The following is a 461373-nucleotide window of genomic DNA, read 5'->3' as shown; positions in this document are numbered from 1 at the left end:
CCTGGAAGACATCCTCGAAGAGATCGTTGGCGAGTTCGAAGACGAACAGAGCCTGGACAACCCGCACATCCATCCGCAGCCCGACGGCCGTTTCGTCATCGAAGGCACCGCCTCGCTGCGCGAGCTGAACCGCAGCCTCGGCTGGCACCTGCCGTGCGACGGCGGGCCGAAGACCCTCAACGGCCTGGTCACCGAAGCGCTGGAAAGCATCCCGGAAAGCGCCGTGTGCCTGAAGATCGGCCGTTATCGCATGGAAGTCCTCGAAACCGAGGACAATTGCGCCAGCAAGGTGCTGGTGTGGGCGATCAGCCGCTAGGCTTCGCAACCAAAGCCCCTGCGCGACGAGCAGGGACTTTTCGCATGAAGCCTGGCTATACTCGCCCAACGCTTACCCAGCCCCGCCGTCCCGCCCGCTACCCGCACCCGGCGCTCCCACGGCCAGTCCGCCCCACCGACACGCCCCGCGGCCCTGCGTCACGACCCCGAACAGTGCCTGCCTGCCCCCACCCCTTGGGCTATCGTCAGTCGGGCGATCAACAATAAAGACGCTCCTGCCTGCGCGTGCCGTGCACCGCCCAGGGAGCGAACGACTGTCAGGGACCTACGCATGACGACCAGCAGCACCTACGCCGACTCGACCCCGTCCGCCCCGGCCAACTCGCCCGCGCGGGTGGCCACCGCGAGCTTCATCGGCACCGCCATCGAATTCTACGATTTCTACGTCTACGCCACCGCCGCCGCGCTGGTGATCGGCCCGGTGTTCTTCCCCTCGGGCTCCGGCACCGCGCAGATGCTCGCAGCCTTCCTCACCTTCGGCATCGCCTTCCTCGCCCGCCCGCTGGGCTCGGCGCTGTTCGGCCACTTCGGCGACCGCATCGGCCGCAAGTCGACACTGGTGGCCTCGCTGCTGTTGATGGGCGTGTCCACCACGTTGATCGGCGTGCTGCCCGGCTATGACAGCATCGGCGTGTGGGCGCCGATCCTCCTCTGCGTGCTGCGCTTCGGCCAGGGCCTGGGGCTGGGCGGAGAATGGGGCGGCGCGGCGCTGCTGGCCACCGAGAACGCCCCGGCGGGCAAGCGCGCCTGGTTCGGCATGTTCCCGCAACTGGGCCCGTCGATCGGTTTCCTTGCCGCCAACGGCCTGTTCCTGACCCTGGCCCTGGTGCTCAGCGACGAGCAGTTCCGTGCCTGGGGCTGGCGCATCCCGTTCCTGCTCAGCTCGGCGCTGGTGATCGTTGGCCTGTATGTGCGTCTGAAGCTCGAGGAAAGCCCGGTGTTCGCCCAGGCCGTGGCGCGCCACGAGCGGGTGAAGATGCCGGTGGTCGACCTGTTCGCCAAGTACTGGCTGCCGACCCTGCTGGGCGCGGGCGCCATGGTGGTGTGCTACGCGCTGTTCTACATCTCCACGGTGTTCTCGCTGAGCTACGGCGTGTCGACCCTGGGCTACAGCCGCGAAAGCTTCCTTGGCATGCTGTGCTTCGCGGTGGTCTTCATGGCCCTGGCCACGCCGCTGTCGGCCTGGCTCAGCGACCGCTACGGGCGCAAGCCGGTGCTGATCGTCGGCGGCCTGCTGGCGGTAGCCTCGGGCTTCACCATGGAGCCGCTGCTGACCTCGGGTTCGAGCACCGGCGTGGCGCTGTTCCTGGCCATCGAACTGTTCCTGATGGGCATCACCTTCGCGCCGATGGGCGCCTTGCTGCCTGAGCTGTTCCCGACCCACGTGCGCTACACCGGCGCGTCGGCGGCGTACAACCTGGGCGGCATCGTCGGCGCCTCGGCGGCACCGTTCTTCGCCCAGCAACTGGTGAGCATGGGTGGGTTGAGCTGGGTGGGGGGCTATGTGTCGGTGGCGGCGGTGCTCAGCCTGATCGCCGTGCTGTGCCTGAAAGAAACCCGCGATACCTCGCTTTAAAAAGAAGGGGCCGCATCTGCGGCCCCTTCCTTTGTAGGCGCGGGCTTGCCCCGCGATGGGCTACAAAGCAGCCCCTCTGGCGATCAGAACTCGACCTTCACCGCCTGCGAAGCCCGGGTCGCCTTGGCGCGCGCCGCTTCGATCGACTCATCGCGCGCCAGGCACACGCCCATGCGGCGGGTGCCGTTGATTTCCGGCTTGCCAAACAAGCGAATAGCGGTGTCCGGCTCGCTCAGCGCCGCGCCGAGATTGGCGAAGCTGGTCTGCTGCGACTGGCCCTCGGGCAGGATCACCGCCGAAGCCGACGGCCCGAACTGGCGTACCGCCGGGATCGGCAGGCCAAGGATGGCGCGCGCATGCAGGGCGAACTGCGACAGGTCCTGGGAGATCAGCGTCACCAGGCCCGTGTCGTGCGGGCGTGGCGAGACTTCGCTGAACCACACCTGGTCGCCTTTGACGAACAGCTCGACGCCGAACAGGCCACGGCCGCCCAGGGCATCGGTGACCGCCTGGGCCACGCGCTGCGACTCGGCCAGGGCCTTCTCGCTCATGGCCTGGGGCTGCCACGATTCCTGGTAGTCGCCCTTCTCCTGACGGTGGCCGACCGGCTGCAGGAAGGTCGTGCCGCCCACGTGGCGCACGGTCAGCAGAGTGATTTCGTAGTCGAAGTCGATGAATCCCTCGATGATCACCCGGCCCTTGCCGGCGCGGCCGCCTTCCTGGGCGTAGTCCCAGGCCTTGCGCAGGTCGTCGGCGCTGCGCAGCAGGCTCTGGCCCTTGCCCGAGGAGCTCATCACCGGCTTGACCACGCACGGGTAGCCCAGGTCGTCGACGGCCTTGGCGTAGTCTTCGAAGGTGTCGGCGAAGTGGTACGGCGAGGTTGGCAGGTCCAGCTCTTCGGCAGCCAGGCGGCGGATGCCTTCGCGGTTCATGGTCAGCTGGGTGGCGCGGGCGGTGGGCACCACGTTGAAGCCTTCGTTCTCCAGCTCGACCAGCGTGGCGGTGGCGATTGCTTCGATTTCCGGCACGATGTAGTGCGGTTTCTCGGCCTCGATCACCGCGCGCAGGGCGACGCCGTCGAGCATGTTGATCACGTGGCTGCGGTGCGCGACCTGCATGGCGGGAGCGTTGGCGTAGCGGTCCACGGCGATCACCTCGACGCCCAGGCGCTGCAGCTCGATCACCACTTCCTTGCCCAGCTCGCCGCAGCCACACAGCAGTACACGGGTCGCGGTGGGCGACAATGGGGTTCCGATACGGGTCATTCCAGGTCCTCGAAGGCGTCGTGGGCGTGCTGCCCGCTGAAAAAGGACCAGTATTCTACACCTGCGTGCGTGGCTGTTGGAGGCGCTTTGCGGACCTTTCGCGACACAAGGCCGCCCCACCGGGCGTGGGGTCAGCCGGCAACGACCCTGCGCCGCGCGCGGCAGGCCATGATCAACCACACCGCCGTCACCCCGGCGAACTTCGAGGCCAGCGCGGTGCCGACCACGGCCGGGGTCAGCGCGCCGATCATGCCGAAGAAGATGAAGGTGTCCACCGGAATGCTCAGCGCCGAGCTCAGCCACAGGCGGTCGCGCAGGGGCCGGCGGGTGATGCTGAACACCAGCCAGTCGATCAGCTCCGAGACGAAGAACGCGGTGGCGCTGGCCAGGGCGATGGCCGGCTCCGAGGTGACGTACGACAGCACCAGGGCCACCAGCATGGCCAGCAGCGCGCCGTGGCCGTAGCGGGTCTGCACCATGTCGCGCAGGATGAACACCAAGCCGCCCCAGGCGGACCAGATCACGTCCAGGTGCGGGGCACTGGAGAAGGCGTAGTTGATCAGCACCACGCTGCTGATGTAGGCGAGGAGATAGAACATGTCGGGGGACCGTTGGGCAAGCGCGACAGATTAGCGTCGGCCCTATCGCGGGGCAACCCCGCGACAGGGCCGGCACAGCCACTGCGTCAACCGATGACCAGCCCCGCCGCCACCGCCCGCTCATGGCACAGTTCGAGCACCCGCCGCCGCTCCTGGTTGTCCATTCGCGTCCAACGGGTGATTTCCTGCACGGTGCGCTGGCAGCCGATGCACACATCCTGCTCATCCAGCGCACAGATGTTCACGCACGGCGAGGCCACCGGGCGCTCTTGCTCATTCATCATCGACCACCAGTTCACGCGCGTAACGCTCGGCGTTGTGCACGTAATGCGCCGCACTGGCCTCGAGCATACGCTTCTGCGCGTCGGTCAGCTCACGCACCACCTTGCCGGGCGAGCCCATCACCAGCGAACCGTCGGGGATCTCCTTGCCTTCAGGAATCAGCGCGTTGGCGCCGATGATGCAGTGCTTGCCGATGCGCGCGCCGTTGAGGATCACCGCGTTGATGCCGACCAGGCTGTAGTCGCCGACGGTGCAGCCATGCAGCATGGCGTTGTGGCCGATGGTCACGCCCTTGCCCAGGGTCAGCGGCGAGCCCATGTCGGTGTGCATCACCGTGCCGTCCTGCACGTTGCTGCCCTCGCCGATGTCGATCAGCTCGTTGTCGCCGCGCAGCACCGCGCCAAACCACACGTTGGCGTGGGCCTGCAGGCGCACCTTGCCGATCAGCGTCGCATTGGGCGCGGCCCAGCTGGTGGGGTGGGTCTCGACCCGCAGGTCGCCCAGGCGGTATTTCATGTGTCGCTCCTCACGGTTGAACGCAGGCGGCGGGGTGGGCCCCGCTCAGGTCTGGATGAAACGTTCTGGCGGCTGGTGCAGGCTGATGCCGGCATCGAACAGCAGGTTGACCAGCTCGACGATCATGATCGCCGACAGCCCCCAGATCTTGTAGTCGCCATAGCGGTAGCTGGGCACGTACCAGCTGCGGCCCTGGTAGTCGATGCGGTGGGTGTGGTCGCGCGGGTCCTGGCGGAAGAAAGCAAGGGGCACGGTGAACACCGCGGCGATCTCGGCGTCGTTGGCGCGGTACTCGACATAGTCCGGGATCAGCCCGACGAACGGCGTTACCTTCAGGCCGTGCAAGGAAATCAGCGGGCTGAGCGGGCCGACCACCTCGACCAGCCCAGGCGGCAGGCCGATTTCCTCCTCGGCCTCGCGCAGCGCGGTGAAGATCAGGTCGGGGTCTTCCGGGTCGCGTCGGCCACCAGGAAAGGCCACTTCGCCGCCATGGGTCGACAGGCCCTTGGCGCGCAGGGTCAGCACCAGCTCGGGCTCTTCGCTGCGGGTGATGGGCAACAGCACCGCCGCTTCGGGAAAACGGTGGTCCGTCTCCAGCGACGCGGGGGTATGGTTGCTCATTCGGCGAAGAAGCTCGTCCAGCATTACGCACTCTCGATTCCAAGGCCTGCCGTGCATGATGCACCAAAGGCGCGGGGCACCCAAGCCCTGCCCGCTTGCGGCCAGGCCGCCGGGCGCGCCAAGATAGCCGCATCTAAAGGGAAGCAAAGCATGAAATTCTGCAGCGCGTGCGGCCAACCGGTCATTCAGCGGATCCCCGAGGGCGACAGCCGCCTGCGGTATGTCTGCGACTCCTGCCAGACCATCCACTACCAGAACCCCAATATCGTCGCCGGGGTGCTGCCCACCTGGGGCAGCCAGGTGCTGTTGTGCCGCCGCGCCATCGAGCCACGCCGCGGTTTCTGGACCCTGCCCGCCGGTTTCATGGAGAACGGCGAGACGATCGACCAGGCCGCCCGTCGCGAAACCGTCGAGGAAGCCTGCGCGCGGGTCGGGGCGATGAGCCTGTACCAACTGTTCGACCTGCCGCACATCAACCAGGTGCACGTGTTCTTCCGCGCCGAGCTTGCCGACCTGGGTTTCGCCGTCGGCGTCGAGAGCCTGGAGGTGCGACTGTTCGAGGAACACGAGATTCCCTGGGGCGAGCTGGCTTTCCGCACCGTCACACGCACACTAGAATGCTATTATCGCGACCGCGTCGGGCAGCAGTACCCCATCGGCCATGAGTACCTGCCGCCCATGAACGTCGCGTCGTCCACTACCTAGCTTTCAGGATACGGTTTCATGCGCTGGTTGCTCGCCCTCATCTGCCTCAGCGTCGCCTCGGTGTCCCAGGCGGCCTTCACCGAGACCATCCTCCGCAACCCGCAGCCGGCCAAGCAGCCACAGGCCTTGCAGTCGCCGGCCACGAACGCGCCGATGATCGACAAGGTGCTGGTGCTCAAGTCCGAGCGCCGCCTGCAGTTGATCAGCCGTGGCGAGCCGCTCAAGACCTACCGTATCTCCCTGGGCAAGCAGCCCAAGGGCGCCAAGGAACGCGAAGGCGACAAGAAAACTCCCGAAGGTTTCTACTGGCTCGACTGGCGCAAGGTCAGCGACCGCTACAACCTGGCCATGCACATTTCCTACCCGAACATCACCGATGCCGCCAAGGCTCGCCGCGAAGGGCTCAACCCCGGCAGCATGATCATGATCCACGGCACGCCGATCAACGAGGAATACCCCGAGTGGTACTTCCACACGCTGGACTGGACCGAGGGCTGCATCGCCATGCGCAACGACGACATGCGCGAGGTCTGGAGCATGGTCAAGGACGGCACGCTGATCGAAATTCGCCCGTAACGTCCTACGTTCTCGGAAACTGCCAGATTTTGCCCACGCCTCAGCCACTGGCTGACATACACCCGAGGCGGCGCATCGCATCCAATCGAGTGATGTGTTTTTTAGAATACACCCCACCTAAAATGCCGAAAAGATCTGACAGAGCCCGCATTAAGAACCGGGCGTTTTAAAACCTCGTTAACATTTCCGCCAATCAATCATCACACTTGCGCATTAAAGTCGCGGTTTCCTTCAACTCAATAACGAAAGGACACCCTGATGAGTCGAGAAAGCGGCGACAACCTGGACCGCAACCTTAGCGGCAACCCGCCCATGGCCAGCGTGATGGATGTCTACCTGAGCCGTCGCACCATGATGCGCGGCAGCCTTGGCGCCGCCATCGCCATGATCGCCGGCGCCGGCCTGACCGGCTGCTTCGACGGCAGCGGCGGTTCAGAACGCGACAAACCGGTCACCGAGCCGCACTCATCGAAACTCAAGCTGGGCTTCCAATCCATCGCCGGTTCGCGCACCGATGGCTGTGTCGTCGCCGCTGGCTACAGCGCCTATGTCCTGGCGCCGTGGGGCACGCCGCTCAACAGCAACGGCAACCCGTGGAAATCCGACGGCAGCAACACCGCCACCGACCAGGCCAACGCCATGGGCCAGAACCATGACGGCATGCATTTCTTCCCCATCAACGGCAGCTCCGACGATGGCTTGCTGGCGATCAACTTCGAATACATCGAGCCCGCCGCGCTGCACCCCAACGGCCCGACCACCGTGGCGGGCAAGCGCCCGGTCGAGGAAGTGCGCAAGGAAATCAACGCTCACGGCGCTGGCGTGGTGCGCCTGACCAAGGTCAACGGCCGCTGGCAGGTGATGCACAACGACCCACTCAACCGCCGCTTCACCACCGCCTCGGTGATGAACATCGCCGGCCCCCTGCGTGGCACCGACCACGTCAAGACCCCGTTCTCGCCCACCGGCACCCAGGCCCGCGGCACCAACAACAACTGCGGCAATGGCTACACCCCGTGGGGCACCTACCTGACCTGCGAGGAGAACTGGCCGGGCATCTTCGTCAACACCGGCGTGCGCCCCGCCGACCAGGTGCGCATCGGCGTCAGCGCCACCCGCGGCCAGTACCAATGGGAAACCGCAGCCGGTGACAGCAGCGAAGTGAACGGCGAGTTCGCCCGCTTCGACATCACCCCCCGCGGCGCCACCGCCACCGATGACTACCGCAACGAAGCCAGCACCTATGGCTACATCGTCGAGATCGACCCGTACAACGCCGCCACCCTGGCGGTAAAGCGCACGGCCCTTGGCCGCTTCCGCCACGAAGGCTGCTGCCCGGGCCTGCCGGTGGCCGGCAAGCCGCTGGTCTGGTACACCGGCGACGATTCCAACAACGAGTACCTGTACAAGTTCGTCTCCGACGCCGTGTGGGACCCAGCCGACGCCACCCCGGCCGACCGCCTGGCCACCGGCGCCAAGTACCTGGACAAGGGCAAGCTCTACGTGGCGCGCTTCAACGCCGACGGCACCGGCGTGTGGCTGCTGCTCGACGTCGCCACCGCGACCACTGCCGGCAGTACCTTGGGCGCGCTGTACAGCGACCTGCCGGGCATCATCCTCAATACCCGCGGTGCCGCCGACGCGGTGGGCGCAACACCGATGGACCGCCCCGAATGGACAGCGGTGAACCCGCTCAACGGCGACGTGTACCTGACCCTGACCAACAACAGCGCGCGCACCGCGGCGCAAGTCGACGCCGCCAACCCACGCGGCCCGAACCGCCATGGCCACATCATCCGCTGGCATGACAGCGACGATCACCAGCGCTTCACCTGGGACATCTTCGTGTTCGGCGCGAATGCCGCCGGCGCGCCAGACATCAACCGCTCCGGCCTGACCGAACTGAACCAGTTCGCCAGCCCCGACGGCATGAGTTTCGATAGCCGTGGGGTGCTGTGGTTCGAGACCGACAACGGCGAGGCCACGCTGACCAGCTACACCAACGACCAGTTGCTGGCGGTGATTCCCACCGACCTCAAGGATGCGACCGGCAAGCAGACCCCGGTGAACGCGCAGAACCAGGCCGACCTGCGACGGTTCTTCGTCGGGCCGAATGGTTGCGAAGTGACGGGGATTACCTTCACGCCTGACAACAAGACGCTGTTCATCAATATCCAGCACCCGGGCAACTGGCCGTACACCGAAAAGGCCACCGACGCCACCCCGGCGGGCGCCACGGTGCGGCCCCGGGCGTCTACGGTGGTGATCCAGCGCACTGATGGTGGCGAGATCGGCACGGCCTGATTGCCGGAAGATTTGCGCAGGCCTTACCGGCCCAATCGCGGGGCAAGCCCGCGATTGGGTCGGCATCACCTCCCTTTCAGTTGCCAGCCACAGCAGGTAGCAACGGATCCTCAGTGATGTTGGACATGGACGCGCTTCATGCCCCGGCAACATTCCACCATTCATTCGAGGGACTCTCGGCAACATGCTGAAGGCCCATTGAATGTGGAGCAAACCCCATGACCGAACTGCCCGACATCCCCTCCCAGAACACCGATAGCCAACTTCACAGCACCTTCGCCCTACAACAGCTGTCCAACATGGCCACCCGTTTGAGTGCCCAAATGTTCACGCACTTGCTCAGGCCCTTGTTCGGCAACGACCTCCCCCCGACCCTGTTCGTCAGGCTCAAGCAGGACTTGGACGAGAACACCCTGGAGAACCCCGTCTACCAGGTGAGCGACACCCTGGAAGGGCTCGCGGTCTTCGATGCCAGCGCGCAGGTTACCCACGTGAGTCGGGAAGCGATCGCAGTGGCGCTGGAACAACACGGTGCCAGCGCCAAGCTGCTGATGGCGATGCTCGAGGCATTCGCGCGGTACATCGAAAGCGTGATAGAGCGCTACCTGGCTGAGGCAGGTGAAGGCGACGCCCCGTTAGCGCCGAGGGACGCTGCGCAAGACCTTGGCACTGGCTTCACGCAAACGTTGCTGTTCTACGGCGAGCCTGTCGAGGTCGGCACGACGTTCGCCACCTACACCCAGTCTGGCCTCGACCACCCCTTGACGTTCGAACTGCCGCAAGACGACGGCGACGATGAACCCGCAGAGGAGCTGCGTCGGCGAAAAAAGCGCTTTGCCGCAGGTAGCGGCGATGAGTCCGGCCACGAGTCCTTTGGCCACGAATCCATAGAGGCCGCCCTGAAGACCGTCGGTTTCACCGACGACGAGTGCAAGGCCATCTACTTCGGCAATTGGCTGCGCGACTACTCGCAACTGATCGACGCCAAGATCGTTCACCCGGCCAAGGACGCCACGATCGATGCTGCGGAGCTCGCGCGGCTGTTGCTCAACAACGAAGTGCCCCGGGTATCGCGGGCCAAGCTCACCGCCATCGTCGACTTGCTGGCCCTCAAGGCGTTCCACAGCCTGCAATCGACGCCCGAGGGCCGACAGGCCTACAAAGTGACCCCGAAGATGCTCGGCGTCTATCGCCCGCATGAGCACATCGACAACCCCACCACCCTGGACCGGGACGCGATCGACCCAAAAACCATCGATTCGGAATTTTCCCCGCTGGTATTCCCAGACGACCCGCGCAACGCGGTAATGCCCAAGCGTTCGCTGAAGAAGTACATCCGCCGCCCCGTCGCGTACATGGAAAGAAAGCTGGAGGCCGCCATGAAGGAAGGCAAGACGCCCACCGGCATGCGCTACTTCGGCGAGGCGCTGCATGTACTGGAGGACTATTTCGCCCACTCCAACTTCGTAGAACTCAGCCTGCGCAAACTCGGCCATGCCGAGGTCTTGGTATGGACGACCGCCGTCGAGTCGCGAGAGGCATCCCGACACGAATGGCCGGTGGTCACCGGTATGTTCTCGGCCCTGGACATCGTCGGCAGCGTGATCGACCCGTTGGCCAAGCTTCTTTACCCGGACCAGCGCCAGGACACTGAATCTCTCAAGGCGGGGGAGCGCAGCGACTTCGATCAGATCATGCTGATCCTGCTGAGCGACGAACAGGACACCTTCCTGCTCTCGAGCTACAACCTGTACCTGGAGGCACGCGACAAGGTCGCCAGCAACCCGCTTTACAAGCTGTTCAACAAGATCAAGGCCGTCGCTGAGCTACCCAGCAAAACCGTGGATTACGCCACCAACCTGATCAAGAAACCGTTGCTCAAATGGGCTGGCGACCATGTGGCGACCTTGCAGGTCTACCTGGACAAAGACCCGAACACCGACAGCGAGACGCTGGCCACCCATTCACAACTGGCCAAAGACCACGACACCCACCCTTTCCATACCTTGGCCGTGCAACTGGCCACCCAGGCCGTGGCCAATATCGGGCAGGCCATGTTCGAGCACTGGGCAGGAAACGCCAGCGACGGCAATGACCTGTGCAAACGGGCCAAGCGCTATATCTCGCACCCCAATGACGTCGACTGGTACGTGCAGATCGTCAACGACTGGGCGCAAGGCAACCCGCAGAAGATCGAGCAGGGCAAATCGATCGACACCCTCAGACAACTGCAAACCACCGAACTGGACGAGGCACTGGCGGAGGTCGCGAAAGCGCTGGGCGAAGCCGAGCGCTACGTCGCGGAGATCGAAGAGCTGACCAACACCAGCTTCTGGAGCTTCACCAACCTGCCTGATACCGGGCCCGCCCCCTGGGTCTGAAGCGCCGCGCCTTCCGATGACAGGCCAGGCCTGTCATCGGAATGACCAATGGTATTGACCTGGTATTGAAGTGGTATTAGCTTTCACACCACAACGATAACAGGACAAGCCCGCATGCGCCCCCTGACCGCCCTGCGCCCGGACGAAACCGCGTCCACCCCGCTGTACCTGCAACTGGCCCGCAACCTCGAGCAGGCCATCCACGCCGGCCAATGGAGCGCCGACCAGGCGCTGCCGTCGGAGCGCACCTTGAGCGAAGCCCTGGAAATCTCCCGGGTCACTGCGCGCAAAGCCCTCGAAGTACTCCTCGAACAAGGCCTGATCCGCCGCATCCAGGGCTCGGGCACCTTCATCACGCCACGCCTCGAACAGCCGCTTTCGCGCCTGTCGAGCTTCAGCGAAATGCTCCGCCTGAAGGGCTTCACCCCCAGTTCCCAGTGGCTGGACCGTCGCCTCGGCGCCCCGAGCACCGACGAGCTGATCCGCCTGGGCCTGTCGCCCACCGACCAGGTGGCGCGCCTCAAGCGCCTGCGCAAGGCCGACGACATCGTCATGGCGGTGGAGTGCAGCACCCTGCCGGCACGCCTGCTCGGCGACCCACAGGCGGTGGGCGACTCGCTCTACCAGCACCTGGACCGCCTTGGCAAACCGGTGGTCCGTGCCCTGCAGCACATCCGCGCGATCAACGCCGACGCCGAGCTCGCCGCCCAGGTCGGCATCGCCCCAGGCACCGCCATGCTGCTGATGACCCGTATCGGCTACCTCGACGACAACACCCCGATCGAGATCACCGACACCTACTGCCGCAACGACTACTACGACTTCGTCGCCGAACTGCGGCGCTGAACCGGAGCCCCCATGGACATCGCCAATATCCTCACCCCCACCGGCTGGGTGCGTGGTCGCCTGAGCGTGGCCGACGGCCGCATCCAGGCCATCGACGCCGAACCCTGCGACCCCGCCGACAATGAGCTGCCCTACCTGCTGCCAGGCTTCATCGACCTGCACGTGCACGGCGGTGGCGGCAGCGACGTGATGCAGGGCCGCGAGGCCTTCGACACCATCGCCCGCACCCACCTGCGCTTCGGCACCACCTCGCTGCTGGCCACCACCATGACCGCGCCGCGCGAGGAACTGCACGGCGTGCTGGCGGCCCTCGGCGAGCACCTGCGCGCACCTCGCGGCAACGCCGCGCGGATCCTCGGGGTGCACCTCGAAGGCCCGTACATCAACCCCGGCAAACTCGGCGCGCAGCCAAACTTCGCCCATCAGGCGCTGCTCGACGAGGTCGAAGAATACCTGGCGCTGGCGCCGATCAAGGTGATCACCATCGCCCCGGAAGTGGCCGGGCACCTGCCGTTGATCCGCGCCCTGAGCGAGCGCGGCATCCGCCTGCAGGTCGGCCACACCCTGGGCAGCTACGAAGAGGGCGTCGCCGCCCTGGAGGCCGGTGCCACCAGCTTTACCCACCTTTACAACGCCATGAGCCCGCTGCACCACCGCGAGCCAGGCATCGTCGGCGCGGCCCTGGCCCATGCGCGCTTCGCCGAGTTGATCCCCGACCTGCTGCACGTGCACCCCGGGGCGATGCGCGTGGCGCTGCGCGCGATCCCCTGCCTGTACTGCGTGACCGACTCCACCGCGGCCGCCGGCATGCCCGATGGCGAGTACCAATTGGGCAGCCACACGGTGACCAAGTGCCTGGGCGGCGTGCGCCTGGCCGACGGCACCCTCGCTGGCAGCACCCTGACCATGGACCAGGCGCTGCGCAACCTGGTGAAGATCGGCCTGCCACTGGCCGAAGCCTCGCAGCGCCTGTCGCAATTCCCCGCCGACTACCTGGGCCTGGCCGAGCGTGGCCGCCTGCAGGTCGGCGCCTGGGCCGACGCGGTGCTGTTCGACCGCCAACTCAAACTGACCGCCGTGATGGTCGAAGGAGATCGTTCGTGAGTTCAAGGATGCTCGAAGAGGCGCGCGCCTGCGCCGCCGTCGTCGACCGCCAGTTGCAGCAACTGGACCCGGCCTGCGCGGCCCTGGCCGAGCGCCTGCGCGCGCTCGACCCGCAGGTAGCGGTGACCGTCGCACGCGGCAGTTCCGACCATGCCGCCAGCTACTTCGCCTACCTGGCCATGCAGCAACTGGGGCTGCCAGTCGCCTCGCTGCCGATGTCGGTGGTGACCTTGCAGCAGGCGCCGCTACGGGTGCGTGGCCAACTGGCGCTGGGCCTGTCGCAGTCGGGGCAGAGCCCGGACCTGGTGCAAAGCCTGCGCCGCCTCGGCGAGTGCGGGGCAACCACCGTGGCGCTGGTCAACGCTGAAGGCTCGCCGCTGGAGCAGGCCTGCCAGCACCACCTGCCGCTGGGCGCCGGCCCCGAACTGAGCGTGGCAGCGACCAAGAGCTTCGTCGCCACACTGACCGCCAGCGCCCGCCTGGTTGCCCACTGGGGCCAGGACGCGGCACTGCTGGCCGCGGGCCACGCGCTGCCCGCGCAACTGCGCGAAGCCGCCAGCCAGGACTGGAGCCTGGCCATCGAGGTGCTGCGCGCCAGCGAACGGCTAATGGTGATCGGCCGTGGCGCCGGCTTCGCCATCGCCCAGGAAGCGGCGCTCAAATTCAAGGAGACCTCGGTGATCCAGGCCGAGGCCTTCAGCAGCGCCGAGGTACGCCACGGGCCGATGGCGCTGATCGACGCGCAGTACCCGTTGCTGGTGTTCGCGCCCCGTGGCGTCGAGCAGGCCGGCCTGCTGCAACTGGCCGCTGACATGCGCCAACGCGGTGCCCGGGTGCTGCTGGCAGCGCCAGACGACATCGGCGAACGCGACCTGACCCTGACCCGCGCCGGGCACCCGGCGCTCGACCCGGTGCTGGCGATCCAGAGTTTCTACGTCATGGCTGCCGGGCTTGCCGAAGCCCGTGGCCTGGACCCGGACCAGCCCCGCCACCTGAGCAAAGTGACCTGCACGCACTGACTCCACGAGGAACAGCGGATGTCCCATAACAACAATGTCACGCTCCACGCCCCGCTCAGCGGGCCGCTGGTGCCGCTTGGCCTGGTACCGGACCCTGTGTTTTCCAGCGGCACGCTGGGTGAAGGCATCGCCGTCGACCCACTCGACGATTGCCTGCGCGCGCCCTGCGCCGGCGAGGTGATCCAGCTCGCCCGCAGCAGCCACGCCCTGACCCTGCGCGCCGACAATGGGGCCGAAGTCCTCCTGCACATCGGTGTCGATACCGTGCAGCTGCAGGGGCGCGGCTTCACGCCCCAGGTACGCCTTGGCGAGCGGGTGGTGGAAGGCCAGGCGCTGATCCACTTCGACCTGGACCTGGTGGCGCAACACTGCACCAGCCTGGTGACGGTGATGTTGATCAGCAACGGCGAGGACTTCACGGTGCAGCCACTGGCCGCCGCCACGGCCGCACCCGGCACTGCGCTATTGGGCGTACAGGCCAAGGCCACTGCTGCGCATCCCCTCACCCGCCAAACCGAGCAGCGCAGCGCCAGTGGCTCGGCGCGGGTGGCGCACCAGGGGGGCCTGCACGCGCGCCCCGCAGCCCTGCTGCGCCATACCGCGCAAGGTTTCCAAAGCCGCGCCGAGCTGCGCTTCCGTGGCCAGGTCGCCGCGCTGAACAGCCTGGTGGCAGTGATGGGCCTGGGCGTCGGCGAGGGTGACGAGGTGCAGCTCACCTGCACCGGCCCCGACGCCGAGCCTGCCTTGCAAGCGCTGCTGGCGGCGCTGAGCACGCCGAGCGTGAGCGAACAGCATGCCGCCGCCCCGCTGATGCCCAAGCCCGCGCCCGCCTCCAGCGAACCCGGCGTACTCACTGGCGTCTGCGCCTCGCCTGGCCTGGCCCACGGGCCGCTGGCCCGGCTCGACGATATCGCCCTGCCGGACGACCCCGGCCACAACACACCCGGCGAACAGCGCCAAGCCCTGCACGATGCCCTCGCGCAGGTGCGCAGCGCCCTCGAACAGGACCTGCGCCACCTGCCACGCCACCAGCAGGACGCCGCCGCGATCCTCGACGCGCACCTGGCCTTGCTCGACGACCCGGCGCTGCTCGATGCCGCGCACCAGCACATCGACCAGGGCACGGCCGCCGGCCATGCCTGGGCCCGCGCCATAGACGCCCAATGCCAGGTGCTGCGCAAGCTCGACAACCCGCTGCTGGCCGAGCGCGCCAATGACCTGCACGACCTGCAACAGCGCGTGCTGCGCGCCCTGTTGGGTGAAGCCCGGCAATTGCAACTGCCGCCTTCGGCCATCGTCGTCGCCCACGAGCTGACCCCGTCCGACCTGCTGCTGCTCGCCCAGCACGACATCGCCGGGCTGTGCATGGCCGCTGGCGGCGCCACCTCGCACGTGGCCATCCTCGCCCGCGCCCGTGGCCTGCCCTGCCTGGTGGCGGTCGGCGATGCGCTGCTGGCGCTGCCGCTGGGCACGCCGCTGGTGCTCGACGCCGAGCAAGGCCGCCTGGAAACCCAGGCCGACGCCGCGCGGCTGCTGGAGGTCGAGCAGCAATGCCGCGAACGTCGCGAGCAACGACAACGGCAACAGGCCGCTGCGCATGCCCCGGCTCACACCCTCGACGGTCGGCACATCGAAGTCGCAGCCAACGTCGCCGGCGCCGACGAAGCCGCCCGGGCCGTGGTCCTGGGCGCCGATGGCGTGGGCCTGCTGCGCAGCGAATTCCTCTTCGTCGACCGCCATACGGCGCCGGACGAAGGCGAGCAGCGCGCGGCCTACCAAGCAGTGGTCGATGCCATGGGCGAGCGCCCGGTGATCATCCGCACCATCGACGTGGGCGGCGACAAGCAACTCGACTACCTGCCCCTGCCCGCCGAGGCCAACCCGGTGCTGGGCCTGCGCGGTATCCGCCTCGGCCAGGTGCGCCCGGAACTGCTCGACCAGCAATTGCGCGCACTGCTGCGGGTGAACCCCCAGCGACGTTGTCGGATCATGCTGCCCATGGTCACCGAGGTCGACGAGCTGCTTGCCGTGCGCCTGCGCCTCGACCAGCTGGCTGCCGAACTGGGCGTGGCGCAGCGCGCCGAACTGGGGGTGATGATCGAGGTGCCGGCGGCAGCCTTGCTCGCCGAGCGCCTGGCCGAGCATGCCGACTTCTTCTCCATCGGCACCAACGACCTGTCGCAGTACACCCTGGCCATGGACCGCGACCATGCCGGCCTGGCCGCGCGGGTCGACGCCCTGCACCCGGCGGTGTTGCGCCTGATCGACCTGACCTGCCGGGGTGCGGCCAAGCACAAGCGTTGGGTGGGCGTGTGCGGCGCCCTGGCCAGCGACCCGCTGGCGACAGCGGTGCTGGTTGGCCTGGGGGTGACCGAGCTGTCGGTCAGCGCGCCGCAGATCGGCGAGATCAAGGCCCTGGTGCGGCAACTGGACACCACCGACTGCACGCACCTGGCCCAGCACCTGCTGACGCTGCCCAGTGCCAAGGCCGTACGCCAAGCCTGCCGTGACGTGCGCGACCGCCCCCGGCACGCACCTGCGGCCCGCCACGCCCAACAACGATAATTCGGAGCGCACCATGTACCAGCACTTCATCCAGGGCCTGCAACGGCTCGGCCGCGCCTTGATGCTGCCCATCGCCATCCTGCCCATCGCCGGCCTGTTGCTGCGCCTGGGCGACACCGACCTGCTCGACATCGCCCTGGTGCACGACGCGGGGCAGGCGATCTTCGCCAACCTGGCGCTGATCTTCGCCGTCGGCATCGCCGTGGGCTTTGCCCGCGACAACAACGGCACCGCCGGGCTGGCCGGCGCCATCGGCTACCTGGTCCTGGTCGCCACACTGAAGACGATCGACCCGAAGATCGACATGGGCATGCTCGCCGGCATCCTTTGCGGCCTGCTCGGCGGCAGCCTGTACAACCGCTTCAAGGACATCCGCCTGCCCGAATACCTGGCGTTCTTCGGCGGGCGGCGCTTCGTGCCGATCATCACCGGGCTGTCGGCGGTAAGCCTGGGGCTGCTGTTCGGCATCGTCTGGCCACCCGTGCAGCATGGCATCAACAGCCTGGGCCAAGTGATGATGGAGAGCGGCAGCATCGGCGCGTTCTTCTTTGGCGTGCTCAACCGCCTGCTGATCATCACCGGCCTGCACCACATCCTGAACAACCTGGTGTGGTTCGTCTTCGGCAGCTTCGAGGCCGTCAACGGCCAGGTGGTGACGGGCGACCTGGCCCGCTATTTCGCTGGCGACCCCAAGGCCGGCCAGTTCATGGCCGGGATCTTCCCGATGATGATCTTCGGCCTGCCCGCCGCATGCCTGGCCATGTACCGGCACGCCCTGCCGGGGCGGCGCAAGCTGATCGGCGGGGTGCTGCTGTCGATGGCGCTGACCTCGGCGCTGACCGGGGTGACGGAGCCGGTGGAGTTCGCCTTCATGTTCCTGGCACCGATGCTGTACCTGATCCACGCGCTGCTGACCGGGTTGTCGATGGCGATCTGCGACCTGTTGAACATCCGCCTGGGCTTCACCTTCTCGGGCGGCGCGATCGACATGGCGCTGGGCTGGGGGCGCTCGACCAATGGCTGGCTGGTGTTCCCGGTGGGCGTGGCCTATGCGCTGGTCTACTACTTCGTGTTCGACTTCTGCATCCGCCGCTTCGACCTGAAGACCCCGGGGCGCGAGGAACAGCCCGCCGACCGGGTGGTGGCTGGCGGCGAGGCGCCACGGGCGCGCGGCTATATCGAGGCATTGGGCGGCGCGGCCAACCTGCAAGGGGTGGACGCCTGCACCACGCGCTTGCGCCTGGTGCTGGCCGACCGTGGCCTGGCCCGTGACGACGAACTCAAGCGCCTGGGGGCGATGGCCGTGGTGCGGCCAGGCAACGGCGGCAGCCTGCAAGTGGTGGTGGGGCCATTGGCGGATGCGCTGGCGGACGAGATTCGCGCGGCATTGCCGCAAGCGCTGGTGACCGCGCCGGTTGTCGAGACCGCGCCTTCGGCGGTCGATGAAACCGTGCCGGCGGGGGAATGGCTGGAGGCCCTGGGCGGGCGGGCGAACGTGCTGGCGGTGGCGTGCGTGGCGTCAAGCCGTGTGCGGGTGACGCTGAAGGATGAAGGGAAGGTAGCGCGCGAACGGCTACTGGCGATGGGCTGCCAAGGCGTCAGCCCGCAGGCGGGTGGGGTCTGGCATTTGCTGATGGGGCCGCAGGCACCAGGGGTGAGCCAGGCGCTGCAAAGGTAAAAGGGGCCGCTACGCGGCCCAATCGCGGGGCAAGCCCGCGATTGGGCTGCACAGCAGCCCCTTGCAGCGACACCTCAGAAATCGGCCAGCGGCCAGACCTCGTAGGCCGGTGTCTGGTACGGATGGCTGGCCTTGAGCGCCGCGACGACATCGCGGACCAACGCATCGGCCACCACCAACTCGACCTTCCACTCCTCCACCACTTCGACCTGGCCGGCCTGCCCGAGAAACGGCTGGCTGCCGTCCAACGGGCGGAACTGGCCTTGGCCAAGGGTCTGCCAGGCACAGTGGTCGTAGTCGCCGATGCGTCCGCCACCTGCGGCGAACACAGCGGCCTTGACCACTTCCACATGGCTGGCCGGGACGAAGAAGGCCAGCTTGTACACCCTTAGTTCACCCAAACGCGCGCGTTACGGAACATGCGCATCCAGGCGCCGTCTTCGTGCCACTCATCCGGGCGCCAGGAGTTCTGCACGGCACGGAACACACGCTCAGGGTGCGGCATCATGATGGTCACGCGGCCATCGCGGCTGGTGAGGCCGGTGATACCCCGCGGCGAGCTGTTCGGGTTGGCCGGGTAGGCTTCGGTGACCTTGCCGTGGTTGTCGACGTAGCGCAGGGCCACGCAACCGGACAGGTCGGCTTCCAGCAGTGCCTCTTCGCTGGCGAACTCGGCATGGCCTTCGCCGTGGGCGATGGCGATCGGCATGCGCGAACCGGCCATGCCCTGCAGGAAGATCGAGTTGGACTTCTGCACCTCGACCATGGCCACGCGCGCCTCGAACTGCTCCGAGCGGTTGCGCACGAAGTGCGGCCAGTACTCGGTGCCCGGGATCAGCTCGTGCAGGTTGGACATCATCTGGCAACCGTTGCACACGCCCAGGGCGAAGCTGTCGTTGCGCGCGAAGAAGGCCTCGAAGGCGTCGCGGGCACGGGCGTTGAACAGCGCCGACTTGGCCCAGCCCTCACCGGCACCGAGCACGTCGCCGTAGGAGAAGCCACCGCACGCCACCAGGCCCTTGAAGGTTTCGAAGTCGACGCGGCCGGCGAGGATGTCGCTCATGTGCACGTCGACGGCAGCGAAGCCGGCACGGTCGAAGGCCGCGGCCATCTCGACCTGGCCGTTGACGCCCTGCTCACGCAGGATCGCCACTTGCGGGCGCACGCCCTTCTTGATGTACGGCGCGGCGATGTCGTCATTGACGTCGAAGCCCAGCTTGACCGACAGGCCCGGGTTGTCTTCCTCGAGCAGGACGTCGAATTCCTGGTCGGCGCAATCGGCGTTGTCGCGCAGGCGCTGGATCTGGTAGCTGGTCTCGGCCCACTGGCGTTGCAGCAGACGGCGGTCGTCGTCGAACAGCACTTCGCCGTTCAGGCTGATGGACACCTCGCCGTTGTTGACCGGCTTGCCGATCACTGCGACGCAGTCTTCAAGGCCGGCGGCGCTGAATTGGGCGAGCACGTCCGGGGTCGCGTCCTGGCGCACCTGGATCACCGCGCCCAACTCTTCGTTGAACAGGATGGCCGGGATTTCGCCACGCGCGTCGGTCAGCGGGTCGAGGTGCAGGTCGAGGCCGCAGTGGCCGGCGAAGGCCATTTCCAGCACGGTGACCAGCAGGCCGCCGTCGGAACGGTCGTGGTAGGCCAGCAGGTGGCCATCGGCGTTCAGGCCCTGGATCACCGCGAAGAACGCCTTGAGGTCTTCGGCGTCGTCGACGTCCGGCGCCTGGGCGCCAAGCTTGCCGAAGGTCTGCGCGAGGATCGAGGCGCCCATGCGGTTCTTGCCACGGCCCAGGTCGATCAGGATCAGGTCGGTCTCGCCCTTGTCCATGCGCAGTTGCGGGGTCAGGGTGCCGCGAATGTCGGCGACCGGGGCGAAGCCGCTGACGATCAGCGACATCGGCGCGGTGACGCTCTTGTCGACGCCGTCCTCGCTCCACTTGGTCTTCATCGACATGGAGTCCTTACCCACCGGAATGGTCAGGCCCAGTTCCGGGCACAGCTCCATGCCAACGGCCTTGACGGTGTCGTACAGGCGCGCGTCTTCACCGGGGTGGCCGGCGGCGGACATCCAGTTGGCCGACAACTTGATGTCGGAGAGCTTGTCGATGCGTGCGCCGGCCAGGTTGGTCAGCACTTCGCCGATGGCCATGCGGCCCGAAGCCGGGGCGTCGAGCAGGGCCAGCGGGGTGCGCTCGCCCATGGCCATGGCTTCGCCGGTGTAGACGTCGAAGCTGGTGGCGGTGACGGCGCAGTCGGCCACCGGCACCTGCCATGGGCCGACCATCTGGTCGCGGGCCACGAGGCCGGTGATGGTGCGGTCGCCGATGGTGATCAGGAAGCTCTTGCTGGCCACGGCAGGGTGGTGCAGGACGCGCTCGACGGCGTTGTCCAGGTCCAGGCCGCTCGGGTCGAAGTCATCGCCCAGCTCGGCTTCGCGGGTGACCGAACGGTGCATGCGCGGCGGCTTGCCGAGCAGCACGTCGAGCGGCATGTCCACCGGGGTGTTGGCGAAATGGCTGTCGGTGACGGTCAGGTGCTTCTCTTCGGTGGCCTCGCCGACCACGGCGAACGGGCAACGCTCGCGTTCGCAGATGGCCTTGAAGCGCTCGAAGTCGACGGCGCTGACGGCCAGCACGTAGCGTTCCTGCGACTCGTTGGACCAGATTTCGTGCGGGGCCATGCCCGGCTCGTCGTTGGGCACGTTGCGCAGTTCGAAGCGGCCACCGCGGCCACCGTCGTTGACCAGCTCGGGGAAGGCGTTGGAGATGCCGCCGGCGCCGACGTCGTGGATGAACGCGATAGGGTTCTGCTCGCCCAACTGCCAGCAGCGGTCGATGACCTCCTGGCAGCGGCGTTCCATTTCCGGGTTCTCGCGCTGCACCGAGGCGAAGTCCAGGTCTGCCGAGCTGGCGCCGGTGGCCACCGACGAGGCGGCGCCGCCGCCCAGGCCGATCAGCATGGCCGGGCCGCCGAGCACGATCAGCTTGGCGCCGACGGTGATCTCGCCCTTCTGCACGTGGTCTTCACGGATGTTGCCCATGCCGCCGGCGAGCATGATTGGCTTGTGGTAGCCGCGCACTTCTTCACCGCGCGGGGTGTTGATGCTCTGCTCGAAGGTACGGAAGTAGCCGGTCAGCGCCGGGCGGCCGAATTCGTTGTTGAACGCGGCGCCGCCCAGGGGGCCTTCGACCATGATGTCGAGGGCGTCGACGATGCGGCCCGGCTTGCCGTAGGCCTGCTCCCACGGCTGTTCGAAGCCCGGGATGCGCAGGTTGGAGACGGTGAAGCCGGTCAGGCCGGCCTTCGGCTTGGCACCGCGGCCGGTGGCGCCTTCGTCGCGGATCTCGCCGCCGGAGCCGGTGGAGGCGCCGGAGAACGGGGCGATGGCGGTCGGGTGGTTGTGCGTCTCGACCTTCATCAGGATGTGCACCGGCTCCTGCACCGCGCCGTACTGGCGGGTCTCAGGGTTCGGGTAGAAGCGGCCGGCGACGTGGCCGACGATCACCGAGGCGTTGTCCTTGTAGGCCGACAGCACGCCTTCGCTGTGCATCTGGTAGGTGTTCTTGATCATGCCGAACAGGCTCTTTTCCTGAGCCTGGCCGTCGATGTCCCAACTGGCGTTGAAGATCTTGTGGCGGCAGTGCTCGGAGTTGGCCTGGGCGAACATCATCAGTTCGATGTCGTTCGGGTTGCGCTGCAGGCCCTGGAAGGCCTCGACCAGGTAATCGACCTCATCTTCGGCCAGGGCCAGGCCCAGGTCGATGTTGGCCTGGGCCAGCGCGGCGCGGCCACCGCCGAGCACGTCGACGGAGGTCATCGGCTTGGGTTGGGCGTGGCTGAACAGGTCGCCGGCTTGCTCCAGTTGGGTCAGCACGCGCTGGGTCATGCGGTCGTGCAGCTCGGCGGCGATGAGGTCGGCGTCGGCGTCGCTGAGGTTGCCGGCGACGTAGTAGGCGATACCGCGCTCCAGGCGCTGGATGGCCTGCAGGCCGCAGTTATGGGCGATGTCGCTGGCCTTGGAGGCCCAGGGCGAGATGGTGCCCAGGCGCGGTACGACCAGGAACAGGCGGCCGCTCGGCTCCTGCACCGGTACGCTCGGGCCGTACTTGAGCAGGCGGCCCAGCACCTGCTGCTGGTCGGCGGTCAGTTCGCCATCGACGTCGGCGAAGTGGGCGAATTCGGCATACAAACCGGAAACAGCGGGGACTTTCTGGCTCAGTTGCTCGAGTAACTTACCGTGGCGGAAGGCAGAAAGGGCAGGAGCGCCGCGCAGGATCAACATCGTCGGGACAGCCTCAGGAAGGGGTGTGCTTAGAGGCCGTGCATTCTAGCCTAATTCGAAGGCTTTCGGCACCCGCCAGAGGGCAATGCTGCCGGGCGGCGGAACCGGACTTACGGGTCAAAAAAACAACCCCCGCCACCGCCCCTGCATGGGGCGGCCCTTTCGCGACGCAGGACCGCTCCTGGAAGGGCGGCGATAGCCGCTACCAGACAACCCGCACATTGTCGAGATATGGTCCGCACGGCCGTTTGCGTATACTGCAACCTATGTTCGCCCACACTGCTTTGCGCCAGCGCTGCGCCAAATGGCTCGTCGCAACCGGACTCTTCCTGATGCTCGGTGCCTGTGTTGAAAAACCCAGCACCCTGGAGCGCGTGAAGGAGGACGGCGTGCTGCGCGTGGTCACCCGCAACAGCCCGGCCACCTACTTCCAGGACCGCAACGGCGAGACCGGCTTCGAATACGAGCTGGTCAAGCGCTTCGCCGACGACCTGGGGGTGAAGCTGGAAATCGAGACCGCCGACAACCTCGACGAACTGTTCGAACAGTTGGGCAAACCCTCCGGCCCGGTACTGGCCGCCGCCGGCCTGGTCAGCAGCGAGCAGCGCACCGCCCAGGCGCGTTTCTCCCACCCCTACCTGGAGGTCACCCCGCAGGTCATCTACCGCAACGGCCGCTCCCGACCCACCGAACCCAAGGACCTGATCGGCAAGAAGATCATGGTACTCAAGGGCAGCAGCCATGCCGAACAGCTGGCGACGCTGAAAAAGCAGTATCCGACCCTTGATTACGAAGAGTCCGACGCCGTCGAGGTGGTCGACCTACTGCGCATGGTCGACGAGGGGCAGATCGACCTGACCCTGGTGGACTCCAACGAACTGGCGATGAACCAGGTGTACTTCTCCAACGTGCGCGTGGCCTTCGACCTGGGCGATGCCCGCGACCAGCGTTGGGCGGTGGCCGCCGGCGACGACAACAGCCTGCTCAACGAGATCAACGAATTCCTCGACAAGTCGCAGAAGAACGGCACGCTTCAGCGCCTGAAGGACCGCTACTACGGCCACGTCGACGTGCTTGGCTACGTCGGCGCCTACACCTTCGCCCAGCACCTGCAGCAGCGCCTGCCCAAGTACGAGAAGCACTTTCGCACCTCGGGCAAGACCGAGCAGGTCGACTGGCGCCTGCTGGCAGCGATCGGCTACCAGGAGTCGATGTGGCAGCCGGAGGTCACCTCCAAGACCGGCGTGCGCGGCCTGATGATGCTGACCCAGCGCACCGCCCAGGCCATGGGGGTGTCCAACCGCCTGGACCCTAAGCAGAGCATCGAGGGCGGCGCCAAGTACTTCATGGTGGTCAAGGAGCAGCTCGACGACAGCATCAAGGAACCGGACCGCACCTGGTTCGCCCTGGCGGCCTACAACGTCGGCAGCGGCCACCTGGAAGACGCGCGCACCCTGGCCAAGCGCGAGGGGCTCAACCCGAACAAGTGGCTGGACGTGAAGAAGATGCTGCCACGCCTGTCGCAGAAGCAGTGGTACAGCAAGACCAAGTACGGCTATGCCCGCGGCGGCGAGCCAGTGCATTTCGTGGCCAACATCCGTCGCTACTACGACATCCTCACCTGGGTCACCCAGCCTCAGCTCGAAGGCCCGGTGGCCGAGGGCAATCTGCACGTGCCGGCGGTCAACAAGGACAAGCCGGCGCAAGCGCCGACGCCGATGTAGGGCGCGGGATCGGGTAGGCCTCATCGCGGGGCCAGCCCTGCCACCACAGTTTCCAGCTCAGCCCTTGGCGCGCCGGGCCTTGAAGAACTCGCTCAATATCTGCCCGCACTCATTCGCCAGCACCCCGCCCTCATACAGCACACGATGGTTCAAGAACCCCTGGGCAAAGAACTGCCCCTGGCTCTGCACCACCCCTGCCTTGGGCTCCAGCGCCCCATACACCACCCGCTCGATCCGCGAATGCACGATCAACCCGGCGCACATGCTGCACGGCTCCAGGGTCACGTACAGGGTGCTGCCCGGCAACCGGTAGTTGCTCGCCGCCTTCGCCGCATCGCGGATGGCGACCATCTCGGCATGGGCGCTGGGGTCGCTGTCGAGGATCGGTCGGTTGAAGCCGCGGCCGATCACCTGCCCATGCTGCACCACCACCGCCCCCACCGGCACCTCGCCCAGGGCCGCACCTTCGGCGGCCAGCGCCAACGCCAGTTGCATGAACGCCTGGTCGCGACTGCGATCGATGATCTTCGGCCGCATCAGACCACCGCGATCGCGGCCATCAGGCCGGTTTCCATATGGTCGATCACGTGGCAGTGGAACATCCAGGTGCCGGGGTTATCCGCCACCAACGCCACTTGGGCGCGCTCGTTCTTGCCCAGCAGGTAGGTGTCGGTGAACCACGGTTCGACGATCTTGCGGCGATTGGAGGCGATCACCTTGAAACTCATGCCGTGCAGGTGGATCGGGTGCTGGTACTGGGTCATGTTCTTCAACTCGAAGATGTAGCTGTTGCCCTGCTTCAAGGTGGCGATGGGGCGGTCGGCGCACGTCTTGTCGGTGATGTCCCAGGCTTGCCCGTTGATCTGCCAGAGGGTCGGTGGCTTGCCATTCTCCGTGTTGACCGAGACCTTGCCGGCCCATTCGAAATTGAAGTTCAGCTTCTCGGCCTTCTCCAGGTCGGGCTCGGCGATGGGGTTTGCCGGCAGGGCCTTGGGCCAGTCGCCGGGGGCGTCGTTGCTGGCCACTGCGCGCAGGGTGCCCAGGCGCACGAAGCCGTCGCGCAGGGAGATCTCCTCACCCGCCTCGGGAATGCGGATGGCCAGGCAGATGCGCATGCCAGGGCCAAGCCAGTATTCGTCCTCCAGCGGGCGCGGGGTCACGGGGTTGCCGTCGAGGGCGTAGACCCGCGCCTCGCAGTTGCCCTTGAGGTTGAGACGGTAGGTCCAGGTGTTGTCCAGGTTCAGTAGGCGCACCCGCACCACCTGGCCGGCGGGCAGTTCGGTGACCGCATCGGCCTGGCCGTTGATGGTGATTAGCCGCCCGACGGTGCCATTGCGCGCCGCTTCACGGGGAACGCTGAACGGCAGCCAGCCGCCCTGCTCGTCCACGTGCCAGGTCTTCAGGCTCAGCACGCGTTCGTGCTGGAAGCCGGTGGGCTCACGCTCCTCGACGATCAGCGGGCCGACCAGGCCACGCCCCAGCTCCTCGGAGCTGCTGACGTGCGGGTGGTACCAGTAGCTGCCGGCGTCGGGCACGCGGAACTTGTAGTCGAAGAACTCGCCGGGCTTGACCGGCAGTTGCGAGACGTAGGGCACGCCATCCATTTCCAGCGGCAGGCGGATGCCGTGCCAGTGGATGGTGGTTTCCACTGGCAGGTGGTTGATGAAACGTACCCGCAGCCAGGTGCCTTGGCGCACCCGCAGCTCGGTGCCCGGCACCGTGGGCCCGAACGCCCAGGCTTCGGTGTTGTGCCCCGGCACCAGCTCGACGTCCAGGGGGGCGGCGATCAGCTCATAGTCGTGGCCGGCCTGCTCGTCTTCGACCTTGCCCAGCCAGTAGCGCGCCGCGCCCCCGGCGCCCAGGCCAACCACCACGAGGCCAGTGAGGCCCTTGAGCATTTGTCGACGGGTGAAAGACATCGGTGCGGGTACCTCGTTATCGCGCGATCAAGCTGCTGGGCGGGCCAGCGGTGAAGGGCGAATACGATACACCTGCAATTGAGAAAGATTAAGTGAAGTGTTGTTCAGGCCAAGCGCTACCGGCACAGCCCATCGAACCCGCAGAGCGGGCTTGCCCCTTGACACGTGCCGTACCATGAAAGCTCCCCGACCCCGGAGCCCCGCCATGACCTTCACCGACCCCGCCCAGGTAGCGGACTACCTCCAGCGCACCGAGCGCATCGTCCCGGGCTTGCACGACCTGCATCGCATGGCCTGCCTGCTGATGGCCGAACGCACCCCCGACAACGCCCGGGTCCTGGTCCTCGGCGCCGGCGGCGGCCTGGAACTCAAGGCCTTCGCCACCTTGCAACCAGGCTGGCAACTGCTCGGCATCGACCCCTCCGCACAGATGCTCGACCTGGCCCGCACCCTGCTCGGCCCGCTGGCCACCCGCGTGACCCTGCACGAAGGCTACATCGACAGCGGCGACGCCGGCCCCTTCGACGCCGCCACCTGCCTGCTGACCCTGCACTTCCTGCCCGAGGCCGAACGCCTGCGCACCCTGCGCGAACTGCACCGACGCCTGAAACCCGGTGCGCCGTTGGTGGTGGCGCACCACAGCTTCCCCAACCAGGGCAGCGAACAAGACCGCTGGCTGCTGCGCAACGCCACCTTCGCCAACGCCCCAGGCACTGCACCGAAGCAGTTGGCCGAGAGCATCGCGACGATGAAGGAGCGCCTGCCGGTGCTCACGCCCGAGCAGGATGTGGCCTTGCTGGAGGCGGCCGGCTTCACCGACGTGCAACTGTTCTATTGCGGCCTGACCTTCAAGGGTTGGGTGGCCTACCGCAGTTGAGCCAACGCCAGGGCATCCGCCCCTGCGGGAAAGTGCAGTTGCCCCGATACGTCATTAGCGGCGCGCCACACTTCCCTGGCCACGTCGCCCGGGTGGGTCACCGCTTTGATGGCGATCATCCCCGCCAGGGCCTGCTCGGCGAAGGCCTGGTAGGCCGGTGGCAGCAGCCCCTGCATGCGCTGCTGGCCATTGGCGGTGAAGCGGGTCGATGGGCCGTAGCCAGGTTCCACCAGCTTCACCTGCACGTCGAAGGCGCCCAGTTCATGGGCCAGCGAGGCCGTGAAGCCTTCGATGGCGGTCTTGCTCGCGGTGTAGGCGGCCACTAGCGGGAACGGTGCCAGTGTGGCACTGGAGGTGACGTTGACGATGCAACCGGCGCGGCGCGCGCGGAACTGTGGGATCACGGCCTGACACAAGGCCATGACGCCGAAGGTGTTGGTCTCGAACACGTCGCGCACGGTGGCCATCGGCGTGACCTCGAAGGCACCGAACAGGCCGATGCCAGCGTTGTTCACCAGCACGTCGATCGGCCCGGCAGCGGCCAGCGCGGCGTCGATGCTCGCCGGCTGGGTCACGTCCAGCGCCAGCAGGCGCAGGTTGGGGTGTGGTTCGAACAGGTCGTCGCGCGGGCTGCGCAGGGTGGCGATCACCTGCCAACCCTGGTCGAGGAAGTAGCGGGCGGTTTCCAGGCCGTAGCCAGAGGAACAACCGGTGATGAGGACCGTCTTCATAGGTGTCTCCGAGTGGGGAATTGACTCATGGCCTACGATAGAGGAGCCTCACAGGACGCACGATCATCAAAAATCCTGATTTCATTGGCTATCGTCCAAACATGAGCGACCCCCTCAGCGAAGTCGTCCAGCGCCTGCGCCCCAGCGCGGTGTTCGCCAACATCCTCAGCGGCAAGGGCAACTGGGCCGTGCGCTACTCCGAATACGGCCAGCCGAGCTTCTGCATCATGCTCGAAGGCAATTGCCTGCTGAGTGTGGACGGCGAGCCCACGCGCCAGCTGAACGCAGGCGACTTCGTCCTGCTGCCGACCACGCCCGCGTTCACCCTCTCCAGCCTGATACCCGCCCCAGCCGTGCACCTGGACCCGCACCAGGTGGCGGGCGGCCTGGCCGAGGTGCGCTATGGCGACGCCAAGGGCGAGGCCGAACTGCGGGCATTGGGCGGCTCGTTCCGGTTCGACGGCCTGGCGCCGGGGCTGCTGGCCTCGCTGCTGCCGACCGTGGTGCACGTGCAGGGCTCATCGCGCCTGGCGCAACTGGTGTGGATGGTCCGCGAGGAATGCACCGGGCAGCGGCCAGGCAGCGACTTCATGTTGTCGCGGCTGGTGGACCTGCTGCTGGTCGAGGCGATGCGCGCGGCGACCACGGCCGAGGCGCCGCCGGGGCTGCTCAGGGGGTTGGGGGATGAGCGGCTGGCGCCGGCGTTGCGCCAGGTGCATGCGGGCATCGAGCAACCGTGGAGCGTCGAGCGCATGGCTAAGGCGGCGGCACTGTCACGCTCGGCGTTCTTCGAGCGCTTCCGGCGCACGCTGGGGGTGGCGCCGATGGAATACCTGCTGGCCTGGCGCATGGAGCGGGCCAAGGGGCTGCTGCGCGAAGGGGGGTTGAGCGTGGCGCAGGTGGCGGAGCGGGTCGGGTATGGCTCGGCGAGCACCTTCAGCGTGGCGTTTTCGCGGTATGTGGGGGCGCCGCCGGGGCAGTACGGCCGTCGACCATAGCAGCCCTATCGCGGGGCAAGCCTGCTCCTACAGCGCACTGCTGGCGCCGTGCTTGCCCCGCGATAGGGCCGGGACTGTCAACCCAGCCCCACCAGCAGATGCACCACCCCACCTTCCAGCACCATGACCCCAGGCACCCCGGCAGCCTTCAACGCGCCCTCGTCCACTCGCGCCGGGTCCGCCACCTGCACCCGCACCCGGGTCAGCGCCACCCGTTGCTGCGCCTTGAGGTTGCCGGTACCGCCCAGCGCTTCCACCACCGCCGGCGCCAACCCGCCCGGCGCGGCGGATGCCTCGGCCACCAGGTCTGGGGTCAGGGCCTTCCAGAACGCCCGCTGCAATTTCTCGAACATGTTCAGTGCTCCACAACCAGAGAGGTTTCAACATTGGCCGCCTGGTACGCCTGCAAGGCCTCGCGCACCTGCGCGGCTTCCTCCAGCGCCAGCACCTGCCGGGCAATCTGCTGGCAACCGGGCAGGTCCAACTCACGCACCCGCGCCTTGATGGTCGGGATCAACGGCACGCTGACCGACAGCTCGTCCACCCCCAACCCCAGCAGCGCCGGCACCGCCAGCGCCTCAGAGGCCAGCGCGCCACACACCCCGACCCACTTGCCGTGGGCATGGGCGGCCTTGACCGTGCTGGCGATCAGGCGCAGCACCGCCGGGTGCAGGCTGTCGGCCTGGCTGGCCAGGCGCGGGTGGTCGCGGTCCATGGCCAGGGTGTACTGGGTCAGGTCGTTGGTGCCGATGGAGAAGAAGTCCACCTCCGGCGCGAACAGGTCCGCCATCAGCGCTGCGGACGGCACCTCGATCATGATGCCGAGCTTGGGCAGCTCGACCAGGCCAAGCGCTGCGGCCTCTTCTTCGAGGATGCGCCGCGCCTCACGCAGCTCGGAAAGCAGGCTGACCATCGGCAACATGATGTGCAGGCGAGCCGTGCCCGCGCTGGCGAGGATGGCGCGCAACTGCTCGCGCAACAGCGCCGGGCGCGCCAGGCAAAGGCGAATGCCGCGCAGGCCGAGGAAGGGGTTGACCTCGTGCTCCATCGGCACGTAGGCCAGCGGCTTGTCGCCACCGACGTCGAGGGTGCGCACCACCAGGTTGCGCTGGCGGCCCAGCACGCGACCGATGGCACTGTAGGTCTCGGCCTGCTCCTCGGGGCTGGGCGCGCGGTTGCGGTCCAGGTAGAGGAACTCCGAGCGCAGCAGGCCAACGCCCTCGCCGCCCAGGCTCAGGGCCTGTTCCACTTCCTGCAGCGAGGCGACGTTGGCGGTGACCTCCACATGGTGCCCGTCACGGGTGACCGCCGCGCGCTGCGCCTGCTCCAGGTCAAGGGCATGGCGCGCTACCTGGTGCTGGCGGCTGGCGTGCAGGCGCTCGACCAGCGCAGGGTCCGGCGCCAGGTGCAGCTCGCCCTGGTCGGCGTCGAGCAGCACCGCTTGGCCCTCGGCCAGTGCCAGCACCTGCGCAGGCACGCCGCACAAGGCTGGCAGGCCGAGTGCGCGGGCAAGAATGGCGACATGGCTGGTCGCGCCGCCGCCGACGGTGACGAAGCCCAGCACCTGGGTGGTGTCCAGGCTGGCGGTCTGCGACGGGGTCAACTGCTCGGCGATCAGGATCGCCTGCTCAGGCAGCGCCCAGGCGTGGTCCTGGACGCCAAGGATCAGCTTCAGCACACGCTGGCCAACATCGGCCAGGTCCGCCGCGCGCTCGGCCAGCAGCGCACTGCCCAGCCCCTGGAACAGCGCGCCAGTGGCCTGGGTGGCGCTCTGCCAGGCGAAGGCGGCGCTCTTGCCCTGGCCCAGCAGTTCGTGCGCCTGGTCGAGCAGGGTCGGGTCTTCGAGCAGTTCTTGATGGGCACGGAAGATCTGCGCCTGAGCGTCGCCCAGGGCCTTGACCTGCAATGCGTCCAGGGCTACATGCGCCTGCTGCAGGGCGCGCTCCAGGGTCGCGCGCTCATGGGCTGGGTCGCCGCCGAGCTCGACGATCGCCAAGTCCGGCTCACGCACCTGCACCACCTGGCCGAACGCCGAACCGGGTGAGGCACAGACACCGCGCAACAACGTCGCGTCATCCTCGACCGGCCGTACCTCGACGACCTCCACCTGGCCTTCCACCGCCTCGCCACAGCCTTCGGCCAACAGCCGCGCCAAGGCGTCGATCGCCGCCTCGGCGTCGTCGCCGATGGCGCTCACCTGCACAGCATCGCCCTGCACGGTCTGCAACGCCATGATCGCCACCAGCGACTTGGCGTTGGCGCTTTCGGTGCGCCGATGCAGGCAGATACTCGCTTTGAACCCCTTGGCCGCCTGGGCCAGCACCGCCGCCGGGCGGGCATGCAGGCCGTTGGCATTGGGCAGGTTCACCGGTTTGGAGAACAGTGCCTCGCCTTCATCGTCCTCGACGACCTCGCCCCCCTCGCGCGGTGTCACCCGCAACAACGGTTGGCCGCGCTCGACCTCTTGGCCATCCGCCGCCAGGGCGCTGAACGGCTCGCCGCTGACCACCAGCACCAGCGTCAGCAGGCTGCGGGCGTTGAGCGCCAGATAGTCGGCGTCGAAGCTGATCAGCGGCTCGCCAACCGCCACCCGCTGGCCCTCGGCGACCAGCCGGGTGAAGCCCTTGCCCGCCAGGTTCACGGTGTCCAGACCGATGTGCATCAATACCTGCACACCCTGGTCATCGGTCACGCTCACCGCGTGGCCGCTGTCCTGGATGTTGCTGACCACGCCCGCCAACGGCGCGCAGAGGATCTGCGAGGTGGGATCGATGCACAGGCCGTCGCCGATCAGGCCGCTGGAGAAGACTGGGTCGGGCACCTTGTCCAGGGTGAGCAGCACCCCGGACAAGGGTGCCAGCAGTTCCAGAGGTTGGGATGGGGTCATGGGGTCACCTGCTGTCGGGGAATTGTGGCGGCGCCATCGCGGGGCAAGCCCGCTCCCACAGGGACGATAGCGCCGTCAGGTTCATTGAAAATCATCGCGGTGGCCAGTCACTTCCACCAGTACTCGATCTGCACGCCCACGTTCGAGCCGTGCCGCGCGTCGCCATAGGCGCCGGTGTCAGACAACGCCGACCCCGCCGCCAGTTCGTTGGCCGCACGCCTGGCCGCTTCGTTCCAGGACGCATAGGTGTAGTACAGGCGGATCTCCGGCCGCGCCCAGAACTCGGGGCCCTTGGGCGACCATGTCGGGGCGACGGTGAACTTGCTGAGCTTGCGCGTGCCACCCGTGGCGTCGATCTGGTCATGGCCGACCTCGGCCACCAGCTTGAATTGCTCGGTGAAGGCATAGGCCGGGCGCACGCCGAGGGAAATCCAGTCCTGGTCCTGACGGCCAGGACGGGTGTCCTTCTGGTACACGGCCTGGAATTGGCCGCCGAAACGCGGTGTCAGTTGCCAGTCGAAGAACTCCACCACGCGGTAGCTCTTGCTGCTGTCGTCGAGGGTGGTGTCGCCGGTGTAGCCCAGGCCCGTACCCGGCCCTTCGCCATACTGCAGGGCGAACTTGTTGCGCCCGCCGAGGAACGGCTTCTGCACGTGCTGCGCGGTGAGCGCCCAGCCGCGGTGGGTATCGCGGCCACCGGCCTTGTCGATCAGGCTCAGGCCCAGCTCCAGCTCGCCATCGGGGTTGGTCTTGAAGCCGGCGACGTTGAAATCGTGGCGGGTGGCGTATTCCTTCTGGTACAGGTTGTCCTTGCGCGACAGTGCGTAGCTGTACCTCAGGTCGCCGATCTTCACGTCCTCGATACCGCCGCCAGTGGCGCTCTGGTTCCAGTAGTAGAAGTCGGAGATATGGATGTCGTTACGCTTGTAGTAGCGCCGCCCGGCCCACAGCGAACCGCCGTTGAGGCTCGGCAGGTTGGACCACTGCGCGTACATCTGCGGCATGCGCGCCGAACCGTGGTCCTCGCCCTGGAACTTCAGCTGGCGATCGTACTTGTTGTACAGCGAGGCCATGGCGTCGACGCTCAGCACCGAGCCGTCGTCGAACGTCAGCAGGTCCTGGCGCAGTTCGAGTTCGGCGTACTGCTCGCACTCGTTGCCCAGGCGGTATTTCGTCGGTGCCCCTGGCAACTGGAAACACTGCTGCGGGCCACTGCCCGTGGAGGTGCCCGCGCCACTGCGCAGGTACCCGGCGAATTCCAGGGCCTGGGCCGCGAACGGCAAACCCAGGCACGACGCGACAACGCCCACTTTTATTGTTTTTCTCATGCAGCACTCCGACATTTTTATTATGTGTTCACAGCACCCCGTCCTCCCGGACGGGGCTACAACACGCAGTCAGTCCTTCAGGTGCAACACGAAGGACTCGTAGGGCCGCAGCGCAACCGTGTCGGTGCGCGGCGGGCAATCGGGGTAGTTGCTGAGCAGCAGGCGCTGCTCGCCGCCCTCCTCCAACAGCCCCGCCGGCAAGACGACTTCGCAAGGCGTGGCGTAGAAGTTGTTGAGCACCAGCAGGCGTTCGCCCTGGCCCTCGCGCAGGTAGGCCCAGACCTGTGGGTGGTCCTCCAGTAATTGCCGGTACACGCCGCGCTGGATCAGCGGCTCGCGGCGGCGCAGGGCGATCAGCGCACGGTAGTGGTGCAGCACCGAGTCGGGGTCTTCCAGCTGGCTTTCGACGTTGATCTGCGCGGCATTGGCGGCCACGCCGATCCACGGCGCCCCCGTGCTGAAACCGGCATTGGGGCCGGCACTCCAGTGCATCGGCGTGCGCCCGTTGTCGCGCGACTTCTGCATGATCGCGGCCATGCTCTGCGCCTCGGGCTCGCCGGCGTCGCGCTTGAGGCGGAAGATGTTCAGGGTCTCGACGTCGCGGTACTGCTCGATGCTGTCGAACCCGGGGTTGGTCATCCCCAGTTCCTCGCCCTGGTAGATGAACGGCGTGCCCTGCAGCAGGTGCAGCGCGGTGGCCAGCATCTTCGCCGAGACCACCCGGTACTCGCCGTCGTCGCCGAAGCGCGAGACCACCCGCGGCTGGTCGTGGTTGCACCAGAACAACGCGTTCCAGCCGCCACCGGCCTGCATGCCTTGCTGCCAGGTGGAAAGGATGCGCTTGAGCTGGAGGAAGTCGAAGTCGGCCTTAACCCACTTCTGCAGGTTCGGATAGTCGACCTTCAGGTGGTGGAAGTTGAAGGTCATCGACAGTTCCTTCGACGCCGGGCACGAATAGCGCACGCAGTGCTCCAGGCTGGTGGAGGACATCTCGCCGACGTTGACCAGGTCGTGGCCTTCGAAGACTTCGCGGTGCATCTCCTGCAAGTAGGCGTGCACGTTCGGGCCGTCGGTGTAGAAACGTCGACCGTCGCTGTGGTCTTCAGGGAAGTCGGCGGGCTTGGAGATCAGGTTGATCACATCCAGGCGGAAACCGCCCACGCCCTTGTCGCGCCAGAAGCGCATCAGCTTGTACACCTCGGCGCGCACCTGGGGGTTGTCCCAGTTGAGGTCGGCCTGGGTGTGGTCGAACAGGTGCAGGTAGTACTGGCCGGTCTGCGCCTCGTACTCCCAGGCCGGGCCACCGAACTTGGACTCCCAGTTGTTCGGCTGGTCGCGCCAGATGTAGAAGTCGCGGTACGGGTTGTCGAGGCTGCTGCGCGCCTGCTGGAACCATTCGTGCTCGATTGAGGTGTGGTTGACCACGATGTCGAGCATCAGCTTGATGCCGCGCTTGCCGGCCTCGGCGATCAGCAACTCGCAATCGGCCATGCTGCCGTAGCTGGGGTCGATGGCGTAGTAGTCGCTGATGTCGTAGCCGTTGTCGCGCTGGGGCGAGCGCAGGAACGGCGTCAGCCACAGGTATTCGACGCCCAGCCACTTGAGGTAGTCGAGCTTGGCAACCACGCCCAGCAGGTCGCCGGTGGCATTGCCGGCGTGGCTGTGGAAGCTTTTCGGGTAGATCTGGTAGATCACCGAGTGTTGCCAGTCTTGCATGGGGATTCCTCGGGGTGTTGTGGGCCGGGCCGGCGCCCGTGGGCGCCGGCCTGGCTTGGGTTACGAGAGGCTGCGCGGGGTCAGGCGACGCGGTAGCCGGGGCGGACGATCTTCATGCTCAGCGCGCAGGTCAGAACGAACGGCACCAGCAGCGCCACGGCCATGCCGACGATGAACACCGGGATGTGCTGGGGGATGATCGAGATGAACCCGGGCAACCCGCCCACGCCGATGGCCGAGGCCTGCACCTTGTTCAGCGACAGCACGATGCTGCCCAGCGCCGAGCCCAGCAGCGCCGCGTAGAACGGGAACTTGAAGCGCAGGTTGACGCCGAACATCGCCGGTTCCGTGATACCGAAGTAGGCGGAAATCGCCGAGGTCGAGGCCATGCTGCGGTCACGCGCGTTGCGGCTGGTGTAGAACACCCCCAGCGCCGCACTGCCCTGGGCCAGGTTGGACATGACGATCATCGGCCAGATGAACGTGCCTCCATGGGTGGCGATCAGTTGCAGGTCCACGGCCAGGAACATGTGGTGCATGCCGGTGATCACCAGCGGCGCGTACAGCAGGCCGAAGATCATGCCGCCAAGCACTGGCGCGAGGTCGAACAGGGTGACCACGCCTTCGGTGATGAGGATGCCCAGGTGGCGGGTCACCGGGCCGATGATCGCCAGGGCCAGCACGCCGGTGACGACGATGGTGGTGATCGGCACGACCAGCAACTGGATGGCGTTCGGCACCCGTGCGCGCAGCCATTTCTCGATCACGCTCATGACGTAGGCCGCCAGCAGGATCGGCAGGATCTGCCCCTGGTAACCGACCTTCTCGATCTGGAACCAGCCGAGGATGTCGAAGTACGGCAGGTGCTGGCCGTCGAGGCCGGCCACCGCCTTGCCGTAGTTCCAGGCGTTGAGCAGGTCGGGGTGGACCAGCATCAGCCCGAGCACGATACCGAGGATCTCGCTGCCGCCGAAGCGCTTGGCCGCCGACCAGCCGACCAACGCCGGCAGGAACACGAACGAGGTGTTGGCCATCAGGTTGATCAGGCTCCACAAGCCGTCGAGGTCCGGGTAGGCCTCCAGCAAGGTTTTGCCCTCGATGAACATGCCCTTGGCGCCCATCAGGTTGTTCACGCCCATCAGCAGGCCGGCGATGATCAACGCCGGCAGAATCGGCATGAACACATCGGAAAACACCCGTACCAGGCGCTGGATGGGGTTGGCCTTGTCGCCGCCGGTCTTCTTCACATCGGCGATGGTCGAGGCCGCCAGGCCGGTCTCCTGGCGCAGGGCGGCGTACACCCGCTCCACCTCGCCCGGGCCGATGACGATTTGCAACAGCCCACCGTTGAAGAACGCGCCCTTGACCAGGTCGACCTGGTTCAAGGCACCGCGCTCGACCCGGTTGGGGTCTTTCAAGGACAGGCGCAGACGGGTCACGCAATGGGCAGCTTGCTCGAGGTTATCGCTGCCGCCGAGGCTTTGCAGGATCTCGCGGGCGATCTTGGGGTAGTCGTGGCTCATGCTTGTTCTTCCACTGGGGATTCTTGTTATGCATTGTCTTGGCAGCACGCCGAGGACAAAAATAACTCGTACAGACGAGTTAAAGCAACAACTCGTCTGTACGAGTTGCAAAAATTTATGCGCGCGCCCCTCGTCGATGGACAAACCCCCGCCACTGGCACTATGGTTCCGGGCTCGAATGCACAAGCGCCGCAGAGCCCCTAATGAGTAAATACAACCAGATCTACAACGATCTGCTTGCCAGCATCACCACTGAACGCCTGGAGCGCGGCACCCGCCTGCCGTCGGAAACCGAGTTGATGGAGGCCTACCAGGCCAGCCGCGGCACCGTGCGCAAGGCCATCGAGCAATTGCAGGAGCGCGGCTTCGCGCAGAAGGTCCACGGCAAAGGCACCTTCGTGCTGTCACCCAACCCCATCGAGTTCCAGCTGGGCGGCATCGTCAGCTTCCACGAAACCCACGAGGGCCTGGGCGATGACGTGCGCACCGAGATGGTCGAGCTGACCCAGTTTCCACTGGCCGGGGCGCTGCTGCAGCACATCGAGGCCGAGCCCGGCAGCCTGATCACGCGGATCAAGCGGGTGCGGCGCATTGATGGCAAGCGGGTGATCCTCGACATCAACCACTTCGTCGCCGACCTGATCCCGGGACTGGACCAGGCGATCGCCGAGCAGTCGATCTACGCCTACATCGAGCAGACCCTGCAACTGCAGATCAGCTACGCGCGGCGCACCATCGAGGCCGTGCCACGCGGCAAGGACGACAAGGCGCATTTGGACCTGGACGGGCAAAGCCATGTGATCGTGGTGAGCAACCAGACGTTCCTGCAGGATGGGCGGCAGTTCGAGTACACCGAGTCGCGACATACGCTGGACAAGTTCTACTTCTCGGACATTGCGCGGCGCTAAGCCACGCCCAGTGCCGTAGCCGGTAAGGACGCAAGCAAAAAGGGCGCCTTGCGGCGCCCTCTTGGTTCAACTCACTCCCACTCGATGGTGGCAGGCGGCTTGCTCGACACGTCGTAGGTCACCCGCGAGATGCCTTCGATCTCGTTGATGATACGGCCGCTGACGGTCTCCAGCAGCTCGTAGGGCAGGTGTGCCCAGCGCGCGGTCATGAAGTCCACGGTCTCGACGGCGCGCAGCGCGACGACCCAGGCATAGCGACGGCCATCGCCGACCACGCCGACCGATTTCACCGGCTGGAACACCACGAACGCCTGGCTGGTCTTGTGGTACCAGTCGGCCTTGCGCAGTTCTTCGATGAAGATGTGGTCGGCGCGACGCAGCAGGTCGGCGTACTCCTTCTTCACCTCGCCGAGGATACGCACGCCCAGGCCCGGGCCCGGGAACGGGTGGCGGTAGACCATGTCGTAGGGCAGGCCCAGCTCCAGGCCGATCTTGCGCACTTCGTCCTTGAACAGTTCACGCAGCGGCTCGACCAGCTTGAGGTTCATCTCCTCCGGCAGGCCACCGACGTTGTGGTGCGACTTGATCACGTGGGCCTTGCCGCTCTTGGCACCGGCCGACTCGATCACGTCCGGGTAGATGGTGCCCTGGGCGAGGAACTGGATGTTCTCCAGCTTGCTGGCTTCGGCATCGAACACGTCGATGAAGGTGCGACCGATGATCTTGCGCTTCTTCTCCGGGTCGGCTTCGCCTTCCAGGTTGCCGAGGAACTGGGCCTCGGCGTCGGCGCGGATCACCTTGACGCCCATGTTCTCCTTGAACATGGCCATCACCTGGTCGCCCTCGTGCAGGCGCAGCAGGCCGTTGTCGACGAACACGCAGGTCAGTTGGTCGCCGATGGCGCGGTGCAGCAGCGCGGCAACCACAGAAGAATCGACGCCGCCGGACAGGCCGAGCAGGACGTTGGCCGAACCCACTTGCTCACGCACCTGGGCGATGGCGTCTTCGACGATGTTGGACGGGGTCCACAGGGCTTCGCAGCCGCAGATGTCCTGGATGAAGCGCGAGAGGATGCGACCACCCTGCTTGGTGTGGGTCACTTCCGGGTGGAACTGCACGCCGTAGTAGCCGCGGGCGTCGTCGAACATGCCAGCGATCGGGCAGCTCGGGGTGCTGGCCAGCACGTGGAAGTCGCCCGGCATCTGGGTGACCTTGTCACCGTGGCTCATCCACACGTCCAGGCCCAGCACGCCGTCATCGTCGACGTGGTCTTCGATGCCGTCGAGCAGGCGGCTCTTGCCGACCACATCGACGCGGGCGTAGCCGAACTCGCGCAGCTCGGAACCTTCGACCTTGCCGCCCATCTGTTCGGCCATGGTCTGCATGCCGTAGCAGATGCCCAGCACCGGCACCTTCAGGTCGAACACCGCCTGCGGCGCGCGCGGGCTGTTGGCTTCGTGGACCGACTCGGGGCCACCGGCCAGGATGATGCCGCGCGGGTTGAAGGCGCGGATCGCTTCATCGTCCATGTCGAACGGGTGCAGTTCGCAGTACACGCCAATCTCGCGCACACGGCGGGCGATCAGCTGGGTGTACTGGGAACCGAAATCGAGGATCAGGATTCGGTGAGCGTGAATATCGAGGGCCATGACTCAATCTCGTCAGTGGAAATCGGAAACGACGCGGGGCTGTTCGTGACAGCCCCGCTCTCGGTTATTGCTGAAGCCTCAACCTACGCGGTAGTTCGGGGCTTCCTTGGTGATCTGCACGTCATGCACGTGGGACTCGGCCATGCCGGCACCGGTGATGCGCACGAACTCCGGCTTGGTGCGCATCTCGTCGATGGTCGCGCTGCCGGTGTAGCCCATGGAGGACCGCAGGCCGCCCATCAGCTGGTGGATGATCGCCGCCAGGGCGCCCTTGTACGGCACGCGGCCTTCGATGCCTTCCGGCACCAGCTTCTCGGCACCGGCGGAGGAATCCTGGAAGTAGCGGTCGGAGGAGCCTTGCGCCTGCGCCATGGCACCCAGCGAGCCCATGCCACGGTAGGCCTTGTAGGAGCGGCCCTGGAACAGCTCGACCTCGCCTGGCGCCTCTTCGGTGCCGGCGAACATCGAACCCATCATCACGCAGGAGGCGCCCGCGACGATGGCCTTGGACAGGTCGCCGGAGAAGCGGATGCCGCCGTCGGCGATCAGAGGCACGCCCGTGCCTTCCAGTGCGGCGGCGACGTTGGCGATGGCGCTGATCTGCGGCACGCCGACACCGGCGACGATGCGGGTGGTGCAGATCGAGCCTGGGCCGATGCCGACCTTGACCGCGTCGGCGCCGGCTTCAGCCAGGGCCTTGGCGGCGGCGCCGGTGGCGATGTTGCCGCCGATCACCTGCACCTGCGGGTAGTTTTCCTTGACCCAGCGCACGCGGTCGATCACGCCCTTGGAGTGGCCGTGGGCGGTGTCGACCACCACCACGTCGACGCCAGCGGCGACCAGGGCGGCAACACGCTCGCCGGTGTCCTTGCCGGTGCCGACGGCGGCGCCGACGCGCAGGCGACCCTGGTCGTCCTTGCTGGCCAGCGGGTAGGCCTTGGCCTTTTCGATGTCCTTGACGGTCATCATGCCCTTGAGGGCGAACTTGTCGTCGACGATCAGGACTTTTTCCAGGCGGTGCTTGTGCAGCAGCTCGCGGACTTCGTTCTTGTCGGCGCCTTCGCGCACGGTGACCAGGCGCTCTTTGGGCGTCATCACGTCGCGCACCTTGGCTTCCAGGCGGCTTTCGAAGCGCACGTCACGGGAAGTGACGATACCGACCAGGTCGCCGTTCTCCAGCACTGGAACACCGGAGATGTTGTTCAGGCGGGTCAGTTCGAACAGGTCGCGCACGGTGGCGTCGGCATCGATGGTGATCGGGTCCTTGACCACGCCGGCCTCGAACTTCTTGACCTTGCGCACTTCGCCGGCCTGCTGCTCGATGGTCATGTTCTTGTGGATGATGCCGATGCCGCCTTCCTGGGCCATGGCGATGGCCAGGCGCGCTTCGGTCACGGTATCCATGGCGGCGGAAACCAGCGGAATGTTCAGCTCGATGCCACGAGTCAAACGGGTCTTGAGACTGACTTCATTGGGCAGTACCTCGGAATAACCAGGTACAAGGAGGATATCGTCGAAGGTCAGGGCTTCTTGGCTGATACGCAGCATCGCGGGGGCTCCCGGGCGGGAAAAATGGAAGCGCGCCATTATACTCATCCGCGGGCCGCCGCTCAATGCGATTTAAGCCGCAAGTTACGAGCGGCAAGCCAACGCCCCCGCTCGCTGTTTTTCTACTCAAGGCTTGCCGCTGACTTTAACCTGCACCACCGCCACCGGCTGGTCCAGCCAATCGGCGAAACTGTCGAGGAAGGCCTGGGTGAAGCCTGCCTCGCCCCAGTTGTTGAAGATGAACCCGAGGTTGGAAAACGCGCAGGGCTGCAAATAGAGAAAACCGTTGATGTCGTCCTCGAAGCCGCACAGCGGGCAGGTAAAGTTGTCGCTCACACCCGGCATCCACTCCTCCAGGCTCTCGAACAAGGGCTCACCGACCTCGCGCCGACACTCCGGGCAGCCAGCTTCTTCGAGAAAACCGTCGGTAGGCGTGTAGATGCAGCGCTTGAGCATCACTTCCAGGCCATTGACCGGTTCGCCGAGCGGCAGTTTCTCGGGATGCAGCGCCACCTTGCGTGCGCCTTCGGCCAAGGCGTGGCCCATGCGGTTGCCGGTGCGCCCGCAGGTGGTCAGTTGTTCCTCGACGACTTTCTCGCGCACCAGCCAGCGCAGGATCGCGCGCGCGCGGGCTTCGTGCACCGGCACGGTGGACAACTTGGGGACGATGATGCTCTGGGTGTTCATGAACGTGACAGGCCTGAGAACTGCGGTAATCGCGCAATTCTAGCGCCTGCTCAGCCGCCCAGGTAGCGACCGATCAATGCCAGGCCGCTGGCCAGCACCAGCCAGGTGACCACCCTGACGAACGCTTCGCGCGACAGTTTCAGGGTCAGCCGCCGCCCCAGCCACAGGCCGGCGAACATCACCGGCAGCAGGCAGGCGGCAAGCAGCAGCAAGTGGGTATCGGCATAGACCCCGGCAATCAGGAACAGCGACAGGCGCACCACCGTGCTGCAACTGATCAACGCGCTCTGGGTCGCCCGCGCCTGCTCCTTGGACGCCAGCCGCGCGTTGAGGTAGATCGCATAGAGAAAGCCGCCACTGCCGAACAGCGCGCCGAACAGCCCGCCCACCGTGCCCATCGGCAACGCCCAGGCGCCGGACAAGCGTGCCGGGCGCACCTTCACCGCCAGGCTATAGAGCGCATACCCGGTGACGAACAGCCCCATCAGCAACAACAGCAGGTCGGACTTGAGCCTTAGCAGAAACACCCCCCCCAGCGTGCAGCCCAGCGCCATGCAGGGCAGTAGCCGCAGCAACTCGCCACGCACCACCTGGCGCCGCGCCGGCAACCAGTTGCCGAACGCGGCGACGAAGTCCAGCAGCACCAGCAAGGGGATGATCCGCGACAGCGGCATGAAGTGGATCAGCACCGGCCCGGCCACCAAAGCGGTACCGAAGCCGGCGATGCCGAAGACCACGTAGGCCATGCCGACACCAAGCAGGATGGGCAGCCAATCGAGGCCGGTGAAGGGCAATTGAGCAAGCATGGCGGGCTTCCTGAGGGACACACGACAAGGTTAGCCAGCCCGCAGCCATGCCGACTAATATGCAATTTCGCCATTAGCTATCTCGAAAAGGCATACGAAGCCCATGACCTCCCTTCGCCAGTTGCGCTATTTCGTGGAAATCGCCGAGAGCGGTAGCTTCAGCGCCGCCGCCGAACGCCTGTACATCGCACAGTCGGCGCTGAGCCGCCAGGTCAAGGAACTTGAGCTGCAACTGGGCACCGCGCTGTTCGAACGCACCGCCCGCCAACCGCGCCTGACCGCCGCAGGGCTGGCCTTTCTCGACCGCGCGCGGCAGCTGCTGGCCGACCTGGAAAAGGCCGAACGCCTGGCCCGCGAAGTCGGCCAGGGTTTGCGCGGCAGCCTGCGACTGAACCACTCCAGCACCGTGCCGCTGACCGGCCGACTGCTCGAATGCCTGGGCGGTTACCTGGCGGCCAACCCCAGGGTGTCGCTGGAAATCGCCCAGCAGTCCTCCGAGGCGCAGTTACAGGACATCGCCGAGGGTCGCCTGGACATCGGCCTGTTGCGCCTGCCAGTGCTGCGCCAGCATGAAGGCGTTGAATTGCACGCGCTGTTCGAGGAACCCCTGTTGCTGGCCGTGGCCGCCGACCACCCGCTGGCAGGCGCGGCCAGCGTGGGGCTGGAGCGCTTGCGTGACGAACCGTTCATCTCCATTCCCCACCGCCAGCGTGGCGGGCTGAGCTACCTGTCGGCGTCGCTGTGCATGAAGGCCGGGTTCTTTCCCCGCCCGGCGCAGGTGGTGTCGCGCAAGACCACGCAGTTGCAGTTGATCCAGGCGGGGTTCGGCGTGGCGTTGTTGCCCGAGTGCATGCGTGATATCGCGCCGGCGTCGGTGAAGTTCATTGCACTGTCCGACGCTGGCGACAGCACCGTGGCACTGGCCTGCCGACGCGATGATGGGGAGATGGTGCGGCAGTTCGTGGCGGCGATGCAGGGCTGAGCGCCCCGAATGCAATCCTGCACCACCTCCTTTATGATGCCCGCCATGATCAGAGACCCTTTCGAACGACTCGGCCTGGACCGCGAGGTCCTCACCGTCAGCCAGCTCAACGGCCGCGCCCGCGTGCTGCTCGAAGACGTGTTCCGCAGCGTCTGGGTGGAAGGCGAGATTTCCAACCTCGCCCGCCCGGCCTCCGGCCACCTCTACTTCACCCTCAAGGACAGCGGCGCCCAGGTGCGCTGCGCGCTGTTCCGCCAGAACGCCGCGCGCGTGCGCCAGGCGCTGCGCGACGGTCTGGCGGTGCGGGTACGCGGCAAGGTCTCGCTGTTCGAGGGGCGCGGCGACTACCAACTGATCGTCGATACCGTCGAACCCGCGGGCGATGGCGCCCTGCGCCTGGCCTTCGAGGCGCTGAAGGAAAAACTCGGCGCCGAAGGCCTGTTCAGTGCCGAGCGCAAGCGCCCGCTGCCGGCTCACCCGCAGCGCATCGGCATCATCACTTCGCCCACCGGCGCGGTGATCCGCGACATCATCAGCGTGTTCCGCCGCCGCGCGCCGCAGGTCGAACTCAACCTGATCCCCACCGCCGTGCAGGGCCGCGAGGCCATCGGGCAGATCGTGCGCGCCCTGCGACTGGCCGACAGCCGCGGCTTCGATGCGCTGATCCTGGCCCGTGGCGGCGGCTCGCTGGAAGACCTCTGGTGCTTCAACGAAGAAGCCGTGGCGCGTGCCGTGGCCGCCTGCGTGACGCCCATCGTCAGCGCGGTGGGCCATGAAACCGACGTGTCGATCAGCGACTTCGTCGCCGACGTGCGCGCGCCAACCCCCTCGGCCGCCGCCGAACTGCTGGCCCCCGACAACAGTGGCCTGCAGCAACGCCTCGACAGCCTGCAACGGCGCCTGTTGCTGCGCATGCAGAACCGCCTGAGCCACGACCGCCTGCGCCTGGACGGCCTGGCCCGGCGCCTGCGCCACCCCGGTGAACGCCTGCGCCAGCAAGCCCAGCGCCTGGATGACCTGGACATGCGCCTGCGCCGCGCCTTCCTGTTGAACATGCGCCAACGCCACGAGCGCCTCGGCCGCCTGGACACGCGCCTGGCCGCGCAGCATCCGGGCCGCACGCTGAAGCTGCTCGGCCAGCGCCTGGACAGCCTCGCCGAGCGCCTGCCACGGGCCATGCGCGAAGTGCTCAAGGACCGCCGCCAGCGCTTCCAGGCGCAGTTGCAGACTTTGCAGGTGGTGAGCCCGCTGGCGACCCTGGCGCGCGGCTACAGCATCCTCCTCGACGAGCGCGGCCAGGCCATCCGCAGCGCCGCCCAGACCCGCAACGGCCAGCGCCTGACCGCACGCCTGAACGAAGGCGAGTTGCAGGTGAGGGTCGAGGACAACCACCAGACCCCCGTCACCCTTTCACTCCTGGACTGACACATGCCCCGCCTGCTCGCGCCCCTGTTCGCCCTCTCCTGCCTGCTGCTGGCCAGCGCCGCCCAGGCCAGCTACATCACCCGCGCGCTGAACAAGCCGGTGCCAGGCGGCGTCGCCGTGGTCGACCTCGGCCCCGCCGCCAGCGCCCCGAGCGCCCGTTTCGACGGCAAGCCGGTGCTCGTGGTCAAGGAGCAGGACACCTGGCTGGCCATCGTCGGCCTGCCGCTGACCCAGAAACCCGGCACCGCCACGCTCACCCAGGGCGGGCGCAACCTGCCGTTCAGCGTGGGCAGCAAAAAGTACCCCGAGCAGCGCATCACCCTGAAGAACAAGCGCCAGGTCAACCCCGAACCCGCCGACCTCAAGCGCATCGACCGCGAGTTGGCCGAGCAGGTCAAGGCCTACCGCAGTTTCAGCCCGAACGTGCCGAGCAACCTGATACTCGACAAGCCGGTCAGCGGCCCGCTCTCGAGCAAGTTCGGCGTGCGCCGCTTCTTCAACGGCGAGGAACGCAACCCCCACGCCGGCCTGGACTTCGCCGTGCCCGCCGGCACGCCGATCAAGACCCCGGCCAACGGCAAGGTGATCCTGGTGGGCGACTACTTCTTCAACGGCCAGACCGTGTTCGTCGACCATGGCCAGGGCTTCATCAGCATGTTCTGCCATATGTCGAAGATCGACGTGAAACCGGGGCAGGTGCTGCGCCGCGGCGAGGTGGTCGGGCGGGTTGGCTCGACCGGCCGGGCGACCGGGCCGCACATGCACTGGAACGTCAGCCTGAACGATGCGCGGGTGGACCCGGCGATCTTCATCGGGGCGTTCCAGCCCTGATTCACAGGGGCCCCCTCGCGGGGCCAGCCCACCCGCCACCATTTGCGCCTCATCAAAATCTCGCGCAAGCAACCTCATGCTTTCCTTAAAAGCCAGCGATTAAATCTCGCATTACCTGTTTTTTTAAGCATTCCTCTCAATTTTTTCCCAGCGCTTGCCATCCCTCACCCCACTGGTTAGGGTTGAGGGCATGAAAACCTTCACCACCCTCATCCTGCTCCGTCAACACCGCAGCCTTTGCCTGGTCAGTGCACGACTACCCGGGTAAACCGCGTCGCCTCGCCTCTTCATCTCGTTATCGCCGGCAGGCCCGATCAGGCCGCACATGAAAGGATTGCTCCAATGACCATGCTCAAAGACCCGTCGAAGAAGTACCGCGCGTTCCCGACCATCGACCTGCCCGACCGCACCTGGCCGTCGAAGACCATCACCCAGGCGCCGATCTGGTGCAGCTCCGACCTGCGTGATGGCAACCAGTCGCTGATCGAACCGATGGACTCGGCGAAGAAGCTGCGCTTCTGGCAGACCCTGGTGCAGGTAGGCGTGAAGGAAATCGAAGCGGCGTTCCCGTCCGCCTCGCAGACCGACTTCGATTTCGTGCGCACCCTGATCGAAGACGGCCACATCCCCGACGACACCACCATCCAGGTGCTCACCCAGGCCCGCGAAGACCTGATCGCGCGCACCTTCGAATCCCTGCGCGGCGCCAAGAAGGCGATCGTGCACCTGTACAACGCCACCTGCCCGTCGTTCCGCCGCATCGTCTTCAACCAGGACAAGCAGGGCGTCAAGGACATCGCAGTCAATGCCGCCAAGCTGTTCGTCAAGTACGCCGCCCAGCAGCCGAACACCCAGTGGACCTTCCAGTACTCGCCCGAAACCTTCAGCGCCACTGAGTTGGAGTTCGCCAAGGAAGTCTGCGACGCGGTGATCGAGGTGTGGAACCCGACGCCTGAACACAAGATCATCCTCAACCTGCCGGCCACCGTGGAAGTCGCCACGCCGAACATCTACGCCGACCAGATCGAGTGGTTCTGCCGCAACGTCAACCGCCGCGACAGCGTGATCATCAGCCTGCACACCCACAACGACCGTGGCACCGGCATCGCCGCCACCGAACTGGGCCTGATGGCCGGCGCCGACCGTGCCGAAGGCTGCCTGTTCGGCAACGGCGAGCGCACCGGCAACGTCGACCTGGTGACCCTGGCACTGAACCTCTACACCCAGGGCATCGACCCTGAGCTGGACTTCTCCGATATCGACGGCGTGCGCAAGGTCGTCGAAGAATGCAACCAGTTGCCGGTGCACCCGCGTCACCCGTACGTCGGCGACCTGGTCCACACCGCATTCTCCGGCTCGCACCAGGATGCCATCCGCAAGGGCTTCTCCCAGCAGAAGGACGACACCCTGTGGGAAGTGCCGTACCTGCCAATCGACCCGGCCGACATCGGCCGCAGCTACGAGGCGGTCATCCGCGTCAACAGCCAGTCCGGCAAGGGCGGTATCACCTACCTGCTGGAGCAGGAATACGGCATCAGCCTGCCGCGCCGCATGCAGATCGAATTCAGCCAGGTGGTGCAGGGTGAAACCGACCGCCTGGGCCTGGAAATGACCGCCCAGCAGATCTACAGCCTGCTGCACAAGGAATACCTGCAGGCCAATGCCCCGTACGCGCTGGTCAGCCATCGCCTGCAGGAAGAAAACGGCAACAGCCGCGTGGAAGTGGAAGTCTCCGGTGAGGGCGAAACCACCCTGCACTGGCGCGGCAAGGGCAACGGCGCCCTGGAAGCGCTGGTCGATGGTCTGCCGGTAGCCGTGGAGATCATGGACTACAACGAGCACGCCATCGGCGCCGGCACCAACGCCAAGGCAGCGGCCTACATCGAGCTGCGCGTGGCCGGTGGCCGCCCGGTGCACGGCGTGGGCATCGACGAGAACATCACCACCGCCAGCTTCAAGGCGCTGTTCAGCGCACTGAACCGCTCGCTGAGCCAGCAGGCGGCCAAAGCGGCCTAAGCAACGCGCTCGCTGAAAACCCGCATCCTCGGATGCGGGTTTTTTATTGCCCGGAGAAAGCCCTGGGTCGCCACACGCAGCCATCACTTTGCCTTCAATGCTGGTTATACTGCCGGCTTCCACCGCTTCGATCACGGATGACGGCCAGTGGACCCGTCCGTCACCGTCTAGACACCGCCCTACGGACACTGGAAGCCGCACCCATGACCCCCGGTAACATCGCCGCGCTCGTCGAAGACAACGCCCGTGATTACCTGCGCCACCTCACCCGCGAGCAGCGCAACAGCTCGCAGCTGCATGGCCAGCACCTGGCCCTGCAAGCCCGTATCCTCTGCGCGCTCTACGACATCGCCGACGACGCCTTCGAAGCCGGGCAAATCCGCCAGATCCTCGAACAGCGCCAGGCCCGCGAGGCCCAGGGCTTCGCCCGCCTGGACGCGTTGAATGGCGAGTTCGACACGGCCCTCAAGGCCTACCGCGACGACCAGGCCAGGCAAGTCGCCGAGCACCGCAGCGCGCTCGACGAACAGCATGAACAGCCCGACATGCGCCAGTGCCACCAAGCCCTGCAAGAGGCCCAGGAGCGCCGCGCGGCGATCGCCGGGGAACACGAACTGCTGCTGGGCGAATGCATGAGCAAGCTTGCCGTCTACGACCAGCACCCGCTCTACGCCTACCTGCGCAAGCACCAGTACGGCGCCAGCGACTACACGCGCAACACCCTGTGGCAGCGAATGGACGCGTGGCTGGCACGCCAGTGCAACTATCTGGCGAACCAGCAGAATGAACAACTGCTGCGGGCCATGCTGGTACAGGACGCCGCGCGCCTGGCCGAGCACGACGCGCAAGTCGCGACCCTCGCGCAACGCCTGGCCGACCTGCGCAAGCGTGCCCTGCCCGCGCGCGGCCAGGCATCCGCAGGCGCGCAGGACGACGTGCTGGCCAATCGCATCGTCACCCTCTGCAGCGAGGGCAGCACGGCGCTTCGTGACATCGAACGCCTCGAGACCTGCGCCGACGACGATAGCGAGGACGCCCTGCGCTGGCTGCGCTTCGAACTCAAGACCCCGACCCTGACCCAGGCCCTCGCCCAATGGGCGGCCATCGGCGCACACCAGGCCACCCGCTACCAGCAGGAACTCGACAGCCTGCGCCAACGCCTGGACGAAGCCAGCCAGCGCGTCGAACAGGCAAGGCGCCTGCTCGAACAAGCCACCACGCTGGAAGTGGAGCTGCGCCGGACATTGCACGACCAGCAGCGCTGCGCCAGCGGCTGCAACTGCCCTTGCCACGTTCGCCCGCTCGAGGGCCTGTGCGCCTGCCAACTGCGCTACCCGCTCGATGACCGCTACGCCGACACCCTGGACTATCGCCAGCTGATCGCCGATTTCATGAATGCACGCTTGCCGCTGGCCAGCCTGGTCACCACACTCCAGGCCCAGCGCCTGGACAACGGCACCGCGCGCGCCCCCCTTTCCGACCGCCCACTCATGCAAGGACACCCATGAGCCAATATCTCGAACGCGCCCTCGACGGCCTGCGCAAGCTCGGCATCACCTTCGGTCAACCGGCCCAGCAAGCGCCCGTGATGGTGCTGCTGGACAAGGTCGCGCACTACGACAACAACCGCGTCACCGGCATCGCCGCGGTGCTGCAACAGGCCACCGTGTTCAACCAGACCGTGCGCGAGCAGATCGCCGGCATGGACATTTCCAACCGCTACCTGGACGTCACCGAAAGCTTCACCTCGATCCGTGAAGACGCCGCGGCCATGGCCTCGTGGATGGACGACGGTCGCCTGGACACCCTCGAGCGCCTCAAGCTGGCCTGGATGAACATGCGCCGTGGCTCGATCCCCAGCCGCTTCGCGGACATCCGCAAGCACTACCTGGACGTGTGCAAGGCCGCCAGCGACCAGATCACCCGCGAGAGCCTGATCCTGGAGTCGTACATGGACTTCCGCCTGGCCATGAAGACCGCCGAGGTCGATGCCCAGGAAGTACTGGCCAGCGCCAGCCTCGCCCTGCAGCAGCGCACCCAGGCGCTGGACGCGGCGAACGCCAAGGTCGCCACCCCCGAGGCCCTGGAGCCGGCGCAGCGCGCGGCCCTGGAACTGGCGCGCGACGAAGCCGTGCGCGCCCTGCAGAGCGAAGACAAGAGCTACCAGATCATCAAGGACATCGCCGACGACCTGCGCGTGGGCTACAACACCGCCGAGATGGTCTTCGCCCGCATCAGCCAGGTGCACGTGGTCAAGGAGCGCCAGTACCAGCGCATGGTGTCGTTCTTCTCCACCAACGAAGTGGTGCTGACCAGCCTGGCCGTGTCGTTCACCGCCAACCAGGGCATGGCCGAAGCCACCCACACCCTCAACGCCACCACTGACGGCATCAGCAAGGGCCTGGAAGCGCTGGGCGAGATCGGCAACCAGCAGCTCGGCGCCGCGGTCAAGGCCAGCTACGGCTCGACCATCCGCGTCGACTCGGTGCGCGCCCTGGCCCAGGCCACCCTGGACTTCCAGAACGACATGAAGGGCCTGACCGACACCTACCGCGCCGAGTCCACCAAGGCCGCCCAGGAAATCGCCAGCGCGGTCGAAGACGCCAAGCGTGCCTTCTCGGCGCTGCTGACCAAGGCCGCGCAATGACCGCAGGCCCGCTCTCCGAGCAAATGGGCGCGCTGGCCTGCGTCGACGCCCTGCGCCGCGAGCGCCGGCAGGTTCAGGAACATCTGGACCTGCCCCAGCGCCGCGCCGACGTGGCCGCGCGGATCCGCGAGTACTACCGCAGCCAGGGCATCCCCTGCGACGACACCACGGTCGAGGAAGGCGTGCAGCTGTTCTTCGCCCAGCGCCTGGCGTTCGAAGCACCGACGCTGCCCTGGCGCACGCGGCTGCTGGCGGGCCTGTCGATCCGCCGCAACGGGCTGGCCTGGGGGCTGGTGTGGATCGCGCTGCTCGGTGGCGTCATGCTCGCGGTGAACCTGCGCCAGCCGGCCACGCCCGCGCAGCCGGAACCAGCGGCCGCGGTCAGCGGCGACAAGGTCCAGCAGGGGAAACAGGCCAGAGGACGTGTCGACGACCCGGTCATCGGCAGCAAGGACGCCTACAGCCTGAACCACCACTTCGACGGGCACATGCTCGTGGGTGGCGGCTACGACAACCCGGCTGAAAACAGCCAGCAAATCACCGCCCGCTTCTGATGGACCGCCAATGACCATTTCGCTTGCCGAACAGATGGGGGCCATGGGCCTCGTCGACGAACTGCGCCATCGCGAGATGGCGTTGCAGGAACACCTCGACCTGCCTCGGCGCCGCGCCGAAGTGGCCGAGCGTATCCGCACCTATTACCAGAACCAGGGCATCGCCTACGACGACGCGCTGATCGACCAGGGCGTGCGCGCGTTCTTCGCCCAGCGCCTGGTGTTCGAAGCGCCTACCCTGGGCTTCAAGGACCGCGTGCTGAGCAAACTGGTCCTGGCCCGGCGCGCCCTGCTCACCTTGGCCGGCGCTGCGCTGATGATCTTCACCTTCAAGCAGTGCTCCGCCGGTCTGGGAGACAGTATTCAGACCTCCGACGCGGGCCTGCGCGCCGACCGGCTGGCCCAGGCCGACAGCGCCCTGCACAGCCAACTCGTCGAACAGCACCAACGCCTGGCCGGCCTGCGCGCACGCCTGCAACGCCAACCTGAGCCCGCCGTGGCGGCGCTGGTGACGCAGATCGAGCAGGTGCTGCCGGCGCAGGCCCTGCGCTTCGTCATCGACCGCCCCGAACTCATCACCCGCGACAACCGCGACCAGGTAGCGGCCCAGGTCAAGCAGGCCCAGGCTGGCCTGGACAAGGCCCAGCAGGCACTGGCCGCGAGCCAGGCGCTGTTCACCACGGCGGACGGCGTGTATCAGTTGCGCGATCGCTTCACCGCCCTGCGTCAGTCGCCTGGCTTCCTGGCGACACGAGAGCACTTTGACAGCATTGTTGAGCAGGCCTTGGAAGCCGACCGCCAACTGGCGCTGGTACGCACCGATGCCGACCTGCAAGCCGTCGGCAGCCTGCTCGATGCCCTGGAGCAGCGCATCGAGTCATCGCGCAGCAACGTCATGGTCATCGAACGCCAACAACAGTTGCTGCAACGCCTTAAGGCCATGCCGCTGGCCGCAGCGGAGCGCCAGCAACTGATGGTGTTCGCCAACCAGGCCGTCGAGGCCATCGCCCAGCAACGCTGGGAGGCCGTGGCAGTGCCGCTCGACCAACTGCAACGCTACCTGGACTTCGCCGCTCGCGCCCTGACGCTGGAGCTGGTCGACCGCCCCGGAGTCAAGTCCGGGGTCGAGCGTTGCTACGAGCCTTCCGGGTGCGCTGAAAACAGCGAACAGGGCAAGAGTTGGTACCTGGTGGTCGAAGCGCTGGACGCCAGCGGCCAAGCGGTGGCGGTGCCGGTCGCCAGCGTCGAGGACGGTGACCAGCGCTGGGCCACCGCGTTCGGCGTGCGCGTCAGCCGCGCCGAGTACCTCAAAGTGCGCCAGGACAAGCTCGACGATGGCCACATCGGCCAGCGCCGCATCGGCAGCAAACCGGCCAACGCCCTGGGCTTGCGCTTCAGCGCGCGGACCAGCGGCAACCCCGACATGATCACGGACTGGTGACCCCATGACCCCAAGCAGCCTCATCGCCAGCGTCGAACAACTCTCGCGCACCACCGAGCAGGTGCTGCGTCAGGCCGAGCGCGACCTGTGCAGCGGGACCGAGCAGGAGGTCCAGCTCGAATACCAGATCGCCAGCACCCTCAGTGCGATCGCCAGCCTGCAACTGGAACACAACCCGTCGCTGGACCAGGACACTGCGCAGCAGATGCAAGCACGCGAGCAGGCCCAGCAGCGCCTGCGCGACGACCTGGCGATGATCGAGCAGCGCATTGCCGACACGCTGCGCCAGCAGCACGACCTGCGCGCCCGGCTCGACAACCTCGACGAACAGGCGCTGGACAGCCTCGACCAGGACCCGGCGTTCTGCCAGCTCGCCGAGCAACTGCACAAAGCCCGCGAAGAGCAGCACACAGCGCTGACGGCCTACGAGGAAATCCGCGACGAGTGCGCGGCCAAGCTGCCCGCCTTCTGGGCCAACCCGCTGTACCGCTTCCTGAAGATCCGCGACTACGGGACCGAGCGCTACACCGGTCGGCACCTGCGGCGCTGGACGGACGACTACCTCGCCCGGCTGGTGGGCTTTCGTGCCAACCACGCTAACGAGCAGATCCTCCTGGCGATGCAGGCGCGCAACGAGACCCAGCAGCAAACCCGGGCTGACGCACTGGCGCAGTTGGAGGAACGGCATCGTCAGCAGGTCGACAGCGCCCGCGAGGCCGCCGGCATGCAGCCGCTGCAAGCCGAGGACCAGGCCCTTGGCCAGAAGGTGAAGGCCGACAAGGCCCAGGCCAACACGCTGCATGGCCAATTGGCCGAGTTCACCGAGCGCCGCGACCCGCAGTTCAAACGCATTGCCGAGCGCCTCGCCGAACGCCTCAAGGCCCGCCCCCTGGAAGCGCTGCTGCGCGAAGCCGAAAGCACGCCTGACACCCGTGACGATGCGCTGGTGAAGGACCTGCAACGCCTGCAAACGACCCGGCGCCAGTTGCGACAGCGCATCGAGCAGTTGCATCGCCAGCACGACGCGGCCCGCACCGAGCACGAACGCGCCAAGGCTGCCGAGCGCGCCCTGCGCGACGAAGCGTACCGGGGCAGCCGGCAGACCTATCAACTGGCCCTGCCGCTGCCGCAGGTGCTGGACAACTACATGCGTGGCGAACTGAGCCTGGAGATGCTGGCGATGCTCGTGCAGACCGCGCGGGTCGATGCGCCGCCACCGTCACCGTCGCGCCAGACCACCGGCAGTTGGACGACGACCACCACGACCAGTTGGACTGTCAGCAACAGCAGCGGGGGTGGTGGGTTCTCGACCAGCAAAAGCTCGGGCGGAGGCGGGTTCCGTACCACCGACAGTTTCTAAGCGGCATTTCTGGCTGTTAGGCCCTATCGCGGGGCAAGCAAACCCAACGCAAAACCTCCAGGCAAAAAAAAGGGGCGCCGACCAAGCGCCCCGTAAGCCGTGCAGCACACAACGAAATTCGCAATCAGTCCAGCAGCGCCATGGCCTCCGCGCTGCACGCCTCGATCCGCCCCCAGTCGCCGTTCTTGATCCAGCTGCTGTCGAGCATCCAGGTACCACCCACGCACATCACATTCGGCAAGGCCATGTAGTTGCGCACGTTGGCCGGGTTCACCCCGCCAGTGGGGCAGAAGCGGATATCACCGAACGGGCCGCCATAAGCCTTGATCGCCGCCACGCCACCGCTGATTTCCGCCGGGAACAGCTTGAAGCGGCGATACCCCAACGCGTAGCCCATCATGATCTCCGACGGCGTGCTGATCCCCGGCAGCAGGGGAATGTCGCTGCGCACGCCGGCTTCGAGGATCTCGCGGGTGATGCCCGGGGTCACCACGAACTGCGCGCCCGCGGCCTCGACCGCCGCATACATTTCAGGGTCGAGCACGGTGCCGGCGCCGATGCACAGCTCCGGACGCTGTTCGCGCAACACCTGGATGGCCTTCAAGCCGTGCGCCGAACGCAGGGTCACTTCCAGGGTGCGGATGCCACCGGCGGCCAAGGCGTCGGCCAGCGGCAGGATGTCTTCCTCACGGGCGATGGTGATCACCGGCAGGATGCGCGCCTTGTCGCAGATCGCGTCGATCCGGGCGGCTTTCTCCGCCATGGAGAGCAAAGGTTGTGGGCGTTCAAGCGTGGTCATGACAGTGGATCCTTGGCTCATGGGCACCAGTAGATGTCCAGGGGGTCGTGAAGAAAGGCGCGAATCGGCATTTCCGTCAGGTCGTCGGCCGCCAGCGCGGCGCGCAGGGTAGCGAGTTTGCCCGGGCCTTGCACCGCCAAGGCGATGAAGCCGGCACTGGCGAGCAGCGAGCGGGTCATCGACAGGCGCTGGCGCGGCACGCTCGGCGCCAGCAATGGCAGGCAACGGCGTGGGCTGCGTGGGTCCAGGCCTTGGTCGAGGTTGGGGCTGGACGGGAACAACGAGGCGGTGTGCCCGTCGTCGCCCATGCCCAATACCAGCACATCGATCGGCGGCAACTCGGCCAAGGCCCGGTCGGCCAGCTCGGCGGCCGCCTCAAGGTTCGCGGCGTTGTGGTACAGGCCGAGGAAACGGGCCTTGGCAGCGTGATGCTTGAACAGGTGACGGGCCAGCAGGCCGGCGTTGCTGTCGGCATGCTCCAGCGGCACCCAGCGCTCGTCGGCCAGGCTGACGATGACCTTCGACCAGTCCAGCGCCTGGCTGGACAACTGCTCGAGGAACGGCACCGGGCTGCGCCCGCCCGACAGCACCAGGCAGGCCTGGCCCTTGGCGGCGATGGCCGTGCGCAGGCGTTCGGCCACGTCATGCGCCAGGGTCGCTGCCAGGGCCTTGCCGTCGGCCAGCTCATGGGCCTTCACGCTGCCCGGCAGTTGCAGTTCAGATATCGCCATACCATGCCCTCCCGTCGCGGGTGATCAGTGCAATCGAGCTCATTGGGCCCCAGGACCCGGCCGCATAAGGCTTGGGCGCATCGCCGGCGTTCTTCCAGCCAGCGATCAGCTGGTCGCACCAGGCCCAGGCGTACTCGATCTCGTCTTTGCGCACGAACAGGTTCTGGTTGCCGCGCATCACTTCCAGCAGCAAGCGCTCGTAGGCATCCGGAATCCGCGCGCTGCGCCAGGTGTCGGAAAAATTCAGTTGCAGCGGGCCACTGCGCAGTTGCATGCCCTTGTCCAGGCCCTGCTCCTTGGTCATCACCCGCAGCGAGATGCCTTCGTCCGGTTGCAGGCGGATGATCAGCTTGTTGCCGATCTGCAAACGCTGTTCCGGGGCGAAGATGTAGTGCGGGGTTTCCTTGAAGTGGATGACGATCTGCGACAGTTTCTGCGGCATGCGCTTGCCGGTGCGCAGGTAGAACGGCACGCCCGACCAGCGCCAGTTGCGAATGTCGGCACGCAGGGCGACGAAGGTCTCGGTGTCGCTCTGGGCGTTGGCGTTGTCTTCCTCCAGGTAGCCCGGCACCGGGTTGCCGTCGCTGTAGCCGGCGATGTACTGGCCGCGCACCACGCGGGTGCTCAGGCCCTCGCCGGTGATCGGCGCCAGCGCCTTGAGCACTTTGACCTTCTCGTCGCGGATGCTGTCGGCGGACAGGTCGCTCGGCGGGTCCATGGCGATCAGGCACAGCAGCTGCAACAGGTGGTTCTGGATCATGTCGCGCAGCTGGCCGGCCTTGTCGAAGTAGCCCCAGCGGCCTTCGATGCCGACCTTCTCGGCGACGGTGATCTCCACGTGGGAGATGGAGTTCTGGTTCCACTGGGTTTCGAACAGGCTGTTGGCGAAACGCAGGGCGATGAGGTTCTGCACCGTCTCCTTGCCCAGGTAATGGTCGATGCGGTAAACGCGATTCTCGGGGAAGAACCGCGCCACCGCGTCGTTGACCCGGCGCGAAGACTCCAGGTCATGGCCGATGGGCTTCTCCAGCACCACGCGGGTGCGCGCAGCCAGGCCGACCTTGTCGAGGTTCTCGCAGATGCCGCCGTACACCGCCGCCGCCGTGGCGAAATAGGCGATCAGCGGCAGCCCTTCACCGGCGTGCTCGGCCAGGGCTTGGTAGCCGTCGGCGTCGAGGAAGTCCAGGTGCAGGTAGTTCAGGCGGGCGAGGAAGCGTTGCAGGGCCTGGGCGTCGATGTCCGCAGCGGGCACGAAGCGGCGCAACTGCGCTTCGATGTGCGCCAGGTGTTGCTCGGCGCTGCCAGGCTCACGGGCCAGGGCCAGCAGGCGGGTGTCGGCGTGCAGCAGGCCGGCACGGTCGAGTTCGTAGAGGGCAGGAAACAGCTTGCGCAATGCCAGGTCGCCGAGGGCGCCGAACAGGGCAAAGGTACAAGGTTCGAGACTGATCGCAGCCATGATGTTGGTTCTTTTATTAAAGTTGGCTAAGGAATACCGTTTTCGAACACACATTTCAAGGTAAATGTAGTAAAAACCACAACATCAAGCAAAACCCACACAGACAAGTGGTAGGACAACACCGCCGACAGTACGATAGACAACCCCTGCAAAAAGCCTGCTGCCCCGACAGCCGGCCGTCTTCCGACCCAAGGACATACCATGGACCGCGTGCGAAACCTCCTGGAACAGATCCAGGGACGCCTCGACGAGCTGAACAAGGCCGAACGCAAAGTCGCCGAAGTCATCCTCGTCAATCCGCAACAGGCCACCCGCTTCAGCATCGCCGCCCTGGCCCAGGCGGCCAAGGTCAGCGAGCCGACCGTCAACCGCTTCTGCCGCTCGTTCGGTGTCAGCGGCTACCCCGAGCTCAAGCTGCAATTGGCACAGAGCCTGGCCAGTGGCGCGGCCTACGTGAGCCGCGCGGTGGAGGCCGACGACGACCCGGCGGCCTATACCCAGAAGATCTTCGCCAGCGCCATCGCCTCGCTGGACAGCGCCTGCCAGCAGATCGACCCGCAGCAGGTCAGCCGCGCCGTGGACATGATGATCCAGGCCCGGCAGATCCACTTCTTCGGCCTGGGTGCCTCGGCGCCCGTGGCCATGGACGCCCAGCACAAGTTCTTCCGCTTCAACCTGGCGGTATCGGCCCACCCCGACGTGCTGATGCAGCGCATGCTGGCCTCGGTGGCGCACACCGGCGACCTGTTCGTGATCATCTCCTACACCGGGCGCACCCGCGAGCTGGTGGAAGTGGCGCGCCAGGCCCGGGAAAACGGCGCCTCGGTGCTCGGCATCACCGCCGCCGGCTCGCCGCTGGCCCAGGCCTGCAGCCTGAGCCTGCACCTGCCGCTGCCGGAAGACACCGACATCTACATGCCGATGACCTCGCGGATCATCCAGCTCACGGTGCTCGACGTGCTGGCCACCGGCATGACCCTGCGCCGCGGCGTGGACTTCCAGCCACACCTGCGCAAGATCAAGGAAAGCCTCAACGCCAGCCGCTACCCGGTCGAGGACAGCGACCTCAGCTGAGCCGCTGGGCCTGTAGGCGCAGGTGGGCGCGCTGCCCCGGCGCCAGGCTCAGGCCCTCGCCACTGCCGCTGGCGGCCTCGACGCAGACGAAACCCTGGCTCTCGCGCCCGCTCACGCCCATCAACGGGCGATTGCCCGGGTGCCAGACCACGGTGTCGTCACTGTCGCTGGTGTCGATGCGCAGCTCGCGCTGCCAGTCGGTGTCGTGCAACTGCACCGATGGGGTGCGCGGGTAGATGCGCTGACAGCCCCCCTGCACCATCAAGGCGTCCTCCTGGCGACAGGCCTGCCGGCTGAGGACGTCGTAACCTTCCACATTCTCCAATCCGGATAGCGCTATCTTCGTCACGTCACTGATACGCCAGTAGGCCAGCAGCGCATGGCTCAGTTGGCAGGTTTCGCTGTCTTGGTGTTCGGTGCACAGCTTCAGTTCCATGCTCGCGCCCAGGCGGGCATGCAGGTCGACTTGCCAGTCGCACAGTTGCAGGCGCCATTTCAGGGTCACGCCTTCGTCGTCTTCGTGGCTGTCGACCAGTTTCCAGTCGAGCAGACGCGCCCAGCCGTGAGTCGGCCAGAGGTCTTCACTGGGGTGACGGCCATACCAGGGCCAGCACACCGGCACACCGCCGCGAATCGCACCGACCTGCGGCCAGGTTTCCGCACACCACAGCCAGGGGCGTTCGCCGCTGGGCTGGAAGTGCAGCAACTGGGCGCCCTGCCGGCTGAATACGGCCTGGCAACGAGGGTGGTCGATGACCAGGACATCACGCTGCTGGTGTCGCTCCCACTCGAAGGTCGGCCGGGGCCGCTGCGTGTTGAAGAAACGGTGGAGCGGATGTTCGGGCATGGTTTGGCGCTCATTGTTGTCATTCGGACGCTATCGCGGGGCAAGCCCGCCCCTACAGGGAACACCTGGACCCTCTGTAGGAGCGGGCTTGCCCCGCGATCGACCGCAAGGCGGTCGCTAGGATGGCGTAAATTTACAACAAATCGCTTTAGAAGGAAGACTGAATCTTCAAACCGGCGACCAACGCGTTATCCACGTCGTCCACCGCGCCCGGGCTCTTGATGTACTGCAGGTTCGGCCGCACGGTCAGCCAGTTGGTGACGTGGAAGCCGTAGTAGAGTTCGGCGTTGTATTCGGTGCGTTGCAGCGGCACGAAGCCTGGGTTGTCGTAGTCGCTGATGCCGCTCTGGGCATTCAGCAGTTCGGCACGTTTCTTCACGTCGTCGTTGACATGGATACGCGCGACGCCGAAACCGATGTCATCCTTGGGCCGCGCATCGAACGCGCCTTTGTAGACCAGGCCGACCTGCTGATAGTTGTCGACCACGTTGGTGGCCTTGTCATGCACGGTGAAGTTGGCGAACAGGCTCAGGCCGCGGTTGGCATCGCCGTTGTGCGCGGTGACTTGCTGCTGCGCCACCACCCACCAGCCATGCTTGCTCGAATGCGACTTGAACGCCTCGCCAGTGAGCGCCTGCGGGTTGCCGTTGATGTCGTCGTAGACGTCGTCGGCCTTGGCGGTGCTGTAGTAGTAGCCCAGGCGGTACTCGCCCGGCAGGCCGTTGACCTTCGGCGACCAGACCATCTCCACCGGCAGGATCGCGCCCTTGGTGCCACTGCCGCTGAGCTTGAAGCCGTTACCGGTTTCCAGGTTCGACGGGTTTTGCTCGTAGGCGCCGACCTGCACGAAGACCTCAGGGGTGATGTTGTACTTCACGCGCAGCGCCCACTGGCTGACCGGCCAGTTGTACCAGATGCCCCCGACCCAGTTGCCGACCTGCGAGCCGCAGAACGCCAGGTTCTGGAAGTCGCAAGGGAAGCTGTTGAAGTCCTCGCCTTCGCCGAAGCGGCCGACCTTCACGTCCAGCGCGCCATCGAAGTACTTCTGCTTGACCCACATCTGCGTCAGGCGCCAGGTCTGGCCACGGCCCCAGACTTCCTGCACCGAGCTGAACTGCCCGGCGCGCGGGTCGCTGATGCGGTCGTTGGACAGGTTGCGCCCGCTACGCTCGGTGATCGCCAACTTGAACTCGGTGTCCTTCCAACCGAGGATCTTCTCCAGGTCCAGGTGCGCCCCGAGGGCGAACTGGTCGCTGTAGCGCGCGGTCTTGTCGTCGTTGTAGCCGCCGTGCAGGTTGCCGGCCACCTCGCCGACATAGTCGAGGGTGAAGTCGTAGCCCTTTTCCAACAGTTCGGTACGGGTACCGCCCCAGTCACCGGTCATCCATTTGGACTCGCTGGAGAAAGCCTCGGCAGCCTGCACGGCACTGCTGCCGACGAGCGCCAGCAGGGTCAGCGAACCCAGTGTCCGGATGCGTTTGCGATGGTCCATCCTTTGTTTCCTCTTTTTTTGTTATCGATGGTTTTGACGAATCAACGTCCCTTGAAGCGCGTCACGTTGTCCTTGATCACGTGCTCGGAGGCGGCCAGGTCCAGGCGTTCGCCGCTGCTGGCGTCGAACAGCAGGACCTTCGCCGGGTCGAACTGCAGGTTGAGGCTGTCGCCGACGCGGCAGGCGACGTCGGGGGCCAGGCGGCAGCAGACCTTGGTCTGGTTGAGGGTGACGAACACCAGCAGGTCCGGCCCGGTGGGCTCGGTGACCTGCACCTCGGCGCGGATCGCCGGCAGGCCGTTGCCTTCGGCGGCGCCCAGGGTGATCTGCTCGGGGCGCACGCCGAGGATCACTTCGCGCCCTTCCAGGCTGGCGTCGGCCACGCCCAGCGGCAGCTCGCAACGCGCCTGGCCACTGTCGAGCAGGGCCACCAGGCGACCGTCCTGGCGGGTGACGCGCACCGGGATGAAGTTCATCGGCGGCGAGCCGATGAAACTGGCGACGAACTGGTTGGCCGGGTCGTTGTAGATCTGCTGCGGGGTGCCGAACTGCTGGATGATGCCGTCCTTCATCACCGCCACCTTGTCGCCCAGGGTCATGGCCTCGATCTGGTCGTGGGTCACGTACACCGTGGTGGTCTTCAGGCGCTGATGCATCAGCTTCATTTCAGTGCGCATTTCCACACGCAGCTTGGCGTCGAGGTTCGACAGTGGCTCGTCGAACAGGTAGATCTTCGGCCGCCGCGCCAGCGCCCGGCCCATGGCCACGCGCTGCTGCTGGCCGCCGGAGAGCTGGCCGGGCTTGCGGCTCAGCAGGTGCTCGATCTGCAGCAGCTTGGCCACCCGCGCCACTTCCTCGTCGATGGCCGACTGCGGCATCTTGCGGATCTTCAGGCCGAACTCGATGTTCTCGCGCACGCTCATGGTCGGGTACAGCGCGTAGGACTGGAACACCATGGCGATGTCACGGTCCTTCGGGCTCATGCCGGAGACGTCCTGGTCGTCGATCAGGATCGCCCCGCCGGTGATGCTTTCCAGCCCGGCGATGCAGTTCATCAAGGTCGACTTGCCGCACCCGGACGGGCCGACCAGGATCAGGAACTCGCCGTCCTTGATCGCCAGCTGGATGTCCTTGAGGGTGTCCGGCAAGCCGCTGCCGTAGGTCTTGTTTACATTGCGAAGTTCGAGCGTTGCCATGACTTACCCCTTGACTGCGCCGGCGGTTAGCCCACGCACGAAATACTTGCCTGCGACCACATAGACCAGCAGGGTTGGCAGTGCGGCGATCATCGCTGCCGCCATGTCGACGTTGTATTCCTTGGCCCCGGTGCTGGTGTTGACCAGGTTGTTCAGGGCCACGGTGATCGGTTGCGAATCGCCGCTGGAGAACACCACGCCGAACAGGAAGTCGTTCCAGATCTGGGTGAACTGCCAGATCAGGCAGACCATGATGATCGGCGTGGACATCGGCAGGATGATCCGCCGGAAGATCGTGAAGAACCCGGCGCCATCCAGGCGCGCGGCCTTGACCAGCGCATCCGGTATGCTCACGTAGTAGTTGCGGAAGAACAGCGTGGTGAAGGCCAGGCCGTAGACCACGTGCACCAGCACCAGGCCCGTGGTGGTGCTGGCCAGGCCGAGCTTGCCGAGGGTGAACGAGGCCGGCAGCAGCACGGTCTGGAACGGCAGGAAGCAGCCGAACAGCAGCAGACCGAAGAACAACTGCGAACCGCGGAAGCGCCACATCGACAGCACGTAGCCGTTCAGCGCGCCGATGGCGGTGGAGATCAGCACCGCCGGCACGGTGATCATGATCGAGTTCCAGAAGTAGCCGCTCACCGTGGCCCAGGCCTTGACCCAGCCAATGGCGCTGAACACCTGCGGCCAGCTCAGCAGGTTGCCGGTGCTGATGTCCTCGGGGGTCTTGAAGCTGGTCAGCAGCATCACCACCAGCGGCACCAGGTACAGCAGCACGGCCACCAGCAACACCGCGTGGATGGCGATGCGACTCAGGCTCAGGGCCGGTTTGTCGACAGGGTTAGTCATGGCGCTTGGTCCTCAGCTCGGAGTACAGGTACGGCACGAGGATCGCCAGGATCGCCCCGAGCATCAGGATCGCGCTGGCCGAGCCCATGCCCATCTGGCCGCGACTGAAGGTGAACGAATACATGAACATCGCCGGCAGGTCGGAGGAGTAGCCGGGGCCGCCAGCGGTCATCGCCGCGACCAGGTCGAAGCTCTTGATGGCGATGTGCGAGAGGATCATCAGCGAGCTGAAGAACACCGGGCGCAGGCTCGGCAGCACCACGGTCCAGTAGATCTTCGGCATGCTCGCGCCATCGATCTGCGCGGCACGGATGATCGACTGGTCGACGCCACGCAGGCCGGCGAGGAACATCGCCATGATGAAGCCCGAGGCCTGCCACACGGCGGCGATCACCAGGCAGTACACCACGCGGTCGGGGTCGATCAGCCAGTCGAAGCGAAAACCGTCCCAGCCCCAGTCGCGCAGGAGCTTGTCCAGGCCCATGCCGGGGTTGAGCAGCCACTTCCAGGCGGTGCCGGTGACGATCATCGACAGCGCCATGGGGTACAGGTAAATGGTGCGGATGACACCTTCGCGGCGGATGCGCTGGTCGAGGAATACCGCCAGCAGCACGCCGATCACCAGGGTCACGCCGATGAACAGGCCACCGAACAGCAGCAGGTTCTTGCTCGCCACCCACCAGCGGTCGTTGTCGAACAAACGGGCGTACTGGGCCAACCCGGCCCACTTGTAGGTGGGCAGGAAGGTCGAGGTGGTGAACGAGAGGACGAAGGTCCACAGGATGTAGCCGTAGAAGCCCACCAGGACGATGAACATGCTCGGCGCCAGCACCAGCTTCGGTAGCCAGCGCTGCAGAGCGTCCAGGGGTGAGGCCCGCAGTTGCGCGGTTGTCGTAGTCATGATTTCAGATACCGAAACGAGGGCGGTGCCATGCACCGCAGCGCGGGACGAGCCCGCTCCCACAGGGGTCAGGCCCTCCCACGGGTTCAGCGCATGGCGCCGAAGCCGTGGGAGCGGGCTTGCCCCGCGATTGGGCCGTTACTGGGCAGCCTTGACCGCTGCCGAGAGTTTCTTCGCCGCATCGGCCGGGTCGGCCTTGGGGTCGTTGATGTAGTTGGTCACCACATCGAAGAACGCGCCCTGCACGGCGAGGGTGGTCGCCATGTTGTGCGCCATGCTCGGCTGCAGGCCGCCGGACTTGGCGTCAGCCAGGAAGTCCTTGGCCGAGGTCTGCGCGCAGCTGTCGAAACCGTACTTGTCCATGCTGGCGAGCATGTCGTTGCGCACCGGGATCGAGCCTTTGTTGGTGCTGAAGGTCTTCTGGAAGTCCTCGCCCAGCACACGCTTGGCGATGTCTTGCTGGCCGGCGGTGGTGCCGGCGTCCTTCTGCTTGAACACCGCCAGCGAGTCGATGTTGTACAGGAAGCCTTTTTCGGTGCCCGGGAACGGCACGCACTGGTAGTCCTTGCCGGCGGTCTTCTTGGCCAGGGTCCACTCGCTCTTGGCCCAGTCGCCCATGATCTGCATGCCGGCCTTGCCGTTGATCACCTTGGCCGCTTCCAGGTTCCAGTCCTGGCCCTTGCCATCGACATCCATGTAGGTGGCGACCTTCTTCAACTCGGTCAGCGCCTTGACCATCTCGGGGCCGGTGAGGGCTTTCTCGTCCAGATCGACCAGGGCCTTGGTGTAGCCCTCCACGCCCATCACCGAGAGCACCACGTTCTCGAACACGGTGCTGTCCTGCCACGGCTGGCCACCATGAGCCAGGGCGATGAAGCCGGCGGCCTTGAGCTTGTCGCCTGCGGCGTAGAACTCGTCGAGGGTGGTCGGCGCCTTGTCGATACCGGCTTTCTTGAACACCTCGGGGTTGATCCACAGCCAGTTGATGCGGTGGATGTTCACCGGCACGGCGACGTAGTCACCGTCGTACTTCACGGTGTCGGCGACCTTCTTGTCGAGCAGGGTGTCCCATTTCTCCTGCTTGGCCACATCCTTGAGCACGTCGGTGTCGAGCAGGCCGGTGGAGGCCCAGTCCTGGATGTCCGGCCCCTTGATCTGGGCGACACCTGGCGGGTTGCCGGCTACGGCGCGGCTCTTGAGCACGGTCATGGCGGTGGCACCGCCACCACCGGCGACCGCGCCGTCCTTCCAGGTGAAGCCATCTTTCTCGACCTGTGCCTTGAGCACGTCGACGGCGGCTTTCTCGCCACCGGAGGTCCACCAGTGCACCACCTCGACGCTGCCTTTGGAGTCGGCGGCGAAGGCGCTGAGGGGCATGAGCGAGGCGAGGGAAATGGCGGCGGCGAGACGCAGAGTGGAATTCATCGGGATACCTTTCTTGTTGTTATGCGGTGCAAGTCGTTCGCTTGCGTTGCATGAAGTCTAATGAGCGCGCAGGCACGGGCAGGTAACGAAGCGATGCGCGAATGTCATCACTTGGTTACATTGCCGCGGGCCAGCGCGGTGGCCAGGCTGGGTGCCAATGGCAAACCCGGCAGGAGCACGGCCTGGTAGGCATGGTAGAGATCGGGCTTGCCGCCCCAGATGGTCGCGCTGGGTTGGTTGTGCGGGCTCAGTTCGTGGTGCCAACTGCCCTGGGCGCGGTCGATGAAGTGCTCGTCGATGAAGTCCCAGAAGCGCCGGTACCAGTGCTCGTACCGCACCTCGCCCGTGCGCCGCAGCAGCGCCGCCGCGGTGGCGCAGGCCTCGGCGTGGGTCCAGTGCAGGCGCTCGCGGACCACTGGGCGATTGTCCCAGCCCAGGGTGTAGACCAGGCCAGGGGTGCCGTCGGCCTGCCAGGCATGGCGGCAGGCACTGTCGAACAAGCCGCGCGCGGCCGGCAACAGCCAATCGGGCGTGGCCAAGCCGGCCTGTTCGCGGGCGGCCTCCAGGTGCAGCGCCAGGCGCGCCCACTCGAAGGCGTGGCCCGGCGTGGTGCCGTAGGGGCGGAAGCCGTCGGCGGGGTTGTCGTGGTTGTAGTCGGGCAGTGGCTGCCAGTGGCGGTCGAAATGCTCGATCACGCCGAAACCGTTGGCGGCGGCGTGGGTGTGGATGATCCGCTCGACGATGCGCAGCGCGCGGTCCAACCAGCGCCTGTCGCCGGTGACATCGGCCAGGGCCAGGAACGCCTCGGTGCCGTGCATGTTGCTGTTGGCGCCACGGTAGGCTTCTGGCTGCTGCCAGTCGCGGGCGAAGGATTCGCGCAGGGCGCCCTCCTCTTCGCTCCAGAAATGCTGGTCGATGATGCCAATGGCGTCGTCGAGCAAGGCCTGCGCATCCGCCGCGCCAGCCACCACGGCCGAGCTTGCGGCCAGGGCGACGAAGGCATGCAGGTAAGCGGCCTTGCCCGTGTCGCCCTGGCCTTCAGGGCGGGCGAACCAACCACCGTGGGCGGCATCGCGCAGGGGCCCGCGCAGGGCCGCGACACCGTGCTCGACCAGGCCCAGGCAGCCGGGCACGCCTTGCACATGGGCCATGGCGAAACAGTGGGTCATGCGCGCGGTGTTCATGGTTTCGGCAATCGCGTCGGCAGGCAGGCAGCCCCGCGCGTCGAGGTTGCCGAAGCCCGCTGGCAGGCGCGCAGCCTTGGCGAAGTTCACCAGGCGCAGGCCCTCGGTGGTCAGCCAGGTGCAATGGACGGGGGAGTCGAGCCAACGGCCCGAGGGTGATTCGACGCTGTTCGTCACCTGTTCGATCCTTGCCAGGGACAGGCCCGGTGCCTGTCGTCAGCGAATTCTAGCCAGCCGGCCTGGCGGGCATGTCACGAAGGCCCGCATGAATGTCACCATCCCGTGACATTTCCAGCGACCTCATCGCGGGCAAGCCCCCCCCACAGAGACACCACCCGCCATGACAACAGCGCAGTACCTGTGGAAGCGGACTCGCCCCGCGCTGGGACCGGCCCGATCAATCGATATTCCGCGGCAGGAGCAAGGTCACCCGCAACCCGCCCTCACGCAGGTTCAGCAAGCTCACCTCCCCGCCATGGCTATGGGCGATATTGCGCGCGATCCCCAACCCCAAGCCATACCCCTGCTGCTGCCCGGCCAGGCGGAAATGCGGCTCGAACACCTGCTCCAGGCGTTGCTCCGGCACCCCCGGACCCTGGTCGTCGACCTGCAGCACGAAGGCGTCGGCGCTGTCGATGATGCGCAAGTGGGCACGCTCGCCATACTTGATCGCGTTATCGATCAGGTTGCCGATACAGCGGCGCAGCGCCAGCGACTTGCCGGGGTACGGCGCCAACGCGCGTCCCTCCAGGGTGATACGCCCGTCGCCGAGGTACGGCTCGGCGAGAATCTCCAGCACCTGGTTGAGGTCGATCGGCTCGATGTTCTCGTGGATGTCGGTGTCCTTCACGCACTGCAAGGCGCCCTTGACCAGCAGCTCGAGCTCGTCGAGGTCACGGCTGAACTTGGCTTGCAGGCGCTCGTCCTCCAACAGCTCGACCCGCAGGCGCAGGCGGGTGATCGGCGTGCGCAGGTCGTGGGAGATGGCGCTGAACAGTTGCGAGCGCTCGGTCAGGTAGCGGCTGATGCGCTCGCGCATGGCGTTGAACGCCCGCCCCACCTCCACCACCTCGCTGCCGCCGCCCTCGGCCACCGGCGCCACGTCCGCGCCCAGCGACAGCTCGCGCGCGGCCCGTGCCAGGCGCTTGAGTGGCCAGCTCTGCCAATGCACCAGCAAGCCGATGAACAGCAGCAGCAGGGCCGTGGTCAGCACGATGAAACCGATCTGCTGGCGCGGCAGGCGCTCGGGCTCCAGGCCCGTGTAGGGCTCGGGCATCAGCGAGGCGATGTACAGCCACTCACCTTCGTCCAGGCGGATCTGCGTCACCAGCACCGGTGGGTTGAGCGGCTCCAGGGTCAGCGCGTAGTGCGCCCAGGAGCGCGGCAGCTCATCGAGCTTCAGGCCGCTGTTGAAGATGCGCAGGTCGTCCGGGCTGACGAACTCCACGGAGATTTCCATCTGCTGGCCCAGGCGCTCGTGCAGCACTTGCTGGAACACATCGATCACCGCCTGCTTGCGCGCGGTGATCGGCAGCACCGGCATGTCCAGGGGCTTTTCGTTGAGCGAGACGAAGAAGCGCGTGCCGCCCATGCTACGCAGCTGGTCGAGCACCATCGGCCGGTAGGCCACCGGCAGCGAGCGGAAGTAGCTGACGCTGGCGCTCATCGAATGGGCCAGGCTGCTGGCGCTGGCGCGCAGGCCTTGCAACTGGCTGGCGCGCAGTTGCGCGACCCAGATCAGGCTCGACAGGCCCTGGGCCAGCAACACCACCAGCAAGGTGAGCAGCAGCATGCGCCCGAGCAGCGAGCGCGGCAGCAGGCGCCAACGCCGTTCGGCGCCACGCTCCTCAGGCCGGGCAGACATGCGCCGCCAGCATGTAGCCGCTGCCGCGCACGGTGCGGATCAGGCGCGGCGGCTTGTCGGTGTCGCGCAGGCGTTGGCGCAGGCGGCTGACCGCCATGTCGACGATGCGGTCCAGCGGCATCGGCTCGCGGCCACGGGTGGCATTGCCGATGGTGTCGCGGTCGAGGATCTGCTGGGGGTGGTCGAGGAACAGCTTGAGCAGGGCGAAGTCGGCGCCGGAGAGGATCACCTCCTCGCCGTCGCGGTGGAACAACCGGTGGCTGACCGTGTCCAGGCGCCAGTCATCGAAGGCCAGCACCGCGCTGGCCGGTGCCGCGTGGCCGAACTCGGCGCGGCGCAGCAGGGCCTTGATGCGGGCCTGCAATTCGCGTGGGCTGAAGGGCTTGCCGAGGTAGTCGTCGGCGCCCAGCTCCAGGCCGATGACCCGGTCGGCCTCGTCGGAGCTGGCGGTCAGCATGATGATCGGCACCCGCGACTGGCGCGGGTGCTGGCGCACCCAGCGGCACAGGCTGAAACCGTCTTCGTCGGGCAGCATCACGTCGAGGATCACCAGGTCGCAGGGCGCGACGTCCAGGGCCTGGCGAAAGCCCTGGCCGTCGGCCTCGGCGCGCACCTGGAAGCCGGAGCGGCTCAGGTAGGTCTGCAGCAGCTCGCGGATTTCCTGGTCGTCGTCGACCATCAGGATGGTTTTACCAGCAGTGCTCACAATGAATTCCCTTTGGTCGGTTGCAGGTCTTGCCGCCTGCTGTGGCCATTGTATCGGCGCTGACGCCATCACGGGGCAAGCCCGCGCCTACAAAAACCTGTAGGCGCGGGCTTGCCCCGCGACGAGGCCACAACCGACCCTCAGTGATCCAACGCTTGCTGCAACGCCACCCCTGCCCCCAGCAACCCGGAAAACTCCGCCGTCACCAGCCATACCGGCACACCGGCGAAGTACCCGCTCATGCAGCCCTTGTCGGCGAAGCTCGCGGCGAACCCGCTATTGACGAACAGCTCGGCGAAACGCGGCACCACGCCGCCGACGATATAAACCCCAGCCCGGGCGCCCACGGTCAGCACGTTGTTGCCCGCCACCCGGCCGAGGAAGCGGCAGAACTGCTCGATCACCGCCCGTGCCTGCGGCTCGCCGGCCAGGGCAGCGTCGGTGATCTGCGCCGGCGTCTGGTGCCGCGGGGTGTCGCCATCCAGCGCGCAGATCGCCTGGTACAGGCGCACCAGGCCGCCGCCACTGAGGATGGTCTCGGCGCTGACGTGGCCGATCTCGCCGTGGATCTGCTGGTGGATCGCCGCCTCGCGGGCATTGCCCACCGGCAGGTCGACATGGCCGCCCTCGCCCGGCAGGGCCATCCAGTGACGCTCGCCGAGGCTGAGCAGGGTGCCGACGCCCAGGCCGGTACCAGCGCCGATGACCAAGGCCGGGCGCGACGGATCGGCCTGCCCGGGGCAGACCTCGACGAATTCGCCGTCCTTGAGGCGGGTCATGCCCAGGGCCATGGCGGAAAAGTCATTGAGCAGCAGCAGCCGCTCGACCTGCAGCCGTTGGCAGAACGCAGTGCGGCTCAGGCGCCAATGATTGTTGGTGAAGCGAAATTCGTCGCCATCGACCGGGCCGGCCACCGACAGGCAGACGTCGGAAACGCCGCCACGCGCGATGCCCTGCCCGTCCAGATAGGCCTCGATGGCCTGCTCCGGGCTGGTGTAGTCCGCCGTCGCCAGGACCTGCACGGCGTGCAGGTCGTTGTCACGCCACAGGGCGAAGCGGGCGTTGGTGCCGCCGATGTCGCCGACCAGCAAGGCCTTCATTCGAAACTCTCCAGGGCCGAGGTAAAGGCGCTGGCGCCCTGCTCGGCCGAGCTGAACGCCACGCGCATGAAGCCGAACAGCTCGCGGCCGCAACCCAGGTCGTTGCCCTGGGGAGTCGGTGGCAGGTCACGGCTGGCCAGTTCTTCGGCCGACACCATCACCCGCAGCGTGCCTTCGACGCCGTCGACGCGCACGATATCACCGTCGCGCACCTTTGCCAGCGGGCCGCCGTCGAGCGCTTCGGGGCATAGGTGGATCGCCGCCGGCACTTTGCCCGAGGCGCCAGACATGCGCCCGTCGGTGACCAACGCCACCTTGTAGCCGCGATCCTGCAACACGCCGAGGAACGGGGTCAGCTTGTGCAGCTCGGGCATGCCGTTGCAACGCGGGCCCTGGAAGCGCACCACGGCGACGAAATCGCGCTCCAACTCGCCGGCCTTGAAGGCATCGGCCAGCGACTGCTGGTCGTGGAACACCCGCGCCGGCGCCTCGACCACCCGGTGTTCGGGGGCCACGGCAGAGACCTTCATCACGCCGCGGCCGAGGTTGCCCTCCATCACCCGCAGGCCGCCTTCGGCCGAGAACGGCCGCGAGGCCGGGCGCAGGATGTTTTCGTCCAGGCTCTGCAACGGGCCTTCGCGCCACACCAGGGTGCCGTCCTCGAGGAACGGCTCCTGGGTGTAGCGGCGCAGGCCGGGGCCGGCGACGGTGTTGACGTCCTCGTGCAGGAGCCCGGCGTCGAGCAGCTCGCGGATCAGGAACGACATGCCGCCAGCGGCCTGGAAGTGGTTGATGTCGGCCTTGCCGTTCGGGTAGACGTTCGACAGGGTCGGCACCACCTCGGAGAGGTCGGCCATGTCCTGCCAGGTCAGTTGGATGCCCGCGGCCTGGGCGATCGCCGGCAGGTGCAGGGTGTGGTTGGTCGAGCCGCCAGTGGCGTGCAGGGCGACGATGGAGTTGACCAGCGCCTTCTCGTCGACGATCTCGCCCAGCGGCATGAAGCTGCCGCTGGCCTTGGTCATGCGCGTGACCTGGCGCGCGGCCTCGGCGGTCAGGGCGTCGCGCAGCGGGGTGTAGGGGTTGACGAACGAGGCGCCCGGCAAGTGCAGGCCCATCACCTCCATCACCAGTTGGTTGGTGTTGGCGGTGCCGTAGAAGGTGCAGGTGCCGGGGCTGTGGTAGGACTTCATCTCCGATTCCAGCAACTGCTCGCGGGTGGCCTTGCCTTCGGCGTAGCGCTGCCGCACGTCGGCTTTTTCCTTGTTGGAGATGCCCGAGGGCATCGGCCCGCCCGGCACGAACACGGTCGGCAGGTGGCCGAAGCGCAGCGCGCCCATCATCAGGCCGGGGACGATCTTGTCGCAGATGCCAAGCATCAGCGCCGCGTCGAACATGTTGTGCGACAGGGCGATGGCAGTGGACATGGCGATCACTTCGCGGCTGGCGATGGCCAGCTCCATGCCGGGCTCGCCCTGGGTGACGCCGTCGCACATGGCCGGCACCCCCCCCGCGAACTGGCCGACCGAGCCAATGTCGCGCAGGGCCTGTTTGATCTGCTCAGGGAAGTGCTGGTACGGCTGGTGCGCCGACAGCATGTCGTTGTAGGCGGAAACGATGGCCACGTTGGCCGCGTTCATCAGGCGCAGGCTCTGTTTGTCCTGGCTGCCGCAGCCGGCCACGCCGTGGGCGAAGTTGGCGCATTGCAGGCTGGCGCGCATCGGTCCGTCACTGGCCGCGCCGCGAATGAGCTTCAGGTAGCGGTCACGGGTCGGGCGGCTGCGTTCGATCAGCCGTTGGGTGACCTCTAGGATGCGCGGATGCATGTACTGAACTCCAGGCTAGCGGTAAGGGTGGTCTGAAACGGGCATTTCCCCTCCAAACGATTGCCACCTAGGCTCATGGATAAGGCTGCCGGGTGGGTCGCTGGGGCGGTTGTTCCGACCACTCGTTGTAGGTTTAACAAAATACTGCCACTAAAAACGCTTGTTTTCTATTCAATAGTGAATAATCTTGTAATTCCAATAACAAAACCGTTTCAGTGAAGCCACCTTTTGTGCCACAGGCTTCACCCGGACTGCCAGAGGTAATGTCATGACCCTTCGCATCGCCATCAATGGATTCGGCCGCATCGGGCGCAACGTACTGCGCGCACTGTATACCCAAGGCTACCGCCAGGACCTGCAGGTCGTCGCCATCAACGACCTGGGCGACAGCGCGATGAACGCCCACCTGCTCAAGTTCGACAGCGTGCATGGCACCTTCGAAGCCAGCGTGGAGGCCGATCACGAGAGCCTCACGGTCAATGGCGACCGTATCGCCGTCAGCGCCATCCGCAACCCCGCCGAGCTGCCCTGGAAAGCACTGGGCATCGATGTGGTGTTCGAATGCACCGGCCTGTTCACCGACCGCGCCAAGGCCGCCGCGCACCTCACCGCCGGGGCCGGCAAGGTGATCGTCTCGGCGCCGGCCAAGGGCGCCGACGCCACCGTGGTGTACGGGGTCAACCACGACGTGCTGCGCGCCTCGCACCAGGTCATCTCCAACGCCTCGTGCACCACCAACTGCCTGGCGCCGATCGCCCAGGTGCTGCACCGCGAGTTCGGCATCGAGCAGGGCCTGATGACCACCATCCACGCCTACACCAACGACCAGGTGCTCACCGACGTCTACCACAGCGACCCGTATCGCGCGCGCTCGGCCACCCAGTCGATGATCCCGAGCAAGACCGGTGCGGCCGAGGCCGTGGGCCTGGTGCTGCCGGAGCTGGCCGGCAAGCTGACCGGCATGGCGGTGCGCGTGCCGGTGATCAACGTGTCGCTGGTGGACCTGACCGTCAACCTCAAGCGCGAAGCCAGCGCCGAGGAAGTGAACCAGCTGTTCCTGGAAGCCAGCCGCCATTCTCGGGTGCTGGGCTACAACGCGCTGCCGCTGGTGTCGTGCGATTTCAACCACAACCCGCTGTCGTCGATCTTCGACGCCAACCACACCCGCGCCAACGGGCGCATGCTCAAGGTGCTGGCGTGGTACGACAACGAGTGGGGCTTCTCCAACCGCATGCTGGATAACTGCCTGGCGTTGTTCAACGCCCGCTGATCATTGCAGGGTCGGTACCGGCCCTATCGCGATCCGACTTGCCTCGCGATAGGGCCCGCACGAACGACACACACCTTTACCCGTTCATGACATTTATCCCCTTGACCTGACCCATGGATGATAAGCATTATCATTCACCCCTCATCGGCCAGGTTTCCCCGTGAGTCAATCCCGGTTCAACTCAGTCTTCCTCACCCAGCGCCTCACCCTGCTGCGCACCCTGCAACGCATGGTCGGCAACCCCAGCACGGCCGAAGACCTGTTGCAGGAGACCTACCTGCGGGTCACCCGCGCCCTGGGCGAGCGGCCCATCGAACACCTCGAGCCGTTCGTCTTCCAGACCGCGCGCAACCTGGCACTCGACCACCTGCGCGCACGCCGGGTGCAGTCGCGCACGCTGGTCGACGACGTGCCCGAGCAAGTCCTGCATAACGTCGCCGCCCCCGTGGGCAGCAGCGAGGATGCCGCCCATGCCGAGCAACTGCTCAGGCGCCTGAGCGTCAGCCTCGGCCAGCTCACCTCGCGCCAACAGCGCATCTTCATCCTCAGCCGCCTGCACGGCGCCAGCTACCTGGAGATCGCCGAGCAGTTGCAAGTGTCGGCCAGCACCGTGCAGAAAGAACTGAAACTGATCATGGCGATCTGCATGGGTGTGGCCGACCGGCTCAAGTGAGCGACCGCTCGCCGCCTGAACACGGCAAGACCCTTGCCAGGCTCCGGCGCAGCCACGATCATGCGCAAAAAACGCCCTGCAAGGATCCCCCGTGACCGATCACCCCGTCCCGCCACCATCGCCCGCCGAGCCTGACGCCCGCGCCCGTGCCATGGACGAGGCGCAGGACTGGCTGATCCGCCTGCAATGCGCCAGTGCAGCGGACACCGAGGCCTTCGAGACCTGGCTGGGGGCCGATGCGCTCAACGCAGAGGCCTATGTCGAGGTCGAGGCCCTGTGGAACGGCGCCTCCCTGCGCCAGGTCGCCGGCGCGCTGCACCAACAGCGCCGCAGCTCGGTGCACGGGCGCCTGCGTCGCCACTGGAAACCGCTGGCCACCGCCGCGGTACTGCTGGTCGGGCTGTTCACCTTCGGCAACCTGCCCGTGCGCCTGCAGGCCGACCACCTCACCGTGGTCGGCGAGCGCCAGCGCCTGCAACTCGATGACGGCGCCAAGGTGCTGCTCAACACCAACTCGGCCTTCGCCAGCGACCTGCGCGAAGGCCGCCGGGTCGCCCGGCTGTTGCAGGGCGAGGCGTACTTCGAGGTGCCCGGCGGCAGCCAGCAACCGCTGGAGGTGCATGCCGGACCGCTGCGCGCCCAGGTGCGCGACACCAACTTCGCCGTGCGCTACCTCGATGGCCAGGCCCAGGTACGGGTGCAGCGCGGCGACGTCGACCTGCAGGCCGACAGCGACCAGCGCATCCGCCTGAGCGCCGGCGACAGCATCAGCGTCGGGCCGCAAGGGTTCGGCCAGCGTCAGCGCGTCGACCTGCACAAGGAACTGGCCTGGATCGAAGGCCGCCTGGTGTTCGAGAACTGCCCGCTGAGCCAGGTGCTCGACGAGCTGCGGCGCTATTACCCGGGATGGATCATCAGCCGCAACGAACGCCTGGAGCAGGTGGCGGTGACCGGCAACTATCGCCTCGACCAACCGCTGGAGACCCTGCGGGCGTTGGCGCACATCACCTCGGCGCGGTTGCAGGAGTACCCGGCGGTGGTGATTCTCAACTAAGAGGCCTGCACGGCCCTATCGCGGGGCAAGCCCCCACAAAACTTTTTTTACGCGATCCCCTGCACCCACCCGTCTCGTTATAGCCAATGCAACTGATTCTTGTTTAAAAACGAGAACGGTCATCACCTATAACAGTTCGCGCGACAGGGAGCGCTTTCGATGTCCACAGGTCCAACCCGCCCGTCCCCCACCTCACGCCGCATGGGCCAGCTGTCGTTGCTGACCCTGGCCCTGCTCGCCAGCGGTGCCTGCACGCTGCCGGCACTGGCCGCCGAGCCGGCCCAGGCCAGCAGCCCGCGCATGGGCGACTACCGCTTCGCCATCGCCCAGCAGCCGCTGGTCTCGGCGATCAATGCGTTCACCGAGGTCACCGGCTGGCAGGTGGGCTTCTCCGCCGAACTCGCCGACGGCGTGTCCTCGCCCGGCGTGCAGGGCTCGCTGGCACCCGAGGCGGCCCTGCAACGCCTGCTGCACGGCACCGGCCTGGGCTACCGCAAGATCGGCAACGGCAACGTGGTGCTCGAGCGCCAGGCAGCCGGCAACGCCATCGCCCTGCAACAGGTGACCATCAGCGCCACCCGCAGCGCCCAGGACGTCAGCCAGGTGCCCAGCACCGTGAGCGTGCAGACCCGCGAGCAGTTGGACCGGCAGAACGTCAACGACATCAAGGCACTGGTGCGCTACGAGCCCGGCGTCTCGGTCGGTGGCGTGGGCCAGCGCAGCGGCCTGAACGGCTACAACATCCGCGGCATCGACGGCGAGCGCATCCTCACCCAGGTCGATGGCGTGTCGATCCCCGACAGCTTCTTCTACGGCCCCTACGCCCAGACCCAGCGCAACTACGTCGACCCTGAAATCGTCAAGCGCGTGGAGATCCTGCGCGGCCCGGCCTCGGTGCTGTACGGCAGCAACGCCATCGGCGGCGCGGTGAGCTACTACACCCTCGACCCCGAAGACATCATCAAGCCCGGCAAGGACGTCGGCGCGCGCCTGAAGACCGGCTACAGCTCCGCCGACGAGAGCTGGCTGACGTCCGCCACTGTCGCCGGGCGCCAAGGCGACTTCGACGGCCTGCTGCACCTGAGCCAGCGCAACGGCCACGAGACCGAGTCCTACGGTGGCCATGGCGGCGACGGCCTCGCCCGCACCCAGGCCAACCCGGAAGACGTGCGCACCACCAACGTGCTGGCCAAGCTAGGCTGGAACTACGCCGACGACGCGCGCCTGGGCTTCACCTACGAACGCTACAAGGACGACCGCGACCAGAACATCCTCAGCGCGGTCGGCGGCCCCTTCACCAACGGCGCCGGCCTGGGCATGTATCGCAGCCGCACCGGCAATGACACGGTCACCCGCGAGCGCTTCGGCATCAACAACGAGTTCGCCCTCGACTCGCTGCTCGCCGACAAGGTCAAGTGGAGCCTGAACTACCAGATCGCCAAGACCGACCAGGAAACCGAGGAAGTCTACTTCCCGTTCAGCCGCACCGTCCTGCGCACCCGCGACACCACCTACAAGGACCGCCAATGGGTGTTCGACGGCCAGTTCGACAAGGCCTTCAGCCTCGGCGAAACCGAGCACCTGCTGACCTACGGCACCACCCTCAAGCACGAGAAGGTCACCGGTTCGCGCAGCGGCACCGGCACCTGCCTCGCGGTCGGCGGCAGCTGCCGGGCCATCGGCCAGAACAGCCCGGGCGATGGCCAGGTCCTGGTCAGCGACTTCCCCGACCCGACCATCGACACCTACAGCCTGTTCGCCCAGGACGAGATCCGCTGGAACAACTGGACCTTCCTGCCAGGGGCGCGCTACGACTACACGCGCATGGAGCCGAAGATGACCGCCGAGTTCCTGCGCGGTATCCAGGGCACTGGCGCGGCGCCCAGCAGTGTCGATGACTCGGACAAGAAATGGCACCGCGTCTCGCCCAAGTTCGGCGTGACCTATGCCTTCAACGACAACTACACCGGGTACGGCCAGTACGCCGAAGGCTTCCGCACCCCGACCGCGAAGGCCATGTACGGGCGCTTCGACAACCCGACCCTGGGCTACAGCGTCGAGCCGAACCCGAACCTGGAACCGGAGAAGAGCAAGAGCTACGAGACCGGCTTGCGCGGCAACTTCGAGGCCGGCAACTTCGATGTGGCGGTGTTCTACAACAAGTACCGCGACTTCATCAACGAAGACGCCGTGCAGTCGGCCAACCTGGGCTCGACCTTCCAGGCCAACAACATCAAGCACGCCACCATCAAGGGCGCCGAGTTCAAGGGCCGCCTGAACCTGGACCACTTCGGCGCGCCGCAGGGCCTGTACACCCAGGGCTCGCTGGCCTATGCCCGTGGCCGCAACGACGACAACGGCCAGCCGCTGAACAGCGTCAACCCGCTGACCGCGGTGATGGGCCTGGGCTACGAGCAGGCGAGCTATGGCGGGTTGCTGAGCTGGACGCTGGTCAAGCGCAAGGACCGGGTCGACGACACCACCTTCTTCGCCCCCGACGGCACCAGCAAGCAGTTCCGTACCCCGGGTTACGGCGTGCTGGACCTGACTGGCTTCTACAAGGTCACCGACGACGTGACGGTGAACGCCGGGCTGTACAACCTGACCGACAAGAAATACTGGCAGTGGGATGACGTGCGCGGCTACGACGGCCTGGGCGAGGCGGGCGTGACCCAACCGGCCAACCTCGATCGCCTGACCATGCCGGGGCGTAACTTCGCCATCAATGTGGTGTGGGATATCTGATACCGCAATCGCGGGGCAAGCCCGCGCCAGGCACACCGCTGATTCTGCATACCGCGGTGTGCCTGGCGGAGCGGGCTTGCCCCGCGATGAGGCCGGCAAACCTGAAATGAGATCACCTCCCAGGTGAGGTTTTTTTACGGTCCCGCGTCTTCTCCTTCGTCTTGTAACTAGACAGCCCCCTTTTCCAAGGATGTACCCATGACCAGCCACCCCTCCGAGCGCCCTGCCCTGCGCTCGCAACGCCTGAACCAAGTCACCCACGCCCCGCACACCGAGCTCGATGCCCTGGTCAAATCCCACGCGCCGTTCGACAGCCGTGAGAGCTTCGCCCGCTTCGTCGTCGCCCAGTACCTGTTCCAGTCCGAGCTGCAGGCCCTCTATAACGACCCGGCACTGATCGCCATCGTCCCCGACCTCGCCGCGCGCTGCCGCGCCGAGCAGGCGCGCCTTGACCTCGCCGACCTCGACACCGAGGTCCCCGGTCCAGTCGACGGGGCACTGCGCAACCCAGGCCTGGGTGAGGCACTGGGCTGGATCTTCGTCTCCGAAGGCTCCAAACTGGGCGCCGCGTTCCTGATCAAGCGGGCCGTGGCCCTGGAGCTGTCCGACAGTTTCGGTGCACGTCACCTGGGCGAGCCGGAAGGCGGCCGCGCCCAAGGCTGGAAGGAATTCACGCGGATCCTCGACAGCCTCGAGCTTTCGCCCGAGGAAGACGCCACCGCCGAACGTGGCGCGGTGGCCGCCTTCGAGCGCTTCACCGAGCTGCTCAAGCACGCCTATGCCGCGGATGCCGCGCTGGCCTGAGACGCACCCGCCGGCCACCACCCAGGTGGCCGGACCGTTTTGCAGTGAGACCATGACCCGACCCGCCCGCTCCCGCTTCGTCCGCCTGCTGTACGCGATCCTGGCCTATGCCAGCCTCGGGGTCGGCCTGGTCGCCATCGTCATACCCGGGCTGCCCACCACCGAATTCATCCTCCTCGCCGCCTGGGCCGCCACCCGCAGTTCGCCGCGCCTGTCGGCCTGGCTGGAAAACCACCGACTGTTCGGGCCAATCCTGTACAACTGGCGCAACGGCAAGGTCATCCAGCGCCGCGCCAAGGTCAGCGCCACCATCAGCATGCTGCTGTGCGCCGGGCTGATGCTGACGTTCCTCGAACACCACTGGCCGGTGTTCCTGGCCATCGCCGGGATGACACTGGGCAACCTGTGGATCTGGTCACGCCCCGAGCGCCCCCTCTCCGTTGGCCCCACCGAAGTGCCACGCTGACGCATTTGCATCCCAGTGCATGATGTACTGCAATTGGATCCGACACGGAGGATCCTGCATGCCACTGTTGCTCGACACCATCGCCCGCGAACTTCACCTCGCGCCCCCAGCCGTGCGCTGGCAGGGCGTGGGCGCCTTGCCCTCGGCTTTCGCCGTCACCGACCTGGCCGCCGCCAGCATCGCCGCTGCGGGCCTGGCCCTGGCCGAGCTGCTGCAACAGCGCACCGACCATTGCCCGCTGGTGCGCGTCGACCGCCGCCTGGCCTCCTTCTGGTTCACCAGCAGCTTGCGCCCCCAGGGCTGGCAAGCGCCGCCGCTGTGGGATGCGGTGGCCGGCGACTACCCGACCCGCGACGGCTGGATTCGCCTGCATACCAATGCCGCCCATCACCGCCAAACCGCCCTCGGCGTGCTCGGTGTGCCGGCCGAACGCGCGGCGGTGGCTGCCGAGGTGGCGCGCTGGGAGGCCGAGGCGCTGGAAAGCGCCGTGGTCGAAGCGGGCGGTTGCGCAGCGAAAATGCGCAGCTGGGCGCAATGGTGCGACCACCCGCAGGGCCAGGCGGTCAACCAGGAACCACTGGTTGTGCGTGAAACCCTCGCCGCATCCACGCCCCGCACCTGGCAAGGCACCGCGCAACGGCCACTGGCCGGGGTCAAGGTACTGGACCTGACCCGCATCCTCGCCGGCCCCACCGCCAGCCGCCTGCTGGCCAGCTTCGGCGCCGAAGTGCTGCGCCTCGACCCGCCGGGCTGGGAAGAGCCAACGCTGGTGGCCGAGGTCACCCTGGGCAAGCGCTGCGCCCGCCTCGACCTGCGCGAGGCCCAGGGCCGCCAAGTGTTCGAACGGCTGCTGGGCGAGGCCGATGTGTTGCTGCACGGCTACCGCGCCGATGCTCTGGAGCACCTGGGTTATGACCATGCGCAGCGGCGCCGGATCAACCCCGGGCTGGTCGACGTGAGCCTGAATGCCTATGGCTGGAGCGGGCCATGGCAGGAACGCCGCGGCTTCGACAGCCTGGTGCAGATGAGCAGCGGCATCGCCCGCGAGGGCATGCGCTGGCGCCAGGTCGAGCAGCCGGTGCCGCTGCCGGTGCAAGCGCTCGACCATGCCACCGGGTACCTGATGGCCGCCGAGGCGATCCGTGGGTTGGCCAGCGGCCAGGGAAGCCGGGCGCGGCTTTCGCTGGCGCGTACCGCGAAGCTGCTGGTGGAGCATGGGACGGTGGGGGAAGATCTGCCGCTGGCGACGGAAACGCTGGAGGATCTTGACCCGCAGATGGAGCAGACGCCCTGGGGGCTGGCGCAGCGGGTCAGCGGGCCGTTGCAGGTCGGTGAGGCGCGGATGCGCTGGGAGCGAGGGGCCTGCGAACTGGGCTCGGCCGAACCGAGGTGGTGAGCTGACCGGCCCTATCGCGGGGCAAGCCCGCTACAGGTATCCGCTGATGTTGAACCTGGAGCGGGCTTGCCCCGCGATAGGGCCGGCATGGACAACCACGATCAAAGGCTCAACACCCCCGAATACAACCCATACGCCGCCAATCCCGCCCCCACCAGTACCGCCGCGAAAATCAGCTTCTCCCAGGCGCTGAACAACGCCTGCCCCTGCTCGTGCTTGGCCCGGGCGAACAAGATCACCCCAGGCGCGTACAACAGTGCCGACAACAGCAGGTACTTCAACCCACCGGCATACAGCAGCCACACCGCGTACAGCAGGGCCACCAGCGCCACCAGCAGGTCCTTGCGGCGCACGCCCGCCTGCCCGGCATACCCCTCGCCGCGCCAGGCCAGCAGCACGGCATAGGCCGCCGACCAGAAGTACGGCACCAGGATCATCGATGACGCCAGGTAGATCAGGCTGGTGTAGGTGCCCGCCGAGAACAGCGTGATCAGCAGGAACCCCTGGATCATGCAGTTGGTCAGCCACAGCGCATTGGCGGGCACATGGTTGGCATTCTCGCGGGCCAGAAAGCGCGGCATGGTCTTGTCGCGCGCAGTGGCGAACAGGATCTCGGCGCACAACAGCGCCCACGACAGCAGCGCCCCCAGCAGCGATATCGCCAGGCCAATGCTGATCAGCAACGCGCCCCACGGCCCGACGATATGCTCCAGCACCGAGGCCAACGACGGGTTCTGCAACCCGGCCAGCTCCGGCTGGGTCATGACGCCCAGTGACAGCACGTTCACCAGCACCAGCAGCGCCAGTACGCCAAGAAAACCGATGACCGTGGCCTTGCCAACGTCCGAGCGTAACAAGGCGCGCCCCGAATACACGCTGGCCCCTTCGATGCCGATGAACACGAACACCGTCACCAGCATCATGTTGCGCACCTGCTCCAGCACGCTGCCGAACTGCGGGTTGCCCAGCCCCCAGATGTCACGGGTGAAGATGTCGGCACGGAAGGCGAAGGCGGCGATGACGATGAAGATCAGCAGCGGCACCACCTTGGCCACGGTGGTCACCTGGTTGATGAAGGCCGCCTCCTTGATGCCGCGCAGCACCAGAAAGTGCACCGCCCACAGCAGCAACGAGGCGCAGCCGATGGCCACTGGCGTGTTGCCCTCACCGAACACCGGGAAATAGAAACCCAGGGTGCTGAACAACAGCACGAAGTAACCGACGTTGCCCAGCCAGGCGCTGATCCAGTAGCCCCAGGCCGAGGAAAAGCCCATGTACTCGCCGAAACCGGCCTTGGCGTACGCATACACACCGGAGTCCAGTTCGGGTTTGCGGTTGGCCAGGGTCTGGAACACGAAGGCCAGCGCCAACATGCCCACTGCGGTGATGGCCCAGCCGATCAATACCGCGCCGACATCGGCGCGCGCGGCCATGTTCTGCGGCAGCGAAAAGATGCCACCGCCAATCATCGAACCGACCACCAATGCGATCAGCGCGCCAAGGCGCAGTTTCTGTCCGGGTTCGCTCATGCCGTCCTCTGCACGCGTGTAGTTACAGGCATTTAACACTCAACTTTATCACTGCCTTTGTTTACAAGCTGTTTATTAGACAACGCCATTAAAGCTATAGCACTCATAACTCATTTGTCTATGCCGAACCCCTGGCCAACAGGGTAACTGCGAGATAACTCACGAACGCCCAATTAATTAAGTCGTTGCTTGAGAAAAATTTGCGAAACGGCCAAAAGCAGCTAGTTTCAGAGTTCGCAGGCCAAACAGAGTGTTTGCTCTAGATTGACATGGAGGTGCCAGCATCCAAGGCCTGCAGCCATGCTGTCGGCACTTTCCAGGAGGCGCGTGAAGGATTTGTCTCACTTCACGGCGTCATGAACTGATCTAAATCAGCGAATGACCACGGCGTCAGATTTATTCTGTCGTCAACTTTCTCCTGGCATGGAGTTATTAAATGTCTGATTCTCCCGGAAAACTAAAACTGGGCGCACTTGTTGCACTTGTGGTTGGCTCGATGATTGGCGGCGGCATCTTTTCGCTACCGCAAAACATGGCCGCGAGCGCAGGGGTCGGTGCGGTGCTGATCGGCTGGGCCATCACTGCGGTGGGCATGCTCACCCTGGCCTTCGTGTTCCAGACCCTGGCCAACCGCAAGCCTGACCTGGACGGCGGCGTGTACGCCTACGCCAAGGCGGGCTTTGGCGACTACATGGGCTTCTCCTCGGCCTGGGGCTACTGGATCAGCGCCTGGCTGGGCAACGTCGGCTACTTCGTGCTGCTGTTCAGCACCTTGGGCTACTTCTTCCCGGTCTTCGGCGAAGGCAATACCCCAGCGGCGGTGATCGGCGCTTCGCTCTTGCTGTGGGCGGTGCACTTCCTGGTGCTGCGGGGCATCAAGGAAGCGGCGTTCATCAACCTGGTCACCACCGTGGCCAAGGTCGTGCCGCTGGTGCTGTTCGCGCTGATCTGCCTGTTCGCCTTCAAGCTCGACGTGTTCACCGCCGACATCTGGGGCCTGGGCTCGCCCGACCTGGGCAGCGTGATGAACCAGGTGCGCAACATGATGCTGGTCACCGTGTGGGTGTTCATCGGCATCGAAGGCGCGAGCATCTTCTCGTCGCGGGCGGAAAAACGCTCCGACGTGGGCAAGGCCACGGTCATCGGCTTCGTTACCGTGCTGCTGTTCCTGGTGCTGGTCAACGTGCTGTCGATGGGCGTGATGACCCAACCGGAGCTGGCCAAGCTGCAGAACCCGTCGATGGCCGCCGTGCTGGAACACGTGGTCGGCCACTGGGGCGCGGTGCTGATCAGCGTCGGCCTGATCATCTCGCTGCTGGGGGCGCTGCTGTCCTGGGTGCTGCTGTGCGCCGAGATCATGTTCGCCGCCGCCAAGGACCACACCATGCCAGCGTTCCTGCGCCGTGAGAATGCCAACCAGGTGCCGGCCAACGCCCTGTGGCTGACCAACGCCATGGTGCAGGTCTTCCTGGTCATCACGCTGTTCTCCAACAGCACCTACCTGTCGCTGATCTACCTCGCCACCTCGATGATCCTGGTGCCCTACCTGTGGTCGGCCGCCTACGCCGTGCTGCTGGCGGTGCGCAGCGAAACCTACGAACAGGCCCTGTCCGAACGACGCAAGGACCTGATCATCGGCGGCATCGCCCTGCTGTACGCCGTCTGGCTGCTGTACGCCGGTGGCGTGAAGTACCTGCTGTTGTCGGCCCTGCTCTATGCCCCTGGCGCAATCCTGTTCGCCAAGGCCAAGCGCGAAATGGGCCAACCCATTTTCACCCCTGTGGAGAAGCTGATCTTCGCCGCCGTGGTCGTTGGCGCCCTGGTGGCGGCCTACGGCCTGTACGACGGTTTCCTGACCCTTTGAATCTTTCGTCTTCGCAATTATTGGAGGAAGCAATCATGTCCACGGAAAAACAGAAATACGGCGTGCATTCCGAAGCCGGCAAGCTGCGTAAAGTGATGGTCTGCGCCCCAGGACTGGCGCACAAGCGGCTGACCCCCAGCAACTGCGACGAGCTGCTGTTCGACGACGTGATCTGGGTCGACCAGGCCAAGCGCGACCACTTCGACTTCGTCACCAAGATGCGCGAGCGCGGCGTCGATGTGCTGGAAATGCACAACCTGCTCACCGATATCGTGCAGAACAAGGAAGCCCTGAAGTGGATCCTCGACCGCAAGATCACCCCTGACACCGTCGGCGTCGGCCTCAACAACGAAGTGCGCAGCTGGCTCGAAGGCCTGGAGCCGCGCCACCTGGCCGAGTTCCTGATCGGCGGCGTGGCCGGCCAGGACCTGCCGCAGAGCGAAGGCGCCGACGTGGTGAAGATGTACAACGACTACCTGGGCCACTCCAGCTTCATCCTGCCGCCGCTGCCCAACACCCAGTTCACCCGCGACACCACTTGCTGGATCTACGGCGGCGTCACGCTCAACCCGATGTACTGGCCGGCGCGACGCCAGGAAACCCTGCTGGCCACCGCCATCTACACGTTCCACCCGCAGTTCACCAACGCCGACTTCCAGGTGTGGTACGGCGACCCGGACAAAGAACACGGCCAGTCCACCCTCGAAGGCGGTGACGTGATGCCGATCGGCAAAGGCATCGTGCTGATCGGCATGGGCGAGCGCACTTCGCGCCAGGCCATCGGCCAACTGGCGCAAAACCTGTTCGCCAAGGGCGTGGTGGAGAAAGTCATCGTCGCCGGGCTGCCCAAGTCGCGCGCGGCCATGCACCTGGACACCGTGTTCAGCTTCTGCGACCGCGACCTGGTCACGGTCTTCCCGGAAGTGGTGCGCGAGATCGTGCCGTTCATCATCCGCCCCGACGAAAGCAAGCCCTACGGCATGGACGTGCGCCGCGAGCACAAGTCGTTCATCGAGGTGGTCGGCGAGCAGTTGGGGGTCAAGCTGCGCGTGGTCGAGACCGGCGGCAACAGCTTCGCCGCCGAGCGCGAGCAATGGGACGACGGCAACAACGTGGTCGCCCTCGAGCCCGGCGTGGTCATCGGCTACGACCGCAACACCTACACCAACACCCTGCTGCGCAAGGCCGGGATCGAGGTCATCACCATCAGCGCCGGTGAACTGGGCCGGGGCCGCGGCGGCGGCCACTGCATGACCTGCCCGATCGTGCGCGACCCGATCGACTACTGACGCCCATCACGCCCGGCCGCGTTCACGAGGCGATGGCCGGGCTCATCAACGCATTCAAGGAGAGCCGTCATGGCGTTCAACATCCACAACCGCAACCTGCTCAGCCTGGAGCACCACTCCACCCGCGAGCTGCGCTACCTGCTGGACCTGTCCCGCGACCTCAAGCGCGCCAAGTACACCGGCACCGAGCAGCAGCACCTGAAGGGCAACAACATCGCCCTGATCTTCGAGAAGACCTCCACCCGCACCCGCTGCGCCTTCGAGGTGGCCGCCTACGACCAGGGCGCCAACGTCACCTACATCGACCCCAATTCCTCGCAGATCGGCCACAAGGAAAGCATGAAGGACACCGCCCGCGTGCTCGGGCGCATGTACGACGCCATCGAGTACCGTGGTTTCAAGCAGGAGATCGTCGAGGAACTGGCCAAGTTCGCCGGCGTGCCGGTGTTCAACGGCCTCACCGACGAGTATCACCCGACGCAGATGATCGCCGACGTGCTGACCATGCGCGAACACAGCGACAAGCCGCTGCACGACATCAGCTACGCCTACCTGGGCGATGCCCGCAACAACATGGGCAACTCGCTGTTGCTGATCGGCGCCAAGCTCGGCATGGACGTGCGCATCGCCGCGCCCAAGGCGCTGTGGCCGCATGACGACCTGGTCGAGCGCTGCAGGCAATACGCGGAGGAAAGCGGCGCGCGCATCACCCTGACCGAAGACCCGAAGGCCGCGGTCAAGGGCGTGGACTTCGTGCACACCGACGTCTGGGTATCGATGGGCGAGCCGGTGGAAGCCTGGGGCGAGCGCATCGAGCAGTTGCTGCCGTACCAGGTGAACAAGGCGCTGATGAAGGCCACCGGCAACCCGCGCAGCAAGTTCATGCACTGCCTGCCGGCGTTCCACAACTCCGAGACCAAGGTGGGCAAGCAGATTGCCGAGAAATACCCGCACCTGGCCAACGGCATCGAAGTGACCGATGACGTGTTCGAGTCGCCGGCGTGCATCGCCTTCGAGCAGGCGGAAAACCGCATGCACACGATCAAGGCGATCCTGGTATCGACGCTGGCCGACCTGTAAAGCCACGCCCGCTCCCCCCTGTGGGAGCGGGCTTGCCCCGCGATACGGCCAGCCACCACCACGCTGCTGTCTGGCCCGACACCATCGCGGGGCGAGCCCGCGCCTACAGAGGCCACCTTTCGCTCAAAAGGACATTTCACCATGCGTATCGTTGTTGCATTGGGCGGCAACGCCCTCCTGCGCCGCGGCGAGCCGATGACCGCCGACAACCAGCGCGCCAATATCCGCACCGCCACCGAGCAGATCGCCAAGATCCACCCTGGCAACGAACTGGTCATCGCCCACGGCAACGGCCCGCAGGTCGGCCTGCTGTCGCTCCAGGGCCTGGCCTACAAGCCCGAAGAGGCCTACCCGCTGGACGTGCTCGGTGCCGAGACCGAAGGCATGATCGGCTACATGATCGAACAGGAGCTGGGCAACCTGCTGGCCTTCGAGGTGCCCTTCGCCACCCTGCTCACCCAGGTCGAGGTCGACGCCAACGACCCGGCCTTCATGGACCCGACCAAGTTCATAGGCCCGGTCTACGCCAAGGAAGAAGCCGAGCGCCTGGCCAAGGAGAAAGGCTGGGTGGTCAAGGCTGACGGCGACAAGTACCGGCGCGTGGTCGCCAGCCCCAAACCCAAGCGCATCTTCGAAATCCGCCCGATCAAGTGGCTGCTGGAGAAAAGCAGCATCGTCATCTGCGCCGGCGGTGGCGGCATCCCGACCCTGTACGACGAAAACCGCAAGCTCAAGGGCGTCGAGGCGGTGATCGACAAGGACCTGTGCTCGGCGCTGCTGGCCGAGCAACTGGACGCCGACCTGCTGATCATCGCCACCGACGTCGACGCGGCCTACGTCGACTGGGGCAAGCCCACGCAGAAGGCCATCGCCCAGGCCCACCCCGACGAACTCGAACGCCTCGGCTTCGCCGCCGGCTCCATGGGACCGAAGGTCCAGGCCGCCTGCGACTTCGCCCGGCACACCGGCAAGGTGGCGGTGATCAGCTCGCTGGAGAACATCGAAGGCATCGTCAAAGGCAGCGCTGGCACCCGTGTCAGTACCGCCACGCCAGGAATCAGCTACCGTTGAATGCGGTTGGCGGGCCATGTGCCCGCCGTTTTCAAGTTTTCGGAGGATAACGCCATGGCCCAGTTCCAACCTGGTCACGTTCATATCGAGCGCACAGCGCTGAACAAGGCCGACCACAGCTACGACCTCAACATCGAGTACGAAGCCACGCAGGACAACACGCAAGGCCGCGGCATCCAGTTCCGCCTGCATGGCAGCATCGAGGGCAAGCCGGTGGACGAGCAGTTCTTCCTCGCCAAGGACGAGGTGCTGCCCAGTTTCCTGATGGTCTTGAGCCGCAAGGCCCAGGCGCATCTCGCACCGCCGAAGAAATTCGAAAACCTCGGCTCGCCGCACAAGCTGTACGACGCGATGTTCGAGGACATCCGCCAGAAGCTCGATGTGAAATCCGGGGATCCGGTGAAACCGGAGCACCTGGGCAATCCCTGACGCCGCCATCGCGGGGCAAGTCGGATCGCCGCCATCGCGATCCGACTTGCCCCGCGATTGGGCCTGACACCCTTCCCAATGGCATACTGACGCCCTTTCCCCCACGTCCGTTGCCCCCATGCGCATCCACGTCAGCTTCATCGACCGCGTCGGCATCACCCAGGAAGTCCTGGCCCTGCTCGGTGCCCGCAACCTCAACCTCGATGCCGTGGAGATGGTGCCGCCGAACGTCTACATCGACGCCCCGACCTTGAGCCCCGCCGTGCTCGAGGAATTGCACGACGCGCTGTTCGAGGTGCACGGGGTGCAGTCGGTGCAGGTGGTCGACATCCTTCCCGGCCAGCGCCGTCACCTGCAGCTCGACGCCTTGCTGGCGGCCATGAGCGACCCGGTGCTGGCGGTCGACAGCGCCGGCAAGGTGCTGCTGGCCAACCCGGCGCTGATCGAGCTGTGCGGGCGCGAGTCGGCCGGCCGCTCGGTGGGCGAGCTGTTTGGCGACCCGAGCCTGTTGCAGGCGCTGCTGGACAACAATTTCCACCTGCCGATGCGCGAAATGCAGCTCGACGGCCAGAGCCTGCTGCTGGACGCCACGCCCATCACCAACGCCGGCGGCCTGCTCACCCTGTACCCGCCCACGCGCATGGGCGAGCGCCTGTCGGCCCTGTACCACGACCACGCCGAAGGCTTCGACGCCCTGCTTGGCGACTCCCCGGCCATCCGCACCCTCAAGGCCCGCGCCCTGCGCGTGGCGGCGCTTGACGCCCCGCTGCTGGTGCACGGCGAGACCGGCACCGGCAAGGAGCTGGTGGCCCGCGCCTGCCACGCCATCAGCAGCCGCCACGGCGCGCCCTTCCTGGCGTTGAACTGCGCCGCGCTGCCGGAGAGCCTGGCCGAGAGCGAGCTGTTCGGCTACGCCCCCGGCGCCTTCACCGGCGCGCAGCGGGGTGGCAAGCCGGGGCTGATGGAGCTGGCCAACCAGGGCACGGTGTTCCTCGACGAGATCGGCGAGATGTCACCGTACCTGCAAGCCAAGCTGCTGCGTTTTCTCAGCGACGGCAGCTTCCGCCGGGTGGGCGGCGACCGCGAGGTGAAGGTGGATGTGCGGATCATCAGCGCCACCCACCGCGACCTGGAACGCATGGTCGCCGAGGGCACCTTCCGCGAAGACCTGTTCTACCGACTGAACGTGCTCAACCTCCAAGTGCCGCCACTGCGCGAGCGCGGCCAGGACATCCTGCTGCTGGCGCATTTCTTCATGCAGCAGGCGTGCACGCAGATCCAGCGACCGCCCTGCCGCCTGGCCCCGGCCACCCACGCTGCGCTGCTGGCCAACCCATGGCCGGGCAATGTGCGCCAGTTGCAGAACGTGATCTTCCGCGCCGCGGCGATCTGCGAAGGCAACGTGGTGGATATCGGCGGGCTGGATATCGCCGGCACCTCGGTGGCGCGGGGGCAGGAAGGCGAGGTGGCGAGCCTGGAGCAGGCGGTGGGGGATTTCGAGCGCGAGCTGCTACAGCGCCTGTACACCAGCCACCCCTCCACTCGCCAGCTGGCTGCGCGCCTACAAACCTCGCACAGCGCCATTGCCCAGCGGTTGCGCAAGTACGGTATTCCAAGCAAAGGTTGAGGCGGCCCCATCGCGGGGCCAGCCCGCGCCTACGGACGGCGGGGCACCTTCCCCACCGCGTATCGAATTAAATACACCGTAACGAATTAGATACAACCTCCTCTGACCCCACTTCTCCAAGGGTTTGATCCCCCGCACCTTTTCATCCCCAGCACGCCTGTATCGATTTCATTACAAGTCATGCTGCCTTCATCACTTTTAAAACCAATAACTTATTGATTTAAAAGAAATTTATTTAAATGGCCGCATTATTGCTAAGCGATTCCCCAACCAAGAGCGCGGCCCACCGCGCCCACGCCCCCTGCTTCCCGAGGAATCCCCATGAGCGAGTTGCGTTTCACCGAAGATCACGAATGGCTGCGCGTCGAGGCCGATGGCAGTGTCACCGTGGGCATCACCGCCTACGCCCAGAATGCCCTGGGTGACGTGGTCTACGTGCAACTGCCGGAGCTTCAGGCCTACGACAAAGGCGCCGAAGCCTCCACCGTCGAGTCGGTCAAGGCCGCCAGCGGCGTGTACATGCCCCTGGCCGGCGAGGTCGTGGCGGTCAACGAGCAACTCAACGACAGCCCCGAGCTGGTCAACGAAGACCCTCTGGGCGAAGGCTGGTTCTTCCGCTTCATCCCCAGCGATGCCAACGCGGTAGCCGCCCTGCTCGACCAGGACGCCTATGATCGCCTGCTCAACGCCAACGCCGACGCCTGAGGACCTGCCATGACCATCAACCTCGGTACCGCCAACGAATTCATCGCCCGCCACATCGGCCCCCGCGCAACCGATGAGCACGCCATGCTCGCCACCCTGGGCTTCGACTCGCTGGACGCCATGACCGCCGCGGTCATCCCCGACAGCATCAAGGGCACCAGCGTGCTCGGCAGCCACGACGGCCAGAGCGAGGCCGACGCCCTCGCCGCGCTGAAGGCCATCGCTGGCAAGAACCAACTGTTCAAGAGCTTCATCGGCCAGGGCTACTACAACACCCACACCCCGGCGCCGATCCTGCGCAACCTGCTGGAAAACCCGGCCTGGTACACCGCCTACACCCCCTACCAGCCGGAAATCTCCCAGGGCCGCCTGGAAGCGCTGCTGAACTTCCAGACCCTGATCAGCGACCTGACCGGCCTGCCGATCGCCAACGCCTCCTTGCTCGACGAGGCCACCGCCGCCGCCGAAGCCATGACCTTCTGCAAGCGCCTGTCGAAGAACAAGGCCAGCCATGCCTTCTTCGCCTCCGTGCACTGCCACCCGCAGACCCTCGACGTGCTGCGCACCCGTGCCGAACCCCTGGGCATCGAAGTGGTGGTTGGCGATGAGCGCGAACTGGGCGATGTGTCCGCCTTCTTCGGCGCCCTGCTGCAATACCCGGCCAGCAACGGCGAGGTGTTCGACTACCGCGAGCTGGTGCAGCGCCTGCACGGCGCCGGCGCCCTGGTGGCCGTGGCCGCCGACCTGCTGGCCCTGACCCTGCTGACCCCGCCGGGCGAGTTCGACGCCGACGTGGCCATCGGCAGCGCCCAGCGCTTCGGCGTGCCACTGGGCTTCGGCGGCCCGCACGCGGCCTACTTCGCCACCCGTGACGCGTTCAAGCGCGACATGCCGGGCCGCCTGGTCGGCGTGTCGATCGACCGCTTCGGCAAGACCGCCCTGCGCCTGGCCATGCAAACCCGCGAGCAGCACATCCGTCGCGAGAAGGCCACCAGCAACATCTGTACCGCCCAGGTGCTGCTGGCCAACATCGCCAGCATGTTCGCCGTGTACCATGGCCCGGCCGGCCTCAAGCGCATCGCCGAACGCACCCACGCGCTGACCGCGATCCTCGCCGCTGGCCTCGAGCAACTGGGCGTCCAGGTCGCAACCGGCGCCTTCTTCGACACCCTGGCCCTGGCCACCGCTGACGCCACTGCCAGCCTGCACGACAAGGCCCGCGCCCAGCGCCTGAACCTGCGCCAGATCGACGCCGCCCAGCTGGGCCTGTCGCTGGACGAGACCAGCACCCAGGCCGACGTCGAGGCCTTGTGGAGCCTGTTCGCCAACGGCCAGGCCCTGCCTGACTTCGCCGCCCTGGCCGCCGCCACCGGCTCGCGCCTTCCGGCGGCGCTGCTGCGCCAGTCGGCGATCCTCGAACACCCGGTGTTCAACCGCTACCACAGCGAAACCGAGCTGATGCGCTACCTGCGCCGCCTGGCCGACAAGGACCTGGCGCTGGACCGCAGCATGATCCCGCTGGGCTCGTGCACCATGAAGCTCAACGCCGCCAGCGAGATGATCCCGGTGACCTGGGCCGAGTTCGGCAACCTGCACCCGTTCGCCCCGGCCGAGCAGAGCCAGGGCTACCTGGAAATGACCACCGAGCTGGAGGCCATGCTCTGCGCCGCCACCGGCTACGACGCCGTGTCGCTGCAGCCCAACGCCGGCTCGCAGGGTGAATACGCCGGCCTGCTGGCGATCCGCGCCTACCACCGCAGCCGCGGCGAGGGCCACCGCGACATCTGCCTGATCCCATCCTCGGCCCACGGCACCAACCCGGCGACCGCGCACATGGCTGGCATGCGCGTGGTGGTCACCGCCTGCGACGCGCGTGGCAACGTCGATATCGACGACCTGCGCGCCAAGGCCATCGAGCACCGTGAACGCCTGGCGGCGATCATGATCACCTACCCGTCGACCCACGGCGTGTTCGAGGAAGCCATCGGCGAAATCTGCGCGATCATCCACGACAACGGCGGCCAGGTGTACATCGACGGCGCCAACATGAACGCCATGGTCGGCCTGTGCGCCCCGGGCAAGTTCGGCGGCGACGTCTCGCACCTGAACCTGCACAAGACCTTCTGCATCCCCCACGGCGGTGGCGGCCCGGGCGTCGGCCCGATCGGCGTGAAATCGCACCTGGCGCCGTTCCTGCCGGGCCACGCGACCCTGGGCAACACCGAGGGCGCGGTGTGCGCGGCGCCGTTCGGCAGCGCCAGCATCCTGCCGATCACCTGGATGTACATTCGTATGATGGGTGGCGCCGGCCTCAAGCGTGCCTCGCAGATGGCCATCCTCAATGCCAACTACATCGCCCGTCGCCTGGAAGAGCACTATCCTGTGCTGTACACCGGCGGCAATGGCCTGGTCGCCCACGAGTGCATCCTCGACCTGCGCCCGCTCAAGGACACCAGCGGCATCAGTGTCGATGACGTGGCCAAGCGCCTGATCGACTTTGGCTTCCACGCCCCGACCATGTCGTTCCCGGTGGCGGGCACGCTGATGATCGAGCCGACCGAAAGCGAGTCCAAGGAAGAGCTGGACCGCTTCTGCGACGCGATGGTCCAGATCCGCGAGGAGATCCGCGCGGTCGAGAGCGGCAGCCTGGACAAGGACGACAACCCGCTGAAGAACGCCCCGCACACTGCGGCGGAGCTGGTCGGCGAATGGGCCCACGGCTACAGCCGCGAGCAGGCGGTGTACCCGCTGCCGAGCCTGGTGGAGGGCAAGTACTGGCCACCGGTCGGCCGGGTCGACAACGTCTACGGCGACCGCAACCTGGTGTGCGCCTGCCCGTCGATCGAGAGCTACCAGGACGCCTGATAGCTCCTTGGCCCGCGCCGTTCTCCGGTGCGGGCCACGCGCCCTGTGGGAGCGTGTTTACCCGCGAATGCAATGGTGGACTCACCGCCGCATTCGCGGATGAACCCGCTCCCACAGGCTCCCCCTCAACCCGCCGAACCTGGCAGGAGGAACCCATGTCACTGAGCGTCTTCGACCTGTTCAAGATCGGCATCGGCCCCTCCAGCTCCCACACCGTCGGCCCGATGCGCGCTGCCGCGCGCTTCGCCGAAGGGCTGCGCCGCGACGGTCTGCTGGCGCGCACCGTGAGCGTCAAGGCCGAGCTGTATGGCTCGCTCGGCGCCACCGGCAAGGGCCACGGCAGCGACAAGGCGGTGCTGCTCGGCCTGGAAGGCGAGCACCCGGACACCGTCGATACCGAATCCATCCCCGAGCGTTTGCAGGCGATCCGCAGCAGCGGGCGGCTGCGCCTGCTTGGCGAGCACGAGATCGCCTTCGTCGAGAAGCAGCACCTGGCGATGATCCGCAAACCGCTGGACTACCACCCCAACGGCATGATCTTCCGCGCCTTCGACGAGGCCGGGCTGCAGATCCGCAGCCGCGAGTACTACTCGGTGGGTGGCGGCTTCGTGGTCGACGAGGACGCCGCCGGCCACGACCGCATCGTCGAGGACAGCACCGTCCTGCCCTACCCGTTCAAGACCGCCCGGGAACTGCTCGGCCACTGCGCCGCGCAGCAGTTGTCGGTCAGCCAGGTGATGCTGGCCAACGAGGCGGCCTGGCGCCCGGAGGCCGAGACCCGCACGGGGCTGCTGCACATCTGGCAGGTGATGCAGGACTGCGTCGAGGCCGGCTACCGCCATGAAGGCATCCTGCCCGGTGGCCTCAAGGTCAAGCGCCGCGCCCCGGCGCTGTACCGCCAGCTCAGTCGCCACCCCGAGGCCAGCCTGCGCGATGCGCTGTCGGTCCTCGACTGGGTCAACCTCTACGCCCTGGCGGTGAACGAGGAAAACGCCTACGGCGGGCGCGTGGTCACCGCGCCGACCAACGGCGCGGCGGGCATCGTCCCGGCGGTGCTGCACTACTACATGCGCTTCATCCCCGGCGCCAGCGAAGATGGCGTGGTGCGCTTCCTGCTCACCGCCGCCGCCATCGGCATCCTCTACAAGGAAAACGCCTCGATCTCCGGGGCCGAGGTCGGCTGCCAGGGCGAGGTCGGCGTGGCCTGCTCGATGGCCGCCGGCGCCCTGTGCGAAGTCATGGGCGGCACCCCGCAACAGGTGGAGAACGCCGCCGAGATTGGCATGGAACACAACCTGGGCCTGACCTGCGACCCCATCGGCGGGCTGGTCCAGGTGCCTTGCATCGAGCGCAATGCCATGGGCTCGGTCAAGGCCATCAACGCGGTGCGCATGGCCTTGCGCGGCGACGGGCAGCACTTCGTCTCGCTCGACAAGGTCATCCGCACCATGCGCCAGACCGGCGCCGACATGAAAAGCAAGTACAAGGAGACCGCCCGCGGCGGTCTGGCCGTCAACATCATCGAATGTTGACCCGAACAAGAACCCAAGGAGTTACCGATGTCCGAAACACTGCTCAAGACCCCACTGCACGCCCTGCACCTGGAACTGGGCGCGCGCATGGTGCCGTTCGCCGGCTACGACATGCCCGTGCAGTACCCGCTGGGCGTGCTCAAGGAGCACCTGCACACCCGCGAGCAGGCCGGTCTGTTCGACGTCTCGCACATGGGCCAGATCGTCCTGCGTGGCGCTGATGCCGCCCAGGCCCTGGAAACTCTGGTGCCGGTGGACATCATCGACCTGCCGGTGGGCATGCAGCGCTATGCCATGTTCACCAACGAGCAAGGTGGCATCCTCGACGACCTGATGGTCGCCAACCTCGGTGACGACACGCTGTTCCTGGTGGTCAACGCCGCCTGCAAGGACCAGGACCTGGCTCATCTGCGCGCACGCATCGGCACGCGTTGCGAGATCGAGCCGCTGTTCGAGCAACGTGCCCTGCTGGCCCTGCAAGGCCCCGCAGCGGTGAAGGTGCTGGAGCGCCTGGCCCCGGAAGTGGCTGGCATGACCTTCATGCAATTCCGCCCACTGAGCCTGCTGGGCGAAGACTGCTTCGTCAGCCGCTCGGGCTACACCGGCGAGGACGGCTACGAAATCTCGGTGCCGGCCGACGCCGCCGACGCCCTGGCCCGCCGCCTGCTGGCCGAGCCCGAAGTACAGGCCATCGGCCTCGGCGCGCGCGACTCGCTGCGCCTGGAAGCCGGCCTGTGCCTCTATGGCCACGACATGAACACCACCACCAGCCCAGTGGAAGCGAGCCTGTTGTGGGCCATCTCCAAGGTGCGCCGCGCCGACGGCGCGCGGGCCGGCGGCTTCCCCGGCGCGGCCACGGTATTCGCCCAGCAGCAGGCTGGCGTGGCGCGCAAGCGGGTCGGCCTGCTGCCGCAGGAGCGCACCCCGGTGCGTGAGGCCGCGGAGATCGTCGATGGCAACGGCAAGACCGTGGGCCAAGTGTGCAGCGGCGGCTTCGGCCCGACCTTGGGCGCGCCGGTGGCAATGGGATATGTCGATAGCGAACATGCCGCACTCGACACCCCATTGTTTGCCGTTGTGCGCGGCAAGCAAGTTGCCTTGAAAGTCAGCAAAATGCCTTTCGTGGCGCAACGTTACTATCGCGGCTGAACGACCTGTCCGGCAGGCTCCACATATTCGATTTCGAACCTGCCCAATAACTTTTGAACATGGCGCCAGGCCAGGCGCCATGCCGTTTCCGACAAATATGTCGGTTATCGGCAAAAGCCCGATTCGGGGCTTTGCAAAGGGCTTGTTTTTGTCGCTGGAGTTGGCGTAGAGTCACTGCACTGTGTTTGCATGGGTCGCAACAGTTCGTGACCTGGGCCAGTAGCCGCAATCTGCTACAACCCGTTCGACGTCTCTTACTTTCCTGCAACCCAGCCCAGTAGTCTTTCACTTACAAAACGATGTGAAAGAAACTGTCATCAAAATTCAAGTTTCATAGGAAATAAGACAATGGCTGAGCGTCAGAACGGTACCGTCAAGTGGTTCAATGACGAGAAAGGTTATGGCTTCATCACCCCAGAGAGCGGTCCGGATCTGTTCGTTCACTTCCGCGCCATCGAAGGCAACGGCTTCAAGAGCCTGAAAGAAGGCCAGAAAGTCACTTTCGAAGCCGTGCAAGGCCAGAAAGGCATGCAGGCTGACAAGGTTCAGGTCGCCGGCTAAGCCGAACCCGACCCGCAAAAGCCCCTGCCAAGTGCAGGGGTTTTTTTTTGCCCGTAGAATGTCGGCTTCACCACTCGGAGCCCCGTGCATGTCCAAGCCTCTGCTCAACCCCCAGGGTGATTTCCCACCGGTCGGCCTGGGCCGTCGCCTGGCCGCGATGTTCTACGACTTCCTGCTGTGCACGGCGCTGCTGATGGTCACCACGCTGGTGTACAAGATGATCCAGATGGCGATCATCGGCGAAACGCGCATGCGCGCACTGACCGAGGCGGGAGCGCTGGATGGCGACCCGTTGCTGTCGACCGTGCTGCTGTTCGCACTGTTCGGTTTCTTCGCCAAGTTCTGGACTCACGGCGGCCAGACCCTGGGCATGCAGGTGTGGGGGGTGCGCGTGCAGAACGCCGATGGCAGCGCGATCAGCCTGTGGCAAGCGCTGTTGCGCTTCGTGGTGTCGATCGCGTCGTTGCTGTGCCTGGGGTTGGGGTTCATCTGGTCGCTGTTCGACAAGCGCAAGCGCAGCTGGCACGACATCTATTCGGAAACCCAGTTGGTGCGGATCCCAAAGCAGAAGAAATGATCCGGAGCCGCCGAAAGCACCACTCCTCCTGAGCGGGCTTGCCCCGCGATAAAGCCACCTCCGAGCCACAAAAAAGCCGACCCAAAGGTCGGCTTTTGCAATTCGCGCCAGACTGTCACCCCGCCCGACGCAACAACCATACCCCAGCCAACGCGCAGATCCCGGCCGGAATCACCACCGCCAACAGCGGCGGGAAGCCAAACACCTGGCTCGATGGCCCCAGCAGGTCCTGGGCGATGCGGAACACGAAGCCCACCAGCACACCGGTGAACACGCGCTGGCCCAGGGTCACCGAGCGCAGCGGGCCGAAGATGAAGGAAATCGCCATCAGCACCAGCGCCGCGGTCACCGCCGGCTGCAGGATCTTGGTCCAGAACGCCAGCCAGTAGCGGGCGTTGTTCAACCCCTGGTCGGCCAGGTAATGGATGTAGTCCCACAGCCCAGTGATCGACAGCGACTCCGGCGGCAGTACCACGGTATTGAGCAGTTCCGGCGTCACCGACACGTCCCACGGCTCCTCGGCGTTCTTCACCACCTCGGTGTGGTCGCCACGGAAGTAGGTGGTGCTGACGTCGCTCAGCACCCAGCGGCCTTCATGGTACTGGGCGCGGCGGGCGAAGCTGGAGGTGACGATCTTGCGCTGGTCGTCGAAGCGGTAGCGGGTCACCCCCAGCAGCAAGCCGTTGGGCTGCACCGAGTTGATGTGCACGAACTCCTCGCCCTGGCGGTGCCACATGCCGCGCTTGGAGCTCTGCGCCTCGCCGCCGCCCTGGGCCAGGGAACGCTCGGCCTGGGCCTTGTTCTCGGTCACCGGAGCCACGTACTCGCCGATCAGCAGGCCCACCAGCATCAGCACCAGCATCGGCTTCATCACCGCCCAGACGATGCGCCCGATGGACACGCCGGCAGCGCGCATGATGGTCAGCTCGCTGGCGCTGGCCAGGCTGCCCAGGCCGATCAGGCAGCCGATCAGCGCGGCCATCGGCAGCATGTCGTAGAGCCGGCGCGGCGCGGTCAGCAGCACGAAGCTGCCGGCGTCCATCAGGGTGTAGGTGTCGCTCAGGTCGCCCATCTCGTCGATGAAGGCGAACAGCGAGGCCAGGCCAAGGATGATCCCCAGCACGGCGAGAATGGCCAGCAGCACGCTCTGGCCGATGTAGCGGTCGAGCTTAGCCATGCGCCACCTCCGCACGACGAGCGGCGTGCTTGAGGCGCAGCGGCTCCCAGTACATCAGCCCAAGGCCAATGAGCAGGAACAGGCCGTGGACCCACCAGATGCCCAGCGACATCGGCAATTTGCCCTTCTCCAGGGCGCCGCGAACGGAAATCAGCATCGTCAGGTAGGCCATGTACAGGAGGATCGCCGGCAGCAGCTTGAGGAAGCGGCCCTGGCGCGGGTTGACCTTGGCCAGCGGCACCGCCAGCAGGGTCACGATGAACACCAGCAGCGGCAGCGACAGGCGCCATTGCAACTCGGCACGCTCGCGCAGGCCGTCATGGCCGAACAGGTCGCGGGTCGGGATGGCTTCGCGCTCGGTCACCTCCTCGGCGACTTCAGGCTTGGGCAACAGCACCCCGTAGGTGTCGTACTTGATCGCGCGGTAGTCGGCCTGGCCGGGGTTGCCGTCGTAGCGGTAGCCGTTCTGCAGGATCAGGTAGCGGTTGCCGTCGGCCTGCACTTCCTGGTGGCCTTTCTCGGCGACCAGCACGGACGGAGCGCGGTCCTTGGTCTTGTCCTGGTTGAAGCGCTTCTCGGAGATGAACACGCCACCGAGGTTGACACGGTCGTCGGACAACTGCTCTGTGTAGGTCACCCGGGTGCCGTCGCGCAGGGTCTGGAAGCGGCCCGGCACCAGGGTGTCGAACTCGGTCAGGGCGTCCTGCTGGGCGATGATCTGCTGCACCTGGGAAACACCTTGCGGTGCCAGGCTCAGGCTCAACCAGGCCACCAGCAGGGCGACCAACGCGGCCGGCGCCATGGTCAGGCCCAGCAGGCGCTGCTGGCTCATGCCGGTAGCCGAGAGCACGGTCATCTCACTCTCCAGGTACAGCCGGCCATAAGCCAGGAGGATGCCGAGGAACAGGCCCAGGGGCAGGATCAGTTGCAGGAAGCCAGGCAGGCGAAAGCCCATGATCATGAACAGCACGCCCGGGTCGAGCGCGCCCTGGGCCGCCTGGGCCAGGTACTTGATGAAGCGCCCGCTCATGATGATCACCAGCAGCACGGCGCTGACGGCGCTCAAGGTCACCAGGACCTCGCGGGACAGATAACGAAAGACGATCAAACCAGACACTCCTGGGTTGTCAGGGGTGGACTGCCAGATAATGGCGCCAACGATGACTTGGTGCGGCCAAGCCCAATGCCGGTCCGCCAGGGGCGAACCTCCATGTAAAGTGCGCGCATTATCCTGTGATTGGACGCGCCTGTCACTTGGCGGTGCATGACACCGTGTGCGGGCTTGCCCCGCGAAGGGCGGCAACGCTGCCGCAATCCATGAAATACCCCGCGCGGGGTTGTCACCATGGTCGCGCCAAGCTCAAACTGGCAGCTTTCACATTGGCACGCGATCACCACCACAGCGGCCACAGCACACAAGATCATTCGGGGAACCTGACATGGAACTGGTTGTAAAAAGCGTTGCCGCAGCATCCGTGAAAACCGCCACCTTGGTGGTGCCGGTCGGCGAAGGCCGCACCCTCGGCGCAGTGGCCAAGGCCGTCGATGCCGCCACCGAGGGCGCCATCGCCGCCGTGCTCAAGCGTGGCGACCTGGCCGGCAAGCCGGGCCAGACCCTGCTGCTGCACAACCTGCCGGGCCTGAAGGCCGAGCGCGTGCTGCTGGTCGGCAGCGGCAAGGACGAAGCGCTGGGCGATCGCGCCTGGCGCAAGCTGGTCGCCAGCGTCGCCGGCGTACTGCGCGGCCTGGGTGGTGGCGACGCGGTGCTGGCGCTGGACGACATCGCCGTCAGCGGTCGCGACGGCCACTACGGCAAGTACCGCCTGCTGGCCGAGACCCTGCTCGACGGCACCTACGTGTTCGACCGTTTCAAGAGCCAGAAGGCCGAGCCGCGCGCCCTGAAGAAAGTCACCCTGCTGGCAGGCAAAGCGGGCCTCGCCGAGGCCGAGCGCGCGGTCAAGCACGCCAGCGCCATCACCACCGGCATGGCCTTCACCCGCGACCTGGGCAACCTGCCACCGAACCTGTGCCACCCAAGCTACCTGGCCGAGCAGGCCAAGGAACTGGGCAAGGCGCACAAGGGCCTGAAGGTCGAAGTGCTGGACGAGAAGAAGATCAAGGACCTGGGCATGGGCGCGTTCTACGCCGTGGGCCAGGGCAGCGACCAGCCGCCACGCCTGATCGTGCTCAACTACCAGGGCGGCAAGAAGGCCGACAAGCCGTTCGTCCTGGTCGGCAAGGGCATCACCTTCGACACCGGCGGCATCAGCCTCAAGCCCGGTGCCGGCATGGATGAAATGAAGTTCGACATGTGCGGCGCCGCCAGCGTGTTCGGCACCCTGCGCGCGGTGCTGGAACTGCAGTTGCCGATCAACCTGGTGTGCCTGCTGGCCTGCGCCGAGAACATGCCGAGCGGCGGCGCCACCCGCCCGGGCGACATTGTCACCACCATGAGCGGGCAGACCGTCGAGATCCTCAACACCGACGCCGAAGGCCGCCTGGTGCTGTGCGACACCCTGACCTACGCCGAGCGCTTCAAGCCGCAGGCGGTGATCGACATCGCCACCCTCACCGGCGCCTGCATCGTCGCCCTGGGCAGCCACACCTCGGGCCTGATGGGCAACAGCGACGAGCTGGTCGGTCAACTGCTCGACGCCGGCAAGCGCGCCGACGACCGTGCCTGGCAACTGCCGCTGTTCGATGAATACCAGGAGCAACTGGACAGCCCATTCGCCGACATCGCCAACATCGGTGGCCCGAAGGCCGGCACCATCACCGCCGGCTGCTTCCTGTCGCGCTTCGCCAAGAGCTACCACTGGGCGCACCTGGACATCGCCGGCACCGCGTGGATCAGCGGCGGCAAGGACAAAGGCGCCACCGGCCGCCCGGTGCCGCTGCTGACCCAGTACCTGCTGGACCGCGCGGGCGTCTGATGGCGTAAGGCCGTGGCGTCCCAATCGCGGGGCCAGCCCGCTCCCACAAATTCGGCGCAGCCGACAGAACTGCGCTGAATCTCCAGGAGCGGGCTGGCCCCGCGACAAGGCCGTCACGGGCACTCCACCTCTCAGCTCAACGTAACCGATCATGAGCAAAGTCGACTTCTACATCCTCCCCACCGACGCCCTCGCCGCCCGCCTGGATTTCGCCTGCAAGCTCTGCGAAAAAGCCTGGCGCCTCGGCCACCGGGTCTACCTGCACTGCCAGGACGAAGCCCAGCGCACCGAGCTGGACCAGCGCCTGTGGCAGTTCAAGGGCGAGGCCTTCGTGCCCCACGACCTGGCCGAGGCCCATGCCGAGGCCGCCGTGGCCCTGGGGTTGGGGGACAGTGCCGGTGAACACCGCGACCTGCTGATCAACCTGGGCGCCGGCGTGCCAGGGTTCGTCGGCCAGTTCGAACGGGTCGCCGAAATCGTCGTCGAGGAGCCGGCCATCCGCCAGTCGGCACGCGAGCGGTTCCGTTTCTACCGCGAACAGGGCTATGCTCTGCAAGACCACCGCTTACAGCGACTTTAACGACGATGGACAAGCCCTCCGCCCTACCCCAATCCGCCCATCTGCTCGACGACCTGGAGTCGATCCGCCAGTTGCTGGGCGACGCCGACCTGCAGCCACCGCTGCTGACCGAAACGGTCGAACAGATTCCATTGTTGCTCGACGAGCCGGCCACGCAAACCGAGCCCGTGGCAGCCCCCGCCCCCCAGGAAAACCCGCAGACCCGCCGCCAGGACACCCTGCTGCACCTGGACAGCGAGCTGCGCGCCGCCGCGCAATTGATCATGCAGGACGTGATCAACGACTTCATCCCGCACATCGAGACCGAGGTCAAACGCCGCCTCGAAGCGCGCATGGAGCGCCTGCTCAAGCGCCCCGAATAAGGGCGCGCCCCTTGCGGTATGCCATTCGCGGGAAAGCCCGCGAATGGCACTACACCCCTCTCATGAAGCTCCGTTATACTCTTCGGCTTTTCCGTATTTATGCCTAAGGGTCCCGCCGCGCATGGATAAGACCTACCAGCCGCACGCCATCGAAACTTCCTGGTACAACACCTGGGAGTCCGAGAACTACTTCGCCCCACAAGGTGCAGGCGAGTCCTACACCATCATGATCCCGCCGCCGAACGTGACCGGCAGCCTGCACATGGGCCATGGCTTCAACAACGCCATCATGGACGCGCTGATCCGCTTCCGTCGCATGCAGGGCCGCAACACCCTGTGGCAGCCGGGCACCGACCACGCCGGCATCGCCACCCAGATGCTGGTGGAGCGCCAGCTCGAGGCCAAGGGCCAGAACCGTCATGACCTGGGTCGCGAGCAGTTCCTGGAGAAGGTCTGGGAGTGGAAGGACCAGTCCGGTGGCAACATCAGCCGGCAGATCCGCCGCCTGGGCTCGTCGGTGGACTGGAGCCGCGAGCGCTTCACCATGGACGACGGCCTGTCCGAGGCGGTCAAGGAAGCCTTCGTGCGCCTGCATGAGGACGGCCTGATCTACCGTGGCAAGCGCCTGGTCAACTGGGACACCAAGCTGCACACCGCCATCTCCGACCTCGAAGTGGAGAACCACGACGAGAAGGGCCACCTGTGGAACCTGCGCTACCCGCTGGCCGACGGCGCCAAGACCGCCGATGGCAAGGACCACCTGGTGGTCGCCACCACCCGTCCGGAAACCCTGCTCGGTGACGTCGCCGTCGCCGTCAACCCGACCGACGAGCGCTACCAGGCCCTGATCGGCAAGTTCGTCGAGCTGCCGCTGGTCGGCCGACGCATCCCGATCGTCGCCGACGACTACTGCGACCCCGAGTTCGGCACCGGTTGCGTGAAGATCACCCCGGCCCACGACTTCAACGACTACGAAGTCGGCAAGCGCCACAACCTGCCGCTGCTGAACATCTTCGACAAGAACGCCAGCGTGCTCGCCGCAGCGCAGGCGTTCAACCTCGACGGCAGCGTCATCGACAACCTCGACACTTCGCTGCCGGCCCAGTACGCCGGCCTCGACCGTTTCGTCGCGCGCAAGCAGATGGTCGCCGACCTGGAGGCCCAGGGCCTGCTGGTGAGCATCGACGACCACGCCCTGAAAGTGCCGAAGGGCGACCGTTCCGGCACGGTCATCGAACCCTGGTTGACCGACCAGTGGTACGTCTCCACCAAGCCGCTGGCCGAACCCGCCATCGCCGCCGTGGAAGACGGCCGCATCCAGTTCGTGCCCAAGCAATACGAGAACATGTACTTCTCCTGGATGCGCGACATCCAGGACTGGTGCATCAGCCGCCAGCTGTGGTGGGGCCACCGCATCCCGGCCTGGTACGACGAGGCCGGCCAGGTCTACGTCGGTCGCAACGAGGAAGAGGTCCGCGCCAAGCACAACCTGGGCGCCGACGTGAGCCTGCGCCAGGACGACGACGTGCTCGACACCTGGTTCAGCTCGGGCCTGTGGACCTTCTCCACCCTTGGCTGGCCGGAAAAGACCGAGTTCCTCAAGACCTTCCACTCCACCGACGTGCTGGTCACCGGTTTCGACATCATCTTCTTCTGGGTTGCGCGCATGATCATGCTGACCATGCACCTGATCAAGAACGAGGATGGCACCGCGCAGGTGCCGTTCAAGACCGTCTACGTGCACGGGCTGGTGCGTGATGGCCAGGGCCAGAAGATGTCCAAGTCCAAGGGCAACGTGCTCGACCCGCTGGACATCGTCGACGGCATCACCCTCGACGCCCTGCTGGAAAAACGCACCAGCGGCATGATGCAGCCCAAGCTTGCCGAGAAGATCGCCAAGCAGACCAAGGCCGAGTTCCCCGAAGGCATCGCCAGCTACGGCACCGACGCCCTGCGCTTCACCTTCTGCTCGCTGGCCTCCACCGGCCGCGACATCAAGTTCGACATGGGCCGCGTCGAAGGCTACCGCAACTTCTGCAACAAGATCTGGAACGCCGCCCGCTACGTGCTCGACAAAGGCGAGGACTGCGGCCAGAACGGTGAGGCCTACGAACTGTCGCTGGCCGACCGCTGGATCATCTCGCAGCTGCAACGCACCGAAGCCGAAGTCACCCGCCAGCTCGAGCAGTTCCGCTTCGACCTGGCCAGCCAGGCGCTGTACGAGTTCATCTGGAACCAATACTGCGACTGGTACCTGGAGCTGTCCAAGCCGGTGCTGTGGGACGAGAACGCCCCGGTAGAGCGCGCCCGCGGCACCCGTCGCACCCTGGTGCGCGTGCTGGAAGTGGCGCTGCGCCTGGCCCACCCGTTCATGCCGTTCATCACCGAAGAGATCTGGCAGCGCATCGCGCCGCTGGCCGGCATCGACGGCAAGACCATCATGCTGCAACCCTGGCCGGTGGCGAACGAGAGCCGCATCGACGTCGGCGCCGAAGGCGACATCGAGTGGCTGCAACAGCTGATGGTCGGCCTGCGCAACATCCGCGCCGAGATGAACATCGGCCCCGGCAAGCCGCTGCCGCTGTTCCTGAAAAACGCCAACGCCGACGACCAGCGCCGCCTGCAGGAAAACGAAGCGTTGCTGAAGAAGCTGGCCAAGGTCGAGTCGTTCACCGTGCTCGGCGAACAGGACGAAGCGCCGCTGTCGGCCACCGCGTTGGTGGGTGACCTGCAAGTGCTGGTGCCGATGGCCGGCCTGATCGACAAGGACGCCGAGCTTGCGCGCCTGAGCAAAGAGATCCAGCGCCTGCAAGGCGAGGTCCAACGCGTGGGTGGCAAGCTGTCCAACGCCGCCTTCGTCGACAAGGCCCCGCCAGCGGTGATCGAGAAGGAACGCGCCAAGCTGGCCGAGTCCGAACAGGCCCTGGCCAACTTCACCGAGCAGCACGCGCGCATCGCTGCGCTTTAAACCTCAGTGAAGCGATCGCGGGGCAAGCCCGCTCCTACAGTACGTGTAGGAGCGGGCTTGCCCCGCGATGCTTTTACCCGGACACACCCATGACCCGCAAACCCACCCTGCACCCGCGCAACCGCCACCAGGGCCGCTACGACTTTCCGGCGCTGATCCAGGCGCACCCGGACCTCGCCCGTTTCACCCTGACCAACCCCCACGGCAAACCCAGCATCGACTTCGCCAACCCCGAGGCAGTGCGCGTGTTCAACCGTGCCTTGCTCAAAGCCCAGTACGGCATCCAGCACTGGGACATACCCGCCGACTACCTGTGCCCGCCGATCCCTGGGCGCGCCGACTACATCCACGTGCTGGCCGACCTGCTGGCCGAAGACAACGGCGGGCAGGTTCCCCGCGGCGCCCAGGTGCGCGCGCTGGACGTCGGCGTCGGCGCCAACTGCATCTACCCGCTGCTTGGCCATAGCGATTACCGCTGGCGCTTCCTCGGCTCGGACATCGATGCCACGGCGCTGGCCTCGGCCAAGGCGATCGTCCAGGCCAACGGCCTGACCAAGGCCATCGCCCTGCGCCAACAGGCCAACCGCAAGCACATCCTCACCGGCCTGCTGCACGACGACGAGCGCTTCGACCTGACCCTGTGCAACCCACCTTTCCACAGCTCGCGCGAAGAGGCCACCCGTGGCAGCCAGCGCAAATGGAAGAACCTGGGCAAGCAGGACCCCACCCGCAAGCTGCCGGTGCTGAACTTTGGCGGGCAGAACAACGAACTGTGGTGCGAGGGCGGCGAGATCCGCTTCGTCACCCAACTGGTGAACGAAAGCGTGCAGTACGGCGAGCGGGTGCTATGGTTCACCAGCCTGGTGTCCAAGGCCAGCAACTTGCCGGCTATCGAGGTGGCGCTGAAGCAAGCGGGCGTGAAAGCCCAGCGCGTCGTCGAGATGGGCCAGGGCCAGAAACAGAGCCGCATGGTTGCCTGGACCTTCCAGGATGACGCCATGCGTAGCGCCTGGCATGCCGCCCGGGGCAAGGCGCAGGCATGAAAAAACCGCGCCCGGGCAAGCCGGGCGCGGTTTCAACGAAGCATCGACAATTACTTGTTGACGGCGTCGGTCAGGACCTTGGCAGGTACGAACTTGACGACTTTCTTGGCAGCGATTTCGATGGCAGCGCCAGTCGAAGGGTTGCGGCCGGTACGGGCAGGACGCTCGGAGACTTTCAGCTTGCCGATGCCTGGCAGGGTGATTTCAGCGCCGTTTTCCAGTTGGTCGGCGACGATCTGGCCCAGTTGCTCCAGCGCATTCTTGGCGGTTGCTTTCGGCGCGCTGATCGACTCGGCGATATCGGCAATCAGTTGGTCTTTGGTCAATGCCATGGTGGTGTTCCTTCCCTATCAAATCAGAGGTATGCAGCTGCTTCATCGTTATCGGGCCAGCCCGGAAAAACTCCAGCGAGCCTCGCCAATCGCGTATGTAGATACGAAAAACGGCGTTTGGTTCGACACGACCCAAGCGAACTGCCAGCAATGCGCCACCCCAAGGGGCGCAAGACCGCGCAAAGCTACCACAGGAAGGGATAAATATCCGCTGCACACCGCGTTTTTATGCAGGTTTTTCGGGGGGTTGCGCGAAATCCGCGAAAAATCGGACAAAAAACGAACAACTGGCATTTGCGCCAACATCTGGCCACTGCATCACCCCCTCCCTGCGGTAAACTGAGCGCCTTTTGCTGTGCGGCCACACACCGCCCCCAACCCGCCGAGAATTCCATGCCAATCCGACATTGCATCGTTCACCTGATCGACAAGAAGCCCGATGGCAGCCCCGCCGTGCTCCATGCGCGCGACAGCGAACTGGCTGCCTCGGATGCCATCGAGAACCTTCTGGCCGACCTCAACGACAGCTACAACGCCAAGCAGGGCAAGGCCTGGGGCCTGTTCCACGGCGAATCCGGAGCCTACCCGCTCAGTGGCTGGCTCAAGCAGTACCAGGACGGCGAGCAGGACTTCACCGCCTTCAGCCGCATCGCGGTCGAACACCTGCAGAAGCTGATGGAAGAGTCCAACCTGTCGACCGGCGGCCACGTGCTGTTCGCCCATTACCAACAAGGCATGACCGAATACCTGGCCATTGCCCTGCTGCACCACAGCGAAGGCGTGGCGGTGAACGCCGAGCTCGATGTGACGCCCTCGCGCCATCTGGACCTCGGCCAACTGCACTTGGCCGCGCGCATCAACCTCTCGGAGTGGAAGAACAACCCACACTCCAAGCAGTACATCTCGTTCATCAAAGGCAAGAACGGCAAGAAGGTGTCGGATTACTTCCGCGACTTCATCGGCTGCCAGGAAGGTGTCGACGGCCCCGGCGAGACCCGCACCCTGCTCAAGGCCTTCAGCGACTATGTCGAGAGCGAGGACCTGCCCGAGGAGGCCGCCCGCGAGAAGACCCAGACCCTGGTGGACTACGCCACCACCCAGACCAAACTGGGTGAGCCGGTGACGCTCGAGGAACTGTCGAGCCTGATCGACGAGGACCGGCCCAAGGCGTTCTACGACCATATCCGCAACAAGGACTATGGCCTGTCGCCGGAGATCCCCGCCGACAAGCGCACGCTCAACCAGTTCCGCCGCTTCACCGGCCGCGCCGAGGGCCTGTCGATCAGCTTCGAGGCGCATTTGCTGGGCTCGAAGATCGAGTACGACGAAGAGGCCGGCACCCTGGTGATCAAGGGCCTGCCGACCCAACTGATCGACCAGCTCAAGCGCCGCAAGGACTGAGGCGCTTCATGCTGTTCGTGACGGCCTTATCGCGGGGCAAGCCCGCTACAGGATCATCGCCGGTTTCAACGACAGCGCTGTACCTGTGCGGGCTCACCCGCGAAGAGGCCGGCACTGACAGCGCCGAACCCCATCAGCCCGCCTCACGGGCATAAGCCGCCACCAGCGCCTCCTTGGCCGACTTGCGCAGCTTCTTTACCAACCGCTCCTGGCGCAGTGCCTCGCCCTTGTCTGGCCACTGCTCGACATACACCAACGCCTGCGCCGGGCTGGTCTTGAAATAACTCGCCCCCTGCCCTTTCTGGTGCTTGAGAAATCGTCGCTGCGGGTCATCGCTGATGCCGCAATACAGCGAGCCGTTAGCGGCACGCACCAGGTAGACGTACCAGGGTTTCGATACCTTGCCCGGCCCTTCTTCACTCACGACACATGCTCTCTGCGTAATCCGTTTGGTGAGCCCCACTCGAGTTCAGCGCCACTGCCTCAACGCTGCTGCTGGAACGCCCGCAGGCCTTTGAAGGCCTGCTGGCGCACTTTGTTGCGCACTATCGGCGACCAACCCAGCAACAGCCCCGGGGTGCCGAGGGCCTGGCGCGACCAACGCCACAGGTCGAAGCTGTCGTCGTGCTGGCAGATCAGGCCATCGCGGAACACGAAGCGCGCCTGGATATCGTTGACCACGGTGCGGCCAGTCTGGCTGAACAGGTAGGTGGCGACCCAGTGCGCGCCGCCGTTGTGGGCGTCGGCGCGCACATTGTCGAAGGTCAGGGAGAAGTCCTTGGCGCGGGTGGTCAGCATCCGCCACATGTCACCCACGTCCTTGCCGCGCAAGGTGCCGAAGGCCGGGTCGCTGAAGACGATGTCATCGCTGTAGCAGGCCACCATGGCCTCGGCGTCCAGGCGCTGGAACGCCTGGTAGAAACGGGTGATCAGGGCGCTGTTGGCGTCGCTCATGAGGCTGGTCCGTCCAGGGAATGAAGGCTGAAACGATAAGCCGCGGCGGGCGTTCGCGCCATGTCCATTTGCGTCATGAATGGCGCCAGGTGGTGGTCATGCCCGCGATAGGGCCGGAACAGGCAGCCCTCAAACCCGCTCGCTGACGACACCCACATGCAGCGCCCGCCCAGCCCCCAGGCCGAACACGATCGCTCCAACTCCCAACACCGCGAAGATCCACCCCACCGCCGCCCAGCCCCCGGTAAGGTCATGCACCAACCCCACCGCGAACGGCCCCATCGACGCCAGCATGTATCCCACCCCCTGGGCCATGCTCGACAGGTTGGCCGCCACGTGCGAATCCTTCGAACGCAGCACGATCAGCGTCAGCGCCAGGGCAAAGGTGCCGCCCTGTCCAAGCCCCAGCAACACCGCCCAGCCCCACAGCCCCGAGAGCGGCGCATACAGGCAACCGAACAACCCCGCCAGGGTCACCACCATCACCACCACGATGGCCAGGCGCTGGTCCTTGCCGCGGGTCGCCAGCCACGGCGCACTGAGCGAACTGATCAACTGCACCAGCACCGACCCGGACAGCACCAGCCCCGCCTCGGTGGGGCTCAGCCCACGGCCGATGAGGATCGACGGCAGCCAACCGAAGACGATATACGCCAGCGACGATTGCAGGCCCATGTACAGGGTCACCTGCCAGGCCAACGGGTCACGCCACAGCCCACGCACCCGATACGCCACCTGGTGCGCGCCATGCCCCTGGCGTGCCTGTGGCAGCCACACCAACATCGCCAGCAGCGCCGGCAGCAGCCAGAAGCCCAAGCCCATCGCCCAGCTGTTGCCCAAGTGCTGGCTCAGCGGCACGGTGCTGCCCGCAGCCATCGCCGCGCCCAGGCACAAGGCCATGGTGTAGACACCGGTCAGGGTGCCGGCATGCTTCGGGAAATCGCGCTTGACGATGCCCGGCAACAGCACGCCGATGATGCCGATACTGGCACCCGCCACCAGGCTGCCGATGAACACCCCAGTCGCCCCCAGGGCACTGCGCAGCAGAATGCCCAGGGCCAGGGTCAGCAGGATACCGAGGATCACCCGCTCGCTACCGAAGCGTCGCGCCAACACCGGCGCCAGGGGCGCGAACAGGCCAAGGCAGAGCACTGGCAAGGTGGTCAGCAAGCCGGCCTGGGAGGCATTGAGCCCCAACCCTTCGGACACCTGGCCCAATACCGGCGCCATGCTCGACAGCGCCGGGCGCAGGTTCAACGCCACCAGCACCAACCCCAACAGCAACAGCCAGGGCCGGCGCGGCAACACCGGTTGCTGCTGCACCTGTTCGTCGTCTGCCTCGGCATCGATCAGCAGCTCGTCGAGTTCGGTTTCAGGCTTGGGCCGTGTGGGCGTCAGTTGTTCAGGCATGGAGGCGCTCATTTCAGGATTCGATGAGGGCCCGGCTCAGGCGCTTGGCCGCGTCCGGGTCGCGTTGTTCGATGGCGTCGAGGATCTGCGCATGCAGGTCGAACACCCGCTGGCTACGGGGCCGTGCGCTCATGTTGTGCTGCACGGCGGCGGCGACGACGCTGGAGAAGTAGCGGTACAGCTCGCTCAAGGCCGGGTTGTGCGCGGCGTCCACCAGGCGCTGGTGGAACACCAGGTCGCAGGCGACGTAGGTGTCCAGGTCGCCATGAAAGTGCCCGGAACTGCGCTGCAAGGCCTCGCGCAGGCCGCGCAGGTCTTCTTCGGTGCGCCGCTGGGCCGCCAGGCCGATGGCCTCGGCTTCGAGGATGCAGCGGGTCTCACGGGCCTGCTCGACGGTGCAGCGCGACATGGCCTGCACCGCCTGTAGCGGGTCTTGGGCGGTGCGCAAGTAGCTGCCATCGCCCTGGCGCACTTCTACAAGGCCACTGAAAGCCAGCACACGCATGGCCTCGCGCACGGTGTTGCGGCTGATGCCCAGCTCCAGGGCCAGTTCCGGTTCGGTGGGCAGGCGTTGGCCCACGGCCCAGGCGCCCTGGGCGATGCGCTCGCGCAGTTGGTCCACGGCCTGCTCCACCAGGGAGCGCTTGATCAACAGGGACATGCTTACGTCCAGTCATCGGATGAATTTACAAGCGGCAACCATAGCGCTGAAAAGCATCGCGGGGCAAGCCCGCTCCCGCACGCTCACCGCTGTCTTGATGACAGTGGAGAGCCTTTGGGAGCGGGCTTGCCCCGCGATAGGAACGACGCGGACTACCCGTTCAACGCATCGATCAACGCCTGGTTCATCTCCGGCGTCCCCACGGTGATCCGCAGGAACTGCGCGATCCGCGCCTGCTTGAAGTGACGCACGATCACCCCCTGCTCACGCAACCGCGCCGCCAGCTCACCGGCATCCTGCTGCGGGTGCCGGGCAAAGATGAAGTTGGCCGCCGACGGCAGCACCTCGAACCCCAGCGCCGTCAGTTGCTCGACCAGCGCCTCGCGGCTGTCGATCACTTTGCGACAGGTCTGCTCGAAGTACTCGCGGTCCTCGAACGCCACCGCGGCACCGACGATCGCCATGCGGTCCAGCGGGTAGGAGTTGAAGCTGTTCTTGATCCGCTCCAGCGCCTCGATCAGGTCCGGGTGGCCCACCGCCAGGCCAACCCGCAGCCCGGCCAGGGAGCGCGACTTGGACAAGGTCTGGGTCACCAACAGGTTGTCGTAGCGGTCGACCAGGCTGATGGCAGTCTCGCCACCGAAGTCGATGTACGCCTCGTCCACCACCACCACCGAGTCGCGGTTGGCCTGCAGCAGTTGCTCGACCGCCTGCAGCGGCAACAGGCAGCCGGTCGGCGCGTTGGGGTTGGGGAAGATGATCCCGGCGTTGGGCTTGTCGTAGTCCTCGACGCGGATCTGGAACTGCTCGTCCAGCGCCACCGCCTCGAACGGGATACCGTACAGGCCGCAGTACACCGGGTAGAAGCTGTAGCTGATGTCCGGGAACAGCAACGGTGCGCCGTGTTGGAACAGGCCGTGGAAGATGTGCGCCAGCACCTCGTCCGAGCCGTTGCCGACGAATACCTGCTGCGGGGTGACGTTGTAGTAGTCCGCCACCGCCTGCTTGAGCCGGTCGCCGTTCGGGTCCGGGTACAAGCGCAGGTTGTCGTTCAGCTCGCCACGCATGGCCTCCAGCGCCTTGGGCGACGGGCCATAGGGGTTCTCGTTGGTGTTGAGCTTGACCAGGCGGGCCAGCTTGGGTTGCTCGCCCGGGACGTAAGGCACCAGGTCCTTGACGAAGGGGCTCCAGAATCGACTCATGCTCAGTTCCCCTTGTCTTGGGTCAGGATACGGTATTCAGCGCTGCGGGCATGAGCGGTCAGCGACTCGCCACGGGCCAGGACCGAAGCGGTCTGCCCCAGCTCGGACGCGCCCTGCTCGGAGCAGAAGATGATCGACGAACGCTTCTGGAAGTCATACACCCCCAGCGGCGAGGAAAAACGCGCGGTGCCGGAGGTCGGCAGCACGTGGTTGGGGCCGGCGCAGTAGTCGCCCAAGGCCTCGCTGGTGTGGCGGCCCATGAAGATCGCGCCAGCGTGGCGGATCTGCGGCAACCAGGCCTGCGGGTCGGCCACCGACAGCTCCAGGTGCTCCGGCGCGATGCGGTTGGCCACTTCGATGGCCTGCTGCATGTCACGCACCTGGATCAGCGCGCCACGGCCATTGATCGACTTCTCGATGATCTCGGCGCGCTCCATGGTCGGCAGCAGTTTGTCGATGCTGGCGGCGACGCGGTCGAGGAAGGCGGCATCAGGGCTGACCAGGATGGCCTGGGCATCCTCGTCGTGCTCGGCCTGGGAGAACAGGTCCATGGCGATCCAGTCCGGGTCGGTCTGGCCGTCGCACACCACCAGGATCTCCGACGGGCCGGCGATCATGTCGATACCGACCTGGCCGAACACGTGGCGCTTGGCGGTGGCCACGTAGATGTTGCCGGGGCCGACGATCTTGTCTACCTGCGGCACGCTCTCGGTGCCGTAGGCCAGGGCCGCGACGGCCTGGGCGCCACCAATGGTGAACACGCGGTCGACACCGGCGATGCAGGCGGCGGCCAGCACCAGCTCGTTGACTTCGCCACGCGGGGTCGGCACCACCATCACCACCTCGCCGACACCGGCCACCTTGGCCGGAATCGCGTTCATCAGCACCGACGACGGGTACGACGCCTTGCCGCCTGGCACGTAAAGGCCAGCACGGTCCAGCGGCGTGACCTTCTGGCCGAGCACGGTGCCGTCGGCCTCGGTGTACTGCCAGGAGTCCTGTTTCTGCCGCTCGTGGTACACGCGCACGCGGTTCGCGGCGGTTTCCAGGGCCTGGCGCTGGGCTGGGGTGATGCGGGTCAGGGCCTGCTCCAGGCGCGCGCGGCCAAGGATCAGGTCATCGATGGAGGAAGCCTCGACGCCATCGAAACGCTGGGTCAACTCGACCAGCGCCGCATCGCCGCGCTCGCGCACGGCCTTGATGATGTCGAGCACGCGCTGGTTGACCGCGTCATCGGACACGCTTTCCCAGCTCAGCAGATGATCCAGATGTCGGGCGAAATCCGGATCAGCGGCGTTGAGACGGGCAATTGCAGTGGACACGGTCATGGCGAGGGCCTCGTTTGTTAGCGAATGCTCAGGCGCCCTAGGCTACCAGTCGATCCGCGCGGGCACCCGAGAAAAAAGGCTATGACGCGGATAGACGGGCGCGACCGCGAAGGTCGCGCGCAAAGGTCAGCCGCGGTGTCGGGATTCGACCGCTTGGCGCAGCGTGTCGATCAGGCTCTGGATGCGGGCGTGCTGCATTTTCATGGAGGCCTTGTTGACCACCAGGCGCGAACTGATCGTGGCGATCAGCTCCTGCGGTTCCAGGCCGTTGGCACGCAGGGTGTTGCCGGTGTCGACCACGTCGATGATCTTGTCGGCGAGGTTGATCAGCGGCGCCAGCTCCATCGAGCCGTACAGCTTGATGATGTCGACCTGGCGGCCCTGTTCGGCGTAATAGCGCTTGGCGACGTTGACGAACTTGGTGGCCACGCGCAGGCGGCCCTTGGGCTCGGGCGCGCCGGTGACGCCGGCGGTCATCAGCTTGCAGCGGGCGATCTGCAGGTCCAGCGGCTCGTACATGCCCTGGCCGCCGTACTCCATCAGCACGTCCTTGCCGGCCACCCCGAGGTCGGCCGCGCCGTGCTCGACATAGGTCGGCACGTCGGTGGCGCGCACGATCAGCAGGCGCACGTCGTCCTGGGTCGTGGGGATGATCAGCTTGCGGCTCTTGTCCGGATTCTCGGTCGGCACGATACCGGCCTCCGCCAGCAGCGGCAGGGTATCGTCGAGGATGCGGCCCTTGGATAGCGCGATGGTCAACATTGGAACGTCGGTCCTTAAGCGTCTACTGCCGGCCGGGCACGAGGCCCGACCGCATACGATTCGGCTGGCGCGTCCCTGCGCCACTCACAGACTAGCCCGGTACGCGACGGATCTTCGCGCCCAGCATCTGCAGTTTTTCCTCGATGCACTCGTAACCACGGTCGATGTGGTAGATGCGGTCGATCAGGGTATCGCCTTCGGCGACCAGCGCCGACAACACCAGGCTGGCCGAGGCACGCAGGTCGGTGGCCATCACTGGCGCGCCTTTCAGGGCCTTGACCCCGGTGACGATGGCGGTGTTGCCCTCGACCTGGATCTGCGCGCCCATGCGGTGCATTTCGTACACGTGCATGAAGCGGTTCTCGAAGATGGTCTCGATCACCGCGCCAGTGCCCTCGGCGATGGCGTTGAGCGAGATGAACTGCGCCTGCATGTCGGTCGGGAACGCCGGGTACGGGGCGGTACGCAGGTTCACGGCTTTCGGCCGCTTGCCATGCATGTCCAGCTCGATCCAGTCGTCGCCGGTGGTGATATCGGCACCGGCTTCCTTGAGTTTCTCAAGGACGGCTTCGAGGATGGTCGGGTCGGTGTCCTTGACCTTGACGCGGCCACCGGTCACGGCAGCGGCGACCAGGTAGGTGCCGGTCTCGATACGGTCGGGCATGACGCGGTAGGTCGCCGAGTTCAGACGCTCGACGCCATCGATGGTGATGGTGTCGGTGCCGGCGCCCTGGATCTTCGCGCCCATGGCGATCAGGAAGTTGGCCAGGTCGACCACCTCAGGCTCGCGCGCGGCGTTCTGCAGCACGCTGCGGCCCTTGGCCAGGGCTGCGGCCATCATGATGTTCTCGGTGCCGGTCACACTGACGGTGTCGAAGAAGAAGTGCGCGCCGCGCAGGCCACCCTCGGGGGCCTTGGCCTTGATGTAGCCGCCTTCGACCTCGATCTTCGCACCCATGGCTTCCAGGCCGCGGATGTGCAGGTCGACTGGACGCGAACCGATGGCGCAGCCACCCGGCAGGGCCACTTCGGCCTCACCGAAGCGCGCGACCATCGGGCCGAGCACGAGGATCGAGGCGCGCATGGTCTTGACCAGCTCGTAGGGCGCCACCAGGGTCTTGATGGTACGCGGGTCGATTTCCACCGAGAGCTTTTCGTCGATCACGGGCTCGATGCCCATGCGACCGAACAGCTCGATCATGGTGGTGATGTCGTGCAGGTGTGGCAGGTTGCCCACGGTGACCGGGCCATCGGCCAACAGGGTCGCGGACAGGATCGGCAGGGCCGCGTTCTTCGCCCCGGAAATGCGGATCTCGCCGTCGAGACGCGCGCCGCCAGTGATAATCAGTTTGTCCATTTCACTCTCGCCGCCAACGTTGGCTCAGGTGCGCTCAGCCCAGGCTGCGCTGCTGAAAAATTTCATGGTTACCGCATGGATGCTGCCGTCAGCGATCCACGGATTCAGGTGAGCATAGATCGCCTGCTGGCGCTTGACCGGGCTCTGGCCGGCCAGCTCGTCGCTGATCACGTTCAACTGGAAGTTGCAGCCTTCGCCTTCAACTTCGACCCGGGTTCCCGGCAGTTTTTCTTCAAGGAAGCTCTTAACTTCTACGGCCTGCATGCTCAACCTCAATCGGCGCCCAGTGCGCGCGGGTCGGCCATCATACAAAAAAGCCCCTCGCCTGCGAAGCCCATGCAGGGGCGCGCTGACCGAGGGGCCTTCACTTCACTACGGGCCATTAGCCCGCCAGCACTTCATCGAGGTCGTAGACCCCGGCAATTTCGCGCATGTCGTCAGGCATCGCGCGCACTTCCCAGGCCTTGCCGGCCGCCTGGGCATCGCGCATGAAGGCCAGCAGCAGCGACAGGCCGACACTGCTGGACTTCACCACCGCCGAGCAGTCCAGCACCAGACGCGGCTCGCGGCAGGCAGCGATCAGCGCCTTGCCTTCCTTGCGCAGGACCGGGCCGCTGCGGTAGTCCAGCACGCCAGCCAGACGCAGGAGGCCCGGCTCGGCCATGCTCACGCCGGCCTCACTCATTTGACTTCCTTGTCGGGCGAGCTGTCGGCGGTTTCCTTGGCCTTGGCCACCTCGCCGGCCCAGCCGTCGATGGTCTTGTCCAGGTTGTTGCCGTTGCGGTTCATGGCATCGGCGAACTGGTCGCGGAACAGCTTGCCGATGTTGATGCCGTTGACGATGACGTTGCGCACCTTCCACTCGCCGGCGATCTTCTCCAGGGTGTACTGCACCGGGTAGACCGCGCCGTTGTTACCGGTGACCTTCATGCCGACGCTGGTGCGGTCACCGTCCTCGGCCTTGGCCGGGTCGACGGTGATGCCCTGGTTGTTGTACTCGAGCAGGGCGTTGCCATAGAACTGCATCAGGCTGCGCTTGAAGTTCTCCTGGAAGCGTTGCATCTGCTCCGGGGTAGCCTTGCGCGAGTACTTGACGGTCATGATGCTCTTGGAAATGCCATCGGCATCGACCACCGGGCCGAGGATGCGGTTGAGCGCATCGTAGAAGGCGTTCGGGTTGGACTTGTACTGCTCCTTGTTGGCCGTCAGGTCGGCCAACAGCGCGGTGGTGGTGCCCTGAACCACATCACGGGCGGATTGCCCAGGCGCCGCCAGGGCCATCAGGGGGAAGGCCGCCAGCAGGACCAGCAGGCCACGTCGCAGGATCGAAATCATGGAAACTCCTCAATTAGCCGGTTGGGCTTCTTTCGGTTCCTTGCCCACGGAATTGAGCAGGAACTTGCCAATCAGATCTTCCAGCACCAGGGCCGACTGCGTGTCGTGGATGGTGCTGCCATCCTTGAGCACCTTGTCCTCGCCACCCACGCTGATGCCGATGTACTTCTCACCAAGCAACCCGGCGGTCAGGATCGAGGCAGTGGAATCGGTCGGCAGGTTGTCGACCTTCTTGTCCAACTGCAGGGTCACCCGACCGGTGTAGGAGTCGCGGTCCAGATCGATGGCCGTGACCTTGCCGATGGTCACGCCGGCCATGGTCACCTTAGCTCTGACAGTCAAACCGGCGATATTGTCGAAGTACGCATAAACTTTGTACGTGTCGCTGCTCGGGCTGGCCGACAGCCCGCTGACACGCAGGGCCAGCAGCAGCAGCGCCAGGATCCCGGCCAACAGGAACAGGCCGACACCGATTTCCAGGGTGCGGTTTTGCATCAGAAATCTCCAAACATCAAGGCGGTCAGAATAAAGTCCAGACCCAGGACTGCCAACGAGGCATAGACCACGGTCTTGGTGGTGGCACGGCTGATCCCTTCTGAGGTGGGCTCGCAGTCATACCCCTGGAACACGGCGATCCAGGTCACGACGAAGGCGAACACCAGGCTCTTGACCAGCCCGTTGATCACGTCGTCGGTGAAGGACACGCTGTTCTGCATGTTGGCCCAGAACGACCCCTCGTAGACCCCCAGCCAATCCACCGCCACCCACGACCCGCCCCAGATGCCGACCACGCTGAAGATCAGCGCCAGCAGCGGCAGCGAGATGAAGCCCGCCCACAGGCGTGGGGCGACGATGTACTTGAGAGGGTCGACGCCGATCATTTCCAGGCTCGACAGTTGTTCGGTCGATTTCATGTTGCCGATCTCGGCGGTCAGCGCCGAGCCGGCACGCCCAGCGAACAGCAAGGCGGTGACCACTGGCCCCAGCTCACGCAGCAGGGTCAGCGCGACCATCTGGCCCACCGCCTGCTCCGAGCCGTACTTGGTCAGGATGCTGTAGCCCTGCAGGGCCAGCACCATGCCGATGAACACGCCGGAGACAACGATGATCGCCAGCGACAGCACGCCGACGGAATACAGTTGCTTGACCAGCAACTGGAAACCACCGCCAATTCCGCTGCGGCCGACCAGCGCGTGGAACAGGAACAGGCACGAGCGCCCGAGCACGGCGAGCACGTCGATGGCCGCGCGACCGAACAGGCGGATACGTTCGAGTACGGATTTTCTGCGCATCAACGCGCCCCCAGCAGATCGGCGCGGTAGTCAGGCGCGGGAAAATGGAATGGCACCGGGCCGTCCGGGTCGCCCTTCATGAACTGGCGGATGCGTGGGTTGTCCGAGCCCATCAGTTCGTCCGGGGTGCCCTGCCCCAGCACCTGGCCGTCGCCCACCACGTAGATGTAGTCGGCAATGCTGGCGGTTTCGGCAAGGTCGTGCGAGACCACGATGCTGGTGATGCCCAGGGCATCGTTGAGCAGGCGGATCAGGCGCACCAGCACGCCCATGGCGATTGGGTCCTGGCCGACGAACGGCTCATCGTACATGAGGATCTGCGGATCCAGGGCGATCGCCCGGGCCAACGCCACGCGCCGCTTCATGCCGCCGGAGAGCTCGTCAGGCATCAAGTCGATTGCCCCGCGCAGGCCCACGGCCTGCAGCTTCATCAGGACGATGTCGCGGATCATCTCGTCGGACAGCTGGGTGTGCACGCGCAGCGGGAAAGCGACATTCTCGAACACGTCGAGGTCGGTGAACAGCGCGCCGCTCTGGAACAGCACGCCCATCTGCTTGCGCGCGTCGAACAGGTCGCCCCGGGACAGGGTCGGCAGGTTCTGCCCCGCCACCCAGACCTCGCCGCTGGCCGGACGCAACTGCGCGCCCATCAGGCGCAGCAGGGTCGTCTTGCCGCACCCGGAAGGCCCCATGATGCCGGTCACCTTTCCTTTTGGAATGCGTATGTCGACATTGCTGAAAATGCTGCGCGAACCGCGCTTGAAGGTGACACCCTTCAACTCGACCGCGTAGGCGCTATCCACACTCATCTAGACTCCTTGCAATGCAGCCTCGGCTACATGGACGCCGGCCCTCATCATGAAGGCACACGCACCCCTGGCGGGCCGGATAGCGGCGAACTATAGCACCGCAGGCAGGCGCTCCCCAAGGCCATTACCGGAGTCATTCAGGCCAGGTACAGGTATAGATATGTAACCACCCACGACAACTGAAAAGGTGAGCCTTTCACACATTACCGCTATAATCGGCGCCTTTTCATCAGGCACTGCTTCTTCGACATGAGCCAATCCAGCGAGCTGATCCAATCCGCCCAGCGCACTTTGCGCCTGGAACTTGAGGCCGTAGAGGGCCTGCTGGCCCGCATCGACGCCAATTTCGTCAAGGCCTGCGAGCTGATCCTGGCCAGCAAGGGCCGCGTCGTGGTGGTCGGCATGGGCAAGTCCGGACACATCGGCAACAAGATCGCCGCCACCCTGGCCAGCACCGGCACGCCGGCGTTCTTCGTGCACCCGGCCGAGGCCAGCCATGGCGACATGGGCATGATCACCCGCGACGACGTCATCCTGGCCTTGTCCAACTCCGGCAGCACCGCCGAGATCGTCACCCTGCTGCCGCTGATCAAGCGCCTGGGCATCCAGATGATCAGCCTGACTGGCAACCCCGATTCCGCCCTGGCCCAAGCCGCCGAGGTCAACCTCGACGCGCGCGTGGCCCAGGAAGCCTGCCCACTGAACCTCGCACCGACCTCCTCGACCACCGCCGCCCTGGTGTTCGGCGACGCCCTGGCCATCGCCCTGCTCGAGGCCCGCGGTTTCACCGCCGAGGACTTCGCCTTCTCGCATCCCGGTGGCGCCCTGGGTCGCCGCCTGCTGCTGAAGGTCGAGAACGTGATGCACTCGGGCGACGAGTTGCCCCAAGTGCGCCGCGGCACCCTGCTCAAAGACGCGCTGCTGGAAATGTCGCGCAAGGGCCTGGGCATGACCGTGGTGCTGGAGGCCGATGGCACCCTCGCCGGGGTGTTCACCGATGGCGACCTGCGCCGCAGCCTGGACCGCAACATCGACGTGCACAAGACCCTCATCGACGAGGTGATGACCGTGCATGGCAAGACCGCCCGCGCCGAAATGCTCGCCGCCGAGGCCCTGAAGATCATGGAAGACCACAAGATCAGCGCGCTGGTGGTGGTCGATCAAGGCGACCGCCCGACCGGCGCCCTGAACATGCACGACCTGCTGCGCGCCGGAGTGATGTAAATGACCCAGGACCTGTTGCAACGCGGCAAGGCCATCAAGCTGGCGGTGTTCGACGTCGATGGCGTGCTCACCGACGGTCGCCTGTACTTCCTCGAGGATGGCAGCGAGTTCAAGACCTTCAACACCCTCGACGGCCACGGCATCAAGATGCTCATGGCCGCGGGCGTGACCACGGCGATCATCAGCGGGCGCAAGACCCCCGTGGTCGAGCGCCGGGCGAAGAACCTCGGCATCCCGCACCTGTTCCAGGGTCGTGAAGACAAGCTCGTGGTGCTCGACGGCCTGCTCGCCGAGCTGGGCCTGAGCTACGAGCAAGTCGCCTACCTGGGCGACGACTTGCCCGACTTGCCGGTGATCCGCCGCGTCGGCCTGGGCATGGCCGTGGCCAACGCCGCGCCATTCGTCCGCCAGCACGCCCACGGCGTCACCCAGGCGCGCGGCGGCGAAGGTGCCGCACGCGAGTTCTGCGAACTGATCATGCAGGCCCAGGGCACCCTGGACGCTGCCAACGCCAACTACCTGTAGGGCTTCACATGTTCAGCAAGAAAGTACGCAACTTCGTGCTGCTGGGCGCCATCGCCGCGCTGCTGGTGGCGGTCGGCTACTGGAACATCAGCCCGGAAAGCTTCCTCGACAAGCCGGTGGCGCAGGTCGACGAGAGCGCCATCGACTACTATGCGATCAATGCCCACAGCGTGCAGTTTCTGCCCGACGGCAAACTGCAGTACGAGATGACCGCCGACAAGGTCGAGCACCTGAAGGCCAGCGAAGTCACCCTGGTGACCACGCCGGACCTGCACATGTATCGCGGCACCCAGTACCCCTGGCACGTGCAGAGCGCGCGGGCCGAGGTCAACCCGGACGGTACCGAGGTGGAGCTGATCGACGATGTGCGGGTCGCCCGCACCGACGAGAAGCAGCGCGACACCATCATCACCACCACCCGTATGACCGTGTTCCCGCAGAAGCAATATGCGCAGACCGAGCAAGCCGTTAGAATCGACGGCGCCGGTGGCACGACTACGGGCAAAGGAATGAAAGCGTATTTGAAAGACGGCAGGATGGACCTGCTGTCCAACGTAAGAGGACAGTATGAGGCTCGTTAAAACCCTCCCCCTTTTGCTCAGCCTGAGCGCAGCACTGGGAAGCGCGAGCGCCTTGGCCCTGCCGAACGACCGTGACCAGCCGATCCGCATCCAGGCGGACAACGCCCACCTCGACGACAAGCAGGGCGTTGCCACCTATACCGGCGACGTGATCATCACCCAGGGCTCGATGATGATCAAAGGCAACACCGTGACCATCACCCGCGCCGCCTCCGGCGATATCGACGTGGTGACCTCGGTGGGCAACCTGGCTTACTTCGAGCAGCAGCAGAGCGCCGCCAAGCCCGAGAAAATGAAAGGCTGGGCCGTCAACATCCAGTACCAGGCGCAGAAAGACATGGTGATCCTCACCGACCGCGCCAAGGTCGAGAACGAAGGCAACACCACCGAAGGCGAGAAAATCGTCTACAACACCAAGACGCAGGTGGCGACCGCCGGTCGTGGTGGCAACGTGACCGCACCGCGTCAGCGCATCGACATGGTGATCCAGCCGAAGAAGAAGGCCGAGTAAATGGCAACCCTCAAAGCGCAGCACCTGGCCAAGAGCTACAAGGGCCGCCAGGTCGTCCGCGACGTCAGCCTGTCGATCGACAGCGGCCAGATCGTCGGCCTGCTCGGCCCTAACGGCGCCGGCAAGACCACCTGCTTCTACATGATCGTGGGCCTGGTGCAAGCCGACCAAGGCCGCGTGCTGATCGACAGCCACGACGTCAGCCACCAGCCCATGCACGGCCGCGCCAACGCCGGTATCGGCTACTTGCCGCAGGAAGCCTCGATCTTCCGCAAGCTGTCGGTGGCCGACAACATCATGGCGATCCTCGAGACCCGCAAGGATCTCGACCGTGAAGGCCGGCGCAAGGAACTGGAAAGCCTGCTGCAGGAGTTCCACATCAGCCACATCCGCGACAACCTCGGCATGAGCCTCTCCGGTGGCGAACGCCGCCGCGTGGAGATCGCCCGCGCCCTGGCCACCGCGCCGAAGTTCATCCTGCTGGACGAACCCTTTGCCGGTGTCGACCCGATTTCCGTGGGCGACATCAAGCAGATCATCCACCACCTCAAGGCCAAGGGCATCGGTGTGCTGATCACTGACCACAACGTCCGCGAGACCCTGGATATCTGCGAAACCGCCTACATCGTCAACGATGGCCAGCTGATCGCCGAAGGCGACGCCGAGACCATCCTGGCCAACCAGTTGGTCAAGGAAGTTTACCTGGGTCATGAGTTCCGGCTCTGACCCCAGGTCACCCAGGCACGCTGGACCGCTGGCAAAGCCGCTCGATAGCGGCTTAAGTGTTACAGGGCTCTAGGCAAACGCTGTAATTTCAGGCATATAACTTGCTTAAAATTCGGCGCCTCAGCGCCTTGTAGTGGATGGCGCATGCGCGCCGGCGAACAAGGTATTAAGTTCCAGCCATGAAACCATCGCTCGTCCTAAAAATGGGCCAGCAACTGACGATGACCCCGCAGTTGCAACAGGCCATCCGTCTGCTCCAGCTCTCCACCCTGGACCTCCAGCAGGAAATCCAGGAAGCGCTGGAATCCAACCCGATGCTCGAACGTCAGGAAGACGGCGACGACTTCGACAACAGCGACCCGATGGCCGAGAACGGCGACAGCAAGCCGGCCGCCGAAGCGCAGGACAGCGGCTTCCAGGAAACCACCGTCAGCACGGAGAACCTGGAAGAAGGCGAATGGAACGAGCGCATCCCCAACGAACTTCCGGTCGACACGGCCTGGGAAGACATCTACCAGACCAGTGCCAGCAGCCTGCCCAGCAACGATGACGACGAGTGGGATTTCACCACTCGCACCTCGGCTGGCGAGAGCCTGCAGACCCACCTGCTGTGGCAGTTGAACCTGGCGCCGATGTCCGACACCGACCGGCTGATCGCCGTCACCCTGATCGACAGCATCAACGACCAGGGCTACCTGGAGGACACCCTCGAGGAAATCTGCGCGGGCTTCGACCCGGAGCTGGACATCGAGCTCGACGAAGTCGAGGCGGTCTTGCACCGCATTCAGCAGTTCGAGCCAGCTGGCATCGGCGCCCGCAACCTCGGCGAGTGCCTGCTGCTGCAGCTGCGCCAATTGCCGGGCAGCACGCCGTGGATGGCCGAGGCGCAACGCCTGGTCACCGACTTCATCGACCTGCTGGGCAGCCGCGACTACAGCCAGCTGATGCGGCGCATGAAGCTCAAGGAAGACGAACTGCGCCAGGTCATCGAGCTGGTGCAAAGCCTCAACCCGCGCCCAGGCTCGCAGATCGAGTCGAGCGAGCCAGAATACGTGGTCCCCGACGTCATCGTGCGCAAGGACAGCGATCGCTGGTTGGTGGAACTGAACCAGGAAGCGGTGCCACGCCTGCGGGTCAACCCGCAATACGCCGGTTTCGTGCGCCGCGCCGACACCAGCGCCGACAACACTTTCATGCGCAACCAGTTGCAGGAGGCGCGCTGGTTCATCAAGAGCCTGCAGAGCCGCAACGAGACATTGATGAAAGTCGCCACGCAGATCGTCGAGCACCAGCGCGGCTTCCTCGATCATGGCGACGAGGCGATGAAGCCTTTGGTGCTGCACGACATCGCCGAGGCGGTGGGCATGCACGAGTCGACCATTTCCCGGGTCACCACGCAGAAATACATGCACACGCCTCGCGGCATCTACGAACTGAAATACTTTTTCTCGAGCCACGTGAGCACCGCCGAAGGCGGCGAATGCTCGTCCACGGCGATCCGCGCGATCATCAAGAAACTGGTTGCAGCGGAAAATCAGAAAAAGCCATTGAGCGACAGCAAGATCGCTGGTTTACTGGAGGCACAAGGCATCCAGGTAGCCCGTCGCACCGTCGCCAAGTACCGCGAGTCTCTCGGCATCGCACCGTCGAGCGAGCGCAAGCGATTGATGTAGCCCCTGGATGTGCCACAGCGTTTCAGTGGCAGGTGCAATACCTGCCTCTTTATGCACGGGCAACAAAGGAGAAGCTGTATGCAAGTCAACATCAGTGGACAGCATGTAGAAGTCACCCAACCACTGCGCGATTACGTGCTTGAAAAGCTCGCCCGGGTGGAGGGTCATTTCGACAAGATCACCAATGTGACGGTGATCATGAAGGTCGAGAAGTTGCAGCAGAAGATTGAAGCGACCCTGCAGATCCCCGGTGGCGAGGTGGTTGCCACCGCCGAACACCAAGACATGTATGCAGCGATCGACGCCTTGGCCGACAAGCTCGACCGCCAACTGAAAAAACACAAGGAAAAACAGCAAAGCCTGCTGCAAGGTGCAGCTGCCCGCTGATACCCCCCATCCATGATCCGACTTGAAACCATCCTGACCCCCGGCCGTTCCCTGGTGAACGTACCGGGGGTCACTAGTAAAAAACGTGCTTTGGAAAAAGTGGCCGAAGCGATCGTCCGGGAAGTCATCGAGCTCGATGAGCAGGATGTCTTCGAAAAACTGATCGCTCGCGAGAAACTGGGCTCCACCGGATTCGGCAACGGCATCGCCATCCCGCACTGTCGGTTGGAGGGTTGCACGTCGCCCGTCAGCGCCTTGCTGCACCTGGACGCCCCCATCGACTACGACGCCATCGACGGCGCCCCCGTGGACCTGCTGTTCGTCCTGCTGGTACCGGAGGCCGCCACCGATGCACACCTTGAATTGCTGCGCCAGATCGCCAGCATGCTCGATCGCAAGGAGGTCCGTGATCGCCTGCGTGCCGCCGACAGCAGCGAGGCCCTGTACCAGGTAGTACTGGACGCACAGAACGAGCACTGAACATGCGCCTGATCATCGTCAGCGGCCGATCCGGCTCCGGCAAGAGCACTGCGCTTGATGTCCTGGAAGACAACGGCTATTACTGCATCGACAACCTACCTGCGGGTTTGTTGCCGCAACTGGCGGAAAACGCGCTGCTCAACACCGAGATGCTGCAACCGAAGGTTGCCGTGTCCATCGACGCGCGCAACCTGCCCAGCCATCTGTCGCGCTTCCCCGAGCTGCTCGAAGACGCCCGTGCCCGGCATATCCAGTGCGATGTGCTGTACCTGGATGCCGACGAGGACACCCTGCTCAAACGCTTCTCTGAAACCCGCCGACGCCACCCGCTGACCAACGCCGACCGCTCTCTGGCCGAGGCCATCCGCGTGGAAAGCGAGCTGCTCGGACCGATTGCCGACCTGGCCGACCTGAAGATCGACACCACCAGCCTCAACCTCTACCAACTGCGTGACTCGATCAAGCTGCGCCTGCTCAACCAACCGGAACCAGGCACCGCCTTCCTGGTCGAATCGTTCGGTTTCAAGCGCGGCATGCCAGTGGACGCCGACTTGGTGTTCGACGTGCGTTGCCTGCCCAACCCCTACTGGAAACCGGAACTGCGCGAGCACTCAGGCCTCGAACAACCCGTGATCGACTACCTGGCTACACAACCGGATGTCGAAGAGATGTTCCAGGACATTTCCAGCTACCTGCTCAAATGGTTACCGCGCTTCGCCGCCAGTAACCGCGCCTATGTCACCATCGCCATCGGCTGCACCGGAGGCCATCATCGCTCGGTCTACATTACCGAGCGTCTGGGCCAATTGCTGCAGCAGTCACTAAAAAACGTCCAGGTCCGCCACCGCGACCTCTAGCCCACAGGATCCGCCGCACATGCCCGCCCGCGAAATCACCATCATCAACAAGTTGGGCCTGCATGCGCGAGCGGCCGCCAAGTTCGTCGGCGTGGCTGGCCGCTTTCCTTGCCAGGTCAGGGTCGGGCGGGCGCCAGACAAGCTGGTGGATGGCAAGAGCATCATGGCGGTGATGATGCTCGCCGCAGGCAAGGGCACCCAGGTGCACCTGCATACCGAAGGCGAGCAGGACGACGATGCGCTCGAAGCGCTGGTTGCGTTGATCAACAACTACTTCGACGAAGGCGAGTAACCCCTATCGGGGGCCGTGCCTGCCAGGATTACGACATCGCCGTATCCATCACCATCATCAGGCAGAACCCGACGCACAGCCCCAGGCTTGCCAAGCGGTGATGACCGTTGCTGCGCGATGCTGGAATGATCTCCTGGGTCACCACCAGCAGCATCGCCCCCGCCGCACAGGCCAGGCCTAGCGGTAGCAGCAGTTCGGCGACGCTCACCAGCCAGGCGCAGAGCAGCGCCGCCACCGGCTCGACCAGCCCTGATGCGGCACCGATCAGGAACGCCTTGAACCGCGGCATCCCCGCCCCCGCCAGCACCAGCGCGATCACCAGGCCTTCCGGCACGTCCTGCAAGGCGATGCCCATGGCCAGGCTGTCGGCATCGGCCATGCCGCCACCGGCCGAGACGCCGATAGCCATGCCTTCAGGGATGTTGTGGGCGATGATCGCAGCGACGAACAACCAGATGCGCGTCGCGATCACCGGCGGATTGTCGCCGCCGGCCAGGGCATCGGACGAAACCCGGGAAACCCTCAAGTCCACCAACAATAGGCACAGCGAGCCGAACAGCACTCCGGCACTGATCAGGCCACCCGCGCCCCAGGCGCTGAAACCAATGGCCTGCGCCGCGCCTAGCCCGGGCATGATCAGCGAGAACGCCGTGGCCGCCAGCATCACCCCGGCCCCAAAGCCCAGCAGGGTATCGGCCACGACCACCGGCATGTTGCGAATCACCAGCACCGGCACCGCGCCCAGCGCCGTGCCCAGCGCGCACAGCGCACCCCCTTCCAGCGCACGCAGCAGGCGTGGCTCCAGCTCCAGCCAGGCGATGCCCCGCGCTACCAGCAGTGCGGTACCGACCAGCAACAACAAGGTGCCGAGCGCCTGTCGGAACAGGCGCACACCGCTGACAGACATCACCTCAGCGCGCATACCGGACTGGCTCACTTCAGGGCTTCGAGGTAACGCCGTTCCACTTCCGCCCAGTCGATGACGTTATAGAAGGCACCGATGTATTCCGGACGACGGTTCTGGTACTTCAAGTAGTAGGCGTGCTCCCAGACGTCCAGGCCCAGGATAGGGGTATTGCCGTTCATCAGCGGACTGTCCTGGTTGCCGCTGCTCTCGACCACCAACGCCTTGGCCGGGGTCACGCTGAGCCAGGCCCAGCCGCTGCCGAAACGCGACAGCGCGGCCTTGGTGAAGGCCTCCTTGAAGCTGTCCAAGCCGCCCAGCTGTGCATCGATGGCCTTGGCCACCTGGCCCACCGGCTGGCCGCCGCCCTGGGGCGACATGACGGTCCAGAACAGGGTGTGGTTGGCGTGCCCGCCCCCTTGGTTGATCACCGCGCCCTGCAGCTTCTCGGGCAGTTGCTTGACCGCCGCCACCAGGCGCTCCACCGACCAGTCGGCATACTCGGTGCCCTCGACCGCAGCGTTGAGGTTGTTGATGTAGGTCTGGTGGTGCTTGGTGTGGTGAATCTCCATGGTCTGGGTATCGATGTGCGGTTCCAGCGCATCGTAGGCATAAGGCAACGCAGGCAAGGTGTAAGGCATGTCAGTGAATTCCGTAGGCAGATGGACGGTGGATGACATCCGACCGGGCGGCCAACTCGCTCGCTTCAGGTGAATGACGGTTGAGCAGGCGTTCGGTGCGTGGGTACTGGCCGTATTCGGCGATGAAATTCAGCAGCTCGGTATAGGTCCGCGAGCTGTGGCGTAGCGCCGCCTCCCGCAGCGCCTCGGGCAGGCGCTGGTTTTGGCTGGCCTCCAGCAAGCGCTGGTGCGCCGCGCACAAGTAGTCGGCACTCTCGTGAGGCTGGTTCAGCCGCAAGTGCAGGTCGGCCAGGTTGTGGTGGGCGATCACGAAGGCGGCCACCGCTTCGTCGACGTCATGCCAGCGCTCGAACAGCACCTGGGCCAGGGCCAAGGCCTGCAGATAGAGTTCCCGGGCATCGACCAGCTCGCCCTGATCGAACAGGCGATTGGCGTCTTGCGTGGTGCGTTTCCAATGCTGCATGACGTATCTCCAAGACGAGGGTGCGGTTCAGATACCGCCGGCGGTGAGCTTTTCCGGGTCGAGCAGGGTTTCGAGCTGGTCACGCGACAGGTCGGTATGCTCCAGCGCCACGTCGATGATCGGGCGGCCCTGCTTGTAGGCGGTCTTGGCGATTTCGGCTGCCTTCAGGTAACCGATGATCGGGTTGAGCGCCGTGACCAGGATCGGGTTGCGCGACAGCGCTTCCTTGAGCTTGGCCTCGTTGACCTTGAAGCTGGCAATCGCCTTGTCGGCCAGCAGGCGGCTGACATTGGCCATCAGCTCGATGCTCTCCAGCAGGTTGCGGGCGATCACTGGCAGCATCACGTTCAGCTCGAAGTTGCCCGACTGGCCGGCGACGGCAATGGTCGCGTCGTTGCCGATGACCTGGGCGGCGACCATGGCGGCGGCCTCCGGGATCACCGGGTTGACCTTGCCCGGCATGATCGAGGAGCCCGGCTGCAGCCCTTCCAGTTCGATCTCGCCCAGGCCCGCCAGAGGGCCGGAGTTCATCCAGCGCAGGTCGTTGGCGATCTTCATCAACGCCACGGCAGCGGTCTTGAGCTGGCCGGACAGGGCCACAGCGGTGTCCTGGGAGCCGATCAGCGCGAACAGGTTGTCACCCGGGGTGAACTCGACCTGGGTCAGGCTACTGAGCTGACGAGCAAAGCCCGCGGCGAACTGCGGGTGGGCGTTGATCCCGGTACCGACTGCGGTGCCGCCCTGGGCCAGGGCTTGCAGCGCGGGCAAGGTCGCCTCGATGTGCGCCTGGGCGCCCTTGACCTGCGCAGCCCACCCGCCGAGCACCTGGCTCATGCGCACGGGCATGGCGTCCATCAGGTGGGTGCGGCCGGTCTTCACATACTGATGCACTTCAGCGGCCTTGGCCTCGATCACCTGGGCCAGGTGGCGCAGGGCCGGCAACAGTTGCTCGTGCAGGGCCAGGGCGGCGCTGACGTGAATGGTGGTGGGAATGATGTCGTTGCTGCTCTGCCCGCAGTTGACATGGTCATTGGCATTGACCTTGTCGCCCAGCACGCGGCTGGCCAGCGTGGCAACCACCTCGTTGGCATTCATGTTCGAGCTGGTGCCGGAGCCCGTCTGGTAGACATCCACTGGGAAGTGCTGGAGAAAGTCCTCGGCCAGTAGCTGCTCCACCGCCTTGACTATCGCATGGCCCTGCTCTGCGCTCAGTTGGCCGAGCTCGACGTTGGCCTTGGCTGCGGCGGCCTTGGCCAGCAGCAGCGCACGGATGAACTGGGCCGGCATGCGCTGGCCGCTGACCGGGAAGTTGTCGACCGCGCGCTGGGTCTGGGCGCCATAGAGGGCCTGGGCCGGCACCTGCAGTTCGCCCATGCTGTCACGCTCGATACGGGTATCACTCATCTTCAAGTCCTTGCATCAGTTCATCGGGAGAAATCGAAGGCAGCAGCACGCAATTGGCCAGTTGCAGGGCATAGGGCTGCCAGCGCTGGTTCTGCTCGCGGCGGTCGAGGTTGCGCAGGTCCAATAGCGGGCGCCAGGCCTGGTCCAGGCACAGGCAACGCCAATGCCAGGGCAGCATGCGGTCGCAAGCGGTATCCAGAAGCAGGCGGAATGAGGTCAGGGCCACCTTCCATGGCAACGTTTCGGTGCAACACACCAGGTAGCGGCCTTCGGCCAGGTAGTGCTCGATCAGGCGAGGCTCATCGGGCTCGAGGGCGCAGCGGATGCGCCGGCTGAGCCAGCGCCAGTTTTCCAGGTAGGGCAGTTCGTGGAGGACGGGTTTCATGAACATCATCGCCGAGGTTCTGGATAATGATATTCATTATTAAGTGATAAATAGAATCGCTTCAAGTGGCGATACGCGGCACGGGTAGAAACACGGCGCATAAAAAACCCGGCGCGTGGCCGGGTTTTTGGTGGCGCGGGAGCGATCAGCTGCCTGCCACGGTCATCCGCTCGATCAGCACCGAGCCACTGTGAATGTTGCTGCGCGTCTCGATATCGCTGCCAATGGCGACGATCTGCTGGAACATATCCTTCATGTTGCCGGCAATGGTCACTTCCTGCACCGGGAACTGGATCTCGCCATTCTCGACCCAGAAGCCCGCTGCGCCGCGCGAATAGTCACCGGTCACCATGTTCAAGCCATGGCCCATCAGCTCGGTCACCAGCAGGCCACGGCCCATGCGGCGAATCAGGGCCGCCTGGTCTTCGACGCCGTGGCTGACGAACAGGTTGTGCACACCGCCCGAGTTGGCGGTGCTCGGCAAGGCCAGTTTACGACCGGAGTAAGTGCCCAACACATACGACACCAGCTCGCCCTTCTCGACGAACGGCTTGGCGTAGGTCGCCAGGCCATCGCCGTCGAATGCAGCGCTGCCCAGCGCGCGGGGCAGGTGCGGGCGTTCGTCGAGGGTCAGCCAGGTCGGGAACAGGCGCTGGCCGATGGCGCCTTCGAGGAACGATGACTTGCGGTACAGGTTGCCGCCGGAAATCGCCGACAGGAAACTGCCGAACAGGCCACCGGCCAGCTCGGCGGAGAACAGCACCGGCACCTCGCAGGTCGGTACCGGGCGTGCCCCCAGGCGGCTGGCGGCGCGCTGGGCGGCACGCTGGCCGATGCTGCGCGGGTCGGCCAGCAATTGGCCCTGGCGATTGACGTCGTACCAGTAGTCACGCTGCATCTGCCCCTCGCCCTCGGCGATCATCACGCAACTGAGGCTGTGACGGGTCGAGGCGTAGCCACCGATGAAACCATGGCTGTTGCCGTATACCCGGCAACCCTGGTGGGTATTGAGGGTGGTGCCGTCGGCATTGACGATGCGCTTGTCGGCGTCGAAGGCCGCCGCTTCGCAGGCCAGCGCCTGCTCGATGGCCTGCTCCGGGCTGATGTCCCAATCGTGATAGAGGTCCAGGTCCGGGATTTCACGGGCCATCAGCGCGGCATCGGCCAGGCCCGAACAGTCATCCTCCGAGGTGTGCTTGGCGATCGCCAACGCAGCGGCCACGGTTTCGCGGATGGCATCCGGGCCACTGGCCGAGGTGCTCGCCGAGCCCTTGCGCTGGCCCACGTAGAGGGTGATGCCGAAGCCCTGGTCGCGGTTGAACTCGACCGTCTCGACCTCGCGCTGGCGCACCGTGGTGGACAAGCCCTGCTCCAGCGACACCGCCACTTCACAGGCGCTGGCGCCCTGGCGGCGCGCCTCGGCGACGATCGCTTCGACCTGCGCCTGCAACGCCGGCAGGTCCTTGGGGCCTATGCTCTGGACTGCACTCATGGTTTTCTCCACTCAAATTCTGCGTTCGGCGAGGGTCATTGCGCGACCGGGCCGGACAAAGCGGCCCCCGACTGGTTATCATGGCGGCGATTTCCTGCGGACTGCCACCATGGTTGATTCATACGACGACGCCTTCGACGGCGAAAAAAGCAAAACCCAGATCAAGCGCGAGCTGCATGCGCTGGTCGAACTCGGCGAGCGGCTCACCACCGTCAAGGCCGAAACCCTGGCGCGCCTGCCGCTGACCGATGAACTGCGCAAGGCGTTGGCCGAAGCCTCCAAGCACACCGCCCACGGTGCCCGCAAACGCCATATGTCGTTCGTCGGCAAGCTGATGCGCGACCAGGACATCGACGCCATCCATGCGCTGCTCGAACAAATCGACAGTTCGACCCGTCAGTACAACGAGCGCTTCCACAACCTGGAGCGCTGGCGCGACCGCCTGGTGGACGGCAATGACGAGGACCTCGAACGCTTCGTCAACGAGTTCCCCGACACCGACCGCCAGCACCTGCGCTCGCTGATCCGTCATGCCCAGCACGAGAAGGCGCGGAACAAGCCGCCTGCCGCCGCGCGCAAGGTCTTCAAGTACATCCGCGACCTCGACGAGCTCCAGCGCGGTTTGCGCTGAATCCCGCCAACTGACCGGGGCTGCTGCGCAGCCCATCGCGGCGCAAGGCCGCTCCCACAGGGGGCGGCCTTTTTTATGCCCCGGTACCCCCGACCGTGATTGCATCGAGCTTCAGGGTCGGCTGGCCAACACCCACCGGCACCGACTGCCCATCCTTGCCGCACGTGCCCACGCCACTGTCCAGCGCCAAGTCGTTGCCGACCATCGACACCCGACTCATCGCCTCCGGCCCATTGCCGATCAGCGTCGCACCCTTGACCGGCGCGGTGATCTTGCCGTCCTCGATCAGGTACGCCTCGCTGGTGGAGAACACGAACTTGCCGCTGGTGATGTCCACCTGCCCGCCACCCAGGTTGGCGCAGTACAGGCCCTTCTTCACCGAGGCGATGATCTCCTGCGGGTCGCTCTCGCCGGCGCGCATGTAGGTGTTGGTCATGCGCGGCATCGGCAGGTGCGCGTAGGACTCGCGCCGACCGTTGCCGGTGACCGCCATGCCCATCAGACGAGCGTTGAGCTTGTCCTGCATGTAGCCCTTGAGGATGCCGTTCTCGATCAGCGTGGTGCATTCGGTCGGCGTGCCCTCGTCATCGACGCTGAGCGAGCCGCGACGGCCTTCGAGGGTGCCGTCGTCGACGATGGTGCACAGCTTCGACGCCACCTGCTCGCCGATACGCCCACTGTAGGCCGAGCTGCCCTTGCGGTTGAAGTCGCCTTCCAGGCCATGACCGACCGCCTCATGCAACAGCACGCCGGACCAGCCCGGGCCGAGCACCACCGGTAACGTGCCGGCCGGCGCCGGCTGCGCCTCGAGGTTGACCAGCGCCTGACGCAACGCCTCGCGGGCATAGCCCATCACCCGCTCCTCGCTGAAGTAGCGGTAGTCGGTACGCCCGCCACCGCCCTGCCCGCCCCGTTCGCGACGGCCATTGTGCTCGACGATGACACTGACGTTGAAACGCACCAGCGGCCGCACATCGGCCGCCAGGCTGCCATCCGCGGCGGCGATGAGAATGCGCTCCCAGACCCCGGCCATGCTCACGCTGACTTGCTGGATACGCGGGTCCAGCGCGCGGGTGGCGGCATCGACGCGCTTGAGCAGGTCGACCTTCTCGGCGCGGCTGAGCACGTCCAGCGGGTTATCGGGCGCGTACAGGGCGGTCACGTCCTGGCTGCGGAAGGCCTGCACCCGCCCTTCCTGGCCGGCACGGGAGATGGAACGAGCGGCACGCGCCGCCGAGGTCAGCGCTTCGAGGTTGATCGCGTTGCTGTAGGCGAAGCCGGTCTTCTCGCCGGACTGGGCGCGCACGCCCACGCCCTGGTCGAGGTTGAAGCTGCCCTCCTTGACGATGCCGTCCTCCAGGGCCCAGGTTTCCGAGATCTGGCCCTGGAAGTACAGGTCGGCGGCGTCGATGCCCGGCCCGGCCAACTCGCCCAGCACAGCCTGCAGGCTGTCCAGGGTCAGTCCGCCCGGGGCCAGGAGCTGCTCGCTGACGGTGGATAACATCTGGCTCATAGTCACTCCGAGGTGTGCGCAGGCCGCAAGGCGTCCTGCGAGAAAAAGCGCCGGTGCGAAACCACCGGCATGCGCGCCCGGATGGACGCTTGTTCTTCACTGTCGCGCGCGGCGAGCAGTACCGCTTCACCGCGCGCCTGTTCGGCGACGATCCGCCCCCAGGGGTCGACGATCGCCGCATGGCCGTGGGTTTCACGTGGGCCGGGATGAGTGCCGCCCTGGGCCGCGGCCAGCAGGTAGCACTGGGTCTCGATGGCCCGTGCGCGAATCAGCACTTCCCAGTGCGCCGCGCCGGTTACCGCGGTGAACGCCGACGGCGCGCTGATCAACTCGGCCCCGGCGGCGCGCAGGGCGCTGTACAGTTCGGGGAAACGCAGGTCATAGCACACCGACAGCCCCAGGCGCCCGACCGGTGTGTCGGCCACCACCACCTGGGCACCATGGGCGTAGTCGTCGGACTCGCGGTAGCGGCCACGGTTGTCCGCCACATCCACATCGAACAGGTGCAACTTGTCGTAGCGCGCCGCCACTTCGCCATGCTCGTCGATCAGCAGCGAGCAAGCATGGGCCTTCGCCTCGGGCTGGTCGACCGGCGGCAATGGCAAGGTACCAGCGACAATCCATAACCTGAGGTCACGCGCGGTGCGTTTCAACCATGGCAGGATCGGCCCCTCACCCTGCGCTTCGGCACGGCCGATGGCGGCGGCATCACGGCGGCCCATGGCAGCGAAGTTTTCCGGCAGCACCGCCAGGCGCGCACCCCCGGCGGCGGCCTGCTCCAGCAAGGCACCGGCACGCTGCAGGTTGGCCAGCACATCATCCTGGCTGACCATCTGGATCACCGCTGACTTCATGAGCACTCCTAGCGCGATTTCTCGAAAGGTTTCACAAAGGTGATTCTAGGCTCTTTCCACGGCCCTTCGACGCGGTAATGCACGCTGGCGAAGCGTGCCACGCGGTCGCCGATCAACCGGTCGACCAGGAACAGTGCGCCACCGATCGCTGGCGCGCCAACGATCAGCGCCGCCAGCGGCAGGTTGTTGGTCACCGGCAGGGTTACCTGCAGGTTGGCGTCGACCCGGTCGCGGACCATGTCCAGGGTGCCGTCCAGCTCGAAGTTGCTCGAAGGCCCGGTGACGGTGATCGGCTCGCGGGTCACGTAGACACCGTCACTGGCCACCAGCAGGCCCTTGACCCGGTCATAGGCCAGGCCTTTGTCGAACAGGTCGGAGAAGTCCAGGCGCAGCCGCCGGCCAATCGAGTTGAAATTGAGCAGGCCGAACACCCGCAGGGCCTGGGCGCTGCCCTCGACTTCGACGAACTGGCCGGTGCGCAACGCGGCATCGAGGCTGCCGGAGAAGCGCTTGAGGCCAACCCAGGCCGGCGAGCCCGGCCAGCGGCCGTCGACGTCCATGCGGAAGTCGCGGCTGGTGACGGTCGGCGCGAAGCCCCAGGCGCTGAGCACGTCGGCGAGGTTCTTGCCATCCAGGCGCCCCTTGTACCAGCTCGAACTGTTACCGGGCACGCCGTCCCAGCCGCCGCTGCCGTCGATGCGCAGGCCCTTCAGGTCGAGGTCGATGTCGTCCAGGGACATGCCACGCGAGGTTGGCCGCAATTTGACCGCCGCGCTGCCGTACAGGTCATCGCCGCGGTAGAGCTTGTCGATGGTCAGGTCCAGGGCTGGGGTCTTGTGTGGGTCGAAGCTGGCCAGCGGGTCCGGGGCATCCTCGGCCTGCTCTTGCTCGGCATCTGCCGGCGGCAGGCGCAGGGTTTGCAGGCGCACGACCATGGGCGCGACCTTGGCGTCGGGAATACGCGCGTTACCGATAACTTCCCTGCTGTCCAGACGCAGGTCCCAGGCCCCGCCGCCACGCGCCAGGCGCACCACGGCCTGGTTGAGGTCCAGCCCAAAGGCCTTGAGCTGGCCGATGCTCAGGTCGACCCCTTGCAGGCTCTGCCGGGCGCTGCCGCCAGGGTCCTGGCCGGCAAACCGTTCCATCTGTTGTTGCCACGGGCCGAGGTCGAGGGTTTCCACCCGACCGCGTACACGCAGCCCCTGGCCAGCGGGCAACGTCGCCTCGCCGCTGCCCAGCAGCAGTTCCCCGCGCCCCTGGGCCAGCTTGTCCAACGGGGCGGCGTAGGCGAAGCGCGCAAGGTCGGCGTAACTGGCGTCGAAACGCCGCTCGGCGCCTTGCAGGTTCATGCTGAAACGGCTGTCGCGCACGTCGGCCGGTGCCTTGCCGAACGGTTCGGGCAAGTCGATCGCCAGGCCTTTGAGCGAGGAGTTGACGGTCAACCGATTGTCGCGGCCACCAAGGTCGACCTGCAACTGATACGGCAGCTCGCCGCTGGCCGGCAGTGGCTGGGTGAATTGCAACCAATCGGTCAGCGCCTTGAGGGGCACCTGGCCGCTGGCGTTGATGCGGGTCTGGATCTGCCCGGGCTGGCCCTCGGCGAAGATTTGCGCGGTGACGGGCTTGTCGAACGCCTGCAACCTGATGTCCTTGCCGCTCAGCCCCTTGTCAAAGTCGAAGCTGAAGTCACCCTTCAGCCGGCTCAACTCCAGGCTGGGCGGGGCAACCTTGAGCTTGGCGTCGTGGGTGGCGAAGTCCACCAGCACCTTGGGGCGCACGCCATGGGCCAGGGGGATATCGAGCTTGACCTTACCCTCGAGCGGCCCCTCGCCCTCCCAGCCCGCGAAGATCTCGCCGGTGCCAATGGGCGCTTCCTTGAGAATCTTAAGACCATCGCCGAGGCTGCCGTCGAAGTCGCCGTCCAGGTACAGGTGGCTGTGCTGGTCGCCCTCGACATGGGGGATGTTCACACTGACGTCGCTCACCTGGGTGTCGAGCAACAGGCCCTTGCTGGCCTTGATACGCACGCCGGTGTCTTCGATGTAGACGTTGCCGTCGACCTGCTGCACCTGCGGCCAGCCAGGCTGGAAGTCCAGCGCCGCGTCGTGGACCTTGAAGAACAGGCTGATGCTGCGAGCATGCGCCGGCGCATCGTGGTTCAGCGACCCTTGGTACTGGAAATAGCCTTCATCGACCGCGCCCTTGACGATAGCGCTGCGCAGCCACTCGTCGAGCGCCGGGCTGAGCACCTCGGGCAGGTACTTGGCGGTATAGCGCCCATCGCCCTCGGTGAGGCCGACGCGCAGGTCCATGTAGTCTTCGTGACCGGGGGCGAATTTCAGGCGGATGAGGAAGTCCGCGGCGATCTTGCCCTCGTCGCCCAGCACCTTGATGTACGGGGCGACCAGGGTGAAACCTTCCTTGTCCAGGGCCCAGGTGAGGCGCGCGTTGGCTTTCGGGTAATGCCAGGGTTTGCCGAAGATCGGGTACAAGTGCAGCATGAACGCTTCCGTATCCAGGCGCAGCTCGCCATGACCGAGGTCGCCGCTGATGCTGCCGGAGACGTTACCGGCGGCCGGGGCGCCGTGGTACGCGTCGAAGCCGACCTTCTCCAGGTTGGCGGCGAACTGCAAGCGCTGGTCGCCCTCGGCCTTGGGGCGCACGTCCAGGCGCACGTTGCGCAGCGCCCCCGTGACCTGCAGCGCATCGACCACGGTCATGAGGTTGTCCGGCAGCGGCGCCAGGGCATCGATCAGTGGGGTCAGCGGGGTGAGGTCGAGGCGGTCGGCCTGCACCTGCCAGGTTTCCTCCTCAGGCACCTTGCCCAACTGCTGGCGGGCTTGCAGGTGCGTTTCCCAACGGGTCTGGCCAATGTTCGCGGCCAGCGAGTCGACCACCAACTGGTAGCCTTCGTCGGTGCGCCGCAGCCAGCTGGACAACGCCAGGTTGTCGAGGGTCACCGCCTTGCGCCCGGCGTAGGCGCCGCGCAGTTGCGGCGCATTGAGACGGGCCACCGCGCGTTGCAACTGGCCATGGCTCCAGTCGATCCAGAATTCGCCGCCAGCACGCAGCGTCTTGGCCCGCCACTGCCCCAGCAGGGCTGGCGGCAACCAGCGTGCCCAGTCGCTCTGCGGCAGGCTCAGGTAGACCTCGACCCGACCCTCGCGCCAGTTGTCGGCGCTGGCACGACTGCGCAGGTTCATCGCCAGCGGCTGCCCATCGGGCAGCGTGGCGCGCAGTTCCAGGCGCTGGCGCGACGCGCCGGCCTGCAAGCCTAGGCTGACGTAGGTGAGAGTGATGGAGTCGCGCCGCCATGGCTGGAAGGTCACCTGGCTATCGAACACGTCGATCCGCCCCAGCTGCTGCAAGCGCTGCAGCGCCTGGGCCGGATCCAGGGGCTGGTCGCCGGTCTTGGGCAGGCCTTCGAGGGTCCAGACGCCTTGGGCGTCCTCATGCATGATCAGTTGCAGGCCACCAAGCTGGATACGCGCCAGGCGCACCTCTCGGGCCTTGAGGCTGGCCCAGAGGTCGGGTACCAGCTTGACGTCGTCCAGACGCAGGGCCGCCTGCCCCTCACCCAGTTGCAGATCGCGTACCCGCAGCACTGGCGCCAGGCCGCTCCAACGGCCCTCCAGGGCACCGATATGCACCGGCAGGCCCAAGGCCTGCTCGGCCTTGTCTTCAACGTCGGCGCGGTATTCGGCAACCAGGGGTGCCAATTGCCGACCGAGGCTGACATACAGCGCCACCAGCACCGCCAACAGGGCGCACAATCCCAGCCCCCAGCGGGTCAAGGCGCCCAGAACGCGGGTCAGACGTTCCATGGCCGTGGCCCTCCAAGTCGTCCATTAACTATGGTCCGAAGCGGAGTTTTCGCCACCGGGCGAAAGGTTTCAGAACGCGTCAGAGCAGCACCACATCGTATTGTTCCTGGGAATACATGGACTCGACCTGGAAGCGAATGGTTCGCCCGATGAACGTCTCCAATTCGGCGACGTTGCCTGACTCTTCATCGAGCAGGCGGTCGACCACCTTCTGGTTGGCCAGCACCCGGTAGCCCTCGGCTTGGTAAGCGCGCGCCTCGCGCAGGATTTCGCGGAAGATCTCGTAGCACACCGTCTCGGGGGTTTTCAGCTTGCCACGCCCCTGGCAGGCGACGCACGGCTCGCACAGCACCTGCTCAAGGCTTTCGCGGGTGCGCTTGCGGGTCATCTGCACCAGGCCCAGCTCGGTGATGCCGATGATGTTGGTCTTGGCATGGTCGCGCTCGAGCTGCTTCTCCAGGGTACGCAGGACCTGGCGCTGGTGCTCCTCGTCCTCCATGTCGATGAAGTCGATGATGATGATCCCGCCGATGTTGCGCAGGCGCAGTTGCCGGGCGATGGCGGTCGCCGCTTCCAGGTTGGTCTTGAAGATGGTCTCTTCAAGGTTGCGGTGGCCGACGAAGGCGCCGGTGTTGACGTCGATGGTGGTCATCGCCTCGGCCGGGTCGACCACCAGGTAGCCGCCGGACTTGAGCGGCACCTTGCGCTCCAGTGCACGCTGGATCTCATCCTCGACGCCATACAGGTCGAAGATCGGCCGCTCGCCCGGGTAGTGCTCCAGGCGGTCGGCGATCTCCGGCATCAATTCGGCCACGAACTGCGTGGTTTTCTGGAAGGTCTCCCGGGAATCGATGCGGATCTTCTCGATCTTCGGGTTGACCAGGTCACGCAGGGTGCGCAGGGCCAGGCCCAGGTCTTCATAGATCACCGTGGGCGCGCCGCAGGTCTGGATCTGCGCGCCGATCTGCTCCCACAGACGGCGCAGGTAGCGGATGTCCTGGAGAATGTCCTCGGCCCGCGCGCCCTCGGCGGCGGTGCGCAGGATGAACCCCCCGGCGTCCTTGATGTTTTCCTTGTCCATGCTGTCGCTGACCACCTGCTTGAGACGGTCACGCTCGGCTTCGTCCTCGATCTTCAGGGAAATGCCGACATGGCTGCTGCGCGGCATGTACACCAAGTAGCGCGAGGGAATCGACAGCTGGGTGGTCAGGCGCGCGCCCTTGGTGCCGATCGGGTCCTTGGTCACCTGCACCACCAGGGCCTGGCCCTCGTGCACCAGGGCGGTGATGGTCTCCACCGCCGAGCCTTCGCGCTGGGAGATTTCCGAAGCGTGGATGAACGCGGCGCGTTCCAGGCCGATGTCGACGAACGCCGCCTGCATGCCCGGCAGCACACGAACCACCTTGCCCTTGTAGATATTGCCGACGATCCCGCGGCGCTGGGTGCGCTCGACGTGCACCTCCTGCAGGACACCGTTTTCCACCACTGCCACGCGCGACTCCATCGGGGTGATGTTGATCAGGATCTCTTCACTCATGGCAGGCTCTCGTCAAAGGTCTTGGGTAATGATGGATCGCTGTCGGGTGGCTGGCTAGGGCGCTGCTGAATCCTCGAGTGGCTGCCAGCAGGCGATGCCGAATTGGCCGAGCAGGTCGGCGGTCTCGCTCAGCGGCAGGCCGACCACCGCCGAGTAGCTGCCTTCCAGGCCCGTGACGAACACCGCGCCCAGGCCTTGGATAGCGTAGCCACCGGCTTTGTCGGCGGGTTCGCCGCTGGCCCAGTAGCGCCAGGCTTCGTCGAAGGAGATGGCGCGAAAGCGCACGGTGCTGGCCACGCACAGGCTCAGGCTGCGCTGGCCATCGGTCAGCGCCACGGCGGTGAGCACCTGGTGTTCGCGCCCGGACAGGTCGCCCAGCATCGCCAGGGCGTCCTCGCGGTTCTCGGGCTTGCCGAGAATGGCGCCGTCGAGCACGACGGCGGTGTCGGCGCCAAGCGCTACGCCCGGGCCGACCAGTTGGCCGAAGCCGGCCACCGCCTTGGCCCGCGCCAGGCGTTCGACGTAGGCGGCAGCGGCCTCATCGGGCAAAGGCGTTTCGTCGACGGGGGCGCTGACGACAGTGAACGGCACGCCGATCTGGGCCAGCAGTTCACGGCGGCGTGGGGAGCCTGAGGCGAGGTACAGCGCGGTCATGTAGACGTCTCCCTGTCAGCGGCGGCGAGCCGTCAGTTGATGTGCAAGCGCCGGCGCATGTCGCGCAAGGCGAAGCTGATCCATGGCCAGAGCAAGGCGCTGATCACCGCCGACCACACCAGCGCCAGGGTTGGCAGGCGGTTGCCGGTCAGCGCGCTGAGCCACAGCTGGATCAACTGGGCAATGCCGAACACCACCAGGATCACCAGGCTCTGTTGCCACATCGGGAACATGCGCAGGCGCTGCTGCAGCGACAGCACCAGGAAGGTGATGAGCGTGAGGATCAGCGCGTTCTGCCCGAGCAACGTGCCGTACAGCACGTCTTCGGCCAGACCGAGCAGGAAGGCGGTGGTCATGCCGACCTTGTTTGGCACCGCCAGGGTCCAGAACGCCAGCAACAGCGCCAGCCACATCGGACGGAACACTTCCATGAACTGCGGCATGGGCGTGACGCTGAGCAACAAGCCGATGACGAAGGTCAGCCAGATGGCCCAGCCGTTTCTGCTGCGGGTGCCAGCCATCATTCTCTCCGGGGTTGGGCCGGCGCGGCGGCGGCCGGGTGAGACTGGGCCGAACCATGGGCAGGCGCGGGGGCGGCGGCAGGCGGGGTGGTCGCAGCAGCAGGCGCAGCGGCCGGTGCCGGGGTAGCCGGCGCGGGGTTCACGGTGCCTTTGCGATCGGCCTCTTCCTGGGCGATCGCGGCTTCGGTGGCCCGCTGCTCGGGGCTGCGCCGGTCGCTGAACACCAGCAGCATGTAGCGGCTGCGGTTGAGCGCTGCCGTGGGGATGGCGCGAACGATGGCGAACGGCTGGCCGGAATCGTGGATCACTTCGTTGACCGTGGCCACCGGGTAGCCGGCCGGGAAGCGCTGGCCCATGCCGGAACTCACCAGCAGGTCGCCTTCCTTGATGTCAGCGGTGTCGGCCACATGGCGCAGCTCCAGGCGCTCGGGGTTGCCGGTGCCGCTGGCGATGGCACGCAGGCCATTACGGTTGACCTGCACCGGAATGCTGTGGGTGGTATCGGTCAGCAGCAGCACCCGTGAGGTGTAGGGCATCAGCTCGACCACCTGGCCCATCAGGCCACGGGCGTCGAGCACCGGCTGGCCGAGGAATACGCCGTCGCGCTCGCCCTTGTTGATCAGGATGCGGTGGGTGAATGGGTTGGGGTCAACGCCGATCAGCTCGGCCACCTCGACCTTCTCGTTGACCAGCGCCGAAGAGTTCAGCAGCTCGCGCAGGCGCACGTTCTGCTCGGTCAGGGCCGCCAGCTTCTGCAGGCGCCCCTGCAACAGCAGGGCCTCGGTCTTGAGCTTTTCGTTTTCGGCGATCAGCTCGGTGCGGCTGCCGAACTGGCCGGCCACGCCCTGCCAGGCGCGCTGCGGCAGGTCGGTGACCCAATAGGATTCCATCAGCACCAGCCCCATCTGGCTGCGCACCGGCTTGAGCACGTCGAAGCGCGAGTCGACCACCATCAGCGCGATCGACAGCACCACCAGCACGAGCAGACGAACGCCCAGCGAAGGGCCCTTGGAGAAAAGCGGTTTAATGGGCCGTTCCTCGTGGACGACGACTCAGGCGGCCATGGCGCGATGCACCGGCCGGCCTGCGGGTTGACGGAAACGGCGCCCAACGGACGCCAGCCAGCACATACAGGTAGCACTGCGCGTGCCACCTGTAAACCGGGCCTTCAGGAACCGACGCGCGGGATCACTCGCTGGAGAGCAGGTCCATGGCGTGCTTGTCCATCATTTCCAGCGCACGGCCACCGCCACGGGCGACGCAGGTCAGCGGGTCTTCGGCGACGATCACCGGCAGGCCGGTTTCCTGGGCCAGCAGCTTGTCCAGGTCGCGCAGCAGCGCGCCGCCACCGGTCAGCACCAGGCCACGCTCGGCGATGTCGGAGGCCAGCTCAGGCGGCGATTGCTCCAGGGCGCTCTTGACCGCCTGGACGATGGTTGCCAGCGACTCTTGCAGGGCTTCGAGGACTTCGTTGGAGTTCAGGGTGAAGGCACGCGGCACGCCCTCGGCCAGGTTGCGGCCACGCACGTCGACTTCGCGCACTTCGCCGCCCGGGTAGGCGGTGCCGATTTCCTGCTTGATGCGCTCGGCGGTGGATTCGCCGATCAGGCTGCCGTAGTTGCGGCGCACGTAGGTGACGATGGCTTCGTCGAAGCGGTCGCCGCCAACACGCACGGATTCGGCGTATACCACGCCGTTCAGCGAGATCAGGGCGATCTCGGTGGTGCCGCCACCGATGTCGACGACCATCGAGCCACGGGCCTCTTCGACCGGCAGGCCGGCACCGATGGCCGCAGCCATGGGCTCTTCGATCAGGAACACTTCGCGGGCACCGGCGCCGAGGGCCGATTCACGGATGGCGCGGCGCTCGACCTGGGTCGACTTGCACGGCACGCAGATCAGCACGCGTGGGCTGGGCTGCAGGAAGCTGTTTTCGTGCACTTTGTTGATGAAGTACTGCAGCATCTTCTCGCAGACGCTGAAGTCGGCGATCACGCCGTCCTTCATCGGACGAATGGCGGCAATGTTGCCTGGGGTGCGGCCGAGCATGCGCTTGGCTTCGGTACCGACGGCCACGACGCTTTTCTGGTTGCCGTGGGTACGGATGGCAACGACCGAGGGCTCATTCAGGACGATACCGCGCTCACGCACGTAGATAAGGGTGTTGGCAGTACCCAGGTCGATGGACAGATCGCTGGAAAACATGCCACGCAGTTTCTTGAACATGGGAAAGTGACCCTGGGGAAAGCGTGGGTAAAAAAGTGCGGCAAACTCTAACAATGGCAGGGATTTTGGGCAAGGAGCCAATATGTTAAATTGGCAGTTTTTCCGAGCAAGCCTGCAGATGATCGCGGCCGTATGACCGCCAGAATCCCGGCATGTTCCTCATCGCGGACCCAATCCGTTCTTTGTTTCCCTGGAGATCCCCATGGCGCTTCAACGCTCCGACGTGGAAAAGATCGCCCACCTGGCCCGCCTGGGCCTGAATGAAAGCGAACTGCCACGCATTACCGATGCCTTGAACAGTATTCTCGGGCTGGTCGACCAGATGCAAGCCGTCGACACCACCGGCATCGAGCCCCTGGCCCACCCCCTCGAGGCCACCCAGCGCCTGCGTCCCGACCAGGTCACCGAAAGCAACCAGCGCGACCGCTACCAAGCCATCGCGCCATCGACCGAAAGCGGTCTGTACCTGGTTCCGAAAGTCATCGAGTAAGGGATAAAGCCTGCCATGCATCAACTGACCCTGGCCGAGATCGTCCGCGGACTCGCCGACAAGTCGTTTTCCTCCGAGGAGCTGACCGGCGCCCTGCTGGCGCGCATCAAGCAACTCGACCCACAGATCAACAGCTTCATCAGCGTCACCGAGGAGCAGGCCCTGCAACAGGCCCGCACCGCCGACGCCCGCCGCGCCGCTGGCGAGGCCGGGGTGCTGCTGGGCGCGCCGATCGCCCACAAGGACCTGTTCTGCACCACCGGCATCCGCACCAGCTGCGGCTCGAAGATGCTCGACAACTTCAAGGCGCCGTACGACGCCACCGTGGTCGCCAAGCTGGCCGAGGCCGGCATGGTCTCGCTGGGCAAGACCAACATGGACGAGTTCGCCATGGGTTCGGCCAACGAGTCCAGTCACTACGGCGCGGTGAAGAACCCGTGGAGCCTCGAGCACGTGCCTGGCGGCTCGTCGGGCGGCTCGGCCGCCGCCGTGGCCGCGCGCCTGCTGCCGGCCGCCACCGGCACCGACACCGGCGGCTCGATCCGCCAGCCAGCGGCGCTGACCAACCTCACCGGCCTCAAGCCCACCTATGGCCGCGTTTCGCGCTGGGGCATGATCGCCTACGCCTCGAGCCTCGACCAGGGCGGCCCGCTGGCGCGCACCGCCGAAGACTGCGCGCTGCTGCTGCAAGGCATGGCCGGCTTCGACGCCAAGGACTCGACCAGCGTCGACGAGCCGGTGCCAGACTACTCGGCCAACCTGACCGCCTCGCTGCAGGGCCTGCGCATCGGCCTGCCGAAGGAGTTCTTCGGCGCCGGGCTCGACCCGCGCATCGCCGAGCTGGTGCAGGCCAGCGTCAAGGAGCTGGAAAAGCTCGGCGCGGTGGTCAAGGAAATCAGCCTGCCGAACATGCAGCACGCCATCCCGGCGTACTACGTGATCGCGCCGGCCGAAGCCTCCTCGAACCTGTCGCGTTTCGACGGCGTGCGCTTCGGCCACCGCTGCGAAGAGCCGAAAGACCTCACCGACCTGTACAAGCGCTCGCGTGGCGAAGGCTTCGGCACCGAGGTGCAACGACGCATCATGGTCGGCACCTACGCCCTGTCGGCCGGCTACTACGACGCCTACTACGTCAAGGCGCAGCAGATCCGCCGCCTGATCAAGAACGACTTCATGGCCGCCTTCGAAGGCGTCGACCTGATCGTCGGCCCGACCACGCCGAACCCGGCCTGGAAGCTCGGCGCCAAGAACGCCGACCCGGTCGCCGCGTACCTGGAAGACGTCTACACCATCACCGCCAACCTGGCGGGCCTGCCGGGCCTGTCGATGCCCGCCGGCTTCGTCGATGGCCTGCCGGTGGGCGTGCAACTGCTGGCCCCGTACTTCCAGGAAGGCCGCCTGCTCAACGTCGCGCACCGCTACCAGCAAGTCACCGACTGGCACACCCGCGCCCCCAACGGCTTCTGAGGAATTCACACATGCAATGGGAAGTTGTGATCGGGCTGGAGATTCATACCCAGCTCGCCACCCAGTCGAAGATCTTCTCCGGCAGCGCCACCACCTTCGGCTCCGAGCCGAACACCCAGGCCAGCCTGGTCGACCTCGGCATGCCCGGCGTACTGCCGGTGCTGAACCAGGAAGCCGTGCGCATGGCCTGCATGTTCGGCTTGGCGATCAACGCCGAAATCGGCCCGCGCAACGTGTTCGCGCGCAAGAACTACTTCTACCCCGACCTGCCCAAGGGCTACCAGATCAGCCAGATGGACCTGCCGATCGTCGGCAAGGGCTACCTGGACATCGCCCTGGAGGACGGCACCATCAAGCGCGTCGGCATCACCCGCGCGCACCTGGAGGAAGACGCCGGCAAGAGCCTGCACGAAGACTTCAGCGGTGCCACCGGCATCGACCTGAACCGCGCTGGCACGCCGTTGCTGGAGATCGTCTCCGAGCCTGACATGCGCAGCGCCAAGGAGGCCGTGGCCTACGTCAAGTCGATCCACGCCCTGGTGCGCTACCTGGGCATCTGCGACGGCAACATGGCCGAAGGCTCGCTGCGCTGCGACTGCAACGTGTCGGTGCGACCCAAGGGCCAGGCCGAGTTCGGCACCCGCTGCGAGATCAAGAACGTCAACTCGTTCCGCTTCATCGAGAAGGCGATCAACCACGAGATCCAGCGCCAGATCGAGCTGATCGAGGACGGCGGCAAGGTGGTGCAGGAAACCCGCCTGTACGACCCGAACAAGGACCAGACCCGCTCCATGCGCAGCAAGGAGGAAGCCAACGACTACCGTTACTTCCCCGACCCGGACCTGCTGCCGGTGGTCATCGAGCAGAGCTTCCTCGACAGCGTGCGCGCCGGCCTGCCGGAGCTGCCACAACAGAAGGTCGAGCGCTTCCAGCACCAGTACGGCCTGTCGGCCTACGACGCCAACGTGCTGGCGGCCAGCCGCGAGCAGGCCGACTACTTCGAGCAGGTGGCGAGCATCGGCGGCGACGCCAAGCTTGCGGCCAACTGGGTAATGGTCGAGCTGGGCAGCCTGCTGAACAAGCTGGGCGTGGAGATCGACCAGTCGCCGGTCGGCGCCGAGCTGCTCGGCGGCATGCTGCTGCGCATCCGCGACAACACCATCAGCGGCAAGATCGCCAAGACCGTGTTCGAGGCCATGGCCGCCGGTGAAGGCGATGCCGACAGCATCATCGAAAGCAAGGGCCTCAAGCAGGTCACCGACACCGGCGCGATCGACAAGATGCTCGACGAGATGCTGGCCGCCAACGCCGAGCAGGTCGAACAGTACCGCGCCGCCGACGAGGCCAAGCGCGGCAAGATGTTCGGCTTCTTCGTCGGCCAGGCGATGAAGGCCTCCAAGGGCAAGGCCAACCCGGGGCAAGTGAACCAATTGCTCAAGGCCAAGCTCGAAGGGTGACCTGAACCCGCACCCGCGGCGAGGGCTTCGCCCTCGATCGCGGGGCAACCCCGCTCCTACAAGGGCCATCGCGTTCCTGTAGGAACGGGCTTGCCCCGTGATGGGTCCCCCGCAATGGTTGCCGTACCGGAGCACAACCCCTTGATACGCCGCATCGGCAGCACCCTCGCCCTGTTTTCCCTCCTCGCCGGCTGCGCCACGCACGATATCGATCCGCGCGGCTACGACGAAACCGGCACCGCCTCCTATTACGGTTCCCGCCACCACGGCAAACGCACCGCCAGCGGCGAGCCCTTCAACCAGCACGGCCTCACTGCCGCCCACCGCAGCCTGCCCTTCGGCAGCCGCGTGCTGGTCACCAACCTGGCCAACCAACGCAGCGTGGTGGTGCGCATCAACGACCGCGGGCCGCATACCCGGGGCCGGCTGATCGACCTGTCACGCGCCGCTGCAGAAAAAATCGGCATGCTCCGTAGCGGAACGGCGCGCGTCCGGGTACAAGGTCTGAGCGACTGACCCAAGCGGAGCACCCATCATTTTCGACCTGGCCACCCTTCCCACCTTCAGCCTCCTGCAACTGGGCTTCGGCCTGCTGCTGCTGATCGTCGGCGCCGAACTGCTGGTGCGCGCGGCCCTGCGCCTGGCCACGCGCCTGCACGTGCGCCCGCTGATCATCGGCCTGAGCCTGGTGGCGTTCGGCAGCACCGCGCCGCAACTGACCGTGAGCCTGCAAGCCGCCTACCAGGGCGCGCCCGACGTAGCCGTCGGCAGCGTGATCGGCAGCAATATCTTCAACGTGCTGGTGATCCTCGGCCTGGCCGCGTTGATCATCCCCCTGCGCGTGTCGCGCCAGCTGGTACGCCTGGACATCCCGCTGATGATCGCCGCCAGCGCGCTGGTCTACCTGCTGGCGGCCAACGCCGAGCTGGGCCGCCTGGAAGGCGCGCTGCTGCTGGCGGGCCTGCTGGGTTACCTGGCGATGCTGTGGCACCAGTCGCGCCACTACGCGCGCACCTACCCAGCCGCCACGGTCGCCCACAGCAGCCCCGGACGCTTCTGGGCCAAGGCCCTGCTGCAGATTGCCCTGGGCCTGGGCCTGCTGAGCCTGGCCGGGCACCTGCTGCTGGAAGCGGCGGTCGAAGTGGCCACCGACCTGGGGTTGTCGGAGCGCATCATCGGCCTCACCGTGGTCGCCGTCTGCACCTCGCTGCCAGAGCTTGCCGCGGCGCTGATCGCCGCCCTGCGCGGCGAGCGGGAAGTCGCCGTGGGCACGGTGATCGGCAGCAACCTGTTCAACCTGCTGGCGGTGCTCGGCCTGACCGCGCTGGTCGCTCCCCAGCCGCTATCGATCTCACCCAATGCCCTGGATTTCGACCTGCCGGTAATGCTCGGGGTCGCCGCACTGAGCCTGCCGGTGTTCTATTCCGGCTACCGGGTCACCCGCGCCGAAGGCCTGGTGTTCCTGTGCCTGTACCTGGCCTATGGTCTGCACGTGGTGGCCTTCACCACCGGCATGCCGCTGGCCGGCCGGCTGGAGCGCCTGATGCTGTTCTACGTCCTGCCAGTGCTCGCCGTGGTGCTGCTGTACACCACCGTGCGCGCCTGGCGCCGCCAACACTAAGGAAAAAAACATGGCCGACACCGAGAAGACACCCGGCGAACAGGTTCGCCGCCAGGTAATGGGCGACGCCTTCGTCGACCGCGCCCTGGGCAATGCGACCGAATTCACCCAGCCGCTGCAGGATTTCGTCAACCAGCATGCCTGGGGCAGCGTGTGGTCGCGCGAGGGGTTGCCGCTGAAGACCCGCAGCCTGATCACCCTGGCCGCACTGACCGCGCTGAAATGCCCGCAGGAGCTCAAGGGCCACGTGCGCGGCGCACTGAACAATGGCTGCACGGTGGAGGAGATCCGCGAGGCATTGCTGCACTGCGCGGTGTACGCCGGGGTGCCGGCGGCGATCGATGCGTTCCGCGCGGCGCAGGAAGTGATCGACAGCTACCAGGCCTGACGACGAACCCGCGCCCTGTATCAGGAGCGGGCTTGCCCCGCTCCTATGAAGGTCGCGCTCAGCCTTTCGCTTGGCGCGCCTTCTTCAACCGAAACGCCACCCACAACGCGGCGATCCACAGCGGAATCAGCATCACCGAGATACGCACCGGCGGCGTCAGGTACATCACCACCAGAATCAGCACGATGAACGCCAGGCACAGGTAGTTGGTCAGCGGGTGCCCCCAACTGCGGTAGAACGGGGCGATGCCCGCCGCCAGCTTGGCCTTGCGGAACTTCAGGTGGGTGATGCTGATGCTCGCCCAGTTGATCACCAGCGCCGAGACCGCCAAGGCCATCAGCAAACCGAAGGCCTCGCCTGGCATCAGGTAGTTGATCACCACGCACAGGCCAGTGGCCAGGGCCGACATACCCAGCGCCACCAACGGCACGCCACGGCGGCTGACCTTGAGCAACTGGCGCGGCGCATCGCCCTGGCTGGCCAGGCCGAACAGCATGCGGCTGTTGGCGTAGACGCAGCTGTTGTACACCGACAGCGCGGCGGTCAGCACCACCACGTTGAGCACGGTGGCGACCAGGTCGCTGTCCAGCTCATGGAAGATCATCACGAACGGGCTGCCGCCCTGCACCACCTTCTGCCACGGGTACAGCGACAACAGCACCGCCAACGCGCCGATGTAGAAGATCAGGATGCGATACACCACCTGGTTGGTGGCCTTGGGGATGCTCTGGCGCGGGTTGTCGGCCTCGGCGGCGGTGATGCCCACCAGTTCCAGGCCGCCGAACGAGAACATGATCACCGCCAGGGCCATGATCAGCCCGGTGACGCCGTTGGGGAAGAAGCCGCCGTACTGCCACAGGTTGGCCACGCTGGCATCCGGGCCGCCATGGCCGCTACCGAGCAGCCAGGCGCCGAAGCCGATCATGCTGACGATCGCCACTACCTTGACCAGGGCAAACCAGAACTCCATCTCCCCGTACACCTTCACCTGGGTCAGGTTGATGGCGTTGATCGCCACGAAGAAGATCGCCGCCGTGGCCCAGGTGGGGAAATCTGGCCACCAGTACTGCACGTAGATGCCCACGGCGGTCAGCTCGGCCATGCCGACGAGCACGTAGACCACCCAGTAGTTCCAGCCGGAGACGAAACCGGCGAACTCGCTCCAGTACTGGTGGGCGAAGTGGCTGAAGCTGCCGGCGACCGGCTCCTCGACCACCATCTCACCCAGCTGGCGCATGATGAAGAACGCCATCAGGCCGGCGATGGCGTAACCCAGCAGCACGGAGGGACCGGCCAGCTGGATGGTCTGGGCGATACCCAGGAACAGGCCGGTGCCGATCGCCCCACCCAGGGCGATCAGCTGGATGTGGCGGTTCTTCAACCCGCGCTGTAAACGCTCGGGCGTGTTCTGGTCTTGCATGAAGTGTCCTTTAGCGTAGGGAGGCAGTGTTGTTGGAATGATGGGCCGCCAGCATCTAGATCCATCCGCCCCACTGCAGGATGAAGATGCCGATGTTGGTGGTGATCGCCGCCATCAGTGTAGTGATCACGATGATCGACGCCGCCAGTTCGTGGTTGCCGTTGGCCGCCCGGGCCATGACGTAGCTGGCGGCGGCGGTCGGGCTGCCGATGTAGAGGAACAGGATGCCCAGCTCGGCACCGCGAAAACCGCAGAGCCAGGCGCCCAGGGTGCCCAGCAGCGGCATCCAGACCATCTTCACCAGGCTGACGTCGATGGCCAGCCGGCCACTGTCGCGCAGCGCCGCCAGCGACAGGGTTCCGCCAATGCACATCAGCGCCAGCGGCAGGGTCATCTGCGCCAGGTAGTCGCCGGAGGTCAGCAGCCAGTTAGGCAACGGCACCTGGCCATAAGCCATGGGCGTGGCGATCAGCACACTGAGAATCAGCGGGTTGCTGAGAATGCTCTTGCACAGGCTCCAAGGGTCGGACTTCAAGCTTGGGCTGTACACCGCCAGCACCACGGTCGACAGCGAGTTGTACATGAGGATCACCAGCCCCGCCAGCACCGCGCCAAGCGAGATGCCGTAGTCGCCATACAGGCTGGCCGCCAGGGCCAGGCCGATCACGCCATTGTTGCCGCGAAACGCGCCCTGGGTGTAGATGCCGCGGTCCGCTCGCGGGCAGCGCCAGATCGCCAACAGCCATGACAGGGCGAAGCCGACCAAGGTGGCGCCGATGAAGTAGAGGATGACCCCGGGCTTGACCGCCGATGACAGGTCGGCGTGATAGATGCCGAGGAACAGCAGCGCCGGCATGCACACGTTGAACACCAGCGCAGACGCGACCTTGTTGAAGTTGTCGTCGATCAAGCGGATGCGCTTGAGCAGCACGCCCATGAACAACATGGCGAAGACCGGAGCCGTGATGTTCAGCGTCTGGATAAGGAGGGCGAGCATGGAGCGCGATCCTGAGGGGGTTGCCGTTAGGGGGCTAATCATACGTCAGCGCCAAGTGATGCGCCTGCCATGCGCGGTAGATCAGGCACGAAAGAGAACTTGACGTAGGAAATTTCCGGCATATGATCCGAATAACTGTATGCATATACAGTATCCTATGGACTTTCAGACATCGCATGGAGCAATCAATGTCAGAAATGCAAACCCCTGCAGCGGCCATCCAGGCCGCCCTGGTGGTCGCCGACCTCGACCAGTTATTCGACGCCCACGGCATAGACCTGCACGGTGCCGACAACCACCTGATACTGGTCATGCACGGCCATCACACCGTCAAGTACCACCGCTTGCCTACCCTGCCAACACCCAAGCCGCGCGGCCCGGAGCTGCGCTTCGAGGGCGGCGAGCACACCGCCATCGGCGACAACACCCTGCTGCGCTACGCCGCTGGCCGACCGGGCATCCCTGCCCACCAATCGCCACTGGCGCTGCCCAACGGCCTGAGCCTGACCTATGGCCAGGTGATCGCCCTGGGCGGGGACTTCTACGGCGTGCCCGAGCGCCCCATCGCCGATGGCGCGACCCCGGCAGAACGCGCAGAGCGCTTCGCCCAGGCCTTCGACTCGCTGGCCCGCCTGCCCGCCGCACGCGACGAAGCCCAGGCGATCCTCGCGGTCATGCAGGAGGAGATCAGCGCCGCCAACCAGGCCATCAAGGACGGCCGCCAGCCCCATGAGGTCTACGATGCCCTCGGCGACAGCCTGTCGGCGCGCTGGAACCGCATCACCGGCGGTGGCAGCGCAGTGTCCGACCTGCTCCCGCTGGGTCGCTACCTGAAACTGGCCGCCAGCAACTGGGACCACTTCGCTGCCCACGCGCAACTGGCCTACCAGGCCGGCCACGCCGCCGCCCTGCAACAAGCCCTGCGCGCCCGCGCCAGCGGCCAGGAGCGCGACTTGCAGTTGGCCTACGCGATGAACGCCTTCGCCGACCACTTCCTCACCGACCTGTTCTCCGCCGGGCACCTGCGCGTGCCTCGCAAAGCCCTGGCCGACACGGTCACCCCCAGCGACATCGGCTCGCTGATCTCGCGCTTCATGCACGACGAAGACAGCAAATACGGCCTGCGCGTGCGCAATGCCGAAGGCGAGCAGTGGCGGGCGTATGGCGACAAGCGCTACTTCGACAGCGTCGACGCGGCCAACCGCCGCCAGGTCGCGCGGGCGGTGCAGCGCTCGGCCGACGAGGTGTTCCAGGTATTCGTCGACGGGCGCCTGCCGGGCGACTACGCCGCCCTGCGCCTGGCCCCGGACCTGCAGGCCGCCGAGCGCGACCAGGTGCCGGGCAACTTCGCCCCGCTGTACCGCCTGGACGGCAAGACCGTGCTGCGGCGCAAGGACGTCAACAACCTCGACGACCGGCAGTACATCGCCGACTGGTGGGGCTGGAGCACCTACCTGCTGCTCAAGGACTACACGCCCAACAAGCCCAGCGGGTTCATCGAGGCGCCAGGCGTGGCGCCAACGATCCTCGCCGATGGCTGGCAACGGCGTGAGCCGGATGGGCTGAACTGGCAGCCCGGCAACGCGGTGCGCTATGCGTTCAGTGTCACTGATGGGGTCAATGAGTCGTACATCGGGCCGTGGAGTATCTATGCCGTGCTCGGCGACCGCTTCCACCCGACCGTGCAGGTACCGCTGGATGCCCAGCGCCGGGGGCGCAACCTGTTCCGTCAGTTCCGCGGCGGGTCGCCGGAACTGATTGCCAGCCTGGACGGCCAGTTGGCGAATTACATCGACCGTAACGCGTGACAAGGAGCTCAGCGATGAAGATCAGGATCAAGCTGGAACTGGCGTCGGGCCAGGCGTTGGAAGGGATGCCGCTGGAGCTGCTGCGCGCAGGCCGGGTGGTTGGCCGGGCGGCGGTGACGGATGGACAGGTGGCGTTCGAGGTGGCGCCGGGGGACGGCGCGCTGGCGGTGCGGGTTGACCGTTCGATTCTGAAAGGGTGAGAGCGGGGGCCGCTCTGCGGCCCCTACCGTACCCTCAACGCCGCACTGGTCGCTTTTGCAACTTGCGCTGCAGGGTCCGCCGGTGCATCCCCAGCGCCCGCGCGGTAGCGGAAATGTTGCCTTCGTGTTCGTTCAGCACCCGCTGGATGTGCTCCCACTGCAGGCGGTCCACCGACATCGGGTTCTCCGGCACCAGCGTGTCGAGGTCGGCGTGCTCGGACAGCAACGCGGCCAGCACATCATCGGCGTCAGCCGGCTTGCACAGGTAGTTGCAGGCCCCACGCTTGATCGCCTCCACCGCCGTGGCGATGCTCGAATAGCCGGTCAGGATCAACACCCGCATCTCCGGGTCCAGCTCCAGCAACTTGGGCAGCAGCACCAGGCCCGAGTCGCCGTCCATCTTCAGGTCCAGCGTGGCGTAGTCGGGCAAGTCCTGCTGGGCCAGGATCAAGCCTTCCTCGGCGCTCGACGCCGTGCTCACGCGAAAGCCGCGACGGCTCATGGCGCGCGCCATGACGCGGGTGAAGGTGGAGTCGTCGTCCACCAGCAACAGGTGCGGCAGTTCTTCGCCTTCGACCTGGATGTCTTCGCTCATCGTTCATCTCCTCGCGTGCCATGGGGCAGGCGCAGCTCGGTCAAGGTGCCGCCCTGCTCATGACTATAGAGTTTCACCGAGCCGCCCGCACGGGTCACGCTGGCCTTGCTCAGGAACAGGCCCAGGCCGAAGCCCTTGCCCTTGGTGGTAAAGAAGGGTTTGCCGATCGCCTCGGCGATGGCCACCGGCACGCCGGGACCGTGGTCGCGGATGCTGATCAGAATGTCGTGGGCGTCCCAGTCCAGGCGCACCTCGAGGTCGTCCGGGCAAGCGTCGGCCGCGTTGTTCAGCAGGTTGAGCAGGGCCTGGGTGAGGTCCGGTGGCGGGGTCAGGCGCGGCACGTCGCCGTCGCGCAGGCGCTGGAAGCGATAGCTGGCCTCAGGGCGCATCAGGTGCCAGCGGTTCAGGGCCTCGTCGAGCCAGGCGGTGACTTCCTGCTCCTGCACGCTCATGCGCCGGTTGGCCTCGGCGGCGCGCACCAGTTGCTGCAAGGTCTGCTTGCACAACTTGACCTGGTCCTGCAGCACCTGAAGGTCCTCCTGCAACTGCGGGTCGGCGTGGTCCTGGCGCATCTCGTTGAGCAATACGCTCATGGTCGCCAGCGGCGTGCCCAGCTCGTGGGCGGCGCCGGCGGCCTGGGTGGCCACGGCCAGCAGTTGCTCGTCGCGCAGGCTGTCTTCCCGGCGCTCGGCGCGCAGTTGCTCCTGACGGCGCAGTTCCTCGGCCATGCGCGCGGCGAAGAAGGTGATCACCGCCGCGGCCAGGGCGATGCTCAGCCACATGCCGTAGACCTGCATCTTGTCACGCGCCATCGGCAGCGTTTCCAGCGGGTAGAACTGCACCAGCAGCAGGCTGTAGGCCACCAGGGCGATGCCCGACAACACCAGCGAATAGAGCCACGGCAGGGTCACCGCGGCGATCGCCAGCGGCACCAGGTAATAGGATACGAACGGGTTGGTCGAACCGCCCGAGTAGTACAGCAAGGCGCTGTGGATCAGCAGGTCGCAGGCCAGCTGGAACGCGTACTCGAGCTCGGTGACCGGCAGCGACAGGCGCAGGCGCAGCGCCGTGAAGGCACACAACAATGACGACAGCGCCAGGGTGGCGGCCAGCGACAGCCAGGGCAGTGGCAGCAGTTCGGTCCAGTAGGCCACGGCGACGGAGCCGGCCTGGGCGGCCAGGACCAAGATGCGGATGACGGTCAGACGCCACAGGTTCTGGCGGGTGGCGGACAACGGATGTGCGGCGGCGAGCATGCGCTCTCCCGGTCAATGCTTCGGAAAAATCGCCTGGAGTATACCCAAGCCAGGCACCGCGCTGCAGCGATGCGGCAAAGCGCCACAGTTGTCACAGCTTCATGATGGCATTGTTGAACCCACTACACTGTTTCCGGTCTCATGGGCCATGCGTGGAATGGACGTCCTCTCCACGCTTTTTCATTGAAGGAGTCATACATGCAAATTTCCCGTCGCAGCGCCGCCCTGGTCCTTTCTTGCGGCCTGTTCGCCAGCCTGCCGGCGCTGGCCGCCGACGAGCCACGCTACAACCAGGTGTCGCTGCGCGCCGAAGTCAGCAAGGAAGTGGCGCGCGACCTGATGGTGGTCACCCTGTACAGCGAAGCCCAGAACACCGACCCGGGCAAGCTGGCCAAGCAGATCACCGAGGCCATGAACAAGGCCGTGCAGCAGGCGCGTGAAGTCAAGGAAGTGAAGATCAGCCAAGGCAGCCGCAACAGCTATCCGATCTACGACACCAAGGGCCAGAAGATCACCGGCTGGCGCGAGCGCGCCGAACTGCGCCTGGAAAGCGCCGACTTCCCGGCGTTGTCCAAGCTCACCGGCGAGTTGCTGCAAGACCTGAAGATGGGCGGCATGGACTTCTCCATCGCCCCGGCGACCCGCAAAGCCAGCGAGGACGAGCTGCTCAAGGACGCGGTCAACGCCTTCAAGGCACGCGCCCAACTGGCCACCGAAGCCCTCGGCGGCAAGGGCTACAAGGTGGTCAACCTGAACCTCAACAGCAGCGGCTACCCGCGCCCGTACATGCGCAACGCGCCAATGGCGATGAAGGCCATGGGTGCCGATGAAGCCGCACCGTCGCCGGACATCGAGGCCGGCACCAGCGAAGTCAGCATGAATGCCGACGGGTTGATCGAAGTGCAGATGCAGTAAGCGCGAACCACGTTGTATCAGGGCCGGCCCTTTCGCGGGGCAAGCCCGCTCCCACAGGCACCTCGCAATCCTCGATCGCAATGGTGTACCTATGGGAGAGGGCTTGCCTCTCGATAGGGTCGCCCCCTTTCCCGCCACAAAATCCGAACTCCGTTCGGATTCTTCCTACGCACCAATACGGTGCATCTACTTGCATTCAATGCACCGAAATATTGCGTAAAACATCGGCGATTGACACGCGCAAACGTTTAACTTGGGAAAAAATTACAACAATGCGACATAGATGTACGTCCGTACCACAATTTTGGTGCTGACCATCCCTCTGAGTGTTGCATTGGGTACACCCCCTGCATAAGTATCCGCAGGTCGGCTCACGAGGCCACCTCAAATCGAAAAATGACAACAATGAGGCCACAATGCTCAAACACGCAGTCATTCCGTTCCTGGTCGGCGCAGGCTTGCTCGCCGGCGCTCCTTCCGCCCTCGCCGCAAGCAACCTGGTGTTCTGCTCAGAAGGCAGCCCAGCTGGCTTCGACCCGGGTCAATACACCACGGGAACCGACTTCGACGCTTCGGCCGAAACGATCTTCAACCGCCTGACCCAGTTCGAGCGCGGCGGCACCGCCGTGATCCCGGGCCTGGCGACCAAATGGGACGTCGCCGACGACGGCAAGACCTACACCTTCCACCTGCGCGAAGGTGTCAAGTTCCACACCACCGACTATTTCAAGCCGACCCGCGAATTCAACGCCGACGACGTGCTGTTCACCTTCACCCGCATGCTCGACAAGGACATGCCGTTCCGCAAGGCGTACCCCACCGAATTCCCGTACTTCACCGACATGGGCATGGACAAGAACATCGCCAAGGTCGAGAAGGTCGACGAGCACACCGTGCGCTTCACCCTCAACGAAGTCGACGCCGCGTTCATCCAGAACCTGGCCATGAGCTTCGCCTCGATCCAGTCCGCCGAATACGCCGACCAGTTGCTCAAGCAGGGCAAGGCCGCCGACATCAACCAGAAGCCGATCGGCACCGGCCCGTTCGTGTTCAACAAGTACCAGAAGGACGCGCAGATCCGCTTCAAGGGCAACAAGGACTACTGGAAGCCCGAGGACGTGAAGATCGACAACCTGATCTTCGCCATCGCCACCGACGCCTCCGTGCGCATGCAGAAGCTCAAGAAGAACGAGTGCCAGGTCACCCTGTTCCCACGCCCGGCCGACATCCAGCCGCTCAAGGCCGACCCGAAGTTGCAGATGCCTGATCAGGCCGGCTTCAACCTCGGCTACATCGCCTACAACGTGATGGACAAGATCAAGGGCAGCAACGAGCCCAACCCGATGGCCCAGCTGAAAGTGCGCCAGGCACTGGACATGGCCGTCGACAAGAAGAAGATCATCGAGACCGTGTACCAGGGTGCCGGCCAACTGGCGGTCAACGCCATGCCCCCGACCCAGTGGTCCTACGACACCAGCATCAAGGACGCGCCGTTCGACCCTGAGAAGGCCAAGGCCCTGCTCAAGGAAGCGGGTGTCAAGGAAGGCACCGAGATCGACCTGTGGGCCATGCCGGTGCAACGCCCGTACAACCCCAATGCCAAGCTGATGGCCGAGATGCTCCAGGCCGACTGGGCCAAGGTCGGCATCAAGGCGAAGATCATCAGCTACGAGTGGGGCGAGTACATCAAGCGCTCCAAGGGTGGTGAAAACGGCGCCATGCTGATCGGTTGGAGCGGTGACAACGGTGACCCGGACAACTGGCTGGGCACCCTGTTCGGCTGCGACGCCCTGGAGGGCAACAACTTCTCCAAATGGTGCTACAAGCCCTACGACGACCTGATCAAGAAGGCCAAGGCCACCTCCGACCAGGCCGAGCGCACCAAGCTGTACCAGCAGGCCCAGCACATCCTCAAGGAGCAGGTGCCGATGACCCCCATCGCCCACTCCACCGTGTATCAGCCGATGAGCACGTCCGTGAAGGACTTCAAGATCAGCCCGTTCGGCCTGAACTCCTTCTATGGGGTAAGCGTAGAGAAATGACGGCGTCCATCACCCTGCCCGGCCTCGTGTCGGCAGGGTGATGATGCTTTGCGCAAGCTGTAGGGGTTTTCCCTCTTCATTGCCAGAAATTTCCCGCAGCAACGGAAGCCTTTCGAACCTGTCACCCGACACCTGGCGAACCTATCGTCAGGACAGGCGCCCTGTTGCCGCGATTCGTGCTTCCCCCCTTGAAAGGACAAAGGACTAGCCATGCACCACCTGACCCTGCTATCCGCCGTGCTCGGCCTCGGCCTGCTCGCCCATACGCCCCTGGGCCTGGCCAAGAACCTGGTGTTCTGCTCCGAAGGCAGCCCGGCCGGCTTCGACACGGCCCAGTTCACGGCCGCCACCGACAACGACGCCGCCGAGCCGATCTACAACCGCCTGGTGGAGTTCGAACGCGGCGGCACCGCCGTGCAGCCGAGCCTGGCCAGCGACTGGCAGGTGTCCGAAGACGGCCTGCGCTACACCTTTTTCCTGCGTCCGGGCGTGAAGTTCCACGCCAATCCAAGCTTCAAGCCCACCCGTGAATTCAATGCCGACGACGTGCTGTTCACCTTCAACCGCATGCTCGACCGCAACCACCCGTTCCGCCAGGCCTACCCCACCGAGTTCCCGTACTTCGTCAGCATGGGCCTGGACAAGAACATCGCGCGCATCGACAAGACCGGCCCACTGACCGTGATGTTCACCCTCAACCAGGTCGACGCCGCCTTCATCCAGAACCTGGCCATGAGCTTCGCCTCGATCCTCTCCGCCGAATACGCCGAGCACCTGCTCAAGGCCGGCACCCCCAGCGATATCAACCTGAAGCCGATCGGCACCGGCCCGTTCGTGTTCAGCCGGTACCAGAAGGACACGCAGATCCGCTACAAGGGCAACAAGGACTACTGGGCACCCGAGGAAGTGAAGCTCGACAACCTGGTGTTCTCGATCAACGTCGACCCGTCGGTGCGCATCCAGAAATTGCGCCGTGACGAATGCCAGGTGACGCTCAACCCACGGCCGGCCGACCTGCCGACACTGCAGGCCGACAGCAAGCTCAAGGTCTTGCAGCAGTCCGGCTACAACCTCGGCTACATCGCCTACAACAACCAGCGCGCGCCGTTCGACCAGCTGCCGGTGCGCCAGGCCCTGGACATGGCGGTGAACAAGGCGGCGATCGTCCAGGCGGTGTACCAGAACGCCGGCCAACCGGCGGTCAATGCCATGCCGCCCACCCAGTGGTCCTACGACACCACCCTCAAGGACGCCGCCTACGACCCGGACAAGGCCCGCGAACTGCTGCGCGCCGCAGGGGTCAAGGAGGGCACCGAGGTCACCCTGTGGGCCATGCCGGTTCAGCGCCCCTACAACCCCAACGCCAAGCTGATGGCCGAGATGCTCCAGTCCGACTGGGGCAAGGTCGGCCTGAAGGTGCGTATCGTCAGCTACGAATGGGGCGAATACCTCAAGCGCATGAAGAACGGCGAGCACGACATCGCCCTGATCGGCTGGACCGGCGACAACGGTGACCCGGACAACTGGCTCGGCACCCTGTTCGGCTGCGACGCCATCGGCAGCAACAACTACGCCCGTTGGTGCGACAGCCAGTACGACGCGCTGGTGAAGAAAGCCAAGCAGGTCTCCGACCGCGACCAGCGCACCGCCCTCTACCAGCAGGCCCAGCAACGCCTCAAGCAGCAGGTGCCGATCACCCCCGTGGCCCACTCCACGGTCAACCAGCCGATCAGTGCCAAGGTCAACGACTTCAAGGTCAGCCCCTTCGGACGCAACGACTTCGCCGGCGTCAGTATCGATTGACCCTGCCTCGCGGGGCCGGGCGTGCAACCCACGCCTGCGCCCGCGTGCAGCCCGGATTTGCCTGGCACACCCCAGGCAAACGTTTGCAACACCGTGTAACCGCCGAAAGCCCGGCCCACGAAGCCGGGTGATAACTAGAAAAACCGTAAGGGAGCTTCAATCTTGAGACGATCCAAAATCACCGCGCTGGCCTTGTCTATCAGCGCCTTCTCCACCCTGGCCAACGCCGAACCGGTCAGCCAGGACTTCTTCCCGCTCAGCCTCAAGTCGAGCAGCGAGCAGGCCGAGGCCAGCGGCTTCTTCGACGGCCAGAGCCTGTCGGGCACCACCCGCAACTGGTACGCCCGCGAGCGCGCCACCCGTGCGCCGCTGTTCAAGTACTACAAGAGCGATGGCACCCGCCACGAGACCCACAGTCGCGACAACTGGGTACAGGGCACCATCCTCAACTACAGCTCGGGCTTCACCCAGGGCACCGTCGGCTTCGCCACCGAAGTCGCCGCCTACAACGCCATCGCCCTGGAGCGTGGCCGCGCCGCCGTCGCCGGCCCGAACAACCGCACCCTGACCCACAGCGATGGCGACCCCATCGGCCAGTGGAGCAAGGTAGGCCTGGCCAACGTCAAGGCGCGCATCTCCAACACCACCCTGACCGTCGGCCGTCAGTCGCTGGACACGCCGATGATCGCCTACATCGGCAACCGTGCCCTGCCGTCGAGCTTCCAGGGCGTGGCCCTGCACAGCGCCGAATTCGACAACCTGTCGTTCGACATCGGCACCTTCGACCGCGTCTCGCCGCGTACCGAGCAGAGCCTGAGCAAGTTCCGCAGCGAGTACAGCGCCACGGACGTCGAAACCGACCGTGCCAGCACCGCTGGCGTCAACTACCAGCCGTTCAAGAGCCTGACCACCAGCCTGTACGCCACCAAGGTCGACGACTTCTGGAACCAGTACTACTTCGGCGCCAACCACGTGCTGGGCGACAGCGCGGTGCTGAGCCTGACCACCGGTCTGAACTACTACAAGACCGTGGACGCCGGCAGCAAGAAGATGGGCGAGATCGACAACGACACCTACAGCCTGTCGTTCGGCCTGACCCACCAGGCGCACACGCTGACCGCCTCCTGGCAGCAGGTCAACGGCAACGAATACTTCGACTACCTGCACGAAACCAACGGCATCTACCTGGCCAACTCGCTGCTGTCGGACTTCAACGGCCCGAACGAGAAATCCCTGCAGATCGCCTACGTGCTGAACATGGCGCAATACGGCGTGCCGGGCCTGAAGTTCAACCTCTACAACGCGCGCGGCTGGGGCATCGACGGCACCCACTACCGTGGCAACGCCTACAACGTGCGCGGCATGGACGGCGAAACCCATTACGAGTGGGGCATCGGCACCAGCTACGCCGTGCAGAGCGGCGCGCTGAAAGACACCACCATCCGCGCCACCTACACCGCGCACCGCGCCAGCAAGGCCCAGGCCGACGGCAGCCTGGACGAGCTGCGTATCGTCACCACCATTCCGTTCAACATCCTCTGACCGCTGACGCCATGGCCCGCCTCGCGCGGGCCATGGCGGCTACGCTGGAATCATTCGCAGGGAGGTTCCATGAAATCGCTACCGCTACGCGCTGCCCTGGCAGCGGTCATCCTCGGCGCCGCCAGCAACCTCGCGGCCAAGCCGCTGGTGGTGTGCACCGAAGCCAGCCCGGAAGGTTTCGACATCGTCCAGTACACCACGGCGGTCACCGCCGACGCCTCGGCCGAGACCGTGTTCAACCGCCTGGTCGACTTCAAGCCCGGCACCACCGACATCCAGCCGGCCCTGGCCGAACGCTGGGAGATCAGCGCCGATGGCCTGACCTACACCTTCCACCTGCGTGAAGGCGTCAAGTTCCACACCACCGACTACTTCAAACCGAGCCGCGACTTCAACGCCGACGACGTGCTCTGGAGCCTGAACCGCCAGTTGCTCAAGAGCCACCCCTGGCACGACAAGAGCAGCGTCGGCTACCCCTATTTCGAGAGCATGGCCTTCCAGGACCTGCTCAAGTCGGTGGAAAAGACCGACGACCACACCGTGGTGATCACCCTCACCCGCCCCGAGGCGCCGTTCCTGCGTGACCTGGCCATGGCCTTCACCTCGATCTACTCCGCCGAGTACGCTGACCAGTTGCTCAAGGCCGGCAAGACCGCCGACCTCAACAGCAAGCCGATCGGCACCGGCCCGTTCGTCTTCCAGCGCTACAGCAAGGACGCCCAGGTTCGCTTCAAGCCCAACCCGAGCTACTTCCGTGGCCAGCCGCCGAGCGACGCGCTGATCTTCGTCATCACCCCGGACAACAACGTGCGCCTGCAGAAGCTGCGCGCCAACGAATGTCAGGTGGCCCTGTACCCCAAGCCTGACGACGTGCCGTCGATCAAGGCCGACCCGAAGCTGAAGATCGTCGAGATGGAAGCCCTGGTCACCAGCTACATCGCCATGAACACCCAGCACAAGTACCTCAGCGACGTGCGCGTGCGCCAGGCGATCGACATCGCCTTCGACCGCCAGACCCACGTCGACCAGCTGTTCGGCAAGGGCAATGCGCTGGTCGGCGTCAACCCCTACCCGCCGAGCATGATCGGTTTCAACACCGAGAACCGTAACCCACCGCACGACCTCGACAAGGCCCGCGCCCTGCTCAAGGAAGCCGGCGTGCCGGAAGGCACCAGCCTCACCCTGTTCACCCGCAACGGCGGCGGCCAGACCAACCCCAACCCGCGCATGTCCGCCGAACTGCTGCAACAGGACCTGGCCAAGGTCGGCCTCAAGCTCGACATCCGCGTGATGGAGTGGGCCGAGATGCTGCGCCGCGCCAAGAACGGCGAGGCCGACATGGTCTCGGCGGGCTGGGCCGGCGACAACGGCGACCCGGACAACTTCCTCACCCCGATGCTCAGCTGCGATGCGGCGAAAACCGGCGAGAACTATGCTCGCTGGTGCAATCAAAAGTTCCAGGACCTGATCAACCAGGCCCGGGCCAACAGCGACAACGACCAACGCGCCAAACTCTATAGCGAGGCGCTGGCGGTGTACGATGCGGACAAACCGTGGATCAGCCTGGCACACCCCAAGCTGTTCGCGGCCATGCGCAGCAACGTGGAGGGTTACCAGATCAACCCTCTGACCAATAACAACTTCGCCACTACCCAGGTGAAGTAGAGAAAAACAACGACCGCGCGCCCGAGGGCTACCCGCCCAGGGCCGCGGCACTGCCGTGACCGGCCGATGAGGTACCCCTAACGATGTTGAGTTTTATTGCCCGGCGCCTGGGCCTGCTGATACCGACCTTCTTCGGTATCACCCTGCTGACCTTCGCGCTCATACGCCTGATTCCCGGTGACCCGGTCGAAGTGATGATGGGCGAGCGCAGGGTCGACCCCGAGATGCACGCCCAGGCCATGGAACGCCTCGGTCTCAACAAACCCCTGCCCGTCCAGTACCTGGACTACATTGGCAAGCTCGCCCAAGGCGACCTGGGCGAATCCCTGCGCAGCCGCGAAAGCGTGTGGAAGGAGTTCCTCACCTTGTTCCCGGCAACCCTGGAGCTGTCCCTCGCCGCGCTGCTGTTCGCCGGCGTGGTGGGCTTGCTGGCCGGCGTGATCGCCGCGCTCAAGCGAGGGTCGTTGTTCGACCATGGGGTGATGGGCATTTCACTGGCCGGCTATTCCATGCCGATCTTCTGGTGGGGCCTGATCCTGATCATGTTCTTCTCGGTGGGGCTGGGCTGGACCCCGGTGTCCGGGCCGCTCGACCCGCTCTACGACATCGAGCCCGTCACCGGTTTCCGCTTCATCGACACCCTGCTCAGCGACGAGGAAGGCGCCTTCAAGGACTTCCTGATGCACCTGATCCTACCGGCCATCGTGCTCGGCACCATCCCGCTGGCGGTGATCGCCCGCATGACCCGTTCGTCGATGCTCGAAGTGCTGCGCGAAGACTACATCCGCACCGCCCGCGCCAAAGGCCTGTCGCCAGCCCGCGTGGTGTTCGTGCACGGCCTGCGCAACGCGCTGATCCCGGTGCTGACGGTGTTCGGCCTGCAGGTCGGCACCCTGCTGGCGGGCGCCGTGCTCACCGAGACCATCTTCTCCTGGCCGGGCATCGGCAAGTGGCTGATCGAAGCCATCGGCGCCCGTGACTACCCCGTGGTCCAGAACGGCATCCTGTTGATCGCCTGCCTGGTGATCCTGGTCAACTTCGTGGTGGACATCCTCTACGGCCTGGCCAACCCACGCATCCGTCATCAGCGCTGAGGTCTTTCGCCATGACAAGCCCCGTTTCCAACTCTGTGCCCCAGGCCCCGACGGCCGACCAGAGCCTGCTCTACCCCTCCCCGTACAAGGAATTCTGGCACGCCTTCTCGCGCAACAAGGGCGCGGTGGCCGGCCTGGCCTTCATGTGCCTGGTCGTGTTCTGCGCGCTGTTCGCGCCTTGGGTCACACCGCACAACCCCAGCGAGCAGTACCGTGACTTCCTGCTGACCCCGCCGGTCTGGCTCGAAGGCGGCACCTGGCAGTTCATCCTCGGCACCGACGAGCTGGGCCGCGACCTGCTCTCGCGCTTGATCCAGGGCGCACGCCTGTCGCTGCTGATCGGCCTGTCGTCGGTGGTGATCTCGCTGATCCCAGGCATCCTCCTGGGCCTGCTCGCCGGCTTCTTCCCGCGCCTGCTGGGCCCGTCGATCATGCGCCTGATGGACGTGATGCTGGCCCTGCCCTCGCTGCTGCTGGCCGTGGCCATCGTCGCAATCCTCGGCCCAGGCCTGATCAACACGGTGATCGCCATCGCCGTGGTGTCGCTGCCGTCCTACGTGCGCCTGACCCGCGCCGCAGTGATGGGCGAGCTGAACCGCGACTACGTGACCGCCGCACGCCTGGCCGGCGCCAGCCTGCCACGGCTGATGTTCGTCACCGTGCTGCCCAACTGCATGGCGCCACTGATCGTGCAGGCTACCCTGAGCTTCTCCTCGGCGATCCTCGACGCCGCCGCCCTGGGCTTCCTGGGCCTGGGCGTGCAACCGCCGACGCCGGAATGGGGCACCATGCTGGCCTCGGCCCGCGACTACATCGAACGCGCCTGGTGGGTGGTGAGCCTGCCCGGCCTGACCATCCTGCTCAGTGTGCTGGCGATCAACCTGATGGGCGACGGGCTGCGCGATGCGCTGGACCCGAAACTCAAGAACGCCGCCTGAGGAGAACGCCATGTCACTGTTGCAGATCAACAACCTGAACGTGCGCTTCGGCGACGCCAATGCCGTGCCCGTGGTGGACGGCCTCGACCTGTCGGTGGAAGCCGGCGAGATCCTCGCCATCGTCGGCGAGTCCGGCTCCGGCAAGTCGGTGACCATGATGGCCCTGATGGGCCTGATCGACGCCCCCGGGCGCATCACCGCCGATACCCTGACCTTCGCTGGCACCGACATGCTCAAGCTCAGCGGCCGCCAGCGCCGCAAGGTGGTGGGCAAGGACATCGCCATGGTCTTCCAGGACCCGATGACCGCGCTCAACCCCAGCTACACCGTCGGCTACCAGATCGAGGAAGTGCTGCGCCAGCACCTGGGCCTGAAAGGCAAGGCCGCGCGCCAGCGGGCGCTGGAACTGCTCAAGAAGGTCGAGATCCCGGCCGCCGAAAGCCGCCTGGACGCCTACCCGCACCAACTCTCCGGCGGCATGAGCCAGCGCGTGGCGATTGCCATGGCCATCGCCGGCGAACCCAAGCTGCTGATCGCCGACGAGCCGACCACCGCACTGGACGTGACCATTCAGGCACAGATCATGGAGCTGCTGGTCAACCTGCAGAAAGAGCGCAACATGGCGCTCATCCTGATCACCCACGACCTGGCCGTGGTCGCCGAGACCGCCAAGCGCGTGTGCGTGATGTATGCCGGCCAGGCCGTGGAAGTGGGCCAGGTGCCGGAGCTGTTCGACGTCCCCGCCCACCCGTACAGCGAAGCGCTGCTGGCGGCGATCCCCGAGCACAGCGTCGGCGCCGAGCGCCTGGCGACCCTGCCCGGCATCGTTCCCGGCCGCTACGACCGCCCGCAGGGCTGCCTGCTGTCACCGCGCTGCCCCTATGTGCATGACAACTGCCGCCGCCAGCGCCCGACCCTCGATCCCCAGGCCCACAGCCTGGTGCGTTGCTTCTACCCGTTGAACCAGGAGGTGGCGTGATGACTGTCGTTCTGTCCGCCCATGAACTGACCCGTCACTACGAAGTCTCCCGCGGCCTGTTCAAGGGCCATGCACTGGTACGCGCGCTCAATGGCGTGTCGTTCGAGCTGGAGGCCGGCAAGACCCTGGCCGTGGTTGGCGAGTCCGGCTGCGGCAAGTCGACCCTGGCCCGCGCCCTGACACTGATCGAAGAGCCATCCTCCGGCTCGCTGCAGATCGCCGGCCTCGAGGTCAACGGCGCCGACAAGGCCCAGCGCAAGCAACTGCGCCGCGATGTGCAAATGGTCTTCCAGAGCCCCTATGCCTCGCTGAACCCGCGGCAGAAGATCGGCGACCAGTTGGCCGAACCGCTGTTGATCAACACCTCGCTGAGCAAGGCCGAGCGCCGCGAGAAAGTGCAGAAGATGATGCAGCAGGTCGGCCTGCGCCCGGAGCACTACCAGCGTTACCCGCACATGTTCTCCGGCGGCCAGCGCCAGCGTATCGCCCTGGCGCGGGCGATGATGCTGCAACCGAAGGTGCTGGTGGCCGACGAGCCAACCTCGGCGCTCGACGTGTCGATCCAGGCCCAGGTGCTGAACCTGTTCATGGACCTGCAGAAGGAGTTCAACACCGCCTACGTGTTCATCTCCCACAACCTGGCGGTGGTGCGCCACGTGGCCGACCAGGTGCTGGTGATGTACCTCGGGCGTCCGGCGGAGATGGGGCCGAAGGAGGATATCTACGAGAAGCCCCTGCACCCGTACACCCAGGCGCTGCTGTCGGCGACGCCAGCGATCCACCCGGACCCGCTGAAGCCGAAGATCCGCATCGCCGGTGAGCTGCCCAACCCGCTGAACCCGCCGGACGGCTGCGCCTTCCACAAGCGCTGCCCATATGCCACCGAGCGCTGTGGCAAGGAGATCCCGGCGCTGCGCCAGGTGGGGACACGGCAGGTGGCCTGCCATTACGCCGAGCAGTTCCTCTAATCTGGCCTGGCGCGCCTACCGGGTTGAAAAGCAGCAATACCCGGTGGGCGCGGCTCCTGCGTGATCCGCAATGCGGCCATCGCGGGGCAAGCCGGCTCCCGCACGCCCCCTGTAGCATTCAAAACCAGCGGGGCGCGTGTGGGAGCGGCCTTGTGCCGCGATCCCGGGCGCAGCCCGGGCCAGGCTGTCAATGCATGAAGAACCAGATCAGGATGATCACGGGAATCGGCACACCAATCATCCACAACAGTAGCGAGCGCATGATGCATCTCCTCGTTCGATGTCTGAACAGGTAAGTGCACCGTCCATGCCACATGTCACAGAATATTAAGTCCATATAAAACAATAAGTTAGCCAATAACCCGTCCCCTCCGCTCGTGCAAAATGCCGGATCGGTTTTTCGCCGCAGGGTGTTCTGCAATGTCCTGGCCTTGTCACGCCGCGACCGGCCAAGGCACTATCTGCCCATGATCCCAACCACCCTCCCCGACGGCCCCGAGCAGACCCCGCTCACCGCCGCCACCGTCATGCGCTACCACCTGTGCTGGAAGCATCGCGACCTGGACGGGGTCATGGCGCTGTACCACCCCGACGTCCAATACCACGACTTTTTCCAGAACCGCGTGCTCGGCTACCGCGAGCTGCACGACTACGTGCGCGTGTGCCTGCCCCATGAAGCGGGCGAAGACATCGTCCACGGCGACCGCATCCGCGTGGACGGCTGCACAGCGTTCATCCAGTACCAGGTCACGGTGCAGGGTGGCGAAGGCCTGGTGGCGTTCCAGTCCAGCGAGGCGATCACGGTCAAGGACGGCTTGATCTGGCGGGTCAACGAGTACGCCACCCTGGTGCGCCAGGGCAGCGCCAGCGCCAGCAGCGGCGGCCCGCGCCCGGCCACCAGCCGCCTGGGCCTGTCGCCGCGTCAGCTGAGCACCATGGCACAGGACCTGGAACACTACTTCCAGCGCCAGCGCCCCTACCTCGACCCCGAACTGGACCTGCAACGGGTGGCCAAGGAAAGCGGCTACAGCCGCAACCAGATCTCCTACCTGCTCAACCAGGTGCTCGGCCAGAGCTTCTACCGCTACGTCAACCAGGCGCGCTTGCAGCACCTGCTGGCCGGCCTGGAAAGCCGCCCCGCCAGCGCCGCGATCGACGCGCTGGCCTTCGACGCCGGGTTCAACTCGCTGTCGGCGTTCTACAAGTGCTTTCGCGAGCACACCGGGCTCTCGCCCAAGGCCTACGTGAAGCAGATTTCTCTGCGTGCACGCACGTAAGACAACCCGCCCGCCCCGCCACTAGCATCGCTTGCAGACATAGACGGATGTGGGAGCAGTACCCGATGCAAGCCTGGCGCACGATCAGCCTCTGGATGGACCAGCTCGACGAGCCTCTCGACGCCCGCCCGGCGCTCGGGCAGGACCTGGACGTCGACGTGTGCATCATCGGCGCCGGCTACACCGGCCTGTGGACCGCCTACTACCTCAAGCAACAGGCGCCGCGCCTGCGCATCGCCATCCTCGAAGCGCAAACCGCTGGCTTCGGTGCGTCCGGGCGCAATGGCGGCTGGCTGATGGGCAACCTGCTCGGTGAAGACCGCCTGCTCGCCACCCTCTCGCCACAACAGCGCCGCGCCAGCGTCGACCTGCTGCACGGGATCCCCGACGAAGTTCACAGCGTGCTGCAACGCGAAGGCATCGACTGCGACTACCGCAAGGGCGGGGTGATCTACTGCGCCGCACGCTACCCGGAGCAGGAGCGCACGCTGCGCGCCTACCTCGACGATCTCTACCGCCAGGGCATGAACGAAGACGACTACCGCTGGCTCAAGCCCGAGCAACTGGCCGGGCAGCTGCGGGTCAGCAATGCCTATGGCGCGATCTTCAGCCCGCACGTGGCGACCATCCAGCCGGCCAAGCTGGTGCGCGGCCTGGCCCGGGCGGTCGAGGCGCAAGGCGTGACGATCTACGAGAACACCCCGGCCACCGGCTGGCAGAACGGTCAGGTAAGCACGCCCCAGGCCAACGTGCGCTGCCAGTGGGTAGTGCCAGCCGTCGAAGGCTACGCCGCCAGCCTGCCGCCGCTGGGCCGCCACCAACTGCCGGTGCAGAGCTTGCTGGTGGCCACCGAGCCGCTGTCGGCGTCGGCCTGGGAACAGATCGGCCTGGACCAGGGCCAGGCGTTCAGCGAAGGCAGCCGCCAGGTCACCTACGGCCAGCGCACCCGCGACGACCGCCTGGTGTTCGGCGCGCGTGGCGGCTACCGCTTCGGCGGCCGCCTGCGCGAGGACTTCAGCCTCAGCGAGGCCGAGGTCGAACTGCGCCGCTACCTGTTCGGCGAGCTGTTCCCGCACCTGAAGAACGTGCGCATCACCCACTCCTGGGGCGGCAACCTGGGCATGGCCCGACGCTTCCGCCCGCACATGCTCTGCGACCGCCAGCGCGGCATCGCCCTGGCCGGCGGCTACGGCGGCGAAGGCGTCGGTGCCACCAACCTAGGCGGGCGCACCCTGGCCGCGCTGATCCTCGGCCAGCACAACGAATTGACCGCACAGCCCTGGGTGCACGACAACCGCCCGCTATCGAGCCTGGCCAGTTGGCCGCCCGAGCCCTGCCGTTGGCTAGGCTACAACGCGATCATCCAGAGCTTCGTGCACGAGGACCGGACCCTCGCCAACCCGAGCAGCGCACCGTGGCGTCGGCGCATGGCCAGTGGCCTGGCCGACCTCATGGAAAGCTTCATGCACTGATTTTTCCCCACCACCACACGAGATTCAGCGTCATGAGCATTACCCAGTTCAAGCACACCGACAGCGCCACCCTGGAGACCTCGAACCCGGTCGCCGTTCCCCTCGGCGAGCCCATCGCCGTGACCTCGGTCACCTGCGTCGAACGCAGCGACGGCGTGGAAACCGGCATCTGGGAGTGCACCCCCGGCCGCTGGCGGCGGCAGATCGTGCAGCAGGAGTTCTGCCACTTCATCAAGGGCCGCTGCACCTTCACCCCCGACGGTGGCGAGCCCTTGGTCATAGAAGCCGGAGACGCACTGATGCTACCGGCCAACAGCACCGGCATCTGGGACATCCAGGAAACGGTGCGCAAGACCTACGTACTGATTTTCTGATCCGCTGATCGTCTGCCACCTTTCGATAACAACAGACAAAGCAAGGTAAACCGGACATGCGCACTCTCCTCATCGCCCCCCTGATGCTGGCCGCCTGTGTGGCCAACGCCGCCGACTCGGTGAAGATCTACAACTGGTCCAGCTACGTCGCCCCGGACACACTGCAGAACTTCCAGAAAGCCACCGGCATCGTGCCCACCTACGACGTCTACGACAGCAACGAAACCCTCGACGGCAAGTTGATGACCGGCAACTCCGGCTACGACGTGGTGTTCCCTTCCAACCACTTCATGGCCCGGCAGATCCAGGGCAAGGCCCTGAAGAAGCTCGACAAGAGCCAACTGACCAACTGGCAGAACCTCAACCCGGTGCTGCTCAAGGCGCTGGAAACCAACGACCCGGGCAACCAGTACGGCTTCCCCTACCTGTGGGGCAGTACCGGCATCGGCTACAACATCGATAAGGTCAAGGCGGTGCTCGGCGACAACGCGCCGGTGGACTCCTGGGACCTGCTCTTCAAGCCCGAGAACATCAGCAAGCTCAAGAGCTGCGGCGTCGCGGTGCTGGACAACGGCCCGGAACTGCTGCCGATCGCCTTGAACTACCTCGGCTTGCCGCACCACAGCCAGAACCCCGAGGACTATGAAAAGGCCAAGGCCCTGCTGATGAAGGCACGCCCTTACATCGAGTACTTCCACTCGTCCAAGTACATCGGCGACCTGGCCAACGGCAACGTCTGCGTCGTGGTGGGCTTCTCCGGCGACATCCTGCAGGCCAAGAGCAATGCCGATGCCGCGAAGAACGGAGTGAAGGTGGGCTACTCGATTCCGAAGGAAGGCGCGCCAATGTGGTTCGACATGGTCGCCATGCCGGCCGATGCGCCGGACGAGAAGGCCGGCTACGCCTACATGAACTACCTGCTGCAGCCTGAGGTGATGGCCAACATCAGTAATTCGGTGCAATACGCCAACGGCAACACCAAGGCGGACTCACTGGTGGACCCGGCGCTGAAGAACAACACCATGGTGTATCCGACCCAGGAGATGATGGGCAAGCTGTTCGCCCTGGAGGCGATGCCGGCGAAGATCGACCGCATTCGCACGCGGATCTGGACCAGCATCAAGGCCGGGAACTAAAACACCGGCACCGCCAGAAAACGCCTCCCCCTGCAGGAGCGGGCTTGCCCCGTTCCTGCAGGGGGAGGCGCAAGGCGGTCAGTGGTGCTCGCGCGTCGCGCGGAACTTGATGTCCGGCCAGCGCTCTTCCATCAGCGACAGGTTGACCCGGGTCGGCGCCAGGTAGGTCAGGTGACCACCGCCGTCGATGGCCAGGTTCTCCATCGCCTTGTTCTGGAATTCTTCCAGCTTCTTCTTGTCGTCACACGCGATCCAGCGCGCCGACCACACGGTGATCGGCTCGTAGGCGCACTCGACCTTGTACTCTTCCTTCAAGCGGCTGGCGACCACGTCGAACTGCAGCACACCGACCGCGCCGAGAATGATGTCGTTGCTGCGCTCGGGGAAGAACACCTGGGTCGCGCCTTCCTCGGCCAGCTGTTGCAGCCCCTGGCGCAGTTGCTTGGATTTCAGCGGGTCTTTCAGGCGCACGCGGCGGAACAGCTCCGGGGCGAAGTGCGGAATGCCCGTGAAGCCCAGCACCTCACCCTCGCTGAAGGTGTCGCCGATCTGGATGGTGCCGTGGTTGTGCAGGCCGATGATGTCGCCGGCGTAGGCCTCTTCCAGTTGCTCGCGTTCGGAGGAGAAGAAGGTCAGCGCATCGCCGATGCGCAGGTCCTTGCCCAGGCGCACGTGGCGCATCTTCATGCCTTTCTCGTACCTGCCCGAGCAGATGCGCATGAAGGCGATGCGGTCGCGGTGTTTCGGGTCCATGTTCGCCTGGATCTTGAACACGAAGCCGCTGAACTTCTCTTCGGTCGGCTCCACGGTGCGCTCGCGAGCCACACGCGCCAGCGGACGCGGCGCCCAGTCGACCACCGCGTCGAGCACGTGGTCGACACCAAAGTTGCCAAGCGCGGTGCCGAAGAACACCGGGGTCAGTTGGCCATTGATGAACTCGTCCTGATCGAACTCATGGCAGGCGCCCTGCACCAGCTCCAGTTGCTCGAGGAAGCTGTCGTACTGGTCGCCCAGGTGCGCGCGGGCTTCGTCGGAGTCGAGCTTTTCAATGATCTTCGCTTCGGTGCGCTCGTGGCCGTGGCCCGGGGTATAGACCACGATATAGTCGCCCGCCAGGTGGTAGACCCCCTTGAAGTCGCGGTAGCAACCGATCGGCCAGGTGATCGGTGCGGCCTTGATCTTCAGCACCGCCTCGATTTCGTCGAGCAGCTCGATCGGGTCGCGGATGTCGCGGTCGAGCTTGTTGATGAAGCTGACGATCGGCGTGTCGCGCAGGCGGCACACGTCCATCAGGGCGATGGTCCGCGGCTCTACGCCTTTACCGCCGTCGAGCACCATCAGCGCCGAGTCCACCGCGGTCAGGGTGCGGTAGGTGTCTTCGGAGAAGTCTTCGTGGCCAGGGGTGTCGAGCAGGTTGACCATGTGCTCGCGGTAGGGGAACTGCATCACCGAGGTGGTGATGGAGATGCCGCGTTGCTTTTCCATTTCCATCCAGTCGGAAGTCGCATGGCGGTCGGACTTGCGCGACTTCACGGTACCGGCGACGGCGATCGCCTTGCCCATCAGCAGGAGCTTCTCGGTGATGGTGGTCTTACCGGCGTCGGGGTGGGAAATGATTGCGAACGTGCGGCGCTTCGCCACTTCGGCGGCCTGGTTGGTCATGGGGAAATCGCCTGGCTGGAGATCAAAAAAGGGGCAGTATCATACCTGAAGTCGGGCGCCAGACCAAAATGCCCGCCGACGAGCAAAGTTCTCTGGCGCTCAATGACAGGTTGAACGGCGGAGCCCGCGACAAACCCGGCACCGATGCCCTCACGGCAGTTATTTCAACGCCTGCGGCGCTTCGGGACATTGTTTTTACGTGCCGTTCAAGGCCATTGCCAGTGATTAACACTGGCCAAATGCCGTCAACGATGGGAACCTTTCCACCCTTGGAGACGTCCACTCCCCTGTAACCCGTTTTGGTTCAGGGTTGGTTCCACCAGCAATTTCGAGCCCGACGGGGTTCGGCTCATGGCGTGAGCGCACTGCCCCGCAGGCGCCACGCTGCTACTCGCGACCACATCGCCCGCCGCCAGGAATGGTGGCCGCCACGGGCATGTGCTCGCCGACTACACAAGGAGTCCGCCTGTGGCTAAACGCTACGCAAAGGGACTGATGGGATGGGCCGCCGTGCTCGTCATCCTGGCCCTGCTGGTCCACTGGATCGGCATCGACACGATCGCCCGCTACCGCGACGATCTTGGGTTCTACCTGCAAGCGCACCTGGTCCTGGTGCTGGCTTCGATGGCGGCGGCCCTGGCCGTGGGCATCCCCGCTGGCATTGTGCTCAGTCGACCGCACCGGGTCGACAAAGCCGAGCGCTTCATGCAGTTCTTCAACGTTGGCAACACCATCCCCCCACTGGCCGTTCTGGCCATTGCCCTGAGTATTCTGGGCATCGGCGCCGGGCCCGCGATCTTCGCGTTGTTCCTCGCCTCGCTCCTGCCCATCGTGCGCAACACCTACGAAGGGCTGAAGAACGTTCCCGCCTCGCTCAAGGAAGCCGCCACCGGCATCGGCATGACCCCGCGCCAGCAACTGTGGCAAGTCGAATTGCCCAATGCCGTGCCGATCATCGTCGGCGGTGTGCGCGTGGCCCTGGCATTGAACGTGGGCACCGCGCCACTGGCGTTCCTGATCGGCGCCAACAGCCTGGGCAGCCTGATCTTCCCCGGCATCGCCCTGAACAACCAACCGCAGTTGCTGCTCGGCGCGGCCTGCACCGCGCTGCTGGCCCTGGCGCTGGATGCGTTGGTGAGTTTCTCCAGCAAGCGCTGGCTGGAACGCGGCCTGGCCCAATAAGCAGAGGGAACCCATGAAGAAAAGAATCGCCTTGCTCCTGGGCGCGGCCTTGCTGTTCGCAGGCATCACCCAGGCAGCGGAAAAACCGCTGATCCGTATCGGCGCGCGGGTGTTCACCGAACAGACCGTGCTCGCCGAAATCACCGCCCAGTACCTGCGCGCCAACGGCTTCGAGGTGCGCGTCACCGGTGGCCTGGGCAGCAGCCTGGCGCGCCAGGCCCACGAAACCGGCCAGCTCGACCTGATGTGGGAATACACCGGGGTGTCGCTGGTGTCCTACAACCATATCGAGGAACGCATGCCCAGCGCCGAGGCGACCTACGCCAAGGTCAAGGCGCTGGACGCGAAGAAAGACCTGATCTGGCTGACACCCTCGAAATTCAGCAACACCTACGCCCTGGCCCTGCCACGCAAGGTCGCCGAGGCCTACCCGCAGGTCACCAACATCAGCCAGCTCAACCAGGTGCTGCGTGATGAGCACGAACGCACCCACCTGGTGGCCCTGGACACCGAGTTCGCCAACCGCCCCGATGGCCTCGACGGCCTCAAGGCCATGTACGACATGCCCCTGGGCCGCGCCAGCATCCGTCAGATGGACGCCGGCCTGGTGTACACCGCACTGCGCAACAACCAGGTGTTCGCCGGCCTGGTCTACACCACCGACGGCCGCCTGAGCGCCTTCGACCTCAAGCTGCTGGACGACGACAAGCGCTACTTCCCCGACTACACCGCCGCCCCCGTGGTGCGCAAGGCCGTGCTCGACGCCCATCCGAACCTGGCCACCCTGCTCAAGCCGCTGGCCGAGCAGCTCGACGACGAGACCATGCGCCAGCTCAACGCCAAGGTAGACGTCGAGCACCAGAGCCCCAGCGTGGTCGCCAAGGCCTTCCTGCGTGACCACCCGTTCAGCGAGGTACAGCCATGAACCTGCTCGATACCTTCGCCCACCTCGACTGGGCCCAGGTCCTGCAACTGACCGGGCAGCACATCGCCCTGGTCGGCATCGCCGTGGGCCTGGCCATCGTCATCGGCGTGCCACTGGGCATCCTGATGACCCGCTTCCCCGCCCTCGCAGGCCCCTTGCAGGCCAGTGCCACGGTGCTGCTGACCATCCCGTCGATCGCCCTGTTCGGCCTGCTGCTACCGTTCTATTCCAAGTTTGGCCAAGGCCTGGGGCCGTTGCCGGCGATCACGGCGGTGTTCCTCTATTCGCTGCTGCCGATCCTGCGCAACACCTACCTGGCCCTGACCAACGTAGAGCCCGGTATCCGTGAGGCCGCGCGCGGCATCGGCATGACCTTCGGCCAGCGCCTGCGCATGGTCGAGTTGCCCATCGCCGTACCAGTGATCCTCGCGGGCGTGCGCACTGCGGTGGTGATGAACATCGGTGTCATGACCATCGCCGCGACCATCGGTGCCGGAGGCCTGGGCGTGCTCATCCTGACCTCCATCAGCCGCAGCGACATGTCCATGCTGCTGGTAGGCGCCGTGCTGGTCAGCCTGCTGGCGATCGTCGCCGACCTGCTCCTGCAAACCCTGCAACGTGCCCTGACTCCAGAAGGACTGCGCTCATGATCGAATTGAAGAACCTCAGCAAGACCTTCAACGCCAACGGCAAGGACGTCAAAGCCGTCGACTCGGTCAGCCTGACCGTCAACGAAGGCGAGATTTGCGTCTTCCTCGGCCCCTCCGGCTGCGGCAAGAGCACCACGCTGAAGATGATCAACCGCCTGATCACCCCGACCTCGGGCCAGGTGTTCATCAACGGCGAGGACACCACCGGCCTGGACGAAGTGACCCTGCGTCGCCACATCGGCTACGTGATCCAGCAGATCGGCCTGTTCCCCAACATGACCATCGAGGAAAACATCACCGTGGTCCCGCGCCTGCTCGGCTGGGACAAGCAACGCTGCCACGAGCGCGCCCGCGAGCTGATGAGCATGATCAAGCTCGAGCCCAAGCAGTACCTGCAGCGCTACCCGCGCGAGCTGTCCGGTGGCCAGCAGCAGCGTATCGGGGTGATCCGCGCGCTGGCCGCCGAGGCGCCGGTGCTGTTGATGGACGAGCCGTTCGGTGCGGTCGACCCGATCAACCGGGAAATGATCCAGAACGAGTTCTTCGAGATGCAGCGGGCACTGAACAAGACGGTGATCATGGTCAGCCATGACATCGACGAGGCGATCAAGCTGGGCGACAAGATCGCCATCTTCCGCGCCGGCAAGCTGCTGCAGCTGGACCACCCCGACACCCTGCTGGCGCACCCGGTGGATGACTTCGTGAGCAACTTCGTCGGCCAGGACAGCACCCTCAAGCGCCTGCTGCTGGTGCGCGCCGAGGATGCGGCGGACAACGCGCCGTCGGTCAGCCCCGAAACGCCGGTGAGCGATGCATTGGAGTTGCTGGATGAACACGACCGCCGCTACGTGGTGGTGACCGATGCGGCGAACAAGGCGCTGGGCTACGTGCGCCGACGCGACATGCATCGCCAGCAAGGCAGTTGCGGGGATTTCCTGCGGCCGTTCAACGCCACGGCGGCGCATGATGAGCACCTGCGCATCCTGCTGTCGCGGATGTACGAGTTCAACCGCGCGTGGTTGCCGGTGCTGGATGCCGAACAGGTGTTTCTGGGCGAGGTGACCCAGGAATCGATTGCGGCGTACCTGAGTTCGGGGCGGTCGCGGGGAGGGAAGACCAGCATCGTGTCGCCAGCGGAGGCTGTGGCCTCCTGAAACCAACGCCCGCTCCTGCAAGGGAAGCGCCGCCCGTCAGGGCGGCGCTGTGGCGCTATCAGAACCCTACGCTGGCCTGCACGTAGAAGGTCCGCGGCTCACCCACGTACAACCCGGCGTTGTTGTCGCTGGAGCGGGTGTAGTACTGCTTGTCGAAGATGTTCTTCACCCCGGCAGCCAGCTTCAGGTTCGACAACTGCGGCCCGAAGTCATAGCCACCGCGCGCATGCCAGGTGACGTAGCCCGGAATGTTGCCGAACTGCCCATCGGCACTCGGCTCGGTGATGTAGTTGCCGGTGAAGCTGCCGTCGGCGTTCACGCCGGTACCCGGTGCGCGCTGCTTGGACTGGGCGAAGGCATCGACGTTCCAGGTCCAGCGGTTGATCTCGTAGCGCAGGCCCGCGGTGACCACTTGGCGCGAGTAGAACGGCAGGTCGCGGCCCTTGAAGCCCGGGATCTCACCCTCGTAGGTAGCGCGGGTGTAGGTGAAGCCGGCGTTGGCCGACAGGCCGTCCAGGCGTGAGTCCAGACCCGACAGGTCGTAGCGCATCGAGGCTTCGATACCCTGGTGCTTGGTCGCGCCCAGGTTGGTCCAACCCACATCGTTGCTGATGTACTGCAGCTCATCGTCGAAGTCGATGTAGAACGCGGTCAGCTCACCGGCGAAGCTGCCGTTGTCATAGCGCGTGCCGATCTCGTAGGTCTTGGCCTTCTCCGGCTCCAGGCCGTTGGCGGTGCTGTTGCCAACGCCACCCTGGCCGAGCTGGAAGTACTGCAGGCTGCCGAACGAGGTCTCGTAGTTGGCGAACAGCTTCCACGCATCGGACAGGTGGTACATCACGCTCAGCGCTGGCAGCGGCTCGTTGCTGGTGATGCTGCGGTTCTTCTCCGGCACCGGGCGGTTGTTGGTGTCGAGCACCGGGCGGTCGCGCCAGTCGGTGTTGATGTGCTCGAAGCGGATGCCCGGGGTGATGGTCCAGTTGCCGATGTCGATCTTGTCGTCGATGTAGTAGGCACTGGCCTCGGTGCCGCCGCTGCGGTCCTGGTAGACGTGGCCGTCGGAGGTTGGGGTGACGGTCGGCACGTTGTTGACCAGGGCCAGGCGCGAGGCCTGCTCGCGCATCGCCTCCTTCAGGTAGCGATAGCCGACGCTGACTTCCTGGGTCGCGGGGCCGGTGAAGAAGATCCGCGACACACGCGGCTCGATGGCGAAGGTGTAGTAGTTGCGCGGGAACGCCGACAGGGTGCGCTGGTCGCGGGCGGCGATGGCACTGCCACGGAAGCTGTCGGTGTAGTAGGTCAGCACCTCGAACTGGGTGGCGTCGTCGATCTGCCGCTGCCACTTGAACGAGACGTCCTTGCGACGGCCGCTGAAGTAGTCGTAGTCGCGCAGGGACTGGTACGGGTCGCTGTCGTACTGGGCCTGGGTCAGGCCGCCGGGCATGTCGGCTCGGCCATCGTAGTAGTGGAAGTTCAGCCAGAACTCATCGCTCTCGGTGGGGGCCCAGTGGGTCTTGAGCAGCACGTCGTCGATGTCGTTGTCGTTGTTGCTGCGACGGTAGCCGTTGCCATTCACCCCGGAGTACAGCAGCGCCACGCCGATGCCGTTGTCGGCGGTGCCGCCGACGAAGGCCGACTCGGTGTGCTTCCAGCCACCATACTTGGAGGTTTCCAGGGTGGTGCCCAGCTCGGCGGTGGCTTTTTCAGGGATCGCGCGGGTGACGAAGTTGATCACCCCGCCGACGTTCTGCGGGCCATAGCGCACCGAACCGGCACCGCGTACCACGTCGATGCTGTCGAGGTTGCCCGAGGAAATCGGCGCCATCGACAGCTGCGGCTGGCCATAAGGCGCGAAGGATGCCGGCACGCCATCGATCAGCACGGTCGAGCGCGGCGACAGGCGCGAGGTCAGGCCACGCACGCCGACGTTCAGCGACAGGTCGCTGCCGCCGGTGCCGTTGGAATCCTGCACCTGCACGCCGGGAATGCCACGCAGCGCGTCACGCACGTTCATGGTGCCCTGCTCGACCATCTCCTGGCGGCGCACCACGGTGCGCGCGCCGGGGTGGTTCTGCACCACGGCCTGGTCGGCGTCGCCCAGCCAGTCGCCAACCACCTTGATGTCGGTGGGCGCCAGCTCCAGGCTGCCGGTGGCCTGGGTGCCGGCGGCCTGCACGGGCTTGACCACCACGGTGTCCTGGGAGATCTCGTAGGTCAGCCCGCTGCCTTGCAGCAGTTGCTGCAGCGCCTGCTCGGGCGCCAGGTTGCCGGACACCGCCGGGGCTTGCTTGCCGGCCACCAGCTCCGGGCTGAAGAACAGCTGCAGGTTGGTCTGCTGACCCAGCTGGGCCAGGGCCTGGGCCAACGGCTGAGCCTGGATCTGGATGCTCGAGGCGGCCTGGGCGACGTAGCTGTGGGTGGCGGCGGCACTGACCGCGAGGGCCAGCGCCAGACGGCGCAGATGAAGCAGGGGCTTGTTGTTGTTCACGTCTTCGATCGGTCCTGAAAGTCGGGATGAATGCCAACCACACGCAAATGGGAATGCTTGGCAGTTGCAGCTGGCGAGGAAGACGAACGAGCGGAAAAAAACCTGAATCTATTTCGCGATAATTTCGCTGGAGCCGTCGGCATGGGCCTTGATGGCCACCGGCAGGATGCTCGGCAGGGCCCGCAGCAGGGCGTCGGTATCGTCGGTGCTGAAGGTGCTGGACAAGCGCAGACCGGCCACTTTGCCCGGCGCCACGCGCAGTGGCTGAGCCCGGTAGCGCGAGACTTCGGCGACCACCTCGGCCAGGGTGGCGTTGTCGAACACCAGCTTGCCCTCGCGCCACGCGGTGAGGCTGGCGGCGTTGACCGCATAGGGCGCCGCCACCTGGCCTTTCTGGTCGATGTGCGAACCTTGCCCAGCGGTCAGTTGCGCCAGCGAGCCGCCGCGCCCCTCTACCCGGACCGAGCCTTGTTCCACCGCCACTCGGGTGAGTGCCGCGTCCTGGCGCACATCGAAGCGCGTGCCGGTCACCGTGACGCTGCCCTGGGCGGTACCGACCACGAACGGCCGGCCGCTGTCATGGGCGACGCTGAACATCGCCTCGCCCGCCTCCAGGCGCACCTGGCGCTGCCCGGCGCTGAACACAACGCTCAGGCGCGTCCCGCTGTTGAGTTCCAGACGCGAGCCGTCGGGCAACTCGACCTGGCGGCGCTCGCCCAGCGCGGTCTGCAGCTGCTCATGGTGATTCAGTTGCTGGTACTGCCAGCCGCCCCAGCCGAGGCCCACGGCGACCACCGCCACGCCAGCGGCCAGGGCCTGGTGCAGGAAACGCCGGCGCGGCAAGCGGTGCACCGGTTCCGGCTGGCACAAGGCTTCAAGGCGTTGCCGCGGCACCAGCCCGGCGACGCACCACAGCTGGCCGAGCACGTCGTACTCGCGGCGGTGCTCGGGGTCGCGGTCGAGCCACTGGCGCAGGTGCGCCTGCAACGCGCTGTCATCGGGCGCGTCCTGCACGCGGGCGAACCATTCGGCTGCCTGTTCGCGTACCTGCTGTTTCATCGAAAGGGTCTCCTGACTCATCTGGCCGTCACATCCAGGTGCTCACGCAGATGTCGGAGCGTGCGGATCATATACTTCTCGACCATGTTCTTGGTCAAACCCATTCGCTCGGCGATTTCCGCCTGGCTCAGGCCTTCGAGCTTCTGCCAGACGAACACCCGCCGGCAATTGAGCGGCAACTGCGCCAGCGCGCGTTCGACCGAATCGGCCAGTTCCAGGGCATGCATGTACGCCTCCGGGTCGCCATTGGCGCCGCCGCCTTCATCGAACAGTTCCAGCTCCAAGGCCTGGCGCCGGTCTTCACGACGGAACCCGTCGACGGCGATGTTGCGGGCCGTCTGGTGAAGGTAGGCGCGCGGCTGCTCGACCTGCTCGCGCGGGTTCTCCAACACGCGGACGAAGGCATCGTGGGTGAGGTCCTCGGCCTGCTGACGACTGCGCAACTTGCGCGTCCAGGTGCCGATCAGCTCATGGTAGTGGTCGAGAAAGCCTTTGTGTCCAGACACGGTCGGAGTCGTCAGAAGGCAGAGTGAGGCGTGAATAGTAATGTTTCTCATCATCATCGGCAATCGGCCATGTGAATGGCCGACCAAGGGCATTGGCAGGCTCGGTAACAAAAAATTTATGGGGTTCTAGGCAATTTTTTGCCTGCCGCTGATGTGGCCATAAATGTGAACACCTTATAGAGCCGGGTCAGGGCCTCGCAAAGACCGGCAAACGCTCACCTGCCAGTTCCAAAGCCCTTTCGCGGCGATTCTCGGCGAACCGCCAGCCACGCGAAGGTTTCTGCGAATCCCTGCGTGATCCCCGCCTATTCCACAATTTTTAACGCTTGGCGGGTTTTCTGGAACATCTGCCTGTCATGCAGGTCGGTTATCAGGGTAACGGGTCGGGAATACGCGACGAACGCGGTTGATCTTGAATTCCTCAGGTCCTAAAGTGCGCGCCGAACGTCCATGCTGGAAACGATCCATCCGGCTCAAGTACTGACGACGAGACAGCAAGGCCACCGGCAACCCGGCCTTCTTGCTTTCGGCGACATGCCTTGGGAAGTAGGCGAACCAAAGTGGGGATACGGAGGGCGTTCAGTTTGCAGCCACTTATTTTTTCAGTTTGCCCATGGAGCCCACGAGCATGTCGATTCAGGTCGAAGACTATTTCGCGCGCGAAACCTTCCAGAAGATGAAGGCGTTCGCCGACAAGCAGGAAACCCCGTTCGTACTCATCGACACCCAGATGATCAGCCAGGCCTATGACGACCTGCGCGCCGGTTTCGAGTTCGCCAAGGTCTACTACGCGGTCAAGGCCAACCCGGCCGTCGAGATCATCGACCTGCTCAAAGACAAGGGCTCGAACTTCGACATCGCCTCGATCTACGAGCTGGACAAGGTGATGAACCAGGGTGTCGGCGCCGACCGCATCAGCTACGGCAACACCATCAAGAAGTCCAAGGACATCCGCTACTTCTACGAGAAGGGCGTGCGCCTGTACGCCACCGACTCCGAAGCCGACCTGCGCAACATCGCCAAGGCCGCACCGGGCTCGAAGGTCTACGTGCGCATCCTCACCGAAGGCTCCACCACTGCCGACTGGCCGCTGTCGCGCAAGTTCGGCTGCCAGACCGACATGGCCATGGACCTGCTGATCCTCGCCCGCGACCTGGGCCTGGTGCCTTACGGCGTGTCGTTCCACGTTGGCTCGCAGCAGCGCGACATCAGCGTGTGGGATGCGGCCATCGCCAAGGTCAAGGTGATCTTCGAGCGCCTGAAGGACGAGGACGGCATCGAGCTGAAGATGATCAACATGGGTGGCGGCTTCCCGGCCAACTACATCACCCGCACCAACAGCCTGGAAACCTACGCCGAGGAAATCATCCGCTTCCTCAAGGAAGACTTCGGCGACGACCTGCCGGAAATCATCCTGGAGCCAGGCCGTTCGCTGATCGCCAACGCCGGCATCCTGGTCAGCGAAGTGGTGCTGGTGGCGCGCAAGTCGCGTACCGCGGTCGAGCGCTGGGTCTACACCGACGTGGGCAAGTTCTCCGGCCTGATCGAAACCATGGACGAGTCGATCAAGTTCCCGATCTGGGTCGAGAAGAAAGGTGAAGTGGAAGAGGTGGTGATCGCCGGCCCGACCTGCGACAGCGCCGACATCATGTACGAGCACTACAAGTACGGCCTGCCGCTGAACCTGGCGATCGGCGACCGCCTGTACTGGCTGTCGACCGGGGCGTACACCACCAGCTACAGCGCGGTGGAATTCAATGGCTTCCCGCCGTTGAAAGCCTACTACCTGTAATGAAGAACGGGGCCGTGAATGGCCCCGTTTTTTTGCTGGCCGTCAGGGCCCTATCGTCCTTGCAGGAGCGGGCTTGCCCCGCGAGTAGGGCCGCCAGCTTCACCCCCGCCCCTCGACCTCCCTCGCATAGGCCGCCGCAAACCCGGCCAACAGCGGCCCCCCGGCCAGCAGCGTGGCCACGGCGCTGCGCAGGAAACTCAAGTTCCCCTCGACCCGCGCCCGCTCCAGCCATGGCGCCGCCTCGGCCACCTGCCCGCGCTCGACCAGCACCAGCGCCAGGCTGAACATCCCACGAAAATCCCCCGCCTCGGCCGAGCGCCGATACCAGCGCACCGCCCGTGCCGGGCTCGCCGCAGTGGCGATGCCCTGCTCCAGGTAGCGCCCATACAGGTTCATCGACTTGGCATGCCCGCGCTGCGCGGCGCGCTCGTAACAGGCCAGCGCCAGGGCCTGGTCCTGCTCGACGCCACGCCCGGTGGCGAGCAGGTTGCCCAGGTTGTACATCCCCCAGTCCAGCCCGGCCAGGGCAGCGCGCTGGTAATGCTGCGCCGCCCCGGGCAGGTCCACCTCGCCGCCCCAACCGTGCTCCAGGCACCGCCCCAGCATGTTGCTGGCCATGGCACTGCCACCCGCGGCGGCGATGGCGAACCAGCGCCGGGCGACCTGCTCATCCTGTTCGATGCCACGCCCGTCGAGCAGGATCTGCCCCAGCAGCGCCTGCGCCTCCACCGCGCCCTGCCCCGCCGCCGCCAGGATCGCCTGGGCGGCTTTCGCCGGGCTCGCTTCGAGCATCGCCTTGAGCCCGGCGATGTCGACCACTTCCTCACGACGCAGCGGATAGGACACGGCTCAGACCTCCGCCCAGCGGCGCAACAGGTTGTGGTAGGTGCCGGTCAGCTGAAGCAGCGCCGGGTGGTCGGGCACATCCGCGGTGAGTTGCTGGATGGCGCTGTCCATCTCGTACAGCAGCGTGCGCTGGCTGTCCTCGCGCACCAGGCTTTGCGTCCAGAAGAACGCCGCCAGGCGCTCGCCACGGGTCACCGGGTTGACCTTGTGCAGGCTGGAGCCGGGGTACAGCACCATGTCGCCGGCGGCGAGCTTGACCTGCTGCACGCCGAAGGTGTCCTGGATCACCAGCTCGCCGCCGTCGTAGCTGTCGGGGTCGCTCAGGAACAGGGTCGAGGACAGGTCGGTGCGCACCCGCTCGACACTGCCCGCGGGCTGGCGCAGGGCGTTGTCGATGTGGAAACCGAAGTTGCCGCCTTCGCGGTAGCAGTTGATCAGCGGCGGGAACACCTTGTGCGGCAGCGCCGCCGACATGAAGCGCGGGTTGCGCCACAGGCGATCGATCAGCGCGCCGCCGATCTCCTTGGCCAGCGTGTGGCCTTCGGGCAGTTGCAGGTTGTGCTTGGCCTTGGCCGACTGGTAGCCCGCTGTGACCTTGCCATCGGCCCAGTCGGCCCGTTGCAGGGCCTCGCGAATGCGGGCGATCTCGTCGGCGTCGAACAGGCCGGGGATGTGGAGGAGCATGGCCGGGCTACCTGGCAAGGGAAAAGGGCGTCAATGGTATTGATTCCCTTTTGCAGCAGGCAAGCCCTGTTCTGCCCAAAGGTTGCTTTGCCAGTGGCGGCCAAAAATCCGAGTGACGCACACATCCCGGAAAACCGTAAGGAATAATTGTAAAGAATGTAAATTCTTATCGAATGGTAACGAGTCTCAATTGTTACTCACAATTGCTTACATTACCATCCGCGGCCTTCATACCTTGGGGAAGGTCACCAAAAATGCGTCACGTGCCAACCACTGTGAGTTCACCACGCCTGCTCGCCTCCGCCATCGGCGTCGCCATTACCGCCACGTCGGCCTATGCCGCCGACCCGGCCGCCAGCAAGCCGGTCACCCTCGATGCCACCAGCATCAACGGCAAGGCCGAACAGGCCAGCACCGACTACAAGACCGACAAGGCCGCCTCGTCTAAGTACACCGCGCCCCTGGTGGACACCCCGCGCTCGGTCACCGTGATCCCGCAACAGGTCATCAAGGACACCAACGCCCTCAGCCTGCAGGACGCCCTGCGCACCGTGCCCGGCATCACCTTCGGCGCCGGCGAAGGCGGCAACCCACAGGGCGACCGCCCGTTCATCCGCGGCTTCGACGCCCAGGCTGACACCTACCTGGACGGCGTGCGCGACACCGGCGCGCAAACCCGCGAGATCTTCGCCATCGAATCGGTGGAGGTGGCCAAGGGCCCGAACTCGGCCATCGGCGGCCGTGGCGCCGCCGGCGGCACCCTCAACCTGGTCAGCAAGCGCGCGCACCTGGGCAACGCCCTGGACGGCGCCTGGACTTGGGGCAGCGACCAGACCCAGCGTTACACCTTCGACGGCAACTACCAGTTCAGCGACAGCATCGCCGGCCGCCTGAACCTGATGACCCACGAAAGCAACGTCGCCGGCCGCGACAAGGTCAACTACGACCGCTGGGGCATCGCCCCGTCCCTGGCCTTCGGCCTGGGCACGCCGACCCGCGTCAACCTCGACTACTACCACCTGGAAAGCGACGACCTGCCGGACGCGGGCATCCCCTACACCGTCCCGGCCGGCGGCACCGGCAACCGCACCTCGGCGGACCCGAGCAAGCCCTACGCCGGCGGTGACCACGACAACTTCTACGGCCTGACCGACCGCGACTTCCGCAAGACCCGGGTGGACATCGCCACTTTCGCCGTCGAGCACGACCTGACCGATGCGCTGACGATCAAGAACACCCTGCGCCACGGCAACAGCCTGCAGGACTACATCCTCACCCAGCCCGACGACAGCAAGGCCAACGTCAACAACGGCAGCGTCTGGCGCCGCGCCAACACTCGCGTGGGCAACACCGCCACCACCACCAACCAGACCGACCTGTTCGGCGAGTTCTACCTGGGTGGCCTGAAGAACAGTTTCTCCACCGGTGTCGAGCTGAGCCGCGAAGAAAGCGACCGCTCCTCCTACAACGTCGACACCGACACCGTGCCCGGTGGCGCGGCGAATACCAACTGCACCCCGGGAATGATCGTTTCCAGCGGCTACAACTGCACCTCGCTGAGCAACCCGAACCCGGACGACCCGTGGAACGGCGCGATCTCGCGCAACTACGCCGGCACCACCACCCACAGCAAGACCCGCGCGCTGTACGTGTTCGACACCCTCGAACTGACCCCGCAATGGCTGCTGAACATGGGCCTGCGCTACGACCACTTCGACACCGACTACAAAACCTACAACGCCGCCGGCACCACCACCGCCAAAGGCAGCGACAAGAGCGAGTTCATCACCGGCCAGCTGGGCCTGGTGTGGAAACCGGCCGAAAACGGCAGCCTCTATGTCTCCTACGCCACCTCCGCCACCCCGCCCGGCGCAATGCTCGGCGAGGGCCAGGAAGGCAACCCGCTGCCGGGCACCCCGGACCGTTCGGGCAACCTGCTCAGCAGCGACCTGGAGCCGGAAGAGACCACCAACTACGAGATCGGCACCAAGTGGGACCTGCTCGACGAGCGCCTGTCCCTGGCCGCCGCGGTGTTCCGCACCGAGAAAGAAAACGCCCGTGTGCAGGTGAACACCACCACCTTCGAGAACATCGGCGAGACCCGCGTGCAAGGCATCGAGCTGTCGGCCAGCGGCAAGCTGACCGACAAGTGGCAGGTGTTCGCCGGCTACACCTACCTGCAGGCCCGCCAGATCGATGGCGGCCCACTGGGCAAGGCCAACGACGGCAACCAGTTGCCGAACACGCCGAACAACAGCGCCAGCCTGTGGACCACCTACGCCGTCACGCCGAAGCTGACCATCGGTGGCGGCGCGTTCTACGTGGATGACGTGTACGGCAGCGTGGCCAACACCACCATGGTCGACAGCTACGTGCGCTACGACGCCATGGCCGCGTACAAGCTGACCAAGAACGTCGACCTGCAGTTGAACGTGCAGAACCTGACCAACGAGGTGTACTACGACAAGGCCTTCTCGACCCACTTCGCCAACCAGGCGGCCGGGCGCACGGCGCTGCTGACCACCAGCGTGCATTTCTGACCTCAAGGCCCTGGCGTCTGCCTGGGCCCTATCGCGGGGCTAGCGCGGCCCTTGTGCAGCGGGCTTGCCCCGCGATAGGGGCCCTCAACCGCAACACAAGGCATAATGCCCCCGCGCAGTAGCACAAGGTGATCGACGTGGTGAAGAAGTCGCTGTTCCAATTGCACTGGTTCTTTGGCATCACCGCAGGCCTGGTGCTCGCGCTGATGGGCATCACCGGCGCGATCTGGTCGTTCCAGGAAGAGCTTCTGCGCCTATTCAACGCCGACGTGCTCAAGGTCGAGGTGCGCCAGGAAGGCGTGCTGCCGATGCCGGAGCTGGTGCGCCGCGCCGAGGCCGCCCAGGGCGACAAGGTCGCCATGCTCTGGGTCGACACCCAGGCCGGCAACGCCGCCCGTATCTTCTTCACCCCGCCCCCCGGCGAGCGCCGCGGCCAGCTGCGCTATGCCGACCCATACACCGGCGAGCTCAAGGGCGAGGTGGCCGGCATCGGTTTCTTCAACCTGATGCTGCAACTGCACCGTTTCCTCGCCATGGGTGACACGGGCCGGCAGATCACCGGCGCCTGCACCCTGATGCTGATTTTCTTCTGCCTCTCCGGCCTGTACCTGCGTTGGCCGCGCAAGGCCCTGAACTGGAGCACCTGGCTGACCTTCGACTGGGCCAGGAAGGGTCGCGCCTTCAATTGGAACCTGCATGCCGTGGCCGGCACCTGGTGCCTGTTGTTCTACCTGCTGTTCGCCCTGACCGGCCTGTTCTGGTCCTACGACTGGTACCGCGAAGGCCTGAACACACTACTGGCCGACAAGCCGCCCGCCGGCGAACAGCCGCAAAAGCGCGGCGAAGGCCGTGGCCGCCAAGGCCCGCAGCAAGCGGACAAGAAGGCCGCCCCCCTGGTGGTCGATTACGACGCCATCTGGCACCACCTGCAACAGGCCGCCGGGCCGCGCATGACCGCCTACAACCTGCGCCTGCCGCCTGCCGGTGGCCAGCCGGCCACGCTGTTCTACCTGCTCGACGACGCCGCCCACGAGCGCGCCCTCAACACCCTGACCCTCGACCCTGCCAGCGGCCAGGTCAAACGCCACGAGCGCTACACCGACAAGTCGTTCAAGGCCCAGTTGCTGCAGAGCGTCTACGCCCTGCACGTGGGCAGCTACTTCGGCCTGCCGGGGAGGATCATCGTCACTGTCGCCAGCCTGACCATGCCGCTGTTCTTCGTCACCGGCTGGCTGCTGTACCTCGACCGCCGCCGCAAGAAGCGCCAGGCCCGCGCCGCCCGTGGCCAGGTCGAACCGACACCGGCGAGCCAGGACAGTTGGCTGATCGGCTTCGCCAGCCAGAGCGGCTTCGCCGAACAACTGGCCTGGCAGAGCGCCGGGCAATTGCAAGCCGCCGGCCTGCCGGTGCAGGTGCGCCCGCTCGCCGAACTCGGCGAGGCCGAGCTGCGCCAGGCGCGCCGCGCGCTGTTCGTGGTCAGTACCTTCGGCGACGGCGAGGCCCCCGACAGCGCCCGCGCTTTCGAGCGCAAGGTGCTGGGGCAGCCCTGGTCGCTGGCACACTTGAACTATGCCGTGCTGGCCCTGGGCGACCGCCAGTACCCACACTTCTGCGGCTTCGCCCGGCGCCTGCAAGCCTGGCTCGGCGAGCGCGGCGCCTCCAGCGCGTTCAGCCCGGTGGAGGTCGACAACGCCGACCCGGCGGCCCTGCGCCAATGGCAACAGGAACTGGCGCAACTGACCGGCGCCCAGGCCGTCGCCACTTGGCAATCCGTGGCCTTCGGCAACTGGACCCTGGCGCGTCGCACGCTGCTCAACCCCGGCAGCCAGGGCGGCCCGGTCTACCTGCTGGGCCTGCGCAGTGAAGCGCCGGCGACCTGGGCGGCCGGCGACCTGGTGGAGATCCTGCCGCGTAATGGCCAGGCGCGGGTCGATGCCCTGCTCCAGGGGCTGGGCCTGGACGCCAACCTGACGGTGCAGGTCGATGGCCTGCAGGAAACGCTTGGCCAGGCCCTGGGTGGCCGCCAATTGCCCAGCCACCGCGCGCACCTGGTCGGTCTGCACGCCCAGGCGTTGGTGGAGGCGCTGATTCCGATCACCGCGCGGGAGTATTCCATCGCCTCGATCGCCAGCGATGGCGTGCTGGAACTGATCGTGCGCCAGGAACGGCATGCGGAGGGGCAACTGGGCCTGGGCTCGGGCTGGCTGACCGAGTACCTGCCTGTCGACGGCACCCTCAGCGCGAGGCTGCGTCGCAACAGCGGCTTCCAACTGCCGGGCGTACCGGCGCCAGTGGTGCTGATCGGCAACGGCACGGGCCTGGCCGGCTTGCGCAGCCTGCTCAAGGCGCGAATCGCCGCGGGCGAGCAACGCAACTGGCTGCTGTTCGGCGAGCGTAACCGCGAGCAGGATTTCCTCTGTGGGGAAGAGCTGTCAGCGTGGCTGCGCGCCGGCGACCTGGCGCGGCTCGACCTGGCGTTCTCGCGGGACCAGGCCGAGAAGGTGTATGTGCAGGATGTGTTGCTCGAGCAGGCCGAAGCATTCAAGGCCTGGGTCGCCGAGGGGGCCTATGTGTATGTCTGCGGTAGCCTGCAGGGGATGGCCGGTGGGGTGGATTCCACCCTCAAGGGCATTCTCGGGGACGAGGCGGTGCGGCAGTTGATCGAGGATGGGCGGTATCGGCGAGATGTTTACTGAGTCAGTGCCGGCCCTATCGCGGGGCAAGCCCGCTCCAGGTATCTCGCTGCCCTTGCAGGAGCAGGCTTGCCCCGCGATAGGGCCGGAACAGGCTCAATGCAGCTCGAAGGTATCCGCATCCAGGTTCGCCGGAAACCGCGTGCGATACGCCGCCAGATCCGCCGCGCTCAGCACCACGGTGAACACCCCGTCGGCCTCCCCCGCGCTCAGCAGGCTCTCACCCTGGAAATCCAGCACCTGGCTGTCGCCTGAGTAGGCGAAGCCCTTGCCATCGGTCCCCACCCGGTTCACCGCCGCCACATAGCACAGGTTCTCGATCCCTCGCGCCGGCAACAGTCGGTTCCAGTGCAGTCGCCGCGCTGCTGGCCAATTGGCCGTGTACAGCAGCAGATCGGTGTCCTGGGCATCGCGGCTCCACACCGGGAAGCGCAGGTCGTAGCAGATCAGCGGGCGGATGCGCCAGCCGTTGAGCTCGAACTGCACCCGGCGCTCGCCAGGCGTGTAGTGCTTGTGCTCGCCGGCCATGCGGAACAGGTGGCGCTTGTCGTAGTGCAGCACCTCGCCATCGGGCCGCGCCCACAGCAGGCGATTGCGGTGGCTGCCATCGGCGGCCTGGATGATCACGCTGCCGGTGATCACCGCGCCGACCTTCTTCGCCTGACACTTGAGCCACTTGTAGGTCGGGCCGTGCTCAGGCTCGGCCAGGCTTTCGGACTCCATGGAAAAGCCCGTGGTGAACATCTCCGGGAGAATCACCAAGTCCACCTCGCCCACGTGCTCCAGCAACCCCTCAAAATGCTCGAGGTTGGCCTGGCGGTCATGCCAGGCCAGGGTGGTCTGCACCAGGGCGATTCTCAGGTTCGGCAGTTGGCTCAGATCGCGCATAGTTTCTCCGCCGCCTGGCGCAGCGTCTCCTCGCGTTTGGCAAAGCACAGGCGCACCAGGCGCTGCTCGGGAATGGGCTGCTGGTAGAACACCGACACCGGAATGGTCGCCACGCCGTGCTCGCGGGTCAGCCACAGGGCCATGTCGACATCGTTGAGGTCCGGACGGATGCGCGCATAGTCCACCAACTGGAAATACGTGCCCGCAGTGCGGGTGAAGCTGAAACGCGAGCCTTGCAGCAGGTCGCAGAACAGGTCGCGCTTGGCCTGGTAGAAACCCGGCAGTTCGTCGAGGTGCTCGGGGTGCGCGGCCATGAAGTCGGCCAGCGCCCCTTGCAGCGGGGTCACGCCACAGAAGTTGACGTACTGGTGAACCTTGCGCAACTCGGCGCTCAGCGCCGGCGGGGCGATCACGTAACCGGTCTTCCAACCGGTGACGTGGTAGGTCTTGCCGAACGAACTGACCACGAAGGCCCGCGCGTACAGCTGCTCATGGGCCAGCACGCTGGCGTGGCGCACACCGTCGTACACCAGGTGTTCGTAGACCTCGTCGCTGACCAGGTAGATATCGCGCTCGGCGATCAGCTGCGCCAGTTGGTCGAGGTCTTCACGGGTGATCAGCGCACCACTGGGGTTGTGCGGCGAGTTGAGGATGACCATGCGCGTGCGCGGGCTCAGGGCATCGCTGAACTTCTGCCAGTCGATGCGAAAATCCCCGTCGCTGAGCGGCACGTGCATGCAACGGCCACCGGCCAGCTCCACCGAGGGCTCGTAACTGTCGTAGCAGGGGTCGAAGACGATCACCTCGTCACCCGCCTGAATCACCGCCTGGATGGCGCAGAAGATCGCCTCGGTGGCGCCGGGCGTAATGGTCACTTCCTGGTCGGCGTCGACCTGCGCGCCATACAGCCGCGCAACCTTGGCCGCCACCTGCTGGCGCAGCAGCGGCAGGCCGGTCATCGGCGCGTACTGGTTGTTGCCTGCGGCCACGTGACGGCCGACCGCATCGAGCAGCGCCTGCGGGCCATTGAAGTCGGGGAAGCCTTGCGAGAGGTTGAGCGCGCCGGTTTGCGCGGCGAGCTGCGACATGGTGGTGAAGATGGTCGTGCCGACGTTCGGCAATTTGCTGCGGATCATGGAGCCCTCTTTCCTGCGGGGTATCCGGCGCGGGGACGGAGTCCGAGCATAGCGGATCGAGGGGGCAGGAAAAAGGTTGAAACACTTACGCCCTGCCACCTTGTGGGAGCAGCTGGCCTTGCCGTGTCAGTGCCGGCCTCATCGCGGGGCGAGCCCGCGCCCACATGGCCCGATCAGGCCATGAAGGTGTCTGATCGAGCCCTATCGCGCGAGGCGCGCGGCTGGCCGGGTTACTTGCGCTTGTCCCTGCGCTTTTTCTCGGCCTTCTTGTGGTGCGACATCAGCCGGCGCTTCTTGTTGACCTGGCGGTCGGTGAGGGTGTTCTTCTTGCCCTCGAACGGGTTGTCGCTGCCCTTGTACTCGATGCGGATCGGCGTGCCGACCAGCTTGAGCACACGGCGGTAGGTGTTTTCCAGATAGCGCGAGTACGACTTCGGAATCTTGTCGGTCTGGTTACCGTGGATCACGATCAGCGGCGGGTTGGCGCCACCGAGGTGGGCATAGCGCAGTTTGATGCGACGGCCGTTGACCAGTGGCGGCTGGTGCTCGCTCACTGCGTCTTCGAGGATCTGCGTCAGGCGGCTGGTCGGCCAGCGGGTGACCGCCGACTTGAACGCGGCCTGCACCGACTTGTACAGGTGGCCCACGCCGGTGCCGTGCAGGGCGGAGATGAAGTGGATATCGGCAAAGTCGACGAAGAACAGCCGGCGCTCCAGCTCGGTCTTCACGTAGTCGCGCTCGCCCGGCTCCATGCCATCCCATTTGTTCAGGGCGATGACGATGGCACGGCCGGCTTCCAGGGCGAAGCCCAGCAGGTTGAGATCATGGTCGACCACGCCTTCACGGGCGTCCATGACGAAGATCACCACGTTGGCGTCCTTGATCGCCTGCAGCGTCTTCACCACCGAGAACTTCTCGACCTCCTCGTGGATCTTGCCGCGCTTGCGCACCCCGGCGGTGTCGATCAGGGTGTACTTCTCTTCATCGCGCTCGAAAGGGATGTAGATACTGTCGCGGGTGGTGCCCGGCTGGTCGTAGACCACTACGCGCTCTTCGCCGAGCATGCGGTTGACCAGGGTCGACTTGCCGACGTTGGGGCGGCCGATGATGGCGATCTTGATGCCATCCTTCTCGCTCGGGCCGGGGATGCGCGTGGCTTCCTCACCTTCGGCGACGTCCTCGTCGAGGGCTTCCTCTTCCTTGTCGCGCGGCACGTGACCCAGCACCGCTTCCATCAGCGCATTGATGCCACGGCCCTGGGAGCCGGCCACCGGGATCGCGTTGCCCATGCCCAGCGGCGAGAACTCGGCGCGGGCGACGTCGGCGTCGATGTTGTCGATCTTGTTGGCGACCAGGATGGCTTCTTTGTTCCGCTTGCGCAGGTGCTCGGCGATCATCTGGTCGGCGGCGGTCATGCCGGCGCGGGCATCGACCAGGAACAGCACATAGTCGGCTTCCTCGATGGCCATCAGCGACTGCTCGGCCATCTTCTCGTCCATGCCCACTTCGTCACCGGTGATACCGCCGGTGTCGATCAGGATGTAGGAACGGCCTTGCCAGGTCGCATCGCCGTACTGGCGGTCACGGGTCAAGCCGGACAAGTCGCCGACGATGGCATCGCGGGTCTTGGTCAGGCGGTTGAACATGGTGGATTTGCCGACGTTCGGCCGTCCCACCAGGGCGATTACGGGAACCATGCGGCTCTCCACTCTTGAATTCTTGAAAATGCAAAGGCCGCTGCACAGCAGCGGCCGGAGTTCGGGCAGCGCTTCATGCGCCGCAGCCCGGGGCCGTGAGACCCCAAGCTTAGCTTCAGCGGATGGTCAATGCCTCGAGCTTGCCGCTGTTGCCAAAGACATAGATGGTGTCGCCGACCACCAGGGGCCGGGCGCGCAGGCCATCGCTGTCGATACGCTCACGGCCGACGAAGCGGCCATCGACCTGGCTGAGCAGGTGCAGGTAACCCTCGAAGTCACCCACCGCCACATAGCTGGAGAACACTTCCGGCGCCGACAGTTGCCGGCGCGCCATGGCGTCGTTGCTCCACAGGGAACTGGAGGAACGCTCGTCGACGCTCTCCACGGTGCCCGAGGCCTCGCTCACGTAGACGTTGCCAAAGCCCTGGGCGACACCGACGTAGCTGGAGGCATCGCGCTGCCACAGCACACGGCCGCTCTGCAGGTCGAGACCGGCGACGCGGCCCTGGTAGGTGCTGACGTACAGAGTTTCACCCGACAGCAGCAGGCCGCCGTCGATATCCACCACGCGGTCCAGTTCGGAACGGCCCTGCGGGATGGCCACGCGGCTCTCCCACACCGGCACGCCGTTCTGGGTGTCGACCGCGACCACCTTGCCGGTGGACAGGCCGGCCACCGCCAGGCGGTTGGTCACCACCGGCGCACCGGTGCCACGCAGGGTGAGCACGGCCGGGGTGCTTTCGTAGATCCAGCGACGCTCGCCCGTGGCGAAGTCGAGGCCGATCAGGCGGTCGTCCTGGGTCTGCACCACCACCACGTCACCGTTGGTGGCGGGCGGTGCCAGCACTTCGCTGGTGACGCGCGAGCGCCAACGTTCTTCACCGGTGCTCGAATCCAGCGCGACCACCTCGCCCTTCAGGGTGCCGAGCATGACCATGCCGTAGCCCACGCCGACCGCGCCGGAGACCGGCAGCTCAAGGTCCTTCTTCCACACCACGTCACCGTCGAGACGGTTCAGGGCGAAGACCAGGCCATTGACGTCGGAGGCGTAGATACGGTCGTTCTCGATGGCCGGCACCAGGGTGTTGTAGGTCTCACCCTGGCCGTCACCGATCGAACGGCTCCACTGCTTCTTCAGCACCACTTCCTCGGTGAACTTGGTCAGTTCGGCCGGAGGCAGTTCCTTCTTGCTGTTGCTGCTGCAACCCGCGGCCAGGACGGCCAGGGCGAGCACTGCTGCTTGTTTCCAACCGATCACTTCAAGCGTCCCCTTTGGCCAGGTCATCCAGCTTCAGTTGCAGGCCACCGATCGCGGCGTCGTCGGACAGCGCGGCCTTGGCTTTTTCGTAAGCGCTATGGGCATCGTCGGCGCGGCCCAGCTGTACCAGCAGGTCGCCCTTCAATTCTTCGCGGCTGGCCAGGAACGCCTTGTCGGCGTCGCCGTCGAGCAGCTTGAGGGCGTCCTCGGCCTTGCCCTGGGCCGCGAGCACGCGGGCCAGGCGCTGGCGCGAGATCTCGCCCAGGGTCACATCGGCAGGCTTGTCCAGCACGCCCTTGAGCTCGGCGGCGGCGTCGTCCAGCTTGCCGCTGTCGACCGCGACCTTGGCCACGAACAGGCTGCCGTACTGGGCGTAGGCGGTGCCGGCGAACTCGCTCTTGAGCTTGCCGGACAGCTCGGCGACCTTGGTCGCGTCAGGCTGGCCGGTCGGCGTCAGGGTGGTTTCCAGCAGCGCCTGGTACAACGCCGAGGCGCCTTGCGACTGGTTGCTCTGGTACTTGTGCCAGGCCTGCCAGCCCATCACCACCGCGGCGGCGAGCAGGGCACCGGTCAGCAGCGGCTTGCCGTTACGGTTCCACCAGTCCTTGGCCGCGGCCAGGCCATCATCATCGGTACTCGACACCCCAATACTCCTTTTCAGCAATTCGGCTGTTTGACCGCTTCACGCCTGCGCGAGAGCAGCTTCCAGGTGCTCGGCCAGAGCATCCCAGGCAATGTTCTGTTGTTCGCCCTGGCCACGCAGGGGCTTGAAACCTACCACTTGTTGCGCCAGCTCGTCGTCCCCCAGGATCAGCGCGAACAACGCGCCGCTCTTGTCGGCCTTCTTGAACTGGCTCTTGAAGCTGCCGCCACCGGCGTTGACCGCCAGGCGCAGGCCCGGCAGGCGGTCGCGCAGGCCTTCGCTGATCTTCAGGCCGGCCAGCTCAGCCTGCTCGCCAAAGGCGCACAGGTAGACGTCGAGGGTACGGCTGATCGACTCCGGCACCTTGCCCAGGGTCTCCAGCAGCAGGATCAGGCGCTCGATGCCCATGGCGAAGCCCACGCCCGGGGTCGGCTTGCCGCCCATCTGCTCGACCAGGCCGTCGTAGCGGCCACCAGCGCAGACGGTGCCCTGGGCGCCGAGCTTGTCGGTGACCCACTCGAACACGGTCTTGCTGTAGTAGTCCAGGCCACGCACCAGCTTGGTGTTGATCACGAACGGGATGCCGGCGGCGTCCAGGCGGGCCTTCAGGCCCTCGAAGTGCACGCGGGAATCTTCGTCGAGGTAGTCCTCGAGCTTCGGCGCGCCGACCAGCACCGCCTGGGTGCCTTGGTCCTTGCTGTCGAGGATGCGCAGCGGGTTGCTCATGAGGCGACGCTGGCTGTCTTCGTCCAGTTGCTCCAGGCGCGCCGAGAGGAACTCGACCAGCGCGTCACGGTAGCGCGCGCGGGCTTCGCTGGTGCCCAGGCTGTTGAGCTCGAGCTTGACCGCGTCCTGGATGCCCAGCAGGCCCCACAGGCGCCAGGTCAGCATGATCAGCTCGGCGTCGATGTCCGGGCCGTCGAGGTTGAACACCTCCACGCCGATCTGGTGGAACTGGCGGTAGCGCCCTTTCTGCGGGCGCTCGTGGCGGAACATCTGGCCGATGTACCACAGTTTCTGCACCTGGCCATTGCCGGTGATGCCATGCTCGAGCACGGCGCGCACGCAGGCGGCGGTGCCCTCGGGACGCAGGGTCAGCGAATCGCCGTTGCGGTCCTCGAAGGTGTACATCTCTTTTTCGACGATGTCGGTGACTTCACCGATCGAACGCTTGAACAGCTCGGTGAACTCGACGATCGGCGTACGGATCTGGCTGTAGCCGTAGGTGTCCAGCAGGCCGGCCACGGTGCCCTCGAAGTAGCGCCACAGCGGCGACTGCTCAGGCAGGATGTCGTTCATGCCACGGATGGCTTGCAGCGATTTGCTCACGAAAAATCCTTACGAATCTGTGTATCAGCCACGGGCGATCAACGCCGCGTCGGCCTCGACCTTCTCGGCCGCTTTCTGGCGGATGAGCTTTTCCAGCTCGTCCACCAGGTTGTCGTTGGTCAGCTTCTGTGCCGGCTTGCCGTCGATGTACACCAGGTTGGGGGTGCCGCCGGTCAGGCCGACATGGGATTCCTTGGCTTCGCCCGGGCCGTTGACCACGCAGCCGATCACGGCCACGTCCAGCGGAACCAACAGGTCTTCCAGGCGCCCTTCCAGCTCGTTCATGGTCTTGACCACATCGAAGTTCTGCCGCGAGCAGCTCGGGCAGGCGATGAAGTTGATGCCACGGGAACGCAGGTGCAGCGACTTGAGGATGTCGTAGCCGACCTTCACTTCCTCGACCGGGTCGGCGGCCAGGGAAATGCGGATGGTATCGCCGATGCCTTCGGCCAGCAGCATACCGATGCCGACGGCGGATTTCACCGTCCCCGAGCGCAGGCCACCGGCTTCGGTGATCCCCAGGTGCAGCGGCTGGACGATCTGCTTGGCCAGCAAGCGGTAGGCTTCGACGGCCATGAACACGTCGGAGGCCTTGACGCTGACCTTGAAGTCCTGGAAGTCCAGGCGGTCGAGGTGCTCGACATGGCGCAACGCCGACTCGACCAGCGCCGCCGGGGTCGGTTCGCCATACTTTTTCTGCAGGTCTTTTTCCAGGGAGCCGGCATTGACCCCGATACGGATCGGGATGCCACGGTCGCGGGCGGCATCGACCACCGCACGCACGCGGTCTTCACGGCCGATGTTGCCGGGGTTGATGCGCAGGCAATCGACACCGAGCTCCGCCACGCGCAGCGCGATCTTGTAGTCGAAGTGGATGTCGGCGACCAGCGGCACGCTGACCAATTGCTTGATCTTGCCGAAGGCTTCGGCGGCGTCCATGTCTGGCACCGAGACGCGGACGATGTCCACGCCGGCATCGACCAGGCGCTGGATTTGCCCGACGGTGGCAGCGACGTCGTTGGTGTCGGTGTTGGTCATGCTCTGCACCGCGATCGGCGCATCGCCGCCCACCGGTACATTGCCGACCCAGATTTTCCGGGATTCGCGACGTTTGATCGGAGATTCGCCGTGCATGGCTTACTGTCCCAACTTCAGGCGAGCGGTCTCGCCACTGGTGAACGGGGCAATGTCGACAGCCTGGCCGTTGTAGCTGACCTGGGCGCCACGGGCGAAGCCCAGGCGTACCGCGAACGGCGGTTTGCCGGTCAGTTCCAGGCTGTCACCCTTGCGCTTGATGGCGCTGAACAGCACCTTGCCGTTGCCGTCGGTGACCTGGGTCCAGCAATCGGCGGTGAATTGGATGGCGACCTTGCCATCACCCGCCGGCAACACGCTCGGCTGTGCGGCGTTGGCCGGCACACTGGCGACAGGTGCGGCCGGGGCTGGGGCAGGTGCCGGCACGTGGGCAGGAGCCACCGGGACCGTGGCGGCTGCAGCGGTCGATGCCGGGTTTGCAGCCGGGGCGTGGGCCGCGGCTGGGGCAGCCTCGCTGACAGGCGCGGGAGCCTGCTCGACCGGTGCTTGTTCCAGCGGCAATGGCGCGCTTTCCGGCTGCTGGCCAGCGGTCACGGCCTGGTCTTCAGGCTCGTCCAGCGGGTGGATCTGGGTAGTGCCGTCGGCGCTTTCGACCTCGACATGCTCCAAGGCGATCTTGGCCAGGTCCTGGGTGCGCAGGCTGCCTTGGTCCTGCCACCAGAGGAAGCCACCACCGATCACTGCCACCAGCAGCAGCAGGCTGACCACACGCAGGATGTTGTGGGAGAGCCGCACCGGCTCCTCGATACGGCCCAGGGCGTGCACTTCGCTGCCCTTGGCATGGGTGCCGGTGTACTGGTCGAACGCCTCGACCAGCGGCGCCTGGTCCATGTCCATCAACTTGGCGTAGGCGCGGATGTAGCCACGGGCGAAGGTATGCCCGGGAAGCTTGTCGAAGGCGCCGGTTTCCAGGTGGTTCAGCGAAGTTACCGTGAGGTTGAGCTTGCGGGCCACTTCGGCCTGCGACCAGTCCCGGGTCTCGCGGGCCTGGCGCAAGACTTCACCGGGGTTCTGGCGAGTCGCTGCTGCTACTTCGGGGTGCGCGGCTTTCATCGTTGCTCCGACAGGTATTGCTGGTATTCCGGCGTACCGGGATAAAGTCGTTGTAATTGCTGGCCCAGTTCGGCCACCGTGCCGTGTTCTTCGAAGACTCGGGCAAGGCGGCTGCCCAGCAGCAGGCTGCGGGCATTGGCATCGCTCTGCTGGCTGAAGCGCTCGTAATAGTCACGGGCGGGCACATAATGCCTGTTTTCGTAGGACAACTCAGCCATTTCCAGCAGCGCCCTGGGTTGCCGCTGGTTGAGCCGCAGGGCTTTTTCCAGGTATTCGTGCGCCTGTTCGCGGCGCCCTTGCCTGAGGGCTGTCAGGCCGAGGTTCTCGTAGACCCGGGAACGCTCAGGATACAGGGTATCGGCGGCCGCTTGGCGAAACATCTGCTCGGCCTGGTGAAATTGGCCTTGAGCGTAGAGGAAGCTGCCGTAGTTATTACGTATCCGCGTGTCGCCTGGGCGCTGGGCCATGGCCTTGCGAAAGTAGTCGTCGGCCAGCGTGGGCTCGCCTTCGGCCTGGAACACCAGCGCCAGGGCGGCGTTGGCATCAGCATCGCTGGCATTGAGGTCCAGCGCCTTGCGCAGCGGGGCCTTGGCCTGCTCGGTCAAACCTTGTTGCAAATAACCCAGGCCCAACTGCACGTAGGCCTGCCCCGCCTCTGCACGCCCCTGGCGGCTGGCCAGTGGGTCGCCCGTTCCGCTGGACACGCAGCCGGCCAGCAGCGAAAGCGACAGGATCGACAGCGCGGCGCGCAGGGTCATGGGCGGGTCCCGGTCAGTGGCGCACGGCGCTGTCTTGCTGCTCGCCGTCGGCGTTCAGCTGGCGTACGGCGATGTAGCGCTCGCTACGGCGGGTACGGTCCATGACCTGGCCGACCAATTGCCCGCAGGCGGCGTCGATGTCTTCACCACGGGTGGTACGGGTGGTGACGTTGAAGCCGCCGTGGTGCAGCAGGTCCTGGAAGCGACGAATGGCATTGTTGCTTGGCCGCTCGTAGCCGGAGTGCGGGAACGGGTTGAACGGGATCAGGTTGATCTTGCACGGCACGTCGCGCAGCAGCTCGATCATCTGGGCCGCATGCTCGGGTTGGTCGTTGACGTCCTTGAGCAGGGTGTACTCGACGGTCAGCACACGCTTGCCGCCCAGGGTGGCCATGTAGCCCATGCACGACTCGAGCAGGACCTTGAGCGGGTACTTCTTGTTGATCGGCACCAGCTGGTTGCGCAGCTCGTCATTCGGCGCGTGCAGCGACAGGGCCAGCGACACGTCGATGTGCTTGGCCAGTTCGTCGATCATCGGCACCACGCCCGAGGTGGACAGGGTGACGCGGCGCTTGGAGATGCCATAGCCCAGATCGTCCATCATGATCTTCATGGCGGCGATGACATTGTCGAAATTCAGCAGCGGTTCGCCCATGCCCATCATCACCACGTTGGTGATGGCGCGGTCGATCTTGGCAGGGACGGTACCGAAGGATTTGTTCGCAAGCCACACCTGGCCGATCACTTCGGCGGCGGTGAGGTTGCTGTTGAAGCCTTGCTTGCCGGTGGAGCAGAAACTGCAGTCCAGGGCGCAGCCGGCCTGGGACGAGACGCAGAGGGTGCCGCGGTCGTCGGTGGGGATGTAGACGGTTTCGACGCAGCTGCCGGAGGCAACGCGGACCACCCACTTGCGGGTACCGTCGGCGGAAATGTCTTCACTGACCACTTCCGGTGCCCGAATCTCGGCAACGGCCTCGAGCTTTTCGCGCAAGACCTTGCCGACATTGGTCATGGCGGCGAAGTCATCGACGCCAAAATGGTGAATCCATTTCATCACCTGACCGGCACGGAAGCGCTTCTCCCCGATCGAGTCGAAGAACTGTTCCATTTCCGGCAGGGTCAGCCCCAACAGGTTGATTTTGCCAGTAGATGTCGTCATGGATTCACCCTCACTCGTCAGCTTTCGCTTAGCGAGTGGTTACCTCGGTAGCAGCGAAGAAGTAAGCGATTTCGCGAGCAGCAGCGGCTTCGGAGTCCGAACCGTGAACGGCGTTGGCGTCGATCGACTCGGCGAAGTCGGCGCGGATGGTGCCTGGGGCCGCTTCTTTAGGGTTGGTGGCGCCCATCAGCTCACGGTTCAGAGCGATGGCGTTCTCGCCTTCCAGAACCTGAACGACGACCGGACCGGAAGTCATGAAGGCAACCAGGTCACCGAAGAAGCCACGAGCGCTGTGCTCGGCGTAGAAGCCTTCGGCTTCGGCCTTGGACAGCTGCTTGATTTTCGAGGCGACGATTTTCAGGCCGGCTTCTTCGAAACGAGTGGTGATCTTGCCGATCACGTTCTTGGCAACGGCGTCAGGCTTGATGATGGAGAAAGTACGTTGAACAGCCATGGAAAACTCCAAAAAATGAGTGTTGCGAAAAATTAAACCCGCGAATTATACGCGGGTTCCAGGGGATTGCCTAACCTGCAGGACACGCTCAGTCGGCTTCTTCGATCCAGGCCGCCTGGATGGCCTCGAGCACCTTCTCACCGCCGCGTGACGGATCGTCGCTGAACTCTGGCAAGGCCAGCACCCAACGGTGCAGATCGACGAAATTCACGTAACGAGGATCGACTTCCGGCTTGCTTTCCGCAAGCTGGATGGCGATCTCAAGTACATCAATCCATTTCAGACTCATGCTGAACCCTCAGTGCGGCGCTTCTGCGGCATGGTTGAGCGAATATTTCGGAATCTCGATGGTGAGGTCTTCCTCGCCAACGATCACCTGGCAGGCCAGGCGCGACTGTGCTTCCAGGCCCCAGGCCTTGTCCAGCATGTCTTCTTCCAGTTCGTCGGCCTCTTCCAGCGAGTCGAAGCCCTCGCGCACGATGCAGTGGCAGGTGGTGCAGGCGCACACGCCACCACAGGCGCTTTCCATCTCGATGTGGTGCTCGTGGGCCAGTTCCAGGATGTTGGTCCCGGGCTCCACCTCCACCACCAGCCCATCCGGGCAGAATTTCTCATGCGGCAGGAAAATCACCTGGGGCATCGGTTACTCCTCGATCTCATTCAGGTTGCGCCCGGCCAGTGCGGCTTTGACCGTCGAATCAAGGCGGCGGGCGGCAAAAGCATCGGTCACCTGCGACAGACGCTTGGTCTGCTGCTCGATGGCCGCGCCATCGGTGCCGCTGAGCAAATCACGCAATTCTTGCATCTGGAAGGCGATGGCCTCGCGCTCCTCGGGGCTGAGCAGGCGCTCGCCATCGGCGTCCAGCGCGCCTTGCACCGCTTCGAGCAGGCGCTCGGCGTCGACTTGGTGCTCGCGCAGCTGGCGCGCCTGCTTGTCGGACCCGGCATGTTCGAAGGAATCCTTGAGCATGCGCGCGATCTCGCCGTCGGTCAGGCCGTAGGACGGCTTGACCTGGATGCTCGACTCCACGCCCGAACCCAGCTCGCGGGCCGAGACGCTGAGCAGGCCATCGGCATCGACCTGGAAGGTCACGCGAATCTTCGCCGCACCCGCGACCATCGCCGGGATGCCGCGCAGTTCGAAACGCGCCAGCGAGCGGCAGTCGCTGATCAGCTCGCGCTCGCCCTGCAGGACGTGGATCATCATCGCCGACTGGCCGTCTTTATAGGTGGTGAACTCCTGGGCGCGGGCCACGGGGATCGTGGTGTTGCGCGGGATCACCTTTTCCATCAGCCCGCCCATGGTCTCGAGGCCCAGGGACAGCGGGATGACGTCCAGCAACAGCAATTCGCCACCCTCGCGGCGATTACCGGCCAGGGTGTCGGCCTGGATCGCGGCCCCAATGGCCACGACCTGGTCCGGGTCGATCGAGGTCAACGGGGTACGGCCGAACAGCGCGCCGACCGCCTCGCGCACACGCGGCACGCGGGTCGAGCCACCCACCATGACCACCGCGCCGACCTCCTCCAACTCCACGCCGCTGTCGCGCACAGCGCGGCGGCAGGCCTTGAGGCTGCGGGCGACCAGCGGCTCGATCAGGGCTTCGAAGGCGGCGCGGCTCAGCTCGCCTTGCCAGGCGCCGTGGCTGACGCTGACCGCGTCGGCGTCGGTGAGGGCTTCCTTGGCCGCGCAAGCGGTTTGCAGCAACTGGCGCTGGGCGGACGGGTCGAGGTCGGACGACAAGCCGGCCTGCTCGATGATCCAACCGGCGATGGCGTGGTCGAAGTCGTCGCCACCCAGGGCGCTGTCGCCGCCAGTGGCCAGCACTTCGAAGACGCCGGCGGTCAGGCGCAGGATGGAAATATCGAAGGTGCCGCCACCCAGGTCATAGATGGCCACCACGCCTTCGGCGTTCTGGTCCAGGCCATAGGCCACGGCGGCGGCGGTCGGCTCGTTGAGCAGGCGCAGCACGTTCAGGCCGGCCAGGCGCGCGGCGTCCTTGGTGGCCTGGCGCTGGGCGTCGTCGAAGTACGCCGGCACGGTGATCACCGCGCCCACCAGCTCACCACCGAGGGTTTGCTCGGCACGCAGACGCAGGACCTTGAGGATATCGGCAGACACTTCCACCGGGCTTTTCGGCCCCTGGACGGTGTCGATGAACGGCATGTGCGACTCGCCACCGACGAAGCGGTAGGGCAACTGTTCGCCCAGTTGCTTGACGTCCGCCAGGCCGCGCCCCATCAGGCGCTTGACCGACAGGATGGTGTTCAGCGGGTCGCTGGAGGCGGCGCCACGCGCGGCCTGGCCCACGTCGATGCGGCCATCGAGGTAGCGCACCGCGGACGGCAGGATGACCTCGCCCTGCGCGTCGGGCAGCGGCTCGCTGCGACCGCTGCGCACGGCGGCGACCAGGGAGTTGGTGGTGCCCAGGTCGATGCCCACCGCCAGGCGGCGCTGGTGCGGCTGGGGGCTCTGACCGGGTTCGGCGATCTGCAGTAGGGCCATGCTTATCTGAATACCTTAGGCGTCATCACGGGCAACGCCGGGGTTAATCGTCGAGGCGCTCTTCCAACTGGCGCACTTCTTGGGCGAGCTTGTCGAGGAACTGCATGCGGCGCATCAGGCGTTCAGCCTTGTCGCGCTCGGCAGCTTGATCCCAGCAGGCGGCGAAATCTTCGTTGAGCGTGTCCTGGGCGACCTTCAGGCGCTTCTTGAACACGGCAACGCCGTCCAGGTCGGCTTCGTCCTGCAGCTCTTCGAGTTCTTCGCGCCACTGCATCTGCTGCAGCAGGAAGTCCGGGTCGTGCACGGTGACTTCCTGGGGCACCTCGTGGCCACTGATGGCCAGCAGGTAACGGGCGCGACGCGGCGCGCTACGCAGGGTCTGGTAGGCGTCGTTGAGGGCGGCGGACTTTTCCAGGGCTACCCGCTGCTCGCGCTCGGAAGCGTCGGCGAAGCGGTCCGGGTGGACCTCGCGGGCCAGCGCGCGGTAGCGGCTGGCCAGCTTGTCGAGGTCCAGACGGAAGCCTGGCTGGAGGTCAAACAGGGCGAAATGACAAGGAGTACCCACATCAAGCCTCAGACATTGAAGCTTTCGCCGCAGCCACACTCACCGCGCACGTTGGGGTTGTTGAACTTGAAGCCTTCGTTCAACCCTTCCTTGACGAAGTCCAGCTCGGTGCCGTCGAGGTAGACCAGGCTCTTGGGGTCGATGATGACCTTCACGCCGTGGTTCTCGAACACCTGGTCTTCGGCGGCCAGCTCGTCGACGAACTCCAGCACGTAGGCCAGGCCCGAGCAGCCGGTGGTGCGCACGCCCAGGCGGATGCCCTCACCCTTGCCGCGCCCGTCGAGGGAGCGGCGAATGTGGTTGGCGGCGGCTTCTGTCATGCTGATAGCCATCGGAACTCCTTACCTTAGCGACAGGTGTCTCAGATCAAGCCTTTCTTCTGCTTGTAGTCACGCACGGCTGCCTTGATGGCATCTTCGGCGAGCACGGAGCAGTGGATCTTGACCGGCGGCAATGCCAGTTCTTCGGCCAGCTGGGTGTTCTTGATGGTCTCGGCCTCGTCCAGGGTCTTGCCCTTCATCCACTCAGTGGCGAGGGAGCTGGAGGCGATGGCCGAACCGCAGCCGTAGGTCTTGAACTTGGCGTCTTCGATGATGCCCTGCTCGTTGACCTTGATCTGCAGACGCATCACGTCGCCGCAGGCCGGCGCGCCGACCATGCCGGTACCGACGTCCGGGTCCTCGGCGTCCATCTTGCCGACGTTACGTGGGTTTTCGTAGTGGTCGATGACCTTTTCACTGTATGCCATGGTGCAATTCCTTCCTCATCAGGGAGCCGCTCTTGCTGGCGACTGCTTAGTGGGCGGCCCACTCGATCTTGGAGATGTCGACGCCGTCTTTGTACATATCCCACAACGGCGACAGTTCACGCAGCTTGTTCACGGCTTCGACGACCTTGTTCGCGGCGTAGTCCACTTCTTCCTCGGTGGTGAAGCGGCCGAAGGTGAAGCGGATGGAGCTGTGCGCCAGCTCGTCGTTGCGGCCCAGGGCACGCAGCACGTAGGACGGTTCGAGCGAAGCGGAGGTGCAGGCCGAACCGGAGGACACGGCGATGTCTTTCAGGGACATCAGCAGCGACTCGCCTTCGACGTAGTTGAAGCTCAGGTTCAGGTTGTGCGGCACACGGGCAGTCTCGCTGCCGTTGACGTACAGCTCTTCCAGGCCCGAGACCTGCTTGAAGAAGCGGTCGCTCAGGGCCTTGATGCGGGTGTTCTCGCTGGCCATTTCCTGCTTGGCGATGGCAAAGGCTTCGCCCATGCCGACGATCTGGTGGGTGGCCAGGGTGCCGGAGCGCATGCCGCGCTCGTGACCGCCGCCGTGCATGGTGGCTTCCAGGCGCACGCGCGGCTTGCGGCTGACGTACAGCGCGCCAATGCCTTTCGGGCCATAGGTCTTGTGGGCGGAGAAGGACATCAGGTCGACCTTGAGCTTCTGCAGGTCGATCTCGACCTTGCCGGTCGACTGGGCGGCATCGACGTGGAACAGCACGCCGCGCGAGCGGGTCAGTTCACCGATGGCGGCGATGTCGTTGATGGTGCCGATTTCGTTGTTCACGTGCATCACCGACACCAGGATGGTGTCGTCACGCAGGGCCGCCTCGACCATGGACGGAGTGATCAGGCCATCTTCACCAGGCTCGATGTAGGTGACTTCGAAGCCTTCGCGCTCGAGCTGGCGGGTGGTGTCCAGCACCGCCTTGTGCTCGATCTTCGAGGTGATGATGTGCTTGCCCTTGGTGTGATAGAAGTGCGCGACACCCTTGATGGCCAGGTTGTCGGACTCGGTGGCGCCGCTGGTCCAGACGATCTCGCGCGGGTCGGCATTGACCAGGTCGGCGACCTGGCGGCGGGCGTTCTCGACCGCTTCTTCGGCACGCCAGCCGAAGACGTGGGAGCGCGACGCCGGGTTACCGAAGTTCCCGTCGACCAGCAGGCAGTCGGCCATCTTCTGGGCGACGCGAGGATCGACCGGAGTGGTCGCGGAGTAATCGAGGTAGATCGGCAACTTCATTGAGTATCTCCTATCAGGCGGTGGCGTCTTCGCTCGTCGCTTGGGTGGGTTCAGTCGACGGCGGACGTCTCAATCTTGTCCAGCTGGGCAACACGACCGGCGACACGCCGCAGGTCCTGGCGCTGGGCGACTTCCTGCACCTCACGGCGCATGACGAGGTCGGCCAGGCTGATGCCGCTGAGGAATTCATGGATCTGCTGGCTGAGATCGCACCACAGGTGGTGGGTCAGGCAGGTATCACCGGCGTGGCAGTCCCCGAGGCCCTGGCAACGGGTGGCATCGACCGATTCGTTGACCGCGTCGATGACCTGGGCCACCTGGATGGTTTCCATGCCCCGCGACAACTGGTAGCCGCCGCCCGGGCCGCGCACGCTGGAGACCAGGCTGCTGCGGCGCAACTTGGCGAACAGCTGCTCCAGATAAGAGAGGGAAATGCCCTGGCGCTCGGAAATGTCGGCCAAAGACACCGGCCCATGCTGCGCGTGCAACGCCAGGTCGAGCATGGCGGTCACGGCGTATCGGCCTTTGGTAGTCAGTCGCATGGCTAATGGGTACCACGGGAGTTACAGGATGTGTGCGAGTATGCGATTCCCGAGCATTTAAGTCAACTATAAGACCTAGTGCTTTAGTCGGGATTGCAGCGGGAAGGCGGCGCGATGATAGCAGACCAGGGGCGCGAGCACACGCCCCATGTGTCAGCTGGCGGAATCAATGCGGCTGAGTGTCGCCCTGGGCCAGCGGCGTGGTTTCGGCGAAATCGTCCTCCGGCAAGGCCGGCAGTTCCTTGGCGCAGTAGTCGCTGCCGAGCTTGGTCAGCGCGCCGCACATGCCTTCGAGGCGCTCGTCGACCGCCTGCAGGTGGTCGAGCATCTGGCCGATGGCGCGGGCCACCGGGTCGGGCATGTCGCCACTGACGCCGTAGGCGTCGAAGCCGATCTTCTCGGCCATGGCCTTGCGCTTGGCCTCGACGGCATCATCCGCCTCGGTCTTGACGATGATTCGCCCCGGGATGCCCACCGCGGTGGCGCCAGCCGGCACCGCCTTGGTGACCACCGCGTTGGAGCCGATCTTGGCCCCGGCGCCGACGGTGAACGGCCCCAGCACCTTGGCCCCGGCGCCGACCACCACGCCGTTCTCCAGGGTCGGGTGGCGCTTGCCCTTGTTCCAGCTGGTGCCGCCGAGGGTCACGCCCTGGTAGAGGGTGACGTCGTCGCCGATCTCGGCGGTCTCGCCGATGACGATGCCCATGCCGTGGTCGATGAAGAAGCGCCGGCCGATGGTGGCGCCGGGGTGGATCTCGATGCCAGTCAGCCAGCGGCCAAAGTTCGACACCAGGCGCGCCAGCCACTTGAAGTCACGCACCCACAGGGCATGCCCCAGGCGGTGCAGCCAGATGGCGTGCATGCCGGGGTAGCAGGTCAATACCTCGAAGGCGTTGCGCGCCGCCGGGTCACGGTGGAATACGCTCTGGATATCTTCACGCAGACGTTCGAACATCTGTCAGTCCTTCCGCTTATGCGGCTCGCCCCTTGCGACCTTCTGGGTCTCGGTGAGGATGCCGCGCAAAATGCTCATTTCCGAACGATTGACCGAGCTGCGCCCATACAGCCGGCGCAAGCGCGGCATCAGGTGCTTGGGCTTCTCGGGGTCGAGGAAGCCGATGTCCACCAGGGTTTTCTCCAGGTGGTCGTAGAACAGCTCCATTTCGTCCATGGTCGCCAGTTCGCCGGCACGCAGCGAGTTGGCTTCGAACTTCTCGACTTTCGACGGCGAGCCTGCGGCGGCCAGCCAGGCCATGCGCACCTCGTAGGCGAGCACCTGAACGGCGGCCGCGAGGTTCAGCGAGCTGAAGTCGGGGTTCGAGGGAATGTGCACGTGGAAGTGACATCGCTGCAGTTCTTCGTTGGTCAGGCCGGCGTGTTCGCGACCGAAGACCAGGGCGATTTCCTCGCCGGTGCTGGCCTGCTCGACCGTCTTGGCCCCGCATTCACGGGGGTCGAGCAGCGGCCACGGGATGCTGCGCTCACGGGCGCTGGTGCCAATGGCCAGGCTGCAGCCAACCAGCGCCTCTTCGAGGCTATCGACCACCTGGGCGTTTTCCAGCACGTCATCGGCGCCGGACGCGCGCGCGGTGGCGTCGACCGCGGGGAAATCCAGTGGTTGAACCAGCACCAGGCGCGACAAGCCCATGTTTTTCATGGCACGCGCAGCGCCGCCGATGTTGCCGGGGTGGCTGGTATTGACCAGAACAACACGAATATTCTGCAGCAAGGTGGTGCGCTCACAGATGCGGATAAAGGGGGCGATGATCTTACCTAAGCGACGGACGTTACGCCATGAAAGCGAATGTCGCCCTTCTGCCGGAACAGTTTTCTGATAGACTATGCGGCTTTCTTCTTTAACATCCCCAGGTGAAACGCCCATGCAGCCTATGCTGAATATCGCCCTGCGCGCCGCTCGCAGCGCCAGTGAACTGATTTTCCGCTCCATCGAACGCCTGGACAGCATCAAGGTCGACGAGAAAGAGGCCAAGGACTACGTCTCCGAGGTCGATCGCGCCGCCGAGCAGACCATCGTCAACGCCCTGCGCAAGGCCTACCCGAACCACTCCATCCAGGGTGAAGAGACCGGCCTGCACGCCGGTACCGGTGAAGAAGGCAAAGACTACCTGTGGATCATCGACCCACTGGATGGCACCACCAACTTCCTGCGTGGCGTTCCTCACTTCGCTGTCAGCATCGCCTGTAAATACCGTGGCCGCCTCGAGCACGCCGTGATCGTCGACCCGGTGCGCCAGGAAGAATTCACCGCCAGCCGTGGCCGTGGCGCGCAGCTCAACGGCCGCCGCCTGCGCGTCAGCTCGCGCAGCAGCCTGGAAGGCGCCCTGCTGGGCACCGGCTTCCCGTTCCGCGACAACCAGATGGCCGACCTGGACAACTACCTGGGCATGTTCCGCGCCTTGACCGGCCAGACCGCTGGCATCCGCCGCGCTGGTTCCGCCGCGCTGGACCTGGCCTACGTGGCCGCCGGCCGTTACGACGCCTTCTGGGAGTCGGGCCTGTCGGAGTGGGACATGGCCGCAGGCGTGCTGCTGATCCAGGAAGCCGGTGGCCTGGTCAGCGATTTCAACGGGGGCCACGAGTTCCTCGACAAGGGCCACATCGTGGCGGGCAACATCAAGTGCTTCAAGGCGGTGCTGACGGCGATCCAGCCGCACCTGCCGGAATACATGAAGCGCTGAGGGCAGATCGCCTGAACGAAAAAGCACCCCGCGGGGTGCTTTTTTTGTGCCTGCCGAAAACATCGCCCGCCCCCTGTAGGAGCGGGCGAGCCGTTTGCTTATTGGCCGGGCTGGTTCTGGCTGAGGATCAGCTTGCCGTTCTTGTCCAGCGGAATGCTCGAGCCCGGCTCATGGTCCATCTTCACCTTGCCCACCTGGTCACCGATGGAATAGGTCACGTTGTAGCCCACCACCTTCTCGCTCAGGTCGTTCACGGTATTACAACGGGTCTGGGTGGTGGTGTAGGTGTCACGCTCCTGCATGTACTCCTGGGCCTTGTTGCCCGCGTAACCGCCACCCACCGCACCGGCCACGGTGGCGATCTTCTTGCCCGTGCCGCCGCCGACCTGGTTGCCCAGCAGGCCACCCGCCAAGGCGCCGACCACGGTGCCGGCGATCTGGTGCTGGTCCTTGACCGGCGCCTGGCGCGTGACGGTCACGTCCTTGCAGACCTCGCGCGGCGTCTTCACTTGCTGTTTGATCGGCTGCACGTCGGTCACCTGGGCATATTCAGGCCCTTTGTTCACCAAGCTGTAGGTCGCCACAGCACCTCCGGCGGTTACACCGACAGCCCCCAGCACCGCACCCACCAGCATTGATTTGTTCACGTGAACCTCCTGATCGTACCTGCGGGGCATCGCCCGCCTTCTCCCAGCCTTGGAGCAAAAAAAAAGGCGCGAGTTCAACACTCGCGCCTCTCTTTACGCCAAATGGCGTAGGAAAAAACCTTACGGACGGTCGTCCACACCCTCGGCCTTGACCGGCGGAATCAGGTCTTCACTGCTCAGGTTCAGCCAGATCAGCACCACGTTGGCGATGTAGATCGACGAGTAGGTACCGGCCATGACACCGATGAACAGCGCCAGGGAGAAGCCGAACAGGTTATCGCCACCGAAGAACAGCAGCGCGGCGATCGCCAGCAGGGTCGACACCGAGGTGGCGATGGTGCGCAGCAGAGTCTGGGTGGTCGAGATGTTGATGTTGTCGATCAGCGAGGCCTTGCGCATCACCCGGAAGTTCTCACGCACCCGGTCGAACACGACGATGGTGTCGTTCAGCGAGTAGCCGATGATCGCCAGCACCGCCGCCAGCACCGTCAGGTCGAAGGTGATCTGGAAGAACGACAGGATACCCAGGGTCACCACCACGTCGTGGATCAGCGAGATGATCGCGCCGACCGCGAACTTCCACTGGAAGCGGAAGGCCAGGTAGATCAGGATGCCGCCGAGTGCCAGCAGCATGCCCAGGCCGCCCTGGTCGCGCAGTTCTTCACCCACCTGCGGGCCGACGAACTCGACACGCTTGATGGTCGCCGGGTTGTCGCCGCCGACCGTCTGCAGCGCTGCCGCCACCTTGTTGCCCAGCTGCGGGTCGTCGCCCGGCATGCGCACCAGCAGGTCGGTGGTCGCGCCGAAGCTCTGCACCACGGCCTCATGGAAGCCGGACTTGACCAGCTCGCTACGCACCGTCTGCAGGTCGGCCGGGCGCTCGTAGGTCAGCTCGATCAGCGTACCGCCGGTGAAGTCCAGGCCGAAGTTCAGGCCCTTCTGCCACCAGCTGAACAGCGCCAGCACGGTGAGGAGCACGGTAATGGCGAACGCGACATTGCGCACGCCCATGAAATTGATGGTTTTCATCGCAGCTCCCTCAAACCCACAGCTTCTTGATGTCACGCCCGCCGCAGGTCAGGTTGACCATTGCGCGGGTCACCATGACGGCGGTGAACATCGAGGTGAAAATCCCGAGGGACATGGTCACCGCGAAGCCCTTGACCGGGCCGGTACCCATGGCGAACAGGATGCCGCCGACCAGCAGGCTGGTCAGGTTGGCGTCGATGATCGCGGTGTAGGCGCGGTTGAAGCCTTCGTGGATGGCGCGCTGCACCGACATGCCGGCTTTGAGCTCCTCGCGGATACGCGAGAAGATCAGCACGTTGGCGTCGACCGCCATACCCATGGTCAGCACGATACCGGCGATACCCGGCAGGGTCAGGGTCGCGCCCAGCAGCGACATCAGCGCCAGCAGCAGGACCATGTTGCCCGCCAGGGCCACGGTGGCGATGACGCCGAAGCCACGGTAGATGGCGATGATGAACAGCGAGACGAACAGCATGCCCCACAGCGACGCATCGATACCCTTGGTGATGTTGTCGGCGCCCAGGCTCGGGCCGATGGTGCGTTCTTCGGCGAAGTACATCGGCGCGGCCAGACCACCGGCACGCAGCAGCAGGGCCAGCTCGGACGATTCGCCCTGGCCGTTCAGGCCGGTGATGCGGAACTGGCTGCCCAGCGGCGACTGGATGGTCGCCAGGCTGATGATCTTCTTCTCTTCCTGGAAGCTCTGTACCGCCACTTCCTTCTCGACGCCGTCGACGGTCTGCTTGACGTAGCGGGTGACCGGCTTCTGCTCGATGAAGATCACCGCCATGCTGCGGCCGACGTTGCTACGGGTGGCGCGGCTCATCAGCTCGCCGCCATGGCCGTCGAGACGGATGTTCACCTGCGGGCGACCGTGCTCGTCGAAGCTGGCCTGGGCATCGGTGACCTGGTCACCGGTGATGATCAGGCCACGCTCGACCGGCGCCGAACGGCCGCCTTCGCGGAACTCGAACACCTCGGTGGTGGCCTTGGACGCGCCCGGCTCGGCACCGAAGCGGAACTCCAGGTTGGCGGTCTTGCCGAGGATACGCTTGGCCTCGGCGGTGTCCTGCACGCCTGGCAGCTCGACCACGATGCGGTTGGCGCCCTGGCGCTGAACCAGCGGCTCGGCCACGCCCAGCTCGTTGACCCGGTTGCGCACGGTGGTGAGGTTCTGCTTGATCGAGTATTCGCGGATCTCGGCGACTTTCGCCGGGGTCAACGCCAGACGCAGCACGGCGAGCTCGTTGCGCTCGGTGGTGGTCAGTTCGAAGTCATTGAAATTCTTGCGGATCAGGCTGCGGGCCTGTTCGCGGGTAGCGTCGTCGGCAAAGCCGAGCAGAATCGCGCCGTCCTGTTGCGGCAGGGTACGGTAGCGCACGCGCTCTTTGCGCAGCAGGCTCTTCACTTCACCGTCGTAGACCTTCAGGCGGGCGCTCATGGCCTTTTCCATGTCCACTTCCAGCAGGAAGTGCACACCACCGGAGAGGTCCAGGCCCAGCTTCATCGGGCTGGCGCCGAGGTTGCGCAGCCACTGCGGGGTGGTCTGTGCCAGGTTCAGGGCCACGACGTAGTCATCGCCCAGGGTCTTGCGCACCACATCCTTGGCCGGAAGCTGGTCTTCCTGGCGGGTCAGGCGCAGCAGCGCGCTGCCCTTCTCGCCCAGGCTGCCGCCCTTGACGGTGATACCGGCATCGGCCAGCGCCTTGCTGGCGCGGTCCAGGTCGGCCTGGCTCACGTGCAGCGCCGAGCTGGCACCGCTGATCTGCACCGCCGGGTCATCCGGGTAGAGGTTGGGAGCGGAATAAATAAAGCCGACCGCCAGTACCACCACGATCAGCAGGTATTTCCACAGAGGGTATTTGTTCAGCATCACGCCGCCCGTTCAAGACGCGGGGCGCGTTGCGCGCCCCGACTGGAAAAGAAAACCGGTAACTCAGATAGCCTTGAGCGTACCTTTTGGCAGGGTCGCCGCGATGGCGCCCTTCTGGAACTTCAGCTCGACGGTGTCGGACACTTCCAGGACCACGAAATCATCGGAAACCTTGACGATCTTGCCGGCGATGCCGCCATTGGTGACAACTTCGTCACCTTTCTGCAAGTTGCTCAGCAGGTTCTTCTGCTCTTTCGCGCGCTTGGCCTGCGGGCGCCAGATCATCAGGTAGAAGATGACCAGGAAACCGACCAGGAAGATCCACTCGAAGCCAGTACCGGCGGGGCCGGCGGCTGGGGCTGCAGCGTCCGCGTAGGCGGCGGGAATCAGAAAGCTCATTGGGCACTCCAGTTGCGAATTTTAATAATAAGAGCGAACAGTCAGTCCAAGGGCGGCACGGCAAGCCCGCGCTTGGCGTAGAAGGCGTCGACGAAGGCGGCCAATTTACCCTGTTGAATAGCCTCGCGTAAACCGGCCATCAAGCGCTGGTAATGGCGCAAGTTGTGGATGGTATTCAGCATGCTGCTCAGCATTTCGCCGCACTTGTCCAAGTGGTGCAGGTAAGCGCGGGAGAAGTGGGTGCAGGTGTAGCAGTCACAGGTTGGGTCCAGCGGCGATTCATCGTGGCGATGGAACGCGTTGCGGATCTTGATCACCCCGGTATCGACGAACAGGTGCCCGTTGCGCGCGTTGCGCGTGGGCATCACGCAGTCGAACATGTCGACGCCGCGGCGCACACCCTCTACAAGATCCTCCGGCTTGCCTACCCCCATAAGGTAACGAGGTTTGTCAGCCGGCATCTGGCCCGGCAGGTAGTCCAGCACCTTGATCATCTCGTGCTTGGGCTCGCCCACCGACAGGCCGCCGATGGCCAGGCCGTCGAAGCCGATGTTCTCCAGCGCCTCCAACGAACGCATGCGCAGGTCCTGGTACATGCCGCCCTGGACGATGCCGAACAGCGCCGCGGTGTTGTCGGCGTGGGCGTTCTTCGAGCGCTGGGCCCAGCGCAGCGACAGCTCCATGGAGGTGCGCGCCACGTCGTGCTCGGCCGGGTACGGGGTGCACTCGTCGAAGATCATCACGATGTCCGAGCCGAGGTCGCGCTGCACCTGCATGGACTCTTCCGGGCCCATGAACACCTTGGAGCCGTCCACCGGCGAGGCGAAGGTCACGCCTTCTTCCTTGATCTTGCGCATCGCGCCCAGGCTGAACACCTGGAAGCCGCCGGAGTCGGTGAGAATCGGGCCTTTCCACTGCATGAAATCGTGCAGGCCGTTGTGCTTCTTGATCACCTCGGTGCCTGGGCGCAGCCACAGGTGGAAGGTGTTGCCGAGGATGATCTCGGCGCCAATGGCCTCGATGTCCCGCGGCAGCATGCCCTTGACCGTGCCATAGGTGCCCACCGGCATGAACGCCGGGGTTTCCACGGTGCCACGGGGGAAGGTCAGCCGACCGCGACGGGCCTTGCCGTCGGTGGCCAGCAGTTCGAAGGACATTCGACAGGTGCGACTCATGCTTGATCCTCGGGGCCGCGCGGCGCCGGATTGCGGGTGATGAACATGGCATCACCGTAACTGAAGAAGCGGTACTCCTGCTCGACCGCCGCCGCGTAGGCGGCCATGGTCTCGGGGTAGCCGGCGAAGGCCGAGACCAGCATCAGCAGCGTGGACTCCGGCAGGTGGAAGTTGGTGACCAGGGCATCGACCACATGGAACGGCCGGCCTGGGTACAGGAAGATGTCGGTGTCGCCGCTGAAGGCCTTGAGCTGGCTATCGCGCGCCGCGCTCTCCAGCGAGCGCACGCTGGTGGTGCCCACGGCGATCACCCGGCCGCCACGGGCGCGGCAGGCCTGCACGGCGTCGACCACGTCCTGGCTGACCTCCAGCCACTCTTTGTGCATGTGGTGGTCTTCGATCTTATCGACCCGCACCGGCTGGAAGGTGCCGGCGCCCACGTGCAGGGTGACGAAGGCGCGCTCGACGCCCTTGGCGGCGATCTTTTCCAGCAGCGCCTCATCGAAATGCAGCCCCGCCGTCGGCGCCGCGACCGCACCGGCGCGCTCGGCGTACACGGTCTGGTAGCGCTCGCGGTCGGCGCCCTCGTCGGGGCGGTCGATATAAGGAGGCAATGGCATGTGCCCGACCCGTTCCAGCAGCGGCAGCACGTCTTCGCTGAAGCGCAGCTCGAACAGGGTCTCGTGGCGCGCCACCATCTCGGCCTCGCCACCGCCGTCGATGAGGATCTGCGTACCGACCTTGGGGGCCTTGCTGGCGCGCACGTGGGCAAGCACACGGTGGCTGTCGAGCACGCGCTCGACCAGCACCTCGAGCTTGCCGCCGGAGGCTTTCTGGCCGAACAGCCGCGCGGGGATGACCCGGGTGTTGTTGAACACCATCAGGTCGCCGGGGCGCAGGTACTCGAGCAGGTCGGTGAAACGCCGGTGCGAAAGCTCCCCGCTGGGCCCGTCCAGGACCAGCAGACGGCTGCCATGGCGCTCGGCCAATGGGTGACGGGCGATGAGGGAGTCTGGGAGTTCGAAGGAAAAATCGGCGACGCGCATGATGGTGTTCGGTTCGACAGGGCCGCAAAGTTTAGCCCAATGCGTGAAAATTGACCATGAAAGCCGATTGACCGAGTGAGGGAGCCTCTCTATACTGCGGCGCCACAAGCCCTGATGGCGGAATTGGTAGACGCGGCGGATTCAAAATCCGTTTTCGAAAGGAGTGGGAGTTCGAGTCTCCCTCGGGGCACCAAGATCCAGAAAAAACCGACCTTATGGTCGGTTTTTTTTTGCCCGGATTTCTTGAAGCAAGCCTCGCCCCTTGTAGGAGCGGGCTTGCCCCGCGATTGCGGTGGTGCAGCAAGAGGCTTCATTTGAGGCATCGCTTAGTTGCTCCTACCACAGGTGTGGTGGATAGCCGATTTCCGTTTCTGGACTGCTTGGGGCAGATGCTCACTGCCGTATAGGCAGCTCACAAGTGAAATCGTCAAAAGGCACGCAATGCCATCCTGTTTATGCGGAGTTGCCGAGCTGCCTCTACGGCAGTGAACAGCGCCTTCAGCTTCTGCTTGTCGATGGTCATTTTCTGAGCTGCCTACATGGCAGTGAACACATAGGAATCTCCCGCGCCATCCATACGGTGTTTCTGAGTTGCCTATACGACAGTGAACGCGCTGCAGGGCACGCCCGCGCAGAAAGAATGTTTCTGAGCTGCCTATACGGCAGTTAACGCGGCGTCCTGCTCGATCTTGACCTTGCCGTCTTTCTGAGCTGCCTATACGGCAGTGAACTCAGCGGCGTTGAATTCCGCTACCCGTTCTCTTTTCTGAGCTGCCTATACGGCAGTGAACCCATCGCCTTGGTTCAGGAACGGAAAGTCACTTTTCTGAGCTGCCTATACGGCAGTTAACTTGGCGTTGTACTGGATGCCGATCATGTCCATTTTCTGAGCTGCCTATACGGCAGTGAACGTCGGCGATACGGCGTTGCCAGTATGCGTTATTTTCTGAGCTGCCTATACGGCAGTGAACGACCAGGCGTCAGTGGTGGCCACCGCGTCCCGTTTCTGAGCTGCCTATACGGCAGTGAACAGCGGCAACCTGAACTTCCCTGGCGTGAAGTGTTTCTGAGCTGCCTATACGGCAGTGAACGCCAAAGCGCGCGTCGTCCAGTCCGTCTTCGATTTTCTGAGCTGCCTATACGGCAGTGAACAAGTATGCCGCCCGTGACGCCGTGGAATCCATTTTCTGAGCTGCCTATACGGCAGTGAACGCGCCACTGGTGACCATCAATGGGGATGTGCATTTCTGAGCTGCCTATACGGCAGTGAACCTGCGGGCTGGCGTGGTGTTGAATCCGCCATTTTTCTGAGCTGCCGATACGGCAGTGAACCACGACGCTCACGCTGATGACGATTCGATCATTTTCTGAGCTGCCTATACGGCAGTGAACACCCAAATGTATGACGCATCACACGTGTAAGGTTTCTGAGCTGCCTATACGGCAGTGAACACCGGCCGGGTTATGAAGCTGGATGGCACCGTTTTCTGAGCTGCCTATACGGCAGTGAACTCCTCACCCGGAGACAGCTTCACATCGGTCATTTTCTGAGCTGCCTATACGACAGTGAACCTACATTCATTCGCACAAGGCTGATTCTTGATTTTCTGAGCTGCCTATACGGCAGTGAACGCAAATCCGTGAAGGCCTTGGAACGGCAGGGAATTTCTGAGCTGCCTATACGGCAGTGAACCGCATCCTCAACACCAGCTACTCCAAGAACCTTTTCTGAGCTGCCTATACGGCAGTGAACGGCGTCAAGAAAGAAGACATGGGCGCGATGCTTTTCTGAGCTGCCTATACGGCAGTGAACGCGGCGCCATCGGTGCGGCCATCGGCAGTATGTTTCTGAGCTGCCTATACGGCAGTGAACCCCGAAGCGCTCCCGCGTCGAAGACTACAACGTTTCTGAGCTGCCTATACGGCAGTGAACTCAACGACCTGCGCCCTTCCCCGCTCCCAAATTTTCTGAGCTGCCTATACGGCAGTGAACGATTCGAGTTTGAGCATCGTCCCGCGCATCGATTTCTGAGCTGCCTATACGGCAGTGAACTCCCTCCTTGGCTGGGCCGGCTGGCTGACGCTTTTCTGAGCTGCCTATACGGCAGTGAACCAGCCCATCCAGCGCGTCGATCTGGTCCTGCATTTCTGAGCTGCCTATACGGCAGTGAACCTACGCAAGTGCCTTGATGATGTGATGGACATTTTCTGAGCTGCCTATACGGCAGTGAACCAGCTGGTCCTCCAGCTCCTGGAAGCCGATCATTTCTGAGCTGCCTATACGGCAGTGAACTCGACGTCTCCCGCTTCCTCGTGGATGCCGACTTTCTGAGCTGCCTATACGGCAGTGAACACCGACTGCACTGCATCGCGGGATGACCAGTTTTTCTGAGCTGCCTATACGGCAGTGAACAAGGCCAACGGTGCTGACAGCAGCGAGTTGGTTTTCTGAGCTGCCTATACGGCAGTGAACGGTGATGAGGCCGACGCGCACGCCTTCTGGAATTTCTGAGCTGCCTATACGGCAGTGAACACCCTTGTCGCGGCGGTCAGCTTGATGACCCTTTTCTGAGCTGCCTATACGGCAGTGAACGGCCGCTGGCGACGTCGAGGCCAGCATCTACTTTTCTGAGCTGCCTATACGGCAGTGAACTACGGCGACTTCCTGTTCAGCGACCAGACCCATTTCTGAGCTGCCTATACGGCAGTGAACCTTTCCAGCCCGCACTCAGCCTCAAGGATGCGTTTCTGAGCTGCCTATACGGCAGTGAACGATCGATCAGGAACCCGGCAGTGCGTGTACTTTTTCTGAGCTGCCTATACGGCAGTGAACAGCGAAACCTCAAGCAGACGTTCCTGGGTGAGGATTTCTGAGCTGCCTATACGGCAGTGAACTTAGACGCCCAGCAGTTCCAGAACATCCCCGCTTTCTGAGCTGCCTATACGGCAGTGAACTTCTCGTCGAAGCGCAGGTGTGGCGCGGCACCTTTCTGAGCTGCCTATACGGCAGTGAACGAGCACCGGCTGCCATTGACCGCCCAGCTCAATTTCTGAGCTGCCTATACGGCAGTGAACATGATGAAGTCCTCGATCAACCTGGCTCTGCTTTTCTGAGCTGCCTATACGGCAGTGAACTAGAGCCCAGCAACGTTAACTCATTGCCCTGTGAAGAAAAACACCTGAAAAATCGCCTGCAACCCTTTTTTCTAGCACTCACGTAACCTATTGATTTTCCTAACACCCCCAACAAGCCCTGAAAAAAGGGTCCAAAACCCTCCCCCGTTAGCGCTTCCCTCTTGAATCCCGCAGCAACATAAATCCGTCCCACTCTCCCACCCGATCCGCTATAAAAATCAACCACCCCGAACAAGCGAGTTTAAGGCCACCATGGAAGGCATCCCCTCGTCAGATCTCAAAAGCATCCTCCACTCCAAGCGGGCGAACATCTACTACCTCCAGCACTGCCGAGTCCTGGTCAAAGGTGGTCGCGTCGAGTACGTCACCGACGCTGGCAAGCAATCCCTTTACTGGAACATCCCCATCGCCAACACCACCACAGTACTGCTGGGCACGGGCACTTCGGTCACCCAGGCCGCGATGCGCGAATTGGCCCGCGCCGGGGTGCTCGTGGGTTTCTGCGGTAGCGGCGCCACCCCGTTGTTCAGCGCTAACGAAGTGGACATCGACATAGCCTGGTTCTCACCTCAAAGCGAATATCGCCCCACTGAATACCTGCAACGCTGGGTCTCGTTCTGGTTCGACGGTGAAAAACGCCTGGAAGCCGCCAAGACATTCCAGCGGTTGCGCCTGGACTACCTGCGACAGCAATGGCTGGCGAACCGATCCTTCGACCAAGCAGGCTTCAAGATCGACCCGAGTACCCTCAATGATCTCGTCGGCCAATCGCTTTCACGCATCGAACAAGCCGACGATCACGATGCCCTACTCACCGAAGAAGCCCGGCTGACCAAGCGCCTGTTCAAACTCGCCGCCACCGCGACGAAATACGGTGATTTCACCCGCGCCAAACGCGGCAGCGGCACCGACCCTGCCAACCGCTTCCTCGACCACGGCAACTACCTCGCCTACGGTCTGGGCGCCACGGCCACCTGGGTATTGGGCCTGCCCCACGGTCTTGCCGTACTGCATGGAAAAACACGCCGTGGCGGACTGGTGTTCGACGTCGCAGACCTGGTGAAAGATGGCCTGATCCTACCCCAGGCCTTTCTCTCGGCGATGCGTGGCGATGATGAACAAGCCTTCCGCCAAGCCTGCATCGAACGCCTGACGCGCAGCGAAGCCCTGGACTTCATGATCGACAGCCTGAAAACCATTGCACAACAACTGGGTGCGCCGGTCGCATGAACATTCTTCTGATTTCACAGTGTGACAAACGCGCCCTAACAGAAACGCGCCGCATCCTCGACCAGTTCGCCGAGCGCCGTGGGGACCGTACCTGGCAGACCGCGATCACCCAGGCAGGCCTCGAGACCTTGCGCCGCTTATTGAGAAAGACAGCCCGGCGCAATACTTCTGTCGCCTGCCATTGGGTTCGCGGGCTAGATCACACCGAACTGCTTTGGGTCGTCGGCGATGCCAGCCGCTTTAACACCCAAGGCAGCGTTCCGACCCACAGCACCCGTCGCAACATCCTGCGTCAGCAAGACGAGAACGACTGGCACACCGCCGAAGACATTCAGCTACTGGCGCGCATGGCCGCGCTGCTGCACGACCTGGGCAAGGCCTGTGCATCGTTTCAGTCACGCCTGAAGGCCCCCGCACAAACCAGAAACCTCTATCGCCATGAGTGGATATCCCTGCGCCTGCTCCAGGCGTTCGTCGGTGATGACGATGATGCAACCTGGCTGAAACGCCTGGCAGCACCCAGCCCTCAGGACGACGCCAGTTGGCTGGCACCGGGCCGCTTGATGCGTGATGGGCTTGATGTACAAACCACGCCCCCCTTTCGTCAACTGCCCCCCTTGGCAGCCGCCATTGGCTGGCTGGTCCTCAGCCACCACCGCCTGCCTGTCGTGCCCAACCTGGAGGATGTGCAGATACGTGGCAGCAAGCGTTTCGGCAGCCCCACCCGCGATCTGAGCCGGCGCAAACTGGGCCATTTGCTGGAACACATCAGCCACCTCTGGAATGAAGCCCCACCCCCCGAGAGCACGGAGGCCCCGAACAGCTACTGGAAATTCGACCACGGCCTGCCAGTCACCGAGCCAAAGTGGCGAGCCAAGGCTGCAAAGGTAGCGGTAAACCTGCTGGCACTGCTCAACAAGCCCGGCAAAGGCGACTGGCTGAACAACCCCTATGTGATGCACCTGGCTCGCTTGAGCCTGATGCTAGGCGATCACCACTACTCCAGTCTCGGCGCCAATGACTCACGGCGGGTAAAGGGAGACGGTAAAACGCCCCTTCATGCCAATACCGATGCCAACGGCCACCCCAAGCAAGCACTGGATGAACATCTGCTGGGTGTCGATCGCATGGCCGCCAGCATCGTGCACGCCTTGCCACACTTCGAACGCCACTTACCGCGCCTGGCCCAGCACAAAGGCCTGCGCAAACGCAGTGCCGAACCCCGTTTCAGTTGGCAGGACAAAGCCGCCGACGTCGCCGCCAGCCTGCGCGATACCAGCGCCCAGCAAGGGGCCTTCATCATCAACATGGCGTCCACTGGCTGCGGTAAGACACTGGCCAACGCCCGTATCATGAATGCGCTCGCCGACCCGCAGCAGGGTTTGCGTTGTGCATTCGCCCTGGGGCTGCGCACGCTGACCCGACAAACAGGCGAGAGCTATCGACGCGACCTGCACCTGGGCGATCACGAACTGGCCATTCGCGTGGGGGGTTCTGAAGGCGGGCTATTGCAGGAATACTTCGAGGCACGCCACGAAGCTCACGGGTCGGCCTCAATCCAGAGCCTGATCGAAGAAGACAGCCATGTCTTCTACGAAGGCCAGACTGAAGGGCATGGTTTGCTGGGCAAGGCCATGGAGGATGAACACATCCGGGCCATGCTTTACGCACCATTGCTGGTCTGCACCATCGACCACCTGATGCCGGCAACGGAGGCACAGCGTGCGGGGCGGCAAATCGCACCGATGCTGCGGTTGATGAGTGGCGACCTCGTTCTGGATGAAGTGGACGACTTCGACCACGCCGATCAGCCAGCAGTCACTCGCCTGGTGTATTGGGCCGGTATGCTCGGCGCCCGTGTATTGCTCTCGACAGCAACCATGCCTCCTGGACTCGCATCAGGCCTGTTCCAGGCCTACCGTGCCGGTCGTCAGCAGTATCGACGCAACCGTGGTGAGCCTACTCAGGAGGCGAGCCCAGAAATAGATATCCCTTGTCTGTGGGTTGATGAGTTCGCGTGCTTGCCCAGTCACTGCAAGGATGAACAAGCATTTGGTGATGCGCATTCCCGTTTTATCGCTCAGCGGGCCAATGCCCTGATCACCAACGGTGCACAGCCACTGCATCGGCTGGAGTTCCTGCCTTGGAACATGGCCCGCCCCAGCACGAAGGCGCAAGTGCGTACGCATTTCGCCAGCCAAGTTCATTTAGCGATGCAGTCCGCGCATGAACGCCATGCTCAAGCTTGCCCACACAGTGGAAAACGGGTCAGCTTCGGCTTGATAAGAATGGCCAATATCCAGCCCCTGTTCGACGTCGCCTTGGCACTGTTCAAGCAAGGTGCCGCGCTTGGGCAACATATTCATCTATGCGTGTATCACTCGGGCTTTCCACTGATATTGCGCTCGACCATCGAAGCCCACCTCGATCACTGCCTGAACCGTAAGCAAGCCGGAGCGGTGTATGACTTACCCGAAGTCCGACAAGCGCTGGATACCTACCCTGAGCGTGACCATTTGTTCGTTGTACTGGGCTCACCTGTCACCGAAGTAGGGCGCGATCATGATTACGATTGGGCAATCATCGAGCCCTCATCGATGCGCTCACTGATTCAAGTGGCCGGACGTGTGCAACGACACCGGCGAATCCCCTGTGAGTCACCCAATCTCCTGGTTTTCGATACCAATATTCGGCACTTCGAGAATCAGGTGAACAAAGCCGACAATTTGAAACCTGCCTACATACGCCCCGGCTTCGAGGCTGACCGAGGCGAACCTGCCCATAGATTTCGCTTGAGCAGCCATCGCCTTGATCAGTTGTTGCACCTGAGCGACTACCTGCCGTTCAGCGCCGCGGCCCGAATTCAGCCCAGGCCTGCTGAGGAACGTAAGCCGAAGAACAACCTTGTTGATCTGGAGCACGCTCGAATCGAGGAACAAATGCTGCCAGGCGGTGAGGACCAAGACCTGAATGCGGCCTGTAGCTGGCAGTTCCTCCAGGCATCGCTCACATGGGCTCTGCCACAGCATCAGCCGTTTCGCGCACAAAAACTGGATGAGGTGGAACTACTGTTCTTGCCCGATGAGGGCGAGGAACAGTTGCAGCTTCATTGCTTGCACCAACCAGATCGTCGTAAGCCGCCTGAATACCTTAAATGCGAGGAGCGGTTGGAGTGGATTGATTTGGAGAGCCAGCTGGGTAGCCGTATTCGACCCTGGGTCACACTGAACACGATGCAGGCCCTAGAGGAACTGTCGAGGGAGCTTGCATTACCGCTGGAAAATGTGGCGAAACGATTCGCAGGGTTGACGGCACCCGACTCAAAAACCGGCTGGCGCTACCACCCAACCCTCGGGATAACCCCCCAAAAAACTAAGGGCAGTTGAGACTGCCCCAAAAAGCATCTGCCTCTCCGGCAGTTAAATACGCCAATCCAACAAAAACACAATTTTCTGAGCTGCTTCTTCAGCAGGAAAATACAATGGACCAAAAAAATACAATGGCAAATACTCTACCGTGCTCTAGCATTGACTCAGGGTAGGGGCTGACCCCCTCCTCTTTCAGCACTCACACTACAGGCCATCTGCCGGCCCAAGGCACTTTAATGCGCCAAGGAGGAAACGTGTCTGGGAAAGCACAAGCACAGAAGAGTCTTTGGGTGTAAGCGCCATTGATCTTCGGGTCCCTAAGGCAATTTCTGTAGGGACTCTAAAAAAACCTCGGCCAATCGTCGAATCACTTTGAGTTGCCACATGGACGACAAACTCTCACGCACCCAGCTGTTCCACAACGCAATCGCCCAATTCATCACCGACCGCCGCGAGGCCAAGCTCAACGGCAAGGACGACCCCACCACCTTCGCCAAGTACGAATACGCCACCTGGCTAGCGGACGCCGCCCGCCGCGTCACACAAATCCAGGCCGTCACCCACGTGCTCAAGGCAACCCATCCCGACGCTCGTGGTAGCAGCCTGTTCATACCTCCGCGCTCACTGCCCGCAAGGGCAGAAATCGGTAGCCATTCGCTCGACGAGCACTTCGCCACGGACATCGTCGGTAACGCAGCCGCCCTCGATGTCTACAAGTTCCTCAAGGTGCAGATCGAAGCCCGCCCACTGCTCGAATGGCTGCAAGACGACGACCCTGACGTGCTCGCTGCACTGTCACCCGATCCCAACCTGGCTGCCACGTGGGCCAAGGCATTCAAGGGGCTGGTGCGCCAGGGCGAGCCGATGACGTCCGACGAGAGGGCCAAGCAACTCTTCTGGTGTGTGGGAGGTGACCCAATCGACAATGCATCATTCCACCTACTCCAGCCCCTCTTCCCGAGCAGCCTGGTGCATGCCGTGCACAGCGACATCAACGAAGCACGCTTTGGCGAAGCCAATAAAGTTGCCAGGCAAGCCTGGCGAGGCCAGCAGCCGCACACCGGCGTGTACCGCGAATACCGCAACCTCATTGCACGCAAGCTGGGCGGCACCAAGCCACAGAACATCAGCCAGCTCAACAGTGAGCGACGTGGCGTGAACTACCTGCTCGCTTCATTGCCCCCCGCCTGGAAACGCATACCCGCCAAACCCTTGCTGTCGGTCGAATCAGCATTCCCACGCTTCCAGCGATTCGAAGGTGTGCAACAGCAGATCAACGCCCTATGCAATTACCTGGCAGAGGAGCCTGCGGCCTCCTTCTCTACCCGCAAGCGCCGCGAGCGTATCGAACGCGCACTCGGCCTAGCCTTGACGGCCTTCGGCGTGAACATTCGCAAACAGTTCACGCCAGGCTGGACCCGCGATACTGACTGCCATCTGCCCCTGTGCGAACAAGTCTGGCTAGACCCAGGTCGAGCGACGCTAGGCATACGCGAAGATTTCGAAGAAGAAGACCTGGCCTTCCAGCGCGCTGCCGAGCGCGGGGCATGGCCCGAGGAAGTCGCCAAGCATTTTGCCCTCTGGCTCAACGGCCTGCTAACCCGCAAAGGCTTTGCCGTCAGCGACACCGAACACCTGCAATGGGCACGCAAGGCACTCTCCCACACACTCGGCTTTGCCGCAGCCGCACAGGAGGTCACGCATGCCTGAGTTCCCGAAGCTGGAAGCATTGCTGGTGCTGCCGCACCTACGCGTACAAAACGCGAATACCCTCTCCAGCCCACTGACCCACGGTTTTCCCTCGATGACCGCGTTCGTCGGGCTGATGTGGGCGCTGGAGCGCAAGGCTCGCGCGGCCGGGCTCGAACTGCGCATCCCGGCAGTAGGTGTCGTTGTGCATGCCTACGAACAGCAGGCAACACCCGACCGCTACGTGAAAACCCTGCACCTCACCCGCAACCCGAACAACCGCGACGGCACCCCTTCGCCCATCGTCGAGGAAGGGCGTATCCACCTGGAGTTGACCTTGTTGCTGGGTGTCAAAGGCGCCGCACTTGACGACCCCCTCCAGCTCACGCACCTTGCCCAGCACATGCAGGACTTGCTCCACACCTTGCGCATTGCGGGCGGCAGCCCCTTGCCTGCACAACAGCAAAGCCAAGCACACACACCCTACTTCGTGCCGCTGGCAGGCAGTGAAGACGACCGCCTGGACGTGTTCGCCGCCACCGTACCCAACTGGCTTCCTGGCTTCACCCTGGTGGAGCGCTCAGACCTGTTGCAGCAACGTCATGCCGACCTGCAGAACACCCTCCCCGAGGCGACGGCGCTGGAGGCCTGGTTGTCGCTGTCGAGGATCAACTGGTACCCCGGTGATACCGATAGCGACAAGGCTGCCTGGCACAACGACCGCCAGCAGCTTGGCTGGGTCGTCCCCATCCCTGTCGGCTACGGCGCGCTGACGCCCTTGCTGCCGGCAGGCTCGGTACCCAACAGCCGCGATGGCGAAACACCGATGCGCTTGGTGGAAAGCCTCTACAGCATCGGCGAATGGCTCAGCCCACACCGCCTGGAGTCGGTCGAGCAACTGCTCTGGTACCCGAGCGCTTGCGTCGAAAGTGGCGTCTACCGCTGCCAGAACGACTATCAACCCGAACTTGAAATCAGCTTCGACTGAACGCCCGTCATTCATTACAGAAGGATTTGCCAATGACCGCCGAAACCCTCAAGACCGCCTCCGTCCTGGCCTTCGAGCGCAAGCTCGACCCCTCGGACGCCCTGTTCCATGCCGGTGACTGGCAAAAACGCGATGGCTGGTTGCCTATCGTGGTACGTGAGAAATCCGTGCGCGGCACCATCTCCAACCGCATGAAGACCAAGGATCTGGACCCCGCCAAGCTGGATGCCGAAGTCCAGAAGCCAAACCTGCAGACCATCGACGTCGCCACCCTACCCCACGACACCGATGCACTTCAGGTCTCGTTCACCCTCCGGGTGCTGGGCAATATCGGCCAGCCTTCGGCTTGCAACGACGCAGCCTACCGTCACAAGTTGCAGGCCACGGTGAAAAGCTACGTGGAACAGAACGGCTTCAACGAACTTGCCTACCGCTACGCCTGCAACCTCGCTAACGCCCGTTTCCTCTGGCGCAACCGTATTGGCGCCGAACAGGTCGAAGTGCGGGTGGAGCATTTGGTGGAAGGCCAACCCCGCGATAGCTGGACCTTCGATGCGCTCAGCCTGTCCCTGCGCCACTTCGACAGCCATGGTGACAACACCACTGCGCTCAAGGCCCTGGCCCAGGTAATCAACAATGGCCTGCTGGGCGAGCAGAACGTGCTGCTGCGCATCACCGCGCATGCGCGCCTGGGCGCCGGCCAGGAGGTATTCCCCTCCCAGGAGTTGATCATGGAGCGCAGCCGGGGTGACAAGAGCAAGACCCTGTACAGCGTGGGCGGTATCGCGGGGTTGCATTCGCAGAAAGTCGGCAATGCCCTGCGCAGCATCGACACCTGGTACGAAGAGGCCGACAGCAACGGCCCGATCGCCGTCGAACCCTATGGTTCGGTAACCACTCAGGGCAAGGCCTACCGCCAGCCGCGCAACAAAAACAAGGACGACTTCTACTCCCTGCTCGATGCCTGGGTACTCAAGGACAAAGTCCCGCCCCTGGAGCAGCAGCACTTCGTCATCGCTACCTTGATCCGCGGTGGTGTGTTCGGCGAGGCGGGCTGAGTCATGGACCGATACCTTGAACTGACATTGCTTCCCGACCCGGAATTCCCGCAGCCAATGCTGATGAACGCGCTGCTGGTCAAGCTACACCGCGCCCTGCATGACGTAAGGCGGGACGACATTGGCATCAGTTTCCCGGACTTCAGGCAGACACCTCGAACGCTGGGGGCTCGCCTGCGCATTCACGGTAGTCAGGGCGCCTTGCTCGCCCTGCAAGCACGCAACTGGCTCAGCGGCATGCGCGACCATGTGCAACTGGTGGGGCCTGAAGTGGTTCCCACCTGCGCACGGTATCGCTGCGTGAGCCGCGTGCAGGTGGACAGCAGCCCGGAGCGGCTGCGGCGTCGACTGATTAAACGACATGGCATCAGTGAGGAAGAGGCACGGCTGCGAATTGCAGGAAATGTCGGCAAACAGTGCGAGCTGCCATTTGCTCAGGTGCGCAGTCATACGACGGGACAGGTGTATCGCCTCTTCATTCGCCATGGACCGTTGATGGATGAAGCACGGGCAGGCACGTTTGGGGGATATGGTTTGAGCAACGCCGCGACAGTCCCTTGGTTCTGACCCTTTTCTATTGTGGGTGTGGCTGTCTTCGTAAAATCAATGGGTTACGGAGACAGCTGAAAAAAGGGGTAAACCATGAAAATCGTAGTTTCTGTTTGTTAATCATCGAGTTAGTTTTATTTTCCTCTAGTTCACTGCCGTATAGGCAGCTCAGAAATTGCCCTGCACCAAGTCGCCGCCACCGAAGCCGTTCACTGCCGTATAGGCAGCTCAGAAAGCCATGTCGATCATGTACGCCGTACCCTGCTCGTTCACTGCCGTATAGGCAGCTCAGAAATACGACGTGGAGTGGCGCCGGAACAGCGGCAAGTTCACTGCCGTATAGGCAGCTCAGAAAACACCCAGGCCATGCAGCAGCGCCGGGCAGCCGTTCACTGCCGTATAGGCAGCTCAGAAAGCCACAAGCTGCCCCACGGTGCCGCGCTTGGCGTTCACTGCCGTATAGGCAGCTCAGAAACGGTACCGGGCGAACACACGCCATGTCACCCCGTTCACTGCCGTATAGGCAGCTCAGAAATACACCGGGGTGTGGGACGGCACCTTCAAGCAGTTCACTGCCGTATAGGCAGCTCAGAAAGCGAGTTCTGCTTTGCGTTGATCTTTGGCCGCGTTCACTGCCGTATAGGCAGCTCAGAAAATTGCATACACTTTTAGCCCTCTCCCAATGTGGTTCACTGCCGTATAGGCAGCTCAGAAAGAAGGCTACAAGCGGCTACGGGCTTTCGGCTGGTTCACTGCCGTATAGGCAGCTCAGAAATTCGCGCATTCAGCTGCTCCCTTCGCCGTTCGGTTCACTGCCGTATAGGCAGCTCAGAAAGGGATACCCTGGATGTAGCTCTGCTCGATCGAGTTCACTGCCGTATAGGCAGCTCAGAAAATGCCCAAGCCAGATTTGATTCAGCAAGCCCGGTTCACTGCCGTATAGGCAACTCAGAAAAGTGGCTCGGTCGATCAACTGGACATCAGCGAGTTCACTGCCGTATAGGCAGCTCAGAGACATGCCCACAGAAAACCGATCCAGCAATACCGGTTCACTGCCGTATAGGCAGCTCAGAAATTCTGGGATCTCAGCGATGGCTTGAACCGCTGGTTCTCTGCCGTACAGGCAGTTCGATAATGCAAGCAGGCTTGTCCCGCGATTGCTGTGGTGCAGCCAGAAGTTCTCAGATTTTCCTCATTTCCTGTAGTCCGTTTCCCAAACATACTCTTCCCCGCCTACCTGCCGTTGCGCACTGCTCCTTGGGCTCCTAGGCTCGCCCAGTCGTTGCAAATTCAACGACCGGTTTTGACAGACCGCGAGCTCAAGTCCAACAGCTGGGCCTTCATGGCAGCTGTACGTGGGGCACATTCGTGTGCGCCGGGTTCTTGAGCCTCCGGTCTGTCAACCCACGTACGGTTGCCTCCATTCGTTTGACAGCGGTGATCTGCAACTTCTGACAAGGCTCAAGGAGTTACCATGCTCAAGATCGTCCCCGATCCCCCAATCCCCACCGAAATCCCCCATTCCCTCGAAGAAATCCTGCTGCAAACCGCCGAGTACCTGCTCTGCGCCCTCGCCATCAACACCCAGAGCGCCCTGCTCACCCTCGGCTCCCCTCTGCCCACCCACTGAACCTCGCCACCGCCCACGAAATCGATGCCGCCCGCACGCTGGTGGAAATGGCCCTGAGCAAAGTGCAAATCCGTCACTGACAAGGAGCGTTGAAATGACTGACAAGACTGCCGGCGTGACCGGCTTCGGCTACGGCGATGGCGACAGGCCGCTGTTTCGCGTGGAGCCTGGCCATGACGCCATCATCGCGATGGAGCAGGCCTCGGCGATGATGGCCTGCGCGCGGCGCATGACGCTGCTGGCAGCCACCGATGGCGAGGTGGACCTGGGCTGGGCCGCGCACCTGCTGTGCGACATGGTCAAGGCGGTGATGGATGATGTAGAGGTGGGGCGCGAGCGGAGTCAGTAGGCCGGTGATGTGGTGAGACGGCGGGCGCCATCGCAGTTCAAGCCCGCCCCTACAAGAGACAGTACCGGTTTTACGACAGCGACTATTCAGCGCCTCACCGTCCTTGAGGGCTAAGGCGCGCCTACAAGGGCGCGCTTGCGCGAGGCAGGGCGGCTGCCGCGCTTTCTCGCGGCAGGTCGCTCAGCCTCGGGCGACTCGGCACTCTGCCGGATGGCACCCAATACCATCGTCATGCCGAACATACGCAGGATGCCGTTGAGTGTGCCAAGGGTCGGATTACCCTTGTCACGCTCCAACTGGTACAGCGCTCGCGTCGACAGTTTGCACATGGTGGCGAACGTTTCCTGGTCAAGGCCCGTCACTTCGATGCGCAGGCGACGAATCGCGGTACCCAAGGTCTCCTGGCCGAGCCTGTTGCGTTGCAGGATATCGTCGATCAGCTGTTGCCGATCGGCCGTTGCTACAGGAATCATCGCAGCCCCCATTCGGTCAGCCGTGCATCCAGGTTGTTCAAGGGTATGACCTGAGCCGATCGCACCTCCTCCGGCAGTTCGTTCAGCAGCCCAGGCAGTGCCCTGAACGTGTCGGCGGCCTGCTTGAGCCTGGCAAGCAAGGCGTCGGGGTCGAGCAGGTCACCGAGGTCGGCGCATACCCCCTGCCAATCTGGCGCACCGGCCCGCTCACTGTCCCACTTGGTCACGCGCGTAACACCTTCGGGGTCGAGCACCATCGGGGCGAGGTCGTAGATCGGAGCCAGCCGGAATTGCCCATGCTCACGGAAGATTGACGTGTTGCGCCCGTGGTTGTCGGAGTTACCCAGGACTCGGTTGAGCAAATCGCGGCGAATGTACTCGAAGATCAGCGCCTCGACCTCACCCGCTTGCCCGTTGTCTCGCCACAACTGCACCAGGCGGCGCAGGACGGTTTCGTGACGCATCCTGGAGCCCGGCACCCGGTTGTCGCACACCGAGTAGAGCGACTCCATGGGCACGCGCTCGACCCGCCCATCGACAACGCGCCGATCGAAACGAGGCATCCAGAGGCTCGGCTTGTGGGCCTCTTCCAGCGCCAGTCCATCGACGGGCACGGTATCCAGCCCAAGCTGGGACACCGCTCGGTAGTAATGGAACTCCGCCCTTAGGATGTTCTTGTCACGCTCGGTGACTTTGTTACGGGCGAACTTCACCAGCCAATGGCGATGCGCCTGGTCGTCCGCCAACACGGCATCGGCATGCAAGCCACCGTGGCGGTCTTCGGTCATCAGCAATTTAGGCGCCTCGCCCTGCGCGCCGGTGGCTCCGCCAATGGCGGCCCCCAGCTCATAGGCGTACTCAAGGAAGTCGTTGTTCCTGTCCACGACTTCTTGCCTTGAAAACGCGACGACTCGCGTGTGATCGAGGTGCTCAAACGACTCCTTCACCCGTAGATGGCCAACTGGTGCCGGCGTGCAACGCTTGAGCAGGAATAGTTCCATGTCCATGCCCACGGGCTTTTCCTGGCCGAAACGTTGTTCGAGGGAACGCCGTGCAGCGCCAGCCGGGACGATGTCATAGATGAAGGCGGGGTAGCCACGGGAGGTACTGAGGGTCCAGTCCAGAGGCAGATTGACGCTGACCGCCGCATCGAAAGACGACCCTATCTCTTCCAGGCGGTCCACCAGGTAGCCCTGCTCGTAGGCGAGCGTACAGGCACTTTCGGCCACCTGCCGGACATTCTCCACGGTCATGACCAGTGCATCTGCCCACGCCCCCTGGACGAAGGTTTGCAATGTCAATCGCTCGGACATCTCAGCCCTCTATCGGCAGTTTAATGCTGAAAATATAGTCGAGAGATCATTAATCAGCAACATAATACTGGTTATAAGCCTAACCCAACCATACTCAGTACTTTAGTGCTGATTAAGGATGGAAGCGAGGACGCCTTACTAAAAGCCGACACTCAAGCCAACGACCCCAACCGCCCCGCCCACACGATCCGATTACGCCCCTCGCTCTTGGCCTGGTACAGCGCCATGTCCGCCTCGTGCAGCCACGCCTCGGCATTGGCCAGGTGCGGCCCGAACGGCGCCAGGCCGATGCTCAGGCTCAGGCGCAACTGCGCCAACGCGGGGTCTCGATAATCCTCCACCGCCTGGCGCAGGCGCTCGAGGATTTCCTCGGCCTGGGCCGGGGTGGTATCGGGCAGCATCACGCAGAACTCGTCGCCGCCGTAGCGCGCCACCGGGTCGCGCTTGCGCAGGTGGGCGGGGAAGAACGCGCTGAGGATGCGCAGGATGTTGTCGCCCACCAGGTGGCCGTGGCGGTCGTTGATCTGCTTGAAGTGGTCGATGTCGATCAGCGCCAGGGTGTTGGCCTGCTGGGTGGCCCGACAGCGCTCGAACTCGCGCAGCAGCAGGTCTTTCCAGGCGCCGTGGTTGATCAGGCCGGTGAGGCTGTCGGTCTTGCTCAGGTGGGCCAGGGCGCGCTTGTGCTCACCCAACTGCACGGTGACCTGGTAGCAGATCAGGCCGATGGCCATGGGGTAGACCACCAGGATCGGCAGGCACGCCAGCATCTGCGCCTGGGTGGTGGCGGGGAACAGCGCGGGCGCGTACAGCCATAGCCCGGTGCCGATGCCCAGGGCCTGGGCGACGAGGGTCTTGGCCAGCAGGCGCCCGCCGCCGGCGGCGATCTTGTCCATGGCGATCATCGACAGGATGATCACGCTCGGCAGTGGGTTGAGGCCCATCACCCCGGCCCAGCAGCCGCCAGCGAAGCCGTCGAACACCAGGTTGCGCTGCTCGGTGCGGTAGGCGTTGCGTGACCCGCGGGCGAACTGGAACGCCAGGTGCGGCCAGACGAAGCCATGCAGCGCCAGCAACGCCCAGGTCCACCAGGCCGGCTGCTGGGGCCAGATGCCGATCATCACGCAGAAAAAACCCAGGCCCGTCCCGACGGTACGGGGCACGTACATGCGCCTGGCAAAAGAAAGGCCCTTGCCCGTTCGCTCGTTCATTGCGGGTTCACCGATGGGTTGGCTGTCCATGACTGCAGCGGACAGACGGCAGGGAAGAAACACCCTGGAGGGTCGGCGGCGAAAGCATTGTGCCATCAGCGAAAGATCGCCGACAGGCCGTGCAGACGAAATACCGCTGCGCGAGGCGCGTGCCTGACACCTCGCCAGGCGCTAAGCTGCCTGACAGACGCCCACATCCCCTTCCAGGACGAAGCCCGCGATGCAACTGACCCACCGCCCCGCGCAACCCGCCGATATTCCCGCCATCTGCTGCTTCCCGCAGGGGCCGGACGAATTGTTCTACATGTTTCCCAAGGCCACTTACCCGCTGACCCCGGCGCAACTGAGCGAGGCCATCGCCCAGCGCAGCGGCTCGACCGTGGTGGAGGGCGATGGCACGGTGCTCGGCTTCGCCAACTTCTATAAAGCCGAGCACGGCGGCGTGTGCGCACTGGGTAACGTGGTGGTGGCGCCAGCGGCGCGCGGCCATGGCGTGGCGCGCTACCTGGTGCAGGCCATGATCGAGCTGGCCCGCCTGGAGTTCGCGGCGCGGGAGGTATGGGTGTCGTGCTTCAACCACAACACTGCGGGGTTGCTGCTGTATCCACGGCTGGGGTTCGTGCCGTTCGGGATCGAGGAGCGGCACGCGCCGGATGGGGGGCGGGTGGCGTTGGTGCAGATGAGGCAGTCGTTCACGTGACCGAACTTGGATGCAGCTAACGGATTACAGTGTGAGGCTGAGCAAGCAGATCTATACCTAACGCCCGAATGACTTTAAGCACCGTATCGAAACGCGGCTTGGCGCCTGGGCTAAAAGCCTTGTAAAGACTCTCGCGCCCCAAACCGCTTTGTGCGGCCACCTGAGACATGCCTTTCGCTCTGGCAATATGACCTAGCGCACGGAGGATTTCATCGGTATCACCATCATTGAGCACTTGGCTCAGGTATTCACCGATCGCTTCGTCGCTATCCAACAATGCAGCTATATCAAATGGGATCAGGATCTCGCTCATTTCAACTCCTTCGCCAGCTTTCTGGCTTTGAGGATGCCAGCAGCCTGTGAAGATTTATCTCCTCCTACCAATAACAGGATCAACTCCACGAGGAGTGAAATAAATACGGTAGCCTGCCGAGACATCGATACGGAACTCATGGATACCGCCTCCCAACGACTTGGTGTCTCCAAGATTCCCGGCCACCGCTCGCTCAATCCTGCGACCCACCATGAGCTTGGCACGCACATCTCGCAAACCGACTAACCAAAGGGAAAAGCTTTTCGTTTGTACGATTTCGTAGGTCAACATTCGCCCCAGCTGTATCCAAATAGATACGATTGATCAAGATTGGAAACGACCTACTTTTCATGAGCTCGCTCTTCGAAGACAGCTCGAAGCATCCTACAAACGCGTCATACGTGTCCGAGAACATCGCGCGCCCACAACTCTTGCAGCATCCGTCAACCGAACCTTAGCTCTCACTCGACGTCGGATTCTGCATTCGCGCCATGAAGAGGTTCCCACGTGAAAGACATCATCGCCCGCAAATACCGCCTGGTGGTGAAGACCTTCGGCTACATCGGCTGGTCGCTGTTCTGGCTGCTGATCTGGGACGTGCTGGTCACCATCGACTTCATGCTGTTCTTCAACAGCAAGTTCACCCTGCCGCTGATTCCGCTGACCCTGCTGGGTTCGGCGCTGGTGGTGCTGGTGAGTTTTCGCAACAGCAGCGCGTATAACCGCTGGTGGGAGGCGCGCACCTTGTGGGGGGCGTTGGTGAATGGCTCGCGCAGCTACGCGCGGCAGGTGCTGACGTTGATCGATGACCCGGAGGGTGGCTTGAACCCGGTGAAGGCGACCTTGCTGCGCCGGCATATCGCCTATGTGAACTGCCTGGCGGCGCACCTGAAGGGCGAGGCGTGCCCGGAGGCGATGATGGCGTTCATCCCGCCGCGCGAGTTCGAGCGGCGCAAGGGCTCGAACAATTTTGCCAATGACATCCTCGGTGGCTCGGCGGCGTTGCTGGCCAAGGAATACAAGGCCGGGCGGCTGGACAGCATGCGCCTGGCACGGCTGGAGTCGACGCTGGTGGACCTGTCCAACGCCCAGGGCGGGATGGAGCGCATCGCCAACACGCCGCTGCCCTACCCCTACGTGTATTTCCCACGCTTGTTCATCACCCTGTTCTGCCTGATCGTGCCGATTGGCCTGGTGGAGTCGCTGGAGTGGTTCACACCGCTGGCGTCGACGGTGGTGGGGTTCATGTTGCTGGCCATCGAGCGGATCGGCACGGATTTGCAGAGCCCGTTCCGCTTCAGCGAGCACCAGATTCAGATGGACCGGATCTGCGAAACCATCGAGCGGAACCTGGAGTCGATGCAGCGCGAAGCGCAGTGCGAGATGGCGGTGCAATGAAGTGCTGCGAGGGCTGCGCCCCGCAATTGGACTGCGCAGCAGCCCCCCTCAGGCCCGCACAAACCGCTGGCGCAACAGGTCACTCAGCGCATCCACCAGCAACACCAACACCAGCATGGCGATGATCACCGTGCTGGCCTGGGCCTCTTGGAACAGGCTCAACGTCGTATACAGCATCTGCCCCAACCCGCCCGCCCCGACGAACCCCAGCACGCTGGCCATGCGGATATTGTTCTCCCAGCGGTACAAGCTGTACGCCAGCAACTGCGGCCAGAGGTTAGGCAATGTGCCAAAACAGAACGCCGCCACCTGGCTGCCGCCCTGCAAGCGAATGGCGGCGGCAGGCTCCACGGGCGCGTTCTCCAGCGCCTCTGCGAACAACCGGCCCAGCACCCCCGAGGTATGCAGCGCCAGCGCCAGGGTGCCGGCGTTCGGCCCGAGCCCCGCGGCGAACACCGTCAACGCCGCCCAGACCAATTCAGGAATCGCCCGCAAGGCATTGAGCAGCAAGCGTGCCGCACCTTGCAGCGGCCAGCCGAAGCGCCCCGCCGCTGGCAGGGCCAGCAACAACCCGACCACCATCGCCAGCAAGGTCCCCAGCCCGGACATCGCCAGGGTTTCCAACGCCCCGCGCGCCACTGCGCGCAGGTGCTCGGCGGAGAGGTCCGGGCTGAGGAAGCGCCCGGCATACTCGGCCATCTGCCCCAGCCCGCCGTGCCCCACCACCGCCGCCAGGTCCAGCTGCAGGTAGGCGAACGACGCCACCACCGCCAACAGGATCGCCAGCACCAGCAGCACGTCGACCACCCGCTTCATGCCAGCCTCCCACGCAGCAGCCGGCTGAGCCCGTCGGCCAGCATCACCAGCACCAGGAATGCCAGCAGCATGCTCGCCACCTCGGCGCCGGCGAACATGCGCATGGACAGGTCGATCTGCTGCCCCAGCCCGCCCGCACCGACGAAGCCCATCACCACCGACGCCCGCACCGCGCACTCCCAGCGGTACACGGTGTAGGACACCAGCTCTGCCGAGGCCTCCGGCAGGATGCCGTAGAAGAACGCCAGCAACCGCCCGCTGCCGGCCTGCATCAGGGCGTGGGCGGGGCGCTGGTCGACCGACTCGAAGATCTCCGCGTAGACCTTGCCGAGCATGCCGCTGTAGGTGATGGCGATCGCCAGCACACCCGCCGTCGGCCCCAGGCCCACGGCGCGCACGAACAGCAGCGCCCAGACGATCTCCGGCACGCTGCGCAGGAACACCAGCAGCCCGCGCACCGGCAGGCGCGCCAACCGCGACCACGGCCCCGCACGCCCACCGCGCGAGGCCGCGCCCAGCGACAACGCGCGGCTGGCCAGGAGGCTCGCCGGTATCGCCAGCAATAGCGCCAGGGTCATGCCAGCGGTGGCGACGGCGAGGGTCTGCACGGTGGCCTCCAGCAGCAGGCCGAGGAAGTCGCGGTCATGGGCCGGGGGCCAGAAGCCACTGACGAAGCTGGCCATCTGCTGGCGGTTCTCGGCGTGCAACAGCACAGCGGGGTTCAGCTCGCTGAGTTGGATGCCCGGCCACAGCAGGGCCAGCGCCAGCAGGGTCAGCAGCAGGCGCGGCAGTGCCGCCGGGTCGCGGCGGTCGGCCTTCAGCATCGGGGAATCTGCACGGTCAGCGTCGCACCGGGGGTGACCGGCGGTGGCAGTTGCTCATTGGCATAAAGCGCATCGAGCAACGCCTGGCTGACCGACGCGGCCGGGCAGTCGAACGCCATCTGGCCATCGCGAACGCCGACCACCCGTGGGAAGTGCGCCAGCGCCAGCTCCACCGCGTGCAGGCTGGCCACCAGGGTGACACCCTGCGCCTGGGCATGGCGGTTGAGCAGCGCCAGGCTATGGTCGGCGAGCACCGGGTCCATGGCCGACACCGGTTCATCCGTCAGCAGCACTTCGGCTCGCTGGTACAACGCCCGGGCGATGCCCACCCGCTGCAACTGCCCACCCGAGAGCTGCCCACACTGCACGAACAACTTGTCGGCCATGCCCAGCTCGGCCAACACCTGGCGCGCGCCGGGCACATCGGTGGGATGGATAAGGTTGAGCAAGCCATGCAAGGTGCTCCACTGCCCCAGGCGGCCGGCCAGCACCGCCGTGACCACCCGCTGGCGCGGCGGCAAGGGCGGCGCCTGGTGCACCAGCGCGACCCGCGCGCGCAGGCGCTGGCGGGCCCGCGCCGAGAGCGCCCAGGGCTGCTCGCCCAGCAGCTCCACATGCCCGGCGCTCGGCACCACGGCACTGGCCATCAGGTGCAGCAGGCTGGACTTGCCCGCCCCGGACGGCCCGATGATCGCCACCCGCTCACCCTTGTCGATGCGCAGGCTCACGCCTTCCAGCGCACGGACCTGCCCATGGCGCAGGCCCGCCTCGTGCAGTTGGATGCTCACTTCAACAGGCCAGCCTCACGCGCGGCCTGCTCGGTGCCCTGGTAGTTCTCGGGCTGGGTCTCGATGAAGCGGCTCGCCGCCTGCAGGTCGAGGATGGCCTTGTGCTCGGGCTTGGCCGGGTCGAGGTCGAGGAAGGCCTGCTTGATCTTGGCCTTGAGCGCCGGGTCCATCTTGCCGCGCACGGTCCAGTTGTAGTCGTAGTAGGTCGGCGTGGTGGCGAACACCTTCACCTTGGCGGTATCGACCTTGCCGGCATCGACCAGCTTCTGCCACACGCTGGCGTTGAGCACGCCGGCATCGACCTTGCCGGCCTGCACCCAGGCGACGGTGGCGTCGTGGGCGCCGGAGTAGGCAACGCGGCTGAAGTAGCTCTCGGGCTTGATGTTGTCTTCCTTGAGCATGAAATAGCGCGGCATCAGGCTGCCGGACGTGGAGGAGATGGAGCCGAAGGCGAAGGTCTTGCCCTTGAGGTCGGCCAGGCTCTTGACCTCGGGGTTGGCGGTGATGAACTTGCTGGTGAACTGGGCGTCCTGCTCACGCTGCACCAGCGGCGTGGCGGTCGGGTCCTTCAAATGCACCTGAACGAAGGTGAAGCCCCCCAGCCAGGCCAGGTCCAGACGGTCGGTGGCCAGCGCCTCGACCACCGCGGGGTAATCGGCCACGGGCACGAACTGCACCTTCATGCCCAGTCGCTGCTCCAGGTACTCGCCCAGCGGCTTGAACTTGCGCAGCAGTTCGGTGGGCGCTTCGTCGGGGATGGCGCTGACCCGCAGGGTCTCGGCGGCCTGGGCGATGACGGCGCAACACGACAGCACGAGGCCGGCGGCAAGGGCCAAGGGGCGTTTGAGCATGGGGATTCTCCGGTTCAATAGCGGGGAAAGGGCCGACATGGCGCCGACCGGGGCAAGTATAAGAGGCACTGGGGCAAAGGCCAGCTTTGCTAAACTCGCGCAACACATCGAACCCGAGGCTTCCATGAGCGAACCCATTCGCCTGACCCAGTACAGCCATGGCGCTGGCTGCGGTTGCAAGATCTCCCCCAAGGTGCTGGACGTGATCCTCGCCGAAAGCGGCACCCAGGCGCTGGACCCCAACCTGTGGGTCGGCAACGCCTCGCGCGACGACGCCGCGGTGTACGCCCTGGACGACGAGCGCGGGGTGGTCTCGACCACCGACTTCTTCATGCCCATCGTCGACGACCCTTACGACTTCGGCCGCATCGCCGCCACCAATGCCATCAGCGACATCTACGCCATGGGTGGCGACCCGCTGATGGCCATCGCCATCCTTGGCTGGCCGGTCAACGTGCTGCCACCGGAGGTCGCCCGCGAGGTGATTCGCGGTGGCCGCGCAGTGTGCGCAGAGGCCGGCATCCCGCTGGCCGGCGGGCACTCCATCGACGCCCCCGAGCCGATCTTCGGCCTGGCCGTCACCGGCGTGGTCAGCAAGCGCCACCTCAAGCGCAACGACACCGCCAGCGCCGGCTGCCGCCTGTACCTGACCAAGCCGCTGGGCATCGGCATCCTCACCACGGCGGAGAAGAAGGCCAAGCTGCGCGAGCAGGACAAAGGCCTGGCCCGCGACTGGATGTGCACCCTGAACACCCCGGGCAGCCGCTTCGGCAAGCTCGACGGTGTGCAGGCGATGACCGACGTCACCGGCTTCGGCTTGCTCGGCCACCTGGTCGAAGTGGCCGAAGGCAGCGGCCTGACCGCGCGCCTGCAATTTGCCAAGGTGCCGCGCCTGCCAGGGGTCGAACACTACCTGGCCGAGGGCTGTATCCCTGGTGGCACGCTGCGCAACTTCGAAAGCTATGGCCACAAGATCGGCGACCTGAGCGATGAGCAGAAGCACCTGCTGTGCGACCCGCAGACCAGCGGCGGTTTGCTGGTGGCGGTCAGCCCCGAGGGCGAGGCGGACTTCCTGGCTTGCGCCGCAGCGCTGGGCCTGACCCTCGCGCCGATCGGCGAGCTGGTCGAGCGACAGACCCACGCAGTCGAGGTGCTTTGATGCGCGACGACTGCAGCGATTACCGCCAGCTGTTCCTCAACGACGTGCCGATGATGGACATGCGCGCGCCGATCGAGTTTTCCAAGGGCGCCTTCCCGGGCGTCATCAACCTGCCGCTGATGAACGACCAAGAGCGGCAGAAGGTCGGCACCTGCTTCAAGCAGCAGGGCCAGGCCGCCGCCATCGCCCTGGGCCACCAACTGGTCAGCGGCACGCTGAAGCAGCAACGGCTGGACGCCTGGGCCGCCTTCGCCAAGGACCACCCCGACGGCTACCTGTACTGCTTTCGCGGCGGGCTGCGCTCGCAGATCGTGCAAGGCTGGCTCAAGGACGCGGGCATCGACTACCCGAAGGTGAAGGGCGGCTACAAGGCCATGCGCACCTTCCTCCTGGAGACTACCCAGCAGGCGGTGCAACAGTGCGATTTCGTGCTGGTCGGTGGCCTTACCGGGACCGGCAAGACCGATGTGCTGCACCAGCTCGACAACGTGCTCGACCTGGAAGGCCACGCCAACCACCGCGGCTCGAGCTTCGGCAAGCGCGCCACCGCGCAGCCGGCGCAGATCGACTTCGAGAACCGCCTGGCCATCGACATCCTCAGGCAGCGCGCGCGTGGCACACGGCAGTTCGTGCTGGAGGACGAAGGGCGCATCGTCGGCAGTTGCTCACTGCCGCTGGAGCTGTACCAGGGCATGCAGCAGTACCCCATGGTGTGGCTGGAGGACAGCTTCGCCAACCGTGTGGAGCGCATCCTGCGCGACTACGTGATCAACCTGTGCGCCGAGTTCGTGGTACTGCATGGCGAGGAGGAAGGCCGTCGGCTGTTCGCCGAGCGCTTGCTGCAGAGCATGGGCAATATCCACAAGCGCTTGGGCGGGGAGCGCTTCCAGCGGTTGTCGGGGCTGTTGGCCGAGGCGCTGGACGAACAACTGCGCAGTGGCGCGGTTGAACTGCACCGGGGGTGGATCGAGGGGTTGTTGAAGGAGTATTACGACCCGATGTACGCGTACCAGCGCGAGGCCAAGGCCGGGCGCATCGAGTTCGCCGGGGACGCCCTGGAGGTGCGGGAGTATTTGACCGCTCGGGCCGCACGCGAACGGCGTTAGGGCCCTACCGCGGGGCCAGCCCGCTGCCACAGGTACCGCGCCGTTCTTGCGGTTGGCGGTGAGCCTGTGGGAGCGGGCTGGCCCGTGATGAGGCCGGCCCCGTCACTGCCCGGGGCTGAGAATCCGCTCCAGCTCCGCCGCGCGCTCGCGGGTCATGTCCATCACGCACACGCTTCCTTCGAGCCCGGCCAGGGTGCCGCCGCTGGCCTGCACGTGGAACTTGCAGTTGCCATCCCGGTAGCCGATCCAGCTGCGTTGCACCTCGCGCAGGCTCTTCTGCTGCGCGCCGTCCAGTTTGCCCTGCAACTGCTTGTACACCCGGTTGAGGCGGTCATCCTGCAGCTTGGTCTCGGCCTTCACGCACTGCCCCATGGCGACCGTGCTGGAGGCCTTGTCCATGCACTGGGTATAGGCCGCCGAGCTGTCTTCGGCGTGGGCGGAGGAAAAGGCCAGAACAGCGACAGCGGTAGCCAGGGAACGCTTGAGCATCGAGGTGTATCCTTCGGGTTGATTGGCCTGCCAGCGTAGCAGGGCAACATCAGACACGCCCTACCCCATTTCGGTTTCCTCCACGCACAAGGCTTTTATCCGCTCACGCAACCAGCGGTGCCCGGCGTCGCCTTCGCGTCGAGAATGCCATGCCTGGGTAAAGGCGAACGGGGCAATCGCCAAGGGCGCTGCGAAAGTGCGCAACGAAGCACCTGGGCGCCGCTCGACAAGGCTGCGGCGGGCCACGGTCAGCACTAGGTCGGTGCCGGGCAGTACAGCCTCGGCCACGCCCCAGTGCGGCAGGGTCAGGGCGATGCGTCGACGCACGCCCAACGCTTGCAGGGCCAGGTCGATCTCGTTGTCGATGCCCGGGCGCACGGCCACCAGCACATGGGGACGCGCCAGCCACTGGGTGAGGTCCAGGCCCCCGCGAGCGGGCAAGTGCTGGCGGTCGGCGAGGCAGACGAAGGATTCCTCGAACAGCACCTGGGCCTGCACCTCGGTCGGCAACTCGGGAAACACGCCGAGGGCGAGATCCACCTCGCCGTCGATCAACTGCCCAAGCATGGCCTCGCGACTGCCCTGGGAGACGATCAGGTCGATACCGGGAGCCTCCGCGCGCAGTTGACGCATCAAACCCGGCAACACCACCCGCGCGCCATAGTCGGACATCGCCAGGCGAAAGGCGCGGCGCGCCCTGCCCGCCTCGAAACCGGGGCTGCCGAGCAGGCCGTCGAGCTGCTGCAGCGCCTGCTGCAAGGGCTCACGCAGGGCCTGGGCGCGAGGGCTGAGGTGCAGACGACCGCCCCGGCGCACCAGCAGCGGGTCGGCGAACAGCTCGCGCAGTTGCGCCAGGGCATGGCTGACCGCTGGCTGACTGCGATGCAGGCGCAGGGCCGCGCGGGAAACGTGCTGCTCGGTAAGCAGGGCGTGCAGGGTGAGCAGCAGGTTGAGGTCAATTCGACGCAAATCATCCATGGTTCGAATACTGACTGTGCCAAGTACGAATTTCCATCATTGAAATGGATATACCAGACTGACGCCAGTGTCTTCATTGGAGTATCCACATGCCTCACATGTCCTCTTTCGCCAGCCTCATACCCTTGTTCGTCGCCTTGCTGGCTGGCGCGGTCGTGCCTTTTCAGGCGGGCAGCAACGCCGCGCTCGGGCGCTTGCTCGGGCATCCGCTGTGGGCGGCGGGTGTGTCGCTGGTGGTCAGCCTGCTGATGCTGGTGCCGGCGTTGTTGCTGATGCGCGCACCTGCGCCGCAGTTGCATGGCCTTGCGCATGCACCGTGGTGGGCCTGGCTTGGCGGGGTCGCGGGGGTGGCGTACATCACCGCGGCGCTGGTGCTGACACCGCGGTTGGGGGCGGCGGGGTTCATCGTCTGCGTGATCGCCGGGCAGGTGCTGTCGTCGCTGCTGATCGACCAATGGGGGTTGATGGGCCTGCCGGCACGGCCAGTGAACGTGCCGCGAGTGGTGGGGGTGGGGATGATCGTGCTGGGGATGCTGGTGGTGCAGTGGGGGACTAGGCGGTAGGCATGGCAGGGCCGGCCCTAACGCGGGGCAAGCCTGCGCCTACAAGGGCGCGCGCGCCAGCCGTCACAGGGCCTGGGAGGGCGCCGGCGGCATCAGCATCTTGTCCACTTCGAAACGCAGCGACGGCATCTGCGTGCCCGCATACAGGGCCAGCGCCAGCGCGGCGATCAACGCCACGTCCAGCCAGCCCCAGCCCGGCATGTCGTCGGCCCGCCGCGCCTTCCAGCACCACCAGGCCTGCCCGGCGCAGAACACCCCCATCGCCGCCAGCCACAGGTAGAACCCGGCGCCAAACCCGGTGACGTCCTGGAAGGCATAGCTGATGTTGTCGGGCAATCGTTCGATGGCGAAGCTGCTGGCCGCCAGGTACAGCGCCAGCAAGCCCAGCGCCAGGGCCAGGCGACGGAAACGCCGATGCGCGAGGATCGCCAGTGCCAGCAGGGGGTTGGCGAACCACTGGTGCAAACCGAAGGCCACGCCCCAGGGCCCATAGAGCAGCATCTGCAAGGCCGGCATGTGCCGGCCCGCGCCCATCAGGGCACCGTCGAAGGCCAAGGCGAGCAGGTACAGCAGCAGGCTGAAGGTGAGGTAGTAGGCTGGCAACCGCAGGCTCCATCGGGTCGGGCGAAACCCCGACCATACCGCACCCGCGCCTCAGGCGACAGGCGGTTCCAGCAACAGCCCGTAGAGCCCCGAGTCGGACAGCTCGCCCGCCACGCACCAACGCGCGCGCAAGGTCCCCTCAAGGACGAAACCCTGGCGCTCGAGGGTGCGTGCCGAGCCGCCGTTGCGCGGGTCGATCTCCGCTTCCAGGCGGCGCATGTGCAGGGTATGGGCCAGGTAGTCGATGAAGCAGGTCAGGGCCTCGTCCATGTAGCCCCGGCCCTGCACGGCGCGGGCCAGGCAGTAGCCGATCTCGCCACGGCGCGACTCGTCGTCGATGTTGAACAACTGGACCATGCCGATCAGCTCGCCGTTGTCGCGCCGGTACATGCCCAGCTTGAGCAATTGCCCACTGGCGTAGGCCTCGCGGTCGGCCGCCAGGGCGCTTTCGGCCTCGGCCAGGCCCTGCCAGGGGGCGTGGTACCAGTAGCGCATGACCTCCGGGTCGGCCATGATCGCCAGCCATTGCGCGGCATCCCCATGGCGCATGGGGCGCAGTTGCAGACGGGGGCTGTCGAGGCTCAGGTCGCTGGGGAAACTGCGGGGGTGGGTCACGCCAGGCTCCTTTCCGGGGGTGGGAAAGATGACAGTCTAGCGTCAGGCGAAGGCGGTGTCTGTGCCGACCCCATCACGGGCAAGCCCGCTCCAGGCACCCCACCGTCCCCGAGAACGGTGCAGTACCTGAGCGGGCTTGCCCCGCGATGGGGGTCACCGCACTCAGAAGCCCATGCTGAAACTCAGTACCACGCCATGGTCGCGGTTCTCGCTGGACAGTTGCCCAGAGTACCCCAGCCCCAGCTTGCCGCTGGCACCGACCGCCAGGTCCACACCCGCCTCGACCACCGCCGCGTCCTTGGCGATTGGCACACCCGTGGTGCTGAACCCGGCGCCGCCTTCGATGAAGCGCAGGTCGGCGTCCGGCTTGGTGTCGCCGAAGGCATGCCGCCAGCCTACCGAAAGCCGTGGAGTGACCGCACTGCCGTTGGCCAGTTCGATGCGCTTGCCGGCGCGCACGCCCAGGGTGGAGAAGGTCACGTCCTGGTCGACGCTGCCTTTCAGGCGCCCTGCCCCGCCCTTCTCGCGGGCACTGTCGCTGTCGTAGTTGACGTAGGCCAGCCCGGCGAACGGTTCCACCGCAATGCCACCGGCATCGATGGCGTAGCCCACCTCACCGAACACCTGGGCACTGCGCGCCTTGTACTTGGCCTTCAGGCGGTCGTCATAGGCGCCGACCTGGACATCGCGCTTGGTGTCGATGTCATGCCAGCTGTAGCCGGCGCCCAAGCGTGCGGCGAAGGCGTCCATCTGGTAGCTCAGGTAGGTGGCCAGGTGGTAGCTGTCGACCGTGGCGTCCGACTGGCGACGGTGCGCATCCAGGCTGGTGCGGGTGTAGCCGGCGGCGACACCGACCTTCCAGGCATCGTCGAGGGCGCGGTCGACGCCGAGCATGAAGCCCGACAGGTCGCGGTCGACACTGGCGTGGTTGCTGTTGCCGTCGTAATCACCCCAGCCGCCGAGCGCTCGGATCCAGCCCACGGCCTGTCCTTGGCAGCCTTCGCTGGTGAGTTGCTGGTTGGCCGTGGGCGCGAGGGTGCGCCGTGGGTCGTTGTCACGGGTGCAGTCGGCCTGGCGCATGCGGTCGTTGACCGCTTCGCGCAGGTAGCGCGAATCCTCGATCAGCACAGTGGCGGTGCTGGCATGGATTTCACCGGACAGGCTGTCGAACGCGGCCTGGGCCCCCTGGCTGTCGAGCAGCAGGATGTTGCTGCGCAGGGCCTGCGGCGCGCCAGCGCTTTCCAGGGCGGTGGCCACGCCACGTTGGTTGCCGGAGGCGGCGACATCGGCGAACGAGGTGCCATTGCGGCTGACCGACAGGGTCGCCTGGTTGGCGCTGTAGCTCAGCGCGCTGTTGAGGAAGGCCGAGTTGGTCAGGTTGCTGCCGGCGAAGGTGCCATTGACCCCGCCCGCGGCGTTGACCACGGTGTACTGGCCATTGCCGTCGCCCACGCTCAGCACCTGCAGGGTGCCACCGAGGTTGGCGGTGCCGCCGACGTTCAGGTAATTCACCGGGGCAGTGCCCAGGTCGATGCTCAGGGTGCCATCGGCCGCGTTGGTGAAATTGCCCGAGACGTTCAGGTTGCCTGCGGGCCCTGGAAGCACGGTGCCATGGTTGGTTAGCCCGGCGACGGTGCCATTGCCGGTCAGTGCGGCGGTGTTGCCGACGGTCACCTGGGCACCGAGGTTGGTGCCGGGGTTGGCGGCGTTGCCCACCTGAAGCACGCCCTGATTGACGTTGAAGGCGCCACTGAACGGCTGGTTGCCCGTCAGCAGCAGGCTGCCAACGCCGGTCTTGGTGGTGGTGCCAGTGCCGCTGAGGGTGCCGTTGAAGGTGCCATTGGCGTCTTGCTGGATCACCAGGTTCGCGTTGTTGGCGATGGCGCCTTGCAGGCTGGTGGTGTTGCCCACCAAGGTGCCGCCGCTGACGGTGGTGCCGCCGCTGTAGGTGTTGGCGCCACTGAGCACCAGGGTGCCGGCGTCGAGCTTCTCGATGCCGCCGCTGCCCACCAGCGGCGCGCTGATCAGCGTGGTGGCCCCGGCGTTGACACGCACCGCGGCCAGGCTGCCGTCGGGGGCGTTGACCGGGCTCAAGCTGCCACCGGCCCCCGCCACCACCTGGTAGCCGTTGCTGAGGAACTGCATGCCGGTGAACGACTGGTTGCCGACCACGGTGACGGTGCCGGGCTGGCCACCGAACACCGCGTACTGGGCACCCCAGTTCTCGCCAGAGGTACCGCCGGCGTTGGTCCAGTTGGTGCCCGGCCCCCAGGTGCCGCTGCCGCCGCCGATGCTGCCGTCGGGGTTGGTCTTGCCGCCATTCCAGAACTGCAGTTGCTCGCCGGCGTTCTGCACCACCAGGTTGATCTGGTTGGCAATGGCGGTCTGCAGGCTCAGGTCGCCGAGGGCCACGCTGCCTGGGATGGCGCCGAACAGCAGGCCATTGTTGGTGAGCAGGCCGCCGTAGCTGAACAGCTGGTACACGCCGGTGCCGAAGCCGCCGGCATCGGTGATGTTGAGGGTGCCGTCGAGCACCAGGTCACCATTGACCCGCACCACGGTGGTGGAGGCCGCCGGGGCGCCGAGGCTGAAGTCCAGGGCGCTGCCCGAGGAGAGGCTCAAGCTGCCCACGGTCAATGGCGTGCTGCTTTGCCCTGCCGCCAGGGTGGCGCCGTTCTGCACCTGCACCGTACCTGCGAGGGTGCCGCTGCCACCCAGGCGGGCGCCAGTGGCCACCTGCACCAGGGCGCTGTCGAGACGGCCATTGACCAGCAGGCTGCCAGCGTTCACCGAGGTGGTGCCGGTCAGGCCATTGTTGCCGGTCAGCAGCAGCTCGCCGGCGCCGTCCTTGGTCAGGCTGCCAGTACCGCTGAGGTTGCCGGCGTAGGTGCCGTTGGCGCTCTGGGCGAAGGTCAGCGCGGCGTTGTTGAGGATGTTGCCCTGCAGGCTGGCGCTGTTGCCGACCACGCTACCAGCGTTGATCTGCGTGCCGCCGGTGTAGTTGTTGCTGCCATTGAGGGTCAGCAGGCCCGCACCGTTCTTGACCAGCCCGCCCGCGCCGCTGACGTTGCCGTTCAGGGTCAAGGCGTTGCTGCCGCCGATGGCCAGGGCGCCGTTGAGCACGGCATTGTTGGCCAGGGTGACAGCGGTATTGCTGTCCAGGGTGGTGCCCGCCTCGGCGGTCAGCGTGCCGCTGCCCAGGGCGCTGTCGTTGCCGACCACCAGGGTGCCACCGTTGAGCTGGGTGCCACCGCTGTAGCCGTTGGCGGCGTTGAGCACCAGGGTGCCCGCGTCGTGCTTGGTGACGCTGCCGCTGCCATTGAGGGCGACGTTGAGGGTGGCGGTCACGCCGCTGTCGACGCGCAGGTTGGTGGCGCCGTTGCCGAGCAGTTCGCCGCCAGTGCCGGCATCGAGCACGTAGCCGTCGGTGCTGAACTGCAGGCCGGTGATGCTGTGGCTGCCGTTCACCGTGACAGTGCCCGCCGCCCCCTGGAACACCGCGAAGGTGTCGTTCCAGGTGCTGTTGAGCACGCCGTTGGCGTCGGTCCAGTTGGTGTTGGTGGCATTCCAGGTGCCGCTGCCACCGTCGATCACGCCGTTGGCGACGGTCTGGCTGCCGTCCCAGAACAGCAGGTTGTTGGCGCCGCCGACCACCAGGTTGACCTGGTTGGCGACCGCGGTCTGCACGGTCAGGTCGGTGGTCGGCACCGGTGCGCTGCCCAGGGCCAGGCCGTTGTTGGTGAGGGAACCGCCGTAGGCGAACAGCCGATAGACCCCGGCGCCGAAGCCGCCGATGTCGGTGACGTTGAGGGTGCCGCCGAGGGTCAGGTTGCCGGCCACGTCGACCAACGCCGTGCCGCCACTGGAGGCCGCACCGAGCGCGGCGTTGAAGCTGGAGCCGTTGCCCAGCACCAGGTTGCCGACGCTCAGCGTGCTGCCGCTGCTGGCCGCCAGGGCACCGCCACTGGCGACGTTGACGCTGCCGCCGAGGCTGCCGGTACCGCCCAGGGTGGCGCCACTGGCGACGTTCACGGTAGTGCTGGCCAAGCTGCCGTTGACCCGCAGGCTACCGGCCTGCACGTTGGCGTTGCCGGTATGGCTGTTGGCGCCATTGAGCGCGAGGCTGGCCGTGCCGAGCTTGTTCAGGGTGCCGGTGCCGCTGATGACGCCATCGAATACCCCGCCTTCGACGTTCAGGCTGTTGCCCGTGGCGATCTGGATCGCGCCCGTGCCGCCGATGCTGCCCAGGGTGGTGTTGCCATCCAGGTTCAGGGTCGCGCCAGTGCTCACGTTCAGCGCGCTCTGGGTGCCCAGGGCGGTGGTGCCGATGGTGCTGAGGTTGCCCGCGAGGACGTTGAGGATGCCGCTGAAGGTGTTGTTGCCCGACAGGGTCAGGTCGGCCAGGCCGCTCTTGTTCAGCGTGCCGTTGCCGCTGAGCACACCGCCCAGTTGCAGGTCGTTGCTGCCGAGCACGTTGAGGGTGCCGGTGACGTTGACCGCGTTGGCCAGCGTGACCGCGCTGCTGGTGTCGAGGCTGGCGTTGCCGGTGACGTCCAGGCCGCCGGTGCCGAGCGCGGCGTTGTTGCCCAGCACCAGGGTGCCAGCCTGCAGCTCGGTGCCACCGCTGTAGGTGTTGGCGCCGTTCAGGGCCAGGCGTGCGGCGCCGCTCTTGATCAAGCGGCCGGCACCGGCGACGGTGCCGCCGAGGCTCAGGTCGTTGCTGCCCAGCACGTTGAGGTTGCCGGCCAGGTTGACGTTGTTGCCCAGGTTCACCGCCTGGGTGCTGTCCAGGCTGGTGCCGGCGGCGGCGTTCAGGCTGCCGGTGCCCAGGGCGGTGTTGGAGCCGACCGCCAAGGTGCCGGCATTGAGTGCGGTATTGCCAGCGAAGGTGTTGTTGCCGGCCAGCAGCAGGCGTGCGTTACCGGCCTTCACCAGGCCACCGGCACCGCCGAGGTTGCCGGTCAGCGCCAGGTCGTTGCTGCCGGCGATGTTCAGCGGGCCGGCCAGGGTGACGGTGTTGTTCAGGCTGACCGCGGCGTTGCTGTCCAGGGTGGTGCCGGCGGCGGTCGCCAACCCGCCCGTGCCGAGGGCGGTGTTGCTGCCCACGATAATCGTGCCGCCACTCAAGGCCGTGCCGCCGCTGTAGCTGTTGTTGCCGTTGAGCACCAGGGTGCCGCTGTCGAGCTTGTTCAGTTTGCCGACGCCGGTCAGGCCGACATCGAGGGTGGCGGTGGCGCCTGGGTCGACCCGCACGCTGGTATCGCCGCCGCTGCCATTGACCAGGTTCAACGCACCAGCCGCCCCGGCCAGCAGGCGATAGCCACCGACGACGAACTGCAGGCCACTGACGGCCTGGCTGCCCTCGACCGTGACGTCGCCAGGGGTGCTCTGGAACACGGCGAAGGTGTTGCCCCAGGCGCTGTTGGTGGTGCCGTTGAGGTCGGTCCAGTTGGTGTTGGCGGCGTTCCAGGTGCCGCTGCCACCATTGATTTGGCCGTCGCCCACGGTCTGGCTGCCGTCCCAGAACTGGATGTTCAGGTTGGAGCCGCTCACCAGCAGGTTGACCTGGTTGGCCAGTGCGGTCTGCAGGCTCACATCGCCCAGGCCAACGCCGATCGGCAGGCTGCCGAAGTCCAGGCCGTTGTCGGTGAGGGCGCCGGCGTAGTCGAAGATGCGGTACACGCCGTTGCCGAAACCACCGATGTTGCTGACGTTGAGGGTCCCGTCGAGGGTCAGGTTGCCGCCGACGTTGAACAGCGCGGTGCCGCCAGTGGACGGTGCGCCAAGGCCGACGTCGACGATCGCGCCACTGCCCAGCACCAGCGAGCCGAGGCCCAGGGTGGCGCCGCTCTGGCCTGCCAGGTGGCCGCCGTTGTCGATCACCACCGCGGCGTTGGCGGTGCCGCTGCCGGTAAGCGTCGCACCGCTGGCGACGGTCAGCAGGTTGCTGCCCAGGGTGCCATCGACTTTCAAGGTGCCAGCGTTGACTTGCGTGTTGTCGGCCAGGTTGCTGGTGCCGGTCAGGGTCAGGGTGCCGCTGCCCACCTTGGTCAGCCCGCCCAAACCATTGAGGTCGCCGGCGAAGGTGGTGCTGAGGTTGTTGCCGCCCAGGCTCAGGACGCTGCCGACGCCGATATCGACAATGCCGCTGCCGGTCAGGCTGCCGAGGCTGGCGTTGCCATTGAGGTTCAGCTGGCCACTGGCGCCGACGTTGAGCGTGTCGACGTTGGCCAGTACGCCGGAGCCCAGGGTGGTGAGCGAACCGGCCTGGATGTCGACGTTGCCGGTGAAGGTCTTGACGCCGACCAGGGTCAGGTCGTCGACACCGGTCTTGACCAGGTTGCCGGTGCCGCCCAGGTCGCCACTGAAGATCAGGGCGTTGCCGGCGTCGACGGTCAGGTTGGCGCCGTTGCTCAGGGCGATGGTGTTGCCCAGCGCCATCGCTGAGCTGTTGGCCAGGGTGGCGTCGGCGGTGACAGCGAGGGTGCCGGTGCCCAGGGCGCCGCTGCTGCCGACGGTCAGGCGCCCGGCATTGAGTTCAGTACCGCCTTGATAGCCGTTGTTGCCGTTGAGGGTAAGGTTGCCGCTGCCATTCTTGACCAGCCCACCGGTGCCGTTGATGACGCCGTTGAGGGTCAGGTCGTTGGCGCCCGCCACCGTGAGGCCGGCGTTGAGGGTGACGTTATTGGCCAGGGTGGTGCTGGCTGCGCCGCTGCTCAGGGTCGAGGCCCCGGCGACGGTCAGGGCGCCCTGCCCCAGCGCGTTGTCGTTACCGACCACCAGTTGCCCGGCGCCCAGGGTGGTGCCACCCAGGTAGTTGTTGGCGCCATTGAGGGTCAGGGTGCTGGCACCGGCCTTGTTCAGGCCGCCGACGCCGTCGAGCACGCCGTTGAGGGTCAGGTCGGCGCTGCCGGGCAGGTTGAGCGTGCCCCCCAAGTGCACATTGTTGGCCAGTGCAGTGCTGGCGCTGGCATCGAGGGAGGTGTTGGCGCCGGTGGTCAGGTCGCCGGTGCCAAGCGCGGTATTGCTGCCGACGACCAGCGTGCCGGCGTTGAGCGTGGTGCCGCCGCTGTAGGTGTTGCTGCCGTTGAGGGTCAGGGTGGCGGCGCCGTTCTTCACCAGGCCGTTGGTGCCGGAAACCACGCCGTTGAGGGTGATGGCCTGGCTACCGCCGAGGGTGAGGTTGCCACCGCTCAGGTTGATCGCGTTGACCAGCGCCACGGCCAGGCTGGCGTCGAGGCCAGCGGCGCCGGTGACGTTCAGGGCACCACTGCCCAGGGCGCTGGCGTTGCCCAGCAGCAGGCTGCCGGCCTGCAGCGCGGTGCCGCCGGTGTAGTTGTTGGCAGCGTTGAGCACCAGTTGGCCGCTGCCGTTCTTGTTCAGGCTGCCAGCGCCGCTGATGACACCGTTGAGGGTCAGGGCCTGGGCGTTGTTGATGCCCAGGGCGACGCCGGTGCCCAGGCCGATGGCGTTGGCCACTTGCAGGGCGCCGGTGGTGGCCAGGGTGCTGTTGCCGGTCACCGAGAGGTTGCCAGCGCCCAGCGCGCTGTCGTTGCCCAGGGTCAGCGTGCCAGCACCCAGGACCGTGGTGCCCTGGTAGGTGTTGGCCGCGCCCAGTGTCAGGTTGCCGGTGCCGGTCTTGCTCAGGCCACCGGTGCCGCTGATTACGCCGTTCAACGCCAGGTCGTTATTGCCGGGCAGGGTCAGGGTATCGTTGAGCACGACCTGGTTGGCCAGGGTCAGCGCGCCAGTGGTGGCCAGGTTGGCCGCGCCGCCGACGGTCAGGTTGCCGAGGCCCAGGGCCAGGTTGTTGCCCAGGGTCAGGGTGCCGGCGTTGAGGGCCACGCCACCGAGCATGCCGTTGGCGCCGCCGAGGGTGAGGTTGCCGGCGCCGTTCTTGGTCAGGCCGCCCGCGCCATTGACCAGGCCGGCCAGGCTGAGGTCGTTGCTGCCTGTGACGGTCACGTTGCCCGCCAGGTTGACCGAGTTGCCGAGGGTGACGGCGGTGCTGGTGTCCAGCGTGGTGCCGGCAGCGGCGTTCAGCGCGCCGAGGCCAAGCGCCGAGTTGCTGCCCAGCACCAGGGTGCCAGCGTTGAGGCTGGTATTGCCCAGGTAACCGTTGGTGCCACTCAGCGTCAGGGTGCCGGTGCCGGTCTTGGTCAGGCCACCCACACCATTGATGGTGCCACCCAGCGCCAGGTTCTGCGCGCCGGCGAGGGTCAGGTTGCCCGTCAGGTTGAGGGCGTTGCCCAGGGTCACGTTGGTGCCCGCGCTCAGGGTGGTGCCAGCCGCGGCGTTCAGCGCGCCAGTGCCCAAGGCGGTATTGCTGCCGACCACCAGGGTGCCGCCGTTGAGGCTGGTAATGCCCTGGTAGTTGTTGCTGCCGTTCAGGGTGAGTACGCCGCTGCCGGTCTTGATCAGCCCGCCGGTGCCACTCAGAGCGCCGTTGAGGGTGAGGTTGTCGGCGCCCGGCACGGTCAGGTTGGCGTTCAGGGCAACGGTGTTGTTCAGTGCCACATTGCCGGTGGCGGCGAGGCTGGAAGCACCGCTGACGCTCAGTCCGCCCGCGCCGAGGGCCTGGTCGTTGCCCACGGTCAGGGTGCCGGCGGCGAGCGTAGTGCCGCCGCTGTAGGTGTTGGCGTTGCCCAGCGTCAGGTTGGCCGCGCCGTTCTTGACCAGGCTGCCGGCGCCCGAGACCACGCCAGACAAGCCAAGGTCGGCGCTGCCACCGATGGTCAGGGCGCCGCTCAACGCCAGGGCGTTGCCGAGGGTGACGGCGGTGTTGCTGTCCAGGGTGGTGCCCGCAGCGGCGCTGACCGCGCCGCTGCCCAGCGCAGTGTTGCTGCCCACCACCAGGGTGCCGCCGTTGAACAGGGTGCCACCTGTGTAGCTGTTGGCGCCATTGAGCACCAAGGTGCCGGTGTCGAGCTTGGCCAGCTGGCCGGTGCCGGACAGGCCGACGTTGATCGTCGCGGTAACGCCCGGATCGACACGCACGGCGAAGGCACCGTTGCTGCCATTGACCAGGTTCAGGCCGCCAGCGCCGATCAAGCGATAGCCATTGGTGACGAACTGCAGGCCCGTGGCGGCCTGGGTGCCGACCACGGTGACGTCCCCGGCCGTGCCTTGGAAGACTGCGAAGTCACCGGCCCAGGTGTTGTTGACCACGCCGTTGATGTCGGTCCAGTTGGTGTTGCTGCCGTTCCAGGTGCCCGTGCCGCCGTCGATGGCGCCATTGGGCACGCTCTGCGCACCGTCCCAGAACTGCACGGTGCCGGTCGCGCCCCCCACCAGCAGGTTGATCTGCGAGCCGATGGAGGTCTGCACCTGGACATCGCCTGGCAATACGCTGCCGGGCAACGTACCGAACAGCAGGCCGTTGTCGACCAGCGCGCCCGTGTAGTTGAACAGCCGATAGACACCGGTGCCGAAACCACCGAGATCGGTAACGTTGAGGGTGCCATCGAGGGTCAGGTTGCCGTTGACGCTGACCAGCGCTGTGCCGCCGGTGGAGGGCGAGCCGAGGCTGAAGTCGAGGATCGAGCCACTGTGCAGGGTCAGCGCACCGGTGTTGAGGGTCGCACCGCTGCTGGCCAGCAGGTGCGCGCCGTTGGCGATGTCGACCGCGCCCAGCAGGTTGCCGGTGCCACCGAGGCTGGCGCCGCTGTTGATCTGTACGTTGGCGCTGGCCAGCGAGCCGGTGACGTTGAGCAGGCCGGCATTGACCGTGGTATTGCCGCCGAGCACGTTGATGCCCGACAGCTCCAAGCTGCCGCTGCCGTTCTTGATCAGCCCACCGGAACCGGCCAGCACACCGCTGAACACACCATTGAGGTTGTTGCCACCGACGGTCAGGTCGCTGCCGCCAGCGACGTTCACGGCGCCCGCGCCGCTCAGGCCGCCAATGCTGGTGCTGGCGCCAAGGTTGAGGCTGGCGCCAGCGCCGACGTTCACCGACGAAGCGTTGCCCAATGCACCACTGCCAACGGTGGTCAGGCTGCCGCCAAGCAGGTCGACGGCGCCACTGAAGGTGTTGTTGCCGGTCAGGGTAAGGTCGGCCAAGCCGTTCTTGATCAAGCCTCCAGTGCCGCTGATGATGCCGCCCAAGGTCAGGTCGTTGCCGCCACCCAAGGTCAAGTTGGCGTTCAACGCGATGTCGTTGCCCAGGCTGGTGATCGCGCTGTTGTTCAGGCTGGCGGCGCCGGCCACGGTCAGGGTGCCGCTGCCCAGTGCGCTGCCATTGCCTATGACCAGGCCACCGGCGTTGAGCGTGGTGCCGCCGGCATAGGTGTTGACCCCATTCAAGGTCACGGTGGCGTTGCCGTTCTTGATCAGCTGCCCTGCCCCGCTGACCACACCGTCAAGGGTCAGCGCGGTGCTGCCGCTGAGGGTGAGGTCGGCGTTCAGGCCAATGTTGTTGCCCAGGCTCAGCGGGGTGCTGCTGTCCAGGCTCGCGGCGCCACCGACAGTGAGGTCGCCGGTGCCGATGGCGCTGCCATTGCCGAGCACCAGGGTGCCACCGTTGAGCAGCGTGCCACCGGCATAGGTGTTCAGGCCGCCGAGGGTCAGCGTGCTGGCGCCGTTCTTGATCAGCCGGCCGGTGCCGTCGATCAGGCCGGTGAGGTTGAGGTCGTTGCTGCCGACCAGGGTGAGGTCGGCGTCCAGGGTGACGGCGTTGCCGACGGTCAGCGCAGTCGAGGCATCCAGGCTGCCTGCGCCCGCCACGGTCAGCTTGCCGACGCCCAGGGCAGCGCTATTGCCCAGCACCAGGCCACCGGCATTGAGGGTGGTGCCGAAGAGGTAGACGTTGGGGCCGGACAACGTCAGGGTCGCGGCGCCGTTCTTGACCAGGCTGCCGGCACCGCTGATCAGGCCGCCGAGGCCGAGGTTGGCGGTGCCGTCGATGGTCAGGGCGCCCGTCAGGTTGACGGTGTTGCCGAGGTTGACCGCGGTGCTGGCGTCCAAGTGGGTGTTGGCGGCGGTGTTCAGCGCCCCCGTGCCCAGGGCGGTGTTGCTGCCGACCACGATACGCCCGGCGTTGAGGTTGGTGGCGCCGAGCTGCGTGTTGGCACCGTTGAGGGTCAGGGTGGCGCTGCCGTTCTTGGTCAAGCCACCGGCGCCTGCGATGACGCCCCCCAAGGTCAGGTCGTTGCTGCCCGCGAGGTTGAAGTTGCCGACCAGGTTAAGCGCGTTGCCCAAGTTCAGCCCCGCCACCGAGGTGTCCAGGGTGGTGTTGGCACCAGCGCTGAGGGCGCCGGTGCCCAGGGCGGTGGCGCTGCCGAGCATCAGGGTGCCGGCGTTGAGCGCGGTGGTGCCGCTATGGGTGTTGCTGCCGCTCAGGGTCAGGGTGCCGGCGCCGTTCTTGATCAGGCCACCGGTGCCGCTGAGGTTGCCGGCCAGGGTCAGGTTATTGGCGCCGGCCAGGGTCAGGTTGGCGCCGAGGTTGACGCCGTTGTTCAGGGTCATCGCCGCGCTGTTGGCCAAGGTGGCCGCGCCGCCAACATTGAGCGCGCCCGTGCCGAGCGCTGCGGCGCTGGCCAGGGTCAGGGTGCCGGCGTTGAGGGTCAGGCCGCCGCTGAAGGTGTTGGCGCCGCTGAGGGTAAGGTTGCTGGTGCCGTTCTTGACCAGCGCACCGGTACCGCTGATTACCCCACCCAGGGTGGTGGCGTTGCTGCCCACCACGCTCAGGGTGTTGCCCGCCAGGTTGATGGCATTGCCCAGGTTGACGGCCACGCCCGCGTCGAGGCTGGCGTTGCCGCCCAGGCTCAGGGCGCCGCTGCCCAGGGCGTCGTTGTTGCCCACGGTGAGCACGCCGGCGTTGAGGGTGGTGCCGCCGCTGAAGGTGTTGGCGCCGTTGAGGGTCAGGCCGGCGGCGCCGTTCTTGACCAACGCGCCGGTGCCGCTGATCACCCCACCCAGGGTGGTGGCGCTGGTGCCCAGCAGGTTGAGGGTATTGGCGCCCAGGTTGATGGCGTTGCCCAGGTTGACCCCGGTGCTGGCGTCGAGGCTGGCGTTGCCGCCCAAGGTCAGCGCGCCGCCGCCAAGGGCATTGTTGTGGCCGACGGTAAGCTTGCCGGTGTTGAGCGTCAGGCCGCCGCTGAAGGTGTTGTTGCCGTTGAGCGTCAGGTCGGCGGCGCCGCTCTTGACCAGTGCGCCGGTGCCGCTGATCACACCGCCCAAGGTGGTGGCGCTGGTGCCCAGCAGGTTGAGGGTGTTGGCGCCAAGGCTGATGGCATTGCCCAGGCTGACCGCGGCGCTGGCGTCCAGGCTGGCATTGCCACCCAGGGTCAGTGCGCCGGTGCCGAGCGCGGCATCGGCGCCGACGGTGAGCTTGCCGGCGTTGAGCGTGGTGCCGCCGCTGAAGGTGTTGGTGCCGTTCAGGGTCAGGTCGGCGGCGCCGTTCTTGACCAGGCTGCCGCCCGCACCGGCGATCACGCCGCCCAGCGTAAGGGCGTTGTTGCCGGTCAGGGTCAGTGCGTTGGCACCGAGGTTGACCGCGTTGGCCAGCGTCATCGCCGCCGTGGTGTCCAGCACGCCGCTGCCGGTCAGGGTCAGCGCACCGCTGCCAAGAGCGGCGCTGTTGCCGAGGGTGAGCGTGCCGCCACCGAGACTGGTGCCACCGGTGAAGGTATTGGCGCCGCTGAGGGTCAGGTTGCTGGTGCCGCTCTTGACCAAGGAGCCCGTGCCGCTGAGCACGCCACCGAGGGTCAGGGCGTTGCTGCCGGGCAGGGTCAGCGCCGCATTCAGCGCGACAGCGTTGTTCAGCACCAGTGGCACGCTGCCTTGCAGGCTGCCCGCGCCGCTGACGGTGAGCCCACCGCTGCCGAGTGCCGCGGCGCTGGTCAGGTTGAGGCCGCCAGCATCCAAGGTAGTACCGCCGCTGTAGGTATTGCTGGCACCGAGGGTGAGCAGGCCGGCGCCGGTCTTGGTCAACCCGCCGACGCCCGAGACCACGCCATTGAGGGCCAGGTCGTTGGCACCGCCGACACTCAGGCCGCCGTTGAGGGTCAGGGTATTGGCCAGGCTCAGCCCACCGACACTGCCCAGCAGGCTCCCGCCGTTGACGGTGATACCGCCGCTGCCGAACGCGCTGGCGTTGTCGAAGTTGAGCACGCCGCCGTTGAGGGTGGTCTGGGTGGCGCCGTTGAGCACCTGGCCGACCAGGCTCCAGGTGCCGCTGTCGACGATCAGGCGGTTGAAGTTGACGTAGGTGCCGGAGTTGATGGTACCTGTGCCTGTGCTGCCACTGTTGCCGGGGTTGCGCAGCGCGAGGGTGTTGTCGCCGCCCAAACCGCCATCCACCGTGCCGGCGGCGGCGAAGCCCAGGTTCGGGTTGCTGAGAACCAGTAGTTGCACGCCGAGACCGGCGCCTTTGTTGACGCTGCCGCCAGTCACGGCGTTGAAGCGGTTGGTCGACCCCGCGCCCATCGACAGGCTGCCGTTGAGGGTGCCGCTGTTGGTGAAGGTGTTGCCACTCGCAGAGGCCTGGAAGGCCAAACGGCCGGTGATGGTGCCGGCGTTGCTCATATTCACCGTCCCGCCACCACTGACCGCGACGACCGGTGTGTCTTCGGTCAGCACGCCCAAAGTGATCGAGGCCGAGCCAATGGTGCCGTCGTTGGTGATGGTGGTGGTGCCCCCCGCGCCGTTGGTCACATCCAGCGCCATGCCATTGAGGTTGCCCAAGTTGACGCCCAGCAGCCCGCCGGTGCCATTGAAGATACCGCTCGCGTTGTTGGTGATGACGACGTTGCTGTTGTTGGTGTTACCGATTCGGGTACCGGTACTCAGCAGGCTGATCGCCCCCAACAGGGAAGGGTCGACCCTGCCGTTGTTGGTGAGGTTGACATTGTTGCCCGTCAGGGTCATCGCGGTGCCCCCCACGCCAAGCAGCACGCCGACCGTTGCGCCAGGGTTGACGGTGACCGCCAGGTTGTTCGCGACACTGGTGAAGCTCGGCGCCAGCGGGTTGGCCGCACCGTTGCAGGTGACGACGGAGCCGGCCGTGGTGCAGGCCGCGAGTGCCTGTTCACTCGACAGGCCGAAGGCCATGGCGCCGACGGCGAGGCTGACGGCCAGCGAAAGGTGGGAAAGACGGGTTGGCAAAACGGAGGCGACGCTTCTGTCCACGGATAGCTCCTTCGTGGATCAGGCAATTCGTCCTTGAATGCGCGCGACGCGGGAAACCACCACACGCTGTGATCGAACGGCCTGACCTTGGCGACTACAGATTTTCCATTGAGGAAATGTGTAGCCGCTGGGCGCCAGTCTGGCCGGGGGTTCAGCGGAACAAATGGTGTTAATACTTTTGCAAGAAAGCACGTGTTTCGGGGGCTACAGCCCGGCAGGGGTTGGATCCAACCGACGAACGGTCATGGCACATGGCCTTGTCTTGATCGGCTATATCGCTTCAGCGTTTTACGCCACTTCGGCGCCATCGTTCGGCCACAGCGGTTCATTGGCTTCCAGGGGCGGCAGCCCATGGGCTGCCCTGGCGGCATCGCAGCTGGGGTTGTGCACACCATTTTCCCACGAGGCATCGAACTCGCGGCAGGGAGTCGAGCGGTTGGCGTAGATGGTGCACGCCACCTGCTTGCCGATCTCGCCGTCGAGGCTGATGCAGCGGCAAGGCTTGGCGTCGGTGCCGATCATCGCCACCCGCGTGGGGTTGATCTGCACCACCAGGTCATCGGGCACCAGGCCCCCGGAGGACTGGCACTCACCCCAGAAGAAGGACACACGGAAATAGCCGCAGCAAGCGCCGCAGGTGAGGCAAGGGTTCTGTTCGGACATGATGGCACGGAGGGGGAAGGTTATTGTTATCGGGGCGGGCCCGCGGCGCCATTTGTAATCGAAGCGAGGGGTGGCTGAGAAGAGGGCGATGCAAAAAAAGATGGCCGTCGATCGCCTGGCAAACCCGCCCCCTGCAGGAGCGGGATTGCCCGCGATGAGGCCGCCAGCCGTTACTTGCTGGTCAAGCCATCGGCCCGGAACATCTGGCGGATACCGCGGATCGCCTGGCGGATGCGGTCCTGGTTCTCGATCAGGGCGAAACGCACGTGGTCGTCGCCATAGTCACCGAAACCGATGCCCGGCGATACGCAGACCTTGGCCTCGGCCAGCAGCTTCTTGGAGAACTCCAGCGAGCCCAGGTGCGCGTAGGCCGGTGGGATCTTCGCCCAGATGTACATCGACGCCTTGGGGTTCTCGACCATCCAGCCCAGCTCGTGCAGGCACTTGACCAGCAGGTTGCGGCGCTGGCGGTACTGCTCGGCGATGTCGCGCACGCACTGCTGGTCGCCCTCCAGCGCAGCGATGGCCGCGACCTGCAGCGGGGTGAAGGTGCCGTAGTCGTGGTAGCTCTTGATCCGCGCCAGGGCACTGACCAACTGTGGGTTGCCGACCATGAAGCCGATCCGCCAGCCGGCCATGTTGTAGCTCTTGGACAGGGTGAAGAACTCCACCGCGATGTCCTTGGCGCCCGGCACCTGCATGATCGACGGCGCCTTCCAGCCGTCGTAGACGATGTCGGCGTAGGCCAGGTCGTGGATGACCATCACATCGTATTGCTTGGCCAGGGCCACCACGCGCTCGAAGAAGTCCAGCTCGACGCACTGGGCGGTGGGGTTGGAGGGGAAGCCGAGGATCATCATCTTCGGCTTGGGGATCGACTCGCGGATCGCCCGCTCCAGCTCGGTGAAGAAGTCCACGCCTGGCACCAACGGCACGGAACGCACCTGGGCACCGGCGATCACCGCGCCGTAGATATGGATGGGGTAGCTGGGATTGGGCACCAGCACGGTGTCGCCATGGTCGAGGGTGGCGAGCATCAGGTGCGCCAGGCCTTCCTTCGAGCCGATGGTGACGATGGCTTCGCTTTCCGGGTCGATGTCGACCGCATAGCGTTCCTGGTACCAGCGCGAGATCGCACGGCGCAGGCGGGGGATGCCCCGGGAGGTGGAATAGCCGTGGGTGTCTTCGCGCTGGGCGACTTGCACCAGCTTCTCGACGATGTGCGGCGGCGTGGCCCCGTCGGGGTTGCCCATGCTCAGGTCGATGATGTCCTCGCCACGACGGCGCGCGGCCATCTTGAGTTCGGCGGTGATGTTGAAGACGTAGGGGGGGAGACGATCGATGCGCGCAAAGCGGCGCGGCGAACCTTGGTCGGCCATGCTTTCCTCGAGAGACGTAAGCGCCCGGAACCGTCCGAGCGACGTTGGCCACTGCGGTGGCCGAGGCAGAAGATAAGCGCCCTGACCGGCGCTTGTAAAGGGGGCCAGGTCAAGCGCAGGCCCCCTTCCCCGCTCAGCGCAAAGCCTTGTAGCTATCGGCACTCTGCTGCGCCTGGGCCAGGCCCTCGGCAGGGTTGAAGGTCTGGCCACTGACCTTGCTGAACTCGGTGCCGTTGAGGCCATGGTGAACCAAGCGCTGCTCCTTGCCTTCGGTGATCGCCGTATAGGACTGCTTGCGCATGGCTTGGTATTGCGCGTCGGCAGCGGCCATGGCCTGGTGGTACTGGGTCAGCGTGGCATCGTCGAGCGGTTGGCGCTTGGTCAACTGCGTGCCCCAGCGTGTCAGGCAGACTTCGGCGAAATGCCGCACGATCTTGCCCGGTTCGATCAGCACCGCGCCACCGCTCGCACCATCGACCGAAGCATTGCCCACCAGGGTGGCGTGGCGCCCCGGCAACGGGAAGATACTGATGCGCGCGTCCAGGGGCATGACCGGGATCACGCAGGCAAAACCCTTGGAGCGCTCGTCGCGGGCGTAGTAGCCCACGTACTCCTTGACGTTGGTCGCCAGTTGCACGCGCTCCAGTTGCACGTTGCCGATACCCGGCACCGGGTCGATGGCAAAGATGTTCACTGCCACGTCCTTGAGCTGCGGGTCATCGGCCATGGCGTTGGCCAGCATGTGGCAGCTGATGCCTCCGCGGCTCCAGCCGACCAGGTTGACGGTGGTGGGGATCAGCGGCTTGCGCATCTGCTTGATCAATTGCTCTTGCAAAGCCTGCGGGGTGACCGGGCGATCGCCGTAGTCATACGTGCGCCAGAACCAGGAGCCACCGGCGCTGGCGTCCGGGATCGGAATGCCGGCGCGCTTCAGATTGTCGTATTCCTCCTGGGTGAGCTTCTTGCGCTGCCAGGTGCACTGGCCCTTGATGACCTGCAGCGCATGCTGGACGTTCTCCTTCCAGCCATTGCCGAACAACGTGCCGGTGATCTTGAAGTGGTCGCCATCATCCACGAACAAGGTGTCGTTCTGCAGGTTGCCACTGCCGGGGCCGTCGACGGCGATCCAGTCGACGAATTCGCGGCCAGCGTTGTTCGCCGCCAGGGTCGAGACCAACTCGCCGTTCCAGAAGTTGGGGTTCTTGTCGTCGAAGCTGTGGGAGCCGGTGCCGGAGAAATAAACGGTGAATGCGCTCATGCGGTGAGCCTCCTGGTTGTCGGAGGGGCACCTTAGGCCGGGGCGGTGGTTGGAGACAGTTGGAAGGGTTGGGGGCGGTGAGGTTACTGTGGGGCTCGCCCGACTAGGACCATCACCAGGCCATGAAAAAACCCGGCACTGGGCCGGGTTCTTCATGAAGCAGTGTCGCTCAGCGTGCGTAGGTCATCAGCACGTCGGCGGCGGTCTGGCTGTCCACCGACATCATCACGCTCAGGGCGGTGACGGTGAGGATGGAGAAACCGAACACCTTGCGCGCCCACTTGCTGTCGTCCTCGGCCTTGTAGCCGCCCCAGGCCATGTACAGCCAGTACAGGCCCATGGCAGCCGCCACGGCGAGGTAGCCCAGGCCGGCGTAGCCGCCCAGGGTGAGCATCAGGGTGGCGAGCACGAAGGCCAGCACGTACAGCACGATCTGCTTCTTCGCCGCGAGGATACCGCGCGCCACCGGCAACACCGGAATGTTGGCGGCGCTGTAGTCCTTGAAGCGGAAGATGGCGATGGCGAAGCTGTGTGGCATCTGCCACAGGCTGAACATCACCAGCAGGGTCACGGCCGCCAGGTCGAAGCTGTTGCTCACCGCGCAGTAGCCGATCACCGGAGGCATGGCACCGGACAGGCTGCCGACCAAGGTGCCGTGCACCGACTTGCGCTTGAGCCACAGGCTGTAGAAACCGACGTAGACGACGAAACCGATCAGCGCGCAGTAGGCCGCCAACGGGTTGGCCTGGACGTACAGCAGGCTGAAGCCGGCCACCCCGAGCAGGGTGGCGTAGGCCAGCGCGAGGGCCAGTGGCATGCCACCCTGGACCATGACGCGGTTCTTGGTACGCTCCATCTTCTGGTCGATGTCGCGGTCGATGCAGTTGTTGAACACGCAACCGGACGCCACCACCAGGGAAGTACCTACCACCACCGCCAGGAACAGGGCGAAGTCCACATGGCCCTTCGCGGCAAGGAAGAAACCGCCTGCCACGGAAAGCACGTTACCGAAAATGATCCCCGGTTTGGTGATTTGGATAAAGTGCTTCACGGACATGCAGTCTTACCTCACTTGGCCATCATTTCGATGTGGATGTTGAACATGATCCACAGCGACAGGCCGACCAGCAGAGCGATGACCAAGGTGGTGAACAGGAACGTCGACACGTTGGAGCGCTGCTCTTTCGAGCGGTCCATGTGCAGGAAGTACACCAGGTGCACCACCACCTGGATGACGGCCATGGCCACCACGATCAGGACGGTCAGGTTCTTCGGCAGGCTTGGGTACATCACCAGGCCGAACGGGATCGCGGTCAGGATGATCGACAGGATGAAGCCGACCATGTACGACTTCACGCTGCCGTGATTGCCTTCGTGGTGAGTGTCGTGCGCGTTAGCCATTACAGAACCCCCAGCAGGTAGACGACGGTGAAGACGCAGATCCAGACCACGTCCAGGAAGTGCCAGAACAGGCTCAGGCAGCTCATGCGGGTCTTGGCGGTCGGGGTGATGCCTTTGGTCTGGATCTGATACATCAGGATCGCCATCCAGATCAGACCCGAGGTCACGTGCAGGCCGTGGGTGCCGACCAGCGCGAAGAACGCCGACAGGAAGCCACTGCGCTGCGGGCCGTAGCCTTCAGCGATCAGGTGATGGAATTCGTAGATTTCCATCGCGATGAAGCCGGCACCGAACAGGAAGGTCACGGCCAACCAGCCCAGTACGCCTGCCTTGTTGCCAGCGAACATCTTCAGCATGGCGAAGCCGAAGGTGATCGAGGACAGCAGCAGGAACGCGGTTTCGACCAGCACGAAGTCGAGCTGGAAGATGTCATGACCCGACGGGCCGCCGGCAAAACTGCCGGACAGCACCGCGTAGGTGGCGAAGAGCGACGCAAACAGAATGCAGTCGGTCATCAGGTACAGCCAGAAACCGAAGACGGTCATCTGGCCCGAGTCGTGGTGGTGATCGTCATGCCCATGGTCGTGACCATGAGCTGCACCGTGGATTACTTGACTGGACATTGATTACACCCGTTCAAACGATTCGACACGTGCGCCGCCAGCAGGCAGTGCACCGGCCTGGGCCAACGCTTTCAGGCGCTCGCCTTCGATACGCGCCACTTCTTCGGCAGGGACCATGTAGCCCTGGTCGTCACGCGCGGCGTGGCGAACGAAGACGGCGATGGTTGCTACCAGGCTTGCACCCACCAGCCACCAGATGTGCCAGATGAAGGCAAAGCCGAAGACGGTCAGGAACAGACCCATGAACAGACCGGTAGCGGTGTTGTTCGGCATGTGGATCGCTTCGTACTTGGCCGGAGCCTTGTAGGCAACACCGGCTTCCTTGGCTTCTTGCCAGGCATCCAGGCCGACCTTCTCAGGCATGTGGGCGAAGTTGTAGAACGGAGGTGGCGAGGAAGTCGACCACTCCAGGGTACGGCCACCCCATGGATCGCCGGTGACGTCCAGGTTCTGGTTGCGGTCGCGAACCGACACGTACAGTTGGATCAGTTGGCAGGCGATACCGAACAGGATCAGCACCGCACCGACCACGGCCACGTACAGGTAGGGTTCCCACAGTGGGTTGTCGGAGTGGTTCAGGCGACGGGTCATGCCCATGAAGCCCAGCGCGTACAGCGGCATGAAGGCCACGTAGAAACCGGACAGCCAGAACCAGAATGCCGCCTTGCCCCATTTCTCGTTGAGGGTGAAGCCGAAGGCTTTCGGGAACCAGAAGGCGAAGCCGGCGATGTAGCCGAACACCGCGCCGCCGATGATCACGTTGTGGAAGTGAGCGATCACGAACAGGCTGTTGTGCAGGACGAAGTCAGCACCTGGAACGGCCAGCAGTACGCCGGTCATGCCACCGATGGAGAAGGTGACCATGAAGCCCAGGGTCCAGAGCATCGGCGCGGTGAAGCGCACGCGGCCTTGGTACATGGTGAACAGCCAGTTGAACAGCTTCACACCGGTCGGGATGGAGATCAGCATCGTCGCCAGGCCGAAGAAGGTGTTGACGCTGGCGCCGGCACCCATGGTGAAGAAGTGGTGCAGCCAGACCGCGAAGCCCAGGACGGCGATCGCACCCGATGCATAGATCATCGCGTGGTGGCCGAACAGACGCTTGCTGGAGAAGGTCGAGGTCACTTCCGAGAACACGCCGAACGCCGGCAGGATCAGGATGTACACCTCAGGGTGACCCCAGGCCCAGAACAGGTTGACGTACATCATCGGGTTCCCACCAAGCTCGTTGGTGAAGATGTGGAAGTCCAGATAACGGTCAACGGTCAGCAGGGCGAGTGCAGCGGTCAGGATCGGGAAGGAAGCGACGATCAGCACGTTGGCCCAGGTGCAGGTCCAGGTGAAGATCGGCATGTCCATCAGTTTCATGCCAGGCGCGCGCATCTTCAGGACGGTGACCAGGAAGTTCACGCCTGTCAGTGTCGTACCCAAGCCAGATAGCTGTAGCGCCCAGATGTAGTAGTCAACCCCCACGCCCGGACTGTACTGGATCCCCGACAGTGGCGGATAGGCAACCCAACCGGTCTTGGCGAATTCGCCGACGCCCAGGGAGATGTTGACCAGCAGCACGCCTGCCAGCAGCAGGTAGAAGCTCAGGGAGTTCAGGAACGGGAAGGCAACGTCACGTGCACCGATCTGCAGAGGCAGCGCCAGGTTCATCAGGCCGGTGAAGAACGGCATCGCCATGAAGATGATCATGATCACACCGTGGGCGGTGAAGATCTGGTCATAGTGTTCAGGCGGCAGGTAGCCTTCGGAGCCGCCGGTAGCGGCAGCCAACTGGGTACGCATCATGATGGCGTCGGCGAAGCCGCGCAGCAGCATGACCATCGCGACGATGATGTACATCACCCCGATCTTCTTGTGGTCGACCGTGGTCAGCCACTCGGTCCACAAGTAGGACCACTTGCGGAAATAGGTGATGGCACCAACGACGGCGAGGCCCCCGAGCGCGATCATGGCAAGCGTCACCATGACTATCGGCTCGTGATAGGGAATCGCCTCCAGGCTTAATTTACCGAACATCTCTTACTCCTCTGCACCGGCAGCTGGTTGCATACTCGTTTCCACACCCTTGGTAGTGGCCAGGTCTTTGCTGCCTGCTTCTTCGTGGCTCGGACGACCACGGTTCATGCCTTCGTACTTGTCGACGATGAGCTGGAACGTGTCAGGCGAAGCCTCGCTGTACAGCTCGACTGGGTTGTTTTCGCTTGGTTTGGCCAAGGCGTCGTACTCGGCCTTGTCCAGCTTCTTCGGCGAAGCCTTCACTTGCGCGACCCATGCATCGAAGTCGGCTTGCGAAGTGGCGGTTGCCTTGAATTTCATACCGGTGAAGCCCGCACCGCTGTAGTTCGCGGAGATACCGTCGAACTCGCCATTTTCGTTGGCGATCAGGTGCAGCTTGGTGGTCATGCCCGCCATCGCGTAGATCTGGCCGCCCAGCGCAGGGATGAAGAACGAGTTCATCACGGCGTCGGAGGTCACGCGGAAGTTGACCGGGGTGTTAGCCGGGAAGACGATCTTGTTGACCGTGGCGATGCCCTGCTCCGGGTAGATGAACAGCCATTTCCAGTCCAGGGCGACCACGTCGATCTGCACCGGCTTCACATCGGAATCCAGTGGACGGTACGGGTCCAGCTTGTGGGTGGAGTGGTAGGTGACGTAGCCCAGGGCGATGATGATCAGGATCGGGATGATCCACACCGCGGCTTCGATCTTGGTCGAGTGCGACCAGTCGGGGGTGTAGGTGGCGGCCTTGTTGGAAGCGCGGTACTTCCAGGCGAACACCAGGGTCATGATGATGACGGGCACGACGACCAGGAGCATCAGGCCGGTGGCAATCAGGATCAGCTCCTTTTGCTCAACGCCTACCTGGCCCTTCGGATCGAGCAGGGTCCACTTGCACCCGCTGAGTAAAAGCATGCCTAAAAAGGGCAATATGCCAAACAGTCTGGGGTAACGCTTTTTACTCATCTCACGACCTCTAGATCAGCTTGCTTCAATGCAATTTGTGTTTTGGTCGCCAACACTTCGTCCTGCCAAGCGTCAGCATTTCGGGCTCGAATTCGCTCCTGCCTGGGGTCCGACTGCAGGACCTGGCGTCAAGCGGGTTTACGGTGCTTTGGTTTCTTAGGCTAACGGCCTGTACTTCAGACCAAGTCCATTTGGTGCGGGAAAACGCGGAGGGGGGTCCGCCCGGATCGCCGCTGGGCGAAACTTGACGAAGTCAGCAAAAGGCGCGCTGGGGCTGCCTTCAATTCCTGCGACTCGCAAGCAGTGCCGAACGGAAATTGGGGGCGATTGTAGATAGGTCGCCCCCCCTTGACTATGACTTATTGAGCAACAGTCTTTTACAAGATGCGTAACAATACTGCTCAAAAAATCAACTTCGCGACAGTTTGTCGCACCCCGCTTGATCGGCCCACAGGCCACGTTCTAGAAGGGTTTCGTATTGATCTGGGTCAGTCTTTGGGGGGATTTCCCGGGCTTTCACGCCGTGCAACAGACTTGCGTAAAAGCGGGACTTTTGTCTAAGCCCGGCGCCGGTTGCGATAGATGCCCAGCGGCACCAGGACGGCGGTCAGGACGAAGGCCGCCAAGGCCCATTGCGCCAGGGACAGGCCAAGGATTGGCGGGTAAGGCGTGGTGCAGAAACCATCGACCTGGAACGCCAGCGGCCAGACCCGCGCCAGTGGCAGGTCGTCGACGATCGGTTGCAGGGTATCGATGCCGCAACTGACCGCCGGGTTGGCGAGTATATACACATGGTTGCCCGCCGCAACGATTCCGCCAATCGCGCTGAGCACCACCAGGGCTTCGAAGAACGTCAGGCTGCGCCGCCCGGGCATGGCGGCGGCGATGAAGGCGAACAGCGCGATCAGCAGCAGGGCGTAGCGTTGCAGGATGCACAACGGGCACGGCGCCTCGCCCAGCACCACCTGCATGTACAAGGCGCCGCCGATCAGGGAGAGGCAGATCAGCCCCAGCAGCACCAGAAAGCGCCGTTCCCGATTCAGGCGCAAGGTTTGTTCGTTCATTGCCGATTCCTTCGATGGACAGTAGCAGCGCATACCGCACGACTGGGCGTTGCGGCGTGGGGATGCGTCGAGAGGCGCGCCGTGGCTATCCGTGGTGAGCTAGGACCGGTCGAAACGACGTCGGTTCAACGTCGCCCGCAAAATACGCGGTAGCCCGGATGCCAGGCAGGCGCAAGCCCCTCGACACCCAGGAGTGAAGGATACAGTGATTAAAGGAGGATTAAAGGTGAAAGTTCGCCTGCAGCGGTTCAGCGCGTTCCTTATATAGAGAGGTGTGAACCCCATCGCGGGGCGAGTCGGATCGCCGCACCGCGATGGGGCCGTCGCCGCTAGCGGATCACTCCAACGCCGCCGCCGGCCCGAAGAACTCGTAGCGGCTCTGCCGCTCCGGCACGCCAAGCCCCTTCAGGTGACGACGGATCGCCGCCATGAAGCCCTTCGGCCCCAGGAAGTAGGCCTCCAGGTCACGCTCGCGTGGCAGCCACTCGCCCAGCAGTTCCTGGGTCAGCAGCCCCACCGCATGCACCCCGCGGCTGCCATCGTCCTCGGCATAGCAATAGAAGCGCTTGAGCTGCGGGTGACGCTCGGCCAGCGCATCGATCCAGTCGCGGAAGGCATGTACCGCGCCGTTACGCGCACAGTGAATGAAATGCACCGGGCGCTGGGTCTTCAGCGCCGCTTCGAGCATCGCCAGGGTCGGCGTGATGCCTACCCCGCCGCTGATCAGCACCAACGGTTTGTCGCTCTCGGCGAGGGTGAACTCACCGGACGGCGGGAACAGGTTGATGCGCTCCCCCACCTGCAGCTGGTCATGCAACTGGTTGGACACCTTGCCCCCAGGCTCGCGCTTGACGCTGATGCGGTACTGCTCGCCGTCGCACAGGGCCGACAACGAATAGTTGCGGCGCTGCTCGGCACCGTCGACGAACACCTGCAGGCCTATGTACTGGCCCGGTTCGGCCTTGAGTACCGGCTGGCCATCGACCGGCGCGAAATAGAAGGAGACGATCTCACTGCTCTCCCGCTCGCGGCGCACCACGCGAAATTCCCGCGCCCCGCGCCAGCCACCGGTGGCCTCTTCCTTCTGCTTATAGATGCCCTCCTCGGCACCGATGAGGATGTCGGCCAACTGGCCGTAGGCCGCGCCCCAGGCTTCGATGACCTGCGGCGTGGCGATGTCCTTGCCGAGCACCTCTTCGATCGCGCGCAACAGGCAGCGGCCAACGATCGGGTAATGCTCCGGAAGAATCTGCAAGGCCACATGCTTGTTGATGATCTGCCCGACCAGCCCGCCGAGCTGCTCCAACTGGTCGATATGGCGGGCGTACATCAACACGCCGTTGGCCAAGGCGCGTGGCTGGTCACCGCTGGCCTGGTGGGCCTGGTTGAACAGCGGACGCACCTCGGGGTACTCGCTGAGCATCATCTTGTAGAAGTGGGTGGTCAGGGCCTCACCGCCGCTTTCCAACAGCGGAACGGTGGCCTTGATGATTGCACGTTGTTCGGCATTGAGCATGTTGCGACTCCTGGGCCTGTGGCTTCGAATGGTTGCCTCAGGTACTTCAGTAATCATGCCAATCATAAAACCCAATAAAATCAATACCTTGATAAAAGAGAAGTCAAAATGACACAAGCAGGCGTATAGTCATTACGACCAACAGGAGTCACTATGACCGCAAAACCCCTGCTCACCGCCCTCCTTCCGCTGGTCAGCGACCTGTCCCGCGACCTGCCCGACCAGGAGCGTTACCGCCGCCTGCTGCAGGCCATGCGCGACCTGCTGCCGTGCGACGCCGCGGCGCTGCTGCGCCTGGACGGCGAATGGCTGGTGCCATTGGCGGTCGACGGCCTGTCGCCGGACACCCTGGGGCGGCGCTTCCGGGTCAGTGAGCACCCGCGCTTCCAAATCCTCCTCAGCCGCCCGCAACCGACCCGCTTCGCCAGCGACAGCGACCTGCCCGACCCTTACGACGGCCTGGTCAATGCGCCCCACGCGCAGTTGGAGGTGCACGACTGCATGGGTTGCCCACTGATGGTCGATGAGCGCCCCTGGGGCCTGGTCACGCTCGATGCGCTGGAGCCGGGGCAGTTCCAGAGCCTGGAACTGGACGCCCTGCAAGCCTTCGCCAGCCTGGCCGCCGCCACCGTCACCGTAGCCGAGCGCATCGAGAACCTGGCCTTGCGCGCCGAAGACGAACACCAGCGCGCCGAGGTGTACCGCCAGGCCAGCGGCCAGAACAAGGAACTGATCGGCCAGAGCAAGGCGCACCAGCGGTTGGTGGAGGAAATCCGCCTGGTCGGTGGCAGCGACCTGACCGTGTTGATCACCGGCGAGACCGGTGTCGGCAAGGAACTGGTCGCCCAGGCCCTGCACCGCGCCAGCGCCCGCGCCGACAAGCCGCTGATCAGCCTCAACTGCGCGGCCCTGCCCGACACCCTGGTGGAAAGCGAACTGTTCGGCCATGTGCGCGGCGCCTTCACCGGCGCCCATGGCGAACGTCGCGGCAAGTTCGAGCTGGCCAATGGCGGCACGCTGTTCCTCGACGAGGTGGGAGAATTGCCGCTGGCCGTGCAGGCCAAGCTGCTGCGCGTGCTGCAGAGCGGCCAACTGCAACGCCTGGGTTCAGACCGCGAGCACCGCGTGGACGTGCGCTTGATCGCCGCGACCAACCGCGACCTGGCCGAAGAAGTGCGCAACGGTCGCTACCGCGCCGATTTCTACCATCGCCTGAGCGTCTACCCCTTGCAGGTGCCCCCCTTGCGCGAACGCGGCCGTGACGTGCTGTTGATCGCCGGCTACTTCCTCGAACAGAACCGCTCGCGCCTGGGCCTGAACAGCCTGCGCCTGAGTGCCGACGCCCAGGCGGCGCTGCTGGCCTACGACTGGCCGGGCAATGTGCGTGAGCTGGAGCACTTGATCGGTCGTTCGGCGCTCAAGGCGCTCGGCCAGCAACCGCTGCGCCCACGCATCCTGACCTTGGCTGCGGCCGACCTCGACCTGCGCCCGGGCTTGCCCGCGCCGGTGGCGCGCGCACCGGCCCCTGTCGCGGAACTGCCGCAAGGCGGGCTGCGCGAGGCGCTGGACGATTACCAGCGCCATGTAATCGAAGCCTGCCTGACGCGGCACCAGGACAACTGGGCCGCCACCGCCCGGGAACTGGGGCTGGACCGGGCGAACCTGAGCCGGTTGGCCAAGCGCTTGGGGTTGCGCTGAATTCGCCGCCCCTCTCGCGGGGCAAGCCCGCGAGAGGGGCGACAAATCCCCAACTACGCTAAAGCCTGCCCACTCCAGGCCGATAACCCGGCATTACCCCATTTTCCAGACATACCCAAAGGTTGCCCATGGCCACGCAAAACGCCCGCGCGGACTCGCTGTCGCTGCTGCTGTTCACCCTGCGCAGCGGCAAGCTGATGGCGATCAACCTGCTCAAGGTCAGCGAGATCATCACCTGCCCGCCGCTGACCAAGCTCCCCGAGTCGCACCCCCACGTCAAAGGCGTGGCCACCCTGCGCGGCAACTCGCTGTCGGTGATCGACCTGTCCCGCGCCATCGGCGAACGCCCCCTGGCCGACCCCGACGGCGGCTGCCTGATCGTCACCGAGATCAGCCGCTCGCGCCAGGGCCTGCACGTGCAGGCGGTGAGCCGCATCGTTCATTGCCTGAGCACCGACATCAAGCCGCCGCCCTACGGTTCGGGCAACCGCTCGTACATCACCGGCGTCACCCGGGTCGACAACACCCTGGTGCAGGTGCTGGACATCGAGAAGGTCATCCACGGCATCGCCCCGCCCGCGCCAGAGCCGCACACCGGCGAGCTCAGCGAAGAAGACGCAAGCCTCCTGGCCGCCGCCAACATCCTGGTGGTGGACGACAGCCAGGTGGCCCTGCAGCAGTCGGTGCACACCCTGCGCAACCTCGGCATCGAATGCCATACCGCGCGCAGCGCCAAGGACGCGATCAACGTGCTGCTCGACCTGCAAGGCACCGCGCAGGAGATCAACATCGTGGTCTCCGACATCGAGATGTCGGAGATGGACGGCTACGCCTTCACCCGTACCGTGCGCGAGACCCCGGACTTCAAGCACCTCTACGTGCTGCTGCACACCTCGCTGGACAGCGCCATGAGCGCCGAGAAGGCCAGGCTGGCGGGCGCCAACGCGATTCTCACCAAGTTCTCCTCACCGGAATTGACCGATTGCCTGGTGGTGGCGGCGCGCGCCGTGGGGTTTGCCGAGCGCTGATTCATTCAGCGACACACTCCCAGGCTTGATGAGCAGGGTGGCTCGGGCATACTTTGCAACTTTCCGTTGAATTTTACCTGGACCCTGTATGAAATTGCTCAGCTCTCTCCTCGTCGCCTGCGCCCTGGCCAGCGGCGCCGCCCACGCCTCCAGCACCCAGGCCTGGAACGAATACCGCCAGCAGATGCTCAAGAGCTGCCTGGCCGCCAGCCAGTTCAAGGACGCCCACGCGTTGGGCAAACCAGCCGAGTTCGACGACCGGGTCGCCTACAGCGCCCTGCTGATCGAAGGCGTCTACCCGCAGAAGCACATGAAGCAGCGCACCGGCACCGAGCTGTGCCTGTACGACCGTCAGCGCCAGCAAGCCTTCGTCACCGAATGGACTGCGGGCAAGAAGTGAGCGAAAGCATTCGTTTCGCCTGCACCGGCTGCGGCAAATGCTGCACCGGTCACCATGTACCGCTGACCCTGGCCGAATCGCGCCAATGGGCGGCGTCCGGCGGCCAGGTGGTGGTGCTGATCGAAGGCTTCGTCGCCGATGGCCCGGGCATGCCCGTGGAGCAACGCGAACACGTGCTTCGCCGGTCGCAGGCGGTGGCCTGCGGCAGCGGCGAGGTGCGCGTTTCGGTGACCTTCGCCGCCTTCAACCCAGGCCGCTGCCGTAACCTCGACGCCAACGACCTGTGCACCATCTATGAAACCCGACCGCTGGTGTGCCGCATCTACCCGGCCGAGGTCAACCCGCACCTGCCCCTGCGCACCGACGCCAAGGACTGCCCGCCCGAAGCGTGGCAACAAGGCCCCGAGCTGATCCACGGGCACCTGCCAGTGGACCCGGCCCTGGCCGCGCTGATCGAAGCCTCGCGCCAGGCAGACCGCGACGACATCGGCGCCAAGGTCGCCATCTGCCAGGCCCTGGGGATGACCACCAGCGCGCTCAAAGGCAGCGGGTTCACCGCCTGGCTGCCGGACATGGCCGCCTTCGCCGCGGTGCTGGAGCAGGTGCCGGGGGATGAGGGCACGGGGTGGATGCTGCATGTGCCAGACCCTGACCTGGCGGGTAACCTGGGCGTCCATGGCCTGGTCACCACCGCAGAAGCACCGGTGTATTACGCCTATATCGGTTTTTGAAGCCATGCCGCCTGCCTGTGCTTCGACGCGTGGTGGCGACACCGGCTCCATCGGGCAGTGCATTGGCAATTTGCCACCAACCAGCGGAAACTGACACGGCTGTCAGTCTGGCGTCACCGTGGCGACCCGATTTCGGGGGTATAAACGGAGGATGCCGGTTGCTGCGCCGGGTGCAATCGCGGCGCAAGCCCGCGCCCACAGGGCCCGTGCGCGACTGAACGATCCTTTATTCCCTGGCCCATGGTGCCCGCCCTGATGCGACGTCCCTCCCGCTCCCTCGTCATTGTCGCCCTGGCGATCGTTATCCTGGCCGCCACGGCCCTGTGGCTGCGCCAGCGCCAGGACGCGCCGCCGCCGCGCGCGCAAGCCGCGGTGCCGGTGCGGGTGGTCAGCGTCGCCCAGCAGGACGTGCCGCGCTTTTCCAGCGCCATCGGCTCGGTGCTGTCGCTGCACAGCGTGGACATCCGCCCACAGGTCGAAGGCGTGCTGACCCAGGTGCTGGTCAAGGAGGGCCAATGGGTCAAGCAGGGCGACCTGCTCGCCACCCTCGACGACCGCGCCATCCGTGCCAGCCTCGACCAGGCCCGCGCTCAGCTCGGCCAGAGCCAGGCCCAGTTGCAGGTGGCCGGGGTCGACCTGAAGCGCTACCGCCTGCTCAGCACCGACGATGGCGTATCCAAGCAAACCCTCGACCAGCAGCAAGCGCTGGTGAACCAGTTGCAGGCCACGGTCAAGGGCAACCAGGCCGCCATCGCCAACGCCGAGGTGCAGTTGTCGTACACGCAGATCCGCTCGCCGGTCAGCGGTCGGGTCGGCATCCGCAACGTCGATCCCGGCAACCTGGTGCGCACCAGTGATACCCAGGGCCTGTTCAGCGTGACCCAGATCGACCCCATCGCCGTGGAATTCTCCCTGCCGCAGCAGATGCTGCCAACCTTGCAGAACCTGCTCAAGGGCGACGCCCCGGCGCTGGTCGAGGCCTACATGGACGCCGACGGCGAACGCAGCCTGCTCGGCCAGGGGCGCCTGGCGCTGATCGACAACCAGGTCTCGGCGACCACCGGCACGGTGCGGGTCAAGGCCGAGTTCGACAACCGCGACGGCCACCTGTGGCCCGGCCAACTGGTCACCGTGCGCCTGCGCACCGCCGTCGACGAAAGCGCCCTGGTGGTGCCGCCACCGGTGGTGCAGCGCAGCATCGACGGGCACTTCGTCTACCGCCTGGACGGCGACAAAGTCACCAGCGTGCCGGTCAAGGTGCTGTACCAGGACAGCACGCTGAATATCGTCGCCGGGGTCAAGGCCGGCGACCGCCTGGTGCTCGACGGCCAGTCGCGGCTCAAGCCCGGCGCGCGGGTCGAGGTGGCCGCCGATGCCCCCGCAAGCCCCGAAGTGGCCGAACGCAAGGTGCAGCCATGATAACCCGCAAAGGCGTCTCGGCCTGGTGCATCGACCACCCCATCGCCACCCTGCTGCTGACCTTCGCCCTGGTGCTCCTCGGCGCCATCGCCTTCCCGCGCCTGCCGGTCGCACCGCTGCCGGAGGCGGACTTCCCGACCATCCAGGTCACCGCCACCCTGCCCGGCGCCAGCCCCGAGACCATGGCCTCGTCGGTGGCCACACCCCTGGAGGTGCAGTTCAGCGCCATACCCGGCATGACCCAGATGACCAGCAGCAGCGCGCTGGGCTCGACCAACCTGATCCTGCAGTTCACCCTCGACAAGAACATCGACACCGCCGCCCAGGAAGTGCAGGCAGCGATCAACACCGCCACCGCGCGCCTGCCCCAGGACATGCCCAGCCCGCCGACCTGGCGCAAGGTCAACCCAGCCGACAGCCCGGTGCTGATCCTCACCGTCAGCTCCTCGCAAATGCCCGGCAACGAGCTCAGCGACTACGCCGAAACCCTGCTGGCGCGCCAGCTCAGCCAGATCGACGGAGTCGGCCTGATCAACATCACCGGGCAACTGCGCCCGGCGATCCGCGTGCAGGCCCAGCCGGAAAAACTCGCCGCCATCGGCCTGACCCTGGCCGACATCCGCCAGGCCATCCAGCAGACCAGCCTGAACCTGGCCAAGGGCGCGCTGTACGGCGAGCACAGCGTCTCGACCATCGCCGCCAACGACCAGCTGTTCCACCCCGAGGACTACGCCCGGCTGATCGTCTCCTACCGGGATGGCGCCCCCGTGCACCTGGCGGACGTCGCCAAGGTCATCCAGGGCGCCGAGAACGCCTACGTCAAGGCCTGGACCGGCGAGACGCCCGGCCTGAACCTGGTGATCTTCCGCCAGCCCGGGGCGAACATCGTCGACACCGTCGACCGGGTGATGGAGGCCCTGCCGCGCTTGCAGGAAATGCTCCCGGCCGCGGTGAACGTGTCGGTGCTCAACGACCGCACCCAGACCATCCGTGCCTCGTTGCACGAGGTGGAGCTGACCCTGATGATCGCCGTGGCGCTGGTGATCGGCGTGATGGCGCTGTTCCTGCGTCAGTGGTCGGCGACCCTGGTGGTTTCCAGCGTGCTCGCCGTGTCGCTGATCGCCAGTTGCGCCTTGATGTACGTGGCCGGTTTCAGCCTGAACAACCTGACCCTGGTGGCGATCGTCATCGCCGTGGGCTTCGTGGTGGACGACGCCATCGTCGTGGTGGAGAACATCCACCGCCACCTGGAGGCCGGCGACGACAGCCGCACGGCGGCGATCAAGGGCGCCGGCGAGATCGGCTTCACCGTGATCTCGATCAGCTTCTCGCTGATCGCCGCGTTCATCCCGCTGCTGTTCATGGGCGGCGTGGTCGGCCGGCTGTTCAAGGAGTTCGCCCTGACCGCGACCTCGACCATCCTGATCTCGGTGGTGGTCTCGCTGACCCTGGCCCCGACCCTTTGCGCCCTGTTCATGCGCCAGCCACCCAAGGAGCACCACGACGGCTTCGGCCAGCGCCTGGTGCGCGGGTACGAGAAAGGCCTGAACCTGGCCTTGGGCCACCAACGCCTGACCCTCGGCGTGTTCGGCCTGACCCTGGCGCTGGCGGTGGTCGGCTACGTGGCCATTCCCAAGGGCTTCTTCCCCTTGCAGGACACCGGTTTCATCCTCGGCACCACCGAGGCGGCGGCCGACGTTTCCTACCCCGCGATGATCGAAAAGCACCAGGCCCTGGCCAAGATCATCGAGGCCGACCCCGCCGTGCGCGCCTTCTCCCACTCGGTGGGGGTGACCGGCAGCAACCAGACCATCGCCAACGGCCGCTTCTGGATCGCCCTCAAGCCACGCGGCGAGCGCGACGTCTCGGCCAGCGAGCTGATCGATCGGCTGCGCCCCAAGCTCGCCCAGGTGCCCGGCATCGTCCTGTACATGCGCGCCGGCCAGGACATCAACCTCAGCTCCGGCCCCACCCGCACCCAGTACCAGTACGTGCTCAAGAGCAACGACGGCGTGGCCCTGAACCTGTGGACCCAGCGCCTGACCGAGCGCCTGCGGGAAAACCCGGCGTTTCGCGACCTGTCCAACGACCTGCAACTGGGCGCCAGCGTCACGCGCATCGACATCGACCGCCAGGCCGCGGCGCGCTTCGGCCTGACCACCAACGACGTCGACCAGGCGCTGTACGACGCCTTCGGCCAGCGGCAGATCAGCGAGTTCCAGACCGAGACCAACCAGTACAAGGTCATCCTCGAACTCGACGCCCGCCAGCGCGGCAAGGCCGAGAGCCTGAACTACTTCTACCTGCGCTCGCCGCTGTCCGGCGAGATGGTGCCGCTGTCGGCGCTGGCCCACGTCGCCGCGCCGAGCACCGGGCCGCTGTCGATCGCCCACGATGGCCTGTTCCCGGCGGCCAACCTGTCGTTCAACCTGGCGCCTGGCGTGGCCTTGGGCGATGCGGTGCGCCTGCTCGAACAGACCCAGCGCGAGCTGGGCATGCCCGACTCGATCGTCGGCAGTTTCCAAGGCGCGGCCCAGGCCTTCCAGAGTTCGCTGTCGAGCCAGCCGTGGCTGATCCTCGCCGCGCTGGTGGCGGTGTACATCATCCTCGGCGTGCTCTACGAGAGCTTCGTGCACCCCCTGACGATCATCTCCACCTTGCCTTCGGCCGGCCTCGGCGCGCTGATCCTGCTCTGGGCCATGGGCCAGGACTTCACCATCATGGGCCTGATCGGCGTGGTGCTGCTGATCGGCATCGTCAAGAAGAACGGCATCCTGCTCATCGACTTCGCCCTCGACGCCCAACGCACCCAGGGCCTGACGCCAGAGCAGGCGATCCACCAGGCGTGCCTGACGCGCTTCCGGCCGATCATCATGACCACCCTGGCCGCGCTGCTCGGCGCGGTGCCGCTGATGTTCGGCTTCGGCGCCGGCGCCGAGCTGCGCCAGCCGCTGGGCATCGCGGTGGTCGGCGGGCTGCTGGTGAGCCAGGCGCTGACGCTGTTCACCACGCCGGTCATATACTTGGCCCTGGAGCGCCTGTTCCACCGTCGCAAGGCCGCCCCCGTGGCCGCGACCGCCCGTTGAGACAAGACCCATGCGCGTGCTGATCATCGAAGACGAAGAGAAAACCGCCGACTACCTGCACCGCGGCCTGAGCGAGCAGGGCTTCACCGTCGACCTCGCCCGCGACGGCATCGACGGCCTGCACCTGGCCCTGGAAGGCGACTACGCGGTGATCGTGCTCGACGTGATGCTGCCGGGCCTGGACGGCTACGGCGTGCTGCGCGCCCTGCGCGCGCGCAAGCAGACCCCGGTGATCATGCTCACCGCCCGCGAGCGCGTCGAAGACCGCATCCACGGCCTGCGCGAAGGCGCCGACGACTACCTGGGCAAGCCGTTCTCGTTCCTCGAGCTGGTCGCCCGCCTGCAAGCCCTGACCCGCCGCAGCGCCAGCCACGAGCCGTTGCAGATCCAGGTCGCCGACCTGTGGATCGACCTCATGGCGCGCAAGGCCAGCCGCGCCGGGCAGCGCCTGGAGCTGACCGCCAAGGAGTTCTCGCTGCTCAGCGTGCTGGCGCGGCGCCAGGGCGAGATCCTGTCCAAGACCGCCATCGCCGAGCTGGTCTGGGACATCAACTTCGACAGCGACGCGAACGTGGTGGAGGTGGCGATCAAGCGCCTGCGCGCCAAGCTCGACGGGCCGTTCGACAACAAGCTGCTGCATACCATCCGAGGCATGGGCTATGTCCTGGAAAACCGTGCGGGCTAACTCCCTCGCCCTGCGCCTGTCGCTGCTGTTCACCCTGGTGGCGCTGGGGGTGTTCGTGCTGATCGGCAGCGCCCTGTACCGCCAGGTCGACCGCAGCCTCGACCTGCTGCCAGCGGCCGAGCTGGACGCGCGCTTCAGCGTCCTGGAGTCGACCCTCAACCGCTTCGGCACCAAGGAGCACTGGGCCAAGATCCACAACAAGCTCAACCTGCTCGGCGAGGAAGACCGGCGCATCCGCTTCTGGGTGGTGAGCAGCGACCCGGCGTTCGAGTATGGCCACCCGACCGAGCAGGTGCGCGGCTTCGCCGAAGGCCCGCAAGGCATGCGCGACCTGCGCCTGGCCGGCAGCCCCTACCCGTACAAGGTGCTGGTCAGCGAACTGCCAGCGCTGGGCGGGCGCCCGGCGCTGCGCTTTCTGATCGGCATCGACACCGAGACCTTCTGGCAGGCGCAGCACAGCCTGCTGGTGGCGATCGTCGGCCTGGCGGTGTTCGGCGTGCTGCTGGCCTCGCTGCTCAGCTACTGGGTCGCGCGCATCGGCCTCAAGCCCTTGCTGGCCCTGTCGGCCGAGGCCCAGGCCCTGGCCCCGCCGCGCCTGGATGGGCGCCTGCGCACCCACGACCTGCCGCCGGAGTTGGCGCAGTTCGCCGAGGCCTTCAACGCCGCGCTCGACCGGGTCAGCCAGGCCTACTCGCGCCTGGAGGCCTTCAACGCCGACGTCGCCCACGAACTGCGTTCGCCGCTGACCAACCTGATCGGCCAGACCCAGGTGGCGCTGACCCGCGGGCGCAGCGCCGAGCACTACTTCGAGGTGCTGCAATCGAACCTCGAGGAGCTGGAGCGCCTGCGCAGCATCATCAACGACATGCTGTTCCTGGCCAGCGCCGACCAGGGCAGCAAGGCCACCGCCCTGACCGAAGCCTCGCTGGCCGAGGAAGTGGCCACCACGCTCGACTACCTGGACTACATCCTCGAAGACGCCCAGGTCAGCGTCGAGGTCAGCGGCGATGCCCTGGCCCCCATCGAGAAGGCGCAATTGCGCCGGGCGTTGATCAACCTGCTGAACAACGCCGTGCAGCACACCGCGCCGGACCAGGTGATCCAGGTGCGCATCGACACCGACGCCGAGCAGGTCAGCATCGCCGTGAGCAACCCCGGCCCGCGCATCGCCGACGAGCACCTGGCGCTGTTGTTCGAGCGCTTCTACCGGGTGGATGCGGCGCGCAGCAACAGCGGGGGCGGTAACCATGGGTTGGGGCTAGCGATCGTCAAGGCGATCGCCCTGATGCATGGCGGCAGCGTTTTCGTGCGCAGCGAAGGTGGCGCCAACACCTTCGGCATTCGCTTGCCGAGCGGTCAAGACAGCGGTTTTGCGGCCAACGCCTGAACCCACCGCGGCACGATAATTACCTTCAACGCAATAGTGCTTATCCCGCGGGGCACTGTTTCCCGGGGTGCTCAGGCATTAACTTACGCCTGTCTCAATTAGCACTTGCCCCGCAAGAAGGTTGTTCCAAATGTCCAACAGTATGGGTGTTGCCAGCGTTTTCATTCTGTCGTCCCTGTTGTTGTCGCCCCTGGCCATGGCGGAAGAATCGCCGGCCTTCGTCGCCCGTAACGTCGCACTTGCCGAAGCGCATCAACAGGCCCAGCAGGCCTATGCATCCCAACACGGCGATACCGTGAAAGGCACGCAACAGACAGCGTCCAAAGTTTCCAAAGACGACAATGCCGACAGCTGATCGGCACGTCGTTCGCCCTGGATTTTCCCTTGGCTACGCCGCAGGCACTCTTCTGCCCGTGTGTTAGCCGTTCCAAGCCGCTGCCGATCAGCGGCTTTTTTTATGCTCGAAAAAGATCAGCCAGGTTGTTTCGTCATTCCCCAAAAGTTCACAACGTGCACCACGACAACGGTTTCACCGCACGACCACAAGGAGCTTGTTCCAGTGCTTTTCGCGTTTCGCTTCACCCCGCTGTTCGTTGCACTGAGCGCAACGATCCCGGTTGCCGCCCAGGCCGATGAAGACAAGGCTGATGGCTTCATCGACGGCACCTCCCTGAACCTGCACGTTCGCAATGCCTACTTCCACCGCAACCAGCTTGACGCCGGGGTGCGTGACAACCGCGAGTGGGGCCAGGGCGCGCTCGCCCGTTTCGAGTCGGGCTACACCCCCGGCGTGCTCGGCGTCGGTGTCGACGCCCACGGTATTCTTGGCCTGAAGCTCGACGGTGGTGGCGGCCATGCTGGCACCAGCCTGCTGCCGTATCACCAGAAGAACGCAGATGAGCTGGGCGCCGCGCCTCATGCGTTCTCCACTGCCGGTGCGGCGGTCAAGTTCAGGGCCTTCGACACCGAGCTCAAGGCCGGTGACCTGTTCCTCAGCAACCCGGTGATCGCCGGCGGCGAGACGCGCCTGCTGCCGCAGACCTTCCGCGGCGTGGCCCTGCGCAACACCCGCATCGACGGCCTGCTGCTCGAAGGCGGCCAGGTCAGCTTCACCAAGCCCTACAACCAGAGTGGGCACCGGCGCATCGACACCTACTACGGCAACCTCGCCGAGGGCGACAAGAGCCGCCACCTGAACTGGGCCGGCGCATCCTGGAGCGGCAGCGAAAGCCTCACCGCGAACCTCTACGCCGCTGAATTGAAGGACATCTGGAAGCAGTACTACGCCGACGTCGACTACCACTACGCGCTCAGCGACCTGGTCAGCCTGAACCCAGGCGCGCACTTCTATCACACCCGGGACGCCGGCCAGGCGCTGCTGGGCAAGATCGACAACAACACCTACAGCCTGCACTTCACCGTGGCTGCCGGGCACCACAGCGTCACCGCCGCCTACCAGCGGGTCAACGGCAACACGCCGTTCGACTACATCAACCTCGGCGACAGCGTGTACCTGGACAACTCGCGCATGTACTCGGACTTCAACGGGCCCAACGAGCGGTCGTGGAAGTTGCAGTACGACCATGATTTCGCCGGTCTGGGCATCCCCGGCCTGAGCACGTCGCTGTCGTATTCGCGCGGCAAGCTCGACCTGACCAAGGTCGACGCCGAAAGCGTCGGCTACGGCCACTGGTACAGCGCCGACGGCAAGGACGCCCGGCACTGGGAGCGGGACCTGGACCTGAAGTACGTGGTCCAGGCGGGGCAGTTCAAGGACCTGTCGGTGTTGCTGCGCTATGCCAGCCATCGCGGCAGCCAGGGGTACTCGGCGGTGGACAACGACAATGACGAGTTCCGCGTGATCGTCGACTACCCGGTGAACGTGTTCTAAACGGCGCAATCTCCTGTAGAGCGGCGTCGGCAGGACTGCTGTCTTAGCTGGCCGAATCACCACATTCCGTCGGACAACTGCATTAAATGTTGTCCGACAATTTCAGCTTCCTTAAAATAACGCCGCCGCGTAATAGCCCTACCCTCACGGAAAGAGGGGCTTATGCAGTAGCGAGCATGACGTTGCCCACTCGACCACCGCGCCCCATCCCGTGCAAATCGCACCCCGAGCTGATCCTCAATCTGGGCAGCTGCCTCGCCGTGCTCGCCATCGTCACCATCGTCAGCTACCTCCTGGCACGCGAGCGCGACAGCGTGGAGCAGTCGGCCATGCGCTCCTCCAGCAACATCGTGCAGTTGATCGAGAGCGACATCCTGCGCAACGTCGAACTCTACGACCAGTCGCTGCAGGGCCTGATCTGGGCGGTCGGGCACAGTGAGCTGCCGGAAGTCCCCAGCCAGTTGCGCCAGCGCCTGCTGTTCAACCAGGCCTTCGTCGACCGTCAGCGCGGTGACGTGCTGTGGCTGGACGCCCAGGGTAACGTGGTCGGCGACTCCACCAGCATCGTGCCGCGCAAGGCCAACTTCGCCGACACCGGGGTATTCCAGGCGCACCTGCGCAACCCCGACCTCGGCCTGCTGGTCGGCCCGCCGTTCAAGGCACGGCTCGGCGACCTCGACTGGTGCATCAGTTTCAGCCGTCGCATCCCCGGCCCCGACGGCGAGTTCGCCGGGCTCGCCGCCGGCGCCCTGCGGCTGTCGTACTTCAGCGAGCTGTTCCAGCGCCTGGACATCGGCGACGAAAGCAGCATCAACCTGCTCAACACCGACGGCCAGTTGCTGGCCCGCGAGCCTGGCCGACCGGGCGACTCGCTGATCGGCAGCAGCTACCGCCAGTACCCGAACTTCCAGCGCATCCTCGGCGAGCGCAGCGGCAGCTTCACCGCGCATTCCGAGCTCGCCGAGGGCGGGCGCATCTACACCTTCGCGCGGGTCAGCGACCTGCCACTGATTGTGCTGGTGATGCATTCGACCAACGAGGTGTTCGCGTCGTGGCGGCGTACGGCGCTGCTGGTCAGCGTAGCCACCGCCGTCCTGTGCATCGGCATCCTCTGGTTGACCCTGATGCTCCGCCGCGAACTGCGCCGACGCAACGACGCTGAGCAGGGCCTGGCCACCCTGGCTGCCACCGACAGCCTCACAGGCCTGGCCAACCGCCGGCGCCTGGACCAGACCCTGCGCCAGGAATGGGCGCGCGCCCAACGCAACCGCAAGCCGCTGGCGATCCTCATGGTGGACGTGGACCACTTCAAGGCGTTCAACCAGCGCCACGGCCATGCCGGTGGCGACCACGCCCTGCGCGAGGTGGCGCGGGCCATCGAGCGCTGCATCCGGCGGCCAGCGGACCTGGCGGCACGCTACGGGGGGGAGGAGTTCCAGGTGGTGTTGCCGGAGACCGAGCTGGCCGGCGCGATGCTGTTGGCGGAGCGGATTCGTGCAAGCGTCGAGGCGCTGCCACCCTTCGGCGACGATGAGCGACCGGTGACGGTGAGCGTGGGGATCGGCCTGTTTGTCCCCGGCACCCAGCATGACCTGGCCAGGGTGCTGGGTGCGGCGGACGAAGCCCTCTACCGGGCCAAGGCCAATGGCCGCAACCGGGTAGAGGAGCCAGCGGGTTAACTGCGCGCGCGCGCGGCGTCACGCAGCACTTTCACCTGGTCGTGGTTGCGTTGTACGCCTTGCAGCTGGCGTTCCACCAGGGTGTAGGTCTGGTCGCTGGCGGTGCGGCCGAGTTTGACCAGTTTCTCGCGACCGTCCTTGTAGGCTTTCAGGGCATGGTCTTCGCCGCGTTCGACTTCGTTGAGCACGGCGGCTTCATCCTTGCCGGTGACCAGCGACTTGAGGTTGACCCAGCCACGGTGCAGGTCACCGCTGAGGCTGGTGGAGGTTTCCGGGTCGCCGCCCAGGCGGCGCACTTCGCTTTGCAGCTCGGCGGCGGCGTTGGCGCATTCACCTGCGCGTTGCACGAAGAAAGCCTTGAGTTCGGGGTTCTTGACGTCACTGGCAGACTCTTTGAAGCCTTTTTCGCCGTCCTTGCTGTACTCGATCAGGTCGTTGAGCACGTCGATCACATCTTTATTGGGGTTGCTCATGGCTGAACTCCTTGGCAGGTGGGTGTCCCTACGAAGGGAGCAGGGTTTGTGCCAAGCCATGCAATAGAACTAAAAACCTTATAAATCAGATACTTACTTTAATTCAGAAAGCGAGGGGAAGCGGTGTTCTGCATGATTGCCGCTTGCAGGGTCGTGCAGATTGCAAGTGGCTGGGGTGTCATTTCGAGCCCTGTCGCGGCGCTCCGACTTGCCCGCGAAAGCGCCCGCACCGACACCCGAAATTCCGGTATCGTCCCCCCACCCACACACTCAGGCCATCTCGATGAACCCCGAATCCCTGCAACTGTTGGTCACCCGTTCTATGCCTTTCGGCAAATACCAGGGCCGGGTGATCGCCGACCTGCCCGGCGACTACCTGGCCTGGTTCGCCCGCAAGGGCTTCCCAGCCGGTGAGCTGGGCGGCCTGCTGGCCTTGATGCACGAGATCGACCACAACGGGCTGGGGGAACTGCTGGCCCCCCTGCGGCGCAAGCAACGTGGCGCCTAACCCTTGACCGGCGCCACCGCCAATTCCACCCGCTCGCCCTTCTTCACCAGCGCGTACACCACCGCCGTCAGCAGGCTCCCCGCCAGGATCGCCAGCAGGTACAGCAGTGCATGGTTGATCGCGTTGGGGATCAGCAGCACGAACAACCCACCGTGCGGCGCCATCAGCTTGCAGCCGAAGTACATCGACAGCGCACCGGCCAAGGCGCCCCCGGCGATGCTCGCCGGGATCACCCGCAACGGGTCCTTGGCGGCGAACGGGATCGCCCCTTCCGAGATGAAGCACAGCCCCAGCACCAAGGCCGCCTTGCCCGCTTCGCGCTCGCTCTGGGCGAACTTGCGCCGGGCCAGGAAGCTGGCGATGCCCAGGCCAATCGGCGGCACCATGCCGGCGGCCATGGTCGCCGCCATCGGCGCGTAGCTCGATGACGCCAACAGCCCCACCGAGAACGCATAGGCCGCCTTGTTGATCGGCCCGCCGAGGTCGACGCACATCATGCCGCCCAGCAGCAGGCCGAGCAGGATGGCGTTGGTGCTGCCCATGCTGTCGAGAAAGCGCGTGAGCCCGGCGAGCATCGCCGCCACCGGCTGGCCGACCACGTAGATCATCACCAGTCCGGTGAACAGGCTGGCCAGCAACGGGATGATCAGGATCGGCTTGAGCGCCTCCAGGCTGCTGGGCAGCCGTGCCCAGCGGGCAATGGCCTTGGCGCTGTAGCCGGCCAGAAAGCCGGCGACGATGCCGCCGATGAAGCCAGCGCCAAGGGTGCTGGCCAGCAAGCCGCCGATCATCCCGGGGGCAAGCCCTGGGCGGTCGGCGATGGACCAGGCGATATAGCCCGCCAGCAATGGAACCATCAGCTTGAACGCCGCCTCGCCACCGATCTGCATCAACGCCGCCGGCAAGGTGCCGGGCTCCTTGAACGCCTCGATGCCGAAGACGAACGACAAGGCGATCAACAGGCCGCCGGCCACCACCATCGGCAACATGAACGACACCCCGGTCAGCAGGTGCTTGTAGACCCCGGCCTTCTCGGTTTTCGGCGCATTCTGGCTGGCATTGCCGGCATGCTCCAGCGTGCCTTCGACCAGCGCCTTGTCGAGTGTGGCGCGGGCCTGCTTGAGGGCGATGCCGGTGCCGCAGCGATAAATGCGCTTGCCGGCGAAACGCGCGGTGGGCACCTCGATATCGGCGGCCAGCAGCACCACGTCGGCTTGCGCGATGGCCTCGGCCGACAGCGGGTTGCGCGCACCGACCGAGCCCTGGGTTTCCACGGTGAGCTGGTAGCCCAGGGCCACAGCCGCCTGCTGCAAAGCCTCGGCGGCCATGAAGGTGTGCGCGACACCCGTGGGGCAGGCGGTGACCGCGACGATCTTCACTACACCCGCGGGTGCGGCCTCGGCCACCACAGCGTCCAATACCTGGGCCTTGGCAGCCGCTTCGTCGAGGAAGCCCTCACGGTCAGCCAGGGCCTGGGCCGGGGTGCTCTGGTAGACGCGCTTGCCGACGAAACGCGAGAGGTCCACCGGCCCGGTGCTGACCACCAGCACCCAGTCGGCCTCGGCCACCTGCGCCGCGCTCAGGCGCCGCTCGGGGTGCTCGGCATCCCACACCTCGACACTGGTGCCCCAGCCCCGGCGCTGGGCGGCGGCGGCCAGCAGGCGCGCGCTGAGCACGCTCGATACCTGGCCGTTGGGGCAGGCGGTGACAATGGCAATGTTCATCTGCAGCCCTCTGGTTATTGTTCTGTCAGGTGCACGGCGGCTTCGAGGCGCGCCAGTTGCTGGTGGTCGCGGATACCGAAACCGACCTGGGCCACCGCCTGCGCGGCGATGGCCGTGGCGCGTCCGAGGGTGCGCGCGGGTGCCTCGGCCTGCAGCAAGCCGTGGACCATGCCGGCCACCAGCGAGTCGCCGGCGCCCACGGTGCTGGCCACCTGCACCGCCGGGGGCTGGGCATGCAGCGCCAGGCCGCGCGTGAACCAGCTCACGCCCTGCTCGCCCTGGGACACCACCACATGCTCCACGCCATTGGCCAGCAGGCGCTCGGCGGCGGCGCGCTGCTCAGCGAGGCTGTGCACGGGGCGACCCAACACCTCGCTGAGCTCGTCGGTGTTCGGCTTGACCAACCACGGCTGGCTCTCAAGGCCCGCGCGCAGGGCTTCGCCGCTGGTATCCAGGGCCACCTTCAGGCCATGGGCTTTCAGTTGCAGCAGCAGCTTACGCAACCAGCTCGGGCTCACGCCCGGCGGCAGGCTGCCCGCCACCACGGCCACCTCATGACCGACCGCCACCTGCTCCAGGCGCGCGAGCAGGGCCATCTGCGCCTGGGCATCGACGGGCGCGCCCTGCCCATTGACGTCGGTGACCCGGCCATCGGCCTCTACCAGCTTGAGGTTGGTGCGGGTCTCGCCCGGCACGCGGACGAAGCAGTCGGCGAACCCGCGCCGGGCGATCAACGCCTCGAACGGCAGCAGGTTGTCGCGGCCGAGAAAGCCGCCGACGCTGACGCTGTGGCCCAGGTCTGCCAGTACCTGGGCGACGTTCAGGCCCTTGCCGGCGGCATGGCTGTGCTGCGCCTGGGCACGGTTGACCTGACCGGCACGCAGGTGGTCGAGGCTCAGGGTGAGGTCCAGCGCCGGGTTGAGGGTCAGGGTGAGGATCTTGGCCATTTCAGTAACGCTCCACCAGCGCCCGTACCGCTTCGGCGCTGTCTTGTCGCAGGGCCTCGCGCGCCAGGGCGCGGGCCGTCGGGTGATCGGCCTGGCGCACCAGGGCCTTGACTTCGGCGACGCTGCGGGCGGCGACGCTCAGTTCGTCGACCTCCAGCCCCAGCAGCACCGCGACCGCCTGCGGGTCGGCGGCCAACTCACCGCACACGCCGACCCACTTGCCCTCGGCGTGGGCCGCGCGCACGGTCATGTCGATCAGCGCCAGCACCGCCGGGTGCAGGCCATCGGCCTGGGCCGACAGGCTCGGGTGGCCACGGTCGATGGCCAGGGTGTACTGGGTGAGGTCGTTGGTGCCGATGCTGAAGAAATCCACTTCGCGGGCCAGTTGCGGCGCCAGCAGGGCGGCCGACGGCACTTCGACCATGATGCCGACCTGCAGGTCGGCGACCGGGATCTCGGCGCGCAGGCGTTCGACCACGGCCTTGGCGGCGCGCCATTCGTGCACCTGGCCGACCATCGGGAACATGATGCGCAGCGGCCGGTTGTCCGCCGCGCGCAACAGGGCGCGCACCTGGTCTTCGAGCACCTGCGGACGTTGCAGGGTCAGGCGCACGCCACGCACACCGAGGAACGGGTTGTCTTCAGCCGCGATCGGCCAATAGGGCAGTGGCTTGTCGCCACCGACGTCGAGGGTGCGGACCACCAGCGGGCGCCCGCCGAGGCCGTCGAGCACGCGGCGGTATTCGGCCTCCTGGGTGGCGACGTCGGGCAGTTGCGGGTGGGCCATGAAGATCAGCTCGGTGCGCAGCAGGCCAATGCCTTCGGCGCCCTGCTCCACCACCTTGTCGATGCCGGTGCTTTCGCCGATGTTGGCGAACACTTCCACGGCATGGCCGTCGCGGGTCAGCGCCGGTTCGTGACGGTTGGCCCAGGCGGCTTGCAAGCGCTGCTCGCGCAGGGCGCGTTCGGCCAGGGCGCGTTGCAGCTCATCGGCGGGCGGGGCCACGCTGACCTTGCCGCGCTGGCCATCGAGCAGCAGCGGCGTGCCGGGTTCGAGCAGCAGGATCGCCGCGCCCGCACCGACCACCGCCGGGATGCCCAGGGCACGGGCGACGATGGCGCTGTGCGCCGTGGCACCGCCATGGGCGGTGACGATGCCGGCGACCCGCGCCGGGTCCAGGCGGGCGACATCGGACGGGCCGACTTCGGCCATCACCAGCACGTAGGGCGTCTGTGGCTCGTCCTGCTCGACGATGCCGCACAACTGCGCCAACACGCGGCGGCCAACGTCGCGCAGGTCGGCGGCGCGCTCGGCGAGCAAGGCATCGTGCAGCGCCTCCTGCTGGCGAGCGGCGGCGTCGATCACCGTCATCCACGCGGCGGCGGCGCTTTCGCCCAGGGCCAGGCGCTGCTCGACGTCGTCGGTCAGGGCCGGGTCGGCGAGCATTTCCTGGTGGGTGACGAAGATTTCGCCGATGGCCTTGTCACTGCGCTGCACCTGGGCCTGCAAATCGGCAGCCACGGCGTCCAGCGCATGACGCAGTTTCAGGCGCTCCTGAGCCGGCGACTCGCCGCGCAGGGGGTAGTCGATGGGGCGCTCGACGCGCACGTGGGCCGGCCCACTGGCGATGCCTGGCGAGGCGCCGACGCCCTGGACCTGGCTGCCGGGTGCGGGCGCTTGCTGCGGCTGCTCGGCGGTCGCCAGGGCTGGCAGCGGTACTGCGGGCAGCGGCTCGACGTCCTCGCCCAGGCCTTGTTCGATAGCGGCCAGCAGCACCGGCAAGGCGTCGCTGGCGATGCTGGGTTCGGCGAGCAGCTCCAGCACCTGGCCGCGCCGCGCACCGAGGCTCAGCAGCTTGCTCAGGCTTTTCACCGACACCGCCGGCTGGCCGCTGTCGGCCACGCGCACGCGGATCTCGCCTTCGAAGCCCTTGGCCAACTGCGCCAGCACCTTGGCCGGGCGCGCATGCAGGCCATGGGGGTTGGCCAGCGCGATGCGCGCGCCGGGCCAGTCGACCGGTGCTTCGCCGCCCAGCAGCTGCAACACGTCACGGCTGCTGGTGGCCTGGTACAGGGTCTGGCCGCGGCCTTCGATCAACACCTGGCACAGACGTTCGAGCAGCGCCTGGTGGGCGGCGCCCAGGCTGGCCAGGCAGAACAGGCCATTGAGCGGTTGGTCGCGGTGGCGCAAGGGCTGCCGAGGGGTGACGAAGGCCAGGCCAGGCTGGCGCACATCGCGCTCGCTGTGCAACCACCACAGGCCCTCCCCCAACGGCAGCGGCTCGGCTTGTTGCAGCAGGGCGGCGAAGCCGCTGTCGACACAACCGCCGCGCTGCAACAGGCGCGCGCCGCGCCAGGCCAGTTCGTCGAAGTCTTCGGCGGGCAGGTTCAGGCCGATCAGTTGGGCGTCCAGCTCCAGCTCGCGTGGCGCGCCCTGCAACAGCTTGAGCAACGCCTCGGCGGAGCCGGCACGGCGCAGGGCCTCGGCCAGGTCGGTCTCACCGAGGGCGCGGGTCAGCAATTGCAGGAGGCGCAGGTGCTCGTCGGAACGGGCGGCAATGCCGATGGCCAGGTAGACGATGTGGCCATCGCCCCAGTCCACGCCCTCGGGGAACTGCAACAGGCGCACGCCGGTGGCATGCACCAGCTCGCGGGTCTCGGGGGTGCCATGCGGGATGGCGATGCCTTGGCCAAGGAAGGTCGAGCCTTGCGCCTCGCGGGCCTGCAACCCGGCGAGGTAACCCTCGGCGACCAGGCCGTCGACCACCAGCCGCTGTGCCAGCAGGCGCAGCGCCTCTTCTTTGTCGGCGGCCACCTGGCCCATGGCGATCTGCTCCTTGGCGAGCTCCAGCATGACCTTCTCCTTTTGCAGTGCCCAGAGCGGGCGCTGAGGTTATTGTTGTGTAATTCAGCGTCTTTTTTCATCGCGGACAACACCGGCTCTGTCCGCCAAAATCGATGTCAAAACCGCTGCTGAAACGTTTAATCTGACCAGACGGCCACGTTACTCGATAATCTGCCGCGGAAAAAGCCCCATTTTGTCGGACAATTGCGACAATAGTCGCCTGCTCTTGCACACAATTTTGCGCGACACTACGCGGTCAGGCATTGCAGCCCACCCGGTAATAACAAGGAAAACTCGGTGAAACTCAGCGATATCGCCCGTCTGGCCGGTGTGTCCGTCACCACCGCCAGCTACGTCATCAATGGCAAGGCCGAACAGCAGCGCATCAGCAGCAGCACCGTCGAGCGCGTGCGCGCGGTGGTCGACGCCCACGGCTTCACGCCCAACCCCCAGGCCGCCGGCCTGCGCAGCCGCCACACCCGCACCCTCGGTTTCATCCTCCCAGACCTGGAAAACCCCAGCTACGCGCGCATCGCCAAGCAGCTCGAACAAGGCGCCCGCGCCCGTGGCTATCAATTGCTGATCGCCAGCAGCGACGACCGGCCGGACAGCGAGCGCCAATTACAGCAGCTGTTCCGCGCCCGCCGTTGCGATGCGCTGTTCGTCGCCAGTTGCCTGCCGGCGGAAGACGACAGCTACCGCGAGCTGCAAGCCAAGGGCCTGCCGGTGATCGCCATCGACCGTCGCCTGGACCCCACGCACTTCTGCTCGGTGATCAGCGACGACCGCAACGCCAGCCGCCAGTTGGCCGACAGCCTGCTGAAGACCCACCCGCGCAGCATCGCCCTGATCGGCGCACGCCCGGAGCTGTCGGTGAGCCAGGCCCGCGCCGGGGGCTTCGACGAGGCCCTGCAACACTTCGACGGCGAGGTACGCCGCTACCAGGGCGAGGCCTTCAGTCGCGAATGCGGCCAGCACCTGATGGCGCTGTTGATCGATGAACTGGGCGGCCTGCCCGATGCCCTGGTGACCACCTCCTACGTGCTGCTGCAAGGAGTGTTCGACACGTTGCAGGCGCGCCCCAACGACGCGCGCCAGATGCAACTGGGCACCTTCGGCGACAACCAGTTGCTGGACTTCCTGCCGCTGCCGGTCAACGCCATGGCCCAGCAGCACGGCCTGATCGCCGCCACCGCCCTGGAGCTGGCCCTGGCCGCGATCGAGGAGAAACGCTACCAGCCCGGCGTGCACCCGGTGGCGCGCACCTTCAAGCAGCGCATCACAGCCTGACCATGCGCCTGATCGACACCCACACCCACCTCGACTTCCCCGACTTCGACGCCGACCGCGAGCGCCTGCTGGCCAACGCGACGGCGCGCGGGGTGGCGCGCATGGTGGTGCTGGGGGTGTATCAGGACAATTGGCAGCGGGTGTGGGACTTGGCCTGTGCCGATGAGCGCCTGCCGGCGGCGTTGGGCCTGCACCCGGTGTACCTCGAGCAGCACCGTCCCGAACACCTGGCGCAGTTGCGCCAGTGGCTGGAGCGCCTGCGCGGTGACCCGCGGCTGTGCGCAGTGGGCGAGTTCGGGCTGGATTACTACTTGCCGGAACTGGACAAGCAGCGTCAGCAGGCGCTGTTCGAGGCGCAACTGCAAATGGCCTGCGACTTCGAGCTGCCATCGCTGCTGCACGTGCGCCGCAGCCATGCCCAGGTGATCGCCACGCTCAAGCGCTACAAGCCGGTGCGTGGGGGGATAATCCACGCCTTCGCGGGCAGTTACGAAGAGGCGCGTGAGTACATCAAGCTGGGCTTTCGACTGGGGCTCGGCGGGGCGGCGACCTGGCCGCAGGCGCTACGCCTGCGCAAGACCCTGCCGCGTTTGCCGCTGGAGAGCATGGTGCTGGAGACCGATGCGCCGGACATGGCGCCGGTGATGTTCCCCGGGGTGAGAAACAGCCCCGAGCACCTGCCGGAAATCGCCGAGGCGCTGGCCGGGGTGATAGGGGTCGAGGTGGGGGTGTTGGCCGAGGTGAGCAGCCGCAATGCCTGCGAGGTGTTTGGCTGGTAGCTGCGAGCTACGAGAAAAGGCCGTCTGCATGCGGCCTGCCCTTTCTTGCAGCTCGAAGCTCGTAGCTATACCCGGAATGCTCCGATCAACCGCTTCAACTCCATCACCTGCGCCGACAACGCCCGGCTGGCATCCTCGGTCTGGCAAGCGCCCTCGGTGGTGTCCTGGGCCGCACGGTTGATCGCCACGATGTTCTGGTCGATGTCGTGGGCCACGGCGGTCTGCTGCTCGACGGCGGCGGCGATCTGCTGGTTCTGCTCGACGATCCCGCCCACCGCGCCGAGGATGTTGGCCAACGCCTGCTGCACCTGGCGCGCCTCGTCCACCGTGCCGGCGGCCATCTGGTGGCTGCTGCCCATGGCCCGCACCGCCGCGCCGACGCCTTCCTGCAAACGCTGGATCATCTGGGCGATTTCCTCGGTGGAGTCCTGGGTGCGCCGCGCCAGGGTGCGCACCTCGTCAGCCACCACGGCGAACCCCCGCCCCTGCTCGCCGGCCCGGGCCGCCTCGATGGCGGCGTTGAGCGCCAACAGGTTGGTTTGCTCGGCGATGCTGCGGATCACCTCCAGCACCCGCCCGATGGACTGGCTGTCGCTGGCCAGCTGGTCGATGGCCGAGACGGTCTGGTCGATTTCCCCGGCCAGGCGGGCGATGCTGTCCTGCTGGTGCTCCACCAGGCCCCGGCCATTGGCACTCTCGCGGTTGACCTGTTGCGCACCGTCGGCGGCCAGCGCCGCACTGCGCGCCACTTCCAGGGCAGTGGCGCTCATCTGGTTCATCGCCGTGGCCACCTGCTCGATCTGCTCGCGCTGGCCGCTGACCGCCTGGTTGCTGCGTGCCGACACCGCCAGCACCTGGCCGGCCTGGTCCTCGACGCTGGCAACGGTGTGGCCGACCTGTTCGATCAGCCCGCGAATGCGCCGCACGGTCTCGTTGAAGCCCCTGCCCAGTTCGCCCAGCTCATCCTGGCTGCGGGCCTGGAAGCTGACGGTCATGTCGCCGCCCGCGACCTTGTCCATCGCCGCCCCCAGGTTGCGCAAGGTTTCCCGGGTGGAGACGTAGAAGCCGCTGTAGAGGTAGACGATCAGCACGAACACCGCCGCCAAAGCGGCGACCAGGGCGATGGTACGCAGGCGGTGCTCGGCCAGGCGCTCCTGCAATTGCAGTTGCAGGTGGCCGATGACGGCATCGTTGAACTGGTAGGTCTGGGCCATCAACCCGCTGACCTGCTCATAGAACGCCAACCACGGGGCGTCGAGGCTTTCGGCGACCACCACCTGGTCCTCGAACAGCGTCGCCGCCTGCTTGACCGTCGCCTGGCTGGCCTGCGCCGCGCCGTTCAGGCTGGCCTTGGCGGCGGCGTCTGCGGCCAGGGCGTCGTCCAGACGCAGGGCGTAGTCGGCGGAGAGTCGCTCCAGGCGCTGCAGCAGGTCTTCGAAACGGGCGCTGCCGGCGGAGTCGATGAAGCCGCGGCCCAAGGCGATGGCGCCCTGGGCACGACCCTCGCCGAGCACCTGGGTAACCTGCCCGGTGGCACTGCCCAGCAGTTCGCTGAGCTGGCGTATCGAGGCCTGGCTGTCTTGGGTGAGGCCGGACTGGCTGGCGACCAGCTTGCCCAACACCTGGGCCTGGGCCAGCAGCTTGTCGAACAGCGCGGCCTTGTTCTGCAGCGAGGATTCACCGCGCGCCAGCGCGAAGGCCTCGGCCAGTTCGACGCGCTTGGCTTCGAGCTGCGAATCGGTGCTTTGCAAGCGTTGCAGTTGGGCCTGGACCTTGTCCTGCAGCGCACCGATGCGCGCCTCGAGGTCGCCGGCCTGGCCCGACTGGCCAAGCACGGCGTTGATCTGCAAAAGGTTGCCGAGGCTTTCGAGGTCGCCGCGCAGGGCCAGGCTGTCGGCCAGGGGGCCGAGGCCGTGCAGCTCGACGCCGGTGGCGTGGAACTGGCGATAGGCGTCGCGTACAAGGTAGAAGCTGGTGACCAGCATGGGCAGGAAGAACAGGACACTGATCAGGCTGAACTTCAGGCCGAAGCTCAGGCGGTTCATCAGTGCGATGGCCGGATGGAGCAGCAGCTTCATGGGTCACCTCCTTGGTTTCTTGTTGTTCTGCGGGGTAGCACTAGGCCATTAACGACCCAACGCTTTGTATAGCGCAGATTGAAACCAAGGTTTGTAACTTAAGGTTAAGTGGTGGGTTCGAAGGCCCCCACCCTCAGACCAACACCGTCCACAGCGCAAACACCGCATACCACAACACCGCACAGCGCAGCAGCAGCTCCCACAGGCTGTCCAGTCGCCCCAGCCCACGCTGGGCTTCCTCTTCCTCCTCGGGAATGTCGTCGGCCACCCGCCCGACACGGGCCACCAGGTGCCCGGCACTGATGTGCCAATTGAGCAGCTCATGCAGCATCACCCGGGTCACCGAGACGAAATTGCCGACCAGGGCGAAGCTCAGCGCCATCACTCGTACCGGCAACCAGTCCAGGGCATGGCGCAACTGCCCGGCACGCTCCTTGAGCGCCGGTTGGTGGCTGTGGGCGGCGGTCAGCGCCAGCAGGCGGTAGGCCAGGGCCGCGCCGGGGCCGAGCAGGAAGTACCAGAAGATCACCGCGAAGAAGCTCTGGTACGCCTGCCACAACAGGTTGCCCTGCACCCGCACCAGCAGGTGGCGCGGGTCGTCCGCAGCCAGGCCCAGGTCACGCTCGGCCACGTGCAACGCGGCCTGCTCATCGCCCCGCCGCCATGCGTCGCGGAAAGGACCAAGGGCCGCCTTGGCATCGCCACGGCCAAGGCTGTAGATCAACACCAGCAAGTGCACCGGCAACGCCAACAGGCCGTAGGCCACCGGTTCCAGCACATGCAGCAGCAAGGCCAGCACCACGACCGGCGCCAGCACCAGGATCGCCAGCGTCCACCACGGGTGGACCTTGCCGCTGCGCTCGAGGCGCACCAGTTCGCCAAGGAAGAAGCCGTCACGCTGCAACCGCTGGCGCAGGGCCGAGAACTTCTCGACCCACAGCACCAGCACCAACACCAGGAAACTCATGCCTTGTCCTCATCACGCAGGGCCGCGTGGTAGCGGCGCCAGTTGAATGCCGGGCCCGGGTCGGTCTTGCGCCCCGGGGCGATGTGCTCGTGGCCTTGGATGCGCTCGGGGCCGATCACCGGCCAGGCGCGGCGGATCTCCCGGGTCAGGCGCTCCAAGGCGCGGTATTGCGCATCGGTGTAGGGCAGCTCGTCAGTGCCCTCCAGCTCGATGCCGATGGAGAAGTCGTTGCAACCGTCGCGACCGTCGAAGCACGACACCCCGGCATGCCAGGCACGGTCGAGCAGCGAAACGAACTGGGTCACCTCACCATCGCGCTCGACGAACAGGTGCGCCGACACGGTCAGGTGGCGGATGCCTTCGAAATAGGGGTGTTCGCTGGGGTCGAGCTGGTTCTGGAAGAACTGCTGGACCTTACCGGTGCCGAAGCAGGCCGGCGGCAGGCTGATGTTGTGGATGACCAGCAGGGAAATGGCCTCGCCGTCGGGGCGGGCGTTGAAGTTCGGCGAAGGGCAGTGGGTGACACCGGAGAACCAGCCAGTGATGGGGTCCAGTCGCATGGGCAGATCCTGAAAAACGCCGGGTACGAGCGAGCAGTATGCCGTGGGGTGGCGCGGGTTGCATGTAAATGATTGTGCGACCCAAGTGGGACGCCGCGCTTATCGTCGGCTCGCTTGCCGCAGCTGCTCGACCACCGCCTCCAGCGCACGTTCGAACAGCAGGCCGTCGTCCAGAACCCGCGCCTCGCCACGGCGCAAGGCCAGCGCCAGGCCGAGGCTGTTCCATTCACGCACCTTCAGCCCGGTGCGGTTGGCGAACACCAGGCGGTCGCTGCCGTCGATGCGAGCCACCAGCTTGCAGCGCAGCGGCTCGTCCTCGTCGCTCAGCTCCACCCAGGTCCCCAGCCGCAGACGCTGCACTTGCCGCAGCTCCGGGGTTTGCCCGTCCAGGGCCTGGAACGGCATACCGGCAGCCTCCTCGGCGATGGCCAGGACGATAGGCTGCTCGACCCGTACTTCGTCGAACGACACCTCCCAGGCGCCTGGCTGCGCACAGGCGCGCAAATGCAGTTGCTCCAGTTGCTGGAAGAACTCGCGCACCCGTGCGGACTCCAGCATCACCCCGGCCAGGCCCTCGCGCAGGGCCTTGAGCAGGCCCGGCACCTGCCGCAACAGTTGCTCGCGCGCCTGGGCCTGCGGGTGCGGGGCGATGCTGGCGAGCAGCGCATCCAGGGTCGCCACGCCATCGGCCCAGGCCGGCGAAGCTTCACCCTGCTTGAGCCAGGCCATCAGCAGCACCTGGCTCCAGCCCTGCACCACCATCTGTAGCACCGCCGGCGGCAACACCTGGCCGCGCAGGCGCAGGTCGAGCACCTGCTCGACCCGCTGGCGCGCCTGCAAGGCCCGGGCGCGGCCTTCTTCGGCATCCCGTGTGCGTTGCTCCAGCAGCTCGTTGCGTCGGCGCTCCTCGGTGCTGAAGGCGAGGAAGTCGTCGAGCAGTTCGGCGAACAACCCGGGGTCGTCGGTGAAATCGTTGAGCAGGCGCTGCACGATACGCTCGATGCGCAGTTGCAGGCTGTCGCGCAGGCCATCGGCACAGGCCTCCCAGCCAATGGCAACGGCGCCGATCTCGTTGAGCAGGCGACGCGCGGGGTGGCTGGCACGGCTGAACAGGCCCTTGTCGAGCAAGGCGACCTTGAGCAGCGGGATATGCAAGCGGCCGATCAACCCGCAAAGCGTCGGTGGCAGGTTGTCATCCACCTGGAGGTGGTCGAACAGCAGGCCGACCAGGTTGATCATGTCTTCGTCGTCGGTGCTCAGGCGCCGACGCGTGCCGCTGCGCACGCTGACCCGCAGCAGCAACTGTTCGAGTTGCTGGCCGAGGTCGAAGTCGTCGGCCTCCTGCGGCGAGGGCACGTAATGCTGCAAGTGAGTGAGCAGGCGCAGCAGGTCGGCACTGCCAATGGGCTGGGCGCTGGCGACGCTCTGCAAGCGCGGCGCCAGGCGCCCGCGCACCGGCGCCAGCAGGCCCTGCAGCGAGGCGAAAAAGGCGTGGCCGGCACTGTCGGCGCCGAGGTCCGCCCCTGCGGCCAGACCTGCCGGGGTGCGTCGCGCCAGCAGGCGACGGTCCTCGGCACGACGCCGCGGCGCCGGCGGTAGCTCGGCCAGCACCCCGGCGGCGGCCAGCAGTTGGTTGGCTTCGCCGTAGAGCAAGTCGGTGTCGCGCAGCACGTAGCGCTCGAACAGCTTGAGCAGGATCAGCTTGACCTGCAGGCCCACCCCGAGATTGCGCCCGGCCTCGAGGAAGTAGCCACACAGGCAGGCCGGCTCCAGCGGGTTGCGGTGGTCGGCCAGTGGCTGTTCGAGCAGCGCCTCGAAGCGCTGGCCCAATTGGTCGAGGGCGAAACCGTCGCGGGACAGTACGCGGTCGACCATGCCAGCGATGGCGCGGTCGCGCTCCGGGCGGGCCTTGACCCGGGGCAGGTCGGCCATGACCAGCTGCGTCAGGGGCTCGACCTGGCCAATGCGGGCAAAGTGCTCGTAGAAGATGTCGAGAAAGCCGCGCTCGATGCTCTTGCGCTTGAGGCGCAGGTCGCGCATGGCTTCGAAATAGAGGTGCTGGTCGAGGCTGGCGCCGGCCTTGTCGGCCATCTCGAAGAGGGTGTCGTCGGCGTTGTCGAACAGCGCCTGCAAGCCTTGGCGCAATTGCAGCGCAGCCTTGTCACGCACTTGCAGGAGCAATACCGGAAGGCAGGGCATGGGCGGGTGCCCAGCTCTGTCGATGGCGGCCGCCAAGGGCACCACCTTGCCTTCTTCGTGCATCCCGAACTCCTTGATGGGTGTTATTTGATCGCGCCGCGCGAGTCGTCAAAGCTATGACGCCAAATACAAGGCGCCATTATCATGGAAAATTCTGACAGCTGCTAGCGCGCATTGGTTCGCCACGCCAGCGCACGCTGTGCAACCTTTCCAGACCAAAGGTCGCTGCCCGGACGGCTGTACAGCAAAGCCCCCTGCCCTATAATCGCCGGCACCTAGCTTGTGGAGCCGACCATGCCGAACCTACGCCTCGCCGACCTCACTGCCGAAATCGAATCCAACGTGCGCCGTGCGCTGCGGGAAGACATCGGCAGCGGCGACATCACCGCCCAGTTGATCCCGGCCGAGCGCCTGGCCAAGGCGACCATCATCACCCGCGACGCTTGCGTGGTGGCCGGTACCGCGTGGGTCGACGCGGTGTTCCGCCAGCTCGACCCGCGTGTGGCGGTGCACTGGCAGGTGGCCGATGGCGAGCGGGCCACCGCCAACCAGGCGCTGTTCCACCTCGAAGGGCCGGCGCGTTCGCTGCTCAGTGGCGAGCGCTCGGCGTTGAACTTCCTGCAACTGCTGTCGGGCGTGGCCACCCGCGCGCGCTTTCTCGCCGACCTGGTCGAAGGCACCCAGGTACGCCTGCTCGACACCCGCAAGACCCTGCCGGGCCTGCGCCTGGCGCAGAAGTACGCGGTGACCTGCGGCGGTTGCCACAACCACCGCATCGGCCTGTACGACGCGTTCCTGATCAAGGAAAACCACATCGCCGCCAGCGGCGGCATCGCCGAAGCCGTCACGGCGGCGCACCGCATCGCCCCAGGCAAGCCGGTGGAGATTGAGGTGGAAAGCCTGGAAGAGCTGCGTGAGGCGCTGGCGGCCGGTGCGGACATCGTCATGCTCGACGAGCTGACCCTGGACGAAATGCGCGAGGCAGTGCGCATCAATGCCGGCAAGGCCAAGCTGGAGGCCAGTGGCGGGGTGAACGAGAACACCCTGAGGGTGATTGCCGAGACCGGGGTGGACTACATCTCCATCGGTGCAATGACCAAGGATGTGAAGGCGGTGGACCTGTCCATGCGATTGAGCCTGTGAGCGGAAACCCGACCATGAAAAAACCGGCGTGATCGCCGGTTTTTTTTGTTCCGCAGGGCCGTGTCCGGGAGAGGGCCGGCACAGGCAGCGCTAATCCGCCTGCCGCCCCCATCCACTTCAGAACGAAGCGTTCGCCAGCCCGTCCAGGTAACGCTCGACGTCCAATGCCGCCATGCAACCTGCACCGGCCGAGGTGATCGCCTGGCGGTACACATGGTCGGCCACGTCGCCCGCAGCGAACACGCCTTCGACGTTGGTGGCGGTGGCGTTGCCTTCACGGCCGCCGTTGACTACCAGGTAGCCGTCCTTGAGGGTCAGCTGGCCTTCGAACAGCGAGGTGTTCGGGGTGTGGCCGATGGCGATGAACACGCCGTCGACTTTCAGCTCGTCGCTGCTGCCGTCGTTGTTCTTCAGGCGCGCACCGGTCACGCCCATGTTGTCGCCCAGCACTTCGTCCAGGGTGGCGTTGAGCTTGAGCTCGATCTTGCCTTCGGCCACACGGGCGTGCAGCTTGTCGATCAGGATTTTCTCGGCGCGGAAGGTGTCACGGCGGTGCACCAGGGTGACCTTGCTGGCGATGTTGGCCAGGTACAGCGCCTCTTCCACGGCGGTGTTGCCGCCGCCGACCACGGCGACCGGCTTGTTGCGGTAGAAGAAACCGTCGCAGGTGGCGCAGGCCGAAACGCCCTTGCCCATGAACGCTTCTTCCGACGGCAGGCCCAGGTAGCGGGCGCTGGCGCCGGTGGCGATGATCAGCGCGTCGCAGGTGTAGGTGCCGCTGTCACCGGTCAGGGTGAAGGGCTTGCTGGCCAGGTCGACGGCGTTGATGTGGTCGAAGACGATCTCGGTCTCGAAGCGCTCCGCGTGCTCCTGCATGCGCTGCATCAGCGCTGGGCCGGTCAGGCCATGGGGGTCGCCCGGCCAGTTGTCGACCTCGGTGGTGGTGGTCAGCTGGCCACCAGCCTGCAGGCCGGTGATCAGCAGCGGCTTGAGGTTGGCGCGGGCGGCGTAGACCGCGGCGCTGTAACCGGCAGGGCCGGAACCGAGGATGATGACCCGCGAATGACGTGCTTCGGACATGTCGTACTCCTGTCGAGCCGGCCTCAGGGGCCGGCACCGCTGTGCCGGCGACGCCGGCTGGCATTAAAAGGGGCCTGCGCAGCACTTGGGGAAGGCTACGACGCGCAGGCCCGAAACCTGCCGCCGCTTCCCGTGCAAGGCTCGCGGCGTTGAAAAATTGAACGCACTGTAGCGAGGTGGCAGAGATTAAGGAAATATCCTTAGACAATCCACCTTATAGGCAGCCTCTATCCAACGAATCCGTCGATAGCCATTGTCCAATGGCTTTGTTACACACCGTTTCCTGCATGGGCCGCGCCTTTCGTCGGCGCGCCAAACTCGGTAAGGTCAGCGCGTTTTCCTTCTGCGGAGCATCCTGATGCAAGCCCCCGTCCTGTCCGGCCCCCAGTACCTGCGCGAGGGCCTGAAACTGATCCTCAGCCCGAACCTGCGGCTGTTCGTGCTGCTGCCCCTGGCGGTCAACCTGCTGCTGTTCGGCGGGTTGATCTACTTCGCCGGCCACCAGTTCAGTCTGTGGGTCGACGCCCTGATGCCCACCCTGCCCAGTTGGCTGAGCTTTCTGACCTATATCCTCTGGCCACTGTTTGTCGCCCTGGTGGTGCTGATGGTGTTCTTCAGCTTCACCTTGGTGGCCAACGTCATCGCCGCGCCGTTCAACGGCTTCCTCGCGGAGAAAGTCGAGGTGGTGGTCCGTGGCGAAGACACCTTCCCGGCGTTCAGCTGGGGCGAGCTGGTGGCCATGGTGCCGCGCACCCTCGGCCGCGAGATGCGCAAGCTGGGTTACTTCCTGCCGCGGGCGCTGGGGTTGTTCATCCTGTCGTTCATACCGGTGGTGAACGTGGTGGCGGCGCCGCTATGGCTGGTGTTCGGGGTGTGGATGATGGCCATCCAATACATCGACTACCCGGCAGACAACAACAAGATGAGCTGGCAGGACATGCTCGCCTGGCTGCGCCAGAAGCGCTGGCAGAGCATGGGGTTCGGCGGCATCACCTATCTGGCGCTGATGATTCCGGGGGTCAACGTGCTGATGATGCCGGCGGCGGTGGCGGGGGCGACGTTGTTCTGGGTGCGGGAGCAAGGTGAAACCAGCATCCGGTAAGCAGAGGCCTGAAGGTAGCTATTCGATCCGACGGCGACATAATCAGACCGCGAAATCAACGCCCTTTTCCAGCTAACTGATACACAAGGCTGGTACACATGGCACTGATAGCACAACCGTTCCGGCATCCTGACTCGGGGATCTATTACCTACGACGCAGAGTGCCGGAAGACCTTCGGGCAATCATCGGCAAGACGGAAATCCGCCGTTCCCTGAATACCCGGAATCATCACCAAGCCAAGGCCGCATTTGCCGTAGCCTATGCAGAGTCTGAACGCCTGTTCAGCGATGCCCGTAGTGGGCTCTGTACCGCCATCGCTGAGCCGCCAATTCTGGCACCTACCTTACCCACACAAGCGGCCTCACCAGCTCCTGTTGCCCATATAAAGCTGTCGGAAGCGCTTGAACGTTACGTCCTGTCCGTGTCGCTGTCGGGCAGATCCGAATATGTTTCTCGACGACATACCGTGGATTACAGCCGTGCCGTCAACCGGTTCATCAAAGATATGGGCGATAACCCCATAGCGGCAATCCAGCCTTCCGATATCCACGCCTTCGCAGCCAACCTTATCCAGCCGTCAGACGCTGCCGTACAACCACTGGCAATCTCGTCCACCCGTCTGTTGTTGGCTCGGCTGTCATCGGTCCTAGCCTTCTCCGTAGATTCTGGTCTCATGGAGACGAACCCTGTCATTGCCTCCCGCATCCAAAAGCGCCTGGGCACTGGTAAACAGAAACGTCGTTTGGACGATCATCGCGGATACGCTTGGAACGAGTTGGTTGCACTGTTCAGCCGGGAGGAGTTTCAACGGTTGAGATATGCGGAAGGCCGTCCTGGCAACGCCGTGTTCTGGATTCCATTGATAGCGGCCTATACAGGAGCTCGCCGCGAAGAATTAGCCCAGCTTTACGTGGCCGATGTTCATCAGCACAGGGACGGGGCGTGGTTCATTCGAATCATCGACGATCGCCCCGACAAGTCTGTCAAAACCGACAGCAGCCGTCGGGAAATTCCGGTTCACAACGACTTGATCAAACTCGGCTTGCTGACACTGATAGAAGGACGACCGTCAGACTCCAGGGTGTTCCCCCAGTTGCTGAAAGTCTCGGACGGCTTTGCAGGCATAGTCTCAAAGTCTTGGCGTCCCATTACCCAATGCTGTGGGGTGTACCGGCACGGGCGCCACCCGCTTCACGCCTTCCGGCATACCTTCAAGACTTTAGCTAGAGAACACGGAATACCCAAAGAGGTCAGCGACTGGATCACTGGGCATGCTTCGGGACACGTGGGCGACGGCTACGGAATAAACCCTCTGTCTCGGATGACCCACGAAATCAAGAAATTCCCAAGTATCACAGAAGCTGCCGGGCTAACTTGAACACAAAGCAGGTGGCAGCAAATATTTTTTTAAAATTACGCTTGCCACCGACATTATCCATTTAGACGCTTGATAAAACATCGTAAAAGCGCCCTAACTTATACCCCTACGGCAAGAAAACGCTGTTTTTATATCAAACTCAGACAAAACGCCCAAAAAATCTAAAAATAAAAAAGATGAGCGAATGTTTAGCCGACCATGATCTCCATGGCACAATAGCGCCATGACAACAGCAGACCAAACCCAACAAGAATCACCCCGCAAGGACCACCCGGAAAACCCCATTTAAAAACCAATTAACAACTTAACAATTAAGCTCGAAACAAACCGCACATCCAGACGATCCAAGTCGATTCTCCCAAATCGAAATTTAGACCCCTACAACAGTACAACCCTAGGACTAGAATGGCTAGAACCATAAACGTGTCACTGGCACGTCCCGGCACTGGAAAAACACAAAAAGCAATGTATAAAACTCGACGATGGATCTCGTTAGGCGCACGAGTTTTGATAGCAGTCCCGACCGTCCAGCTTGCAGATCAAATCTTTGAAAATTTAAGCGACCTTAAACCCATAAAAATTGACTACAGAGAGAAGCTGTCAACGCTCGCGCGGCTTAATGAATACCTTCATCCCCATAGTGGACATGACCTTGTAATATGCCAGCAGGCTAGCTTTCATCAATGCGACCCCAAGCTATTAGCAGGTTGGAAAATCATTATTGACGAACTCCCTATGCCTATGCAGCCGCACGCCATTACAATTAAAAAAACACAGCTTGATCAACTACCCTACTTGAATATCGATGATAACGGCAGATTATTCATTACGGAAAAGTGCAAAGATAAAGCTAGGGAATGGGCTAGCGGTCCAGCCAAAAGCGAAAATAATAAATTCTTGTCACCCGTCCTATCAAAGGAAGCCCAAGATTTCTACAAAGCCGTACTGGATGACATCGACGTCTACGTCACATCCTATGGGACAAGCGATAATCGCATAGTGTATTACAGTGAAGAACTTGGCTTCTTCAAATGCTTTGCCGAATGTTCAGAGGTCCACATACTTAGCGCTACCTGGAACGGGTCGCTTTTTGCATGGTTTACTAAAGCAAACGGTTTTTCAGTGGCAATTTCAGATCTAACACCAGAGAAACGTCCAAACCATCATCAAAGTATAAAAATTTATCCAATGCTGCAAGACTCCCAATGCAGCAAGACGATTCTAAGCTCCTATACCGAACAAGAGATCACCCCGAGCAAGACCATTACAACTCAAAATATTCAGATCTTAGCAAACACTGTTGACTCGGTGCTGAATGACAATGACAACTGCCTTTTATTCGTACAGAGCTGGGCAAATTTACAGATCTCTTCGAAGTTCAAGACCTGCGGCATGGATAGTCGCGGTCTAAACAATCTATCCAGCAGTTCCACTGTCATGTGTATGTTTCACGGAAATCATGTGACCACTGCAAGCTCTTGTCTCAAACGCTTAGCAGAAAAATATGAAATGACCTATGAGTCACTACGAGATGCCTGGACCCAAACGTTTTTATATGATGCAACCCTGCAAAATGTATATCGTTGCTCCTTAAGAAATCAAGACTCAACCGTCCCCGTCACATTGTTTGTTCAGACAAACAGTGTCGCAAATTACCTGAAAGACATGTACCTACACGATGCCGTTATTGACAACAGATATCTAAAAAGCTTCGGACAACCCAGGATAATGGGACGAAAACCAAATCCGCAAAGAGAAACAGCTATTCGACTGTTGGAAAACGGTCACACCATTCGTGAGGTAGCCGAAATCCTGACCATACCTGTAACAACGGTAAAAAACTATAAATCAAGCTTGAACCAGAGATTATCCGCACATGAAGTTTAGGAAGAATCCATTGGAGATTAAAATATCTTAGAATTCTTAAGGACTTTTAATCCATCAATCAAGTTTGAGCGAAGCGAAATCGAGCGTCAGCGAGATCCTTGGTTATCAGCCAAATACAATAACACTTCTCGCTGAGCGAGAAGATGGCTACGCCATGACTTTGAATTCAAATACACAACCCCAATCAACCAAACTCAATCAAGAAGATCTTAAACTGACGCATCTATGACCAGATCTCGAACCAAACGATTCAGCTTTGAAACTAAAAAATCGAACGGTTAACTTTAATGGCCCTTCAAGTTCAAACCAAACATGGCATGTCATTCCAGGATTTTTCAATACAATTAGCTGTTCTTTCTTAGAACAGATGCGGCCAGGGTTAGCACAGCAGCATCATCGGTAGAATATGCCAAGTCGATAATCTCATGCCGAAGTTTTTGGATGGTGATTTCCTCAGTACTGTCGGAGGAAAAGAACTCCTGTACTGGCACATCAAGAATCTTAGCAATCGTGATGAGGGTATCGATGCCCGGCGAATAAGTGCCTCGTTCGAAACGGCTGACTGTGAGCGGTTCGTATCCGCATCGCTCCGCCAGCTCTGCCTGGGTGAGACCTCTGGCCACGCGTAAAGCTTTAATCCGCCCAGCAAGGTTGATCAGACTGCTTGATGGCATGGGTTCCCACCGCAAATCTGTGCATGCTCACATCAAGACGCAAGGGCAAGAAGATCACAAAATGACTACATTTTTCTTGATTGTATATCAAAAAATGAATAGCATTGGATTTTTGCAGCTACGCAAGCTAACAACATGAAAAGAATCCGTCGCTCCATCTTATTGGCTCTGTGCATTGGCTCCACTTCCAGTAATGCCACAATTCATGACACTACCGGTGACATAGACATTGGTATTTCTCGGGATGTGCTGCAAGCGACCGTAGCCTGTAAACAGCCCGAAGTAATGTTCAAATTGATGGAGTACGTGGCAAACGGAAGGCGAGACAGTGGCGTTGCTTATCTCGAAGAACGGACGAAGGCTGGTGCGTGTATCACAGTGAAAATGCAGAGTGTCACTGTATTAGCCGTGAAAATGGCAAAAATATCGGGGACTGAGCGCAAAACACCGTCAATCTATGTTTTAGTCAAGGTTCGCGGACCAAACTTCGTTGCATATGTTGGGCCTTCGGCACTCAATCATCGCGGTTTTGACATCATTAAAGACGCTCAGCTTTTGAATAAGAAAATAGGTGCTCCGCTGGTACAGTGAGCCACCCATCAAGATCAGCCAGTGGAGCTTAACGGCTAGCACTGGCAGCTTGGTAGATAAAACGGACATGAAATCGCTATTCGACTTACTTATTCACCCTCGGCTTTAATGAATTGTGTTGAAAGACTGGGGGTCCGTTCCCGCAAGTAACTTTCAGCGTCATCAGCTATATCATTAGCAGTTTCCGGTCGCTCTGCAAGATTCATTGCCCACGCCCGACCAGGGTGCAACACATCCCAGCGGGGTCGCATACCTGCGTGGCGCCCTTTTCCAGGGTTATGATTACCAAAACCATCGATTAGGGAATTCCACACAGGAGTAAATCTTGCGATGATCAAAGACTCGCCTAAAGGAATCCAGATATCGTCAACAACTAAGAAGCGGCAATGGAAATCATTAATATCCAAATTCTCCGCTGCTCGGATACTGTCTGCATGCTCCTTCAAGCGCTTATGAAGAACTTTCCCTGGTGATGTACCAAGGTCTCCGCCCATCCGAGCACCTGCTGGTACAGCTTTACCAACGTAAATTGGCAGCATGAATTGATCATTTCTATTCAACAATGCAAGCCGTGAATAAATTGGAAGGTCCCCTGTGTAGTAAATCGCATACACGCCAGCACCTTCAAATACCGGCAGCACGCCGAGCGGATGAACTTCCTTTGACAACAATGCTTCAGCAACACTAGCACCAAGGTTTTTCTTATCCAACGGATTAAATGGAATTACTTTACCCGTCATGCGAAGTTCACCATTTTTTTTGTAGTTTTCTGTATGCGAAGAATTTCAGCCACTGCCAACTTCTCCGCTACACTTGACGCAACCTGTTGAGCAAGAAGAACTGGCACAGCATTTCCAAGCTGCCGCATTGTTTCTGTCCAACTTCCATGAAATCTGAAACCATCAGGGAAAGTTTGAATACGCGCACTCTCACGTATCGTGAAATAGCGCACCGCGCCATCTTCCTTTACCAACATGTTTTCACCGCCAGGAACACCATGGTCTCCGGCCTTCAACGTTTTTGCTGGTAAGTCCAAAGGGCTACCAGTATGCCCGGGATACGACCGAGCCCCGCCCTGGAATGTGTGATTCGGTACTTTCAATGCTGCGCGCGATTCGGGATCAGGCAGATCAGCAATTGCATCTCGAACGGTTCTCCAAGGCTGCTTTTCCATCGGAAGCAGGCCGTTTCGTAGCTTGGAAACACGTGACCAAAGCTTTTCGGGAACTTCCGGCATCTCTAAGCCATGGCGAACCCAATAGTCACCTGTAACCCATTGCGAATGCAGTAAAGCATCGTAGCTATGAGTTTCTTCAGGAAAAGACCATTCGACGCCGAGATCATCTCGGAAGCCTACAATGAAAACTCGCTCCCGCTTTTGTGGCACTCCATAGTCAGCAGCGTTTACAAGCGTTGGTACAACGTTATAAGTATGACCTTTTCCCTTGCGCTTGCCCGAGGTGCGTTCGGCTTGCAGCCGCATCAGATGATCATGCCACCCTTCATCCTTTCTGCGTGGAAGTTCAGGAAATTCTAATTGAAGCAAGATGTACTGATAATAATTGGCGAAGGCAGCGCGAGTCAGCCCTTTCACATTTTCAACAATGAATGCCTTCGGCTTCAAGTTTCGGATGATCTCAACGGTTGCCGGAAACATGTCACGACGATCATCGTATGCACCATGCTTTCCTCCGATTGAAAAAGGCTGGCAGGGCGGCCCACCCGCAAGCAGGTCTATTCCTTCTGGGATGCTGCTCCAATCGAATCCTCGAACATCACCCTCGTGAAGATTCCAGTGCTGGACCAATGGATATCCACGTTTTTTGTTCTCTCGAACGGTGTCGCACGCCCACTTATCCCACTCGACTACCGCCAAATGTGAGAAACCTGCTATTTCGCAGCCCATAGCAAGCCCACCGGCTCCCGCGAATAGCTCAACGGATTTCATTGCGTGTTCCCCTGACCAAGGAAGCCATTTAGTTTTTTCTCTAGTAAATTCAAGTCTTTAAGCTCACATTCCCAAATCACCAAGGCGTCCCATCCTTGAGACTGAAGCTGAAGCTGGTTGCGCACATCGCGCGCTCTGTTTCCTTCCAGCTTCGGAATCCAGAATTCGAGCCTTGATTTAGGCCACCTTGCGAGTGGACAGCCCTCATGCCGATGCCAAAAGCAACCGTGCACGAAGATAGCCTTTTTCCTGCCTCGAAAGACGATGTCCGGACAGCCTGGCAGGTCACGTTCGTGAAGCCGATATCGAAATCCCAGCGCGTAAAGCAACCGGCGAACCAGCATCTCAGGCTTTGTGTCCTTTGCCTTCACCCCAGCCATACGGGTGCTACGTTCAGATGGCGTAAGCGTATCCACGGATTTTATCAGCCATACGGAATTCATTCATTACCGAAAGCCCTCAACGAAACGGTACGTGTGCCCAAGCCTCAGCGAAGTCGGGCCACAATATCACTGGCGCGCTCCAACAAGCCTATGAGTCCGTCATCAGCGTAGGTGATGTCCAGCAGATGGCTGCTCATAGCCAATGCATCGATTCCTCGTGCCTACGATTGCTATCGATTGACTAGAGCTATACGGGAAGGCGATAGGAACCATCCGAAGCCTATCAATAACCAGTAGATATCTAGCCAAATGATAGATTATCATTTGACTATCAATTTTCTTGACAAAGGATAAAACGGACATGAGCGAAGCCCATCTCTACCTTCGGGCATCCACCAAGGATCAGGACGCGGAACGAGCCAAGCAGTTCCTCCTGGACTTCGCCGATTACCACAACTTGACGGTCGCTGGCACCTACGCTGAGAACATCAGTGGCACCAAGCTTGATCGCCCGGAACTCTCACGGTTGCTGGACACAGCAGCCCCTGGGGACGTCCTGTTGGTCGAATCGGTGGATCGCCTATCCCGTCTATCCCAGGAGGACTGGTCGCACCTCAAAGGCGTCATAGAAGCTAAGCGGCTGCGTCTGGTGGTCGCGGACCTTCCCACCAGCCATATGCTCGTGAATGATAGAGGGATCACCGGGCAGGTTATGCAGGTAATCAACAGCATGCTGATCGACCTGATGGCTACCATGGCCCGCCTTGACCAGGAAAAGCGTGTACAACGGATCAAGCAGGGGCTGGAGAACAAACGTGCCCGTGGTGAGAAAGTCGGCGGCAAAGGCCGCGATCAAAAGAAGTGGGAGAAGGTAGCTGACTTGCTGAAACGGGATGGTTTCAAGATGGAAGAGATTGCCAAGATTGCGGATGTGGGGGTAGCCACGGTATATCGTATCAAGCGGGAGCTTTCCCAGAATTCCACCACTACAACCTGACCCTACCACGCACACAGGACGCCCGACATGGATGAGAAGGTCGCTACCACCGCCGACACGCTTGAATTACTGATGCTGAACCAGATCGCCATAAGAGCAGCCTTGGAGGAAGTGGCGTTGTGGATAAACCAGCGAGGCTCGACTGACACTCACGGTAGCGTACTGGGCGCACTGGAAACGCTCGATCGAAACGCTGAAGCAATTCTCCTGGGTATTGAGCGACTACGATCATAGCGGTACAAAAGACGGGCCAGCTATCTCTGAGAGCCGCCTATGGGCGGCTTTTTTAACGTCCAGGATATTTTAAAATTTGAGCTGTCGATGACGAGGTAGCCGGGCAATGGTGTTAAGCACCGACCCATCTTAAACAGGAGATCAAACACTTAACAGATTACCGCTGATATTCTCGTACCAGTACCGTGGCGATACTTGGCTCATGTCAAAGCTCGATGCTGGGACTCGAAGGCGGCGACAGGCGCAGAAATTTTTCCTCTTAGCCACGGGAGGAGCAGAGAAACGCAATATGCTCTATCGCGTAACTCTGGCACGCCTAGCTTAATTCAAACCCAGTATTTTCTTTTGTGCTGCAGAAGGTTTAACCCTACTAAACGCAAACTCGCGCACGAAGAGCTCTTTCCAACTTGAAAGCTTATTTGCAGGAAGCCATTTAACGTTCCGATCTAGCTCCTGAACACCTTCTTCCAAGGAGATCCTGGAAGCCGCATCCACCAATAAATCACAAACTTCCGGAAGAGACGTTTGCCGCTGGCCTTCCTGAACTGTCAAAATGATATTTTTGAGTTTGACAAGCTCGCCTCTCGCAACGTCATGACGCCCTTCCTTTATCCTGATTTTCAGATCCAGAATTTCGACTGCAGTGTTATTTCCAGCCTCACGCATGATTGACCTAGCCGCCGTGTAATTCTCAATAGCGTAGAACAGCTCAGCCCTCATCAACGTAGCGGAATGCAATGAGGAACGACCATTAATTTTTTCAAGCCTATCGATAAGCGACAACAAATACGGTTCATTATGCTGGACGTAGGACTTCCCTTTGCTAAGACTGACACGAATAAGCGTCTGAATAATATAAATATTATTATCAGCTTGGCGAAACGCCTTCTCAATTAGCCTTTCGGCTTCATTGACATCTCCAGCCGCCAAACTTAAAAAACTTAGCTCCCTGAGGATATGTATATCACCCTGACCCTTATTATTATAAGCTTCAAAGATAGCCTTCAGCGCCTCATCAAATTTGCCAGACAGCCGCAAGTTAAACCCTTTAATAAATGCATGCAAGCGCACAGCTTTGCTTGAAGCGGGGTGATATGAAAAAGATTCCAACACCTCACTAAGATCTTTCTGTCTATTCAAGCGTGCAGCAGAGAGCCCTTTAAACCTCAGAACCTCTAAAGCTGTATCTTCCGTGAGAGCAATCCGACCTCGATATGCAGTTTCGCAAAGAGTATAGGCTTGGTCATAATCGGTGTTATCATAATACTGACGCGCCAGCCTAAAACATTGCGACGGGAGTATCAGGCTTTCAACCCCAGCTATTGAGTGAACTCCAGCACGCAAATTCGCTATGCAGAACTCCTCAATTGTTGATGCACTTGTTTTTTCACTGAGATCAATATCGCGATTGACACCTATCAAATACTCTATAGCCTTATCAATATCAACTTTGTATTGAGCACTATTCAATATATCCCTAGCCGGCCTTGCCAAATACCCTGGAAGTTTAATTCCGATAGAATCCTGAATTATAAATCCATAAGAAACAAGCAACTGAAGCGCCGATTCAATCTCACCACTAAATTGTGGCACAGCGTTCAACGAACCAATTAAGTCGACTTCTGTAATTGTCCCACAATAGGATATCAACGCAAGAGCAACTTTAGCAGTACGCTGTTCCTCAAGATCTTTCAGCAAGCTTGACGCTTGGGACTGGATATCTTTTGTAATACGGCTACGTAGTCGCATCACTTGATTACGCTCAACTGTAGCTAAGCTTCTTGCTGCGATCTCAATTGACTTTGGCCGACCCTCAACTACATCTAAGAAATTTTCTACTATTTCATCCGCATCTGAAACTTCTAAATATTGAAGCCACCAGTCAAAGAGCAAACTAGATTCTTCTTTCGCCAAGGGCGGGATTTTCTGGAGAAGAATAACATTTAACTCATCAGGCGTAAGATATGTTGGAGTGCGCGCCGAGATAATTACTAGTTTTGGGTATGCTGCTCGCGGAAGCTTTCTAGCAACTCCAGAAAGCCAGGATGCGAGCTTACCAGTATCATCCAAACCTGTGGCACCCACATCAATTAAAAGAGTTTGCCCAGACTTAGTTATCTCACCTACAAGCTCCGCAATTAGGGAGAACCGATCCTCATTCACACATTTAAGAAACTGCCCTGTCCTCTCACTCAATTCCCTGGGAGATATCAGACCAAACATACCCAAAATATATCGATACAGATTGACATCTGATTCGTGCTCATCCAGAGAACACATCAGCTTTCGCTTAGAAGCTCCTGAAAAACGTCTATCGTAAAGTTCGTTTAACAACTGCTTACGCCCATAACCATCGGTACCGCAGAGCATCAGAGCGCTTGGCACGTTTCGCGCGTCTTTTGTTACATGTCGCTCCAACTGCAGAAGCTCATTATAACGATAAAATGGCGGTTTATTTCCATTTCTCTTCTCCCACTCATCGAAAACGCTCATTACCCTGCACTTAATGTGCTCTGCTGTTGGATGCTCAATAATTACATAATCTTGAAGCCACCCAGGAACCTGTGACCGATCACCATCATCAATCAGGAACACCATAGCGGTTCTGATCTGAGTTTTCATCCAGTTACTAAATGCGTGACGCAACTCACCTTTCACCCAATCAGACTCCAAAGCCTTTTTAGATGCAAAAAGTATGAAATGGGTACTTTCGTTTAATGCCTCATATATCTGCTCTGGCAAAAAAGAGGTATTATCAAACGTACCAACATCATAATGACAAATAGCTGCCCCCAGCTCCTCGAATACCTGAGAAACAATGGCCTTGTCAGATGAGCTATGCGAAAGGAAGAATTTCATTATCTCTCCATGAATGAAACAATTCTGATCTGAGTTTTTCCATTCTAAATAAGTGTAGGGTCTTTTTGCTAGCATAGTGACACTGTATTTTCATACAGCTAAACGAATAGCAAATGGCGGGCACGTCGTTGCGTAGAGCCTCAAAGGCCATACCCACGGCTCGTGGTTGTCAGTGATCGCCAACGAGTGTGATGCGGGTGATGCAGCGGTTCTGGAACTGGCTAAGACTGCAAGTGCCCCCGTAACCCATAAGAGGCCGACCACAAAGGCATTCGAGGGCGGTTTTTCTGGCCGAGTGGAGCACGTCCAACAGTCCCACCGCATTAATTCTGCCCCACTGACGAACCAGTTTTGGCTCATTCCTCTGACGATATTCCCTCTCCGGTTGGCTGACGACATTGGACAACCAGTGAAGGCCCGTTTAGAAAATGATGTGAATCCGCCAATATGATGGCGCCCCCCCTCCTAGCGCTATGAACTTCTAATCACTACAAACTCTGAATGGACGCCCCGAGCAAGCAACTACGGCGGCAACTAATCCCGCATCCGGACTGCTATGAGAGACCACGCCCAAAGGAATTGACGAGGCTGTAGGAACCCTTGCTGGCAACCCGTCCATCTAAAGGCCCAGCATCTTTTCAGGAGGACCACAGGACTGGTACATTTCCCCTTCACTCCCTTGGGAAAGGGTGTTGGTTTTCGTGGCTTCCAAGCAATGCGAAGCGGGTTTCAATACATCGACTACCCGGCAGACAACAACAAGATGAGCTGGCAGGACATGCTCGCCTGGCTGCGCCAGAAGCGCTGGCAGAGCATGGGGTTCGGCGGCATCACCTATCTGGCGCTGATGATTCCGGGGGTCAACGTGCTGATGATGCCGGCGGCTGTGGCCGGCGCGACGTTGTTCTGGGTGCGCGAGCGCAGCTGAAGCCCGCGGTGGCTGGCACGGGCTATGCCCGTGATCGCGGGACCAGCCGCTCCTACAGGTGCTGCGCGGCCTCGAATATGGCGCTGTACCTGTAGGCGCGGGCTTGCCCCGCGATGAATTCAGCGCGGCGTCTTTAGTGGCTCAACTGGCTGGAGAACTGCCCCACCGCATTGACCACCTTCTTCGCCCCCTCCTGGATCTCGACGATCACCGTGCCGGTCTCCCCGGCCAGGCTCAGGCCCTGCTCGGCCTGGCGCTTGCTGGTGTCGATGATGTCCACCGCCGCCTGGGCCAGGTGCTCGTTCTGCTGCACCACCTTGGCGATTTCCTCGGTGGCGCTGCTGGTACGCGAGGCCAGCTGGCGCACTTCGTCGGCCACCACGGCGAACCCTCGGCCCTGCTCACCGGCGCGCGCCGCCTCGATCGCGGCGTTGAGCGCCAGCAAGTTGGTCTGCCCGGCGATGTCGCTGATGGTCTTGATGATCGAACCGATGACCTTGGACTGTTTGTCCAGCGCCTGGATACCTTCGGCAGCCTCCTGCATCGAACCCTCCAGGCCGCGCATCACTTCGACCGTCTGGGTCACCACCTCGGTGGCCTTGCGCGCGCTGGCGTCGGTGTCCAGCGAGGTGCCGTAGGCAATATCGGCGGCCTCGGCAACGGCGATTTCCTGGTTGACCTGATCGGTGATCACGGTGGCGAACTTGACCACCTTGTAGAGCACGTCATGGGCGTCGATGATCGGATTGTACGAGGCCTCCAGCCACACCACCCGGCCATGTGCATCGATACGCTTGAAGCGCTCGGCGACGTACTCGCCACGGCGCAGCTTTTCCCAGAACGCCTGGTAGCCTGCCGAGTTGGCCTCTTCGGGCTCGCAGAACATGCGGTGGTGCTTGCCGCGCACCTGCTCCAGGCTGTAGCCCATGGTCTGCAGGAAGCGGTCGTTGGCGGTCAGCACCTGGCCATCGAGGTTGAACTCGATCACCGCGGTGGAGCGCATCAGCGCCTTGATCAGGCTTTCGTGCTCACGGGAGGTCTCGATGGTGCGGGTCAGGTCGCTGGAATGCACGGTGAAGTACTTGATCCGGCCGTCACTGCCCTTGACCGGTTGCAGGATCGAGCGCAACCAGGCCTCCTGGCCATTGCCACGCAGCAGACGGAAGGCGCCATTGAAGTGCTCGCCCCGGGCGATCGCAGCTTTCATGCGCTGGTGGAAGTCCAGCTTCTTCACGTGCTCGGGAACGATCTCTTCGACGTTGCGACCGATCAGTTGCTCGGCGCGGTAGAGCATTTCCTTCTCGAAATTGCCGTTGACCGCCTCGATGCGCCCCTGCGGGTCAAGTTGCAGCACCAGCATTTCGCTGTCTAGGCTGTTCTTGACCTGCTCGACCGATTGCAGCGCCTCGCGCAGTTGCTGGATTTCTTTCTTTAATTTGCTGTTGAACATCACCGCTCTCCCAGAGCGAAAACCATCCGTTGAATGTATCTGCATCGGCTGAGGCCTTGCGGTTCTTGAGCTGCGCGCACGGAAATATTCACTGCACGCGGCCGGACGTCACCCGGGGGTCACGCAGGCGTCACGCAACCGCAATGTGGCAGGTGGACACTTTTCGACATGAATACACCGCCCCTGCGCATCACCCTCGTCAGCGAAACCTTCCCACCCGAAATCAACGGCGTGGCCAACACACTCGGCCGCCTCGGCGAAGGCTTGCGCCTGCGCGGCCACCACGTCGAGGTGATCCGCCCACGCCAGGCGGGTGACCTGCCGGGCAATCCGGGCGACGAACTGCTGCTGTGCCGGGGCTGGCCGCTGCCCGGCTACCCCGGCTTGCAGTGGGGCGAGATGTCCATGCACAAGCTGTGGCGACGCTGGCGCCGACAGCGGCCCGATGTGCTGTACATCGCCACCGAAGGCCCGCTCGGGCTCAGCGCCCTGCGTGCCGCGCGGCGCCTGGGCATCGCCGTGGTCAGTGGCTTTCACACCAATTTCCCGCAGTACTCGGGGCAGTACGGCCTGGGGCTGCTGGCGCGCCTGCTCACCCACTACCTGCGCTGGTTCCACCGACGCACAGTGATCACCCTGGTGCCCAGCGCCAGCCAGCGCCTGGAGTTGGAGCGACGCGGCTTCGAGCGCCTGGGCCTGATGGCCCGTGGCGTGGACGCCTGCCTGTTCAACCCGGCCCGACGCAACCCGGCGCTGCGCGAACAGTGGGGACTGGGGCCAGACGATATCGCAGTGCTGCACGTCGGGCGCCTGGCGCTGGAAAAGAACCTCGCCCTGCTACACCCCTGCCTGGAGGCGCTGCGCAAGACGTATCCACAGCGGCGCATGCGATTGATCGTGGTCGGCGACGGGCCCCAGCGCGCGCAACTCGAACAGCAATTGCCGGACGCCGTGTTCTGCGGCGCGCAGCGTGGCGAGGTGCTGGCCGAACACTACGCCAGTGGCGACCTGTTCCTGTTCCCGAGCCTGACCGAAACCTTCGGCAACGTGGTGCTCGAGGCCCTGGCCTCGGGGCTGGCAGTGGTGGCGTACGATGAAGCGGCCGCGGCCCAGCACATACGCCATGGCCACAGCGGTGCGCTGGCCATGCCGGGCGACCAGGCGGCGTTCATCGACGCCGCCTGCTGGTTGCTGGAAGAAGGCGAGACCCTGCGCCGGGTGCGCCTGAACGCCCGCCAGCATGCCAGCCGCCAGGGTTGGCAGGCGATCGTCGAGCAGTTCGAGGGCTACCTGCACGCCGCCTGCCGGCAAAGCGGCGCCCAGACCAGCCGGCCCCCCTCGGCTTTGGCGATCAAGCCAGGCTCGTCAGCGCCTCACGGCTGAACGGCAGGATGTCCTGCTCGCGACCTTCGCGAACCTTCTGCGCCCATTGCGCATCCACCAGCAACGCCCGGCCCACCGCCACCAGGTCGAACTCTTCGTCGCCCAGCCGGCGCAGCAGCCCTTCCAGGCTGGCGGGCTTGGCCACCTTGTCGGTGTCGACCATGAACTGCAGGAACTCGCCATCCAGGCCGACACTGCCCACGGTGATGGTCGGCTTGCCGGTGAGCTTGCGCGTCCAGCCGGCCAGGTTCAGCGCCGAGCCTTCGAACTCCGGCTCCCAGAAGCGCCGGGTGGAACAGTGGAAGATGTCCACGCCAGCGTCGGCCAGGGGCTTGAGGAACGCCTCCAGCGCCTCGGGGGTTTCCACCAGGCGCGCGCTGTAGTCCTGCTGCTTCCACTGGGAGAAGCGGAAGATGATCGGGAAGTCCGGCCCGACCGCAGCGCGCACGGCCTGGATCAGCTCGATGGCGAAGCGCGAACGCTGCGCGAGGTCGCCGCCGTACTCGTCGCTGCGCTGGTTGCTGCCGGCCCAGAAGAACTGGTCGATCAGGTAACCATGGGCGCCGTGGATCTCCACGCCGTCCATGCCAATGGCCTTGGCGTCGCGGGCGGCCTGGGCGAACGCGGCGATGACGTCGCGGATGTCATCATGGGTCATTTCATGGACCACGACCTGGCCATCCTTGCTTTTACCGCTCGGGCCGTAGCCCGGCACGCTGGCATCCGGCTCGGTGCCCAGCCGGCGCACGCTGCCCACGTGCCACAGCTGCGGCACGATGCGCCCGCCTTCGGCATGCACCGCCTCGACCACCTGCTTCCAGCCGGCCAGGGCATCCTCGCCGTGGAAACGCGGCACGTTGGGGTAGCCGTTGGCGGCCAGGTGGCTGACCGTGGTGCCTTCGGTGATCACCAGGCCGACACCGGCGGCGGCGCGACGCCGGTAGTACTCGACCACACCGGCATGCGGCACGCCGCCGGGGCAGAAGGTACGGGTCATCGGCGCCATGACCACGCGGGTCGGCAGTTCGAGGCGGCCCAGGGTGAACGGCTGGAACAGGGGATTGTTGGACATGCGGCGCTCCCGACAGGAATGAAGAATGCGCCTGAGAGTAGGGGGTGCCGAGGGGATGGCCCAGCATTATTGATTCGGGTGATTGTGGGGTATCGCAGCGAGGGCTGCGCCGTCGCTCTCCAAGCCTTGCATCGCAAAAGGGCCGCAAAGCGGCCCCAGAGTCGTGCTGCCGATCGCGGACGCCGGATCAGGCCAGGGCCTTTTCGATCGCCTGCACCACGGTCGGGTCATCCGGCGCGGTGCGCGGGGCGAAGCGGGCGAGCACGCGCCCATCCTTGCCCACCAGGAACTTCTCGAAGTTCCAGGTGATGTCGCCTGGGAACTCGGCGCCCTCGCCCGCCAGCAGGCGGTACAGCGAGTGCCGCTCCTGCCCGTTGACCTCGAGCTTGGCGCTCAGCGGGAAGGTGACACCATAGTTCAGGCTACAGAACGTCTGGATCTCTTTTTCCGAACCCGGCTCCTGGCCGGCGAACTGGTTGCACGGCAGGCCCAGCACGCTGAAGCCCTTGCCCTTGAACTGCTGGTGGAGTTTTTCCAGCGAAGCGTATTGCGGCGTCAGGCCACACTTGGAGGCGACGTTGACCACCAGCACCACCTGCCCCTTGAACGGAGCGAGGGGCAGGTCCTCGCCGTCCAGCGCCTTCAACGTCAGGTCGTGAAATGCACTCATGTTGATTCCCCTCTCAGGTTCCGGTTGCCGCTGGGGCAAATCCCGCCCACTAAAAAGGCGCGCGGCCAAACCGATCACCCTCGTGGAGGGGAGTCCGGCTTGCCCGAGCGCCTGGCGACTTTCTGAGCTTAGCGCAGAAATCAGTGGTGATGACCACCTTCGCCGTGGATGTGACGGTGGGCGATTTCTTCGTCGCTGGCGTCACGCACCTCGACCACTTTGACCTTGAAGTTCAGGCGCTGGCCGGCCAGCGGGTGGTTGCCGTCGACGGTCACGTCATCGCCGTCGATGTCGCGGATGGTGACGATCTGCATCTGGCCGTCCGGTGCCGAGGCGTGGAACTGCATGCCTACTTCCAGTTGGTCGACGCCCTCGAACATGCTGCGGCTCAGGGTGCTGACCAGCTCGGCCAGGTATTCGCCGTAGGCCTCTTCCGGCTCGATGGCAACGCTCAGTTCGTCACCGACCTGCTTGCCTTCCAGGGCCTTCTCCAGGCCAGGGATGATGTTGGCGGCACCGTGCAGGTACACCAGCGGCGCGCCACCGGCGGAGCTGTCGATGACCTCCCCGGCGTCGTTGGTCAGGGTATAGTCGATGGAGACAGCCTTGTTGGCGGCGATCAGCATGGGGCAAGACCTTTTGCAAAAGAATGTAGAGCGGACAAGTGTAACCAAGGGCTCGCCCGATTGCGAACGCGGCTCGGACGACCAGCGGCCCATCAGTCGGATCACTGGCTTTCACCTCGATGAAGAGAGCCACTGGGTGGTCGAGCTGTCCTGCGGCCACACCCAACACCTGCGCCACCAACCGCCGTGGCAGGCGCGCCCTTGGGTGCTCGACGCCGACGAGCGGGCACGGCGCATCGGCAGCGTCTTCAACTGCGGCTGGTGCGCACAGGGTGCCGATAGCGCTACCCTTGGCCGTTGATTTCCTTGCACCGCTTATTCCGAGAAGCACGCATGCAGACATTTTTCATCGCGCCGACCGATTTCGGCGTCGGCCTGACCTCCATCAGCCTGGGCCTGGTACGCGCCCTGGAGCGCGGCGGGCTGAAGGTCGGCTTCTTCAAGCCGATCGCCCAGCCTCACCCTGGCGACACCGGCCCGGAGCGCTCCAGCGAACTGGTGGCGCGCACCCATGGCATCAAGCCCCCTGCGCCACTGAGCCTGGCCCAGGTCGAGCGCATGCTCGGCGATGGCCAACTCGACGAGTTGCTCGAAGAAATCATCCGCCTCTACCAACAGGCTTGCGTCGGCAACGACGTGGTGGTGGTCGAGGGCATGGTGCCGACGCGCCACGCCAGCTATGCCGCGCGGGTCAACCTGCACCTGGCGAAAAGCCTGGATGCCGAGGTGATCCTGGTGTCGGCGCCGGAGAACGAGGTGCTCAGCGAGCTGTCCGGCCGTGTCGAGCTGCAAGCCCAGCTGTACGGCGGGCCGCGTGACCCGAAGGTGCTGGGGGTGATCCTCAACAAGGTCCGCACCGAGGAAAGCATGGCCGCCTTCGCGGCACGCCTGCGCGAACACTCGCCGCTGCTGCGTGGCGACGACTTCCGTCTGCTCGGCTGCATCCCCTACCAGGCCGACCTCAACGCGCCGCGCACCCGCGACGTGGCCGAGCTGCTCGGCGCCCAGGTGCTCAACGCCGGTGACTACGAGCAGCGGCGCATGAACAAGATCATCATCTGCGCGCGCACCGTGGCCAATACCGTGCCGCTGCTCAAGCCCGGCACCTTGGTGGTGACCCCGGGCGACCGCGACGACATCATCCTCGCGGTGAGCCTGGCGGCGATCAACGGCGTGCCCTTGGCCGGCCTGCTGCTGACCAGCGACAGCAAGCCCGACCCGCGCATCCTAGAACTGTGCCGGGGCGCGTTGCAGGCCGGGCTGCCGATCCTGTCGGTGAGCACCGGCTCCTACGACACCGCCAACCAGCTCAACTCGCTGAACCGCGAGATCCCGGTGGACGACCGCGAGCGCGCCGAGGTGATCACCGACTTCGTCGCCAGCCACCTCGACGCGCTGTGGTTGCACCAGCGCTGCGGCACACCGCGCGAGCTGCGGCTGTCGCCGGCGGTGTTCCGCTACCAGCTGATCCAGCGCGCCCAGCAGGCGAACAAGCGCATCGTCCTGCCCGAGGGCGCCGAGCCGCTGCTGGTGCAGGCCGCGGCAATCTGCCAGGCGCGTGGCATCGCCCGTTGCGTGCTGCTGGCCAAGCCCGAGGAAGTCGAAGCGGTGGCGCGCGCCCAGGGCATCACCCTGCCGGCCGACCTGGAAGTGCTCGACCCGGAGGTGATCCGCGCGCGCTACGTGGAGCCGATGGTCGACCTGCGCAAAAGCCGCAACCTCAACGCGCCGATGGCCGAGCAGCAGCTCGAAGACCCGGTGGTGATCGCCACCATGATGCTGGCGCTGGATGAAGTCGACGGCCTGGTCTCGGGCCTGGTGCACTCCACCGCCAACACCATCCGCCCGGCCTTGCAGCTGATCAAGACAGCGCCGGGCAGCAGCCTGGTGTCGTCGGTGTTCTTCATGCTGTTCCCCGAGCAGGTGCTGGTGTATGGCGACTGCATCATGAACCCGCACCCCAGCGCCGCGGAGCTGGCCGAAATCGCCCGGCAGAGCGCCGAGTCGGCCGAAGCCTTCGGCATCGCGCCGCGGGTGGCGATGCTCAGCTATTCCAGCGATTCGGCGGCCAGTGACGAGGAAGTGGAGAAGGTGCGTGAGGCCACGCGCCTGGCGCAGGCCGCCGAGCGCGACCTGCTGATCGACGGGCCGCTGCAGTACGACGCCGCCGCCAACCCGGACATCGCCCGCCAGCTGGCGCCGCACAGCCCGGTGGCCGGTCGAGCCACGGTATTCGTGTTCCCCGACCTGAACACCGGCAACACCACGCACAAGGCGGTGCAGCGCAGCGCCGATTGCGTGAGCCTGGGGCCGATGCTGCAGGGTTTGCGCAAGCCGGTGAACGACCTGCCGCGCGGGGCGCAGGTGGATGACATCGTGCACACCATCGCGTTGACCGCGATCCAGGCCAGCCACGTGCGCTGAAATGAAAACGGGGCCGCTATGCGGCCCCGCTCACGGATTACGGATACTGCTGGACGGTACCCTGCTGGTCGTATTGCTGACCCGGAATCGGCTTCAGGTTGACCTCGACCCGGCGATTCTGCGCCCGGCCATTGGCGTCGGCGTTGCTGGCGATCGGCTGGTCCGGGCCCATGCCGCGCACTGAAACGCGCGACGGGTCGACGCCCTGGGAGGTCAGGTAGGTGCCGACCGCCTGCGCGCGGCGCTGCGACAGGTCCATGTTGTGCTGGCGGCTGCCGGTGCTGTCGGTGAAACCGACCACTTCGATGGTGTTCTGGTTGAACTGCTTGAACGAGCCGGCCAGGTTGTTCAGCGGCGAGTAGAAGCTCGGGGCGATGTTCGCCGAATCGGTGGCGAAGGTGATGTTGCCCGGCATGATCAGCTTGATCTGGTCACCCTGGCGCTGCACTTCGACGCCAGTGTTGGCCATGCTTTCGCGCAGCGCCGCTTCCTGGCGGTCGGCGTAGTAGCCATAGCCTGCGGCCGCCGCGCCCACTGCGGCGGCGCCGATCAGCGCGCCCTTGCCGCGGTTGTTGTGGTCGATGGCGGCCCCGGCGATGGCACCGGCCAGCGCGCCCAAGCCACCGTACTTGGCGGTCTTGCTCATCCCAGTGGAGCCACCTTGCGCCTGCCCCTGGTTGTCATAGGGGTTGGGGCTGGCACACCCCGACATCAGGGCAGCGGCGGTAGCGACGATAATCAGACGACGCATGGTGAACATGGACAAGCTCCTACTGAAATTCGAGATCGCACGCGGATCTGTGCCAGCCTTGGATTGCAGCGCCTCGGAAAAATTCCATGAAACCTCAGGCTCGCACGAAGGGGTTCTCGCGCATCTCCTCGCCGAGGCGAGTATCCGGGCCATGCCCGGTGACCACGATCGCGTCTTCATCCAGGCGATACAGCCGCTCCTTGATGGAACGAACGATAGCCCGCTGATCGCCCCCCCACAAATCGGTGCGCCCCACGCCGCGGCGGAACAGGGTGTCGCCGGCGATCAGCAGCTTGGCGTCGGCGAACCAGAAGCTCATCGAGCCGGGGGTGTGCCCGGGAGTGTGCAGGGCCACGCCGCAGCCGCAGGCCAGCGCTTCGTCATCGCCCAGCCAGCGGTCGGGCGACGGCACCGGGGTGTAGGGTACGCCGAACATCTGGCACTGCATCTCGAGGTTGTCCCACAGCGGCTGGTCGGCCTTGTGCAGATGCAGGGTCGCGCCGGTCAGTTCCTTGAGCCTGCCCGAGGCGAGGAAGTGATCGAAATGGGCGTGGGTGTGGATGATGCTCACCAGGGTCAGCCCATGGTGCTGCAGACGCGCCAGGATCTTCTGCTCGTCACCGCCCGGGTCGACGACGATGGCCTTTTTCGTCAGCGGGTCGCCGATCAGGGTGCAGTTGCATTGCAGGGGGCCAACGGGGAAGGTTTCGCGAATGAGGGAGGTTGGCGGATTCATGTTTGCTCGATTTGCTGTGTGCGGATAAAACGCAGCTGACTCACAAAGACCTCGACGGCCTCGACAGCACGGGCTGATGGTATTCAGTATCGAACTGCATCACAACCTAGGCCAACAGGCCGTTGCGGTCGGGCTCACAGGTGCTCGCCGTGAACACCGCGTTGTTCATGAGATCGAGCGCGCGGCGCATCGCGAAGCGGCACCGTAAAGCTCAAGCTACGGCAGGTACAACCTGAACAACCCGCCCCCAAGCGTCCCGCCATTGGCGATCTCGATCCGCCCGCGCACGCCATTGCGCTCGTGCAGCGCAGCGATGCGTGCCGCGAAGTACAAGCCCAGGCCAGTGCTGCCAGTCTGCGGGTCGATGCCCTGCACGTAGTCCTGCTGGCGCTCGAGCATGCGCTGTGGATAACCGGCGCCGTCGTCATTGACGCTGATCACCAACTGCTCACCCTGCTCCTCGACGCTGATCAACAGCGCATGGCCGGCATAGCGCACGGCGTTGGTGAGCACGTTGGCCACCACCGAGGCGACCAGCTCGCGGTCGAAGAAGCCCAGCGGGTTCTCCGTCTCGATACGCCAGGTGGCGAGCAGGTCGCGGTGGCGGATGACCTCTTGCTGCTGCGCCAGCTGGGCTTCGACGAAATCTTCCAGCTCGTGATAGTCGGGGCAGATCGGCAGTTGGTTGATACCCAGCTTGTACAACCCCAGCAGTTGCACCAGCATGCCGTTGAGGTGACGGAACTCATGTGTCATCACCCCCTGCTCGGTGCCGCCGCGCATCTCCTCGGGCAAGCGTGCCAGCCACTGGTCGTGGGCCTGGATCAACGCCGACAGCGAATTCTTCAGGTCGTGCACGGTGGAGGCGATCACCGTGGAGAAATCCAGCCCCTGTGCGTCCTGGCTCATGCGCCGAATACCCGAATGTGCAGCTTGCGATAGCGGTCGTAGCGGTTGTCGCTGGCGGGGATGCCGGCCACGCTGTTCAAGCAGTTGCGGCACTCCTGCAGGATCGCCGGCGGTGGGTTCTCGCCGCCGATGCGCAGCAGCGCCTGGGCGGTGTTCAAGGCGATGCTGATGTTCTTCGGCTGCAACCCCAAGGCACGCCGGAACATCTCCAGCGCCTCGTTGAGCTGGCCGCCCTGGTAGCTGCGCACGCCCTGGCGGTTGAGGTCCACCGCCTCGGTGACGGCGCCGAGCACACTCGGGTCGTCGGTGACCTTGGCCACGCTCTGCATGACCTTGGGGTCGTCGCCGTAGGTTTCCACGCAGCCCTTGAGGATCGAAGTGCCGGCCGCGTCCTGGCCCAGGGTCTTGAGTTGCTTGGCGACGGTCAGCGCGGCCTCGACCGAGAAGAACTGCTCCATCTTCTCCAGCCGCTGCATCGCCTGCTCGGTGAGCTTGCCGGCGGTTTCCGCGTCGCCGGCCTGTTGCAGGCTGGCCGCCTTCATCAGCCGGGCGCGCACTTGCAGGCCCTGGTCCTCGACGTTTTCCTTGGCCACCTCGCTGAGCACGGTGTTGATCTCGACCCGGGTGCGGGCGTCGAGGCCGTTGCCGGCGTTCTTGTTCATCAGCGCCTGGGCCAGGCCCAGGTTGCTCTCGGCACTCTTGTAGCGCGAGCTTTGGCCCTGGCTCACCGCATGGCGGTAGGCCTTCGAGGCGCTGTCGAAATCTTCGTTGTCCAGCGCCAGCTTGCCCAGCGCCGCCTGCCGGCGCACCGCCAGCGGCGACAGGCGCACGGCCTCTTCGAGCATGTGCTGGGCGCGCTTGGTCTCGCCCTGGGCCACCAGCACCTCGGCCATACCGTCGTAGAGCCCGGGCATGATCGGGAAGGCCTTGAGCGCCTGCTCGTACACGCCCTGGGCCTGTTTGTACTGGCCACGCTTGTGCAGCAGGCTGCCGAGTGCGACGTAGGCCCACGGTTGTGGGCGGCTGGCGAGGATGTTGCCGAGAAACTTCTCCAGCTCGTCGAAGCGGTTCAGCTCGCGCAGGGCATCGGCGCGGTAGCGCAGGCACAGCGGGGCGAAGCGTGGGTCTTGCTTGCACAGCTCGGCGCAGGCCGCCAGCACTTCGGCTGGGCGACCGCGGTCCAGGGCCTGGAGGATCGGCTTGAGCAAGGTCTTGCGCTGCACCAGCTTTTCCAGGCGCTGGGCCAGGCCGACGCGGTTGAACGGCTTGGTCAGGTAGGCGTCGGGCTCGTGCTCGATGGCGCTGAGGACGATCGACTGGCTGCTCTCGGCGGTCACCATGATGAACACGCATTCATGGCTGATCAGCTTGTCCAGCAGCAGGTCTTCAAGCACCTGCTGGCCGTTCTTCTTGCCATCGCCCAGGTGGAAGTCCTGGAGGATGAAGTCGTAGCGCTTCTGCCCGCACATGCGCAGCGCCTGCTCGCCGCTGTCGGCGGTGTCGACGTCACGCACGCCCAGTTCGCGGAGCATGGAGCGGGTCGACGTGCGGAAGTCGGTGTAGTCGTCGACGATCAGAAAGCTTTTTTGCCCGTACTGCAGCATCAACACGACCTGTAGGAAGAAGAGTGGGTAAATGGCGCGCGGCGGCAGGTCCGCCGACCGGTTTATCGGCCGCAGGTCGGGAAAGATGAGCTGGAAAGACCGGTGCGCAAGCAATAATGGCCATGAGCCACCACTTTACCGAGTGGCGCGCCCCTAGGCCAGCAGCCCGAGCGATTTGGCGCGGGCTACCGCTTGGGTGCGCCGCTCGACGCCGAGCTTGCTGTTGATGTGGCTGGCGTGGGTCTTGACGGTGTGCAGCGAGATGAACAGACGTTCGCTGATCTGCTGGTTGGAACAGCCTTGGGCGATCAACTCCAGTACCGCCAGCTCACGGCCGCTGAGGGCCTCGGTGGCCACCAGGCTGGGCAACGGCGTCTGTGGCAGGCGCGCCAGCAGCTCGGCCTGCACCGGGCCGGCCGGGCTTGCGAGCAACTGCTCGCGCAGCCACGCCGGCTGTTCGTCGAGCAGCCGCTGGAAAGGTTGCAGCACCCCGCCATGCGCCGCCTCCAGCGCCTTGGGCAGGCAACGGACGGCCTCCTGCTCGCGACCTTCGGCAAGCAGCAAGTCGACCAACTGGCACTGGGCGCTGACGACCAACATCAGCCCGCCACTGGCGTGGCCGCGTTCGACCAACGCGCGCAGACGGCTTTCGGCCTCTCCAGGGCGCATCAGGGTACGCTCCAGCAACGCTTGCTGCAGTTCGATATGCAAGGGCAGCAGCGGGTGGAATTCCGGTGCGGCGGCCGGCTGCTCGCCGCCGTAGGTCTGGCCCAGGCGTAGCAGCCAGGACTCGGCCAGGTCGGTGCGCCCCTGGGCCAGCCACAGTTCGCACTTCACCAAGGTAATCATGGCCAGGTAGAAGATCGGCGGCACGTCCCAGATGTGCATCAACCGCTCGGCCTCGGCCAGTTCGGCGAACGCCTCGGCGAAACGGCCCTCGCGGCCGTCGAGCGAGGCGATGGCGCAATGGCCGATGAGCACGCTCATGTCGCGGCAGGCACGGGCCTCGCTGAGCCCAGCGCGCAGACGGGCACGGCCCTGGGCCGGGTGCAGGCGCGAGGCCAGCAGGTAGCCGTCATACAGGGTCAGGCGCGCGCGGATGGCGTACAGCCGCTGCCCGGACAAGCCCTGCAGGCGCTGCAGGCCCTGGCGCACTTCGTCCTGGGCGCGCAGCACCTCGCCGCGGGCGTGCAGCACGCGCGCGCGGTCGTAGTGGGCCAAGGCCTCGAACAGCGGGTTGCCGACCCGCTGCGCCAGCTCCAGGGCCTCGCGGTTCCAACCCCGAGCACGCCAGAAATCGGCGTCGGCGATGGCCAGGTTGGACAGCGTCGACAAACACACCAGGCGCTGCCCGTAGCGCTTGCACGGCAAGCTTTGCAGGGCCTCTTCGCAATAGGCCAGGGTCCGCGCGCGGTCGCCACGGCCACGGGCGATGACCCCGCTCAGGGCCAGCCACTGGGCCAGCATGGACTTCTGCGCAGTGGCCGACGGCGCCGGCAGGAAGCGGCTCAGGTAACCCGCCAGTTCCTCGGCAGCGTCGAGCTGGCAGGCCAGGCCCAGGGCCCAGCTGTACAGCACGATCAGCCGTGGCGTGCTGATCAGCAGGCTGTCGGGCAAGTCCATCTTCCAGCGCAACAGCATGCCGACGTTCTGCTCGGCCAGCAGTTGCTCCTCCGACAGGCTCTGCACCAGGTCGGCGGCGACATCCAGCGAGCCGGCGCGCAGGGCCTGCTCCACCGCCTCGTCGAGCAGCCCCTGCGCCTGGAACCAGCGACAGGCGCGCAAGTGCAGGCCTGCCAACGGTGCGCTGGCCTGGCGGCTGCGCAACAGGTCGGAGAACAGGTGATGGTAGCGGAACCAGTGGCCGTGCTCGTCCAGTGGCACCAGGAACACCTGGTGGGCCTGCAGGTAGCGCAGGATGTCGGCGGCGTCATGGCGCTCGCGCAGAGCGTCGCACAGCTCGGCGCAGAAGCGCTCCTGACAGGCCGTGTCGTAGAGGAAGGCCTGCACGTCGGCCGGAAGGATCTCGATGACTTCCTCGAGCAGGTAGTCGCGAATCAGCCCTTCGCCGCCATGCAGGGCCTGGGGCAAGGCGTTTTCGTCGCCGGATTCGCTGGCCGCCAGCTGCCAGAAGCGCAGCCCGGCGACCCAGCCATCGCTGCGCTGGATCAGGTTGTCCAGTGCCTGGCCACGCAAGCCGGTGGGCTGGCGGCCGATCACGGCAAGGGCTTCGTCGGGGGTCAGGCGCAGGTCCTGCTCGTTCAGCTCGGCCAGTTGCCGCGAAAGACGCAGGCGCGCCAGGTGCCAATCCGGACGCTGGCGGCTGGTGACCAGCAGCACCAGCCCGGTGGGCAGATGGTTGAGGAAGAATTGCAGGCAGCGGTCGAGCACCGGGCCCTGGGCCAGGTGGTAGTCATCGAGTACCAGTAGCAGTGGGGTGTCGACGTGCAGGTAGAGCGTGAGTTCATCGAGCAGGCCGTCGAGCCATTCCTCGAAGGCGAACGGCTGGTGACGCTGGCGCATCTTCAACAGGCCCATGGCCTGGCCGCCCAGGGCTGGGCAGAACTGTTGCAGGCCTTCGAGCAGGCGTTCGAGGAAGCGACCGGGGTCGGCGTCACGCTGGCTCAGGCCGAGCCAGAGGCTGCGCCAGTGGTGCGGCAACTGCTGGCAGAACTCGATGGCCAGGGAGCTCTTGCCGAAACCGGCAGGGGCGTTAACCAGCAACAAACGACCGTTGAGGCCCGCCTCCAGGCGCTGGCACAAACGCGCACGCGGCACGTGGCCGTCCGGCAGCGGTGGCCGGAAGAAACGCCCGTCCAGCAGGCCAAGGGCCTGGCTGGCGACTCCATGCGTACGGGACAAATCTGTCATGGCCGGCTCGTTCTGGGTGGAAGGGTACGGCGGTACGGATGGTTGCGAGACTAGCCGGTAATGGGGGGTATTTGAAGATGATGGGCTGTAGATTGGCTGAAAAAGACTACGACAAAAAGAAACAGTGCTGATGGATGGGGCCTGGGGTTGTCTATTCAGGCCCTATCGCGGGGCAAGCCCGCTCCTACAAGGAGCGTGTCGCTCATGAGAGCACCGCGCACCAACAGAAACGCCCCGGCAAGCCGGGGCGTTCTGGGAGATCAAACGGAGTGTCTGAGGGTCGTCAGGTCAACGCACCCCCGACTGGCGCAGGGCCGCAGGCTGGAAATCGGCCTTGCTGGCGGTGAAGCCGAAGTTGTACGCGCTCTTTTCTTCGTTCTTCATGCCCAGCGCCAGGTAACGGCCCGAGTTCAGGTCGTAGATGGCTTCGAGGGTGTACCACGGCACCTGCACGTTGTAGTACGGCTGGGCATGGGCCTCGGACACGCGCCACAGCTGGTTGCGGCCGTCGTACTGGTCGATCACCGCGGCTTGCCAGGTGTCCTCGTCGATATAGAAGTCACGCTTGGCGTAGATATGGCGCTGGCCCGGTTTCAGGGTCGCCACCACATGCCACACGCGGCGCAGCTCGTAGCGCGTGAGGTCCTGGTTGATGTGGCCGGCCTTGATGATGTCGGCGTACTTGAGCTTCGGGTCGTCCAGCTTGTAGGCGTTGGAGGCGATGTACATCTCCTTCTTGCCTTCGAGCTTCCAGTCGTAGCGGTCCGGCGCGCCGTTGTACATGTCCAGGTTGTCGGAGGTGCGCAGGCCGTCGGCGGCGGTGCCCGGGCCGTCGTAGGAAACCTGCGGCGCCTGGCGCACACGGCGCTGGCCGGCGTTGTAGATCCACGCCTTGCGCGGCTCCTTGACCTGGTCGAGGGTCTCGTGCACCAACAGCACGGTACCGGCCAGGCGCGCCGGCGCGGTCACTTCCTGCATGAAGTAGAACAGCACGTTGCCTGGGTTGCTCGGGTCGTAGTCCTTCATCCGGTCGCGGAAGACGAACTGGTCCTTGAAGTAAACCAGGCTGTAGGAACCGTTCGGCTGCGGCGTGGCCTGGGTTACCAGGCGGGTCACGCTGCCGCCGCGGTAGCGGGTGATGTGGTTCCAGATCACCTCGAGGCCGCTCTTCGGAATGGGGAACGGCACCGCCGTGTCGAAGTTGTTCAGGCCGTTGCCGCCTTCGACCAGGGTGGTCTGGGTGGCATTCTTCTTGATCGCGGCGTACACGTCATCGGGCACGGTGGCGCCACGGTGGGTCTTGTACACCGGGATCTTGAAGGTCTCGGGGTAGCGCTTGAACATCGCCACCTGGCCCGGCGAGAGCTTGCTGGCGTACTGGTCGACGTTCTGCGCGGTAATGGTGAACAGCGGCTTCTCGCTGCCATACGGGTCGGACAGGAAGCCCTTGGCATCCGCGCTGCCCGCCGTCTTGCCCAGCGGCTCCCAGGGGCCGATCGAACCGTCGGCGTTGCCGGCCTTTTCCGCACCCATCGGCGTCAAGGTGGAGCCCAGCTTGGCCGCCTCGTCGGCGGAAACCGCAGCCATGACGCTGGTTGCCAGCAGGGACATGCCCAGCACACCGGCTTTCAGCAGACTTGTGGTCATCTTCATCGTTGTCGTCCTGGATCAGTGTTCTTAGAAGTTCACGCCGAAGCTGAGGGCGACGAAGTCGCGGTCATCCACGGTGCTGTACTTGCCATCGAAGAAGTTGGTGTACGACAGGCTCGCCGTGTAGGTGTTCTGGTACTCGGCGTCCACGCCCAGGCTGATCGCCTTGCGGCCTTCCTCGAAGTTGCCGCCAGGGCCTGGCGAGTAACCCGAGACGTCGTGGGACCAGGCCACGTTGGGCTTGAGGTTGACCCCGGCGAAGACGTCGTTGTAGTCCCAGATCACACGGGCGCGGTAGCCCCACGAAGTGCTGGTGGTGTAGCCGTCGTTCTCGCACTTGCGGCTGAGGTTGGCGGTCGAGGCGCCGGCCCCAGCGCCGGCGATGGTGCCGGTGTTGAGGATCTGCGAGCAGGTGTTCGCCGGGCCGGTGGCTGGCAGCGGGCCTGGGCCGAATACCGGGTCGCGGCCATAGCGGGTCTCGCGGGCGTTCTCCAGGCCGCCGACGTGGGTGACGCCCAGCTCGCCGACCACGGTCATGCGGCTGGCGCCCATCACCTGGTCGAAGAAGTGCGTCAGGGTGGTCTGGAACTGAGTGATTTCCTTGCGGCGGTAGCCGTGCAGGTCCTGGCCCGGTACGCCGTTGAGCAGCGAGGCGTTGGCCAGGGTACCGCCGATCGGGCGCACGCCCGCATAGAGGATGTCGGTGGTGTTCAACTGCACCGGCGCGTTCGGGCGGTAGCTGATCTCACCGCTCCACGCGGTGCCGGTGGGCAAGGTGGTGGAGAAGCTCAGGCCGTACAGGCGGATGTCCTCCGGGTACTCGACGAAGTACTGCGAGTTGCCCGCGACGATCAGCGGCGCCAGCGAACGCAGCTGCGCCGGCAGACCCGCCAGGCCAGCATAAACCGACGGCGCGGCGCCGGTGGCGCTGAAGATCGGCGCACGGCTGTGGTAGTTCATGAAGTAGGCACCGAACTCGGTGTCCAGCGGCTCGAACATGTAGCGCAGCGCCACGCCGAACTGGCCGCTGTCACGCGCGTCGCGGTCAGGGCCACGGCGCACCATCACGCCCTCTTCGTTGATGTTCACGCCACGGGTGGCAAGGAACTGCTGCGCGGCACCCGGCACCGTGCGGCTGCTATTGAGCACGCGCAGGTTGTCGGTGCAGCCGTCGGAGATGATGTCGGGCTGGGAGAAGAAGGTGCCGCAGTTATCGGTGACGGTCTGGTCCCACTCCAGCTGGTAGAAGGCCTCGGCCGACAGGTTGTCGGTCAGGCTCTGCGAGACGTAGAACATGTTGACCGGGATCAGGCCTTCCTTGACCTCCGCGCCTGGGCGGCGGAAGGCGGCGACGTCGATCGGGTTGATCGAGTTGATGCCGCCGCCGATGAAGGTGCTTTCACCCCAGCTGACCACCTGCTTGCCCAGGCGCACCGAGCCCGGGAGGTCGGCGATCGAGTAGTTGTGGTAGACGAAGGCGTCGAGCAGCTCGGCGCCGGACGACTTGGCGCCTTCCTTGCGGTTGGAGTCGCTGATGTCCTTGAACTCGCGGTGTTCGTCCTTGAGCTCGAAGTCGTACCAGTACTTGCCACGGACGAATACGCCGGTGTTACCGTACTTGAGTTCGAGGTCGTGGATGCCCTTGAAGATCTTGGAGAAGGTCTCGCCCTTCTTGAAGTTCAGGTGGCCGTCGTCGGAGGTCTGCGAAAGCCCCTTGCCGCCGTTGTTCACCCCGATGAGGTTCTTGTTGGGATTGGCAGTCGACCAGCTGGCCCCGATGGAGAGCGATGAATCGAACTGGCCTTCGATTTCCCCGATGTTGAAGCTGACAGCGAATGCGGGGCTTGCGAGCGTGGAAGCGAGGCTGACGGCCAAGGGCAACTTGGCCCGGCGCCAGAACGGGTTTGCAGATGTCATCGACGCTACTCCATGTACTTTTTTGTTATGGCAGTGAGTCCTTTCAGAAACGGCTTGAGCGCCTGGTTGAAGCAGGCTCCTGCCCGCGGCGACGCGGCGTGTGCGCATCGCCCTCCCCCATTCCTGAAAATCCCCTGACCCGACTATAGCCAGCGGTCACAGGTGCTTGATCCCTCTAAAGTGTGATTTGCGTCTCCTGCCGGCGGCCTACCGCGAAGGGCCGTGCTGAACGCTGGCAGTGCTCAAGCATGGCTCAATTTCGCCGTTTGACAAGGCGCGGTGCCCTCTAACACGCGGGCCGCGCCAAAGGCGGCGCGGCCAAGGGGTGGCGTTACAGGGTAGAGAGGAACGTACTGTTACTGGCCTGCCAGACGGTGATGTCCACGCGGATGCGCTTCTTGTCGAGCTTGCCGACGCTGGTCTTGGGAATTTCAGTAACAATGGCGATCTGGCTGGGGATCGCCCATTTGTTGATGTGGCCGAGCTCGACGAAGGGCTTGAGGTGCTCCTTGAGCAGCTTGGCGTCCAGGGCCTGGTCGTCGCGCAGCACCAACAGGGCGAACGGGCGCTCGCCCCATTGCGGGTCGGCGACACCGACCACCGCCACTTCGCGCACGGCGGGGTGGCGGCTGATCAGGTCTTCCAGGTCGAGGGAGGAGATCCATTCGCCGCCGGTCTTGATCACATCCTTGATACGGTCGCGGATGTCGATGTAACCCATGCTGTCGAGGGTCGCGACGTCACCGGTGTGCAGCCAGCCACCCGCCCACAGCTCGCGGCTCTTTTCCGGCTCGTTGAAGTAGCCCATGGTCAGCCACGGGGCGCGTAGCACCAGCTCGCCCTGGGTCTCGCCATCAGCGGGGAGGAAATGGCCGTCGCCGTCGACGATGGCTGCCTCCACCAATGGCACCGGCACGCCCGCCTTGATCCGATAGGTGACACGTTCGTCCTCGCTGCCGGCGCGCAGCTCCTCGTTCAGGTGCGCGCAGGAGATCAGCGGGCAGGTCTCGGACATGCCGTACGCGGCCGTCAACTGGATGCCGCGGGCCAGGGCCGCCTCGTACAGGCCGCGGTTGAGCGCGCTGCCGCCGATGATGATCTTCCAGCCGCCGAAATCCTGGCCGGCGCCCGATGGGCAGTTGAGCAGCATCTGCAGGATGGTCGGCACGCAGTGGGAGAAGGTCACCTTCTCGTCGCGCCACAGCTTGAGCAGCATGTCGGGCTCGTAGCGCCCCGGATATACCTGCTTGATGCCCATCATCGTCGCCGCATACGGGATGCCCCAGGCGTGCACGTGGAACATCGGCGTGATCGGCATGTACACGTCGTTGCTGGTCAACAGGCGCACGCTGTCCAGGCCACCGAGCACCGAGGTCTCGGCCAGCGTGTGCAGCACCAACTGGCGGTGGGTGAAGTACACACCCTTGGGGTTGCCGGTGGTGCCGGTGGTATAGAAGGTGGTGGCCACCGAGTTCTCGTCGAAGTCGGGGAAGTCGTAGTGCGGGCTGGCGCTGGCGAGCAACTGCTCGTACTCGCCGACCAGCCCCGGCAGCTCGGCGCTCTTGCTGGGGCCATCGGTCAGCAGCACGGTCTTCTCCACCGTGGCCAGTTGGCTGGCGATGCCCTGGTAGAGGCCGACGAAGTCACTGTTGACCAGCACGAAGCGGTCTTCGGCATGGTTCATGGTGTAGAGGATCTGGTCCGGCGAGAGGCGCACGTTGATGGTGTGCGCCACCGCGCCGATCATCGGGATGGCGAACATGCACTCCAGGTAACGATGGCTGTCCCAGTCCATCACCGCCACGGTGTCGCCGGCCTTGACGCCGGCCTCGGTGAGCACGTTTGCGAGCCGTGCGATACGCTCGTTGAGCTGCGGGTAGGTCAGGCGCAACTGGTCGCGGTAGACGATCTCGCGGGTCTTTTCGTAGCGGCTGCCGGACATCAGCAGGCGCTTGATCAGCAGCGGGAAGGTGTAGGCGCCCTCAGCGGGCTGGATGATGCGGGTCTGCAACATGGGTATCCCTTTTCTGGAAAGCTTGCCGGACATATCAGGCACTTACTGTAGAACGGTGACGCGCCGGTCAAATCAGCCGAAGGAATGATTTGGCCGGGCGAGGTATGAGTGGCACCGTTGACGGCGGGCGCCAGCGCGTTTCACTCTGATGCTCCCATCCCCGCCCGGAGCCAACAATGCCGCGCCACGCCGTTTTTCTCGACCACCACTCCCTCGACTTGGGCGACCTCGACCTCTCGCCGCTGGCCGACCAGTTCGACAGCTTCCAGCCCTACCCTGCAACCACCCCCGAACAAGTCGCCGAGCGCCTGCGAGGCGCCACTGCGGTCATCAGCAACAAGGTCGTGCTCGACGCCGCGACACTGGCCGCCAACCCGCAACTGAAACTGATCCTGGTGGCCGCCACCGGGACCAACAACGTCGACCTGGCCGCCGCCCGCGCCCAGGGCATCATCGTGTGCAACTGCCAGGGCTACGGCACCCCGTCGGTGGCTCAGCACACCCTCGCCCTGCTGCTGGCCCTGGCCACGCGCCTGTGCGACTACCAGCAGGCGGTCAAGGACGGGCAGTGGGCCAGGGCCAAGCAGTTCTGCCTGCTGGACTTCCCGATCGTCGAACTGGAAGGCAAGACCCTCGGCCTGCTCGGCCACGGCGAGCTGGGTGGCGCGGTGGCACGCCTGGCCGAGGCGTTCGGCATGCGCGTGCTGAGCGGGCAGATTCCCGGTCGGCCGCCGCGCGCCGAGCGCCTGCCACTGGACGAACTGCTGCCACAGGTCGACGCGCTGACCCTGCATTGCCCGCTCAACGAACACACCCGGCACATGCTCGGCGCCCGCGAACTGGCCCTGCTCAAGCCCGGCGCGCTGGTGGTCAACACCGCGCGCGGCGGCCTGATCGACGAGCAAGCCCTGGCCGACGCATTGCGCAGCGGGCACCTGGGTGGCGCGGCCAGCGACGTGCTCAGCGTCGAACCGCCGGTCAACGGCAACCCGCTGCTGGCCGCCGACGTGCCGCGCCTGATCGTCACCCCGCACAGCGCCTGGGGCGCGGTGGAGTCGCGCCAGCGTATCGTCGGGCAACTGGCGGAAAACGCCCAGGCGTTCTTCGCCGGGCAACCGCGGCGAGTGGTCGGCTGAGACGCCGATGCCTCTGGTACACTGCGCCACTTTTTCAGGAGAGGTCGCCCATGGACCCGCGCAGTGAAGTGTTGCTCCGTCAGGCCGAGTTGTTCCAAGGCCCGCTGCTGCTCGCCGGGCTGCCCGCCGACGACTTGCTCGGGCGTTTGCCCCAAGCCCACGGCTGGACCTGGCATGCCGGTGACCAGGCGCGCCTGGGCGAGCGTTTCGACGGTCGCAGCCATTACGGCGTCGAAGCGCCTGGCGTGGCCTTCGACGCCGCGGTGCTGTTCCTGCCCAAGTCACGCGAGCTGGCCGCCTACCTGCTCAATGCGCTGGCCGCGCGCCTGGCCGGGCGCACGCTGTACCTGGTGGGAGAAAAACGCGGCGGTATCGAGGGTGCGGCGAAGCAGCTGCAAGCCTTCGGCAAGCCCCGCAAGCTCGACAGTGCCCGCCATTGCCAGCTGTGGCAGGTGACCGTGGACAACGCCCCCGAGGCCAAGCCGCTGGAAAGCCTGGCCGAACACTTCGAACTGCCATTGGAAGATGGCCCGCTGACGATCGTCAGCCTGCCAGGGGTCTTCAGCCATGGCCGCCTGGACCGTGGCACGGCGCTGCTGCTCAAGCACTTGGAGCAGCTGCCCAGCGGCCACGTGCTGGACTTCGGCTGCGGGGCCGGCGTGCTCGGTGCCACGGTCAAGCGGCGTTATCCACAGAGCCGGGTGACCTTGTTGGATGTCGACGCCTTCGCCGTGGCGGCCAGCCGCCTGACCCTGGCGGCCAATGCGCTGGAAGGCGACGTGATCAGCGGTGATGGCATCGATGCGGCACCGGATGAACTGGCAGTGATCCTGAGCAACCCGCCGTTCCATACCGGGGTCCACACCGATTACCAAGCGTCGGAAAACTTGCTGCAAAAATCTGGAAAACACCTGAGAAAAGGCGGCGAAATACGCTTGGTTGCCAACAGCTTCCTGCGCTACCAGCCACTTTTGCAAAGCGCGTTGGGCAACTGCCAGGTACGCGCCGAGGGCGACGGTTTCAGGATTTACCAGGCAACACGCGGATAAAAACAGAGCTTGCCGAAAGCGGTCGCCGTAGGCAGAATCCGCTCCGTCCTAGGGGAGTAGTCTCCCGCGAGCCCCCCGCTCGCCCGGTACGCGTCAACACACTTGGCCCACAGGCCATGGCGCGTGCGACCCAGCTCTGCGAAGAGCCAAGATCCGCGCAGACGGATCCTGGGTTTGACAAGACCTATGACACGCACACCTTACCCGGGGCGGGGAGGCTGTACGTGTCATAGCCGTGTCGACCCGCCCCCGTAGGAATCCTGATGCTGGAATCGCTGCTCGTCCCCACCGCCATCGTTGCGCTCGCCGAAATCGGCGACAAGACGCAACTGCTCGCGCTCATCCTCGCCGCACGCTTTCGCAAGCCCTGGCCCATCATCGCCGGCATCGTCGCCGCCACCCTCGCCAACCATGCCGCCGCCGGTGCCGTGGGCGCCTGGGTCAGCGGGTTCTTCAGCGAAACCGTGCTGCACTGGATACTCGCCGCCAGCTTCACCGCCACCGCCCTGTGGACCCTGGTGCCGGACAAGATGGATGACGACGAGGCCGGCGCGGCGCGGCGCTTCGGGCCGTTCGTGACCACGCTGATCGCGTTCTTCCTGGCGGAAATCGGCGACAAGACCCAGGTCGCCACGGTAATGCTCGCCGCCCAGTACCCGCACCTGATCATGGTGATCATCGGCACCACCCTGGGCATGCTGATCGCCAACGTGCCGGTGGTGCTGGCCGGTAACTTCGCGGCCGAGAAACTGCCGCTGGCGTTGATCCGGCGCCTGGCGGCGGCGGCGTTCTTCGTGCTGGCCGTGGTGGCGGTGTACTCGGCGATGAAGGCCAGTGGCTGGGTGGGATGACCCGCGGAGGGCTGCGCAGCAGCCCCCCTGCGCCGATTACTTCTTCGCCGCCTGATAGAGCGGCATCACCTTGGGAATCGCCGCCTGCAACGAGGCGATCCGGCTGCTGGAGGCCGGGTGGGTGCTCATGAACTCCGGCGGCGCGCCTTCGGACGCCTTGCTCATCTTGTTCCACAGGCTGATCGCGGCGTTCGGGTCGTACCCGGCGCGGGCCGAGAGTTCCAGGCCGATCAGGTCGGCCTCGTTCTCGTTGGCGCGGCTGTTGGGCAGCGTCATGGCGTAGTTCACCACGGTGTCGGCCAATGCCATGCTGTCCTGGCCCAGGCCCAGCAAGGCACCCGCGCCCTGGCGCGCCACCTCGACGCCATAGGCCTTGGACATCGCCTCACGGCCATGCTCGCGCAGGGCGTGGGCGATCTCATGGCCCATCACGGCGGCGATCTCGGCATCGGTGAGCTGCAGCTTATCGATCAAGCCGGTATAGAAGATGATCTTGCCGCCCGGGCCGCAGTTGGCATTGAGCTCGTCGCTCTTGATCACGTTGACCTCCCACTTCCACTGCGCGGCATCCGGGCGGAACTGCGGGGCCTGGGCGATCAGCCGGTCGGCGATGGCCTGCACGCGCTTGGCGGTGGCGCTGGACTTGTCCAGCATGCCCTTGCTCGACGCCTCGCCGAGGGTCTGCTGGTACGACTGCGCGTACATCTGGTTGACCTCGTCGGTCGAGAGCATGCTGAACATGTACTGCTTGCGCTCGACGCCCACCGCGCCACCGCTGGTGGTGTTCACCGCCTGGCAGCCACCCAGCACCACGCCGGCACCCAGCAGGCCGGCAACGATCGTTCTACGCATGAAAACACTCCCTATCCACATGCGCCGTATCCTAGGGCCAGTTGCCCGCCCCCGCCATAGCCGCAGGGAAGATTTCTTGCCGGCCCCTCATGCTTTCGTATTACCCCGCCGATAACAGGAAAAACCGACCTCCTCGTGCGGAGCCTTCCAACAATGAAGTTCAAGTCGATCCAGTTTTCCGTCGCGGCGCTGGCCGGTGCCATCGTGCTCAGCATCGTCGCCGCCCTGGTGCTCTACGCCGTGTACTCCGGCGAACGCACCCAGACCCTGGTGCAGCAACGCACCCAGCAGCAATTCGAAAGCGTGATCGAACAGCGCCTGGCGGCGCTGGCCCGCACCCAGGTCAGCGAGATCCAGCGCGGCCTGGAAGCGCCGCTGCTGATCAGCCGCAGCCTGGCCACCCTAAATGAGATGCTCGGCATGCAGGACAGCGAGGGCAAGCCGCTGATGCAGCTGGACCGCGCCTACCTGGTCAACCAGCTCAAGCGCACCGTCGAGGTCAACCCGAGCGTGCTCGGCGCTTACCTGGGCTGGGAGCCAAACGCGCTGGACAAGGCCGACAGCAACGGCGAACGCTTCCTGCCCTGGTGGTTCCGCAATGCCGACGGCAGCCTGGGTTACGATCGGCTGGTGGACGTCAACGACCACACCCTCCTCTCGACCGGGGTACGCGCCAGTGAATACTACCTGTGCTCGAAGGAGTCGAAGAAAGCCTGCGTGATCGACCCCGCGCCCTATAAGGTGGGTGACAAGATGGTCATGCTCGCCTCGTTCGTCGAGCCGATTCTGGTCAACGGCCAGTTCCAAGGCATCGCCGGCGCCGACCTGTCGGTGAACTTCATCCAGGACCTGCTCAATGCCGCCGACCGTCAGCTCTACAACGGCGCCGGCGAGCTGGCCCTGGTGTCGGCCAACGGCCGCCTGGTGGCCTACACCCGCGACGCCTCCAAGTTCGGCGAGAAGGCCAGCGACGTGCTCGACTCGTCGGAAGCCGCGACCCTGGCCAGCCTCAAGGGCGAGGAACTGCACTACAAGGTCGACAGCAGCAAGGATCGTATCGAGCTGTTCCTGCCGTTCAAGGTCGCCAGCACCGACGCCCGCTGGGTGCTGTTGCTGGAAATGCCGCTGAGCACGGTGATGGCCGACGTCAACCAGCTGCAACACGACCTGGCCGCGCAACGCCGCACCGACATCACCGGCATGACCCTGGTGGGCCTGGGCATCGCCGCCCTCGGCCTGCTGGTGATCTGGTTGCTGGCCCACGGCATCGCCCGTCCGCTGCGCCAGATGGTCGCGATGCTCGACGACATCGCCCAGGGCGAAGGCGACCTGACCCGGCGCCTGCAAAGCGACCGCGCCGACGAGCTGGGTGCCATCGCCACGGGCTTCAACACCTTCCTGGCCAAATTGCAGGCGATGATCAGCCAAGTGGTGACCTCGGTGCAGAAAGTCAGCGACTCGTCGGAGCACACCGCCGACATCGCCATCCGCACCAACCAGGGTGTGCACAAGCAAATGGCCGAGATCGACCAGGTGGCCACCGCCGTGCAGGAGATGACCGCCACTGCCCAGGACGTGGCGCGCAACGCCACCCACGCCGCGCATGCCGCGAGCAACGCCGACCAGGCGGCCAACCAGGGGCTGCAGATCGTGCGCGACACTTCCCACTCCATCAGCGTGCTGGCCACCGAGATCGGCCGCGCGGTGACCGTGGTGCAGGACCTGGCCCGCGATTCGGAAAACATCAATGCGATCCTGGTGGCGATCCGCGCCATCGCCGAGCAGACCAACCTGCTGGCGCTCAATGCCGCCATCGAGGCCGCGCGTGCCGGTGAACAGGGCCGGGGCTTCGCGGTGGTCGCCGACGAGGTGCGCAACCTGGCGCAGAAGACCCAGCAGGCCACCGAAGAAATCCAGCAGATGATCCAGCAGTTGCAGCAAGGCACCCGCGAAGTGGTCAGGGTGATGGAGGACAGCCAGGGCAAGACCGACGACAGCGTGCAGCAGGCCAGCCGCGCGGCCGAGGCGCTGGAGAGCATCACCCAGGCAGTGTCGGTGATCAACGACATGAACACCCAGATCGCCAGCGCCGCCGAGCAGCAGAGCGCGGTGGCCGAGGACATCAACCGCAACGTCATCAACATCGGCCAGGTGGCCGGTGAAGTGGCCGGCGGCGCGGACGAGTCGAGCCAGGCCAGTGCCGAGCTGACCAAGCTGGCCGAGCAGCAGCGGCGGTTGATCAATCAGTTCAGGGTTTGAGTGGCGGCGGTATACCTGATGGGCTGGCCCCGCGATGGGGCCGGCGTGGCAACCCGATGACCACCCGCCTCACGCCGGCGTCAGGCACTCCGGCGCATCCAGCTTCGGGTCATTGACGAAATGCGCCAAGGCCCGCTCGCGCAACGCCGCTGGCGGGCTGGCCAGCAACTCATGCAGGCGCGGCAGCGGCGTCTGCGGGTCGAGCCACGCCGCCTGCCCCGCTTCATCGAGAATCAACGGCCGCCGCTGGCTCACCACCGCCTGGGTGACGACCGCGCAACTGAGCCACACCTGCTCCTGCACCGGGTACGCCTCCCACACCGCCGCGTAGAACAGCGATGCGCCCTCCCCGGGGGTCAGCCAGTATGGCCGCTTGCGCACGTTGCCGCGCCACTCGTAGAAGCCGTTGGCCGGCATCAGGCAGCGCCGCTGGCGGAACGCCTCGCGGAACATCGGCTGCTCGGCCAGGGTTTCGGCACGCGCCTGGGCCGGCGTGCGGGAGAGGTCGGTCAACCACGGCGGGGTCAGCCCCCAGCGTGCCCGCGCCAGTTGCAACTGACCGTCGAGCTGGCGCTGGATCAGCACCGAGGCGCCGGGGGCGATGTTCCATTGGGCGCGCTGGTCGGCGGGAAAGCCCGGCAGCGCGGCAAAGGCCGGGGACCAGCGAAAGAGGGCGTAGCGTCCACACATAGGGCGAAAACAACCTAGCAGATCAGGGTGCCGGGAATGCTCTCCGGCTCGTCGCCGAAAACGGGCTGGGCAGCATTGTACGCATCGATCAGCTGGCGTGCGTAATCGGCGTGCTGGTCGGCCACCGCCAGGGCCAGCAGGCCGTGCATGGGCAGGTCGCCCATGGCGCCGACCAGGTCGCCGCCCACCAGGTGCACCGCGATGCCCTCATTGGCCAGCATGCCGACCAGCATCTCGGCCTCCATCAGGCTGGCCGGTTCGTAGATCCGTTGCATCAGGCATCATCCTCGCGCCGCACCTCGAGCATCCATTCGTCACCATGCACCTGCAAGATGAACACGATGGGCTGGCAGCATACCTGGCAGTCCTCGGTGTAGACCTGGTCGCCGCCGGACAGATCGACGGTGGTTTCCACCGATTCGCCGCAATAAGGACAACGATAGAAGTCAGTCTCTAGCATCTGGGGGCCTGCGCGGTGACTTGTGCGTATAATTGCCGGTCTGTTTACAGGGCCTGCGTGTGTCCGAGCCGTTTTTCGGAGCCCACCCCTACCTTATTACCCTAGCCGTTTCCAACAAGAGAGCATGATGGGCGAATTCGATGCCATCCGACCGTACGACGACGCTGAGGTCCCTGCCGTCCTGGCACGCCTGCTCAGCGACCCGGCATTCCTCGATATCCTCACCCACTTCCGCTTCCCGCGCGCGGCGGGCGCCTTCGGCTGGCTGCTCAAACCGCTGATCGCCCGGCGCCTGCGCCAGGAGTTCGCTGGCGTTACCTGCGTCTCCACACTGCAGGACAAGGTCGAGTACTACGTCGACCGCACCATCGACCGTGCCACCGACGGCGTCACCTACACGGGCGTCGAGCAACTGAAGGCCGGTACCGCCTACCTGTTCCTGGCCAACCACCGCGATATCGTGATGGACCCGGCGTTCGTCAACTACGCGGTCTACCACGCCGGCCTGCCGACACCACGCATCGCCATCGGCGACAACCTGCTGCAAAAGCCCTTCGTCAGCGACATGATGCGCCTGAACAAGAGCTTCATCGTGCACCGCTCGCTCAGCGGTCGACGCGAGAAGCTGGCGGCCTACCAACTGCTGTCGGCGTACATCAACCATTCGATCCGCAACGACGGCGCCTCGATCTGGATCGCCCAGGCCGAAGGCCGCGCCAAGGACGGTGACGACCGCACCGATTCGGCGATCCTCAAGATGTTCCACATGAGCCGCAAGGACGAACCCTTCGGCTCGGTGATCCAAGGCTTGAACCTGATCCCGGTGTCGATCAGCTACGAATACGACCCCTGCGACCAGGCCAAGGCCCGCGAGCTGTACATCCGCGCCACCACCGGCGGCTACAAGAAGGCGCCGGGCGAGGACGACAACAGCATCGCCCTGGGCATTACCGGCTACAAGGGCCGGGTGCACATCAACTTCGCCCCGCCGGTGACCGAGTACTTCGAGGACACCAAACAGCTGGCCCAGGAGATCGACCGGCAGATCCTCGGTGGCTACCGGCTGTTCCCGGTCCACTACCTGGCCTATGCGATGTGGGACGAGAAGGATGCGGCGCTGGGCGTGCCACCGGCCGAGAAGGTGTTCCCGGCCGACGAGCTGGAGCGCGCCAAGGCCGAATGGCAGCGCCGCCTGGACGCCTGCCCGGCCGAGCACCGGCCATACCTGGTGTTGCAGTACGCAACGCCGGTGCGCAACCAGTACCAGGTCAAGGCGCAGAGCCCGGTCGCCTGAAACAGGCGCATCCCCCTGTAGGCGCGGGGCAAGCCCGCGCCTTCAAACCCAGGTGCTGAACCAGGACAGCAGCAGTGCCATCGCCAGGCACGAGAAACCGAGGATGTAGTAGTAGCGCGGCACGCGCTAGTAGAAAGCGTCCGCCACGCCCTCCTGCGCCGCCAGGCTTTCCCGCGCCAGGCTCTCGCGGCGGCGGGCGCTGTGCAGCAGCAACCCGCCCGGGCAGGTGATGAGCAGGGCCAGCAGATTGATCAGCTTGGCCGGATGGGCGGCCAAAAGCCCCCAAAGGACTTGCAGGGACATCACGCAACCTCGGAACAACGCAAACGAAGCCCGGCATTCTACCCAAGCCCACATGCCGTGCCCGGCTTTTGCGACCAGCTGTCACTTAATTTCATCTGTCACACGCGCGTCATGCAGACACGCCACCCTGTCGACCTTTTCCCGTACCGGAGCTTGTCATGCTGCACGCCGAGAACCAGGACCGCCTCTATCTCGTCGCCCAGAGCGATGAGCAACAGGCGCTGATCGACGGCTTCGCCATCAACGTCCATGACCACCGCTGGCTGGTGTATTGCGCCCTGGGCGGGCATGCGCACCAGGACCTGCCGGAGCTCGATGCCGAGACCGGCCTGAGCGTTCTGGATTTCGCTATCGAAGCCGCCTGAGCAGCCCCCTGTAGGGGCGATAGGGCCGGCAAGGCCAACAAAAAACCCGCTGCCTGTGCCCAGGCAGCGGGTTTCTTCATTCCAGCAGCGAGGCTTACTCGCCCAGCACCTGACCGATGGTCGGGTCCTTGAACAGCCGGGTCAGCGCATCGCTCAACACATCGCTGACCAGCTTGGTGTTGGTCTCCTGGTTCGGCGCCATGCCGAAACGCTGGTCCAGCGACGCCCCATAACGCCCGCTGTAGCGGCGGTTGGCGTTGGCCACGTCGGCGCGGAAGGTGGCGCCGATGGTCGCTTCGGTCACGTACAGGTTGTCCTTCGGCGACTGGTACTTCAGCTCGGCCAGGGTCACGGTCAGTTGCGGCGCGTTGTAGGCGTTCGGCGTGGGGGTGAAGCCGAGCAGGCGCACCGCCGCCTCGGCCTGGGCCTGCAACTTGGGCACGATGTCGTTGCCGTTGACGCTGATGGTGCTGGTCTCGGGGTACATGCCGCCACGGGTGCCCAGCGATTGCGAGGCGCGGCCATCGACCACCTTGACCACCACCGGCTGGCCGCGGCCGACCGGGTTGAGCTGGCTGGTGAGCTTGGGTTGCGGGCTGAGTTGTTGCGGGCTGTGGGCACAACCGACCAGGCTCAGCGTGGCCACCGCGATCAAACCGAACAACAGACGTTGCAGCATGCGCATTTCTCCAGAAAAAGCGGCAAAGGCCCACAGTATAACGAGTGGCGAGCTACAAGCGGCAAGCTTCGAGAAGTAAAGCTGCGCGTTTCCAGCCACCCCGCACTCTTGCCGCTCGAAGCTCGAACCTCGCCCCTGTCACAATGGTTTCATGCCTTGCCCGCTATCCTTGCGCCAGCCCGCTCAAACAGGACTCGCCGCCATGGCCTCGCTCTGGACCCTGCTCTTCCAACGCCCGCGCCACAACACCTACGCCCGCCTCGACGCGAACGGCCTGTGCCTGGCGTTCAAGCAGTGCAGCCAGGCCCCCAGCGGCAGCGGCTGGGTCCAGGTCAGCGAAGCGCACCTGGCTTGGCTTGGCCGCCCACTGCCCGCCAGCGCCCGGGTTTGCGCCCGCGCAAGCCGCCGTTGGCTGCAACGCAGCCTGGCGGCCTGACAAACGCAGCAATAAAAAGCCAAGAAGCACACCTTTCTGCCCGCGACATCGTTATAATCTCCCCCCGATTATAAGGACGTCTCCTGATCGGGCCCCGCATTCGCCGCTTGACCCCGGCACCTCCCGCTTCGCCCACAGAGAGCCTTCCACTCAGGTCTTGCCTTGGCTGTCGTGCCTGCTCTGCCGGCCGCACGCTTCGCATGAACCTGCGGGTTGCCATCGCGCAGTCCACCTTTGAGGTTCACGTCTCCAAAAGAGCGTGAAAAAACGGTTTTTCACAACTTCACGAGAGTGTGGCGAGCAAATGAACAGTCTGGCATGTGTAAAAGCGGCAGATGTGTCCCGAACAGCCCTGAACAGACGGCAAAAGCGCTCATCCTGGATGGGAGCCTGAAGCCGCTCCGTAACCCACGACGGGCCCCTTGACCATAAGTCGAATTGCCGCAGCCGCGGCAACGGCGTTCAATATTTGAACACCCGAGACTGATTGGCGGTGTCCGCGGAAGTTGCAAGAACTGCGAAGAGTCGGACATGGCGATCCTGGCGACCCAGGAATCCTATGCTGTCAATTAGGTGCTGTAGATTGTGGAGACGCGTTAATGGCGCAGAACGAATCGGTTGATGTGGTACTGGTAGGCGCGGGCATCATGAGTGCCACCCTGGCCGTACTGCTCAAGGAGCTTGACCCCGCGCTCAAGCTGGAGGTCGTCGAGGCGATGGACTCCGGTGCCGCGGAAAGTTCCAACCCGTGGAACAACGCCGGGACCGGCCATGCCGGCCTGTGCGAGCTGAACTATACGCCCCAGGCCGCCGATGGCAGCATCGACATCAAGAAGGCCGTGCACATCAATACCCAGTTCGAGGTGTCCCGCCAGTTCTGGGCCTACCTGAGCAAGAAAGGCGGCTTCGGCCCCGCGCGCGACTTCATCAACCCGGTGCCGCACCTGAGCTACGTCGAAGGTGACAAAGGCATCGCGTTCCTCAAGAAGCGCTTCGAACTGCTCAAGCAGCACCACGCCTTCGCCGAAATGGAATACACCGAAGACAACGCGGTGATGCAGGAATGGATGCCGCTGATGATGCCAGGCCGCCCCGCCGACCAGCGCATCGCCGCCACCCGCGTGCTCAAGGGCACCGACGTCAACTTCGGCGCGCTCACCAACAAGCTGCTCAAGCTGCTGGGCAACGGCCCGCAGGCCCAGGTCAAGTACAGCAAGAAGGTCGTCGGCCTGCGCCGCAACGGCAGCGGCTGGACCGTCAGCATCAAGGACGTCAACAGCGGCGGCAGCCGTGAAGTCGACGCCCGCTTCGTGTTCCTCGGCGCCGGCGGCGCGGCGCTGCCGCTGCTGCAACTGTCAGGCATCCCGGAGAGCAAGGGCTTTGGCGGCTTCCCGGTCAGCGGCCAGTGGCTGCGTTGCGACAACCCGGAGATCGTCAAACAGCACCAGGCCAAGGTCTACAGCCAGGCCGCGGTCGGCGCCCCGCCGATGTCGGTGCCGCACCTCGACACCCGCGTGGTCGATGGCAACAAGTCGCTGCTGTTCGGCCCGTATGCCGGTTTCACCACCAAGTTCCTCAAGCACGGTTCATTCATGGACCTGCCGCTGTCGGTGCGTATGGGCAACATCGGCCCGATGCTGGCGGTGGCCCGCGACAACATGGACCTGACCAAGTACCTGGTCAGCGAAGTGATGCAGTCGATGGAGCAGCGCCTGGAGTCACTGCGCCGCTTCTACCCCGAGGCCAAGGCCGAGGACTGGCGACTGGAAGTGGCGGGCCAGCGCGTGCAGATCATCAAGAAAGACCCGAAGAAGGGCGGCATCCTGCAGTTCGGCACCGAGCTGGTCTCGGCCGAGGACGGCAGCCTGGCCGCGCTGCTCGGCGCTTCGCCGGGTGCTTCGGTGACCGTGTCGATCATGCTCGAGCTGATCGAGCGCTGCTTCCCCGAGCAGGCCAAGGGGGCGTGGGCTGTCAAGCTCAAGGAAATCTTCCCGGCACGTGAGAAGACCCTGGCCACCGACGCGGCCCTGTACCACAAGATCAGCGCCGAGAACGACGAGGCGCTGGGGCTGGAGGAAAGCCACCCGGCACAGCACTACGCCTGATTCGCAGGCACAAAAAAAACGCCCTTCGGGGCGTTTTTTCATGGCGGATGCCGCGTCAGCCGCGCGCCTTGTCGATGACCTCGACATACTCCGGCGCATTGCGCTGGTCGGCGATCACCTCGACGAAGGTCTTGCCGTGCTCGTCCTGGCCATCGACGTCATACCCCGCCGCGACGAAGAACCCGACGAAACGCTCGAAGTCGTCGATGCGCAGGCCACGGTAGGCCTTGATCAGTTTGTGGTGCGACGGCGAGGTCAGACCATCGGCAGGCTCGAACTGCAGGAACGTCTTGATGTAATCGTCGCTGATCTCATCGCCAATCACTTGTTTCTTGTCTTTACGCATTGCCGACTCCAACTGGGCCATCACGGGCATTTCAAAGGCCGGCAGTTTACCCCCCACCCAGCACACGCCTCAACGCGTACGTACGGTGCCGGTGTGCAGGTCGGCCCAGACATGGCCGTTGGCGTAGGTGAGGAACTGCACGTACAGCGTCTCGTTGCGCAGCAGGTCCATCACCACACGGTAGTCGGCCATCGGGTAGTTGAGGGTCAGGGTGCGGGCGGCTTCGTCGTACACCGGCTTCTTCAGGCTCTTGCCACCCTCGCCCCCGAAGTTCAGCAGCACCTGGGTGATGCTCGCGCCCTTGCTCAGCGGCTTGCCCTTCAGGCGCATCTGCAAGGATGAAGTGATCGGGATCGGCTGCTGATCGGATTGACGCTGGGCACCGACCACCACCGAGTAGTCGGTGACCTGCAACAGTTGCTGGGCTGTCGGGGCTTCCTGGCGCAGGGAGAGGTCGTCGGGGGGCAGGAACTGGCTGTGCAAGGGGGCCGCGGATAGCGGCAGGCTCACGGCCAGCAGGAAGGGGATGAACGCACGCATGGGAGGCTCCTTGGCATGAGGAGGCACTCTAGCATGTGTAGGTTTGTGGAGGGATTTTGGGGGCCCATCGCAGGGCGAACCGGCCCCCACAGGGACGCGCCGCATTGGAAATAGCGGGGTACCTGTGGCGGGCTTGCCCCGCGATGAACACGACGCAGTCGTTCAGTCGAACTGAGCGCGCATCCAGGCCTGATACTCAGCGACGCCCGGCTCGCCCTCGCGCGGTGCCCAGTGGGCATGCTCGCCCTCGCCCACCGGGCGGTAGAGGCCGGCCTTGCACTCGAAGAGGACGGTGTCGGCCTCTAGCACCACCAGGCCATGATAGGTGCCCTGCACCAAGTCCACCCCCAGGCACTCACCGCCGGCCTGCATCACGCGCTTGTCGATCACCTTGCCCTGCTCGTCGAAGATCAGCAGGCCGAGGCGCCCCTTGAGCACGATCAGCGCTTCGGCCTTGTCGTCGCTCAAGTGCCGGTGCGGCGGAATATAAGTGGCAGGCTGCAAACCCACCGCCATGCGATGACAAGGGTCGCTCATCTCATGGAAGTTGTGGTGCTGACGACCGCGCGGGTTGGCCTCGGCCTTGCCGGCGAGCGCGCTGAACAGCGACTGGTCCATGTAGGCGGGTGGGCGCATGGCTACATCCCTTTGACGGCGAAGATGCCATTAGCATTGCGCCAGTAGCCCTTGTAGTCCATGCCATAACCGAAGATGTAGCGATCGACGCACGGCAGGCCCACATAATCGGCTTTCAGGTCCGGGCTGGCCTTGCGGTCGTGGTCCTTGTCGATCAACACGGCGGTGTGCACGGCACGCGCGCCGGCATGCTTGCAGAACTCGATGATGGCGCTGAGGGTGTGGCCTTCGTCGAGGATATCGTCGACGATCAGCACGTCGCGATCGATGAACGACACTTCCGGCTTGGCTTTCCAGAACAGCTCGCCGCCGCTGGTTTGGTTGCGGTAGCGGGTGGCATGCAGGTACGAGGCCTCGAGCGGGAACTGCAAATGCGTGAGCAGTTTGCCGGCGAAGATCAGGCCGCCGTTCATTACGCAGAAGACCACCGGGTTCTTGTCGTGCAGCTTGGCACAGATGTGCTCGCCGACCTTGGCGATGGCAGCCTCGACTTCGGCTTCGTTGTACAGGCAGTCAGCCTCGCGCATGACTTGACGGATATGCTCGAGATCGGCGGACATGGCGCTCTCCAGGGGCTGCGAATGGAAAAGCGGGCAAAGGTACGCATCCGCCGGTCACAGATCAAGGGTTTATGGACTAACGTGCACAATGACTGCACGACAGCACGGACTGAATAGATTAATCTAGCGCGGTTTTTTTGCCCGCCTTCCGGAGCCCTCCCCATGCCCACTCGTGAGATCCGCCACCCGCTGATCCGCCACAAGCTCGGCCTGATGCGCCGTGCCGACATCAGCACCAAGAATTTTCGCGAACTCGCCCAGGAAGTCGGCGCCCTGCTGACCTATGAAGCCACCCAGGACCTGCCGCTGGAAGCCTACGAAATCGACGGCTGGAGCGGCAAGGTCACGGTCGAGAAGATCGCCGGCAAGAAGATCACCGTAGTGCCGATCCTGCGCGCCGGCATCGGCATGCTCGACGGTGTGCTCAGCCTGATCCCGGGCGCCAAGGTCAGCGCCGTGGGCGTGGCCCGCAACGAGGAAACCCTCGAGGCGCATACCTACCTGGAAAAACTCGCGCCCGATATCAACCAGCGCCTGGCCCTGATCATCGACCCGATGCTGGCCACCGGCGGCTCGATGGTCGCCACCATCGACCTGCTGAAGAAAGCCGGTTGCCGGGAAATCCGAGCCATGGTGCTGGTTGCCGCACCGGAAGGCATCGAGGTGGTGGAAAAAGCCCACCCCGACGTGCAGATCTACACCGCCTCGATCGACCAGCGCCTGAACGAGCACGGCTACATCATCCCCGGCCTGGGCGACGCCGGTGACAAGATCTTCGGCACCAAGCAGAAGGACGCCTGACCATGCAGGACGGCTTCAACGACCCGCTGTGGCGCCAGGTCGTCTCGGGCGCGCAGATGCTCTTCGTGGCATTCGGCGCGCTGGTGCTGATGCCGCTGATCACCGGCCTGGACCCTAACGTCGCACTGTTCACTGCCGGCCTCGGCACCTTGCTGTTCCAACTGGTCACTGGCCGCCAGGTCCCGGTATTCCTGGCCTCGAGCTTCGCCTTCATTACCCCGATCATCCTCGCCAAGGGCCAATTCGGCCTGGCCGCGACCATGGGCGGGGTGATGGCCGCCGGCTTCGTCTACACCTTCATGGGCCTGATGGTGAAGATCAAGGGCACCGGCTTCATCGACCGCATGCTGCCGCCGGTGGTGATCGGCCCGGTGATCATCTCGATCGGCCTGGCCATGGCGCCGATTGCCGCCAACATGGCCATGGGCAAGGCCGGTGACGGCAGCGTGCTGGTGCCATACAAGACCGCGATGCTGATCTCAATGCCAGCGCTGCTGACCACACTGATCGTCGCGGTGTTCGGCAAGGGCATCTTCCGCCTGGTGCCGATCATCGCCGGCGTGCTGGTGGGCTTCGCCCTGTCGTTCGCCTTTGGCGTGGTCGACACCGCGAAGATCGCCGCCGCGCCATGGCTGGAACTGCCGAAGTTCACCGCGCCGGAGTTCAACTGGCAGGCGATCCTGTTCATCGTCCCAGTGGCCCTGGCCCCGGCGATCGAGCACATCGGCGGGGTGATCGCGGTCGGCAGCGTGACCGGCCGCGATTACCTGAAGAAACCCGGCCTGCACCGCACGTTGTTCGGCGACGGCCTGGCCACCACCGCTGCCGGCCTGTTCGGCGGCCCGCCCAACACCACCTACGCCGAAGTGACCGGCGCGGTGATGCTGACCAAGAACTACAACCCGAAGATCATGACCTGGGCGGCGGTGTTCGCCATCACCCTGGCGTTCATCGGCAAGTTCGGCGCGCTGTTGCAGAGCATCCCGGTACCGGTGATGGGTGGCATCCTCTGCCTGCTGTTCGGTTCGATCGCGGCGGTGGGCATGAACACCATGATCCGCCACAAGATCGACCTGGCCGAGGCGCGCAACCTGGTGATCGTCTCGGTGACGCTGGTGTTCGGTATCGGTGGCGTGCTGATCGGCAGCGGCGACGGCCCGGACGACTGGGGCCTGAAGGGCATCGCCCTGTGCGCGATCGTGGCGATCGCGTTGAACCTCATCCTGCCGGGCAATGACGGTTGGAAGAACAAGAAGCTGGATGATCAGTTGCCCTGACGGGCAACCTCACCCCCTTGTAGAAGCGAGCTTGCCCCGCTCCTACAAGGGGCGTGGCCTGGCTCAGGCCTTTTCGCACAACCCCGCCAACACCCGCACCCACTCCGGGTGGTCATTCAGACACGGCACCAGCACCAGCTCCCGCCCTCCCGCCTCGATGAACTGCTCGCTCCCGCGCTGGCCGATCTCCTCCAGCGTCTCGATGCAATCGGCGACGAACGCCGGGCACATCACCAGCAGCTTCTTCACCCCCGCCTTGCCCAGCTCGTCCAGCCGCGTCTCGGTGTAGGGCTCGATCCACTTGGCCCGCCCCAGGCGCGACTGGAACGACACCGACCACTTGCCATCCGCAATGCCCATCTTCTGGGCGAACGCCCGCGCGGTGGCCAGGCACTGGCCGCGGTAGCACACCGCGCGCATCTCGGCGCTGGCGTCCTTGCAGCAGTCCTCGGCCTGGAAGTCGTGGTTGCCGGTGGGGTCGAGCTTCTTCAGGTGACGCTCGGGCAGGCCGTGGAAGCTCAGCAGCAGGTGGTCGTAGTCCTGCTGCAGATGGGGCCTGGCGCTGGCGGCCAGGGCTTCGATGTAGTCGGGGTGCTCGTAGAACGGTTGCAGCACGCGCATCTGCAAGGGCAGGCCACGCTCGGCCAGGGTTTGCTTGGCCAACTCGATCACGGTGGTCACGGTGCTGTCGGCGAACTGCGGGTACAACGGCGCCAGGGTCACCTTGCGCACGCCCTGTGCGGCCAGGCGCTCCAGCACCTCGGGCAGCGCCGGCTGGCCATAGCGCATGGCGATCTCCACCGGGCCGTGCGGCCAATGCGCGGCCATCGCCGCCTGCAGGCGCCGGGTCAGCACCACCAGCGGCGAGCCTTCATCCCACCAGATCGAGGCATAGGCGTGGGCCGACTGCTCCGGGCGCTTGATCAGGATCAGCGACACCAGCAGCCGTCGCACCGGCCACGGCAGGTCGATCACATACGGGTCCATGAGGAACTGGTTGAGGTAGCGGCGCACGTCGGCGACCGAAGTGGAGGCCGGTGAACCCAGGTTGACCAGCAGCAGGGCGTGATCGGTCATGCAGCGTCCTATGTCAGAGGCGGCTGGACAGGTTGTCCAGCGCCGATTGCAGATCGTTGAAGCGGAACGTGAAGCCTGCGGCCAACAGGCGCACCGGGCGGGCCCGCTGGCCCCCCAGTAGCAGCGTCGAGAGCTCGCCCAAACCAGCCTTGAGCACCAGCGCCGGCACCGGCAGCACGGCCGGACGATGCAAGGCGCGGCCCAGGCGCTTGGCGAACTCGCGGTTGCGCACCGGCTCTGGCGCGCAGGCATTATAGGGACCGCTGGCGTCCTTGTGCCGCAAGAGAAAATCAATCAGGGCGACCTGGTCTTCTATATGAACCCACGGCATCCACTGCCGGCCATCGCCCAACGGCCCGCCCAAGCCCAGTTTGAACGGCAGGCGCAGGCGTGACAGGAAGCCGCCGTCGCTGGCCAGCACCAGCCCGGTACGCACCAGCACCACGCGCATGCCCAACGCCTGCGCACGCTGCGCAGTCTCTTCCCAGGCGATGCACAACTGGCTGGCGAAATCCTCGCGCACTGGCGGCGAAGCTTCTGTCAGCTCGCGCTCGCCGCCGTCGCCATACCAGCCCACGGCCGAGCCGGAGACCAACACCCCGGGGCGCTGCTCGCGGCTTTCCAGCCAGGCCAGCAACTGCTCGGTGAGCGCGATGCGGCTGGCCCACAGCAGGTTGCGCCGGGCGCCGGTCCAGGGACGGTCGGCGATCGGCGCACCGGCCAGGTTGACCACCGCGTCGACCGGGTCATCGGCGCCCAGCTCGTCGAGGCGGGCAATGCCGCGCACGGCCGAACCGCATCGCCGGGGCACCCGCGCCGGGTCGCGGCTCCACACGGTCAGGCGATGGCCCTGGGCGAGCCAGAACTGGCAAAGGTGCTGGCCGATCAAGCCAGTACCGCCGGTCAGCAATATATGCATGGCTGTGTCCTCGCAAGCTGCGGCTGTGGTCTATTTTTAAGATCAAGGTGCTTTCTAAACCAGCTGTTTGACCGAACGCTCTCGGATAAACATAGGCCAAGCTGCACATCGAGCGGAATAACCTTATACAAACTTTCTGTATTGTACAGGTTTGCCCGGCAGCGTAGTCTGCCAGCAGCAAGGTTCGAAGAGGCCATCATGACAGTACCTATCGCCATCATCGGTGCCGGCATCGCCGGCCTTTCCGCGGCCCAGGCCCTGCAGAAGGCCGGGCAGACCGTCCACCTGTTCGACAAGGGCCATGGCAGTGGCGGCCGCATGGCCAGCAAGCGCAGCGATGCCGGCGCCCTGGACCTTGGCGCGCAGTACTTCACCGCCCGCGACCGGCGCTTCGTCGAGCAGGTGCAGCAGTGGGTGGCTGCCGGCTGGGCGGCGCAGTGGAAACCGCAGCTGTACAACTACCGCGATGGCGAATTGACCCCCTCCCCCGACGAACAGACGCGCTGGGTCGGCGTGCCGCGCATGAGCGCGATCACCCGCGGCCTGCTCAAGGACGTCACGGTGAACTTCGGCTGCCGCATCGCCGAGGTGTTTCGCGGCAAGCAGTACTGGCACCTGCAAGACACCGAAGGGTGCAGCCATGGCCCGTTCAGCCGCGTGGTGATCGCTGTGCCGGCCCCCCAGGCCACGCCGCTGCTGGCCAGCACGCCCAAGCTCGCGGCGGTGGCCGCCGGCGTGCAGATGGAACCGACCTGGGCCATCGCCCTGGCCTTCCAAGCCCCGCTCGACACCCCCATGCAAGGCTGCTTCGTGCAGGACAACCCGCTCGACTGGCTGGCGCGCAACCGCAGCAAGCCCGGCCGCGACGAACAGCTCGACACCTGGGTGCTGCACGCCACCTCGCACTGGAGCAAGCAGCATATCGACCTGTCCAAGGACGACGTGATCGAACAGCTGTGCGGCGAGTTCGCCGAGCTGGTCGGCTGCGTGGTCCCCGAGCCGACCTTCGCCCTGGCGCACCGCTGGCTCTATGCCCGCCCCGCCGGCAACCATGAATGGGGCGCACTGGCCGATGCCGACCAAGGCTTGTATGCCTGCGGCGACTGGTGCTTGTCCGGGCGCGTCGAAGGCGCCTGGCTCAGCGGTCAGGAGGCGGCGCGGCGGTTGCTGGAGCATCTCGACTGAACGTTGACTATACCTATACATAAAATAGGTCTTGTATAAGTTCCTCAGTGTGATGGAATACACCCTGTACAAAAAATATTTTTTGTACAGGATTCCGGAGGCAGTGATGAACCCCCAGCACATCTCGGACAGACCCCGTATCGCCATCAGCGCCTGCCTGACTGGCCAGGAAGTGCGCTACAACGGCGGCCACAAGGCGTCGAACCTGTGCGGCGAATTGCTGGCCGCGCATTTCGACTGGGTGCCACTATGCCCCGAAGTGGCCATCGGCCTGGGCATTCCGCGTGATGCCATTCGTCTGGTCGGCGACCCAGAGGCACCTGCGGTACTCGGCAGCCGCAACCCCGGCACCGACCTCTCCGGCCCTCTGCGCGCCTATGGCGAGCGCATGGCCGACGAGCTGCACGACATCTGCGGCTACGTGTTCATGCAAAAGTCCCCCTCCTGCGGCCTTGAGCGCGTGAAGGTCTACCAGGACGATGGCCGCCCCTCGCTCAAGGGTGGCCGTGGCGCCTATGCCCAGGCCTTCTGCGCACGACGCCCGGACCTGCCGGTGGAAGAGGAAGGCCGCCTGCACGACCCTGTGTTGCGCGAGAACTTCATCAGCCGCGTGTACGCCTACGCCGACTGGCAGCGCCTGCTGGCCGACGGCCTGAGCCGCGGGGCGCTGGTGCGCTTCCATTCGCGCTACAAGTACCTGCTGATGGCCCACAACCCGCAGGCCTACCGCGAACTGGGCCGCCTGCTCGGCAGCATGCGCCGCGATGATGCCCCGCAGGAGATCGGCCCCCGCTACTTCAGCCTGTTGATGCAAGCGTTGCGCCGTTGCGCCAGCCGAGGCACCCACAGCAACGTCCTGCAGCACCTGTGCGGCTACCTGCGTCCGATACTCGACAGCGACGACAAGGCCGAGCTGCAGCAGTTGATCGGCCAATACCAGCAAGGCAGCGTGCCGCTGGTGGTGCCGCTGACCCTGCTCAAGCATCATCTGCGCAACCACCCCGACCCCTACCTGCTGCAGCAGACCTACCTGCAACCGCACCCGGAAAGCCTGGGGCTGCGCAATGCTCTCTGACAGCTGGCTACCGATCGGCGAACTGGCACGCCGTACCGGCGTCAACCCGGTGACCCTGCGCGCCTGGGAGCGCCGCTACGGCCTGCTGGTCCCCGAGCGCACCCCCAAGGGCCATCGCCTCTACAGCGAGGCGCACGTCGCCCGCGTGGAAGACATCCTGCACTGGCTGGAGCGCGGTGCCTCGGTGGGCCAGGTGCGCGAACTACTCGACCGCCAGGCCGACACTCCACCGCTGCTGCAGGGCGACTGGCACGACCGTTGCCAGCGCCTGATCGACGCGGTCGCCAACCTCGCCCCGCGCTCGCTCGACCAGCAGCTCAACCAGGCCATGGCCCTCTACCCGGCGCTGACGCTCTGCGAGCAACTGCTGCTACCGCTGCTCGACAGCCTCGAACAACGCTGGCGCAACCACATCGACGCGCGCCTGGAGCAAGCGCTCTTCCACACCTGGCTGCGCAGCAAGCTCGGCGCCCGCGTGTACCACGACACCCAGTCGCTGGAAGGCCCGCCGATACTGCTGGTGACCGACAACGACCAGCCGCTCGACGAACACCTGTGGCTCTGCGCCTGGCTGTTGAGCAGCAGCGGCTTTGCCGTGCAAGTGCTGGAGCGCCCGGTCGGCGGCAAACAGCTGCAACAGGCCGTTGCACGCTTGGCCCCAAAGGCATTGGTGCTGTTCCTCGGCGCCCGCCTGGAAGCGGACAAGCTGCTTGCCTTGCAGGAAATCGACATTCCCAAGCTCCTGGGTGGCACCACGGTCTCGCTCCATGAGGCTCGCGTGCAGGCGCAGCGGATCGCCCGCCTGCAACTGTTCGACAAACCCCAGGGCGCCTTGCGCTTGCTCCAGCAATCCCGCTGAACCCGACCTCAGAGAAACTTCCGATGCAGCTCATCTGGCTGCGCAGCGACCTGCGCATCGACGACAACACCGCCCTGAGCGCCGCCACCGGCCAGGGGCCGACCATCGCCCTGTGGATAACCAGCCCCGGCCAATGGCAGGCCCACGACGACGCCCCGTGCAAGGTGGACTTCTGGCTGCGCAACCTGCGCGACCTGCGCCAGGCCTTGGAACGGTTGAACATTCCCCTGCTGATCCGTCATACCGAGACCTGGCAGCAGGCGCCACAGGCGGTGCTCGACGTTTGCCGCGAACACCGCATCCAAGCGGTGCACTGGAATGAGGAATACGGCATCAACGAAACCCTGCGCGACGACACCACCCGCGTCCAGCTGGAGCATGCAGGGATCACCGCCCATGCCCACCTCGACCAGTTGCTGTTTCGCCCAGGCACCCTGCTGACCCGCGCGGGCCACTATTTCCAGGTGTTTGGCCAGTTCCGCAAGGCCTGCCTGGAACACCTGCACCGCAACCTGCCGGCTCAGGCCCACGCCGTGAAGGCCCAGGCACCACTGGAGGTCGTCAGCGACCCGATTCCCCAGCACCTGGACGGCTTCGAGCCGCCCTCCCGGGCCTTGCGCGAGTACTGGCCGGCCGGTGAGGGGGAGGCCAAGGCCCGCTTGACACGCTTCGTCGACGAGGCGATCGAGGACTACCAAGCGCAACGCGACCTGCCGGGCAAACCGGGCACCAGTCAACTTTCACCCTACCTGGCCGCTGGCGTGATCTCGCCCCGCCAATGCCTGCACGCGGCCCTGGCCGGCAACCGCGGCGAGTTCGACAGCGGCAACCAGGGCGTGCGTACCTGGATCGACGAATTGCTCTGGCGTGAGTTCTACAAACATATCCTGGTGGGGTATCCACAGGTGTCGCGCCACCGGCCATTCCGCACGCACACCGAGGCCTTGCCCTGGCGCGATGCCGAGGACGACCTGCTGGCCTGGGAACAGGGACGCACCGGCTTCCCGATCATCGACGCGGCGATGCGCCAGTTGCTGCACACCGGCTGGATGCACAACCGCCTGCGCATGATCGTCGCGATGTTCCTGAGCAAGAACCTGCTGATCGACTGGCGCAAGGGCGAGCGGCACTTCATGCGCCACCTCATCGACGGCGACCTGGCGGCCAATAATGGCGGCTGGCAGTGGAGTGCCTCCACCGGTACCGACTCGGTGCCCTACTTCCGCATTTTCAACCCGGTCACCCAGTCGCAACGCTTCGACCCCCAGGGAACTTTCATCCGCCATTGGTTGCCCGAGCTGAAACAGCTAAATGACAAAGAAGTCCATTTCCCAGTGAAATCCGCAGACCTATTTGCTACAAATCACTACTTCACCCCAATCGTCGATCTCGACAGCAGTCGTCAGCGGGCACTGGCAGCTTTCAAGGGCCTGTCCGAGTGACAGAAACAGAGGGCCGAGCCTTGATCAACGCGCGCAGTTATTGGGTAACGGGGGCCGCCAACGGAGTAGGGTTGGCACTGGCGCAAGGTTTGCTCGAACAGGGCCACCGAGTCGCCGCAAGTGGCAAGGATTGCCAGGAACTGAACGCATTAGCAGCGCAACACGGCGCCAACCTGCTTTGCCTCGACGGGCAGTTGCAGGACGCCAGCGAGGCGCATGCCGTCAATGCACTGCTACAGGCGCGATGGGGCGCACTGGACGGGCTGATCATCAATGCCGGCACGTGCGACTACCTGCCGACGGACCTACCCGCCAACGAGCTGATCGGGGCTATCGCCACGAGCAACCTGCTCGCCAGCGAGCATGCCCTGGCCATCGCGCTGGCTCTGCTGGCCAAAGGCGACAGGCCGCAAGTCATGGGGCTGGTCAGTCGCTATTCGGCACTGCAACTGGGCGAGCCGACACAACCGTTGCGCGGCGCGAACAGCCTGCCGCAGTGGTTCCGCACGCAACGGCAACACCTGCAAGACCAAGGTATCGACCTGACCCTGGTGGCGCCGGGCTCGCTCAAGGCGCCAGTCACCAGCGAAGTCCTGGCCATCCCCGAAGACTGGACCGCCACCCGTGCCGCCGCCGAGCTGATCAAGCGCCTGGAAGCTCGCCAGCCAGAGCTGGTGCTGGAAGTGCTGGACCCCACTCAACTGTGGCCGTTGCCACACTGAACCGCCCCTGTCGGAGCGCGAAGCCGCTCCCACAGGTGATTGCCTGTGCCTGTGAGCGGCGGATTTCGTCAGTGCGGGAAGAGGTGCACGGCGCCGGGCTGGTGCCACAATTGCGGCAATACCCCCTTGAGCAACTGCGGCTCGGCGCTGCTCCAGAACGTCGCCTCGCGGGCCGGCCCCTCGGCCAGCAGCCCGCGCGCGGCGAGCAGGCGTTGCAGTTGACGGGCCACGGCGGCGCCCGTGTCGATGATCGCCACCTCGGCGGGCACCATCTCGGCCAGCAACGGGCGCAGGAAGGGATAGTGGGTGCAACCCAGGATCAGGGTGTCGCAGCCGGCCTTGAGCAGCGGCTGCACGTAGCCCAACAGAAGCTGGCGCAAGACGGGGCTTTCCAAGTCGCCGGTCTCGATCAGCTCGACCAGGCCTGGGCACGGCTGGGTGATGACCTTCACGTCGCTGGCGAAGCGGTCGAGCAAGGCGGCGAACTTGGCGCTCTGCAACGTGCCGGTGGTGGCCAGCACACCGACCACACCGGAGCGGGTCGCCGCCGCCGCGGGCTTGACCGCGGGCTCCATGCCCACCAGCGGCCACTGCGGGTACAGCTCACGCAGGTCGGCCACCGCGGCCACCGTGGCGGTGTTGCACGCCAGGACCATGGCCTTGGCGCCCTGGGCGCGGAAAAAGTCGGCGATGTGCCGGCAACGCTGGCGGATGTAATCCGCAGACTTCTCGCCATAGGGCACGTGCCCGCAATCGGCCACGTAGAGCAGCGACTCATTGGGCAGCAGGCGCTGGATCTCGGCCAACACCGACAGACCACCCACACCGGAGTCCATCACGCCCACCGGCGCCTCGCGCTCAGCCATGGCGGCTGCCGCACACGGCACAGGCCGGGTCGCGCTTGACCCGCAACTCCCGCATGCGCGTGCCCAGGGCGTCGATCAGCAGCAGGCGGCCCACCAGCGGCTCACCAAAGCCCGCCAGCAGCTTCAGCGCCTCCAGCGCCTGCAGGCTGCCCACCAGGCCCACCAGCGGGCCGATCACCCCGGCTTCGCTGCAGGTCAGCTCGGCTTCGCTGCCATGGCCATACAGGCAGTGGTAGCAGGGGCTGTAGTCACGGCGCGGGTCGAACACCGAGAGTTGCCCTTCCAGGCGAATCGCCGCGCCACTGACCAGCGGCTTGCCAGCGGCGACGCAGGCGGCGTTGACCGCTTCGCGGGTGGCGAAGTTGTCGCTGCAATCGAGCACCAGGTCGACCGCCGCCACGGCGGCGGCCAGGGAGTCGTCATCCAGTGCCTGGCGATGCGCGACCAGGGTGACCTCCGGGTTGATCGCCTCGAGGCGTTGCAGCGCCGAGTCGACCTTGCTCATGCCGACGCTGGCGCTGTCGTGGATCACCTGGCGCTGCAGGTTGGTCAGGTCGACCGTGTCGAAATCAGCCAGGTGCAGCTCGCCGACACCGGCTGCCGCCAGGTACAACGCCACCGGCGAACCCAGCCCGCCGAGACCGACCACCAGCGCCTTGCTCTGCTTGAGCCGCAACTGGCCGTCGATGTCCACCTGGGCCAACAGGATCTGCCGGCTGTAGCGCAACAGCTCCTGGTCGGTCAGCATGGCAGGCGCCCCAGGCTGATGCGGGCGTGGCCGGCCAGGTCCTGGCGGCTGCTCACCGCGTCGAAGCCGTGCTCAACCAGCAACTCGCGCACCGCCTCGGCCTGGTCGTAGCCATGCTCCAGCAGCAGCCAGCCGCCGGGCAGCAGGTGCTGCGGCGCCCGGGCGATGATCACGCGCAGGTCATCCAGGCCGTCGCGCCCGGCCACCAGCGCACTGCTTGGCTCGAAACGCACGTCGCCGGCGCTCAGATGCGGGTCTTCGCTGGCGATGTAGGGTGGATTGCTGAGGATCAGGTCGTAGCGCTCGCCGGCCAGGCTGTCGTACCAGTGGCTGGCGCGCACCTGCACGTTGCCCAGTTGCAGGCGTTGGCGGTTGCGCTCGGCCAGGGCCACGGCCTCGTCGATGCGATCCACGGCGGTGACCTGCCAGCCCGGACGCTCGCTGGCCAGGGCCAGGGCAATGGCGCCGGTGCCGGTGCCGAGGTCCAGCACCCGGGCGGGCGTGGCGGGCAGCAGCTGCAAGGCCGCCTCCACCAGCAGCTCGGTTTCCGGGCGTGGAATCAGGGTATGCGGCGCCACTTCCAGGTCGAGCTTCCAGAAACCCTGCTGCCCAAGAATGTAGGCCACTGGCTCACCGGCGCGGCGGCGCACCAGGTAGCCGGCGAAGGTGTCCGCCGCCTCGCTGCTGACAATGCGCTCGGGCCAGGTGTGCAGGTAGCTGCGCGACTTGCCGAGGGCGGCCGCCAACAACAGCTCGGCGTCCAGGCGCGCGGTGGGCGAGTCGGGCAACTGCGCGTTGCGCAGCAGGCTGGCGATGATGGTCATTCAGTCCCCCAGGGCGGCCAGTTGATCGGCCTGGTATTCGGCCAGCAGCGGCTCGATGACGGCATCCACGCCACCGGCCAGCACGTCGTCGAGGGAATACAGGGTCAGGTTGATGCGGTGGTCGGTCACCCGCCCCTGTGGATAATTGTAGGTACGGATGCGCTCGGAGCGGTCGCCCGAACCGACCAGCAGCTTGCGTTCGCTGGCGATGGCGTTCTGCGCGGCGCTGGTCTGCATGTCGTTGAGCTTGGCCGACAGCCAGGACATCGCGCGGGCGCGGTTCTTGTGCTGGGAGCGTTCTTCCTGGCACTCGACCACGATGCCGGTGGGCAAGTGGGTGATGCGGATCGCCGAGTCGGTCTTGTTGACGTGCTGGCCACCGGCGCCGGAGGCGCGGTAGGTGTCGACGCGCAGGTCGGCCGGGTTGATCTCGATCGCCACCTGCTCGTCGGGCTCCGGCAGCACCGCCACGGTGCACGCGGAGGTGTGGATGCGGCCTTGCGACTCGGTCTCCGGCACCCGTTGCACGCGGTGCGCGCCAGACTCGAACTTCAGCTTGCCATACACGCTGTCGCCCTCGACCCGGGCGATGATCTCCTTGTAGCCGCCGTGCTCGCCTTCGTTCTCGGAGAGGATCTCCAAACGCCAGCCACGCTTCTCGGCATAGCGCGAGTACATGCGGAACAGGTCGCCGGAAAAGATCGCCGCCTCGTCGCCGCCCGTACCGGCGCGGATCTCGAGGAACACGTTGCGCCCGTCGTTGGGATCCTTCGGCAGCAGCATGCGCTGCAGCTGCGACTCCAGCACCAGCAGTTGCTCCTTGGCCTCGCGCACTTCCTCGACGGCCATCTCGCGCAGGTCGGGGTCGCTGTCCTTGAGCAGGGCCTGGGCGCCTTCGAGGTCGTCCTGGACCTTGCACCATGCTTTATAAGCGACGAACACCGGCTCGACTTCGGCGTATTCGCGGGAATAGGCACGGAAACGAGTTTGGTCGGAAATGACTTCGGCGTCACCGAGCAGCGCGGTGAGTTCCTCGAAGCGGTCCTGGAGAATGTCCAGTTTTTTCAGCAGCGACGCTTTCATTGCAGGGTCTTGTCCGTCGAGCCCTCGGTGAGGGCGAAGAGTTCCTGGGCCATGGCCAGCGCATCGAGGCGGCCTTCGGCGGAGAGCTTTTTCAGTTGCACGCTGGGAGCATGCAGCAGTTTGTTGGTAAGGCCCCGGGCCAGTTGCGCCATTACGTCTTCGGGGTTACCGCCGTTGGCCAGCAGGCGCTGGGCCTTTTGCAGTTCTTCATCGCGCAGGCGCTCGCTCTGCTGGCGGTAGGCCTTGAGCACATCCACCGCCGCCAGCTCGCGCAGGCGCGCCATGAAGTCGGCGGCGCCGACGCTGACCAGTTCCTCGGCGGCCTGGGCCGCGCCCTGCCGGCTCTTGAGGTTTTCCGCGACCACTTCGTGCAGGTCGTCGACGGTATAGAGGTAGACATCGTCCAGCTCGCCGACTTGCGGCTCGATGTCGCGCGGCACGGCGATGTCGACCATGAAGATCGGCTTGTGCCGGCGCAGCTTGAGCGCGCTTTCCACCGCCCCCTTGCCAAGGATCGGCAACTGGCTGGCGGTGGAGCTGATGACGATGTCGCTGTTGGCCAGCTCTTGGGGGATGTCGGCCAGCAGCACGGCGTGGGCGCCGAACTGTTCGGCGAGGATGCTGGCCCGCTCCAGGGTGCGGTTGGCCACGACGATGCGTTTCACGCCCTGCTCATGCAGGTGGCGGGCGACCAGGGTGATGGTCTCGCCGGCACCGATCAGCAAGGCTTGGCTGCGGCCCAGGTCGGCGAAGATCTGCTTGGCCAGGCTGACCGCGGCGAAGGCCACCGACACCGGGTTCTCACCGATGGCGGTGTCGGTGCGCACCTGCTTGGCGGCGCTGAAGGTGGCCTGGAACAGGCGCCCGAGCAGCGGCCCGATGGTCCCGGCCTCGCGGGCCACGGCATAGGCCGACTTCATCTGGCCAAGGATCTGCGGCTCGCCCAGCACCAGCGAGTCGAGCCCCGAGGCCACGCGCATCATGTGCTTGACGGCGTCGTGCTCCTCATGGACGTAGGCGCTGGCGCGCAGCTCGTCCAGGCTCAGGCGGTGGTAGGCGGCCAGCCATTGCAGCACGGCGTCGGCCGAGAGCTGGTCCTGCTCTATATAGAGTTCGCTGCGGTTGCAGGTCGACAGGATCGCCGCTTCGCGGCTGTCGGTCAGTCGGCAGAGCTGCTGCAGGGCATCGACCAGCTGCTCAGGCGTAAACGCCACGCGCTCGCGTACGTCTACCGAGGCAGTCTTATGGTTGATACCAAGGGCAAGAAAGGCCATGCAAGGTCGCTGGTTGTGACGTGAAGCCGATAATTGTCCTACTTCGCAAGATTCAGGACAACCACCGTTCGCTATTGTCGTCATGGATGAACCCTGTCAGCCAAACACCGTCATCCCCTGAGCGGGCTTGCCCCGCGATAGCGCCAACGGGGCCAACGCCGTTGCCTGGCCCGCGCCTACAAGGCCCGCATGCGAACGCATGGCGTGTGCGGCTGTCCTAATAAGCCGCGACCATCGCTGGTGGGTTTGCCATCCAGCTTGTGTCATCATGCTCCGACCGCCGGTTAGTCCATCTAAGCCTCTATGAACAGATCCTACGCATTGCTGCTTGCCCTCGCCCTGCTCCAGGGCTGCCAGAGCCTGGCCCCGCGGACCGACGAGGCCCAGCCGTCCGTGGCCGAGGCCGGCAAGGGCACGACGGACAAGCCCGTGGTGTACGGTTCGTTCAAGCAAGAGACGCTCTACAGCCTGCTGGTGGCGGAACTGGCCGGCCAGCGCAATCGCTTCGACATCGCCCTGGCCAACTACGTCGACCAGGCGCAGAAAACCCAGGACCCTGCCGTATCCGAACGCGCCTACCGCATCGCCGAGTACCTCGGCGCCGATGAGCCGGCGCTGGACACCGCCCTCATATGGGCGCGCAACGACGCGCAGAACCTCGACGCCCAGCGCGCCGCGGCCATCCAACTGGCCCGCGCCGGCCGTTACGACGACGCCATGATCTACATGGAAAAGGTGTTGCAGGGCCAGGGCGACACCCACTTCGACTTCCTTGCCCTGTCGGCCGCCGAGACCGACCAGAGCACCCGCGACGGCCTGATGCAGAGCTTCGAGCGCCTGCTGGTCAAGTACCCGGACAACAGCCAGTTGCTGTTCGGCAAGGCCCTGCTGCTGAACCAGGACGGCAAGTCCGAACAGGCCCTGGCGCTGCTCGAAAGCCACCCGGCACAGAACGGCGAGATCGCCCCGACCCTGCTGCGCGCCCGCTTGCTGCAGGCCTTGGACCGTGGCCCGGAGGCGCTGCCGCTGCTGCGCGGAGCGATCCGCGACAACCCCGACGACAAGCGCCTGCGCCTGACCTACGCCCGCACCCTGGTCGAGCAGGACCGCATCACCGACGCCAAGGCCGAATTCGAGAACCTGCTCCAGCAGTACCCCGAGGATGACGAACTGCGTTACTCCCTGGCCCTGGTGTGCATGGAGAACAAAGACTGGGACGAAGCCGAGGGTTACCTGCAGGAGCTGGTCGAGCGCGACAGCAACGTCGATGCCGCGCACCTGAACCTGGGGCGCATCCGCGAGGAGCGCAACACACCGGCTGCGGCGCTGCGCGAGTACGCACTGGTCGGCCCCGGTCCCGACTATCTGGCCGCGCAGCTGCGCCAGGCCGACATCCTGATCGCCAACGGCCGCAGCGCCGAGGCCTCGCGCCTGCTCGCCGAAGCCCGCGAGGCGCAGCCCGACTACGCCATCCAGTTGTACCTGATCGAGGCCGAGAGCCTGGGCAACAACGGCAAGGACACCCAGGCCGACCAAGTCCTGCAGCAGGCGATCAAGCGCTACCCCGACGACCTCAACCTGCTCTATACCCGCGCCATGCTGGCCGAAAAGCGCAACGACCTGGGCCAGATGGAAAAGGACCTGCGCGCCATCCTCGCCCGCGAGCCGGAAAACGCCATGGCCCTGAACGCCCTGGGCTACACCCTGGCCGACCGCACCACTCGCTACGCCGAGGCCAAGGCGCTGATCGACAAGGCCCACCAGCTCACCCCCGACGACCCGGCCGTGCTCGACAGCCTGGGCTGGGTCAATTACCGCCTGGGCAACCTCGACGAGGCCGAGCGCCTGCTGCGCCAAGCCCTGGAGCGCTTCCCCGACCATGAAGTCGCCGCCCACCTGGGCGAAGTCCTGTGGGCCAACGGCAAGCGCCGCGAAGCCCGTCAGGTCTGGGCCAAGGCCTTCGAGGCCCAGCCCGACAGCCCTATCCTGCGCAAGACCGTCCTGCGCCTGACCGGATCCGAGACCCTTTAAGCCATGTTCCTGCGTCATTGCATCACCTTCACCCTCATCGCCCTGCTCGCCGGCTGCGCCGGCTTCGGCTCGCGCGAAGCCCTGCAAGGCCAGGGCGACCCGCAGCAGTGGCGCGCGCACAAGCAGCAGTTGAGCAGCCTCGACGGCTGGCAGATCAACGGCAAGGTCGGCATCCGCGCCCCACGCGACTCCGGCAGCGGCACGCTGTTCTGGCTGCAGCGCCAGGACTACTACGACATCCGCCTGGCCGGCCCCCTGGGCCGAGGCGCCGCGCGCCTGACCGGGCGCCCCGGCGGCGTGGTGCTGGAGGTGGCCAACCAGGGCCGCTACGAAGCCGCCAACCCCGAAGCCCTGCTCGAAGAACAGCTCGGCTGGCAACTGCCGGTCTCGCACCTGGTGTGGTGGGTGCGCGGCCTGCCCGCCCCGGACAGCAAGAGCCAACTGACCCTGGACGGCGACAGCCGCCTGGCCAGCCTCACCCAGGACGGCTGGCAAGTGCAGTACCTGAGCTACACCGAACAGAACGGCTACTGGCTGCCCGAGCGCCTGAAGCTGCACGGCGAGAACCTCGACGTGACCCTGGTGGTCAAGGACTGGCAGCCACGCCAGCTCGGGCACTGAGTTCATGCAGAAGCTCACCCTGCCGGCCCCGGCCAAGCTCAACCTGTGGCTGCACATCATTGGCCGGCGCGCCGACGGCTACCACGAGCTGGAAACCGTGTTCCAGTTCCTCGAGCATGGCGACGAACTGACTTTCGCCCTGCGCGAGGACGGCGAGGTCCGTCTGCACACCGAGATCGCCTCGGTGCCGCATGACAGCAACCTGATCGTTCGCGCCGCGCGCACGCTCCAGGAACAATCCGGTACAGCGCTGGGCGCCGACATCTGGCTGCACAAGGTGTTGCCCATGGGCGGCGGCATCGGCGGCGGCAGTTCCGACGCCGCGACCACCCTGCTGGCGCTGCACCATTTGTGGCAACTGGACTGGGACGAAGACCGCCTGGCCGCCCTGGGCCTGACCCTCGGCGCCGACGTGCCGGTGTTCGTGCGTGGCCATGCGGCCTTCGCCAGTGGCGTCGGCGAAAAGCTCGAACCGGTCGAGCCGGCGGAACCCTGGTACGTCGTGTTGGTGCCGCAAGTGTCTGTCAGCACAGCGGAAATTTTTTCGCATCCAGAGTTGACACGTAATTCCCTCCCCCTTAAGATGCGCCCCGTTCCCGAGGGAAACAGTCGAAATGACTGCCAACCGGTGGTAGAGCAACGTTACCCGGAAGTTCGCAATGCGCTGAATTCTCTAGGTAAATACACGGAAGCTCGAATGACCGGTACTGGAAGTTGTGTGTTTGGGGCCTTCCCAAGCAAAGCCGAAGCTGGTAGAGTTCTGGCCCTTCTTTCAGAGACCCATACAGGGTTTGTGGCTAAAGGGAGCAACGTTTCGATGTTGCATCGCAAGCTGCAAAGTCTGATCAAGAAGTCGAGTGCCTAGCGCTCGCAGCAACAGATACAGGGGCGTCGCCAAGCGGTAAGGCAGCAGGTTTTGATCCTGCCATGCGTTGGTTCGAATCCAGCCGCCCCTGCCATTTTCCTTATACTCATCCAGGTTACCCTCAGCCTTCAGGTACTGCGCGTGTCCAAGATGATGGTCTTCACGGGGAATGCTAACCCCGATCTGGCTCGGCGTGTCGTACGTCAGCTGCATATCCCACTGGGTGATGTTTCTGTCGGCAAGTTCTCCGACGGCGAAATCAGCACTGAGATTAATGAGAACGTCCGCGGTAAGGACGTGTTTATCATTCAGCCGACCTGCGCCCCGACCAACGATAACCTGATGGAACTGGTAGTGATGGCCGACGCCTTCCGCCGCTCCTCAGCTTCCCGAATCACCGCCGTGATTCCTTACTTCGGATACGCCCGCCAGGACCGCCGTCCGCGTTCGGCACGTGTAGCCATCAGCGCCAAAGTCGTCGCTGACATGCTCACTGTCGTGGGTATCGACCGTGTTCTCACCGTCGACCTGCACGCTGACCAGATCCAGGGTTTCTTCGATATTCCCGTCGACAACATCTACGGTTCGCCCGTACTGGTCGACGACATCGAAGACCAGCGTTTCGATAACCTGATGATCGTCTCCCCGGACATCGGTGGTGTGGTGCGTGCGCGTGCCGTCGCCAAGTCCCTGGGCGTCGACCTGGGTATCATCGACAAACGCCGCGAGAAGGCCAATCACTCCGAAGTGATGCACATCATCGGCGACGTCGAAGGACGCACCTGCATCCTGGTAGACGACATGGTCGACACCGCCGGCACCCTGTGCCACGCGGCCAAGGCCCTGAAAGACCACGGCGCTGCCAAGGTCTACGCCTATTGCACGCACCCGGTGCTGTCGGGCCGTGCAATCGAGAACATCGAGAAGTCGGTGCTCGACGAGCTGGTGGTGACCAACACCATCCCGCTGTCCGCCGCTGCTCAAGCCTGTGACCGTATCCGCCAGCTGGATATCGCACCGGTTGTCGCTGAAGCGGTACGCCGTATCAGCAACGAAGAATCGATCAGCGCGATGTTCCGCTAAGCGGACCCGTGTTGATATGAAGCGCCCCGCCCCAACATTTGTTGGGGCGGGGCTTTTTTGCCATCCCCATCTGGCGCTGGTCGCAAACGCCTGATGGGAGGCTAATTTGGAGAAACAAAATGACTGACTTCATCCTGAACGCCCAAGCGCGTACTGACCTGGGGAAAGGTGCGAGCCGCCGCCTGCGTCACTCGCTGAGCATCCCTGCCGTTGTCTACGGCGGCGATAAAGAAGCCCAATCCCTGACCATCGTGGCCAAGGAAATCGCCAAGCTGTTCGAAAACGAAGCTGCCTTCAGCCACGTGATCGAGCTGAACGTCGATGGCGCCAAGCAGAACGTCGTGGTCAAGGCCATGCAACGTCACCCGGCCAAAGGCTTCATCATGCACGCCGACTTCGTTCGCGTCGTTGCTGGCCAGAAGCTGACCGCCAAGGTTCCGGTTCACTTCGTCGGTGAAGAAGCCCCGGTCAAGAAAGGCGGCGAGATCTCCCACGTCGTTTCCGAGATCGAAGTGTCCTGCGAAGCCAAAGACCTGCCTGAGTTCATCGAAGTCGACCTGAGCAAGGCCGAGATCGGCAGCATCATCCACCTGTCGGACCTGAAAGCGCCGAAAGGCGTAGAGTTCGTCGCTCTGGCCCACGGTGATGACAAGGCTGTTGCCAACGTCCACGCTCCGCGCGTTGCACCAGAAGCAGAAGGCGCTGCCGAGTAATCCACTCGCGCGCCGGTGTCGGTCGGGTTACAGTGCCGCGCGCACTGTAGCCCACCCACTCCAAGGAAGAGCCCCTGACGTGACCGCCATCCAGTTGATCGTCGGCCTGGGTAACCCCGGCCCCGAATACGAACAGACCCGGCATAACGCAGGGGCTCTTTTCGTTGAACGCCTCGCCAGCGCCCAGCGCGTTTCGCTGTCCGCTGACAAAAAATATTTCGGCCTGACGGCTAAGTTCAGCCATCAGGGCAACGATGTTCGCCTGTTGATCCCCACCACCTACATGAACCGCAGCGGCCAGTCCGTGGCGGCTCTGGCCAATTTCTTCCGCATAAAGCCGGAAGCCATCCTGGTGGCGCACGACGAACTCGACCTGCCCCCCGGCGTCGCCAAGCTCAAGAAGGGCGGCGGCCACGGCGGGCACAACGGCCTGCGCGACATCATCGCGCAGCTCGGCAACCAGAACGACTTCCACCGCCTGCGGCTTGGCATCGGCCACCCGGGTGACGCCAAACTGGTCTCCAACTTCGTCCTGGGCCGCGCACCGCGCGCCGAGCAGGAGAAGCTCGACGCCAGTATCGATTTTGCCCTCGGCGTGATGCCCGACGTGCTTGCCGGCGACTTCGCCAAGGCGATGCGCGAACTGCATAGCCAGAAGGCCTGATTTCCTAGAGAGGGGAACACCCATGGGTTTCAATTGCGGCATCGTCGGCCTGCCCAACGTCGGCAAGTCCACCCTGTTCAACGCCCTGACCAAGTCCGGCATCGCGGCGGAGAACTTCCCCTTCTGCACCATCGAGCCGAACAGCGGCATCGTGCCGATGCCCGATGCGCGCCTCGACGCCCTGGCCGAGATCGTCAAGCCCGAGCGGGTGATCCCCACCACCATGGAATTCGTCGACATCGCAGGCCTGGTGGCCGGTGCCTCGAAAGGTGAAGGCCTGGGCAACAAGTTCCTCGCCAACATCCGCGAGACCGACGCCATCGCCCACGTGGTGCGCTGCTTCGAAGACGAGAACGTGATCCACGTTTCCAACAGCGTCGACCCCAAGCGCGACATCGAGATCATCGACCTGGAACTGATCTTCGCCGACCTCGACAGCTGCGAGAAGCAACTGCAGAAGGTCGCGCGCAACGCCAAGGGCGGTGACAAGGACGCCCTGGCGCAGAAAGCCATCCTCGAGAAGCTCATCCCGCACTTCACCGAAGGCAAGCCCGCGCGCAGCCTGATGAAGCACATGAGCACCGAGGAAAAGGCCGTGATCCGCGGCTTCCACCTGCTGACCAGCAAGCCGGTGATGTACATCGCCAACGTCGCTGAAGACGGCTTCGAGAACAACCCGCACCTGGACGTGGTCAAGGCCATCGCCGAGGAAGAAGGCGCGGTGGTGGTGCCGGTGTGCAACAAGATCGAAGCGGAAATCGCCGAGCTGGAAGAAGGCGAGGAAAAGGACATGTTCCTGGAGGCCCTGGGCCTCGAAGAGCCTGGCCTGAACCGCGTGATCCGCGCCGGTTACGGCCTGCTCAACCTGCAGACCTACTTCACCGCCGGGGTGAAGGAAGTGCGCGCCTGGACCGTGCGCATCGGCGCCACCGCGCCGCAAGCCGCCGCCGTGATCCACACCGACTTCGAGAAAGGCTTCATCCGCGCCGAAGTGGTGGCCTACGACGACTTCATCCAGTTCAAGGGTGAAGGCGGTGCCAAGGAAGCCGGCAAGTGGCGCCTGGAAGGCAAGGAATACATCGTCAAGGACGGCGACGTGATGCACTTCCGCTTCAACGTCTAAGCGCCTTCACGCTGCAAGCGAAAACCCCTGGGGTCACTGACCCCAGGGGTTTTTCTTTATCGGAACTGTTAACGCCTCTGGAATTAACAAGCCAATCCGCAGACCTTTATCTCGGTCAGGCTGAAGCTGTGGGAGCGAGCTTGCCCCTCTATGCGACGCAGAGGGGCGGACCGTCAGGTATTGCTCTCGGTGAATTTCTCAAGATAGACCGGTGACCCCGCCAACTCATGCCGGGTGTGCCAGGCCTTGATCGACTCGACCATCGGCGGTGGGCCACAAATGTAGATGTCGTGGGCGAAGTCGCGCAGTTTCTGGTGTTCCAGGCTGGCATCGACATAGCCCGTCTTGCCGGTCCATTCTGGCTCGGCATCGCTTACCACGACCTCGTAGGTGAAACCCGGAATGCTGGCCTTGAACGCTTCGAGCCGCGCCACTTCACAGATATCCGCCGCCTTGCGCACCCCATAGAACAGCGTGACCGGGTAACCCGTGCCACCCGAGGCGGCCAGCGTGTCGAGCATCCCCAGGAACGCCGAAAGCCCCGTTCCCCCCGCGATCATCAGCAACGGGCGCCCCACATGCCGCAGGTAGAACGCCCCCAGGGGCGCTTCCAGTTCGATGGGGTCGCCCACCTGGCAGCGCTCGCGCAGGTAGTTGGACATCACCCCATCCGGCAACAGACGCACCAGGAACTGCAACGTACTGCTGCCCGGGGCGGCCGCGAACGAGTAGGAGCGCCAGTGCCCGGTGCCCGGCACCTGGACCCTGGCGTACTGCCCCGGCAGGTAGTCCAGCGCCGCGCCTTGGGCGCTGGCATCGACATGCAGGATCGCCGTGCCCGCCGACACCTGCTCGATCTTGCACACCGTGCCGGTCAGCGTCTGGGTGCCCGGCGCCGAGCACAGGCTCGAATCGAAGTCGAACGAGAACGCGGCATCGCTCTGCACCCGCGTCTGGCAGGTCAGCACCTTGCGCTGGGCCAGGTCATCCGCCGAGAGCGTGTCTTCATCGACGTACTCCTGGGTGTAGCTGCCTGAGTCGCACCGCCCCTGGCACGTGCCGCAGACACCTTCACGGCAGTCCAGGGGGATCTTGATGCCATTTCTCAAGGCCGCATCCAGCACGCTTTCATTCCCCTGCGCTGAACAGAACAGCGTCTTGCCGTCGGTGAAACTAAAGGCAATTTTATGTGCCATGTGACGCTCGCTGATTACAGGTGATAGAAATCGAGTACCGAGTTGATCGTGTCGTTCAACAGCAGGACATGCTTGCGGCGGATCTTCCAACCGTCCCCCTGGCGCACCAGGGTATACGTGGCACGGCCAAAGAAGGCCTCGGCCACGCCCAGGCGATAGAACAGCGTGTGCCAGTTGAGGAACACTTCCAGTTCATCGTCGTGCTTCACGGCAATACGCACGTTGTTGATCAGGTGCGCGGTGCGCGGCATGGGAATGGTCGAGGCCGCCTTGCCGGTGCGAATGCGGAACACCCGGTCTTCGAGCCCGCCACGGTTGGGGTAATAGATCAGCGACATGCCCTTCTTGGGGTCTTGGGTATACACATGCTCGCTGTCCCACTGCGGCAGGTGGAACTCGCTGTCCTCGGTGAACAGGTCCAGGTAGGCATCCCAGTCCTGGGCATCGCACAGCGCCGACTTGAGGTAGAAGAACTGCTCGATCTGGTATTGAAGTTCTGCAGACATGCTTACACCTCGTGAAGTTTGAGCGCGGCGGCGTCATCGGCCTGGCGTTGCAGGCCGTCGATCAAGAATTGCTTCCAGTGGTTGTGCTGGTTCACGTAGAGGCCTTCGTGGGTGAACTCCACGCCGGTCATGCGCGGGTGGATGCCGATCACCTGCGCGTTACGGGTCTGGCCCTCCTCCCAGCGCCCCTGGCCACGGGAGATATCGCTCCAGCGTTCCAGGCGCGCCTGGAACCCGCGCTGCGCTTCGCGGAACTCCACCAGGTCATCGGGCGTGCCCATGCCCGAGACGTTGAAGAAGTCCTCGAACTGGCGAATGCGGTTCTCGCGGTCGGCGTCGGACTCGCCCTTCACCCCCAGGCAGAAGCTGTGGATCTCGGTCTTGTTCCAGGCCACCGGGCGGATGATGCGCAGCTGCGAGCTGATCTGGTCGAGGAAGAACATGCTCGGGTAGATGTTCAGGTTGCGCAGGCGGTGCATCATCCACTGCGCCTTGTCCTGGCCGTGCTCCTCGACCAGCCGCGGCATGATCGTGGCATAGCCGGGACGCACCGACGGGTTGGGCATGTCGCTGAAGAGCAGGCTGTGGCCGTTGTCGAAGGCGAACCAGCCGTCGTCGGTGTTCTGGTCGCCCGCGCCGAGCTTGCTGTAGTCGAGCGTGTCGCCCGAGACCAGGCCCTTGTCGGCGTTCACTTGCTGGCGGTGCTGCACCGTCGCCACGTAGTTGTAGTGCACGGTGCTGACGTGGTAACCGTCCAGGCCGTTCTCGTTCTGCAGCTTCCAGTTGCCTTCGTAGGTGTAGGCCGACTTGCCGGGCAGCACCTCCAGTTCGCCGGTCGCCGACTGCGCGACCATCATGTCGAAGAACACCTTGGCATCGCCCAGGAAGGTTTCCAGCGAGTCTTGCCCGGTGGTGTCGAGGTTGACGAAGACGAAGCCCTTGTAGCTTTCGATGCGCGCCTTCTTCAGGCCGCGGGTGGCCTTGTCGAAGCCTTCGGGGTATTCGCCCGGCGCCTTGACCTTCACCAGTCGCCCGTCGCTCTTGTAGCACCAGGCATGGAACGGGCAGGTGAAGGTCGACTGGTTGCCCTTGCCGACCCGGGTCAGCGTAGTGCCGCGGTGCTGGCAGGCATTGACCAAGGCGTTGAGCTGGCCTTCACCGTCGCGGGTGATGATCAGCGGTTGCCGGCCAATGCGCACGGTGACGAAGTCGTGCTTGTTGGCGATCTCGCTTTCATGGCAGGCGTAGATCCACTTCTTTTCGAAGATATGTTCCATCTCCAGGTCGAAAAGTTGTGGCTCGGTAAACATGTCGCGGGCAATGCGAAATACCCCATCGGCCGGACGAAAGTCCAGGCAGCCGGTAATGAATTCCTGCCATTGTTTATTCGAATGTTGGCTAATCATGGAAATCCCCATCAGCGTAGGCGGGTTGCATGTGCCGTTATTAGATAAATAACCGCTGAAGGGGGTCTATCCGGATAGTCAGGGAACATGATCCGCTTATTGCGCAACCTGCCCACGGACAGACCGCTGCCCGGCACTGGGCCGGGCAGGACGGTCACGCATGCGGAAGGTCAGGCCGTCAGCGAATGCGACGGGCCTCGGCGCGCTGCAAGGTGGTGCTGGGCGCTTCGTCGAACAGCTTGCGGTATTCGCTGGAAAACCGCCCCAAGTGGTTGAAGCCCCAACCCATGGCGATCACCGAGATATTGCGCTGCGAGCGGTCTTCGAGAATTTCCTGGCGCACGGCGGTCAGGCGGTACTTCTTCAGGTAGGCCATGGGCGCCACGCCGAAGTACTTGCGAAAGCCCTCGAACAGCTTGAACCGCGACACCCCGGCCGCCTGTTCGATATCTTCCAGGTGCAGCTCTTCACGCGCGTTGGCGTGGATGAAATCGCGCGCCCGCACCAGGTAGTACGGCAGCTTGATCTCCAGGCGCGTGCGCAACTCGTTGGAGTAGTTGTTCGGCTGGGCGAGGATCAGCCCCTTGATCAATGCGCTTTCCAGGTCGCGGCTGAAGAACACCTGCCCATAGAGGTCGCGGCTGCGCTCCAGCTCGTCGGTCATGTGCCGGGCCATGCGCCACCAGGACGCCGTGGCACCGTTGATCGCATCCATGTCGGCATCGAACGACAACTGCTCGTCCACCGAGCGTTGCAGCAGTTCTTCGAGGGTCTGCTGGATCGCCGTGCGTGGAATCACCACCTGCAACTTGCGGCAGTCACCGGCGATGGTCAGCTCCTGCTGCTCGTGAGGCGAGATGATCACGCCCCGGTCGCGGTCCGAGCGCAACAGCATGCCGGCCTTGCACAGCTCCTGCTCGCCACTGAGCGGCAGGCTGATGCTGTAGCTGTTGAGCTTGCTCTGCGCGCCGACGCCGATGGTCACGTCGGTGCCGTACTCGACGTAGCCCAGCAGGGTCGAGGTGGAGCGCAATACATTCCCGCTGTGGTGGAACTGGATACGGTTCGGCTTGCTCGCCTTGAGCATGTGTGGCCCGCAGATATCGGACATCCATGAACGCGCACCGGCCAGATCGTAGCGATCGGCACTGACGCCTCTGAATTGCTGTTCATGTTCGCTGGTCATCGCACGCTACTCATCACGGTTTTTTGTTTTGCCTGCTCTTTCGGCAGGCTAGGCCAATCGAGTGGCAATCTCCGTGCCATCCATTTGGCCATGGGTCTGGCCTGCCGCCCACGAGGTGTTTCGGCAAATTTCCGGATAGCCCGGACCTCCCGCGCATGGCCCTGCAACGCGCCTTCCAGAGCCAAGGCCAGGCACCCTGGGTGGTAGCGCCTGCCTTGCACCAATGCCGGGCAGGCACGGCACTGGTCGCACAACGGCAGTACCGCAAGCGCCCAGCAGGCAGCTGTCACAGGGGCTGTTACCGCCACCGGGTAGCGGGGAAACGCCACCCCAAGATAACTGGACAAACCACGCCAACTTATCGGATAGCAAAGCGGTGCAAAGCCTGATATCAGTAGCCGAGAAGGCCGGCCTGGCGTTACCCAGGGCAGGAAACTGTTACCCCTCGATCGAGTGGCTCAACGCCTCCCTGATTTTCCGGATCGCCTTCACCGACTATGCGGATAGACCGAAGCGCGCCCGCTACTTCTAATTAGCCCCACACCCGGCGAACACGCCCAAGGGTGCCCAGAACAACAAAAAACACAGCACGCGTCTCACCCACTGCCCTCACAACAACGAAGCAGGCCGCGCCCTTCGCGGCACTGCACCACCAAGGCGGTCATGATGAAACACACCTTCACCCTTGCGATGCTCGGGGCCGCACTGGCCTCCTCCCTCAGCGCCCAAGCACAAGAACCTGTGCAGATCGGCTTCATCACCACCCTCTCCACCCCCGCCGGCTACCTCGGCGAAGACGCCCGCGACGCCTTCCGCCTGGCTATCGACCAGGAAGGCGGCAAGCTCGGCGGCGTGCCGGTGAACCTGGTGGTCGAGGACGACGGCCTGCAACCGGCCAAAGGCAAGCAGATCGTCGACCGCATGAGCCTGGATGGCATCACCCTGTACACCGGCGTGATGTTCTCCAACGTGCTGGCCGCCGTGGTCAACAGCGCCACCCAGGACAACCGTTTCTACATCAGCACCAACGCCGGGCCGTCGAACCTGGCAGGCGAAGGCTGCAAGGCCAACTACTTCGCCGCCTCCTACCAGAACGACGTGCCCCACGAAATGGCCGGTGCCGCCGCCAACGAGCTGGGCTACAAGAAGATGGTCATCCTCGCGCCCAACTACCAGGCCGGCCGCGATGCCCTGGCCGGGTTCAAGCGCACCTTCAAGGGTGAGGTCACCGAGATCTACACCAAGCTCAACCAGCTGGACTTCTCCGTGGAACTGGCGCGCATCCGTGCCCTCGCGCCGGATGCGATCTTCCAGTTCCACCCCGGCGGTGGCGGCATCAACTTCGCCAAGCAATACGGCAGCTCCGGCCTGGCCAAGAGCACGCCGATGGTGGTGCCGGTGTTCTCCATGGACGAGCGCATGCTCGCCGCCACCGGCAACGTCGCCGAGGGCGTGAACGTGGTCAGCGGCTGGGACCCGACCTCCAGCAACCCGACGAACCAGGCATTCATCAAGGCCTTCACCGAGAAGTACAAGCGCGCCCCCACCCTGTACGCCGCCCAGGGCTACGACACCGCCCGCCTGATCGGCTCGGCGCTCAAGGCCACCCAGGGCAACCTCAAGGACGCCGATGCCCTGCGCAGCGCCTTGCGCAAGGCCGACTTCGACTCGGTGCGCGGCGACTTCCGCTTCGCCAACAACCAGCACGCGGTCATCGACTGGCACCTGCTCAAGGTCCAGGCCGGCAGCGACGGCAAGCTCGTGGAAGTGCCGGTCAAGACCATCGCCAAGGCCCAGGTGGACAGCTACGCCGCCCAGTGCGCGCTCTGACCCAGCGCCCTCACCGTAGGACCCTCACCATGCTGTTGCTCGAACAATTGCTCAACGGCCTGCAATACAGCGCGCTGCTGTTCCTGCTGGCCTCCGGCCTGACCCTGATCTTCGGCATCATGGGCGTGATCAACCTCGCCCACGGCGCCTTCTACATGGTCGGGGCCTTCAGCGCCGCCTACACCGCCATCAGCACCGGCTCGTTCTGGCTCGGCGGCCTCGCCGCCCTGGCCAGCGCGGCCCTGTATGGCCTGGTGATCGAGACCGCGATCATCCGCCGGCTGTACAACCGCGACCACCTCGACCAGGTGCTGGCGACCCTCGCCGTGGTGTTCTTCAGCAACGAGGCGATCACCCTGCTGTTCGGCCGCAGCCCACCGGCCATGCCCACGCCCGATTGGTACAACGCCTTCGTCGAGGTGCTGCCGGGGCTGCTGTACCCGGTGAGCCGCCTGCTGTTCATCGGCGCCGGGCTGCTGGTGGCGCTGGGCATGTGGCTGCTGATCAACCACACCCGCCTGGGCATGCTGATCCGCGCCGGCGCCGACGACCACGAGATGGTCGGCGCGCTGGGGGTCAACATCAGCCGCCTGTACACCTGGGTGTTCGTGTTCGGCTGCATGCTCTGTGGCCTGGCCGGGTTCATGGCCGCGCCGCTGCTGTCGGTGGAGATCGGCATGGGCGAGAAGGTGCTGATCACCACCTTCGTGGTCATCGTCGTCGGCGGCGTCGGCTCGGTGCGCGGCGCGCTGGTCGGCGCCCTGCTGATCGGCATGGTCGACAGCCTTGGCCGCGCCTACATCCCGCCGCTGCTCGACCAACTGCTGCCCGCCGAGGTGAGTGGCGCCCTGTCCGCTGGGCTGATTTCCGCCAGCGCCTACATCGTCATGGCCGTGGTGCTGCTGGTTCGCCCGCGCGGCCTGCTGCCGGCCCGAGCTTGAGGAGAAGCCCATGTCCCGTCGACTGATGATCGACCTGGCCTGCCTGGCCACCTTCGCCCTGATGCCCCTGGTGGCCGCACTGTTCGACGAGCCGTTCCTGGTCAGCCTGTTCACCCGCCTGGCGATCTACGGCATGGCCGCCGCCAGCCTCGACCTGCTGATCGGCTACGGTGCGCTGGTCAGCTTCGGCCACGCCGCATTCTTCAGCCTGGGTGGCTACGTGGTGGGCATCGTCGCCTTCCACACCTCGCAGGCGCTGCCGCTGTGGGGCTGGGCGGGCAGCAACAGCGCGTTGGTGGTGTGGCCGCTGGCCCTGCTGTGCTGCGCCCTGCTGGGGCTGGTGATGGGCTACCTGTCGCTGCGCACCAGCGGCGTGCAGTTCATCATGATCACCCTGGCGTTCAGCCAGATGCTTTATTTCATCCTCGGCTCGCTGTCGCTCTACGGTGGCGACGACGGCATCCTGATGGACGCGCGCAACACCCTGCCCGGCCTCGACCTGGGCGACGCCAACCAGTTCTATTACCTGTGCGTGGCCCTGCTGGTGGGCTGGCTGCTGTTCTGCCGGCGCCTGGTCGGCTCGCGCTTCGGCTTCGTCCTGCGCGGCCTCAAGCAAAGCGAGCGGCGCACCGTGAGCCTGGGCCTGAAACCTGTGCGCTACCGCCTCACCACCTTCGTCATCGCCGGCCTCGGCGCAGGCCTGGCCGGGGTGCTGTGGGCCAACTACGCGATGTTCGTCAGCCCCGACATGGGCGCCTGGCAGAAGTCCGGCGAGCTGATGGCGATGGTCATCCTCGGCGGCGTCGGCAGCTTGCTCGGCCCAGTGCTGGGCGCGGCGGCCTACCTGGGGCTGGAGCAACTGCTGAGCCTGTGGACCGAGCACTGGCTGCTGATTTTCGGCCCACTGCTGCTGTTGGTGGTGCTGTTCGGCCGCCAGGGCATCTACGGCCTGCTGCTGCACGGTGCAGGCAAACCCCGTAAGCCCAAGGCGCCACGCGCTGGCGCGGCGTCCAAACCGCAGGAGATCCACCCATGAGCGCGCACTTGTCGATCCGTGGCCTGGAAAAAGCCTTCGGCGCGGTGAAGGCCACGCAAAACGCCAACCTGGAGCTGCGCCCGGGCGAGCTGCACGCGATCATCGGCCCCAATGGCGCCGGCAAGTCCACGCTGATCTCGCAGATCGCCGGCGAGCTGCGCCCGGACAAAGGGCAGATCCTGCTCGATGGCCGCGACATCACCGCCGTGCCCGCCCACCAGCGGCCACGCCTGGGGCTGGCGCGCTCGTTCCAGGTCAGCCAGCTGTACCCCGAGTTCACCCTGCTGGAGAACCTCGCCGTGGCCATCGCCGCGCGCGAGGGCAAGACCTTTGGTTTCTGGAAGCCGTTGGCGCGCGACCGCGACCTGCTCGCCCCCGCCCTCGGCTACCTGCAACAGGTGGGCCTGGCCGCGCGCGCCGAACACCGCGTCAGCGAGTTGTCCCACGGCGAGCGCCGCCAGCTGGAACTGGCCCTGGCGCTGGCCCAGGAAGCCTCGGTGCTGCTGCTGGACGAGCCGATGGCAGGCATGGGCGCCGACGAGTCGGCGCGCCTGACCGAGCTGTTGATGTCGCTCAAGGGCCGCTACGCGATCCTGTTGGTGGAGCACGACATGGACGCCGTCTTCGCCCTCGCCGACCGCATCACCGTGCTGGTCTATGGCGAAACCGTGTTCACCGGCACGGTGGACGAAGTCCGCGGCAACGCACTGGTGCGCAGCGCCTACCTGGGGGAAGAACATGCTTGAAGTCAGTGGTTTGCAGGCCGGCTACGGCCTGAGCCAGGTGCTGTTCGACATGCACCTGAAGATCGCCCAGGGCGAGGTGGTGTCGCTGATCGGCCGCAACGGCATGGGCAAGACCACCACGGTCAAGTCCATCATGGGGTTGCTCAAGCCCAACGCCGGCAGCATCCGCATCCATGGCAAGGAAGTGAGCGGCGCCACGCCCTACCGCATCGCCCAGGCCGGGCTTGGCCTGGTGCCGGAGGGGCGCCGGGTATTCGGTTCGCTGAGCGTGAAGGAGAACCTGCTGGCCACCGCCACGCGCGGCGGCAAGTGGGACCTGGCGCGCATCTATGCGCTGTTCCCCCGGCTGGAGGAGCGCCAGGGGCAGCTGTCGAAGACCCTCTCCGGCGGCGAACAGCAAATGCTGGTGGTGGGCCGCGCGCTGATGACCAACCCACAGTTGCTGATCCTCGACGAGGCCACCGAAGGCCTGGCGCCGGTCATCCGCGAAACCATCTGGAATTGCCTGGCCACCCTCAAGGCCGAAGGCGAGACCATCCTGGTGATCGACAAGAACCTCAAGGAGATGGCGCGGGTGGTGGACCGCCATCACATCATCGAGAAGGGCCGACCGGTCTGGGATGGCACGCCGCCGCAGCTGGCCGCGGTCCCAGACCTGTCGCACCGTTACCTGGGCGTCTAGCGCCCGCACCACCGTACCCCCGACGCACCCTCCCCATCGGCCCCTTCCTGGGCCGGTGGCGGGCGGCTGCACCCTGAAAACCATAAGAACAAGAGCCTTGTGATGAAGCAGAAGCCCCATACCCTCCCCTTGCTGTTGAGCACCCTCCCGTTCAGCGCGCTGGCCGCCGAATCCGGTTTCATCGAGGACTCCACCGCCACGCTGCAACTGCGCAACTACTTCTTCAGCCGCGACTTCTCAGACATCGTCGGCAGCAACCAGCAGTCCCGGGCCCAGGAGTGGGCCCAGGGCTTCATCCTCAACGTCAAGTCCGGCTATACCCAGGGGCCGATCGGTTTCGGCGTCGACGCCATCGGCGTGCTCGGGATCAAGCTCGACAGCAGCCCGGCCCACACCAACACCGGCCTGTTACCCGTCAAGGAAGACGGCCGCGCCGCCGACGACTACAGCCGCCTGGGCGTGGCCGGGAAGGTGCGGGTGTCGAAGACCGAGCTCAAGTTCGGCGAACTGCAACCCAACGTTCCGGTGCTGATGTTCAGCGACAATCGCCTGCTGCCGCCGAGTTACCAGGGCGCCAGCTTCACCTCGAACGAAATCGCCGGCTTGACCGTGCAGGGCGGCCACCTCACCTCCACTCACCTGCGCAACGAGGCCGGCGACGACAAGCTGCAGGCCATGATCGGCTACCAGCCGCAGCGCCAGGTGTCGGCCGACGCCTTCAACTACGCCGGCGCCGACTACAACTTCAACGCCAAGCGCACCACCGTCAGCGCCTGGTACGGCCAGCTGGAGGACATCTACGCGCAGCGCCACCTGGGCCTGAAGCATTCGCAGCCGGTCGGCAGCTGGGTGCTGGGGGCGAACATCGGTTTCTACGACACCGCCGAGGACGGTCGCAAGCTGCTCGGCAACATCGACAACCGCGCCTTCTACTCGCTGCTGTCGGCCAACCGTGGCGGGCACACCTTCTACGTCGGTTACCAGGGCATGTATGGCGACCAGGGCTTCCCCAAGGTGTTCGCCAACATCACCCCCCTGGGCAACGAGGTGCCAACCTACGAGTTCGCCTCCGCCGACGAACGCTCCTGGCAGGTGCGCCACGACTACAACTTCGCCGCACTGGGCATCCCCGGCCTGACCACCACGGTGCGCTACCTGCGCGGCAACAACGTCGACACCGGACGGGGGTTCGAGGGTGAGGACTGGGAGCGCGACCTGGACATCGCCTACGTGATTCAGAGTGGTGTGCTGAAGAACCTGGGGGTGCGTGTGCGCAACGTGGCTGCACGCTCCAATTACCGCAGCGACATTGACGAGAACCGCCTGATCCTCAGCTACACCTGGGCGCTGTTCTAAGCGCCAGCGGGTCTTTGCTCCGCCAGTGCCGGCCCCGCGATGAGGCCGGCACTGAACGGCCCGCAGGCTCTGTTGGGAACGATCTACCTTGGCTCATTCGAAAAGGACACCTCCATGACTCAAAAACAGCTCGCCGCCTTCCTGCTCGGCCTCGGCCTGCTCTTGTGCCTGTGCGGCTTCGCCCTGGCCAGCACCGCGCTGACCGGTCTGTCCCTGGCCACCAGCCTGGCGGCGGGGGTGCTCTACCACCGCCAGCCAGCAGAGACGATCGAAGTTCACCTGCCCGCCCCCACCGCGCAACCCGTCCCCATGCCCCCCCCGGCGGCGCCCGTCGTTGCCCCGGCCCCGCTCACCCTCGAGGTTCCGCTGCCATCACTGCTCGCCAGCCTGGCCGACCTCAGCCAGGCCATCGCCCACAGCGAACAGGACATGCAACAGGCCAACACATTGGCCCAGCAAGCCGGGGAAAGCCTCGCCCTGTCGAGCCAGAGCATCGCGACCTCGCAAGCCTCGATCAACGAGCTGGCCAGCTACATGGACAACCTCACCGAGGTGTTCAACGACCTGAGCGACCAGTCCAAGCGCATCGGCTCGATCGTCGGCAGCATCCAGGAAATCGCCAAGCAGACCAACCTGCTGGCACTCAATGCCGCCATCGAGGCGGCGCGGGCGGGGGAGCAAGGGCGCGGGTTCGCCGTGGTGGCCGACGAGGTGCGCCAGCTGGCGCGCCGCGCCAACGAGGCCAGCGAACAGATCCACCAGATCGTCGGCAGCTTGCAGAAAGCCTCGGAGCACGCCCGCACCGGGCTGCAGCAGGTCGATGGCTCGACCCGTTCGGGACTGGCCAAGGCCAGCGTGGCGCTACAGGCGCTCGACGAGGTGAAAGCGATCGGCAAGGCGCGTTTCGAGATCGTCCAGCGCATCATGGAGCGTCTGGGCGAGAAGCACCGGCTGGCCGAGCGCCTGCGCGCCTTGCTCGGTTGAGGCGGCTACAGGCCCATCAGTTCGACGAGGGCGCGGTACAACGGCGCGCCGGGTTGCCCCAGCTCCAGCACCACGTCGAAATGGTTCTTGCCCGGCGTCTCGACGAAGCGCCCCGGCAGGCCCTGGGCGGCCCAGGTCGCCAGGTAATGCTGTGACTGGCGGGCGAACTCCGCGGTTTCCAGCATGCCGTGGCTGATCACCAGTTCCACGCCAGGTTGCAAGGGCTGGAGCGCCGGGCTGTTGCGCTGCGCCGCCGCTTCATCCAGTTGCATCCAGCCGTTGATGTGGGTCTGCAACAATGGCCGCAGGTCGAACAACCCACTGATCGGCAAGGCGCCCCGCAGCAGGTTTTCCGGCACGCCATAAGCGCCGTGCCAACCCGCCGCCATCAGCATGCCGACCAAGTGCCCGCCCGCCGAGCTGCCACTGGCGAACAACCGCTGCGGGTCGCCGCCGAAGGCCTGGATATGCCGGTATACCCAGGCCAGGGCGCGGCGGGTCTGGTCGACGATCACATCCAGCGTGACCGCCGGCACCAGGTCGTAGTCGACCACCACCACGCAGGCCCCCGCCTCGGTCAAGGCCGGGGCCATGAACGCCGAGTCGGCCTTCGACAACGCACGCCAATAGCCGCCGTGGATGAACACCAGCACCGGCGCGTCGAGCCGGCTCGCCGGGAAGATATCCAGCCGCTCGCCGGCCCCCGGGCCGTAGGCGACATCCTTGAAGACCGGCAGGCGGGCATGCGCCGCATCGCTCAGGGCGCGGTACTGGCGGGGGTACTGGTCGAAGTCCGCCACACTGGCGCGGGCGTTGTACTGGGTGTCGTAATAAGCGGACAGCGTGTGCGAATCGATCATAGGCCTCCCCCACCGGTTGTTCAGGATAGGCCACCCCACAAGCGCGGCCTTGCACCGTGAAAGGGCCACGCAGCAGCGGCCCCCCGGCATTAAGGCGCATGTCAGACGCTGCGCAAATCCTGAAAATTGGCAATCGATGTCCGGATATTCCGCATGCCGCAGATCATCCCCGCTCAGCGAAACGCATAGGACACCCCGACATAGGCACCGAAGCCATCCCCCGGTACGGAGCGGGCCACATCCCGGCCGGCATCGTTGTACCCCGGGGTGACGATATTGGCGTAGCGCTCGTTGGTCAGGTTGCGCAGGTCCAGCCAGGTCTGCCAGTCCTGCTTGGGTGAGGCGTAGCCCACACGGGCACCGAGCAAGGTGTACGAGGCGGCGTAGAACGAGTTGGCATAGTCCACCGGCAGGCGCGACGAATACTCGGTGTTCAGGCCCGCGTAGAACCCGTTCGGCAGGCTGTAGCGAAACTCGGCCTGGTAATAGTGCTTGGGCACGCCGGGCAACGGGTTGTCACCAAAGCGGTCGTCGTCGCGGTAGTGGAAATCGCTGTACGTATAGGACTGCAGCAGGTTGATCCGACCGTTGCCGCCGCCCTCCCAGAGCGTGCTGTCCAGGCTCAGTTCCACCCCTTGGTGGACGGTGGGGCTGGCGTTGGACTCGGCAACGATCTGCGACGTGGTCTGTGTGGCGGCCTGGGTTTCCACGCTCAACAGTTCGTGGCGCACTTCGGAACGGTACAGGGCCAGGTCCCAGCGGCCAAACCAGTCGTTGCCACGCCCGCCCACTTCCAGGGTGGTCGCGGTCTGGTTCTTCAGGTGCACGCCTTCACGTTGCAGCCCGGTCGCCGCACCGCTGCCGGCCGGGAAGTACTTGTTCGACCCCCAGATCAACGACCAGGCATGTGGCGGCTCCACCGAGCGACTGAGGTTGCCGTACACCAGCAAGTCAGGGTTGAACTCATAGCGCAGGCCCAGGCGGGGCGCGTAGTCCCAGTCGTGCTGGCTGACCGAGCCACCGCCTTCGGGGTAGGTGACATCGCTCTGGCGACGGGTATAGATGGCGGCAAGGCCGGTGGTCAGCCACAGGTTGGGCTGCAACTCCAGCTCGTTGCCGATGTGCAGCACGCTGTCCGAGCCCAGGTAGGTATAGCCCCGGGTCTTGGTGCCGACCGCATAAGCCGCGGTGTTGCCGGTGGGCACCCGGACATATTCGGACGTGCCGTTGTTGGGCATCGCCTTGGTACTGCGCAGGCCGAGGGTGGTCTTGCTGTCGTGACCGAACAGCGAATCCTGGCGAATGTAGTTGAGCACCCCGCTGACATCGGTGTACGCCACCTTGATACGGTTGGCGCCTTCGCGCAGGTCCATCGGGTAGTCGTGATAGACCAACCCGGCTTCCACCCGCTCGTTATCGCTCAGGTGCAAGGTGGTCTTGTTGGCGATCCACGTGGTGCCGGGCTGGATACGCTTGGAGTTGCGAGCCAGGTAGAGCGGGTTCGCCGAGCGCGGGTCATGCTTGAGCTGGTCCCGGGTGAGGTTGCCCGGCATGCTGTTGTTGGTTTCCCGGTAGCGCAGGTAGAACCGAGTCTCCAGGTTCGGGTTGAAGCGGTAACCGAAATTGGCCGCCACGCCCTTGCCACTGCCACCGCTGTGGTCACGGTAGCCGTCGTACTCGGAGTCGGCGAGGCTGATGTAGTAGTCGGCATCGCCCAGCACCTGCCCAGAGCTGATTTCACGCTTGGCATAGCCATTGGAGCCGGCCTCGTAGTGCACCTGCAGCTTCGGCGCATCGTGGCCGGTATGGGTCACGTAGTTCACCGCACCGCCCAGGGCCAGCGCGCCCTGGTCGAAACCATTGGCACCGCGCAACACCTCCACACGGCTCAGCCAGAGCGGTTCCTTGAGTTCGAACGGTGTCCCGCCAGGGCCGGTCAGGGGCAAGCCATCCAGCGTTTCGAACAGGCCCGAGGCGTGGGCGCCGGGGCCACGGTTCAGGCCAGAGCCACGGATCGACAGCTTGATGCCATCGTTGTTGGTGGCCTTGGCGTAGATCCCAGGCTGGTACTTGAACACGTCCTCGTTGGTACTGGCACGGCCTTGCCGCACGCTCTGCAGATCGACGTAGTTGGTGCCGCCCGGGGTGCTCCTGAGTTGCTCCCGAGCGACATCGGCCTCGTCCAGGGTACTGCCGACAACCTCGACCCGGCCAAGGGCGATGGGCGACGGCGTGTCATCGGCCTGGGCCCACGGGCTCAGGACCAACGCGGCGCCATAGCCCAGCCAGGGCAAGGCGCGACGGGCGAAGGGTGGCTGTTGCGAATGCATGGAACAGGCTCCTTGAAAGGCGAAAGATGGAAGGTTGGCGTTCTGGCCTCCCTGGCCTTCATGGGATTAAGGGCGGTGGCTCACCGGGTGATCGCCCGGCAGCCGGTCACCGTTGCCGAACAGCTTCTGACGCAAGGTGCCAGGGCGGTAATGCTGCTTGAGCAGTCCGCGTTTTCTCAGCTCGGGAGCCAGGCCGTCAGTGAAGTCCTCGAAGCTGCCAGGCGAGATCACGTAGGTGACGTTGATGCCGTCGACACCGGCGTCCTTCCACTTCTGCAGCTCATCGGCGAGCCGTTCGGGGCAGCCGACGATCTGCCGGTTGCGGCGCCAAAGCAGCACCTGCCCCAACGTCCACTTCTGGTCGGGCGCCGACTGGCGCAGGCTGTTGAGCCAGCCTTGCTGGGTATTGGTACGGATACGCTCCAGCGGGGTATCGAGGTCGACCGCCGAAATATCCTGGCCTGCCGCACTGCTCAACTGTGCGGCGAAGGCCTCTTCGTTGAGGAACTCGCGGTAGCTGGCATCCTTGGCCCGCGCCTCTTCGTCACTGCCACCGACGACGAACGTCAGGCCCTGGAAGAACAGGATGTTCGAGGGGTCACGGCCCGACGCCAGGGCCCGACGGCGCACATCGGCAATGATCTGCTGGGCCCCCAGCGGCGTCGTCGAGTCAAGGAAGATCGCCTCGGCGTTGCGGGCCGCGAACTGCCGGCCGGCTTCCGAAGAGCCGGCCTGGAACAGCACCGGGGTACGCTGCGGCGATGGCTCTGACAGGTGCGGCCCAGGCACCTGGTAGTACTGCCCCTGGTAGTCGATGCGGTGCACCTTGGAGGCGTCGGCGTAGCGGCGGTTGGCCTTGTCGCGTAGCACCGCGCCGTCTTCCCAGCTGTGCTGCCAGAGCCGACCGCACACCTCCAGGTACTCCGCGGCCATGGCGTAACGGGTGTCGTGTTCTGGCAGGTCGCCCCAGCCGAGGTTGCGCGCGGCGCTGGCCAGGTGCGAGGTGACGATGTTCCAACCCACCCGTCCCTCGGTGATGTGATCGAGGGTGGAGATACGCCTGGCGAAATTGAACGGCGGCTCTTGCAGGATCGACTGGGTGAAGACGAACCCCAGGTGCTCGGTGACGGCGCTCATCAGCGGGATGAGCACGCTGGGATCGCCGCCGGGCGTCTGCATGGCCTGGTCGACCGAGGTCTGGTAGCCCCCCCGGTAAAGGTCGTGCACCCCGACCACGTCGGCCAGGAAGATGCTGTCGAAGCCGCCACGCTCCAGGGTCTTGGCCAGGTCGGTCCAGAAGCGTGGGCGGGTGTAGTCGAAACGCTTGGAATCCGGGTGCGCCCAGACGCCGTGATAGGCCAGTGAAACGCAGTTTTGCTCGAAGGCGTTGAAGAACAGCTCGTTGGGGCCGCGGCCGCAGGACAGGTCGCTCATGGGTGTGTTCCTTGAACAGGGGGTTGCCAGGCTGGCAACGCAAGATCGAGGTGTTCACGCAAGGTGCTGCCCGCGTAGTGGCTACGCAGCACCTGGCGTTGTTGCAGTTGGGGGATGACATGCTCCAGCAGCCCATCGAGCGAACCGAGCAGGTCGGCAGGCAGCACGACATAGCCGTCGGTGGCACCGGCCTCGAAGCGTGCCTGCAACTGCTCGGCGATCTGCGCGTGGCTGCCGACGGGCGTCCAGTGCCCACGAGAGCTGACCAGCCGCTGCAACACATCGCCCAAGGGGCGTTGCCGAGCGATCAGTTCGAGCAGTTCATTGGCGGCGGTACTGGGCTCGGCCTGTCGGGCCTGCGCTTGCAACGCTGGCGGCAGCGGCTGATCCAGCGGCAGGCCGCTGCAGTCGATGTGGTTGAGCAGGCCAGACAAGCGTCGCAACGCCTGCCCCTGGTCGGTGAGCTGGGCCAAGCGGCGTTGTTGCTCGATCGCCGCCTCTTCGGTCGCCGCAGTGATGGGCGTGACGCCTTGCAGCACCCGCAGTTGCTCCGGGTCCCGGCCATGGGCACGGGCACGTTGCTTGAGGTCGCGATAGAAGGACGCGGCATGCTCGGCATCACCTTGCATGGTGAACACCACATCGGCATACCGCGCGGCCAGCTCACGGCCTTCCTCCGAGGCACCGGCCTGCACGACCACCGGCCTCCCCTGCAGGGAACGTGGGCTGGGCAGCGCGCCGCGCAGGCGGACGTGCTCACCCTGGTAATCGACTTCGTGGATCCGCTGCGGGTCGCCGTAGCGCCCTGCTGCCCGGTCGAGCAGCACCGCTCCTGGCTCCCAGCCATCCCACAACGCCCGCGCCGCGTCCAACGACTCGGCTGCGCGCTGGTAGCGGGCCGAATGCGCAGGCAATTCATCGAGCCCATACAGGTGCTGCCCGCCCCTGGAGGTCACGATGTTCACGCCCGCCCTGCCCCTGCTCAGATGGTCCAGCGAGAGCACCTGCCGCGCCAGGGTGTAGGCCGGTGTGTAGGTCGTCGAAAGCGTCGCGATCAGGCCGACCCGTGAGGTCACCGCCGCCAGTGCGGCCAGCAGCGTCAGGGGTTCGAATTGGTTGGTCGGCCAACTGGCATGCGACTGTGGGTCAAACCCGGCGACATCGGCGACGAACAGGCTGTCGACGACCGCCCGCTCGGCGCGCTCGGCCAAGCGCTGGAAAAACCCCAGGTCGCACAAGTGCTCCGCGCCGCTGCCTGGCTGGCGCCAGGCAGCCTGGTGAAAGCCGGCGTCGCCGATCACCAGCGCCAGGTGCATGTGCCGACGACGGCTCATGCGGCAGGCCCGCGCTCGAAATCGATGCTGCCGGCAAGGGGAGCGCTGGCCGCCACCTGCTCGGTGAGCAGCGCCAGCTTGGCGCTGATGACCCGCGCGGCATCGGAGCCCAGGATCAACCGCGACGCCAGGCCGTTGTCGGGCAGGCCGGCGACGACCTGGTCGATGATCCGCCGCGCCGCGAGGCGCGGGTCGCCTGGCTGCTGCCCTCGGTTGCCGGCAAGGCTACGCCGGGCCGTGCCAGCGCTCGCCTCGTAGTCGTCGATGCGCGCCTGGCTGGTCAGCAGCGACTGGTCTTCGAGAAACTCGGTCCGCAGGATGCCCGGCTCGACGATCAGCACCTTCACGCCCAGCGCGGCGGTCTCCTTGGCCAACGCCTCGCTCAGCCCTTCCAGGGCGAACTTGCTCGCCGAATACAGCCCCCAGGACGCCGCGCCGGACTGTCCAGCCAACGAACTGATGTTCACCACGTTGCCGGCGCGGCGGGCGCGAAAGCCAGGCAACACCGCGCGAAGCACATTCAATGGGCCATGCAGGTTCAACTCGAACACCTCGCGCGCCTCGGCATCGCTGGCCTCTTCGATGGCCCCCAGCAAGCCTCTGCCGGCGTTGTTCAATACCGTGTCGATGTGCCCGAAGCGCTCAAGGGTGGCGCTCACCGCAGCGGCGACTTGCGCCGGCACGGTCAGGTCGGCCACCAACTCGAGCAAAGCCGGGTGATTGTTCCCACCACTGGCCGAGCCCCGCGAAATCGCCGCGACCTGGTGCCCGTCGGCAAGCAGCTCCCGCACCAGATGCTGCCCCAACCCTCTGCTGGTTCCCGTGACAAGCCAGACTGCCATGCAAAATTCCCCCAACCCCATTGAAGAGGCGTTATCGATGATCGTGAGTGAAAGGTTCTAGAGAATGCCGTTGTTAGGCGGCAGTGCACCGTTGAGCAGGTAGTTGCCCAGGTGATGGATCTTCCAACGCGCCGGGTCGTGCAACGAATGGGTTCGGGTGTTGCGCCAGTGGCGGTCCAGCCCCAGCGGCCGGGCGGTACCGCCTGCGCCCATCCATTCGAACACGGCGCTGCTGAGGGTGACCGCCTGCTCAGCGGCGAACGCCTTGGCGGCCGCCACCGCCAGCGAAATCTGCGCCGCCGCGTCGGCAGCCTGCGCAGGGTCGGTGCCTGGGTCGCGCAGCAGCGGGTCGAGCCGGTCGTAGGTACGCGCGGCCTCTTCAAGCAAGGCCGCCGCGGCACGCTGTCCGATCGAGAAGCGCCCGAACGCCTGAAGCACCACCGGGTCTTCGCTGTTGCTGGCGAACGGTGACTCGCTCGAAGGCCGGGAACGGTGGCGGACGTAGTCGACGGCGTCCTGCAAGGCAGCGTCGAGGATGCCCAGGTCCAGCCCGATATGGTGCAACTGGCCGAAGGCGCCATGGCTCTGCGGGCGCTCGAACAGGCGCCAGCGTTCGACCACCCGCCAGCGTGGCACCTCCACCCGCTCGAAGGTGCTGGTGCCACTGCTGGTGCCACGCTGGCCGAAGCCGTTCCAGTCCTGCTCGACCCTGACCCCCGCTGCCTGGCGCTGCACATAGGCCACGCCGATGCGCGCCTGGGGGTCCTTGGCCATCACGGCGATCCAGCGCGCATGGACGGCGCCGGTGCTGTAGTACTTACGTCCGGTGAGCAGGTAGTCACCTCCCGGTGAAACCTCCTCCAGGTGCGTCTGGAAATGCTCGTAGCCGCGCTTCACACCGATTTCCGTGGTGCCGTTGCCGAACCACGCGCCTTGCAACGCCTCCGCGAAGAAGAACGCCTGTTGTCGTTCGGTGCCGACCCGCCCCAGGGCGTCGAGGGCGGCAAAATGCGGCTGGAAGATCTGCGCCACGCTCGGGTCCGCCGCCGCGATCCGGCGATAGACCTGGGCAATGCTCACGGCGCTGGCTTGCACGCCGCCGAACTGGCGTGGCACGTTCAGCGCCAGCAACCCGCTGGCAGCAATCGTTTCGATGGCATGCGTCGGCAATTCGCCCGTCGCGTCGCGCGCGACGGCACCTTCGGCAATCAACGGCACCAACCGATCGAGAATGCCCGTTACTTCGCGCTCATCACGAATGATGTGGACTGCGCTCATCCTGCCAGCCCCCTGACACGGTTGACGGTCGGCTCGGCGACGCCCAGCGCTGGGTCGGCCTCCAGGCCCCTGGCCGCAATGGCATCACCGATGGCCTCGCTTTCGCGGATCAGCCGCACCAGCACCGGCAGGATGATGCGCAGGCCTGGGCGGCCAAAGCCACGGGCCTTGCAGGCGTCACGGGCGATGTCGATGGCGCGGGTGACGGTGGGGATCAGGCGGATGGTCAGCGCGAGGACCAGGCTCACCTTCCAGGTGTCCAGCCCGAAGCGGGCCAAGGGCCGCAACAGGCGCTCGAACAGCGTGAGCATGCTCGACACCCGTGTGCTCAACGTCAGCAAACCGGCCAACAGGATCGCGTTGTACATGCTCAACGCTAACCAGGCACCAGTCTGCCAGCGGGTGGTCAGCCACTGCACCAGCACGATCAGCACCAGGAAAGGCGACAGCGCCAACAACCCCGACCACGCCGGGCGCAACCCCAGCCCGGCCAGCAGGTACAACGCCAGCACCCCGGCAAGCCACGCCAATTGCCCAGACAACAGCGGGGTCAGGGACACGCCCGTGGTCAACGCCAACAGGCCGAGAAACTTCCAGCCAGGCGCCAGACGATGCAGCCAGGAGTCGCCAGCCTTGAACAGCCCCATCATGCCGAGAGCTCCTGTGGAATGCGCCGCGCCCGTACCAGGCGCTTGTATCGCTCGACCGCCTCGGCCGGCGCTCCGTCGAAGTGCACACGGCCCTTGTCGATCACCAGCACCCGGTCGAAGTCCTCGATGATCTCCAACTGGTGGGTCAGCAGGATCACCTGCTGCTCCAGCTGACGCAGGGTATCGACGAACAGGTTCACGTTGTGCAGGTCGAGCAGCGTGGTCGGCTCGTCGCAGATCAGGATCCGTGGCTGGGTGGCCAGCACCGAGGCCAACGCGAGCATCTGCTTCTGCCCCCCCGACAGCAGGTGCGCGGAGTGCTCGGCATGCTGCTGCAGGCCAAAGCGTTGCAGCAGCGCGCTCACCTCACGCTGCTGGCGCGGCTTGTCGTAGCCGAAGCGACGCAGGCCCAGGGCAACGTCCTCGGCGACGGTCGGCATGATGATCTGGCTGTCGGCGTCGGAGAAGATGAACCCTACCTGCTGGCGCGCCTCGATGGGCTTGCGCCGAACGTCGACGCCATTCACCAACACCTCGCCCTGCTGCGCCAGCAACAGACCGTTGAACATGCGCGCCAAGGTGGACTTGCCACTGCCGTTGGCACCAATCAGCGCGATGCGCTTTTCCTTCAATTCGAGGTTGATGTCGTACAGGACGGGCCAATCGCCATAGCGATGACTCAGGTTACGGATGGAAATCACCGGCATTACCTCGAGATTCGATTACGGAAACAGGAACACGGTGCGGATTCAGGACTCACCCCGGCGCAGGCCCGCAGGAGGGATCGGGAAGGCACGAAACACGGAGCGGCCGATCAGCGCGGCGATGACCGCCTTGATCAGGTCGCCGGGCAGGAACTCCACGGCCGCCAGCAGCGAGGCGCTCACCCCACTGCCCAGGCGCCAGGCCGCAACGGGCAGGCCCAGGGCATAGATCACCAGGATGCCGCCGAGCAGATTGGCCAGCAGCGCGCGGCCAACCGAATACCCTTTGCCTGCGCGCGGCGCCAGCCAGGCGATCACCGCGACACCGGGCAGCCAGCCGATCAGGAAGCCCGCCGAAGGCCCGAACAGCGGCGCCAACCCGCCCCGCCCGCCAGACAACAACGGCAGCCCCGCCAGGGTCAGCGCGTGGAAGCACAGCACCGCCAGCACCGCCCGGCGCGGCCCCAGCAACGTACCGGCCAGCATCACCCCCAGGGTTTGCGCCGTGATCGCCACCGGGCCCAGCGGCAGGATGCCGAACAACCCGAGCGCGGCGATCAGCGCGGCGAACAGGGCAACCAGCGCCAGGTCCCGAGGCAGCAGCGGACGCCGCACAGCAGTGGAACCTTCAGGAGCAGGAACGACAGAATCAGCCATGGGCACATCCAGCAGTCTTAGTTATTGGTTAATACACTAACGCTTACAGATGCTACTCAGCTGAATATCCAGAGCAAGGATTGTTTTGATCTATGAATATATCACCGTGTATTTTTATTCCCTTTTTCAAATACCTTGCTATAACCCCTTAACGCTCAACATAAACGGGTGAAAAATGGATATGTCGGCGTGAATCGTCAAGGCTCAGGGGATCACTGGAAAGTGTTGTAGAATCTCTATATGTTATTAGTCAAACCAATAACCCAATGCACTTTATAGAAGCCTTAAGTCATTGGTATAACCCATCACAAAATAGAGGCGGCAAAGGAGCACCACGCCCCTCCCGAATAGTGCGAGGCCCTACCGGCAATGGCGGATGAAAGTACAGCCCTGAGCGAGCGAGATCTGCGTTTCAACTTTCGCAGCGGCACGCCTGCGCTTTTCCTGGTGGAAACCTTCGGCGAATGGACCCGTCGGCGTTATGACCGAATCATGAACGCCCAGGTGTGGAACGACTGGCTGCAACAGATCAATTACCCCCCGGTGACCGAGCCGGTCAGTGCCAATGACCTCGAGCAGATGCGTGACCTGCGTCGGGCGATCTACGGCTTGGCGCAGGCCCGGGTCAAAGGCGTGGCCCCCCTGCCCACCGACGTACGGGCCATCAACCAGTACGCCGAGCACCCGGTGCCGGTGGCACAGCTGGCCGCTGACGGGCACACGCGTCAGATGCCCGTGCGCATCACTCAGCCGCAGGTGCTGTCGATGCTGGCGCGCGACGCCATCGAGCTGTTTTCCGGGGAGCACGCCGAGCGCGTGCGCGAATGCGCCAGCCATATTTGCCCGGTCATCTTCGTCGACCGCTCACGTCGCGGGGATCGGCACTGGTGCTCGACCAACTGTGGGGCGCGGCACGCGACGGCGCGCTATCGCCAGCGGCAGCAGGAAGAAGAAGGCAATTGCCCCTAGCCTGCGAGAAAAACAAACGCCCGATGCAAGCATCGGGCGTTTCGGGGTCAGCAGGTCGGCCAGGAAGAAGCCCCCTTGTCAGGCGGCCACCCCCTCAACCGTTGCGGAACAGGAAGCTGTAGGCATTGAGCGCCGGCACCCCGCCCAGGTGCGCATACAGCACCTTGGAGCCTTCCGGGAACTCGCCACGGCGCACCATCTCGATCATCCCGTGCATCGACTTGCCTTCGTACACCGGGTCGGTCAGCACGCCTTCGAGGCGGCCGCACAGGCGGATGGCCTCCAGCGTGCCGTCGTTCGGCAGACCGTATTCCGGGTAGGCGAAGCGGGTGTCGAGGACCACGTCTTCCTCGGTGATCTCCTGGCCCAGGTCGACCAGCTCGGCGGTGTGCCGGGCGATGCGCAGAATCTGCGCGTGGGTCTGCTCGGGCTTGGCCGAGGCGTCGACGCCGATCACCCGGCGCGCGCGGCCATCGGCGGCGAAGCCCACCACCATGCCCGCCTGGGTGCTGCCAGTCACCGAGCAGACCACGATGTAGTCGAACTTGAAGCCCAACTCGGCCTCCTGCTGGCGCACCTCTTCAGCGAAGCCGACGAAGCCCAGCCCGCCATAGGGGTGCTCGGAGCAGCCGGCCGGGATCGGGAACGGCTTGCCCCCTGCAGCGCGCACATCGGCCATGGCCTGTTCCCAGCTCGGGCGGATGCCGATGTCGAAACCGGCGGCGTCCAGGCGCACGTCGGCGCCCATGATCCGCGACATCTCGATGTTGCCGACGCGGTCGTACACGGCGTCGGAATAGTTCACCCAATTCTCCTGCACCAGCACGCATTTCATGCCCAGGTGCGCGGCCACGGCAGCCACCTGGCGGGTCTGGTTGGACTGGATACCGCCGATCGACACCAGGGTGTCGCAGCCTTGCTCGAGCGCCTCGGGAATCAGGTACTCCAGCTTGCGCGTCTTGTTACCGCCGAAGGCCAGGCCGCTGTTGCAGTCCTCACGCTTGGCGTACAGCTCGACCTTGCCGCCCAGGTGCGCGCTCAGGCGCTTGAGCGGGGTGATCGGCGACGGGCCGAAGGTCAACGGGTAACGTTTGTAGCGACTCAGGTTCATGGCGTGTGCTCCTTGTTGTTCGAGGTATCCAAGCACCGTGGCGAAGGCTGAAAGCGGCCCTGATCGGCGGGCTTCGATGACTACCATGCTAAGAAAAAACGCGAAAACAGGGGTTGCAAGTTTCTGGTCATTTGCGAACTATTGATGTCTCCAAGACAAATCTCGCAAACCTTTGTTGTGAAAAAAACACCATGAAAGCAACAAACGAACGCAGCAGAAACACCGGAAAGGCGCCAGAGCCCACCACGCTTGACCGCACCGACCGCGCCATCCTGCGCGCCCTGCAGCAGGACGCGTCGATCTCCAACGTGGCCCTGGCCGACAAGGTGAAGCTCAGCCCACCGGCGTGCCTGCGCCGGGTCGAGCGGCTCAAGCAGGCGGGGCTGATCAAGGGGATCGTCGCGCTGCTCGACAACGAGGCGCTGGAGGCGGGGATGGTGGTGCTGATCGGCGTGGTGCTGGACCGCTCCACACCAGAGTCGTTCGCGGCGTTCGAGGCGGCCGCGCAGAAGGTCTCCGGGTGCATGGAGTGCCATGTGGTGACGGGGGAGTTCGACTACTTCATGTTGCTGCGGACCAAGGACAGCAACAGCTTCAACCGGCTGCACGCCGAGCAGTTGCTGTACCTGCCGGGGGTGCGGCAGATCCGTTCGTTCATGGGGTTGCGGCAGGTGCTGTCGACCACGCGGATTCCGCTATAGAACGCGGCGCGGCCATCGCGGGGCAAGCCCGCTCCAGGTACCCCGCTGTCCATGAGGACGGCGCCATACCTGTAGGAGCGTGCTTGCCCCGCGATGGGGGCGACGCGGTCTACAGCAGCAACCGCCGATAATCCCCCAGCAACCGCACCAGGCACGCATTGAAGCGCCCCGCCTCGGCCCCATCGACCACCCGATGGTCCCAGCTCAGGCTCAACGGCAACATCAGCCGCGGCACCGGCCCGCCCGCCTCCCAGGCCACCACCGTGCGGCTCTTGCCGACCCCGAGAATCGCCACCTCGGGCGCATTGATGATCGGCGTGAAATAGCTCCCGCCAATCCCCCCCAACGACGAAATCGTGAAACACCCACCACTCATCTCGGCACTGCCCAGCTTGCCCTCGCGCGCCTTGGCCGACAGTTCGGCCATCTCCCGAGCGATGGCCAGCACGCCCTTGCGCTCGACGTCACGGATCACCGGCACCACCAGCCCCTGCGCGGTGTCGGCGGCGAAGCCGATATGGCAGTAGCGCTTGAGCACCAGCTCGTCGCCCTCAAGGCTGGCGTTGAAGGTGGGGAACTCGCCCAGCGCCACGCTGCACGCCTTCATCAGCAGCGCCAGCAGGGTCACCTTGGTGCCATCGCCAGCGAACTCGCGGTTGAGCTTCTGGCGGAAGGCCTCCAGTTCAGTGATGTCGGCATCGTCGTGGTTGGTGACATGCGGGATGCTCACCCAGTTGCGGTGCAGGTTGGCGCCACTGAGCTTGCGGATGCGCGACAACGGCTGGCGTTCGACCGGGCCGAAGCGGGCGAAGTCCACCTGTGGCCAGGGCAACAAGCCATCGAAGCCGCTGGCACGGGGCGCCGCCTCCTGGGTCATGCGCCCCTGCACATGGGCGTGCACGTCGGCCTTGGTGATGCGCCCGCGCGGGCCGCTGCCACGGATGCCGCCGAGCGCGACGCCCAGTTCGCGGCCCAGCTTGCGCACCGACGGCGAGGCGAACGGCAGCTCGCCCGAGACCTGCCGGGCCGGCGCGGCCTCGGCGACCGGCACCGGCACCGGCACCGCGACGCTGACCGGCTCGGCCATCACCGGCTCGGCCTTCGGCGCCTCGGGCGGCACGGCAGCGACGCCTTCGAGCGCACCGATCAGGCTGCCCTCGCTGACCTTGTCACCCACCGCCACATGCAACGCGCGAATCACCCCGGCGCCGGGCGCGGGAATCTCCATCGCCGCCTTGTCGGTCTCGACCACGATCAAGCCCTGGCCGTCGCTGACCACATCACCGGCAGCGACCAGCAGCTCGATCACCACGACCTCCTTGAAGTCGCCGATATCGGGCACGCGGATGTCCTGGGAAACACTCATTGGCTTTACTCCATGCGAGCGAGGTCGCCGCGCGGGCGACCGCTCGGTAAGAAACGCAAAGGAAGCGACGGCGGGGGGCCGCCGTCGCGGGGTCAGACGGTCAGCAGCGCCACGGCGCTGGCGCGTCGACGTCGATGCCGTAGCGGGCGATGGCCTCGGCGCACACCGACGCCGCCAGCGCACCCTCGGCCACCAGGCTCGACAGCGCCGCCAACACCACCTGGCGGCGGTCGACCTCGAAGAAGCCGCGCAGTTGCTCGCGGTTGTCGCTGCGGCCGAAACCATCGGTGCCCAGCGCCACGAAGCGGTCGCGCAGGTACGGCGCCACCAGGTGCGGCCAGGCGCTGACGTAGTCGGTGGCGGCAATCACCGGCGCGCCCTGGGGCAGGCAGCGCGACAGGTGGCTGACCTGCGGCTGCTCCAGCGGGTGCAGGCGGTTCCAGCGCTCGACCTCGCGGGCATCGCGGGCCAGTTCGCTGAAACTGGTGGCGCTCCACACTTCGCAGGCCACGCCCCAGTCCTGCGCCAGCAACTGCGCGGCGGCCTGCACCTCGCGCAGGATGGTGCCCGAGCCGAGCAGCCGAACCTGCGCCTTGGCGCCTTCCAGCGCGTGGTTTTCCAGGCGGTACAGGCCACGGATGATGTCGTCCTCGACCCCCTGCGGCAGGCTCGGCTGCGGGTAGTTCTCGTTCATCAGGGTGACGTAGTAGAACTCGTCCTGCTGCTGTTCGAGCATGCGCCGCATGCCGTGGTCGAGGATCACCGCGAACTCGCCGGCGAAGGCCGGGTCGTAGGCCCGGCAGTTGGGCACGGTGGCGGCCAGCAGCAGGCTGTGGCCATCCTGGTGCTGCAAGCCTTCACCGCCAAGCGTGGTGCGCCCCGCGGTGGCGCCAAGCAGGAAGCCCCGCGCGCGCTGGTCGGCCGCGGCCCAGATCAGGTCGCCGATGCGCTGGAAGCCGAACATCGAGTAGTAGATGTAGAACGGCAGCATCGGCAGGCCGTGGGCCGAATAGCTGGTCGCCGCCGCCACCCACGAGCTGATGGCGCCGGCCTCGCTGATGCCCTCTTCGAGGATCTGCCCGTCCAGCGCTTCGCGGTAGCAAAGTATCGAGCCGATGTCCTCGGGCTCGTACTGCTGGCCAACGCTGGAGTAGATGCCGATCTGCTTGAACAGGTTGGCCATGCCGAAGGTGCGCGCCTCGTCGGCGACGATCGGCACCACGCGCGGGCCGAGCTGCTTGTCCTTGAGCAGCCCGCCGAGCAGGCGCACGAAGGCCATGGTGGTGGACATCTCCTTGCCCTCGGCCTGGGTGGCGAAGGCGCCGTAGCCGGCCAGCGCCGGCACCGCCAGCGGCTCGGCCTGGCGCGGACGCGCCGGCAGGTAGCCGCCGAGCGCCTGGCGCCGGGCGTGCAGGTAGCGCATCTCGTGGCTGTCGTCGGCGGGCTTGTAGAACTCCAGGGCCTCGACCTGGGCGTCGCTCAGCGGCAGGTTGAAGCGGTTGCGGAAGGCGATCAGCGCGTCGCGGTCGAGCTTCTTCTGCTGATGGGTGGTCATCTTGCCCTGGCCGGCCTCGCCCATGCCGTAGCCCTTCTTGGTCTGCGCCAGGATCACCGTCGGCCGGCCGTCGCTGTGCTGGGCGGCGGCATACGCGGCGTGGATCTTCACCATGTCGTGGCCGCCGCGCTTGAGGCGGTCGATCTGCTCGTCGGTCAAGCCCTGGGCCAGGCGCGCCAGCGCCTCGCTCTGGCCGAAGAAGTGCTCGCGGTTGTAGCGCCCGTCCTTGGCGGCGAAGGTCTGCAACTGGCCATCGACGGTGCTGGACAACGCCCGCACCAGCTCGCCGGACGCATCGCGGGCGAACAGCCCGTCCCAGTCCGAGCCCCAGGCCAGCTTGATCACCCGCCAGCCGGCGCCGGCGAACAGGGTTTCCAGCTCGTCGATGATGCGCCCGTTGCCACGCACCGGGCCGTCCAGGCGTTGCAGGTTGCAGTTGACCACCCACACCAGGTTGTCCAGGCGCTCGCGGGCGGCCAGGGTCAGGGCCGACATGCTTTCCGGCTCGTCCATCTCGCCGTCGCCGAACACGCCCCACACCCGTCGCCCGTCGGTCTGTTGCAGGCCACGGTGTTGCAGGTAGCGCATGAAGCGCGCCTGGTAGATCGAGCTGATCGGGCCGATGCCCATGGAGCCGGTGGGGAACTGCCAGAAGTCCGGCATCAGCCAGGGGTGTGGATAACTCGACAGACCCTGCACCCCCGCGCGCTGGGCACTGATCTCCTGGCGGTAGTAGTGCAGGTTGTGCTGTTCCAGGCGCCCTTCGAGGAAAGCCCGGGCATACACGCCTGGCGCCGAGTGCGGCTGGAAGAACACCAGGTCCGAGCCACCCGCCTGGTCGCTGGCCCGGAAGAAGTGGTTGAAGCCCACCTCGAACAGGTCGGCAGCGCTCGCGTAGCTGGCGATGTGGCCGCCCAGCTCGCCATAGGCCTGGTTGGCGCGCACCACCATGGCCAGCGCGTTCCAGCGCATGATCGAGGCCAACCGCTCCTCGATGGCCAGGTCGCCGGGGAACACCGGCTGCTGGTCGACGCTGATGCTGTTGATGTACGGCGTGCCGTGGGGCGGTTGCCAGTCGATCGGCGCGCGACGGGCCAGCGCCGCCAGCAGGTCGAGCACCTGCCTGGCCCGCTCGGGGCCATCGTGCTCAAGCAGCGACAGCAGCGCGTCACGCCACTCTTCGAGTTCAAGGGAATCGATGTCGTCCGCCTGGGGCGAACCGGTCAACGGAACAGCGGCTTGTTGCTTGCTCATGACAGCTACTCGACCTCGGTGTTGTTCTTGTAGGCAATCGGTTCAGGGCGCGAAGCGCTCGGCCAGGACGGTGCGCACCAGGGTCCTGGCCACCTCGACCACGCGCTGGACCTGCGCCTGCGCGCCCTCTTCGGCGGCCAGCCCCGGGGTCAGTTGCAGGCAGTGCAGCTCATGCCCGCACACCGAGCCGAGCCAGGCCAGGCGCACCGCGCCTTCGCTTTCCAGGTCCAGCAGGTAGCAGCGCTTGGACACCGCGCGCAGCAGGGCGCTGGCCTGGCAGTCGGTGTGGGGCTGGCCGCGCTCGGCGGCCAGCCAGTTGGCTTGCAGGGCGTCCATGTCTTGCACGTGCAGGTGCGCCACTTCGTTCCAGTCAGCGATGGCGCGGGCCAGGCCGTCGCTGACCTCAGCGCCCAGCGCGGCGCTGGAAACGATGACCACCGCCGCCTCTTGCGACGGGGTTTTCACCCACCTTGCGAACCTGGAAATCGCCAGCATCGACCGCTCCCTTCGTTGATGGAAACCGTCCTGAAACGATACCCAGCGGGCGGCGGAATTTCATACCTATTATTCGAAGGTGATTGGAAGCGAGTCCTGCTTTTGCTCAGGAAGTTGAATGTTGATCCCGCTGTGAATTAAAAAGCGAAATATTCATCCAGTTCGATTCGGCACTCGGGTGTCGCCATCGCGGGGCAAGCCCGCGCCTACGGGTGCGGCGTTGCCTTCGTGACCGGCGCGGTGCTTGCAGAAGCGGGTTTGCCCCGCGATGGGCACACTGCGCCCCCACTCCTTACCAGAGGCCTCCATGAAAGAACCCGCCAAACCCATCGAGATCAACGCCCACGAGCGCAAGATCCTGCGGGCCCTGCAGGCCAACGGCCGGATCAGCAACGCCGAGCTTGCGAAGAAAGTCGGCCTGAGCACCACGGCCTGCTGGAACCACACCAAGCGCCTGTTCGACGCGGGCGTGATCAAGGGCGTGCACGCGCAGATCGACCCCAACGTGCTGCAGCAAGGCACGGTGGTATTGATCGGCGTGGTGCTCGACCGCTCCACCCCGGAAACCTTCGCCGCCTTCGAAGCCGCCGCGCGCAACCTGCCGCAGGTGCTGGAGTGCTGGCTGGTGGCCGGTGACGTGGATTACTTCCTGAAGGTGCGCGTGCGCGACCTGCCGGCGTTCAACCACCTGCACAACACACGCATCATCGCCCTGCCCGGCGTGCGCCAGGTGCGCACGTTCTTCGTGCTCAACGAGGTGAAGTCGGATGGGTTTCTCAATATCTGAGGAGGCTGTTGCAGCTGAGGGCAGCGGTGCACCTGAGCGGGCTTGCCCCGCGATAGCCACCTTACACAGCTGGCAAACCTGCGCAGCGAACCAGAAGATTCTTCCGCTCAATCTGATCAGACGAAAACCAACACCCACAAAGGCGCCAAACACAGGAACACCTGCGCACCCACGCCCCGCAAAAGCGAAGCACATTCGCCCCTCGCCGAACCTAGGATATTCCCCGCACCGCATCGCTCTCCCTCCAACAACAAGAGACCACCATGCGCGATTCGAGACAGGGAACCTCCCACGCCCGGTTCATCCGTGAAACCCGCGGCGAAGCCACCACCACCGTCATCGCGGTCACCTCGTGCCCCGCCACCCTCGACCTTTTGCATCACGAGTTCCGCTACTTCGACGATGTCTGCATCCTGCACCTGGACGCGCTTGGCGAGCACACCACCCGGCTGGACTTCCCCGAGCATTGCCGGCCCGAGCAATTGCAGGCGCCGCGCTGCTTCCTGCTGCTCGACGAGCCGCAACGCATCAGCACCTTGGCGAAGCTCTGGCCGACCCACGCGCTACCCTGCGCACAGCCCCTGGAGCAGCCCGCGCAAGCGCTGCTGCACACCGTCGACCGGATCAAGCAAACCACCCGCGACCAGCGCCGGCGGCTTCAGGCCTGAGCGGGGGCCAGGCGCAGCCATTCCTGGATGCGCTGCACCATCGGCCCGACGCCGCGCGCCAGGTCGTCGAGGATATTGAAGTGGTCCAGGTCCAGCGCCAGCAGCTCCACCGGCACGCCACGCGCGAGGCAGGCCTGGGCGTAGTCGGTGGTCTGGCGACGGAACTCGGCCGTCTCGCGCAGCCCGTAGGGCAGCATCAGCGGCGGTAGCTGAGCGGGGATGTGCAGGATCGGGCTCAGCGCCTCGGCCGACTGCCAGGTGAAGTCCAGGGTCGCGGCCAGGAAGGTGTGCGGCAGCGGGCGCAGGTCATACACCCCGCTCACCGCGATGGCGCCCAGGTAAGGCTGGGCGGGCAAGCCGTAGTCGCCGACCCAGTCGGTGGCCAGCAGCTCGACCACGCCGTGGGCGCCCGCCGAGTGGCCCACCACGACGATGCGCTCACGGTCGATGCCGAACCGCTCGGCGTTGCGCCACAGGAAGCTGAACGCCGCGCGGTGCTGACGCACGATCTCGGCGATGGTGACCTTCGGCGCCAGGGTGTAGTTCTCCACCACCGTGACCACGCCCTGCGCGGCCAGGCCCTTGGCCACGTAGCTCCACTCCTTGCTGGTGGTCGCCCGCCAGTAGCCGCCATGCACGAAGAACACCGCCGGACGCAAGGCCTCGGGGCTGTGCTGCGGCGGGAAGAACACGTCGAAGGTCTCGTCCAGGGTCGGGCCGTAGGGCACGTCCAACTGGTTGGGCAATTCGGCGCGCGCGGCCTGGCTTTGCGCGATGAACTGCCGCACGTAGCCATCGAAATCCGCCACCGAGGCCTCGATGTCGTATTCCTCGTCGAGTTGCGCGGTGGTGGTGAAATGCTTGTAGAGAGGGGTTGTCATGCAGGCATGCTCCAGGCACGGATTCTCGGTGGCCAGCCCCATAAGCACGGGGCCGGCCGGGGGTCAGAACGGAAACACCAGCTTCAGCCAGTACGCGTCGCCTTCGGCACGGTTGCGCACGGCGCGCTCCTGTTGCCACTTGGCGGTCACGAACCAGCCCTGCGGGCTGCTGTACTTGATCGACGGGCCGATGGCGAAAGCCCGGCCCTTGTTGTCCTCGACCCGCTCGCCGCGCAGGTCGTCGTCGGTGGTCTGCCGATACACATAGCCGCCCACGCCCAGCACCCAGCCATTGCCCAGCCCCCAGCCGATGGCGTAGTCGGCATGCAGCTCCTGGCCTGAGCGGTAGTGCGTGTCGCGGTTGCGCAGGTTGAAATCGTACATGGTCTTGACGTCGACGTTCAGGCCGTTCGGGTCGATGTAGCTGAAGGCCGCCACCGGTTGCACGGTCCAGTAGTTGCGGCCGATGTTGACCAGGTCGTCGCGGTCGAAGCGCCCGGTGGGGGCGAAGAAGTCGATGCCGTAGGCGGCATGGAACTTTTCACTGTAGTGGTAGCCCAGGCCCGGGCCGAAGGTGATGTCCCCTAGCTCGCGCTTGCGCTGGCTGTCGCCACCGAGCGAGACCTTCAGGTCGACCAGCGGGACGATGGCATGGAACGCCAGGCTGCCGCCCAGCACCTTCTGCTCGGTGACCCACACGAAGCGCGGCGCGATGACGTTGGCGCGCAGGCTGAAATCCACCGGCAACTCGCGCCCGTCGTTGCCGCGCAGGCGGTCGGCGCGGTAGTGCTGGGCGTAGACGGTGCCGTACAGGCCCGGTGGCGGCATCGCCCCGGACAGGTAGTTCTCGGCACCCATCGGGTACATCGAGGCGCCGCCTTCGGTGGCGTCGGCCAACGGCGCCAGCGCGGCCAGTGAACACCCCAGCAGCAGCCGGGCGGTGAGCGGGGATGGGGTTACGGCGGTCTTGTTATTGTTCATCGTGTCTACCCATGGGTTGGCGAGGATGGCCAGGCCGGCGCCCGCGTTTCGGCGGCGCAGCCGACCTCAGGCAGGCCCGCCCTCACCTGCGGGCCTGTGTGGGAAACGCTTGGAGGAAAGGGCCTCAGGCCTGCTTGAGCAGGTCTAGGGCAACGTCGACGATCATGTCTTCCTGGCCGCCGATCATGCGGCGCCGGCCCAGCTCGACGAGGATGTCGAAGGCCGACAGGCCATAGGTCGCGGCCGCCGCCTCGGCATGGCGCAGGAAGCTCGAATAGACCCCGGCATAACCAAGCGCCAGGGTTTCCCGGTCGACCCGCACAATCCGTTCCTGCAAGGGGCGGACGATGTCTTCGGCGGCATCGATCAGCTTCTTCACGTCGCAGCCGTGGTTCAGGCCCATGCGCTCGGCGGCGGCGATGAACACCTCCAGCGGCGCATTGCCGGCCCCGGCGCCCATGCCGGTCAGGCTGGCATCGATGCGGTCGCAGCCGTGCTCCAGGGCGACCAGGCTGTTGGCCACGCCCAGGCTGAGGTTGTGGTGGGCGTGCATGCCGGTCTGGGTGGCCGGGTCGAGCGCATCCTTGAGGGCCTTGAAGCGCTCGGCGATGTCCCACATGTTCATCGCCCCGCCGGAGTCCACCACGTAGATGCACTGCGCCCCGTAGCGCTCCATCAGCTTGCCCTGGGCGGCGAGACCGGCCGGGGTCTGCATGTGGCTCATCATCAGGAAGCCCACGGTGTCCATGCCCAGCGAGCGGGCGTATTCGATGTGCTGGCGCGAGACATCGGCCTCGGTGCAGTGGGTGGCCACGCGCACGATCCGCGCGCCGGCATCGTAGGCGGCCTTGAGGTCGTGCACGGTGCCGATGCCCGGCAGCAGCAGCGTGGCGATGCGCGCGCGGCGCACCACCGCGGCCACCGCCGCGATCCACTCGAGGTCGGTATGGGCGCCGAAGCCGTAGTTGAAGCTCGACCCCTGCAGGCCGTCGCCATGGGCGACCTCGATGCTGTCGACGCCGGCTTCATCCAGGGCCTGGGCGATGCGCGCGACCTGCTCCAGGCTGTAGCGGTGACGCACGGCATGCATGCCGTCGCGCAGGGTCACGTCCGAGACGTGGATCTTCTTGTTCGTGTCGATCATCTTCACACCCCCTCGGCGGCGAACTGCGCCTGGGCAATACGTTCGGCGACGGTCAGCGCCGCGCTGGTCATGATGTCGAGGTTGCCGGCGTAGGCCGGCAGGTAGTGCCCCGCCCCTTCCACTTCGAGGAACACCGCGACCTTGATGCCGGTGCTCCAGCCCAGGCCCGGGATGTTCTGCCGGTTGTCTTCGCTGAAACGCTCGAACTGCACCTGTTGCTTGAGGCGGTAGCCCGGCACGTAGCGGTTGACCTCGGCCACCCGTTGCTCGACGGCGGCGGCGATGGCCTGGGTGTCGGCGTCCAGCGGCACGAAGCAGTACACGGTGTCGCGCATGATCAACGGCGGCTCGGCCGGGTTGAGCACGATGATCGCCTTGCCGCGGGCCGCGCCGCCGACCTCGACGATGGCGCGCGAGGTGGTCTCGGTGAACTCGTCGATGTTGGCGCGGGTGCCGGGGCCGGCGGACTTGCTGGAGATCGCCGCGACGATCTCGGCGTAGTGCACCGGCGCCACGCCCGCCACCGCATGCACGATCGGGATGGTCGCCTGGCCGCCGCAGGTGACCATGTTCAGGTTCGGCGCCTCGGCGTGCTCGGCGAAGTTCACCACCGGGATCACGTAGGGGCCGATGGCCGCCGGGGTGAGGTCGATGACCCGCACCCCATGGGCGCGCAGCTTGGCGTCGTGCACCTTGTGCGCCCCGGCGGAGGTGGCGTCGAAGGCGATGCGGATGGCCTTGAAGTTCGGCAGCGCCAGCAGGCCATCGACCCCTTCGGCGGTGGTCGGTACGCCGAAGCGCTGGGCGCGGGCCAGGCCGTCGGAGGCGGGGTCGATACCGACCATGGCACCGACTTCCAGGGTCTTGGAGTAGCGGAGGATCTTGATCATCAGGTCGGTGCCGATGTTGCCCGAGCCGATGATCGCCACGGGAATGCGCGCAGAGGACATCTGTTCTTCTCCTGTCAGGTGCAGGCCGCCACCGCGGGCCAGGCCTGCACGCCTGCGAGTGGGTTCAGCGCAGCGGCTTGTAGGCCACGGCCTTGATTTCGATGACCAGGTGCGGGTGCGGCAGCTGGTGCACGGCGACGGTGGTGCGGGTCGGCCCGTCGGCGTCGAAGAACTGCGCGTACACCTGGTTGTACTGGGAGAAGTCGTTCATGTTGACCAGGTAGCTGCACACCTCGACCACGTCCTCGAGGTCGGCGCCGACACTGCGCAGGATGTCGCGGATGTTGTTCAGCACCTCGCGGGTCTGCACTTCGATGCACGGGCGCACACGCCCGGTGGCATCCGGCTCGGCACCGGCGATGCTGTTGTCCGGGCGCCGCGAGCTGGTGCCGGAGACGAACAGGAAGTCACCGGCGCGCTTGACGTGGGGGAAGGCCCCCAGCGGCGTGGCCTTGCCCTCTACCACACGGGCGTGGGTCTGCGATTTGTCGCTCATGTGCTTACTCCTCGCGCAGCGTTTCGAACGCCACGCTTCCCAGGTTCTGGAATTCACAGCGCACCGCCACGCCCGGGCGCAGCGCCACCGCCGCGGTCGCCGCCCCGGCCAGCACCAGGCTGCCGGGCTCCAGCGCCTCGCCCTGTTGCGCGGCCAGGCGCGCCGCCGCCACCAGCGCACGCACCGGCGCGCCGAGGATAGCGGCGGTGCTGCCCATCTCCACCGCGCGACCGTCGAAGCTCATCACCAGCCCCAGGTTGCCCAGGTCGGTGTCAGGTCGCTGCCAACCGCCGACCACGAAGCCGGAGGACGACGCGTTGTCGGCCACCACGTCAGGCAGCGAGAACTTGAAGTCGCGGTAGCGCGAGTCGATCACCTCCAGCGCGGGCGCCACGGCCTCCACCGCGGCCAGGGCCTGCAAGGGCGTGACATGCCCTTCCAGGCGCTTGCCCAGCAGGAAGCACACTTCCGGCTCGACCCGTGGGTGCACGTAGCGCGACAGGGCGATGCTGCCGCCTTCCTCGATCCACATGTCCGAGGTCAGGCGGCCCCAGATCAGGTCGGACACGCCCATCTGCGCCATCTTCGCGCGGCTGGTGAAGCCCATCTTCACGCCCACCTGGCGCGCGCCGCGGGCCAGGCGCTGCTCGATCAGCAGGCGCTGCACCGCATAGGCCTGATCCAGGGTCACGGCGTCTTCGCCGGTCAGTTGCGGGGTGGCCTGGGCGAAGCGGGCAGCGTCGTCGAGGCGTTGGGCAATACGTTGAATGTTCATGCGGTTCACCTCAGCTGACGGGGTCGAAACAGGCCCGGACACTGCCCAGGCCCTGGATGCGTGCCTCGAAGACATCGCCGGGCGCTACGCTCACCATCGGCCCAAGGGCGCCGCTGAGCACCACGTCACCCGCGCGCAGCGGGGTGCCCATGTCGACCAGGGTGCGCGCCAGCCACAGCGCGGCGTTGAGCGGGTGGCCGAGGCACGCGGCACCGACCCCGAACGACACCGGCTCGCCCCGGCGCTCCATGACCATGCCGGCCAGGCGCAGGTCCAGGTCGGCGAGTTTCACGGGCCGCTGGCCGAGCACGTACAGGCCGGCCGAGGCGTTGTCGGCGATGGTGTCGAGGATGCCGATGTTCCAGTTGGCGATGCGGCTGCCGACCACTTCGATGGCCGGCAGCGCATAGGCGGTGGCGGCCAGCAGGTCGCTGAGCACGATGTGCTCGCGGTCCAGGTCGCGCTCGAGCACCAGCGCCACCTCGGCCTCGCACTTGGCCTGCATCAGCCGCGGCCAGGCGATGGCTTCGCCGTCGCTGACTTCCATGCTGTCGAACAAGGTGCCGAAGTCTGGCTGGTCGACGCCCAGTTGCTGCTGCACCGCGCGCGAGGTCAGGCCGATCTTGCGCCCGGTGATACGCCGCCCGGCGCGCACCTGGCGCTGGGTGTTGAGCTGTTGCACCACGTAGGCGTCGGCGATGCCGGCCAACTGGTCGCGGACCGGGGCCACCGGCTCGCCGCTGTTGGCCGCCTGGTCGAGCAGGTCGGCCACCTGTTGCAGTCGTTCGGTCATTGCTCGCTCTCCTGGTCGATGCGCACGCAGACGTTGGTCAGTTCCGAATAGAAGTTCAGCGAGTGCATGCCGCCCTCGCGGCCGATGCCGGACAGCCCGGCGCCACCGAAGGGTGTGCGCAGGTCGCGCATGAACCAGGTGTTGACCCAGCTGATGCCCACGCGCATGGCCTCGCTGACGCGGTGCGCGCGGCTCAGGTTGTTGGTCCACACGGTGGCGGCCAGGCCGTAGCGGGTGTCGTTGGCGCGGGCGATGACTTCACGTTCGCTGTCGAACGGCGAGACATGGCAGATCGGCCCGAAGATCTCCTCGCGCACCGAGCGGGCATCGTCCGACAGGCCGGCGATCACCGTCGGCTCGACCCACGCGCCGTTGTCGCGCGCATCGCCGAAGCGCGGCACGCCACCCCCGGCGATGAAGGTCGCGCCTTCCTGGCGGGCCAGTTCGAAATAGCTCAGCACCTTGTCGCGGTGCTTGGCGGAAATCAGCGGCCCCATCTGGGTGGCGGGGTCGTGCGGCCAGTCGACCTTCATGGCCTTGATGCGCTCGGCGATGGCGCTGCAGAAACGCTCGAACAGCGGGCGCTCGACATACACCCGCTCCGAGCACAGGCAGACCTGGCCGCTGTTGAGGAACAGCGCGCGCATCATGCCGTCGATCATCTTGTCGAAGTCGCAGTCGGCGAAGATGATCGCCGCGTTCTTGCCACCCAGCTCGAACGACACCGGCTTAACCCCTTCGGCGGCGGCGCGCATGATGGTGGTGCCGGTGCGCGATTCGCCGGTGAAGGTGATGGCGCTGATGTCCGGGTGGCGCGAGATGAACTCGCCCGCCGAATTCGGGCCGAAGCCGTGCACCAGGTTGAACACGCCCTCCGGCACGCCGGCGGCGTGCATCACCTCGGCCAGCAACGTGGCGGTGCCGGGGGTGTCTTCCGAGGGCTTGACCACCACGGCGTTGCCACAGGCCAACGCGGGCGCGACCTTCCAGGTCAGCAGCAGCAGCGGCAGGTTCCACGGCGAGATCACCCCGACCACGCCCAGGGGCTTGCGGGCGGCGTAGTTCAGCGCGTAGGCGCCGTCTGGCAAGTCCAGCCGATGGCTGTCCAGCGGCGCGGTGGCGAGGATGTCGGCGAAGGTGCGGAAGTTGGCGATGCCTCGTGGCACGTCGATCGCCGAGGCCATGGCCAGCGGCTTGCCGGTGTCGGCCATTTCAGCGGCGAGGAAGTCGGCCTGGCGGCGTTCCATCTCGTCGGCGATCCGCCGCAGCACCGCCACGCGCTCGGTGGCGCTGGTGCGGCCCCAAGCGCCAGCCACGGCGCGGTGGCCGGCCTGGACCGCTTCGTCCACCAGCGCCTGGCTCGCCTCATGCACCACGGCGACCAGGGTGCCGTCGACCGGGCTGATGTCCTCGAAGGTGCGTGGGCTCTCGACCCACTGACCATTGACGTAATTGCGATAGTGTTTCATGACTGACCTCGATGACACGGCTGACGGCGAGCCTGTGGCCGGCTCGCGTGATTGCACGCAGGCCAGGCCCGCTGAATCGCGGGCGCAGGCGTGCGCTGCTTGCGTTGCACCGGCAACGCAAACGGTCTTTGGTTAAGCAAGGTTCGATCAGCGCGCTTCAGGGCCGTGGCCACGGCCGGGTCGGCGCGCCTGGCAGGGCGGCGCTAGGGGCGGGCTCGCCCCGTCAGGGGGTGAACTCCACGACGGCGCCGCCACTGCCATACAGCGCGCCGTAGTGATGCACCCTGGCGCCCTGGAAGCGCCCGCCGAGCGCGCCGAGCAACCAGTGGAAATGCTTGAAGCCCATGTCTACCCGGGCTTCTGCGGCATAGGCCGGCAGCACCTCGCGCAAGGCCGCGACGTCACCGGCCTCGATCAGCGCCAGCACCTTGCGGTTCCAGGCGTCTTCCTCGGCATGCACGATGCGGTCGTCACCCGGCTCGATGGGCTTGGTGAACAGGCTGCCCGACAACCCGCCCACGCCCACCACCGCCACGCGCTTGCCCTGCTCGGCCGCGCAGGCCACGGCGATCGCCGCCAGCTTCTCGGTCGCGGCGGCGTCGTCGTAGAGGTTGTTCGACGCCACCACCAACGGCAGCGCCTCGCCGCCCACTCCCAGCGCGGTGCTGGCGACGATGGTGCCGGTGTCGATCGGGAAGCCCTGGTAGTCGGCGCCACGGGCCTGCACGCCCTGGGCACGGCAGGCGTCGATGCAGGCATTGGCCAACGCCACGTCGCTGTACAGGTCGTAGGGCAGCTCGCCGAATTCGTGCCAGTTTTCGTCGACGTGGATGTCTTCGCTGCGCCGACGGGTCAGCCAGATTTCATCCAGCACGGCGAACCACTGGGTGGAATAGATCAGCACCACGTCGGGCTGCGAGGCTTTCAGTGCCGCGCCTGCCTGTTGCAGGGCGTGCTGGAAGCGCTGCCAGTTGGGCACATCGGGGCACAGTTGTGGCAGCGGGCTACCGGGGACCAGGAAGGCCGATACGAGAGTCATGGTCGTTTCACCTGAGAAAAGGGGTCTGCGGGTCGGGAGGGTTCAGGCAGCCTGGGCGGCGGCGCGGGCGAGGCCGGCCTTGACCAGGTTCCATTCCATCACCGCGTTGCCGGTGCCGATCACCGTCCCATAGCCGTGCAGCTCCGCCGCCAGCTCCGGGTACTGCATGGCCGCGTGCATCCAGGTGAACGCGCCGGACTTCACCTCGGCGAAGGCCTCGTCGATGAACTGCGGCAGCAGGCGGAACACCTCTTTCATCTGCCCACGGCGCATCAGCTCGATCATGCGCATGTCCCACTGGTAGCCCAGCAGGCTCTGCGGGTGCTCCTGGGTCATGTCCTCCGGTGGCTCCGGCTCCCGGTGGAAGTGCCAGTGCGACAGGGTATTGGAGGCCAGCAGCACCGCGCGCTTGCCCGACTTGGCGATCGCCTCGCGGGTGGCCTGGCCCAGCAGGTCCATCTCCACCTGGCCTTCTTCCATGCTCAGGTAGTAGGGGGTGTTGTTGGCCGAGATCGACACCACCGGGATGTCCCACTGCGGGCGGATCATGTGCAGCGTGGTGATGGTGCCGTAGTCGACGCGAAAGCGTGGGTTGCGCATCATCTTGGTCTGCAGCCCGACCTTGCGACCCTCTTCGCAGCAGGCTTCGGCCAGTTCCACGTCGATCTTCATCGAGTAGTCGAAGCGAAACAGGTTGGGGAAGATCGGGTCGACCGAACGCCCGGCCAGGTGCTCGACACCGATGAAGTGGTGCCCCACGGAGGTGATCCAGTGCGGCGAGTGCACCAGCAGCACGTCCGGCTTCAGGGCCTCGATGCTCGCGCGTGCCCGTTCGTAGGCCCAGCGCAGTTGTTCCCAGCCGCCCTTGGAGCGCGGCTCGTTCTGGGGCGGGTTTTCCGCATAAAGCATGTGCGGCGGATGGGGGGCTAGAAAGCCGCTGATAATTTCACCGTTTGCCATGTCGCTTCTCCTGTTTTTTTCTTGTTTGCATCAGGGCAGTGAAGGATCGATCGCGAACTGGAATTCCATTTCAACCAACGCCCCCAACGGGAGCGCCGCCACACCCATCGAGGTGCGCGCAGGTGGGGTCCGGCCCTGGAAGAATGCCTCCCAGTGCTGATTGATCACGCCGAACTGGGCGAAGTCGGCGCAGTAGATTCGCGCCAGCATCAATTGCTCCAGCGCAATCCCCAGTTCCTCGCACAAGCCGCTGAGGTTGAGCAGGATCTGCCGGGCTTCAGCAGCCATGCCACCGGCCACCAACCCGCCATGGGCAGGGTCGAGGCCGACCAAGCCAGAGACGTGGATGAAGCCACCCGCCCGCACCACGGGGCTGTAGGCGAAATGTGGCGCAGGCAGCGTGCGGCTGGCCAGAGGGGTCCAGGTGCCAGGGGTTGCCAGGGCGGTCGACGCGGTCATTTTCTTATTCTCATTAAGTACGTATACGTCCTAAGTGAGATCCATGCTATGACCGCTCCATAAAGCTGTCAACGGATTTATCGGCAAGTTTTTCCGTTAAAATCATACGTACACGGTCATTTACCCCAGGCTTGAATCGGCCTGGCGAAACGCCAATACTTAAGTCGCTGATTCGCCTGACAAATAGTACGTGCACGTACATAATCATCGATCCCAGGATCGCCACCCGCAAGGAACGACCGGACCCCCAATGCCAACCACCCGCACGGCCTCGCCCGCGAAACTTTCCCCCGAGAGCCAGACGCTGGTCGACCAGTTCCACCTGGAAGACATCGTTTCCCACCTGCTGCGGCGGGCTCACTTCATGGCGGAAGACCAGTTCAACGCCGAGTTCGCGGCCGAGTCGATCACGCCCCGGCAGAAGGCGGCGCTGATCGTCGTGTCGCAGCACCCGGGCCTTACCCAGAACGCCTTGGCCGGGCACCTGTTCATGGACCGCAACACCGTGGCCGAGATGGTCAAGCGCCTGTGCGCCAACGGCATGCTGGTGCGCGTCAGCGCCAAGCGCGACCAGCGCGCCTACCAGTTGTACCTGGGGGAGGAAGGCGCCAGCCTGCTGGAGCGGGTGCTGCCGCGCGACGCCGAAGTGGAAAGGAAACTGCTGGAGCGCTTGCCCGAAGAGTACCGCCCGCTGTTTCTCAAGTGCCTGAAGCTGATCGTTGGCCCTGAGGAAGACGAGAAGCGCTGAGGTTGTTGCGCCCGTCGATTGGCCTCACCGCCGTCATCGCGGGACGAGCCCGCTCCTACCAGCGGGGCCGACACAGCCCCATGAAACTTTTCCCGCTGGCGCCGCTCCGAGCAGCTTCCACGCCATACTCTTGCCCTACCTTCCACCCCACAGGCGCCGCCATGATCTCGATCGCTGCATTCATCCCCGCCTTCGCCGCCAGCCCCTTCGCCGACGCCACCACCCCCTGGCACCTGGTGGCCAACCTCGAAGCCCTGGTCGACGCCCAGATCGACCACCTGCCCACCGACCAGTACCGCCTCGACGGCCGCGTCGCGGTGCACCGTGACGCGGCCGTCGAGCCCGGCGCCGTGCTCAAGGGCCCGTTGATCATCGGCCCCGGCTGCTTCATCGCCACCGGCGCCTACCTGCGCGGCGGCTGCTGGCTGGAGCGCGACTGCATCCTCGGCCCCGGCGCCGAACTCAAGACCAGCCTGATGTTCGCCGGCAGCAAGCTGGCGCACTTCAACTTCGTCGGCGACTCGATCATTGGCCGTGACGTCAACCTCGAAGCCGGCAGCATCGTCTGCAACTACCGCAACGAGCGCACCGACAAGGAAATCCAAGTGCGCCTGCAAGGCACACTGCACAAGACCGGCGTGCAGAAGTTCGGCGCCTTGCTGGGCGACCACACACGCCTCGGCGCCAACGCGGTGGTGGCACCGGGCGGGCTGCTGCCGATGGGCAGCATCGTGCGGCGCGCGAGCCTGCTGGACCAGGAAAGCGCCTGACCCCACGGGCGCCGCCTCCATGCGGCGCCCTTCTGCACGACGCTGGCGGGCTCGCCTTGAGCCCTGCTGCCTTTTGGTTCACAAATTCCTGAACTGATTATTTATCCCCAGCGATTTTTCCCACCGCCCGCCCTCCCCAGAATCCCATCACCACAATCACAATAACCGTGAGGCCACTCCCGTGGACCAGACCCTCCAGGTACGGCAGGCCGCCGCCGACCTCGTCGCCGCCTTCGCCAGCAACGACACCGCCCGCTACTTCGCCTGCTTCAGCCAAGACGCCACCTTCCTCTTCCACACCCTGCCACAGCCGTTGCTGTCACGCCGCGCCTACGAAGCCTTGTGGGCGCAGTGGCAGGCCGAAGGCTTCGCCGTGCTCGCCTGCGACTCGAGCAACGTGCACGTGAGCCTGCAAGGCGACGTGGCGATCTTCATGCACGACGTGGCCACGCGCCTGCGCATCGCCGGTGAAGAGCACGCCCTGAGCGAGCGCGAGACCATCGTCTTCCGCCGCCAGAACGACGCCTGGCTGGCCTGCCACGAGCACCTGTCGGTCATCAGCCACGCCTGACCCCTGCACCGCGGCCTTGCCGCACCGCCATCGCCCCACAACGACAACAAGCGCGCTGGAGCCCACCATGAGCCACTCGACCGGTATCGAGACCAACGGCGTCGAACAGATCCCCGCCGATCAACGCGACGCCACCCCGCTGGACCTGTTCCGCCTGATCTTCGGCGGTGCCAACACCTTCGCCACCGCCGTGCTGGGCAGCTTCCCGGTGCTGTTCGGGCTGTCGTTCCAGGCCGGGGTCTGGGCGATCCTGCTCGGCGTCGGGGTCGGAGCGCTGATCCTCGCGCCCATGGGCCTGTTCGGCGCACTCAACGGCACCAACAACGCGGTGTCGTCGGGCGCGCACTTCGGCGTGCACGGGCGCATCGTCGGCTCGTTCCTGTCGCTGCTGACCGCCGTGGCGTTCTTCTCGCTGTCGGTGTGGAGCTCGGGCGACGCGCTGATCGGCGGCGCCAAGCGCCTGGCCGGGCTGCCGGAAACCGACCTCACCCTGGGCCTGGCCTACGGCCTGTTCGCGGTGCTGGTGCTGGTGGTGTGCATCTATGGCTTCCGCTTCATGCTGTGGGTCAACAAGATCGCCGTGTGGGCCTCGAGCCTGCTGTTCCTGCTGGGCATCTTCGCGTTCGCCGGGCCGTTCGACGCCGGCTACGCCGGCAGCGTCAACCTCGGCCAGGCCGGGTTCTGGGCAGCGTTCGTCGGGGCGGCGATCCTGGCCATGAGCAACCCGGTGTCGTTCGGCGCGTTCCTCGGCGACTGGTCGCGCTACATCCCGCGGCAAACACCGAAGGCGCGGATCATGCTGGCGGTGATCGCCGCCCAGGCCGCCACCTTGATTCCGTTCCTGTTCGGCCTGTGCACCGCCACCCTGGTGGCCAGCCAGGCGCCAGACTACATCGCCGCCAACAACTACGTCGGCGGCCTGCTGGCGATCTCGCCGACCTGGTTCTTCCTGCCGGTGTGCCTGATCGCGGTGATCGGCGGCATGTCCACCGGCACCACCGCGCTGTATGGCACCGGCCTGGACATGTCCAGCGTGTTCCCGCGCCTGCTCAGCCGCGCCGCCGCTACCTTGCTGATCGGCGTGCTGGCCATCGGCTTCATCTTCATCGGCCGCTTCGCCTTCAACCTGGTGCAGAGCGTGTCGACCTTCGCGGTGCTGATCATCACCTGCACCAGCCCGTGGATGGTGATCATGATCCTCGGCCTGATCACCCGCCGCGGCTTCTACCACGCCGACGACCTGCAGGTGTTCACCCGCGGCCAACGCGGTGGCCACTACTGGTTCCTGCATGGCTGGAACTGGCGCGGCATGGGCGCGTGGATCCCCAGCGCCGCCGTGGGCCTGTGCTTCGTCAACCTGCCGGGGCAGTTCGTCGGCCCGCTGGGCGAACTGGCCGGCGGCATCGACCTGAGCCTGCCGGTGACGCTTGGCATCGCCGGCGTGCTGTACCTGATCCTGCTCAACCTGTTCCCTGAACCTGCTGGCGTCTACGGCCCCCAAGGCCCGCGCTGGGTGCGCTGCAAAAGCGCGCCGGCGACGCCGGTGACCACTGCCGAAATGGCCTGACTGGAATCCGACCATGACCACTCCTCACTACATCGACGGCCGCTGGGTCGAAGGCCAAGGCAACGACTGCATCAGCGTCAGCGACCCGTCCCTGGGCCTGCCGTTCGCCGAACTGCTGTCGGCCAGCGGCGCCCAGGTCGACCAGGCCGTGAGCGCCGCGCGCCGCGCCCTGCCGGCCTGGCAAGCCACCACCCCCGCCGAACGCGCCGCCCTGCTGCGCGGCTTCGCCGAACAGCTCGGTGCGCGCCGCGAGACGCTGATCGCCTTGCAGATGCGCAACAACGGCAAGCCGCGCCACGAGGCGGAAATCGACCTGGACGACGCGGTGGCGACCTTCGCCTACTACGCCGACCTGGCCGAACAACTGCCGCAGAAGAACCGTGACGTAGCGCTGGCCGCGCCAGGCTTCACCGCCCGCACGCGCCTGGAGCCGGTCGGCGTGGTCGGCCTGATCGTGCCGTGGAACTTCCCGCTGGTGACCAGCGCCTGGAAGCTCGCCCCGGCGCTGGCCGCTGGCTGCACCGTGGTGCTCAAGCCCTCGGAGGTCACCCCGCTGATCGAGCAGGCCTACGGGCAGATCGCCGACGCCGTCGGCCTGCCCGCCGGCGTGCTGAACATCGTCAACGGCAAGGCCGAGACCGGCGCCGCGCTGAGCAGCCACAACGGCCTGGACAAGCTGTCGTTCACCGGCAGCAATGCCGTCGGCAGCCAGGTGATGCGCAGCGCCTCGGCGCAGTGCCGCCCCGTCACCCTGGAGCTGGGTGGCAAGTCGGCGATCGTGGTGTTCGACGATTGCGACCCGGACCAGGCGGTGGAGTGGATCGTCGCCGGCATCACCTGGAACGCCGGGCAGATGTGCTCGGCCACCTCGCGCCTGCTGGTGCAGGACGGTATCGCCGATGCGCTGCTGCCGCGTCTGCAAGCCGCGCTGGCGCAACTGCGCGTGGGCAACCCGCTGGCTGAGGAAGACGTGACCATGGGCCCGCTGACCAGCCAGGCGCAATGGTTGAAAGTGGCCGGTTACTTCGCCACCGCCCGCGAGGAAGGCCTGACCTGCCTGGCCGGTGGCCAGGCGCTGGAACGTGATGGCTGGTTCGTCGCCCCGACGCTGTACGTGGATGTGCCCCAGAGCAGCCGCCTGTGGGTGGAGGAGATCTTCGGCCCGGTGCTGTGCGCACGGCGCTTCAGCACCGAAGACCAGGCCATCGCCCAGGCCAACGACAGCCGCTTCGGCCTGGTCGCCACCGTGTGCAGCGCCGACCTGGCACGCGCCGAACGCGTGGCCGATGCGCTGGAGGTGGGGCATGTGTGGATCAACTCGGTGCAGGCGGTGTTCGTCGAGACGTCGTGGGGCGGCACCAAGGGCAGCGGGATCGGGCGTGAGCTGGGGCCGTGGGGGTTGTCGGCCTACCAGTCGGTGAAGCATGTGACGCGCTGCCTGGGTTGAACCGGCATCTTGTGATCGGCGCCGCGCAGCCGCCCGGATAACAGGGTGTCGCTGCCGGCCTCATCGCGGGGCAAGCCCGCGCCTACAGGTACCCCGCTGCCTTGAGCAACAGCCCCGCGATTGGGGCGCACGGCGCCCCCTCGCCTCACACCGTCGGGTCCACCGGCCGCTGCGCTTCCTGCACCAACACCATGCTCTGCGGCGACGACAGCGCGATGCCTTCATCACGCAACCGCCCAAGAATGGTGAACAGCAGATCACTGCGCGCCCCGGACACCTGCCGCGGCCCCGCCACGTAACCGCTGACGCTCAGCACCATGCCACTGGCCGTCAGGTCCTTGAACGTCACCGAAGGCGCCGGCGCATCGAGGATCGCCTCATGCTCGCGGTACGCCGCCAGCAGCAGGTCGCGCACATGGTTGGCATCGGTCTCCAGCGGCAGGGTCAGGGTCACGCCGACCACGCCCAGGGCGTTGGCCATGGTCACGTTGCGCACGTTCTGCGAGATGAACTGCGAGTTCGGCACGATCACCGTCGAGCGATCGGACATCTGGATCTCGGTGGCACGCACGTTGATGCGGCGAATGTCGCCCTCGACCCCGGCCAGGCTCACCCAGTCACCCACCTTCACCGGACGCTCGGTCAGCAGGATCAAACCGGAAATGAAGTTCTGCACGATCTGCTGCAAGCCGAAACCGATACCCACCGACAGCGCACTGACCACCCAGGTCAGGCTGGTCAGGTTGATGCGCAGGGTCGACATCACCAGCATCGCCAGGAACAGGAAGCCCAGGTAGCCCACCAGGGTCACCAGCGAGGCGCGCATGCCGGCGTCCATGTCGGTTTCCGGCAGCAGGCGCTCGCTCAACCAGCGCTTGACCACGCGAATGGCGAACAGCCCGCCGACGAAGATCGCCACCGCCAGGAAAATATCCTGGGGCACGATGCTCAGGCTGCCGAGCGCCTTGCCGCCAGTGCCATCCCAATCCGCCAGGCTCAGCAGCAGCTCGCCGGGGCTGGTGCCCGAGGGCATGAACGCCAGCAGCACGGCGACGAACAACAGCACCGTGCGGCCGATGCCCGCCAGCACGGTGCTGACCTGCGCCTGGTGGCGCTGCTGCATGCCCAGGGCCGAGGCCAGGGCCAGCCCAGCCGGCTCGCGCGGCGACAGCAGGGTCTCGCAGAGGTCGCCGAACAGCGTCACCAGCAGGTAGGCGCAGGTGGTGACCACGCTGATCCACAACAACTTGGCGGTGAGGAAATAGGCCAAGGTCAGGTAGCCCGCCAGCAGCGCCAACAGGATCGCCACCACCCACACCACCACCACGAAGGGGATCAGCCCGGCCAGGCCCGCCGGGCGCGGCAAGCCGTGCTGGCGCCGGGTACGGCGGTAGCGCACCAGGGCGGCGACGAAGAGCAGCGACACCACCAGCGCGGTCAGGCCGTTGGTCGCCACGGTCAGCGCCAGGCTGGTGCCGATCACGCTGTTGACCCGCTCCTGGGTCAGCAGCAGCACCAGCGCCAGGGCCAGCACTTGGGGGAACCAGCCCAGGGCGCTGGCCACTTCGTCGGGGATCGGCGGCAGGCGCCAGGACGGGCGTTGCAGCATCAGCATGGCGCGGCCCAGGCCAGCGATGAAGGCGCTGAACACCACCAGGGTGAGCACGTGGTTGGTCAGGCTGGCGAGGTCGGTGCCCAGCTCGGCGTTGGTCTCCAGGCCCCAGCGCAGCAGCGACACGGCGCCGGCGATGGTCGACAGCGTGGCCAGGCTGACGCCCACCGCCAGCGCGCTGCGGCGCAGGCGCCCTTCCGGCAGCCAGCGGATCATCGCCTGGGCCAGCAAGCGTTCGAGCACGCGCCGCAGCAGGGTCCAGACCAGCACCGCCGCCACCAGGCTGGCGATGAACAGCCAGCGGTGCTCGGCGCTGAAGGCGCTGGCCAGGGCGTCGGCGGCCTCGCCACGCAGGTCGCGCAGGCGCGCCACGTCGTCATCGGTGGGGCGGATCAAGCTCGACCAGAACGCCGGGCTCAAGGGGGTGGCGGCACGGCTGGTGATCTGCGAGTTGAACAGGCTGCGGCGCAGGTTGACGATCTGCGTGGCCAGGTCGCGGGCCGACTGGGTCAGCTGGATGGCCTGCTGTTGCTGGGCCTGCAAGGCCTTTTTCTCGTCGGCCAGCTGCTTGCGCTGGCGGGTGATGCTGTCGGCTTCGTCGGGCAATACCGGGCCGAGCACGTTGAGCTGGTCGTCCAGGCGCTCGACGTCGGTGGTGCGCAGCGTGCCCAGGGCATCGGCCTGGCGCTGCACCTGCAAGGCGGCCTGGCGCAGCTGCGAGAGCAGGTCGTCGTTGGCGTTGCTGGTCACGCCCTGGCGCACCAGGTCGAGCCGGTCGTTCAGTTGCGCCAGGCTGGCGTCTTCCTCCAGCGTCGGCAACCCGTCGCTGAGCAGCCGCGACACCGGCGTGGCGCCGGCCGACCAGGCCGGCATGGCGGCCACACACAAAAGCAGGGCGACAATCCCCGCATACACTCGCCAAAGGCTTACGCGCCCCATCGACTTCCCCTACAGACAAACGGACAGGGCGGGAATTCTACGCTGCCGCGCGGCTCAGGTGAGTACCGTTTCTCGGTCCAGCAACTGGCGCTTGCGCTCCACGCCCCAGCGGTAGCCACTGATGTCGCCGTCGCGGCGCACCACGCGGTGGCAGGGAATGGCCACGGCGATGCGGTTGGCCGCGCAGGCCAGGGCCACCGCGCGCACGGCCTTGGGCGCGCCGATGCGCTCGGCGATGTCGCTGTAGCTGACCCGCCCCCCGGCCGGCACTTCGCGCAGGGCCTGCCACACACGCTCCTGGAACGCCGTGCCCTGCACGTCCAGCGGCAGCGCCAGGCCCAGGCCAGGCTGCTCGACGAAGCCCACCACCTCGGCGACCAGGCGCTCGAACGCAGCGTCGCCGCCGATCAGCCGGGCCTTGGGGAACTGGTCCTGGAGGTCGTGCAGCAGGGCTTCGGGGTCATCACCCAGCAGGATCGCGCAGATGCCCCGCTCGCTTTGCGCCACCAGGATCGCGCCGAGGAAGCACTGGCCGAGGGCGAAGTGGATGGTCGCCCCGGCACCACCGGCGCGAAACGCGCGCGGGCGCATGCCCAGGCGCTGGCCGGCGTTTTCGTAGAAGCGGCTGGTGGCGTTGTAACCGGCCTCGAAGATGGCGTCGGTGACCGAGCCTGCGCCCTCCAGCCGCTCGCGCAGGCGCCGGGCGCGGAAGGCGCTGGCGTAGGCCTTGGGGGTGAGGCCGGTTTCGGCCTTGAACAGGCGATGCAGGTGGAAGGGGCTGACACCCAGGGCGGCGCCGAGCTGGTCGAGGCTGGGGGGTGTCTCGCGGGCTTCGATCAGGCGGCAGGCGCGGGTGGCCAGCTCGGTGCGGCGGGTCTCGGGGCGGGTGATGCCACAGCGCTTGCAGGCGCGGTAGCCGGCGGCTTCGGCGCTGGCGGCATCGGCGAAGAATTCGACGTTCTCGCGTTTGGCCATGCGCGAAGTGCAGCCGGGGTTGCAGTACACGCCGGTGGTGCGCACGGCGTAGACGAAATGGCCGACGGCTGCGCGATCACGGGTTTGCACGGCCTGCCAGCGTTGGGTTTCGGTGGTGTACATCATGGCAGTCCTCGGTTCTGGATTATGGGGTGGTCATGCCGCCCCTATCGCGGGGCAAGCCCGCTTCCACAGGTACGGCGTCGTTGACGAAGGCAGCGGGGTACCCGCGATAGGGCCGGCCCAGCCAACAGCCCGCTCAGGCCCGCCACAGGTACCATGCCGCCACCGTCCGATGCGGGCTCCACACCCCACCCAGCGAACGCATCTGCGCGGGCGTCGGCGCCTTGTCCAACCCCTTGAGCCGGCGATATCCCTCGCGCACACCGAAATCGTCCACGGGCAGAATGTCCGAACGCTCCAGGCTGTAGATCAGCAACATCTCCACCGTCCAGCGCCCTACCCCGCGCAGGGCCACCAGCCGCTCGATCAATGCCTCGTCGCCAAGCCCCCGGGCTTCCTCCAGCCCCGGCACACGGCCTTCCAGGCACGCCTGGGCGATGCCCTGCACCGTCGCCAGCTTGCTCGCCGAGAAGCCACAGGCGCGCAGGATGTCGGGGTCGGTGGCGAGCAACTGCTCCGGCGTGGGGAACGGCACCTGTGGGTACAGCGCCAGCAAACGCCCTAGGATCGCCTCCGCCGCTCGCGCATGCAGTTGCTGGTAGGCAATCGCCCGCACCAACACCTCGTAAGGCTCGCGCCCCAGCGTGGCGCGATGCAGGCACGGGCCGACGGCCTCGATGTGCCGCGCCCAGTCAGGGTCGAGCGACTGCAGGAAGCCCGTTGCCTGGGCGAACGCGGCGGGTGAAAGATCGGCCTTGATCATGGCGCTGAATACCGGTGGCGCGACGGGATGTTCATCTTAGACCAGCCGTTCATCGGCGAAACGCCGAATCTTGCGCGACTAATTCCAAGGCTGGCGTTGCCCCGTGCCACCCGCGCCACATAGAATTGAGAAACATTAACAATCGCACCTTCTTTCCACCCCGGGACCCGCCACACGATGCAGAGCCACGAGACGCTCAAGCCCGCCGAGGTCGACCTGCTCTACCAAACCCACCACGCTTGGCTGCGCGGTTGGCTGCGGGCGCGGGTCGGGTGCCGGGAACACGCCGCCGACCTCGCCCAGGACACCTTCGTGCGCCTGCTGCGCGCCCGTCAGGTGTCGCCGCTGAAGGAGCCCCGCGCCTACCTCAGCAGCATCGCCCGCGGCCTGATGATCGACCAGTTCCGCCGCCGCGCCCTGGAACGCGCCTACCACGAGAGCCTGGCCAACATGCCGGAGGCCGAGGCGCCCAGTGAAGAACACCGCCTGGTCATCCTCGACACCCTCGAACGCCTGGACCGTGCCCTGCGGCAGCTCAAGCCACGGGCGCGCCAGGCGTTTCTGCTGGCGCAGCTCGACGGCCTGAGCATCGCGCAGATCGCCCAGCGCCTGGCGGTGTCGCGAGCCACCGTCGAGCGCGACCTGGCCAAGGCCCTGGGCACCTGCTACCGGTTGCGCTATGCCGACGCCTGAACGCATCCCGGCCCAGGCCCAGGTCGACCAGGCCATCGACTGGCTGGTGAAGCTGCGCTTCGACGAGCCCTGCGCGCGCAACGAGCAGCAGTTCCAACAGTGGCTGGCCAGCCACCCGCACAATGCCTTGGCCTGGCAGCGGGTCACCCGCCTGGGCGACGAGCTGGCCGGCCTGCCCGGCGAACTCAGCCGGCGCACCCTCGCCAGCCGCCAGGCCCAGCGCGGCAGCCGGCGCGACCACCTCAAGCTGCTGGCCGTGCTGGCGGTGGGCGGCGGCCTGGCGTGGGGTGCCCGCGAGCCGCTGGGCCTGCCGGCGCTGTTGGCCGACAGCAGCACCGCCACCGGCCAGCGCCGTGCGCTGCAAGGCAGCGACGGCAGCCATCTCCAGCTCAACACCGCCAGTGCCATCGACCTGCGCTACGACGCCGACCAGCGCCTGCTGACCCTGGTGCGCGGCGAGGTCAGCCTCGACAGCAACGCCAACGACACCCGCCCCTTCCATATCGCCACCGCTATCGCCGAGCTGGCCACGCGCAACGGCCAACTGCTGTTGCGCGAGAACGACCAGGGCCTGCTGCTGGCGGTGCGCCGTGGCGAGGTCATGCTCTTCCCCGACTCGGCCGCCCCGCGCCTGGTGCGCCCAGGCGAGGTGCTGCAAGTGAGCGCCGACGGCCAGGCCCTGGCCGCCGTGCTGCACGGCGACCCGTGGGGCTGGACCGACGGCGTGCTCAGCGTGCAACAGATGCCGCTGGGCGAGTTCGTCGCCGAGCTGGCGCGCTACCGCCCGGGCGTGCTGCGCTGCGCGCCGGAGGTGGCCGACCTCAAGGTGTCCGGCACCTACCAGTTGGACGACAGCGAACAGATCCTGCTGCTGCTCGCCCGCTCGCTGCCGGTGCGCATCGACTACCGCACGCGCTACTGGGTGAGCATCGGCGCGGCCTGAGCAAAAAACAAAAAATAAATGAGGCGGAATCTCATTCTCGTTCGGCCCTAAAGGAACACAGCCCGAAAAGTGGCCACACAACCTTTAGGAGCGCTTCATGATTCACCCGTGTTCTCCTCGCAACGACCGGCTGCGCAGCGCCGTGCGCGCGGCGATCTTCGGCCTTGGGCTCGGCGGCCCCTGCGCACTGCCCGCCCTTGTCCAGGCCGCACCGATCAGCCAAGGCCAGCAGCTTGACTGGAACATCGCGCCCGGCCCGCTGGCGGGCGCCCTGGACCAGTTCGCCCGCCAGGGCGGGCTGAGCCTGTCGTTCGACGCGAACAGCCTCGAAGGCAAGACCACCCGTGGCGTGCAAGGCCGCCACGACAGCGCCCGGGCACTGATGATCCTGCTCCAGGGCAGTGACGTGCAGGTGCAGCAGGAAAGCGACAAGAGCTTCCTGTTGATCCCGGCGATCGACGCGAACGGCGCCCTGGAGCTGGGCGCCACCACCGTCTCCAGCAACCGCCTGGGCGAGACCACCGAGCACAGCGGCTCCTACACCACCGGCGCGGTGACCATCGGCAAGACCGCGCAAAGCCTGCGCCGCACCCCGCAGTCGGTGACCGTGGTGACGCGCCAGCGCCTCGACGACCAGAACATCACCAACCTCACCAACCTGCTGGAGCAGACCCCCGGCGTGGTGGTCAACCTCACCGACAGCGAGCGGGTGCAGTACTACTCGCGCGGCTATGCCATCGACGCCATCCAGTACGACGGCGCCACCGTGGTGCAGAGCAGTGGCGGCGGTTCGTTCATCCAGAGCGACTCGGCGATCATCGACCGCGCCGAGATCCTGCGCGGCGCCACCGGCATGCTGCGCGGCGCCGGCAACCCGTCGGGCACGGTCAACCTGGTACGCAAACGCCCGACCTACACGTTCCAGGGCGAAGGCAGCGTGACCCTGGGTTCGTGGGACGCCCAGCGCTACGTCGCCGACCTCTCCGGCCCCCTGACCGAAACCGGCAACGTGCGTGGCCGGGTGATCGCCGTGCACGATGACAAGGACCTGTTCCAGGACGCGCGCCAGGAGCGCAAGGACGTGTTCTACGGCGTGCTGGCCTTCGACCTGAACGACGCCACCACCCTGACCACCGGCCTGGAATGGACCCAGCTCGACGCCACCGGCGCCTGGGGCAACCTGCCGGCCAACTACGACGGCTCGCCCCTGCCGCTGGGCCGCAGCACCTACCTGGGCGCCGACTGGAACCGCTGGGACCGCAGCAACCTGCAGGCCTTCGCCGAGCTCGAACACCGCTTCGACAACGACTGGAAGCTCAAGCTGATGGCCCAGCGCACCCACTTCGAGCTGGATGACCACGGTTTCAAGCAGACCTACTTCACCCGCGCCACGGGCGCCGCCAACCCGGGCAACAACCCGTACCTGATGAACTACCAGGTCACCGAGGGCGATGGCGGCGAGAGCCTGCAGAACAACCTGAGCGCCACGCTCAATGGCCCGTTCGAGCTGTTCGGCCGTACCCATGAACTGATGGTCGGCGTGGAGCGCATCCGCAACGACTCCTATGCCTCGGCCACCCACTTCGTGGCCTCGGGCGTGTTCGACATCCGCAACTGGGACCCCAAGACCAGCCTGGCCGAGCCGAACATCGACATCACCGCCCACCCGGTGCGCACCCGCACCACCCAGGAAGGCGCCTACGCCACCTGGCGCCTGTCGCTGACCGACGCGCTGACCGCGATCGTCGGCGCGCGCAACAACGGGTACGACTACGAGCAGGAGAACAACACCCGCGCCAGCGGCAAGTTCAGCGTCGACAACGAGCTGGTGCCCTACGGCGCGCTGATCTACGACCTCAACGAGCACTTCAGCACCTACGCCAGCTACACCGAGATCTTCAACCCGCAGACCGCCACCAACGCCGCCGGTTCAGTGCTTGCGCCGGTCACAGGCGAGGCCTACGAAACGGGGATCAAGGGCGAGTTCTACGAGGGCCGGCTGAACACCTCGCTGGCGTTCTTCCGCATCTACCAGGTCGGCAACCCGCTGGACGACATCAGCGGCCCCAACCCCTGCCTGCCCAACTACACCACCGGCTATTGCAAGGTCGCCGCGGGCAAGAACCGCAGCCAGGGCTTCGAGCTGGAGATTTCCGGCGAGCTGCTGCCGGGCTGGAACGTCAGCGGCGGCTACACCTACAACACCACCGAGTACCTGAAGGACACCACCGGCAACAACGGCAACCCGATCCGCACCACCGACCCCAAGCGCATGCTGCGGCTGTTCACCAGCTACCGCCTGCCGGGCGCGCTGGATGCCTGGACCGTGGGCGGGGGCGTGCAGGCGCAAAGCGGCATCTACAACCGCAGTGGCACGGCCGAGGCGTCGCAGTCGGGGTATGCGGTTTACAACGCGATGGTCAACTACAGGTTCAACGAGCATTACTCGCTGCAACTGAACGCCAACAACCTCTTCGACAAGCAGTACTACCGCCAGGTGGCGCCGACGCCGACCGGGTATTACTGGGGGGATCCGCGCAATGTGTCGGTGACCCTGCGCGGGACGTTCTGACAGCGGCGCCCCCCTCGCGCAGCAAGTCCCCAGGTACAGCGCCGTATTCAATGACGGCGCTGTGCCTGCGGACTTGCCCCGCGATGGCGCCCGCCCATTCACCCCATGCCCGTCAGTCCACCACAGCCCGCAACCGCCCCGCCCGCCGGTAAGACTGCCGCGCGAAACACACGAACAGCCCCGCCATCACCGCCAGCGCCATGGGCAGCCCATGCGGCGCCACATCCATCGCCGCGCCGCTGGCCAGCGGCCCCACCAGGCTGCCGACGCCCCACAGCAGCCCCACGCTGGCATTCGCCGTCACCAGGTCCTGCCCCTTGAAGCGCTGGCCGATCAGCACCAGCGCCAGGGTATAGATGCCCCCCGCCACTGCGCCCAGCAGCACCAGCAGCGGCCACAGCAGCCAAGTCATCTGCAACAACCACGGCAGGCCGATGCCGATGGCCATGGCCACCAGCCCGCACACCAGGTGCAGCCCGGTGCGCTCGACCCGGTCGGCGAGCCAGCCCAACGGCAGTTGGAAGAGCATGTCGCCGGCGAACACCACGGTCACCATCAGCGCCGCCACGCCCACGGCGAAACCATGGCTGGTGGCGTACACCGGCAGCAGCGACAGCACCACGGCATCGAAGAACGAGAAGAACAGCACCGCCACGCACAGCGCTGGCGCCACACGGAAGAAGCCGGCCAGGGTGAAGCTTTTCCCGCCCTCCTCGCCATGCGCCACGTGGTCGTTGGGCACGGTCAGCACGATGCACAGCAGCGCCAGGCCATAGCAGGCGGTGACCACGCCGGTCACCCACGGGCTGTTGGCGCCGACCACCGCCAGCATCGCCGGGCCGAGCACCTGGAAACCGGTGAAGCTGGTGGCGTACAGCGCCATGATCTTGCCGCGGTTGTGCTCCGGGCACAGCTCGTTGACCCACGACTCGCCGAGGATGATCGCCACGCCCATGCCAATGCCCAGCCCCAGGCGCAGCAGCGCCAGCAGCCACAGCGACGAAAACGCCCACTCCAGCAGGGCGATGCTCAGGGTGCACAGGCTGAAGCACAGCAGGTAGATAGTGCGCCGGGTGAGGTGCCGGCAGCAGGCGTCGACCATGAACGCCGAGAGCATCATCCCCGCGGCGGGAATGGCCGAAATGACGCCGATCTCCAGGGTGCCCGCGCCGCCCTCGTGCAAACGCAGCGACACCAGCGGCAGGCTGGCCCCCAGGCTGAAGCCGATGACGGACACGGCGAACAACAGGCCCGCCAGCAAACGCATGTTCATGTACCACTCCTGACAACACTGAAAATAGAGGTGCGAACGCACGCGCCCCAGCACGCCAAACGGGGCGCACAGGCAGGGACGCGGATCAGGTCAGGGTGGAGTGTGGCGAGAAGGTGAAGGCGAACAGCACGCTGCGCCGGCGTTTGAGCACCGTGTCGCTCGGCCACGGGCGACGCGCTGTCGGGGCGACAGGGCGGGCTGGGCTGAGGGGTTGGATGCGGCGCATGGCTTCGTGCAGGGGCATGAGAAGGAGGCCGCACTCTAGGCCAAGGATACTTGGGCCGTCAATCGTGGCGGCGTCACCGCGGGACAAGCCCACAGGTCCCCCGCAGCGCTTGGGGCCAGCGGTGAACCTGTAGCGGGCTTGCCCCGCGATAGGGCCCTCAACGTTTCCCGGTAGAAGGCAAGAACACCGCCAACACCCCAAGCAACGGCAGGAACGAGCACAACCCATACACGTACTCGATCCCCCGCAGGTCCGCCAGGTAGCCCAGCAGCGCCGCGCCGATCCCGCCAAAACCGAACATCAGCCCGAAGAAGATCCCGGCGATCATCCCCACGCTGCCCGGCACCAGCTCCTGGGCATACACCACGATCGCCGAGAACGCCGAAGCCAGGATGAAGCCGATCACCACGCTGAGCACGGTGGTCCAGAACTGGTCGGCGTAAGGCAGCGCCAGGGTGAACGGTGCCACGCCGAGGATCGAGAACCAGATCACCGCCTTGCGCCCGACGCGGTCACCAATCGGCCCGCCGAAGAAGGTGCCCGCCGCCACCGCGCCGAGGAACAGGAACAGGTGCAACTGGGAGCTGGCCACCGAGACGCCGAACTTCTCGATCAGGTAGAAGGTGAAGTAGCTGGTGAAGCTGGCCATGTAGAAGTACTTGGAGAACACCAGCAGCCCGAGCACGATCAGCGCCGCGATCACCCGCTGGCGCGACAGGCCGTGGGTAGCCGCCTGGGCCTTGCGCGCCTTGAACTGGTTGAGGTGGCCCTTGTACCAACGGCGCAGCATCAGGGTCACGCCGAAGAAGAACAGCCCGGCCAGGCCGAACCAGGCCACGTGGGTCTGGCCGAAGGGGATGACGATGGCCGCCGCCAACAGCGGGCCGAGGGCGGAACCGGCGTTGCCGCCGACCTGGAACGTCGACTGCGCCAGCCCGAAGCGCCCGCCGGAGGCCAGGCGGGCGATGCGCGAGGTTTCCGGGTGGAAGGTCGACGAGCCGATGCCGACCAGCGCCGAGGCCAGGAGGATCATCGGGAAGCTGCCGACGAACGCCAGCATGACGATGCCCACCAGCGTGCACAGGGTGCCCAGCGGCAGCAGGTTCGGCGTGGGCCGCTTGTCGGTGAACAAGCCCACCCAGGGTTGCAGCAGCGACGCGGTGATCTGGAAGGTCAGGGTGATCAGGCCGATCTGCGCGAAGCTGAGGCCGTAGTTGGCCTTGAGCATCGGGTAGATCGACGGCAGCACCGACTGGATCAGGTCGTTGATCAGGTGCGCCAGGGCACAGAAGCCGATGATCCGCATCACCAGCGGGCTGCTGGCGGCGGCCGGCGCGCTGCTGGTGGCGGGGGTGGTCTGGGTACTGCTGATGGCCATGAGGGGTTGGTCCGTCCGCGGGTTGGGATCCGATTATTAGAAACATATGGATACGAAGCCACCCTTAATTTGCCTGGAGCATGCCCTCGGGGAAGAAAATCGCCTGTAGGCGCGATACAGAACGGTTGTGAAGGCGAATGCTGTTGTCCGGTCTGTGCCGGCCTCATGCGGGCTTGCCCCGCGATGAGGCCGGCACAGATACCCGCACGTACCACCCGTCCGCCACTTACTTGCAAATGGTTCTCACTATATTTAGCATCTTCCGCTCATGCCCCCGTAGACATTGGGCCAAACCGCCCTCTTCACGAGTAGCCGTCCATGAACGCGATGCCCGCCCTGCCGTTCCCGCACGATCCGCAACGGCAAGCACTCGAGTGGTTCACCCGCCTGCGCCAGCCCGGCACCGACGAACGCCAGCGCAAGGCTTTCGCCGCCTGGTGCCAAGACCCGGAGAACGCCCACGCGTTCGCCGAACTCGAAGCCCGCTGGCAGCAATTGCACACCTCGCCTGCGCGCCCTCGGCCACGCCAGGCCAAGGTCCGCCGCAGCCATGTGGGCAAACTGCTGGCCGCGCTGTTCCTATTGCTGCTCGCCGCCCTCGCCTACCTTTACTGGCCACTGATGCAGCGCCTGGGCAGCGAACTGCACACCGCCGCCGGCGAACGCCGCAGCGTGCGTCTGGCCGACGGCTCGACCCTGCACCTGGACAGCGCCAGCGCGGTAAACGTCGACCTGCGCAGCCGCACCCGCCAGTTGCAGCTGGTGCAAGGCCAGGTGTACCTGGAACTGATGCTCGATGGCCGGGCCATGGAAATGCAGGTCGACGACGCACGCATACAGGTATTCGGCACCCGCCTGATGCTCGCCCGCTGGGCCGACCACGATGAGCTGCGGGTCATCAGCGGCAAGGCCGTGATCAGCCAGGGCGGCGACCAGCGCATGCTGTCCGCCGGCGAACGGGTGACCTTCACCGGCGCACGCATCAACCCGGTGGAAAAGGCCGACGACAAGGGCGCCGACGCGTGGCGCAGCGGCCACCTGCAGGTGCGTGAAATGCCCTTGGGCCAGGTGCTCGAACGCCTCGCCGGCTACCAGGGCAAACGCGCCTGGGTGCTGGACGAGCAGACCGCCTATCGGCGCATCAGCGGCGACTTCAACCTCGACCGCACCGCCGAAAGCCTCGAGCGGCTGGCCACCGAACAGCGCTTGCGGCTGCACAGCGTGCCCGGCCTTGGGTTGATCGCTCGATGACCACCGGTCACCCGGCTAAGCGGTTGAAAGCCCGGAAATTTTTTTGTGAGCGGGTGTTGACAGAGCGGGGTTTCGAGCGAATAATGCGCGCCATCTTGGCTACATAGCTCAGTTGGTTAGAGCACGGCATTCATAATGCCGGTGTCCGGGGTTCAAGTCCCTGTGTAGCCACCATCTCCTGAAAAGGGCTTATCGAACGATAAGCCCTTTTTCTTTGCCCGCGATTTCTCTTCAGCGCACTCCCGCCACCGCCACGGCCACCCCCAGGCCGATCCACGCCACGCCAATCACCCGATCCAACACCCGCTGGCGCTCGATCATCGCCGCACGCAAGCGCGCATTGGAAAACACCACCGCCACCACGCTGAACCAGGCCCAATGGGCCACGGACATGAACGCGCCGTAGGCGAAGGCCAGCGCCAGCGTGTCGCCGACTGGGTGAGTGTCGAATGCCAGGCCAGCCTGGCTCACCTGGGCTTGGCGCAGAACGACGACCCGGCGCTGCCATCGCCACCCCAGGTGCGATAACCCGCGGTGTCCAGGTGAATGCGTCCCGAGGGGTAGCGCCCCAGGCCCATGTTCCAGGCCTCGCCATGCTGTTGCCAGAAGCGACACAGCGGGTTGGGGTCGGCCCAGGGCGGCAGCAGCAGGTCGACGGCGAAGGCGCGGGTATGGGCGCTGCCCACGGCGCCGCCGGCGCAGGCGTTGAGCGCAGGGTCGCGATAGGCCGAGACCACCTCGAATTGGCGCAGGATGCCCTGGTCATCGAGGGTCTTGATCAGCGCCAGGGTCGAACGCACCGCCGGCCAGTGGCTGGCGGGCGGCACGGCGAAGGGCTCGGCGCGGCACTGGCGCCAGTCCGAGGCCGAACGCAGCAGTTGGTGAATCGGCACCACGCCGTACAGCCGCGCCTGCACCAGCATCTCGCGCAGCGGCCGGGTCTGATGGTCCCCGGCCCACTGCGCGAACATCCACAGGTCGCGTGTGTCGGCCAGCGCCACACCCGGCCCGCACAACCCCATAGCCATTAGCCATACCCTGGCACTTTTCATCCCCCACCTCTTCATCCAGTATGAGCACGCCCGCCGCCCTGGCGGCCACTGACAAGGAGTTAAGCATGCAAAAGATTGCTGTATCTGGCCTCGCCGCCCTCGCCTTCAGCGGCCTGGCCATGGCCGACGCGCAGGTCGACCTGGGCGATGCCCAGCGCGTCACGCGGCTGTTCGCCTTCCCCAACAACTGCAGCGTGATCTGCTTTCGCGACTGGACCCTGGAGCAGACCGTCGAGCACTACCTGACCCAGAGCGTGCGCCGCGACGGCTACGCCAGCGCCGAGGTGCGGGTGACCCGCGACAACGAAAAACTGCACGCGCACATCAGCCAGGTGCCGGCCAGCTACGCCGAGCCGCTGCGCAAGCTGCTCGACAGCGGCGAACTGGCCTACCAGGGCGCCAGCAAGCTGAACAAAGACGGCAAGTGGGCCTACGACTGGTACCTGTTCCTGCCCCTGGGCATGGCTCTGGAAAACCGTCGCAGCATCGAGCTGCTGCACTTCCCGCCGGACTATTCGCTGACCCAGGCCCAGGACTACCTGCGCTCCAACACCACCGACCGCTGGGCGCAGCTGCTGACCTTCAACGGCGTCGACGCCAGCCAGACCCCGGCCTACCAGACCATCGTCGACATCGCCCCGATCGCCGCCCCGGCCAGCGCCGGCAAGGACCTCGAAGGCACCTACGACTACTTCCGCGACTACCAGGTGCGCATGGTCAAGGAGATGACCCTGCGCAGCGAGGGCAAGCCACTGCCGATGGTCGCCTTCGGCGCACCGGTGCGCAGCTGGATCCAGCAGCAGTACGGGCCGAAGGTGAACGTGCTGGGCCTGGTCAGCATCAGCCCCGAGGCGGGCGCCCAGGTGCCGGTGCTGGGCTCGAACCACCCAAGCGCGATCTGGTACGCGGCGGACAAGGCCAACACCGGCGGCGACCAGGGCAAGGCCGATGCCGCGGGCCTGAAGATGATGGGCCAGGACCTCACCGCCGCCTGCTGGCAGGCCGGCATGGGGCGCAACCCGCAGGCCGACGCCAAGCTGACCCTCGATGCCTGTTCGACCAAATGGCAGGTGACGCAGAAGAAGCAGACCTGCGAGTTGTTCTACCGCACTATCCGCGAGCTGACGCCAGAGCAGGCGGCGGCCAAGTGCAATACCGGGGCGGTGACGCGCAGCCTGCGGGATCTGCGCAAGCCGGTCGAGGTGGAGCAACCGGAAATCTGAAGTTAAGCCATCGCGGGGCAAGCCCGCTCCACAGGCTCACCGCCGTTTCCAATAACAGCGCTGTACCTGTTGGGAGCGGGCTGCCCCGCGATGAATCCCCCGCGAACTCAGTCTTCGAGCAAGGTACAGGCCATCACCAGGGCATCCTCGCGCCCCCCTGCCACCGGGTAGTAATCCCGTCGCCGGCCAATCTCGTTGAACCCATACCGCTCATACAACCGGTACGCCGACTGGTTGCTGGCGCGCACTTCCAGGAAGCACTCCCGGCCATTGAGCTGGTAGGCCCGGGCCATCAGGTGCTCGAGCAAGCGCAAGCCCAACCCGCGCCCTTGGTTCTCCGGCTTGACCGTGATGTTGAGCAGGTGAGCCTCGTCGATGATCACGTTGATCACCCCATGGCCGACCTGCTGCTGGCCGTCGAACATCAGCCACACCTCGTAGGACTTGAGCGCGTCCTGGAAGATGCCGCGGGTCCAGGGGTGGCTGAAGGCGGCGTATTCGATCTTCAGCACGGCTTCCAGATCCGCCTCGGTCATCGGGCGGAAGCTGATCGAGTCACTCATTCAATGCGTTTCCAGCGCGCCATCAGCTGGCGCATGGCTTTCCAGACGTCGGCCTTGCGCTGCGGCTCGTCCATCAACAGTTCAAGGCCCGGCAGCGCCCAGGCGTCGCCCAGGCCGTCGACCTTGAGCACTTGGTAATAGGCCTCGGCGTCACCGTCGCCGGCAAAGCGCACGGCCGGCAGGCCGATCAGCCACAGGCAGGCGCAGGGGGCTTCTTCGAGACGGGCCTGGATGAACCCACGGACGAAATCGCGCGCCGCCTCCGGGCCCTGGTCCATGTTGCCGCGCACCAGCAGCGGCCAACGCACCGGCTCACCGATGATCTGCGGAGCGTCGGGCAGGCCGGCGGCGCGCAGCATGTCCTTGAGCAGCAGGTAGGACGGGTCGCGGCTCTGGAACGGCTGGCCGGTGGCCAGCTCCACCAGCAGCAGGCAATCCCCCGCGCGCAGCAGTTGCAGGGCGAAACGCGGCGGCGGCACAGGGGCCGGTCGGGCGGCCTTGGCGGGCTCGTCCTCGGCCTCGACCGGCTTGGCGGCGGGCTTGGCCGTGCTGCCCGGGCGCGGGACCTCGATCTTCGGGCGCTCGACGGGGCGCGCCTGGGGGGCTTCGCTGGGAGCTGGCGCGGCGGGGCGCGGGGCGATCAGCGGTTCTTCGAGCGGAGCCAGCGGCAGCAGCAGTTCCGGGCGCGACGGCGCGGCGAACGGCAGTTCGGCACGCGGCAGCCAGTGCACCACTTGCATGGCGGATAGGTAGGCGCGGCGGCGGGACTCGGTCAGCAAGGCACGGGCATCCGGGGGTATTCGGGTGAGTCGGGCATTCTAACGCCGTTGGCGGCGTCGTGCCGCAACAGGCTGGCGGAAATTTATCGGCTGTGCCGGCCCTGAACACGGCGCGGTGCCTGTGGGAACGGGCTTGCCCCACGAGAGGGCCGCCACGCCCAACGCAAATCCCGGACCAAGGGGTGAAATCCTCCCCCCCGTATGCAGTACAATCGCCCCTTTTACTTGGCAACGAGTCGACCCGCCAATGATCGAACCCAAGCGCGTCCTGCGCGCCCTAGCCGAACACTGGGCCTTGATCGAGCCGCTGTGCGAGCGCTTCGACCAGGGCACCCTGAGCCTGGTCGAACTGCGCCAGCAACTGGCCCGCCAGCAGGTGGAAAGCACGCCGCAGGACATCACCCAGCTGCTCGACGTGTGGATCCGCCTGGACATCCTGGTCCCGGTGGCCAAGAGCCCGAACCGCTTCGAGCTCAACGCGCAGATCCACGACTTCCTCGCCTACCTGCGCCGCGAGCACCGCCTGGGCCTGTGCCTGGAGATCGAAGCCTACCTGCGCCACCTCGAGCGCTTGGCCGGGCATATCCAGGACGCCTTCGACAACCGCGACAGCGACGACCTGGCGCGCCAGTTGCGCCTGCTCGACATGCGCGTGCGCGACGTGCTGAAGAAGCTCGACAACGACGAACAGGCGCTGGTGGCCGTGGCCGAGCGGGCCAAGACCAGCAACCGCCAGATCCCCCTGCGCCAGCGCTACGCCGAGGTCCTGGCGACCTGGGACGAGTACGTCGAGCCGATGATCCAGCTGGTCAACGCCGACGGCGCCTTCGAGCAGGGCGTGCGCAAGGTCGAGACCGTGCTGCTGCGCCTGTTGGGCGAGCAGGCGCGCCTGGGCCACCTGGTCGACGACGACATGCTGCTGCGCACCCACGCGCGCATCCTCGAGATGCAGACCAGCGCCCAGCTGACCCTGCGCCACGCCCGCGAGCTTTTGCTGCCGCTGCGCGAGGAAGCGCGTCGGCACAATGCCGTGACCCGTGGCGCGGCGCTGGCCTTGTCGGTCATTCGCAAGAAGGGCATCGACGCCGTGCCGCAAGCCGCCATGCCGATGTTCACCCGCCCGCAGAGCACCTTCCTGGGCAGCGCCAGCCAGGTCGAGGCCTACGTCTACGCCCTGGCCCGCTTCGAGCCCAAGCCCGCGCGCTTCCCCAAGGCGCACAAGACCCAGAAGGGCCCGCTGCCGCGCGCGCCGCGCACGGTCAAGGAAATGCTCGAACGCTGCGAAGACGCCCTGCCGCTGCCCGACCTGATGGTCTGGCTGCTGGAGCAGGAGCCCGAAGGCGCCACCGACGAGCTGCTGTACTGGTTCTCGCGCCTGTCGCGCGAGAAGCGCTTCAGCCGCGAACGCCTGGAGCGCCAGGACTACACCACCCGCGAACACCTGGTCAGCCTGCGCTCCTTCGCCCTGACGTCCAGCCGCGAAAGCCAACCCGCTGCCACCGAACACACCGCGAGCCCAGCCCATGCATCTTGATCTTTCCGAACTGTCCCAGCTCGCGCCGATCTTCCGCGAGCTGTTCAAGGGCTTCCACGTCAGCCGCCGCGACCCCGAGCTGTACGCCCAGCTGTCGAACTTCCAGGACCAGTACCGCACCCTGTTCAAGGCCCTGGGCTTCGAGCTGGTGTGCGACACCCGCGGCTTCTACTACTTCGTCCCCGAACAGGCCGCCGCGCAGGTCAACAAGACCGCCCAGCGCCTGTCGCTGTTCACCTTCATCCTGGTCGAGCACCTGGCCGACCAGGGCCGCGACCCGATGGCCGTGCTCGACGGCGGCAGCATCGGCCGCGACGAGCTGCCCTCGCTGCTGGAGAAATACCGCGACCTGTTCCTGCAGGCCGAAGTGCAGACCGTCGAAGAGCTCGAAGAAAAGATCCTGCGGCGCATGACGCAACTGGGCTTCGCCCACGAGGAAGGCGGCATCTACCGCTTCCTGCCGCCGATGCACCGCTTCCTCGACGTGTGCCTGTCGGTGCAGCAGGACCGCGACCTGGCCGCCACCCTGCACAGCGACCTGCCGCTGCCGGTCCCGGTGCTGGTCGAGGAAGAGACCGCGGAGCAACTCAACCGCACCGACGATCCGCTCGACCTCACCCCGTTCGAGGGCGAAGAGTCCGAAGAAGACGCGCTGGCCCGCGCCATCCGCGAAGAGCAACAGGAGATTGACGCATGAGCCAGGAACGCTACGGCATCCGCCGCTTCGCACTGCTCAACACCGCCGGCTACAGCCTCGGCCTGTTCCCCCTGGAGCACCCGCTGTCGGTCTATGGCGCGAACAACCTGGGTAAATCGGCGTCGATCAACGCCTTGCAGTTCCCGATCCTGGCGCGCATGTCGGACATGAGCTTCGGCAAGTACAGCCTGGAGCAGTCGCGGCGCTTCTACTTCGCCAGCGACACCAGCTACATCCTCTGCGAGCTGAACCTGCCCCACGGCCCGCACGTGATCGGCGTGGTCGGTCGCGGCCCTGGCGGCGGCTTCGGCCACCAGTTCTTCGCCTACCAGGGCCAACTGGACCTGGCGCACTACCAGAAAGACGACACCTGCCTGCGCCAGAAAGAGCTGTTCACCAACCTCGAGCGCAACGGCCTGAAGGCCTACGAGCTCAAGCCGGACGAACTGCGCCGGCTGCTGGTCGGCGGCCATACTTCGGTGCCGTTGGACCTGACGCTGATCCCGCTGCGCTCGACCAGCGAGCAAAGCCTGAAGACCTTCCGCGCGCTGTTCATCAACCTGCTGCACATGCGCGAGATCACCGCCGCCAAGCTCAAGCAGCTGTTCCTCGATGCCTTCGAGCACAGCCTGCGCTCGGGCAGCGTCGACTACATCGCCGCCTGCGAGGAAGCCTTCCGCGACGTGCGCCGCATGGAGCAGGACTACAACGCCCTGGTCGCCGCCGGCCCGCTGGTCGAGGCCCTGGCCGGTGGCGTGGCCCAGCGCGACATCCTGCGCGGCAAGCTGCACCGCCTCTCGCCGCTGCTCGACAACCTGCTGGGCACCTGGCAGGAATACGGCATGGCGCGCAAGGAAGAGCTGACCATCCAGGCCGAGCACTACCGCAGCGAGCAGGACCGCCTGCAGAACGACCAGCGCGGCGGCACCCAGGAGCTGATGCGCCTGGAGCGCGAAATCACCGGCGTGCAGCGCTGGCTGGGCGAACTGGCCGTGCTCAAGCACCGCTTCGCCCTGGTCGAGGACGTCAAGGTGCTGGAGCAGCAACTGCTGGCCGCCAAGGACGCCCACGACGAGCTGGCCGGCGCCCTGGCGCAGTCGCGCCAGTTCTCCGCCGAAGACCTCGACGAGCGCGTGCGCGACCTCGAGAAACGCGTCAAGGCCGTCAAGCAACAGCTCGACCACGCCGACAACAACAGCTATGCCCGCCTGCGCGAGGAGTTCTCGCAGCAGGACGTCGATCGCCTGATGCGCCTGTTCAACGGCGCACTGTTCAGCCTGCCGCTGGGCGACCGCGGCATCGAGCTGGACGACAGCGATGTCTGGGTGAAAACCCTCGAAGGCGTGCTCGACCGTTTCAAGGGCGAGCGCTTCGAAGTGCCGGGCCTGTCCATCGACATCTCCCACATCGACCCGCCGGCCCTGCAAGCCCTGGCCGACCGCGCCGCCCTGCGCGACCAGAAGGAGCGCCTGGAAAAAGAGCTCAAGCAGCTCAAGACCCAGCAGTCGGTGGCCCTCGACCGCGCCGCCAGCAAGGCGCAGACAGAAGCCCTGTACCAGCAGGTGCTCGACGCGCAGAAGGCCCTGGAAGACTTCCGCCGCACCGAGACGCTGAGCGCCGAAGAGCCGGAGAAGCTGGAGCAACTGGCCCAGCTGGAAGCCGCCCAGGACGAACTTAAACGCTCCAGCGACGCCTTCACCGAGCGCGTCCAGCAACTGTCGGCGAAGTTGCAGCTGGTGGGCCGGCAGATCGCCGACCTGGAAGCCAAGCAGCGCACCCTCGACGACGCCCTGCGCCGTCGCCAGCTGCTGCCGACCGACCTGCCGTTCGGCACGCCGTTCATGGAGCCGGTCGATGATTCCATGGACAACCTGCTGCCGCTGCTCAACGACTACCAGGACAGCTGGCAGGGCCTGCAACGGGTCGACAACCAGATCGAGGCGCTGTACGCCCAGGTGCGCCTGAAGGGCGTGGCCAAGTTCGACAGCGAAGACGACATGGAGCGCCGCCTGGCGCTGCTGATCAACGCCTACTCGCACCGCACCGAAGAAGCCCTGACCCTGGCCAAGGCGCGCCGCGCGGCGGTCACCGACATCGCCCGGACCCTGCGCAACATCCGCAGCGACTACGACAGCCTCGAGCACCAGCTGGCGCTGTTCAACCGCGAGATCAACAAGCGCCAGGTGTCCAACCTGGAGAGCTTCCGCGTGGTGCTGGCGCCGAACAAGGAAGCGCTCAAGCACATCGACCAGATCATCCACAGTGCCGGCCAGTACGAAGAAGGCGAGACCCTGTCGGTGTTCGACCTGACCCAGAGCGCCGAGCAGGATCACAAGAACGAAGAGGCCAAGGAGTACCTGGCGCGGCTGGTGGCGGCCAACCACAACCAGCTGGGCCTGAAGGACCTGTTCGAGCTGGCCTTCGAGATCACCAAGATCAACAGCCAGCCAGTGATCCACGCCGACATCGATGGCGCCGCCTCCAACGGCACCACCATGACCATCAAGGCGCTGACCAACATGTACCTGTTGCTGCACCTGATGGACCGCGACCTGGCCGGGCGCATCCGCCTGCCGTACTACCTCGACGAGGCGGCGGACATCGACGAACGCAACCAGGCGGCGTTGCTGGAGACCAGCCAACAGCTGGGCTTCGTGCCGATTCTGGCGAGCGTGAAGCCGCAGGTGTCGGCGCGGGTGGCGATCGACCTGGAAGGTGGCAGCGGGCCGAATGGCATCTACATCGACGAGGCGGACTGGAAGTTCATCAGTCGTCGGGATGAGGTCAAGGCGATCGTGCGCGAAGATCAGGCCGAAGAGCTGGCCTGAGGTCACTGCGGCCCATTCCTGTAGGAGCGGGCTTGCCCCGCGATAGGGCCCGATCTGGCGGTGAGGTTGTCAGATCGGGCCCTATCGTAGGGCAAGCCCGCTAATACAGGAGGCTGCTTCGTTTACTGGGCTTGCGCCCACGGCACGATCGGAATCGCCGTCACCGCATTCTGCGGGCTGCCTTCGATCACGCGGTCGCTGTACACCAGGTACACCAGCGTGTTGCGCTTCTTGTCGAGGAAACGCACCACCTGCATGGTCTTGAACACCAGCGAGGTGCGTTCCTTGAACACCTCCTCGCCATCCTTGAGCTCACCCTTGAACTGGATCGGCCCCACCTGACGACAGGCGATCGACGCCTCCGCGCGGTCTTCGGCCAACCCCAGCCCACCCTTCAAGCCGCCGGTCTTGGCGCGCGACAGGTAGCAGGTCACGCCATCGACCTTGGGGTCGTCGAACGCCTCGACCACGATGCGGTCATTGGGCCCGACGAACTTGAACACGGTGGACACCTGGCCGATTTCCTCGGCCCCGGCCAGCATCGGCAGCGCGAGGGCCGCCACGGCAATCATCCTTTTCAGCACGGGTGTGTTCCTCAAACCAGGACCAGGTTGTCGCGGTGCACCAGCTCAGGCTCGGCGCTGTAGCCGAGGATGCCCTCGATGGCATCGGAGGCCTGGCCAATGATCTTCTGCGCTTCCAGCGCGCTGTAGTTGGCCAGGCCACGGGCCACTTCCACGCCATCCGGGCCGACGCAGACCACCATTTCGCCGCGGCGGAAGCTGCCCTGCACGGTCTTCACGCCCACCGGCAGCAGGCTCTTGTTGGCCTGGCGCAGGGCCTGCACGGCACCGGCGTCGAGCACCAGGGTGCCGCGGGTTTGCAGGTGGCCGGCCAGCCATTGCTTGCGCGCGGCGATCATGCCGCGCTCGGGCGACAGCAGGGTGCCCAGGCGCTCGCCGCCCTTGAGACGGTCGAGCACGCGCTCGATGCGCCCGCCGACGATGATCGTGTGGGCGCCCGAGCGGGCCGCCAGGCGCGCGGCGCGCAGCTTGGTCTGCATGCCGCCACGGCCCAGCGCGCCACCGGTGCCGCCAGCCACGGCGTCGAGGCTCGGGTCGTCGGCGCGGGCTTCGAAGATCAGTTGGGCATCGGGGTTGTTGCGCGGGTCGGCGTCGAACATGCCGTCGCGGTCGGTGAGGATCACCAGCAGGTCGGCTTCCACCAGGTTGGCCACCAGCGCGGCCAGGGTGTCGTTGTCGCCGAAACGAATTTCGTCGGTGACCACGGTGTCGTTCTCGTTGATCACCGGCACCACGCCCAGGTCGACCAGGGTGCGCAGGGTGCTGCGGGCGTTGAGGTAACGCTTGCGGTCGGAGAGGTCGTCGTGGGTCAGGAGGATCTGCGCGGTGTGCTTGCCGTGCTCGCCGAAGCTTGACTCCCAGGCCTGCACCAGGCGCATCTGGCCGATCGAGGCGGCGGCCTGCAGCTCGTTCATCGCGCTCGGTCGCTTGGCCCAGCCCAGTTGGCTCATGCCGGCGGCCACGGCCCCGGAGGACACCAGCACCAGCTCAACCCCCGCTTCGCGCAATGCCACCATCTGTTCGACCCAGACCGCCATGGCGCCACGGTCGAGGCCCTTGCCATCGGCCGTCAGCAGCGCACTGCCGATCTTCACCACCCAGCGCTTGGCACCCGTCACCTTGCTTCGCATCTTCTCTTCCAACCTATTGTCGAACCTGTAGATACCAAAACGCCGCTCATTTGAGCGGCGTTAAGTGTACTGCAACCGGTCAGTCGCGCACGTAAATGATTTCCGGGCCGTCCTCGTCGTCCTCGAAGTCATCCCAGTCGTCATCGTCGCCGATGTCGTGGACGCTCTTCACGCCGGTACGGCGCAGGGTGCGCGCGTCGTCCAGGGCCTGCAGCTGGGCACGGGCCTCGTCTTCGATGCGCTGGTCGAGCTCGGCCAGTTCCTCGGCGTAGGCCGGGTCGTTGGCCAGGCGGTCGGCGCGGTCCTCGAGGTAGCGCATCAGGTCGTGGCTGAGCTTCTCGGTGCCCTGCTTGGCGATGGCCGAAATCACGTAGACCGGGCCTTCCCAGTTCAGACGCTCGACCACTTCCTTGACGCGCTCGTCGCGCTCCTCGTCGAGGATCATGTCGGCCTTGTTCAGCACCAGCCAGCGCTCACGGTCGACCAGCGCCGGGCTGAACTGCGCCAGCTCGTTGATGATGATTTCCGCGGCGTCGGCCGGGCTGCTGCCATCCAGCGGCGCCAGGTCGACCAGGTGCAGCAGCACGCGGGTGCGCGCCAGGTGCTTGAGGAAGCGGATGCCCAGGCCGGCACCCTCCGAGGCGCCCTCGATCAGGCCGGGAATGTCGGCGATGACGAAGCTCTTCCAGCGGTCGACGCTGACCACGCCCAGGTTCGGCACCAGGGTGGTGAACGGGTAGTCGGCGACCTTCGGCTTGGCGGCCGAGACCGAGCGGATGAAGGTGCTCTTGCCGGCGTTCGGCAAGCCCAGCAGGCCGACGTCGGCCAGCACCTTCATTTCCATCTTCAGGTCGCGCTGTTCACCCGGCTTGCCCGGCGTGGTCTGGCGCGGGGCGCGGTTGGTGCTGGACTTGAAACGGGTGTTGCCCAGGCCGTGCCAGCCGCCCTGGGCGACCATCAGCTTCTGGCCGGGGGTGATCAGGTCGCCGATCACTTCCTGGGTGGAGGCGTCGATCACCGTGGTGCCGACCGGCACGCGCAGGAACAGGTCGTCGCCCTTCTTGCCGGTGCAGTCGGTGCTGCCGCCGTTGGCGCCGCGCTGGGCCTCGTGGTGGCGGGTGTAGCGGTAGTCGACCAGGGTGTTGAGGTTCTCGTCGGCCACCATGAACACCGAGCCGCCATCGCCACCGTCGCCGCCGTTGGGGCCGCCGTTCTCGATGAACTTCTCGCGGCGGAAGCTCATGCAACCATTGCCGCCATCACCGGCCTTTACCCGGATCGATACTTCGTCAACAAACTTCATAAATACCGCCTCTCGCCAAACGGCGAGCTGAATGACACTAAACCTGAGGCTCTTGCAAAAATGAGCGCGGCGGCCCCGTAACGACCGTTATCTCCAGCGCCGGCAGCCCATACAAACAGCTTTGCAAGAGGCTCACCACAAACGAAAAAGCCCCGTCGCATGACGGGGCTTTTCCAGCGACAACGCGATCAGGCCGCGACGACGCTCACGTAACGACGACCGAACTCGCCTTTCTTCTCGAACTTGATCACGCCTTCGATCTTGGCGAACAGGGTGTGATCCTTGCCCATGCCAACGCCGTAGCCGGCGTGGAACTGGGTGCCGCGCTGGCGGACGATGATGTTGCCGGCCTTGATGACCTGGCCGCCATACATCTTCACGCCAAGGCGTTTCGATTCTGAGTCGCGACCGTTACGAGTACTACCACCAGCCTTCTTGTGAGCCATGGTTCAATTCTCCAAATAAATTCAGGGGATCTAGGGGATTAAGCCTGGATACCGGTGATTTTGATCTCGGTGAACCACTGGCGGTGGCCCATGCGCTTCATGTGGTGCTTACGACGACGGAACTTGATGATGCGCACTTTGTCGTGGCGGCCTTGCGAAACGACTTCAGCGACCACTTTGGCGCCAGCGACGACTGGAGCGCCGATGGTGACGTCGTCGCCGTTGGCGACCAGCAGAACGCGATCGAAGGTCACGGATTCGCCAGTGGCGACTTCCAGCTTCTCGATCTTGAGGTATTCACCTTCAGCGACTTTGTACTGCTTGCCGCCGGTAACGATTACTGCGTAAGACATGGTATTTCTCCGATAATCCTGCTCACCCAGCGCTTTATATGATGAGTATTGGCTGGCATGGCTGCATCAGGCTGGAACGGCCCGGTGCAATTGCGTAAGGCAGGTGCTGCCCAGGAAAGTTAGGGTGCGCGATTGTACGCAACCCGCGAAACGCTTGCAAGTGCCGGCCCCGAGCCCCGGGCACCGCGCCTTGACACACCGATACCCGCGACCTAGCATGCCGCGCAACCTCACTGGAGCAGCCGATGCAACCCCAATCCTTCTACCGCGCGGTGGCTGACGATTTCAGCGCCGTCGACGAGATCATCAAGAAGCAGCTGACCTCGCGCGTGCCGCTGGTATCGAAGATCGGCGACTATATCACGTCGGCCGGCGGCAAGCGCCTGCGCCCACTGCTGGTGCTGCTGTGCGGCAAGGCCCTGGGCCGTGAAGGCGACGACCTGCGCCTGCTGGCCGCGACCATCGAGTTCCTGCACACCGCCACCCTGCTGCACGACGACGTGGTCGACATGTCCGGCATGCGCCGTGGCCGCTCCACCGCCAACGCCCTGTGGGGCAACGCGCCGAGCGTGCTGGTGGGCGACTTCCTTTATTCGCGCTCGTTCGAAATGATGGTCGAGCTGGGCTCGATGCCAGTGATGCAGATCCTCTCCAAGGCCACCCGGGTGATCGCCGAGGGCGAGGTGCTGCAACTGTCGCGGGTACGCGACGCGAGCACCACCGAAGCGATCTACATGGAGGTCATCCGCGGCAAGACCGCGATGCTCTTCGAGGCCTCGACCCACAGCGCCGCGGCGCTGGCCGGCGGCACCGAGCAGCAGCGCGAGGCGCTGCGCACCTTCGGCGACCACCTGGGGGTGGCCTTCCAGCTGGTCGATGACCTGCTCGACTACAAGGGCGACTCGCAGACCCTGGGCAAGAACGTCGGCGACGACCTGGCCGAGGGCAAGCCAACCTTGCCGCTGATCTACACCATGCGCGAGGGCACGCCCGAGCAGGCGGCACTGGTGCGCCAGGCGATCCAGAAGGGCGGCCTGGAAGACCTGGAGCAGATCCGCCTGGCCGTCGAAGCTTCCGGCGCCCTGGACTACACCGCGCAGATGGCCCGCGACTACGTCGCCCGCGCCATCGAATGCCTGGAAGTGCTGCCGGCCAGCGAGTACCGGGATGCCCTGGTCGAGCTGAGCGAGTTCGCGGTCGCGCGCACCCACTGACACAGCTGCGTCACCCATCGCGGGGCAAGCCCGCGGTTGCATGGGTCACAGACAAAACACACACCCGCGACAAATCCTTATACAATGTGCGCCTTTACCCGCCTGCACTTCAAAGGAAATACCGTGAGCACTCTGCCGCCCTGCCCCGCCTGCAACTCCGAATACACCTATGAGGATGGCACCCAGCTGATCTGCCCCGAATGCGCCCACGAGTGGTCTGCCAACGGCGAAGCCGAGGCCGCCAGCGATGACGTGGTGAAAAAGGATTCGGTCGGCAACGTCCTGCAGGACGGCGACACCGTGACCGTGATCAAGGACCTGAAGGTCAAGGGCTCGTCCCTGGTGGTCAAGGTCGGCACCAAGGTCAAGAACATCCGCCTGTGCGACGGCGACCACGACATCGACTGCAAGATCGACGGCATCGGCGCCATGAAGCTGAAGTCGGAGTTCGTGCGCAAGGTCTGACCTCGCGTCTCGGGGCTGCCCTGCGGGTGGCCCTGACAAATCCTGCAACGGGATCGCTACCCTACTTGGAAAAATTCCGCCAATAGGGCCTTGCTATTTTGATAATAAGAATTATTCTCATTGGAACCGCTATCCAAGGAGAATAGCCATGACCTACCTGATCGACGCCTGGCTCGACCGTCCCCATCCCTACCTGCGCATCCTGCACCGCGAGACCGGCGAAGTCTGTGCCGTGCTGGAGGAAGACGCGCTCGATGAACTGCGCGACCAGGGCGACCTGGATCTCAACGGTTTGAATTCGAGTGAACCGGGGGTGCTCAAGGAGCTGGTGCGCAACCTGTTCCTGTTCTGCTATGCGCGGGCATTGCGCCCTGGGGGAACGGATTGGAATTGAAGTGGGCCGCGCCTGCGCCATCGCGGGGCAAGCCCGCACCTACAAGGGCTGTGGAGCATCTGTAGGAGCGAGCTTGCCCCGCGAGGAGACGATGCGGTCTTACAGAACGTCCAGCAGCTCGACGTCGAACACCAGCACGCTGTGCGGTGGGATGCTGCCAACGCCCTGGGCGCCGTAGGCCAGCTCGCTCGGCACGTACAGGCGCCATTTGCTGCCGGCGTTCATCAGTTGCAGGGCCTCGGTCCAGCCGGCGATCACGCCACCGACCGGGAATTCGGCAGGCTGGCCACGCTCGTAGGAGCTGTCGAACACGGTGCCGTCGATCAGGGTGCCGTGGTAGTGGGTGCGCACGTTGCTTTCGCGGGTCGGCTTGGCGCCTTCGCCAGCGGTCAGCACTTCGAACTGCAGGCCCGAGGCCAGGGTGGTGATGCCTTCACGCTTGCCGTTCTCGACCAGGAAAGCCTTGCCTTCGGCGGCGGCGGCTTCGGCCTTGGCGGCAGCTTCGGCTTGCATCACTTCACGGATGACCTTGAAGCTGGCCGACAGGTCGGCTTCGCTGACGCGGCTGTCGGCACCGTTGAAGGCGTCGGTCAGACCGGCCAGGATGGCGTCCAGGTTGACGCCTGGTGGCGGGTTGTCGCGCAGTTGACCACCCAGCTGGCGGCCGATGCCGTAGCTGACGCGGGTTTCGTCGGTGGACAGGTTGAGTTCGGACATTGGCTTGCTCCGCTGCAGGGCGCAGTGACGCCGCGCCCTTGGTGAAAAGGGCGAGCAGCCTAGCACACTGCGGCGTGGCGCCGCGAATCAGCTACCAGGCGGAGCGCTGGGAAATCGGCACCTTGAGGTCTTCCTCCGGGTGCACGCCCATGCCGCACATTTCGTCCTGCACGGACCAATGCAACAGGTTCATCGACAACATCGGCAAACCTTGCAGAAGCGTGCGCGCATCCTCCACCGAACGCACGCGCAGGCGTTCGCCACGGGTGTCGGCCAGGGGGTGGGCACGGCCCTTGACGCGGGCCTCCAGCAGGTAGTCGCCACCTTCGATGGCGATCAGGTTGAGCTCGTCGACATGGCCAGCCCTGGCCTCGAGATTGAGCTGATGCAGGTTCATGGGCGCACCTCGCTGCGGGAACCACGCATGACTGCTCATTTTTTGTACAGACGGTCGCAAAGTACAAGCCCGCCCGTCTGTTTTGTATGGCGGCCCATGGCTTCATCGCGGGGCAAGCCCGCGCCCACAGGCCTGGGGCCTCAGTGCTTGGTGACCTTGTCCAGGTAGCCCATGACGAATGCGGAAATCACGAAGGTCATGTGGATGATCACGTACCACATCAAGTAGTCGGTGGAGATGTTCTGCGCGTCCATGAACACCCGCAGCAGGTGGATCGAGGAGATGGCGACGATGGAAGCGGCGACCTTCATCTTCAGCGAGGACGAGTCCATCTTGCCGAGCCAGTTGAGCTTCTCCTTGCTGTCGTCGATGTCCAGTTGCGAAACGAAGTTTTCATAGCCGGAGATCATCACCATCACCAGCAGGCCGCCGACCAGCGACATGTCGATCAGCGAGAGGATGACCAGGATCAGATCGGCTTCGCTCAGGGCGAAGACGTTGGGCAGGACGTGGATGATTTCCTGGAAGAACTTCAGGGCCAACGCCAGCAAGCCCAGGGACAGGCCGAAATAGATAGGGGCGAGCAGCCAGCGCGAGGCATACATCGCATTTTCGAGGATACGTTCCATGGAGGGTTACAGACTCGTCAGGTGACTGGAAAAGCGAGCGCGAGTATAGCCAGCCACCTGTGACAGCAAAAGCCTGAGTCAGGTTTCCGGGTGGAACTGATAATCCCCCAGGTTCCGGCAGCGTTCACCGTTGATCCGCCGCAACTGCGCCTGCAAATGCAAACACCAGATCTGCGGATCGTCAGCCACCTGGTACCCATGCAGGGTCAGGCTGTCGACGATGGCATTCATCACCGACTCGGCCACCATCGGCCCGTGGAAAGGGCCCTGGGCCTTGATCGCTGAGGGTTGTTCGCCGGCCATGCCGGCGGCGAAGAGCAAGGTCCACATGCCGTTGTCGCCGGCCAGCGGGCGGATGCTGCATTCGATGCGGGTCACCAGGCCCAGGCACTGGCGGGTGAGGCTGAGGTTGCGCATGGCGGCGTCCCCTCTGTGAAGCCCTGTTCAGCCCATGCGCGATGGGCTGTTTCCATCCTGAACCCTGATACCGTCCTTAAGTTCCAGCATAGATGACCAGTGGAAAAGTTGGAAAACCGGCGCTGAACGGTAGCACATAGCCTTCACCGCCGGTTTATTGACTCAGGCAGGCTTGGCCTGGGCGATGACCTCCTCCAGGCGCTCCTTCTCGGCCTCCTTGATGTCTTCCTCGCTGATCATCTCGGCGATCTCCCGCAGGCGCTCGACCACCCGGGCGTTGACGCTGCCTTCCGGGAACTGGCCCTTCTCGTCCGGCGCCCCCGCCTCCTCGCCCACCAGCAAGCTCAGCGCCTCGTCAGCCTGGCTGACCGCGTACACATGGAAACGCCCGGCCTCGACCGCCTGCAGCACGCGCTCGTCGAGCATCAGCGTGGCGACGTTGGCCCGCGGGATGATCACCCCTTGCTCGCCCGTCAGCCCACGGGCCTCGCAGAGGCGGAAGAAGCCTTCGATCTTCTCGTTGACCCCGCCGACCGCCTGCACCTCGCCGAACTGGTTGATCGAGCCGGTAATGGCGAAGCACTGCTTGAGCGGTGTGCGCGACAGCGCCGAGATCAGCGTGCAGGCCTCGCCGAGCGAGGCGCTGTCGCCGTCCACGTAGCCGTAGGACTGCTCCAGGGCGATGCTCGCGGAGATCGCCAGGGGGAACTCCTGGGCATAGCGACTGCCCAGGTAACCGGTGAGGATCATCACCCCCTTGGAGTGGATCGGCTGGCCGAGGTTGACTTCACGCTCAATGTCGACGATGCCGCTGCCACCGGGGTAGACGGTGGCGGAAATGCGCGCGGGCATGCCGAACGCCGAATCGCCCACCTCCAGCACGGTCAGGCCGTTGCACTTGCCGATGGCCGCGCCTTCGCTGTCGATCAGGATGATCCCGGCGAGCATGTCGTCGAGCACGCGCTGCGACACCCGCCCGGTGCGCGTGGCCTTGGCCTTGAGCGCCCGCTCGATGTGCCCGGCGTCGGTCATCTCGTCGTTGGCCAACTGGCGAATGAAGTCCGCCTCGCTGACCAGTTGGAACAGGTCGCCGATGCGCGCCGACAGGCGCGACTGGTTCTCCGCCAGGCGCGCGCTGTAGGTGGCCAGGCGCGCCACCGCGTCGCTGGTCAGCGGCGCCATGCCTTCTTCGTTGGTGCGGGTGCGCAGCAACTGGGCGAACTGCTCCAGGTTCTCGTCGACCAGGGGCATGTCCTCGTCGAAGTCCACCAGCACGCGGAACATCTCCTGGAAGTCCGAATCGTGGTCTTGCAGGGCGTAGTACAGCTGGCGCGAACCGATGATCACCAGCTTGACGTTGAGCGGGATCATCTGCGGCGTGAGGGTGATGGTGGCGATGCGGCCCAGCTCGCCCAGCGGCGACTCCATCTTCAGCTTGCGCGACTGCAGGGCGCGCTTGAGCGCGTCCCAGACGAACGGCTCGCCGAGCATCTTCTCCGCCTCGAGGATCAGGAAACCGCCGTTGGCGCGGTGCAGCGCACCCGGGCGCAACTGGCGGTAGGAGGTCGAGAGCGCGCCTTGGTCGGTGCTGTATTCGATGCGCCCGAACAGGTTGTCGTAGGTCGGGTGCGGTTCGAACACCACCGGCGCGCCGCCGTTGCTCGGGTGGCCGACCACCAGGCTCGGCGCGTACTGCTCCTCGAGCATCTTGCGCGCCACGGCGTCGGTCTTGCTGTCGTCGACCAGTTGCTCGACCACGGTGCGCAGCAGGTTCAGTTGCAGCGACTGCAGGTAGGCGCAGACCGCGGCGTTCTCCGCGTATTTCTCCGACAGCGGCGCCAGCAGCGGCTGCAGCGCCAGGGTGATGGTCTCTTCGTTGAGCGCGCGCAGTTGGTTGTTCGACTCGCGCTTCCACTGCGGCAGGCTGGCCAGTTCCTCGTTGAGGCGCTCTTCCAGCTCGGCGATGTCTTCATGGAAGCGCTCGCGCACCTCCTCGGGCAGTTGGGCGAACTCGGCCTCGTCCAGCGCCTTGCCATCAGCCATCGGGGTGAAGGCAACGTTGCTGGCGTCGCGGTACAGGGCCACGTCCTTCTCCAGCGAGGCGCGCTCGATGACATCCAGGGCGCGGTCGTAACGCTGGTTGAAGGCGCGGTCGATGGCGCCTTTCTTCTGCTGGTAGGACGGGTGCTCGAACACCGCCGGGAAGGTCGCCAGCAAGTTGCCGATCAGGCCGTTCATGTCGCTGATGAACTCACCGGCGGTACCTGCCGGCAGTTCCAGGGCGCGCGACTCGCGGGGCTCTTCGAAGTTGTTGACGTAGAGCCAGTCGGCCGGGGTCTGCTGGCGCTTGCCCTCGGCCTTGAGGTAGCGCTTGACGAACGAGAAGCGGCCGGTGCCGGGCTCGCCCATCACATACACGTTGTAGCCGGGGCGCGGCATGGCCACGCCAAATTGCAGGGCCTCGACGGCGCGTTCCTGGCCCAGTACGCCGCGGAACGGCTCCAGATCGTCGGTGTGGGTGAAAGCAAACTGCTCGGGGGAAAAACGCCGGGTCAGGGCTTCGGGCGCAAGACGCAGGCGCGCAGCGACAGGATCGGGCATTGGGTTTCCTTACTTCGGCGGGGCGGATACGGGGCATTCTGGCGCTGCCTGCGCGCGCCTTGCAAGGCTCGGTGGGACTTTATGTCACATGCACATCAACCCCTTTGTGCCAGGTAATTTTTCGCAATCAATGACGCAACTATTAGAACGTGCCTAAACTCCAAGCTGCGCGGGTGGGTGAAATGCTTTCCCGACTCTGGCAACCGAGTTGCCAGCAACCCTGACCATTGGTACGTCTTAGAAAAAGAGAACTAATGCTATGAAACGGATTCTTCTGGGTACTCTGTTCACCGCGGTCTCCATCAACGCCATGGCCGAAGCGCCCGGTGGCCCGAACTGCGGCTGGGGCAACCTGCTGTTCGAAGGCCAGCGCGGCACGCCGGCGCACTTCCTGGCGTCCACCACCAACGGCACCTCCGGCAACGCCACCTTCGGCATGACCTCCGGCACCAACGGCTGCTCCACCAAGGGCGCCCTGACCTATGGCGGCAAGTCCTGGCTGGCCATGAACGGCACCATGAACGAGCTGTCCGAGGACATGGCCCAAGGCAAGGGCGAAGCCCTGACCACCTATGCCGTGGTCCTGGGCGTGGCGCCTGAAGACCGGGCCTACTTCTCCACCGTCACCCACGAGCACTTCCAGCAGATCTTCAGCAGCGCCGACGTGACGGTCGACTCCGTCCACGCCAACACCCTCGCTGTGCTCAAGAGCGACCCACGCCTGGCCAAGTACGCCACCGAGGCTTGAGCCCTCCCCTTCCCGCCCCGGTATCGGGGCGGGATTCGCTCGCCCACCCACCGGCATCGTTCAGACGTAGTTGCCCGATATGCTCAAACGCTTCGCTTACCTGGCGCTCTGCGCCTGCGCGCCCCTGCATGCCGCGCCGTTGCTGGATGACGCGCGCCTGCAACAGTTGGCCGCCACCCGCTACTGGATCGCCCTGGGCCACTACGAGCCGGCCAAGCTCGGCGGCTGGCGCAGCTATGTGGACGACCGCAACTTCTTTCTCGCCGACGACGGCGCGCACCACCCCGACCAGGAGCTGCGGGCCACCGTCGAAGCGCTGTACGCCCCGGCCACCCTGGGCGACAAGCACGCCCAATGCGTCTTTCCGGCGCGCACCCGCTGGCTGCGCGAACAGCTGCGATTGACCGACCTGCCGCAGCCGAACTGCGAGGAGTTCACCCGCTGGTACCAGGACGTCGACCCGCACAGCGCGGTGATGATCTTCCCCGCCGCCTACCTGAACAGCCCGTCCTCGATGTTCGGCCACACCCTGCTGCGCATCGACAAGGCCGACACCGCGCGCAACGACACCACGCTGCTGAGCTACGCGATCAATTTCGGCGCCTACATCGAAGGCAGCGACAACAGCATCCTCTACGCCTGGAAGGGCTTGATGGGCGGCTACCCCGGCCTGTTCGCGATGATGCCCTACCAGGAAAAACTCTCCGAATACCGCAGCCTTGAGAACCGCGACCTGTGGGAATACCAACTGGACCTCACGCCCGAGGAAACCGGGCGCATGGTCGAGCACGTATGGGAGCTCAAGCAGATCCAGTTCGACTACTTCTTCTTCGACGAGAACTGCTCCTACCGCCTGCTGGAGCTGCTGCAGGTGGCGCGCCCGAGCCTGGACCTGACCTCGCAGTTCCCGCTCACCGCCATCCCCACCGACACGGTCAAGGCGGTGAAGCAGTCGGGGCTGGTCTCCGACGTGCGCTACCGCCCGTCCCGCGAGCGCGAGCTGCTGGCCCGCGCCGAGCCGCTGGACCACGCCGAGAAGCAGCAGGTGCTGGCCATCAGCGCCGACACCGCGCAACTGCAAAGCCCTGAATTCACGGCCCTGCCGCGCGAGCGCCAGGCCCTGGTGCAGGACACCGCGTACCGCCTGGAACGCTACCGCGCCACCGGCCAGGAGCGCGACCCGGCCCAGGCCAAACGCAGCTTCGAGCTGCTGCGGGCGATCAACCGCAACCCGCCGCCGCCGCTGAACATCGAACGCCCGGGCCTGCCCGAGGACGGCCACCAGTCGCGTACCTGGCAATTGGGTGTCGGCACCCGTGAAGACCGCGCCTTCGCCGAATACGGCCTGCGCATGGCCTATCACGACCTCAACGACAACGCCTACGGCTTCCCACTCGGCGCGCAGATCGAGATCCTCCAGCTCAAGCTGCGCCAGTACGAAGGCAACGACTGGCAGGTGCAGCGCCTGGACCTGGCCACCATCCGCTCGCTGACCCCGCGCAACGAGCTGCTCAAGCCTTGGTCGTGGCAGGTGGCGGGGGGCCTTGAACGGGTGCCGGGCAAGCATGACGACGAGGTGCTGGTCAGCCACATCAATGGCGGCGGTGGCGGCACCTGGCAGCTGGGCGACGAGCTGCTGGGCTTCGCCCTGGGCACCCTGCGCGTGGAGCACCACAACGACTTCGCCGAGTTCATCTCGCCGGCGGCCGGCTTCAACGGCGGGCTGCTGTGGCGCAACCCGCTGGGCAACCTCACGCTGGAAGCCAAGGGCGATTACTTCACCAATGGCGAGGTGCGCCGCAGCCTGAGCCTGAACCAGCAATGGGAGATATCCCGCGACCTGGGCCTGCGCCTGAGCGCCAGCCGCCAGTTCAGCCACCTGGCGACGGCGCAGAACGAGGTGATGCTGGAGTTGAAGTGGTACCACTACTGAAAACCGTGCGCCGCGCCCACAGGACGGGGCGGCGCGTTCCTTGTGCGCAATCCTTCGACAGCGTTTTGACATCGCAGCAACAATCCACCGCCTAGACTTTTCTCAACCCCCAGAGGTTTGTGGATATGTCTCGGTCTTGGCTCGTCTTGTGGATAACCCTGCTCCTGGCGGGCTGCCAGTCGACCCATGAACAGATGCTCAACGACGGGTATCCACCCGCCTACGCCGACGGTTTCCAGGACGGTTGCAGCAGCGGTCGCCAGGCCGCGGGGTTGATGGTCGGCGACTTTCGCAAGGACGTGCCGCGCTACCTGCGCAACCGCCAGTACGAAAGCGGCTGGGACGATGGCTTTCGCCAGTGCCACGCCATGCAGCGCAGCGAAGACCGGCGCGAGTACCGCGAACGCTACTGGGACGAACGCGACCGCGACTGGCAACAGGAAAAGGACCGCGACGCCGCCCGCGCCTACCGGCGCAACTAGGTCGCAAACAGACATCCGCTGAAACCTGCGACCTGCCACCATGGTCTTCTGCCAACAGGAGGCCATCATGAGCCGAGCGTTCGTCAACGAGGACCAGGCCGCCGCCCAGGCCAGCCAGCCGGTGGAGCGGCGGGTCAGCGACCAGCCCAACTACGTCACCGCCAGCGGCCTGGCCCAGTTGCAGCAGCGCCTGGCCGAGCTGAATCGCCTGCGCGCAGCGCTGCAGGCCCAGGGCGAACGCGCCGACAAGCAGCAACTGGCCGACATCGAGCGCGACCTGCGCTATTTCAGCACCCGTGTGCAAAGCGCACAGGTGGTGCCGCCCGCCACCTCGCGGGACAAAGTGCAGATTGGCAGCAAGGTCAGCTTCATCGATGAACAGGGCGGGGAACACACCGTGCAACTGGTGGGCGAAGACCAGGCCGACGCCGCGCGCGGGCTGGTGAACTGGGGCTCGCCCCTGGGCCGGGCGCTGCTGGGCGCCAAGCCTGGGGACGAAGTGTTGTGGCGACGACCGGCGGGCGATCAGACGATCGAGGTCATCGCCATCCAGGGGGAGAACTAGCGCTCAGCGCTGCTCCCATCGCGGGGCGAGTCGGATCGCCGCACCGCCGTCCCCACAGGTTCACCGCTGACCATCAACGCGACGCAGTACCTGTGGGGGCGGGCTTGCCCCACGATGGCGCCAACCCGCCCGCCCGCCTTACACCACGCCTTGCGCCAACATCGCATCCGCGACCTTCACGAACCCAGCGATGTTCGCGCCCTTCACATAGTTCACCCGCCCGTCGGCCTCCTCGCCATGCACCACGCAGGCATGGTGAATCGACTGCATGATCGCGTGCAGCTTGCTGTCCACCTCACCGGCGGTCCACAGCAGACGCATGGCGTTCTGCGACATCTCCAGCCCCGACACCGCCACGCCACCGGCGTTGGAGGCCTTGCCCGGCGCATACAGGATGCCCGCGTCGATGAAGATATCAACAGCCTCAAGGGTGGTCGGCATGTTGGCGCCCTCGGCCACGCAGAGACAGCCGTTGCGCAGCAGGGTGCGAGCATCCTCGGCGCCCAGTTCGTTCTGTGTGGCGCACGGCAGGGCGATGTCGCACGGCAGGCTCCACGGCGTCTGGCCCTTGCGGAACTCCAGGCCGAAGCGCTCGGCCAACTCGCTGATGCGCCCGCGCTTGACGTTCTTCAGGTCCATCAAGGCATCCCACTGCTCATCGCTCAGGCCAGCCTCGCAGAACAGCGTGCCTTCGGAGTCGGACAACGAGATCACCTTGCCGCCGAGGTCCATGACCTTGCGCGCGGCATACTGGGCCACGTTGCCGGAGCCGGAGATCGCCACGCGCTGGCCGTCGATGCGCTTGTCCTGGCGCTTGAGCATTTCCTCGGCGAAGTACACGCAGCCGTAACCGGTGGCTTCCGGGCGGATCAGGCTGCCGCCATAGGTCATGCCCTTGCCGGTCAGCACCGAGGTGAACTGGTTGGCCAGGCGTTTGTACTGGCCGAACAGGAAGCCGATCTCGCGGGCACCAACGCCGATGTCACCGGCCGGCACGTCGAGGTCGGCGCCGATGTGGCGGTACAGCTCGCTCATGAACGCCTGGCAGAAGCGCATCACCTCGGCGTCACTCTTGCCCTTGGGGTCGAAGTCCGAACCGCCCTTGCCGCCGCCCATGGGCAGCGAGGTGAGCGAGTTCTTGAACACCTGCTCGAAGGCCAGGAACTTAAGCACGCCCAGGTTCACCGACGGGTGGAAGCGCAGGCCGCCCTTGTAGGGGCCGATGGCGCTGCTCATCTGGATGCGGTAGCCACGGTTGACCTGCACCTTGCCCTGGTCGTCGACCCACGACACGCGGAACAGCACGGCACGCTCCGGCTCGACCATGCGTTCGAGGATGCCGGCCTGCAAGTAGTGGGGGTTGGCTTCGAGGAAGGGCCAGAGGCTGCGCAGCACCTCTTCGACGGCCTGGTGGAATTCGGGCTGGGCAGGGTCGCGTTGCTTGAGGCGCGCGAGGAAGTGGTCGACGGATTCGATCATGGTAGACATCTCACCAAGAGGGATTGGACTTGTTGGTTTTTTCTGGAATGTACCAAGAAGCCATCGCACCAGAACAGGGCGAAATGTCGTTTTTATGAAATTTATTGGTGCATTTTTATAAGTGTATACAGATTAGCCTGTATCGGCCCTGTCGCGGAGCAAGCCTTCTACCACCGCGCTAATGGACGGTGGAGCACCTGCAGGAGCGCGCTTGCCCCGCGATAGGGCCAGTATGGCAGGCACAAAAATGGGGCCTGCGAAGGCCCCATTCCTGTGCATCAAACTGGCGTATTACTGCGCCAGTTTCTTGTGCCGTACCCGGTGCGGCTGGGCAGCGGCATCGCCCAGGCGTTTCTTGCGGTCGGCTTCGTACTCGGTGTAGTTGCCCTCGAAGAACACCACGTTCGAGTCGTCCTCGTAGGCCAGGATATGCGTCGCCACACGGTCCAGGAACCAACGGTCGTGGGAGATCACGATGGCCGCGCCTGGGAAGTCCAGCAGGGCTTCCTCCAGCGAACGCAGGGTCTCGACGTCCAGGTCGTTGGACGGTTCGTCGAGCAGCAGGACGTTGCCGCCCTCCTTCAGGGTCAGGGCCAGGTGCAGGCGGCCACGCTCACCACCGGAGAGGTCCTTGACGAACTTCTGCTGGTCACCGCCCTTGAAGTTGAAGCGGCCGACATAGGTGCGCGACGGGATCTCGTAGTTGCCGATGCGGATCTGGTCGGAACCGTCGGACACCTGCTGGAACACGGTCTTGTTGCCGTCCAGGTCTTCGCGGCTCTGGTCGACGCAGGCCAGTTGCACGGTCTCGCCGATCTCGATGCTGCCCGAGTCCGGCTGCTCCTTGCCCATCAGCATGCGGAACAGGGTCGACTTACCGGCACCGTTGCCCCCGATCACGCCGACGATAGCGCCTTTGGGCATGGAGAACGACAGGTTGTCGATCAGCACGCGGTCGCCATAGCCCTTGGAGACGTTCTTGAACTCGATGACCTTGTCACCCAGGCGCGGGCCGGCCGGGATATAGATCTCGTTGGTTTCGCTGCGCTTCTGGAATTCCTGCGACTGCATTTCCTCGAAGCGTTGCAGACGGGCCTTGGACTTGGACTGGCGGGCCTTGGCGCCTTTGCGCACCCACTCCAGCTCCTCTTTCATGGCCTTCTCGTGGGCGCTCTGCTGCTTGGATTCCTGCGCCAGACGATCCGACTTGGCCTCCAGCCAGCCCGAGTAGTTGCCTTCGTACGGGATACCGGCGCCGCGGTCCAGTTCGAGGATCCAGCCGGCGACGTTGTCGAGGAAGTAACGGTCGTGGGTGATCGCCACCACGGTGCCGGGGAAGTCATGCAGGAAGCGCTCCAGCCAGGCCACCGAGTCGGCGTCCAGGTGGTTGGTCGGTTCGTCCAGCAGCAGCATGTCGGGGGCCGAGAGCAGCAGGCGGCACAGGGCCACGCGGCGCTTCTCGCCACCGGACAGGTGCTCGACCTTGGCGTCCCATGGCGGCAGGCGCAGGGCGTCGGCGGCGACGTCCAGCTGGCGCTCCAGGTTGTGGCCGTCGGAGGCCTGCAAGATGGCTTCGAGCTTGGCCTGCTCGGCGGCCAGCTTGTCGAAGTCGGCGTCGGGCTCGGCGTAGGCGGCGTAGACCTCGTCCAGGCGAGCCTGGGCGTCCTTGATCACGCTGACCGCTTCCTCGACCACTTCACGCACGGTCTTGTTCGGGTCCAGCTGCGGCTCCTGGGGCAGGTAGCCGACGTTGATGTCGGGCATCGGGCGGGCTTCGCCGTCGAATTCCTTGTCGACGCCCGCCATGATCCGCAGCAGGGTCGACTTACCGGCGCCGTTCAGGCCGAGCACGCCGATCTTGGCGCCCGGGAAGAACGACAGGGAAATGTTCTTGAGAATCTCCCGCTTCGGCGGCACGACCTTGCTCAGCCGATGCATGGTGTAGACGTATTGAGCCAAAACCAAGCCCTCTAATCAGATAGGTGAAGACATCGACGCTCGCCCTGGCGCAGGCCAGGGCGATGTGTGTGTGCGGGGTGTCGTTGAACAAAGGGGGCCATTCTACGCCAAGTCGTGGCGTTGCACAGGTGATGCGGATGGCAGGGGTGTAGGCTGCCCCGCGATGAGGCCGCCGCAACGATCAGACGTGCCGTTGCCGGGCCTTGCCCCGTGGCAGCCGCGAGGTGCTGCCCTGCTCGGCCAGGCGCGCCGCCCAAGCCGACTTGACGCTGAAAGCGCCCGTGCGGGCCGGGGTTTCGACGGCCTTGCCAGCAGGCCTTTGCCCGGGTTTGCTGGCCGACGTGGGCTCGGCCTTCAGCGCCACAGGCGCCGCCGCGGCGGGCTCGGCCGCCGCCTTGGCCGACTTGCGCAACTCAGCCAGCGACGGGCTTTTGCGCACCGCGGTGGCCTCAGGCTTGACCAGCGACCGCTGGCAGGATTTGCAGGATACGTCGTCGGCCACGGCAGTGCTGACCAGGGTCTGACTGCTACGCCCACAGGCGGAATCGAGGCCATTGGTGGAAAAATGGGTAACCAAACCGTACATCTCCGATGCGTTGACTATGAAGCGGGCGGCATTCTCGCACAGGAGCCAGGGGCTTGCCGAACCCCCATGACCGACCACACTGTTCCCGCACCGACACACGGACTGGCACTTTGCCATAATTGAAGGCATGCTAGCCGCCTTCGTACGTCCGGCCGTATAGTGCACCCAGGCGGCGTGCCCCAGGGCTTTGTACGAAAAGTGCCTGCGCGACTTTTCGTACAACCCCCTGACAGCGGCACACCTGCGAGATGATCCGACACCTGCCATCGCCAGCCCAATCGCAGGACCGACGCTTGACCAACTTCACTCAACCGCCCCCCTCGCGCGCAGCCGCGCCCGCCACGGCCCTGCGCGGCTCGCTCAAGGGCGCGCTGGCGCTGCTGGCGTTGGTCTTGCTCGGCCTTTTGTTGTGGCAACTGTTCGCCCAGTTCCGCCACACCCAGGCCGACCTGCGCCAGCAGAGCCTGGCGGCGAGCGCGGAACTGGCCGACCACCTGAGCCTGAACATGGCCCTCAAGGCCCAACTGGCGCTGAACGTGGTCCAACCGTACACCCGGCCTCCCGCCCCGGCGGCGCTGCCGGCCCTGCTGAACACGCTGCGCGAACGCCTGCCGAGCCTGCGCGACATGGCCTGGCTGGACAGCAGCGGGCGCATCGCCCGCGACAGCCTCGACAATGCGCCAGACAGCGCGCTGATCGACGAACTGGTGCGCCTCGACCAAGGCCGCCCGTACTTCTTCGCCAATGCCCCCGGCAACGGCCGGGTCTACCTGCTGCTGCGCCAGACGGCCGAACAGGACCGCGGCTACTGGCTGCTGCGCCTGTCCAGCGACTACTACCATGAACTGACCCTGAAGCTCGACGGCCCGGCCCACCCGCTGTGGGTTCTGGAAAACGTGCGCACCGGCGAAGTGCTCGACCGCCGTGGCACGAGCTGGCAGAACGTCGGCCCGCTGCAGAGCGTGATGCTGGCGTTCATCGACAACAGCAACTGGCAGTTGCGCGGCCTGTTCGACGCGGGCCTGGCCCAGGAAAAACTGCTCCCGGCGCTGATCGGCAAATGCATGCTGGTGCTGTTCTGTGCCCTGCTGCCGGTGCTGGCGCTGATCAACATGCGCCGCCGCCAGCGCGCATTGCAGGAAGACCGCCGGCGTTACCAGGAAATCTTCGAAGGCACCGGCGTGGCACTGTGCGTGCTCGACCTGTCCAGCCTGCCCGGACAGCTTGACCGCTACCACCTGCGCAACCACGCCGCCCTGCGCCACAGCCTGGCGCTTGACCCAGGCCTGCGCCGTACCTTGCTGCAAGAGCTGAAGATCACCGAAATCAACCAGGTGGCCCGCCAACTGCTCAACGTCGAGGGCAACGAAGGCGCCTGGCAGCGCCTGTTCGAGGGCAGCGGCGAGAGCATCGGCGCGCAACTGCTGGACGCGTTGGTCGAGCAACGCGCGCTGCTGGAGTTGGAGGTACGCCTGCCCGCGCCGCTGGGCGGCGAGTTGCACCTGTGGCTGATGGCGCGCCTGCCACAGCAACGCCGTGACTTCCAGGCGGTGATCCTGAGCATCAGCGACATCACCAGCCGCAAGCAGGTGGAGCTGTCGCTGCTCGAGCGCGAGAGCTTCTGGTCGGACGTGGTGCGCACCGTGCCCGACCAGCTCTACGTGCAGGACGTGCAGACCCGGCGGATGATCTTCAGCAACCGCCACCTCGGCCAGGCCCTGGGCTACGACCGCAGCGAACTTGCGCAGATGGGCGAGCACTTCTGGGAGCTGCTGCTGCACGCCGAGGACGCAGAGCACTACCGCAGCCTGCGCCAGCAGCAACGCGACAGTGGCCACAGCCAGTCGCTGCACTGCCAACTGCGCTTCCGCCACCGTGACGGCACCTGGCGTTGCTACGACATTCGCGAGCAGGTGCTGACCCGAGACAGCGACGGCCAGGTGGTGCGCATCATCGGGGTGGGCAAGGACGTCACCGTGCAGATCGAGGCCAGCCAGTCGCTACGCGACAGCGAGCAGCGCTACCGCATGCTCGCTGAAAGCATCAGCGACGTGATCTTCTCCACCGACAACCAGTTGCGCTTCAACTACGTCAGCCCCTCGGTGCAGACGGTACTGGGCTACCAGGCCGACTGGATCTTCGAACATGGCTGGCAATCGATCATCGCCAACCCGGCCCAGCTCACCGGCATCTACAACCTGATGGAGCGGGTCAGCAAGGCCCTGGGCGATCGCGAACAGTTGCGCCAGCTGCGCAGCCAGCTGACCACCCAGCTGTTCCTGTTCGACTGCCTGCGCGCCGATGGCCGCAAGATCCCCATCGAGCTGCGCCTGGTGCTGGTGTGGGACGAGCACGAGCGTTTCGAGGGCGTGCTCGGCGTGGGCCGCGATATCAGCCAGCAGCGCCGCGCCGAGAAAGACCTGCGCATGGCCGCGACGGTATTCGAACATTCTACCTCGGCGATCCTCATCACCGACCCGGCCGGCTACATCGTCCAGGCCAACGAAGCGTTCAGCCGGGTCAGCGGCTACGACGTCAGCGAAGTGCTCGACCAGTTGCCCGGCATGCTCACCGTCGACGAACAGCAGGACGCCCACCTGCGCTACGTGCTCAAGCAACTGCAACAGCGTGGCACCTGGGAGGGCGAGGTATGGCTCAAGCGCCGCAGCGGCGAGCATTATCCTGCCTGGGTGGGCATCACCGCGGTGCTCGACGATGAAGGCGACCTGGCCAGCTACGTGTGCTTCTTCACCGACATCAGCGAGCGCAAGGCCAGCGAGCAGCGCATCCACCGCCTGGCCTACTACGACGCCCTGACCCACCTGCCCAACCGCACGCTGTTCCAGGACCGCCTGCACACCGCCCTGCAGCAGGCCGAGCGGCACAAGGCCTGGGTGGTGCTGATGTTCCTCGACCTGGACCGTTTCAAGCCGATCAACGACTCCCTGGGCCACGCCGCCGGCGACCGCATGCTCAAGGACATGGCCGAACGCCTGCTGGCCTGCGTCGATGGCGACGACACCGTCGCGCGCATGGGCGGCGACGAGTTCACCCTGCTGCTGCAACCACGCGCCAGCCGCGAGATGGCCTTGAACCGGGCGATTCACGTGGCCGAGAACATCCTCGCCAGCCTGGTGCGGCCGTTCGTGCTGGAGAACCGTGAGTTCTTCGTCACCGCCAGCATCGGCATCGCCCTCAGCCCGCAGGATGGCAGCGAACTGAGCCAGTTGATGAAGAACGCCGACACGGCGATGTACCACGCCAAGGAGCGTGGCAAGAACAACTTCCAGTTCTACCAGGCCGACATGAACGCCAGCGCCCTGGAGCGCCTGGAGCTGGAAAGCGACTTGCGCCACGCCCTGGAGCAGAACGAGTTCGTCCTCTACTACCAGCCGCAGTTCAGCGGCGACGGCAAGCGCCTGACCGGCGCCGAGGCGCTGTTGCGCTGGCGCCACCCGCGCCGTGGCCTGGTGCCGCCGGGCGACTTCATCCCGGTGATCGAGGAACTGGGCCTGGTGGTGGATGTCGGCGACTGGGTGCTGCGTGAAGCCGCCCGCCAGCTCAAGGCCTGGCACAAGGCCAAGGTGCGGGTGCCGAAGGTGTCGGTGAACATCTCGGCGCGGCAGTTCTCCGACGGCCAGTTGGGCACGCGCATCGCCACCATCCTCGAGGAAACCGGCCTGCCGCCGGCATGCCTGGAACTGGAACTGACCGAGAGCATCCTGATGCGCGAGGTCAACGAAGCCATGCAGATCCTCGACAGCTTGAAGAACCTGGGGCTGAGCATCGCGGTCGACGACTTCGGCACCGGCTACTCGTCGCTCAACTACCTCAAGCAGTTCCCAATCGATGTGCTGAAGATCGACCGTACCTTCGTCGACGGCCTGCCCGAGGGCGAGCAGGACGCGCAGATCGCCCGGGCGATCATCGCCATGGCCCACAGCTTGAACCTGGCGGTGATCGCCGAGGGCGTGGAGACCCACGAGCAGCTGGAGTTCTTGCGCGAGCACGGCTGCGACGAGGTGCAGGGCTACCTGTTCGGACGGCCGATGCCGGCGAACCAGTTCGAGGCGCAGTTCAGCAACGAGACGTTGTTCATGTTCCAGTGACGCGCCTGCAAGGGACGCGCGCCAGGCCAGCAAGCGGGCAGGCAAAGGATGAATTCCATTGGTCCGCGACATGACGCCACTTCATATGCCAGCCCCCAGGCAATGGGTTAGAATGCCCACCCAATTCAGCCCCGATCCTTGAGGACCGCCATGTTCAGCCGTGATTTGACCATTGCCAAGTACGACGCCGAGCTCTTCGAAGCCATGCAGCAAGAAGCCCTGCGCCAGGAAGAGCATATCGAGCTGATCGCTTCGGAAAACTACACCAGCCCCGCCGTCATGGAAGCCCAGGGCTCGGTGCTGACCAACAAGTACGCCGAAGGCTACCCGGGCAAGCGCTACTACGGCGGTTGCGAGTACGTCGACGTGGTCGAGCAACTGGCCATCGACCGTGCCAAGGAACTGTTCGGCGCCGACTACGCCAACGTCCAGCCGCACGCCGGTTCCCAGGCCAACGCCGCGGTCTACCTGGCCCTGCTGTCGGCCGGTGACACCATCCTGGGCATGAGCCTGGCCCACGGCGGCCACCTCACCCACGGCGCCAGCGTGTCCTCCTCCGGCAAGCTGTACAACGCCATCCAGTACGGCATCGACGCCAACGGCCTGATCGACTACGACGAAGTCGAGCGCCTGGCTGTCGAGCACAAGCCGAAGATGATCGTCGCCGGCTTCTCGGCCTACTCGCAGGTCCTGGACTTCGCCCGCTTCCGCGAAATCGCCGACAAGGTCGGTGCCTACCTGTTCGTCGACATGGCCCACGTGGCTGGCCTGGTCGCCGCCGGCGTGTACCCGAACCCGGTGCCGTTCGCCGACGTGGTCACCACCACCACCCACAAGACCCTGCGCGGCCCGCGCGGTGGCCTGATCCTGGCCCGCGCCAACGCCGACATCGAGAAGAAGCTGAACTCGGCGGTCTTCCCAGGCGCCCAAGGCGGCCCGCTGGAGCACGTCATCGCCGCCAAGGCCATCTGCTTCAAGGAAGCCCTGCAACCTGAGTTCAAGGCCTACCAGCAGCAAGTGGTGAAGAACGCCCAGGCCATGGCCTCGGTGTTCATCGAGCGCGGTTTCGACGTGGTTTCCGGTGGCACCCAGAACCACCTGTTCCTGCTGTCGCTGATCAAGCAGGAAATCTCCGGTAAGGACGCCGACGCCGCCCTGGGCAAGGCCTTCATCACCGTCAACAAGAACTCGGTGCCAAACGACCCACGTTCACCATTCGTCACCTCGGGCCTGCGCTTCGGCACCCCGGCCGTGACCACCCGTGGCTTCAAGGAAGCCGAGTGCCGCGAGCTGGCCGGCTGGATCTGCGACATCCTCGCCGACCTGAACAACGAAGCGGTGATCGATGCCGTGCGTGAGAAGGTCAAGGCCATCTGCAAGCAGCTGCCGGTGTACGGCAACTGATTGGCGAATGCCTGATGTGAAAAAGCCCGGCCTCGATGCCGGGCTTTTTTGTACCTCAGTTTCGCCGCCCCTGGCGGTTCATCGTGGGCACCACGAAGACCTTCCGGCTGCGGCTTGCGGCTCAGGCCAACTATCTTGTCGAGCCCATTCGCGGTTACCTGCCGCCGGACTACGCCAAGGAAGTCATCATGCCTACCCACAGACAACAATCATTCCTCGCCACCCTGTGGCTCGGCCAACGCCCCCTGCACAGCCTGGATGCGCTGCTGGGCAAGAAGGCCTGGGTCAACTGGTTCGGCGGCGCGGGGGTACTGCCGCAACTGGTCAGCACCGTTCGCGACGACTCGCACTTGCTCAGTTGCCAAGCCGGGGTCAGCGACCAGGCCATGCTGCTGTACTTTCGCCATACGCCGACCGGCTACCGCCTGTACGTGCGTGAAAAGGGCCAGCACTTCGGCAAGGGCGTCAAACTCACCAATGATGGGTATCTCGGTGCGTTCAGCAGCGAGACAAGCGCCCCCAGCGCGCTCGAACTGCGAACCCCCCAGGGGCAACGTGTCAGCTTGAGCGACCTGGACGCGGACACTCACCCGGTCACCCTGTTCCACGACGGCGCAAGCATTCGCAGACGTCGAGTGGAAGGGTTACCGTATGAGTACGTGGGTACCGACAAAGGTGAGCCGCAAACCTGGAACCTGCACATCAATAGCCGCAACGTTCCTTGGCTCAACGCCCCCTACGAGCAATGAGTCAACGACAAAGCTGCTCGAACGCCTCACGGATGCGGGCTTCGGGCAGCTCGTCGGCAATGAACACCAGTACGCTTTCCCGTGGCTCATCCACCCGCCACTCGGCATCCCAGTCGAAGCCATACAGCTTGAGCACGCCCTGGAACACCAGCCTGCGCTCCTCGCCAGCGATGTTCAGCACGCCCTTGTAGCGCAGCAGTTGCTTGCCATGGCTTTCCAGCAGTTCGTTCATGAAGTCGCTGAGGCGGTCGATGTCCAGCGCGGTGTCGGTGCGCAGCACCAGGGTGGCGATGCGGTCCGGGGTAGCGGGTTTGAGCAGCGGGCGCAGGGTCGGCTTGAGGCTGCCGCCCAGGTCCGGGTTGAGGTTGAAGCCACGCACGTCGAGCAGCTCGGCCAGGTCGATGCGGCCATGCTCGACCACCCGCTGGGCCGCACGGCGATTGATACGCGCCAGGCGCTCGCCAAGCGCCTCGACCTCGGCCGGTTCGACCAGGTCGGTCTTGGACAGCAACAGGCGGTCGGCGAAACCCACCTGGGCCTGGGCGATGGCCTGGGTCAGGTGCAGGTCGGCGTGCTTGGCGTCCACCAAGGTGATGATGCCATCGAGGATGTAGCGCTCACGCAGTTCCTCATCGATGAAGAAGGTCTGCGCCACCGGCGCCGGGTCGGCCAGGCCGGTGCACTCGATCACCAGGCGATCGAAGGCGATCTCACCGGCATCGAGGCGTTCCAGCAGCAGGAACAAGGCGCGGGTCAGGTCGCCGTGGATGCTGCAGCACACGCAGCCATTGGCCAGGGTCATGACCTGCACGGGTTCGTCGCCGAGCAACTGGCTGTCGATGCCGGCCTCGCTGAATTCGTTCTCGATCACGGCGATCTTCAGGCCGTGTTCGGCCTTGAGCATGTGCTTGAGCAGCGTGGTCTTGCCGGCGCCGAGAAAGCCGGTGAGCACAGTGACGGGAATGGGCGTTTGCACGCGGGTGCCTCCATGAAGCCGAAAATGAAAGTGGGAGCCCGGCTGGGCTCCCACAGGTTCATGCATTGCGCAGGGTCAACAACACTTCGGGCCGCCCTTGCCACCGTAACGGGCTTCCTGGCGCTCGCGGAAGAACGCCTCGTAGCTCATCACCGGCTTGTCCGGGTGCTTGGCCTGCATGTGCGCGACATAGGTGTCGTAGTCGGGCATGCCGACCATCAGGCGGGCGGCCTGCCCCAGGTATTTACCCAGTCGACCCAGGTCGTTGAACATCACGGCACTCCTCTTTCGATCACGCGTCCGGCAGGGCCTGGAACGGGGTTTCCTTGTCGCTGCGCTCCTTGCGGCCCAAGGCGGCGATGCCAACCTTGATGGCGAAGAACAGTACGCTGAACACCACCACCAGGAACAGTACCGTCAGGCCGGCGTTGGTGTAGGCGTTGAAGATCACGTGCTGCATCTGGCCGATGTCCTTGGCCGGGGCCAGTACCTGGCCGGCATCCAGCGCGGTGCTGTACTTCTTGGCCAGGGCCAGGAAGCCGACGGCCGGGTTCGGGTCGAACAGCTTGATCAAGCCGGCGGTGGTGGTGCAGATCAGCAGCCATACCGCCGGCAGCAGGGTCACCCACACGTAGCGCTGGCGCTTCATCTTGATCAGCACCACGGTGCCCAGCATCAGCGCGATGCCCGCCAGCATCTGGTTGGAGATGCCGAACAGCGGCCACAGGGTATTGATGCCCCCCAGCGGGTCGATCACGCCCTGGTACAGCAGGTAGCCCCAGAGGGTCACGCAACCCGCGGTGGCCAGCAGGTTGGCGCCCCACGACTCGGTGCGCTTGAGCGCCGGCACGAAGCTGCCCAGCAGGTCCTGCAGCATGAAGCGCCCGGCACGGGTGCCGGCGTCCACTGCGGTGAGGATGAACAACGCCTCGAACAGGATCGCGAAGTGGTACCAGAAGGCCATGGTGTTCTCACCCGGCAGCACCTGGTGGAGGATCTGCGCGATGCCCACCGCCAAGGTCGGCGCACCGCCGGCGCGGGCCAGGATGGTGTGCTCGCCGATGTCGCGGGCGGTCGCTTCCAGTTGCTCGGGGGTGATCAGGAAGCCCCAGCTGCTGACGGTGTTGGCCACCGACACCACGTCGGCGCCGACCACTGCGGCCGGGCTGTTCATGGCGAAGTACACGCCCGGCTCGATCACCGAGGCGGCGACCATGGCCATGATGGCGACGAACGACTCCATCAGCATGCCGCCGTAGCCGATGTAGCGGGCGTTGGTTTCGTTGTCCAGCAGCTTCGGCGTGGTACCCGAGGAGATCAGCGCATGGAAGCCGGACACCGCGCCGCAGGCGATGGTGATGAACAGGAACGGGAACAGCGTGCCCTTCCACACCGGGCCCGTGCCGTCGGTGAACTGGGTCAGGGCCGGCATCTTCAGCTCGGGGGCGAGGATCAGGATGCCGATCGCCAGGCCGACGATGGTGCCGATCTTCAGGAAGGTCGACAGGTAGTCACGCGGCGCCAGCACCAGCCACACCGGCAGCACCGCGGCGACGAAGCCGTAGCCGACCAGCATCCAGGTGATCTGCACGCCGGTGAAGGTGAACGCCGGGCCCCACACCGGGTCGGCCGCGACCAGGCCGCCGGCCCAGATCGACAGCAGCAGCAACACCACGCCGATCAGCGAGATCTCGCCGATGCGGCCCGGGCGGATGTAGCGCATGTAGATGCCCATGAACATGGCGATCGGGATGGTCGCCATCACCGTGAACATGCCCCACGGGCTTTCGGCCAGGGCCTTGACCACGATCAGCGCCAGCACCGCGAGGATGATGATCATGATCAGGAAGCAGCCGAACAGGGCGATGGTGCCGGGGATGCGGCCCATCTCCTCGCGCACCATGTCGCCGAGCGAGCGACCGTTGCGGCGGGTGGAGAGGAACAGGACCATGAAGTCCTGCACCGCGCCGGCCAGCACCACCCCGGCGATCAGCCACAGGGTGCCGGGCAGGTAGCCCATCTGCGCGGCGAGCACCGGGCCCACGAGCGGGCCGGCGCCGGCGATGGCGGCGAAGTGATGGCCGAACAGGATGTGCTTGTTGGTCGGGACGTAGTCCAGGCC

Annotated in this window: 403 protein-coding genes, 3 tRNA genes, 6 pseudogenes, 2 CRISPR repeat arrays and 1 riboswitch (1 of these 415 only partly in view); of the genes and pseudogenes, 188 read left to right on the top strand and 224 right to left on the bottom strand. The window is 65.2% G+C overall.

Annotated features, from left to right (window positions below):
• Positions 1–316: the final stretch of a transporter associated domain-containing protein gene (locus P0Y43_RS06825; protein ID WP_275636531.1), read on the top strand. It extends 890 nt beyond the left edge of the window; 316 of the gene's 1206 nt are visible here — the last part of the coding sequence; its start codon lies off the left edge, out of view; its stop codon occupies positions 314–316.
• 291 nt (positions 317–607) lie between these two features.
• Complete coding sequence (locus tag P0Y43_RS06820) at positions 608–1912, top strand: MFS transporter (RefSeq protein WP_275636530.1); 1305 nt, start codon at positions 608–610, stop codon at positions 1910–1912.
• 83 nt (positions 1913–1995) lie between these two features.
• Here the strand turns inward: P0Y43_RS06820 and purT are convergent, their stop codons facing one another.
• The 5 genes from purT to P0Y43_RS06795 all read right to left on the bottom strand — a co-directional run bounded on the left by purT (position 1996) and on the right by P0Y43_RS06795 (position 5219).
• Complete coding sequence (gene purT, locus P0Y43_RS06815; protein ID WP_275636529.1) at positions 1996–3177, bottom strand: formate-dependent phosphoribosylglycinamide formyltransferase; 1182 nt, start codon at positions 3175–3177, stop codon at positions 1996–1998.
• A 131-nt stretch (positions 3178–3308) separates the two neighbouring features.
• Positions 3309–3776 carry a VUT family protein gene (locus P0Y43_RS06810; RefSeq protein WP_275636528.1) on the bottom strand — a complete coding sequence of 156 codons (468 nt, stop codon included), beginning with the start codon at positions 3774–3776 and terminating at the stop codon, positions 3309–3311.
• Between the two features lie 86 nt (positions 3777–3862).
• Positions 3863–4057: a DUF1289 domain-containing protein gene (locus tag P0Y43_RS06805; protein WP_275636527.1), complete on the bottom strand. Its 195-nt coding sequence runs from the start codon at positions 4055–4057 to the stop codon at positions 3863–3865.
• Positions 4050–4574 carry a gamma carbonic anhydrase family protein gene (locus tag P0Y43_RS06800; RefSeq protein ID WP_275636526.1) on the bottom strand — a complete coding sequence of 175 codons (525 nt, stop codon included), beginning with the start codon at positions 4572–4574 and terminating at the stop codon, positions 4050–4052. The genes P0Y43_RS06805 and P0Y43_RS06800 overlap by 8 nt, the downstream gene beginning before the upstream one ends.
• 45 nt (positions 4575–4619) lie before the next feature.
• Positions 4620–5219 (bottom strand): CoA pyrophosphatase, encoded by a 600-nt coding sequence (locus P0Y43_RS06795; RefSeq protein WP_275636525.1) that lies wholly within the window; start codon positions 5217–5219, stop codon positions 4620–4622.
• A gap of 126 nt (positions 5220–5345) precedes the next feature.
• Here P0Y43_RS06795 and P0Y43_RS06790 point away from each other — a divergent pair, with 126 nt between their 5' ends.
• The 9 genes from P0Y43_RS06790 (at position 5346) to nagE (ending at position 18373) form a co-directional block, all read left to right on the top strand.
• Complete coding sequence (locus tag P0Y43_RS06790; protein WP_275636524.1) at positions 5346–5900, top strand: NUDIX hydrolase; 555 nt, start codon at positions 5346–5348, stop codon at positions 5898–5900.
• An 18-nt stretch (positions 5901–5918) separates the two neighbouring features.
• Entirely contained in the window at positions 5919–6476 is a 558-nt protein-coding gene (locus tag P0Y43_RS06785) for a L,D-transpeptidase family protein (RefSeq protein ID WP_275636523.1), read from the top strand.
• A gap of 258 nt (positions 6477–6734) precedes the next feature.
• A complete protein-coding gene (locus P0Y43_RS06780; protein WP_275636522.1) occupies positions 6735–8780 on the top strand; it encodes a PhoX family protein in 2046 nt (681 codons plus the stop codon).
• A 218-nt stretch (positions 8781–8998) separates the two neighbouring features.
• Entirely contained in the window at positions 8999–11161 is a 2163-nt protein-coding gene (locus P0Y43_RS06775; RefSeq protein WP_275636521.1) for an HET-C-related protein, read from the top strand.
• Positions 11162–11275: 114 nt separating this feature from the next.
• Entirely contained in the window at positions 11276–12007 is a 732-nt protein-coding gene (locus tag P0Y43_RS06770; RefSeq protein ID WP_275636520.1) for a GntR family transcriptional regulator, read from the top strand.
• A gap of 12 nt (positions 12008–12019) precedes the next feature.
• The gene (nagA, locus tag P0Y43_RS06765) at positions 12020–13111 is read left to right on the top strand and encodes an N-acetylglucosamine-6-phosphate deacetylase (protein WP_275636519.1); all 1092 of its coding nucleotides are present in this window, start codon (positions 12020–12022) and stop codon (positions 13109–13111) included.
• On the top strand, positions 13108–14130 hold the full coding sequence (locus tag P0Y43_RS06760; protein ID WP_275636518.1) for an SIS domain-containing protein: 1023 nt from the start codon (positions 13108–13110) through the stop codon (positions 14128–14130). Before nagA ends, P0Y43_RS06760 begins: the two co-directional genes overlap by 4 nt.
• Before the next feature lie 18 nt (positions 14131–14148).
• Positions 14149–16695, top strand: a complete 2547-nt coding sequence (gene ptsP, locus P0Y43_RS06755) for a phosphoenolpyruvate--protein phosphotransferase (protein ID WP_275636517.1) — start codon at positions 14149–14151, stop codon at positions 16693–16695.
• A 13-nt stretch (positions 16696–16708) separates the two neighbouring features.
• On the top strand, positions 16709–18373 hold the full coding sequence (nagE, locus tag P0Y43_RS06750) for an N-acetylglucosamine-specific PTS transporter subunit IIBC (RefSeq protein WP_275636516.1): 1665 nt from the start codon (positions 16709–16711) through the stop codon (positions 18371–18373).
• A 74-nt stretch (positions 18374–18447) separates the two neighbouring features.
• On the opposite strand, the gene P0Y43_RS06745 is transcribed toward nagE, so the two are convergent.
• Both P0Y43_RS06745 and purL read right to left on the bottom strand, forming a co-directional pair.
• Positions 18448–18759, bottom strand: coding sequence for an NGG1p interacting factor NIF3 (locus P0Y43_RS06745; RefSeq protein WP_275636515.1), 312 nt, complete (start codon positions 18757–18759; stop codon positions 18448–18450).
• A 2-nt stretch (positions 18760–18761) separates the two neighbouring features.
• A complete protein-coding gene (purL, locus tag P0Y43_RS06740; RefSeq protein WP_275636514.1) occupies positions 18762–22658 on the bottom strand; it encodes a phosphoribosylformylglycinamidine synthase in 3897 nt (1298 codons plus the stop codon).
• A 266-nt stretch (positions 22659–22924) separates the two neighbouring features.
• Between purL and mltF the strand changes: the two genes are divergently transcribed.
• Positions 22925–24382, top strand: coding sequence for a membrane-bound lytic murein transglycosylase MltF (gene mltF, locus P0Y43_RS06735; protein ID WP_275636513.1), 1458 nt, complete (start codon positions 22925–22927; stop codon positions 24380–24382).
• 57 nt (positions 24383–24439) lie between these two features.
• On the opposite strand, the gene tadA is transcribed toward mltF, so the two are convergent.
• Positions 24440–24919: a tRNA adenosine(34) deaminase TadA gene (gene tadA / locus P0Y43_RS06730; protein ID WP_275636512.1), complete on the bottom strand. Its 480-nt coding sequence runs from the start codon at positions 24917–24919 to the stop codon at positions 24440–24442.
• Positions 24919–26301, bottom strand: coding sequence for a multicopper oxidase family protein (locus P0Y43_RS06725; RefSeq protein ID WP_275636511.1), 1383 nt, complete (start codon positions 26299–26301; stop codon positions 24919–24921). The genes tadA and P0Y43_RS06725 overlap by 1 nt, the downstream gene beginning before the upstream one ends.
• 205 nt (positions 26302–26506) lie before the next feature.
• On the opposite strand from P0Y43_RS06725, the gene P0Y43_RS06720 reads away from it, so the two are divergent.
• Positions 26507–27178 (top strand): class I SAM-dependent methyltransferase, encoded by a 672-nt coding sequence (locus tag P0Y43_RS06720; RefSeq protein ID WP_275636510.1) that lies wholly within the window; start codon positions 26507–26509, stop codon positions 27176–27178.
• Here P0Y43_RS06720 and P0Y43_RS06715 read toward each other — a convergent pair.
• Positions 27166–27909 carry an SDR family oxidoreductase gene (locus P0Y43_RS06715; protein WP_275636509.1) on the bottom strand — a complete coding sequence of 248 codons (744 nt, stop codon included), beginning with the start codon at positions 27907–27909 and terminating at the stop codon, positions 27166–27168. The two genes, P0Y43_RS06720 and P0Y43_RS06715, sit on opposite strands and share 13 nt — an antisense overlap.
• A gap of 101 nt (positions 27910–28010) precedes the next feature.
• Between P0Y43_RS06715 and P0Y43_RS06710 the strand changes: the two genes are divergently transcribed.
• A complete protein-coding gene (locus P0Y43_RS06710) occupies positions 28011–28907 on the top strand; it encodes an AraC family transcriptional regulator (RefSeq protein ID WP_275636508.1) in 897 nt (298 codons plus the stop codon).
• A gap of 77 nt (positions 28908–28984) precedes the next feature.
• On the opposite strand, the gene P0Y43_RS06705 is transcribed toward P0Y43_RS06710, so the two are convergent.
• The 5 genes from P0Y43_RS06705 to treP form a co-directional block, all read right to left on the bottom strand.
• Positions 28985–29260 (bottom strand): PTS transporter subunit EIIB, encoded by a 276-nt coding sequence (locus P0Y43_RS06705; RefSeq protein ID WP_275636507.1) that lies wholly within the window; start codon positions 29258–29260, stop codon positions 28985–28987.
• 2 nt (positions 29261–29262) lie between these two features.
• Positions 29263–31794, bottom strand: coding sequence for a phosphoenolpyruvate--protein phosphotransferase (gene ptsP, locus P0Y43_RS06700; RefSeq protein ID WP_275636506.1), 2532 nt, complete (start codon positions 31792–31794; stop codon positions 29263–29265).
• A gap of 107 nt (positions 31795–31901) precedes the next feature.
• Positions 31902–33122, bottom strand: a complete 1221-nt coding sequence (locus tag P0Y43_RS06695) for a maltoporin (RefSeq protein ID WP_275636505.1) — start codon at positions 33120–33122, stop codon at positions 31902–31904.
• A gap of 69 nt (positions 33123–33191) precedes the next feature.
• Positions 33192–34838 carry an alpha,alpha-phosphotrehalase gene (treC, locus tag P0Y43_RS06690; RefSeq protein ID WP_275636504.1) on the bottom strand — a complete coding sequence of 549 codons (1647 nt, stop codon included), beginning with the start codon at positions 34836–34838 and terminating at the stop codon, positions 33192–33194.
• An 80-nt stretch (positions 34839–34918) separates the two neighbouring features.
• On the bottom strand, positions 34919–36361 hold the full coding sequence (treP, locus tag P0Y43_RS06685) for a PTS system trehalose-specific EIIBC component (RefSeq protein ID WP_275636503.1): 1443 nt from the start codon (positions 36359–36361) through the stop codon (positions 34919–34921).
• Positions 36362–36564: 203 nt separating this feature from the next.
• Here treP and treR point away from each other — a divergent pair, with 203 nt between their 5' ends.
• A complete protein-coding gene (treR, locus tag P0Y43_RS06680; protein ID WP_275636502.1) occupies positions 36565–37269 on the top strand; it encodes a trehalose operon repressor in 705 nt (234 codons plus the stop codon).
• Positions 37270–37340: 71 nt separating this feature from the next.
• On the opposite strand, the gene guaA is transcribed toward treR, so the two are convergent.
• From guaA to P0Y43_RS06660, 4 genes are all read right to left on the bottom strand, one after another.
• Positions 37341–38918 (bottom strand): glutamine-hydrolyzing GMP synthase, encoded by a 1578-nt coding sequence (gene guaA, locus P0Y43_RS06675; protein WP_275636501.1) that lies wholly within the window; start codon positions 38916–38918, stop codon positions 37341–37343.
• A gap of 78 nt (positions 38919–38996) precedes the next feature.
• Positions 38997–40466 carry an IMP dehydrogenase gene (gene guaB, locus P0Y43_RS06670; RefSeq protein ID WP_275636500.1) on the bottom strand — a complete coding sequence of 490 codons (1470 nt, stop codon included), beginning with the start codon at positions 40464–40466 and terminating at the stop codon, positions 38997–38999.
• Between the two features lie 126 nt (positions 40467–40592).
• A complete protein-coding gene (locus tag P0Y43_RS06665) occupies positions 40593–41153 on the bottom strand; it encodes a sugar ABC transporter ATPase (protein WP_275636499.1) in 561 nt (186 codons plus the stop codon).
• Positions 41154–41203: 50 nt separating this feature from the next.
• Entirely contained in the window at positions 41204–41959 is a 756-nt protein-coding gene (locus P0Y43_RS06660) for a sulfite exporter TauE/SafE family protein (RefSeq protein ID WP_275636498.1), read from the bottom strand.
• Positions 41960–42062: 103 nt separating this feature from the next.
• Between P0Y43_RS06660 and P0Y43_RS06655 the strand changes: the two genes are divergently transcribed.
• The 9 genes from P0Y43_RS06655 (at position 42063) to P0Y43_RS06615 (ending at position 53215) form a co-directional block, all read left to right on the top strand.
• Complete coding sequence (locus P0Y43_RS06655) at positions 42063–42941, top strand: LysR family transcriptional regulator (protein ID WP_275636497.1); 879 nt, start codon at positions 42063–42065, stop codon at positions 42939–42941.
• A gap of 45 nt (positions 42942–42986) precedes the next feature.
• Positions 42987–44366: an exodeoxyribonuclease VII large subunit gene (gene xseA, locus P0Y43_RS06650; protein WP_275636496.1), complete on the top strand. Its 1380-nt coding sequence runs from the start codon at positions 42987–42989 to the stop codon at positions 44364–44366.
• 3 nt (positions 44367–44369) lie between these two features.
• A complete protein-coding gene (locus tag P0Y43_RS06645; protein ID WP_275636495.1) occupies positions 44370–45197 on the top strand; it encodes a M23 family metallopeptidase in 828 nt (275 codons plus the stop codon).
• Positions 45198–45539: 342 nt separating this feature from the next.
• Positions 45540–47213 carry a 2-isopropylmalate synthase gene (gene leuA, locus P0Y43_RS06640; protein ID WP_275636494.1) on the top strand — a complete coding sequence of 558 codons (1674 nt, stop codon included), beginning with the start codon at positions 45540–45542 and terminating at the stop codon, positions 47211–47213.
• A 203-nt stretch (positions 47214–47416) separates the two neighbouring features.
• Complete coding sequence (locus P0Y43_RS06635; RefSeq protein ID WP_275636493.1) at positions 47417–48721, top strand: hypothetical protein; 1305 nt, start codon at positions 47417–47419, stop codon at positions 48719–48721.
• Complete coding sequence (locus tag P0Y43_RS06630) at positions 48718–49860, top strand: merozoite surface protein 3b (RefSeq protein ID WP_275636492.1); 1143 nt, start codon at positions 48718–48720, stop codon at positions 49858–49860. Before P0Y43_RS06635 ends, P0Y43_RS06630 begins: the two co-directional genes overlap by 4 nt.
• Positions 49857–50414 carry a DUF6384 family protein gene (locus P0Y43_RS06625; RefSeq protein WP_275636491.1) on the top strand — a complete coding sequence of 186 codons (558 nt, stop codon included), beginning with the start codon at positions 49857–49859 and terminating at the stop codon, positions 50412–50414. The genes P0Y43_RS06630 and P0Y43_RS06625 overlap by 4 nt, the downstream gene beginning before the upstream one ends.
• A 10-nt stretch (positions 50415–50424) precedes the next feature.
• Complete coding sequence (locus P0Y43_RS06620) at positions 50425–51855, top strand: DUF6384 family protein (RefSeq protein WP_275636490.1); 1431 nt, start codon at positions 50425–50427, stop codon at positions 51853–51855.
• Positions 51856–51859: 4 nt separating this feature from the next.
• The gene (locus tag P0Y43_RS06615; RefSeq protein ID WP_275636489.1) at positions 51860–53215 is read left to right on the top strand and encodes a hypothetical protein; all 1356 of its coding nucleotides are present in this window, start codon (positions 51860–51862) and stop codon (positions 53213–53215) included.
• 124 nt (positions 53216–53339) lie between these two features.
• Here P0Y43_RS06615 and P0Y43_RS06610 read toward each other — a convergent pair whose 3' ends face one another.
• Genes P0Y43_RS06610 through zwf form a run of 3 tightly spaced genes read right to left on the bottom strand, consistent with a single transcriptional unit; the run spans position 53340 to position 56201 of the window.
• On the bottom strand, positions 53340–54014 hold the full coding sequence (locus tag P0Y43_RS06610; RefSeq protein ID WP_275636488.1) for a bifunctional 4-hydroxy-2-oxoglutarate aldolase/2-dehydro-3-deoxy-phosphogluconate aldolase: 675 nt from the start codon (positions 54012–54014) through the stop codon (positions 53340–53342).
• Between the two features lie 17 nt (positions 54015–54031).
• Positions 54032–54745 carry a 6-phosphogluconolactonase gene (gene pgl / locus P0Y43_RS06605; protein ID WP_275636487.1) on the bottom strand — a complete coding sequence of 238 codons (714 nt, stop codon included), beginning with the start codon at positions 54743–54745 and terminating at the stop codon, positions 54032–54034.
• The gene (gene zwf, locus P0Y43_RS06600) at positions 54732–56201 is read right to left on the bottom strand and encodes a glucose-6-phosphate dehydrogenase (RefSeq protein WP_275636486.1); all 1470 of its coding nucleotides are present in this window, start codon (positions 56199–56201) and stop codon (positions 54732–54734) included. The genes pgl and zwf overlap by 14 nt, the downstream gene beginning before the upstream one ends.
• Before the next feature lie 210 nt (positions 56202–56411).
• Here zwf and hexR point away from each other — a divergent pair, with 210 nt between their 5' ends.
• Positions 56412–57275, top strand: a complete 864-nt coding sequence (gene hexR, locus P0Y43_RS06595) for a DNA-binding transcriptional regulator HexR (protein WP_275636714.1) — start codon at positions 56412–56414, stop codon at positions 57273–57275.
• Here the strand turns inward: hexR and P0Y43_RS06590 are convergent.
• From P0Y43_RS06590 to edd, 11 genes are all read right to left on the bottom strand, one after another.
• Complete coding sequence (locus P0Y43_RS06590) at positions 57268–58122, bottom strand: D-hexose-6-phosphate mutarotase (protein WP_275636485.1); 855 nt, start codon at positions 58120–58122, stop codon at positions 57268–57270. The genes hexR and P0Y43_RS06590 overlap by 8 nt on opposite strands.
• A 148-nt stretch (positions 58123–58270) precedes the next feature.
• Positions 58271–59614 (bottom strand): carbohydrate porin, encoded by a 1344-nt coding sequence (locus P0Y43_RS06585; protein ID WP_275636484.1) that lies wholly within the window; start codon positions 59612–59614, stop codon positions 58271–58273.
• A 41-nt stretch (positions 59615–59655) separates the two neighbouring features.
• Positions 59656–60810, bottom strand: a complete 1155-nt coding sequence (locus tag P0Y43_RS06580; protein ID WP_275636483.1) for an ABC transporter ATP-binding protein — start codon at positions 60808–60810, stop codon at positions 59656–59658.
• Between the two features lie 3 nt (positions 60811–60813).
• Positions 60814–61659 (bottom strand): carbohydrate ABC transporter permease, encoded by an 846-nt coding sequence (locus P0Y43_RS06575; protein ID WP_275636482.1) that lies wholly within the window; start codon positions 61657–61659, stop codon positions 60814–60816.
• Positions 61652–62560, bottom strand: a complete 909-nt coding sequence (locus P0Y43_RS06570; RefSeq protein WP_275636481.1) for a carbohydrate ABC transporter permease — start codon at positions 62558–62560, stop codon at positions 61652–61654. Before P0Y43_RS06570 ends, P0Y43_RS06575 begins: the two co-directional genes overlap by 8 nt.
• A 138-nt stretch (positions 62561–62698) precedes the next feature.
• Entirely contained in the window at positions 62699–63985 is a 1287-nt protein-coding gene (locus P0Y43_RS06565; RefSeq protein ID WP_275636480.1) for an ABC transporter substrate-binding protein, read from the bottom strand.
• 107 nt (positions 63986–64092) lie between these two features.
• Positions 64093–65346 (bottom strand): AGE family epimerase/isomerase, encoded by a 1254-nt coding sequence (locus tag P0Y43_RS06560; protein WP_275636479.1) that lies wholly within the window; start codon positions 65344–65346, stop codon positions 64093–64095.
• 220 nt (positions 65347–65566) lie between these two features.
• Positions 65567–67033, bottom strand: coding sequence for an ATP-binding protein (locus tag P0Y43_RS06555; protein WP_275636478.1), 1467 nt, complete (start codon positions 67031–67033; stop codon positions 65567–65569).
• Entirely contained in the window at positions 67017–67712 is a 696-nt protein-coding gene (locus tag P0Y43_RS06550) for a response regulator (RefSeq protein WP_430540226.1), read from the bottom strand. The genes P0Y43_RS06555 and P0Y43_RS06550 overlap by 17 nt, the downstream gene beginning before the upstream one ends.
• A 167-nt stretch (positions 67713–67879) precedes the next feature.
• Entirely contained in the window at positions 67880–68839 is a 960-nt protein-coding gene (locus tag P0Y43_RS06545; protein ID WP_275636476.1) for a glucokinase, read from the bottom strand.
• Positions 68836–70662 (bottom strand): phosphogluconate dehydratase, encoded by a 1827-nt coding sequence (gene edd / locus P0Y43_RS06540; RefSeq protein WP_275636475.1) that lies wholly within the window; start codon positions 70660–70662, stop codon positions 68836–68838. The genes P0Y43_RS06545 and edd overlap by 4 nt, the downstream gene beginning before the upstream one ends.
• 268 nt (positions 70663–70930) lie before the next feature.
• Here edd and gap point away from each other — a divergent pair, with 268 nt between their 5' ends.
• From gap to P0Y43_RS06505, 7 genes are all read left to right on the top strand, one after another.
• Positions 70931–71932: a type I glyceraldehyde-3-phosphate dehydrogenase gene (gene gap, locus P0Y43_RS06535; RefSeq protein WP_275636474.1), complete on the top strand. Its 1002-nt coding sequence runs from the start codon at positions 70931–70933 to the stop codon at positions 71930–71932.
• 160 nt (positions 71933–72092) lie between these two features.
• Positions 72093–72605 (top strand): RNA polymerase sigma factor, encoded by a 513-nt coding sequence (locus tag P0Y43_RS06530; protein WP_275636473.1) that lies wholly within the window; start codon positions 72093–72095, stop codon positions 72603–72605.
• 91 nt (positions 72606–72696) lie between these two features.
• Positions 72697–73659, top strand: coding sequence for a FecR family protein (locus tag P0Y43_RS06525; protein ID WP_275636472.1), 963 nt, complete (start codon positions 72697–72699; stop codon positions 73657–73659).
• Positions 73660–73818: 159 nt separating this feature from the next.
• Positions 73819–76404 carry a TonB-dependent receptor gene (locus tag P0Y43_RS06520; protein ID WP_275636471.1) on the top strand — a complete coding sequence of 862 codons (2586 nt, stop codon included), beginning with the start codon at positions 73819–73821 and terminating at the stop codon, positions 76402–76404.
• A 198-nt stretch (positions 76405–76602) separates the two neighbouring features.
• Entirely contained in the window at positions 76603–77208 is a 606-nt protein-coding gene (locus tag P0Y43_RS06515; RefSeq protein ID WP_275636470.1) for a biliverdin-producing heme oxygenase, read from the top strand.
• A gap of 52 nt (positions 77209–77260) precedes the next feature.
• Positions 77261–77674: a YbaN family protein gene (locus tag P0Y43_RS06510; protein WP_275636469.1), complete on the top strand. Its 414-nt coding sequence runs from the start codon at positions 77261–77263 to the stop codon at positions 77672–77674.
• 58 nt (positions 77675–77732) lie between these two features.
• Entirely contained in the window at positions 77733–79070 is a 1338-nt protein-coding gene (locus P0Y43_RS06505; RefSeq protein WP_275636468.1) for a CoA transferase, read from the top strand.
• Positions 79071–79171: 101 nt separating this feature from the next.
• On the opposite strand, the gene arcD (P0Y43_RS06500) is transcribed toward P0Y43_RS06505, so the two are convergent.
• A complete protein-coding gene (arcD, locus tag P0Y43_RS06500; RefSeq protein WP_275636467.1) occupies positions 79172–80599 on the bottom strand; it encodes an arginine-ornithine antiporter in 1428 nt (475 codons plus the stop codon).
• Positions 80600–81035: 436 nt separating this feature from the next.
• Between arcD (P0Y43_RS06500) and arcD (P0Y43_RS06495) the strand changes: the two genes are divergently transcribed.
• From arcD (P0Y43_RS06495) to P0Y43_RS06440, 12 genes are all read left to right on the top strand, one after another.
• Positions 81036–82463: an arginine-ornithine antiporter gene (gene arcD / locus P0Y43_RS06495; protein WP_275636466.1), complete on the top strand. Its 1428-nt coding sequence runs from the start codon at positions 81036–81038 to the stop codon at positions 82461–82463.
• A 35-nt stretch (positions 82464–82498) separates the two neighbouring features.
• Positions 82499–83752 carry an arginine deiminase gene (arcA, locus tag P0Y43_RS06490; protein WP_275636465.1) on the top strand — a complete coding sequence of 418 codons (1254 nt, stop codon included), beginning with the start codon at positions 82499–82501 and terminating at the stop codon, positions 83750–83752.
• A gap of 69 nt (positions 83753–83821) precedes the next feature.
• On the top strand, positions 83822–84832 hold the full coding sequence (locus P0Y43_RS06485; RefSeq protein WP_275636464.1) for an ornithine carbamoyltransferase: 1011 nt from the start codon (positions 83822–83824) through the stop codon (positions 84830–84832).
• Between the two features lie 141 nt (positions 84833–84973).
• The gene (gene arcC / locus P0Y43_RS06480; protein WP_275636463.1) at positions 84974–85903 is read left to right on the top strand and encodes a carbamate kinase; all 930 of its coding nucleotides are present in this window, start codon (positions 84974–84976) and stop codon (positions 85901–85903) included.
• Positions 85904–85957: 54 nt separating this feature from the next.
• Positions 85958–86332, top strand: a complete 375-nt coding sequence (locus tag P0Y43_RS06475) for a DUF5064 family protein (protein WP_275636462.1) — start codon at positions 85958–85960, stop codon at positions 86330–86332.
• Positions 86333–86450: 118 nt separating this feature from the next.
• A complete protein-coding gene (locus P0Y43_RS06470) occupies positions 86451–87959 on the top strand; it encodes a sigma-54-dependent transcriptional regulator (RefSeq protein WP_275636461.1) in 1509 nt (502 codons plus the stop codon).
• Positions 87960–88280: 321 nt separating this feature from the next.
• Complete coding sequence (gene gcvH / locus P0Y43_RS06465) at positions 88281–88664, top strand: glycine cleavage system protein GcvH (RefSeq protein WP_275636460.1); 384 nt, start codon at positions 88281–88283, stop codon at positions 88662–88664.
• Between the two features lie 9 nt (positions 88665–88673).
• Positions 88674–91529, top strand: coding sequence for an aminomethyl-transferring glycine dehydrogenase (gene gcvP, locus P0Y43_RS06460; protein ID WP_275636459.1), 2856 nt, complete (start codon positions 88674–88676; stop codon positions 91527–91529).
• Positions 91530–91684: 155 nt separating this feature from the next.
• Positions 91685–93061: an L-serine ammonia-lyase gene (locus P0Y43_RS06455; RefSeq protein ID WP_275636458.1), complete on the top strand. Its 1377-nt coding sequence runs from the start codon at positions 91685–91687 to the stop codon at positions 93059–93061.
• A 27-nt stretch (positions 93062–93088) separates the two neighbouring features.
• Positions 93089–94210, top strand: coding sequence for a glycine cleavage system aminomethyltransferase GcvT (gene gcvT, locus P0Y43_RS06450; protein WP_275636457.1), 1122 nt, complete (start codon positions 93089–93091; stop codon positions 94208–94210).
• A 348-nt stretch (positions 94211–94558) separates the two neighbouring features.
• Positions 94559–94771, top strand: a complete 213-nt coding sequence (locus P0Y43_RS06445; RefSeq protein ID WP_003257941.1) for a cold-shock protein — start codon at positions 94559–94561, stop codon at positions 94769–94771.
• Positions 94772–94859: 88 nt separating this feature from the next.
• Entirely contained in the window at positions 94860–95348 is a 489-nt protein-coding gene (locus tag P0Y43_RS06440; protein WP_275636456.1) for an RDD family protein, read from the top strand.
• 115 nt (positions 95349–95463) lie between these two features.
• Here the strand turns inward: P0Y43_RS06440 and lptG are convergent, their stop codons facing one another.
• Together lptG and lptF are read right to left on the bottom strand one after the other, a co-directional pair.
• Positions 95464–96525, bottom strand: a complete 1062-nt coding sequence (gene lptG, locus P0Y43_RS06435) for an LPS export ABC transporter permease LptG (protein ID WP_275636455.1) — start codon at positions 96523–96525, stop codon at positions 95464–95466.
• Positions 96518–97633 (bottom strand): LPS export ABC transporter permease LptF, encoded by a 1116-nt coding sequence (gene lptF, locus P0Y43_RS06430; protein WP_275636454.1) that lies wholly within the window; start codon positions 97631–97633, stop codon positions 96518–96520. Before lptF ends, lptG begins: the two co-directional genes overlap by 8 nt.
• 331 nt (positions 97634–97964) lie before the next feature.
• On the opposite strand from lptF, the gene P0Y43_RS06425 reads away from it, so the two are divergent.
• The 5 genes from P0Y43_RS06425 to rlmF all read left to right on the top strand — a co-directional run bounded on the left by P0Y43_RS06425 (position 97965) and on the right by rlmF (position 104411).
• Positions 97965–99458: a leucyl aminopeptidase gene (locus tag P0Y43_RS06425; protein ID WP_275636453.1), complete on the top strand. Its 1494-nt coding sequence runs from the start codon at positions 97965–97967 to the stop codon at positions 99456–99458.
• A 151-nt stretch (positions 99459–99609) separates the two neighbouring features.
• Positions 99610–100038 carry a DNA polymerase III subunit chi gene (locus tag P0Y43_RS06420; RefSeq protein WP_275636452.1) on the top strand — a complete coding sequence of 143 codons (429 nt, stop codon included), beginning with the start codon at positions 99610–99612 and terminating at the stop codon, positions 100036–100038.
• A gap of 5 nt (positions 100039–100043) precedes the next feature.
• Complete coding sequence (locus P0Y43_RS06415) at positions 100044–100400, top strand: DNA polymerase III subunit chi (RefSeq protein WP_275636451.1); 357 nt, start codon at positions 100044–100046, stop codon at positions 100398–100400.
• 121 nt (positions 100401–100521) lie between these two features.
• Complete coding sequence (locus P0Y43_RS06410; RefSeq protein ID WP_275636450.1) at positions 100522–103368, top strand: valine--tRNA ligase; 2847 nt, start codon at positions 100522–100524, stop codon at positions 103366–103368.
• Between the two features lie 89 nt (positions 103369–103457).
• On the top strand, positions 103458–104411 hold the full coding sequence (gene rlmF / locus P0Y43_RS06405) for a 23S rRNA (adenine(1618)-N(6))-methyltransferase RlmF (protein WP_275636449.1): 954 nt from the start codon (positions 103458–103460) through the stop codon (positions 104409–104411).
• Positions 104412–104461: 50 nt separating this feature from the next.
• Here the strand turns inward: rlmF and P0Y43_RS06400 are convergent, their stop codons facing one another.
• Complete coding sequence (locus P0Y43_RS06400) at positions 104462–104743, bottom strand: HU family DNA-binding protein (protein ID WP_275636448.1); 282 nt, start codon at positions 104741–104743, stop codon at positions 104462–104464.
• A gap of 393 nt (positions 104744–105136) precedes the next feature.
• Here P0Y43_RS06400 and yejK point away from each other — a divergent pair, with 393 nt between their 5' ends.
• Positions 105137–106144 carry a nucleoid-associated protein YejK gene (yejK, locus tag P0Y43_RS06395; RefSeq protein ID WP_275636447.1) on the top strand — a complete coding sequence of 336 codons (1008 nt, stop codon included), beginning with the start codon at positions 105137–105139 and terminating at the stop codon, positions 106142–106144.
• 133 nt (positions 106145–106277) lie between these two features.
• On the opposite strand, the gene P0Y43_RS06390 is transcribed toward yejK, so the two are convergent.
• The 14 genes from P0Y43_RS06390 to P0Y43_RS06325 all read right to left on the bottom strand — a co-directional run bounded on the left by P0Y43_RS06390 (position 106278) and on the right by P0Y43_RS06325 (position 117254).
• Positions 106278–106568, bottom strand: a complete 291-nt coding sequence (locus P0Y43_RS06390) for a GIY-YIG nuclease family protein (RefSeq protein WP_275636446.1) — start codon at positions 106566–106568, stop codon at positions 106278–106280.
• Positions 106569–106627: 59 nt separating this feature from the next.
• Positions 106628–107098 (bottom strand): nuclear transport factor 2 family protein, encoded by a 471-nt coding sequence (locus tag P0Y43_RS06385; protein WP_275636445.1) that lies wholly within the window; start codon positions 107096–107098, stop codon positions 106628–106630.
• A 129-nt stretch (positions 107099–107227) separates the two neighbouring features.
• On the bottom strand, positions 107228–108508 hold the full coding sequence (locus tag P0Y43_RS06380; RefSeq protein ID WP_275636444.1) for a CynX/NimT family MFS transporter: 1281 nt from the start codon (positions 108506–108508) through the stop codon (positions 107228–107230).
• Between the two features lie 13 nt (positions 108509–108521).
• The gene (locus P0Y43_RS06375; protein ID WP_275636443.1) at positions 108522–109169 is read right to left on the bottom strand and encodes a FadR/GntR family transcriptional regulator; all 648 of its coding nucleotides are present in this window, start codon (positions 109167–109169) and stop codon (positions 108522–108524) included.
• A 152-nt stretch (positions 109170–109321) separates the two neighbouring features.
• Positions 109322–110371: a histidinol-phosphate transaminase gene (gene hisC, locus P0Y43_RS06370; protein WP_275636442.1), complete on the bottom strand. Its 1050-nt coding sequence runs from the start codon at positions 110369–110371 to the stop codon at positions 109322–109324.
• Between the two features lie 2 nt (positions 110372–110373).
• Positions 110374–111699, bottom strand: coding sequence for a histidinol dehydrogenase (hisD, locus tag P0Y43_RS06365; protein WP_275636441.1), 1326 nt, complete (start codon positions 111697–111699; stop codon positions 110374–110376).
• 126 nt (positions 111700–111825) lie between these two features.
• Positions 111826–112461 carry an ATP phosphoribosyltransferase gene (gene hisG, locus P0Y43_RS06360; RefSeq protein WP_275636440.1) on the bottom strand — a complete coding sequence of 212 codons (636 nt, stop codon included), beginning with the start codon at positions 112459–112461 and terminating at the stop codon, positions 111826–111828.
• Positions 112462–112552: 91 nt separating this feature from the next.
• Complete coding sequence (gene murA / locus P0Y43_RS06355) at positions 112553–113818, bottom strand: UDP-N-acetylglucosamine 1-carboxyvinyltransferase (RefSeq protein WP_275636439.1); 1266 nt, start codon at positions 113816–113818, stop codon at positions 112553–112555.
• Positions 113819–113842: 24 nt separating this feature from the next.
• Positions 113843–114082 carry a BolA family protein gene (locus P0Y43_RS06350; protein WP_029613593.1) on the bottom strand — a complete coding sequence of 80 codons (240 nt, stop codon included), beginning with the start codon at positions 114080–114082 and terminating at the stop codon, positions 113843–113845.
• A gap of 118 nt (positions 114083–114200) precedes the next feature.
• Positions 114201–114503, bottom strand: a complete 303-nt coding sequence (locus tag P0Y43_RS06345) for an STAS domain-containing protein (RefSeq protein WP_275636438.1) — start codon at positions 114501–114503, stop codon at positions 114201–114203.
• The gene (locus P0Y43_RS06340; RefSeq protein WP_275636437.1) at positions 114500–115153 is read right to left on the bottom strand and encodes an MlaC/ttg2D family ABC transporter substrate-binding protein; all 654 of its coding nucleotides are present in this window, start codon (positions 115151–115153) and stop codon (positions 114500–114502) included. Before P0Y43_RS06340 ends, P0Y43_RS06345 begins: the two co-directional genes overlap by 4 nt.
• A gap of 9 nt (positions 115154–115162) precedes the next feature.
• The gene (mlaD, locus tag P0Y43_RS06335) at positions 115163–115648 is read right to left on the bottom strand and encodes an outer membrane lipid asymmetry maintenance protein MlaD (RefSeq protein ID WP_275636436.1); all 486 of its coding nucleotides are present in this window, start codon (positions 115646–115648) and stop codon (positions 115163–115165) included.
• A complete protein-coding gene (mlaE, locus tag P0Y43_RS06330; protein WP_275636435.1) occupies positions 115648–116445 on the bottom strand; it encodes a lipid asymmetry maintenance ABC transporter permease subunit MlaE in 798 nt (265 codons plus the stop codon). The genes mlaD and mlaE overlap by 1 nt, the downstream gene beginning before the upstream one ends.
• Positions 116445–117254, bottom strand: a complete 810-nt coding sequence (locus tag P0Y43_RS06325) for an ATP-binding cassette domain-containing protein (protein WP_275636434.1) — start codon at positions 117252–117254, stop codon at positions 116445–116447. The genes mlaE and P0Y43_RS06325 overlap by 1 nt, the downstream gene beginning before the upstream one ends.
• A gap of 249 nt (positions 117255–117503) precedes the next feature.
• Between P0Y43_RS06325 and P0Y43_RS06320 the strand changes: the two genes are divergently transcribed.
• From P0Y43_RS06320 to P0Y43_RS06275, 10 genes are all read left to right on the top strand, one after another.
• On the top strand, positions 117504–118478 hold the full coding sequence (locus P0Y43_RS06320) for a KpsF/GutQ family sugar-phosphate isomerase (RefSeq protein ID WP_275636433.1): 975 nt from the start codon (positions 117504–117506) through the stop codon (positions 118476–118478).
• Positions 118479–119003 (top strand): KdsC family phosphatase, encoded by a 525-nt coding sequence (locus P0Y43_RS06315; RefSeq protein ID WP_008092466.1) that lies wholly within the window; start codon positions 118479–118481, stop codon positions 119001–119003.
• A gap of 8 nt (positions 119004–119011) precedes the next feature.
• Complete coding sequence (lptC, locus tag P0Y43_RS06310; RefSeq protein ID WP_275636432.1) at positions 119012–119584, top strand: LPS export ABC transporter periplasmic protein LptC; 573 nt, start codon at positions 119012–119014, stop codon at positions 119582–119584.
• On the top strand, positions 119571–120095 hold the full coding sequence (lptA, locus tag P0Y43_RS06305) for a lipopolysaccharide transport periplasmic protein LptA (RefSeq protein ID WP_275636431.1): 525 nt from the start codon (positions 119571–119573) through the stop codon (positions 120093–120095). The genes lptC and lptA overlap by 14 nt, the downstream gene beginning before the upstream one ends.
• Positions 120096–120821 carry an LPS export ABC transporter ATP-binding protein gene (gene lptB / locus P0Y43_RS06300; protein WP_275636430.1) on the top strand — a complete coding sequence of 242 codons (726 nt, stop codon included), beginning with the start codon at positions 120096–120098 and terminating at the stop codon, positions 120819–120821.
• 179 nt (positions 120822–121000) lie between these two features.
• Positions 121001–122494 (top strand): RNA polymerase factor sigma-54, encoded by a 1494-nt coding sequence (locus tag P0Y43_RS06295; protein WP_275636429.1) that lies wholly within the window; start codon positions 121001–121003, stop codon positions 122492–122494.
• A 78-nt stretch (positions 122495–122572) separates the two neighbouring features.
• Positions 122573–122881, top strand: coding sequence for a ribosome hibernation-promoting factor, HPF/YfiA family (hpf, locus tag P0Y43_RS06290; RefSeq protein WP_275636428.1), 309 nt, complete (start codon positions 122573–122575; stop codon positions 122879–122881).
• Between the two features lie 12 nt (positions 122882–122893).
• On the top strand, positions 122894–123361 hold the full coding sequence (ptsN, locus tag P0Y43_RS06285; protein ID WP_275636427.1) for a PTS IIA-like nitrogen regulatory protein PtsN: 468 nt from the start codon (positions 122894–122896) through the stop codon (positions 123359–123361).
• A 2-nt stretch (positions 123362–123363) separates the two neighbouring features.
• Complete coding sequence (rapZ, locus tag P0Y43_RS06280) at positions 123364–124218, top strand: RNase adapter RapZ (protein ID WP_275636426.1); 855 nt, start codon at positions 123364–123366, stop codon at positions 124216–124218.
• Positions 124219–124237: 19 nt separating this feature from the next.
• Complete coding sequence (locus P0Y43_RS06275) at positions 124238–124510, top strand: HPr family phosphocarrier protein (protein WP_267818507.1); 273 nt, start codon at positions 124238–124240, stop codon at positions 124508–124510.
• A 28-nt stretch (positions 124511–124538) separates the two neighbouring features.
• On the opposite strand, the gene P0Y43_RS06270 is transcribed toward P0Y43_RS06275, so the two are convergent.
• From P0Y43_RS06270 to pmbA, 6 genes are all read right to left on the bottom strand, one after another.
• The gene (locus P0Y43_RS06270; protein WP_275636713.1) at positions 124539–125432 is read right to left on the bottom strand and encodes a ZIP family metal transporter; all 894 of its coding nucleotides are present in this window, start codon (positions 125430–125432) and stop codon (positions 124539–124541) included.
• 11 nt (positions 125433–125443) lie between these two features.
• Positions 125444–126055 carry a superoxide dismutase gene (locus P0Y43_RS06265; RefSeq protein ID WP_275636425.1) on the bottom strand — a complete coding sequence of 204 codons (612 nt, stop codon included), beginning with the start codon at positions 126053–126055 and terminating at the stop codon, positions 125444–125446.
• Between the two features lies 1 nt (position 126056).
• Entirely contained in the window at positions 126057–126518 is a 462-nt protein-coding gene (locus P0Y43_RS06260) for a hypothetical protein (RefSeq protein WP_275636424.1), read from the bottom strand.
• 27 nt (positions 126519–126545) lie between these two features.
• Positions 126546–127922 carry a class II fumarate hydratase FumC gene (gene fumC, locus P0Y43_RS06255; RefSeq protein WP_275636423.1) on the bottom strand — a complete coding sequence of 459 codons (1377 nt, stop codon included), beginning with the start codon at positions 127920–127922 and terminating at the stop codon, positions 126546–126548.
• The gene (locus P0Y43_RS06250; protein ID WP_275636422.1) at positions 127915–128316 is read right to left on the bottom strand and encodes a FagA protein; all 402 of its coding nucleotides are present in this window, start codon (positions 128314–128316) and stop codon (positions 127915–127917) included. Before P0Y43_RS06250 ends, fumC begins: the two co-directional genes overlap by 8 nt.
• A gap of 136 nt (positions 128317–128452) precedes the next feature.
• Entirely contained in the window at positions 128453–129799 is a 1347-nt protein-coding gene (pmbA, locus tag P0Y43_RS06245; RefSeq protein WP_275636421.1) for a metalloprotease PmbA, read from the bottom strand.
• 109 nt (positions 129800–129908) lie between these two features.
• Here pmbA and yjgA point away from each other — a divergent pair, with 109 nt between their 5' ends.
• The gene (gene yjgA / locus P0Y43_RS06240) at positions 129909–130430 is read left to right on the top strand and encodes a ribosome biogenesis factor YjgA (RefSeq protein ID WP_275636420.1); all 522 of its coding nucleotides are present in this window, start codon (positions 129909–129911) and stop codon (positions 130428–130430) included.
• Between the two features lie 73 nt (positions 130431–130503).
• On the opposite strand, the gene tldD is transcribed toward yjgA, so the two are convergent.
• From tldD to mreB, 8 genes are all read right to left on the bottom strand, one after another.
• A complete protein-coding gene (gene tldD, locus P0Y43_RS06235) occupies positions 130504–131943 on the bottom strand; it encodes a metalloprotease TldD (RefSeq protein WP_275636419.1) in 1440 nt (479 codons plus the stop codon).
• 2 nt (positions 131944–131945) lie between these two features.
• Positions 131946–132797 carry a carbon-nitrogen hydrolase family protein gene (locus P0Y43_RS06230; RefSeq protein WP_275636418.1) on the bottom strand — a complete coding sequence of 284 codons (852 nt, stop codon included), beginning with the start codon at positions 132795–132797 and terminating at the stop codon, positions 131946–131948.
• 8 nt (positions 132798–132805) lie between these two features.
• The gene (locus P0Y43_RS06225) at positions 132806–136621 is read right to left on the bottom strand and encodes a YhdP family protein (protein ID WP_275636417.1); all 3816 of its coding nucleotides are present in this window, start codon (positions 136619–136621) and stop codon (positions 132806–132808) included.
• Positions 136622–136700: 79 nt separating this feature from the next.
• Positions 136701–138158: a ribonuclease G gene (rng, locus tag P0Y43_RS06220; RefSeq protein WP_275636416.1), complete on the bottom strand. Its 1458-nt coding sequence runs from the start codon at positions 138156–138158 to the stop codon at positions 136701–136703.
• Between the two features lie 54 nt (positions 138159–138212).
• Entirely contained in the window at positions 138213–138812 is a 600-nt protein-coding gene (locus P0Y43_RS06215) for a Maf family protein (RefSeq protein ID WP_275636415.1), read from the bottom strand.
• 32 nt (positions 138813–138844) lie between these two features.
• The gene (gene mreD / locus P0Y43_RS06210) at positions 138845–139333 is read right to left on the bottom strand and encodes a rod shape-determining protein MreD (protein ID WP_275636414.1); all 489 of its coding nucleotides are present in this window, start codon (positions 139331–139333) and stop codon (positions 138845–138847) included.
• Positions 139333–140361: a rod shape-determining protein MreC gene (gene mreC, locus P0Y43_RS06205; protein ID WP_275636712.1), complete on the bottom strand. Its 1029-nt coding sequence runs from the start codon at positions 140359–140361 to the stop codon at positions 139333–139335. Before mreC ends, mreD begins: the two co-directional genes overlap by 1 nt.
• A gap of 160 nt (positions 140362–140521) precedes the next feature.
• The gene (gene mreB / locus P0Y43_RS06200) at positions 140522–141559 is read right to left on the bottom strand and encodes a rod shape-determining protein MreB (protein WP_003255163.1); all 1038 of its coding nucleotides are present in this window, start codon (positions 141557–141559) and stop codon (positions 140522–140524) included.
• A gap of 202 nt (positions 141560–141761) precedes the next feature.
• Between mreB and gatC the strand changes: the two genes are divergently transcribed.
• From gatC to P0Y43_RS06170, 6 genes are all read left to right on the top strand, one after another.
• Complete coding sequence (gene gatC / locus P0Y43_RS06195; protein WP_275636413.1) at positions 141762–142049, top strand: Asp-tRNA(Asn)/Glu-tRNA(Gln) amidotransferase subunit GatC; 288 nt, start codon at positions 141762–141764, stop codon at positions 142047–142049.
• 15 nt (positions 142050–142064) lie between these two features.
• Positions 142065–143516 carry an Asp-tRNA(Asn)/Glu-tRNA(Gln) amidotransferase subunit GatA gene (gene gatA / locus P0Y43_RS06190; RefSeq protein ID WP_275636412.1) on the top strand — a complete coding sequence of 484 codons (1452 nt, stop codon included), beginning with the start codon at positions 142065–142067 and terminating at the stop codon, positions 143514–143516.
• Positions 143517–143527: 11 nt separating this feature from the next.
• Positions 143528–144973, top strand: a complete 1446-nt coding sequence (gene gatB, locus P0Y43_RS06185; protein WP_275636411.1) for an Asp-tRNA(Asn)/Glu-tRNA(Gln) amidotransferase subunit GatB — start codon at positions 143528–143530, stop codon at positions 144971–144973.
• 114 nt (positions 144974–145087) lie between these two features.
• Positions 145088–145489 carry a septal ring lytic transglycosylase RlpA family protein gene (locus P0Y43_RS06180; protein WP_430540223.1) on the top strand — a complete coding sequence of 134 codons (402 nt, stop codon included), beginning with the start codon at positions 145088–145090 and terminating at the stop codon, positions 145487–145489.
• A gap of 61 nt (positions 145490–145550) precedes the next feature.
• The gene (locus tag P0Y43_RS06175; RefSeq protein ID WP_275636710.1) at positions 145551–146594 is read left to right on the top strand and encodes a calcium/sodium antiporter; all 1044 of its coding nucleotides are present in this window, start codon (positions 145551–145553) and stop codon (positions 146592–146594) included.
• 10 nt (positions 146595–146604) lie between these two features.
• Positions 146605–146982: a carboxymuconolactone decarboxylase family protein gene (locus tag P0Y43_RS06170; RefSeq protein ID WP_275636410.1), complete on the top strand. Its 378-nt coding sequence runs from the start codon at positions 146605–146607 to the stop codon at positions 146980–146982.
• 58 nt (positions 146983–147040) lie between these two features.
• Here P0Y43_RS06170 and P0Y43_RS06165 read toward each other — a convergent pair whose 3' ends face one another.
• Both P0Y43_RS06165 and P0Y43_RS06160 read right to left on the bottom strand, forming a co-directional pair.
• Entirely contained in the window at positions 147041–148402 is a 1362-nt protein-coding gene (locus tag P0Y43_RS06165; protein ID WP_275636409.1) for an amino acid permease, read from the bottom strand.
• Positions 148403–148457: 55 nt separating this feature from the next.
• Complete coding sequence (locus P0Y43_RS06160; RefSeq protein WP_275636408.1) at positions 148458–149399, bottom strand: AEC family transporter; 942 nt, start codon at positions 149397–149399, stop codon at positions 148458–148460.
• Between the two features lie 188 nt (positions 149400–149587).
• Here P0Y43_RS06160 and P0Y43_RS06155 point away from each other — a divergent pair, with 188 nt between their 5' ends.
• Both P0Y43_RS06155 and P0Y43_RS06150 read left to right on the top strand, forming a co-directional pair.
• Positions 149588–151207 carry a phospholipase gene (locus P0Y43_RS06155; RefSeq protein WP_275636407.1) on the top strand — a complete coding sequence of 540 codons (1620 nt, stop codon included), beginning with the start codon at positions 149588–149590 and terminating at the stop codon, positions 151205–151207.
• A gap of 14 nt (positions 151208–151221) precedes the next feature.
• A complete protein-coding gene (locus P0Y43_RS06150) occupies positions 151222–151407 on the top strand; it encodes a hypothetical protein (protein WP_275636406.1) in 186 nt (61 codons plus the stop codon).
• 34 nt (positions 151408–151441) lie between these two features.
• On the opposite strand, the gene P0Y43_RS06145 is transcribed toward P0Y43_RS06150, so the two are convergent.
• Both P0Y43_RS06145 and P0Y43_RS06140 read right to left on the bottom strand, forming a co-directional pair.
• Positions 151442–152002, bottom strand: a complete 561-nt coding sequence (locus P0Y43_RS06145) for a response regulator transcription factor (RefSeq protein WP_275636405.1) — start codon at positions 152000–152002, stop codon at positions 151442–151444.
• Complete coding sequence (locus P0Y43_RS06140) at positions 151999–153258, bottom strand: ATP-binding protein (protein WP_275636404.1); 1260 nt, start codon at positions 153256–153258, stop codon at positions 151999–152001. The genes P0Y43_RS06145 and P0Y43_RS06140 overlap by 4 nt, the downstream gene beginning before the upstream one ends.
• Before the next feature lie 198 nt (positions 153259–153456).
• Here P0Y43_RS06140 and P0Y43_RS06135 point away from each other — a divergent pair, with 198 nt between their 5' ends.
• The 13 genes from P0Y43_RS06135 to P0Y43_RS06075 all read left to right on the top strand — a co-directional run bounded on the left by P0Y43_RS06135 (position 153457) and on the right by P0Y43_RS06075 (position 169463).
• Complete coding sequence (locus P0Y43_RS06135; protein WP_275636403.1) at positions 153457–154173, top strand: SIMPL domain-containing protein; 717 nt, start codon at positions 153457–153459, stop codon at positions 154171–154173.
• 416 nt (positions 154174–154589) lie between these two features.
• Complete coding sequence (locus P0Y43_RS06130; RefSeq protein ID WP_275636402.1) at positions 154590–156215, top strand: ABC transporter substrate-binding protein; 1626 nt, start codon at positions 154590–154592, stop codon at positions 156213–156215.
• A 210-nt stretch (positions 156216–156425) separates the two neighbouring features.
• Entirely contained in the window at positions 156426–158018 is a 1593-nt protein-coding gene (locus P0Y43_RS06125; RefSeq protein WP_275636401.1) for an ABC transporter substrate-binding protein, read from the top strand.
• A 162-nt stretch (positions 158019–158180) separates the two neighbouring features.
• Positions 158181–159560, top strand: coding sequence for an OprD family porin (locus tag P0Y43_RS06120; protein ID WP_275636400.1), 1380 nt, complete (start codon positions 158181–158183; stop codon positions 159558–159560).
• Between the two features lie 69 nt (positions 159561–159629).
• Entirely contained in the window at positions 159630–161225 is a 1596-nt protein-coding gene (locus P0Y43_RS06115) for an ABC transporter substrate-binding protein (protein WP_275636399.1), read from the top strand.
• An 83-nt stretch (positions 161226–161308) separates the two neighbouring features.
• A complete protein-coding gene (locus tag P0Y43_RS06110) occupies positions 161309–162319 on the top strand; it encodes an ABC transporter permease subunit (RefSeq protein ID WP_275636398.1) in 1011 nt (336 codons plus the stop codon).
• A gap of 11 nt (positions 162320–162330) precedes the next feature.
• The gene (locus P0Y43_RS06105; RefSeq protein ID WP_275636397.1) at positions 162331–163257 is read left to right on the top strand and encodes an ABC transporter permease subunit; all 927 of its coding nucleotides are present in this window, start codon (positions 162331–162333) and stop codon (positions 163255–163257) included.
• Positions 163258–163267: 10 nt separating this feature from the next.
• Positions 163268–164236 carry an ABC transporter ATP-binding protein gene (locus tag P0Y43_RS06100; protein WP_275636396.1) on the top strand — a complete coding sequence of 323 codons (969 nt, stop codon included), beginning with the start codon at positions 163268–163270 and terminating at the stop codon, positions 164234–164236.
• Entirely contained in the window at positions 164236–165204 is a 969-nt protein-coding gene (locus tag P0Y43_RS06095) for a peptide ABC transporter ATP-binding protein (protein ID WP_275636395.1), read from the top strand. Before P0Y43_RS06100 ends, P0Y43_RS06095 begins: the two co-directional genes overlap by 1 nt.
• A 467-nt stretch (positions 165205–165671) precedes the next feature.
• Positions 165672–166481, top strand: coding sequence for a helix-turn-helix domain-containing protein (locus P0Y43_RS06090; protein WP_275636394.1), 810 nt, complete (start codon positions 165672–165674; stop codon positions 166479–166481).
• Between the two features lie 65 nt (positions 166482–166546).
• Positions 166547–167953, top strand: coding sequence for an NAD(P)/FAD-dependent oxidoreductase (locus P0Y43_RS06085; RefSeq protein ID WP_275636393.1), 1407 nt, complete (start codon positions 166547–166549; stop codon positions 167951–167953).
• Positions 167954–167985: 32 nt separating this feature from the next.
• Positions 167986–168327: a cupin domain-containing protein gene (locus tag P0Y43_RS06080; protein WP_275636392.1), complete on the top strand. Its 342-nt coding sequence runs from the start codon at positions 167986–167988 to the stop codon at positions 168325–168327.
• Positions 168328–168383: 56 nt separating this feature from the next.
• Positions 168384–169463: a polyamine ABC transporter substrate-binding protein gene (locus P0Y43_RS06075; RefSeq protein WP_275636391.1), complete on the top strand. Its 1080-nt coding sequence runs from the start codon at positions 168384–168386 to the stop codon at positions 169461–169463.
• A 78-nt stretch (positions 169464–169541) separates the two neighbouring features.
• On the opposite strand, the gene P0Y43_RS06070 is transcribed toward P0Y43_RS06075, so the two are convergent.
• Complete coding sequence (locus P0Y43_RS06070; RefSeq protein ID WP_275636390.1) at positions 169542–171125, bottom strand: peptide chain release factor 3; 1584 nt, start codon at positions 171123–171125, stop codon at positions 169542–169544.
• 495 nt (positions 171126–171620) lie between these two features.
• Between P0Y43_RS06070 and P0Y43_RS06065 the strand changes: the two genes are divergently transcribed.
• The 4 genes from P0Y43_RS06065 to P0Y43_RS06050 are packed head-to-tail and all read left to right on the top strand — an operon-like array spanning position 171621 to position 175036.
• Positions 171621–172307 (top strand): ABC transporter permease, encoded by a 687-nt coding sequence (locus tag P0Y43_RS06065; protein WP_275636709.1) that lies wholly within the window; start codon positions 171621–171623, stop codon positions 172305–172307.
• Between the two features lie 13 nt (positions 172308–172320).
• Positions 172321–173232 (top strand): glycine betaine ABC transporter substrate-binding protein, encoded by a 912-nt coding sequence (locus P0Y43_RS06060; protein WP_275636389.1) that lies wholly within the window; start codon positions 172321–172323, stop codon positions 173230–173232.
• Positions 173229–173882 (top strand): ABC transporter permease, encoded by a 654-nt coding sequence (locus tag P0Y43_RS06055; RefSeq protein WP_275636388.1) that lies wholly within the window; start codon positions 173229–173231, stop codon positions 173880–173882. The genes P0Y43_RS06060 and P0Y43_RS06055 overlap by 4 nt, the downstream gene beginning before the upstream one ends.
• Positions 173879–175036: a betaine/proline/choline family ABC transporter ATP-binding protein gene (locus P0Y43_RS06050; protein ID WP_275636387.1), complete on the top strand. Its 1158-nt coding sequence runs from the start codon at positions 173879–173881 to the stop codon at positions 175034–175036. Before P0Y43_RS06055 ends, P0Y43_RS06050 begins: the two co-directional genes overlap by 4 nt.
• A gap of 58 nt (positions 175037–175094) precedes the next feature.
• Here P0Y43_RS06050 and P0Y43_RS06045 read toward each other — a convergent pair whose 3' ends face one another.
• The 3 genes from P0Y43_RS06045 to P0Y43_RS06035 all read right to left on the bottom strand — a co-directional run bounded on the left by P0Y43_RS06045 (position 175095) and on the right by P0Y43_RS06035 (position 179140).
• Positions 175095–177524 (bottom strand): TonB-dependent siderophore receptor, encoded by a 2430-nt coding sequence (locus tag P0Y43_RS06045; protein ID WP_275636386.1) that lies wholly within the window; start codon positions 177522–177524, stop codon positions 175095–175097.
• 108 nt (positions 177525–177632) lie between these two features.
• Positions 177633–178583 carry a FecR family protein gene (locus P0Y43_RS06040; protein ID WP_275636385.1) on the bottom strand — a complete coding sequence of 317 codons (951 nt, stop codon included), beginning with the start codon at positions 178581–178583 and terminating at the stop codon, positions 177633–177635.
• Positions 178584–178600: 17 nt separating this feature from the next.
• Positions 178601–179140, bottom strand: a complete 540-nt coding sequence (locus P0Y43_RS06035; RefSeq protein WP_275636708.1) for an RNA polymerase sigma factor — start codon at positions 179138–179140, stop codon at positions 178601–178603.
• A 577-nt stretch (positions 179141–179717) separates the two neighbouring features.
• On the opposite strand from P0Y43_RS06035, the gene P0Y43_RS06030 reads away from it, so the two are divergent.
• Positions 179718–180881: a type III PLP-dependent enzyme gene (locus P0Y43_RS06030; protein WP_275636384.1), complete on the top strand. Its 1164-nt coding sequence runs from the start codon at positions 179718–179720 to the stop codon at positions 180879–180881.
• A gap of 99 nt (positions 180882–180980) precedes the next feature.
• Here the strand turns inward: P0Y43_RS06030 and P0Y43_RS06025 are convergent, their stop codons facing one another.
• On the bottom strand, positions 180981–181727 hold the full coding sequence (locus P0Y43_RS06025) for a tetratricopeptide repeat protein (protein WP_275636383.1): 747 nt from the start codon (positions 181725–181727) through the stop codon (positions 180981–180983).
• Between the two features lie 3 nt (positions 181728–181730).
• Complete coding sequence (locus tag P0Y43_RS06020) at positions 181731–182411, bottom strand: Fe2+-dependent dioxygenase (RefSeq protein ID WP_275636382.1); 681 nt, start codon at positions 182409–182411, stop codon at positions 181731–181733.
• A gap of 254 nt (positions 182412–182665) precedes the next feature.
• On the opposite strand from P0Y43_RS06020, the gene P0Y43_RS06015 reads away from it, so the two are divergent.
• Together P0Y43_RS06015 and P0Y43_RS06010 are read left to right on the top strand one after the other, a co-directional pair.
• Positions 182666–184951, top strand: a complete 2286-nt coding sequence (locus P0Y43_RS06015; RefSeq protein ID WP_275636381.1) for a TonB-dependent receptor — start codon at positions 182666–182668, stop codon at positions 184949–184951.
• Positions 184952–185088: 137 nt separating this feature from the next.
• Positions 185089–187647, top strand: a complete 2559-nt coding sequence (locus P0Y43_RS06010) for a sulfite reductase flavoprotein subunit alpha (RefSeq protein ID WP_275636707.1) — start codon at positions 185089–185091, stop codon at positions 187645–187647.
• Positions 187648–187740: 93 nt separating this feature from the next.
• Here the strand turns inward: P0Y43_RS06010 and P0Y43_RS06005 are convergent, their stop codons facing one another.
• From P0Y43_RS06005 to trmJ, 21 genes are all read right to left on the bottom strand, one after another.
• Positions 187741–188532, bottom strand: coding sequence for an amidohydrolase (locus tag P0Y43_RS06005; RefSeq protein ID WP_275636380.1), 792 nt, complete (start codon positions 188530–188532; stop codon positions 187741–187743).
• Positions 188520–189668: a pyridoxal phosphate-dependent aminotransferase gene (locus tag P0Y43_RS06000; RefSeq protein ID WP_275636379.1), complete on the bottom strand. Its 1149-nt coding sequence runs from the start codon at positions 189666–189668 to the stop codon at positions 188520–188522. The genes P0Y43_RS06005 and P0Y43_RS06000 overlap by 13 nt, the downstream gene beginning before the upstream one ends.
• 230 nt (positions 189669–189898) lie before the next feature.
• Positions 189899–191365 carry a ribosome biogenesis GTPase Der gene (gene der, locus P0Y43_RS05995; RefSeq protein ID WP_275636378.1) on the bottom strand — a complete coding sequence of 489 codons (1467 nt, stop codon included), beginning with the start codon at positions 191363–191365 and terminating at the stop codon, positions 189899–189901.
• A gap of 115 nt (positions 191366–191480) precedes the next feature.
• Positions 191481–192650 carry an outer membrane protein assembly factor BamB gene (bamB, locus tag P0Y43_RS05990; RefSeq protein WP_275636377.1) on the bottom strand — a complete coding sequence of 390 codons (1170 nt, stop codon included), beginning with the start codon at positions 192648–192650 and terminating at the stop codon, positions 191481–191483.
• A complete protein-coding gene (locus P0Y43_RS05985) occupies positions 192625–193266 on the bottom strand; it encodes a tetratricopeptide repeat protein (RefSeq protein WP_275636376.1) in 642 nt (213 codons plus the stop codon). Before P0Y43_RS05985 ends, bamB begins: the two co-directional genes overlap by 26 nt.
• A 39-nt stretch (positions 193267–193305) precedes the next feature.
• Entirely contained in the window at positions 193306–194595 is a 1290-nt protein-coding gene (gene hisS, locus P0Y43_RS05980; RefSeq protein WP_275636375.1) for a histidine--tRNA ligase, read from the bottom strand.
• A gap of 24 nt (positions 194596–194619) precedes the next feature.
• Positions 194620–195729, bottom strand: a complete 1110-nt coding sequence (ispG, locus tag P0Y43_RS05975) for a flavodoxin-dependent (E)-4-hydroxy-3-methylbut-2-enyl-diphosphate synthase (protein ID WP_275636374.1) — start codon at positions 195727–195729, stop codon at positions 194620–194622.
• 3 nt (positions 195730–195732) lie between these two features.
• A complete protein-coding gene (locus P0Y43_RS05970; protein ID WP_275636373.1) occupies positions 195733–196743 on the bottom strand; it encodes a RodZ domain-containing protein in 1011 nt (336 codons plus the stop codon).
• Entirely contained in the window at positions 196740–197501 is a 762-nt protein-coding gene (gene pilW / locus P0Y43_RS05965; protein WP_275636372.1) for a type IV pilus biogenesis/stability protein PilW, read from the bottom strand. Before pilW ends, P0Y43_RS05970 begins: the two co-directional genes overlap by 4 nt.
• 13 nt (positions 197502–197514) lie before the next feature.
• A complete protein-coding gene (gene rlmN, locus P0Y43_RS05960; protein WP_275636371.1) occupies positions 197515–198660 on the bottom strand; it encodes a 23S rRNA (adenine(2503)-C(2))-methyltransferase RlmN in 1146 nt (381 codons plus the stop codon).
• Positions 198661–198688: 28 nt separating this feature from the next.
• Positions 198689–199114 (bottom strand): nucleoside-diphosphate kinase, encoded by a 426-nt coding sequence (gene ndk, locus P0Y43_RS05955; RefSeq protein WP_011532343.1) that lies wholly within the window; start codon positions 199112–199114, stop codon positions 198689–198691.
• An 88-nt stretch (positions 199115–199202) separates the two neighbouring features.
• Positions 199203–199403 carry a Fe-S cluster assembly protein IscX gene (gene iscX / locus P0Y43_RS05950; protein WP_003257859.1) on the bottom strand — a complete coding sequence of 67 codons (201 nt, stop codon included), beginning with the start codon at positions 199401–199403 and terminating at the stop codon, positions 199203–199205.
• 9 nt (positions 199404–199412) lie between these two features.
• Positions 199413–199754, bottom strand: a complete 342-nt coding sequence (fdx, locus tag P0Y43_RS05945) for an ISC system 2Fe-2S type ferredoxin (protein WP_043208095.1) — start codon at positions 199752–199754, stop codon at positions 199413–199415.
• Between the two features lie 3 nt (positions 199755–199757).
• Positions 199758–201620: a Fe-S protein assembly chaperone HscA gene (gene hscA / locus P0Y43_RS05940; protein ID WP_275636370.1), complete on the bottom strand. Its 1863-nt coding sequence runs from the start codon at positions 201618–201620 to the stop codon at positions 199758–199760.
• 43 nt (positions 201621–201663) lie between these two features.
• The gene (hscB, locus tag P0Y43_RS05935; RefSeq protein ID WP_275636369.1) at positions 201664–202185 is read right to left on the bottom strand and encodes a co-chaperone HscB; all 522 of its coding nucleotides are present in this window, start codon (positions 202183–202185) and stop codon (positions 201664–201666) included.
• An 8-nt stretch (positions 202186–202193) separates the two neighbouring features.
• Positions 202194–202517, bottom strand: coding sequence for an iron-sulfur cluster assembly protein IscA (iscA, locus tag P0Y43_RS05930; protein WP_023630636.1), 324 nt, complete (start codon positions 202515–202517; stop codon positions 202194–202196).
• A gap of 29 nt (positions 202518–202546) precedes the next feature.
• Entirely contained in the window at positions 202547–202933 is a 387-nt protein-coding gene (gene iscU, locus P0Y43_RS05925; protein ID WP_003443374.1) for a Fe-S cluster assembly scaffold IscU, read from the bottom strand.
• A 46-nt stretch (positions 202934–202979) separates the two neighbouring features.
• A complete protein-coding gene (locus P0Y43_RS05920; protein ID WP_275636368.1) occupies positions 202980–204194 on the bottom strand; it encodes an IscS subfamily cysteine desulfurase in 1215 nt (404 codons plus the stop codon).
• Between the two features lie 50 nt (positions 204195–204244).
• Positions 204245–204736 carry a Fe-S cluster assembly transcriptional regulator IscR gene (gene iscR, locus P0Y43_RS05915; RefSeq protein WP_050704358.1) on the bottom strand — a complete coding sequence of 164 codons (492 nt, stop codon included), beginning with the start codon at positions 204734–204736 and terminating at the stop codon, positions 204245–204247.
• A 166-nt stretch (positions 204737–204902) separates the two neighbouring features.
• Positions 204903–205691, bottom strand: a complete 789-nt coding sequence (gene cysE, locus P0Y43_RS05910; RefSeq protein ID WP_275636367.1) for a serine O-acetyltransferase — start codon at positions 205689–205691, stop codon at positions 204903–204905.
• A gap of 3 nt (positions 205692–205694) precedes the next feature.
• Positions 205695–206465, bottom strand: a complete 771-nt coding sequence (gene trmJ, locus P0Y43_RS05905) for a tRNA (cytosine(32)/uridine(32)-2'-O)-methyltransferase TrmJ (protein WP_275636366.1) — start codon at positions 206463–206465, stop codon at positions 205695–205697.
• Between the two features lie 151 nt (positions 206466–206616).
• Between trmJ and suhB the strand changes: the two genes are divergently transcribed.
• Positions 206617–207435, top strand: coding sequence for a type III secretion system regulator SuhB (suhB, locus tag P0Y43_RS05900; RefSeq protein ID WP_275636365.1), 819 nt, complete (start codon positions 206617–206619; stop codon positions 207433–207435).
• 98 nt (positions 207436–207533) lie between these two features.
• On the opposite strand, the gene P0Y43_RS05895 is transcribed toward suhB, so the two are convergent.
• From P0Y43_RS05895 to queA, 6 genes are all read right to left on the bottom strand, one after another.
• Positions 207534–208082: a glycine zipper 2TM domain-containing protein gene (locus P0Y43_RS05895; protein WP_430540222.1), complete on the bottom strand. Its 549-nt coding sequence runs from the start codon at positions 208080–208082 to the stop codon at positions 207534–207536.
• A 120-nt stretch (positions 208083–208202) separates the two neighbouring features.
• Positions 208203–209111 carry a protein translocase subunit SecF gene (gene secF, locus P0Y43_RS05890; RefSeq protein ID WP_275636364.1) on the bottom strand — a complete coding sequence of 303 codons (909 nt, stop codon included), beginning with the start codon at positions 209109–209111 and terminating at the stop codon, positions 208203–208205.
• A 10-nt stretch (positions 209112–209121) separates the two neighbouring features.
• Positions 209122–210984 carry a protein translocase subunit SecD gene (gene secD / locus P0Y43_RS05885; RefSeq protein ID WP_275636363.1) on the bottom strand — a complete coding sequence of 621 codons (1863 nt, stop codon included), beginning with the start codon at positions 210982–210984 and terminating at the stop codon, positions 209122–209124.
• A 63-nt stretch (positions 210985–211047) separates the two neighbouring features.
• The gene (gene yajC / locus P0Y43_RS05880) at positions 211048–211383 is read right to left on the bottom strand and encodes a preprotein translocase subunit YajC (protein ID WP_008092587.1); all 336 of its coding nucleotides are present in this window, start codon (positions 211381–211383) and stop codon (positions 211048–211050) included.
• Positions 211384–211424: 41 nt separating this feature from the next.
• Complete coding sequence (gene tgt / locus P0Y43_RS05875) at positions 211425–212540, bottom strand: tRNA guanosine(34) transglycosylase Tgt (protein WP_275636705.1); 1116 nt, start codon at positions 212538–212540, stop codon at positions 211425–211427.
• A gap of 14 nt (positions 212541–212554) precedes the next feature.
• Positions 212555–213604 (bottom strand): tRNA preQ1(34) S-adenosylmethionine ribosyltransferase-isomerase QueA, encoded by a 1050-nt coding sequence (gene queA, locus P0Y43_RS05870; protein WP_275636362.1) that lies wholly within the window; start codon positions 213602–213604, stop codon positions 212555–212557.
• Between the two features lie 108 nt (positions 213605–213712).
• Between queA and P0Y43_RS05865 the strand changes: the two genes are divergently transcribed.
• From P0Y43_RS05865 to P0Y43_RS05825, 9 genes are all read left to right on the top strand, one after another.
• Positions 213713–213797: transfer RNA gene (locus tag P0Y43_RS05865), tRNA-Leu, on the top strand.
• A gap of 270 nt (positions 213798–214067) precedes the next feature.
• A CRISPR array of direct repeats spans positions 214068–216739; the repeat unit is 28 nt; unit sequence TTTCTGAGCTGCCTATACGGCAGTGAAC.
• A gap of 252 nt (positions 216740–216991) precedes the next feature.
• Entirely contained in the window at positions 216992–217969 is a 978-nt protein-coding gene (cas1f, locus tag P0Y43_RS05860; protein ID WP_275636361.1) for a type I-F CRISPR-associated endonuclease Cas1f, read from the top strand.
• A complete protein-coding gene (gene cas3f / locus P0Y43_RS05855) occupies positions 217966–221355 on the top strand; it encodes a type I-F CRISPR-associated helicase Cas3f (RefSeq protein WP_275636360.1) in 3390 nt (1129 codons plus the stop codon). The genes cas1f and cas3f overlap by 4 nt, the downstream gene beginning before the upstream one ends.
• Positions 221356–221721: 366 nt before the next feature.
• Positions 221722–223047, top strand: a complete 1326-nt coding sequence (gene csy1 / locus P0Y43_RS05850) for a type I-F CRISPR-associated protein Csy1 (protein ID WP_275636359.1) — start codon at positions 221722–221724, stop codon at positions 223045–223047.
• Positions 223040–224014, top strand: coding sequence for a type I-F CRISPR-associated protein Csy2 (gene csy2 / locus P0Y43_RS05845; protein WP_275636358.1), 975 nt, complete (start codon positions 223040–223042; stop codon positions 224012–224014). The genes csy1 and csy2 overlap by 8 nt, the downstream gene beginning before the upstream one ends.
• A gap of 32 nt (positions 224015–224046) precedes the next feature.
• Positions 224047–225072 (top strand): type I-F CRISPR-associated protein Csy3, encoded by a 1026-nt coding sequence (gene csy3 / locus P0Y43_RS05840; protein ID WP_275636357.1) that lies wholly within the window; start codon positions 224047–224049, stop codon positions 225070–225072.
• 3 nt (positions 225073–225075) lie between these two features.
• Positions 225076–225639: a type I-F CRISPR-associated endoribonuclease Cas6/Csy4 gene (cas6f, locus tag P0Y43_RS05835; RefSeq protein WP_275636356.1), complete on the top strand. Its 564-nt coding sequence runs from the start codon at positions 225076–225078 to the stop codon at positions 225637–225639.
• A gap of 129 nt (positions 225640–225768) precedes the next feature.
• A CRISPR array of direct repeats spans positions 225769–226696; the repeat unit is 28 nt; unit sequence GTTCACTGCCGTATAGGCAGCTCAGAAA.
• 399 nt (positions 226697–227095) lie between these two features.
• A complete protein-coding gene (locus P0Y43_RS05830; protein ID WP_345774557.1) occupies positions 227096–227251 on the top strand; it encodes a hypothetical protein in 156 nt (51 codons plus the stop codon).
• A gap of 94 nt (positions 227252–227345) precedes the next feature.
• Entirely contained in the window at positions 227346–227600 is a 255-nt protein-coding gene (locus P0Y43_RS05825) for a DUF3077 domain-containing protein (protein ID WP_275636355.1), read from the top strand.
• 110 nt (positions 227601–227710) lie between these two features.
• Here P0Y43_RS05825 and P0Y43_RS05820 read toward each other — a convergent pair whose 3' ends face one another.
• The 3 genes from P0Y43_RS05820 to P0Y43_RS05810 all read right to left on the bottom strand — a co-directional run bounded on the left by P0Y43_RS05820 (position 227711) and on the right by P0Y43_RS05810 (position 230594).
• Positions 227711–228073, bottom strand: coding sequence for a helix-turn-helix transcriptional regulator (locus P0Y43_RS05820; protein WP_345774556.1), 363 nt, complete (start codon positions 228071–228073; stop codon positions 227711–227713).
• Positions 228070–229386 carry a type II toxin-antitoxin system HipA family toxin gene (locus P0Y43_RS05815; protein ID WP_275636354.1) on the bottom strand — a complete coding sequence of 439 codons (1317 nt, stop codon included), beginning with the start codon at positions 229384–229386 and terminating at the stop codon, positions 228070–228072. The genes P0Y43_RS05820 and P0Y43_RS05815 overlap by 4 nt, the downstream gene beginning before the upstream one ends.
• A 152-nt stretch (positions 229387–229538) precedes the next feature.
• Positions 229539–230594 (bottom strand): diguanylate cyclase, encoded by a 1056-nt coding sequence (locus P0Y43_RS05810; protein WP_275636353.1) that lies wholly within the window; start codon positions 230592–230594, stop codon positions 229539–229541.
• 220 nt (positions 230595–230814) lie between these two features.
• Between P0Y43_RS05810 and P0Y43_RS05805 the strand changes: the two genes are divergently transcribed.
• Complete coding sequence (locus P0Y43_RS05805; RefSeq protein WP_275636352.1) at positions 230815–231294, top strand: GNAT family N-acetyltransferase; 480 nt, start codon at positions 230815–230817, stop codon at positions 231292–231294.
• 16 nt (positions 231295–231310) lie between these two features.
• On the opposite strand, the gene P0Y43_RS05800 is transcribed toward P0Y43_RS05805, so the two are convergent.
• Both P0Y43_RS05800 and P0Y43_RS05795 read right to left on the bottom strand, forming a co-directional pair.
• A complete protein-coding gene (locus tag P0Y43_RS05800; RefSeq protein ID WP_275636351.1) occupies positions 231311–231607 on the bottom strand; it encodes an addiction module antidote protein in 297 nt (98 codons plus the stop codon).
• A pseudogene (locus P0Y43_RS05795) lies at positions 231604–231898 on the bottom strand (type II toxin-antitoxin system RelE/ParE family toxin). The gene P0Y43_RS05800 and the pseudogene P0Y43_RS05795 overlap by 4 nt, the downstream one beginning before the upstream one ends.
• A 216-nt stretch (positions 231899–232114) precedes the next feature.
• Between P0Y43_RS05795 and P0Y43_RS05790 the strand changes: the two are divergent.
• Entirely contained in the window at positions 232115–233005 is an 891-nt protein-coding gene (locus tag P0Y43_RS05790; RefSeq protein WP_275636350.1) for a bestrophin family protein, read from the top strand.
• Between the two features lie 48 nt (positions 233006–233053).
• On the opposite strand, the gene phnE is transcribed toward P0Y43_RS05790, so the two are convergent.
• From phnE to P0Y43_RS05770, 4 genes are read right to left on the bottom strand one after another with little or no spacing between them, the layout of a single operon-like run.
• Positions 233054–233821 carry a phosphonate ABC transporter, permease protein PhnE gene (phnE, locus tag P0Y43_RS05785; protein ID WP_275636349.1) on the bottom strand — a complete coding sequence of 256 codons (768 nt, stop codon included), beginning with the start codon at positions 233819–233821 and terminating at the stop codon, positions 233054–233056.
• Entirely contained in the window at positions 233818–234645 is an 828-nt protein-coding gene (locus P0Y43_RS05780; RefSeq protein WP_275636348.1) for a PhnE/PtxC family ABC transporter permease, read from the bottom strand. The genes phnE and P0Y43_RS05780 overlap by 4 nt, the downstream gene beginning before the upstream one ends.
• The gene (locus P0Y43_RS05775; protein WP_275636347.1) at positions 234639–235433 is read right to left on the bottom strand and encodes a phosphonate ABC transporter ATP-binding protein; all 795 of its coding nucleotides are present in this window, start codon (positions 235431–235433) and stop codon (positions 234639–234641) included. The genes P0Y43_RS05780 and P0Y43_RS05775 overlap by 7 nt, the downstream gene beginning before the upstream one ends.
• The gene (locus P0Y43_RS05770) at positions 235430–236284 is read right to left on the bottom strand and encodes a putative selenate ABC transporter substrate-binding protein (protein WP_275636346.1); all 855 of its coding nucleotides are present in this window, start codon (positions 236282–236284) and stop codon (positions 235430–235432) included. The genes P0Y43_RS05775 and P0Y43_RS05770 overlap by 4 nt, the downstream gene beginning before the upstream one ends.
• A gap of 124 nt (positions 236285–236408) precedes the next feature.
• Between P0Y43_RS05770 and selD the strand changes: the two genes are divergently transcribed.
• Both selD and mnmH read left to right on the top strand, forming a co-directional pair.
• A complete protein-coding gene (gene selD, locus P0Y43_RS05765; RefSeq protein WP_275636345.1) occupies positions 236409–237443 on the top strand; it encodes a selenide, water dikinase SelD in 1035 nt (344 codons plus the stop codon).
• Positions 237443–238549 (top strand): tRNA 2-selenouridine(34) synthase MnmH, encoded by a 1107-nt coding sequence (gene mnmH / locus P0Y43_RS05760; RefSeq protein WP_275636344.1) that lies wholly within the window; start codon positions 237443–237445, stop codon positions 238547–238549. Before selD ends, mnmH begins: the two co-directional genes overlap by 1 nt.
• A gap of 102 nt (positions 238550–238651) precedes the next feature.
• On the opposite strand, the gene P0Y43_RS05755 is transcribed toward mnmH, so the two are convergent.
• Together P0Y43_RS05755 and P0Y43_RS05750 are read right to left on the bottom strand one after the other, a co-directional pair.
• Positions 238652–239038: a lysozyme inhibitor LprI family protein gene (locus tag P0Y43_RS05755; protein WP_275636343.1), complete on the bottom strand. Its 387-nt coding sequence runs from the start codon at positions 239036–239038 to the stop codon at positions 238652–238654.
• A gap of 60 nt (positions 239039–239098) precedes the next feature.
• Positions 239099–240016 (bottom strand): LysR family transcriptional regulator, encoded by a 918-nt coding sequence (locus tag P0Y43_RS05750; RefSeq protein WP_275636342.1) that lies wholly within the window; start codon positions 240014–240016, stop codon positions 239099–239101.
• Between the two features lie 89 nt (positions 240017–240105).
• Here P0Y43_RS05750 and P0Y43_RS05745 point away from each other — a divergent pair, with 89 nt between their 5' ends.
• On the top strand, positions 240106–240579 hold the full coding sequence (locus P0Y43_RS05745) for a DMT family transporter (RefSeq protein ID WP_275636341.1): 474 nt from the start codon (positions 240106–240108) through the stop codon (positions 240577–240579).
• A gap of 63 nt (positions 240580–240642) precedes the next feature.
• On the opposite strand, the gene P0Y43_RS05740 is transcribed toward P0Y43_RS05745, so the two are convergent.
• The 13 genes from P0Y43_RS05740 to hmpA all read right to left on the bottom strand — a co-directional run bounded on the left by P0Y43_RS05740 (position 240643) and on the right by hmpA (position 266804).
• Positions 240643–241182: a hypothetical protein gene (locus tag P0Y43_RS05740; protein WP_275636340.1), complete on the bottom strand. Its 540-nt coding sequence runs from the start codon at positions 241180–241182 to the stop codon at positions 240643–240645.
• A 51-nt stretch (positions 241183–241233) separates the two neighbouring features.
• Positions 241234–241797: a GNAT family N-acetyltransferase gene (locus tag P0Y43_RS05735; RefSeq protein WP_275636339.1), complete on the bottom strand. Its 564-nt coding sequence runs from the start codon at positions 241795–241797 to the stop codon at positions 241234–241236.
• Positions 241798–241959: 162 nt separating this feature from the next.
• Positions 241960–255927, bottom strand: coding sequence for an autotransporter-associated beta strand repeat-containing protein (locus tag P0Y43_RS05730; protein ID WP_275636338.1), 13968 nt, complete (start codon positions 255925–255927; stop codon positions 241960–241962).
• A gap of 288 nt (positions 255928–256215) precedes the next feature.
• On the bottom strand, positions 256216–256590 hold the full coding sequence (locus P0Y43_RS05725; RefSeq protein ID WP_275636337.1) for a YkgJ family cysteine cluster protein: 375 nt from the start codon (positions 256588–256590) through the stop codon (positions 256216–256218).
• A 170-nt stretch (positions 256591–256760) separates the two neighbouring features.
• Positions 256761–257969: an alanine transaminase gene (gene alaC / locus P0Y43_RS05720; protein ID WP_275636336.1), complete on the bottom strand. Its 1209-nt coding sequence runs from the start codon at positions 257967–257969 to the stop codon at positions 256761–256763.
• A gap of 133 nt (positions 257970–258102) precedes the next feature.
• Positions 258103–259227, bottom strand: coding sequence for a hypothetical protein (locus P0Y43_RS05715; protein WP_275636335.1), 1125 nt, complete (start codon positions 259225–259227; stop codon positions 258103–258105).
• A 169-nt stretch (positions 259228–259396) separates the two neighbouring features.
• Entirely contained in the window at positions 259397–260284 is an 888-nt protein-coding gene (gene cyoE, locus P0Y43_RS05710; protein ID WP_275636334.1) for a heme o synthase, read from the bottom strand.
• An 11-nt stretch (positions 260285–260295) separates the two neighbouring features.
• Positions 260296–260628: a cytochrome o ubiquinol oxidase subunit IV gene (gene cyoD / locus P0Y43_RS05705; protein WP_275636333.1), complete on the bottom strand. Its 333-nt coding sequence runs from the start codon at positions 260626–260628 to the stop codon at positions 260296–260298.
• Positions 260628–261251 carry a cytochrome o ubiquinol oxidase subunit III gene (locus tag P0Y43_RS05700; RefSeq protein ID WP_275636332.1) on the bottom strand — a complete coding sequence of 208 codons (624 nt, stop codon included), beginning with the start codon at positions 261249–261251 and terminating at the stop codon, positions 260628–260630. Before P0Y43_RS05700 ends, cyoD begins: the two co-directional genes overlap by 1 nt.
• Before the next feature lie 3 nt (positions 261252–261254).
• Positions 261255–263276: a cytochrome o ubiquinol oxidase subunit I gene (gene cyoB / locus P0Y43_RS05695; protein WP_275636331.1), complete on the bottom strand. Its 2022-nt coding sequence runs from the start codon at positions 263274–263276 to the stop codon at positions 261255–261257.
• Between the two features lie 3 nt (positions 263277–263279).
• Positions 263280–264224, bottom strand: coding sequence for a ubiquinol oxidase subunit II (cyoA, locus tag P0Y43_RS05690; RefSeq protein WP_275636330.1), 945 nt, complete (start codon positions 264222–264224; stop codon positions 263280–263282).
• A gap of 557 nt (positions 264225–264781) precedes the next feature.
• The gene (locus P0Y43_RS05685; protein WP_275636329.1) at positions 264782–265288 is read right to left on the bottom strand and encodes a disulfide bond formation protein B; all 507 of its coding nucleotides are present in this window, start codon (positions 265286–265288) and stop codon (positions 264782–264784) included.
• A gap of 337 nt (positions 265289–265625) precedes the next feature.
• Positions 265626–266804, bottom strand: a complete 1179-nt coding sequence (hmpA, locus tag P0Y43_RS05680) for an NO-inducible flavohemoprotein (RefSeq protein ID WP_275636328.1) — start codon at positions 266802–266804, stop codon at positions 265626–265628.
• 153 nt (positions 266805–266957) lie between these two features.
• On the opposite strand from hmpA, the gene norR reads away from it, so the two are divergent.
• The 11 genes from norR (at position 266958) to P0Y43_RS05625 (ending at position 280808) form a co-directional block, all read left to right on the top strand.
• A complete protein-coding gene (gene norR, locus P0Y43_RS05675) occupies positions 266958–268502 on the top strand; it encodes a nitric oxide reductase transcriptional regulator NorR (RefSeq protein ID WP_275636327.1) in 1545 nt (514 codons plus the stop codon).
• Positions 268503–268630: 128 nt separating this feature from the next.
• Entirely contained in the window at positions 268631–269530 is a 900-nt protein-coding gene (locus P0Y43_RS05670; RefSeq protein ID WP_275636326.1) for a chemotaxis protein, read from the top strand.
• 88 nt (positions 269531–269618) lie between these two features.
• Positions 269619–269930, top strand: coding sequence for a hypothetical protein (locus tag P0Y43_RS05665; protein ID WP_275636325.1), 312 nt, complete (start codon positions 269619–269621; stop codon positions 269928–269930).
• The gene (locus P0Y43_RS05660; RefSeq protein WP_275636324.1) at positions 269927–270661 is read left to right on the top strand and encodes a YkgJ family cysteine cluster protein; all 735 of its coding nucleotides are present in this window, start codon (positions 269927–269929) and stop codon (positions 270659–270661) included. The genes P0Y43_RS05665 and P0Y43_RS05660 overlap by 4 nt, the downstream gene beginning before the upstream one ends.
• A 255-nt stretch (positions 270662–270916) precedes the next feature.
• Positions 270917–272080 carry an efflux RND transporter periplasmic adaptor subunit gene (locus P0Y43_RS05655; protein ID WP_275636323.1) on the top strand — a complete coding sequence of 388 codons (1164 nt, stop codon included), beginning with the start codon at positions 270917–270919 and terminating at the stop codon, positions 272078–272080.
• On the top strand, positions 272077–275166 hold the full coding sequence (locus P0Y43_RS05650) for a multidrug efflux RND transporter permease subunit (RefSeq protein ID WP_275636322.1): 3090 nt from the start codon (positions 272077–272079) through the stop codon (positions 275164–275166). The genes P0Y43_RS05655 and P0Y43_RS05650 overlap by 4 nt, the downstream gene beginning before the upstream one ends.
• A gap of 10 nt (positions 275167–275176) precedes the next feature.
• On the top strand, positions 275177–275851 hold the full coding sequence (locus P0Y43_RS05645; RefSeq protein WP_275636321.1) for a heavy metal response regulator transcription factor: 675 nt from the start codon (positions 275177–275179) through the stop codon (positions 275849–275851).
• Entirely contained in the window at positions 275826–277238 is a 1413-nt protein-coding gene (locus P0Y43_RS05640; protein WP_275636320.1) for a heavy metal sensor histidine kinase, read from the top strand. Before P0Y43_RS05645 ends, P0Y43_RS05640 begins: the two co-directional genes overlap by 26 nt.
• Before the next feature lie 130 nt (positions 277239–277368).
• Positions 277369–277593 (top strand): hypothetical protein, encoded by a 225-nt coding sequence (locus P0Y43_RS05635; protein WP_275636319.1) that lies wholly within the window; start codon positions 277369–277371, stop codon positions 277591–277593.
• Between the two features lie 204 nt (positions 277594–277797).
• Positions 277798–279129 carry an OprD family porin gene (locus P0Y43_RS05630; protein WP_275636318.1) on the top strand — a complete coding sequence of 444 codons (1332 nt, stop codon included), beginning with the start codon at positions 277798–277800 and terminating at the stop codon, positions 279127–279129.
• Between the two features lie 182 nt (positions 279130–279311).
• A complete protein-coding gene (locus tag P0Y43_RS05625) occupies positions 279312–280808 on the top strand; it encodes a GGDEF domain-containing protein (RefSeq protein ID WP_275636704.1) in 1497 nt (498 codons plus the stop codon).
• Here P0Y43_RS05625 and P0Y43_RS05620 read toward each other — a convergent pair.
• Positions 280805–281281 (bottom strand): ferritin-like domain-containing protein, encoded by a 477-nt coding sequence (locus P0Y43_RS05620; protein WP_275636317.1) that lies wholly within the window; start codon positions 281279–281281, stop codon positions 280805–280807. The two genes, P0Y43_RS05625 and P0Y43_RS05620, sit on opposite strands and share 4 nt — an antisense overlap.
• Before the next feature lie 283 nt (positions 281282–281564).
• Here P0Y43_RS05620 and P0Y43_RS05615 point away from each other — a divergent pair, with 283 nt between their 5' ends.
• Positions 281565–281789, top strand: coding sequence for a DUF3820 family protein (locus P0Y43_RS05615; RefSeq protein ID WP_275636316.1), 225 nt, complete (start codon positions 281565–281567; stop codon positions 281787–281789).
• On the opposite strand, the gene P0Y43_RS05610 is transcribed toward P0Y43_RS05615, so the two are convergent.
• Genes P0Y43_RS05610 through ptsP (P0Y43_RS05600) form a run of 3 tightly spaced genes read right to left on the bottom strand, consistent with a single transcriptional unit; the run spans position 281786 to position 287314 of the window.
• Positions 281786–283513, bottom strand: coding sequence for a PTS fructose-like transporter subunit IIB (locus tag P0Y43_RS05610; protein ID WP_275636315.1), 1728 nt, complete (start codon positions 283511–283513; stop codon positions 281786–281788). The two genes, P0Y43_RS05615 and P0Y43_RS05610, sit on opposite strands and share 4 nt — an antisense overlap.
• 14 nt (positions 283514–283527) lie before the next feature.
• Positions 283528–284460, bottom strand: coding sequence for a 1-phosphofructokinase (gene pfkB / locus P0Y43_RS05605; protein WP_275636314.1), 933 nt, complete (start codon positions 284458–284460; stop codon positions 283528–283530).
• A gap of 1 nt (position 284461) precedes the next feature.
• Positions 284462–287314 (bottom strand): phosphoenolpyruvate--protein phosphotransferase, encoded by a 2853-nt coding sequence (ptsP, locus tag P0Y43_RS05600; RefSeq protein ID WP_275636313.1) that lies wholly within the window; start codon positions 287312–287314, stop codon positions 284462–284464.
• 288 nt (positions 287315–287602) lie between these two features.
• Between ptsP (P0Y43_RS05600) and cra the strand changes: the two genes are divergently transcribed.
• Positions 287603–288595 (top strand): catabolite repressor/activator, encoded by a 993-nt coding sequence (gene cra, locus P0Y43_RS05595; RefSeq protein ID WP_275636312.1) that lies wholly within the window; start codon positions 287603–287605, stop codon positions 288593–288595.
• Between the two features lie 2 nt (positions 288596–288597).
• Entirely contained in the window at positions 288598–289374 is a 777-nt protein-coding gene (locus P0Y43_RS05590) for a TatD family hydrolase (RefSeq protein ID WP_275636311.1), read from the top strand.
• Between the two features lie 65 nt (positions 289375–289439).
• Here the strand turns inward: P0Y43_RS05590 and P0Y43_RS27035 are convergent, their stop codons facing one another.
• The 5 genes and pseudogenes from P0Y43_RS27035 to P0Y43_RS05570 all read right to left on the bottom strand — a co-directional run bounded on the left by P0Y43_RS27035 (position 289440) and on the right by P0Y43_RS05570 (position 295241).
• Positions 289440–290144 (bottom strand): methyl-accepting chemotaxis protein, encoded by a 705-nt coding sequence (locus P0Y43_RS27035; RefSeq protein WP_430540225.1) that lies wholly within the window; start codon positions 290142–290144, stop codon positions 289440–289442.
• Positions 290145–290297: 153 nt separating this feature from the next.
• A pseudogene (locus P0Y43_RS27030) lies at positions 290298–290588 on the bottom strand (HAMP domain-containing protein); the annotation flags it as partial.
• 997 nt (positions 290589–291585) lie between these two features.
• Complete coding sequence (gene ampE, locus P0Y43_RS05580) at positions 291586–292419, bottom strand: regulatory signaling modulator protein AmpE (protein ID WP_275636309.1); 834 nt, start codon at positions 292417–292419, stop codon at positions 291586–291588.
• Positions 292416–292979, bottom strand: a complete 564-nt coding sequence (gene ampD, locus P0Y43_RS05575; protein ID WP_275636308.1) for a 1,6-anhydro-N-acetylmuramyl-L-alanine amidase AmpD — start codon at positions 292977–292979, stop codon at positions 292416–292418. Before ampD ends, ampE begins: the two co-directional genes overlap by 4 nt.
• 99 nt (positions 292980–293078) lie before the next feature.
• Positions 293079–295241 (bottom strand): DUF1631 domain-containing protein, encoded by a 2163-nt coding sequence (locus P0Y43_RS05570; protein WP_275636307.1) that lies wholly within the window; start codon positions 295239–295241, stop codon positions 293079–293081.
• 231 nt (positions 295242–295472) lie between these two features.
• Between P0Y43_RS05570 and nadC the strand changes: the two genes are divergently transcribed.
• On the top strand, positions 295473–296321 hold the full coding sequence (gene nadC / locus P0Y43_RS05565; protein WP_275636306.1) for a carboxylating nicotinate-nucleotide diphosphorylase: 849 nt from the start codon (positions 295473–295475) through the stop codon (positions 296319–296321).
• A gap of 117 nt (positions 296322–296438) precedes the next feature.
• On the opposite strand, the gene trxB is transcribed toward nadC, so the two are convergent.
• Complete coding sequence (gene trxB, locus P0Y43_RS05560) at positions 296439–297401, bottom strand: thioredoxin-disulfide reductase (protein WP_275636305.1); 963 nt, start codon at positions 297399–297401, stop codon at positions 296439–296441.
• Positions 297402–297759: 358 nt separating this feature from the next.
• On the opposite strand from trxB, the gene cysZ reads away from it, so the two are divergent.
• The 3 genes from cysZ (at position 297760) to P0Y43_RS05545 (ending at position 301769) form a co-directional block, all read left to right on the top strand.
• Complete coding sequence (gene cysZ, locus P0Y43_RS05555) at positions 297760–298503, top strand: sulfate transporter CysZ (RefSeq protein ID WP_275636304.1); 744 nt, start codon at positions 297760–297762, stop codon at positions 298501–298503.
• 98 nt (positions 298504–298601) lie between these two features.
• Positions 298602–299882 (top strand): site-specific integrase, encoded by a 1281-nt coding sequence (locus tag P0Y43_RS05550; protein WP_275636303.1) that lies wholly within the window; start codon positions 298602–298604, stop codon positions 299880–299882.
• A 423-nt stretch (positions 299883–300305) separates the two neighbouring features.
• Positions 300306–301769, top strand: a complete 1464-nt coding sequence (locus P0Y43_RS05545; protein WP_275636302.1) for a helix-turn-helix domain-containing protein — start codon at positions 300306–300308, stop codon at positions 301767–301769.
• A 344-nt stretch (positions 301770–302113) separates the two neighbouring features.
• On the opposite strand, the gene P0Y43_RS05540 is transcribed toward P0Y43_RS05545, so the two are convergent.
• Positions 302114–302443: a helix-turn-helix domain-containing protein gene (locus P0Y43_RS05540; protein ID WP_275636301.1), complete on the bottom strand. Its 330-nt coding sequence runs from the start codon at positions 302441–302443 to the stop codon at positions 302114–302116.
• Between the two features lie 135 nt (positions 302444–302578).
• Here P0Y43_RS05540 and P0Y43_RS05535 point away from each other — a divergent pair, with 135 nt between their 5' ends.
• Positions 302579–303034: a hypothetical protein gene (locus P0Y43_RS05535; protein ID WP_275636300.1), complete on the top strand. Its 456-nt coding sequence runs from the start codon at positions 302579–302581 to the stop codon at positions 303032–303034.
• Positions 303035–303123: 89 nt separating this feature from the next.
• Here P0Y43_RS05535 and P0Y43_RS05530 read toward each other — a convergent pair whose 3' ends face one another.
• From P0Y43_RS05530 to P0Y43_RS05520, 3 genes are read right to left on the bottom strand one after another with little or no spacing between them, the layout of a single operon-like run.
• The gene (locus P0Y43_RS05530; RefSeq protein WP_275636299.1) at positions 303124–303774 is read right to left on the bottom strand and encodes an Eco29kI family restriction endonuclease; all 651 of its coding nucleotides are present in this window, start codon (positions 303772–303774) and stop codon (positions 303124–303126) included.
• A complete protein-coding gene (locus tag P0Y43_RS05525) occupies positions 303771–304982 on the bottom strand; it encodes a DNA cytosine methyltransferase (protein WP_275636298.1) in 1212 nt (403 codons plus the stop codon). The genes P0Y43_RS05530 and P0Y43_RS05525 overlap by 4 nt, the downstream gene beginning before the upstream one ends.
• Positions 304979–305425, bottom strand: a complete 447-nt coding sequence (locus P0Y43_RS05520; protein ID WP_275636297.1) for a very short patch repair endonuclease — start codon at positions 305423–305425, stop codon at positions 304979–304981. Before P0Y43_RS05520 ends, P0Y43_RS05525 begins: the two co-directional genes overlap by 4 nt.
• A gap of 301 nt (positions 305426–305726) precedes the next feature.
• Here P0Y43_RS05520 and P0Y43_RS05515 point away from each other — a divergent pair, with 301 nt between their 5' ends.
• Entirely contained in the window at positions 305727–306362 is a 636-nt protein-coding gene (locus P0Y43_RS05515) for a recombinase family protein (RefSeq protein WP_275636296.1), read from the top strand.
• 27 nt (positions 306363–306389) lie between these two features.
• On the top strand, positions 306390–306596 hold the full coding sequence (locus P0Y43_RS05510; RefSeq protein WP_275636295.1) for a hypothetical protein: 207 nt from the start codon (positions 306390–306392) through the stop codon (positions 306594–306596).
• 321 nt (positions 306597–306917) lie between these two features.
• Here P0Y43_RS05510 and P0Y43_RS05505 read toward each other — a convergent pair whose 3' ends face one another.
• On the bottom strand, positions 306918–309455 hold the full coding sequence (locus P0Y43_RS05505; RefSeq protein WP_275636294.1) for a toll/interleukin-1 receptor domain-containing protein: 2538 nt from the start codon (positions 309453–309455) through the stop codon (positions 306918–306920).
• A gap of 715 nt (positions 309456–310170) precedes the next feature.
• Between P0Y43_RS05505 and P0Y43_RS05500 the strand changes: the two genes are divergently transcribed.
• A complete protein-coding gene (locus tag P0Y43_RS05500) occupies positions 310171–310383 on the top strand; it encodes an EI24 domain-containing protein (RefSeq protein WP_275636293.1) in 213 nt (70 codons plus the stop codon).
• A 133-nt stretch (positions 310384–310516) separates the two neighbouring features.
• Here the strand turns inward: P0Y43_RS05500 and P0Y43_RS05495 are convergent, their stop codons facing one another.
• A complete protein-coding gene (locus P0Y43_RS05495; RefSeq protein ID WP_275636292.1) occupies positions 310517–311833 on the bottom strand; it encodes a methyl-accepting chemotaxis protein in 1317 nt (438 codons plus the stop codon).
• Positions 311834–312001: 168 nt separating this feature from the next.
• Here P0Y43_RS05495 and P0Y43_RS05490 point away from each other — a divergent pair, with 168 nt between their 5' ends.
• The gene (locus P0Y43_RS05490) at positions 312002–313216 is read left to right on the top strand and encodes a glycosyltransferase family 4 protein (RefSeq protein WP_275636291.1); all 1215 of its coding nucleotides are present in this window, start codon (positions 312002–312004) and stop codon (positions 313214–313216) included.
• Here P0Y43_RS05490 and P0Y43_RS05485 read toward each other — a convergent pair.
• From P0Y43_RS05485 to P0Y43_RS05475, 3 genes are all read right to left on the bottom strand, one after another.
• Positions 313185–314288, bottom strand: a complete 1104-nt coding sequence (locus P0Y43_RS05485; protein ID WP_275636290.1) for an NADH:flavin oxidoreductase — start codon at positions 314286–314288, stop codon at positions 313185–313187. The two genes, P0Y43_RS05490 and P0Y43_RS05485, sit on opposite strands and share 32 nt — an antisense overlap.
• Before the next feature lie 187 nt (positions 314289–314475).
• Positions 314476–314958 (bottom strand): glutathione peroxidase, encoded by a 483-nt coding sequence (locus tag P0Y43_RS05480; protein ID WP_275636289.1) that lies wholly within the window; start codon positions 314956–314958, stop codon positions 314476–314478.
• Between the two features lie 140 nt (positions 314959–315098).
• Positions 315099–315584 carry an FKBP-type peptidyl-prolyl cis-trans isomerase gene (locus P0Y43_RS05475; RefSeq protein ID WP_275636288.1) on the bottom strand — a complete coding sequence of 162 codons (486 nt, stop codon included), beginning with the start codon at positions 315582–315584 and terminating at the stop codon, positions 315099–315101.
• Here P0Y43_RS05475 and P0Y43_RS05470 point away from each other — a divergent pair.
• Together P0Y43_RS05470 and pta are read left to right on the top strand one after the other, a co-directional pair.
• Positions 315583–315885, top strand: a complete 303-nt coding sequence (locus P0Y43_RS05470; RefSeq protein ID WP_275636287.1) for a DUF3565 domain-containing protein — start codon at positions 315583–315585, stop codon at positions 315883–315885. The genes P0Y43_RS05475 and P0Y43_RS05470 overlap by 2 nt on opposite strands.
• Before the next feature lie 32 nt (positions 315886–315917).
• Positions 315918–318008, top strand: coding sequence for a phosphate acetyltransferase (gene pta / locus P0Y43_RS05465; RefSeq protein WP_275636286.1), 2091 nt, complete (start codon positions 315918–315920; stop codon positions 318006–318008).
• Positions 318009–318045: 37 nt separating this feature from the next.
• Here the strand turns inward: pta and P0Y43_RS05460 are convergent, their stop codons facing one another.
• The 8 genes from P0Y43_RS05460 to P0Y43_RS05425 all read right to left on the bottom strand — a co-directional run bounded on the left by P0Y43_RS05460 (position 318046) and on the right by P0Y43_RS05425 (position 330460).
• On the bottom strand, positions 318046–318768 hold the full coding sequence (locus P0Y43_RS05460; RefSeq protein WP_275636285.1) for an OmpA family protein: 723 nt from the start codon (positions 318766–318768) through the stop codon (positions 318046–318048).
• Positions 318769–318853: 85 nt separating this feature from the next.
• Positions 318854–319495, bottom strand: a complete 642-nt coding sequence (locus P0Y43_RS05455) for an MBL fold metallo-hydrolase (RefSeq protein ID WP_275636284.1) — start codon at positions 319493–319495, stop codon at positions 318854–318856.
• Positions 319496–319711: 216 nt separating this feature from the next.
• Positions 319712–320404 (bottom strand): sensor histidine kinase, encoded by a 693-nt coding sequence (locus tag P0Y43_RS05450; protein ID WP_275636283.1) that lies wholly within the window; start codon positions 320402–320404, stop codon positions 319712–319714.
• Entirely contained in the window at positions 320401–322008 is a 1608-nt protein-coding gene (locus P0Y43_RS05445) for a tetratricopeptide repeat-containing response regulator (protein WP_275636282.1), read from the bottom strand. Before P0Y43_RS05445 ends, P0Y43_RS05450 begins: the two co-directional genes overlap by 4 nt.
• A gap of 153 nt (positions 322009–322161) precedes the next feature.
• On the bottom strand, positions 322162–324879 hold the full coding sequence (locus P0Y43_RS05440; RefSeq protein ID WP_275636281.1) for a LuxR C-terminal-related transcriptional regulator: 2718 nt from the start codon (positions 324877–324879) through the stop codon (positions 322162–322164).
• Between the two features lie 288 nt (positions 324880–325167).
• Entirely contained in the window at positions 325168–326532 is a 1365-nt protein-coding gene (locus P0Y43_RS05435; protein WP_275636280.1) for a DUF1329 domain-containing protein, read from the bottom strand.
• 24 nt (positions 326533–326556) lie between these two features.
• Positions 326557–328446 carry a DUF1302 domain-containing protein gene (locus P0Y43_RS05430; protein ID WP_275636279.1) on the bottom strand — a complete coding sequence of 630 codons (1890 nt, stop codon included), beginning with the start codon at positions 328444–328446 and terminating at the stop codon, positions 326557–326559.
• A 331-nt stretch (positions 328447–328777) separates the two neighbouring features.
• Positions 328778–330460, bottom strand: coding sequence for a fatty acid--CoA ligase (locus P0Y43_RS05425; RefSeq protein ID WP_275636278.1), 1683 nt, complete (start codon positions 330458–330460; stop codon positions 328778–328780).
• Between the two features lie 176 nt (positions 330461–330636).
• Between P0Y43_RS05425 and P0Y43_RS05420 the strand changes: the two genes are divergently transcribed.
• The 3 genes from P0Y43_RS05420 (at position 330637) to P0Y43_RS05410 (ending at position 333496) form a co-directional block, all read left to right on the top strand.
• Positions 330637–331596 (top strand): 2-hydroxyacid dehydrogenase, encoded by a 960-nt coding sequence (locus P0Y43_RS05420; RefSeq protein ID WP_275636277.1) that lies wholly within the window; start codon positions 330637–330639, stop codon positions 331594–331596.
• 50 nt (positions 331597–331646) lie between these two features.
• Positions 331647–332645, top strand: a complete 999-nt coding sequence (locus tag P0Y43_RS05415; protein WP_275636276.1) for a class I SAM-dependent methyltransferase — start codon at positions 331647–331649, stop codon at positions 332643–332645.
• A 39-nt stretch (positions 332646–332684) separates the two neighbouring features.
• Positions 332685–332821: riboswitch (yybP-ykoY riboswitch) on the top strand.
• A gap of 90 nt (positions 332822–332911) precedes the next feature.
• A complete protein-coding gene (locus tag P0Y43_RS05410; protein WP_275636703.1) occupies positions 332912–333496 on the top strand; it encodes a TMEM165/GDT1 family protein in 585 nt (194 codons plus the stop codon).
• A 36-nt stretch (positions 333497–333532) separates the two neighbouring features.
• On the opposite strand, the gene P0Y43_RS05405 is transcribed toward P0Y43_RS05410, so the two are convergent.
• Positions 333533–334348 carry a M48 family metallopeptidase gene (locus P0Y43_RS05405; protein WP_275636275.1) on the bottom strand — a complete coding sequence of 272 codons (816 nt, stop codon included), beginning with the start codon at positions 334346–334348 and terminating at the stop codon, positions 333533–333535.
• A gap of 153 nt (positions 334349–334501) precedes the next feature.
• Here P0Y43_RS05405 and P0Y43_RS27025 point away from each other — a divergent pair.
• Positions 334502–335752 (top strand): annotated as a pseudogene (locus P0Y43_RS27025) (HAMP domain-containing protein); the annotation flags it as partial.
• 12 nt (positions 335753–335764) lie between these two features.
• The gene (locus P0Y43_RS27020) at positions 335765–336607 is read left to right on the top strand and encodes a methyl-accepting chemotaxis protein (RefSeq protein WP_430540224.1); all 843 of its coding nucleotides are present in this window, start codon (positions 335765–335767) and stop codon (positions 336605–336607) included.
• A gap of 69 nt (positions 336608–336676) precedes the next feature.
• Here the strand turns inward: P0Y43_RS27020 and P0Y43_RS05395 are convergent, their stop codons facing one another.
• From P0Y43_RS05395 to P0Y43_RS05385, 3 genes are read right to left on the bottom strand one after another with little or no spacing between them, the layout of a single operon-like run.
• Positions 336677–337297, bottom strand: a complete 621-nt coding sequence (locus P0Y43_RS05395) for an SOS response-associated peptidase (protein ID WP_275636273.1) — start codon at positions 337295–337297, stop codon at positions 336677–336679.
• 14 nt (positions 337298–337311) lie between these two features.
• On the bottom strand, positions 337312–337572 hold the full coding sequence (locus P0Y43_RS05390) for a putative signal transducing protein (protein WP_275636272.1): 261 nt from the start codon (positions 337570–337572) through the stop codon (positions 337312–337314).
• Positions 337572–337757 (bottom strand): CPXCG motif-containing cysteine-rich protein, encoded by a 186-nt coding sequence (locus P0Y43_RS05385; protein ID WP_225788530.1) that lies wholly within the window; start codon positions 337755–337757, stop codon positions 337572–337574. The genes P0Y43_RS05390 and P0Y43_RS05385 overlap by 1 nt, the downstream gene beginning before the upstream one ends.
• Before the next feature lie 124 nt (positions 337758–337881).
• Here P0Y43_RS05385 and P0Y43_RS05380 point away from each other — a divergent pair, with 124 nt between their 5' ends.
• Complete coding sequence (locus P0Y43_RS05380; RefSeq protein ID WP_275636271.1) at positions 337882–339051, top strand: 1-acyl-sn-glycerol-3-phosphate acyltransferase; 1170 nt, start codon at positions 337882–337884, stop codon at positions 339049–339051.
• 42 nt (positions 339052–339093) lie between these two features.
• Here the strand turns inward: P0Y43_RS05380 and P0Y43_RS05375 are convergent.
• Positions 339094–339354, bottom strand: a pseudogene (locus P0Y43_RS05375) (hypothetical protein).
• 158 nt (positions 339355–339512) lie between these two features.
• On the opposite strand from P0Y43_RS05375, the gene P0Y43_RS05370 reads away from it, so the two are divergent.
• Positions 339513–339719: a hypothetical protein gene (locus P0Y43_RS05370; RefSeq protein ID WP_275636270.1), complete on the top strand. Its 207-nt coding sequence runs from the start codon at positions 339513–339515 to the stop codon at positions 339717–339719.
• A gap of 94 nt (positions 339720–339813) precedes the next feature.
• Here P0Y43_RS05370 and P0Y43_RS05365 read toward each other — a convergent pair whose 3' ends face one another.
• Entirely contained in the window at positions 339814–340398 is a 585-nt protein-coding gene (locus P0Y43_RS05365) for a YajG family lipoprotein (RefSeq protein WP_275636269.1), read from the bottom strand.
• A 202-nt stretch (positions 340399–340600) separates the two neighbouring features.
• Between P0Y43_RS05365 and P0Y43_RS05360 the strand changes: the two genes are divergently transcribed.
• Positions 340601–340834, top strand: a complete 234-nt coding sequence (locus P0Y43_RS05360; protein WP_275636268.1) for a hypothetical protein — start codon at positions 340601–340603, stop codon at positions 340832–340834.
• A gap of 599 nt (positions 340835–341433) precedes the next feature.
• The gene (mqo, locus tag P0Y43_RS05355; RefSeq protein WP_275636267.1) at positions 341434–342939 is read left to right on the top strand and encodes a malate dehydrogenase (quinone); all 1506 of its coding nucleotides are present in this window, start codon (positions 341434–341436) and stop codon (positions 342937–342939) included.
• A 55-nt stretch (positions 342940–342994) separates the two neighbouring features.
• Here the strand turns inward: mqo and P0Y43_RS05350 are convergent, their stop codons facing one another.
• The 4 genes from P0Y43_RS05350 to P0Y43_RS05335 all read right to left on the bottom strand — a co-directional run bounded on the left by P0Y43_RS05350 (position 342995) and on the right by P0Y43_RS05335 (position 345021).
• Positions 342995–343285, bottom strand: coding sequence for a PA4642 family protein (locus P0Y43_RS05350; RefSeq protein ID WP_275636266.1), 291 nt, complete (start codon positions 343283–343285; stop codon positions 342995–342997).
• A 69-nt stretch (positions 343286–343354) separates the two neighbouring features.
• On the bottom strand, positions 343355–343825 hold the full coding sequence (locus P0Y43_RS05345; protein ID WP_275636265.1) for a hypothetical protein: 471 nt from the start codon (positions 343823–343825) through the stop codon (positions 343355–343357).
• A 162-nt stretch (positions 343826–343987) separates the two neighbouring features.
• Entirely contained in the window at positions 343988–344461 is a 474-nt protein-coding gene (locus P0Y43_RS05340) for a WbuC family cupin fold metalloprotein (protein ID WP_275636264.1), read from the bottom strand.
• Between the two features lie 2 nt (positions 344462–344463).
• On the bottom strand, positions 344464–345021 hold the full coding sequence (locus P0Y43_RS05335; RefSeq protein ID WP_275636263.1) for a hypoxanthine-guanine phosphoribosyltransferase: 558 nt from the start codon (positions 345019–345021) through the stop codon (positions 344464–344466).
• A gap of 162 nt (positions 345022–345183) precedes the next feature.
• On the opposite strand from P0Y43_RS05335, the gene upp reads away from it, so the two are divergent.
• Positions 345184–345822 (top strand): uracil phosphoribosyltransferase, encoded by a 639-nt coding sequence (gene upp / locus P0Y43_RS05330; RefSeq protein WP_275636262.1) that lies wholly within the window; start codon positions 345184–345186, stop codon positions 345820–345822.
• 2 nt (positions 345823–345824) lie between these two features.
• Positions 345825–347099, top strand: coding sequence for a uracil-xanthine permease family protein (locus P0Y43_RS05325; RefSeq protein ID WP_275636261.1), 1275 nt, complete (start codon positions 345825–345827; stop codon positions 347097–347099).
• 63 nt (positions 347100–347162) lie between these two features.
• On the opposite strand, the gene hemH is transcribed toward P0Y43_RS05325, so the two are convergent.
• Together hemH and P0Y43_RS05315 are read right to left on the bottom strand one after the other, a co-directional pair.
• A complete protein-coding gene (hemH, locus tag P0Y43_RS05320) occupies positions 347163–348176 on the bottom strand; it encodes a ferrochelatase (protein ID WP_275636260.1) in 1014 nt (337 codons plus the stop codon).
• Between the two features lie 13 nt (positions 348177–348189).
• Complete coding sequence (locus tag P0Y43_RS05315; RefSeq protein ID WP_275636259.1) at positions 348190–349095, bottom strand: TIGR01777 family oxidoreductase; 906 nt, start codon at positions 349093–349095, stop codon at positions 348190–348192.
• 198 nt (positions 349096–349293) lie between these two features.
• Between P0Y43_RS05315 and P0Y43_RS05310 the strand changes: the two genes are divergently transcribed.
• The 5 genes from P0Y43_RS05310 (at position 349294) to P0Y43_RS05290 (ending at position 354378) form a co-directional block, all read left to right on the top strand.
• Positions 349294–350280 carry an NAD(P)/FAD-dependent oxidoreductase gene (locus P0Y43_RS05310; RefSeq protein ID WP_275636258.1) on the top strand — a complete coding sequence of 329 codons (987 nt, stop codon included), beginning with the start codon at positions 349294–349296 and terminating at the stop codon, positions 350278–350280.
• Between the two features lie 106 nt (positions 350281–350386).
• Entirely contained in the window at positions 350387–351355 is a 969-nt protein-coding gene (locus tag P0Y43_RS05305; RefSeq protein WP_275636257.1) for a YbgA family protein, read from the top strand.
• Positions 351345–352214: a MerR family transcriptional regulator gene (locus P0Y43_RS05300; protein ID WP_275636256.1), complete on the top strand. Its 870-nt coding sequence runs from the start codon at positions 351345–351347 to the stop codon at positions 352212–352214. The genes P0Y43_RS05305 and P0Y43_RS05300 overlap by 11 nt, the downstream gene beginning before the upstream one ends.
• 23 nt (positions 352215–352237) lie before the next feature.
• Positions 352238–353656 carry a deoxyribodipyrimidine photo-lyase gene (gene phrB / locus P0Y43_RS05295; RefSeq protein WP_275636255.1) on the top strand — a complete coding sequence of 473 codons (1419 nt, stop codon included), beginning with the start codon at positions 352238–352240 and terminating at the stop codon, positions 353654–353656.
• A gap of 20 nt (positions 353657–353676) precedes the next feature.
• Positions 353677–354378, top strand: a complete 702-nt coding sequence (locus tag P0Y43_RS05290) for an SDR family NAD(P)-dependent oxidoreductase (protein ID WP_275636254.1) — start codon at positions 353677–353679, stop codon at positions 354376–354378.
• Positions 354379–354446: 68 nt separating this feature from the next.
• On the opposite strand, the gene murI is transcribed toward P0Y43_RS05290, so the two are convergent.
• From murI to hemA, 5 genes are read right to left on the bottom strand one after another with little or no spacing between them, the layout of a single operon-like run.
• Positions 354447–355244, bottom strand: coding sequence for a glutamate racemase (gene murI / locus P0Y43_RS05285; RefSeq protein ID WP_275636253.1), 798 nt, complete (start codon positions 355242–355244; stop codon positions 354447–354449).
• Positions 355237–355992, bottom strand: a complete 756-nt coding sequence (locus P0Y43_RS05280; protein WP_275636252.1) for a molybdopterin-synthase adenylyltransferase MoeB — start codon at positions 355990–355992, stop codon at positions 355237–355239. Before P0Y43_RS05280 ends, murI begins: the two co-directional genes overlap by 8 nt.
• Positions 355986–356816, bottom strand: coding sequence for a peptide chain release factor N(5)-glutamine methyltransferase (gene prmC, locus P0Y43_RS05275; RefSeq protein ID WP_275636251.1), 831 nt, complete (start codon positions 356814–356816; stop codon positions 355986–355988). The genes P0Y43_RS05280 and prmC overlap by 7 nt, the downstream gene beginning before the upstream one ends.
• Entirely contained in the window at positions 356817–357899 is a 1083-nt protein-coding gene (prfA, locus tag P0Y43_RS05270; protein WP_275636250.1) for a peptide chain release factor 1, read from the bottom strand.
• Positions 357896–359173: a glutamyl-tRNA reductase gene (gene hemA / locus P0Y43_RS05265; RefSeq protein WP_275636249.1), complete on the bottom strand. Its 1278-nt coding sequence runs from the start codon at positions 359171–359173 to the stop codon at positions 357896–357898. The genes prfA and hemA overlap by 4 nt, the downstream gene beginning before the upstream one ends.
• Before the next feature lie 303 nt (positions 359174–359476).
• On the opposite strand from hemA, the gene P0Y43_RS05260 reads away from it, so the two are divergent.
• From P0Y43_RS05260 to ychF, 8 genes are all read left to right on the top strand, one after another.
• Positions 359477–361204 (top strand): tetratricopeptide repeat protein, encoded by a 1728-nt coding sequence (locus P0Y43_RS05260; protein ID WP_275636248.1) that lies wholly within the window; start codon positions 359477–359479, stop codon positions 361202–361204.
• 3 nt (positions 361205–361207) lie between these two features.
• Complete coding sequence (gene lolB / locus P0Y43_RS05255; protein WP_275636247.1) at positions 361208–361825, top strand: lipoprotein insertase outer membrane protein LolB; 618 nt, start codon at positions 361208–361210, stop codon at positions 361823–361825.
• 4 nt (positions 361826–361829) lie between these two features.
• Positions 361830–362690 (top strand): 4-(cytidine 5'-diphospho)-2-C-methyl-D-erythritol kinase, encoded by an 861-nt coding sequence (gene ispE / locus P0Y43_RS05250; protein WP_275636246.1) that lies wholly within the window; start codon positions 361830–361832, stop codon positions 362688–362690.
• Positions 362691–362709: 19 nt separating this feature from the next.
• A tRNA-Gln gene (locus P0Y43_RS05245) sits at positions 362710–362784 on the top strand.
• Between the two features lie 47 nt (positions 362785–362831).
• Complete coding sequence (locus P0Y43_RS05240; protein ID WP_029614333.1) at positions 362832–363773, top strand: ribose-phosphate pyrophosphokinase; 942 nt, start codon at positions 362832–362834, stop codon at positions 363771–363773.
• Positions 363774–363892: 119 nt separating this feature from the next.
• Positions 363893–364486, top strand: coding sequence for a 50S ribosomal protein L25/general stress protein Ctc (locus tag P0Y43_RS05235; RefSeq protein ID WP_275636245.1), 594 nt, complete (start codon positions 363893–363895; stop codon positions 364484–364486).
• Positions 364487–364565: 79 nt separating this feature from the next.
• Positions 364566–365150: an aminoacyl-tRNA hydrolase gene (pth, locus tag P0Y43_RS05230; protein WP_050703727.1), complete on the top strand. Its 585-nt coding sequence runs from the start codon at positions 364566–364568 to the stop codon at positions 365148–365150.
• A gap of 22 nt (positions 365151–365172) precedes the next feature.
• Entirely contained in the window at positions 365173–366273 is a 1101-nt protein-coding gene (ychF, locus tag P0Y43_RS05225) for a redox-regulated ATPase YchF (protein ID WP_275636244.1), read from the top strand.
• Between the two features lie 173 nt (positions 366274–366446).
• Here the strand turns inward: ychF and antC are convergent, their stop codons facing one another.
• The 4 genes from antC to P0Y43_RS05205 form a co-directional block, all read right to left on the bottom strand.
• Positions 366447–367469, bottom strand: a complete 1023-nt coding sequence (gene antC, locus P0Y43_RS05220) for an anthranilate 1,2-dioxygenase electron transfer component AntC (protein ID WP_275636243.1) — start codon at positions 367467–367469, stop codon at positions 366447–366449.
• Between the two features lie 14 nt (positions 367470–367483).
• A complete protein-coding gene (gene antB / locus P0Y43_RS05215; protein ID WP_275636242.1) occupies positions 367484–367975 on the bottom strand; it encodes an anthranilate 1,2-dioxygenase small subunit in 492 nt (163 codons plus the stop codon).
• Positions 367976–367977: 2 nt separating this feature from the next.
• The gene (antA, locus tag P0Y43_RS05210) at positions 367978–369381 is read right to left on the bottom strand and encodes an anthranilate 1,2-dioxygenase large subunit (RefSeq protein WP_275636241.1); all 1404 of its coding nucleotides are present in this window, start codon (positions 369379–369381) and stop codon (positions 367978–367980) included.
• A 178-nt stretch (positions 369382–369559) separates the two neighbouring features.
• The gene (locus P0Y43_RS05205) at positions 369560–370567 is read right to left on the bottom strand and encodes an AraC family transcriptional regulator (RefSeq protein WP_275636240.1); all 1008 of its coding nucleotides are present in this window, start codon (positions 370565–370567) and stop codon (positions 369560–369562) included.
• Between the two features lie 666 nt (positions 370568–371233).
• Here P0Y43_RS05205 and P0Y43_RS05200 point away from each other — a divergent pair.
• From P0Y43_RS05200 to P0Y43_RS27015, 7 genes and pseudogenes are all read left to right on the top strand, one after another.
• Complete coding sequence (locus tag P0Y43_RS05200; RefSeq protein ID WP_275636239.1) at positions 371234–372397, top strand: ABC transporter substrate-binding protein; 1164 nt, start codon at positions 371234–371236, stop codon at positions 372395–372397.
• A gap of 29 nt (positions 372398–372426) precedes the next feature.
• The gene (locus P0Y43_RS05195) at positions 372427–373338 is read left to right on the top strand and encodes a branched-chain amino acid ABC transporter permease (RefSeq protein ID WP_275636238.1); all 912 of its coding nucleotides are present in this window, start codon (positions 372427–372429) and stop codon (positions 373336–373338) included.
• Positions 373339–373348: 10 nt separating this feature from the next.
• Complete coding sequence (locus P0Y43_RS05190; protein ID WP_275636237.1) at positions 373349–374374, top strand: branched-chain amino acid ABC transporter permease; 1026 nt, start codon at positions 373349–373351, stop codon at positions 374372–374374.
• Positions 374371–375120, top strand: coding sequence for an ABC transporter ATP-binding protein (locus P0Y43_RS05185; protein WP_275636236.1), 750 nt, complete (start codon positions 374371–374373; stop codon positions 375118–375120). Before P0Y43_RS05190 ends, P0Y43_RS05185 begins: the two co-directional genes overlap by 4 nt.
• Complete coding sequence (locus P0Y43_RS05180; RefSeq protein WP_275636235.1) at positions 375113–375802, top strand: ABC transporter ATP-binding protein; 690 nt, start codon at positions 375113–375115, stop codon at positions 375800–375802. The genes P0Y43_RS05185 and P0Y43_RS05180 overlap by 8 nt, the downstream gene beginning before the upstream one ends.
• Before the next feature lie 102 nt (positions 375803–375904).
• A complete protein-coding gene (locus P0Y43_RS05175) occupies positions 375905–377158 on the top strand; it encodes an OprD family porin (RefSeq protein WP_275636234.1) in 1254 nt (417 codons plus the stop codon).
• A gap of 591 nt (positions 377159–377749) precedes the next feature.
• A pseudogene (locus P0Y43_RS27015) lies at positions 377750–378142 on the top strand (methyl-accepting chemotaxis protein); the annotation flags it as partial.
• A 5-nt stretch (positions 378143–378147) separates the two neighbouring features.
• Here the strand turns inward: P0Y43_RS27015 and P0Y43_RS05165 are convergent.
• The 9 genes from P0Y43_RS05165 to P0Y43_RS05125 all read right to left on the bottom strand — a co-directional run bounded on the left by P0Y43_RS05165 (position 378148) and on the right by P0Y43_RS05125 (position 388231).
• Positions 378148–379002 carry an alpha/beta hydrolase gene (locus P0Y43_RS05165; RefSeq protein ID WP_275636232.1) on the bottom strand — a complete coding sequence of 285 codons (855 nt, stop codon included), beginning with the start codon at positions 379000–379002 and terminating at the stop codon, positions 378148–378150.
• A gap of 173 nt (positions 379003–379175) precedes the next feature.
• The gene (locus tag P0Y43_RS05160; protein ID WP_275636231.1) at positions 379176–381332 is read right to left on the bottom strand and encodes a TonB-dependent receptor family protein; all 2157 of its coding nucleotides are present in this window, start codon (positions 381330–381332) and stop codon (positions 379176–379178) included.
• A 66-nt stretch (positions 381333–381398) separates the two neighbouring features.
• On the bottom strand, positions 381399–382766 hold the full coding sequence (locus P0Y43_RS05155; protein WP_275636230.1) for an LLM class flavin-dependent oxidoreductase: 1368 nt from the start codon (positions 382764–382766) through the stop codon (positions 381399–381401).
• Complete coding sequence (locus P0Y43_RS05150) at positions 382763–384100, bottom strand: NtaA/DmoA family FMN-dependent monooxygenase (RefSeq protein ID WP_275636229.1); 1338 nt, start codon at positions 384098–384100, stop codon at positions 382763–382765. Before P0Y43_RS05150 ends, P0Y43_RS05155 begins: the two co-directional genes overlap by 4 nt.
• Positions 384097–384942 carry an SDR family NAD(P)-dependent oxidoreductase gene (locus P0Y43_RS05145; protein ID WP_275636228.1) on the bottom strand — a complete coding sequence of 282 codons (846 nt, stop codon included), beginning with the start codon at positions 384940–384942 and terminating at the stop codon, positions 384097–384099. Before P0Y43_RS05145 ends, P0Y43_RS05150 begins: the two co-directional genes overlap by 4 nt.
• A gap of 57 nt (positions 384943–384999) precedes the next feature.
• Positions 385000–386220 (bottom strand): acyl-CoA dehydrogenase family protein, encoded by a 1221-nt coding sequence (locus P0Y43_RS05140; RefSeq protein WP_275636227.1) that lies wholly within the window; start codon positions 386218–386220, stop codon positions 385000–385002.
• Positions 386217–386870 (bottom strand): energy-coupling factor transporter transmembrane component T family protein, encoded by a 654-nt coding sequence (locus P0Y43_RS05135; RefSeq protein WP_275636226.1) that lies wholly within the window; start codon positions 386868–386870, stop codon positions 386217–386219. The genes P0Y43_RS05140 and P0Y43_RS05135 overlap by 4 nt, the downstream gene beginning before the upstream one ends.
• A complete protein-coding gene (locus tag P0Y43_RS05130; RefSeq protein ID WP_275636225.1) occupies positions 386867–387571 on the bottom strand; it encodes an energy-coupling factor ABC transporter ATP-binding protein in 705 nt (234 codons plus the stop codon). Before P0Y43_RS05130 ends, P0Y43_RS05135 begins: the two co-directional genes overlap by 4 nt.
• Positions 387572–387619: 48 nt before the next feature.
• Positions 387620–388231, bottom strand: a complete 612-nt coding sequence (locus P0Y43_RS05125) for a biotin transporter BioY (RefSeq protein WP_275636224.1) — start codon at positions 388229–388231, stop codon at positions 387620–387622.
• Between the two features lie 369 nt (positions 388232–388600).
• On the opposite strand from P0Y43_RS05125, the gene P0Y43_RS05120 reads away from it, so the two are divergent.
• Positions 388601–389200 carry a CGNR zinc finger domain-containing protein gene (locus tag P0Y43_RS05120; protein WP_275636223.1) on the top strand — a complete coding sequence of 200 codons (600 nt, stop codon included), beginning with the start codon at positions 388601–388603 and terminating at the stop codon, positions 389198–389200.
• A gap of 94 nt (positions 389201–389294) precedes the next feature.
• Here P0Y43_RS05120 and P0Y43_RS05115 read toward each other — a convergent pair whose 3' ends face one another.
• Complete coding sequence (locus P0Y43_RS05115; protein ID WP_275636222.1) at positions 389295–390311, bottom strand: 1-aminocyclopropane-1-carboxylate deaminase; 1017 nt, start codon at positions 390309–390311, stop codon at positions 389295–389297.
• Between the two features lie 191 nt (positions 390312–390502).
• Here P0Y43_RS05115 and P0Y43_RS05110 point away from each other — a divergent pair, with 191 nt between their 5' ends.
• A complete protein-coding gene (locus P0Y43_RS05110; protein ID WP_275636221.1) occupies positions 390503–391012 on the top strand; it encodes an Lrp/AsnC family transcriptional regulator in 510 nt (169 codons plus the stop codon).
• Between the two features lie 109 nt (positions 391013–391121).
• On the opposite strand, the gene P0Y43_RS05105 is transcribed toward P0Y43_RS05110, so the two are convergent.
• The 3 genes from P0Y43_RS05105 to P0Y43_RS05095 all read right to left on the bottom strand — a co-directional run bounded on the left by P0Y43_RS05105 (position 391122) and on the right by P0Y43_RS05095 (position 395652).
• Complete coding sequence (locus P0Y43_RS05105) at positions 391122–392378, bottom strand: dihydrolipoyllysine-residue acetyltransferase (protein ID WP_275636220.1); 1257 nt, start codon at positions 392376–392378, stop codon at positions 391122–391124.
• Between the two features lie 100 nt (positions 392379–392478).
• A complete protein-coding gene (gene mdeB, locus P0Y43_RS05100) occupies positions 392479–395187 on the bottom strand; it encodes an alpha-ketoglutarate dehydrogenase (protein ID WP_275636219.1) in 2709 nt (902 codons plus the stop codon).
• Positions 395188–395229: 42 nt separating this feature from the next.
• Positions 395230–395652, bottom strand: a complete 423-nt coding sequence (locus tag P0Y43_RS05095; RefSeq protein WP_275636218.1) for a transketolase — start codon at positions 395650–395652, stop codon at positions 395230–395232.
• A gap of 337 nt (positions 395653–395989) precedes the next feature.
• Here P0Y43_RS05095 and P0Y43_RS05090 point away from each other — a divergent pair, with 337 nt between their 5' ends.
• Both P0Y43_RS05090 and P0Y43_RS05085 read left to right on the top strand, forming a co-directional pair.
• Entirely contained in the window at positions 395990–396469 is a 480-nt protein-coding gene (locus P0Y43_RS05090; RefSeq protein ID WP_275636217.1) for an Lrp/AsnC family transcriptional regulator, read from the top strand.
• Between the two features lie 263 nt (positions 396470–396732).
• Positions 396733–397137 (top strand): hypothetical protein, encoded by a 405-nt coding sequence (locus P0Y43_RS05085; protein WP_275636216.1) that lies wholly within the window; start codon positions 396733–396735, stop codon positions 397135–397137.
• Here the strand turns inward: P0Y43_RS05085 and P0Y43_RS05080 are convergent.
• The 11 genes from P0Y43_RS05080 to P0Y43_RS05030 form a co-directional block, all read right to left on the bottom strand.
• Positions 397128–398018, bottom strand: a complete 891-nt coding sequence (locus P0Y43_RS05080) for an alpha/beta hydrolase (RefSeq protein WP_275636215.1) — start codon at positions 398016–398018, stop codon at positions 397128–397130. The two genes, P0Y43_RS05085 and P0Y43_RS05080, sit on opposite strands and share 10 nt — an antisense overlap.
• A gap of 63 nt (positions 398019–398081) precedes the next feature.
• Positions 398082–398999: a SphA family protein gene (locus P0Y43_RS05075; protein WP_275636214.1), complete on the bottom strand. Its 918-nt coding sequence runs from the start codon at positions 398997–398999 to the stop codon at positions 398082–398084.
• 124 nt (positions 399000–399123) lie between these two features.
• Positions 399124–400143 carry a 4-hydroxy-2-oxovalerate aldolase gene (dmpG, locus tag P0Y43_RS05070; protein ID WP_275636213.1) on the bottom strand — a complete coding sequence of 340 codons (1020 nt, stop codon included), beginning with the start codon at positions 400141–400143 and terminating at the stop codon, positions 399124–399126.
• 2 nt (positions 400144–400145) lie between these two features.
• The gene (locus P0Y43_RS05065; RefSeq protein ID WP_275636212.1) at positions 400146–401093 is read right to left on the bottom strand and encodes an acetaldehyde dehydrogenase (acetylating); all 948 of its coding nucleotides are present in this window, start codon (positions 401091–401093) and stop codon (positions 400146–400148) included.
• Positions 401094–401157: 64 nt separating this feature from the next.
• Positions 401158–401589: a RidA family protein gene (locus P0Y43_RS05060; protein ID WP_275636211.1), complete on the bottom strand. Its 432-nt coding sequence runs from the start codon at positions 401587–401589 to the stop codon at positions 401158–401160.
• Positions 401590–401593: 4 nt separating this feature from the next.
• Positions 401594–402364 (bottom strand): 2-keto-4-pentenoate hydratase, encoded by a 771-nt coding sequence (locus P0Y43_RS05055; RefSeq protein ID WP_275636210.1) that lies wholly within the window; start codon positions 402362–402364, stop codon positions 401594–401596.
• Between the two features lie 10 nt (positions 402365–402374).
• Positions 402375–403157: a 2-keto-4-pentenoate hydratase gene (locus P0Y43_RS05050; RefSeq protein ID WP_275636209.1), complete on the bottom strand. Its 783-nt coding sequence runs from the start codon at positions 403155–403157 to the stop codon at positions 402375–402377.
• Complete coding sequence (locus P0Y43_RS05045; protein WP_275636208.1) at positions 403154–404626, bottom strand: 2-hydroxymuconic semialdehyde dehydrogenase; 1473 nt, start codon at positions 404624–404626, stop codon at positions 403154–403156. The genes P0Y43_RS05050 and P0Y43_RS05045 overlap by 4 nt, the downstream gene beginning before the upstream one ends.
• A gap of 223 nt (positions 404627–404849) precedes the next feature.
• Complete coding sequence (locus tag P0Y43_RS05040; RefSeq protein ID WP_275636207.1) at positions 404850–405665, bottom strand: tRNA U-34 5-methylaminomethyl-2-thiouridine biosynthesis protein; 816 nt, start codon at positions 405663–405665, stop codon at positions 404850–404852.
• A gap of 42 nt (positions 405666–405707) precedes the next feature.
• Positions 405708–406625, bottom strand: coding sequence for a tRNA U-34 5-methylaminomethyl-2-thiouridine biosynthesis protein (locus tag P0Y43_RS05035; RefSeq protein WP_275636206.1), 918 nt, complete (start codon positions 406623–406625; stop codon positions 405708–405710).
• A 30-nt stretch (positions 406626–406655) separates the two neighbouring features.
• Positions 406656–407084, bottom strand: a complete 429-nt coding sequence (locus P0Y43_RS05030) for a RidA family protein (protein ID WP_275636205.1) — start codon at positions 407082–407084, stop codon at positions 406656–406658.
• Between the two features lie 250 nt (positions 407085–407334).
• On the opposite strand from P0Y43_RS05030, the gene P0Y43_RS05025 reads away from it, so the two are divergent.
• The 5 genes from P0Y43_RS05025 (at position 407335) to P0Y43_RS05005 (ending at position 412187) form a co-directional block, all read left to right on the top strand.
• A complete protein-coding gene (locus P0Y43_RS05025) occupies positions 407335–407832 on the top strand; it encodes a MarR family winged helix-turn-helix transcriptional regulator (RefSeq protein ID WP_275636204.1) in 498 nt (165 codons plus the stop codon).
• A gap of 161 nt (positions 407833–407993) precedes the next feature.
• Entirely contained in the window at positions 407994–408602 is a 609-nt protein-coding gene (locus P0Y43_RS05020) for an LpxA family transferase (RefSeq protein ID WP_275636203.1), read from the top strand.
• A gap of 181 nt (positions 408603–408783) precedes the next feature.
• On the top strand, positions 408784–409173 hold the full coding sequence (locus P0Y43_RS05015) for a YybH family protein (protein WP_275636202.1): 390 nt from the start codon (positions 408784–408786) through the stop codon (positions 409171–409173).
• A 67-nt stretch (positions 409174–409240) separates the two neighbouring features.
• Entirely contained in the window at positions 409241–410740 is a 1500-nt protein-coding gene (locus P0Y43_RS05010) for a purine-cytosine permease family protein (RefSeq protein WP_275636201.1), read from the top strand.
• A gap of 13 nt (positions 410741–410753) precedes the next feature.
• Positions 410754–412187, top strand: a complete 1434-nt coding sequence (locus tag P0Y43_RS05005) for an aldehyde dehydrogenase family protein (protein ID WP_275636200.1) — start codon at positions 410754–410756, stop codon at positions 412185–412187.
• A 145-nt stretch (positions 412188–412332) separates the two neighbouring features.
• On the opposite strand, the gene P0Y43_RS05000 is transcribed toward P0Y43_RS05005, so the two are convergent.
• The 3 genes from P0Y43_RS05000 to P0Y43_RS04990 form a co-directional block, all read right to left on the bottom strand.
• On the bottom strand, positions 412333–414738 hold the full coding sequence (locus P0Y43_RS05000) for a DUF3772 domain-containing protein (RefSeq protein WP_275636199.1): 2406 nt from the start codon (positions 414736–414738) through the stop codon (positions 412333–412335).
• A 54-nt stretch (positions 414739–414792) separates the two neighbouring features.
• Positions 414793–415839: a bifunctional DNA-binding transcriptional regulator/O6-methylguanine-DNA methyltransferase Ada gene (gene ada / locus P0Y43_RS04995; protein ID WP_275636198.1), complete on the bottom strand. Its 1047-nt coding sequence runs from the start codon at positions 415837–415839 to the stop codon at positions 414793–414795.
• 133 nt (positions 415840–415972) lie between these two features.
• A complete protein-coding gene (locus P0Y43_RS04990; protein ID WP_275636197.1) occupies positions 415973–416599 on the bottom strand; it encodes a DNA-3-methyladenine glycosylase family protein in 627 nt (208 codons plus the stop codon).
• 177 nt (positions 416600–416776) lie between these two features.
• Here P0Y43_RS04990 and P0Y43_RS04985 point away from each other — a divergent pair, with 177 nt between their 5' ends.
• The 3 genes from P0Y43_RS04985 to P0Y43_RS04975 all read left to right on the top strand — a co-directional run bounded on the left by P0Y43_RS04985 (position 416777) and on the right by P0Y43_RS04975 (position 420807).
• Complete coding sequence (locus tag P0Y43_RS04985; RefSeq protein ID WP_275636196.1) at positions 416777–417292, top strand: sigma-70 family RNA polymerase sigma factor; 516 nt, start codon at positions 416777–416779, stop codon at positions 417290–417292.
• Positions 417279–418235: a FecR domain-containing protein gene (locus P0Y43_RS04980; RefSeq protein ID WP_275636195.1), complete on the top strand. Its 957-nt coding sequence runs from the start codon at positions 417279–417281 to the stop codon at positions 418233–418235. Before P0Y43_RS04985 ends, P0Y43_RS04980 begins: the two co-directional genes overlap by 14 nt.
• A gap of 97 nt (positions 418236–418332) precedes the next feature.
• Positions 418333–420807, top strand: coding sequence for a TonB-dependent siderophore receptor (locus P0Y43_RS04975; protein ID WP_275636194.1), 2475 nt, complete (start codon positions 418333–418335; stop codon positions 420805–420807).
• Positions 420808–420919: 112 nt separating this feature from the next.
• On the opposite strand, the gene P0Y43_RS04970 is transcribed toward P0Y43_RS04975, so the two are convergent.
• The 3 genes from P0Y43_RS04970 to P0Y43_RS04960 form a co-directional block, all read right to left on the bottom strand.
• Complete coding sequence (locus P0Y43_RS04970) at positions 420920–422080, bottom strand: MFS transporter (RefSeq protein ID WP_275636193.1); 1161 nt, start codon at positions 422078–422080, stop codon at positions 420920–420922.
• An 85-nt stretch (positions 422081–422165) separates the two neighbouring features.
• Positions 422166–422324: a hypothetical protein gene (locus P0Y43_RS04965; RefSeq protein WP_275636192.1), complete on the bottom strand. Its 159-nt coding sequence runs from the start codon at positions 422322–422324 to the stop codon at positions 422166–422168.
• A 139-nt stretch (positions 422325–422463) separates the two neighbouring features.
• Positions 422464–423684 (bottom strand): MFS transporter, encoded by a 1221-nt coding sequence (locus tag P0Y43_RS04960; protein ID WP_275636191.1) that lies wholly within the window; start codon positions 423682–423684, stop codon positions 422464–422466.
• Between the two features lie 318 nt (positions 423685–424002).
• On the opposite strand from P0Y43_RS04960, the gene P0Y43_RS04955 reads away from it, so the two are divergent.
• Together P0Y43_RS04955 and P0Y43_RS04950 are read left to right on the top strand one after the other, a co-directional pair.
• Positions 424003–424935, top strand: a complete 933-nt coding sequence (locus P0Y43_RS04955) for a FecR family protein (protein ID WP_275636190.1) — start codon at positions 424003–424005, stop codon at positions 424933–424935.
• Between the two features lie 97 nt (positions 424936–425032).
• Positions 425033–425109, top strand: a tRNA-Met gene (locus P0Y43_RS04950).
• Between the two features lie 57 nt (positions 425110–425166).
• Here P0Y43_RS04950 and P0Y43_RS04945 read toward each other — a convergent pair.
• Both P0Y43_RS04945 and P0Y43_RS04940 read right to left on the bottom strand, forming a co-directional pair.
• Positions 425167–425367 (bottom strand): annotated as a pseudogene (locus P0Y43_RS04945) (LysE family translocator); the annotation flags it as partial.
• Positions 425368–425402: 35 nt separating this feature from the next.
• Complete coding sequence (locus tag P0Y43_RS04940) at positions 425403–425987, bottom strand: D-Ala-D-Ala carboxypeptidase family metallohydrolase (protein WP_275636189.1); 585 nt, start codon at positions 425985–425987, stop codon at positions 425403–425405.
• A gap of 65 nt (positions 425988–426052) precedes the next feature.
• Between P0Y43_RS04940 and P0Y43_RS04935 the strand changes: the two genes are divergently transcribed.
• A complete protein-coding gene (locus P0Y43_RS04935) occupies positions 426053–427210 on the top strand; it encodes a hypothetical protein (RefSeq protein ID WP_275636188.1) in 1158 nt (385 codons plus the stop codon).
• Between the two features lie 107 nt (positions 427211–427317).
• Here the strand turns inward: P0Y43_RS04935 and rimI are convergent, their stop codons facing one another.
• Entirely contained in the window at positions 427318–427773 is a 456-nt protein-coding gene (rimI, locus tag P0Y43_RS04930) for a ribosomal protein S18-alanine N-acetyltransferase (RefSeq protein ID WP_275636187.1), read from the bottom strand.
• On the bottom strand, positions 427770–428552 hold the full coding sequence (locus P0Y43_RS04925) for an energy transducer TonB (RefSeq protein ID WP_275636186.1): 783 nt from the start codon (positions 428550–428552) through the stop codon (positions 427770–427772). Before P0Y43_RS04925 ends, rimI begins: the two co-directional genes overlap by 4 nt.
• 247 nt (positions 428553–428799) lie before the next feature.
• Here P0Y43_RS04925 and mksB point away from each other — a divergent pair, with 247 nt between their 5' ends.
• The 3 genes from mksB to mksF are packed head-to-tail and all read left to right on the top strand — an operon-like array spanning position 428800 to position 433611.
• Positions 428800–430086, top strand: a complete 1287-nt coding sequence (gene mksB, locus P0Y43_RS04920; RefSeq protein ID WP_275636185.1) for an Mks condensin complex protein MksB — start codon at positions 428800–428802, stop codon at positions 430084–430086.
• Entirely contained in the window at positions 430076–430783 is a 708-nt protein-coding gene (gene mksE / locus P0Y43_RS04915; protein WP_275636184.1) for an Mks condensin complex protein MksE, read from the top strand. The genes mksB and mksE overlap by 11 nt, the downstream gene beginning before the upstream one ends.
• Positions 430780–433611, top strand: coding sequence for an Mks condensin complex protein MksF (gene mksF / locus P0Y43_RS04910; RefSeq protein ID WP_275636183.1), 2832 nt, complete (start codon positions 430780–430782; stop codon positions 433609–433611). The genes mksE and mksF overlap by 4 nt, the downstream gene beginning before the upstream one ends.
• A gap of 122 nt (positions 433612–433733) precedes the next feature.
• Here mksF and P0Y43_RS04905 read toward each other — a convergent pair whose 3' ends face one another.
• The 5 genes from P0Y43_RS04905 to rplU form a co-directional block, all read right to left on the bottom strand.
• Complete coding sequence (locus tag P0Y43_RS04905; RefSeq protein WP_275636702.1) at positions 433734–434183, bottom strand: CreA family protein; 450 nt, start codon at positions 434181–434183, stop codon at positions 433734–433736.
• 23 nt (positions 434184–434206) lie between these two features.
• Positions 434207–435325 (bottom strand): glutamate 5-kinase, encoded by a 1119-nt coding sequence (proB, locus tag P0Y43_RS04900; protein ID WP_275636182.1) that lies wholly within the window; start codon positions 435323–435325, stop codon positions 434207–434209.
• A gap of 79 nt (positions 435326–435404) precedes the next feature.
• Positions 435405–436628 (bottom strand): Obg family GTPase CgtA, encoded by a 1224-nt coding sequence (gene cgtA, locus P0Y43_RS04895; RefSeq protein WP_275636181.1) that lies wholly within the window; start codon positions 436626–436628, stop codon positions 435405–435407.
• 188 nt (positions 436629–436816) lie between these two features.
• Positions 436817–437074, bottom strand: a complete 258-nt coding sequence (gene rpmA / locus P0Y43_RS04890) for a 50S ribosomal protein L27 (RefSeq protein WP_225790574.1) — start codon at positions 437072–437074, stop codon at positions 436817–436819.
• 38 nt (positions 437075–437112) lie between these two features.
• Positions 437113–437427: a 50S ribosomal protein L21 gene (gene rplU, locus P0Y43_RS04885; protein ID WP_275636180.1), complete on the bottom strand. Its 315-nt coding sequence runs from the start codon at positions 437425–437427 to the stop codon at positions 437113–437115.
• A gap of 245 nt (positions 437428–437672) precedes the next feature.
• Here rplU and P0Y43_RS04880 point away from each other — a divergent pair, with 245 nt between their 5' ends.
• From P0Y43_RS04880 to P0Y43_RS04870, 3 genes are all read left to right on the top strand, one after another.
• Positions 437673–438641, top strand: coding sequence for a polyprenyl synthetase family protein (locus tag P0Y43_RS04880; RefSeq protein ID WP_275636179.1), 969 nt, complete (start codon positions 437673–437675; stop codon positions 438639–438641).
• A 123-nt stretch (positions 438642–438764) separates the two neighbouring features.
• Positions 438765–439106 (top strand): zinc ribbon domain-containing protein YjdM, encoded by a 342-nt coding sequence (locus P0Y43_RS04875; RefSeq protein WP_275636178.1) that lies wholly within the window; start codon positions 438765–438767, stop codon positions 439104–439106.
• A 148-nt stretch (positions 439107–439254) separates the two neighbouring features.
• Positions 439255–439500: a PA4570 family protein gene (locus P0Y43_RS04870; RefSeq protein WP_275636177.1), complete on the top strand. Its 246-nt coding sequence runs from the start codon at positions 439255–439257 to the stop codon at positions 439498–439500.
• Positions 439501–439599: 99 nt separating this feature from the next.
• Here the strand turns inward: P0Y43_RS04870 and P0Y43_RS04865 are convergent, their stop codons facing one another.
• The 5 genes from P0Y43_RS04865 to P0Y43_RS04845 all read right to left on the bottom strand — a co-directional run bounded on the left by P0Y43_RS04865 (position 439600) and on the right by P0Y43_RS04845 (position 444261).
• Entirely contained in the window at positions 439600–440217 is a 618-nt protein-coding gene (locus P0Y43_RS04865; RefSeq protein ID WP_275636176.1) for an FKBP-type peptidyl-prolyl cis-trans isomerase, read from the bottom strand.
• A gap of 91 nt (positions 440218–440308) precedes the next feature.
• Complete coding sequence (locus P0Y43_RS04860) at positions 440309–440614, bottom strand: DUF6482 family protein (protein WP_275636175.1); 306 nt, start codon at positions 440612–440614, stop codon at positions 440309–440311.
• Positions 440615–440754: 140 nt separating this feature from the next.
• Complete coding sequence (locus tag P0Y43_RS04855; protein WP_275636174.1) at positions 440755–441243, bottom strand: TIGR00645 family protein; 489 nt, start codon at positions 441241–441243, stop codon at positions 440755–440757.
• Between the two features lie 78 nt (positions 441244–441321).
• Positions 441322–441660, bottom strand: a complete 339-nt coding sequence (locus tag P0Y43_RS04850; RefSeq protein ID WP_275636173.1) for a hypothetical protein — start codon at positions 441658–441660, stop codon at positions 441322–441324.
• 162 nt (positions 441661–441822) lie between these two features.
• Complete coding sequence (locus tag P0Y43_RS04845) at positions 441823–444261, bottom strand: Lon protease family protein (RefSeq protein WP_275636172.1); 2439 nt, start codon at positions 444259–444261, stop codon at positions 441823–441825.
• 259 nt (positions 444262–444520) lie between these two features.
• Here P0Y43_RS04845 and P0Y43_RS04840 point away from each other — a divergent pair, with 259 nt between their 5' ends.
• The 4 genes from P0Y43_RS04840 to P0Y43_RS04825 all read left to right on the top strand — a co-directional run bounded on the left by P0Y43_RS04840 (position 444521) and on the right by P0Y43_RS04825 (position 447989).
• Positions 444521–445009, top strand: coding sequence for a DUF3015 domain-containing protein (locus P0Y43_RS04840; protein WP_275636171.1), 489 nt, complete (start codon positions 444521–444523; stop codon positions 445007–445009).
• Positions 445010–445088: 79 nt separating this feature from the next.
• Entirely contained in the window at positions 445089–446942 is a 1854-nt protein-coding gene (locus P0Y43_RS04835) for a DUF4105 domain-containing protein (protein WP_275636170.1), read from the top strand.
• Between the two features lie 125 nt (positions 446943–447067).
• Positions 447068–447424, top strand: a complete 357-nt coding sequence (locus tag P0Y43_RS04830) for a hypothetical protein (RefSeq protein WP_275636169.1) — start codon at positions 447068–447070, stop codon at positions 447422–447424.
• A 67-nt stretch (positions 447425–447491) separates the two neighbouring features.
• A complete protein-coding gene (locus tag P0Y43_RS04825; protein WP_275636168.1) occupies positions 447492–447989 on the top strand; it encodes a GreA/GreB family elongation factor in 498 nt (165 codons plus the stop codon).
• Between the two features lie 138 nt (positions 447990–448127).
• On the opposite strand, the gene gdhA is transcribed toward P0Y43_RS04825, so the two are convergent.
• The 3 genes from gdhA to P0Y43_RS04810 form a co-directional block, all read right to left on the bottom strand.
• Positions 448128–449468, bottom strand: coding sequence for an NADP-specific glutamate dehydrogenase (gene gdhA / locus P0Y43_RS04820; RefSeq protein ID WP_275636167.1), 1341 nt, complete (start codon positions 449466–449468; stop codon positions 448128–448130).
• A gap of 291 nt (positions 449469–449759) precedes the next feature.
• Positions 449760–451427 carry an energy-dependent translational throttle protein EttA gene (ettA, locus tag P0Y43_RS04815; protein WP_275636166.1) on the bottom strand — a complete coding sequence of 556 codons (1668 nt, stop codon included), beginning with the start codon at positions 451425–451427 and terminating at the stop codon, positions 449760–449762.
• 181 nt (positions 451428–451608) lie between these two features.
• Positions 451609–452004: a hypothetical protein gene (locus P0Y43_RS04810; RefSeq protein ID WP_275636701.1), complete on the bottom strand. Its 396-nt coding sequence runs from the start codon at positions 452002–452004 to the stop codon at positions 451609–451611.
• Positions 452005–452261: 257 nt separating this feature from the next.
• On the opposite strand from P0Y43_RS04810, the gene P0Y43_RS04805 reads away from it, so the two are divergent.
• From P0Y43_RS04805 to P0Y43_RS04795, 3 genes are all read left to right on the top strand, one after another.
• On the top strand, positions 452262–456122 hold the full coding sequence (locus P0Y43_RS04805) for a sensor domain-containing protein (protein WP_275636165.1): 3861 nt from the start codon (positions 452262–452264) through the stop codon (positions 456120–456122).
• A gap of 150 nt (positions 456123–456272) precedes the next feature.
• Positions 456273–457526, top strand: coding sequence for a serine hydroxymethyltransferase (glyA, locus tag P0Y43_RS04800; RefSeq protein ID WP_275636164.1), 1254 nt, complete (start codon positions 456273–456275; stop codon positions 457524–457526).
• Positions 457527–457714: 188 nt separating this feature from the next.
• The gene (locus P0Y43_RS04795; RefSeq protein ID WP_275636163.1) at positions 457715–458275 is read left to right on the top strand and encodes a hypothetical protein; all 561 of its coding nucleotides are present in this window, start codon (positions 457715–457717) and stop codon (positions 458273–458275) included.
• A gap of 1 nt (position 458276) precedes the next feature.
• On the opposite strand, the gene yjiA is transcribed toward P0Y43_RS04795, so the two are convergent.
• From yjiA to P0Y43_RS04780, 3 genes are all read right to left on the bottom strand, one after another.
• Positions 458277–459251 (bottom strand): GTPase, encoded by a 975-nt coding sequence (gene yjiA / locus P0Y43_RS04790; RefSeq protein ID WP_275636162.1) that lies wholly within the window; start codon positions 459249–459251, stop codon positions 458277–458279.
• Positions 459252–459326: 75 nt separating this feature from the next.
• Positions 459327–459524 (bottom strand): YbdD/YjiX family protein, encoded by a 198-nt coding sequence (locus P0Y43_RS04785; RefSeq protein WP_275636161.1) that lies wholly within the window; start codon positions 459522–459524, stop codon positions 459327–459329.
• A 19-nt stretch (positions 459525–459543) separates the two neighbouring features.
• Positions 459544–461373 (bottom strand): carbon starvation CstA family protein (locus tag P0Y43_RS04780; protein ID WP_275636160.1); only part of this gene is annotated, 1830 nt, incomplete at its 5' end.

The sequence above is a fragment of the Pseudomonas entomophila genome (assembly GCF_029193575.1).
Classification (GTDB): Bacteria; Pseudomonadota; Gammaproteobacteria; order Pseudomonadales; family Pseudomonadaceae; genus Aquipseudomonas; species Aquipseudomonas entomophila_G.
Note: the sequence above shows the minus strand (reverse complement) of the source record. Positions and strands in the feature narration are given on the sequence as shown.

Bases quoted from the DNA above. Each gene is read 5' to 3' on its own strand.
- P0Y43_RS05075 (WP_275636214.1), bottom strand. From the start codon at position 398,999: ATGAACAATAACAAGACCGCCGTAACCCCATCCCCGCTCACCGCCCGG.
- ptsP (WP_275636506.1), bottom strand. From the start codon at position 31,794: ATGACCCCATCCCAACCTCTGGAACTGCTGGCACCCTTGTCCGGGGTG.
- P0Y43_RS04865 (WP_275636176.1), bottom strand. From the start codon at position 440,217: ATGTCCGAACTCAACCTGTCCACCGACGAAACCCGCGTCAGCTACGGC.
- P0Y43_RS05370 (WP_275636270.1), top strand. From the start codon at position 339,513: ATGCTGCACGCCGAGAACCAGGACCGCCTCTATCTCGTCGCCCAGAGC.
- P0Y43_RS05570 (WP_275636307.1), bottom strand. From the start codon at position 295,241: ATGCACGAAGAAGGCAAGGTGGTGCCCTTGGCGGCCGCCATCGACAGA.
- P0Y43_RS06510 (WP_275636469.1), top strand. From the start codon at position 77,261: ATGACCCGACCCGCCCGCTCCCGCTTCGTCCGCCTGCTGTACGCGATC.
- P0Y43_RS06545 (WP_275636476.1), bottom strand. From the start codon at position 68,839: ATGAAGGCCTTGCTGGTCGGCGACATCGGCGGCACCAACGCCCGCTTC.
- norR (WP_275636327.1), top strand. From the start codon at position 266,958: ATGACCGCAAAACCCCTGCTCACCGCCCTCCTTCCGCTGGTCAGCGAC.
- P0Y43_RS05385 (WP_225788530.1), bottom strand. From the start codon at position 337,757: ATGCTAGAGACTGACTTCTATCGTTGTCCTTATTGCGGCGAATCGGTG.
- P0Y43_RS05520 (WP_275636297.1), bottom strand. From the start codon at position 305,425: ATGAATTCCGTATGGCTGATAAAATCCGTGGATACGCTTACGCCATCT.
- P0Y43_RS05140 (WP_275636227.1), bottom strand. From the start codon at position 386,220: ATGAGCGCAGTCCACATCATTCGTGATGAGCGCGAAGTAACGGGCATT.
- der (WP_275636378.1), bottom strand. From the start codon at position 191,365: ATGGTTCCCGTAATCGCCCTGGTGGGACGGCCGAACGTCGGCAAATCC.
- rlmN (WP_275636371.1), bottom strand. From the start codon at position 198,660: ATGACGACATCTACTGGCAAAATCAACCTGTTGGGGCTGACCCTGCCG.
- murI (WP_275636253.1), bottom strand. From the start codon at position 355,244: ATGGCTGAGCGCGAGGCGCCGGTGGGCGTGATGGACTCCGGTGTGGGT.
- proB (WP_275636182.1), bottom strand. From the start codon at position 435,325: ATGCGAAGCAAGGTGACGGGTGCCAAGCGCTGGGTGGTGAAGATCGGC.
- rimI (WP_275636187.1), bottom strand. From the start codon at position 427,773: ATGAGTGACTCGATCAGCTTCCGCCCGATGACCGAGGCGGATCTGGAA.
- P0Y43_RS04985 (WP_275636196.1), top strand. From the start codon at position 416,777: ATGCAGAGCCACGAGACGCTCAAGCCCGCCGAGGTCGACCTGCTCTAC.
- hemA (WP_275636249.1), bottom strand. From the start codon at position 359,173: ATGGCCTTTCTTGCCCTTGGTATCAACCATAAGACTGCCTCGGTAGAC.
- P0Y43_RS06315 (WP_008092466.1), top strand. From the start codon at position 118,479: ATGACCCAGGACCTGTTGCAACGCGGCAAGGCCATCAAGCTGGCGGTG.
- P0Y43_RS05800 (WP_275636351.1), bottom strand. From the start codon at position 231,607: ATGAGCGAGATCCTGATCCCATTTGATATAGCTGCATTGTTGGATAGC.
- P0Y43_RS06105 (WP_275636397.1), top strand. From the start codon at position 162,331: ATGACAAGCCCCGTTTCCAACTCTGTGCCCCAGGCCCCGACGGCCGAC.
- cas3f (WP_275636360.1), top strand. From the start codon at position 217,966: ATGAACATTCTTCTGATTTCACAGTGTGACAAACGCGCCCTAACAGAA.
- P0Y43_RS05090 (WP_275636217.1), top strand. From the start codon at position 395,990: ATGAAAGAACCCGCCAAACCCATCGAGATCAACGCCCACGAGCGCAAG.
- cyoE (WP_275636334.1), bottom strand. From the start codon at position 260,284: ATGTCCGTGAAGCACTTTATCCAAATCACCAAACCGGGGATCATTTTC.
- P0Y43_RS04935 (WP_275636188.1), top strand. From the start codon at position 426,053: ATGCAAAAGATTGCTGTATCTGGCCTCGCCGCCCTCGCCTTCAGCGGC.
- P0Y43_RS06665 (WP_275636499.1), bottom strand. From the start codon at position 41,153: ATGAACACCCAGAGCATCATCGTCCCCAAGTTGTCCACCGTGCCGGTG.
- P0Y43_RS06780 (WP_275636522.1), top strand. From the start codon at position 6,735: ATGAGTCGAGAAAGCGGCGACAACCTGGACCGCAACCTTAGCGGCAAC.
- mltF (WP_275636513.1), top strand. From the start codon at position 22,925: ATGTTCGCCCACACTGCTTTGCGCCAGCGCTGCGCCAAATGGCTCGTC.
- rplU (WP_275636180.1), bottom strand. From the start codon at position 437,427: ATGTCTTACGCAGTAATCGTTACCGGCGGCAAGCAGTACAAAGTCGCT.
- P0Y43_RS05260 (WP_275636248.1), top strand. From the start codon at position 359,477: ATGAACAGATCCTACGCATTGCTGCTTGCCCTCGCCCTGCTCCAGGGC.
- hscA (WP_275636370.1), bottom strand. From the start codon at position 201,620: ATGGCCCTACTGCAGATCGCCGAACCCGGTCAGAGCCCCCAGCCGCAC.
- P0Y43_RS05350 (WP_275636266.1), bottom strand. From the start codon at position 343,285: ATGCGTAAAGACAAGAAACAAGTGATTGGCGATGAGATCAGCGACGAT.
- ptsN (WP_275636427.1), top strand. From the start codon at position 122,894: ATGATCCGACTTGAAACCATCCTGACCCCCGGCCGTTCCCTGGTGAAC.
- P0Y43_RS06415 (WP_275636451.1), top strand. From the start codon at position 100,044: ATGGACAAGCCCTCCGCCCTACCCCAATCCGCCCATCTGCTCGACGAC.
- P0Y43_RS05395 (WP_275636273.1), bottom strand. From the start codon at position 337,297: ATGTGTGGACGCTACGCCCTCTTTCGCTGGTCCCCGGCCTTTGCCGCG.
- P0Y43_RS06035 (WP_275636708.1), bottom strand. From the start codon at position 179,140: ATGAGAAACATTACTATTCACGCCTCACTCTGCCTTCTGACGACTCCG.
- P0Y43_RS05125 (WP_275636224.1), bottom strand. From the start codon at position 388,231: ATGGCTGATTCTGTCGTTCCTGCTCCTGAAGGTTCCACTGCTGTGCGG.
- P0Y43_RS05610 (WP_275636315.1), bottom strand. From the start codon at position 283,513: ATGAACATTGCCATTGTCACCGCCTGCCCCAACGGCCAGGTATCGAGC.
- P0Y43_RS06180 (WP_430540223.1), top strand. From the start codon at position 145,088: ATGGTTGCCGTACCGGAGCACAACCCCTTGATACGCCGCATCGGCAGC.
- P0Y43_RS06115 (WP_275636399.1), top strand. From the start codon at position 159,630: ATGAAATCGCTACCGCTACGCGCTGCCCTGGCAGCGGTCATCCTCGGC.
- P0Y43_RS27035 (WP_430540225.1), bottom strand. From the start codon at position 290,144: ATGAGCGCCACTGCCCTGGAAGTGGCGCGCAGTGCGGCGCTGGCCGCC.
- P0Y43_RS05645 (WP_275636321.1), top strand. From the start codon at position 275,177: ATGCGCGTGCTGATCATCGAAGACGAAGAGAAAACCGCCGACTACCTG.
- arcC (WP_275636463.1), top strand. From the start codon at position 84,974: ATGCGTATCGTTGTTGCATTGGGCGGCAACGCCCTCCTGCGCCGCGGC.
- P0Y43_RS05110 (WP_275636221.1), top strand. From the start codon at position 390,503: ATGAAAGCAACAAACGAACGCAGCAGAAACACCGGAAAGGCGCCAGAG.
- P0Y43_RS05115 (WP_275636222.1), bottom strand. From the start codon at position 390,311: ATGAACCTGAGTCGCTACAAACGTTACCCGTTGACCTTCGGCCCGTCG.
- P0Y43_RS06320 (WP_275636433.1), top strand. From the start codon at position 117,504: ATGAGCCAATCCAGCGAGCTGATCCAATCCGCCCAGCGCACTTTGCGC.
- cysZ (WP_275636304.1), top strand. From the start codon at position 297,760: ATGCAAGCCCCCGTCCTGTCCGGCCCCCAGTACCTGCGCGAGGGCCTG.
- fumC (WP_275636423.1), bottom strand. From the start codon at position 127,922: ATGAGTGATACCCGTATCGAGCGTGACAGCATGGGCGAACTGCAGGTG.
- alaC (WP_275636336.1), bottom strand. From the start codon at position 257,969: ATGGCCGACCAAGGTTCGCCGCGCCGCTTTGCGCGCATCGATCGTCTC.
- hpf (WP_275636428.1), top strand. From the start codon at position 122,573: ATGCAAGTCAACATCAGTGGACAGCATGTAGAAGTCACCCAACCACTG.
- P0Y43_RS05425 (WP_275636278.1), bottom strand. From the start codon at position 330,460: ATGTTGCAGACCCGCATCATCCAGCCCGCTGAGGGCGCCTACACCTTC.
- cyoD (WP_275636333.1), bottom strand. From the start codon at position 260,628: ATGGCTAACGCGCACGACACTCACCACGAAGGCAATCACGGCAGCGTG.
- cyoB (WP_275636331.1), bottom strand. From the start codon at position 263,276: ATGTTCGGTAAATTAAGCCTGGAGGCGATTCCCTATCACGAGCCGATA.
- P0Y43_RS06475 (WP_275636462.1), top strand. From the start codon at position 85,958: ATGGCCCAGTTCCAACCTGGTCACGTTCATATCGAGCGCACAGCGCTG.
- mksB (WP_275636185.1), top strand. From the start codon at position 428,800: ATGATCGAACCCAAGCGCGTCCTGCGCGCCCTAGCCGAACACTGGGCC.
- pfkB (WP_275636314.1), bottom strand. From the start codon at position 284,460: ATGGCCAAGATCCTCACCCTGACCCTCAACCCGGCGCTGGACCTCACC.
- P0Y43_RS05540 (WP_275636301.1), bottom strand. From the start codon at position 302,443: ATGCCATCAAGCAGTCTGATCAACCTTGCTGGGCGGATTAAAGCTTTA.
- P0Y43_RS06030 (WP_275636384.1), top strand. From the start codon at position 179,718: ATGTCGATTCAGGTCGAAGACTATTTCGCGCGCGAAACCTTCCAGAAG.
- P0Y43_RS06725 (WP_275636511.1), bottom strand. From the start codon at position 26,301: ATGTCTTTCACCCGTCGACAAATGCTCAAGGGCCTCACTGGCCTCGTG.
- P0Y43_RS06445 (WP_003257941.1), top strand. From the start codon at position 94,559: ATGGCTGAGCGTCAGAACGGTACCGTCAAGTGGTTCAATGACGAGAAA.
- P0Y43_RS06230 (WP_275636418.1), bottom strand. From the start codon at position 132,797: ATGAAGTCAGCGGTGATCCAGATGGTCAGCCAGGATGATGTGCTGGCC.
- P0Y43_RS05450 (WP_275636283.1), bottom strand. From the start codon at position 320,404: ATGAGCCAGGACGCACAGGGGCTGGATTTCTCCACGGTGATCGCCTCC.
- P0Y43_RS04840 (WP_275636171.1), top strand. From the start codon at position 444,521: ATGAAACGGATTCTTCTGGGTACTCTGTTCACCGCGGTCTCCATCAAC.
- P0Y43_RS06620 (WP_275636490.1), top strand. From the start codon at position 50,425: ATGACCATTTCGCTTGCCGAACAGATGGGGGCCATGGGCCTCGTCGAC.
- P0Y43_RS06400 (WP_275636448.1), bottom strand. From the start codon at position 104,743: ATGGCATTGACCAAAGACCAACTGATTGCCGATATCGCCGAGTCGATC.
- P0Y43_RS05150 (WP_275636229.1), bottom strand. From the start codon at position 384,100: ATGAGCCGTCGTCGGCACATGCACCTGGCGCTGGTGATCGGCGACGCC.
- P0Y43_RS06260 (WP_275636424.1), bottom strand. From the start codon at position 126,518: ATGCAGCATTGGAAACGCACCACGCAAGACGCCAATCGCCTGTTCGAT.
- P0Y43_RS06810 (WP_275636528.1), bottom strand. From the start codon at position 3,776: ATGTTCTATCTCCTCGCCTACATCAGCAGCGTGGTGCTGATCAACTAC.
- P0Y43_RS05050 (WP_275636209.1), bottom strand. From the start codon at position 403,157: ATGACCGAACGACTGCAACAGGTGGCCGACCTGCTCGACCAGGCGGCC.
- P0Y43_RS05195 (WP_275636238.1), top strand. From the start codon at position 372,427: ATGCTGTTGCTCGAACAATTGCTCAACGGCCTGCAATACAGCGCGCTG.
- P0Y43_RS06070 (WP_275636390.1), bottom strand. From the start codon at position 171,125: ATGACCAACCAGGCCGCCGAAGTGGCGAAGCGCCGCACGTTCGCAATC.
- P0Y43_RS05750 (WP_275636342.1), bottom strand. From the start codon at position 240,016: ATGGATGATTTGCGTCGAATTGACCTCAACCTGCTGCTCACCCTGCAC.
- P0Y43_RS05035 (WP_275636206.1), bottom strand. From the start codon at position 406,625: ATGGCAAACGGTGAAATTATCAGCGGCTTTCTAGCCCCCCATCCGCCG.
- purT (WP_275636529.1), bottom strand. From the start codon at position 3,177: ATGACCCGTATCGGAACCCCATTGTCGCCCACCGCGACCCGTGTACTG.
- P0Y43_RS05060 (WP_275636211.1), bottom strand. From the start codon at position 401,589: ATGAGCGACAAATCGCAGACCCACGCCCGTGTGGTAGAGGGCAAGGCC.
- mdeB (WP_275636219.1), bottom strand. From the start codon at position 395,187: ATGAGCAAGCAACAAGCCGCTGTTCCGTTGACCGGTTCGCCCCAGGCG.
- hmpA (WP_275636328.1), bottom strand. From the start codon at position 266,804: ATGCTCAATGCCGAACAACGTGCAATCATCAAGGCCACCGTTCCGCTG.
- secF (WP_275636364.1), bottom strand. From the start codon at position 209,111: ATGAAAACCATCAATTTCATGGGCGTGCGCAATGTCGCGTTCGCCATT.
- ispG (WP_275636374.1), bottom strand. From the start codon at position 195,729: ATGCACGGCGAATCTCCGATCAAACGTCGCGAATCCCGGAAAATCTGG.
- P0Y43_RS27020 (WP_430540224.1), top strand. From the start codon at position 335,765: ATGATCAGCCAAGTGGTGACCTCGGTGCAGAAAGTCAGCGACTCGTCG.
- P0Y43_RS06040 (WP_275636385.1), bottom strand. From the start codon at position 178,583: ATGAAACAGCAGGTACGCGAACAGGCAGCCGAATGGTTCGCCCGCGTG.
- P0Y43_RS05235 (WP_275636245.1), top strand. From the start codon at position 363,893: ATGACTGACTTCATCCTGAACGCCCAAGCGCGTACTGACCTGGGGAAA.
- selD (WP_275636345.1), top strand. From the start codon at position 236,409: ATGAGCGAACCCATTCGCCTGACCCAGTACAGCCATGGCGCTGGCTGC.
- P0Y43_RS05040 (WP_275636207.1), bottom strand. From the start codon at position 405,665: ATGACTCTCGTATCGGCCTTCCTGGTCCCCGGTAGCCCGCTGCCACAA.
- P0Y43_RS05000 (WP_275636199.1), bottom strand. From the start codon at position 414,738: ATGGGGCGCGTAAGCCTTTGGCGAGTGTATGCGGGGATTGTCGCCCTG.
- P0Y43_RS05650 (WP_275636322.1), top strand. From the start codon at position 272,077: ATGATAACCCGCAAAGGCGTCTCGGCCTGGTGCATCGACCACCCCATC.
- hemH (WP_275636260.1), bottom strand. From the start codon at position 348,176: ATGACCGATCACGCCCTGCTGCTGGTCAACCTGGGTTCACCGGCCTCC.
- P0Y43_RS05500 (WP_275636293.1), top strand. From the start codon at position 310,171: ATGCGAAGCGGGTTTCAATACATCGACTACCCGGCAGACAACAACAAG.
- P0Y43_RS05665 (WP_275636325.1), top strand. From the start codon at position 269,619: ATGAAATTGCTCAGCTCTCTCCTCGTCGCCTGCGCCCTGGCCAGCGGC.
- fdx (WP_043208095.1), bottom strand. From the start codon at position 199,754: ATGCCCCAGGTGATTTTCCTGCCGCATGAGAAATTCTGCCCGGATGGG.
- P0Y43_RS06645 (WP_275636495.1), top strand. From the start codon at position 44,370: ATGCCCCGCCTGCTCGCGCCCCTGTTCGCCCTCTCCTGCCTGCTGCTG.
- P0Y43_RS06060 (WP_275636389.1), top strand. From the start codon at position 172,321: ATGAAGAAAAGAATCGCCTTGCTCCTGGGCGCGGCCTTGCTGTTCGCA.
- ychF (WP_275636244.1), top strand. From the start codon at position 365,173: ATGGGTTTCAATTGCGGCATCGTCGGCCTGCCCAACGTCGGCAAGTCC.
- tadA (WP_275636512.1), bottom strand. From the start codon at position 24,919: ATGCGGCCGAAGATCATCGATCGCAGTCGCGACCAGGCGTTCATGCAA.
- P0Y43_RS06000 (WP_275636379.1), bottom strand. From the start codon at position 189,668: ATGATCCGCAGCAAATTGCCGAACGTCGGCACGACCATCTTCACCACC.
- gatC (WP_275636413.1), top strand. From the start codon at position 141,762: ATGGCGCTTCAACGCTCCGACGTGGAAAAGATCGCCCACCTGGCCCGC.
- antA (WP_275636241.1), bottom strand. From the start codon at position 369,381: ATGATTAGCCAACATTCGAATAAACAATGGCAGGAATTCATTACCGGC.
- cas1f (WP_275636361.1), top strand. From the start codon at position 216,992: ATGGAAGGCATCCCCTCGTCAGATCTCAAAAGCATCCTCCACTCCAAG.
- P0Y43_RS05200 (WP_275636239.1), top strand. From the start codon at position 371,234: ATGAAACACACCTTCACCCTTGCGATGCTCGGGGCCGCACTGGCCTCC.
- iscX (WP_003257859.1), bottom strand. From the start codon at position 199,403: ATGAGTCTGAAATGGATTGATGTACTTGAGATCGCCATCCAGCTTGCG.
- P0Y43_RS04855 (WP_275636174.1), bottom strand. From the start codon at position 441,243: ATGGAACGTATCCTCGAAAATGCGATGTATGCCTCGCGCTGGCTGCTC.
- guaA (WP_275636501.1), bottom strand. From the start codon at position 38,918: ATGGCCCTCGATATTCACGCTCACCGAATCCTGATCCTCGATTTCGGT.
- bamB (WP_275636377.1), bottom strand. From the start codon at position 192,650: ATGACCTGGCCAAAGGGGACGCTTGAAGTGATCGGTTGGAAACAAGCA.
- P0Y43_RS06270 (WP_275636713.1), bottom strand. From the start codon at position 125,432: ATGCGCGCTGAGGTGATGTCTGTCAGCGGTGTGCGCCTGTTCCGACAG.
- treR (WP_275636502.1), top strand. From the start codon at position 36,565: ATGAGTAAATACAACCAGATCTACAACGATCTGCTTGCCAGCATCACC.
- pmbA (WP_275636421.1), bottom strand. From the start codon at position 129,799: ATGAGTGCAGTCCAGAGCATAGGCCCCAAGGACCTGCCGGCGTTGCAG.
- hisC (WP_275636442.1), bottom strand. From the start codon at position 110,371: ATGAGTCGATTCTGGAGCCCCTTCGTCAAGGACCTGGTGCCTTACGTC.
- P0Y43_RS05820 (WP_345774556.1), bottom strand. From the start codon at position 228,073: ATGATTCCTGTAGCAACGGCCGATCGGCAACAGCTGATCGACGATATC.
- P0Y43_RS05335 (WP_275636263.1), bottom strand. From the start codon at position 345,021: ATGTCCGCCGATCTCGAGCATATCCGTCAAGTCATGCGCGAGGCTGAC.
- P0Y43_RS06710 (WP_275636508.1), top strand. From the start codon at position 28,011: ATGAGCGACCCCCTCAGCGAAGTCGTCCAGCGCCTGCGCCCCAGCGCG.
- P0Y43_RS06325 (WP_275636434.1), bottom strand. From the start codon at position 117,254: ATGAGTGTGGATAGCGCCTACGCGGTCGAGTTGAAGGGTGTCACCTTC.
- P0Y43_RS05655 (WP_275636323.1), top strand. From the start codon at position 270,917: ATGCGACGTCCCTCCCGCTCCCTCGTCATTGTCGCCCTGGCGATCGTT.
- P0Y43_RS05280 (WP_275636252.1), bottom strand. From the start codon at position 355,992: ATGCTGACCGACCAGGAGCTGTTGCGCTACAGCCGGCAGATCCTGTTG.
- P0Y43_RS06795 (WP_275636525.1), bottom strand. From the start codon at position 5,219: ATGCTGGACGAGCTTCTTCGCCGAATGAGCAACCATACCCCCGCGTCG.
- P0Y43_RS06110 (WP_275636398.1), top strand. From the start codon at position 161,309: ATGTTGAGTTTTATTGCCCGGCGCCTGGGCCTGCTGATACCGACCTTC.
- P0Y43_RS06020 (WP_275636382.1), bottom strand. From the start codon at position 182,411: ATGCTCCTCCACATCCCCGGCCTGTTCGACGCCGACGAGATCGCCCGC.
- mnmH (WP_275636344.1), top strand. From the start codon at position 237,443: ATGCGCGACGACTGCAGCGATTACCGCCAGCTGTTCCTCAACGACGTG.
- P0Y43_RS06055 (WP_275636388.1), top strand. From the start codon at position 173,229: ATGAACCTGCTCGATACCTTCGCCCACCTCGACTGGGCCCAGGTCCTG.
- dmpG (WP_275636213.1), bottom strand. From the start codon at position 400,143: ATGATCGACACGAACAAGAAGATCCACGTCTCGGACGTGACCCTGCGC.
- nadC (WP_275636306.1), top strand. From the start codon at position 295,473: ATGCCGAACCTACGCCTCGCCGACCTCACTGCCGAAATCGAATCCAAC.
- P0Y43_RS06085 (WP_275636393.1), top strand. From the start codon at position 166,547: ATGCAAGCCTGGCGCACGATCAGCCTCTGGATGGACCAGCTCGACGAG.
- P0Y43_RS06100 (WP_275636396.1), top strand. From the start codon at position 163,268: ATGTCACTGTTGCAGATCAACAACCTGAACGTGCGCTTCGGCGACGCC.
- P0Y43_RS06775 (WP_275636521.1), top strand. From the start codon at position 8,999: ATGACCGAACTGCCCGACATCCCCTCCCAGAACACCGATAGCCAACTT.
- arcD (WP_275636467.1), bottom strand. From the start codon at position 80,599: ATGAGCGAACCCGGACAGAAACTGCGCCTTGGCGCGCTGATCGCATTG.
- P0Y43_RS06800 (WP_275636526.1), bottom strand. From the start codon at position 4,574: ATGAAATACCGCCTGGGCGACCTGCGGGTCGAGACCCACCCCACCAGC.
- cyoA (WP_275636330.1), bottom strand. From the start codon at position 264,224: ATGAGTAAAAAGCGTTACCCCAGACTGTTTGGCATATTGCCCTTTTTA.
- P0Y43_RS06150 (WP_275636406.1), top strand. From the start codon at position 151,222: ATGAAGATCAGGATCAAGCTGGAACTGGCGTCGGGCCAGGCGTTGGAA.
- P0Y43_RS04835 (WP_275636170.1), top strand. From the start codon at position 445,089: ATGCTCAAACGCTTCGCTTACCTGGCGCTCTGCGCCTGCGCGCCCCTG.
- P0Y43_RS06380 (WP_275636444.1), bottom strand. From the start codon at position 108,508: ATGCCTGAACAACTGACGCCCACACGGCCCAAGCCTGAAACCGAACTC.
- queA (WP_275636362.1), bottom strand. From the start codon at position 213,604: ATGCGCGTCGCCGATTTTTCCTTCGAACTCCCAGACTCCCTCATCGCC.
- P0Y43_RS05620 (WP_275636317.1), bottom strand. From the start codon at position 281,281: ATGAGCAACCCCAATAAAGATGTGATCGACGTGCTCAACGACCTGATC.
- P0Y43_RS05405 (WP_275636275.1), bottom strand. From the start codon at position 334,348: ATGCGTAGAACGATCGTTGCCGGCCTGCTGGGTGCCGGCGTGGTGCTG.
- P0Y43_RS06385 (WP_275636445.1), bottom strand. From the start codon at position 107,098: ATGAGCGACGCCAACAGCGCCCTGATCACCCGTTTCTACCAGGCGTTC.
- lolB (WP_275636247.1), top strand. From the start codon at position 361,208: ATGTTCCTGCGTCATTGCATCACCTTCACCCTCATCGCCCTGCTCGCC.
- P0Y43_RS06350 (WP_029613593.1), bottom strand. From the start codon at position 114,082: ATGCAGGCCGTAGAAGTTAAGAGCTTCCTTGAAGAAAAACTGCCGGGA.
- P0Y43_RS04880 (WP_275636179.1), top strand. From the start codon at position 437,673: ATGCAACCCCAATCCTTCTACCGCGCGGTGGCTGACGATTTCAGCGCC.
- P0Y43_RS05345 (WP_275636265.1), bottom strand. From the start codon at position 343,825: ATGCGTGCGTTCATCCCCTTCCTGCTGGCCGTGAGCCTGCCGCTATCC.
- P0Y43_RS04795 (WP_275636163.1), top strand. From the start codon at position 457,715: ATGCCTACCCACAGACAACAATCATTCCTCGCCACCCTGTGGCTCGGC.
- P0Y43_RS05020 (WP_275636203.1), top strand. From the start codon at position 407,994: ATGATCTCGATCGCTGCATTCATCCCCGCCTTCGCCGCCAGCCCCTTC.
- P0Y43_RS05430 (WP_275636279.1), bottom strand. From the start codon at position 328,446: ATGACATCTGCAAACCCGTTCTGGCGCCGGGCCAAGTTGCCCTTGGCC.
- P0Y43_RS05715 (WP_275636335.1), bottom strand. From the start codon at position 259,227: ATGAGCGCATTCACCGTTTATTTCTCCGGCACCGGCTCCCACAGCTTC.
- P0Y43_RS04990 (WP_275636197.1), bottom strand. From the start codon at position 416,599: ATGATCAAGGCCGATCTTTCACCCGCCGCGTTCGCCCAGGCAACGGGC.
- P0Y43_RS05805 (WP_275636352.1), top strand. From the start codon at position 230,815: ATGCAACTGACCCACCGCCCCGCGCAACCCGCCGATATTCCCGCCATC.
- P0Y43_RS06165 (WP_275636409.1), bottom strand. From the start codon at position 148,402: ATGCAAGACCAGAACACGCCCGAGCGTTTACAGCGCGGGTTGAAGAAC.
- pgl (WP_275636487.1), bottom strand. From the start codon at position 54,745: ATGGCGATATCTGAACTGCAACTGCCGGGCAGCGTGAAGGCCCATGAG.
- P0Y43_RS05145 (WP_275636228.1), bottom strand. From the start codon at position 384,942: ATGGCAGTCTGGCTTGTCACGGGAACCAGCAGAGGGTTGGGGCAGCAT.
- P0Y43_RS05505 (WP_275636294.1), bottom strand. From the start codon at position 309,455: ATGAAATTCTTCCTTTCGCATAGCTCATCTGACAAGGCCATTGTTTCT.
- P0Y43_RS05525 (WP_275636298.1), bottom strand. From the start codon at position 304,982: ATGAAATCCGTTGAGCTATTCGCGGGAGCCGGTGGGCTTGCTATGGGC.
- P0Y43_RS06090 (WP_275636394.1), top strand. From the start codon at position 165,672: ATGATCCCAACCACCCTCCCCGACGGCCCCGAGCAGACCCCGCTCACC.
- mksE (WP_275636184.1), top strand. From the start codon at position 430,076: ATGCATCTTGATCTTTCCGAACTGTCCCAGCTCGCGCCGATCTTCCGC.
- ptsP (WP_275636517.1), top strand. From the start codon at position 14,149: ATGTCCCATAACAACAATGTCACGCTCCACGCCCCGCTCAGCGGGCCG.
- arcD (WP_275636466.1), top strand. From the start codon at position 81,036: ATGTCTGATTCTCCCGGAAAACTAAAACTGGGCGCACTTGTTGCACTT.
- P0Y43_RS06440 (WP_275636456.1), top strand. From the start codon at position 94,860: ATGTCCAAGCCTCTGCTCAACCCCCAGGGTGATTTCCCACCGGTCGGC.
- lptC (WP_275636432.1), top strand. From the start codon at position 119,012: ATGTTCAGCAAGAAAGTACGCAACTTCGTGCTGCTGGGCGCCATCGCC.
- tgt (WP_275636705.1), bottom strand. From the start codon at position 212,540: ATGTCCTTCGAACTGCTGGCCACCGACGGCAAGGCCCGTCGCGGTCGG.
- rpmA (WP_225790574.1), bottom strand. From the start codon at position 437,074: ATGGCTCACAAGAAGGCTGGTGGTAGTACTCGTAACGGTCGCGACTCA.
- P0Y43_RS04805 (WP_275636165.1), top strand. From the start codon at position 452,262: ATGATCCGACACCTGCCATCGCCAGCCCAATCGCAGGACCGACGCTTG.
- P0Y43_RS04975 (WP_275636194.1), top strand. From the start codon at position 418,333: ATGATTCACCCGTGTTCTCCTCGCAACGACCGGCTGCGCAGCGCCGTG.
- mreB (WP_003255163.1), bottom strand. From the start codon at position 141,559: ATGTTCAAGAAACTGCGTGGCATGTTTTCCAGCGATCTGTCCATCGAC.
- P0Y43_RS04845 (WP_275636172.1), bottom strand. From the start codon at position 444,261: ATGCCCGATCCTGTCGCTGCGCGCCTGCGTCTTGCGCCCGAAGCCCTG.
- P0Y43_RS06470 (WP_275636461.1), top strand. From the start codon at position 86,451: ATGCGCATCCACGTCAGCTTCATCGACCGCGTCGGCATCACCCAGGAA.
- P0Y43_RS05455 (WP_275636284.1), bottom strand. From the start codon at position 319,495: ATGAATCCGCCAACCTCCCTCATTCGCGAAACCTTCCCCGTTGGCCCC.
- P0Y43_RS05300 (WP_275636256.1), top strand. From the start codon at position 351,345: ATGCTCTCTGACAGCTGGCTACCGATCGGCGAACTGGCACGCCGTACC.
- upp (WP_275636262.1), top strand. From the start codon at position 345,184: ATGCCCACTCGTGAGATCCGCCACCCGCTGATCCGCCACAAGCTCGGC.
- P0Y43_RS06170 (WP_275636410.1), top strand. From the start codon at position 146,605: ATGGCCGACACCGAGAAGACACCCGGCGAACAGGTTCGCCGCCAGGTA.
- yejK (WP_275636447.1), top strand. From the start codon at position 105,137: ATGCCAATCCGACATTGCATCGTTCACCTGATCGACAAGAAGCCCGAT.
- gatB (WP_275636411.1), top strand. From the start codon at position 143,528: ATGCAATGGGAAGTTGTGATCGGGCTGGAGATTCATACCCAGCTCGCC.
- ada (WP_275636198.1), bottom strand. From the start codon at position 415,839: ATGATGTACACCACCGAAACCCAACGCTGGCAGGCCGTGCAAACCCGT.
- P0Y43_RS05045 (WP_275636208.1), bottom strand. From the start codon at position 404,626: ATGAAACACTATCGCAATTACGTCAATGGTCAGTGGGTCGAGAGCCCA.
- arcA (WP_275636465.1), top strand. From the start codon at position 82,499: ATGTCCACGGAAAAACAGAAATACGGCGTGCATTCCGAAGCCGGCAAG.
- P0Y43_RS04830 (WP_275636169.1), top strand. From the start codon at position 447,068: ATGTCTCGGTCTTGGCTCGTCTTGTGGATAACCCTGCTCCTGGCGGGC.
- mreD (WP_275636414.1), bottom strand. From the start codon at position 139,333: ATGGCTGGCACCCGCAGCAGAAACGGCTGGGCCATCTGGCTGACCTTC.
- prmC (WP_275636251.1), bottom strand. From the start codon at position 356,816: ATGACCATCATCGCCAGCCTGCTGCGCAACGCGCAGTTGCCCGACTCG.
- pta (WP_275636286.1), top strand. From the start codon at position 315,918: ATGCAGACATTTTTCATCGCGCCGACCGATTTCGGCGTCGGCCTGACC.
- P0Y43_RS06130 (WP_275636402.1), top strand. From the start codon at position 154,590: ATGCTCAAACACGCAGTCATTCCGTTCCTGGTCGGCGCAGGCTTGCTC.
- P0Y43_RS06125 (WP_275636401.1), top strand. From the start codon at position 156,426: ATGCACCACCTGACCCTGCTATCCGCCGTGCTCGGCCTCGGCCTGCTC.
- P0Y43_RS06160 (WP_275636408.1), bottom strand. From the start codon at position 149,399: ATGCTCGCCCTCCTTATCCAGACGCTGAACATCACGGCTCCGGTCTTC.
- mlaE (WP_275636435.1), bottom strand. From the start codon at position 116,445: ATGCGCAGAAAATCCGTACTCGAACGTATCCGCCTGTTCGGTCGCGCG.
- P0Y43_RS05535 (WP_275636300.1), top strand. From the start codon at position 302,579: ATGAAAAGAATCCGTCGCTCCATCTTATTGGCTCTGTGCATTGGCTCC.
- P0Y43_RS05025 (WP_275636204.1), top strand. From the start codon at position 407,335: ATGCCAACCACCCGCACGGCCTCGCCCGCGAAACTTTCCCCCGAGAGC.
- P0Y43_RS06805 (WP_275636527.1), bottom strand. From the start codon at position 4,057: ATGAATGAGCAAGAGCGCCCGGTGGCCTCGCCGTGCGTGAACATCTGT.
- ndk (WP_011532343.1), bottom strand. From the start codon at position 199,114: ATGGCTGTTCAACGTACTTTCTCCATCATCAAGCCTGACGCCGTTGCC.
- P0Y43_RS06655 (WP_275636497.1), top strand. From the start codon at position 42,063: ATGACCTCCCTTCGCCAGTTGCGCTATTTCGTGGAAATCGCCGAGAGC.
- P0Y43_RS05480 (WP_275636289.1), bottom strand. From the start codon at position 314,958: ATGAGTGCATTTCACGACCTGACGTTGAAGGCGCTGGACGGCGAGGAC.
- P0Y43_RS05085 (WP_275636216.1), top strand. From the start codon at position 396,733: ATGCGCGATTCGAGACAGGGAACCTCCCACGCCCGGTTCATCCGTGAA.
- P0Y43_RS05725 (WP_275636337.1), bottom strand. From the start codon at position 256,590: ATGTCCGAACAGAACCCTTGCCTCACCTGCGGCGCTTGCTGCGGCTAT.
- P0Y43_RS06630 (WP_275636492.1), top strand. From the start codon at position 48,718: ATGAGCCAATATCTCGAACGCGCCCTCGACGGCCTGCGCAAGCTCGGC.
- P0Y43_RS06015 (WP_275636381.1), top strand. From the start codon at position 182,666: ATGCGTCACGTGCCAACCACTGTGAGTTCACCACGCCTGCTCGCCTCC.
- P0Y43_RS05415 (WP_275636276.1), top strand. From the start codon at position 331,647: ATGGACCCGCGCAGTGAAGTGTTGCTCCGTCAGGCCGAGTTGTTCCAA.
- P0Y43_RS06420 (WP_275636452.1), top strand. From the start codon at position 99,610: ATGAGCAAAGTCGACTTCTACATCCTCCCCACCGACGCCCTCGCCGCC.
- P0Y43_RS05185 (WP_275636236.1), top strand. From the start codon at position 374,371: ATGAGCGCGCACTTGTCGATCCGTGGCCTGGAAAAAGCCTTCGGCGCG.
- P0Y43_RS04785 (WP_275636161.1), bottom strand. From the start codon at position 459,524: ATGTTCAACGACCTGGGTCGACTGGGTAAATACCTGGGGCAGGCCGCC.
- P0Y43_RS06145 (WP_275636405.1), bottom strand. From the start codon at position 152,002: ATGAGCGAAGACATCCAGGTCGAAGGCGAAGAACTGCCGCACCTGTTG.
- P0Y43_RS06225 (WP_275636417.1), bottom strand. From the start codon at position 136,621: ATGGAACGTCTGACCCGCGTTCTGGGCGCCTTGACCCGCTGGGGGCTG.
- lptG (WP_275636455.1), bottom strand. From the start codon at position 96,525: ATGGCTAAGCTCGACCGCTACATCGGCCAGAGCGTGCTGCTGGCCATT.
- P0Y43_RS06580 (WP_275636483.1), bottom strand. From the start codon at position 60,810: ATGGCAACGCTCGAACTTCGCAATGTAAACAAGACCTACGGCAGCGGC.
- nagE (WP_275636516.1), top strand. From the start codon at position 16,709: ATGTACCAGCACTTCATCCAGGGCCTGCAACGGCTCGGCCGCGCCTTG.
- P0Y43_RS06610 (WP_275636488.1), bottom strand. From the start codon at position 54,014: ATGACCACGCTTGAACGCCCACAACCTTTGCTCTCCATGGCGGAGAAA.
- P0Y43_RS05005 (WP_275636200.1), top strand. From the start codon at position 410,754: ATGACCACTCCTCACTACATCGACGGCCGCTGGGTCGAAGGCCAAGGC.
- treC (WP_275636504.1), bottom strand. From the start codon at position 34,838: ATGCAAGACTGGCAACACTCGGTGATCTACCAGATCTACCCGAAAAGC.
- csy3 (WP_275636357.1), top strand. From the start codon at position 224,047: ATGACCGCCGAAACCCTCAAGACCGCCTCCGTCCTGGCCTTCGAGCGC.
- P0Y43_RS06135 (WP_275636403.1), top strand. From the start codon at position 153,457: ATGCAAATTTCCCGTCGCAGCGCCGCCCTGGTCCTTTCTTGCGGCCTG.
- P0Y43_RS05080 (WP_275636215.1), bottom strand. From the start codon at position 398,018: ATGACAACCCCTCTCTACAAGCATTTCACCACCACCGCGCAACTCGAC.
- P0Y43_RS05590 (WP_275636311.1), top strand. From the start codon at position 288,598: ATGCGCCTGATCGACACCCACACCCACCTCGACTTCCCCGACTTCGAC.
- P0Y43_RS05755 (WP_275636343.1), bottom strand. From the start codon at position 239,038: ATGCTCAAGCGTTCCCTGGCTACCGCTGTCGCTGTTCTGGCCTTTTCC.
- P0Y43_RS05030 (WP_275636205.1), bottom strand. From the start codon at position 407,084: ATGACCGCGTCGACCGCCCTGGCAACCCCTGGCACCTGGACCCCTCTG.
- treP (WP_275636503.1), bottom strand. From the start codon at position 36,361: ATGAGCCACGACTACCCCAAGATCGCCCGCGAGATCCTGCAAAGCCTC.
- P0Y43_RS05360 (WP_275636268.1), top strand. From the start codon at position 340,601: ATGGCCTCGCTCTGGACCCTGCTCTTCCAACGCCCGCGCCACAACACC.
- P0Y43_RS05390 (WP_275636272.1), bottom strand. From the start codon at position 337,572: ATGCAACGGATCTACGAACCGGCCAGCCTGATGGAGGCCGAGATGCTG.
- P0Y43_RS06550 (WP_430540226.1), bottom strand. From the start codon at position 67,712: ATGGTCGACGACGACCAGGAAATCCGCGAGCTGCTGCAGACCTACCTG.
- P0Y43_RS05365 (WP_275636269.1), bottom strand. From the start codon at position 340,398: ATGCTGCAACGTCTGTTGTTCGGTTTGATCGCGGTGGCCACGCTGAGC.
- ampD (WP_275636308.1), bottom strand. From the start codon at position 292,979: ATGCGACTGGACCCCATCACTGGCTGGTTCTCCGGTGTCACCCACTGC.
- P0Y43_RS06695 (WP_275636505.1), bottom strand. From the start codon at position 33,122: ATGAGAAAAACAATAAAAGTGGGCGTTGTCGCGTCGTGCCTGGGTTTG.
- cysE (WP_275636367.1), bottom strand. From the start codon at position 205,691: ATGTTCGAACGTCTGCGTGAAGATATCCAGAGCGTATTCCACCGTGAC.
- guaB (WP_275636500.1), bottom strand. From the start codon at position 40,466: ATGCTGCGTATCAGCCAAGAAGCCCTGACCTTCGACGATATCCTCCTT.
- rng (WP_275636416.1), bottom strand. From the start codon at position 138,158: ATGAGTGAAGAGATCCTGATCAACATCACCCCGATGGAGTCGCGCGTG.
- P0Y43_RS04850 (WP_275636173.1), bottom strand. From the start codon at position 441,660: ATGCGCAACCTCAGCCTCACCCGCCAGTGCCTGGGCCTGGTGACCCGC.
- P0Y43_RS05155 (WP_275636230.1), bottom strand. From the start codon at position 382,766: ATGAGCGACCTGTCCTGCGGCCGCGGCCCCAACGAGCTGTTCTTCAAC.
- P0Y43_RS05010 (WP_275636201.1), top strand. From the start codon at position 409,241: ATGAGCCACTCGACCGGTATCGAGACCAACGGCGTCGAACAGATCCCC.
- ispE (WP_275636246.1), top strand. From the start codon at position 361,830: ATGCAGAAGCTCACCCTGCCGGCCCCGGCCAAGCTCAACCTGTGGCTG.
- P0Y43_RS06720 (WP_275636510.1), top strand. From the start codon at position 26,507: ATGACCTTCACCGACCCCGCCCAGGTAGCGGACTACCTCCAGCGCACC.
- P0Y43_RS06615 (WP_275636489.1), top strand. From the start codon at position 51,860: ATGACCCCAAGCAGCCTCATCGCCAGCGTCGAACAACTCTCGCGCACC.
- P0Y43_RS05475 (WP_275636288.1), bottom strand. From the start codon at position 315,584: ATGCTGATCGCCGCCAACAAGGCTGTCTCCATCGACTATACCCTGACC.
- rapZ (WP_275636426.1), top strand. From the start codon at position 123,364: ATGCGCCTGATCATCGTCAGCGGCCGATCCGGCTCCGGCAAGAGCACT.
- P0Y43_RS06265 (WP_275636425.1), bottom strand. From the start codon at position 126,055: ATGCCTTACACCTTGCCTGCGTTGCCTTATGCCTACGATGCGCTGGAA.
- P0Y43_RS05325 (WP_275636261.1), top strand. From the start codon at position 345,825: ATGCAGGACGGCTTCAACGACCCGCTGTGGCGCCAGGTCGTCTCGGGC.
- P0Y43_RS05055 (WP_275636210.1), bottom strand. From the start codon at position 402,364: ATGAACATTCAACGTATTGCCCAACGCCTCGACGACGCTGCCCGCTTC.
- murA (WP_275636439.1), bottom strand. From the start codon at position 113,818: ATGGACAAACTGATTATCACTGGCGGCGCGCGTCTCGACGGCGAGATC.
- P0Y43_RS05770 (WP_275636346.1), bottom strand. From the start codon at position 236,284: ATGCTCAAACGCCCCTTGGCCCTTGCCGCCGGCCTCGTGCTGTCGTGT.
- gcvH (WP_275636460.1), top strand. From the start codon at position 88,281: ATGAGCGAGTTGCGTTTCACCGAAGATCACGAATGGCTGCGCGTCGAG.
- suhB (WP_275636365.1), top strand. From the start codon at position 206,617: ATGCAGCCTATGCTGAATATCGCCCTGCGCGCCGCTCGCAGCGCCAGT.
- ptsP (WP_275636313.1), bottom strand. From the start codon at position 287,314: ATGCTGGAGCTCGCCAAGGAGCAGATCGCCATGGGCCAGGTGGCCGCC.
- cgtA (WP_275636181.1), bottom strand. From the start codon at position 436,628: ATGAAGTTTGTTGACGAAGTATCGATCCGGGTAAAGGCCGGTGATGGC.
- P0Y43_RS06705 (WP_275636507.1), bottom strand. From the start codon at position 29,260: ATGTTCGAGAAATTGCAGCGGGCGTTCTGGAAGGCCCTGACCCCAGAC.
- hisD (WP_275636441.1), bottom strand. From the start codon at position 111,699: ATGACCGTGTCCACTGCAATTGCCCGTCTCAACGCCGCTGATCCGGAT.
- P0Y43_RS04940 (WP_275636189.1), bottom strand. From the start codon at position 425,987: ATGAAAAGTGCCAGGGTATGGCTAATGGCTATGGGGTTGTGCGGGCCG.
- hisG (WP_275636440.1), bottom strand. From the start codon at position 112,461: ATGTTGACCATCGCGCTATCCAAGGGCCGCATCCTCGACGATACCCTG.
- P0Y43_RS06080 (WP_275636392.1), top strand. From the start codon at position 167,986: ATGAGCATTACCCAGTTCAAGCACACCGACAGCGCCACCCTGGAGACC.
- P0Y43_RS05745 (WP_275636341.1), top strand. From the start codon at position 240,106: ATGCCTCACATGTCCTCTTTCGCCAGCCTCATACCCTTGTTCGTCGCC.
- P0Y43_RS06660 (WP_275636498.1), bottom strand. From the start codon at position 41,959: ATGCTTGCTCAATTGCCCTTCACCGGCCTCGATTGGCTGCCCATCCTG.
- gap (WP_275636474.1), top strand. From the start codon at position 70,931: ATGACCCTTCGCATCGCCATCAATGGATTCGGCCGCATCGGGCGCAAC.
- P0Y43_RS05510 (WP_275636295.1), top strand. From the start codon at position 306,390: ATGGATGAGAAGGTCGCTACCACCGCCGACACGCTTGAATTACTGATG.
- mlaD (WP_275636436.1), bottom strand. From the start codon at position 115,648: ATGCAAAACCGCACCCTGGAAATCGGTGTCGGCCTGTTCCTGTTGGCC.
- P0Y43_RS04870 (WP_275636177.1), top strand. From the start codon at position 439,255: ATGACCTACCTGATCGACGCCTGGCTCGACCGTCCCCATCCCTACCTG.
- P0Y43_RS05550 (WP_275636303.1), top strand. From the start codon at position 298,602: ATGGCACTGATAGCACAACCGTTCCGGCATCCTGACTCGGGGATCTAT.
- P0Y43_RS06790 (WP_275636524.1), top strand. From the start codon at position 5,346: ATGAAATTCTGCAGCGCGTGCGGCCAACCGGTCATTCAGCGGATCCCC.
- P0Y43_RS05460 (WP_275636285.1), bottom strand. From the start codon at position 318,768: ATGTTCACCATGCGTCGTCTGATTATCGTCGCTACCGCCGCTGCCCTG.
- P0Y43_RS05445 (WP_275636282.1), bottom strand. From the start codon at position 322,008: ATGCTGCAGTACGGGCAAAAAAGCTTTCTGATCGTCGACGACTACACC.
- P0Y43_RS06005 (WP_275636380.1), bottom strand. From the start codon at position 188,532: ATGCGCGATCTGAGCCAACTGCCGAACCTGAGAATCGCCCTGGTGCAG.
- P0Y43_RS05685 (WP_275636329.1), bottom strand. From the start codon at position 265,288: ATGAACGAACAAACCTTGCGCCTGAATCGGGAACGGCGCTTTCTGGTG.
- P0Y43_RS05065 (WP_275636212.1), bottom strand. From the start codon at position 401,093: ATGTCCTCTGCGCGCATTCCCGTGGCGATCATCGGCTCGGGCAACATC.
- P0Y43_RS05470 (WP_275636287.1), top strand. From the start codon at position 315,583: ATGGGGCAAGACCTTTTGCAAAAGAATGTAGAGCGGACAAGTGTAACC.
- P0Y43_RS06570 (WP_275636481.1), bottom strand. From the start codon at position 62,560: ATGACTACGACAACCGCGCAACTGCGGGCCTCACCCCTGGACGCTCTG.
- P0Y43_RS06345 (WP_275636438.1), bottom strand. From the start codon at position 114,503: ATGAGTGAGGCCGGCGTGAGCATGGCCGAGCCGGGCCTCCTGCGTCTG.
- P0Y43_RS04960 (WP_275636191.1), bottom strand. From the start codon at position 423,684: ATGGCCATCAGCAGTACCCAGACCACCCCCGCCACCAGCAGCGCGCCG.
- P0Y43_RS05515 (WP_275636296.1), top strand. From the start codon at position 305,727: ATGAGCGAAGCCCATCTCTACCTTCGGGCATCCACCAAGGATCAGGAC.
- P0Y43_RS06140 (WP_275636404.1), bottom strand. From the start codon at position 153,258: ATGCTCGCCGCCGCACATCCGTTGTCCGCCACCCGCCAGAACCTGTGG.
- P0Y43_RS05810 (WP_275636353.1), bottom strand. From the start codon at position 230,594: ATGAACGAGCGAACGGGCAAGGGCCTTTCTTTTGCCAGGCGCATGTAC.
- P0Y43_RS05440 (WP_275636281.1), bottom strand. From the start codon at position 324,879: ATGACAGATTTGTCCCGTACGCATGGAGTCGCCAGCCAGGCCCTTGGC.
- phnE (WP_275636349.1), bottom strand. From the start codon at position 233,821: ATGAAGCGGGTGGTCGACGTGCTGCTGGTGCTGGCGATCCTGTTGGCG.
- P0Y43_RS06635 (WP_275636493.1), top strand. From the start codon at position 47,417: ATGACCCCCGGTAACATCGCCGCGCTCGTCGAAGACAACGCCCGTGAT.
- P0Y43_RS05190 (WP_275636237.1), top strand. From the start codon at position 373,349: ATGTCCCGTCGACTGATGATCGACCTGGCCTGCCTGGCCACCTTCGCC.
- P0Y43_RS05160 (WP_275636231.1), bottom strand. From the start codon at position 381,332: ATGCATTCGCAACAGCCACCCTTCGCCCGTCGCGCCTTGCCCTGGCTG.
- gdhA (WP_275636167.1), bottom strand. From the start codon at position 449,468: ATGATCGAATCCGTCGACCACTTCCTCGCGCGCCTCAAGCAACGCGAC.
- P0Y43_RS06515 (WP_275636470.1), top strand. From the start codon at position 76,603: ATGACCAGCCACCCCTCCGAGCGCCCTGCCCTGCGCTCGCAACGCCTG.
- P0Y43_RS06625 (WP_275636491.1), top strand. From the start codon at position 49,857: ATGACCGCAGGCCCGCTCTCCGAGCAAATGGGCGCGCTGGCCTGCGTC.
- tldD (WP_275636419.1), bottom strand. From the start codon at position 131,943: ATGAGCCAGATGTTATCCACCGTCAGCGAGCAGCTCCTGGCCCCGGGC.
- P0Y43_RS06275 (WP_267818507.1), top strand. From the start codon at position 124,238: ATGCCCGCCCGCGAAATCACCATCATCAACAAGTTGGGCCTGCATGCG.
- P0Y43_RS05490 (WP_275636291.1), top strand. From the start codon at position 312,002: ATGAATACACCGCCCCTGCGCATCACCCTCGTCAGCGAAACCTTCCCA.
- P0Y43_RS06505 (WP_275636468.1), top strand. From the start codon at position 77,733: ATGCCACTGTTGCTCGACACCATCGCCCGCGAACTTCACCTCGCGCCC.
- iscU (WP_003443374.1), bottom strand. From the start codon at position 202,933: ATGGCATACAGTGAAAAGGTCATCGACCACTACGAAAACCCACGTAAC.
- P0Y43_RS06340 (WP_275636437.1), bottom strand. From the start codon at position 115,153: ATGATTTCGATCCTGCGACGTGGCCTGCTGGTCCTGCTGGCGGCCTTC.
- P0Y43_RS06155 (WP_275636407.1), top strand. From the start codon at position 149,588: ATGTCAGAAATGCAAACCCCTGCAGCGGCCATCCAGGCCGCCCTGGTG.
- ampE (WP_275636309.1), bottom strand. From the start codon at position 292,419: ATGAGTTTCCTGGTGTTGGTGCTGGTGCTGTGGGTCGAGAAGTTCTCG.
- P0Y43_RS06455 (WP_275636458.1), top strand. From the start codon at position 91,685: ATGTCACTGAGCGTCTTCGACCTGTTCAAGATCGGCATCGGCCCCTCC.
- P0Y43_RS04970 (WP_275636193.1), bottom strand. From the start codon at position 422,080: ATGAACATGCGTTTGCTGGCGGGCCTGTTGTTCGCCGTGTCCGTCATC.
- P0Y43_RS05615 (WP_275636316.1), top strand. From the start codon at position 281,565: ATGAACCCCGAATCCCTGCAACTGTTGGTCACCCGTTCTATGCCTTTC.
- P0Y43_RS05700 (WP_275636332.1), bottom strand. From the start codon at position 261,251: ATGTCCAGTCAAGTAATCCACGGTGCAGCTCATGGTCACGACCATGGG.
- P0Y43_RS06715 (WP_275636509.1), bottom strand. From the start codon at position 27,909: ATGAAGACGGTCCTCATCACCGGTTGTTCCTCTGGCTACGGCCTGGAA.
- lptA (WP_275636431.1), top strand. From the start codon at position 119,571: ATGAGGCTCGTTAAAACCCTCCCCCTTTTGCTCAGCCTGAGCGCAGCA.
- P0Y43_RS05780 (WP_275636348.1), bottom strand. From the start codon at position 234,645: ATGCTGAAGGCCGACCGCCGCGACCCGGCGGCACTGCCGCGCCTGCTG.
- P0Y43_RS06590 (WP_275636485.1), bottom strand. From the start codon at position 58,122: ATGCCCGAACATCCGCTCCACCGTTTCTTCAACACGCAGCGGCCCCGG.
- P0Y43_RS06785 (WP_275636523.1), top strand. From the start codon at position 5,919: ATGCGCTGGTTGCTCGCCCTCATCTGCCTCAGCGTCGCCTCGGTGTCC.
- antC (WP_275636243.1), bottom strand. From the start codon at position 367,469: ATGGCACATAAAATTGCCTTTAGTTTCACCGACGGCAAGACGCTGTTC.
- P0Y43_RS05815 (WP_275636354.1), bottom strand. From the start codon at position 229,386: ATGTCCGAGCGATTGACATTGCAAACCTTCGTCCAGGGGGCGTGGGCA.
- P0Y43_RS04860 (WP_275636175.1), bottom strand. From the start codon at position 440,614: ATGAACCTGCATCAGCTCAATCTCGAGGCCAGGGCTGGCCATGTCGAC.
- P0Y43_RS05420 (WP_275636277.1), top strand. From the start codon at position 330,637: ATGCCGCGCCACGCCGTTTTTCTCGACCACCACTCCCTCGACTTGGGC.
- P0Y43_RS04980 (WP_275636195.1), top strand. From the start codon at position 417,279: ATGCCGACGCCTGAACGCATCCCGGCCCAGGCCCAGGTCGACCAGGCC.
- P0Y43_RS06770 (WP_275636520.1), top strand. From the start codon at position 11,276: ATGCGCCCCCTGACCGCCCTGCGCCCGGACGAAACCGCGTCCACCCCG.
- P0Y43_RS05165 (WP_275636232.1), bottom strand. From the start codon at position 379,002: ATGATCGATTCGCACACGCTGTCCGCTTATTACGACACCCAGTACAAC.
- gcvT (WP_275636457.1), top strand. From the start codon at position 93,089: ATGTCCGAAACACTGCTCAAGACCCCACTGCACGCCCTGCACCTGGAA.
- zwf (WP_275636486.1), bottom strand. From the start codon at position 56,201: ATGGCTGCGATCAGTCTCGAACCTTGTACCTTTGCCCTGTTCGGCGCC.
- pilW (WP_275636372.1), bottom strand. From the start codon at position 197,501: ATGACCCTGCGCGCCGCGCTGTCGATCCTGTCGCTTTCGCTGCTGGCC.
- P0Y43_RS05495 (WP_275636292.1), bottom strand. From the start codon at position 311,833: ATGTTCAACAGCAAATTAAAGAAAGAAATCCAGCAACTGCGCGAGGCG.
- P0Y43_RS05205 (WP_275636240.1), bottom strand. From the start codon at position 370,567: ATGACCAGCGAACATGAACAGCAATTCAGAGGCGTCAGTGCCGATCGC.
- P0Y43_RS05175 (WP_275636234.1), top strand. From the start codon at position 375,905: ATGAAGCAGAAGCCCCATACCCTCCCCTTGCTGTTGAGCACCCTCCCG.
- P0Y43_RS06410 (WP_275636450.1), top strand. From the start codon at position 100,522: ATGGATAAGACCTACCAGCCGCACGCCATCGAAACTTCCTGGTACAAC.
- P0Y43_RS06575 (WP_275636482.1), bottom strand. From the start codon at position 61,659: ATGACTAACCCTGTCGACAAACCGGCCCTGAGCCTGAGTCGCATCGCC.
- lptB (WP_275636430.1), top strand. From the start codon at position 120,096: ATGGCAACCCTCAAAGCGCAGCACCTGGCCAAGAGCTACAAGGGCCGC.
- purL (WP_275636514.1), bottom strand. From the start codon at position 22,658: ATGTTGATCCTGCGCGGCGCTCCTGCCCTTTCTGCCTTCCGCCACGGT.
- P0Y43_RS05670 (WP_275636326.1), top strand. From the start codon at position 268,631: ATGGCCACGCAAAACGCCCGCGCGGACTCGCTGTCGCTGCTGCTGTTC.
- P0Y43_RS05640 (WP_275636320.1), top strand. From the start codon at position 275,826: ATGTCCTGGAAAACCGTGCGGGCTAACTCCCTCGCCCTGCGCCTGTCG.
- glyA (WP_275636164.1), top strand. From the start codon at position 456,273: ATGTTCAGCCGTGATTTGACCATTGCCAAGTACGACGCCGAGCTCTTC.
- phrB (WP_275636255.1), top strand. From the start codon at position 352,238: ATGCAGCTCATCTGGCTGCGCAGCGACCTGCGCATCGACGACAACACC.
- P0Y43_RS05120 (WP_275636223.1), top strand. From the start codon at position 388,601: ATGGCGGATGAAAGTACAGCCCTGAGCGAGCGAGATCTGCGTTTCAAC.
- prfA (WP_275636250.1), bottom strand. From the start codon at position 357,899: ATGAAAGCGTCGCTGCTGAAAAAACTGGACATTCTCCAGGACCGCTTC.
- P0Y43_RS05305 (WP_275636257.1), top strand. From the start codon at position 350,387: ATGAACCCCCAGCACATCTCGGACAGACCCCGTATCGCCATCAGCGCC.
- P0Y43_RS06250 (WP_275636422.1), bottom strand. From the start codon at position 128,316: ATGATGTTCATGAAACCCGTCCTCCACGAACTGCCCTACCTGGAAAAC.
- P0Y43_RS04955 (WP_275636190.1), top strand. From the start codon at position 424,003: ATGAACGCGATGCCCGCCCTGCCGTTCCCGCACGATCCGCAACGGCAA.
- P0Y43_RS06485 (WP_275636464.1), top strand. From the start codon at position 83,822: ATGGCGTTCAACATCCACAACCGCAACCTGCTCAGCCTGGAGCACCAC.
- P0Y43_RS06215 (WP_275636415.1), bottom strand. From the start codon at position 138,812: ATGACCGCGCTGTACCTCGCCTCAGGCTCCCCACGCCGCCGTGAACTG.
- P0Y43_RS06375 (WP_275636443.1), bottom strand. From the start codon at position 109,169: ATGTCCCTGTTGATCAAGCGCTCCCTGGTGGAGCAGGCCGTGGACCAA.
- P0Y43_RS05340 (WP_275636264.1), bottom strand. From the start codon at position 344,461: ATGCGCCCACCCGCCTACATGGACCAGTCGCTGTTCAGCGCGCTCGCC.
- gatA (WP_275636412.1), top strand. From the start codon at position 142,065: ATGCATCAACTGACCCTGGCCGAGATCGTCCGCGGACTCGCCGACAAG.
- P0Y43_RS04825 (WP_275636168.1), top strand. From the start codon at position 447,492: ATGAGCCGAGCGTTCGTCAACGAGGACCAGGCCGCCGCCCAGGCCAGC.
- P0Y43_RS06095 (WP_275636395.1), top strand. From the start codon at position 164,236: ATGACTGTCGTTCTGTCCGCCCATGAACTGACCCGTCACTACGAAGTC.
- P0Y43_RS05635 (WP_275636319.1), top strand. From the start codon at position 277,369: ATGTCCAACAGTATGGGTGTTGCCAGCGTTTTCATTCTGTCGTCCCTG.
- P0Y43_RS06065 (WP_275636709.1), top strand. From the start codon at position 171,621: ATGGGATGGGCCGCCGTGCTCGTCATCCTGGCCCTGCTGGTCCACTGG.
- P0Y43_RS06555 (WP_275636478.1), bottom strand. From the start codon at position 67,033: ATGTCTGCCCGGCCTGAGGAGCGTGGCGCCGAACGGCGTTGGCGCCTG.
- P0Y43_RS06520 (WP_275636471.1), top strand. From the start codon at position 73,819: ATGTCCACAGGTCCAACCCGCCCGTCCCCCACCTCACGCCGCATGGGC.
- P0Y43_RS06585 (WP_275636484.1), bottom strand. From the start codon at position 59,614: ATGGACCATCGCAAACGCATCCGGACACTGGGTTCGCTGACCCTGCTG.
- leuA (WP_275636494.1), top strand. From the start codon at position 45,540: ATGACCATGCTCAAAGACCCGTCGAAGAAGTACCGCGCGTTCCCGACC.
- P0Y43_RS06295 (WP_275636429.1), top strand. From the start codon at position 121,001: ATGAAACCATCGCTCGTCCTAAAAATGGGCCAGCAACTGACGATGACC.
- gcvP (WP_275636459.1), top strand. From the start codon at position 88,674: ATGACCATCAACCTCGGTACCGCCAACGAATTCATCGCCCGCCACATC.
- P0Y43_RS06075 (WP_275636391.1), top strand. From the start codon at position 168,384: ATGCGCACTCTCCTCATCGCCCCCCTGATGCTGGCCGCCTGTGTGGCC.
- secD (WP_275636363.1), bottom strand. From the start codon at position 210,984: ATGCTGAACAAATACCCTCTGTGGAAATACCTGCTGATCGTGGTGGTA.
- P0Y43_RS05180 (WP_275636235.1), top strand. From the start codon at position 375,113: ATGCTTGAAGTCAGTGGTTTGCAGGCCGGCTACGGCCTGAGCCAGGTG.
- csy1 (WP_275636359.1), top strand. From the start codon at position 221,722: ATGGACGACAAACTCTCACGCACCCAGCTGTTCCACAACGCAATCGCC.
- trxB (WP_275636305.1), bottom strand. From the start codon at position 297,401: ATGTCCGAAGCACGTCATTCGCGGGTCATCATCCTCGGTTCCGGCCCT.
- P0Y43_RS06425 (WP_275636453.1), top strand. From the start codon at position 97,965: ATGGAACTGGTTGTAAAAAGCGTTGCCGCAGCATCCGTGAAAACCGCC.
- yjgA (WP_275636420.1), top strand. From the start codon at position 129,909: ATGGTTGATTCATACGACGACGCCTTCGACGGCGAAAAAAGCAAAACC.
- P0Y43_RS05435 (WP_275636280.1), bottom strand. From the start codon at position 326,532: ATGAAGATGACCACAAGTCTGCTGAAAGCCGGTGTGCTGGGCATGTCC.
- P0Y43_RS05530 (WP_275636299.1), bottom strand. From the start codon at position 303,774: ATGACGGGTAAAGTAATTCCATTTAATCCGTTGGATAAGAAAAACCTT.
- P0Y43_RS05970 (WP_275636373.1), bottom strand. From the start codon at position 196,743: ATGAAAGCCGCGCACCCCGAAGTAGCAGCAGCGACTCGCCAGAACCCC.
- P0Y43_RS06050 (WP_275636387.1), top strand. From the start codon at position 173,879: ATGATCGAATTGAAGAACCTCAGCAAGACCTTCAACGCCAACGGCAAG.
- P0Y43_RS05485 (WP_275636290.1), bottom strand. From the start codon at position 314,288: ATGTCCAACAATCCCCTGTTCCAGCCGTTCACCCTGGGCCGCCTCGAA.
- P0Y43_RS05825 (WP_275636355.1), top strand. From the start codon at position 227,346: ATGACTGACAAGACTGCCGGCGTGACCGGCTTCGGCTACGGCGATGGC.
- P0Y43_RS04905 (WP_275636702.1), bottom strand. From the start codon at position 434,183: ATGATTGCCGTGGCGGCCCTCGCGCTGCCGATGCTGGCCGGGGCCGAG.
- mqo (WP_275636267.1), top strand. From the start codon at position 341,434: ATGGCGCAGAACGAATCGGTTGATGTGGTACTGGTAGGCGCGGGCATC.
- rlmF (WP_275636449.1), top strand. From the start codon at position 103,458: ATGACCCGCAAACCCACCCTGCACCCGCGCAACCGCCACCAGGGCCGC.
- edd (WP_275636475.1), bottom strand. From the start codon at position 70,662: ATGCATCCGCGCATCCTAGAGGTCACCCAACGGCTGATCGAACGCAGC.
- P0Y43_RS05315 (WP_275636259.1), bottom strand. From the start codon at position 349,095: ATGCATATATTGCTGACCGGCGGTACTGGCTTGATCGGCCAGCACCTT.
- P0Y43_RS05380 (WP_275636271.1), top strand. From the start codon at position 337,882: ATGATGGGCGAATTCGATGCCATCCGACCGTACGACGACGCTGAGGTC.
- mksF (WP_275636183.1), top strand. From the start codon at position 430,780: ATGAGCCAGGAACGCTACGGCATCCGCCGCTTCGCACTGCTCAACACC.
- nagA (WP_275636519.1), top strand. From the start codon at position 12,020: ATGGACATCGCCAATATCCTCACCCCCACCGGCTGGGTGCGTGGTCGC.
- P0Y43_RS06820 (WP_275636530.1), top strand. From the start codon at position 608: ATGACGACCAGCAGCACCTACGCCGACTCGACCCCGTCCGCCCCGGCC.
- xseA (WP_275636496.1), top strand. From the start codon at position 42,987: ATGATCAGAGACCCTTTCGAACGACTCGGCCTGGACCGCGAGGTCCTC.
- P0Y43_RS05830 (WP_345774557.1), top strand. From the start codon at position 227,096: ATGCTCAAGATCGTCCCCGATCCCCCAATCCCCACCGAAATCCCCCAT.
- P0Y43_RS04965 (WP_275636192.1), bottom strand. From the start codon at position 422,324: ATGCCCCTGCACGAAGCCATGCGCCGCATCCAACCCCTCAGCCCAGCC.
- antB (WP_275636242.1), bottom strand. From the start codon at position 367,975: ATGTCTGCAGAACTTCAATACCAGATCGAGCAGTTCTTCTACCTCAAG.
- iscR (WP_050704358.1), bottom strand. From the start codon at position 204,736: ATGCGACTGACTACCAAAGGCCGATACGCCGTGACCGCCATGCTCGAC.
- P0Y43_RS05105 (WP_275636220.1), bottom strand. From the start codon at position 392,378: ATGAGTGTTTCCCAGGACATCCGCGTGCCCGATATCGGCGACTTCAAG.
- cas6f (WP_275636356.1), top strand. From the start codon at position 225,076: ATGGACCGATACCTTGAACTGACATTGCTTCCCGACCCGGAATTCCCG.
- yajC (WP_008092587.1), bottom strand. From the start codon at position 211,383: ATGAGCTTTCTGATTCCCGCCGCCTACGCGGACGCTGCAGCCCCAGCC.
- P0Y43_RS05310 (WP_275636258.1), top strand. From the start codon at position 349,294: ATGACAGTACCTATCGCCATCATCGGTGCCGGCATCGCCGGCCTTTCC.
- P0Y43_RS05920 (WP_275636368.1), bottom strand. From the start codon at position 204,194: ATGAAGTTGCCGATCTACCTCGATTACTCCGCGACCACTCCGGTCGAT.
- P0Y43_RS05135 (WP_275636226.1), bottom strand. From the start codon at position 386,870: ATGATGGGGCTGTTCAAGGCTGGCGACTCCTGGCTGCATCGTCTGGCG.
- csy2 (WP_275636358.1), top strand. From the start codon at position 223,040: ATGCCTGAGTTCCCGAAGCTGGAAGCATTGCTGGTGCTGCCGCACCTA.
- iscA (WP_023630636.1), bottom strand. From the start codon at position 202,517: ATGGCTATCAGCATGACAGAAGCCGCCGCCAACCACATTCGCCGCTCC.
- P0Y43_RS06565 (WP_275636480.1), bottom strand. From the start codon at position 63,985: ATGAATTCCACTCTGCGTCTCGCCGCCGCCATTTCCCTCGCCTCGCTC.